442 protein-coding genes, 9 tRNA genes, 2 pseudogenes and 1 riboswitch (2 of these 454 cut by a window edge) are annotated in these 458,656 nt (G+C 61.3%); of the genes and pseudogenes, 211 read left to right on the top strand and 242 right to left on the bottom strand.

Annotation, left to right across the window (positions count from 1 at the left end; genetic code table 11):
• The 11 genes from rplV to rpsL all read right to left on the bottom strand — a co-directional run.
• Window positions 1-286 carry the 5' portion of a 50S ribosomal protein L22 gene (gene rplV, locus RL_RS09270; protein ID WP_003547553.1) on the bottom strand. 104 nt of this gene lie to the left of the window's left edge, so 286 of the gene's 390 nt are visible here — the first part of the coding sequence; it begins with the start codon at window positions 284-286; the stop codon falls past the left edge of the window.
• Between the two features lie 2 nt (window positions 287-288).
• Window positions 289-567, bottom strand: coding sequence for a 30S ribosomal protein S19 (rpsS, locus tag RL_RS09265; protein WP_003547552.1), 279 nt, complete (start codon window positions 565-567; stop codon window positions 289-291).
• Between the two features lie 15 nt (window positions 568-582).
• A complete protein-coding gene (gene rplB, locus RL_RS09260) occupies window positions 583-1,419 on the bottom strand; it encodes a 50S ribosomal protein L2 (RefSeq protein WP_003547551.1) in 837 nt (278 codons plus the stop codon).
• Window positions 1,420-1,430: 11 nt separating this feature from the next.
• On the bottom strand, window positions 1,431-1,724 hold the full coding sequence (locus tag RL_RS09255; protein WP_003547550.1) for a 50S ribosomal protein L23: 294 nt from the start codon (window positions 1,722-1,724) through the stop codon (window positions 1,431-1,433).
• Entirely contained in the window at window positions 1,721-2,341 is a 621-nt protein-coding gene (gene rplD / locus RL_RS09250; RefSeq protein WP_003547549.1) for a 50S ribosomal protein L4, read from the bottom strand. Before rplD ends, RL_RS09255 begins: the two co-directional genes overlap by 4 nt.
• 13 nt (window positions 2,342-2,354) lie before the next feature.
• On the bottom strand, window positions 2,355-2,996 hold the full coding sequence (gene rplC, locus RL_RS09245) for a 50S ribosomal protein L3 (protein WP_003547548.1): 642 nt from the start codon (window positions 2,994-2,996) through the stop codon (window positions 2,355-2,357).
• Between the two features lie 39 nt (window positions 2,997-3,035).
• On the bottom strand, window positions 3,036-3,344 hold the full coding sequence (gene rpsJ / locus RL_RS09240; protein WP_003547547.1) for a 30S ribosomal protein S10: 309 nt from the start codon (window positions 3,342-3,344) through the stop codon (window positions 3,036-3,038).
• 154 nt (window positions 3,345-3,498) lie between these two features.
• Window positions 3,499-4,674, bottom strand: a complete 1,176-nt coding sequence (gene tuf / locus RL_RS09235) for an elongation factor Tu (RefSeq protein ID WP_003558535.1) — start codon at window positions 4,672-4,674, stop codon at window positions 3,499-3,501.
• Window positions 4,675-4,742: 68 nt separating this feature from the next.
• A complete protein-coding gene (fusA, locus tag RL_RS09230; RefSeq protein WP_011651423.1) occupies window positions 4,743-6,842 on the bottom strand; it encodes an elongation factor G in 2,100 nt (699 codons plus the stop codon).
• A gap of 29 nt (window positions 6,843-6,871) precedes the next feature.
• Window positions 6,872-7,342 (bottom strand): 30S ribosomal protein S7, encoded by a 471-nt coding sequence (gene rpsG, locus RL_RS09225; protein WP_011651422.1) that lies wholly within the window; start codon window positions 7,340-7,342, stop codon window positions 6,872-6,874.
• Between the two features lie 77 nt (window positions 7,343-7,419).
• Complete coding sequence (rpsL, locus tag RL_RS09220; RefSeq protein WP_011424978.1) at window positions 7,420-7,791, bottom strand: 30S ribosomal protein S12; 372 nt, start codon at window positions 7,789-7,791, stop codon at window positions 7,420-7,422.
• A gap of 496 nt (window positions 7,792-8,287) precedes the next feature.
• On the opposite strand from rpsL, the gene RL_RS09215 reads away from it, so the two are divergent.
• Complete coding sequence (locus tag RL_RS09215) at window positions 8,288-8,581, top strand: hypothetical protein (protein ID WP_011651421.1); 294 nt, start codon at window positions 8,288-8,290, stop codon at window positions 8,579-8,581.
• A 142-nt stretch (window positions 8,582-8,723) separates the two neighbouring features.
• On the opposite strand, the gene rpoC is transcribed toward RL_RS09215, so the two are convergent.
• The 14 genes from rpoC to RL_RS09150 form a co-directional block, all read right to left on the bottom strand.
• A complete protein-coding gene (gene rpoC / locus RL_RS09210; protein ID WP_011651420.1) occupies window positions 8,724-12,932 on the bottom strand; it encodes a DNA-directed RNA polymerase subunit beta' in 4,209 nt (1,402 codons plus the stop codon).
• A 190-nt stretch (window positions 12,933-13,122) separates the two neighbouring features.
• The gene (rpoB, locus tag RL_RS09205) at window positions 13,123-17,262 is read right to left on the bottom strand and encodes a DNA-directed RNA polymerase subunit beta (protein ID WP_011651419.1); all 4,140 of its coding nucleotides are present in this window, start codon (window positions 17,260-17,262) and stop codon (window positions 13,123-13,125) included.
• Between the two features lie 263 nt (window positions 17,263-17,525).
• A complete protein-coding gene (gene rplL / locus RL_RS09200) occupies window positions 17,526-17,903 on the bottom strand; it encodes a 50S ribosomal protein L7/L12 (RefSeq protein ID WP_003547523.1) in 378 nt (125 codons plus the stop codon).
• 58 nt (window positions 17,904-17,961) lie between these two features.
• A complete protein-coding gene (gene rplJ, locus RL_RS09195; protein ID WP_003547522.1) occupies window positions 17,962-18,480 on the bottom strand; it encodes a 50S ribosomal protein L10 in 519 nt (172 codons plus the stop codon).
• A gap of 329 nt (window positions 18,481-18,809) precedes the next feature.
• Window positions 18,810-19,511 carry a 50S ribosomal protein L1 gene (rplA, locus tag RL_RS09190; protein ID WP_003547520.1) on the bottom strand — a complete coding sequence of 234 codons (702 nt, stop codon included), beginning with the start codon at window positions 19,509-19,511 and terminating at the stop codon, window positions 18,810-18,812.
• Between the two features lie 4 nt (window positions 19,512-19,515).
• Window positions 19,516-19,947, bottom strand: a complete 432-nt coding sequence (rplK, locus tag RL_RS09185) for a 50S ribosomal protein L11 (RefSeq protein ID WP_003547518.1) — start codon at window positions 19,945-19,947, stop codon at window positions 19,516-19,518.
• A 177-nt stretch (window positions 19,948-20,124) separates the two neighbouring features.
• Entirely contained in the window at window positions 20,125-20,655 is a 531-nt protein-coding gene (gene nusG / locus RL_RS09180) for a transcription termination/antitermination protein NusG (protein WP_003547516.1), read from the bottom strand.
• Between the two features lie 17 nt (window positions 20,656-20,672).
• A complete protein-coding gene (secE, locus tag RL_RS09175; protein WP_003547514.1) occupies window positions 20,673-20,873 on the bottom strand; it encodes a preprotein translocase subunit SecE in 201 nt (66 codons plus the stop codon).
• Between the two features lie 195 nt (window positions 20,874-21,068).
• Window positions 21,069-21,144 (bottom strand) — tRNA-Trp (locus tag RL_RS09170).
• A 168-nt stretch (window positions 21,145-21,312) separates the two neighbouring features.
• The gene (locus tag RL_RS09165) at window positions 21,313-22,206 is read right to left on the bottom strand and encodes an NAD-dependent epimerase/dehydratase family protein (protein ID WP_011651416.1); all 894 of its coding nucleotides are present in this window, start codon (window positions 22,204-22,206) and stop codon (window positions 21,313-21,315) included.
• A gap of 171 nt (window positions 22,207-22,377) precedes the next feature.
• Complete coding sequence (locus tag RL_RS40995; RefSeq protein ID WP_003547509.1) at window positions 22,378-22,512, bottom strand: hypothetical protein; 135 nt, start codon at window positions 22,510-22,512, stop codon at window positions 22,378-22,380.
• A 202-nt stretch (window positions 22,513-22,714) separates the two neighbouring features.
• Window positions 22,715-23,890 carry an elongation factor Tu gene (gene tuf, locus RL_RS09160; protein WP_003558535.1) on the bottom strand — a complete coding sequence of 392 codons (1,176 nt, stop codon included), beginning with the start codon at window positions 23,888-23,890 and terminating at the stop codon, window positions 22,715-22,717.
• A 319-nt stretch (window positions 23,891-24,209) separates the two neighbouring features.
• Window positions 24,210-24,283 (bottom strand) — tRNA-Gly (locus tag RL_RS09155).
• Window positions 24,284-24,308: 25 nt separating this feature from the next.
• Window positions 24,309-24,393: transfer RNA gene (locus tag RL_RS09150), tRNA-Tyr, on the bottom strand.
• A 203-nt stretch (window positions 24,394-24,596) separates the two neighbouring features.
• Between RL_RS09150 and rlmB the strand changes: the two genes are divergently transcribed.
• The 3 genes from rlmB (at window position 24,597) to RL_RS40110 (ending at window position 26,176) form a co-directional block, all read left to right on the top strand.
• Entirely contained in the window at window positions 24,597-25,487 is an 891-nt protein-coding gene (rlmB, locus tag RL_RS09145; protein ID WP_011651415.1) for a 23S rRNA (guanosine(2251)-2'-O)-methyltransferase RlmB, read from the top strand.
• A 328-nt stretch (window positions 25,488-25,815) separates the two neighbouring features.
• Window positions 25,816-25,974 (top strand): hypothetical protein, encoded by a 159-nt coding sequence (locus RL_RS40115; RefSeq protein WP_003547503.1) that lies wholly within the window; start codon window positions 25,816-25,818, stop codon window positions 25,972-25,974.
• 64 nt (window positions 25,975-26,038) lie between these two features.
• A complete protein-coding gene (locus RL_RS40110; protein ID WP_003547501.1) occupies window positions 26,039-26,176 on the top strand; it encodes a hypothetical protein in 138 nt (45 codons plus the stop codon).
• A gap of 146 nt (window positions 26,177-26,322) precedes the next feature.
• Here RL_RS40110 and RL_RS09140 read toward each other — a convergent pair whose 3' ends face one another.
• A complete protein-coding gene (locus tag RL_RS09140; RefSeq protein ID WP_080667605.1) occupies window positions 26,323-26,742 on the bottom strand; it encodes a hypothetical protein in 420 nt (139 codons plus the stop codon).
• A gap of 111 nt (window positions 26,743-26,853) precedes the next feature.
• Window positions 26,854-26,929: transfer RNA gene (locus RL_RS09135), tRNA-Thr, on the bottom strand.
• 158 nt (window positions 26,930-27,087) lie between these two features.
• Between RL_RS09135 and RL_RS09130 the strand changes: the two genes are divergently transcribed.
• From RL_RS09130 to RL_RS09120, 3 genes are read left to right on the top strand one after another with little or no spacing between them, the layout of a single operon-like run.
• Window positions 27,088-27,861, top strand: coding sequence for an NAD kinase (locus RL_RS09130; RefSeq protein WP_011651414.1), 774 nt, complete (start codon window positions 27,088-27,090; stop codon window positions 27,859-27,861).
• A 4-nt stretch (window positions 27,862-27,865) separates the two neighbouring features.
• A complete protein-coding gene (locus RL_RS09125) occupies window positions 27,866-28,381 on the top strand; it encodes a hypothetical protein (protein WP_011651413.1) in 516 nt (171 codons plus the stop codon).
• Window positions 28,382-28,415: 34 nt separating this feature from the next.
• Window positions 28,416-29,441 (top strand): alpha/beta hydrolase family protein, encoded by a 1,026-nt coding sequence (locus RL_RS09120; protein WP_011651412.1) that lies wholly within the window; start codon window positions 28,416-28,418, stop codon window positions 29,439-29,441.
• A 59-nt stretch (window positions 29,442-29,500) separates the two neighbouring features.
• Here RL_RS09120 and dhaL (RL_RS09115) read toward each other — a convergent pair whose 3' ends face one another.
• The 11 genes from dhaL (RL_RS09115) to RL_RS09060 all read right to left on the bottom strand — a co-directional run bounded on the left by dhaL (RL_RS09115) (window position 29,501) and on the right by RL_RS09060 (window position 44,377).
• A complete protein-coding gene (dhaL, locus tag RL_RS09115) occupies window positions 29,501-30,166 on the bottom strand; it encodes a dihydroxyacetone kinase subunit DhaL (RefSeq protein WP_028741370.1) in 666 nt (221 codons plus the stop codon).
• A 61-nt stretch (window positions 30,167-30,227) separates the two neighbouring features.
• A complete protein-coding gene (locus RL_RS37400; protein ID WP_011651410.1) occupies window positions 30,228-32,330 on the bottom strand; it encodes a bifunctional sugar-binding transcriptional regulator/dihydroxyacetone kinase subunit DhaK in 2,103 nt (700 codons plus the stop codon).
• Between the two features lie 157 nt (window positions 32,331-32,487).
• Window positions 32,488-33,138 (bottom strand): dihydroxyacetone kinase subunit DhaL, encoded by a 651-nt coding sequence (gene dhaL, locus RL_RS09100; RefSeq protein WP_011651409.1) that lies wholly within the window; start codon window positions 33,136-33,138, stop codon window positions 32,488-32,490.
• A 15-nt stretch (window positions 33,139-33,153) separates the two neighbouring features.
• The gene (locus RL_RS09095; protein WP_011651408.1) at window positions 33,154-34,149 is read right to left on the bottom strand and encodes a dihydroxyacetone kinase subunit DhaK; all 996 of its coding nucleotides are present in this window, start codon (window positions 34,147-34,149) and stop codon (window positions 33,154-33,156) included.
• A 22-nt stretch (window positions 34,150-34,171) separates the two neighbouring features.
• Window positions 34,172-34,942, bottom strand: a complete 771-nt coding sequence (locus RL_RS09090; protein WP_011651407.1) for an SDR family oxidoreductase — start codon at window positions 34,940-34,942, stop codon at window positions 34,172-34,174.
• A 58-nt stretch (window positions 34,943-35,000) separates the two neighbouring features.
• A complete protein-coding gene (locus RL_RS09085) occupies window positions 35,001-35,987 on the bottom strand; it encodes a substrate-binding domain-containing protein (protein ID WP_011651406.1) in 987 nt (328 codons plus the stop codon).
• 88 nt (window positions 35,988-36,075) lie between these two features.
• Window positions 36,076-37,080: an ABC transporter permease gene (locus RL_RS09080; protein WP_011651405.1), complete on the bottom strand. Its 1,005-nt coding sequence runs from the start codon at window positions 37,078-37,080 to the stop codon at window positions 36,076-36,078.
• 43 nt (window positions 37,081-37,123) lie between these two features.
• Entirely contained in the window at window positions 37,124-38,602 is a 1,479-nt protein-coding gene (locus RL_RS09075; protein ID WP_011651404.1) for a sugar ABC transporter ATP-binding protein, read from the bottom strand.
• A 323-nt stretch (window positions 38,603-38,925) separates the two neighbouring features.
• Window positions 38,926-40,057 (bottom strand): peptide chain release factor 2 gene (prfB, locus tag RL_RS09070; protein ID WP_012756997.1). Its coding sequence is split into 2 segments (ribosomal slippage): window positions 38,926-39,987 and window positions 39,989-40,057, totalling 1,131 coding nucleotides; the frame shifts between segments, so codons are not numbered across the junction.
• A 228-nt stretch (window positions 40,058-40,285) separates the two neighbouring features.
• Window positions 40,286-42,745 (bottom strand): penicillin-binding protein 1A, encoded by a 2,460-nt coding sequence (locus tag RL_RS09065; RefSeq protein ID WP_011651402.1) that lies wholly within the window; start codon window positions 42,743-42,745, stop codon window positions 40,286-40,288.
• Between the two features lie 375 nt (window positions 42,746-43,120).
• Window positions 43,121-44,377, bottom strand: a complete 1,257-nt coding sequence (locus RL_RS09060; RefSeq protein ID WP_011651401.1) for an N-acetylmuramoyl-L-alanine amidase — start codon at window positions 44,375-44,377, stop codon at window positions 43,121-43,123.
• Window positions 44,378-45,000: 623 nt separating this feature from the next.
• Between RL_RS09060 and RL_RS09055 the strand changes: the two genes are divergently transcribed.
• Both RL_RS09055 and RL_RS37395 read left to right on the top strand, forming a co-directional pair.
• Window positions 45,001-47,874: an Rne/Rng family ribonuclease gene (locus RL_RS09055; protein ID WP_011651400.1), complete on the top strand. Its 2,874-nt coding sequence runs from the start codon at window positions 45,001-45,003 to the stop codon at window positions 47,872-47,874.
• Between the two features lie 147 nt (window positions 47,875-48,021).
• Window positions 48,022-48,230, top strand: a pseudogene (locus RL_RS37395) (type II toxin-antitoxin system VapB family antitoxin).
• 67 nt (window positions 48,231-48,297) lie between these two features.
• Here the strand turns inward: RL_RS37395 and RL_RS09050 are convergent.
• Window positions 48,298-49,956: an acyl-CoA dehydrogenase family protein gene (locus RL_RS09050; protein ID WP_011651399.1), complete on the bottom strand. Its 1,659-nt coding sequence runs from the start codon at window positions 49,954-49,956 to the stop codon at window positions 48,298-48,300.
• A 179-nt stretch (window positions 49,957-50,135) separates the two neighbouring features.
• Between RL_RS09050 and RL_RS09045 the strand changes: the two genes are divergently transcribed.
• The 9 genes from RL_RS09045 to rpmG all read left to right on the top strand — a co-directional run bounded on the left by RL_RS09045 (window position 50,136) and on the right by rpmG (window position 61,769).
• Window positions 50,136-51,092: an aspartate carbamoyltransferase catalytic subunit gene (locus RL_RS09045; protein WP_011651398.1), complete on the top strand. Its 957-nt coding sequence runs from the start codon at window positions 50,136-50,138 to the stop codon at window positions 51,090-51,092.
• Entirely contained in the window at window positions 51,089-52,378 is a 1,290-nt protein-coding gene (locus RL_RS09040; RefSeq protein WP_011651397.1) for a dihydroorotase, read from the top strand. Before RL_RS09045 ends, RL_RS09040 begins: the two co-directional genes overlap by 4 nt.
• Window positions 52,379-52,454: 76 nt before the next feature.
• Window positions 52,455-53,075, top strand: a complete 621-nt coding sequence (plsY, locus tag RL_RS09035; RefSeq protein WP_011651396.1) for a glycerol-3-phosphate 1-O-acyltransferase PlsY — start codon at window positions 52,455-52,457, stop codon at window positions 53,073-53,075.
• Entirely contained in the window at window positions 53,075-54,217 is a 1,143-nt protein-coding gene (gene dprA, locus RL_RS09030) for a DNA-processing protein DprA (RefSeq protein WP_011651395.1), read from the top strand. Before plsY ends, dprA begins: the two co-directional genes overlap by 1 nt.
• Window positions 54,218-54,465: 248 nt before the next feature.
• The gene (topA, locus tag RL_RS09025) at window positions 54,466-57,120 is read left to right on the top strand and encodes a type I DNA topoisomerase (RefSeq protein WP_011651394.1); all 2,655 of its coding nucleotides are present in this window, start codon (window positions 54,466-54,468) and stop codon (window positions 57,118-57,120) included.
• A gap of 1 nt (window position 57,121) precedes the next feature.
• Window positions 57,122-59,494, top strand: coding sequence for a ribonuclease R (gene rnr / locus RL_RS09020; protein WP_011651393.1), 2,373 nt, complete (start codon window positions 57,122-57,124; stop codon window positions 59,492-59,494).
• A 123-nt stretch (window positions 59,495-59,617) separates the two neighbouring features.
• The gene (locus RL_RS09015; protein WP_011651392.1) at window positions 59,618-60,070 is read left to right on the top strand and encodes a DUF983 domain-containing protein; all 453 of its coding nucleotides are present in this window, start codon (window positions 59,618-59,620) and stop codon (window positions 60,068-60,070) included.
• Between the two features lie 254 nt (window positions 60,071-60,324).
• Window positions 60,325-61,509, top strand: coding sequence for an MFS transporter (locus RL_RS09010; RefSeq protein ID WP_011651391.1), 1,185 nt, complete (start codon window positions 60,325-60,327; stop codon window positions 61,507-61,509).
• Between the two features lie 92 nt (window positions 61,510-61,601).
• Complete coding sequence (rpmG, locus tag RL_RS09005) at window positions 61,602-61,769, top strand: 50S ribosomal protein L33 (protein WP_003547442.1); 168 nt, start codon at window positions 61,602-61,604, stop codon at window positions 61,767-61,769.
• Between the two features lie 750 nt (window positions 61,770-62,519).
• Here the strand turns inward: rpmG and RL_RS09000 are convergent.
• Together RL_RS09000 and RL_RS08995 are read right to left on the bottom strand one after the other, a co-directional pair.
• Window positions 62,520-63,893 (bottom strand): PleD family two-component system response regulator, encoded by a 1,374-nt coding sequence (locus tag RL_RS09000; protein ID WP_011651390.1) that lies wholly within the window; start codon window positions 63,891-63,893, stop codon window positions 62,520-62,522.
• A gap of 18 nt (window positions 63,894-63,911) precedes the next feature.
• On the bottom strand, window positions 63,912-64,283 hold the full coding sequence (locus RL_RS08995) for a response regulator (RefSeq protein WP_003547430.1): 372 nt from the start codon (window positions 64,281-64,283) through the stop codon (window positions 63,912-63,914).
• Window positions 64,284-64,415: 132 nt separating this feature from the next.
• Here RL_RS08995 and RL_RS08990 point away from each other — a divergent pair, with 132 nt between their 5' ends.
• The gene (locus tag RL_RS08990; protein WP_003558471.1) at window positions 64,416-64,724 is read left to right on the top strand and encodes a DUF3572 domain-containing protein; all 309 of its coding nucleotides are present in this window, start codon (window positions 64,416-64,418) and stop codon (window positions 64,722-64,724) included.
• A gap of 2 nt (window positions 64,725-64,726) precedes the next feature.
• Window positions 64,727-65,401: a hypothetical protein gene (locus RL_RS08985; protein WP_011651389.1), complete on the top strand. Its 675-nt coding sequence runs from the start codon at window positions 64,727-64,729 to the stop codon at window positions 65,399-65,401.
• Here the strand turns inward: RL_RS08985 and RL_RS08980 are convergent.
• Window positions 65,376-65,963 carry a GNAT family N-acetyltransferase gene (locus RL_RS08980; RefSeq protein ID WP_041936253.1) on the bottom strand — a complete coding sequence of 196 codons (588 nt, stop codon included), beginning with the start codon at window positions 65,961-65,963 and terminating at the stop codon, window positions 65,376-65,378. The genes RL_RS08985 and RL_RS08980 overlap by 26 nt on opposite strands.
• A gap of 76 nt (window positions 65,964-66,039) precedes the next feature.
• Here RL_RS08980 and RL_RS08975 point away from each other — a divergent pair, with 76 nt between their 5' ends.
• Both RL_RS08975 and RL_RS08970 read left to right on the top strand, forming a co-directional pair.
• On the top strand, window positions 66,040-67,329 hold the full coding sequence (locus tag RL_RS08975; protein WP_041936252.1) for a DNA polymerase IV: 1,290 nt from the start codon (window positions 66,040-66,042) through the stop codon (window positions 67,327-67,329).
• A 91-nt stretch (window positions 67,330-67,420) separates the two neighbouring features.
• Window positions 67,421-68,674: a L,D-transpeptidase family protein gene (locus RL_RS08970; RefSeq protein ID WP_041936545.1), complete on the top strand. Its 1,254-nt coding sequence runs from the start codon at window positions 67,421-67,423 to the stop codon at window positions 68,672-68,674.
• A gap of 74 nt (window positions 68,675-68,748) precedes the next feature.
• Here the strand turns inward: RL_RS08970 and dnaE are convergent, their stop codons facing one another.
• Entirely contained in the window at window positions 68,749-72,246 is a 3,498-nt protein-coding gene (gene dnaE, locus RL_RS08965; protein ID WP_011651385.1) for a DNA polymerase III subunit alpha, read from the bottom strand.
• 196 nt (window positions 72,247-72,442) lie between these two features.
• The gene (locus tag RL_RS08960) at window positions 72,443-72,634 is read right to left on the bottom strand and encodes a hypothetical protein (protein ID WP_032992556.1); all 192 of its coding nucleotides are present in this window, start codon (window positions 72,632-72,634) and stop codon (window positions 72,443-72,445) included.
• Between the two features lie 113 nt (window positions 72,635-72,747).
• Between RL_RS08960 and RL_RS08955 the strand changes: the two genes are divergently transcribed.
• Window positions 72,748-73,212 (top strand): DUF5680 domain-containing protein, encoded by a 465-nt coding sequence (locus RL_RS08955; protein WP_011651384.1) that lies wholly within the window; start codon window positions 72,748-72,750, stop codon window positions 73,210-73,212.
• A gap of 126 nt (window positions 73,213-73,338) precedes the next feature.
• Here the strand turns inward: RL_RS08955 and RL_RS08950 are convergent, their stop codons facing one another.
• From RL_RS08950 to RL_RS08830, 25 genes are all read right to left on the bottom strand, one after another.
• Complete coding sequence (locus RL_RS08950) at window positions 73,339-74,022, bottom strand: ABC transporter ATP-binding protein (RefSeq protein ID WP_011651383.1); 684 nt, start codon at window positions 74,020-74,022, stop codon at window positions 73,339-73,341.
• A gap of 14 nt (window positions 74,023-74,036) precedes the next feature.
• On the bottom strand, window positions 74,037-75,341 hold the full coding sequence (locus RL_RS08945) for a lipoprotein-releasing ABC transporter permease subunit (protein ID WP_011651382.1): 1,305 nt from the start codon (window positions 75,339-75,341) through the stop codon (window positions 74,037-74,039).
• 15 nt (window positions 75,342-75,356) lie between these two features.
• A complete protein-coding gene (gene proS / locus RL_RS08940; protein ID WP_011651381.1) occupies window positions 75,357-76,679 on the bottom strand; it encodes a proline--tRNA ligase in 1,323 nt (440 codons plus the stop codon).
• A 590-nt stretch (window positions 76,680-77,269) separates the two neighbouring features.
• The gene (locus RL_RS08935) at window positions 77,270-77,545 is read right to left on the bottom strand and encodes a DUF1467 family protein (protein WP_028741386.1); all 276 of its coding nucleotides are present in this window, start codon (window positions 77,543-77,545) and stop codon (window positions 77,270-77,272) included.
• 183 nt (window positions 77,546-77,728) lie between these two features.
• A complete protein-coding gene (mce, locus tag RL_RS08930) occupies window positions 77,729-78,133 on the bottom strand; it encodes a methylmalonyl-CoA epimerase (protein ID WP_011651379.1) in 405 nt (134 codons plus the stop codon).
• A gap of 2 nt (window positions 78,134-78,135) precedes the next feature.
• Window positions 78,136-79,806, bottom strand: a complete 1,671-nt coding sequence (locus RL_RS08925) for a ribonuclease J (RefSeq protein WP_011651378.1) — start codon at window positions 79,804-79,806, stop codon at window positions 78,136-78,138.
• A gap of 17 nt (window positions 79,807-79,823) precedes the next feature.
• Window positions 79,824-80,588: a biotin--[acetyl-CoA-carboxylase] ligase gene (locus tag RL_RS08920; protein ID WP_011651377.1), complete on the bottom strand. Its 765-nt coding sequence runs from the start codon at window positions 80,586-80,588 to the stop codon at window positions 79,824-79,826.
• On the bottom strand, window positions 80,588-82,033 hold the full coding sequence (gene nuoN / locus RL_RS08915; RefSeq protein ID WP_011651376.1) for an NADH-quinone oxidoreductase subunit NuoN: 1,446 nt from the start codon (window positions 82,031-82,033) through the stop codon (window positions 80,588-80,590). Before nuoN ends, RL_RS08920 begins: the two co-directional genes overlap by 1 nt.
• Before the next feature lie 18 nt (window positions 82,034-82,051).
• Window positions 82,052-83,563, bottom strand: a complete 1,512-nt coding sequence (locus RL_RS08910) for an NADH-quinone oxidoreductase subunit M (RefSeq protein WP_011651375.1) — start codon at window positions 83,561-83,563, stop codon at window positions 82,052-82,054.
• Window positions 83,563-85,563, bottom strand: a complete 2,001-nt coding sequence (gene nuoL / locus RL_RS08905) for an NADH-quinone oxidoreductase subunit L (protein WP_011651374.1) — start codon at window positions 85,561-85,563, stop codon at window positions 83,563-83,565. The genes RL_RS08910 and nuoL overlap by 1 nt, the downstream gene beginning before the upstream one ends.
• A 7-nt stretch (window positions 85,564-85,570) precedes the next feature.
• Window positions 85,571-85,879, bottom strand: a complete 309-nt coding sequence (nuoK, locus tag RL_RS08900; protein ID WP_003547388.1) for an NADH-quinone oxidoreductase subunit NuoK — start codon at window positions 85,877-85,879, stop codon at window positions 85,571-85,573.
• A gap of 23 nt (window positions 85,880-85,902) precedes the next feature.
• Window positions 85,903-86,517 (bottom strand): NADH-quinone oxidoreductase subunit J, encoded by a 615-nt coding sequence (locus RL_RS08895; protein ID WP_011651373.1) that lies wholly within the window; start codon window positions 86,515-86,517, stop codon window positions 85,903-85,905.
• A 144-nt stretch (window positions 86,518-86,661) separates the two neighbouring features.
• The gene (gene nuoI / locus RL_RS08890; RefSeq protein ID WP_003547385.1) at window positions 86,662-87,153 is read right to left on the bottom strand and encodes an NADH-quinone oxidoreductase subunit NuoI; all 492 of its coding nucleotides are present in this window, start codon (window positions 87,151-87,153) and stop codon (window positions 86,662-86,664) included.
• Window positions 87,154-87,193: 40 nt separating this feature from the next.
• Entirely contained in the window at window positions 87,194-88,237 is a 1,044-nt protein-coding gene (gene nuoH, locus RL_RS08885; protein ID WP_003547383.1) for an NADH-quinone oxidoreductase subunit NuoH, read from the bottom strand.
• A 12-nt stretch (window positions 88,238-88,249) separates the two neighbouring features.
• A complete protein-coding gene (gene nuoG / locus RL_RS08880) occupies window positions 88,250-90,331 on the bottom strand; it encodes an NADH-quinone oxidoreductase subunit NuoG (protein ID WP_011651372.1) in 2,082 nt (693 codons plus the stop codon).
• Window positions 90,332-90,549: 218 nt separating this feature from the next.
• On the bottom strand, window positions 90,550-91,266 hold the full coding sequence (locus RL_RS08875) for an NADH-ubiquinone oxidoreductase (protein WP_041936251.1): 717 nt from the start codon (window positions 91,264-91,266) through the stop codon (window positions 90,550-90,552).
• Window positions 91,267-91,268: 2 nt separating this feature from the next.
• A complete protein-coding gene (gene nuoF, locus RL_RS08870; RefSeq protein WP_003547378.1) occupies window positions 91,269-92,573 on the bottom strand; it encodes an NADH-quinone oxidoreductase subunit NuoF in 1,305 nt (434 codons plus the stop codon).
• Window positions 92,574-92,583: 10 nt separating this feature from the next.
• Window positions 92,584-93,750 (bottom strand): NADH-quinone oxidoreductase subunit E, encoded by a 1,167-nt coding sequence (locus tag RL_RS08865; protein ID WP_011651370.1) that lies wholly within the window; start codon window positions 93,748-93,750, stop codon window positions 92,584-92,586.
• Window positions 93,751-93,766: 16 nt separating this feature from the next.
• The gene (locus tag RL_RS08860; RefSeq protein WP_025394095.1) at window positions 93,767-94,039 is read right to left on the bottom strand and encodes a hypothetical protein; all 273 of its coding nucleotides are present in this window, start codon (window positions 94,037-94,039) and stop codon (window positions 93,767-93,769) included.
• Entirely contained in the window at window positions 94,039-95,229 is a 1,191-nt protein-coding gene (locus RL_RS08855) for an NADH-quinone oxidoreductase subunit D (protein WP_011651369.1), read from the bottom strand. Before RL_RS08855 ends, RL_RS08860 begins: the two co-directional genes overlap by 1 nt.
• Before the next feature lie 67 nt (window positions 95,230-95,296).
• Window positions 95,297-95,899 carry an NADH-quinone oxidoreductase subunit C gene (locus tag RL_RS08850; protein ID WP_003558447.1) on the bottom strand — a complete coding sequence of 201 codons (603 nt, stop codon included), beginning with the start codon at window positions 95,897-95,899 and terminating at the stop codon, window positions 95,297-95,299.
• 18 nt (window positions 95,900-95,917) lie between these two features.
• Window positions 95,918-96,502, bottom strand: coding sequence for a NuoB/complex I 20 kDa subunit family protein (locus tag RL_RS08845; protein ID WP_003547368.1), 585 nt, complete (start codon window positions 96,500-96,502; stop codon window positions 95,918-95,920).
• Window positions 96,493-96,858: an NADH-quinone oxidoreductase subunit A gene (locus tag RL_RS08840; RefSeq protein ID WP_010055493.1), complete on the bottom strand. Its 366-nt coding sequence runs from the start codon at window positions 96,856-96,858 to the stop codon at window positions 96,493-96,495. The genes RL_RS08845 and RL_RS08840 overlap by 10 nt, the downstream gene beginning before the upstream one ends.
• A 246-nt stretch (window positions 96,859-97,104) precedes the next feature.
• Window positions 97,105-97,181, bottom strand: a tRNA-Asp gene (locus RL_RS08835).
• Between the two features lie 84 nt (window positions 97,182-97,265).
• A tRNA-Asp gene (locus RL_RS08830) sits at window positions 97,266-97,342 on the bottom strand.
• A gap of 404 nt (window positions 97,343-97,746) precedes the next feature.
• Here RL_RS08830 and RL_RS08825 point away from each other — a divergent pair.
• The 3 genes from RL_RS08825 (at window position 97,747) to RL_RS08815 (ending at window position 98,856) form a co-directional block, all read left to right on the top strand.
• A tRNA-Val gene (locus RL_RS08825) sits at window positions 97,747-97,822 on the top strand.
• Between the two features lie 101 nt (window positions 97,823-97,923).
• Complete coding sequence (locus tag RL_RS08820) at window positions 97,924-98,322, top strand: hypothetical protein (RefSeq protein WP_028741390.1); 399 nt, start codon at window positions 97,924-97,926, stop codon at window positions 98,320-98,322.
• A gap of 321 nt (window positions 98,323-98,643) precedes the next feature.
• Window positions 98,644-98,856, top strand: a complete 213-nt coding sequence (locus tag RL_RS08815) for a hypothetical protein (RefSeq protein WP_028741391.1) — start codon at window positions 98,644-98,646, stop codon at window positions 98,854-98,856.
• 385 nt (window positions 98,857-99,241) lie between these two features.
• Here RL_RS08815 and RL_RS08810 read toward each other — a convergent pair whose 3' ends face one another.
• Both RL_RS08810 and RL_RS08805 read right to left on the bottom strand, forming a co-directional pair.
• Window positions 99,242-99,790, bottom strand: a complete 549-nt coding sequence (locus RL_RS08810; RefSeq protein WP_011651367.1) for a glutathione peroxidase — start codon at window positions 99,788-99,790, stop codon at window positions 99,242-99,244.
• A 133-nt stretch (window positions 99,791-99,923) separates the two neighbouring features.
• The gene (locus RL_RS08805) at window positions 99,924-100,277 is read right to left on the bottom strand and encodes a hypothetical protein (protein ID WP_003547358.1); all 354 of its coding nucleotides are present in this window, start codon (window positions 100,275-100,277) and stop codon (window positions 99,924-99,926) included.
• A gap of 165 nt (window positions 100,278-100,442) precedes the next feature.
• Here RL_RS08805 and RL_RS08800 point away from each other — a divergent pair, with 165 nt between their 5' ends.
• Window positions 100,443-101,048 (top strand): class I SAM-dependent methyltransferase, encoded by a 606-nt coding sequence (locus RL_RS08800; RefSeq protein WP_011651366.1) that lies wholly within the window; start codon window positions 100,443-100,445, stop codon window positions 101,046-101,048.
• A 109-nt stretch (window positions 101,049-101,157) separates the two neighbouring features.
• Here RL_RS08800 and RL_RS08795 read toward each other — a convergent pair whose 3' ends face one another.
• Complete coding sequence (locus RL_RS08795; RefSeq protein WP_011651365.1) at window positions 101,158-101,559, bottom strand: (R)-mandelonitrile lyase; 402 nt, start codon at window positions 101,557-101,559, stop codon at window positions 101,158-101,160.
• A 146-nt stretch (window positions 101,560-101,705) separates the two neighbouring features.
• Between RL_RS08795 and RL_RS08790 the strand changes: the two genes are divergently transcribed.
• Window positions 101,706-102,692 (top strand): aldo/keto reductase, encoded by a 987-nt coding sequence (locus tag RL_RS08790; RefSeq protein WP_011651364.1) that lies wholly within the window; start codon window positions 101,706-101,708, stop codon window positions 102,690-102,692.
• A 73-nt stretch (window positions 102,693-102,765) separates the two neighbouring features.
• Here RL_RS08790 and RL_RS08785 read toward each other — a convergent pair whose 3' ends face one another.
• The 6 genes from RL_RS08785 to clpP all read right to left on the bottom strand — a co-directional run bounded on the left by RL_RS08785 (window position 102,766) and on the right by clpP (window position 111,907).
• Window positions 102,766-104,976 (bottom strand): esterase-like activity of phytase family protein, encoded by a 2,211-nt coding sequence (locus tag RL_RS08785; protein WP_173364434.1) that lies wholly within the window; start codon window positions 104,974-104,976, stop codon window positions 102,766-102,768.
• Window positions 104,977-105,059: 83 nt separating this feature from the next.
• On the bottom strand, window positions 105,060-105,959 hold the full coding sequence (locus tag RL_RS08780; protein WP_086935544.1) for a riboflavin transporter RibN: 900 nt from the start codon (window positions 105,957-105,959) through the stop codon (window positions 105,060-105,062).
• Window positions 105,960-106,052: 93 nt separating this feature from the next.
• Window positions 106,053-106,207: riboswitch (FMN riboswitch) on the bottom strand.
• A gap of 186 nt (window positions 106,208-106,393) precedes the next feature.
• Window positions 106,394-106,669 (bottom strand): DNA-binding protein HupB, encoded by a 276-nt coding sequence (gene hupB, locus RL_RS08775; protein ID WP_011651361.1) that lies wholly within the window; start codon window positions 106,667-106,669, stop codon window positions 106,394-106,396.
• 206 nt (window positions 106,670-106,875) lie between these two features.
• Complete coding sequence (gene lon / locus RL_RS08770) at window positions 106,876-109,293, bottom strand: endopeptidase La (protein WP_003547341.1); 2,418 nt, start codon at window positions 109,291-109,293, stop codon at window positions 106,876-106,878.
• Window positions 109,294-109,696: 403 nt separating this feature from the next.
• Window positions 109,697-110,974, bottom strand: coding sequence for an ATP-dependent Clp protease ATP-binding subunit ClpX (gene clpX / locus RL_RS08765; RefSeq protein ID WP_003547337.1), 1,278 nt, complete (start codon window positions 110,972-110,974; stop codon window positions 109,697-109,699).
• Between the two features lie 303 nt (window positions 110,975-111,277).
• Window positions 111,278-111,907, bottom strand: a complete 630-nt coding sequence (clpP, locus tag RL_RS08760; protein ID WP_003547334.1) for an ATP-dependent Clp endopeptidase proteolytic subunit ClpP — start codon at window positions 111,905-111,907, stop codon at window positions 111,278-111,280.
• Window positions 111,908-112,181: 274 nt separating this feature from the next.
• On the opposite strand from clpP, the gene RL_RS08755 reads away from it, so the two are divergent.
• Both RL_RS08755 and RL_RS08750 read left to right on the top strand, forming a co-directional pair.
• Window positions 112,182-113,597, top strand: a complete 1,416-nt coding sequence (locus RL_RS08755) for a GGDEF domain-containing protein (protein WP_011651360.1) — start codon at window positions 112,182-112,184, stop codon at window positions 113,595-113,597.
• A gap of 59 nt (window positions 113,598-113,656) precedes the next feature.
• Window positions 113,657-114,901, top strand: a complete 1,245-nt coding sequence (locus RL_RS08750) for a cytochrome P450 (protein WP_041936249.1) — start codon at window positions 113,657-113,659, stop codon at window positions 114,899-114,901.
• Window positions 114,902-114,916: 15 nt separating this feature from the next.
• Here the strand turns inward: RL_RS08750 and pstB are convergent, their stop codons facing one another.
• The 8 genes from pstB to RL_RS08710 form a co-directional block, all read right to left on the bottom strand.
• The gene (gene pstB, locus RL_RS08745; RefSeq protein ID WP_011651358.1) at window positions 114,917-115,723 is read right to left on the bottom strand and encodes a phosphate ABC transporter ATP-binding protein PstB; all 807 of its coding nucleotides are present in this window, start codon (window positions 115,721-115,723) and stop codon (window positions 114,917-114,919) included.
• A complete protein-coding gene (gene pstA / locus RL_RS08740; protein ID WP_011651357.1) occupies window positions 115,720-116,577 on the bottom strand; it encodes a phosphate ABC transporter permease PstA in 858 nt (285 codons plus the stop codon). The genes pstB and pstA overlap by 4 nt, the downstream gene beginning before the upstream one ends.
• A 2-nt stretch (window positions 116,578-116,579) precedes the next feature.
• A complete protein-coding gene (gene pstC / locus RL_RS08735; RefSeq protein WP_011651356.1) occupies window positions 116,580-117,557 on the bottom strand; it encodes a phosphate ABC transporter permease subunit PstC in 978 nt (325 codons plus the stop codon).
• A 198-nt stretch (window positions 117,558-117,755) separates the two neighbouring features.
• Complete coding sequence (pstS, locus tag RL_RS08730) at window positions 117,756-118,778, bottom strand: phosphate ABC transporter substrate-binding protein PstS (protein ID WP_028741399.1); 1,023 nt, start codon at window positions 118,776-118,778, stop codon at window positions 117,756-117,758.
• 355 nt (window positions 118,779-119,133) lie between these two features.
• Window positions 119,134-121,263: a bifunctional diguanylate cyclase/phosphodiesterase gene (locus tag RL_RS08725; protein WP_011651354.1), complete on the bottom strand. Its 2,130-nt coding sequence runs from the start codon at window positions 121,261-121,263 to the stop codon at window positions 119,134-119,136.
• 231 nt (window positions 121,264-121,494) lie between these two features.
• The gene (locus RL_RS08720; RefSeq protein WP_011651353.1) at window positions 121,495-121,839 is read right to left on the bottom strand and encodes a cupin domain-containing protein; all 345 of its coding nucleotides are present in this window, start codon (window positions 121,837-121,839) and stop codon (window positions 121,495-121,497) included.
• A gap of 23 nt (window positions 121,840-121,862) precedes the next feature.
• Entirely contained in the window at window positions 121,863-123,146 is a 1,284-nt protein-coding gene (locus RL_RS08715) for an O-acetylhomoserine aminocarboxypropyltransferase (protein ID WP_011651352.1), read from the bottom strand.
• A 117-nt stretch (window positions 123,147-123,263) separates the two neighbouring features.
• Complete coding sequence (locus tag RL_RS08710; protein ID WP_011651351.1) at window positions 123,264-123,692, bottom strand: CoA-binding protein; 429 nt, start codon at window positions 123,690-123,692, stop codon at window positions 123,264-123,266.
• A 138-nt stretch (window positions 123,693-123,830) separates the two neighbouring features.
• On the opposite strand from RL_RS08710, the gene RL_RS08705 reads away from it, so the two are divergent.
• On the top strand, window positions 123,831-124,154 hold the full coding sequence (locus tag RL_RS08705) for a hypothetical protein (RefSeq protein WP_011651350.1): 324 nt from the start codon (window positions 123,831-123,833) through the stop codon (window positions 124,152-124,154).
• A gap of 475 nt (window positions 124,155-124,629) precedes the next feature.
• Entirely contained in the window at window positions 124,630-125,466 is an 837-nt protein-coding gene (locus RL_RS08700) for an EamA family transporter (RefSeq protein ID WP_011651349.1), read from the top strand.
• A 50-nt stretch (window positions 125,467-125,516) separates the two neighbouring features.
• Here the strand turns inward: RL_RS08700 and RL_RS08695 are convergent, their stop codons facing one another.
• Together RL_RS08695 and RL_RS08690 are read right to left on the bottom strand one after the other, a co-directional pair.
• Complete coding sequence (locus tag RL_RS08695; protein ID WP_011651348.1) at window positions 125,517-126,347, bottom strand: enoyl-CoA hydratase; 831 nt, start codon at window positions 126,345-126,347, stop codon at window positions 125,517-125,519.
• A gap of 95 nt (window positions 126,348-126,442) precedes the next feature.
• Window positions 126,443-126,673, bottom strand: a complete 231-nt coding sequence (locus tag RL_RS08690; protein ID WP_028741400.1) for a DUF1127 domain-containing protein — start codon at window positions 126,671-126,673, stop codon at window positions 126,443-126,445.
• A 73-nt stretch (window positions 126,674-126,746) separates the two neighbouring features.
• Here RL_RS08690 and RL_RS08685 point away from each other — a divergent pair, with 73 nt between their 5' ends.
• The 7 genes from RL_RS08685 to RL_RS08655 all read left to right on the top strand — a co-directional run bounded on the left by RL_RS08685 (window position 126,747) and on the right by RL_RS08655 (window position 133,542).
• On the top strand, window positions 126,747-127,646 hold the full coding sequence (locus tag RL_RS08685) for a LysR family transcriptional regulator (protein WP_011651347.1): 900 nt from the start codon (window positions 126,747-126,749) through the stop codon (window positions 127,644-127,646).
• A gap of 314 nt (window positions 127,647-127,960) precedes the next feature.
• Window positions 127,961-128,425 (top strand): 50S ribosomal protein L13, encoded by a 465-nt coding sequence (gene rplM / locus RL_RS08680; RefSeq protein WP_003558420.1) that lies wholly within the window; start codon window positions 127,961-127,963, stop codon window positions 128,423-128,425.
• A 1-nt stretch (window position 128,426) separates the two neighbouring features.
• Complete coding sequence (rpsI, locus tag RL_RS08675; protein WP_003558419.1) at window positions 128,427-128,894, top strand: 30S ribosomal protein S9; 468 nt, start codon at window positions 128,427-128,429, stop codon at window positions 128,892-128,894.
• 307 nt (window positions 128,895-129,201) lie between these two features.
• Complete coding sequence (gene cml, locus RL_RS08670; protein WP_011651345.1) at window positions 129,202-130,389, top strand: CmlA/FloR family chloramphenicol efflux MFS transporter; 1,188 nt, start codon at window positions 129,202-129,204, stop codon at window positions 130,387-130,389.
• Window positions 130,390-130,611: 222 nt separating this feature from the next.
• Window positions 130,612-131,574 carry an agmatinase gene (speB, locus tag RL_RS08665; RefSeq protein WP_041936248.1) on the top strand — a complete coding sequence of 321 codons (963 nt, stop codon included), beginning with the start codon at window positions 130,612-130,614 and terminating at the stop codon, window positions 131,572-131,574.
• 60 nt (window positions 131,575-131,634) lie between these two features.
• A complete protein-coding gene (argC, locus tag RL_RS08660; RefSeq protein WP_011651343.1) occupies window positions 131,635-132,567 on the top strand; it encodes an N-acetyl-gamma-glutamyl-phosphate reductase in 933 nt (310 codons plus the stop codon).
• Window positions 132,568-132,750: 183 nt separating this feature from the next.
• Entirely contained in the window at window positions 132,751-133,542 is a 792-nt protein-coding gene (locus RL_RS08655) for a sulfite exporter TauE/SafE family protein (protein ID WP_011651342.1), read from the top strand.
• A 29-nt stretch (window positions 133,543-133,571) separates the two neighbouring features.
• Here the strand turns inward: RL_RS08655 and RL_RS08650 are convergent, their stop codons facing one another.
• Window positions 133,572-134,675: a COX15/CtaA family protein gene (locus RL_RS08650; RefSeq protein WP_011651341.1), complete on the bottom strand. Its 1,104-nt coding sequence runs from the start codon at window positions 134,673-134,675 to the stop codon at window positions 133,572-133,574.
• Window positions 134,676-134,790: 115 nt separating this feature from the next.
• On the opposite strand from RL_RS08650, the gene RL_RS08645 reads away from it, so the two are divergent.
• Window positions 134,791-135,000 carry a DUF2842 domain-containing protein gene (locus tag RL_RS08645; RefSeq protein ID WP_041936247.1) on the top strand — a complete coding sequence of 70 codons (210 nt, stop codon included), beginning with the start codon at window positions 134,791-134,793 and terminating at the stop codon, window positions 134,998-135,000.
• Between the two features lie 223 nt (window positions 135,001-135,223).
• Window positions 135,224-136,465, top strand: a complete 1,242-nt coding sequence (locus RL_RS08640) for a GNAT family N-acetyltransferase (protein WP_011651340.1) — start codon at window positions 135,224-135,226, stop codon at window positions 136,463-136,465.
• 4 nt (window positions 136,466-136,469) lie between these two features.
• Here the strand turns inward: RL_RS08640 and RL_RS08635 are convergent, their stop codons facing one another.
• Window positions 136,470-138,650 (bottom strand): GumC family protein, encoded by a 2,181-nt coding sequence (locus RL_RS08635; protein ID WP_011651339.1) that lies wholly within the window; start codon window positions 138,648-138,650, stop codon window positions 136,470-136,472.
• A gap of 189 nt (window positions 138,651-138,839) precedes the next feature.
• Between RL_RS08635 and RL_RS08630 the strand changes: the two genes are divergently transcribed.
• From RL_RS08630 to RL_RS08615, 4 genes are all read left to right on the top strand, one after another.
• On the top strand, window positions 138,840-139,415 hold the full coding sequence (locus RL_RS08630; protein ID WP_003547282.1) for a polysaccharide biosynthesis/export family protein: 576 nt from the start codon (window positions 138,840-138,842) through the stop codon (window positions 139,413-139,415).
• A gap of 3 nt (window positions 139,416-139,418) precedes the next feature.
• Window positions 139,419-140,600: a glycosyltransferase family 4 protein gene (locus RL_RS08625; RefSeq protein ID WP_011651338.1), complete on the top strand. Its 1,182-nt coding sequence runs from the start codon at window positions 139,419-139,421 to the stop codon at window positions 140,598-140,600.
• Between the two features lie 74 nt (window positions 140,601-140,674).
• The gene (locus RL_RS08620; RefSeq protein ID WP_011651337.1) at window positions 140,675-142,237 is read left to right on the top strand and encodes an undecaprenyl-phosphate glucose phosphotransferase; all 1,563 of its coding nucleotides are present in this window, start codon (window positions 140,675-140,677) and stop codon (window positions 142,235-142,237) included.
• Window positions 142,234-143,478, top strand: coding sequence for an O-antigen ligase family protein (locus RL_RS08615; RefSeq protein WP_011651336.1), 1,245 nt, complete (start codon window positions 142,234-142,236; stop codon window positions 143,476-143,478). The genes RL_RS08620 and RL_RS08615 overlap by 4 nt, the downstream gene beginning before the upstream one ends.
• Window positions 143,479-143,505: 27 nt before the next feature.
• On the opposite strand, the gene RL_RS08610 is transcribed toward RL_RS08615, so the two are convergent.
• From RL_RS08610 to RL_RS08600, 3 genes are all read right to left on the bottom strand, one after another.
• Complete coding sequence (locus RL_RS08610; protein WP_028741411.1) at window positions 143,506-144,339, bottom strand: carbohydrate ABC transporter permease; 834 nt, start codon at window positions 144,337-144,339, stop codon at window positions 143,506-143,508.
• Window positions 144,339-145,232, bottom strand: coding sequence for a carbohydrate ABC transporter permease (locus RL_RS08605; RefSeq protein ID WP_011651334.1), 894 nt, complete (start codon window positions 145,230-145,232; stop codon window positions 144,339-144,341). Before RL_RS08605 ends, RL_RS08610 begins: the two co-directional genes overlap by 1 nt.
• A gap of 126 nt (window positions 145,233-145,358) precedes the next feature.
• Window positions 145,359-146,696 carry an extracellular solute-binding protein gene (locus RL_RS08600; protein WP_011651333.1) on the bottom strand — a complete coding sequence of 446 codons (1,338 nt, stop codon included), beginning with the start codon at window positions 146,694-146,696 and terminating at the stop codon, window positions 145,359-145,361.
• A gap of 176 nt (window positions 146,697-146,872) precedes the next feature.
• Between RL_RS08600 and RL_RS08595 the strand changes: the two genes are divergently transcribed.
• From RL_RS08595 to RL_RS40105, 4 genes are all read left to right on the top strand, one after another.
• Window positions 146,873-147,487, top strand: coding sequence for a GNAT family N-acetyltransferase (locus RL_RS08595; protein ID WP_041936246.1), 615 nt, complete (start codon window positions 146,873-146,875; stop codon window positions 147,485-147,487).
• 410 nt (window positions 147,488-147,897) lie between these two features.
• Entirely contained in the window at window positions 147,898-149,079 is a 1,182-nt protein-coding gene (locus tag RL_RS08590; protein ID WP_011651331.1) for an ROK family transcriptional regulator, read from the top strand.
• A gap of 73 nt (window positions 149,080-149,152) precedes the next feature.
• Window positions 149,153-149,446: a helix-turn-helix domain-containing protein gene (locus RL_RS08585; protein ID WP_011651330.1), complete on the top strand. Its 294-nt coding sequence runs from the start codon at window positions 149,153-149,155 to the stop codon at window positions 149,444-149,446.
• Window positions 149,447-149,538: 92 nt separating this feature from the next.
• Window positions 149,539-149,688 (top strand): hypothetical protein, encoded by a 150-nt coding sequence (locus tag RL_RS40105; protein ID WP_012756918.1) that lies wholly within the window; start codon window positions 149,539-149,541, stop codon window positions 149,686-149,688.
• Between the two features lie 3 nt (window positions 149,689-149,691).
• On the opposite strand, the gene RL_RS08575 is transcribed toward RL_RS40105, so the two are convergent.
• Window positions 149,692-149,904: a hypothetical protein gene (locus RL_RS08575; RefSeq protein ID WP_041936245.1), complete on the bottom strand. Its 213-nt coding sequence runs from the start codon at window positions 149,902-149,904 to the stop codon at window positions 149,692-149,694.
• A 197-nt stretch (window positions 149,905-150,101) separates the two neighbouring features.
• Between RL_RS08575 and RL_RS08570 the strand changes: the two genes are divergently transcribed.
• Window positions 150,102-150,335 carry a DUF982 domain-containing protein gene (locus tag RL_RS08570; RefSeq protein WP_028741415.1) on the top strand — a complete coding sequence of 78 codons (234 nt, stop codon included), beginning with the start codon at window positions 150,102-150,104 and terminating at the stop codon, window positions 150,333-150,335.
• Between the two features lie 5 nt (window positions 150,336-150,340).
• On the opposite strand, the gene RL_RS08565 is transcribed toward RL_RS08570, so the two are convergent.
• A complete protein-coding gene (locus tag RL_RS08565; RefSeq protein ID WP_011651328.1) occupies window positions 150,341-150,562 on the bottom strand; it encodes a hypothetical protein in 222 nt (73 codons plus the stop codon).
• 526 nt (window positions 150,563-151,088) lie between these two features.
• Here RL_RS08565 and RL_RS08560 point away from each other — a divergent pair.
• The gene (locus tag RL_RS08560) at window positions 151,089-151,721 is read left to right on the top strand and encodes a class I SAM-dependent methyltransferase (protein ID WP_003547253.1); all 633 of its coding nucleotides are present in this window, start codon (window positions 151,089-151,091) and stop codon (window positions 151,719-151,721) included.
• Window positions 151,722-151,909: 188 nt separating this feature from the next.
• Here RL_RS08560 and RL_RS08555 read toward each other — a convergent pair.
• From RL_RS08555 to bcsN, 7 genes are all read right to left on the bottom strand, one after another.
• Window positions 151,910-151,986, bottom strand: a tRNA-Pro gene (locus RL_RS08555).
• A gap of 98 nt (window positions 151,987-152,084) precedes the next feature.
• On the bottom strand, window positions 152,085-152,753 hold the full coding sequence (locus RL_RS08550) for an HAD family hydrolase (RefSeq protein ID WP_011651327.1): 669 nt from the start codon (window positions 152,751-152,753) through the stop codon (window positions 152,085-152,087).
• Between the two features lie 115 nt (window positions 152,754-152,868).
• A complete protein-coding gene (locus RL_RS08545) occupies window positions 152,869-155,229 on the bottom strand; it encodes a cellulose synthase (protein ID WP_041936244.1) in 2,361 nt (786 codons plus the stop codon).
• On the bottom strand, window positions 155,226-156,272 hold the full coding sequence (locus RL_RS08540) for a glycosyl hydrolase family 8 (protein WP_011651325.1): 1,047 nt from the start codon (window positions 156,270-156,272) through the stop codon (window positions 155,226-155,228). Before RL_RS08540 ends, RL_RS08545 begins: the two co-directional genes overlap by 4 nt.
• Window positions 156,269-158,731: a cellulose biosynthesis cyclic di-GMP-binding regulatory protein BcsB gene (locus RL_RS08535; RefSeq protein ID WP_011651324.1), complete on the bottom strand. Its 2,463-nt coding sequence runs from the start codon at window positions 158,729-158,731 to the stop codon at window positions 156,269-156,271. The genes RL_RS08540 and RL_RS08535 overlap by 4 nt, the downstream gene beginning before the upstream one ends.
• Complete coding sequence (bcsA, locus tag RL_RS08530) at window positions 158,728-160,920, bottom strand: UDP-forming cellulose synthase catalytic subunit (protein WP_032992619.1); 2,193 nt, start codon at window positions 160,918-160,920, stop codon at window positions 158,728-158,730. The genes RL_RS08535 and bcsA overlap by 4 nt, the downstream gene beginning before the upstream one ends.
• Before the next feature lie 171 nt (window positions 160,921-161,091).
• Window positions 161,092-162,072, bottom strand: coding sequence for a cellulose biosynthesis protein BcsN (bcsN, locus tag RL_RS08525; protein WP_041936243.1), 981 nt, complete (start codon window positions 162,070-162,072; stop codon window positions 161,092-161,094).
• 325 nt (window positions 162,073-162,397) lie between these two features.
• On the opposite strand from bcsN, the gene RL_RS08520 reads away from it, so the two are divergent.
• Window positions 162,398-162,712 carry a DUF1236 domain-containing protein gene (locus RL_RS08520; protein WP_011651321.1) on the top strand — a complete coding sequence of 105 codons (315 nt, stop codon included), beginning with the start codon at window positions 162,398-162,400 and terminating at the stop codon, window positions 162,710-162,712.
• A gap of 39 nt (window positions 162,713-162,751) precedes the next feature.
• On the opposite strand, the gene RL_RS08515 is transcribed toward RL_RS08520, so the two are convergent.
• Window positions 162,752-164,398 (bottom strand): ATP-binding protein, encoded by a 1,647-nt coding sequence (locus RL_RS08515; protein ID WP_011651320.1) that lies wholly within the window; start codon window positions 164,396-164,398, stop codon window positions 162,752-162,754.
• 377 nt (window positions 164,399-164,775) lie between these two features.
• On the opposite strand from RL_RS08515, the gene RL_RS08510 reads away from it, so the two are divergent.
• The gene (locus tag RL_RS08510; RefSeq protein ID WP_011651319.1) at window positions 164,776-165,123 is read left to right on the top strand and encodes a response regulator; all 348 of its coding nucleotides are present in this window, start codon (window positions 164,776-164,778) and stop codon (window positions 165,121-165,123) included.
• Window positions 165,124-165,132: 9 nt separating this feature from the next.
• Here RL_RS08510 and RL_RS08505 read toward each other — a convergent pair whose 3' ends face one another.
• The 6 genes from RL_RS08505 to RL_RS08480 form a co-directional block, all read right to left on the bottom strand.
• Window positions 165,133-165,672 (bottom strand): MerR family transcriptional regulator, encoded by a 540-nt coding sequence (locus tag RL_RS08505; protein ID WP_028741422.1) that lies wholly within the window; start codon window positions 165,670-165,672, stop codon window positions 165,133-165,135.
• A gap of 151 nt (window positions 165,673-165,823) precedes the next feature.
• A complete protein-coding gene (locus RL_RS08500; protein ID WP_003547228.1) occupies window positions 165,824-166,162 on the bottom strand; it encodes an integration host factor subunit alpha in 339 nt (112 codons plus the stop codon).
• Window positions 166,163-166,270: 108 nt separating this feature from the next.
• Entirely contained in the window at window positions 166,271-167,242 is a 972-nt protein-coding gene (locus RL_RS08495; RefSeq protein WP_011651317.1) for a beta-ketoacyl-ACP synthase III, read from the bottom strand.
• A gap of 20 nt (window positions 167,243-167,262) precedes the next feature.
• The gene (plsX, locus tag RL_RS08490; RefSeq protein ID WP_011651316.1) at window positions 167,263-168,309 is read right to left on the bottom strand and encodes a phosphate acyltransferase PlsX; all 1,047 of its coding nucleotides are present in this window, start codon (window positions 168,307-168,309) and stop codon (window positions 167,263-167,265) included.
• 98 nt (window positions 168,310-168,407) lie between these two features.
• The gene (locus RL_RS08485; protein WP_011651315.1) at window positions 168,408-168,962 is read right to left on the bottom strand and encodes a YceD family protein; all 555 of its coding nucleotides are present in this window, start codon (window positions 168,960-168,962) and stop codon (window positions 168,408-168,410) included.
• Between the two features lie 11 nt (window positions 168,963-168,973).
• Entirely contained in the window at window positions 168,974-169,615 is a 642-nt protein-coding gene (locus RL_RS08480; RefSeq protein ID WP_028741423.1) for a ubiquinol-cytochrome C chaperone family protein, read from the bottom strand.
• A gap of 136 nt (window positions 169,616-169,751) precedes the next feature.
• On the opposite strand from RL_RS08480, the gene RL_RS08475 reads away from it, so the two are divergent.
• The gene (locus RL_RS08475; protein WP_011651313.1) at window positions 169,752-170,285 is read left to right on the top strand and encodes an outer membrane protein assembly factor BamE; all 534 of its coding nucleotides are present in this window, start codon (window positions 169,752-169,754) and stop codon (window positions 170,283-170,285) included.
• A gap of 97 nt (window positions 170,286-170,382) precedes the next feature.
• Here RL_RS08475 and RL_RS08470 read toward each other — a convergent pair whose 3' ends face one another.
• The 3 genes from RL_RS08470 to ribH all read right to left on the bottom strand — a co-directional run bounded on the left by RL_RS08470 (window position 170,383) and on the right by ribH (window position 173,661).
• Window positions 170,383-172,521 (bottom strand): sodium-translocating pyrophosphatase, encoded by a 2,139-nt coding sequence (locus RL_RS08470; protein WP_041936242.1) that lies wholly within the window; start codon window positions 172,519-172,521, stop codon window positions 170,383-170,385.
• A gap of 198 nt (window positions 172,522-172,719) precedes the next feature.
• The gene (gene nusB, locus RL_RS08465) at window positions 172,720-173,202 is read right to left on the bottom strand and encodes a transcription antitermination factor NusB (protein WP_011651311.1); all 483 of its coding nucleotides are present in this window, start codon (window positions 173,200-173,202) and stop codon (window positions 172,720-172,722) included.
• A 3-nt stretch (window positions 173,203-173,205) separates the two neighbouring features.
• Window positions 173,206-173,661 carry a 6,7-dimethyl-8-ribityllumazine synthase gene (ribH, locus tag RL_RS08460; protein WP_003547214.1) on the bottom strand — a complete coding sequence of 152 codons (456 nt, stop codon included), beginning with the start codon at window positions 173,659-173,661 and terminating at the stop codon, window positions 173,206-173,208.
• A gap of 347 nt (window positions 173,662-174,008) precedes the next feature.
• Here ribH and RL_RS08455 point away from each other — a divergent pair, with 347 nt between their 5' ends.
• The 9 genes and pseudogenes from RL_RS08455 (at window position 174,009) to rfbA (ending at window position 182,501) form a co-directional block, all read left to right on the top strand.
• On the top strand, window positions 174,009-174,368 hold the full coding sequence (locus tag RL_RS08455; RefSeq protein ID WP_011651310.1) for a hypothetical protein: 360 nt from the start codon (window positions 174,009-174,011) through the stop codon (window positions 174,366-174,368).
• Between the two features lie 219 nt (window positions 174,369-174,587).
• The gene (locus RL_RS08450) at window positions 174,588-175,091 is read left to right on the top strand and encodes a cupin domain-containing protein (RefSeq protein WP_011651309.1); all 504 of its coding nucleotides are present in this window, start codon (window positions 174,588-174,590) and stop codon (window positions 175,089-175,091) included.
• A gap of 26 nt (window positions 175,092-175,117) precedes the next feature.
• Window positions 175,118-175,622: pseudogene (locus RL_RS08445) on the top strand (GNAT family N-acetyltransferase).
• A 310-nt stretch (window positions 175,623-175,932) separates the two neighbouring features.
• Window positions 175,933-176,739 carry a hypothetical protein gene (locus RL_RS08440; RefSeq protein WP_041936543.1) on the top strand — a complete coding sequence of 269 codons (807 nt, stop codon included), beginning with the start codon at window positions 175,933-175,935 and terminating at the stop codon, window positions 176,737-176,739.
• 361 nt (window positions 176,740-177,100) lie between these two features.
• A complete protein-coding gene (locus RL_RS08435) occupies window positions 177,101-179,065 on the top strand; it encodes a hypothetical protein (protein ID WP_011651306.1) in 1,965 nt (654 codons plus the stop codon).
• 24 nt (window positions 179,066-179,089) lie between these two features.
• Window positions 179,090-179,668, top strand: coding sequence for a dTDP-4-dehydrorhamnose 3,5-epimerase (rfbC, locus tag RL_RS08430; RefSeq protein WP_011651305.1), 579 nt, complete (start codon window positions 179,090-179,092; stop codon window positions 179,666-179,668).
• A gap of 6 nt (window positions 179,669-179,674) precedes the next feature.
• Window positions 179,675-180,730, top strand: coding sequence for a dTDP-glucose 4,6-dehydratase (rfbB, locus tag RL_RS08425; protein WP_011651304.1), 1,056 nt, complete (start codon window positions 179,675-179,677; stop codon window positions 180,728-180,730).
• A 3-nt stretch (window positions 180,731-180,733) separates the two neighbouring features.
• A complete protein-coding gene (gene rfbD / locus RL_RS08420; RefSeq protein ID WP_011651303.1) occupies window positions 180,734-181,621 on the top strand; it encodes a dTDP-4-dehydrorhamnose reductase in 888 nt (295 codons plus the stop codon).
• A 10-nt stretch (window positions 181,622-181,631) separates the two neighbouring features.
• Window positions 181,632-182,501: a glucose-1-phosphate thymidylyltransferase RfbA gene (gene rfbA, locus RL_RS08415; protein ID WP_028741432.1), complete on the top strand. Its 870-nt coding sequence runs from the start codon at window positions 181,632-181,634 to the stop codon at window positions 182,499-182,501.
• 121 nt (window positions 182,502-182,622) lie between these two features.
• On the opposite strand, the gene RL_RS08410 is transcribed toward rfbA, so the two are convergent.
• From RL_RS08410 to RL_RS08380, 7 genes are all read right to left on the bottom strand, one after another.
• Entirely contained in the window at window positions 182,623-183,234 is a 612-nt protein-coding gene (locus RL_RS08410) for a riboflavin synthase (RefSeq protein WP_026158618.1), read from the bottom strand.
• Window positions 183,234-184,580, bottom strand: a complete 1,347-nt coding sequence (gene ribD / locus RL_RS08405; RefSeq protein ID WP_011651300.1) for a bifunctional diaminohydroxyphosphoribosylaminopyrimidine deaminase/5-amino-6-(5-phosphoribosylamino)uracil reductase RibD — start codon at window positions 184,578-184,580, stop codon at window positions 183,234-183,236. Before ribD ends, RL_RS08410 begins: the two co-directional genes overlap by 1 nt.
• 3 nt (window positions 184,581-184,583) lie before the next feature.
• A complete protein-coding gene (gene nrdR / locus RL_RS08400; protein WP_003547190.1) occupies window positions 184,584-185,060 on the bottom strand; it encodes a transcriptional regulator NrdR in 477 nt (158 codons plus the stop codon).
• A gap of 9 nt (window positions 185,061-185,069) precedes the next feature.
• On the bottom strand, window positions 185,070-186,368 hold the full coding sequence (gene glyA / locus RL_RS08395) for a serine hydroxymethyltransferase (protein WP_011651299.1): 1,299 nt from the start codon (window positions 186,366-186,368) through the stop codon (window positions 185,070-185,072).
• Between the two features lie 190 nt (window positions 186,369-186,558).
• The gene (locus RL_RS08390; RefSeq protein ID WP_011651298.1) at window positions 186,559-187,860 is read right to left on the bottom strand and encodes a L,D-transpeptidase family protein; all 1,302 of its coding nucleotides are present in this window, start codon (window positions 187,858-187,860) and stop codon (window positions 186,559-186,561) included.
• 446 nt (window positions 187,861-188,306) lie between these two features.
• Window positions 188,307-188,822 (bottom strand): transcriptional regulator LdtR, encoded by a 516-nt coding sequence (locus RL_RS08385; protein WP_003547156.1) that lies wholly within the window; start codon window positions 188,820-188,822, stop codon window positions 188,307-188,309.
• 128 nt (window positions 188,823-188,950) lie between these two features.
• The gene (locus RL_RS08380) at window positions 188,951-189,388 is read right to left on the bottom strand and encodes a DUF6163 family protein (RefSeq protein WP_028741434.1); all 438 of its coding nucleotides are present in this window, start codon (window positions 189,386-189,388) and stop codon (window positions 188,951-188,953) included.
• A 233-nt stretch (window positions 189,389-189,621) separates the two neighbouring features.
• Between RL_RS08380 and hemB the strand changes: the two genes are divergently transcribed.
• From hemB to RL_RS08345, 6 genes are all read left to right on the top strand, one after another.
• Complete coding sequence (hemB, locus tag RL_RS08370) at window positions 189,622-190,635, top strand: porphobilinogen synthase (RefSeq protein ID WP_011651296.1); 1,014 nt, start codon at window positions 189,622-189,624, stop codon at window positions 190,633-190,635.
• A gap of 101 nt (window positions 190,636-190,736) precedes the next feature.
• Window positions 190,737-191,195, top strand: coding sequence for an RDD family protein (locus RL_RS08365; RefSeq protein ID WP_011651295.1), 459 nt, complete (start codon window positions 190,737-190,739; stop codon window positions 191,193-191,195).
• Between the two features lie 202 nt (window positions 191,196-191,397).
• Complete coding sequence (locus tag RL_RS08360; protein WP_003547148.1) at window positions 191,398-192,174, top strand: arginyltransferase; 777 nt, start codon at window positions 191,398-191,400, stop codon at window positions 192,172-192,174.
• Entirely contained in the window at window positions 192,175-193,062 is an 888-nt protein-coding gene (locus RL_RS08355; protein WP_011651294.1) for a DMT family transporter, read from the top strand. It begins immediately after the preceding gene.
• Between the two features lie 57 nt (window positions 193,063-193,119).
• Entirely contained in the window at window positions 193,120-193,341 is a 222-nt protein-coding gene (locus RL_RS08350) for an AbrB/MazE/SpoVT family DNA-binding domain-containing protein (RefSeq protein WP_003547144.1), read from the top strand.
• Complete coding sequence (locus RL_RS08345; protein WP_011651293.1) at window positions 193,341-193,736, top strand: type II toxin-antitoxin system death-on-curing family toxin; 396 nt, start codon at window positions 193,341-193,343, stop codon at window positions 193,734-193,736. The genes RL_RS08350 and RL_RS08345 overlap by 1 nt, the downstream gene beginning before the upstream one ends.
• On the opposite strand, the gene RL_RS08340 is transcribed toward RL_RS08345, so the two are convergent.
• Both RL_RS08340 and parC read right to left on the bottom strand, forming a co-directional pair.
• Window positions 193,720-194,178: an SRPBCC family protein gene (locus RL_RS08340; protein ID WP_011651292.1), complete on the bottom strand. Its 459-nt coding sequence runs from the start codon at window positions 194,176-194,178 to the stop codon at window positions 193,720-193,722. The two genes, RL_RS08345 and RL_RS08340, sit on opposite strands and share 17 nt — an antisense overlap.
• Window positions 194,179-194,389: 211 nt before the next feature.
• Window positions 194,390-196,645, bottom strand: coding sequence for a DNA topoisomerase IV subunit A (parC, locus tag RL_RS08335; RefSeq protein WP_011651291.1), 2,256 nt, complete (start codon window positions 196,643-196,645; stop codon window positions 194,390-194,392).
• Window positions 196,646-196,880: 235 nt separating this feature from the next.
• On the opposite strand from parC, the gene RL_RS08330 reads away from it, so the two are divergent.
• On the top strand, window positions 196,881-198,068 hold the full coding sequence (locus RL_RS08330) for a hypothetical protein (protein WP_011651290.1): 1,188 nt from the start codon (window positions 196,881-196,883) through the stop codon (window positions 198,066-198,068).
• A gap of 103 nt (window positions 198,069-198,171) precedes the next feature.
• Here RL_RS08330 and RL_RS08325 read toward each other — a convergent pair whose 3' ends face one another.
• Window positions 198,172-198,813 carry a TetR/AcrR family transcriptional regulator gene (locus RL_RS08325; RefSeq protein ID WP_011651289.1) on the bottom strand — a complete coding sequence of 214 codons (642 nt, stop codon included), beginning with the start codon at window positions 198,811-198,813 and terminating at the stop codon, window positions 198,172-198,174.
• 66 nt (window positions 198,814-198,879) lie between these two features.
• Here RL_RS08325 and RL_RS08320 point away from each other — a divergent pair, with 66 nt between their 5' ends.
• Window positions 198,880-200,046: a serine hydrolase domain-containing protein gene (locus RL_RS08320; RefSeq protein ID WP_011651288.1), complete on the top strand. Its 1,167-nt coding sequence runs from the start codon at window positions 198,880-198,882 to the stop codon at window positions 200,044-200,046.
• A gap of 62 nt (window positions 200,047-200,108) precedes the next feature.
• On the opposite strand, the gene aspS is transcribed toward RL_RS08320, so the two are convergent.
• Window positions 200,109-201,899: an aspartate--tRNA ligase gene (aspS, locus tag RL_RS08315; RefSeq protein ID WP_011651287.1), complete on the bottom strand. Its 1,791-nt coding sequence runs from the start codon at window positions 201,897-201,899 to the stop codon at window positions 200,109-200,111.
• A gap of 254 nt (window positions 201,900-202,153) precedes the next feature.
• Between aspS and RL_RS08310 the strand changes: the two genes are divergently transcribed.
• Together RL_RS08310 and rnd are read left to right on the top strand one after the other, a co-directional pair.
• Window positions 202,154-203,545 carry a multicopper oxidase family protein gene (locus RL_RS08310; protein WP_011651286.1) on the top strand — a complete coding sequence of 464 codons (1,392 nt, stop codon included), beginning with the start codon at window positions 202,154-202,156 and terminating at the stop codon, window positions 203,543-203,545.
• Between the two features lie 164 nt (window positions 203,546-203,709).
• Window positions 203,710-204,855 carry a ribonuclease D gene (rnd, locus tag RL_RS08305; protein ID WP_011651285.1) on the top strand — a complete coding sequence of 382 codons (1,146 nt, stop codon included), beginning with the start codon at window positions 203,710-203,712 and terminating at the stop codon, window positions 204,853-204,855.
• Window positions 204,856-204,907: 52 nt separating this feature from the next.
• Here rnd and RL_RS40990 read toward each other — a convergent pair whose 3' ends face one another.
• Window positions 204,908-205,033: a hypothetical protein gene (locus tag RL_RS40990; protein WP_261315752.1), complete on the bottom strand. Its 126-nt coding sequence runs from the start codon at window positions 205,031-205,033 to the stop codon at window positions 204,908-204,910.
• Between RL_RS40990 and RL_RS08300 the strand changes: the two genes are divergently transcribed.
• The gene (locus RL_RS08300; protein WP_011651284.1) at window positions 205,032-206,093 is read left to right on the top strand and encodes an adenylate/guanylate cyclase domain-containing protein; all 1,062 of its coding nucleotides are present in this window, start codon (window positions 205,032-205,034) and stop codon (window positions 206,091-206,093) included. The two genes, RL_RS40990 and RL_RS08300, sit on opposite strands and share 2 nt — an antisense overlap.
• 106 nt (window positions 206,094-206,199) lie before the next feature.
• Window positions 206,200-207,558, top strand: a complete 1,359-nt coding sequence (locus RL_RS08295; RefSeq protein WP_011651283.1) for an esterase-like activity of phytase family protein — start codon at window positions 206,200-206,202, stop codon at window positions 207,556-207,558.
• A 213-nt stretch (window positions 207,559-207,771) separates the two neighbouring features.
• Here RL_RS08295 and ppx read toward each other — a convergent pair whose 3' ends face one another.
• The 4 genes from ppx to RL_RS08275 all read right to left on the bottom strand — a co-directional run bounded on the left by ppx (window position 207,772) and on the right by RL_RS08275 (window position 213,406).
• Window positions 207,772-209,292, bottom strand: coding sequence for an exopolyphosphatase (gene ppx, locus RL_RS08290; protein WP_011651282.1), 1,521 nt, complete (start codon window positions 209,290-209,292; stop codon window positions 207,772-207,774).
• A 12-nt stretch (window positions 209,293-209,304) separates the two neighbouring features.
• Complete coding sequence (locus RL_RS08285) at window positions 209,305-211,509, bottom strand: RNA degradosome polyphosphate kinase (RefSeq protein WP_011651281.1); 2,205 nt, start codon at window positions 211,507-211,509, stop codon at window positions 209,305-209,307.
• A 66-nt stretch (window positions 211,510-211,575) separates the two neighbouring features.
• Complete coding sequence (gene hdaA / locus RL_RS08280) at window positions 211,576-212,289, bottom strand: DnaA regulatory inactivator HdaA (RefSeq protein ID WP_011651280.1); 714 nt, start codon at window positions 212,287-212,289, stop codon at window positions 211,576-211,578.
• Complete coding sequence (locus RL_RS08275; protein ID WP_011651279.1) at window positions 212,282-213,406, bottom strand: AI-2E family transporter; 1,125 nt, start codon at window positions 213,404-213,406, stop codon at window positions 212,282-212,284. The genes hdaA and RL_RS08275 overlap by 8 nt, the downstream gene beginning before the upstream one ends.
• A 247-nt stretch (window positions 213,407-213,653) precedes the next feature.
• On the opposite strand from RL_RS08275, the gene purM reads away from it, so the two are divergent.
• Window positions 213,654-214,727, top strand: coding sequence for a phosphoribosylformylglycinamidine cyclo-ligase (purM, locus tag RL_RS08270; RefSeq protein WP_011651278.1), 1,074 nt, complete (start codon window positions 213,654-213,656; stop codon window positions 214,725-214,727).
• On the top strand, window positions 214,724-215,395 hold the full coding sequence (gene purN / locus RL_RS08265) for a phosphoribosylglycinamide formyltransferase (RefSeq protein ID WP_011651277.1): 672 nt from the start codon (window positions 214,724-214,726) through the stop codon (window positions 215,393-215,395). The genes purM and purN overlap by 4 nt, the downstream gene beginning before the upstream one ends.
• Before the next feature lie 75 nt (window positions 215,396-215,470).
• Here the strand turns inward: purN and RL_RS08260 are convergent, their stop codons facing one another.
• The 3 genes from RL_RS08260 to RL_RS08250 form a co-directional block, all read right to left on the bottom strand.
• Complete coding sequence (locus tag RL_RS08260) at window positions 215,471-216,640, bottom strand: alpha-D-ribose 1-methylphosphonate 5-triphosphate diphosphatase (protein WP_011651276.1); 1,170 nt, start codon at window positions 216,638-216,640, stop codon at window positions 215,471-215,473.
• A gap of 144 nt (window positions 216,641-216,784) precedes the next feature.
• Window positions 216,785-217,378 (bottom strand): NUDIX domain-containing protein, encoded by a 594-nt coding sequence (locus RL_RS08255; RefSeq protein ID WP_011651275.1) that lies wholly within the window; start codon window positions 217,376-217,378, stop codon window positions 216,785-216,787.
• Window positions 217,375-219,579 carry a molybdopterin oxidoreductase family protein gene (locus RL_RS08250; protein WP_028741442.1) on the bottom strand — a complete coding sequence of 735 codons (2,205 nt, stop codon included), beginning with the start codon at window positions 219,577-219,579 and terminating at the stop codon, window positions 217,375-217,377. The genes RL_RS08255 and RL_RS08250 overlap by 4 nt, the downstream gene beginning before the upstream one ends.
• A gap of 16 nt (window positions 219,580-219,595) precedes the next feature.
• Between RL_RS08250 and RL_RS08245 the strand changes: the two genes are divergently transcribed.
• Together RL_RS08245 and RL_RS08240 are read left to right on the top strand one after the other, a co-directional pair.
• Complete coding sequence (locus RL_RS08245) at window positions 219,596-220,465, top strand: 23S rRNA (adenine(2030)-N(6))-methyltransferase RlmJ (RefSeq protein ID WP_011651273.1); 870 nt, start codon at window positions 219,596-219,598, stop codon at window positions 220,463-220,465.
• 60 nt (window positions 220,466-220,525) lie between these two features.
• Window positions 220,526-221,122, top strand: a complete 597-nt coding sequence (locus RL_RS08240) for a glutathione S-transferase (RefSeq protein WP_011651272.1) — start codon at window positions 220,526-220,528, stop codon at window positions 221,120-221,122.
• A gap of 85 nt (window positions 221,123-221,207) precedes the next feature.
• On the opposite strand, the gene RL_RS08235 is transcribed toward RL_RS08240, so the two are convergent.
• On the bottom strand, window positions 221,208-221,843 hold the full coding sequence (locus RL_RS08235) for an outer membrane protein (RefSeq protein WP_011651271.1): 636 nt from the start codon (window positions 221,841-221,843) through the stop codon (window positions 221,208-221,210).
• Window positions 221,844-222,208: 365 nt separating this feature from the next.
• Between RL_RS08235 and RL_RS08230 the strand changes: the two genes are divergently transcribed.
• From RL_RS08230 to RL_RS08210, 5 genes are all read left to right on the top strand, one after another.
• On the top strand, window positions 222,209-222,976 hold the full coding sequence (locus RL_RS08230; protein ID WP_011651270.1) for an SDR family oxidoreductase: 768 nt from the start codon (window positions 222,209-222,211) through the stop codon (window positions 222,974-222,976).
• Window positions 222,973-225,015: an excinuclease ABC subunit UvrC gene (gene uvrC / locus RL_RS08225; protein ID WP_011651269.1), complete on the top strand. Its 2,043-nt coding sequence runs from the start codon at window positions 222,973-222,975 to the stop codon at window positions 225,013-225,015. Before RL_RS08230 ends, uvrC begins: the two co-directional genes overlap by 4 nt.
• 192 nt (window positions 225,016-225,207) lie before the next feature.
• Window positions 225,208-225,798, top strand: a complete 591-nt coding sequence (pgsA, locus tag RL_RS08220) for a CDP-diacylglycerol--glycerol-3-phosphate 3-phosphatidyltransferase (RefSeq protein ID WP_003547103.1) — start codon at window positions 225,208-225,210, stop codon at window positions 225,796-225,798.
• On the top strand, window positions 225,795-226,049 hold the full coding sequence (moaD, locus tag RL_RS08215; protein ID WP_011651268.1) for a molybdopterin converting factor subunit 1: 255 nt from the start codon (window positions 225,795-225,797) through the stop codon (window positions 226,047-226,049). Before pgsA ends, moaD begins: the two co-directional genes overlap by 4 nt.
• Before the next feature lie 196 nt (window positions 226,050-226,245).
• Window positions 226,246-226,707, top strand: coding sequence for a molybdenum cofactor biosynthesis protein MoaE (locus RL_RS08210; RefSeq protein ID WP_011651267.1), 462 nt, complete (start codon window positions 226,246-226,248; stop codon window positions 226,705-226,707).
• A gap of 1 nt (window position 226,708) precedes the next feature.
• On the opposite strand, the gene RL_RS08205 is transcribed toward RL_RS08210, so the two are convergent.
• A complete protein-coding gene (locus RL_RS08205) occupies window positions 226,709-227,605 on the bottom strand; it encodes a branched-chain amino acid ABC transporter permease (RefSeq protein WP_011651266.1) in 897 nt (298 codons plus the stop codon).
• 65 nt (window positions 227,606-227,670) lie between these two features.
• Between RL_RS08205 and RL_RS08200 the strand changes: the two genes are divergently transcribed.
• Together RL_RS08200 and RL_RS08195 are read left to right on the top strand one after the other, a co-directional pair.
• On the top strand, window positions 227,671-228,216 hold the full coding sequence (locus tag RL_RS08200) for a CGNR zinc finger domain-containing protein (RefSeq protein WP_011651265.1): 546 nt from the start codon (window positions 227,671-227,673) through the stop codon (window positions 228,214-228,216).
• Window positions 228,213-228,716: a hypothetical protein gene (locus tag RL_RS08195; RefSeq protein WP_011651264.1), complete on the top strand. Its 504-nt coding sequence runs from the start codon at window positions 228,213-228,215 to the stop codon at window positions 228,714-228,716. Before RL_RS08200 ends, RL_RS08195 begins: the two co-directional genes overlap by 4 nt.
• An 84-nt stretch (window positions 228,717-228,800) precedes the next feature.
• Here the strand turns inward: RL_RS08195 and ndk are convergent, their stop codons facing one another.
• The gene (gene ndk, locus RL_RS08190) at window positions 228,801-229,223 is read right to left on the bottom strand and encodes a nucleoside-diphosphate kinase (RefSeq protein WP_003547097.1); all 423 of its coding nucleotides are present in this window, start codon (window positions 229,221-229,223) and stop codon (window positions 228,801-228,803) included.
• 81 nt (window positions 229,224-229,304) lie between these two features.
• Window positions 229,305-229,994: a glutathione S-transferase family protein gene (locus tag RL_RS08185; RefSeq protein ID WP_011651263.1), complete on the bottom strand. Its 690-nt coding sequence runs from the start codon at window positions 229,992-229,994 to the stop codon at window positions 229,305-229,307.
• A gap of 139 nt (window positions 229,995-230,133) precedes the next feature.
• Here RL_RS08185 and RL_RS08180 point away from each other — a divergent pair, with 139 nt between their 5' ends.
• The 6 genes from RL_RS08180 to RL_RS08155 all read left to right on the top strand — a co-directional run bounded on the left by RL_RS08180 (window position 230,134) and on the right by RL_RS08155 (window position 237,811).
• Window positions 230,134-230,643 carry a DinB family protein gene (locus RL_RS08180; protein WP_011651262.1) on the top strand — a complete coding sequence of 170 codons (510 nt, stop codon included), beginning with the start codon at window positions 230,134-230,136 and terminating at the stop codon, window positions 230,641-230,643.
• Between the two features lie 208 nt (window positions 230,644-230,851).
• Window positions 230,852-231,901 (top strand): GGDEF domain-containing protein, encoded by a 1,050-nt coding sequence (locus tag RL_RS08175; RefSeq protein ID WP_032992564.1) that lies wholly within the window; start codon window positions 230,852-230,854, stop codon window positions 231,899-231,901.
• Between the two features lie 157 nt (window positions 231,902-232,058).
• Window positions 232,059-233,942, top strand: a complete 1,884-nt coding sequence (locus RL_RS08170) for an ABC-F family ATP-binding cassette domain-containing protein (RefSeq protein ID WP_011651260.1) — start codon at window positions 232,059-232,061, stop codon at window positions 233,940-233,942.
• Between the two features lie 223 nt (window positions 233,943-234,165).
• Window positions 234,166-236,211, top strand: coding sequence for a prolyl oligopeptidase family serine peptidase (locus tag RL_RS08165; RefSeq protein ID WP_011651259.1), 2,046 nt, complete (start codon window positions 234,166-234,168; stop codon window positions 236,209-236,211).
• A 106-nt stretch (window positions 236,212-236,317) separates the two neighbouring features.
• Window positions 236,318-237,244 (top strand): Gfo/Idh/MocA family protein, encoded by a 927-nt coding sequence (locus RL_RS08160; protein ID WP_011651258.1) that lies wholly within the window; start codon window positions 236,318-236,320, stop codon window positions 237,242-237,244.
• 72 nt (window positions 237,245-237,316) lie between these two features.
• On the top strand, window positions 237,317-237,811 hold the full coding sequence (locus tag RL_RS08155) for a hypothetical protein (protein ID WP_028741452.1): 495 nt from the start codon (window positions 237,317-237,319) through the stop codon (window positions 237,809-237,811).
• Between the two features lie 127 nt (window positions 237,812-237,938).
• Here RL_RS08155 and RL_RS08150 read toward each other — a convergent pair whose 3' ends face one another.
• Both RL_RS08150 and RL_RS08145 read right to left on the bottom strand, forming a co-directional pair.
• Complete coding sequence (locus tag RL_RS08150; RefSeq protein WP_011651256.1) at window positions 237,939-238,388, bottom strand: DNA polymerase III subunit chi; 450 nt, start codon at window positions 238,386-238,388, stop codon at window positions 237,939-237,941.
• The gene (locus RL_RS08145; RefSeq protein ID WP_011651255.1) at window positions 238,388-239,878 is read right to left on the bottom strand and encodes a leucyl aminopeptidase; all 1,491 of its coding nucleotides are present in this window, start codon (window positions 239,876-239,878) and stop codon (window positions 238,388-238,390) included. Before RL_RS08145 ends, RL_RS08150 begins: the two co-directional genes overlap by 1 nt.
• A 145-nt stretch (window positions 239,879-240,023) precedes the next feature.
• Here RL_RS08145 and RL_RS08140 point away from each other — a divergent pair, with 145 nt between their 5' ends.
• The 7 genes from RL_RS08140 (at window position 240,024) to rsmA (ending at window position 248,481) form a co-directional block, all read left to right on the top strand.
• Complete coding sequence (locus RL_RS08140) at window positions 240,024-240,797, top strand: phosphatase PAP2 family protein (protein WP_011651254.1); 774 nt, start codon at window positions 240,024-240,026, stop codon at window positions 240,795-240,797.
• A gap of 100 nt (window positions 240,798-240,897) precedes the next feature.
• On the top strand, window positions 240,898-242,079 hold the full coding sequence (gene lptF, locus RL_RS08135) for an LPS export ABC transporter permease LptF (RefSeq protein WP_003547077.1): 1,182 nt from the start codon (window positions 240,898-240,900) through the stop codon (window positions 242,077-242,079).
• Window positions 242,076-243,164 carry an LPS export ABC transporter permease LptG gene (lptG, locus tag RL_RS08130; RefSeq protein WP_011651253.1) on the top strand — a complete coding sequence of 363 codons (1,089 nt, stop codon included), beginning with the start codon at window positions 242,076-242,078 and terminating at the stop codon, window positions 243,162-243,164. The genes lptF and lptG overlap by 4 nt, the downstream gene beginning before the upstream one ends.
• Window positions 243,164-245,491 carry an LPS-assembly protein LptD gene (locus tag RL_RS08125; protein ID WP_011651252.1) on the top strand — a complete coding sequence of 776 codons (2,328 nt, stop codon included), beginning with the start codon at window positions 243,164-243,166 and terminating at the stop codon, window positions 245,489-245,491. Before lptG ends, RL_RS08125 begins: the two co-directional genes overlap by 1 nt.
• 183 nt (window positions 245,492-245,674) lie before the next feature.
• Complete coding sequence (locus tag RL_RS08120) at window positions 245,675-246,619, top strand: peptidylprolyl isomerase (RefSeq protein ID WP_011651251.1); 945 nt, start codon at window positions 245,675-245,677, stop codon at window positions 246,617-246,619.
• Window positions 246,620-246,625: 6 nt separating this feature from the next.
• Complete coding sequence (gene pdxA / locus RL_RS08115; RefSeq protein WP_011651250.1) at window positions 246,626-247,654, top strand: 4-hydroxythreonine-4-phosphate dehydrogenase PdxA; 1,029 nt, start codon at window positions 246,626-246,628, stop codon at window positions 247,652-247,654.
• A complete protein-coding gene (rsmA, locus tag RL_RS08110; protein ID WP_011651249.1) occupies window positions 247,654-248,481 on the top strand; it encodes a 16S rRNA (adenine(1518)-N(6)/adenine(1519)-N(6))-dimethyltransferase RsmA in 828 nt (275 codons plus the stop codon). The genes pdxA and rsmA overlap by 1 nt, the downstream gene beginning before the upstream one ends.
• Window positions 248,482-248,524: 43 nt before the next feature.
• Here the strand turns inward: rsmA and gmk are convergent, their stop codons facing one another.
• From gmk to fabD, 7 genes are all read right to left on the bottom strand, one after another.
• Window positions 248,525-249,187: a guanylate kinase gene (gene gmk, locus RL_RS08105; RefSeq protein ID WP_003547062.1), complete on the bottom strand. Its 663-nt coding sequence runs from the start codon at window positions 249,185-249,187 to the stop codon at window positions 248,525-248,527.
• 3 nt (window positions 249,188-249,190) lie between these two features.
• Window positions 249,191-250,078, bottom strand: a complete 888-nt coding sequence (locus RL_RS08100) for a YicC/YloC family endoribonuclease (RefSeq protein ID WP_011651248.1) — start codon at window positions 250,076-250,078, stop codon at window positions 249,191-249,193.
• A gap of 18 nt (window positions 250,079-250,096) precedes the next feature.
• Complete coding sequence (gene mltG / locus RL_RS08095) at window positions 250,097-251,314, bottom strand: endolytic transglycosylase MltG (protein WP_011651247.1); 1,218 nt, start codon at window positions 251,312-251,314, stop codon at window positions 250,097-250,099.
• Window positions 251,315-251,497: 183 nt separating this feature from the next.
• On the bottom strand, window positions 251,498-252,760 hold the full coding sequence (fabF, locus tag RL_RS08090; protein WP_011651246.1) for a beta-ketoacyl-ACP synthase II: 1,263 nt from the start codon (window positions 252,758-252,760) through the stop codon (window positions 251,498-251,500).
• Window positions 252,761-252,852: 92 nt separating this feature from the next.
• The gene (locus tag RL_RS08085) at window positions 252,853-253,089 is read right to left on the bottom strand and encodes an acyl carrier protein (RefSeq protein ID WP_003547058.1); all 237 of its coding nucleotides are present in this window, start codon (window positions 253,087-253,089) and stop codon (window positions 252,853-252,855) included.
• 286 nt (window positions 253,090-253,375) lie between these two features.
• Window positions 253,376-254,113 (bottom strand): 3-oxoacyl-[acyl-carrier-protein] reductase, encoded by a 738-nt coding sequence (gene fabG / locus RL_RS08080; protein WP_011651245.1) that lies wholly within the window; start codon window positions 254,111-254,113, stop codon window positions 253,376-253,378.
• Window positions 254,114-254,164: 51 nt separating this feature from the next.
• The gene (gene fabD, locus RL_RS08075; RefSeq protein ID WP_011651244.1) at window positions 254,165-255,109 is read right to left on the bottom strand and encodes an ACP S-malonyltransferase; all 945 of its coding nucleotides are present in this window, start codon (window positions 255,107-255,109) and stop codon (window positions 254,165-254,167) included.
• Between the two features lie 212 nt (window positions 255,110-255,321).
• On the opposite strand from fabD, the gene RL_RS08070 reads away from it, so the two are divergent.
• The 7 genes from RL_RS08070 to alr all read left to right on the top strand — a co-directional run bounded on the left by RL_RS08070 (window position 255,322) and on the right by alr (window position 262,285).
• Entirely contained in the window at window positions 255,322-256,365 is a 1,044-nt protein-coding gene (locus RL_RS08070; protein ID WP_011651243.1) for an aldo/keto reductase, read from the top strand.
• Between the two features lie 315 nt (window positions 256,366-256,680).
• Window positions 256,681-257,148, top strand: a complete 468-nt coding sequence (gene rpsF / locus RL_RS08065; RefSeq protein ID WP_003547040.1) for a 30S ribosomal protein S6 — start codon at window positions 256,681-256,683, stop codon at window positions 257,146-257,148.
• Window positions 257,149-257,162: 14 nt separating this feature from the next.
• Complete coding sequence (rpsR, locus tag RL_RS08060; RefSeq protein WP_003547038.1) at window positions 257,163-257,411, top strand: 30S ribosomal protein S18; 249 nt, start codon at window positions 257,163-257,165, stop codon at window positions 257,409-257,411.
• Window positions 257,412-257,567: 156 nt separating this feature from the next.
• Window positions 257,568-258,554 carry a hypothetical protein gene (locus tag RL_RS08055; protein ID WP_011651242.1) on the top strand — a complete coding sequence of 329 codons (987 nt, stop codon included), beginning with the start codon at window positions 257,568-257,570 and terminating at the stop codon, window positions 258,552-258,554.
• Window positions 258,555-258,576: 22 nt separating this feature from the next.
• Entirely contained in the window at window positions 258,577-259,155 is a 579-nt protein-coding gene (gene rplI, locus RL_RS08050) for a 50S ribosomal protein L9 (RefSeq protein WP_011651241.1), read from the top strand.
• 375 nt (window positions 259,156-259,530) lie between these two features.
• Entirely contained in the window at window positions 259,531-261,027 is a 1,497-nt protein-coding gene (locus RL_RS08045; RefSeq protein ID WP_025393962.1) for a replicative DNA helicase, read from the top strand.
• 88 nt (window positions 261,028-261,115) lie between these two features.
• A complete protein-coding gene (gene alr / locus RL_RS08040) occupies window positions 261,116-262,285 on the top strand; it encodes an alanine racemase (protein WP_011651239.1) in 1,170 nt (389 codons plus the stop codon).
• An 8-nt stretch (window positions 262,286-262,293) separates the two neighbouring features.
• Here the strand turns inward: alr and RL_RS08035 are convergent, their stop codons facing one another.
• The gene (locus RL_RS08035) at window positions 262,294-262,929 is read right to left on the bottom strand and encodes a LysE family translocator (protein ID WP_011651238.1); all 636 of its coding nucleotides are present in this window, start codon (window positions 262,927-262,929) and stop codon (window positions 262,294-262,296) included.
• Between the two features lie 163 nt (window positions 262,930-263,092).
• Between RL_RS08035 and radA the strand changes: the two genes are divergently transcribed.
• The 4 genes from radA (at window position 263,093) to RL_RS08015 (ending at window position 267,667) form a co-directional block, all read left to right on the top strand.
• Window positions 263,093-264,493, top strand: a complete 1,401-nt coding sequence (gene radA, locus RL_RS08030; RefSeq protein WP_041936240.1) for a DNA repair protein RadA — start codon at window positions 263,093-263,095, stop codon at window positions 264,491-264,493.
• An 89-nt stretch (window positions 264,494-264,582) separates the two neighbouring features.
• Complete coding sequence (locus tag RL_RS08025) at window positions 264,583-265,209, top strand: CvpA family protein (protein ID WP_011651236.1); 627 nt, start codon at window positions 264,583-264,585, stop codon at window positions 265,207-265,209.
• 148 nt (window positions 265,210-265,357) lie between these two features.
• On the top strand, window positions 265,358-266,848 hold the full coding sequence (gene purF, locus RL_RS08020) for an amidophosphoribosyltransferase (protein ID WP_003547013.1): 1,491 nt from the start codon (window positions 265,358-265,360) through the stop codon (window positions 266,846-266,848).
• Window positions 266,849-266,926: 78 nt separating this feature from the next.
• Window positions 266,927-267,667 (top strand): SDR family NAD(P)-dependent oxidoreductase, encoded by a 741-nt coding sequence (locus tag RL_RS08015; protein WP_011651235.1) that lies wholly within the window; start codon window positions 266,927-266,929, stop codon window positions 267,665-267,667.
• A 28-nt stretch (window positions 267,668-267,695) separates the two neighbouring features.
• Here RL_RS08015 and RL_RS08010 read toward each other — a convergent pair whose 3' ends face one another.
• Window positions 267,696-268,445 (bottom strand): glycoside hydrolase family 25 protein, encoded by a 750-nt coding sequence (locus RL_RS08010; RefSeq protein ID WP_011651234.1) that lies wholly within the window; start codon window positions 268,443-268,445, stop codon window positions 267,696-267,698.
• A 353-nt stretch (window positions 268,446-268,798) separates the two neighbouring features.
• Here RL_RS08010 and cysS point away from each other — a divergent pair, with 353 nt between their 5' ends.
• From cysS to rarD, 7 genes are all read left to right on the top strand, one after another.
• Entirely contained in the window at window positions 268,799-270,190 is a 1,392-nt protein-coding gene (cysS, locus tag RL_RS08005; RefSeq protein ID WP_011651233.1) for a cysteine--tRNA ligase, read from the top strand.
• Complete coding sequence (locus RL_RS08000; protein WP_011651232.1) at window positions 270,187-270,663, top strand: GFA family protein; 477 nt, start codon at window positions 270,187-270,189, stop codon at window positions 270,661-270,663. Before cysS ends, RL_RS08000 begins: the two co-directional genes overlap by 4 nt.
• Window positions 270,660-271,148 carry a GFA family protein gene (locus RL_RS07995; protein WP_011651231.1) on the top strand — a complete coding sequence of 163 codons (489 nt, stop codon included), beginning with the start codon at window positions 270,660-270,662 and terminating at the stop codon, window positions 271,146-271,148. The genes RL_RS08000 and RL_RS07995 overlap by 4 nt, the downstream gene beginning before the upstream one ends.
• Window positions 271,145-271,621: a GFA family protein gene (locus RL_RS07990; protein ID WP_011651230.1), complete on the top strand. Its 477-nt coding sequence runs from the start codon at window positions 271,145-271,147 to the stop codon at window positions 271,619-271,621. Before RL_RS07995 ends, RL_RS07990 begins: the two co-directional genes overlap by 4 nt.
• A complete protein-coding gene (gene pip, locus RL_RS07985; RefSeq protein WP_011651229.1) occupies window positions 271,618-272,580 on the top strand; it encodes a prolyl aminopeptidase in 963 nt (320 codons plus the stop codon). The genes RL_RS07990 and pip overlap by 4 nt, the downstream gene beginning before the upstream one ends.
• Before the next feature lie 182 nt (window positions 272,581-272,762).
• On the top strand, window positions 272,763-274,376 hold the full coding sequence (gene cimA / locus RL_RS07980; RefSeq protein ID WP_011651228.1) for a citramalate synthase: 1,614 nt from the start codon (window positions 272,763-272,765) through the stop codon (window positions 274,374-274,376).
• A 218-nt stretch (window positions 274,377-274,594) separates the two neighbouring features.
• Window positions 274,595-275,506, top strand: coding sequence for an EamA family transporter RarD (gene rarD, locus RL_RS07975; RefSeq protein ID WP_028741464.1), 912 nt, complete (start codon window positions 274,595-274,597; stop codon window positions 275,504-275,506).
• Window positions 275,507-275,621: 115 nt separating this feature from the next.
• Here rarD and RL_RS07970 read toward each other — a convergent pair whose 3' ends face one another.
• Window positions 275,622-276,245 (bottom strand): TIGR00730 family Rossman fold protein, encoded by a 624-nt coding sequence (locus RL_RS07970; protein ID WP_003558142.1) that lies wholly within the window; start codon window positions 276,243-276,245, stop codon window positions 275,622-275,624.
• A gap of 155 nt (window positions 276,246-276,400) precedes the next feature.
• Between RL_RS07970 and RL_RS07965 the strand changes: the two genes are divergently transcribed.
• The 5 genes from RL_RS07965 (at window position 276,401) to RL_RS40100 (ending at window position 282,853) form a co-directional block, all read left to right on the top strand.
• Entirely contained in the window at window positions 276,401-278,431 is a 2,031-nt protein-coding gene (locus tag RL_RS07965) for a LysM peptidoglycan-binding domain-containing protein (protein ID WP_011651225.1), read from the top strand.
• A gap of 211 nt (window positions 278,432-278,642) precedes the next feature.
• Window positions 278,643-280,520, top strand: coding sequence for an ABCB family ABC transporter ATP-binding protein/permease (locus RL_RS07960; protein WP_011651224.1), 1,878 nt, complete (start codon window positions 278,643-278,645; stop codon window positions 280,518-280,520).
• Window positions 280,521-280,654: 134 nt separating this feature from the next.
• On the top strand, window positions 280,655-281,353 hold the full coding sequence (locus RL_RS07955; protein WP_011651223.1) for a phosphatidylserine decarboxylase: 699 nt from the start codon (window positions 280,655-280,657) through the stop codon (window positions 281,351-281,353).
• A 79-nt stretch (window positions 281,354-281,432) separates the two neighbouring features.
• The gene (gene pssA / locus RL_RS07950; RefSeq protein WP_003558134.1) at window positions 281,433-282,278 is read left to right on the top strand and encodes a CDP-diacylglycerol--serine O-phosphatidyltransferase; all 846 of its coding nucleotides are present in this window, start codon (window positions 281,433-281,435) and stop codon (window positions 282,276-282,278) included.
• 428 nt (window positions 282,279-282,706) lie between these two features.
• Window positions 282,707-282,853, top strand: a complete 147-nt coding sequence (locus tag RL_RS40100) for a hypothetical protein (protein ID WP_003546983.1) — start codon at window positions 282,707-282,709, stop codon at window positions 282,851-282,853.
• 282 nt (window positions 282,854-283,135) lie between these two features.
• On the opposite strand, the gene RL_RS07945 is transcribed toward RL_RS40100, so the two are convergent.
• The gene (locus RL_RS07945) at window positions 283,136-283,900 is read right to left on the bottom strand and encodes an SOS response-associated peptidase (protein ID WP_011651221.1); all 765 of its coding nucleotides are present in this window, start codon (window positions 283,898-283,900) and stop codon (window positions 283,136-283,138) included.
• A 41-nt stretch (window positions 283,901-283,941) separates the two neighbouring features.
• On the bottom strand, window positions 283,942-284,262 hold the full coding sequence (locus RL_RS07940; protein ID WP_011651220.1) for a YnfA family protein: 321 nt from the start codon (window positions 284,260-284,262) through the stop codon (window positions 283,942-283,944).
• 72 nt (window positions 284,263-284,334) lie between these two features.
• Here RL_RS07940 and RL_RS07935 point away from each other — a divergent pair, with 72 nt between their 5' ends.
• The 8 genes from RL_RS07935 to RL_RS07900 all read left to right on the top strand — a co-directional run bounded on the left by RL_RS07935 (window position 284,335) and on the right by RL_RS07900 (window position 289,398).
• Window positions 284,335-284,751, top strand: coding sequence for an NUDIX hydrolase (locus RL_RS07935; protein WP_011651219.1), 417 nt, complete (start codon window positions 284,335-284,337; stop codon window positions 284,749-284,751).
• Between the two features lie 34 nt (window positions 284,752-284,785).
• The gene (locus RL_RS07930) at window positions 284,786-285,229 is read left to right on the top strand and encodes a TIGR02301 family protein (RefSeq protein ID WP_011651218.1); all 444 of its coding nucleotides are present in this window, start codon (window positions 284,786-284,788) and stop codon (window positions 285,227-285,229) included.
• Window positions 285,230-285,332: 103 nt separating this feature from the next.
• Window positions 285,333-285,590, top strand: coding sequence for a hypothetical protein (locus RL_RS07925; protein WP_003546972.1), 258 nt, complete (start codon window positions 285,333-285,335; stop codon window positions 285,588-285,590).
• Window positions 285,591-285,608: 18 nt separating this feature from the next.
• The gene (locus tag RL_RS07920) at window positions 285,609-286,361 is read left to right on the top strand and encodes a hypothetical protein (RefSeq protein ID WP_028741467.1); all 753 of its coding nucleotides are present in this window, start codon (window positions 285,609-285,611) and stop codon (window positions 286,359-286,361) included.
• Between the two features lie 98 nt (window positions 286,362-286,459).
• Window positions 286,460-287,323, top strand: a complete 864-nt coding sequence (locus RL_RS07915) for a YgfZ/GcvT domain-containing protein (RefSeq protein WP_011651216.1) — start codon at window positions 286,460-286,462, stop codon at window positions 287,321-287,323.
• The gene (locus tag RL_RS07910; protein ID WP_011651215.1) at window positions 287,320-287,928 is read left to right on the top strand and encodes a YfbR-like 5'-deoxynucleotidase; all 609 of its coding nucleotides are present in this window, start codon (window positions 287,320-287,322) and stop codon (window positions 287,926-287,928) included. The genes RL_RS07915 and RL_RS07910 overlap by 4 nt, the downstream gene beginning before the upstream one ends.
• Window positions 287,925-288,455, top strand: coding sequence for a tyrosine phosphatase family protein (locus RL_RS07905; protein WP_011651214.1), 531 nt, complete (start codon window positions 287,925-287,927; stop codon window positions 288,453-288,455). Before RL_RS07910 ends, RL_RS07905 begins: the two co-directional genes overlap by 4 nt.
• A gap of 58 nt (window positions 288,456-288,513) precedes the next feature.
• Window positions 288,514-289,398, top strand: a complete 885-nt coding sequence (locus tag RL_RS07900; RefSeq protein ID WP_011651213.1) for a mechanosensitive ion channel family protein — start codon at window positions 288,514-288,516, stop codon at window positions 289,396-289,398.
• Window positions 289,399-289,504: 106 nt separating this feature from the next.
• Here RL_RS07900 and RL_RS07895 read toward each other — a convergent pair whose 3' ends face one another.
• Window positions 289,505-290,020 (bottom strand): superoxide dismutase family protein, encoded by a 516-nt coding sequence (locus tag RL_RS07895; RefSeq protein ID WP_011651212.1) that lies wholly within the window; start codon window positions 290,018-290,020, stop codon window positions 289,505-289,507.
• A gap of 223 nt (window positions 290,021-290,243) precedes the next feature.
• On the bottom strand, window positions 290,244-290,597 hold the full coding sequence (locus RL_RS07890) for a hypothetical protein (protein WP_011651211.1): 354 nt from the start codon (window positions 290,595-290,597) through the stop codon (window positions 290,244-290,246).
• Between the two features lie 434 nt (window positions 290,598-291,031).
• Between RL_RS07890 and RL_RS07885 the strand changes: the two genes are divergently transcribed.
• The 3 genes from RL_RS07885 to RL_RS07875 all read left to right on the top strand — a co-directional run bounded on the left by RL_RS07885 (window position 291,032) and on the right by RL_RS07875 (window position 294,706).
• Window positions 291,032-292,930: a putative bifunctional diguanylate cyclase/phosphodiesterase gene (locus RL_RS07885; RefSeq protein ID WP_011651210.1), complete on the top strand. Its 1,899-nt coding sequence runs from the start codon at window positions 291,032-291,034 to the stop codon at window positions 292,928-292,930.
• A 249-nt stretch (window positions 292,931-293,179) separates the two neighbouring features.
• Window positions 293,180-293,839 carry an HD domain-containing protein gene (locus RL_RS07880; protein ID WP_011651209.1) on the top strand — a complete coding sequence of 220 codons (660 nt, stop codon included), beginning with the start codon at window positions 293,180-293,182 and terminating at the stop codon, window positions 293,837-293,839.
• 9 nt (window positions 293,840-293,848) lie between these two features.
• A complete protein-coding gene (locus RL_RS07875) occupies window positions 293,849-294,706 on the top strand; it encodes an MOSC domain-containing protein (protein WP_011651208.1) in 858 nt (285 codons plus the stop codon).
• Window positions 294,707-294,926: 220 nt separating this feature from the next.
• Here the strand turns inward: RL_RS07875 and RL_RS07870 are convergent, their stop codons facing one another.
• From RL_RS07870 to rpoZ, 12 genes are all read right to left on the bottom strand, one after another.
• Window positions 294,927-295,922, bottom strand: coding sequence for an aldo/keto reductase (locus RL_RS07870; RefSeq protein WP_011651207.1), 996 nt, complete (start codon window positions 295,920-295,922; stop codon window positions 294,927-294,929).
• A gap of 102 nt (window positions 295,923-296,024) precedes the next feature.
• Window positions 296,025-296,795, bottom strand: coding sequence for a DNA repair protein RecO (gene recO, locus RL_RS07865; RefSeq protein WP_011651206.1), 771 nt, complete (start codon window positions 296,793-296,795; stop codon window positions 296,025-296,027).
• Window positions 296,796-296,914: 119 nt separating this feature from the next.
• Window positions 296,915-297,400, bottom strand: coding sequence for a response regulator (locus tag RL_RS07860; protein ID WP_011651205.1), 486 nt, complete (start codon window positions 297,398-297,400; stop codon window positions 296,915-296,917).
• A 208-nt stretch (window positions 297,401-297,608) separates the two neighbouring features.
• Entirely contained in the window at window positions 297,609-298,361 is a 753-nt protein-coding gene (locus RL_RS07855; RefSeq protein WP_028741475.1) for a Crp/Fnr family transcriptional regulator, read from the bottom strand.
• Window positions 298,362-298,510: 149 nt separating this feature from the next.
• Entirely contained in the window at window positions 298,511-299,452 is a 942-nt protein-coding gene (era, locus tag RL_RS07850; protein ID WP_011651203.1) for a GTPase Era, read from the bottom strand.
• A 7-nt stretch (window positions 299,453-299,459) separates the two neighbouring features.
• Window positions 299,460-300,179 (bottom strand): ribonuclease III, encoded by a 720-nt coding sequence (gene rnc, locus RL_RS07845; RefSeq protein ID WP_011651202.1) that lies wholly within the window; start codon window positions 300,177-300,179, stop codon window positions 299,460-299,462.
• Window positions 300,176-300,919: a signal peptidase I gene (gene lepB / locus RL_RS07840; RefSeq protein WP_011651201.1), complete on the bottom strand. Its 744-nt coding sequence runs from the start codon at window positions 300,917-300,919 to the stop codon at window positions 300,176-300,178. The genes rnc and lepB overlap by 4 nt, the downstream gene beginning before the upstream one ends.
• 270 nt (window positions 300,920-301,189) lie before the next feature.
• Complete coding sequence (acpS, locus tag RL_RS07835; RefSeq protein WP_011651200.1) at window positions 301,190-301,594, bottom strand: holo-ACP synthase; 405 nt, start codon at window positions 301,592-301,594, stop codon at window positions 301,190-301,192.
• A 38-nt stretch (window positions 301,595-301,632) separates the two neighbouring features.
• Window positions 301,633-302,223 (bottom strand): DUF2062 domain-containing protein, encoded by a 591-nt coding sequence (locus RL_RS07830; protein ID WP_011651199.1) that lies wholly within the window; start codon window positions 302,221-302,223, stop codon window positions 301,633-301,635.
• A gap of 161 nt (window positions 302,224-302,384) precedes the next feature.
• Window positions 302,385-302,534: a DUF3563 family protein gene (locus tag RL_RS37090; RefSeq protein ID WP_003558084.1), complete on the bottom strand. Its 150-nt coding sequence runs from the start codon at window positions 302,532-302,534 to the stop codon at window positions 302,385-302,387.
• Window positions 302,535-302,718: 184 nt separating this feature from the next.
• On the bottom strand, window positions 302,719-304,953 hold the full coding sequence (locus RL_RS07825; protein ID WP_003546931.1) for a RelA/SpoT family protein: 2,235 nt from the start codon (window positions 304,951-304,953) through the stop codon (window positions 302,719-302,721).
• 182 nt (window positions 304,954-305,135) lie between these two features.
• Window positions 305,136-305,540: a DNA-directed RNA polymerase subunit omega gene (gene rpoZ / locus RL_RS07820; RefSeq protein ID WP_003546928.1), complete on the bottom strand. Its 405-nt coding sequence runs from the start codon at window positions 305,538-305,540 to the stop codon at window positions 305,136-305,138.
• 297 nt (window positions 305,541-305,837) lie between these two features.
• Here rpoZ and RL_RS07815 point away from each other — a divergent pair, with 297 nt between their 5' ends.
• Window positions 305,838-306,419, top strand: a complete 582-nt coding sequence (locus tag RL_RS07815) for an NYN domain-containing protein (RefSeq protein WP_003558079.1) — start codon at window positions 305,838-305,840, stop codon at window positions 306,417-306,419.
• A 68-nt stretch (window positions 306,420-306,487) separates the two neighbouring features.
• Here the strand turns inward: RL_RS07815 and smpB are convergent, their stop codons facing one another.
• Together smpB and dapA are read right to left on the bottom strand one after the other, a co-directional pair.
• Window positions 306,488-306,967, bottom strand: coding sequence for an SsrA-binding protein SmpB (gene smpB, locus RL_RS07810; protein WP_003546925.1), 480 nt, complete (start codon window positions 306,965-306,967; stop codon window positions 306,488-306,490).
• Window positions 306,968-307,068: 101 nt separating this feature from the next.
• A complete protein-coding gene (dapA, locus tag RL_RS07805) occupies window positions 307,069-307,953 on the bottom strand; it encodes a 4-hydroxy-tetrahydrodipicolinate synthase (protein WP_011651197.1) in 885 nt (294 codons plus the stop codon).
• Between the two features lie 214 nt (window positions 307,954-308,167).
• On the opposite strand from dapA, the gene RL_RS07800 reads away from it, so the two are divergent.
• Together RL_RS07800 and RL_RS07795 are read left to right on the top strand one after the other, a co-directional pair.
• Window positions 308,168-310,243, top strand: a complete 2,076-nt coding sequence (locus RL_RS07800) for a lytic transglycosylase domain-containing protein (RefSeq protein WP_041936238.1) — start codon at window positions 308,168-308,170, stop codon at window positions 310,241-310,243.
• A 65-nt stretch (window positions 310,244-310,308) separates the two neighbouring features.
• Window positions 310,309-311,199, top strand: coding sequence for an alpha/beta fold hydrolase (locus tag RL_RS07795; protein ID WP_011651195.1), 891 nt, complete (start codon window positions 310,309-310,311; stop codon window positions 311,197-311,199).
• Window positions 311,200-311,300: 101 nt separating this feature from the next.
• On the opposite strand, the gene RL_RS07790 is transcribed toward RL_RS07795, so the two are convergent.
• The 4 genes from RL_RS07790 to RL_RS07775 form a co-directional block, all read right to left on the bottom strand.
• Window positions 311,301-312,323, bottom strand: coding sequence for a porin (locus tag RL_RS07790; protein ID WP_011651194.1), 1,023 nt, complete (start codon window positions 312,321-312,323; stop codon window positions 311,301-311,303).
• Window positions 312,324-312,881: 558 nt separating this feature from the next.
• Window positions 312,882-312,972, bottom strand: a tRNA-Ser gene (locus RL_RS07785).
• Between the two features lie 169 nt (window positions 312,973-313,141).
• Complete coding sequence (locus RL_RS07780; protein WP_011651193.1) at window positions 313,142-314,359, bottom strand: NAD(P)/FAD-dependent oxidoreductase; 1,218 nt, start codon at window positions 314,357-314,359, stop codon at window positions 313,142-313,144.
• Between the two features lie 87 nt (window positions 314,360-314,446).
• Entirely contained in the window at window positions 314,447-315,562 is a 1,116-nt protein-coding gene (locus tag RL_RS07775; protein WP_011651192.1) for a Gfo/Idh/MocA family protein, read from the bottom strand.
• Window positions 315,563-315,769: 207 nt separating this feature from the next.
• Between RL_RS07775 and RL_RS07770 the strand changes: the two genes are divergently transcribed.
• The 8 genes from RL_RS07770 (at window position 315,770) to RL_RS40095 (ending at window position 324,217) form a co-directional block, all read left to right on the top strand.
• Entirely contained in the window at window positions 315,770-316,645 is an 876-nt protein-coding gene (locus tag RL_RS07770) for a MurR/RpiR family transcriptional regulator (protein ID WP_011651191.1), read from the top strand.
• 92 nt (window positions 316,646-316,737) lie between these two features.
• Window positions 316,738-318,672, top strand: a complete 1,935-nt coding sequence (gene iolC, locus RL_RS07765; protein WP_011651190.1) for a bifunctional 5-dehydro-2-deoxygluconokinase/5-dehydro-2-deoxyphosphogluconate aldolase — start codon at window positions 316,738-316,740, stop codon at window positions 318,670-318,672.
• Between the two features lie 199 nt (window positions 318,673-318,871).
• Window positions 318,872-320,722 (top strand): 3D-(3,5/4)-trihydroxycyclohexane-1,2-dione acylhydrolase (decyclizing), encoded by a 1,851-nt coding sequence (iolD, locus tag RL_RS07760; RefSeq protein WP_041936237.1) that lies wholly within the window; start codon window positions 318,872-318,874, stop codon window positions 320,720-320,722.
• 66 nt (window positions 320,723-320,788) lie between these two features.
• Window positions 320,789-321,706 (top strand): myo-inosose-2 dehydratase, encoded by a 918-nt coding sequence (gene iolE, locus RL_RS07755; protein WP_026158607.1) that lies wholly within the window; start codon window positions 320,789-320,791, stop codon window positions 321,704-321,706.
• Window positions 321,707-321,951: 245 nt separating this feature from the next.
• The gene (gene iolB, locus RL_RS07750; RefSeq protein WP_003558056.1) at window positions 321,952-322,749 is read left to right on the top strand and encodes a 5-deoxy-glucuronate isomerase; all 798 of its coding nucleotides are present in this window, start codon (window positions 321,952-321,954) and stop codon (window positions 322,747-322,749) included.
• A gap of 89 nt (window positions 322,750-322,838) precedes the next feature.
• Window positions 322,839-323,066, top strand: coding sequence for a DUF1127 domain-containing protein (locus RL_RS07745; protein ID WP_011651187.1), 228 nt, complete (start codon window positions 322,839-322,841; stop codon window positions 323,064-323,066).
• Window positions 323,067-323,117: 51 nt separating this feature from the next.
• A complete protein-coding gene (locus RL_RS07740; RefSeq protein ID WP_011651186.1) occupies window positions 323,118-323,954 on the top strand; it encodes a helix-turn-helix transcriptional regulator in 837 nt (278 codons plus the stop codon).
• Between the two features lie 101 nt (window positions 323,955-324,055).
• Complete coding sequence (locus tag RL_RS40095; RefSeq protein WP_003587616.1) at window positions 324,056-324,217, top strand: hypothetical protein; 162 nt, start codon at window positions 324,056-324,058, stop codon at window positions 324,215-324,217.
• Window positions 324,218-324,260: 43 nt separating this feature from the next.
• Here the strand turns inward: RL_RS40095 and RL_RS07735 are convergent, their stop codons facing one another.
• Together RL_RS07735 and RL_RS07730 are read right to left on the bottom strand one after the other, a co-directional pair.
• On the bottom strand, window positions 324,261-325,628 hold the full coding sequence (locus tag RL_RS07735; RefSeq protein WP_011651185.1) for an MATE family efflux transporter: 1,368 nt from the start codon (window positions 325,626-325,628) through the stop codon (window positions 324,261-324,263).
• Window positions 325,629-325,713: 85 nt separating this feature from the next.
• Window positions 325,714-326,154, bottom strand: a complete 441-nt coding sequence (locus tag RL_RS07730; RefSeq protein WP_011651184.1) for a glyoxalase superfamily protein — start codon at window positions 326,152-326,154, stop codon at window positions 325,714-325,716.
• 354 nt (window positions 326,155-326,508) lie between these two features.
• Between RL_RS07730 and RL_RS07725 the strand changes: the two genes are divergently transcribed.
• Window positions 326,509-326,841: a hypothetical protein gene (locus RL_RS07725; protein WP_011651183.1), complete on the top strand. Its 333-nt coding sequence runs from the start codon at window positions 326,509-326,511 to the stop codon at window positions 326,839-326,841.
• Here RL_RS07725 and RL_RS40480 read toward each other — a convergent pair.
• Window positions 326,792-327,043, bottom strand: coding sequence for a hypothetical protein (locus RL_RS40480; protein ID WP_026158606.1), 252 nt, complete (start codon window positions 327,041-327,043; stop codon window positions 326,792-326,794). The two genes, RL_RS07725 and RL_RS40480, sit on opposite strands and share 50 nt — an antisense overlap.
• Before the next feature lie 92 nt (window positions 327,044-327,135).
• On the opposite strand from RL_RS40480, the gene RL_RS07715 reads away from it, so the two are divergent.
• Window positions 327,136-328,002 (top strand): LysR family transcriptional regulator, encoded by an 867-nt coding sequence (locus tag RL_RS07715; RefSeq protein WP_011651182.1) that lies wholly within the window; start codon window positions 327,136-327,138, stop codon window positions 328,000-328,002.
• Between the two features lie 47 nt (window positions 328,003-328,049).
• Here the strand turns inward: RL_RS07715 and RL_RS07710 are convergent, their stop codons facing one another.
• The gene (locus RL_RS07710) at window positions 328,050-328,496 is read right to left on the bottom strand and encodes a host attachment protein (protein ID WP_011651181.1); all 447 of its coding nucleotides are present in this window, start codon (window positions 328,494-328,496) and stop codon (window positions 328,050-328,052) included.
• A 162-nt stretch (window positions 328,497-328,658) separates the two neighbouring features.
• On the opposite strand from RL_RS07710, the gene RL_RS07705 reads away from it, so the two are divergent.
• The 3 genes from RL_RS07705 to RL_RS07695 all read left to right on the top strand — a co-directional run bounded on the left by RL_RS07705 (window position 328,659) and on the right by RL_RS07695 (window position 330,933).
• Window positions 328,659-329,060, top strand: coding sequence for a DUF2177 family protein (locus RL_RS07705; protein ID WP_011651180.1), 402 nt, complete (start codon window positions 328,659-328,661; stop codon window positions 329,058-329,060).
• A 242-nt stretch (window positions 329,061-329,302) separates the two neighbouring features.
• Window positions 329,303-329,704, top strand: coding sequence for a hypothetical protein (locus RL_RS07700; RefSeq protein WP_003546879.1), 402 nt, complete (start codon window positions 329,303-329,305; stop codon window positions 329,702-329,704).
• Between the two features lie 113 nt (window positions 329,705-329,817).
• On the top strand, window positions 329,818-330,933 hold the full coding sequence (locus RL_RS07695) for a pyridoxal phosphate-dependent aminotransferase (RefSeq protein ID WP_011651179.1): 1,116 nt from the start codon (window positions 329,818-329,820) through the stop codon (window positions 330,931-330,933).
• Between the two features lie 204 nt (window positions 330,934-331,137).
• Here RL_RS07695 and RL_RS39025 read toward each other — a convergent pair.
• Window positions 331,138-331,889 (bottom strand): IS5 family transposase gene (locus RL_RS39025; protein ID WP_122330842.1). Its coding sequence is split into 2 segments (ribosomal slippage): window positions 331,138-331,559 and window positions 331,559-331,889, totalling 753 coding nucleotides; the frame shifts between segments, so codons are not numbered across the junction.
• A gap of 54 nt (window positions 331,890-331,943) precedes the next feature.
• Window positions 331,944-332,213, bottom strand: a complete 270-nt coding sequence (locus tag RL_RS07685) for an SEL1-like repeat protein (RefSeq protein WP_011651177.1) — start codon at window positions 332,211-332,213, stop codon at window positions 331,944-331,946.
• A gap of 441 nt (window positions 332,214-332,654) precedes the next feature.
• On the opposite strand from RL_RS07685, the gene RL_RS07680 reads away from it, so the two are divergent.
• The 3 genes from RL_RS07680 (at window position 332,655) to RL_RS07670 (ending at window position 335,116) form a co-directional block, all read left to right on the top strand.
• A complete protein-coding gene (locus RL_RS07680; protein WP_011651176.1) occupies window positions 332,655-332,990 on the top strand; it encodes a DUF2147 domain-containing protein in 336 nt (111 codons plus the stop codon).
• 272 nt (window positions 332,991-333,262) lie between these two features.
• Window positions 333,263-333,442 (top strand): hypothetical protein, encoded by a 180-nt coding sequence (locus RL_RS07675; RefSeq protein WP_028741487.1) that lies wholly within the window; start codon window positions 333,263-333,265, stop codon window positions 333,440-333,442.
• A gap of 171 nt (window positions 333,443-333,613) precedes the next feature.
• Entirely contained in the window at window positions 333,614-335,116 is a 1,503-nt protein-coding gene (locus RL_RS07670) for an AMP nucleosidase (protein ID WP_011651175.1), read from the top strand.
• 9 nt (window positions 335,117-335,125) lie between these two features.
• Here the strand turns inward: RL_RS07670 and RL_RS07665 are convergent, their stop codons facing one another.
• On the bottom strand, window positions 335,126-335,341 hold the full coding sequence (locus RL_RS07665) for a hypothetical protein (RefSeq protein WP_225510320.1): 216 nt from the start codon (window positions 335,339-335,341) through the stop codon (window positions 335,126-335,128).
• A gap of 152 nt (window positions 335,342-335,493) precedes the next feature.
• Here RL_RS07665 and RL_RS07660 point away from each other — a divergent pair, with 152 nt between their 5' ends.
• The 4 genes from RL_RS07660 to RL_RS07645 are packed head-to-tail and all read left to right on the top strand — an operon-like array spanning window position 335,494 to window position 337,830.
• Entirely contained in the window at window positions 335,494-335,850 is a 357-nt protein-coding gene (locus tag RL_RS07660; RefSeq protein WP_011651173.1) for a YciI family protein, read from the top strand.
• 10 nt (window positions 335,851-335,860) lie between these two features.
• Window positions 335,861-336,220: a YciI family protein gene (locus tag RL_RS07655; protein WP_011651172.1), complete on the top strand. Its 360-nt coding sequence runs from the start codon at window positions 335,861-335,863 to the stop codon at window positions 336,218-336,220.
• Window positions 336,221-336,222: 2 nt separating this feature from the next.
• Complete coding sequence (locus RL_RS07650; RefSeq protein WP_011651171.1) at window positions 336,223-336,582, top strand: YciI family protein; 360 nt, start codon at window positions 336,223-336,225, stop codon at window positions 336,580-336,582.
• A gap of 9 nt (window positions 336,583-336,591) precedes the next feature.
• Entirely contained in the window at window positions 336,592-337,830 is a 1,239-nt protein-coding gene (locus RL_RS07645) for an RNA polymerase sigma factor (RefSeq protein ID WP_011651170.1), read from the top strand.
• Here RL_RS07645 and RL_RS07640 read toward each other — a convergent pair.
• The gene (locus RL_RS07640; RefSeq protein ID WP_011651169.1) at window positions 337,801-338,763 is read right to left on the bottom strand and encodes a lysylphosphatidylglycerol synthase domain-containing protein; all 963 of its coding nucleotides are present in this window, start codon (window positions 338,761-338,763) and stop codon (window positions 337,801-337,803) included. The two genes, RL_RS07645 and RL_RS07640, sit on opposite strands and share 30 nt — an antisense overlap.
• Window positions 338,764-338,938: 175 nt before the next feature.
• Between RL_RS07640 and RL_RS07635 the strand changes: the two genes are divergently transcribed.
• The 4 genes from RL_RS07635 to RL_RS07620 all read left to right on the top strand — a co-directional run bounded on the left by RL_RS07635 (window position 338,939) and on the right by RL_RS07620 (window position 344,584).
• Window positions 338,939-340,432 (top strand): ArnT family glycosyltransferase, encoded by a 1,494-nt coding sequence (locus tag RL_RS07635; RefSeq protein WP_011651168.1) that lies wholly within the window; start codon window positions 338,939-338,941, stop codon window positions 340,430-340,432.
• Window positions 340,433-340,569: 137 nt separating this feature from the next.
• Complete coding sequence (locus RL_RS07630; protein ID WP_003546851.1) at window positions 340,570-341,586, top strand: glycosyltransferase family 2 protein; 1,017 nt, start codon at window positions 340,570-340,572, stop codon at window positions 341,584-341,586.
• Window positions 341,587-341,598: 12 nt separating this feature from the next.
• A complete protein-coding gene (locus tag RL_RS07625; RefSeq protein ID WP_011651167.1) occupies window positions 341,599-343,098 on the top strand; it encodes a glycosyltransferase family 39 protein in 1,500 nt (499 codons plus the stop codon).
• 1 nt (window position 343,099) lies between these two features.
• On the top strand, window positions 343,100-344,584 hold the full coding sequence (locus tag RL_RS07620; RefSeq protein WP_011651166.1) for an ArnT family glycosyltransferase: 1,485 nt from the start codon (window positions 343,100-343,102) through the stop codon (window positions 344,582-344,584).
• A gap of 6 nt (window positions 344,585-344,590) precedes the next feature.
• On the opposite strand, the gene RL_RS07615 is transcribed toward RL_RS07620, so the two are convergent.
• Entirely contained in the window at window positions 344,591-345,958 is a 1,368-nt protein-coding gene (locus tag RL_RS07615) for an aspartate aminotransferase family protein (RefSeq protein ID WP_011651165.1), read from the bottom strand.
• Window positions 345,959-346,040: 82 nt separating this feature from the next.
• Between RL_RS07615 and RL_RS07610 the strand changes: the two genes are divergently transcribed.
• Entirely contained in the window at window positions 346,041-347,393 is a 1,353-nt protein-coding gene (locus tag RL_RS07610; protein WP_041936542.1) for a glutamine synthetase family protein, read from the top strand.
• Between the two features lie 34 nt (window positions 347,394-347,427).
• On the opposite strand, the gene RL_RS07605 is transcribed toward RL_RS07610, so the two are convergent.
• Window positions 347,428-348,372, bottom strand: a complete 945-nt coding sequence (locus tag RL_RS07605; protein ID WP_011651163.1) for a diacylglycerol/lipid kinase family protein — start codon at window positions 348,370-348,372, stop codon at window positions 347,428-347,430.
• 301 nt (window positions 348,373-348,673) lie between these two features.
• On the opposite strand from RL_RS07605, the gene RL_RS07600 reads away from it, so the two are divergent.
• Entirely contained in the window at window positions 348,674-349,900 is a 1,227-nt protein-coding gene (locus RL_RS07600) for an MFS transporter (protein WP_011651162.1), read from the top strand.
• Here RL_RS07600 and RL_RS07595 read toward each other — a convergent pair.
• Window positions 349,859-350,263, bottom strand: coding sequence for a winged helix-turn-helix transcriptional regulator (locus RL_RS07595; RefSeq protein WP_011651161.1), 405 nt, complete (start codon window positions 350,261-350,263; stop codon window positions 349,859-349,861). The genes RL_RS07600 and RL_RS07595 overlap by 42 nt on opposite strands.
• 103 nt (window positions 350,264-350,366) lie before the next feature.
• Between RL_RS07595 and RL_RS07590 the strand changes: the two genes are divergently transcribed.
• Window positions 350,367-351,380, top strand: coding sequence for a zinc-binding alcohol dehydrogenase family protein (locus RL_RS07590; RefSeq protein WP_011651160.1), 1,014 nt, complete (start codon window positions 350,367-350,369; stop codon window positions 351,378-351,380).
• A gap of 315 nt (window positions 351,381-351,695) precedes the next feature.
• The gene (gene mgtE / locus RL_RS07585; protein WP_011651159.1) at window positions 351,696-353,069 is read left to right on the top strand and encodes a magnesium transporter; all 1,374 of its coding nucleotides are present in this window, start codon (window positions 351,696-351,698) and stop codon (window positions 353,067-353,069) included.
• A gap of 24 nt (window positions 353,070-353,093) precedes the next feature.
• On the opposite strand, the gene RL_RS07580 is transcribed toward mgtE, so the two are convergent.
• The gene (locus RL_RS07580; RefSeq protein ID WP_003546825.1) at window positions 353,094-353,567 is read right to left on the bottom strand and encodes an Lrp/AsnC family transcriptional regulator; all 474 of its coding nucleotides are present in this window, start codon (window positions 353,565-353,567) and stop codon (window positions 353,094-353,096) included.
• Window positions 353,568-353,712: 145 nt separating this feature from the next.
• On the opposite strand from RL_RS07580, the gene RL_RS07575 reads away from it, so the two are divergent.
• Window positions 353,713-354,618 carry a DMT family transporter gene (locus RL_RS07575; RefSeq protein ID WP_011651157.1) on the top strand — a complete coding sequence of 302 codons (906 nt, stop codon included), beginning with the start codon at window positions 353,713-353,715 and terminating at the stop codon, window positions 354,616-354,618.
• Window positions 354,619-354,715: 97 nt separating this feature from the next.
• Here the strand turns inward: RL_RS07575 and RL_RS07570 are convergent, their stop codons facing one another.
• Both RL_RS07570 and RL_RS07565 read right to left on the bottom strand, forming a co-directional pair.
• Window positions 354,716-355,330, bottom strand: coding sequence for a L,D-transpeptidase (locus RL_RS07570; protein WP_011651156.1), 615 nt, complete (start codon window positions 355,328-355,330; stop codon window positions 354,716-354,718).
• A 136-nt stretch (window positions 355,331-355,466) separates the two neighbouring features.
• A complete protein-coding gene (locus RL_RS07565) occupies window positions 355,467-357,131 on the bottom strand; it encodes an electron transfer flavoprotein-ubiquinone oxidoreductase (RefSeq protein ID WP_011651155.1) in 1,665 nt (554 codons plus the stop codon).
• Between the two features lie 251 nt (window positions 357,132-357,382).
• On the opposite strand from RL_RS07565, the gene RL_RS07560 reads away from it, so the two are divergent.
• Window positions 357,383-358,171 (top strand): SDR family oxidoreductase, encoded by a 789-nt coding sequence (locus RL_RS07560; protein ID WP_011651154.1) that lies wholly within the window; start codon window positions 357,383-357,385, stop codon window positions 358,169-358,171.
• Between the two features lie 9 nt (window positions 358,172-358,180).
• Here the strand turns inward: RL_RS07560 and RL_RS07555 are convergent, their stop codons facing one another.
• Window positions 358,181-359,059, bottom strand: a complete 879-nt coding sequence (locus RL_RS07555) for a phosphotransferase family protein (protein ID WP_011651153.1) — start codon at window positions 359,057-359,059, stop codon at window positions 358,181-358,183.
• Window positions 359,060-359,348: 289 nt separating this feature from the next.
• Between RL_RS07555 and RL_RS07550 the strand changes: the two genes are divergently transcribed.
• From RL_RS07550 to RL_RS40090, 6 genes are all read left to right on the top strand, one after another.
• Window positions 359,349-360,656 (top strand): efflux RND transporter periplasmic adaptor subunit, encoded by a 1,308-nt coding sequence (locus tag RL_RS07550; protein ID WP_011651152.1) that lies wholly within the window; start codon window positions 359,349-359,351, stop codon window positions 360,654-360,656.
• On the top strand, window positions 360,653-363,769 hold the full coding sequence (locus RL_RS07545) for an efflux RND transporter permease subunit (protein WP_011651151.1): 3,117 nt from the start codon (window positions 360,653-360,655) through the stop codon (window positions 363,767-363,769). The genes RL_RS07550 and RL_RS07545 overlap by 4 nt, the downstream gene beginning before the upstream one ends.
• A 220-nt stretch (window positions 363,770-363,989) precedes the next feature.
• Window positions 363,990-365,282 (top strand): Hsp70 family protein, encoded by a 1,293-nt coding sequence (locus RL_RS07540; RefSeq protein WP_011651150.1) that lies wholly within the window; start codon window positions 363,990-363,992, stop codon window positions 365,280-365,282.
• Between the two features lie 69 nt (window positions 365,283-365,351).
• Window positions 365,352-366,251 (top strand): uracil-DNA glycosylase, encoded by a 900-nt coding sequence (locus RL_RS07535; RefSeq protein ID WP_011651149.1) that lies wholly within the window; start codon window positions 365,352-365,354, stop codon window positions 366,249-366,251.
• A 131-nt stretch (window positions 366,252-366,382) separates the two neighbouring features.
• Window positions 366,383-366,574: a hypothetical protein gene (locus RL_RS07530; RefSeq protein ID WP_003546802.1), complete on the top strand. Its 192-nt coding sequence runs from the start codon at window positions 366,383-366,385 to the stop codon at window positions 366,572-366,574.
• Between the two features lie 44 nt (window positions 366,575-366,618).
• Complete coding sequence (locus RL_RS40090; protein ID WP_165422410.1) at window positions 366,619-366,777, top strand: hypothetical protein; 159 nt, start codon at window positions 366,619-366,621, stop codon at window positions 366,775-366,777.
• Here the strand turns inward: RL_RS40090 and RL_RS07525 are convergent, their stop codons facing one another.
• The 3 genes from RL_RS07525 to RL_RS40475 form a co-directional block, all read right to left on the bottom strand.
• Entirely contained in the window at window positions 366,778-367,650 is an 873-nt protein-coding gene (locus RL_RS07525) for a hypothetical protein (protein ID WP_028741501.1), read from the bottom strand. It abuts the gene before it with no gap.
• A gap of 245 nt (window positions 367,651-367,895) precedes the next feature.
• Entirely contained in the window at window positions 367,896-368,834 is a 939-nt protein-coding gene (locus tag RL_RS07520; RefSeq protein WP_003546796.1) for a DMT family transporter, read from the bottom strand.
• A gap of 132 nt (window positions 368,835-368,966) precedes the next feature.
• Complete coding sequence (locus RL_RS40475) at window positions 368,967-369,107, bottom strand: hypothetical protein (RefSeq protein ID WP_225510318.1); 141 nt, start codon at window positions 369,105-369,107, stop codon at window positions 368,967-368,969.
• A 73-nt stretch (window positions 369,108-369,180) separates the two neighbouring features.
• Between RL_RS40475 and RL_RS40985 the strand changes: the two genes are divergently transcribed.
• From RL_RS40985 to RL_RS07505, 3 genes are all read left to right on the top strand, one after another.
• A complete protein-coding gene (locus RL_RS40985; RefSeq protein WP_041936236.1) occupies window positions 369,181-370,287 on the top strand; it encodes a methyl-accepting chemotaxis protein in 1,107 nt (368 codons plus the stop codon).
• A 188-nt stretch (window positions 370,288-370,475) separates the two neighbouring features.
• Window positions 370,476-373,124 carry an aminopeptidase N gene (pepN, locus tag RL_RS07510; RefSeq protein WP_011651145.1) on the top strand — a complete coding sequence of 883 codons (2,649 nt, stop codon included), beginning with the start codon at window positions 370,476-370,478 and terminating at the stop codon, window positions 373,122-373,124.
• 192 nt (window positions 373,125-373,316) lie between these two features.
• Entirely contained in the window at window positions 373,317-375,626 is a 2,310-nt protein-coding gene (locus RL_RS07505; RefSeq protein ID WP_011651144.1) for a PAS domain-containing sensor histidine kinase, read from the top strand.
• Between the two features lie 23 nt (window positions 375,627-375,649).
• Here the strand turns inward: RL_RS07505 and RL_RS07500 are convergent, their stop codons facing one another.
• From RL_RS07500 to RL_RS07440, 13 genes are all read right to left on the bottom strand, one after another.
• Complete coding sequence (locus RL_RS07500) at window positions 375,650-376,300, bottom strand: glutathione S-transferase family protein (RefSeq protein ID WP_011651143.1); 651 nt, start codon at window positions 376,298-376,300, stop codon at window positions 375,650-375,652.
• A 100-nt stretch (window positions 376,301-376,400) separates the two neighbouring features.
• On the bottom strand, window positions 376,401-379,358 hold the full coding sequence (locus tag RL_RS07495; RefSeq protein WP_011651142.1) for a bifunctional [glutamine synthetase] adenylyltransferase/[glutamine synthetase]-adenylyl-L-tyrosine phosphorylase: 2,958 nt from the start codon (window positions 379,356-379,358) through the stop codon (window positions 376,401-376,403).
• Window positions 379,359-379,491: 133 nt separating this feature from the next.
• Window positions 379,492-380,904, bottom strand: a complete 1,413-nt coding sequence (locus tag RL_RS07490) for a sensor histidine kinase (RefSeq protein ID WP_011651141.1) — start codon at window positions 380,902-380,904, stop codon at window positions 379,492-379,494.
• Entirely contained in the window at window positions 380,901-381,647 is a 747-nt protein-coding gene (locus RL_RS07485) for a response regulator transcription factor (protein WP_003546781.1), read from the bottom strand. Before RL_RS07485 ends, RL_RS07490 begins: the two co-directional genes overlap by 4 nt.
• 76 nt (window positions 381,648-381,723) lie before the next feature.
• Complete coding sequence (locus RL_RS07480; RefSeq protein WP_011651140.1) at window positions 381,724-383,319, bottom strand: Do family serine endopeptidase; 1,596 nt, start codon at window positions 383,317-383,319, stop codon at window positions 381,724-381,726.
• Between the two features lie 214 nt (window positions 383,320-383,533).
• A complete protein-coding gene (locus RL_RS07475) occupies window positions 383,534-383,989 on the bottom strand; it encodes a cytochrome c-type biogenesis protein (RefSeq protein ID WP_011651139.1) in 456 nt (151 codons plus the stop codon).
• Window positions 383,986-385,974, bottom strand: a complete 1,989-nt coding sequence (locus RL_RS07470; protein WP_011651138.1) for a heme lyase CcmF/NrfE family subunit — start codon at window positions 385,972-385,974, stop codon at window positions 383,986-383,988. Before RL_RS07470 ends, RL_RS07475 begins: the two co-directional genes overlap by 4 nt.
• Window positions 385,971-386,498: a cytochrome c maturation protein CcmE gene (gene ccmE, locus RL_RS07465; RefSeq protein ID WP_011651137.1), complete on the bottom strand. Its 528-nt coding sequence runs from the start codon at window positions 386,496-386,498 to the stop codon at window positions 385,971-385,973. The genes RL_RS07470 and ccmE overlap by 4 nt, the downstream gene beginning before the upstream one ends.
• Window positions 386,495-387,682: a c-type cytochrome biogenesis protein CcmI gene (gene ccmI, locus RL_RS07460; RefSeq protein WP_041936235.1), complete on the bottom strand. Its 1,188-nt coding sequence runs from the start codon at window positions 387,680-387,682 to the stop codon at window positions 386,495-386,497. The genes ccmE and ccmI overlap by 4 nt, the downstream gene beginning before the upstream one ends.
• A 50-nt stretch (window positions 387,683-387,732) precedes the next feature.
• The gene (locus RL_RS07455; protein ID WP_011651135.1) at window positions 387,733-388,155 is read right to left on the bottom strand and encodes an outer membrane protein; all 423 of its coding nucleotides are present in this window, start codon (window positions 388,153-388,155) and stop codon (window positions 387,733-387,735) included.
• A gap of 118 nt (window positions 388,156-388,273) precedes the next feature.
• Entirely contained in the window at window positions 388,274-389,677 is a 1,404-nt protein-coding gene (locus tag RL_RS07450; protein WP_003546769.1) for a sensor histidine kinase, read from the bottom strand.
• Entirely contained in the window at window positions 389,667-390,338 is a 672-nt protein-coding gene (locus RL_RS07445; RefSeq protein WP_011651134.1) for a response regulator transcription factor, read from the bottom strand. The genes RL_RS07450 and RL_RS07445 overlap by 11 nt, the downstream gene beginning before the upstream one ends.
• A 55-nt stretch (window positions 390,339-390,393) precedes the next feature.
• Entirely contained in the window at window positions 390,394-390,642 is a 249-nt protein-coding gene (locus tag RL_RS07440; protein ID WP_011651133.1) for a hypothetical protein, read from the bottom strand.
• Between the two features lie 375 nt (window positions 390,643-391,017).
• Between RL_RS07440 and RL_RS07435 the strand changes: the two genes are divergently transcribed.
• Window positions 391,018-392,244, top strand: a complete 1,227-nt coding sequence (locus tag RL_RS07435) for an MFS transporter (protein ID WP_086935543.1) — start codon at window positions 391,018-391,020, stop codon at window positions 392,242-392,244.
• Between the two features lie 237 nt (window positions 392,245-392,481).
• On the opposite strand, the gene RL_RS07430 is transcribed toward RL_RS07435, so the two are convergent.
• A complete protein-coding gene (locus RL_RS07430; protein WP_011651131.1) occupies window positions 392,482-392,787 on the bottom strand; it encodes a Dabb family protein in 306 nt (101 codons plus the stop codon).
• A 50-nt stretch (window positions 392,788-392,837) separates the two neighbouring features.
• Window positions 392,838-393,542, bottom strand: coding sequence for a hypothetical protein (locus tag RL_RS07425; protein WP_011651130.1), 705 nt, complete (start codon window positions 393,540-393,542; stop codon window positions 392,838-392,840).
• Between the two features lie 157 nt (window positions 393,543-393,699).
• Between RL_RS07425 and RL_RS40980 the strand changes: the two genes are divergently transcribed.
• Entirely contained in the window at window positions 393,700-393,831 is a 132-nt protein-coding gene (locus RL_RS40980) for a hypothetical protein (RefSeq protein WP_003546730.1), read from the top strand.
• A 130-nt stretch (window positions 393,832-393,961) separates the two neighbouring features.
• Here RL_RS40980 and RL_RS07420 read toward each other — a convergent pair whose 3' ends face one another.
• The 4 genes from RL_RS07420 to RL_RS07405 all read right to left on the bottom strand — a co-directional run bounded on the left by RL_RS07420 (window position 393,962) and on the right by RL_RS07405 (window position 396,695).
• A complete protein-coding gene (locus RL_RS07420; protein ID WP_011651129.1) occupies window positions 393,962-394,522 on the bottom strand; it encodes a TetR/AcrR family transcriptional regulator in 561 nt (186 codons plus the stop codon).
• Between the two features lie 20 nt (window positions 394,523-394,542).
• Window positions 394,543-395,004, bottom strand: a complete 462-nt coding sequence (locus tag RL_RS07415) for a DUF1348 family protein (RefSeq protein WP_011651128.1) — start codon at window positions 395,002-395,004, stop codon at window positions 394,543-394,545.
• 85 nt (window positions 395,005-395,089) lie between these two features.
• On the bottom strand, window positions 395,090-396,022 hold the full coding sequence (locus tag RL_RS07410; RefSeq protein ID WP_041936234.1) for a pyridoxamine 5'-phosphate oxidase family protein: 933 nt from the start codon (window positions 396,020-396,022) through the stop codon (window positions 395,090-395,092).
• Window positions 396,023-396,083: 61 nt separating this feature from the next.
• Entirely contained in the window at window positions 396,084-396,695 is a 612-nt protein-coding gene (locus tag RL_RS07405; RefSeq protein WP_011651126.1) for a glutathione S-transferase family protein, read from the bottom strand.
• Between the two features lie 143 nt (window positions 396,696-396,838).
• On the opposite strand from RL_RS07405, the gene RL_RS07400 reads away from it, so the two are divergent.
• Window positions 396,839-397,765 carry a LysR family transcriptional regulator gene (locus RL_RS07400; RefSeq protein WP_011651125.1) on the top strand — a complete coding sequence of 309 codons (927 nt, stop codon included), beginning with the start codon at window positions 396,839-396,841 and terminating at the stop codon, window positions 397,763-397,765.
• Here the strand turns inward: RL_RS07400 and RL_RS07395 are convergent.
• From RL_RS07395 to RL_RS07385, 3 genes are all read right to left on the bottom strand, one after another.
• On the bottom strand, window positions 397,735-398,103 hold the full coding sequence (locus RL_RS07395) for a DUF983 domain-containing protein (protein ID WP_003546717.1): 369 nt from the start codon (window positions 398,101-398,103) through the stop codon (window positions 397,735-397,737). The two genes, RL_RS07400 and RL_RS07395, sit on opposite strands and share 31 nt — an antisense overlap.
• A 335-nt stretch (window positions 398,104-398,438) precedes the next feature.
• Window positions 398,439-399,842 carry a PLP-dependent aminotransferase family protein gene (locus tag RL_RS07390; protein WP_011651124.1) on the bottom strand — a complete coding sequence of 468 codons (1,404 nt, stop codon included), beginning with the start codon at window positions 399,840-399,842 and terminating at the stop codon, window positions 398,439-398,441.
• 303 nt (window positions 399,843-400,145) lie between these two features.
• Window positions 400,146-401,105 carry an SDR family NAD(P)-dependent oxidoreductase gene (locus RL_RS07385; RefSeq protein WP_011651123.1) on the bottom strand — a complete coding sequence of 320 codons (960 nt, stop codon included), beginning with the start codon at window positions 401,103-401,105 and terminating at the stop codon, window positions 400,146-400,148.
• A gap of 124 nt (window positions 401,106-401,229) precedes the next feature.
• Between RL_RS07385 and RL_RS07380 the strand changes: the two genes are divergently transcribed.
• Together RL_RS07380 and RL_RS07375 are read left to right on the top strand one after the other, a co-directional pair.
• Window positions 401,230-402,174: an AraC family transcriptional regulator gene (locus tag RL_RS07380; protein WP_011651122.1), complete on the top strand. Its 945-nt coding sequence runs from the start codon at window positions 401,230-401,232 to the stop codon at window positions 402,172-402,174.
• A gap of 156 nt (window positions 402,175-402,330) precedes the next feature.
• Window positions 402,331-403,236: a S1C family serine protease gene (locus tag RL_RS07375; protein ID WP_028741519.1), complete on the top strand. Its 906-nt coding sequence runs from the start codon at window positions 402,331-402,333 to the stop codon at window positions 403,234-403,236.
• 69 nt (window positions 403,237-403,305) lie between these two features.
• Here the strand turns inward: RL_RS07375 and RL_RS07370 are convergent, their stop codons facing one another.
• Window positions 403,306-404,307, bottom strand: coding sequence for a LacI family DNA-binding transcriptional regulator (locus RL_RS07370; RefSeq protein ID WP_011651120.1), 1,002 nt, complete (start codon window positions 404,305-404,307; stop codon window positions 403,306-403,308).
• Between the two features lie 208 nt (window positions 404,308-404,515).
• On the opposite strand from RL_RS07370, the gene RL_RS07365 reads away from it, so the two are divergent.
• From RL_RS07365 to RL_RS07355, 3 genes are read left to right on the top strand one after another with little or no spacing between them, the layout of a single operon-like run.
• Window positions 404,516-405,430: a sugar phosphate isomerase/epimerase family protein gene (locus RL_RS07365; RefSeq protein WP_011651119.1), complete on the top strand. Its 915-nt coding sequence runs from the start codon at window positions 404,516-404,518 to the stop codon at window positions 405,428-405,430.
• Between the two features lie 41 nt (window positions 405,431-405,471).
• Window positions 405,472-406,395, top strand: a complete 924-nt coding sequence (locus tag RL_RS07360; protein ID WP_011651118.1) for a TIM barrel protein — start codon at window positions 405,472-405,474, stop codon at window positions 406,393-406,395.
• 7 nt (window positions 406,396-406,402) lie between these two features.
• Window positions 406,403-407,569, top strand: coding sequence for a Gfo/Idh/MocA family protein (locus RL_RS07355; protein ID WP_011651117.1), 1,167 nt, complete (start codon window positions 406,403-406,405; stop codon window positions 407,567-407,569).
• A 131-nt stretch (window positions 407,570-407,700) separates the two neighbouring features.
• Here RL_RS07355 and RL_RS40085 read toward each other — a convergent pair whose 3' ends face one another.
• The 4 genes from RL_RS40085 to groES form a co-directional block, all read right to left on the bottom strand.
• Window positions 407,701-407,871, bottom strand: a complete 171-nt coding sequence (locus RL_RS40085) for a hypothetical protein (RefSeq protein ID WP_165422409.1) — start codon at window positions 407,869-407,871, stop codon at window positions 407,701-407,703.
• 67 nt (window positions 407,872-407,938) lie between these two features.
• Window positions 407,939-408,331: a hypothetical protein gene (locus RL_RS07350; protein WP_003546705.1), complete on the bottom strand. Its 393-nt coding sequence runs from the start codon at window positions 408,329-408,331 to the stop codon at window positions 407,939-407,941.
• 66 nt (window positions 408,332-408,397) lie between these two features.
• The gene (gene groL / locus RL_RS07345; protein ID WP_011651116.1) at window positions 408,398-410,032 is read right to left on the bottom strand and encodes a chaperonin GroEL; all 1,635 of its coding nucleotides are present in this window, start codon (window positions 410,030-410,032) and stop codon (window positions 408,398-408,400) included.
• 51 nt (window positions 410,033-410,083) lie between these two features.
• The gene (gene groES, locus RL_RS07340; RefSeq protein ID WP_011651115.1) at window positions 410,084-410,401 is read right to left on the bottom strand and encodes a co-chaperone GroES; all 318 of its coding nucleotides are present in this window, start codon (window positions 410,399-410,401) and stop codon (window positions 410,084-410,086) included.
• A gap of 510 nt (window positions 410,402-410,911) precedes the next feature.
• On the opposite strand from groES, the gene RL_RS07335 reads away from it, so the two are divergent.
• The 6 genes from RL_RS07335 to RL_RS07310 all read left to right on the top strand — a co-directional run bounded on the left by RL_RS07335 (window position 410,912) and on the right by RL_RS07310 (window position 413,521).
• Window positions 410,912-411,175: a hypothetical protein gene (locus RL_RS07335; protein ID WP_011651114.1), complete on the top strand. Its 264-nt coding sequence runs from the start codon at window positions 410,912-410,914 to the stop codon at window positions 411,173-411,175.
• Window positions 411,172-411,507 carry a hypothetical protein gene (locus RL_RS07330; RefSeq protein WP_011651113.1) on the top strand — a complete coding sequence of 112 codons (336 nt, stop codon included), beginning with the start codon at window positions 411,172-411,174 and terminating at the stop codon, window positions 411,505-411,507. Before RL_RS07335 ends, RL_RS07330 begins: the two co-directional genes overlap by 4 nt.
• Entirely contained in the window at window positions 411,504-411,821 is a 318-nt protein-coding gene (locus tag RL_RS41115) for a hypothetical protein (RefSeq protein WP_011651112.1), read from the top strand. The genes RL_RS07330 and RL_RS41115 overlap by 4 nt, the downstream gene beginning before the upstream one ends.
• Entirely contained in the window at window positions 411,812-412,087 is a 276-nt protein-coding gene (locus tag RL_RS07320; protein ID WP_003546691.1) for a DUF1488 domain-containing protein, read from the top strand. Before RL_RS41115 ends, RL_RS07320 begins: the two co-directional genes overlap by 10 nt.
• 27 nt (window positions 412,088-412,114) lie before the next feature.
• A complete protein-coding gene (locus RL_RS07315; protein WP_011651111.1) occupies window positions 412,115-412,957 on the top strand; it encodes a transglutaminase-like domain-containing protein in 843 nt (280 codons plus the stop codon).
• 183 nt (window positions 412,958-413,140) lie between these two features.
• Window positions 413,141-413,521 (top strand): VOC family protein, encoded by a 381-nt coding sequence (locus RL_RS07310; RefSeq protein WP_011651110.1) that lies wholly within the window; start codon window positions 413,141-413,143, stop codon window positions 413,519-413,521.
• A 7-nt stretch (window positions 413,522-413,528) separates the two neighbouring features.
• On the opposite strand, the gene RL_RS07305 is transcribed toward RL_RS07310, so the two are convergent.
• Window positions 413,529-414,491 carry a LysR family transcriptional regulator gene (locus tag RL_RS07305; RefSeq protein ID WP_011651109.1) on the bottom strand — a complete coding sequence of 321 codons (963 nt, stop codon included), beginning with the start codon at window positions 414,489-414,491 and terminating at the stop codon, window positions 413,529-413,531.
• Between the two features lie 123 nt (window positions 414,492-414,614).
• Between RL_RS07305 and RL_RS07300 the strand changes: the two genes are divergently transcribed.
• The 5 genes from RL_RS07300 to RL_RS07285 all read left to right on the top strand — a co-directional run bounded on the left by RL_RS07300 (window position 414,615) and on the right by RL_RS07285 (window position 419,003).
• Window positions 414,615-416,015, top strand: a complete 1,401-nt coding sequence (locus RL_RS07300) for an MFS transporter (RefSeq protein ID WP_011651108.1) — start codon at window positions 414,615-414,617, stop codon at window positions 416,013-416,015.
• 94 nt (window positions 416,016-416,109) lie between these two features.
• A complete protein-coding gene (locus RL_RS07295; protein WP_011651107.1) occupies window positions 416,110-416,487 on the top strand; it encodes a hypothetical protein in 378 nt (125 codons plus the stop codon).
• A 200-nt stretch (window positions 416,488-416,687) separates the two neighbouring features.
• A complete protein-coding gene (locus RL_RS41110; protein WP_011651106.1) occupies window positions 416,688-417,023 on the top strand; it encodes a hypothetical protein in 336 nt (111 codons plus the stop codon).
• A 466-nt stretch (window positions 417,024-417,489) separates the two neighbouring features.
• Entirely contained in the window at window positions 417,490-417,633 is a 144-nt protein-coding gene (locus RL_RS40080) for a hypothetical protein (RefSeq protein ID WP_003546677.1), read from the top strand.
• A gap of 302 nt (window positions 417,634-417,935) precedes the next feature.
• The gene (locus RL_RS07285; RefSeq protein WP_011651105.1) at window positions 417,936-419,003 is read left to right on the top strand and encodes a fatty acid desaturase; all 1,068 of its coding nucleotides are present in this window, start codon (window positions 417,936-417,938) and stop codon (window positions 419,001-419,003) included.
• A gap of 104 nt (window positions 419,004-419,107) precedes the next feature.
• On the opposite strand, the gene RL_RS07280 is transcribed toward RL_RS07285, so the two are convergent.
• Window positions 419,108-420,022, bottom strand: coding sequence for an SDR family oxidoreductase (locus RL_RS07280; RefSeq protein WP_011651104.1), 915 nt, complete (start codon window positions 420,020-420,022; stop codon window positions 419,108-419,110).
• A gap of 118 nt (window positions 420,023-420,140) precedes the next feature.
• Here RL_RS07280 and RL_RS07275 point away from each other — a divergent pair, with 118 nt between their 5' ends.
• Complete coding sequence (locus tag RL_RS07275) at window positions 420,141-420,710, top strand: TetR family transcriptional regulator (protein WP_011651103.1); 570 nt, start codon at window positions 420,141-420,143, stop codon at window positions 420,708-420,710.
• Here RL_RS07275 and RL_RS07270 read toward each other — a convergent pair.
• The 4 genes from RL_RS07270 to RL_RS07255 all read right to left on the bottom strand — a co-directional run bounded on the left by RL_RS07270 (window position 420,707) and on the right by RL_RS07255 (window position 423,396).
• Window positions 420,707-421,333, bottom strand: a complete 627-nt coding sequence (locus RL_RS07270) for an exopolysaccharide biosynthesis protein (protein ID WP_011651102.1) — start codon at window positions 421,331-421,333, stop codon at window positions 420,707-420,709. The two genes, RL_RS07275 and RL_RS07270, sit on opposite strands and share 4 nt — an antisense overlap.
• A 29-nt stretch (window positions 421,334-421,362) precedes the next feature.
• Window positions 421,363-421,665, bottom strand: coding sequence for a hypothetical protein (locus tag RL_RS07265; RefSeq protein WP_011651101.1), 303 nt, complete (start codon window positions 421,663-421,665; stop codon window positions 421,363-421,365).
• A gap of 45 nt (window positions 421,666-421,710) precedes the next feature.
• A complete protein-coding gene (locus tag RL_RS07260) occupies window positions 421,711-422,694 on the bottom strand; it encodes a TerC family protein (protein WP_011651100.1) in 984 nt (327 codons plus the stop codon).
• A 225-nt stretch (window positions 422,695-422,919) separates the two neighbouring features.
• The gene (locus tag RL_RS07255) at window positions 422,920-423,396 is read right to left on the bottom strand and encodes a YcgN family cysteine cluster protein (protein WP_011651099.1); all 477 of its coding nucleotides are present in this window, start codon (window positions 423,394-423,396) and stop codon (window positions 422,920-422,922) included.
• Window positions 423,397-423,600: 204 nt separating this feature from the next.
• On the opposite strand from RL_RS07255, the gene RL_RS07250 reads away from it, so the two are divergent.
• From RL_RS07250 to RL_RS07240, 3 genes are all read left to right on the top strand, one after another.
• Window positions 423,601-425,811, top strand: coding sequence for a transglycosylase domain-containing protein (locus tag RL_RS07250; RefSeq protein WP_041936233.1), 2,211 nt, complete (start codon window positions 423,601-423,603; stop codon window positions 425,809-425,811).
• A 222-nt stretch (window positions 425,812-426,033) separates the two neighbouring features.
• Entirely contained in the window at window positions 426,034-426,621 is a 588-nt protein-coding gene (locus RL_RS07245) for a DUF1214 domain-containing protein (protein WP_011651097.1), read from the top strand.
• Window positions 426,614-427,162 (top strand): DUF1254 domain-containing protein, encoded by a 549-nt coding sequence (locus RL_RS07240; protein WP_011651096.1) that lies wholly within the window; start codon window positions 426,614-426,616, stop codon window positions 427,160-427,162. The genes RL_RS07245 and RL_RS07240 overlap by 8 nt, the downstream gene beginning before the upstream one ends.
• A gap of 13 nt (window positions 427,163-427,175) precedes the next feature.
• Here RL_RS07240 and RL_RS40075 read toward each other — a convergent pair whose 3' ends face one another.
• Complete coding sequence (locus RL_RS40075; protein ID WP_165447569.1) at window positions 427,176-427,343, bottom strand: hypothetical protein; 168 nt, start codon at window positions 427,341-427,343, stop codon at window positions 427,176-427,178.
• 541 nt (window positions 427,344-427,884) lie between these two features.
• Between RL_RS40075 and RL_RS07235 the strand changes: the two genes are divergently transcribed.
• Together RL_RS07235 and RL_RS07230 are read left to right on the top strand one after the other, a co-directional pair.
• Window positions 427,885-428,091, top strand: a complete 207-nt coding sequence (locus RL_RS07235) for a hypothetical protein (protein ID WP_011651094.1) — start codon at window positions 427,885-427,887, stop codon at window positions 428,089-428,091.
• Window positions 428,092-428,337: 246 nt separating this feature from the next.
• On the top strand, window positions 428,338-429,378 hold the full coding sequence (locus tag RL_RS07230; RefSeq protein ID WP_011651093.1) for a DUF2336 domain-containing protein: 1,041 nt from the start codon (window positions 428,338-428,340) through the stop codon (window positions 429,376-429,378).
• 66 nt (window positions 429,379-429,444) lie between these two features.
• Here RL_RS07230 and RL_RS07225 read toward each other — a convergent pair whose 3' ends face one another.
• The 3 genes from RL_RS07225 to RL_RS07215 all read right to left on the bottom strand — a co-directional run bounded on the left by RL_RS07225 (window position 429,445) and on the right by RL_RS07215 (window position 432,410).
• Window positions 429,445-429,789 carry a DUF1491 family protein gene (locus RL_RS07225; RefSeq protein WP_011651092.1) on the bottom strand — a complete coding sequence of 115 codons (345 nt, stop codon included), beginning with the start codon at window positions 429,787-429,789 and terminating at the stop codon, window positions 429,445-429,447.
• A gap of 62 nt (window positions 429,790-429,851) precedes the next feature.
• On the bottom strand, window positions 429,852-431,300 hold the full coding sequence (locus tag RL_RS07220) for a methyl-accepting chemotaxis protein (RefSeq protein ID WP_011651091.1): 1,449 nt from the start codon (window positions 431,298-431,300) through the stop codon (window positions 429,852-429,854).
• 135 nt (window positions 431,301-431,435) lie between these two features.
• Window positions 431,436-432,410, bottom strand: coding sequence for an oxidoreductase (locus tag RL_RS07215; protein ID WP_011651090.1), 975 nt, complete (start codon window positions 432,408-432,410; stop codon window positions 431,436-431,438).
• 58 nt (window positions 432,411-432,468) lie between these two features.
• Here RL_RS07215 and RL_RS07210 point away from each other — a divergent pair, with 58 nt between their 5' ends.
• A complete protein-coding gene (locus RL_RS07210; RefSeq protein WP_028741535.1) occupies window positions 432,469-433,506 on the top strand; it encodes an AraC family transcriptional regulator in 1,038 nt (345 codons plus the stop codon).
• A gap of 88 nt (window positions 433,507-433,594) precedes the next feature.
• On the opposite strand, the gene RL_RS07205 is transcribed toward RL_RS07210, so the two are convergent.
• Both RL_RS07205 and RL_RS07200 read right to left on the bottom strand, forming a co-directional pair.
• Window positions 433,595-434,548 carry a peptidoglycan-binding domain-containing protein gene (locus RL_RS07205; protein ID WP_011651088.1) on the bottom strand — a complete coding sequence of 318 codons (954 nt, stop codon included), beginning with the start codon at window positions 434,546-434,548 and terminating at the stop codon, window positions 433,595-433,597.
• Window positions 434,520-436,100, bottom strand: coding sequence for a sensor histidine kinase (locus RL_RS07200; protein ID WP_011651087.1), 1,581 nt, complete (start codon window positions 436,098-436,100; stop codon window positions 434,520-434,522). Before RL_RS07200 ends, RL_RS07205 begins: the two co-directional genes overlap by 29 nt.
• Before the next feature lie 414 nt (window positions 436,101-436,514).
• On the opposite strand from RL_RS07200, the gene RL_RS07195 reads away from it, so the two are divergent.
• Both RL_RS07195 and RL_RS07190 read left to right on the top strand, forming a co-directional pair.
• A complete protein-coding gene (locus tag RL_RS07195) occupies window positions 436,515-437,009 on the top strand; it encodes a DUF5330 domain-containing protein (protein WP_011651086.1) in 495 nt (164 codons plus the stop codon).
• 247 nt (window positions 437,010-437,256) lie between these two features.
• Window positions 437,257-437,679, top strand: coding sequence for a SufE family protein (locus tag RL_RS07190; protein ID WP_028741538.1), 423 nt, complete (start codon window positions 437,257-437,259; stop codon window positions 437,677-437,679).
• A 327-nt stretch (window positions 437,680-438,006) separates the two neighbouring features.
• On the opposite strand, the gene RL_RS07185 is transcribed toward RL_RS07190, so the two are convergent.
• The 9 genes from RL_RS07185 to RL_RS07145 form a co-directional block, all read right to left on the bottom strand.
• Window positions 438,007-438,438 carry a MucR family transcriptional regulator gene (locus RL_RS07185; protein ID WP_003546634.1) on the bottom strand — a complete coding sequence of 144 codons (432 nt, stop codon included), beginning with the start codon at window positions 438,436-438,438 and terminating at the stop codon, window positions 438,007-438,009.
• Window positions 438,439-438,878: 440 nt separating this feature from the next.
• The gene (gene mnhG, locus RL_RS07180; protein ID WP_011651084.1) at window positions 438,879-439,211 is read right to left on the bottom strand and encodes a monovalent cation/H(+) antiporter subunit G; all 333 of its coding nucleotides are present in this window, start codon (window positions 439,209-439,211) and stop codon (window positions 438,879-438,881) included.
• Complete coding sequence (locus RL_RS07175; protein ID WP_011651083.1) at window positions 439,208-439,561, bottom strand: cation:proton antiporter; 354 nt, start codon at window positions 439,559-439,561, stop codon at window positions 439,208-439,210. The genes mnhG and RL_RS07175 overlap by 4 nt, the downstream gene beginning before the upstream one ends.
• The gene (locus RL_RS07170) at window positions 439,558-440,031 is read right to left on the bottom strand and encodes a Na+/H+ antiporter subunit E (RefSeq protein WP_011651082.1); all 474 of its coding nucleotides are present in this window, start codon (window positions 440,029-440,031) and stop codon (window positions 439,558-439,560) included. Before RL_RS07170 ends, RL_RS07175 begins: the two co-directional genes overlap by 4 nt.
• On the bottom strand, window positions 440,028-441,596 hold the full coding sequence (locus RL_RS07165) for a Na+/H+ antiporter subunit D (RefSeq protein ID WP_011651081.1): 1,569 nt from the start codon (window positions 441,594-441,596) through the stop codon (window positions 440,028-440,030). The genes RL_RS07170 and RL_RS07165 overlap by 4 nt, the downstream gene beginning before the upstream one ends.
• Before the next feature lie 67 nt (window positions 441,597-441,663).
• Window positions 441,664-442,041 (bottom strand): Na+/H+ antiporter subunit C, encoded by a 378-nt coding sequence (locus RL_RS07160; RefSeq protein ID WP_032985038.1) that lies wholly within the window; start codon window positions 442,039-442,041, stop codon window positions 441,664-441,666.
• Window positions 442,041-442,460: a Na(+)/H(+) antiporter subunit B gene (locus RL_RS07155; RefSeq protein ID WP_003546620.1), complete on the bottom strand. Its 420-nt coding sequence runs from the start codon at window positions 442,458-442,460 to the stop codon at window positions 442,041-442,043. The genes RL_RS07160 and RL_RS07155 overlap by 1 nt, the downstream gene beginning before the upstream one ends.
• Window positions 442,461-442,464: 4 nt before the next feature.
• The gene (locus tag RL_RS07150; protein WP_011651079.1) at window positions 442,465-444,822 is read right to left on the bottom strand and encodes a putative monovalent cation/H+ antiporter subunit A; all 2,358 of its coding nucleotides are present in this window, start codon (window positions 444,820-444,822) and stop codon (window positions 442,465-442,467) included.
• 230 nt (window positions 444,823-445,052) lie between these two features.
• Window positions 445,053-445,268 (bottom strand): hypothetical protein, encoded by a 216-nt coding sequence (locus RL_RS07145; RefSeq protein ID WP_011651078.1) that lies wholly within the window; start codon window positions 445,266-445,268, stop codon window positions 445,053-445,055.
• Between the two features lie 189 nt (window positions 445,269-445,457).
• Here RL_RS07145 and msrB point away from each other — a divergent pair, with 189 nt between their 5' ends.
• Entirely contained in the window at window positions 445,458-445,871 is a 414-nt protein-coding gene (gene msrB, locus RL_RS07140; RefSeq protein ID WP_003546617.1) for a peptide-methionine (R)-S-oxide reductase MsrB, read from the top strand.
• 102 nt (window positions 445,872-445,973) lie between these two features.
• Here msrB and RL_RS07135 read toward each other — a convergent pair whose 3' ends face one another.
• From RL_RS07135 to RL_RS07120, 4 genes are all read right to left on the bottom strand, one after another.
• Window positions 445,974-446,675 carry a pentapeptide repeat-containing protein gene (locus tag RL_RS07135; RefSeq protein ID WP_011651077.1) on the bottom strand — a complete coding sequence of 234 codons (702 nt, stop codon included), beginning with the start codon at window positions 446,673-446,675 and terminating at the stop codon, window positions 445,974-445,976.
• Window positions 446,676-446,874: 199 nt separating this feature from the next.
• The gene (locus RL_RS07130; RefSeq protein WP_011651076.1) at window positions 446,875-447,426 is read right to left on the bottom strand and encodes a GNAT family N-acetyltransferase; all 552 of its coding nucleotides are present in this window, start codon (window positions 447,424-447,426) and stop codon (window positions 446,875-446,877) included.
• A gap of 66 nt (window positions 447,427-447,492) precedes the next feature.
• Window positions 447,493-448,161, bottom strand: coding sequence for a PAQR family membrane homeostasis protein TrhA (locus tag RL_RS07125; RefSeq protein ID WP_028741543.1), 669 nt, complete (start codon window positions 448,159-448,161; stop codon window positions 447,493-447,495).
• 113 nt (window positions 448,162-448,274) lie between these two features.
• Window positions 448,275-448,694, bottom strand: coding sequence for a universal stress protein (locus RL_RS07120; RefSeq protein WP_003546608.1), 420 nt, complete (start codon window positions 448,692-448,694; stop codon window positions 448,275-448,277).
• 296 nt (window positions 448,695-448,990) lie between these two features.
• On the opposite strand from RL_RS07120, the gene RL_RS07115 reads away from it, so the two are divergent.
• The 3 genes from RL_RS07115 (at window position 448,991) to RL_RS07105 (ending at window position 452,505) form a co-directional block, all read left to right on the top strand.
• On the top strand, window positions 448,991-449,851 hold the full coding sequence (locus RL_RS07115) for a VOC family protein (RefSeq protein ID WP_041936232.1): 861 nt from the start codon (window positions 448,991-448,993) through the stop codon (window positions 449,849-449,851).
• A gap of 176 nt (window positions 449,852-450,027) precedes the next feature.
• A complete protein-coding gene (locus RL_RS07110; RefSeq protein WP_011651073.1) occupies window positions 450,028-451,194 on the top strand; it encodes an AI-2E family transporter in 1,167 nt (388 codons plus the stop codon).
• Between the two features lie 18 nt (window positions 451,195-451,212).
• Window positions 451,213-452,505 (top strand): NAD(P)/FAD-dependent oxidoreductase, encoded by a 1,293-nt coding sequence (locus tag RL_RS07105; RefSeq protein WP_011651072.1) that lies wholly within the window; start codon window positions 451,213-451,215, stop codon window positions 452,503-452,505.
• 87 nt (window positions 452,506-452,592) lie between these two features.
• On the opposite strand, the gene RL_RS07100 is transcribed toward RL_RS07105, so the two are convergent.
• Together RL_RS07100 and RL_RS07095 are read right to left on the bottom strand one after the other, a co-directional pair.
• Window positions 452,593-453,426 (bottom strand): polysaccharide deacetylase family protein, encoded by an 834-nt coding sequence (locus RL_RS07100; RefSeq protein WP_011651071.1) that lies wholly within the window; start codon window positions 453,424-453,426, stop codon window positions 452,593-452,595.
• Between the two features lie 114 nt (window positions 453,427-453,540).
• The gene (locus RL_RS07095) at window positions 453,541-453,930 is read right to left on the bottom strand and encodes a DUF930 domain-containing protein (protein WP_003546591.1); all 390 of its coding nucleotides are present in this window, start codon (window positions 453,928-453,930) and stop codon (window positions 453,541-453,543) included.
• A 250-nt stretch (window positions 453,931-454,180) separates the two neighbouring features.
• On the opposite strand from RL_RS07095, the gene RL_RS07090 reads away from it, so the two are divergent.
• Together RL_RS07090 and RL_RS07085 are read left to right on the top strand one after the other, a co-directional pair.
• Window positions 454,181-456,289: a S9 family peptidase gene (locus tag RL_RS07090; protein ID WP_011651070.1), complete on the top strand. Its 2,109-nt coding sequence runs from the start codon at window positions 454,181-454,183 to the stop codon at window positions 456,287-456,289.
• Between the two features lie 15 nt (window positions 456,290-456,304).
• Complete coding sequence (locus tag RL_RS07085) at window positions 456,305-456,829, top strand: DUF1697 domain-containing protein (protein WP_011651069.1); 525 nt, start codon at window positions 456,305-456,307, stop codon at window positions 456,827-456,829.
• Between the two features lie 7 nt (window positions 456,830-456,836).
• Here RL_RS07085 and RL_RS07080 read toward each other — a convergent pair whose 3' ends face one another.
• Window positions 456,837-457,466 carry a TetR/AcrR family transcriptional regulator gene (locus RL_RS07080; protein WP_003546585.1) on the bottom strand — a complete coding sequence of 210 codons (630 nt, stop codon included), beginning with the start codon at window positions 457,464-457,466 and terminating at the stop codon, window positions 456,837-456,839.
• 218 nt (window positions 457,467-457,684) lie between these two features.
• Between RL_RS07080 and RL_RS07075 the strand changes: the two genes are divergently transcribed.
• Window positions 457,685-458,632, top strand: coding sequence for a homocysteine S-methyltransferase family protein (locus RL_RS07075; RefSeq protein ID WP_011651068.1), 948 nt, complete (start codon window positions 457,685-457,687; stop codon window positions 458,630-458,632).
• A 21-nt stretch (window positions 458,633-458,653) separates the two neighbouring features.
• Window positions 458,654-458,656, top strand: partial view of a hypothetical protein gene (locus RL_RS07070; RefSeq protein ID WP_028741549.1) — the 5' end (the start) only. The gene runs 219 nt beyond the window's last position; 3 of the gene's 222 nt are visible here — the first part of the coding sequence; it begins with the start codon at window positions 458,654-458,656; its stop codon lies beyond the right edge, outside the window.

The raw sequence follows: 458,656 nt of genomic DNA, 5'->3' as shown, positions 1-458,656 counted from the left end.
GCTTCATGACGATCGACTTGCCGACATAGGCCTCGGCGACAACCAGCGAGTCGACGTCGAGATCGTGGTTGTTCTCGGCGTTGGCGATCGCAGATTCAAGCGTCTTCTTGACGGCGCCCGCGATGCGCTTGCGGGAGAACTCCAGCTCAGCGAGTGCGCGCTCGACCTTCTTGCCGCGGATAGCCGCAGCAACCAGGTTGAGCTTCTGGGGGCTGACGCGGAGCGTGCGGGCGACTGCTTGCGCCTCGTTGTCCTTCAGCCGGCGTTCGGCTTTTGCCTTGCCCATTGTTACTTCCTCTTCGCCTTCTTGTCCGCGCCGTGACCGTAGTAGGTGCGGGTCGGAGAGAATTCACCGAATTTGTGACCGACCATGTCTTCATTGACGCTGACCGGGATATGCTTGCTGCCGTTGTAGACGCCGAAGGTGAGACCGACGAACTGCGGCAGGATCGTGGAGCGACGGCTCCAGATCTTGATCACTTCACTGCGACCGCCTTCACGAACCTTCTCAGCCTTCTTGAGAAGATAGCCGTCAACGAACGGACCTTTCCATACTGAACGAGCCATTGGAGACTTCCTCTCTTACTTCTTACGCTGATGACGCGAGCGCATGATCATCTTGTCGGTCGACTTGTTCGACCGGGTGCGCTTGCCCTTGGTCGGCTTGCCCCACGGTGTCACTGGATGGCGACCGCCGGAGGTGCGGCCTTCACCACCGCCGTGCGGATGGTCGACCGGGTTCATGACGACACCGCGGTTATGCGGACGCTTGCCGCGCCAAACGGTACGACCGGCCTTGCCGTCGTTGATGTTGGCGTGGTCAGGGTTGGAGACGGCGCCGATCGAAGCAAGGCAGGAGCCATGAACGAGACGCTGTTCACCGGAGTTCAGGCGAAGGATCGCCATGCCCTGGTCGCGGCCGACGAGCTGTGCGTAGCCACCGGCGGAGCGAGCGATCTGACCACCCTTGCCCGGCTTCATTTCCACATTGTGGATGATGGAGCCGACCGGGATGAACTGCAGCGGCATGGTGTTGCCGGGCTTGACGTCGACAGCCTTCTCGGAAGCGATGACCTTGTCACCGGCAGCGAGGCGCTGAGGAGCGAGGATATAAGCCTTCTCGCCGTCAGCATAGTTCACCAGCGCGATGAAAGCCGTGCGGTTCGGATCGTATTCGATACGCTCGACCGTGCCTTCGACGTCGAATTTGCGACGCTTGAAGTCGATCAAACGATAGGTACGCTTGTGACCGCCGCCGATGAAGCGGGCGGTGATGCGACCGAGGTTGTTACGACCGCCGCTCTTGGTCAGACCTTCCGTCAGCGCCTTGACCGGCTTGCCCTTGTAGAGGGCCGAACGGTCGACGATGACCAGCTGGCGCTGGCTCGGGGTGATCGGATTGAAAGTTTTCAATGCCATTTTCTTATACCTCAGAGACCGGTGGAGACGTCGATCGTCTGGCCTTCAGCCAGCGTCACAACAGCCTTCTTCACGTCCTTCTGCTTGCCGACGAAACCGCGGAACCGCTTGGTCTTGCCTTTGCGCAGCAGAGTGTTGACAGCCGTGACCTTGACGCCGAACAGCGCCTCGACCGCAGCCTTGATTTCCGGCTTAGTCGCCTGCTTGGCGACATTGAAAACAACCTGGTTGTTTTCGGATACCAGCGTGGACTTTTCGGTGATCGCCGGAGAGACGATCACATCGTAGTGGCGAAGATCGGTCACTTGAATCGCTCCTCTAGCGCTTCAACCGCAGCCTTGGAAAGCACGAGCTTGCCGCGGCGCACGATGTCGTAAACGTTGATGCCCTGGATCGGCAGAACATCGATGTTGGGGATGTTCTGAGCTGCGAGCTTGAAGTTGCCGTCAAGCTCTGCGCCGCCGATGAAGAGGGCGTTGGTCAGGCCGAGCGTCTCGAAAACGGACGCGAGCGACTTGGTCTTGGCTTCAGCGGCAACCAGGTTGTCGATGACGATGACGTCATCGGCCTTGATCTTGGCCGAAAGGGCGTGGCGAAGGCCGAGTGCGCGAACCTTCTTCGGAAGATCGTGCTCGTGGCTGCGGACAACCGGGCCGTGAGCCTTGCCGCCGCCGCGGAACTGCGGAGCGCGAGCCGAATGGTGGCGGGCGCGGCCCGTACCCTTCTGCTTGTACATCTTGGCGCCGGTGCGCGAAACTTCCGCGCGGCCCTTAGCCTTGTGCGTGCCCTGCTGCTTCTTGGCAAGCTGCCAGCGGATGACGCGGGCGAGAATGTCTTCGCGGGGCTCGAGGCCGAAAATCGCGTCCGAAAGGGAAACCTTCCCGGCGTCTTTTCCCTCGAGGGTCTTGACGTTGAATTCCATTGATCTGGCTCCCTTACTTCGCGGCCGACTTGACGGCGTCGCGCACGATGATCCAGGCACCCTTGGAACCAGGGACAGCACCCTTGATCAGGATCAGACCGCGATCTTCGTCGGTCGAAACCACTTCCAGGTTCTGCGTCGTGACGCGCGTCTGGCCCATGTGACCAGCCATCTTCTTGTTCTTGAAAACCTTGCCCGGATCCTGGCGCGAGCCGGTCGAACCGTGCGAGCGGTGAGACACCGACACACCGTGCGTGGCACGCAGACCGCCGAAACCGTGGCGCTTCATGGCGCCGGCAAAACCCTTGCCGATCGTCGTACCCGTCACGTCGACCAGCTGGCCAGCTGCAAAGTGACCCGCCTTGATCTCAGTGCCGACCTCGAGCAGTTGATCTTCCGACACGCGGAATTCCGTCAGCTTGGCCTTCGGCTCGACATTGGCGATGGCAAAGTTGCCGCGCATCGCCTTCGACGTGTTCTTCACCTTCGCCTGGCCGGCACCGAGCTGAACTGCGGTATAGCCATTCTTTTCGACAGTGCGCGTGGCTACGACCTGGCAGCCTTCCATACGCAGTACCGTTACCGGGACATGCTCGCCGGCGTCGTTATAGACGCGGGTCATTCCCACCTTCTGTGCAATCACACCTGAACGCATCGGTTCAATCCTTCTCACTCAGCCCGAAGACCCGAGGTCTCAGAGCTTGATCTCAACATCGACACCGGCGGCGAGATCGAGCTTCATCAGCGCGTCTACCGTCTGCGGGGTCGGGTCAACGATATCGAGAAGGCGCTTATGCGTGCGCATCTCGAACTGTTCGCGGCTCTTCTTGTCGATGTGCGGGGACCGGTTGACCGTAAACTTCTCGATGCGGGTCGGAAGCGGAACGGGGCCCCGGACGCTTGCACCGGTGCGCTTAGCCGTCGATACGATCTCGCGCGTGGAGGCATCGAGAATCCGGTGATCGAACGCCTTCAGGCGGATGCGGATATTCTGGCCGTTCATTCGACTTTATCCTTGTGTCTGTTATCCGCGTGTCGCCACTTAGGGACACGGCTTACCTTCAGTTACGTTAGCGGGCCACCGGTTTCAAAGATCGAGAGGGACACCGAGATCGGCGTCCCTATCCTTTCCTTGGGCCAGGTGGCCCAGCCGCTAATTACTCGACGATCGACGCGACGATACCGGCGCCGACGGTGCGGCCGCCTTCGCGGATCGCGAAGCGCAGCTTTTCTTCCATCGCGATCGGAACGATCAGCTCGACCGATACCGTGACGTTGTCGCCCGGCATGACCATCTCCGTGCCTTCCGGCAGCGTCACGATGCCCGTCACGTCGGTCGTGCGGAAGTAGAACTGCGGACGGTAGTTGGTGAAGAACGGCGTATGACGACCACCCTCTTCCTTCGTCAGGATGTAGGCTTCTGCCATGAACTTCTTGTGCGGCTTGACCGAACCCGGCTTGCACAGAATCTGGCCACGCTCAACGCCGTCACGGGTGACGCCGCGGATCAGCGCGCCGATGTTGTCGCCAGCCTGGCCCTGATCGAGCAGCTTGCGGAACATTTCAACGCCGGTCACCGTCGTCTTCGTCGTCGGGCGGATGCCGACGATCTCGACTTCTTCGCCAACCTTGACAATGCCACGCTCGACGCGGCCGGTCACAACCGTGCCGCGGCCCGAGATCGAGAACACGTCTTCGATCGGCAGCAGGAACGGCAGGTTGATCGGACGCTCAGGCGTCGGGATGTAGGCGTCAACCGCAGCCATCAGCTCGCGGATCGCGTCTTCGCCGATCTTCTTGTCCGAATCTTCAAGGGCAGCAAGTGCGGAACCCTTGATGATCGGAATATCGTCGCCCGGGAAGTCGTAGGACGACAGCAGTTCGCGAACTTCGAGCTCGACCAGTTCGAGAAGCTCGGCGTCGTCGACCTGGTCGACCTTGTTCAGGAACACCACGATTGCCGGAACGCCAACCTGGCGAGCCAGCAGAATGTGTTCGCGCGTCTGCGGCATCGGGCCGTCAGCGGCCGAGCACACAAGGATCGCGCCGTCCATCTGGGCAGCACCGGTGATCATGTTCTTGACGTAGTCGGCGTGGCCGGGGCAGTCGACGTGGGCGTAGTGGCGGGCCGGCGTCTCGTATTCAACGTGGGCCGTCGAAATCGTGATGCCACGCGCCTTTTCTTCCGGAGCCGCGTCGATCTGGTCGTACGCCTTGTACTCACCGAAGTACTTCGTGATCGCTGCCGTCAGAGACGTCTTACCGTGGTCAACGTGGCCAATCGTGCCAATGTTGACGTGCGGCTTGTTGCGCTCAAACTTACTCTTTCCCATTTTCGGGTCTCCGTTTTGCTAGTCCCCGAAGGGATCTAATTCTTGTTATCGGTCAATTGGTATTCCGGTCACTTCTGACCGGAATACTTTGCCTGGATTTCAGTTGCGACGTTCGACGGGACCGGCGAATAGTGATCGAAGGTCATCGTGTACTGGGCGCGGCCCTGGGACATGGAGCGCAGGTTGTCGACGTACTTGAACATGTTCGCGAGCGGGACGTTCGCGTTGATGACGACGGCGATACCACGGCTTTCCTGGCCCTGGATCTGACCGCGACGGGAGTTCAGGTCGCCGATGACGTCGCCGACGTAATCTTCCGGGGTGACGACTTCGACCTTCATCATCGGCTCGAGCAGCTGAGCGCCGGCCTTCTTGGCTGCTTCACGGAAGCAGGCACGCGATGCGATTTCGAAGGCGAGAACCGAGGAGTCGACGTCGTGGAATGCGCCGTCGATGAGGGTCGCCTTGACGCCAAGCATCGGGAAGCCTGCGAGCGGACCCGAAGACAGAACGCTTTCGATGCCCTTCTGGACGCCGGGGATGTATTCCTTCGGAACGGAACCGCCGACGATCTTCGATTCGAACTTGAATTCGTCGCCTTCCGGGTTCGGTTCGAAGACGATCTTGACGCGCGCGAACTGACCGGTACCACCGGACTGCTTCTTGTGCGTGTAGTCTTCTTCATGCGTCCTGGTGATGGTTTCGCGGTAGGCAACCTGCGGCGCGCCGACGGTTGCTTCGACCTTGAATTCACGACGCATGCGGTCGACGATGATGTCGAGATGCAGTTCGCCCATGCCGGCGATGATGGTCTGGCCGGATTCCTGGTCGGTCTTGACGCGGAAGGACGGATCTTCAGCAGCCAGGCGGTTGAGCGCGAGGCCCATCTTTTCCTGGTCGCCCTTGGTCTTCGGCTCGATGGCGATCTGGATGACCGGCTCCGGGAATTCCATGCGCTCGAGGATAACCGGCTTCAGCGGATCGCAGAGCGTGTCGCCCGTCGTGGTTTCCTTGAGGCCGGCGAGAGCGACGATGTCGCCTGCGAAAGCTTCTTCGATGTCTTCACGCGAGTTGGAGTGCATCTGCAGCATGCGGCCGACGCGCTCGCGCTTGTCCTTGACCGTGTTGATGACCGACGCGCCCTTTTCGAGCTTGCCGGAGTAGATGCGGGCAAAAGTCAGCGAACCGACGAAGGGGTCGTTCATGATCTTGAAGGCGAGCATGGAGAGCGGCTCGCTGTCATCGGCATGACGCTCGATTTCGGCTTCCGTCTTGAAGTCGATGCCCTTGATCGCCGGGATGTCCATCGGCGACGGCAGGTAGTCGACGACGGCGTCGAGCAGCGGTTGCACGCCCTTGTTCTTGAAGGCGGTGCCGCAGAACATCGGGTGGAACTTGACATCGATCGTGCCGCGACGAACCAGCGCACGGATCTGCTCGTTGTCGGGCAGAATGCCTTCGAGGTAAGCTTCGGTGGCGGCCTCGTCGATGTCGACGACCGTCTCGATCAGCTTTTCGCGATATTCTTCGGCCTTGGCCTTCATGTCCTCGGGGATCTCGACGACATCCCACTGGGCGCCGAGCGACTCGTCACGCCAGATAAGTGCGTTCATCTCGACCAGGTCGATGACGCCCTTGAATTCGGTTTCTGCACCGATCGGCAGCTGCATGACGACAGCCGTTGCACCGAGACGGGTCTTGATCATCTCGACGGAGCGGTAGAAGTCCGCGCCGGTCTTGTCCATCTTGTTGCAGAAGATCATCCGCGGGACATTGTACTTCTCGGCCTGACGCCAGACGGTTTCCGTCTGCGGCTCAACACCGGCGTTGGCGTCGAGCAGCGCGATGGCGCCGTCGAGAACGCGCAGCGAACGCTCGACTTCGATGGTGAAGTCGACGTGGCCGGGGGTGTCGATGATGTTGAAGCGGCGCATTTTGCCGTCACGGCCCTTCCAGAAGGTCGTGGTGGCAGCAGAGGTGATCGTGATGCCACGCTCCTGCTCCTGCTCCATCCAATCCATCGTGGCTGCGCCGTCGTGGACTTCGCCGATCTTGTGCGACTTGCCGGTGTAATAAAGAATACGCTCGGTGGTCGTGGTCTTGCCGGCGTCGATATGCGCCATGATACCGAAATTGCGGTAGTCTTCGATCTTATATTCGCGAGCCATTGTGGACTGCCTTTCGATACCGTTCGGAATTACCAGCGATAGTGCGAGAACGCGCGGTTGGCATCAGCCATCTTGTGCGTGTCTTCGCGCTTCTTGACGGCGGAGCCGCGGTTGTTGGACGCATCGAGCAGTTCGCCGGAAAGGCGGTCAACCATAGTCGTTTCATTGCGCTTGCGGGCAGCAGCGATCAGCCAGCGAATAGCAAGAGCCTGGCGGCGCTCCGGACGAACATCGACGGGGACCTGATAGGTCGCACCACCGACACGACGCGAGCGAACTTCAACGTGCGGGGCAATGTTCTCAAGCGCAGAATGGAAAACCGTGAGCGGCTCCTGCTTGGCCTTGCCCTGGACAACGTCGAACGCACCGTAGACAATGTTTTCAGCAACGGACTTCTTGCCGTCGAGCATGATGGCATTCATGAACTTGGTGACGACGAGATCGCCGAACTTCGGGTCCGGATTGATCTCGCGCTTTTCTGCTTTATGACGTCTGGACATAGTTTTGTCTCTTCAACCGTTAAGGCGCTTCATGACGCGGAGGACCTCGCGCAGCGCCGGATTATTCAAAACCCGAATTACTTCGGACGCTTCGCGCCGTACTTGGAGCGGCGCTGCTTGCGGTTCTTGACACCCTGGGTATCGAGAACGCCGCGGATGATGTGATAACGGACACCCGGAAGGTCCTTGACGCGGCCGCCACGGATCATGACGACGGAGTGTTCCTGAAGGTTGTGGCCTTCGCCGGGGATGTAACCAATGACTTCGAAGCCGTTGGTCAGGCGGATCTTTGCGACCTTACGCAGAGCCGAGTTCGGCTTCCTCGGCGTCGTCGTGTAGACGCGCGTGCAAACGCCGCGCTTCTGCGGGTTCTCCTGGAGTGCGGGAACCTTGTTACGCTTTACGTTCGCCTGGCGAGGCTTGCGGATCAGCTGGTTTACGGTAGGCATTCAACCATCCCTTACGTTTTATCTCAGTACCCTTGCGGGCTTGAACTCGAGCCGTCTCCGGCAGTGACGTACGCTTTCCGTCAATGCGCAAAATATGGCCCGATCCGCTTCCGCAGATGGACCACAAGGAGCAGAGGACGCATAAATATGCGTCGTGCGTGCAGCATCATGACTTCAACGTGCGTTTAGAACCTTGTTTGAGGTGAACTTCAGGGCGAGTCGCCCCGAACAGCCAAGCCTCACATGGGATCTGATGGCCGGGGTACTACTGGTTTCCACCCGTCTCGTCAAGGCCGGTTAAGAAATAAACTCGCCGTATCGCCTTGATATGCCGGCCGAACGCCCTGTTTCATCCTTCTAGACGAATTCACGGCTGTGCCCCAAGATAAAAACTTGGGCATTGCAGCAAAAGCAGTTAAGGAATCAGCAATTGCGGCGTTCGGCCCTCAGAGCAGGATTCGAGCGACCGAATCGTCAAAGAGCCGAAGGACAGGCGATGATCACGACACCTGATAACGACAATAATTTCGACGGCCCGATGATCTTCATCATCATCGGCAAGGGCTACGAGTCCGACGCCAGCGAAGGCATCGACCTGCACATCATGCTAAAGGCGCCTGACGACGACACTGCCGTACGAGAGGCCTTGAACGCCCTTGCCGAGGAAGGCTTCATCGAGGCCGATCTCGACCAGATCGGCATGCTGACCGAAATCCCGGCCGAAGAGCCCCACGCATCTGCCTACCAGGGCGCCGTCGAAGGCGAAGTCGCGATCATCCGGTTCAACTGAAGGGAGCCGCCGCTCACGCGGTCAACGCAGCATAAGCGGAAGCAGCCGCCCTCCCCGCCCGCCCAATCAGAGCAACCTAAATATGAAAAACCGCCCGGATCGCTCCGAGCGGTTTTTTCAATTCGTCGACTTCAACCGCGGATTATTCCGCAGCCGGAGCCTTTTCGGCCATGTCCTGCAGCATCGGCGTGGCGACGGCAGCACCCGTGCCCTTGCGGCGTTCTTCGAGGATCATCTCGTCGCGCGACGTGGCGATGCGGCGGATCTGGGTCATGGTGCCGCCGGTACCGGCCGGGATAAGACGGCCGACGATGACGTTTTCCTTCAGACCCTGCAAGCCGTCGGTCTTGCCGGCGATTGCAGCTTCCGTCAGCACCTTGGTCGTTTCCTGGAAGGACGCGGCCGAGATGAAGGACGGGGTCTGCAGCGACGCCTTGGTGATGCCGAGAAGAACCGGATCGCCGTAGGCTGGCTTCTTGCCCTGCTCGATCAGGTGATCGTTGACGTCTTCGAGCTCGATCCGGTCGACATTGTCGCCGACGATATAGGTCGAGTCGCCTGCATCGGTGATTTCCACCTTCTGCAGCATCTGACGGACAATCACCTCGATGTGCTTGTCGTTGATGACGACGCCCTGCAGGCGGTAGACTTCCTGGATCTCGTTGACGAGGTAGGAGGCCAGAGCCTCCACGCCCTTGATTGCCAGGATGTCGTGCGGAGCCGGGTTACCGTCGAGGATGTAGTCACCCTTTTCGATATAGTCGCCTTCCTGAAGGTGGAAGGGCTTGCCCTTCGGGATCAGGTATTCGACAGGCTCGACACCGTCTTCCGCCGGCTCGATGATGACGCGACGCTTGTTCTTGTAGTCGCGGCCGAGACGGATCGTACCATCGATCTCTGCGATGATGGCGTGGTCCTTCGGACGGCGGGCTTCGAACAGCTCGGCAACACGCGGCAGACCGCCGGTGATGTCCTTGGTCTTGGCGCTTTCGAGCGGCGAACGGGCGAGAACGTCACCCTGGGAGACCTTCGTGCCCGGCTCGACCGACAGGATCGCATCGACCGAGAGGAAGAAGCGGGCGTCACCACCACGAGACAGCTTCGCGATATTGCCGCTGGCATCCTTGATGACGATCGCCGGCTTGAGGTCCGAGCCGCGCGGGGTCGAACGCCAGTCGATAACCTGACGCTTGGTGATGCCGGTCGATTCGTCGGTCGCTTCCAGAACGGAGAGACCGTCGACCAGATCTTCAAACTGAACGGTACCGGCCACTTCCGTCATCATCGGACGGGTGTAGGGGTCCCACTCCGCCAGGCGCTGGCCGCGCTTGACCTTGTCGCCTTCGTCGACATGCAGCTTCGAACCATAGGCCACACGCTGCGACGACCGCTCGACACCACGTTCGTCCAGGATCTGGACGGTCATGTTGCGGCCCATGGCAACGAGGTTGCCATCGGAGTTGCGCAGGATGTTGCGGTTCTTGATCTGCACCGTACCTTCGTACGACGCTTCGAGGAACGACTGGTCGACCACGGTTGCCGTACCGCCAAGGTGGAAGGTACGCATGGTGAGCTGGGTGCCCGGCTCGCCGATCGACTGAGCAGCGATGACGCCGACGGCTTCGCCCATATTGACCGGCGTACCGCGCGCGAGGTCGCGGCCGTAACAGACCGAGCAGACGCCCGTCTGGATTTCGCAGGTCAGTGCCGAGCGGATGCGGATCGACTGGATGCCGGCCTTCTCGATTTCGACGACGTCGGGCTCAAGGATCATCTTGCCGGCATCGACGATGCGCTCACCCGTGACCGGATGATCGATGTCGTCGAGCGCCGTGCGGCCGAGGATGCGGGCGCCGATCGAGGCAACCACCTGGCCGGCATCGACGATGGCGGTCATGGTGAGGCCCGTCTGCGTTCCGCAATCGACATGCGTGACGATGCAATCCTGCGCGACGTCGACGAGACGGCGGGTCAGGTAGCCGGAGTTGGCGGTCTTCAGGGCGGTGTCTGCCAGACCCTTGCGGGCGCCGTGCGTCGAGTTGAAGTACTCGTTGACGGTCAGGCCTTCCTTGAAGTTCGAGATGATCGGGGTCTCGATGATTTCGCCCGACGGCTTGGCCATGAGGCCACGCATGCCGCCCAACTGGCGCATCTGGTTCGGAGAACCGCGGGCACCAGAGTGGCTCATCATATAGATCGAGTTCATCGGCTTCTGGCGACCGGTCTTCTCGTCGAATTCGACCGCCTTGATGCGCGCCATCATCTCTTCGGCGACCTTTTCGGTCGCCTTGCCCCAGGCGTCGACAACCTTGTTGTACTTCTCGCCCTGGGTGATGAGGCCGTCATTGTACTGCTGCTCGTATTCCTTCACCAGATTTTCGGTGTCGGCAACGATCTTGGCCTTGGCATCCGGAATGACCATGTCGTCCTTGCCGAACGAAATGCCGGCGCGGCAGGCGTGGGCGAAGCCGAGCTGCATGATGCGGTCGCAGAAAATGACCGTGTCCTTCTGACCGCAATGGCGATAGACCGTGTCGATCATCTTGGAGATGTTCTTCTTGGTCATTTCCTGGTTGCAGATATCGAACGGCACCTTGCCGTTCTTCGGCAGCAGTTCGCCGATGAGCAGACGGCCAGGCGTCGTCTCATAGATCTTCGAGTAAGGCTTGCCATCCTCGTCGACCGACTTGAAGCGGCCGCGGATCTTGGTGTGCAGCGTAACGACCTTGCTTTCGAGGGCGTGATGCAGCTCGCCGAGATCGGAGAAGGCCATGCCTTCGCCCGGCTCGTTCTGGTTGAGGATCGACAGATAGTAGAGGCCGAGAACCATGTCCTGCGAGGGAACGATGATCGGCGCGCCGTTGGCCGGATGCAGGATGTTGTTGGTCGACATCATCAGCACGCGGGCTTCGAGCTGAGCTTCGAGCGACAGCGGCACGTGAACGGCCATCTGGTCGCCGTCGAAGTCGGCGTTGAAGGCCGTGCAGACGAGCGGATGCAGCTGGATCGCCTTGCCTTCGACCAGGATAGGTTCGAAGGCCTGGATGCCCAGGCGGTGCAACGTCGGTGCGCGGTTCAAGAGAACCGGATGCTCGCGGATGACCTCGTCGAGGATATCCCAGACTTCCGGCTTTTCCTTCTCGACCAGCTTCTTGGCCTGCTTGACGGTCGAGGAGTAACCCTTGGCATCGAGACGGGCATAGATGAACGGCTTGAAGAGCTCGAGCGCCATCTTCTTCGGCAGACCGCACTGGTGCAGCTTCAGTTCCGGACCGGTGACGATGACCGAACGGCCGGAATAGTCGACGCGCTTGCCGAGCAGGTTCTGGCGGAAGCGGCCCTGCTTGCCCTTCAGCATATCGGAGAGCGACTTCAGCGGACGCTTGTTGGCGCCGGTGATGACACGGCCGCGACGGCCGTTGTCGAACAGCGCGTCAACGGATTCCTGCAGCATGCGCTTTTCGTTGCGGATGATGATGCCAGGCGCACGAAGCTCGATCAGACGCTTCAGACGGTTGTTACGGTTGATGACGCGGCGGTAGAGATCGTTCAGATCCGACGTCGCGAAACGGCCGCCGTCGAGCGGAACCAGCGGACGCAGATCCGGCGGAATGACCGGAACGACCTTCATGATCATCCATTCCGGACGGTTGCCCGACTCCATGAAGTTCTCGACGATCTTCAGGCGCTTCATCAGCTTCTTCTGCTTGAGATCCGACGTGGTGTCGGCAAGCTCGGCGCGCAGGTCGCCAGCGATCTTTTCGAGGTTCATCGAGGCCAGCATCTCGTAGATCGCCTCGGCGCCGATCATCGCGGTGAACTGGTCTTCGCCGTATTCGTCGACAGCGAGCATGTACTCTTCTTCCGAGAGAAGCTGGTGCTCCTTCAGGGCGGTCAGGCCCGGCTCGGTGACGATGTAGTTTTCGAAGTAGAGGACGCGCTCGACATCCTTCAGCGTCATGTCGAGCAGCGTCGAAATGCGTGATGGCAGCGACTTCAGGAACCAGATGTGGGCAACGGGAGCGGCGAGCTCGATATGGCCCATGCGCTCACGGCGAACGCGCGACAGCGTGACTTCGACGCCGCACTTTTCGCAGATGATGCCCTTGTACTTCATGCGCTTGTACTTGCCGCACAGGCATTCGTAGTCCTTGATCGGCCCGAAGATGCGCGCGCAGAACAGACCGTCACGTTCCGGCTTGAACGTACGGTAGTTGATGGTTTCCGGCTTCTTGATCTCACCGTAAGACCAGGAGAGGATCTTCTCCGGAGACGCGATCGAAATCCGAATGGAATCGAAATTCTGTGCAGGCACCTGCGGATTGAAAAGATTCATGACCTCTTGGTTCATGCCTGTCTCCTTCATGGGCTAAAGCGCCCTCAAAATGCAATGGTCGGCGGCAAATTCCCGGGAGCCGCCTCCCTCGCTTAAACGAGAATAACCGCTGGATGCGGCGAAACTTCCCTTCCGGGCCGACACGGATACGGCGCCCGGTGGGACCGGCGTGCGCCGCATTGGCAGCGCACGCCCTATCAAGTGCTTACTCGGCCGCGTCGGGCAGTTGAGCTGCCTGCGCCTCGTCAAGCTTGGTGTTCTCGAGCTCGACGCTGAGGCCCAGTGAGCGCATTTCCTTGACGAGAACGTTGAAGCTTTCCGGAATACCGGCTTCGAACGTGTCGTCTCCTCGGACGATGGCTTCGTAGACCTTCGTGCGGCCGGCGACGTCGTCCGACTTCACCGTCAGCATTTCCTGCAGCGTGTAGGCCGCGCCGTATGCTTCGAGCGCCCAGACTTCCATTTCGCCGAAGCGCTGGCCGCCGAACTGCGCCTTGCCGCCCAGCGGCTGCTGGGTCACGAGCGAGTAAGGACCGATCGAACGGGCATGGATCTTGTCGTCGACTAGGTGGTTGAGCTTCAGCATGTAGATGTAGCCCACGGTCACCTGGCGGTCGAACTGCTCACCGGTACGGCCGTCATAGAGCGTCGACTGACCGCTATCCTTGAGACCTGCCAGACGCAGCATGTCGTTGACGTCGGCTTCGTTCGCGCCGTCGAAAACAGGCGTCGCAATCGAAACGCCGCGCTTCCACTGGTCGGCGAGACGCAGAACTGAGTCATCGTCGAACTCGTGGACCTGTTCGGCCTTCGGGCCGTCTCCGACAACATCGCCGATGGTCTTGCGCAGCGGCTCAATGTTGCCATTGGCCTTGTATGCTTCGATCAGTTCGCCGATCTGGCGACCCATGCCGGCGCAAGCCCAACCCAGATGGGTTTCCAGGATCTGACCGACGTTCATGCGCGAAGGCACGCCGAGCGGGTTCAGAACGACGTCAACATGCGTGCCGTCTTCGAGGAACGGCATGTCCTCCACCGGCACAATGCGCGAGACGACGCCCTTGTTCCCGTGACGGCCGGCCATCTTGTCGCCCGGCTGGATCTTGCGCTTTACGGCGACGAAGACCTTGACCATCTTCATGACGCCAGGGGGCATTTCATCGCCGCGCTGGACCTTTTCGACCTTGTCCATGAAGCGCTGTTCGAGGCGCGACTTGGATTCGTCGTACTGGCCGCGGAGCGCTTCGAGTTCGCTCTGGACCTTTTCGTCTTCGACCGCGAACATCCACCACTGCGAACGGGGATATTCGGAGACGACGGCGTTCGAAAGTTCGCTGCCCTTCTTGAAGCCCTTCGGGCCGGCAATGGAGGCCTGGCCGCGCAGCATCTCGATCAGACGGCCGTAGACGTTACGGTCGAGGATCGCCTGCTCGTCGTCACGGTCCTTTGCCAGACGCTCGATCTCTTCGCGCTCGATCGCCATCGCACGCTCGTCCTTTTCAACGCCGTGGCGGTTGAAGACGCGGACTTCGACGATGGTCCCGTAGGTGCCGGGCGGCATGCGCATGGAGGTGTCGCGCACGTCGGAGGCCTTTTCGCCGAAGATGGCGCGCAGAAGCTTTTCTTCCGGCGTCATCGGGCTTTCGCCCTTCGGCGTGATCTTGCCGACGAGGATATCGCCCGGCTGAACTTCGGCGCCGATATAGACGATGCCGGCTTCGTCGAGGTTCTTCAGCGCTTCTTCCGAAACGTTCGGAATATCGCGGGTGATTTCTTCCGGACCAAGCTTGGTGTCGCGCGCCATCACTTCGAATTCCTCGATGTGGATGGAGGTGAACACGTCGTCGGCAACGATACGCTCGGAGAGCAGGATCGAGTCTTCGTAGTTGTAGCCGTTCCAGGGCATGAACGCGACGAGTGCGTTGCGGCCGAGCGCCAGGTCGCCGAGATCAGTCGACGGGCCGTCGGCGAGGATGTCGCCGCGGTTGACCTCGTCACCGACGGTGACCAGCGGGCGCTGGTTGACGCAGGTGTTCTGGTTCGAACGCTGGAACTTCTGCAGGCGGTAGATATCGACGCCGGACTTGCCGGCCTCGAGGTCTTCCGTGGCGCGGATAACGATACGCGTCGCGTCGACCTGGTCGACCACGCCGCCGCGGCGGGCGCCGATGGCAGCACCTGAGTCACGGGCGACGACCGGCTCCATGCCGGTCCCGACGAACGGAGCTTCGGCACGCAGCAGCGGCACTGCCTGACGCTGCATGTTCGAGCCCATGAGCGCGCGGTTGGCGTCGTCGTTTTCCAGGAACGGGATGAGCGCGGCTGCGACCGAAACGACCTGCTTCGGCGAGACGTCCATCAGGTTCATGCTGTCGCGCGGGGCGAGCATGACTTCGCCGGCATGACGGCAGACGACGAATTCGTCGACGAAGGAACCGTCAGCGTTCATCTCGGCATTGGCCTGGGCGACGTAGTACTTCGCCTCTTCCATGGCGGAGAGGTAGAGCACGTCGCTCGTCACCTTGCCGTCGACGATACGGCGGTACGGGCTTTCGATGAAGCCGTACTTGTTGACGCGGGCAAAGGTCGCAAGCGAGTTGATCAGACCGATGTTCGGGCCTTCCGGCGTTTCGATCGGGCAGATGCGGCCATAGTGGGTCGGATGCACGTCGCGGACTTCGAAGCCGGCGCGCTCACGGGTCAGACCGCCCGGGCCAAGAGCCGAAAGACGGCGCTTGTGGGTGATTTCCGAGAGCGGATTGACCTGGTCCATGAACTGCGAGAGCTGCGAGGAACCGAAGAACTCGCGCACGGCAGCGGCTGCCGGCTTGGCGTTGATCAGATCCTGCGGCATGACCGTGTCGATCTCGATCGAGGACATGCGTTCCTTGATCGCGCGCTCCATGCGCAGCAGGCCGAGACGGTACTGGTTTTCCATCAGCTCGCCGACCGAACGGACGCGGCGGTTGCCGAGATTGTCGATATCGTCGATCTCGCCCTTGCCGTCGCGCAGTTCGACCAGCATCCTGACCACGGCCAGAATGTCGTCCTTGCGCAGGATGCGGACGGTGTCTTCGACGGTCAGGTCGAGGCGCATGTTCATCTTGACGCGGCCAACGGCGGAGAGGTCGTAACGCTCCGCATCGAAGAACAGCGAGTTGAACATGGCTTCGGCCGATTCCATGGTCGGCGGCTCACCCGGACGCATGACGCGGTAGATGTCGAACAGAGCGTCCTGACGGTTCTCGTTCTTGTCGGCTGTCAGCGTGTTGCGGATATAGGCGCCGACATTGATGTGGTCGATGCCGAGAACCGGGATCTCGTCGAAGCCGTTCGCCAGGATGATGCCAAGCGTCTTCTCGTCGATTTCGTCGCCGGCCTCGAGGTAGATTTCACCGGTCGAGTAGTTGACGATATCGCCGGCAAGGTAGTTGCCGTAAAGATCGTCGTCGGCGGCCTTGAGGGCCTTCAGACCCTTGTCGGACAGCGTGCGCAGCAGGCGCGGGGTCAGCTTCTTGCCGGCTTCCACGACGACTTCGCCGGTATCGGCGTCGACCATCTCGGTGATTGCCTTGGCACCCTTCAGCGTTTCCGGCTTGAAGGGAATGCGCCAGCCTTCGCCGTCGCGCTTGTAGAGCGACTTCGTGTAGAAGGTGTCGAGGATTTCCTCGCCGTCCATGCCGAGCGCCATCAGCAGCGACGTCACAGGGATCTTGCGGCGGCGGTCGATACGGGCGTAGACGATGTCCTTGGCGTCGAATTCGATATCGAGCCAGGAACCGCGATAGGGGATGACGCGCGCAGCAAAGAGCAGCTTGCCGGACGAATGGCTCTTGCCCTTGTCGTGATCGAAAAAGACGCCCGGCGAACGGTGCATCTGGGAGACGATGACGCGCTCGGTGCCGTTGACGATGAACGTACCGTTGTTGGTCATGAGCGGCATGTCGCCCATGTAAACGGACTGTTCCTTGATGTCCTTGATCGACTTCGCGCCGGTATCCTCGTCGATATCGAACACGATGAGGCGCAGCGTCACCTTCAGCGGCGCTGCATAGGTCAGGTCGCGCTGACGGCATTCGTCAACGTCGAACTTCGGCGGTTCGAACTCGTAGGACACGAATTCCAGCATGGATGCGCCGGAGAAATCGGTGATCGGGAAAACCGACTTGAAGACGGCCTGAAGACCCTCGTCGGGTCGGCCGCCCTTCGGCTCTTCAACCATCAGAAACTGGTCGTAGGACGCCTTCTGAACCTCGATGAGGTTCGGCATTTCTGCGACTTCGGGGATCTTACCAAAAAACTTGCGTACGCGCCTGCGACCGTTGAACGAAAGGGTCTGAGCCATCGTCGCTCCTTCAAAATCTTGCACCCGGGCCTGCAACGGACGGGAACCGATGGCCAGTCGATCCCGTCAATCAATGAGTAGTTCAATCTCGTCCGACCCCAGAAAACGCTCAGCTCGGATTGCTGTGCTGCCCTCGGTGCGAGACCATCCTTTTGAAGAACCCATTACCCAAAAGCCGTTTCGACGCGGCTTTTGGGTAATTCGTTCAGAAAAACGGCAAATGGGAGGCAGTAGAGATACTGCCTCCCAAAAGCAGTTCAAGATTACTTGACGTCGGCCTTGGCGCCAGCGTCTTCAAGCTTCTTCTTGATGTCAGCGGCTTCAGCCTTGTTGACGCCTTCCTTGACAGCCTTCGGAGCGGCTTCAACGAGATCCTTGGCTTCCTTGAGGCCGAGACCAGTGATGGCGCGGACTTCCTTGATGACGTTGATCTTGTTGGCACCAGCTTCGACGAGGATGACGTCGAATTCGGTCTTTTCTTCTTCAACGACAGCAGCAGCAGCACCGCCGGCAGCGGCAGCAACAGCTACCGGAGCAGCAGCGGAAACGCCCCACTTTTCTTCGAGAAGCTTCGACAGTTCTGCAGCTTCCAGAACGGTCAGCGAGGAGAGGTCGTCAACGATCTTTGCGAGATCAGCCATTTTACTAGTTCCTTTTGTTCGGTTCGAACCGGTTGATTATAAACAGCGAAAAACCGCCTTACGCGGCTTCGTCCTTCTTGGCGTAGGCCGCAAACACGCGGGCAAGCTGGCTTGCCGGTGCTGCAACAACCCCAGCGATGCGGGTAGCCGGTGTCTGGATCATGCCCAGCAGCTTCGCACGCAGCTCATCGAGCGAAGGCAGGGTCGCAAGCGACTTGACTGCATCGGCGTTGAGCGTGGTTGTTCCCATGGCGCCGCCCAGAACAATGATCTTGTCATTGGTCTTGGCGAAATCCATGACGACCTTCGGAGCGGTGATCGGATCGGTGCTGTATGCAATCAGCGTCTGACCCTTGAAGAGATTGGACATCCCTTCCGCTTCCGTACCCTGAAGGGCAATCTTGGCCAGGCGGTTCTTCGCGACTTTGACGGTACCGCCAGCTGCGCGCATCTTCGAACGAAAATCGTTCATCTGCGCGACTGTGGCACCAGCATAGTGGGCCACGACAACTGAGCCCGAAGCCTTGAAGACTTCGTTCAGTTCCGTGACGAATTCGCGTTTTTCCGCTCTTTCCACTGCCTATCTCCAGTTGGCGGGACCGAAAATGGGCCCGCCGGTTGCCTTTTGCCTCCTGGGATCATGCGAGATCCCAAGCGACGCTTGAGGATCCTGTCCCCCCGCGCTCTCGCGCCAATCAAGGCTAAAGAGGCACAAGGCATCCAAGGCTCGAACCGAGTTCCTAGAAGCGAACTTCTTGCAATTCGGGTCTTACCCGTCTCATGCAGGCACAGTGATTAAGGGAAAACCACCTGCAATCTCGGACAGGATTCCGGATTTCTCCGGAATATTCCGGCCCCTTGCGAGGCCGGAAATTCAGTCGCCGGACTTAAAGCCCGACCATAAACTTACGCAGCCGGAGCACCGGTGACCGAGCCGGGCTCGATCTTGACGCCCGGGCCCATGGTCGAGGAAATCGCCACGCGCTTGACGTAGTTGCCCTTGGCGCCAGCCGGCTTCGCCTTGATGACGGCGTCAGCAAAGGCGCGGATGTTTTCTTCCAGAGCCTTGGCGTCGAACGAGGCCTTGCCGATACCGGCATGGACGATGCCAGCCTTCTCGACGCGGAACTCGACAGCGCCGCCCTTGGAAGCCTTGACGGCTCCGGCGACGTCCATGGTGACGGTGCCGACCTTCGGGTTCGGCATCATGCCGCGGGGGCCGAGAACCTTACCGAGACGGCCGACGAGCGGCATCATGTCGGGGGTGGCGATGCAGCGATCGAATTCGATCTTGCCGCCCTGGACGATTTCGACGAGGTCTTCGGCGCCGACGATATCGGCACCAGCGGCCTTGGCTTCGTCAGCCTTGGCGCCACGAGCGAAGACGGCGACGCGAACCGTGCGGCCCGTGCCGTTCGGCAGATTGACGACGCCACGAACCATCTGGTCCGCATGGCGCGGGTCGACGCCGAGGTTCATCGAGACTTCGATGGTTTCGTCGAACTTGGCGACAGCCCGTTCCTTGACCATGCCGATGGCCAGGGTCAGAGCGTAGAGCTTGGTGGGATCAACACCTTCGTTGATCTTCTGCGTGCGCTTACCAGCCATGATCTTAACCCACCACTTCCAGGCCCATGGCGCGGGCAGAGCCCTCGATCATCGCCATTGCACCTTCGATATCCGCTGCGTTCAGATCCTTCATCTTGGCTTCTGCGATCGACTTGATCTGAGCCTTGGTGAGGGAGCCGGCCTTGGCGCCCTTGCCGGGCGTCTTGGAACCGGACGTGATCTTCGCTTCCTTCTTCAGCCAGTAGCTGACCGGCGGCTGCTTCATCGCGAAGGTGAAGGACTTGTCCTGGTAATAGGTGATGACGACCGGAATCGGCATGCCCTTTTCCATTTCCTGCGTGGCGGCATTGAACGCCTTGCAGAATTCCATGATGTTAATGCCACGCTGACCAAGCGCCGGACCAATCGGCGGGGACGGGTTTGCCGATCCTGCCTTGACCTGAAGCTTGAGCTGGCCTGCAACTTTCTTAGCCATATCTCTCTGCCTTTCATGAACGGCCGGTCGCCCGGCCCGTGATGCCGGATCTCTCCGGCGGCTGCGGTTGCGTGGTGCGGATCCTTAGGGTCCGGCTAAGACCCCTCACCTTCCACGCGGGTGCGGACAAGGTCCGCAGGAAACAGGCCGCAAAGGCCAGCTTCCAGTCTCTCGCAATCAGACCTTCTCGACCTGAGCGTATTCCAGCTCGACCGGCGTTGCGCGGCCGAAGATCGACACTTCCACCTTCAGGCGCGAACGTTCTTCGTCCACATCCTGAACCGTGCCGTTGAACGACGCGAACGGACCGTCGGAAACGCGGACCTGCTCGCCGATCTCGAAGGTAATAGAGGCCTTCGGCCGCTCGACACCTTCCTGGACCTGACCGAGAATGCGCTCGGCTTCATAATCCGGAATCGGAACGGGCTTATTGTCGGAGCCGAGGAAACCTGTGACCTTCGGCGTATTCTTGATCAGGTGGTAGGCTTCGTCGGTCAGATTGGCACGAACCATGACATAGCCCGGGAAAAACTTGCGCTCGGAATCGACCTTGCGGCCGCGACGCACTTCCACCACCTTTTCAGTCGGCACGAGGATCTTCTCGAACAGGTGCTCAAGCCCCTTCTGGCGAGCCTTGTTCTCGATGTCTTCAGCCACCTTCTTTTCAAAATTTGAATATGCGTGGACGATGTACCAACGTGCCGCCATTTTCATTTCCACCCGTATCAGTTGCCGGTATTCAGCACGAAGCTCAGAGCCCAGCCGATCAGCTGGTCAGCGGCAAAGAAAAACAGCGCGGCGAAAACCACCATCACCAGCACCATGACCGTCGAGATCATGGTCTCGCGGCGCGACGGCCATGTAACTTTGGACGTCTCGGAGCGAACCTGCTGCAGAAACGCAAACGGATTGGATTTGGATGCCATCGACTGCCCACGCAATTACGGCGCGTAAAGCTGAAACTATCAGCCCCACGCACCGCGTGTCTGTTGAACCCTAAATAAACACCGATTTCCGAATACACAAGGGGGAAACCGAAGTTTAACGAAATTACTTACCACCAATCAATCCCCGACCGGAAATGCCGCGAGCATGTCCGCGCTGTCCCGCATCCAGGAAAATGGCAGGGGCAGTAGGGCTCGAACCTACGACCTGCGGTTTTGGAGACCGCCGCTCTACCAACTGAGCTATACCCCTTCATACCGATCATTCAGCGCCAGGGCCAAGACCCGCAAATCGCTGCTGAAAAGCATGGCGCTCCCTTTAAGACGACGGCACGGGATTGGCAAGCACGATTTTCGATTTTCAAAGCCATTCTCCTGATATGCGAGCGATCGGCCTTTCAATCGCGGAACGACGGTCCGTTCAGACCTTCACATATTTCCGCCAATCGTGTTCTTCCTTAAAACCCAGCACCTCGCGGATCTTGCGGTTGGAGAGCAGTCCCTCATACTCGCCGATCTCGTGGGTGAAGGGCACGTTCGGAAAGAATCGCTTCGCAAGCTCTTTCGATGGCGTATTGGCAGAGACGGTGTCGTTGGCAGCGTTGAAGACCTGGTAGCCGAGACCGTCCTTCTCGATGCAGAGATGGCATATCTGCCCGAGGTCGCGGGCATCGATATAGCTCCAGGCGATACGCTTGCGCATCTCGGGATGGGCGAAATAGGTCGGAAACTTCTCGTACTCGTCAGGCTCGATGACGTTGCCGATACGCAGCGCATAGATATCGAAGCCCGAACGTTCGGCAAAGGCGCGCGCCGTCTTTTCGTTGACCACCTTGGAAAGGCCGTAGGAATCCATCGGATTGACGTCGTAGTCCTCCTCCAGCGGGAACTGGTGGAAATCGCGATGGCCTTCGGCAAAGCAGACGCCGTAAGTCGTCTCGCTCGATGCGACTATGATCTTGCGGATGCCGAGCTTAACCGCCGCCTCGATGACATTATAGGTGCCCATCGTGTTGATGCGGAAAGTTTCGTTATCGGGCTTGATCAGGATGCGCGGGATGGCCGCGAAATGCACGACGGCGTCGAAGGGCTGTACGCCCCTGCCCGCGTCGAGATCGGGAAAATCGCGATGCATCGAAAGCGCGTTGAAGACCTGACCGCTATCGGTGATGTCGGCGATGAGATTGGTGACGCCAGGGCTATCCAGCGGCACGAGATCGAGGTTGTGAACCTCGTAGCCGGCATTGACGAGCCACGGCACCGCATGGCGACCTGCCTTGCCCGAACCGCCGGTGAATAGAATACGTCTCTTCATGGAATATCCTCCGCGTCATGAAATCGGAGGCATAGATAGACGCTTCCGCGCGAAGAGCAAGCGAGCGTCCTGCAAGGGTTCACCCCCGCGCCGCCAGGAGCATCCTATCCGGGAGCACCTGGCCGATCATTTCCGATCACCGCAAAACCCTGCGATGCCCGGCAAAGGCCGTCACTTGACGACACTTACCTCGCCAATCTGCACGACGGCAGACTGAACAACTTCTTGCGGAATTGCAGCGATGAAAAACATCGTGAAAACATACATCGCGAATATCGTCGCAGCGAATGTGGCCTTTGGAATCATCCGGGCTCTCCTCTTTGCAAGGAGGAGTCTGGACTACAATGGTCCAATCACAAACCGGTTTCTGAACGTGAGATGAACAAAATACTGTGACAGGCCAATTTAACGATATTTTTACAACACCTGTTAAACCTACAGGAAGTCATGAAAATGAAAAACCCCGCTGTTTCCAGCGGGGTCTTCATAATTGCGGATAGCTCGAAAGTTACTCGACGATCGACGCGACGATACCGGCGCCGACGGTGCGGCCGCCTTCGCGGATCGCGAAGCGCAGCTTTTCTTCCATCGCGATCGGAACGATCAGCTCGACCGATACCGTGACGTTGTCGCCCGGCATGACCATCTCCGTGCCTTCCGGCAGCGTCACGATGCCCGTCACGTCGGTCGTGCGGAAGTAGAACTGCGGACGGTAGTTGGTGAAGAACGGCGTATGACGACCACCCTCTTCCTTCGTCAGGATGTAGGCTTCTGCCATGAACTTCTTGTGCGGCTTGACCGAACCCGGCTTGCACAGAATCTGGCCACGCTCAACGCCGTCACGGGTGACGCCGCGGATCAGCGCGCCGATGTTGTCGCCAGCCTGGCCCTGATCGAGCAGCTTGCGGAACATTTCAACGCCGGTCACCGTCGTCTTCGTCGTCGGGCGGATGCCGACGATCTCGACTTCTTCGCCAACCTTGACAATGCCACGCTCGACGCGGCCGGTCACAACCGTGCCGCGGCCCGAGATCGAGAACACGTCTTCGATCGGCAGCAGGAACGGCAGGTTGATCGGACGCTCAGGCGTCGGGATGTAGGCGTCAACCGCAGCCATCAGCTCGCGGATCGCGTCTTCGCCGATCTTCTTGTCCGAATCTTCAAGGGCAGCAAGTGCGGAACCCTTGATGATCGGAATATCGTCGCCCGGGAAGTCGTAGGACGACAGCAGTTCGCGAACTTCGAGCTCGACCAGTTCGAGAAGCTCGGCGTCGTCGACCTGGTCGACCTTGTTCAGGAACACCACGATTGCCGGAACGCCAACCTGGCGAGCCAGCAGAATGTGTTCGCGCGTCTGCGGCATCGGGCCGTCAGCGGCCGAGCACACAAGGATCGCGCCGTCCATCTGGGCAGCACCGGTGATCATGTTCTTGACGTAGTCGGCGTGGCCGGGGCAGTCAACGTGGGCGTAGTGGCGGGCCGGCGTCTCATATTCAACGTGGGCCGTCGAAATCGTGATGCCACGCGCCTTTTCTTCCGGAGCCGCGTCGATCTGGTCGTACGCCTTGTACTCACCGAAGTACTTCGTGATCGCTGCCGTCAGAGACGTCTTACCGTGGTCAACGTGGCCAATCGTGCCAATGTTGACGTGCGGCTTGTTGCGCTCAAACTTACTCTTTCCCATTTGAATGCTTCCTGTGAACGAAAATGGTGGCCCCGGCGAACCGGTTTAGTGCCGCCGTTTAAGGCTTTCGGCGACATTGCGCAAGACTTAATTGCAGACGCCAAACTTGGCCTGACAGCGCATATGGGAGACAATTCGCCGCCTGCAAGGCGATTCGCCAAAGCCCCCTCGAAAATCGCTGAAATCTTAGAGATAGACGTTCGGCGTCGAGCGCCCTTCCCTACCAGTCGATAACCGCAATCGTCAGCTTCTTCGCCAGCGCCGGAGATATCTCGGGGACGATCACAGCAGCGGTCGAATAAAGTAGCGTAACGGAAACTGGAGCGGGTAGCGGGAATCGAACCCGCGTATTCAGCTTGGAAGGCTGCTGCTCTACCATTGAGCTATACCCGCGCGGGTGGTCCGATCCGATGACGAATGGTGGAGAGAGTTGGATTTGAACCAACGTAGGCTGAGCCAACGGATTTACAGTCCGTCCCCTTTAACCACTCGGGCATCTCTCCAGTTTTTTCGTCCGGATCGCAAGACCAAGTTCGTCAGACTTCGAAGCGTTGCCGCCCGTCGTCTGCGCCGCGTATATGACCGGAGCATTTCAGTCTGTCAACACGATGACAACGGAAAAAACACGAAAAATTTCATTCACCACCGAAAGCCGGCATATGAAAGAAAGCCTATGCGGCAGCGAGCGCCATGGCTATAAAGCTGCATGAGCAAAGACAACAAATCCGGCGGCAAGACCGCGACAGACCCATCCGCCAAGGATACGCATTACGCCACTCTGCGCCGCGCCCACCGCGACGCCAAGCGCGAACGCGGGGAGATTCCGACGCCTCAGGCGCAGAAGCGAAAGCGCGGCGGCGAAGACTGGAAGCCGCCGGCGCTTGCGCCGGACCAGGTGCATCTCTACGGCCTGCATACGGTGCGCGCGGCCCTCGACAATCCCGAGCGCAAGAAGATCAAGCTTTTCGTGACTCAGAATGCACTTGCACGCCTCGAAGTCGACGTCGAGGCGCTCGGCATACCGTTCGAGATCGTCTCGCCGCAGGAGATCGACAAGGTGCTCGGCCCCGAGGCGATCCATCAGGGCGTCATGCTGGAAACACGGCCGCTTCCGGTACGCCGGCTCGAAGCGCTGAAGGAAAGCCCTCTCCTGCTCGTCCTCGATCAGGTGACCGATCCGCACAATGTCGGCGCGATCATGCGCTCGGCCGTCGCCTTCAATGCCGGCGCGGTCATCACCACGCAGCGACACAGCCCGACCGAATCGGGCGTGCTCGCCAAGTCCGCCTCCGGCGCGCTGGAACTGATACCTTATATACAGGTCACCAATCTCGCCGATGCGCTCGGTGAATTGCACAAGCTCGGTTTCTCCACCATCGGCCTCGATTCGGAAGGGCCGGCGCCACTCGAAGGCACCTTCTCGGGCGAGAAAGTGGCGCTGGTGCTCGGCTCCGAGGGCAAGGGACTTCGACAGAAGACGCGGGAAACCGTCAACGCACTTGCCCGTCTCGACATGCCGGGCTCGATCAAATCGCTCAACGTCTCGAATGCAGCGGCAATCGCGCTTTATGCGGCACGGCTCCACTTGAAGGCATAGGCTGACCCGCAGCAAGGGCAGCCGGTCGATCCGTCCATCGGCCTGCGCGCCGTATCGCCTGCATAGGCCACTTCGACGGGATAGACGATCATCCGTGACATACAGCGCCGCGCGTTTTTTCAGACGCGCAGTCGATTCGGATTTAAGGAATTATGCAGGAGTTCGATCCGGCACGACAAATGGAAACGGACACGGACAACGCTCGTGCAACGCCCGACCGATGCCGGAAAAATCCACTTTTGCCTTGGAATGACGCCCTGGAGCACTATGATCGGGCGATGACCGGTTGTTGCGACCGGCTCAGAAGCAAGAAGGAACGATCCCTATCATGGCCATTCGACCGCTGATTTTCGGTATCCTCTTCATCGCGGTCTTCGTCGTGATTATCATCAGCATCATTTGGGTGGACACGTCGCACCCCATCCGCCAGCCCGATCCTCTGTCGCCGACGGCGCCCGGCCCCGCGACGCCGGGCCAGGTGCAATAGTACTGGCAGGAACGCGGACGACGATCATGCGTTAATCCCGGAATCGAACGAGGATTGAACGCTTATGCGCATAATGATCGCCGTCGTCGCCTTCATGGTCGCCTCTGTGCTTAGCATCGCAATGATGTCGCCCTCCGGCGCCGGACAGACCGGCAATGGCGACAGGATCGAGGCGAGCGTCAACGAACCCGTAACTCATTAGAACAGGATGATTTCAGGCCGGCTCGGCCTAAAATCTGAATCCTGTTCTAAAATTACATAGTTGGAGCATGATGTCGTCCGAAAACCGATCACACTTTTCGGCATCATGCTCTAAAGTAACGGCCCGGATGATCCGGGCCGTTATCGTCAGCTGCGGTAGAGCCAGAACGGCATGCCGCGATCGCGATGACGCCAGTCGCGGCGTTCCTGCCAACGCTCGGCACGCCACCGCCGCCCGTGACGGCGATCATCGCGCCAGTCGGACCGGCGCCAATCGCGCCCATCGCGCCAGCCACGGTCGTCACGGTCGCGATCACCTCGCCAGCCACCGTCGTCGCGGTCGCGATCACCTCGCCAGCCATCACGGATTTGAACGACATCGCCCTGGGTCGACGCCGCCGGCCGCTCGGCCGGCATAGCGGTGGCCGGTGCGACGGACGCGAAAGCCGCACCGACGGAAATGGTTGCGGCGAGAAAGAGATGAGCGAGCTTCATGGCTGTTTCCTCATTAATGATGAGGCGAAGATAAGCGGGCGCGGCTGAATTGGCGGTGAAGCAGCCCTTCACGCGCGGTTCATCAAGCGATACGTGCTATCTGAAAAGATCTGCCGGTGCAATTGAGCGCAACAGCGTCGAACCCAGACTATGGACTAGCAAACGGTATCGCGCGGAAAAGAATGGTGCCCCCGGCAAGGTTCGAACTCGCGACCCCCTGATTACAAATCAGGTGCTCTACCAACTGAGCTACAAGGGCAATAATTGCCCAACTAACAGATTCTGTGATTCTGTAAAGGGAAAATCCGCGGTCGCGCGGACAGGTCGGCTGCAGCCCAAAACGCTTCGCGATAGAAAACGTCCTTGTCGCACAAGGCCTTTATCCATTAGCTAGGGTAGCATCATAAAGGGCATTGCATGGGCCGTTCATTTCAAACGCTTTCTTTTCTCGCCTCACCAACGACGGAGGCGCTTGCCGCGCGCGAGGAATTGATTGGCATCTATGGTGACGTACCGGCCGAAGAAGCCGACGTCATCGTCGCGCTCGGCGGCGACGGTTTCATGCTGCAGACGCTGCACAACACCATGAACTCCGGCAAGCTGGTTTACGGCATGAATCGCGGCTCGGTCGGCTTCCTGATGAACGATTATCGTACCGACCGGCTTCAGGAGCGCATCTGCGTCGCCGTCGAAAACGTCTTCCGGCCATTGCAGATGACGACCGCCAACGCCGACGGCACCAACTCGACGGCGCTCGCCATCAACGAGGTCTATCTTTTTCGCCAGTCCTATCAAGCCGCGAATCTGAGGGTCATTGTGGACGGGCGCGTCCGTCTGGAGGAACTGATTTGCGACGGGCTGATGGTCGCGACACCTGCCGGATCGACGGCTTATAATCTTTCCGCCCATGGCCCGATCCTACCGCTCGAGGCGCCGCTGCTCGCCATGACGCCGGTCAGCGCTTTCAGGCCGCGGCGCTGGAGGGGCGCTCTGCTGCCGAACAAGGTGACCGTCGATATCGACATTCTCGAGCCGGAGAAGCGGCCGGTGAACGCAGTGGCCGACAATACCGAGGTCAAGTCGGTGCTGCATATCCGCATCGCCCAGTCGGAGCATGTGACGGCGCGCATTCTTTCTGATCCCGACCGCTCCTGGTCCGACCGTATTCTCGCCGAGCAGTTCAAGGATTGAGACGATGGCAATGCGACGGATATTGATAACCAGCCTCCTGCTTGCGGGATGGAGCGCCACAGCGGAGGCAGCGCCGGCGCAGGATGTCCTCCTGCCGGCATCGGTGATTTTCGCGACCAGCACCGGCTACTGGGAGGACGACGGCAACGCACCTGATGTCGAGCGGGCGCCGACGGGCGCCGAGAGTGTTGCCAATCCCGAGGGAGAGGCCGCGCAGCGCCACGGCTACTACAAGCTCTTTGCCGTGCGCCAGCCGGACAGGACTTCGAAAGTCTATCTGCAGCAGATTACCCAGACCGAGACCGGCCCGGCGATCGCCTCGACCATCGAGCTGCAGGAGTTCAGCGACCTGAAGCCTTACGTTACCGATATCCGCCCCGAGAATTCGACCGGCATCATCAAGGAGCCGGGGCTCTTCGCCACGGTCTATCTGAAGACCGACCCCGCCGCGGAGCCGGATGGCTGGACCGTACTGATCGACGAATTCGGCGACATCACCGTGGAGAAGGCGACGAATTGAACGGCGAGGAATTGTTCAGAGGGGCATCCGAGCGATGAAACTCGGCTTTCGCGACGGCGTCCTCTACGACAGCAAAAGGTCGAATTGGGACGCCGCCGGCTCCAGACCCATCAGTTGGTCTCTCTGGTACCCCGCCGCCGACGACGCGCAAAGCGACGTACCGGAAAGAAGCTGGTTCCAGAAGGCGGCCGTCGCCCGCAATGCCCCCATCCGGCCAGGGGCCAGGCCCTATCCCCTGGTGCTGTTATCGCATGGCACCGGCGGATCCGCGGCCGGACTGGAGTGGCTGGCGCGACGCCTGGTCGATCGCGGATTTGCAGCGCTCGGCGTCAGCCACCACGGCAATACCGGCATCGAGCCCTATCGCGCTGAAGGCTTTGCCTGCCTTTGGGAGCGGGCGCCGGATCTAAGCACCATGCTCGACCATTGCGATGCGTGGCTCAGCGATCTCTCGGGCCATATCGATACGAACAGCGTCTTCGCAGCCGGATTTTCGGCCGGAGCCTATAGTGTGATGCTGCTGCTTGGCGCTGTCGCCCAGTTCTCGCAGTTCGAACCGTCCAGGATGAAGCCGGGTGGGGCGCGCGGCCCGAGGGAATTTCCCGACCTTGCCGATCATATCCCGGCATTGCTGCGCACCAGCGATGTGTTTCGCGATTCGTGGTCCCGGATGTCGAAGTCTTACCGAGACGACAGAATCAAGGCCGCCCTCATCTGCGCGCCTGGCCGGTCCATTCTCGGCTTCAGCGAGGAAAGCCTGAAAGCCGTCGATGCGCCTGCCCTCATCCTGGTCGGTGACGCCGACAGGGCCGCACCAGCCGAAGAATGTTCGTCGTGGCTACATGCGCGTCTGCGGCGCAGCGCTCTTAAAATCCTCGGCGGCGGCCTTGGGCATTATGTCTTTGTGCCGGAGGGCACAGCGCTCGGCCTTGCCTTTGCGGCGGAACTCTTTACCGATCCCCCGGGCATTGAGCGCGCAGCCGTTCATGAAGAGATTGCCGATCAGGCGGCTGCGCTGTTTCAAGACAGCGGCATCATCGCGGAAAAGGCGACGAATTGAGGATGCCCCCGGGGAACGAAGACGCATTTGCTCCGCGCAGACCCTGCATGCAAATTCTGTCACCGATCCTGTTCTCTCACAGTGTCGACGGCGAAGGTTTCCTTCATCGCGCGCAGGATTATGACTGCAGAGGCCGCGCCTGGATCGATGTGTCCCAGCGACCTCTCGCCGAGCCGGGCGGCCCTCCCCCGAGTGGCAACCATGGAACGGGTCGAATTCGCGCCGGTTTCGGCGGCCTCCAATATGCTGGTCCACATTTCGAGGCTCCCGGCCGCCCGCGCCCGTGCCGTGACGGCGGCTTCGGTCGCGGGAATCCAGGCATCGAGCATCGTCTTGTCGCCGCGCTGGCCCTTTCCACGCTCCCTGATGCCGGCCGTCATCGCCTCGACGATCGCCGCCTGATCGGCAGCTGAAAGGTGTTCGTCCTCTTTCAGGACCTGAGCGGCCCTGCGAAATGCCGTAGCGTAAAGCGGTCCCGTGGATGCACCGACGGCATTCAGAAAGGCTGTTGCCGCCGACGTGAACACCTCTGATGGAAGCATGTGGTCGAGGTCGAGTTTCGCGAGTTCCCCGTTCACCGCCGTGAAGCCGAGCACCATGGTGATTCCATGATCGGCGTCGCCGATGGCCCCGTCCAGATCCGAGAGACGGTCCTTCTCCGCTGCGATCGCAACGGAGATGCGATGAAACATCCTGCTAAGGTGGCGCGCCGCGCTTTCCGACATCATGATCCTCCCAGTTCGAGCAGGATGCGGCCCGTGTCAGCCGGGCGCATCTCTTATACCTTCAGTTCGCGACCCGCAGGAACGCGGTATCGCAAGGATGATGCAACAACTCCGTCAATTCCTGATCGAGGTGCAAGATCGATATGGATGCACCGACCATGTCGAGCGATGTGCAATAGTGTCCCACCCAATTCGCCTCTATCGCGATGCTTTTCGCACTCAGCCGCTGCTCGACACGCCGGAAGAGAATATAGAGCTCCATCAGCGGCGTTGCGCCGAAGGAATTGACCAATACTGCGACGCGGTCGCCCGATGCCGGCTTCATTTCCGCGAATATGCGATCCATCACCCGATCGGTGATTTCATCGGCGGTCATCATCTTTTCGCGAATGACGCCGGGTTCACCATGGATGCCCATGCCGATCTCGATGTCGTCGGGGCCAATTTCAAAGTTGTGGCGACGGGTCTGGGGAAGCGAGCACGGTTCCAATGCAACGCCCATCGTAAATGTCCGTGCGTTGGCCTTGCGCGTCGCCGTTTCGCAGGCGGCAAGCGACAGGCCGCGGTCACAGGCCGCTCCGGCGACCTTGAAGATGAAGAAATTGCCGGCGACGCCGCGCCGGCCCTCCCTGTCTTCCAGCGGCGATGAGGCGATGTCGTCCGTCGTCACGACCGTGCGGACCGCGATGTTTTCCTCCGCCGCCATCTCGGCTGCCATCTCGAAATTCATGACGTCGCCGGCATAGTTGCCGTAGACGAAAAGCACACCCTCTCCGCCGGACGCCGCCCTGGTGCATTGAAGGATCGGGCCGGGAGGCGGCGACGAGAAGATATTGCCGACAGCAACGGCATCGGCAAGACCCTTCCCGACATAGCCGAAAAACGCAGGCTCGTGTCCCGTGCCGCCGCCGATCACAAGACCGACCTTGCCGGCGCGCGGCCCCGTCCGGGCAACGAGCGCACGGCGAGAACTGTCGACCGGCTCGAGATAGGCAGCATGTGCCTTCACTGCGCCATAGAGCATTTCCTCGACGACCTCGTCGGGATTGTTCAGAAATTTCTTGATGTGAGTGCGAAAACCGGTCGCTGACGGCGGCGTGCCGATTTCGACCCTCGGGCGCTGCAAAAGCTTCTGGTCGACCTCCGTCACACCGTCCGCATGCAGGATGCCGCGGCCCGTCGCGGCATCGGTGATCAGCACGTTGACATAGCCGCCGCGAAGGGCTGCGAGGATTGCCGGCACCTTGTCGAAACCGCCGGCGACAGCGATACGCAGACCGATCTTCTTCAGCATGTCGAGTGATATTCCGATCGTGCGGTCGTCAAGCGGCCCTGCGACCGGGCGTCCCTGCCCGTCGATGAAACGTCCGGCGACGATGCCTGCGGCATCCTTCGCCAGATATTGCTGCAACGATACCGACTCGAAGAATCCGCTGGTATGGATGGTCGAATTCGGGCGCATCGAGGCGATACCGAAAATCACCTTGTTGGCGTGTGAAAGCGCCTCGAACTGACTTTCGATCAATGGCTCTCGCAGCAGGATATTGCGGACATCAGGAGCGGATACGATCGCCGGAGCTGCGATATTGATCAGCCGCGCGTCCACGGCATCGGCAAAGGCCGCGGCGCAAAGTTCGGGTGTATAGGCGAATGTCGCACTGGTTCCGCCGGTTGCCTGGACCACGGTGACGTCCTGCAGGCCGCTTATCGAGGTCTGCTCACCGACCGCCATGACCGTGCGCCCCCAGACGACGGCCAGCGTATCACCGGATTTCAAAAGCCTCTGCAGCGCCTGAGCGCCTGCGCGCCCGAGACGGTCGATGAGCGGGCGGGTATTATCGTCGCTCGGAACGACGAGACAGTCCTGCAGACCGAAATGCCGTTTCAACTCCTGAGCAATCGTCAGCGAACTCAGGCGCGACGGCTCGATGGAGATATTGACGATTCCGCGGGCGCGCGCATCGGCGAGATAGCTGTTCACCGTTGCCCGCGAAATCCCCATGGTATCGGCAATGTCGCCCTGCGTCATGCCGTCCTCATAATAGAGCCAGCAGGCCCAGACATAGGGATCATCGCCAAACCGCAGCGGGATGGGTTCCGACGCATCGTCAGCGCTGTTTCGCACGCTACCGTTCTTCCGCGCTGATGATGTCTTGACGGTCATGCTTCCTGGTTTCCCTGCGAGGTTCAAATCGCCCGCGAAGATGAGCTTAAAGGCTCCGGTTTTCAACATTCTCCCGCACAATGATTTCCGGCCGCCAACGCGGCCGGAAAGGTGATGCTCGGGAGGATCGCCGGCTCTCGCCAAAGCCCGCCGTTTTTCATGCCGATGGCCGAAGCCTTGCCTCGACGCCAAGTGCGAGCGACTGGAGGATCAGCGCGCAGGAGGTGGCGCCCGCATCCAGAACGCCAACCGAACGTTCGCCGAGCCTGCTTGCCCGGCCGATCCTGGCCACCAGATCGCGGGTGCTGTCCCGGCCGGCCTCCGCGGCCGAGACGAGAACATTCAGCGATTCCGCAAACGACTTTCCATCGCTATTGGCCAGATCGAACGCCTCTATGGCGGGCACGAGCGTATCGAGAAGGGTCTTGTCGCCGACTTTCGCGGATCCGATCGCCTGAATGCCTTCAAGACCATTGTGCAGCATTGCGCTGAACATCCCCGCATCGATCTGCGCAGCCTTTTCGATCGTTTCAGCGAACTGAATGAACATGACGCCGTAGAGCGGCCCCATGGACCCGCCGATTTCCGTCATCAGCACCGTGCCGAGCGTGTCGAGAGCTTCTGCGAGCGACATGTCTGCGCCCTTGATCCGTTCGGCTGCCATGCCAAATCCCTTGGCCATGTTAACCCCGTGATCGCCGTCGCCGATCTTGCCGTCGATCTCGCTGAGATAAGCGCGGTTCTCGATGATCCGATCCGCGAGCGAGAAAACGATGTCACCCGAGGAAGCGTTGTCAAATTGCTGCATTCGCTTGGTCTCCCATCAAGGCATTGCCGGGCAGTGGACATCGACGTCGAGTAGCGTCTTTAACTCGTCGTCAAGCGCCATGACGGTCAGCGTCGCACCGACCATTTCCAACGAGGTGAAGTAATTTCCGATATAGGTCTTGCAGATCTTCAGTCCTCGCCCGGTAATCTCGGTTTCGATCGTGTCGTGAAGGATATAAAGCTCGTTCAAAGGTGTCGCGCCGAGGCCGGAGACGATGACGGCCACTTCGGTTCCCGATGCCAGGCCGTGATCGTCCAGAACGATCCTGGCCATTTCGCGTGCGACCTCGGCGGCAGGCTTCAGCGGCTCGACCCGGACCCCCGGCTCGCCGTGATGGCCAATGCCGACTTCCATCGTGCCCGGCGCAATCTGGAAGTTGGGATGCCCGACGGCAGGCAGCGTGCAGGGACCGAGGCCGATGCCGATGGAACGGCAATTGTCGATCGCCCTTTGCGCTGTCGCCTGCACTTCCTCGAGGCTCGCCCCTTGCGAAGCCTTGGCGCCCGCGCATTTCCACATGAATATCTCGCCGGCAACGCCGCGTCGCTTCTCGCGCTCGTCCGGTCCGGCCGAACATACATCGTCATTGGCGACGACGGTCGCGATCGTGATGCCTTCCTTGGCGGCGAGTTTGATCGCCATCTTCACGTTCATGTTGTCACCGGCATAATTGCCGTAGAGGCAGACGACGCCGTTGCCACCATTGGCTTCGCGCGCGGCATCGAGAAAACTCTTGGCTGTCGGCGACGAAAACAGCTCACCCACCGCGACGGCATCCAGCATATTGCGTCCGGCATAGCCGACAAAGGCGGGCTCATGGCCGGAACCGCCACCGGTGATGACCCCGACTTTGCCCGCGACGGGCGCATGGCGCGCAACGATGACGCGCGGATTGCCGTTGCCGAGCCTGACCATATCGGCATGCGCCTTGACGAAGCCCTTGACCGTATCCTCGACGACCTCGTCCGGATTGTTGATAAACCGCTGCATGGTTCCTCCTGTTTTCCGCGTGTCAGACAATGGTATAGCCGCCATCGACCAGAAGATCCGCGCCGTTGATCATCTCGGCGCCGCTCGATGCCAGAAACACCGCCGCCGCAGCAATCTCCTCGGGATAGGCGAAGCGTCCCGTCGGGATGCGCTTCTTCAGCTCCTCTCCGCGCGGGTTATCCCAGGCCTTTCTTCCGAGCTCGGTCAGAACCACTGTCGGCGAAATCGTATTGACGGTTATGCCATGTTTCCCCCACTCGGCGGCGAGCGTCTTGGAAAGCCCGATGACGCCGAATTTGGAGGCGCAATAAGCCACGTGCTGATCGATAGCGACCGTGCCGGCCTGCGAGGCGATATTGATGATCCTGCCGCCCTTGCCGGCCTTGAGCATGACCCGGCCTACAGCCTGAGAGACGAGGAACGTTCCCTTGAGATTGATGTCGATGGTCCTGTCCCAGGCCTCCAGGGTGAGATCCTCGGCGGGGGCGAGCATGGCGACACCGGCGCTGTTGACGACGATGTCGATATGGGCGAAGGCCGCCTGCGCGGCAGCGATGACGGCTTCCACCGATTGCGGGTTGGAAACGTCGCAGACGAAGGATTTCGCGCCATTTCCGAGGGCGTCGGCCTTGGATTTCGCGACCGTTTCATTGATGTCGATCACGCCGACGACCGCACCCTTGGCGGCAAATGCCGATGCGATGGCATCGCCGATGCCGGAGGCGCCGCCCGTTACCAGGGCGACCTTGCCGCCCAGCGAAAAATTCAGATCAATCTGTTTTGAATCGGTCATGGATCTCTTCCCGGCCTGTCTGAGACATGGGGCGGGCGAACCCGCCCCACAGAATGGATTATTTACGTGTCGCGAGCAGCTTGTCGACGTTGTCGGCCGTCACCGGCGTCCAAGGCACATTGTAATTCTTGTCCTTGCCGTCGTTCCACGGCATGTCCTTGTAGGTCGCCCAGATATCGGACTGCGGCTTGTAGTCGCCCTTCCTGGCGTAGAAAATGGCAAGATCGAGAGCGCCCTGGGCCTGTGCACGTGCGTCCTGCAGGATCGACGTCATCTCGCCGGCCTTGACGGCGCGAAGAGCGTCGGTGATGCCGTCGATGCCGGCGATCGCAAAGCTCTTCTCGTCGAGCCCCGCAGCCTTGATCGCCTCGATGGCGCCGAGCGCCATCTCGTCGTTCTGGCCTATCACGCCGTTGATCTGTTTCGGGTGCGCGGTCAGCCAGTTCTCCATCAGCGTCTGCGCTTCGGCACGTGACCAGTTCGCCGTCTGGTCTTCGAGGACCTTCACGTCAGGGCATTCGGCGAGCGCCTTCTTATTGCCTTCCAGGCGCGAGATCTGAGCGGACTGGCCGACCGGGCCTTCAAGGATGACGACATTGCCCTTGCAGCCGAGCTTGTCGAGGACGGTCTTGGCTTCCATGTAGCCCGAGATGGTATCGTCGGAACCGACATAGGAGGTCAGCAGGTCGGAATTGACGCGGGTGTTCGAACCGATCACCGGAATCCCGGCATCCACCGCCGACTGCACGGCTGCTGCGCCTGCATCGACGTCGATCGGTGCAAAGATGATCGCATTGTATTTCTGCGTGACCATCGTCTTGAACTGATCCTGCTGAACCAGCGCGTCATAGCGACCGTCGAAAACAGTCAGCTCGACCTCACCGCTCTTGACGGCCGGGTGCTCCTGCATCGCTGCCGCCCAGATCTGCATGAACTCGGCATTGAGGCCGTAAGGGGCTGCCCCGATCTTGATCTTTTCCTGGGCCACGGCCGACGAGGCCAGCAAGGCAGTTGCCGAAGCAAGCGCAATCATAAGCTTTCTCATTTCAATCTCCTCCACTTTAAGTTTTAGCGGCCGGCATGGCTCGCCTCTGCAACGGGCCGGCAAAGGCCGGCACGGTTTCCGATGGGGCTCAGGCCCCGTAAGTTCGCTTCTGGTCGAGCATCACGGCGCCGACGATCAGGGCACCTTTCAACACCTGCTGGTAGTAGGATTGGATCCCCATCAGATCGAGGCCGTTGTTCATGACGCCGATGATGAGCGCACCGATCAGCGTGCCCGTCACCCGGCCGACACCGCCCGACAGACTTGTGCCGCCGATGACGACCGCCGCAATCGCGTCCAGCTCATAGGCAATGCCCGCCTGCGGCAAGGCCGAGCCCGTACGGGCGCTGAGCAGCATGCCGGCAAGACCGGCAAGACCGCCGGAAATGACATAGACAGTGAAACGGATGCGGCCGATGTCGATACCGGAGGTCTTCGCCGCATGCGGATTGCCTCCGACGGCATAGATGTAGCGGCCGAAGCGCGTCCGGCTGAGGATCCACCACGAAGCCGCGAAAACGACGGCGAGAATGATGACGGGGGCCGGAATGCCGAAGACGTCGCCGGTGCCGATCCACCGGAAGGCCGGCGTCAGCGCGGGAACCGGGCGACCGCCGCCATAGATCAGCGTCAGGCCGCGCGCGGCCGAAAGCATGCCAAGGGTGGCGACGAAGGCCGGAACGGAAAATCGCGAGACGATCGCCCCCGATATCGCGCCGCAGGCAACGCCGACCAGAATGCCGACCGCAAGTCCGATGGCCACCGGATAGGGCGCACCGGCGATCGCCGCCGTGGCGGAGGTCGTCGAGAAGCTGGCGCTGACAATGCCGGCAAGCGCCACGACGGAACCGACCGAAAGATCGATGCCGCGGGTCAGGATCACGAAAGTCATGCCGATGGCAAGCACGCCGTTGATCGAAGTCTGCAGCAGCACATTGGAAATATTGCCGCCGGTCAGGAAGAACTCGTTCGAGAACGAAAGGACCACCACGAGAAGCAGAAAAGCGAGAAAGATACCGTATTCCTGAATCAACAGCCGCCGCCGATCCGAACTGAACCAGCCGCCGGCATTGCTATCGTCGCTCTCTGACACTCTTGCTTGCTCCTCTGGCGCCGTACGGATGACCTGATCCTGATCAGGTCGATAGGTGGACGAGTGATTGGGCATCCGTTTCCTCCCGGCTGTAAATTCCCGCGCTCTTGCCGGCGCGCATCACCATGATACGGTCCGACATGCCCAGAACTTCGTCGATCTCCGATGAGATCATCACGACCGTTCCGCCGGCCGCGGCAAAGTCACAGATGATGCGGTAGATTTCGCGCTTGGCGCCGACATCGACGCCACGTGTCGGCTCATCGAGCAGCAGCACCTTCGGATTGCGAAGAAACCATTTTCCGAGCACCACTTTCTGCTGATTGCCGCCTGACAGGCCCGAGACCGGCATGGTGTCACGGGCGGCCTTGATCTGAAATTGCGCCTGTATCCGGCGGCTGGCCTCGGCCTCGCGACGGCGGCTCATGGCAAAGGAAGGGCTCATCTCCGGTAAGCTTGCCATACAGATGTTGGCACGAACGGAGTCGGAGAGATTGAGGCCCGTGAGTTTGCGATCCTCCGTCACCAGCGCCAGGCCACTTGCCATCGCATCCGCCGGCTTCGACACGGAGATGCGGGTGCCGTCGACGACGATCCTGCCGTCGGAGGATTTTTCGAGGCCAAAAAGGCAATTGAAGATCTCGGTTCGCCCCGAGCCCATCAGCCCGTAGATGCCGAAGATCTCGCCCTTGCGGGCGGAGAAGGAAATGTCCTCGATCTTGTTCGGGCAACTCAGCGCCGTAACCTCGAGGCCGGTTTCGGATGTCGGCGTATTGGTCTTGACATATTCCTCGGCCAGCTCCCGGCCAACGATCATCCGGATGAGATCAGGACGGCTGATCTGCTTGAGGTCTCCGCTGCCGACATAGGCGCCGTCGCGAAACACGGTATAGGAATCGGCGATCTGGAAGATTTCCGAAAGCCGGTGCGAGACATAGACGATACCGCGTCCCTGCCCCTTCAAGCGCCGGATGGCCGCGAAGAGCTGCTGAGCCTCTTTCTCACCGATTGCCGAGGTTGGCTCATCCATGAAGATGACCTCGGCATCGTGGCTTAGCGCCTTGGCGATCTCGACGAGCTGCATCTGCGCAACGGAGAGGTTCATCATGTATTGGGTGGCGCGAATATCGAATTCGAGATCGTCGAGAAGCCCTTGGGCGGAGCGGTTCATCGTCCGGAAATCGATACCGCCGAAACGTGTCGAGGGCTCGCGGCCGAGATAGATGTTTTCCGCCACCGTCATGTGCGGAACCGGACTTAGCTCTTGCTCGATGATGGCAATGCCGGAGGCGAGCGCGTCGGCGGGACCGGCAAAGTCCACGTCCTTGCCACGACGGCGGATCGAGCCAGCATCGCGATTATGGATACCCATGAGGATTTTGAGAAAGGTCGACTTGCCTGCGCCGTTGCCGCCACAAAGTGCGTGGACCGAGCCGGCGCGAAGTTCGAAGCGGCCGTCGCGCAATGCCGCGACACCACCAAAGGACTTCTTCAGCCCTTCCACATCCAGCAAAAGCTCCACCCTCTTCTCCTACACACATGCACCGGCAACCGATTGGCGGGAACCGATCGACATCGTCGACCTCCAGCCCCGATATCGACAATGACATTATTCGACATCGACTCGACAAATGTCAAGTCATGGGTGATCATATAAATGCGAGGGCGGCCTCAGCGACCTTCCGCCATCGTCTCGATGAGGTGAAACGATAAGTTCTTACGCCGAACCAGAGCTATGACCGCCTCGACGATCGAGCCGCTGAAGCGGGCCGGACTGCCAGCCTTCCAAAAACAAAAAAAGCCCCGTCTCCGGGGCTTTGTTACTTCAATCCGTCGTCAATCCGATCAGTCGACATCCTCGACAACCGCGTCGGCGGCGCCGCTGATGCGGTGGGCAAGTGCTGCTTCCATGAACTCGTTCAGGTCGCCGTCGAGAACGTCGTCCGGCGCGCTGCTGGCGACGCCGGTGCGCAAGTCTTTGACCATCTGATAGGGCTGCAACACATAGGAGCGGATCTGGTGGCCCCAGCCGATCTCCGTCTTGGAAGCGGCTTCGGCGCTGGCAGCGTCCTCACGCTTCTTCAATTCGGCTTCATACATGCGGGCACGCAGCATGTCCCAGGCCTTGGCGCGGTTCTTGTGCTGCGAGCGCTCCTGCTGGCACTGCACGACGATGCCCGTCGGGATATGCGTGATGCGTACGGCCGAGTCGGTGGTGTTGACGTGCTGGCCGCCGGCGCCCGACGAACGATAGGTATCGATGCGGCAGTCGCTTTCGTTGATCTCGATCTGGATCGAGTCGTCGACAACCGGATAGACCCAGATCGACGAGAAGGAGGTGTGGCGACGCGCATTGCTGTCGTAGGGCGAGATGCGCACCAGCCGGTGTACGCCCGATTCCGTCTTCAGCCAGCCATAGGCATTATGGCCTTTGACGAGCAGGGTCGCGGACTTGATGCCCGCCTCTTCGCCATCATGGACTTCGAGAAGCTCGACCTTGAAGCGCTGGCGTTCGGCCCAGCGGGTGTACATGCGCAAAAGCATGTTCGCCCAGTCCTGGCTTTCGGTGCCGCCGGCGCCGGAATGGACTTCGAGATAGGTGTCGTTGCCATCGGCTTCGCCAGAGAGCATGGCTTCCACCTGGCGGCGCGCGGCCTCGGCCTTCAAGGCCTTAAGCGTGTCTTCGGCTTCCTTGACGACGCTCTGGTCGCCCTCTTCCTCGCCAAGCTCGATCAGCTCGATATTGTCGTTCAGCTGCTGCTCGAGCTGCTTGACGCCGTTGATGCCGTCATCGAGCTGCTGGCGTTCGCGCATCAGCTTCTGCGCTTCGGAAGCGTCGTTCCAGAGGTTCGGATCCTCTGCCTTGTTGTTCAACCAGTCCAGCCGTCTTATCGCCTGGTCCCAGTCAAAGATGCCTCCTCAGCAGGGTGATAGCCTGCTTGGTTTCATCGACCACGTTTTCGATTTCCGCTCGCATTTTCCTGCTTCTCTGTCTCGGTCTTCTTCAGGTGCTGGTGAGATAGCGCATTTCCGTTTTTCTCCGAGCCACGGAGATGCTCTATCTTTTTGGTTTCGCGCAATTCCCTGGGAAAGTCGCTTTGCGCTTTTCCCAGCAAAACCGCTATGCACTTTTGCTGGAATTGCTCTAGAGACGCCCGCCGCGGATGTAAAGGGCCGCGGCGGGCGTGCAAAATTCAGGCCTCGGTCAGAACAGGCCGGGCGTGCCGGTCTGGACGGCCTGGTTCGCCTGCGGCGAGGTCTTCAGGATTTCCTCCGGCGCCATGGTGCTGTCCATGCCGATCACGGAGAAGCTGTCGGCCGGGCCGGTGCCGGGCTTGAAGGCCTCGACGATGGTGTTCGGATCGCCTTCGCCCGCCGCCATGCCGGTCTTGCGGTCGATCGAAATCAGGTTCATGCCTGATGGAATGACGAACTTCGATTCCGGCGTGTCCTTGACGGCAGCCTGCATGAATTCGTTGAAAATCGGGGCGGACAAGACGCCGCCGGTGCCGCCGCGGCCGAGCGGGCCCGGCGTATCGAAGCCCATATAGAGGCCGGCGACCAGATCCGGGGTGAAGCCAACGAACCAGGCATCCTTCTCGTCATTGGTGGTGCCGGTCTTTCCGGCGACGTCGCGACCGCCGAGATCGATCTTGCCGGCAGCGGTGCCGCGCTGGATGACGCCCTGCATCATCGAGGTGATCTGGTAGGCGGTCATCGGGTCGAGAACGGTTTCGCGATTGTCGACGATATTCGGCTCTTCCTGGTTCTGCCAGTCACCGGCATTGCAGCCCTCGCACAGACGCTCCTCATGCTTGAAGATCGTCTTGCCGTAGCGGTCCTGGATGCGGTCGATCAATGTCGGCTTGATCTGCTTGCCGCCATTGGCGATGACCGAATAGGCCGAGACCATGCGCAGCACCGTCGTGTCGCCGGCGCCGAGCGACATGGAAAGAACCGGCAGCATGTGATCATAGATGCCGAAGCGCTCGGCATATTCGGCGACGATGTTCATGCCGAGATCGTTGGCGAGGCGCACCGTCATCAGATTGCGCGAATGCTCGATGCCCGAACGCAGCGTCGACGGGCCGCCGGATTCGCCGCCGTAGTTTTCCGGCCTCCAGACTTGGCCGCCCGAGACGATTTCGATCGGCGCGTCCATGATGACCGAAGCCGGCGTATAACCATTGTCCATCGCCGCCGCGTAGACGAAAGGCTTGAACGAGGAGCCCGGCTGGCGCATCGCCTGGGTGGCGCGGTTGAATTCGGACTGGGCATAGGAGAAGCCGCCGACCATGGCGAGCACGCGGCCGGTCTTCGGGTCCATGGCGACCAGGCCACCTTGCACCTTCGGCGGCTGCTGCAGGCGATAGGAGGTCGACGCGTCGTCACCGAGCTTTGCGACATAGACAACGTCACCGGGGGACACGGCGCCGACCGGCGATTTCGTGGTCTTGCGGGCGCCGTCGGCCGAACGGAATGCCCATTGCATGTTCTTGGCGTCGATCGTGCCGCGCTGGCGATCGGCCACAACCTTGCCGCTGCCATCCTTGGCCGGCTGCAGGCCGATGTCGACGGTGCTGTCGGACACGGCGAGTACCACGGCAAGCCGCCATTCCGGCACATCTGACAGTGCGGGAATATCGGCAAGCGCCTTGCCCCAATCACCGCTCGCATCGATCTGCTTGATCGGGCCGTGGAAACCGCGGCGCTCGTCGTAAGTGACCAGACCGTCCTGCAGCGCCTTGCGGGCAGCGATCTGCATCTGCGGATCGAGCGACGTGCGCACCGAAAGGCCGCCCTCATAGAGGACCTTTTCGCCGTACTGGTCGATCAGCTGGCGGCGCACGGCTTCGGCGAAATAATCCGAAGCAAAGAGCGAGGGGCCGGTGGTGCGGGCGGTCACGCCGAGCGGCTGCTTCTTGGCTTCCTCGCCGTCAGGCTGGCTGACATAGCCGTTCTCGACCATCCGGTCGATCACCCAGTTGCGACGCTCGAGCGCAGCTTCCGGATGGCGAAAAGGATGATAATTGGCAGGACCCTTCGGCAGCGATGCCAGATAGGCGGCTTCGGCGACGGTCAGTTCGGTGACGGATTTGTTGAAATAGGTGAGTGCTGCGCCGGCGATGCCGTAGGAATTCAGACCGAAGAAGATCTCGTTCAGGTAGAGCTCGAGGATCTTGTCCTTGCTGTAGGCCTGCTCGATACGGAAGGAGAGGATCGCTTCCTTGATCTTGCGGTCGATCGTCTGGTCCGAGCTCAAAAGGAAGTTCTTGGCCACCTGCTGGGTGATTGTGGAGGCACCGACCGGGCGGCGGCCGGAACCGAAATTCTGCAGGTTGACGAGGATTGCGCGGCCGAGACCGGTCAGATCAACGCCCGGGTGATTGTAGAAATTCTTGTCTTCGGCCGACAGGAAAGCGGCCTTTACGCGGTCGGGAACCGCCTGGATCGGCAGGAAGAGACGCTTTTCCTTGGCGTATTCGGCCATCAAAGCGCCGTTGCCGGCATGGACGCGGGTCGTCACCGGCGGCGCGTAGCTGTTCAGAACGGCATAGTCCGGAAGATCCTTCGCGACATTGGCGAGATAGATGGCAATACCCGCCGCCGCGACCAGAAACAGGACGCAGGCCATTCCGAAGAAATATCCAAAAAGTCTAACCATATTTCAGCTACCGGTCTTTTCGATCTTCAATCGGCGCAGCCGCAACGATTGCACAGATCAAGGCAATTTGCACGTTGCGCGGCTTACTCTATGAGCGCCACCGCCACAAGCCGATTCCGCGCTCAAGGCTTACGAAACATAAGCCGGAGTAACGGCGCGAATGTGAGCAAAATAGGGCTGTCTGCGCCGCATTCACCGCCGCGGCCGCGTTTCATTAGAACTGTCACATCCAAGCAACGCCCGTCGCCGCCACCAATCGGAGGTATCTTCCTCAGAATTTGATTCATGCGGCGGACTTAAATATTTGTTTTTATGAATCTTTGTTTTATGCGGGCCGCCGTGCCGCAATCGCTACAGATTTTTGGGCGGCGTGCGTCAGCCGCCATTCGCCATGACGGCGGCACGGTATCGCTTCACGGCGTCGGTCAAGAGACCGGCGATCTTGCCGCGCCAGGCCTCGTCGAGCAGCAGTTTCTCGTCCTCGGCATTCGAGAGGAACCCGATCTCGAGAAGGATCGACGGCACGTCAGGGGCCTGCAGCACGCGGAAGCCGGCATGACGGTGCGGATTGTTGATGGTGCCGACCTGATCCTTGAAGGAATTCAGCACACTCTCGGCCAGCGAGATCGAGAAGGCCTGCGTCTCGCGCCGCGTCAGATCGAGCAGGATGTCGGCAACCTCGGGCGGCTCGGCGACGGTCTCCTTGCCGGCGATCTGGTCGGAAAGGTTTTCGCGTTCGGCAAGGTCGGCGGCGAGCTTGTCGGATGCCTTGTCGGAGATCGTGTAGACGGTCGCGCCGCGGATATCCTTTTGCTTCAGCGTATCGGCATGCAGCGAAATGAACAGGCCGGCATGGTTCTGGCGGGCGATCAGCACACGCTGCGAAAGTGACAGGAACTCGTCGTCCTCGCGCGTCAGGAAAGCCTTGATGCCCGGTTCCTTGTTCAGCCGGTCGGTCAAAGCCTTGGCGAAGGCAAGCGTCACCTGCTTTTCCTCGGTCTTGGTGTCGACGCCGATCGCGCCGGTGTCGATGCCGCCATGGCCGGCGTCGACGGCGATGACGAAATCGCCGGGCGCAGCCTTTTGCGGTGCCGGAATGGCGCTCGTCGTCTGAGCCGCCTCGGTCCGATCGCTCCAGGATTGCGTCTTCACCAATTCGGCAAAGGCCTTCTTGTCGATCATCTCCGCATCGAGCACGAGGCGATGGCCGTTGCCCGTCTCATCGGCCTGCACCTTGGCAAGCGCCAGCTTCACCGGCCCTGCCGTCGTCAGCACGATGCGGGCGCTCTCTTCGTCCATCTTGCCGTAGCGGATATCCTTGAACAGGCCGCGGGCGGCAAGATCCTTCGCCGGAAAACCGAAGGCGGTCGCCGGCAAGTCAACGACGATGCGTTCCGGATTGGCGATATAGTGGACGGAAAAACGCGGCTCGCGATCGAAATCGATGACGATGCGGGTCCTGGCGTCGTCGCCGACGATGCGCGCGCCATAGGCAAGCAGCGGATCCCTGGCCTCGACAGAGCTGGCAGCGGCCGGCAGCAGACTAGCAGCCAAAAGCGCCGCCAGAACCCGCCTTGCGAATGTCGATCGCCGCGCTGCGGATTTCGCCGCGATCCGAGCCCTCTTAAACAATAAACCGCCACACCCTATCTGTATTGCAATGGACCTGACGCGGCCGCGACCAACGTCCTGTGACGAAACACCCGCTGCAGCCTGCCGAATCGCGATCACTTTATCCCCAGTTTGTATGCGTTGCGAAATCCATCAATATTATGGCACATTTGGCTTTTCCCTTGCTATTGTGACACAGAAAACATACAACGAATTTCAGGGTAAAGTGTTGACGGGATAGAGTCGCCGCAAAGGCTGCCAGCCAGATCAGGACCTGGCGCCACACCGGTCATCGTCCGCCGTCTCATGCGCTTAATCCCTAGAACTGGATCCTGATTTTCCGGCTTATTGTCGGAATTCATTGGTGGATCAGCCACCACGCTCTCAGGGAGCAAACTCATCGGACCCGAACGGGTCTTCGTATTTGTCGATCACGCTTGGTTGTTGATGGTTTCGCAGCAGGTTTTATCTGAAGTGTACAGGCCCCGGACCGAAATGGTTCCGGCTGCGGTCTGGCTGCTGCCCTCCCCCTCGCATCAGGCGCGACTTTCATTATCCGGCGCGACCACAGTGGACCGCATTCTTTCTGTTTCAACAGCAGTCGGGAATGCGCTCTCGCGGCCACGCCGAGGAGCACAGCTTACATGGCAGACAAAATGCTTATCGATGCGTCTCACGAGGAAGAGACGCGCGTCGTTGTCGTTCGCGGGAACCGCATAGAAGAATTTGACTTCGAGTCCCAGCACAAGAAGCAGATCCGCGGCAACATCTATCTTGCAAAGGTAACGAGGGTCGAACCCTCGCTGCAGGCCGCCTTCGTCGATTACGGCGGCAACCGGCACGGCTTCCTGGCCTTCGCCGAAATCCATCCCGACTATTATCAGATACCGCTTGCCGACCGTCAGGCACTGCTTCGGGCCGAAGCCGAGGAGCATCGCCGCGACGAAGATGTCGAGCATGTCGAAACCGCGCCGATGGTCGATCTTTCCAAGCAGGATCAGCCGGATGTCGGCATCGTTCCGGCAGAGGCGCCGGAAACGGCTGCCGTAACGGAAGAGACCGCAGCGGTCGAGGCCGCGGCATCACCCGAGGCCACCGAGGAAGCGCCGGCCAAGAAGGCAAGGCCGCGCCGCAGCCGTAAGAAGGTCGTAGAACCGGTTGCCGAAACGACCGCGACCGAGGACGCTGTTCCCACAGACGTAGAAGCCGAAGGCGCTTCGAGCGTCGACAATGAGGATGACGGTTCGACCGGCGGCGCGATGGCTGCGATGGTGGAAACCGACTCGATTTCCGAAGACGTCGATACCAGCAAGCGTCGCCACGATGACGACGACGACGATGACGATCACGGCGAAGAGGAAGTCATCGAATCCGTCGGCGCCGAAGACGCGATGGAAGAAGTGCCGGACCGCGTGCAGCGCAAGCCGCGCAAGCAGTACCGCATTCAGGAAGTCATCAAGCGCCGCCAGATCCTGCTCGTGCAGGTCGCCAAGGAAGAGCGCGGCAACAAGGGTGCAGCCCTTACCACCTATCTCTCGCTCGCCGGCCGCTATTCGGTGCTGATGCCGAACACGGCGCGCGGGGGCGGCATTTCCCGCAAGATCACCAATCCTGCCGACCGCAAGCGCCTGAAGGAAATCGCGCGCCTGCTCGAGGTGCCGCAGGGCATGGGCGTTATCCTTCGCACCGCCGGTGCCAACCGCACCAAGGTCGAGGTCAAGCGCGACTTCGAATATCTGATGCGCCTCTGGGAGAATGTGCGCACGCTGACGCTGGCGTCCACCGCTCCCTGCCTCGTCTATGAGGAAGGCTCGCTGATCAAGCGTTCGATCCGCGACCTCTACAACAAGGATATCAGCGAAGTCATCGTTTCCGGCGAAGAAGGCTATCGTGAAGCGAAAGACTTCATGAAGATGCTGATGCCGAGCCATGCCAAGGTGGTTCAACCCTACCGCGACATCCATCCGATCTTTTCGCGTTCCGGTATCGAGGCTCAGCTCGACCGCATGCTGCAGCCGCAGGTGACGCTTAAGTCTGGCGGCTACTTGATCATGAACCAGACCGAAGCGCTGGTCTCGATCGACGTCAACTCCGGCCGCTCGACCCGCGAACATTCGATCGAGGACACCGCGCTGCAGACGAACCTCGAGGCTGCAGACGAAGTCGCCCGCCAGCTTCGCCTTCGCGACCTTGCCGGCCTGATCGTCATCGACTTCATCGACATGGAAGAGAAGCGCAACAACCGCGCCGTCGAGAAGAAGCTGAAGGAATGCCTGAAGAACGACCGCGCCCGCATCCAGGTCGGCCGGATCTCGCATTTCGGCCTGCTCGAAATGTCGCGCCAGCGCATTCGCGCTTCGGTTCTCGAATCGACCACGCAGGTCTGCTCGCATTGCGGCGGCAGCGGCCATGTGCGTTCGCAGTCCTCCGTCGCGCTGCATGTGCTGCGCGGCATCGAGGAATATCTGCTCAAGAACACTACGCACAACATCACCGTGCGCACCACGCCTGACATCGCGCTCTACCTGCTCAACCACAAGCGCCAGACGATCATCGATTATGAGAGCCGCTTCGGCGTCGCGATCATCATCGATGCGGACGGCTCGGTCGGCGCGCAACATTTCGCGATCGATCGCGGCGAGCCGGTGGAAAACCCGGTCAAGATCGAAACGCTCTTCAACTTCGCAGCCATTCCCGAGGATGACGACGACGACATCGTCATCGAAGTGGATGAGGAGGAAGACGAGGAACTCGAGGAAAAGCCGGCCGTTTCCGAGCGGCCCGTCGCGGCACGCGCGGAAGGCGAAGCTGACGGCAACCGCAAGCGCAAGCGCCGCAGGCGCCGCCGCGGCCGCAACGGCAATGCCGAACAGCCGCTATCTGCGACAGGCGAGGCCGGCGACGAGGATGAGGACGGTGACGACGAGGGCGGCGAAGGTGATGAAAACACCGAGGCCACGCCCGAGACACGCGCTGAAAGCGAGGAATCGCAGCGCCGCAAGCGCCGCCGTCGCGGCAAGCGTGGCGGCCGTCGCAATCGCGCCGAGGATGGTTCCGAACTGACGGCTGGCGAAGCCGGTGAAGACAATGGCGGCGACGAGGACGAAGGCGACGAGGTTTCGAACGACGGCGCTCCGAGCGAAGCCGTAGCGGTCGAGGCGATTGCCGAACAGGCCGACGAAGGCCAGGCCGCGATGGCAGCCGTCGAGAGCGCGCCTGTCATAACCGAAGAGGTAAAGCCCGCCCGTGCCCGCGGCCGCCGCAAACCGGCCGCAGCGCCGGTCGAGGAACCGGTTGCAGAGACGACCCCTGTGGTCGAGGCCGAACCGGAATTGGTGGAAGCCTCCGCCGATCTCGAAACATCCGTTCAGGAAGAAGCAAAGCCGGTTCGCGCCAACCGCGAATCCAATATCTCCTCCTCCGAACCGACGGTGAAATCCACCCGCGTCGAGAATGGCGAAGGCGATGACGGCAAGCCGAAGAAAGCCGGCTGGTGGCAGCGCCGTGGCTTCTTCTGAACGCTGATTTTCGGACGTAAACACTGAAATCCGGCCGCGGCGACGCGGCCGGATTTTTGTTTGTGCCGATGGACATCATCGCCGAACTTGAGCCGCCGTGACGTGGATTTGTATCTTTTATGATGATGATACACATAAGGCGCGGTCATACGCACGAATATCGATATCGATGATGCTTTGCTCGACGCGGCAATGACCGCCGCGGGATTGGCGACGAAAAGGCCACTGTCGAGCAGGCTTTGCGAAACCTTGTCGAGAAACACTGGCGGAAAAATGCGATGGCAAATCTGGCGGGGATAGGCTGGGAAGGCGACCTCGGCGCGATACGTCGCGACCGGCTGGACGATAAACTGTGATCGTCGTCGACAGTTCGATCCGATGGCCGAGCGTCTCGGCCTCGATAGCGCCTAGCCCTGCTTGCGATCAGGCGGCCGGGGGATAGAGCAGGTCGACGATATAGCTGGCGTCGAAGCGGGAATCGAGCATGCCGTAGGTGGAGCGCCAGCCGCCGGCAAGACGCGTCTCGATGAAGGCATCGGCAATGCGCCCTGCCCCAAGGCGATAGAGTTCGGCTGCACCGGCGGCGAGCGCCAGTTGTTCGACGAGCAGGCGCGCGGCGCCCTCATCCTGTTCGCACAGCGCGATTGCGGCGCGCAGCACGTCGATCGTCTTCTTGCCGGCGGGGCCGAGATCGCGGGCAAGGCCGGCAAAGACCGTTTCGAACAGATCCTTGCCGCGGTTGAGCACGCGCAGCACGTCGAGTGCCATGACGTTGCCGGAGCCTTCCCAGATGGCATTGACCGGAGCCTCGCGGTAATGGCGGGCGATCGGGCGTTCTTCGATGTAGCCGTTGCCGCCGATGCATTCCATCGCCTCGTAGATCAGCGCGGGCGCGATCTTGCAGCACCAGTATTTGGCGACCGGCGTCATGACGCGGGCATAGGCCGCTTCCTCGGCATTGCCGCGCGCCTTGTCGAAGGCGTCGGCAAGACGGAAGGACAGTGCCGTCGCGGCGGCGACATCGAGCGCCATGTCGGCGAGCACGCGCGTCATGATCGGCTGGTTGACGAGCATCTTGCCGAAGACGCTGCGGCCGCGGGTGTGGTGCACGGCTTCGGCGAGCGAGGCGCGCATCATGCCTGACGAGGCCAGCGCGCAGTCGAGCCGGGTCAGCGTCACCATGTCGAGGATGGTGCGGATGCCGGCATCCGGACCACCGAGCAGGAAACCGAACGTGTCTGTAAATTCGACCTCGGAAGAGGCGTTGGAGCGGTTGCCGACCTTGTCCTTCAGCCGCTGGAACTGCAGGCCGTTGGCAGAACCATCCTCCAGAAGGCGCGGCACGAGGAAGCAGCCCATGCCCTCCTTCGTCTGCGCCAGCATAATGAAGGCATCGCTCATCGGCGCGGACATGAACCATTTGTGCCCGGACAGCCGATAGATGCCCTCGCTGACCTTTTCGGCAGCGCTCCTGTTGGCGCGCACATCCGTGCCGCCCTGCTTTTCCGTCATGCCCATGCCGATGGTCACGGCGGATTTCTGCATGGCGGGCTTGTTCGACGAATCATATTTGCGCGAGAGAATTTTGGGCGCCCAGTCCTTCTGGACTGCGGGCGAAGCCGAGAGCGCCGCAACGGAGGCGCTCGTCATCGTCAGCGGGCAGAGATGGCCGGATTCCAGCTGTGACGTCAGATAAAACCGCGCGGCGCGAACCTTGTGGGCCTCGTCCTTGGCCTCGGTATCGGCCTGGGGATCCCAGACGGAGGAATGCAGGCCGACCGACATGGAGCGGCGCATCAACGCATGCCAGGCGGGATGGAATTCGACGATATCGAGGCGCTCGCCGCGCGGACCGTGGGTGCGCAGCTGAGGGGCGCCCTGGTTCGCCATGCGCGCCATCTCCTGCGCCTCCGGCGAGGTGACGTAGCGGCCCATGTTTTCCAGGTCTTCGCGGATGCCGCGCGGCAGGGCCGCCGTCAGGTCGACGATCAGCGGATCGGACCGATAGGCGTTGATGCCGGACCACAGGCTCGGCTGGTTGAGTTCTGCGAGTTTGTCGTCAGTCCGGTTGGCGGAGGTCATAATTCGCTTCTAGTGTAAGAACCCGGCAAAGGGAAACCGGAAGTTATGATTCGGTTCATTCTGCTCTATCGGAATTCGGGCGAAAATGCATGGGGACATAAGCCTTTGCCCACAGCACATGCTTGCCCCGGCGGGCCGCACTCTTTATAGACCCGCCAGAGACAGCAAGAGGCAGGGTCATGGTCTTTTTCCCCCACCGCCACCTCATCGGCATCAAGGGCCTCACCGAGCAGGATATCACCTATCTTCTCGACAAGGCGGACGAGGCCGTCAAGATCAGCCGCCAGAGAGAGAAGAAAACGTCGACGCTGCGCGGGCTGACGCAGATCAACCTCTTCTTCGAGGCATCGACCCGCACGCAGGCCTCCTTCGAGCTTGCCGGCAAGCGGCTCGGCGCCGACGTCATGAACATGTCGGTCGGCAATTCCTCTGTGAAGAAAGGCGAAACGCTGATCGACACGGCGATGACGCTGAATGCGATGCGCCCTGATGTGCTGGTGATCCGCCATTCGAGCGCGGGAGCGGCCGCCCTTCTCGCCCAGAAGGTCTCCTGTTCGGTCGTCAATGCCGGCGACGGGCAGCATGAACATCCGACCCAGGCGCTGCTCGACGCGCTGACGATCCGCCGCGCCAAGGGGAAGCTGTCGCGCATCATCGTGGCGATCTGCGGCGACGTGCTGCATTCGCGGGTGGCGCGCTCCAATATTCTGCTGCTCAATGCCATGGGCGCCCGCGTCCGTGTCGTTGCGCCCGCGACCCTCCTGCCGGCCGGCATCGCCGAGATGGGCGTCGAGGTCTTCCATTCGATGCGGGAAGGGCTGAAGGACGCCGACGTGGTGATGATGCTGCGGCTGCAGCGCGAGCGCATGTCCGGCGCCTTCGTGCCTTCGGTGCGCGAATACTATCACTTCTACGGGCTCGACGCCGAAACGCTGAAAGCGGCGAAGGACGACGCGCTGGTCATGCATCCCGGCCCGATGAATCGCGGCGTCGAGATCGCTTCGGAAGTGGCGGACGGACCGCAGAGCGTCATCGCCGAACAGGTGGAAATGGGGGTCGCGGTGCGCATGGCCGTCATGGAGACGCTGCTCGTCTCGCAGAACCAGGGTCCCCGAAGCGATGGAATGATGGCATGAGCAACCCGATCGTCCTCAAGAACGTCCGCATCATCGACCCGTCGCGCAATCTCGACGAGGTTGGGACGATCATTGCCGAAAACGGCGTGATTTTCGCCGCCGGCCACAAGGCGCAGAACCAGGGCGCGCCTGATGGAGCCGTCATCCGCGACTGCACGGGCCTTGTCGCGACGCCCGGCCTCGTCGATGCGCGCGTCCATGTCGGCGAACCCGGCGGCGAACACCGCGAGACGATCGCCTCGGCGAGCCGGGCGGCGGCGGCCGGCGGCGTCACCTCGATCATCATGATGCCGGACACCGATCCTGTTATCGACGACATCGCGCTCGTCGAATTCGTCAAGAAGACGGCACGGGATACGGCCGCCGTCAACGTCTATCCGGCAGCCGCGATCACCAAGGGCCTTGCCGGCGAGGAGATGACGGAGATCGGCCTCTTGATGCAGGCCGGCGCCGTTGCCTTCACCGATGCCCATTCCAGCGTCCACGACACGCAGGTGCTGCGCCGGATCATGACCTATGCGCGCGAATTCGGCGCCGTCGTCTCCTGCGAGACGCGCGACAAATATCTCGGCGCCAACGGCGTCATGCATGAGGGGCTTTTCGCCAGCTGGCTCGGGCTTTCCGGCATTCCAAAAGAAGCCGAACTCATCCCGCTCGAACGCGATCTGAGGATCGCTCAGCTGACGCGCGGCCGTTATCACGCAGCGATGATCTCGGTGCCGGAATCGGTCGAGGCGATCGAGCGTGCCCGCAGCCGCGGCGCCAAGGTGACTTGCGGCATCTCGATCAACAATCTGGCGCTCAACGAAAACGACATCGGCGAATACCGCACCTTCTTCAAGCTCTATCCGCCGCTGCGCCCGGAAGACGACCGGGTGGCCATGGCCGACGCCGTTGCGAGCGGCGCGATCGATATCATCGTGTCCTCGCACGACCCTCAGGACGTCGATACGAAGCGCCTGCCCTTCAGCGAGGCAGAGGATGGCGCGATCGGCCTCGAAACCATGCTGGCGGCAGCGCTCAGACTTCATCATGGCGGCCAGGTGAGCCTGATGCGCCTGATCGACGCCATGTCGACCCGCCCCGCTCAGATTTTCGGCCTGAATGCCGGCACGCTGAAGCCGGGCGCTGCGGCCGATATCGCGCTGATCGATCTCGATGAGCCTTGGCTTGTCGCCAAAGACATGCTTCTCTCCCGCTCGAAGAATACGCCGTTCGAGGATGCGCGCTTCAGTGGGCGGGCGGTCGCGACATACGTCTCGGGAAAGCTTGTCCACGCAATTTAGAACCGACACGATCGCCGTCCATCCCGCAGCGGGAGAAGGCTGACTCGAGGATAGGCCACGGAGAGGCTGAGGGCATATGTTATCCAATCTCATGTCATGGCAGATCACGCTGCCGATCGCGCTTGCCGCCGCCATTATCGGTTATCTTTTCGGCTCGATCCCGTTCGGCCTGATCCTCACGCGCGCCGCCGGCCTCGGCGACGTGCGCAGCATCGGCTCCGGCAATATCGGCGCGACCAATGTGCTGAGAACAGGAAACCGGACGCTCGCCGCGGCGACGCTGCTGCTCGATGCGCTGAAGGCATCGGCCGCGGCCTGGGTCGTCAGCTATTTCCTCGGTGAGGAAGCCGCGATCATCGCCGGCTTCTTCGCCTTTATCGGCCATCTTTTCCCGGTCTGGATCGGCTTCAAGGGCGGCAAGGGTGTCGCCACCTATATCGGCACCCTGCTCGGCGTCGCGCCGATCATGGTCGTACTCTTCGCCGCCGTCTGGCTGGCAGTCGCCTTCACCACCCGCTACTCCTCGCTTTCGGCGCTGGTTGCCATGCTTGTCATTCCAGTTGCGCTGTGGATATTGGGCAACGAAAAGGTTGCGGCTGTCATGGCGATCATGACCCTCATCTCCTACTGGAAGCACAAGGCGAATATTTCGCGGCTGATGGGCGGGACGGAAAGCAAGATCGGGGCAAAGGGATAATGGATGCGCTGAGCGCCGGACCAAAAGGCGTCGTGCTGACCGAGCGGCAAAGAATTGCCTGGCTGCGCCTTATCCGTTCCGACAATATCGGCCCTGCCACCTTTCGTGACCTCATCAATCATTTCGGTTCGGCCGAGGCAGCACTTGCCGCACTGCCGGAGCTTTCGGCGCGTGGCGGCGCCACACGGGCAATCCGCATCGCCAGCGAGGCCGAGGCGCATCGGGAGCTGGAGGCGGCGCGTCGCTTCGGCGCCCGCTTCGTCGGCATCGGTGAGCCGGACTATCCGCAAGCGCTGAAGCAGATCGACGGCGCGCCGCCGCTTCTGGCCGTCAAGGGCGCGCTTGCCGCTGCCAAACGACCGGCCGTCGGCATCGTCGGCTCGCGCAATGCCTCGATCGCAGGCGCGAAATTCGGCGCGATGGTTGCGCGCGACTGCGGCCGGGCGGGTTACACCGTGGTCTCCGGCCTGGCACGCGGCATCGACACCGCCGCCCACCGGGCAAGCCTCGACACGGGCACGATCGCAGCACTCGCCGGCGGCCTCGACCAGCCCTACCCGCCGGAGAATATCGGTCTGCTCGAAGAGATAACCGGTGGCAATGGCCTGGCGGTGAGCGAGATGCCCTTCGGCTGGGAACCCCGCGCCCGCGACTTCCCACGCCGAAACCGGCTGATCGCCGGCATCGGGCTCGGCCTCGTCGTCATCGAAGCGGCGACGCGTTCGGGCTCGCTGATCACGGCGCGGCTTGCCGGCGAGTTCGGCCGCCTGGTGTTTGCCGTGCCCGGCTCGCCGCTCGATCCGCGCTGCCATGGCACCAACGGCCTGCTGAAGGACGGCGCTTCGATCGTCACCGCACCCGCCGATGTCATCGAGGCCCTGGCGCCGCTTGCGCAATTCGACCTGTTCCCATCATCGATGGCGGAGAAACCGGCACCTGACGGCAAGGCAATGTCGGTGCCACCAGGTGATTCCGATCGAAACCGCATCATCGATGCGCTCGGGCCGACGCCGGTCGAGATCGACGACGTCATCCGCCATACCGGCCTGTCGGCATCCGCGGTCTATCTCATCCTTCTGGAACTCGATATATCAGGCAGGCTGCACCGCCATCAGGGCGGCCTCGTCTCGCTTTCCGATTGAACCTGGGTACAAATCGGGCAGCGGCTTTGCGAATTGCCGAACCCTGGGTCGAAAACCTTCGACAACCTATCTTTGATTGTATTTTCTCAATACTCTCCCTTAGGCTGCAGCAGACGCAAGAGGTAAAATTGTAGCAAACCCCTTGACCGCGGCGATTTCCCTGTCCATGTCGGAGGGCCGATATCCATGTTGCGGTGTGTGTCGCGCTGGCTTCAACGCTGGCGTCGTTTCCTTTTTAGAGAATCATCATGAATGTTGTAGTGGTGGAATCGCCTGCCAAGGCCAAGACGATCAATAAGTATCTGGGTCCGGGATACAAAGTGCTCGCCTCCTTCGGCCATGTGCGCGATCTGCCTGCCAAGGACGGCTCAGTTCTTCCTGATCAGGACTTCGAAATGCTTTGGGAGGTCGACAGCGCCTCCGCCAAGCGCATGAAGGACATTGCCGACGCGTTGAAATCCTCGGACGGTCTCATTCTCGCGACCGACCCGGATCGCGAAGGAGAGGCGATTTCCTGGCATGTTCTCGACATGCTGAACAAGAAGCGCGCGCTCACCGGCAAGTCGGTCAAGCGCGTCGTCTTCAACGCGATCACCAAGAAGGCGGTGCTCGACGCGATGGCTGCGCCGCGCGATCTCGATGTGCCTCTGGTCGACGCTTATCTCGCCCGGCGCGCACTCGACTACCTCGTCGGCTTCAACCTTTCACCGGTTCTCTGGCGCAAGCTGCCCGGCGCACGTTCGGCCGGCCGCGTCCAGTCGGTGGCACTGCGCCTCGTTTGCGACCGCGAATCCGAGATCGAGCGCTTCATCTCGGAAGAATACTGGAACATCTCGGCGCTGCTGAAGACGCCGCGCGGCGACGAGTTCGAGGCGAAACTGGTTTCGGCGAGCGGCAAGCGTTTGCAGCCGCGCGCAATCGGCAACGGCGAAGATGCCGGCCGGCTCAAGGCATTGCTCGAAGGTGCGAGCTACGTCGTCGACTCAGTCGAGGCGAAGCCGGTCAAGCGTAATCCCGGACCGCCCTTCACGACCTCGACGCTGCAACAGGCAGCCTCCTCCAACCTCGGCTTCTCGGCCTCGCGCACCATGCAGGTTGCCCAGAAGCTCTATGAGGGCGTCGATATCGGCGGCGAGACGGTCGGTCTCATCACCTATATGCGAACCGACGGCGTGCAGATGGCGCCGGAAGCGATCGATGCGGCGCGCAGCGCCATCGTCGACCAGTTCGGCGAGCGCTACATGCCGGAAAAGCCGCGCTTCTATTCCACCAAGGCGAAGAACGCCCAGGAGGCGCACGAGGCGATCCGTCCGACCGATTTCGACCGCTCGCCTGATCGTGTGCGCAAATTCCTCGATGCCGACCAGATCCGGCTCTACGAGCTGATCTGGAAGCGCGGCATCGCCAGCCAGATGGCGTCGGCCGAGATCGAGCGCACGACGGCTGAAATCACCGCCGACAACAAGGGCGAAAAAGCCGGTCTGCGCGCCGTCGGTTCGGTCATCCGCTTCGATGGTTTCATCGCCGCCTATACCGACCAGAAGGAAGATGGCGAGCAGAGCGACGACGGCGACGAGGATGGCCGCCTGCCGGAGATCAATGCGCGCGAGGCGCTCGCCAAGCAGAAGATCAATTCGACGCAGCATTTCACCGAACCGCCGCCGCGCTATTCGGAAGCCTCGCTGATCAAGAAGATGGAAGAGCTCGGCATCGGCCGCCCCTCCACCTATGCCGCGACGCTCGCGACGCTGCGCGACCGCGACTATGTGACGATCGACAAGCGCAAGCTGATCCCGCAGGCCAAGGGCCGGCTGGTGACCGCTTTCCTCGAGAGCTTCTTCACCAAATATGTCGAATACGACTTCACCGCCGATCTCGAAGAGAAGCTTGACCGGATTTCCGCCGGCGAGTTGAATTGGAAGCAGGTGCTGCGCGATTTCTGGAAGGATTTCTTCGCCCAGATCGAGGACACCAAGGAACTGCGCGTCACCAACGTGCTCGATTCGCTGAACGAGGCGCTGGCACCCCTCGTCTTCCCGAAACGGGAGGACGGTAGCGACCCGCGCATCTGTCAGGTCTGCGGCACCGGCAACCTGTCGCTGAAGCTCGGCAAATATGGCGCCTTCGTCGGCTGCTCCAACTATCCGGACTGCAACTACACCCGCCAGCTCTCCTCCGAAAACGGCGGAGAAGCGGACGGTGCTGCGCTCAACGAGCCGAAGAACCTCGGCACCGATCCGACGACCGGCGAGGAGCTGACGCTGCGTTCCGGCCGCTTCGGCCCCTATATCCAGCGCGGCGACGGCAAGGAAGCCAAACGCGCTTCGCTGCCGAAGGGCTGGAAGCCCGAGGACATCGATTATGAAAAGGCGATGGCGCTGATCTCGCTGCCGCGCGACATCGGCAAACATCCCGAATCGGGCAAGATGATCTCGTCCGGAATCGGCCGCTATGGGCCGTTCCTCCTGCACGACGGCTCGTATGCCAATCTGGAAACCGTCGAGGACGTGTTCTCGGTCGGCCTCAACCGCGCCGTGACTGTTATCGCCGAAAAGGCGAAACAGGCCCCGGGCCGGGGTGCGCGCGGCACTCCGGCAGCGCTGAAGACGCTCGGCGATCATCCTGATGGCGGCGCCATCACCGTTCGCGACGGCAAGTACGGCCCCTATGTCAACTGGGGCAAGGTCAACGCCACACTGCCGAAGGGCAAGGATCCCCAGGCGATCACCGTCGAGGAGGCGCTTGCGCTGATCGCGGAGAAGGCCGGCAAGGCCCCGGCGAGCAAGACGGCCAAGGCGAAAGCCAAGCCGAAGGCCGCCGCCGCCGCGGCCAAGAGCACCAAGACGGCCGCCAAACCGAAGGCAACGAAGGCGAAAGCGCCCGCGAAATCGAAAAAGGGCTGACGTGAGCAGAATACCGCGCGAGAGAACGAACCCTTCGGGCAAGCGCCCGGGCAAGACCGGCCGCACCGGCAAGGACGCTCCCGCCGTCGAGCCGCTGAACATCGTCCACGGCGCGCTGCCTTCGCGCGAGGTGATCCTGCGCTTCATCGCCGATCATCCGCAGAAAGCGTCCAAGCGTGAACTCGCCAAGGCTTTCGGCCTGAAGGGCGACAACCGCGTCGAACTCAAGCACATGCTGCAGGAGCTCGAGCAGGAAGGCATGCTGCAGAAGAACCGCAAGTCGCTGATCCGGCCCGGTGCACTGCCGCCTGTCACCGTCCTCGATATCACCACGCGCGACAAGGACGGCGATCTGATCGGCCGGCCGGCGGAATGGCCGGAGGACCAGGGCGTAGCACCCGCCGTCGCCATCCGCCAGCAATCGCCCGCAGGCCGCCAGGGCAAGGGCAAGGCGCCTGTCGCCGGGCTCGGCGACCGCATCCTGGCGAAGATCTTCCCGGCTGTCGATCGCGGCGGGCCGGCCTATACGGCGCGGATCATCAAAGTGATCGACAAGCGCCGCGGCGCCTCGATGGGGGTTTTCCGCATAGCACCCGGCGGCGGCGGGCGGCTGCTGCCGATCGAACGGCGCGGCGAGGAGATGGTGATCGATCCCGACTTCACCGGCGGCGCCACGGACGGCGATCTGGTCGAAGTCGAAATCGCCCGTCTCGGCCGTTTCGGCCTGCCGCGCGCCAAGGTTCTTTCCGTCGTCGGTTCCGTCGGCTCGGAAAAGGCGATCTCGATGATCGCGATCCATGCGCATGGCATCCCGCATGTCTTCCCGCCGGCTGTCATCGCCGAGGCGGACGCCGCAAAACCGGCCAGCATGTCGCATCGCGAGGATTGGCGCGACGTGCCGCTGATCACCATCGACCCGGCCGATGCCAAGGACCATGACGACGCCGTTTATGCCGAGCTCGACCCCTCGCCCGACAATCCCGGCGGCGTCATCGTCACCGTGGCGATCGCCGACGTCTCCTGGTATGTCCGCCCCAATTCACCGCTCGACCGCGAGGCGCTGAAGCGCGGTAACTCCGTCTATTTTCCCGATCGCGTCGTGCCGATGCTGCCGGAGCGCATCTCCAACGATCTCTGCTCGCTGAAAGAAGGCGTCGACCGCCCGGCACTCGCCGTGCGCATGAGCTTTTCCGGGGAAGGCCGCAAGATCGGCCACACTTTCCATCGCATCATGATGAAGAGTGCCGCCAAGCTCTCCTACCAGCAGGCGCAGGCAGCCATCGACGGGAAACCGGACGATCAGACCGGACCGATGCTCGAGCCGATCCTGAAGCCGCTCTGGCATGCCTATGAGGTGATGAAGCGGGGACGCGACCGGCGCCAGCCACTGGAACTCGATATGCCGGAGCGCAAGATCCTCCTGAAGCCCGACGGCACGGTCGACCGGGTCGTCGTGCCGCCACGGCTCGATGCGCATAAGCTGATCGAAGAGATGATGATCCAGGCGAACGTCTGCGCCGCCGAGACGCTCGAAAAGAAGCGTCAGCCGCTGATCTACCGCATCCATGACGGCCCGACGCTTGCCAAGCAGGAGATCCTGCGCGAGTTCCTGGCCACGCTCGGCATCTCGCTTGCCAAGGGCGGCAACATGCGCGCCAACAACTTCAACGGCATTCTGGCGAAGGCGGACGGCACGCCGCATCAGACCATGGTGAGCGAGATGGTGCTGCGTTCGCAGAGCCAGGCGATCTACGGACCGGAGAATATCGGCCATTTCGGCCTCAACCTGATGAAATACGCCCACTTCACCTCGCCGATCCGCCGTTATGCAGACCTCATCGTGCATCGCGCCCTCGTCGGCTCGCTCGGCTTCGGCGAAGGCGGCATCACGCCCGAAGAAGAGGCCGCGCTCGACGATATCGCTGCCGAAATCTCGACCTTCGAGCGCCGGGCCATGGCAGCCGAGCGCGAGACCGTCGACCGGCTGATCGCGCATCACCTCAGCGGTCGCGTCGGCGAGGAATTTGCCGGGCGGGTTTCGGGCGTGACGAAATCGGGGCTTTTTATCGCCCTGCCGGACTATGGAGCCGACGGTTTCGTCCCTATATCTACGCTCGGCAGCGATTATTTCATCTATGACGAGGCGCATCAGGCACTCTCCGGTGAACGAACAGGACTCGGCTTTCGCCTGGGTGACAGCGTCACCGTCAAACTTGCCGAAGCGATCCCGCTTGCCGGTGCACTGCGTTTCGAGATGATCAGCGAGGGCCGCGAGATGCCGGCGGCGGTGCGTTCCTTCCACAAGGCGGGGCGCCGCGACAGGGGCCAGGTTCGCAAGAAGCCCGGAACGAGGCCGCCGCGCGGACGGCACTAAAGCGCGTCGCAATCTTTCAGATTGACTCCCCGCGCTGTAGGTCCTTGTTTTTACGCGTGTCGTTATCGCGAAACCGCTGCACAGTTTCGCGCGACATGTTTTAGATCCGAAGAGGAACATGCGATGAGCACACCGACCGATCCGGTTGCCCGCTACGGCGATACGCCCGAGGTCGAGCGTCCGCTTGGGCGCTCCGTCATACGCGGGCTGATGAACCGCTGCCCGGCCTGCGGCAACGGCAAGCTCTTTCGCGCCTTCCTGAAGCCGGTCGATCATTGCGCCGCTTGTGGCGAGGCGATGCATCACCAACGCGCCGACGACCTGCCGCCCTATATCGTCATCCTCGTCCTCGGACACGTCGTGGTCGGCGGCTATATGCTGACCGACCTGACTTTCGTGCTGCCGGTCTGGGTCCACCTGGCCATCTGGGCGCCGATCACCGTCATCACGGCGCTTGCCTCGATCCAGCCGATCAAGGGCGGGGTCATCGGCCTGCAATGGGCGCTGCGCATGCACGGCTTCGGTGGCGAGAGCGACGGTCCGGACGATTATGACATCCCCGGCCGGCCGAATTAGCGCCTTCACCTTCCAGACATATTTAACGTGTAGTGCCAGCCCTCCACCGACCACCACCCAAATGCGGGAGCCAACGATCCTCAAGACCTGACATGGTTAGCATTTCTTGCCCGAACGGGCTTTACATTCCGCAGATGGTCACTCACATCGGAAATACTGCGAAGCGGCATCCGTCACCTGGATTTGGCACGTCCGTGTCTATCTATCTGACGGGATCGGCCGATTCGTTCGCGCACCTCTCTAAGGATGGATAAATGTCTCAGCCGAGAACCGGCACACCGGGCGATGTCGAAGAAATCCATTGGCCTTCTCTGGTGGCAGCCATCTCGTCCATATCAGCCGTTGGCATAGCAATCGGCCTCGGCCTGCCCCTCCTCAGCATCATTCTCGAAAAACGCGGCATCTCGTCCACCCTGATTGGGCTCAACACGGCGATGGCCGGGGTCGCGGCGATGGCCGCCGCACCGATCACCACCAAGCTCGCCCATAGATACGGCGTGGCGCCGACGATGATCTGGGCCGTGCTGATTTCGGCGCTGAGCGCGCTGGGTTTCTATTACGCCCAGGATTTCTGGATGTGGTTTCCGCTGCGTTTCGCCTTCCACGGCGCGACGACGACGCTGTTCATCCTCTCCGAATTCTGGATTAACGCCGCTTCGCCGCCTTCCAAGCGCGGCTTTGTGCTCGGCATCTATGCGACGGTGCTTTCCCTTGGCTTCGCGGCCGGACCACTGCTCTTTTCGATCCTCGGCAGCGACGGCATCTTCCCCTTCCTGATCGGCGCTGGCGCCATCCTGCTTGCCGCCATCCCGATCTTCATCGCCCGCGACGAAAGCCCGGTGCTCGAGGAAAAACCCGAGCTGCATTTCATGCGCTACGTTTTTCTAGTGCCAACGGCGACGGCCGCGGTCTTCATCTTCGGCGCGGTCGAAGCGGGCGGGCTGTCACTTTTCCCGATTTTTGCCGTGCGCGCCCATTTCACCGAATCGCAGGCAGCACTTCTGCTCACCATGATGGGTGTCGGCAACGTCATCTTTCAGATCCCGCTCGGCCTGCTTTCCGACCGCATCGCAGACAAGCGGCCGCTTCTGGCCGGCATGGCGCTGATGGGCTTCATCGGCTCGATGATGTTGCCGCTGTTGCTCAACAACTGGCTGCTTATGGCCGGGCTCCTGCTTTTCTGGGGTGGCTGCGTCTCAGGCCTCTATACGGTCGGCCTCAGCCATCTCGGCTCTCGGCTGACAGGCTCCGATCTTGCAGCGGCCAATGCTGCCTTTGTCTTCTGTTATGCGATGGGAACCGTGGCCGGGCCGCAGGCGATCGGCGCGGCGATCGATGTCGCTGGAAATAACGGTTTTGCCTGGGCGATTGCCGCTTTCTTCGGTCTTTACGCCCTACTTTCCGGCATCAGACTGATGTTCATTCGAAAACGGGCTTGACTTTTCGGGCGGGATTCGTAGTTTCGCGCCAGGATTTGCCGTGGAGCCCATCCGGCTTCCACGGCTTTCATTTTCTTAAAGGCAGGACGACCATGGCCAAGGCTACAACAATCAAGATCAAGCTGCTGTCGACGGCCGACACCGGTTTCTTCTACGTCACCACGAAGAACAGCCGTACGATGACGGACAAGATGACGAAGACGAAGTACGACCCGGTTGCGAAGAAGCATGTCGAGTTCAAGGAAACCAAGATCAAGTAATCACTTGGTCTGACGGATTTCAAAAAAGCGCGCGCCCTCGGGTTGCGCGTTTTTTATTGCCCAGATTGATCGTCTTTAAAAAATGATAGCGCAAACAGACAAAACGCCGCCCTTCCATCTTCGGGAAGTGGCGGCGTTTTCTTGAAAGGGGGTCGGCCAGCATGCAAAACGGCACGAGGAACCGCTATAACTTGCCTACTAGCCGACCGACCCCACGACCCAGGAGATGCGGCGGACCTGAGCATCATGGGGTATCGACAGCTCCTCAACGGGAGCGCTTCTCTTATGAGCCGATAATTTGCGCAAAAATGAAAGAAAATCAACAAATTCTTAATGATGAATTTTCTTATCTTGATTCTATGGTTAAAAGTCCAGATTTGGGACATACAAAGATTGATCGGCTCTGCTTGAACTCGAAGCGTAGCGCTTCGCCCTTCGAAGAAATTCGACAATATAACTTAATAACTTACGCCACCCTTCCCCTTACGTGAGGTGACGCCGCCGCAATCTATTTGACCCCGTCGGCGATAGGCATTTTTTATAGTCTTCATTTCATATTGAGCTACGGCCTGACACTCTCAAGACTATCGCGCGGCAACACATTCGCGGCAACGCGGCGAGTCCATTTTTGGGCTATTGGGCTGCAATTTTTTCGCCCCGCAGTGCACAGGCGGAGATTAAAAATCGGTAACAATTCGCTTACCGCAGTGGAAAACCCGCAAATGGCGCCCAATGGCGGCAAATGATTCGTCACGCGGCCGCGGCGACCACGCGGTTGCGGCCGGTATTCTTTGCCTCGTAAAGGGCCAGATCCGCCTGTTTCATCAGTTGGTCCGGGGTCAGCACCGACGTAATGCGCGAGGCGATGCCGAAGGAAGCAGTGACGTTCAGTGCTTCCCCGGCGTGTTTCAGCATGAAGGGAGCGTTTTCGATCGCCGCCCGCAGGCGCTCGGCGACGGCGGCGGCAATTTCCGGCGAGGTGTCGGGCATCACGACAACGAATTCCTCTCCGCCGTAGCGGCAGGCGAGATCGGCACCGCGGATGGTCGACCGGACGCGATTTGAAAATTCCCGTAGCACCTCGTCGCCGCCGTCATGGCCGTAGGTGTCGTTCACATGCTTGAAGCGGTCGATATCGGTGATCAGCACCGAAAGTGGCCGGCCCCGCGCCATCGAACGGTTGAAGAGCACGTTCAGGTGATTGTCGAGATAGCGCCGGTTATAAAGGCCGGTCAGCGGATCGGTCACGGCAAGCTCGATCGTCTGCTTGACGCTGGCGCGCAGGCGGTCGTTGTAGCGCTTGCGGCGGATCTGCGTCAGGCTGCGGGCAACCAGTTCGTTGGGATCGACCGGGCGGATGATGTAGTCGTTGACGCCGAGATCGAGCGCACGCACGACCATTTCGTCAGCGCCCTGCTCGGTAATGATCAGGATCGGCAGAAAGCGGGTGCGCTCCAGCGAGCGCAGCTGCGAGCAGAGACGAAGCGGATCGTAATCGTCGAAGTTGGCGTTGACGATGACGAGATCAAACGCGCTTTCGGCCGCCTCGAACAGGGCGGCCTGCGGATCGGAGAGGGCAAGCACGTCGGCGACGGGCTTCAGCGCCTTGATGATGCGCTCCTGCGAATTGGCGCGGCCGTCGACGAGCAGGACCTGAGCGGTCTCGTCGGCGCGGCCTTCGCCCGCCCGTGTGAGGTCGTCAATGCCCATCGTATGGGCGGTGTCGGCGCGGATGCGCAGCTCATCGCTCAACGTCTTCAGCCGCAGCAGGCTCTTCACCCGGGAGATCAGTTGCAGATCGTTGACCGGCTTGGTGAGAAAATCGTCAGCGCCGGCCTTCAGGCCGCGCACGCGATCGGTCGGCTGGTCGAGCGCGGTGACCATGACGACTGGAATATGGGCGGTCTTCTGGCTGGCCTTCAGTCGCTCGCAGACCTCGAAACCGTCTATGCCGGGCATCATGATGTCGAGCAGGATGAGATCGACCTGGTTGCGCTCGCAGATCGCCAGTGCCGTGTAGCCGTCGGCTGCGGTCATCACGTCGAAATACTCCGCAAGCAGCCGCGCTTCGAGCAGCTTCACGTTGGCCGGAATATCGTCAACCACCAGTATTCGCGCAGTCATAAGCGTCTTTCCGATGCGTCAAGCATCGCCCAGATAGGTCTTGATCGTCTCGATGAATTTCGGAACCGAGATAGGCTTGGAAACATAGGCCTCGCAGCCGCCCTGGCGGATCCGCTCCTCGTCCCCCTTCATCGCGAAAGCCGTAACGGCGATGACGGGAATCACGTGCAACTCGTCGTCTTCCTTCAGCCATTTCGTGACTTCGAGGCCGGAGACTTCGGGAAGCTGAATATCCATCAGGATGAGGTCGGGGCGATGCTTGCGCGCCAGATCGAGCGCCTCCATACCGTTTCTGGTCTGGATCGTCGTATAACCGGACGCCTCGATGAGGTCGCGAAAGAGCTTCATGTTGAGCTCGTTATCTTCTACAATCATCACCTGTTTGGGCATGACAAGCTGTCCCTACGTCCGTTCGCGCAGCGGTTCGTCCCATGAGAAAGGCACATGCGGACAAAAGCTGCGTGAAACCGATAGCGCACGCTACCGGTATTTGGTTGAAGAAAAGGTAACTTACCCAGCGAAATGCAAAGCAACTTCAAGACTTCGAAACAACAGGCCGCCGACCCGCACGAGACGGCGATCGCCGTGCTCGGCTGGCTTGCCGACGATCCCGACATGTTCGGCCGCTTCCTCGCCCTGACGGGGGTGGCGCCCGGCCAGGTGCGCAACGCCGTCAACGATCCGGGATTCCTTGCCGGCTTGATGGATTTCCTGATGAACCACGAACCTACGGCGATGGCCTTCTGCGCGGCGAGCGGGATCAGCCCAGAGACGGTGACGGCGGCCTGGCGGCATTTCTCTTCGCCGGGCCTCGATTCCGGAGAATACTGACCGTGACCTCCGGGGAATTCGACATCTCGCATATCCGCCTCGGCGAACGGCCCTTGATCGTCTGTGACGTCGACGACGTCGTGCTGCAGTTCATCGGTCCCTTCCAGCTTTTCCTTCAGAGCCAGGGCCACGCGTTTCTGCCGCGATCGTTTCGGCTTCACGGCAACATCGTCTCGCAAGCCGACGGCGTGGAGATCGAGGATCAGGAGGTCAGCCGGCTGATCGAGGAGTTCTTCGAGGCCCAAGAACTGTGGCAGACGCCGCTCGACCGCGTCGTCGAAACACTCGACCGGCTTTCGGAAGAGGCCGATGTGCTTTTCCTGACAGCCATGCAGCCACGGTTCCAGAACCAGCGCCGTCGCCTGCTCGATAGGATGGGCCTCGTCTTTCCGCTGCTTGCCACCGAACAACCCAAGGGGCCGATCGTTCACGCATTGCATGCCAGCCGCTCCCTTCCCGTCGTCTTCATTGATGATATGGCGCGCAATCTGCATTCCGTCAGGGATCACGTCGCCGATTGCCTGCTGATTCACCTGATGCCGAACTCGCCCGTCCATCGTTTCGCACCGGCGGTTGCCGACGAGATCACCCGCGCCACCGACTGGACGCATGTGGCCGAGCTGATCGAGGCGCATTTTCTTTCCGGCACCTTCACGCACGCAGTTCCAGCCGCATGAGCGGACGGCCGTCCTTGCGCCGTGCTATCGTCTCGAAACCGGCGGCTTCGAAGACTGCCGTCGAGCCGACGCAGAGCGTCACTGATTTCGACTGCTTCACATGATCGATCGGACAGGCTTCGAGCAGCCGCGCTCCCTGGCGCCGCGCATGGTCGACCGCGCCGGCGAGCAGACGGTGGCCCATTCCCTTGCCGCGCAGTTTGGGCAGCAGGAAGAAGCAACTGACGGCCCAGATGGATGGATCATGAACATCGCCCTCCTCCAGCGGCCGCGAGACGGTGCGCGGCGAATTGAACTGCGGCACGTCGTGGCGCGGCCCGACCTGCACCCAGGCGACCGGCGCGCCGTCGGCATAACAGAGGATGCCAGGCGGCGGACCCGCCTTGATCCGCTCCCGCATATGCGCCTTGCGCTCGTCGGCCGCCATCTTGGTCCTCACCGCATGTGGCAGGCGCAACGCGACGCACCAGCAGTTATAGAAGCCACCCTGCGGCCCGAACACGGTTTCGAAGTCATCCCAGCGTTCTGGCGTTACCGGCTCGAAACGAAGATCGTTATCCAAAGGCAAAGCTTCCACCCTCTCTTGAGACTCGGAAGCTTAAGGCGTAATCTCCGACCGTTCAATCTTTGTTCTCATCATGACGCCTGCGCCTGACAAGACACTCGGCTTCTGTCGCGACTGCCTTGCCGAGCAGAAGGGCGAGGCGCGCCGTTGCGTTTCCTGCGGCAGCCCCCGTGTCGTGCGCCACCGCGAACTCTACGCCTTGACGCTTGCGCATATCGATTGCGACGCCTTTTACGCAGCGGTGGAGAAACGCGACAATCCCGAGCTTGCCGACAAGCCTGTCATTATCGGCGGCGGCAAACGCGGCGTCGTTTCCACCGCCTGCTATATCGCCCGTATCCACGGCGTGCGTTCGGCCATGCCGATGTTCAAGGCGCTGGAGGCATGCCCTCAGGCGATCGTCATCCGCCCCGACATGGAGAAATATGTCCGGGTCGGGCGGCAGGTGCGCGCAATGATGCAGGATCTGACGCCGCTGGTGCAGCCGCTATCGATCGACGAGGCCTTCCTGGAGCTCGGCGGCACGGAGAGGCTGCATCACGATCCGCCGGCACGCACGCTGGCCAAATTCGCCCGTCGCATCGAAAGGGAGATCGGCATCACCGTTTCGGTCGGGCTTTCCTATTGCAAATTCCTCGCCAAGGTCGCCTCCGATCTGCAGAAGCCACGCGGCTTTTCGGTCATCGGCCGCGAGGAAGCGGTCGAGTTCCTGGCGCCGCGTCCCGTCACCACGATCTGGGGCGTCGGCAAGGCCTTTGCGGCGACGCTGGAGGCGGACGGTATCCGCACCATCAGCCAGTTGCAGCAGATGGAAGAAAACGACCTGATGCGCCGCTACGGCAGCATCGGCCAACGGCTCGCACGGCTGTCGCGCGGCATCGACGACCGCGAGGTGCATCTCAACGATGCGGCCAAGAGCGTATCGGCCGAGACCACCTTCTTCGACGACATATCGCGCTACGACGACCTGGTGCCGATCCTGCGCAACCTTTCCGAAAAGGTGTCCTGGCGGCTGAAGAAAAACGGCATTGCCGGCCATACCGTCGTCCTGAAGATGAAGACCGCCGATTTCAAATCGCGCACCCGCAACCGCAAGCTCGAAGACCCGACCCAACTTGCCGACAGGATCTTCCGCACGGGGCTCGAACTTCTCGAAAAGGAAACGGACGGCACGAAATTCCGCTTGCTCGGCATCGGCGTCACCGATCTCGGCGATGCCGGCCGCGCCGATCCGCCCGATCTCATCGACCAGCAATCAGGGCGGCGAGCGGCTGCCGAAGCGGCGATGGACAAGCTGCGCGACAAGTTCGGCAAGAAGACGGTCGAGACCGGCTACACCTTCGGCAGCAAGCGCGATCACTAAGGCGTGAAACCTGCGGGTGATCCAGCCTATAAAATCTTCATTAAACTTCGTCCCATAATGTGCCGGGCAAGTATTGCGTATGGTTGGTATCATGTTCTCGCGTCTCGTCTTCGGCCTCGGCTTGCTGTCGGCCACCGCACTCGTGCACCCCGCTCTTGCCGCGGATGCGCGCACGCTGCAGATCATCGTCTCGAAGGACAAGCAGTCGCTTGCGGTCTATGATGGCACCGAGGTCGTCGCGACCTCGAAGGTCTCGACCGGCAAGGACGGCCACACGACGCCGAGCGGCATCTTTTCGGTGCTGGAAAAGCAGAAATACCACGAATCCAATCTCTATTCCAACGCCCCGATGCCGTTCATGCAAAGGCTGACATGGTCAGGCATCGCGCTCCATGAATCGAATTCGGTGCCGCGTTATCCGGCATCGCATGGCTGCGTGCGTATGCCCGGCGCCTTCGCAAAAATGCTCTATGGGATGACCGACCGCGGTGTACCCGTCATTATCAGCGACGGTGAACTGGCGCCGCAGCCGATCGAGCATCCGACGCTTTTCCATCCGGACGCACCGGCGATGCCGTTGCTGTCAGACGTCGAACTGCGGCCCTCCATGCCCGACAGCCCCGAGAAGCCTGTGCAGGTGGCGATGAACGACACGGCTGCGATGCCGATGCCGGCAGCACCGCCGATTGCAGCGCCCGAACCCGAGCCTCCGTCCGAGCCGATCAGCATGCTCGTTACGCGCCGGACCCTGCGCGAGACGGTGATCGACATCCAGACCCTCCTCAACCAGCTTGGCTTTTCCGCCGGCAATCCGGACGGCTTGCTCGGTCCGTCGACCGTGCAGGCGATCAAGGCTTTCAAGACATTGCGGCCGATGGAATTCGCCGCCGACAGGAGCCTGGTCTCCGACACACTCCTCAGGGAAGTCTATGCCGCGGCTGGCAGAGGCGAGCCGCCGAACGGCGTCATCATGGTGCGGCAGGCCTTCAAGCCCCTCTTCGAAGCGCCGGTGACGATCGCCGATCCGGGACTGGCGCTTGGCACGCATTTCTTCACGTTGCATGCCGTCGATGCAAAGGCCGGCACGGCGGACTGGCTCGGCATCACGCTCACGAACAATCTCTCCCGCGAGACGATGAAGCGGCTCGGCATCACCAATCAGGAAAGCTCGATCATTACAGGCAAGCCGATCGCCCGTTCGCTCAGCCGGATTACCATCCCCGATGAGACCCGCCGCAAGATCGACGCCCTCATCGCACCCGGCTCGACGCTGACGATCTCCGATACAGGCCTCGGCCGGGAGACCGGAGAAGGCACGGATTTCATCACAATCACCCGCGGGTGATGGCCATCACGCTCTTTGTTTTATGCATGTCGTTATCCCGGAACCGCTGCACACTTCCGGGCGACATGCATTAATCAGACAAGCTCGACGTCGACGACGCCGGGAGCGGCGCGAAGGGCGGCGGCGATCTCCGGCGTGATGCGGTATTTCTCCGACAGCGCCACTTCCACCTCGCGTTTGCCATCCTCCTTGATGACGATGAAGGAGACGAGGCCGTCGCCCTTGGCGTTCAGATGGCCGGCGACCATCCTCAGCGGTCCGGAATCGCGGACATAGACGCGCAGCGCCTTCTGCATCTGCAGCGACTTTTCCTCCAGCGACTGGATCGTCTGGATGCGCAGGCCGATGCCCTCCGGCCGCTCCTCGCCCGTCGCGGTCAGCACGAAGGATTTTCCCGATTCGAGCACGTCGCGATACTGGTTCAGCATTTCCGAAAACAGCACCGCTTCGAACTGGCCCGAAGAATCGGAAAAGACGATGATGCCCATCTTGTTGCCGGTGCGGGTCTTGCGCTCCTGCTTCGAGATGACGGTGCCGGCAAGGCGCGCATTGGCCGCGCCCTGTTTGATGGCGGCGGAAAATTCGGCAAAGGTCTGCACCCGCATCTTCTGCAGGATGTTGTTGTAGGAATCGAGCGGGTGAGCTGTCAGATAGAAGCCGAGCACCTGGAATTCCTTGAGCAGCCGCTCGGAGGGGAGCCAGGGCGAGAACGGCGGCAGCGAGATCTTCTCAGGCCCCGACGTCAGCGTGCTGCCGAAAATGTCCGACTGGCCGCTCAGTTTGTTCTCCTGGGCGCGCTGGGCATAACCGAGAACACGGTCGAGGCCAGCTGCCAGCTGGGCGCGGTCCATGTCAAAACAATCGAAGGCGCCGGCATAGATCAGGCTTTCGAGCACACGACGATTGACCTGACGCGGATCGATGCGCAGGCAGAAATCCTCGATGCTGGCAAAGGGCTTGTCGCCGCGCACCTCGACGATATGGTCGACGGCGGATTCGCCGACACCCTTGAGGGCGGCGAGCGCGTAATAGATGCGGTTGTCGCCGGTCTCGAAATGGCGGAAGGAGGTCTGCACCGAGGGTGCGATCACCTCGATGCCGAGGCGCTTGGCATCCTGGCGGAAATCATTGACCTTTTCCGTGTTGGACATGTCGAGCGTCATCGAGGCGGCGAGGAATTCGACCGGATAATGCGCCTTCATGTAGGCCGTCTGGTAGGAGACGATGGCATAGGCGGCGGCATGCGACTTGTTGAAGCCGTAATTGGCGAACTTCGCCAGCAGTTCGAAGATATTGTCGGCCTGCGGTTTCGATACGCCGTTCTTGACCGCGCCGACGACGAAGCGTTCGCGCTGCTGGTCCATCTCCGCCTTGATCTTCTTACCCATGGCGCGACGCAGAAGGTCGGCTTCGCCCAGCGAATAGCCTGATAGTACCTGGGCGATCTGCATCACCTGTTCCTGATAGACGATGACGCCTTGGGTTTCCTTGAGCAGGTGGTCGATCATCGGATGGATCGATTCCAGCTCTTCGTCGCCGTGCTTGCGGGCATTGTAGGTCGGGATATTCTCCATCGGGCCTGGACGATAGAGCGCCACCAGCGCGATGATGTCCTCGATGCAGTCCGGCTTCATGCCGATCAGCGCCTTGCGCATGCCGGCACTTTCCACCTGGAACACGCCGACCGTCTCACCGCGCGACAGCATCTCGTAGGTCTTCTTATCGTCGAGAGGAATGGCTGCGAGATCGATCTTGATGCCGAGCTTGGCGACGAAATCGACCGCGACCTTCAGCACGGTCAGCGTCTTCAGGCCGAGGAAGTCGAACTTGACGAGGCCCGCCTGTTCCACCCATTTCATGTTGAACTGGGTGACCGGCATGTCCGAACGCGGATCGCGATACATCGGCACCAGTTTGGAAAGCGGCCGGTCGCCGATGACGATGCCGGCGGCATGGGTCGAGGCATGGCGGTAAAGCCCCTCGATCTTCTGGGCGATGTCGAGCAGCCGCGCGACAACAGGTTCCTTTGCCGCCTCCTCCTGCAGCTTCGGCTCCTCCTCGATCGCCTTGGACAGCGGCGTCGGATTGGCGGGATTGTTCGGCACGAGTTTGCAGATCTTGTCGACCTGCCCGTAGGGCATTTCCAGCACGCGGCCGACGTCGCGAAGGGCGGCGCGCGCTTGCAACGAACCAAAGGTGATGATCTGCGCCACCTGCTCGCGGCCATATTTGGCCTGGACGTAGCGGATCACCTCTTCACGGCGGTCCTGGCAGAAGTCGATGTCGAAGTCCGGCATCGAGACGCGTTCCGGATTGAGGAAGCGCTCGAAGAGCAGCGAAAAACGCAAGGGATCGACGTCGGTGATCGTCAATGCGTAGGCGACCAGCGAACCAGCGCCCGAACCACGGCCGGGACCGACCGGAATGTCATGCTGCTTGGCCCATTTGATGAAGTCGGCGACGATCAGGAAGTAACCGGGAAAACGCATGCGCTCGATGACGCTGAGCTCGAAATCCAGCCGTTCGCGATAATCCTTCTCCTCGTAACCCGGCGACATGCCGAGCGTCGAAAGCCGCATGTCCAGCCCTTCGACCGCCTGGCGGCGCAGCTCGCTCGCCTCGGCGCGTTCGGCCTCCTCGGCATCGTCGGTGGCGCCGGTGAAGCGTGGCAGGATCGGCTTTCGCGTCTTCAGCACGAAGGAGCAGCGCGTGGCAATCTCGATCGTGTTTTCTAGCGCTTCCGGCAGGTCGGCGAAGAGCTTGACCATCTCGGCCCGGCTCTTCAGATAGTGATCCGGCGTCAGGCGAAATCGGCTGTCGTCGGAGACGATGGCGTTGTGCGCGACCGCCATTAGCGCATCATGGGCGTCGTAATCGTCGCGGGTCGGAAAGAAAGCCTCGTTGGTCGCAACCAGCGGCAGGTCGTGGGCATAGGCGAGCCCGATAATCTTCTGCTCGTGCCGCTTGTCGTAGGTGCCGTGGCGCTGCAGCTCGACATAGAGCCTGTCGCCGAAGAGACGCTTCAGCGTGAGCAGCCGGGCTTCCGCCTGGGTGGGATGGCCTTCCTTGATCGCCACGTCGACCGGCCCGGTCAAGGCGCCGCTCAATGCGATCAGCCCTTCCGTGCCCGCCTCCTCCAGCCAGGAGGCGCTGATATGAACCGCCTGGTTGCTTTCGCCGCCGAGATAGGCCCGGCTGACGAGATCGACCAGCCGTTCGTAACCGGCATCCGTCGCGGCGAGAAGAACGATCGACGGCAGCTTGACCAGGGCCTGCTGGCCGCCGCGCTTTTCCGTTTCCAAGCCGTCTTCCATGTCGATCGAGACCTGGCAGCCGATGATCGGCTGCAGGCCGTCTTCCATCGCCTTCTGGGAGAATTCGAGGGCGACGAACAGATTGTTGGTGTCGGTGATCGCTATCGCCGGCTGGCTGTCGCCGGTCGCCTTGTAGAGGATCTTCTTCAGCGGCAGCGCGCCCTCGAGAAGCGAATAGGCGGAATGGACCCTCAGGTGGATGAAACCCGGCGTGCCGCCGGTCGCCTCACCCGTTGAACCCTTTGCCGTATCCGCCATGACATGCCTTCCCAATCACCCGAATGAATCGGACGCATTGTCGGCATAGAGAGCGATGATGTCCAGAAGAAGTCCCGCGTCCGGACCGCATGATTGCCATGCGGTCCCCTGAAAACTTTAGAGCGCCATGACGATGAGCGAGAAGCTGGCAACGAACATTGCGATGGAGGTGAATGCTGCGATATCACGGATCATGTCAGTCATCGGGCTCTCCTTTACTCGTTATGTTTTCAATTTGTTCCATGTATGTTCCGTTGTCAACAGGAATCTTTTCCTTCTTTCTTGTGTTTGAAAATCCCAGGAAATAGGCGACGAATCGGATAAAGGGCCGGCGCTCGATGTGATCGGCAGCAGCTTGCCCTTTCCCGATCCGCCGCGGATCGGTCATGGGGCCTAGACGGCCAACCTCCTCGGTGGCCCGTTTATTTCCAATCTATGTTCCCTTTTCGTTCTTTACACATCGCAGCATATTTGCCAGCATCAGGCCGAGAGGAGAATGACATGGTCGATATTGCGATGCTGAACCAATTCGTCGTGGAGGCGAAGGCTGCGACCTATGTCGGCGGCGGCGTGGCGCGCGCGCCCTGCCGGCCGGGTGCCCACGATATCGGTTTCGAACGCGGCGACTGGCGCTATCTCGACAGCTATTTCGGCGGGCCCGATTTCGCCGGACAGGAAGTGGTGTGGCTTGCCGACGAGCCCGTCTGGGCGATGAATTATTTCGGCTGCGTGATTGCACCTGATCTCATCGACGGCGCAGCAGCCGGGACGGTGATCAAGACAGCACTTTCGGCGATGTATCGAGAGGGCCGGTTTCTTGGCGGAATGGAATTCGACCATCCGTTCGGCCGCTATATCGACCTCAGCGAAGGCGGCTGCGAGCGGTTCATCGGCCACGAATGCATCATGGTCGATGGCCAAAAAGCCTATATGCTCGACTATCGCGGCGGGCTGGTCATCCCCTGATCGCGGCCCGCTGCACCTCCCCGCTCGCGGGGGTCCGAAGGACGGGTCGAGACGAGTGGCTCGCCCCCGGTAGGTTAGGGTGAGGGGCAGCCATCGGCGCAAACCGGACAGCCATGGATCGCGGTCTCAGAAATCGACGATCTTGCCGTCGGAGATCGTCACGCGCCGATCCATGCGGCGGGCGAGCTCGTGATTGTGGGTGGCGATGAGGGCAGCAAGGCCGGACTGGCGCACCAGCGCCTCCAGCGCGTCGAAGACGTAGCTTGCCGTTTCGGGGTCGAGATTGCCGGTCGGCTCGTCGGCAAGAAGCAGGGTCGGCGCATTGGCGACGGCGCGAGCAATCGCAACGCGCTGCTGCTCACCGCCGGAAAGCTCGCCCGGGCGATGCGAGCCACGATGGCCGATGCGCATATAATCGAGAAGCTGGCCGGCCCGCTCTCCGGCTTCCTTCCAGGAAAGCCCGGCGATCAACTGCGGCATCATGATATTTTCGAGCGCCGAGAATTCCGGCAGCAAGTGGTGGAACTGATAGACGAAGCCGATTTGGCTGCGGCGGATGGCGGTGCGTTTCTCGTCGCTGAGGCCGTCGCAGGCATGGCCGTTGATGTTGACCTCACCGCCGTCCGGATGCTCCAGCAGGCCGGCGACATGCAGCAGTGTTGACTTGCCGGTGCCAGAAGGGGCGACGAGAGCGACAATCTCCCCCTTCGATATTGAAAAATCCGCGCCCTTCAGTATCGAGAGCAGCGTACCGCCCTGCCCGTAATGGCGCTCGACGCCGGTAAGCTGGAGAACGACGTTGCGTTTCATGAAGACGGCATTCCTTATTCGTAGCGTAGGGCCTGCACCGGATCGAGCCTGGAGGCACGCCAGGCCGGGAAGATGGTCGCGATGAAGGAGAGCGTCAGCGCCATGACGACGATCGAGATCGTTTCGCTCAGATCCATCTCGGCCGGCAGCTGGCTGAGGAAATAGACCTGCGGATTGAAGAGTACGGTGCCTGAAATCCAGGAGAAGAACTGGCGGACGGATTCGATGTTGACGCAGACGAGAACGCCGAGCAGCACACCGGCAATGGTGCCGACGATGCCGATCGCCGCCCCGGTCATGAAGAAGATGCGCATAATTGCGCCGGCGCTGGCGCCCATGGTGCGCAGGATGGCGATATCGCTGCCCTTGTCCTTCACCAGCATGATCAGGCCGGAGATGATGTTCAGCGCCGCGACAAGCACGATCAGAGTCAGGATCATGAACATGACGTTGCGCTCGACCTGCAGCGCCGAGAAGAAGGTCTGGTTGCGCTGACGCCAGTCGGTGATGGCGATCTGGCGGCCGGCCGCTTCCTCCACCTTGGGCCTCAGATCGTCGATATCGTCGGGGTTATCGACGAAGAGCTCGATCGACTGCACCAGCCCTTCGGCATTGAAATAGAGCTGCGCTTCCTCGAGCGGCATGAAGATGATCGAGGAGTCATATTCCGACATGCCGATCTCGAAGAGGCCGGAGATTTTGTAGGATTTGATGCGAGGGCTGACGCCCATCGGCGTAATGTCGCCATCCGGTGATGTCAGCGTAATGAGATCGCCGACACGCAGACCAAGCTGATCGGCCATGCGGGTGCCGATCAGCACGCCGTCGCCGGATGCATACCCCACCATATCGCCTGATTTGATGTTGTCGGAGACCGTCTTGAGCTTGGTCAGGTCCTCGGCGCGAGCGCCGCGCACCAGAGCGCCGGTGCTGCCGCCGGCCTGGGCGGAGGCGAGAACCTGGCCTTCCACGAGCGGTAACGCCATCTTGACGCCCGGTACGCCGGCGAGCTTGCTGCTGAGGGCAGGATAATCGGTGAAGGGGCCGTCGACCGGCTGGACGATCATGTGGCCGTTGATGCCGAGGATGCGCGAGACGAGCTCGGTGCGAAAGCCGTTCATCACGGCCATGACGATGATCAGCGTCGCGACGCCGAGCATGATGCCGACGAAGGAGAAGCCGGCGATGACCGATATGAAGGCCTCCTTGCGGCGGGCGCGCAGATAGCGCCACGCCACGAGGCGTTCAAAGGTGGAAAATGGCTTGCCAGCCGGACCCAAGCCGGATTTCGAACTCCGGTCCACTGCTGCCTCTGCCATTTCGCCTCCGTTTCCTTAAGCCACGAACCGATTGATCGCCGCTTCGATGGTCATCGTTTCGCGAGCGCCGGTTTTGCGGTCCTTCACTTCCACTTCGCCGTTTGCGACCGCGCGCGGGCCGGCGATGATCTGGACGGGCACACCGATCAGGTCGGCGGTCGCGAATTTCGTGCCGGCCCGGTCGTCGGTATCGTCATAGAGCACATCCTTGCCGGCCTTGCTCAGCGCGGCATAGATCAGCTCGCAGGTATCGTCACAGGCCTGATCGCCCGCCTTCATGTTGATCACAACGATATCGAAGGGTGCGACCGATGCCGGCCAGATGATTCCGTTATCATCATGCGATGCTTCGATGATGGCGGGAACAAGGCGTGTCGGGCCGATACCGTAGGACCCCATGTGAACGAAGTGTTCCTTGCCATCAGGTCCCTGCACTTTCGCGCCCATCGGCTCGGAATATTTCGTGCCGAAATAGAAAATGTGGCCGACCTCGATGCCGCGCGCCGACAGGCGGTCGCCTTCGGGAACGGCGTTGAAAGCCGCCTCGTCGTGCATTTCCGAGGTCGCCGCATAGAGCGAGGTCCATTTGTCGAAGATCGCCTGCAGCCCCTCGACACTATCGAAATCGGTGTGTTCGCCAGGAACATCGAAATCGACGAAATCCTTGTGACAGAAGACTTCGGATTCGCCGGTATCGGCGAGGATAATGAATTCATGGCTGAGCTTGCCGCCGATCGGGCCGGTATCGGCGCGCATCGGAATGGCGCGCAGGCCGAGCCGGTCGAAGGTTCTGAGATAGGCGGCGAACATCTTGTTATAGGAATGCTCCGCCGCTTCGCGCGTCAGGTCGAAAGAATAGGCATCCTTCATCATGAATTCACGCGAGCGCATGGTGCCGAAGCGCGGACGGATCTCGTCACGGAACTTCAGCTGGATATGATAGAGATTGAGCGGCAGGTCCTTATAGGACTTGACGGAGGAGCGGAAAATATCCGTCACCATCTCTTCGTTGGTGGGGCCGTAGAGCATCGGCCGATCCTGACGGTCCTTGATGCGCAGCATCTCCTTGCCGTAGGCGTCGTAGCGGCCGCTTTCCTGCCAGAGCTCGGCCGATTGCAGGGTCGGCATCGACAGCTCGATGGCGCCGGCGCGGTTCTGCTCGTCGCGGATAATGGCGTTTACCTTATCGAGCACGCGCTTGCCGAGCGGCAACCAGGAATAAATGCCCTGCGACTGCTGACGGATCATGCCGGCGCGCAGCATCAGCCGGTGGGAGACGATTTCCGCCTCCTTGGGATTTTCCTTGAGGATGGGCATGAAAAAGCGGGACAGACGCATGGCGGATTCCGGAGCAGTTGAGATCCCGCAGCAGGCGGAATCGAAAGACCATTGTTAATGTCGGGAGCGTTCATAGCCGCTTCGCGGCAGGAAGGAAACCCGCAACGGATGCCGGCAACCTCCCGGAGGCGCATGTTCGCACCCGCAAAATGCAAGGGCATAAAAAAGCGCGTGTTTATAAGGGCTTGAACGAAAATCTTGTCAACAGAAAAATTTTACTAGAGTGTAGCAAAAATGCAAAAAAAGCTGATGACAAAGCCCAATGTTTGAGCTAGTTTCAGCTCACAAAACAGGCAGGGAGTTAAATTCTTGCCGAATTCGCGGTCAAGTCTTGGGAGGATCAGATCTTAGGCGCGCTCGTCGCAGCCCCGGCAACGGTTACAGATCACGCGATACTTAAAACAGGGCTTTTAGCCTTGTTTTTTTTTGGCTTTTCGGCGTCCATCCTATCCAAAAATCCGGGCGACTTCCGTTAGGGGATGACCGTCATTCCGTTACGAGAGTTCTTTGCCGCAACAGTATGACGCTGTTATGACGAAGTTCGCTTTCCATAGGCTTACATCTGCTCAAAGTTTGAGCAAAAGCCACGTTCAATAGAAGCTGGGGCCGAGTTGCGGCAGGGCGTCGAAGCCCCAGCCGAAATAGGTGTCGCAGAGGTACCAGAGGCCGTAGACCAGAGCCGAAATCAGCGTCGTCAGCGAAAACACGAAAGCGGCGCGAAACCGGGTGGGCGCGCTTGGAACGGTGCCGAGCACGACGTCGTTGTCGTCCGCCTGGGTGCGCAGGCCGATCGGCAGGACGGCGAAAAGCGTCATCCACCAGATGATGAAGTAGACGGCAAATCCCTGAAGAAAGATCTGGAGCATTCTGGTTCCCGTTGGTGTCGCGCTCCTGCATTCCTTAAATCGGAATCGATTTAAGGAATGCAGCAATTTAAATTGTTACAGCGTCCTTATACGGCGGAATGCCGACCAACTCAAAGCGGACGAAGGGTTTAGCGGTCTTCGGGTCACTCTGCCGCAGCAGGGCTATTGCTGCCGCCGCAGGGCTTAGGCCTGTTCGAGTTCGATCAGCGTGCCGAAGAAATCCTTGGGGTGCAGAAAGAGCACCGGCTTGCCATGTGCACCGGTCTTCGGCTGGCCGTCGCCGAGCACCCTTGCTCCCGCCTCGACCAGCCGGTCACGGGCGATAAGAATATCGTCCACCTCGTAGCAGATATGGTGCATGCCGCCGGACGGGTTCTTTTCGAGGAAGGCTGCGATCGGCGAGGTAGCCCCGAGCGGCTGGAGCAATTCGACCTTGGTGTTCGGCAATTCGACGAAAACGACGGTGACGCCGTGTTCCGGCAGAGCCTGCGGCTGCGATACGGCAGCACCCAGCGTATCGCGATAGGCCGCCGTCGCCACGGCCAGATCGGGCACGGCGATGGCGATATGGTTGACCCGGCCGAGCATGGTCAGACCTTGGTCACGAAGGCGGTGACAAGAGGTTTCTTGCCCCAGGTGTTGTTCGCGGCCGAGCGGATGGCGCGGCGCACGGCCTCCTGCAGCATGTCGATATCCTTGCGGCGGGCGCGCGGAATGCTCTCGATGGCGCTGACCGCCGCGTCGAAGAGCGTATCCTCCATATCCTCGCCCTCGTCATCGTAGGTCGGCAGGCCGATCGAAATGAGGTCGGGTTCGCCGACGATGTCATAGCGGGTGTCGAGCACGACGTTGACCGCGACATGGCCGACATAGGAGAGCTTCTTGCGCTCGCCGATACCCATTTCGTCGAAATCGCCGATCAGCGTGCCGTCCTTATAGATCCGGCCATGCGGCGCCTCGCCGATCACCTCGACCGGACCCGGCGCCAGCCGCAGGATATCGCCGTTGCGCACCCGCGGCACCAGCGCGATGCCGGATTGCTCGGCAAGTTCCTTGTGCGCCGTCAGATGCGTTGCCTCACCATGCACCGGCACGACGATCTTCGGCCGTGTCCACTCATACATCCGCTGCAACTCGTTGCGGCGCGGATGGCCGGAAACGTGGACCAATGCCTCGGTATCCGTGATGATGTGCACACCCTGCTCGACGAGGCCGTTCTTGATGTCCTGGATCGCCTTCTCGTTGCCGGGAATGGCGCGCGAGGAAAAGACGACGATATCGCCTGCCGCAAACGCCACATTGCGCATCTCGTCGCGGGAGAGCTTGGCAAGGGCTGCCCGCGCCTCGCCCTGGCTGCCGGTCAGGATGACGACGACCTTATCGCGCGGGATATAGCCGTATTCCTCCTCGGAGATGAAGGGCTTCACGCCTTCCATCAGGCCGACATCCTGGGCAACGTCGACGACGCGCTTCAGCGAACTGCCGAGCAGCAGCACTTCGCGGCCTGCCGCCTCGGCAGCCTCGGCAACGGTGCGGATACGCCCGACATTCGACGAGAAGGTGGTGATCGCCACCCGGCCTTCGGCATTCTCGATGATCTTGCGGAGGCTTTCGGACACATCCTTCTCGGAGGGCGAAACTCCGTCACGCAGCGCATTGGTGGAATCGCACATCAGCGCCAGCACGCCCTCGTCGCCGAGCTGGCGGAAACGTGTCTCGTCGGTCAGGGGCCCCAGCGAAGGCTCGTGGTCGATCTTCCAGTCGCCGGTATGGATGACATTGCCGACCGGCGTGCGGATCATCAGCGACATTGGCTCGGGGATCGAATGGTTGACGGCGACGCCTTCGATACTGAAGGGGCCGACATTGATCGTATCGCCGGCCTTGAAGGGCGTCACCGGCACTTCGCCGATCTTAGCCTTCTCGAAATTGCGCTTGGCTTCCAACAGACCGGCGGTAAAACCAGAGGCATAGACCGGCACGTTGAGGCCGGGCCAGAGGTCGGCGAGCGCACCATAATGGTCTTCATGCGCATGGGTGATGATGATCGCCTTGAGGTTCTTTCGTTCGCTGGCGAGGAAGCGGATATCGGGCAATACGAGGTCGACACCCGGCAGATCGGGCCCGGGAAAAGTGACGCCACAATCGACCATGATCCACTGGCGATGCTCGGGCGGGCCGTAGCCGTAGAGAGCGAGATTCATGCCAATCTCACCGACACCGCCCAGAGGCAGGAATACCAGTTCGTCCTGTTTCGCCATAATTTTCGTTTTTTCCGCTATCCAAAAAACACATCACCGGCAGCAATGGGCATTATCCTGCCAGCGCCGGTATCGAGCATCAACAAGCCATTATCATCAATTCCGGCGAATTGTCCGGAAATCGATCGGTCCGGCAAATTGACCGTAATCTTTTCGCCGATGCCGCAGGCGATGGCGCGCCAGAGCGCGGTGATCTCGCCGATGCCGCGGCCCTCGTCCCATATTTCAAGCACTTCCGCCGTGGCGGCGAAGAGATGCGCGAAGAGTTCTTCCGGCGACGCCGCACTTCCCTGCTGACGCAGGCAGGTGACGGGGTAGAGCGGATTGTCGGGCATGACCGAGATATTGATGCCGATGCCGACGATCAGCGCATAACGGCCGTCCGGCAGCCCCTCGCCTTCGACGAGAATGCCGCAGGTCTTCTTTCGACCGATGAGGATATCGTTCGGCCATTTGACCTCGAGCGGCTCGGCGCGCAGAGGCAGCACCCTGCGGATCGCCTGGTGCACGGCAACGGCGATCGCCAGCGGCAGAGAACCAAGGCGCTCCATCGGCGCCGGATCGATCAGGAGAAGAGAAGCGTAGAGATTGCCGCGTTCGGAAACCCAGAGCCTGCCGCGGCGGCCGCGGCCGCCCGTCTGCCTCTCGGCGGTCACCCAGAGATTGCCGCCACCGCCCGCCCGAGCCCGGGCGAGGCATTCGCTGTTGGTAGACGATGTTTCCGACAGAGCCTCGTGCCTGAAATCGCCGAGCGATATCCGGCGCCGTCCGTCGGAAGCCATCAAAAGAGCGTCGCGGCGGCAAGCTCTGCAGCGCCGCCGATCGGGCCGCCGATGAGGACATAGGCGGTGACGAAGAGACCGGAGAGACCGAAGACCAGACGCAGCGCTCCGGAGACACGGGCGAATTCGCCGGTCGCCTCATCGAACCACATCAGCTTGATGACACGCAAGTAGTAGTAAGCGCCGACGACCGAGGCGAGAACGCCGATGATGGCGAGCGCATAGAGCTTGGCTTCGATGGCGGCAACGAACACGAAGTACTTCGCGAAGAAGCCGGCGAGCGGCGGGATGCCGGCGAGCGAGAACATCAGCGCCGTCAACACCACGGCCATGAACGGGTTGGTTGTGGAGAGGCCGGCCAGATCGTCGACATTCTCGACGACGGTGCCGTCCTTGCGGCGCATCGACATGATGATCGCAAAGGTGCCGAGCGTCATGACCATGTAGATGACCATGTAAAGCATGACACCGGTCACGCCGGTCTGGTTGCCGGCGGCAAGACCGACCAGCGCATAACCCATGTGGCCGATCGAGGAATAGGCCATCAGTCGCTTGATGTTCTTCTGGCCGATCGCGGCAAACGAGCCGAGCAGCATCGAGGCGATCGAGATGAAGACGACGACCTGCTGCCAGTCCGCCAAAACCGGCTGGAAGGCGGTGATGACGATGCGGGTCATCATCGCCATGGCGGCGACCTTGGGTGCTGCGGCCAGGAAGGCGGTGACCGGCGTCGGCGCGCCTTCATAAACATCCGGCGTCCACATATGGAAGGGAACGGCCGAGATCTTGAAGGCGATGCCGGCGAGGATGAAGACCAGGCCGAAGATCAGGCCGAGCGAACGCGCGCCCTCGACGGACAGCGCCTGGGCGATTTCGGAGAAGTGGGTATGGCCGGTGAAGCCGTAGACCAGCGACATGCCATAGAGCAGCATACCGGAGGAAAGCGCCCCGAGGACGAAATATTTCAGGCCGGCTTCGGTCGACTTCAGGCTGTCACGGTTGATCGCGGCGACGACGTAGAGCGCCAGCGACTGCAGTTCCAGCGCCAGATAGAGCGAGATCAGGTCGTTGGCCGAGATCATCAGCAGGATGCCGAGGGTCGCAAGCACCAGGAGAACCGGGAACTCGAACTTGTCGAGCTGATTTTCGCGGGCGTGGCCGATCGACATGAAGATGGCAACCAGCGAACCGATCAGCGCCACCAGCTTCATGAAGCGCGAGAAGCCGTCCGCCATGTAGACCCCGCCATAGGCAAGGCCTTCTGCGGGCACGAAGAGCAGCCACAGGCCGGAGGCCAGCAGCAGGCCGATGGCGAGGCCGGTGACGAGAAGGCCCGACCGCTCGCCGGAGAAGACGCCGACCATCAACAGGACAAGGGCGCCGACCGCGAGGATGAGCTCCGGCGCGGAAAGATGCAGACTGAGGAGAATTGTTTCAGCGGTCATGTCCAATAAGTCCCGTCATCATTTCATAGACAGCGCAACATTCTGCGCTGCGTGCACGGCGGCCGTGTAGTTGTTGACCAGCAGATCCACCGAAGCAGCTGTCGCATCGAAGACCGGAGCCGGATAAACGCCGAAGAAGATGGTCAGCGCGACCAGCGGGTAGAGGATCAGCTGCTCGCGTGGAGAAAGATCGAGCAGCGCCTTCAGCTTTTCCTTTTCCAGCGCACCGAAGATCACCCGGCGATAAAGCCAAAGCGCGTAGGCAGCCGAGAGGATGACGCCGGTGGCGGCAAAGAGCGCTACCCAGGTATTGACCCGGAAGACACCGATCAGCGTCAGGAATTCGCCGACGAAGCCGGACGTGCCGGGAAGCCCGACATTGGCCATGGTGAAGACCATCATCGCCACGGCATATTTCGGCATGTTGTTGACGAGGCCGCCATAGGCGTTGATCTCGCGGGTGTGGGTGCGGTCGTAGACGACGCCGACGCAGAGGAAGAGCGCGCCGGAGACGATACCGTGCGAGAGCATCTGGAAGATCGAGCCCTGAACGCCCTGCATGTTGGCGGCAAAGATGCCCATGGTCACGTAGCCCATGTGGGCCACGGAGGAATAGGCGATCAGCTTCTTGATGTCGTCCTGCATCATCGCCACCAGAGAGGTGTAGATGATCGCGATGACGGACATGGCAAAGACGAGCGGCGCGAAATAATCGGAGGCGACCGGGAACATGCCGAGCGAAAAGCGGATGAGACCGTAGCCGCCGAGCTTCAAAAGCACGCCGGCCAGGATCACAGAGCCAGCCGTCGGCGCCTGAACGTGGGCATCGGGAAGCCAGGTATGGACCGGCCACATCGGCATCTTCACCGCAAAGGAGGCGAAGAAGGCAAGCCATAACCAGGTCTGCAGCGCCGGCGGGAACTTGTAGGCGAGCAGCGCGGTGATATCGGTCGTGCCGGCCTGCCAGTACATCGCCATGATCGCGAGCAGCATCAGCACCGAGCCGAGCAGCGTATAGAGGAAGAACTTGTAGCTCGCATAGACGCGGTCCTTGCCGCCCCAGACACCGATGATTAGGAACATCGGAATGAGGCCCGCCTCGAAGAAGACGTAGAAGAGCACGATATCGAGCGAGACGAAGACGCCGATCATCATCGTTTCGAGGATGAGGAAGGCGATCATGTATTCCTTCAGGCGCTTCTCGATCGAGAGCCAGCTCGCCAGCACACAGAAGGGCATGAGGAAGGTCGACAGGATGACGAACAGCATCGAGATGCCGTCGACGCCGACGTGGTAGCCGATGCCGGTGCCGAGCCAATTATGCTTCTCGACCATCTGGAAGCCCGGATTGGCATTGTCGAAGCCGATCCAGATGACGAGCGAGACGACGAAGGTGAAGACGGTGGTGATCAGCGAGATCCACAGCACGTTCTTCCGGCCAGTTTCGCTCTCGCCGTTCATCAGCAGCAGGAGCACCACGCCGACGAGCGGCAGGAAGGTGACCGTTGAAAGAATAGGCCAATCGGTCATCAGAAGGAACTCCCGAGCATCATCCAGGTAACGAGCGCCGCAATGCCGATCAGCATGGCGAAGGCGTAGTGATAGAGGTAACCGGTCTGCAGGCGGACCACGCGATCGGTGACGGCGACGACACGGGCGGCGACGCCGTTCGGGCCGTAGGTGTCGATGACACCGACATCACCCTTCTTCCACAGGAAGCGGCCGAGCGCCTTGGCGGAGCGGACGAAGAGGAAGTCGTAGAGCTCGTCGAAATACCACTTGTTCAACAGGAACTTGTAGAGCACGCGGTGCTGCTGCGCGAGAATGCGCGGCGTCTCAGGCGAGCGGATATACATGTACCAGGCGGTGACGAAGCCGAGCACCATGGCGATGAACGGGCTCAAAGCCACGAGCGCCGGAACATGGTGGAACTCTTCGACCAGTTCGTTCTCGGCGCCGGTAAAGAGCGCACCCTTCCAGAACTCGGCATATTCCTCGCCGTAGAACCGGCCTTCGAAGATTACGCCAGCAAGCACTGCGCCGATCGCGAGCAGATAGAGCGGCACAAGCATGACCTGCGGCGACTCATGCACGTGGTGCATGACCTCGTGCGAGGCGCGCGGCTTGCCGAAGAAGGTCATGAAGATCAGGCGCCAGGAATAGAAGCTGGTGAACAGAGCCGCGATGACCAGCAGCGCGAAGGCTAAGCCGGAGACCGGCGAATGCGATGCATAGGTCGCTTCGATGATCACGTCCTTGGAGAAGAAGCCGGCGAAGCCGATCGGCGTGAAGGGAATGCCGACGCCGGTGATCGCCAGCGTGCCGATAATCATCATCCAGAACGTCACCTTGATATGCGGCCGCAGGCCGCCCATGTAGCGCATGTCCTGCTCGCCATCGACGGCATGGATGACCGAGCCGGCGCAGAGGAAGAGCAGCGCCTTGAAGAAGGCGTGCGTGAAGAGATGGAAGATCGCCGCGCCATAGGCCCCTACCCCGAGCGCCACGAACATGTAGCCGAGCTGCGAGCAGGTGGAATAGGCAATGACGCGCTTGATATCGTTCTGCACCAGGCCGACGGTTGCCGCGAAGAAGGCGGTGATGGCGCCGATCACGGTGACGACAACCAGCGCATCCGGCGACAGTTCGAAGAGCGGCGACATGCGGGCGACGAGGAAGACGCCGGCGGTGACCATGGTGGCGGCATGGATGAGCGCCGAGACCGGGGTCGGGCCCTCCATGGCGTCCGGCAGCCAGGTGTGCAGCAAGAACTGCGCCGACTTGCCCATCGCGCCCATGAAAAGCAGCAGGCAGATGCCGGTCAGCGCATGCGCCTTGTCGAGGTGCATGCCGAAGAGATTGAGGATCACCTCGCCCGCTTCGCCGCCGCCTTCATGCGGGGCGAAATTCGAGGCATTGGCGAAGATCGTGTCGAGGTTGATCGAGCCGAACAGCACGAAGACGCCGGCAATGCCGAGCACGAAGCCGAAGTCGCCGACGCGGTTGACGATGAAGGCCTTCATCGCGGCGGCCGTCGCCGACGGTTTCTTGAACCAGAAGCCGATCAGCAGATAGGAGGCGAGACCGACGCCTTCCCAGCCGAAGAACATCTGGGCAAGGTTGTCAGCGGTCACCAGCATCAGCATGGCGAAGGTGAAGAGCGAGAGATAGGCGAAGAAGCGCGGGCGATGCGGATCGGCATGCATGTAGCCGATCGAATAGACATGCACCAGCGTCGAGACCGTGTTGACGACAATCAGCATGACTGATGTCAGCGTATCCACACGCAGCGACCAGGAGACGTCAATGCCGCCGGACTGGATCCAGCGCAGCACCTCGACCTTGATCGGACCGACTTCGGCATGGCCCATGCCGACGGTGAAGAAGACGACCCAGGACAGGATGGCGGCGATGATCATCAGGCCGCTGGTGACATATTCCGAAGCCTTGGCGCCGATGGCGCGGCCGAAAAGGCCGGCGACGATCGCACCGATCAAGGGAAGAAAGACGATAGCCTTATAGAGGAACATGAGCCACTCAGCCCTTCATCATATTGACGTCTTCGACCGCGATCGAGCCGCGGTTGCGGTAGAAGACAACGAGAATTGCAAGACCGATCGCCGCTTCGGCAGCCGCGACCGTCAGGATGAACAGCGCGAAGACCTGGCCGACGATGTCGTTCAGGAACGAGGAGAAGGCGACCATGTTGATGTTGACGGCAAGCAGGATCAGTTCGATCGACATCAGGATGACGATGACGTTCTTCCGGTTCAGGAAGATGCCGAAGACGCCGAGCGTGAAGAGGATGGCGCTGACCGTCAGGTAGTGGGAAAGTCCGATGACCATGTTCTTTGTTCCTTGACCTGCCTTTAGACGCCCTGCCCGGGCTTGACCGAAACCACCTCGACGGCGGTGGCGGGCGTGCGGGCAACCTGCCTGGGAATATTCTGCCGCTTGATGTTGGTGCGGTGTCTCAACGTCAACACGATCGCGCCGATCATGGCGACCAGGAGCACCAGACCGGCGATCTGGAAGAAATAGACGTAGTTGGTGTAGAGCACGTCGCCGAGGGCGGCCGTATTGGTGCGCTCGCTCAGCGCCGGGATCGGCATGGCGACAGTCTTGGCGATCTCAGGCGAGATGACGCTGCCTCCGATGACGACGATCAGTTCGGCTGCGAGGATCACCCCGATCAGCCCGCCGATCGGCGCATATTCGAGAACGCCGGCCCTCAGTTCGGTGAAATCGATATCGAGCATCATCACCACAAAGAGGAAGAGGACGGCGACGGCGCCGACATAGACGACAAGCAGGATCATCGCCAGGAATTCGGCACCGAGCAGCAGGAAGAGGCCGGCCGCATTGAAGAACACCAGGATCAGGAAGAGAACCGAGTGAACCGGGTTCTTCGCCCAGATGACCATGAACGCCGACGCCACCGCGACAAAGGCGAAAAGATAGAAAAATAGAGCCTGCAGACCCATGTTGGTGCCTTTTTCATCTTCCCCCGGGCAGCCGGGAGTTTCCCTGCCCGATGGCGCTTTCGCTGGCGCTAACCGGCAAAGCTCCTGTGCATATTGACCGCGACAGGAGCAACTGCGCTCCACCGCGGCATTTCAAAATCTCAATCAGCGGTACGGCGAGTCGATCGCGATGTTGCGGGCGATTTCGCGCTCCCACCGGTCTCCGTTATCCAGAAGCCGTGCCTTGTCGAAATAGAGCTCTTCGCGGGTTTCCGTCGCAAATTCGAAATTCGGGCCTTCGACGATCGCGTCGACCGGGCAGGCTTCCTGGCAGAAGCCGCAATAGATGCACTTCACCATGTCGATGTCGTAGCGCACCGTACGGCGGGTGCCGTCATTGCGGCGCGGACCGGCCTCGATGGTGATCGCCTGGGCAGGACAGATCGCCTCGCAGAGCTTGCAGGCGATGCAGCGTTCTTCGCCGTTCGGATAACGGCGCAACGCATGCTCGCCGCGGAAACGCGGGGAAACCGGACCCTTTTCGAAGGGATAATTGATCGTCGCCTTCTGGCGGAAGAAATAGCGCATCGACAGAAAGAACGCGCCGACGAATTCCTTGAGAAACAGCGAGCTGATGGAGCCGGACAAGCTTGCCATCTTCAACCTCCAATTTTGCCGAAAACGAGAGCGGGCATGATCATGCCCAACCCATCAGTTTCAGCACGAATGCAACGATGACGACCATGGCGAGCGACAGCGGCAGGAAGACCTTCCAGCCGAGACGCATGAGCTGGTCGTAGCGGTAGCGCGGAACGAAGGCCTTGACCATCGCGAACATGAAGAACACGAAGCAGGCCTTCAGCGTGAACCAGATGATGCCTGGGACCCAGTTGAGGATCCAGATATCGACCGGGGGCAGCCAGCCGCCGAGGAAGAGGATCGTCGTCAGCGCGCACATCAGGCAGACGGCCGCATATTCGCCGAGCATGAACATCATGTATGGCGAGGAGCCGTATTCGACCATGAAGCCGGCGACGAGTTCCGATTCGGCTTCCGGAAGGTCGAAGGGCGGACGGTTCGTCTCGGCGAGCGCCGAAATGAAGAAGATGATGAACATCGGGAAGAGCGACAGCCAGTGCCAGTCGAGGAACGACGCTGGCAGGCCGAGCATGGTGCCGAGGCCGGTATGCTGCGCATTGACGATATCGGTCAGGTTCAGCGAGCCGACGCAGAGAAGCACGGTGACGATGACGAAGCCGATCGAGACTTCATAGGACACCATTTGCGCCGCCGAGCGTAGCGCGCCGAGGAACGGATACTTCGAGTTCGAAGCCCAGCCGCCCATGATGATGCCGTAAACCTCGAGCGAGGAGATCGCGAAAATATAGAGGATGCCGACATTGATGTTGGCGATCACCCATCCGTCGGCCAGCGGCACAACCGCCCAGGTGGACAGCGCCAGAAGCACCGTCACCAGCGGGGCAAGCAGGAACACCGCCTTGTTGGCGCCGGCTGGAATGATCGGCTCCTTGAAGACGAACTTCAGAAGGTCGGCGAAGGACTGGAACAGGCCGAAGGGACCGACGACGTTCGGGCCGCGGCGCAGCTGCACGGCCGCCCAGATCTTGCGGTCGGCGAGCAGCACATAGGCGATGAAGACGAGCAGGCAGACGAGAAGCAGCAGCGACTGACCGATCATGATGATCGCCGGCCAGACATAGGTCGAAAAGAAAGAATCCATAGTCCCCTGCCCTTACTCTGCCGCGACTTTGAAGTTGTTGCGGGCCAATGCCGAGCACTCCGCCATGACAGCCGAGGCACGCGCGATCGGGTTCGTCAAATAGAAGTCTTTCACCGGCGACGCAAACCCGGATTTGTTCATCTTGCCGGCTTTTTTCGCAACTGCGGCAATTTGGGCGCTATCGGTTTCGGCGATCTCGTCGATGGCGGCGAAATGCGGGAAAGCGGCATAGAGCCGGACACGCAATTCGCTGAGCGAATCGAAGGGAAGCTTTTTGCCGAGCACGTCGGAAAGGGCGCGGATGATCGCCCAGTCCTCGCGGGCGTCACCTGGCGCAAAGCCTGCGCGGTTGCCCATCTGGACGCGGCCTTCGGTGTTGACCCAGGTGCCGGACTTTTCGGTATAGGCTGCGGCCGGCAGGATGACGTCGGCATGGTGCGCGCCGTTATCGCCATGCGAGCCGATATAGACGGTGAGCTTGGCCTTCTTGGCGGTGAAGTCGAGTTCGTCTGCGCCGAGCAGGAAGAGCACGTCCATCGCCGTCAGCATCTCGGCGGCATTGACGCCCTTGGCGCCCGGCACGAAGCCGAGGTCAAGGCCGCCGACGCGCGAGGCCGCGGTATGGAGGACGGCAAAGCCGTTCCAGCCTTCGGCGACCGCGCCGACCGATCCGGCAAGCTTTGCAGCGCTGGCGAGAACGCCGGCGCCGTCGGTGCGCGAGAGCGCGCCCTGGCCGATGATGATCATCGGCTTGGCGGCATTCTTCAGCACGTCGGCGAAGGCGTGGGTACCGTCGACCAGATCCTTCAGCGTGTCCGGACCGCCGCCGAGGTAATCATAGCTGTAGCGCAGTTCGCCCGGCTCGCCGATCACGCCGATCGGGAACTTGCCGCGGCGCCAGCGCTTGCGGATGCGGGCGTTGAGGATGGCTGCTTCGAAGCGCGGATTGGCGCCGATGATCAACAGCGCGTCGGCCTGGTCGATGCCCGATATGGTCGGGTTGAAGAGGTAGCTTGCACGGCCGAGCGACGGATCGAGTGCCGCCCCATCCTGGCGACAGTCGAGATTGACCGACCCCAGCGACTTCACCAGTTCGGAGAGAGCATACATTTCCTCGACGGAAGCGAGGTCGCCTGATATCGCGCCGATCTTCTCGCCCGAGGTGGCGCCGACGGCGGCCTTGATGGCGCCGAAGGCTTCAGCCCAGGTGGCGGGCTGCAGGCGGCCGTCGCGGCGAACATAAGGCCGGTCGAGGCGCTGGGTCTTCAGGCCGTCCCAGATGAAGCGGCTCTTGTCGGAAATCCACTCCTCGTTGATCGCCTCATTGACGCGCGGCAGGATGCGCATGACCTCACGGCCACGGGTGTCGACGCGGATCGCCGAACCGACGGCATCCATGACGTCGATCGATTCGGTCTTGTTCAGCTCCCAGGGGCGCGCGGTGAAGGCGAAGGGCTTCGAGGTGAGCGCGCCGACCGGGCAAAGGTCGACGACGTTGCCCTGCAGCTCGGAGGTCATCGCCTGTTCGAGATAGGTGGTGATCTCGGCATCCTCGCCGCGGCCGATCAGGCCGAGTTCGGAAATGCCGGCGACCTCGGTGGTGAAGCGGACGCAGCGCGTGCAGTGGATGCAGCGGTTCATCACCGTCTTGACCAGCGGCCCGATATACTTGTCCTCGACGGCGCGCTTGTCTTCCTGATAGCGCGAAGTGTCGATGCCGAAGGCCATCGCCTGGTCCTGCAGGTCGCATTCGCCGCCCTGGTCGCAGATCGGGCAATCGAGCGGATGGTTGATCAGCAGGAATTCCATCACACCTTCGCGGGCCTTCTTGACCATCGGGGTGTTGGTGAAGACCTCAGGCAGTTCGCCGTTCGGGCCGCCGCGGATATCGCGCACGCTCATGGCGCAGGAAGCCTGCGGCTTCGGCGGGCCGCCCTTCACCTCGACAAGGCACATGCGGCAATTGCCGGCAACCGACAGGCGCTCATGGAAGCAGAAGCGCGGAACCTCGGCACCGGCATCCTCACACGCCTGCAATAGCGTGAAATGATCCGGAACTTCGATCTCGTTGCCGTCAATCCTCAGTTTTGCCATCGTCGCTCAGTCCTGTTTCCCGTTTGCCTGATGATGGCAAACAAACCTATTTTTGCAGCACTCTCATTGCCAAGCCGGATCTTTCGTCCTGCCGACATCTGATGTCGCCCAAATTCTCTGTCGCGCGTTCCAGATCCGGAACCCGCACCGGCATCTTGAGGCCCCCGCCCATCCGCCGATCTGCCCATCTTCCCGGCCGATTGACACGGCCGGACAGTTCATTTCTTTCCGCGGCCCCGCCCTGCCAGAACTTTCGCCTGACCGGCCCAGTCGTCACGGCCGATGCGGCCGTTAAAGCCGAGCTCGGCGTCGAACCGGGCGATCTCCTCGTCGGTCCAGGCGGCGATCTCGGCGAAGCTGCGAATGCCCTTGGCGTTCAGCACCTGCTCCAGCTTCGGGCCGATGCCGGCGATCAGCTTGAGATCATCGGTCTTCCCCCGCGCAACCGGTTTTGCCTTCACGGCCGGCTTTGGCTGGCTGGCCTTCGCTTGGCTGGCTGGCTTCGCTTGGGTGACTGGCTTCGCTGGGCTGGCTGGCGTCGGCTCGCTGACCGGCTTGACGACAGTCAGTCTCGGTCCTGCCTTCTGCTCGGCCGGCGGCTTGGTGAACGCCTTCACGACCGGGCGAATATTCTGCTGCCGGATATCGACATCGGGCTTCAGTTCGTCCGGCGGCGTGTCATCGAGGGCGGCCGCGACCTTGCCGGTCGTTTCCAGGGCGCTCTGGAACGCCCCGAAGAAGGCGCCGGCCATCTGGGTCGAGAAACCGAAGCCGATCGCCGTTGCGGCGGCAAAGGCTGCAGCGGGATGCGCCATCAGCGGATGCACCGGCATCGCCCGTGCATTTTCCAGCATCTCGGCGGCAAGACGGCCGAACCCGGCCGCGAAATCGGCGACTTCTTCGTTTTTCCTACCCTTGGATGCATTGTCCGCCATGATTATTCAGCCGCCTCCAGAACCGCGCCGTGATCAAGCGCGCTCGCCGTATACTGGTCGATGCGCTTTTCGATCTCGGGACGGAAGTTACGGATCAGACCCTGCACCGGCCATGCGGCGGCGTCGCCGAGCGCGCAGATGGTGTGGCCTTCGATCTGCTTCGTCACCTGGAACAGCATGTCGATTTCGCGCTTCTGGGCATTGCCCTTGGCCATGCGCTCCATCACGCGCCACATCCAGCCCGTGCCTTCGCGGCAGGGCGTGCACTGGCCGCAGCTCTCGTGCTTGAAGAAGGCGGAGATGCGGGCGATCGCCTTGATGACGTCGGTGGACTTGTCCATGACGATCGCGGCGGCTGTACCGAAGGAAGAGCCGACGCCGCGCAGGCCGTCGAAATCCATCGGGCAATCGATAATGTCCTTGGCCGGAACGATCGGGCAGGATGCCCCGCCCGGAATGACGGCAAGCAGGTTGTCCCAGCCGCCGCGGATGCCGCCGGCATGGCGGTCGACCAGTTCGCGGAAAGTGATGCCCATTTCTTCTTCGACGGTGCACGGCTTGTTGACGTGGCCGGAGAGCATGAACAGCTTGGTGCCGACATTGTTCGGACGGCCGATGGCCGAGAACCAGCCGGCGCCGCGGCGCAGGATCGTCGGCGCGACAGCGATCGATTCGACGTTGTTGACCGTCGTCGGGCAGCCGTAGAGGCCCATATTGGCCGGGAACGGCGGCTTCAGACGCGGCTGACCCTTCTTGCCTTCGAGGCTTTCGAGCAGCGCGGTTTCTTCGCCGCAGATATAGGCGCCGGCGCCGTGATGGACGAAGATATCCATGTCCCAGCCGAGCTTGTTGTTCTTGCCGAGCAGGCCATAATCATAGCATTCGTCGATCGCCGCCTGTAGCGCCTCACGCTCGCGGATATATTCGCCGCGCACGTAGATGTAGGCCGCATTGGCGCCCATGGCGAAGCTCGCGATGACACAGCCTTCGATCAGCGTATGCGGATCGTGACGCATGATGTCGCGGTCCTTGCAGGTGCCGGGCTCGGATTCGTCGGCGTTGACGACGAGGTAGTGCGGCCGACCGTCGCTTTCCTTCGGCATGAAGGACCATTTGAGGCCTGTGGGGAAACCGGCGCCGCCGCGGCCGCGAAGGCCCGACGCCTTCATCTCGTTGATGATCCAGTCGCGGCCCTTTTCGAGGATCTGCTTGGTGCCGTCCCAATGGCCGCGGCTCATCGCGCCCTTCAGGGATTTGTCCTTGAGGCCGTAGATGTTGGTAAAGATGCGGTCTTTATCTTGTAACATGCTTCACCTCTTACCGCGGCTTCTTGCCGAAGACCTTGATATATTCCGCTTCCCCGCCCTTGGCGAGCGCCTTGGCCTGCTTGACCCAGTCATCGCGCTCGATGCGGCCGCGGAAGTTCAGGTAGCCATCGACCCATTCGCGTTCGGCCTTCTTCCAGCCTGCAACCTGCGCGAAGGTGAAGATGCCGATTTCGTTCAACGTCGCCTCGATCTTCGGACCGACACCCGAGATCATCTTCAGATCGTCCGGGGCAGCGGGCTTTTCCACACCGGCCGGCCGGTTCTTGTCAGTCAGGGCAGGCTTTGCCGCCGGGGCAGCCTCGGCCTTGACGGCAGCTTTCGGCGCCGGTTCGGCGGCTGCAGTGCCTGATATCGGCTGCTGCTCGGCAGCCTTTGCGTTTTTTGCAGCCGCCTTCGGTGCCGTTGCCGGCGTCTTCAGAGCAGCATTGGTCTCGGCATCGGTGCTCTTAGGGCGGGCAGCCTCGGAGGGCGGAACCGGCGCGGCGTCGACCGGGGCCGACACGGTTTCGGCATCGGCCTTCTTGGCGCGCGCCCTCACCTTCGGCTCTTCGGTCGTCAAAGAGGTCGGGCCACCTTCAGGCGCCGAAAACACCCGGTCGATCTGGGTGCCGGGCTTGATGCTGGCGCCATTGCCGGCGGCAAAGACGTCGATGATCTCTTCGAGACGCTCAGGCGTCAGGTCTTCATAGGTGTCCTTGCCGATCATCACCATCGGCGCATTGACGCAGGCCCCGAGACATTCGACCTCTTCCCAGGACAGCGTGCCTTCGGCATTGCGCTCGAAGGCATGGGCATGGATCTTGCTCTTGCAGACCGACATCAGCGCTTCCGAGCCGCGCAGCATGCAAGGCGTCGTGCCGCAGACCTGAACATGGGCGCGGGTGCCCACAGGATGCAGCTGGAACTGCGTATAGAAGGTCGCGACCTCAAGCACGCGGATATAGGCCATATCCAGCATGTCGGCGATCTTTTCGATCGCCGCGCGCGTGACCCAGCCATCCTGCTCCTGCGCCCGCATCAACAGCGGGATGACCGCCGATTGCTGGCGGCCGGCGGGGTATTTCTGGATCGTCTTGTCCGCCCAGACCGCATTGTCATCGCTGAAGGCGAATGCGGCAGGCTGGAATTGATCTTCGGCTAATCGACGAACGGACATTCTTCCTCACGCCTTGTCAGTTTAGGGTTCCACACCGCGAAGCGGTCAAAGACTGCATTTCGCAGGCATAGGCCGACTGGTCTTTTTGCATAAACACTACGAATTTGCTGCCGTTCGGAATGGCAGCCTTGATCTGATAGCCCTTGGACAAAAGCTCGCCCATGGACGATTGCTGCGCCGGCGGCGTCTCTTCCTTGTGGCCCAGCGGCGTGCCGAGACTATCGGACTCCTGAGCCGAAACCCCGGATGCCGAAAGAAGGATTGCGACGGCCAGCGGCAGAAGCTGCATCAGCGGTCCACCTCGCCGAAGACGATGTCGAGCGAGCCGAGGACGGCCGCGACGTCGGCAAGCTGGTGGCCGCGGCACATGAAGTCCATCGCCTGCAGATGGGCGTAACCCGGAGCACGGATCTTGCAGCGATAGGGCTTGTTGGTGCCGTCGGAGACGAGATAGACGCCGAACTCGCCTTTCGGCGCTTCGACAGCAGCATAAACCTCGCCAGCCGGCACGTGATAGCCTTCGGTATAGAGTTTGAAGTGGTGGATCAGCGCTTCCATCGAGCGCTTCATCTCGCCGCGCTTCGGCGGCACGACCTTGCCGTCGATCGACGAGAAAGGACCGGTCTTGGCATCCGAGAGCAGGCGGTTGACGCATTGCTTCATGATACGGACCGACTCGCGCATCTCGATCATGCGGATCAGATAGCGGTCGTAGTTGTCGCCATTCTTGCCGATCGGGATGTCGAATTCGAGATCGGAATAACATTCATAGGGCTGGGCGCGACGCAGATCCCAGGCCGCACCCGAACCGCGCACCATGACGCCGGAAAAGCCCCAAGCCCAGCATTCGTCCAGCGAGACGACGCCGATATCGACGTTGCGCTGCTTGAAGATGCGGTTGCCGGTCAACAGGTTGTCGATGTCGTCGAGCGCCTTCAGGAACGGGTCGCACCAAGCGCCGATATCCTGCACGAGCTGTTCGGGCAGGTCCTGGTGGACGCCACCCGGACGGAAATAGGCGGCGTGCATGCGTGAGCCGCTGGCACGCTCATAGAACACCATCAGCTTTTCGCGCTCTTCGAAGCCCCAGAGCGGCGGCGTCAGCGCGCCGACGTCCATGGCCTGTGTCGTGACGTTCAGGAGGTGCGACAGGATGCGGCCAATTTCCGAATAGAGAACGCGGATCAGCTGACCGCGAATCGGGATCTCGATGCCGAGCAGCTTTTCGACGGCCATCGCATAGGCATGTTCCTGGTTCATCGGCGCGACGTAATCGAGGCGATCGAAATAGGGCACGGCCTGAAGATAGGTCTTGGTCTCGATCAGCTTCTCGGTGCCGCGATGCAAAAGGCCGATATGCGGATCGACACGCTCCACAATTTCGCCGTCAAGCTCCAGGACAAGACGAAGAACGCCGTGCGCCGCCGGATGCTGCGGTCCGAAATTGATGTTGAAGTTGCGGACGTTATGTTCGGTCATTTGCAACGCGCTCCGCTATTGCAGGCATAAGCCAGTGGGCAATAGGCAATAGTGTAGTTTTTAGATCCTACTGCTTCGCCTTCTCATCGCCCGGCAGCACATATTCCGTGCCTTCCCAGGGAGACATGAAGTCGAAATTGCGGAATTCCTGTTTCAGTTCCACTGGCTCGTAGACGACGCGCTTCGCAGCATCGTCATAGCGAACCTCGACGAAACCGGTGGTCGGGAAGTCCTTGCGCAGCGGATGGCCTTCGAAACCGTAGTCGGTCAGGATGCGGCGCAGGTCCGGATGGCCGGTGAAGAGCACACCATACATGTCCCAGGTCTCGCGCTCGAACCAGTCGGCGCCGGGATAGACCGGGCAGGCCGACGGAACCGGCGTATCTTCATCCGTTGCGACCTTGACGCGGATGCGCAGGTTCTTCTTCGGCGACAGCAGGTGGTAGACGACGTCGAAACGCAGCTCGCGCTGCGGCCAGTCGACTCCGCAAATATCGATCAGGTTGACGAAACCGCATTTGGCATCGTCGCGCAGGAAGGTCAGCAGTGCGACCAGGTTTTCACCCGTCGTCGTCAGCGTCAGTTCGCCATACTTCATCTGCGATGCGGCGATCAGGTTGCCGCGCGCTTCGCCAAGGTAGGACGCAAGCTCAGTCAGGGCTTCACTCATATGCCTTGTCCTTAACCCTTAGCGTTCGATCGTGCCGGTACGCCGGATCTTCTTCTGCAGCAGAAGCACGCCATAAAGCAGCGCCTCTGCCGTGGGGGGACAGCCCGGCACGTAGATGTCGATCGGCACGATGCGGTCACAGCCGCGCACCACCGAATAGGAATAGTGATAATAGCCGCCGCCATTGGCGCAGGAGCCCATCGAGATGACGTAGCGCGGCTCGGGCATCTGGTCGTAGACCTTGCGCAGAGCGGGCGCCATCTTGTTGGTCAGCGTGCCGGCGACGATCATCACGTCGGACTGGCGCGGCGAGGCGCGTGGCGCAAAGCCGAAGCGCTCGACGTCATAACGCGGCATCGACAGCTGCATCATTTCGACAGCGCAGCAGGCAAGACCGAAGGTCATCCACATCAACGAGCCGGTGCGGGCCCAGTTGATCAGCTCATCGGTCGAGGTGACGAGGAAACCCTTGTCGGCAAGCTCATTGTTGATCTCGCCGAAAAACGGGTCGTTGCTGCCGATCGGCTTGCCGGTCGAGGGATCGATAATCCCCTTCGGCTGCTGGGCAACAAGCGGCTGATTGCTCACAGGGGCTACTCCCATTCCAGGGCTCCCTTCTTCCATTCATAGATAAAGCCGATGGTCAGCACGAGAAGGAAGACCATCATGGACCAGAAGCCGAACCAGCCGATGGCGCCGAAAGACACGGCCCAGGGAAAGAGGAAGGCGACTTCGAGGTCGAAGATGATGAAGAGAATCGACACGAGGTAAAAGCGGATGTCGAACTTCATGCGGGCGTCGTCGAAAGCGTTGAAGCCGCATTCGTAAGCCGAGAGCTTTTCCGAATCAGGCGCTTTGAAAGCCACGGCGAACGGCGCGATGAGCAGCGCCAGGCCGATGACGAGCGCAATAGCAATGAAGATAGCGATCGGAATATAAGAACTGAGCAGTTCAGTCATCATGTTCATCCCTGCTTGCCGGAGACGCCAGGCGGCGCATTTGGGCAAATGCCCGGCAAGCGAACGTGCGTTGCAACAAGCCGTGGTTAGCGCAGCCGAGGCCCCGGCGCAAGACTTTTACAGAGGCAATTCGACGCGTGTCGCGCGGACATTATCAAGCAGATGCAACGATGTCGCGACAAATCCGTGCAAGCCGTTTGAACCTGCATGCCTGACCACTGGAAACTGCATGGCTTTCGGAAGAAATGGCGCGAGTGACGGGGCTCGAACCCGCGACCTCCGGCGTGACAGGCCGGCACTCTAACCGACTGAGCTACACCCGCGCATTGATCGGCCATTTTGCGGCCGCGAGGATAAAGAGAACCGGACAAACGACAAATCGCATTTGCGTTTTACAAGACTTGAAATGGCGCGAGTGACGGGGCTCGAACCCGCGACCTCCGGCGTGACAGGCCGGCACTCTAACCAACTGAGCTACACCCGCAATTCATTTCAAGCAGTCCGGATGCCTTCGCACCCTCTCCAAAACGGCTGCCCGTTTCGATGAGCGGCTAACTACGGGGTTCGCCTTTTAGTGTCAAGCAGGTTTGGAGACAAAACCATGACAGTCTGCGAATTGTTTCGGTGGGTTGGATGCCAGACGAACAAAAGCCGGCACTTCCGTCTTCCGCAGCGATGCTCAGCCGCAGACGCAACGCCTTCGAAACGGGGATGCTCGCCGCCCTCCCCTCACTTTTCCACAGCCGAGCCGAGCCTAAGCGGCATTGCAAGACACGGGACCACCACCAAAAAAATCAAAAAATCTTCACAAACACTCTTGCGGTTTTGCCGCGATCCGCATAAATCACGGCCACCAACGCGGCAGGCCGATCCGGCTTCGTTTGCGATGGGCGATTAGCTCAGTTGGTAGAGCGCCTCGTTTACACCGAGGATGTCGGCGGTTCGAGTCCGTCATCGCCCACCATTTCCAAAGTTTCCCGCTGCTTGTTCATCAGAGTTAGACTCCCGAATTAGCTCGCTAATCCGGTCACGATCTGCGCAAGGTGTTTTATCAGGAGACACCTCATGAAAACCGTTGCTATCATCTCTACGCTGCTTCTCGCCAGCGTGGCTGCGCCGCCGTGCATTGCCAGAGAGCCGGCACTAGAGGTGTTCCTGTCTGCCGGGGATCAGACGATCACGACATCGGGAGAAACTCCAGCGCGTGAAACCAGCACCTATCTGCTCAGAATGCCGTCAGATCTGCCGATTAATTTTTCGGTCGATGCAGACAATTCAGCCTGCAGCCTGGAAATCAAGAAAACCAGCCAGCGCGGCGTCTTAAGCACAATCAGCCGATTCCCTGCTTCTTTCAGAGACAGCGGTCAAAGCGGCGATGAATATACGTTTTCGTTTTTCCAGAACCGCGTTTCGTTTATGAGCGGCGCCCGATGCGCCTTCTCATTTTCTCTGACGCAGATGTGACATCGTGATCGCTATGCGTCGCCTCTTACGAGGCCCTCGCGACAGGTTGGCTCCCACACGGGCATCTAATTTAGATCTGCAGAGACTGTCGACCACGAATTCGAGGCAGCGTTCGGCAACACGTTCCAGCGCAGCAAGGCGTCACGCCGGCAGGTTCAGATGCGGCCCGCCGCCTGAAAGCCAGCGCTCCACCAAAACGGACTACTCCCGGCCGCAGCGCCACCTCCCATTGGGCGAATGGATAGGGGCCGGCGAAAGTGGGAGTATTCGTCGCCCGGAATGTCTCCGCGCTTGAAGGTTCATCACGCCTGGAGGTGTGCCATGAGGACCCTGCGCTCCGTATTGATGTTGTGCATCGCGATTGCCCTTGGCGCGCCAAGTGCCACATACGTCACCCTGCCCGGATATGCATTCAAGACGAATCCGAAATGTCAGCGCCACGAACCAAAGATGAAATTCGACAAAAGATGTGATTGGCCGAGAGTGGGCTTCAAGGACTTTACGCCCCCGCTGGTGACCGTGCTTGGGATCTGAAGATCCTGCTCAGCTTCGCAAATCATTGCAGTCCAGACTCGCTTGGTAGCCTGAGGGCTTCTATGGCTCTGTCACTGAGACAGAGTCTCAGATCGTGGCCACATGCCTTTGCCGGGAACTCCCCACCAAACTCTATACAGCACTTCGGAATCCCGAAATTGGTTGCGGGATTGAAATCATTGCATGTTTTTTCCTATCGACGCCTCGCAAAACGCGACGGATTTCGGAATCCCGAAGCGGCGAATTTCGGGATTCCGAAGCGGCGTTTTTCCCGCGCCTCTGTGGACGGCGCCTGATGCACTTTCTCGTTTTCTCCGAGTCAGATGTGAGAGTCCGATCGGGATAATGAGCATCCCTCTTTCTGGTGGGGCTCATCCCCTACCATTCATCCCTTCGACAGTTCTTTATCCACCGCCGAAACCAGCCGCGAATCGTCGGCCGTCACATCCGGCGCGAATCGGGCGGCGACTTTGCCGTCACGGCCGATCAGGAATTTTTCGAAGTTCCAGAGGATGTCGTCCTCATCGCCGCCAGTCATCCCGTGGGATTTCAGGCGTTCGCGCATCGGGCCGTCACCCGTCGTCTTCACACCCGCCTTGGTCAGCTGCCGGTAAAGCGGATGCTGGGCCTCGCCCCTGACCGAGATCTTCGAGAAGATCGGGAAGGTAACGTCATAGGTGCTGGTGCAGAAATCGAGGATCTCGGCGTCGGTGCCGGGCTCCTGACCCTTGAAGTCGTTGGCGGGAAAGGCGGCGATGACGAAGCCGCGCTCGCGCTTTTCCCCATAGAGCTTTTCCAATCCCTCATATTGGACGGTCAGCCCACATTTCGAGGCGACATTGACGACCAGGAGCACCCTGCCCTTGTATTCGTTGAGCGTGGTCTCACGACCATCCACTGTTTTGACCGGGATATCCAGCACATTGCCCGTCACGGGAACCTCCAGTTTCGTAAGGATATGTTTCGTTCAAGCTTAGCGATATCGCCGCCATTGTCATCGGCGTCGGGATCAACTTGGCTTCCACAGGACGCCAGTGCGGCTTCTGGCCGCACCGGGCCTCAGCACCTCAGGCGGGAGACGTTTCCTTCACGTCGTCGAGCAGGAAGTGCACGACGAGATAATCCGTCTTGTAATGGCGGCCACTGTCCGACACGGAATCGACGCTGCCGCCGTCCTTCGGGTGCCAGGGATGATAGTGGGGGTTGGTGGTGATCAGCGTGATGGCCTTGCCATCTCTTTCGCCAAGCCGGAAGCGCATCTCCGCGAGCGGCCAGATCCGCTCGTAATCCTGCATGGTGATTCGCGCCTTCAGCGCCTTGCGTTGCAGCGGCGCTTCGCCGGCCTCGGCTGGTGTTTCCAACATCACCTCCTCAGCTCCGCTGATGATGGCGTTGAATTCTTCAGGCCACATGCGTCTCATGAAATCGCTCCTCCCGAGGCTTTTTCGTCAGTTCACAGATGGAACTTAGCGGTTTGTTCGAAAGAAGCAAATTCCTGTCATGCGGTTGTCATCGGTGCCGGCTGCTCCTACCTTCCCGTCAAACCGCATCAGGGCCGTCAGTCGCCCGCAATCCCGAGATCAAAGATGAAGACACGTGAAGAAAGGCAGGCGCTCCGGGCGAGCATGCCGCGCACGCCGCTCAGCGCCCATCATATGGAAAACGCCCGCCTGCTGCCGGATCGCGGCGAATTGCTCTACCGGATCCCGAACGGCGGCATCGGCGTCGAGGTCGGGGCAGCCTTCGGCGAATATACGGCGGAGATCCTGGAAAAGAACCGCCCGGCGCAGCTCTACCTCATCGATCCCTGGTCGATGGACCGCTACAGCTCCGGGCTCGACTCCATCCACACGAATTTCGCGGCCGAGATCGAGGCCGGCCGGCTGCACCTGATGCAGGGCACATCGCTCGAGAAGCTTGCCGAATTCGAGGACGATTTCCTCGACTGGGCCTATATCGATACCGATCATTCCTTCGAGCTCACCTGGCAAGAACTCCTGCTCTGCGAAAAGAAGGTGAAGCGGACCGGGCGCATTGCCGGGCATGATTTCTGCACCGGCAATACGGTCAAGCCGATCGTCTATGGTGTCGTCGAGGCGGTTACCAAATTCTGCAAGGATTATGGCTGGCAATTCGAGTTCCTGACGGTCGAATCGCACGCGCATTTTTCCTATTGCCTGAAGCGGCTCTGATCAGTCTAAAGCGCGGCGCGATCTTTCAGATTCGCTTCACGCGCTTTAGGTCTTTGGTCTTGCGCATGTCTTAACCGCAAAACCGCTGCACACTTTTGCGTGACATGCTTTACGCTTGGCCGGAATATTGCGCGTCGCTGACCTTTTCCATCCAGTCGACGTGGTTGCCGTCCAGCGCCTCATGAATGGCGATGTGCGTCATCGCCGTATCCGGGGCAGCACCGTGCCAATGTTTTTCGCCCGGCGCGAACCAGACGGTATCGCCGGGACGAATCTCACGGATGTCCCCACCCCAGCTCTGGGCGAGACCCTTGCCTGATGTCACGATCAGCGTCTGGCCGAGCGGATGCGTATGCCAGGCGGTGCGGGCGCCGGGTTCGAAGGTGACGGAGACCGCCCTCGCCCGTGCCGGCGCCGGTGTTTCCATCAGAGGATCCTGGCGAACGGCGCCGGTGAAATAGTCGGCCGGAGGCTTCGTCGAGGGGCGAGAGCCGGCGGGTTTGATCTCCATGATCTTTCCTTTTCCATCCATGCGGTTGAAGCCTTGTAGCAGAACGATATTTCATCGGAGCGACCAATCAAAGCTGGATCGGCAATTGCCGCGGACTCACCCGACTGATAATTCCAACACCTTTCATCACCTACGGAGGATTTTTCATGAAACACCATGCTTTTGGCCGCATGCCCTTCACCGTCACCAATGTCGGCTTCGGCGCCTGGCAGATCGGCGGCTCCTGGGGCGATATCAGCGAGGCCGACGGACGCGCGGCGCTCAATGCCGCGCTCGATGCCGGCATGACATTCATCGATACCGCGGATGTCTATGGCGACGGCCGCTCTGAAAAGATCATTGCCGACGTGCTGAAGACGCGCGGCGGCGAACGGCCGATGGTCGCCACCAAGGTCGGCCGCCGCCTCAACCCGCATGTCGCCGAAGGCTACACAAAGGCTAATCTCGAAGGCTTTATCGACCGCAGCCTGACGAATCTTGCCGTTGACAGCCTCGACCTCGTGCAACTCCACTGCCCGCCGCGCGACGCGCTTTACCAGCCTGAGATCTTCGAGGGCCTGAACGCGCTGCAGAAGGCCGGCAAGATCAAGGGTTACGGCGTCAGCGTCGAAAAGGTCGAGGACGGGCTGAAGGCGATCGAATATCCCGGCGTCGTCAGCATCCAGATCATCTATAACATCTTCCGCCAGCGCCCCGACCATCTGTTCGTCCAGGAAGCGCGCCGCAGGAATGTGGCGATCATCGCCCGCGTGCCGCTCGCCAGCGGTCTTCTCTCCGGCAAGATCACCCGGGACACACATTTTGCCAGCGACGACCACCGCAATTTCAACCGCAACGGCGAAGCCTTCGATGTCGGCGAGACCTTTGCTGGCGTTCCCTTCGAGGTCGGCCTGCAGGCAGTAGAAGAGGTGCGCAAGCTGGTGCCCGAGGGCGCCAGCATGGCTGCCTTCGCGCTCCGCTGGATCCTGATGAGCGACGCTGTCACCGTCGTCATCCCCGGCGCCCGCAATGCCGAGCAGGCCAGGGCCAACGCGGCTGCCGCCAACCTTGCGCCGCTGTCGACCGATGTCATGGCGGCAACGCGCGAGATCTACGAGCGGCTGATCGCGCCGCATGTGCATCAGCGCTGGTAGGCCATCGACATTCCAAAATGCAAATGGCCGGGTTTTCGCCCGGCCATTTTTATGTCGTGTAACGGTCAGAAGCTCAGTTTGTCGCGCTCAGCTCGACCGGGAAGAACAGGGTCTCGCCGGAGGAGTCGCTGACGCCGTCATTGTCAGTGACCGCGTAGGGCTTACCCGAGGCGTCGAAGGTGAAGCCTTCGAGCTTGTCCAGCACATAGCCGTTGGTGGCAGACTTCAGTTCACCGAGGAAGTCATGGGCTTCGGTTTTCTTGACGACCGGCAGCTCGCCGCCGAGCTTGGCGGGCTTCAGGTCCGATATCGCGACCTTGTAGAGCTTCTTCAGCCTGGCGACGTCGCCGACGAGGTTGTCGCGCTCGATGATGTAGACGCTGTCGCCCTGAGCCGAGATTTCCGACAGACCGACCCAGCCGCTTTCCGTCTTGTCGAGCGGATAGCGAACGGCACCCCATTCCTTCTTCTTCGGATTGTAAGAGACGAGCTTGACGAAGCCCTTCTCGTCGTCGCTCCACTCGCGCTGGACCGCCATCCAGAGCGTGGTGTCGTCACCGGTGCCGACAATGGTCACGCCTTCGAAGCCGTAGCGGATTTCGTTGGCGGCGAGTTCCTTCGGCAGGGCGATCTCGGCCTTGATGTCACCCTTGGCATTGACGTTGTAGAGCGCGTGCGGAACGAGACGTTCGCTGTAGCCTTCCGAGGCGAGCCAGAAGGAGCCATCGGCGGCAGCCGCGATGCCTTCGATGTCGAGCTTCTGGGCCGGAGCGCCGTCACGCTTGACGACGAGGGCGTCGGTGATGACGGCCGGCTTCTTGCTGGCGTCGATCGTGTAGATCGTCGGCTGCGAACCCAGAACGCTGTCGCTGACGGCGTAGAGCATGCCCGGCTTGCCCGGAACGGCTGCGAGACCCGAAAGGGCTGCGAAACCGATCGGATTGCCGTCCTTTTCGGCGGAGACGATCTGCGGATAGGCCTTCTCGCCTTCCGAGCGCTCGTAGATCATCACATGCGAGCGCGTGCCGCCGTCCTTGCCGAGATCGACCTCGTTGGCGGTCGCAAAGAGATTGCGGGCGGGAATGGCGATCGCGCCTTCCGGCGAAATGCCTGATGGCAGCAGCTGGACGAGTTCGGGATCGGCGCCGGTATCCTTGAAAACGCCGACGACCGAGGCACGTTCGGCGAGCAGGAAGAAATACTTGATGTCGCCGAACGTGGCGGCTTCGAGGCCTTCGGGCTCGACGCCCTTCGATCCCGAGCGGCTTTCCGGATAGTGGCCGATATGGGCGACGGCGCGTTCGAAGGATGCGCCCGATTCGTAGAGAAGCTTGCCCGTCTTGTCGAAGATGGTGAAGCCGCGTGAGCCGCCCTGGTAGTCGCCTTCATTGGCGACGACGAGGCGGTTGTCGTCCAGCCACTTCACGGCGTCGGGCTCGCGCAGCACGCCCTTGGCTTCGCCTGAGAATTTCAGGGCGCCGTCACGCTTGGTGTCGATACCGGAGAGATCGACGCTGCCGGCGGAGAAATGCGTCTTCACTTCAGCCGTGTTGGCGTCGATGATGACAATCTCGTTATTTTCCTGCAGTGTCAGGGCAATCTCGTTCAGGCCGTTGAAGGCGACGAATTCCGGCTCCGGATCCTCCGGGGCGACGCCGGTAAGCCCGGTCAGCGCCACGTGCTTGATGGTACCGCAATCGACGGTGCCATTCTTGACCTGGAAGACGACGAGGTCGCCGGCCGGCATCTGTGGGATCTTGCCGTCATTGACGTCTTCGTCGCGCTCATTTTCGATTGCGATGGTGCCGAGCGTCTTGTCCTTGTTGAGGGCGATCGAATCCGGCTGGCCGCCGAGATCGCACGCGTTTTCGATCTTCTTGGTCGCCACGTCGACGATCGCGAGACGGCCCGAGGGCTTGGCCTTGCTTTCGGAAGTGTTGACGGCAACGAGCGCTTTGCCGGCGCTCGAGGTGACCGAAGTCGGCTCGCCGTCCATTATCAGCGCGCCGCCGGCCTTGGGGGCCCTGGCATCGGTAATGTCGATAAAGCCGATCGCGCCGAGCGGGCTGTCGCTATAGATCAGCGTGTTGCCGTCGTCGGTCGCGGTGATGATCTCGGCGGAGCTCGCCGAAAGCTTGTCCTTATCAACAGGCAGGTTCTCTGCGACCGGGAAGGACGCGATGCGGTTGAAAACCGGCTCGGCCGCGGCCGGAAAGGCGACCGATGTGAGAAGCACGGCAGCAAGCGCTGCCTTGCGCGATGAAATTGTCATGAAATCCCCCATGTGTCGAACATTCGAAACAGGAGTTTTCTGCGCGCGCGGCATGACAGAGGCATGACAGATGCGGCATTTTGCACCTGATTACGTCAGGCTGGTTTGCGCTCCCGGCGCATCTCGTTTCGCATGATGAACAGCGAAGCAGACAGGATGAGAGCCGCTCCCAGCCAGAGGTAACCCGCCGGCGCATAGCCGAAGAACAGCCAACCGGCCAGCACATTCAACGGCAGCTTCAGATCGTCGAACGGCTGGACGTAGGCGGCATCGGCTGCGGCATAGGCAAGCGTCAGGAAATACTGCGCTACGGCGGTCAACAGCCCCGCCAGCAGGAACAGGGCAAGGGTTGCGCCCGTCGGCACTGCAAAGCCTGCCGCAAGCGCCAGCCCGCCATTTATCGGCGTCAGCAGAACGAGCAGCCAGACGGTGATCGTCTCCGGTCGTTCGATGCCCGTCAGGCTCTTTGTGATCAGCGACGAGGCGCCCCACAGCAGCGCCGAAAGCACAGGCAAGAGAGCCGCCCAGCCAATGCCGTCAGACCATGGCTGCAGGATGATCATCGCTCCGGTGAAACCCGCAGCCGTCGCAGCCCAGCGGGCCGGGCCGACGCGCTCACCGAGGAAAAGCCGGGCGCCCAGAATGATGAAGAAGGGTGAGGTCATCACCAGTGCAATCGCCTGCCAGATCGGCACCGCGGCAAGGCCGGCGACCCAAGCCTCGACGCCGAGCGCGGCGAGCACGACGCGTGTGAGGTGACGCCAGGGATAGTGCGTGCGCATCGCCGCAAGGCCGAGCCTCTTCAGGAACGGCAGCGAAAACAGGAAGGCGAAGCCATATTGCCAGAAGGCTGCCGACGCCGAGGGAAAGGCAAGCTTCATCGTTAGCCATTGGGTGACGACGTTGAGAAGCGAAAAGGCAATGCCGGCAAGGACCATCCAGAGGGCGCCGACAACGGCGCGGGACGGCTCGACGGCGAGTGAAGTCTGATTCATGTCTTTCATCCGAAACAAGGGACCAACATAAATCAGGACGCATGAACCCCGACAGGCGACACAGGGCAACTCCCTGCCCTTCGCACGGCCGATGCTCATTCTCTTCCATCCGGACTTTAACCGTCGGCTCCGGAATCGCACCGGATCTGCTGACCCCTCCCCCGCTTGGACACGAGGAAAGGCGCTCGCGGGCTCGAGCCGAAACCCTTACCGCCGGTGGGGAGTTTCACCCCGCCCTGAGAACAGAAACGTCGTAGATCAAAGCCCGGGCGACAGCAAGAGCGCTCCTAGATCAAAAAGCAGAGCATGATGTCGTCCGAAAACCGCTCACACTTTTCGGCATCATGCTCTAAAGCAAAAGGGGTCCGGCAAAGCCGAACCCCTCTCAAATCCTGCACAGCCGGTCTCGTTTCCGGCTGGTGGATAATCTCAGATCAGCTGTTGACGGCGTCCTTCAGGCCCTTGCCGGGCGTGAATTTCGGCACGTTGCGAGCCGGAATGTCGACTTCAGCGCCCGTCGACGGGTTACGGCCCTTCGTTGCGGCACGATGAGAAACGGTGAAGCTGCCGAAACCCGCGAGGCGAATGTCGCCCTTGTTCTTGAGTTCAGCCTGGACAACGTCGAAAACCGCGTCAACAGCGGAAGCCGCGTCAGACTTCGTCAGTCCTGCCTTTTCGGCTACTGCGGACACGAGTTCATTCTTGTTCATGTTTCCACCCCTTTCTAAATGGTATGAAACGACTCAAAAGTAAGCTAGGCGCAGAATAGGTTTCATCAGGCCCGCCGAAAACCCAAAAGCCCTGCAAATCAAGGAAAAGCAAGCGTCTACATGACGTTTTCACAAAAAAGGCTGACGTTTCCGCCAGCCTTTTTCCGTGTTTTGCGCCAATGGGGCATAAATGTGGCAAAGGCCACTCAATGCGCTATGGTTGCGCCTGTCTCATCGAGGCCTTCGACCGATGTGATGACCGGCGTTTCCACCGTGCCGTCCCATTCAATCGGCTCCGGCCGCCGGATCAGTGCATGCTTGATCACCTCGCCCATGCGGGATACCGGGATGATCTCCATGTTGTTCTTCACGTTATCAGGAATCTCCGCCAGGTCCTTGGCGTTTTCCTCCGGAATCAGCACCTTCTTGATGCCGCCACGAAGCGCTGCGAGCAGCTTTTCCTTGAGACCGCCGATCGGCAGCACACGGCCGCGAAGGGTGATTTCACCGGTCATGGCCACATGCCTGTCCACAGGGATGCCGGTCATGATCGAGACGATCGCGGTTGCCATTGCGACGCCGGCCGAGGGGCCATCCTTCGGGGTTGCGCCTTCCGGCACGTGCACGTGGATGTCGCTCTTGTCGAAGCGCGGCGGCTCGATGCCGAAATCGACGGCGCGCGAGCGGACATAGGAGGCCGCTGCCGAGATCGATTCCTTCATGACTTCCTTCAGATTGCCGGTGACCGTCATGCGGCCCTTGCCCGGCATCATCACACCTTCGATGGTCAGCAGCTCGCCACCGACTTCCGTCCAGGCAAGACCGGTCACGACGCCGACCTGATCCTCGCCCTCGGCTTCGCCATGGCGGAAGCGCGGGACGCCCAGATAGTCGGAGATGTTGGCAGCCGTCACATGAACGGCCTTCGTCTTGCCCTTGATGATCTCGGTGACCGCCTTGCGGGCGAGTTTCATCAGTTCGCGTTCGAAGTTGCGGACGCCGGCTTCGCGGGTGTACTGCTGGCTGATCGCCATCAGGGCGTCGTCGCTGACCGAGAACTCCTCCGGCTGCAACGCATGTTCCTTGATGGCCTTCGGCAGCAGGTGCCGCTTGGCGATTTCGCGCTTTTCATCCTCGGTGTAGCCGGCGATACGGATGATCTCCATGCGGTCCATCAGAGGCGCTGGAATGTTCAGCGTATTCGCCGTCGTGATGAACATCACATCCGACAGGTCGTATTCGACTTCCAGATAGTGGTCCATGAAGGTCATGTTCTGGGCCGGATCGAGCACTTCGAGCAGGGCCGAGGACGGATCACCGCGATAGTCCTGGCCGAGCTTGTCGATCTCGTCGAGCAGGAAGAGCGGGTTGGACTTCTTCGCCTTCTTCATCGACTGGATGACCTTGCCGGGCATTGAGCCGATATAGGTGCGGCGGTGACCGCGGATTTCGGCTTCGTCACGAACGCCGCCAAGCGCCATGCGGACATACTCGCGGCCGGTCGCCTTGGCGATCGACTGGGCGAGCGAGGTCTTGCCGACGCCCGGAGGGCCGACGAGGCAGAGGATCGGGCCCTTGATCTTGGTGGCGCGGGCCTGCACGGCTAGATATTCGACGATGCGCTCCTTGACCTTGTCGAGACCGAAGTGATCGGCTTCGAGGATCTTCTCGGCATTGTTGAGATCGGCCTTGATCTTCGACTTCTTGCCCCAGGGAATGCCGAGCAGCCAGTCCAGATAATTGCGCACGACCGTGGCTTCCGCCGACATCGGGCTCATCTGGCGCAGCTTCTTCAGTTCCGCATCGGCCTTTTCACGGGCTTCCTTGGACAGCTTGGTCTTGGAGATGCGCTCTTCCAGTTCGCTCATCTCGTCGCGGCCTTCCTCGCCGTCGCCGAGTTCCTTCTGGATCGCCTTCATCTGTTCATTGAGGTAGTATTCGCGCTGGGTCTTCTCCATCTGGCGCTTGACGCGCGAGCGGATGCGCTTTTCGACCTGCAGGACCGAGATCTCGCCTTCCATGAAGCCGAGGGCCTTTTCGAGGCGCTGCTTGACGCTGGTGGTCTCCAGCATCTCCTGCTTCTCGGTGATCTTGATCGACAGATGCGAGGCAACCGTATCGGCGAGCTTGGAATAGTCGTCGATCTGGCTGGCGGCGCCGACCACTTCGGGCGAAATCTTCTTGTTCAGCTTCACGTAGCTCTCGAATTCGGAGACGACCGAACGCGACAGGGCTTCCAGTTCGACCGGATCGTCATGCGGCTCCTCGAGCACATGGCCGAGCGCCTCATAAAAATCCTCGCGGCTGGTATAGGTGTCGATCTCGGCGCGGGCGCGGCCTTCGACCAGAACCTTCACGGTGCCGTCGGGCAGCTTCAGGAGCTGCAGCACGTTCGCCACTGTGCCGACATTGTGAATCGCCGAAGGATCCGGATCGTCGTCGCTGGCGTTGATCTGCGTTACCAGCATGATCTGCTTATCGGAACCCATGACCTCTTCGAGCGCACGGATCGACTTTTCCCGTCCGACGAACAGCGGCACGATCATATGCGGGAAAACCACGATGTCGCGCAGGGGCAGAACAGGGTAGGCAGTGCTGCTCGCTACAGACGTTTTCTTCGTCATTTTATGTCCTTTCCATCGTCCCGTTGCCGGGCTCTCTGCACGGCCGCTTGGGACCGGCCGGCACTCTACTTGTTGCTACAAGTGGAGGTTCTGACTACGCTTTTCAAGCCACGCTAACGCCCGCGTCCCTCGGATGTGACAGCTTTATTACAACGGAACGCCAACACTATGAAGCGCGTGGCTGGACCGGCGCTTACCACTTCCGACCCGGCTAAAATACAAACGCCAGCAAGAGGCTTACGGAATCATAGCATCATTGCCAAGCACGATCCCTTGCGCAACATCGGCAAAGGCAATTTCGGTTCCCACCGGCAAATACTAACAGCGCTTCGCATGGTTTTTCAAATAGAAAGGGGCCTGCCAATGGCAAGCCCCCAAAATAATCACACGAAAGCCGGAAGGGTCACGCCGAAGCGTTGGCCTTTTCTTCCTGGCGATCGGCATAGATGTAAAGCGGACGGGCCGAACCGCGCACCACTTCCTCGGAGATGACGACCTCGCGCACGCCTTCCAGCGTCGGCAGTTCGAACATCGTGTCGAGCAGGATCTTCTCCATGATCGAGCGAAGGCCGCGGGCGCCGGTCTTGCGTACGATCGCCTTGCGGGCGATTTCGCGCAGAGCGTCCTCGTGGAAGTTCAGTTCCACGTCTTCCATCTCGAACAGCCGCTGATACTGCTTGATCAGCGCATTCTTCGGCTCGGACAGGATCTGGATCAGCGCATCCTCGTCAAGGTCCTCGAGCGTCGCCAAAACCGGCAGACGACCGATGAACTCGGGGATGAGGCCGAACTTGACCAGGTCTTCCGGCTCCAGTTCGCGCAGGACCTCGCCGACGCGGCGGTCATCCTGCGACTTGACGCTAGCGCCAAAGCCGATCGAGGTCTTCTCGCCACGGGCAGAGATGATCTTGTCGAGGCCGGCAAAAGCGCCGCCGCAGATGAACAGGATGTTCGTCGTGTCGACCTGCAGGAACTCCTGCTGAGGGTGCTTGCGGCCGCCCTGCGGCGGAACGGAAGCGACCGTGCCTTCCATGATCTTCAGCAGCGCCTGCTGCACGCCCTCGCCCGAGACGTCACGGGTGATCGACGGGTTGTCGGACTTGCGCGAAATCTTGTCGACTTCGTCGATGTAGACGATGCCGCGCTGCGCACGTTCGACGTTGTAGTCGGCCGACTGCAGCAGCTTCAGGATGATGTTTTCGACATCCTCGCCGACATAACCGGCCTCGGTCAGCGTCGTCGCATCAGCCATGGTGAAGGGAACGTCGATGATGCGGGCGAGCGTCTGGGCAAGATAGGTCTTGCCGCAGCCGGTCGGGCCGACGAGCATGATGTTCGACTTCGCCAGCTCGACTTCGCCGTTCTTGGAGGCGTGCGCCAGGCGCTTGTAATGGTTGTGAACGGCAACCGACAGGATCTTCTTCGCCTGCCGCTGGCCGATGACGTATTCGTCGAGGACCTTGATGATGTCCTGGGGCGTCGGAACGCCGTCGCGGGACTTGACCATCGAGGACTTGTTCTCCTCGCGGATGATGTCCATGCACAATTCGACGCATTCATCGCAGATGAAGACGGTCGGTCCGGCAATCAGTTTCCGGACTTCGTGCTGGCTCTTTCCGCAGAACGAACAATAAAGAGTGTTCTTGGAGTCGCCGCCGTTGCTGCCGCTGACCTTGCTCATATCACTTTCCTTCCAGCACGCCGCATTTCAAGGCGAAATCGCGGTCCACTCTATCAGCTCCTGGCGGCACTCCGTTTCCGGAGCCTTTGCCGAGAAGGGCTTCAGGGGGTACGAACCGGGCCCAACCAATCATGTCCTGGCCCCGGCGGCAACGAATTCCCCTTCGAACGCCGAATGCTATGTCATAAAAATTCAACATAGCATTAATAGTTACTATTAGCGTCTTCGTCGCCGGATGAAAGCCCTTGTTCAATCACAAATGGGATAGAACTGTGGCGAGGAAAACACCATCCCTATTAATTACTAGGCCTGTTCGCCTTCCATTTCGAGGCGCGACGTCAGAACCTTGTCGATCACGCCCCAGCTCTGGGCTTCGTCCGCATCCATGAAATGGTCACGATCGAGCGTCTTTTCAACTTCCTCATAGGTGCGGCCGGTGTGCTTGACGTAGACCTCGTTCAGGCGGCGCTTCATCTTGAGGATGTCGCGGGCGTGGCGCTCGATGTCCGAAGCCTGGCCCTGGAAGCCGCCCGAGGGCTGGTGCACCATGATGCGGGAATTCGGCGTGGCAAAGCGCATGTCCTTGTGGCCGGCCGCGAGAAGCAGCGAGCCCATGGATGCGGCCTGGCCGATGCAGAGCGTCGAAACCGCGGGCTTGATGAACTGCATCGTATCGTAGATCGCCATGCCGGCGGTGACGACGCCACCGGGAGAATTGATGTAGAGGGCGATTTCCTTCTTCGGGTTTTCGGCCTCGAGGAAAAGCAGCTGGGCGCAGACGAGCGTCGCCATATGGTCCTCGACAGCACCTGTCAGGAAGATGATGCGTTCCTTCAACAGGCGGGAATAGATGTCGTAGGAGCGTTCACCGCGGTTGGTCTGTTCCACGACCATCGGAACGAGGGCCATTGCGGTATCGACTGGGTTTCTCATGTGCGTCCTTTGTCAGCGTCTCGCCGGCCGGCGCCGGGAATCAAAGAAAAATATCTTACCCCTACATAGAGTGTCCCGGCCCTCCTCTTCAAGACACGCCTGCGGATAACGTTAAGAAGGCGGGCCAAGGCGGCTAAGCTCCTTCTTTTCATGCATGTCGTTATCCCGGAACCGCTGCACACTTCCGGGCGACATGCATTGAGCCTCATTCCCTCAAACGCCTGTTAACGGCGAGCCCTTGGTACGGTCTCCCCCGGCTTTTCTCCATGACAGGATGAAGGAAGGCTTATTCTATTCGACTGTGCTCATACACGTTTACCCGACGGAAAGCCTACCGGCAGATATCGGCCTAAAACAATGCCGCAGCGCAGCGACATTAAGGAAGTGGCGAGCTTCCTCGGCAAGGATGCGAACGGACAGACAAGGGGTTGCTGCCGTGTTCAATTTCGCTACAGGTCTCGCCATCTGGTGTTCCGAGGCCATGACGCTCGCTTTGGTGCTGTTCGTCGCCTGGCGCCACAATGTCAGGAACGAGGCCTATCTCTATTGGGGCCTGGGCTTCCTCCTGACCGGCATCGGCTTTGCGATGGTCGCGCTGCGCGGCGAAATCCCCAGCGTGCTTTCAGTAGAGGCGGGCAATGCCATCGCCCTGCTCGGCCAGAGCGCCTGGGTGGCTGGTTTTCTGGCACTCGACCGCAAGCGGATCGAATGGTGGGCACTGCTGCCGCCGGCAATCTGGCTCGCCGGTGTATTCCTGCCCTGGGTCAACAGCGATTATTCAAACCGGGTGGTGCTCTACAACCTTGCTTCGGCGACGGGTGCGACGGCACTCGCCATGGCGGTCGCCGCCGGCGACATGCGCCGTGAGCGTACCCGCATCAAGCTGATGGGTGTGTTCATCCTCCAGGGCTGCCTGTGCTTCGGCTCGGCGCTGACGATGGCATTGACGATGCCAAGCGATATCGAGGCGACCAATCTTGGCGGCGCCTCCGCCATGGCCAGCGCCTTCCTGCTGACCATCGCCTTCGCGTTCACCTGCCGTCTGATCATGGAGCGCTCCGAACGGCACCTGCGTGCCCTCACCCTGACCGACTCGCTGACCGGCGTGCTCAACCGCCGCGGCCTGCTCGGCTATTTCGACGGCATCCAGGAACGTGCTCATAACGAGCAGCGCCAGGTTGCGGTGATCCTTTTCGATCTTGACCATTTCAAGCGCGTCAACGACCGTTTCGGCCACCAGTCCGGCGATGCCGTGCTGACCGCCTTCGCGCGCATGGCCCGCCAGTATATTCCGAACAACATCTTCGGCCGCATGGGCGGCGAGGAATTCGCCGCCTTCGCCGCCGTCGCGGACCAGACGGAGGCCGAGGCGATCGCCGAAGCGATCCGCACCGAATTCTGCCGTCTTCCCGTCAGCACCGGCGAAGCGATCGTTCCGGTCACCGTCAGCATCGGCATCGCGCTCGCCTCCTCGATCGAAGCCAATATCGACAAGCTGATCTCGGCCGCCGACCGGGCGCTCTATGCGGCAAAGGCCGCCGGCCGCAACTGCACGGTCACATTCGGCGAAGCGGAGGCCGCAGCCCCTGCACCAGCCACGCCGAGCAGCACTGCCGGCGAACTCGTGCCGACGGTCGACGACCAGGTCGAAGCGCTGCGACGCATGCGTACACTGTCACGCGCCGGGTAGTCCGGGATCGCTTGCCCCACATCTTCCCGAGGCCCGGCAAATCCGCTAAGCCTCGGGGCATGATGATCCCATCCTTTCTCTCGATCGACCGCGCCAACCGTCATGTCTCGCTTGATAGCCGCAACCCGGCCTTCTACGGCGACCCGAATGCCGTCTATGCCGCACTTCATGCCCATTGCCCGACCTTCTACTGGAGCGAGCAGAAGCAGTGGTTCTTTACGGGTTACGACCATGTGAACGGCCTGCTCCGCGACCGCCGCTTCGGCCGGCAGATCCTGCATATCGCCAGCCGCGAGGAGCTCGGCCTTGCCGAGCCGATGCCGCATCTTGCCAGTTTCGATCTCTCGGAACGTTATTCCCTGCTCGAACTCGAACCGCCCGAGCACACGCGGCTGCGCACGCTCGTCAACCGCGCCTTCGTTTCCCGCCATGTCGAGAAGATGAAGCCGGAACTTGCCGAACTCGCCAACCGGCTGATCGACGGCTTCGCGGAGAAGCGTGAGGTCGAGCTGCTCTCGGCCTTTGCCGACATCATCCCGGTGACGATGATCGCCCGGATGATCGGCATTCCCGAGGAGATGGGGCCGCAGCTGCTCGCCTGGTCGCACGCCTATGTCCGCATGTACATGTTCGGCCGCACGCGCGAGCAGGAAGAAGAGGCCGAACGGGCGGCCAAGGAATTTTCCGACTACGTCAAGACGGTGATCACGGAACGCCGCGCGACCCCACGCGACGACCTGCTGACCCACATGATCCATACCGAGCACAAGGGCCAGTATCTGACCGAGGAGGAACTCGTCTCGACGACGATCGTGCTGCTCAATGCCGGGCATGAGGCGACCGTGCACCAGATCGGCAACTCCGTGCGCACCATTCTCGACAGCGGCTGCGATCCGGCGGAACTCTTCCGGGACGAGGCGACGACGGAGCGCACCGTCGAGGAAACCCTGCGCATCTGCGCGCCGGTCCATATCTTCCAGCGCTGGGCCCTGGAGCCTGCCGAAATCGACGGCGTCTCCTTCAAGCGCGGCGACAAGGTCAGCCTTATCCTCGCCGCCGCCAATCTCGATCCGGCGAAATTCACCGACCCCCTCACCTTCAAGCCCGACCGCAACGAGGCGGCGAACCTCTCCTTCGGCGCCGGCATCCATTTCTGCATCGGCGCGCCGTTGGCACGGCTCGAGCTCAACGTCGTGCTGCCGATCCTGTTCGAACGGCTGGCCGGCCTCAAGATGGCAAAGACACCCGTGGTCAAGGACGTCTACCATTTCCACGGGCTGGACCGGCTGGATCTGCAATGGTGATCCACTCTTCGCGGATCAGCCATAGCGGCCGGTGATGTAGTCTTCCGTGCGCTTGACCTTCGGCGACTGGAAAATCTCGGCGGTCGGGCCGTATTCCACCAGTTCGCCCAGATACATGAAGGCGGTGTTGTCGGAGATGCGGCTTGCCTGCTGCATGTTGTGGGTGACGATGACGATGGTGAAATCCGTCTTCAGCCGGGCGACCAGCTCTTCCACCTTGGCAGTCGAGATCGGGTCGAGGGCGGAGGTCGGCTCGTCGAGCAGAAGCACCTCGGGGCGAAGTGCTACGGCACGCGCGATGCAGAGACGCTGCTGCTGACCGCCGGAAAGGCCGAGACCACTGCCCTTCAGCTTGTCCTTGACCTCGTCCCAGAGCGCTGCCGAGCGCAGCGCCTGCTCGACGCGGACATCCATCTCGGCCTTGGAGATGCGCTCGTGGTGGCGGATACCGTAGGCGATATTGTCGTAGATCGACATCGGGAACGGCACCGGTTTCTGGAAGACCATGCCGACCCGGGCGCGCAGTTCGTTCATCGAATAGCCGGGGTCAAGGATATTCTGGCCGTCGAGCGTGACGGAGCCGGTGGCACGCATCTTCGGGTAGAGCATGTAGATGCGGTTCAGGATGCGCAACAGCGTGGACTTGCCGCAGCCGGACGGGCCGATGAGGGCCGAGACCTGACGCTCGGGAAAGCTCAGGGTGACGTCGCGGATCGCGTGGGCATCGCCGTAGTAGAAGTTGACGCCGGTCAGCGCCATCTTGTCGACTGTTGGGGCCGAGTGGGCCGGGCGAGGTTCGAAGGCTTTGTTCTCAAGCATCATTTCGCATTCCTGCGGTTGAGGATGGCGCGGGAGCCGACGCTGAGGAGAAGCACGATCGCCGTCATGACGAAGGCGCCTGCCCAGGCAAGATTCTGCCATTGCTCATAGGGGCTCATAGCGAACTGGAAGATGACGACGGGGATATTCGCCATCGGCTGCGACATGTCCAAGCTCCAATACTGGTTGTTCAGAGCCGTAAAAAGGAGTGGCGCGGTTTCGCCCGAAATGCGGGCGATCGCAAGCAGGATACCCGTCAGGATGCCTGCGGAGGCGGCGCGGTAGAGTACGTTGACCGTTACCTTCCAGCGCGGGATGCCGAGCGAAAGTGCTGCCTCCCGCATGACGTCCGGAACCAGCCGCAACATTTCGTCGGTGGTGCGCACCACGACCGGCAGGAAGATGAAGGCGAGCGCGATGCCGCCGGCAAAGCCGGAAAAGCGTGACGTCGGGCGGACGACCAGTTCATAGACAAACAAGCCGATGATGATCGACGGCGCCGAAAGCAGGATATCGTTGACGAAGCGGATCGCCTCGCCGATCTTCTTGCCGCGGCTGAACTCCGACAAAAAGGTGCCGGCCAGCACGCCGATCGGCGTGCCGATGATGACCGCCAGAACGACCATCAGCAGGCTGCCCATGAAGGCGTTGGCGAGACCGCCGCCATCTTCGCCGGGCGGCGGCGTCATCTCCGTGACGAGACTGGGGCTGAGCGCGGACAGTCCGTGTATCAGCGTCGTCCAGAGGATCCAAACCAGAAAGACCAGGCCGACCACGGTCGCGATGCCGCAGAGTGAAAGGGCGATCATGCTGCCGATCTGGCGGCGGCGGTAAATGGAACCCGAATGGGTGGCCATGACTACTCTCCCCTCTGTCTTGCCATGCGCACCAGCATGAGCTTGGCGGCCGCCAGAACGATGAAGGTGACAACGAAGAGGATGAGACCGAGCGCCGAGAGCGACGACCTGTAGAGGTCATCCGAAGCTTCGGCAAACTCGTTGGCGAGCGTCGCAGCGATCGACGTGCCGGGCTCCATCAGCGACACCGCGATGTTATGGGTGTTGCCGAGTACGAAGGTGACCGCCATGGTCTCTCCGAGCGCGCGGCCGAGACCAAGGAAGATGCCGCCGACGACAGCGGTGCGGGTGTGCGGGATGACGATGTCGCGCACCACTTCCCACTTGGTCGAACCAAGCGCATAGGCCGATTCCTTCAGCTGCGCCGGGACGACCAGGAAGACGTCGCGCATGACCGAGGAGACGAAGGGGATGATCATGATCGCCAGCACGATGCCTGACGTCAGCATGCCGATGCCAAGCGGAGCGCCGGAGAACAATGCGCCGACTACCGGGGTCGGGCCCAGCCAGTCGATCAGCACCGGCTGGACGTAGTCCGACATGAAGGGAGCAAAAGTGAAGAGACCCCACATGCCGTAAATGATGCTGGGGATACCGGCGAGAAGCTCGATGGCGCCGCCGATTGGGCCGCGAATGGAGCGCGGCGCAACTTCGGTAATGAAAACGGCGATACCGAGGCTCACGGGAACGCCGATGACCATAGCGAGCGCCGAGGTGACCAGCGTGCCGTAAATCGGTACAAGGCCCGAGAACCGCTGGGCAACCGGATCCCATTCCATGCCGGTCAGGAAGCCAAAGCCGAAGGTCCGGAACGCGAGAAACCCGTCCCAGACCATGGAGAACGCCGCTGCAAACAGTGCGACCAAAACAAACAGGCCGCAGCCCAAAACCATCCAATAAAAAATGCGATCGCCTGCCGCGCCGTCGCGGCGCTTCACGCCCGCGGTTGTGGCGGGCAGCGATGCCATTGCTTCGCTCATATCCGTACGCTCTGCTGCTTTGAGGGGTGTCAAAGGCATTTGAGCATGATGCCGAAAAGTGTAAGCGGTTTTCGGTGACATCATGCTCTAACCCCTTAATTTAGAACAGGATTCAGATTTTAGGCCCAGTCGGCCTAAAATCATCCTGTTCTAGGGCGGAAAGCCAAACTTCCCGCCCCGACCGCAGTTTCGTCAGGATCAGCCCTTGAACGAGGCTGTCCAGTAATCCTCGATCTGCTTCACCAGGGTCTGCGGAAGCGGAACGTAATCGAGGGCAGAGGCTTCCTTCTGGCCGTTTTCAAGCGCCCACTTGAAGAAGGCGAAGGCAGCCTTGGAGCGCGCTGCATCCTTCGGCTCCTTGTACATGATCGCCCAGGTCGTGGCGGTCACCGGCCAGGCCTTTTCGCCCGGAGCATTGGTCATGATCAGGTAGAAGTCCTGAGCCTTGGCCCATTCGGCGCTGGCGGCAGCAGCCGAGAAGCTTTCCGCATTCGGCTTCGGATACTGGCCTGCGGCATTCTGGATCAGAACGTAGGGCAGCTTGTTCTGCAGGGCGTAGGCGTATTCGACGTAGCCGATCGAATCCTTGACGCGGGTGACGTAAGCGGCAACGCCTTCATTGCCCTTGCCGCCGATGCCGACCGGCCAGTTGACGGCAGTTCCTTCGCCAACCTTGCTCTTCCAGTCTTCGTTGACCTTGGAAAAGTAGTTGGTCCAGTTGAAGGAGGTGCCCGAACCGTCCGAACGGTGGACGACGGCGATCTGGCTGTCGGGCAGTTTCAGGCCGGGATTCAGATCGGCGATGGCCTTGTCATTCCACTTGGTGACATTGCCGAGGTAGATGTCGGCGAGAACCTTGCCCGTGAGCTTCAGTTCGCCCGACTTGATGCCTTTGATGTTGATGACGGGCACGATGCCCCCGACGACGAGCGGGAACTGACCGAAGCCGCCAGTCGTCAGGTCTTCCGGCTTCATCGGGGCGTCGGACGCGCCGAAGTCAACCGTTGCAGCCTTGATCTGGGCGATGCCGCCGCCCGAACCGATCGACTGGTAGTTCAGTTTGTCGCCGGTCTGCTTGTTGTAGTCCGCAGACCACTTGGACAGGACGGGATAGACGAAGGTAGAGCCGGCGCCGGTGATATCGGCGGCGGACGCCGAAACCGCCAGAGCGGCAACCAGGCCGGCGCCGAGGCAGGCCGAAAGAAGTTTGTTGGTGAGCATTTGAAGCGCTTCCCTAATGGATTTGAAAAACAACGAGACCAGCGCCATGGAGGGGGTGTCCATTGTCTGGGGCGCTGAAATTCCCGTCACAACAGGCGGGCTAGGCGCGTTTTATTACAGTTTGATGACGGAATTTGACGGTCGCAACCGACCACGAGGCCGTGCCTCAAATGCTACGGTTGCGGTCTTTTGATTGAATCGCGGACTTAACAAAGCCTTAGCAAAAACATTGGGATAGATTGACGCATGGCTGTGGTGGATTGCCGCAGCGATGTCTGCAAATGTCGTTTTCAGGATTTCGAAATACCGGGCCGCTCGTGCCCGTTACCGAATTCCTGCGATGGCCTTTACGAGATCATGCGGCCGACTCTTCTCGCAGCCTGTTGGATATGTCGCATGCCGACATGGGTTTTCCGAGCATATAGCCTTGAAGCTGGTCGCAGCCGGCGTCTCGCAAGATCGCCGCCTGACGGCTATTCTCAATACCTTCGGCGGTCACGGGAATCTGCAGAGCAGTCGCCAGGGAGATGGTTGCCCGAAGAATATCGGCGCCATTTGTGGTTACATCGAGAGCGGACACGAGCGAGCGGTCGATCTTCATGCGATCAAACCCAAACTGCCGCAATGCCCCGATGCTGGCGTAGCCGCAGCCAAAGTCATCAAGAGCAAACTTTATGCCGACGCGCTTGAGTTGGTCTATCGACCGACGGGCCTGATCCGGATTTGTCATCAGAACGCCTTCGGTGATTTCCAGTGTCAGGCGATTAGGATCGAAATCCAGCTCCTGCAGGATCGCGATCACCTGGGCAGCAAATTCCGGATTGCAGAGCTGGATCGGCGAGACATTCACCGACAAAGTCAGACCGGGCCAGCTCTTGGCATGCCCGATCGACGTTCTCAGCATATGGACGCCAAGGGCATCGATGAGGCCGCACCTTTCAGCAAGAGGGATGAATATTTCCGGGCTGACGTTTCCCGTTGCAGTTTTCCAGCGCGCCAGTGCTTCAAGACCGGTGACGGCGCCGGTCGAAGCAGAGACGAGGGGCTGGAAAGCGGCTTCGATTGCGCCGCTGCCGATGGCGTTCTTCAAGAGACCTTCCAGCTCGGCGACCCGTATGCGTTCCCGGTCCAGTTCGGGGTCGTATTCAACCGCCTGACCTTTGCCATTTGCCTTGGCACGATAGAGGGCCATGTCGGCTCTGCGAAGAAGCTCCAAAGGCGATATGTCTCCATCGCGGGCCGCAGCTCCGATGCTTGCGCCAACTTCGATCGTTCGCCCGTCAATTTTGAAGGGCTCGGCAAACAGCGCCAGAATCGCCTCTTCGATCTCTTCGCGTGCAGCGCCTCCAACGTGCACCAGCGCGAATTCGTCGCCTCCCAGCCGGGCCGCGGCCAGGACTTCGGGATGACTGGTCATCAGCGCGTTCGAGACGATCCGGATCAAATCATCCCCAACCGCATGCCCCCAAGCATCGTTGACCGCCTTGAAGCCGTCGAGATCCACCAAGTAAAGCCGCGGTGACGAAGGATCCGGGCTCTCCAGATCCTCCAGCAGGCGGAGAAGCCCCTGTCTGTTCAACAAGCCACTCAAGCTGTCATGGCTCGCTTCAAAGCGAGCTGTCTGCGCCAGTTGGCGCAGGCGCCGCGCTTCGGATGCGCCAACCAACAGAACGCCGATCAAGAATAGCGAAAGGACGACGGTAGACGCTGCAAGATAGGGATAGACTTGCTGAAACACGGCGCTTCCGGGCGCTTTGCTCGGCCAAACGAGATAGCCGATCACAGCTCCCTTCATGTCGGTGATCGGCGTGTTCAAAAATCCCGGCTTGGGCGTCGTCTCGAGGCTCAGCCCCTCGAGTTCATGTTCGTTGGAGAGAGTGTCGAGAACCTCCGACGTAAACGCCTTGTAGAAACTCAGCACGCTGAACTTCGGAACCTCGGCGGCGGCCTCGAACGGCTGGATCGCCTGCGAGGCGATCAGCGCTATACCGCTTTCGGTCTTGATGAAATTGATCACCGGCGCCTTGGCCGGAGCGGCAGCCGCATTGATCTGCTGATAAAAGGCTTCCCCGAAAAACGTGCCCGGCTGGAAGGGCTTGCCTTTGGCATAGGCCGAGACGATCGAAGACCCGTCAGGGCCGGTCACGATCGCGCCGTCATAAAGCGCATAATCCTCGCTGGTTTTTCCCCAATTCTCATAGGCCCAATCCGCAGCGGTCGGAGATGAGACAGCACTATAGGCATCGTCCCATATGGCATTGTCCGTCGTTGTCCCGCTCAAGCGAGCCACAAAGGCTGCAACCGCCGCGCGGGCGGCGCGACTGGCCCTGGCATCGTCGATTTCGTTCGCCGACCGGGTCATGGTGGCGACGACATGTGCCATAAGGCCGGTCAATACGAGAGCGACGACAATGAAGCAGACGGTTGTCGCAATGATGGAAGACGTTTGAGTCCGAACGTGCCTGGCTGCAAGATTCGACGACATGCAAATTCCGCAAAGATTAATTGCAAGGCCATGTCTGTGGGACGGCAGGAGACATCATGTCCGCAATGCGCTGCAGATAAGATATAGCATTTGGCGATGTAGGCCCAATTAATGGGTTTGGTTAAAAGCGTGCTATCCGGGAAAGAGGCGCCGCCATTCGCAGAAAGACGGGCCGTCATCGCCGCAAATCGGGACAGGCCCGCCATCGTCAGCGTCGGTCTGCTGGCCCGCTCAAACCTTGATCACATAGTCTTTGCGAGTCGTTTCAACCACTTCCCATGTTCCCTTGAAGCCGGGTCTGAGGATCATCCGGTCGCCCGCCTTCAGATGCACCGGCTCACCGCCCTCCTCCGTCACGATCGAATGGCCGGCCAGCAGGCTGAAATATTCCCATTCCTCGTAGACGATCCGCCACTTGCCTGGTGTCGCCTCCCAAATGCCGGAATAAAGGCCGCCTTCGGCCTCTTCCAGGTTCCAGGTACGGAAGTGTGGGTCGCCGGAAATGATCCGGTCTGCCTCTGGGGCGCCGAACTCGGGTTCGACGCCGTCGATGGCGAAGGTGATGAAATTTGCCATGGTCACCGTAGATCCCTCTGATATCAGATCTTCGAGAGCGCCTGTTCAAGATCGGCGATGATGTCCTTGACGTCCTCGATGCCGACGGAAAGGCGGACCACGTCAGGCCCGGCGCCGGCGGCGATCCTCTGCTCGTCGGTCAACTGCCGGTGCGTCGTCGAGGCCGGATGAATGACGAGCGAGCGGGTGTCGCCGATATTGGCAAGATGGGAGAAGAGCTCCAGCCCCTCGACCAGTGTCTTGCCCGCCTCGTAGCCGCCCTTGAGGCCGAAGGTGAAGACGGAGCCGGCGCCCTTCGGCGAATAGCGCTGCTGCAGGGCGTAGTTCGGGTCGTCGTCGAGGCCGGCATAATTCACCCAGGCGATCTTGCTGTGCGCCTTCAGCCATTTGGCGACGGCGATCGCATTGTCGCTGTGGCGCTGCATCCTGAGCGGCAGCGTCTCGATACCGGTCAGGATCAGGAAGGCATTGAAGGGCGAGATCGCCGGCCCGAGATCGCGCAGGCCGAGCACGCGAGCAGCGATCGCAAAGGCGAAATTGCCGAAGCTCGCGTGCAGCACCATGCCGTTATATTCCGGCCGCGGGCTCGACAGCATCGGGTAATTGCCGGATTTCGACCAGTCGAAGGTGCCGCCGTCGACGATGAGGCCGCCCATGGAATTGCCGTGGCCGCCGAGAAACTTCGTCAGCGAATGCACGACGATGTCGGCGCCGTGCTCGATCGGGCGGATGAGATAGGGTGTCGCCATCGTATTGTCGACGATCAGCGGCAGGCCGTGGCGATGTGCGACGTCGGCAATCGCAGCGATATCAACGAAGGTGCCGCCGGGATTGGCCAGGCTTTCGATGAAGATGCCGCGCGTCTTGTCGTCGATCTGGCTTTCGAAGCTTGCCGGATCGGCGGCATCGGCCCAACGCACCTGCCAGCCAAAATTCTCGAAGGCATGGCCGAACTGGTTGACCGAGCCGCCATAGAGCTGGCGGGCAGCGATGAAATTCTCGCCGGGGCGCATGATGGTGTGGAAGACGATCATCTGCGCCGCATGGCCGGAGGCAACGGCCAGGGCTGCCGTGCCGCCTTCGAGTGCTGCAACGCGCTCCTCGAGCACGGCCTGTGTCGGGTTCATGATGCGGGTATAGATGTTGCCGAAAGCCTGCAGACCGAAGAGGGCGGCGGCATGATCGGAATCATTGAAGACGAAAGCGGTCGTCTGGTAGATCGGTGTTACCCGCGCGCCCGTCGCCGGGTCGGGCTGCGCACCGGCATGGATCGCCAACGTGTTGAATCCCGGATCGTTCTTGGCCATGTCGTCCTCCAGTTGTTGCTGACGGGCAGGATCATAGCCTGTCGCTTGCGAAAGTTAATCGCGATCCGTTTCAACCCATGGGCGTTCGGTGGAAAATCCGTCTCAGCGGATCGCAACTCAGGCAATAAGACGAGGATACTCGATCGCCGGGCAGCGGTTCATCACCACCTGGATGCCGACGGCCTCCGCCTTTGCCGCAGCCGCATCGTCGCGCACACCAAGTTGAGACCAGATGATCTTCGGCAGCGGCCTCAGCGCCAGCGCCTCCTCGACGACGCCATCCAGATATTCGGAGGCGCGAAATACGTCGACCATGTCGATCGGCACGGGAATGTCGGCGAGCCGGGCATAAACGGTGCGGCCCTGGATCTGTTTGCCCGCCTGCCCCGGATTGACAGGAATGACCTCGTAGCCGCGCGACAGCAGATAACCCATGACGCCGTTGCTCGGCCGGGCCGGATTGGGCGAAGCGCCGGTCAGCGCGATGGTCTTTACCGAATGCAGGATGCCGGCGAGGTAATCATCCGTATAGGCGTCGTGATTCATATCGACTTCTCCACTCCCGAAAGCCCTTCTGCACGGCCGGCATGTTTTTTTGCGTTTCCGTGAAACCGGCTGCGTGTCTTTCCCGTATATATGAATTGGCCCGTATATATGAACTGGATAATCCTTGAGGATGATTCGATGAAAAAATTCGCTCTTGCCCTCATGCTCGTGCTCGCCGCATCGCCGGCGCTGGCGATCTCGCGTTACAATCCGCTCACCATGAGTTGTGCCAGCGTGCGCGCCGCCATCCACAATCAAGGCGCCGTCATCTTCCGCTACCAGTCCCCGCGTGGCTTGCCGCTCTATGATCGCTATGTCCGCAACAGCAATTATTGCGACGCGACCGATTATGCGGAATGGACATATATCCCTTCAAAAGACACTCCCCGCTGCCAGGTACTGAACTGCCAGAGCATCGACAACCTTGACGGGATGCTCTTCGTTCCGCATCATCAGCTTTGATTTTTTCGCCGTCGTGACAGCCGCCGAAACTGTACGTCTTTCGCGTTTGCGAAAGGTTTGAGCTCAATTCCGCGCTGCGATTTCCTGAAGATTGCACAACCAAAAGCTTTAATTTTCCCGTATGTCAAAGCTATAGAATAATATCTATATTTCAGCAGCATAGAATAATCGCTTCCCGAATTCCCGGAGGTATTTTCTCTTTTTGTTCGCGATAATGCTGCCGTTTGTTCCCGTATCCATTAGAAGCATCTCATAGTTGAAAACGTCGCATGGATTGAACGTATGTCGCGCGCACGTAAAAATTGCTCCAATGCCCCACCATTGTTCACATACTGAAAGGATGCTATTCGACATATGAACGCATAAACGACCACAGCCGTACGTTTTCGTGCAAATCCCAGTTGTCTTTTCAGGAATTTGAAACGCCGAAGGCGAGGCGTGTTCCGCCTCCTTTCATCCTTTCCGGATTACTCCCTTGCCTCTCGACGTCATCCTGCTCGTTCTCTTCGGCGCACTGCTGCACGCGACATGGAACGCCATCATCAAGGCGGGGAGCGATAAGTCCCTCGATGCGGCGCTGATCTCGGCCGGCGGCGCGGTTTCGGCACTGCCATTCCTGCCATTCCTGCCGTTGCCGCACGCCTCGGCATGGCCGTTCATCGGCGCCTCTGCCATCCTGCAGTTTGCCTACTTTCAGCTGGTCGCCGCCGCCTACCGGGCTGGCGATATCGGCCTCGTCTATCCGCTGATGCGTGGCTGCGCGCCACTCCTGATCGCCGCGACAAGCGGTTTCATCCTGAAGGAAAATCTTTCCGGCGGCGCTCTTGCCGGTACGATGACGATCTCGGCCGGCGTGCTGACACTCGCCCTCGAGGCGCGGCGCGGCAGCAGCCGCGCCGTCATCCTCTCGCTTGCCAATGCCTGCGTCATCGCCAGCTACACCTATGTCGACGGAATCGGCGCGCGCATCTCCGGCAATGCGATTTCCTACACTTTGTGGATGTCGCTGCTGCCGCCGGTGCTGCTGTTTTCCTGGGCAGCGTCCCAGCGCGGCGCTTTCGCCGTGGTGCGTCACGTTCGCCGCAACTGGTGGCGCGGCCTCATCGGCGGCGCCGGCTCGATCGCTTCCTACGGACTGGCGCTCTGGGCGATGACGAAAGCCCCGGTCGCGACCGTCGCAGCCTTGCGCGAAACCGCGATCCTGTTTGCGCTGGTGATCTCGATCACCGTCTTCAAGGAAAAAGCCAGCATCTGGCGCTACGTCGCCGGCGTCGTCATCGCGATCGGCGGGCTGCTTCTGAAACTGGCGTGATCGCTAGAGCCTTTCCTGGTCAGATTGCAGCATTCTGACCAGGAAAGGCTCTAACCCTTCCATTCCGGCTTGCGCTTGCCGAGGAAGGCGCCGATCCCTTCCTGCGCATCCTCAGTCAGCATGTTCTCGACCATCACCCTGGCGGTATAATCATATGCCGCCTCCACCGGCAGTTCGAGCTGCCGGTTGAAGGCTTCCTTGCCGATCTTCAGCGTCAGCGGCGACTTGCTGGCGATCACTGCCGCATATTTGGAAACCACCTGCGCCAGATACTGCTTCGGCACGATACGGTTGACGAGGCCGAAATCCTTGGCGGTCGAGGCGTCGATCGTCTCGCCGGTCAGCAGCATTTCCATCGCCTGCTTGCGGTGCGCGGCACGGGAAACGGCCACCATCGGCGTCGAACAGAACAGGCCGATGTTGACGCCCGGGGTGCAGAATGTCGAACTATCCGTGCAGATCGCCAGATCGCAGGAGGCAACGAGCTGGCAGCCCGCAGCCGTTGCAAGCCCGTCGATCTCGGCGATGACAGGCTTCGGCAGATGCGTGATCTTCAGCATCAGATCGGCAGCGAGCCGAAAGGTCTTTTCGAAGAAACCGGCACCCTGATCTTCATCGGCGCGACGGGCCGTCAGTTCCTTGAGATCATGCCCGGCGGAAAAGACATTGCCGGTCGAGGCGATGACGACGACGCGCACATCCGGCTCTGCCCCGGCCGTCTCGAGCTCCTCCAGCAGCGCTTCGAGAAGCGCGATCGAAAGCACATTGGCCGGTGGGTTGTTGAGCACGAGCCGCAGCACGCCGTCGCGCAGCGAGCGGGTCAGCAAGCCGCCCTCTTCCGCTCCGGCGGCGTCCTTCCGGAAGGATACGATTTCGGCCATGATGCTCTCCCTGCGCTCGATTCCAGGCAGACGTTTTGCCACAAGGCGCCGGAAATTTCGAGCAGGATCCGCACTCCCGGCAGAGGCCGCTGCTGTCAGGACCAGAACCACGACTTCGATGTCTCGGCGCTTGCCTGCGCACGGGTCAGACCGACATCGCAAAGCTCGTCGTCGGTGAGTTCCAAAAGCTTGCGGCGGCTGCGGCGCTTTTCGAGGTGATGCTCGATCGTCATCAGCAGCCGCAGGCTCCAACGCGCCATGCCGTGAAGTCTCGACCGAACGATATCGCGAGGTGTGTCAAGGATCCCGCTTAATTCCAAGGCCATCTCTTCTTCCTTTCTTCAACGGATGAAAGATGCGCTGGAAGATGCCGCGAAAGAAGCTTATGGATATTATGATATGCATAAGGATTTCTTTTGTATGCCTCTCCACCTCGATCAGCTTGCCGCCTTCGTCAACGTCGCCGATCTCGGAAGCTTTACGGCCGCAGCCGACAAGGAAGGCCTGACGCAACCGGCCGTCAGCCTGCAGGTGAAGGGGCTCGAACAGCGGCTCGGCGTCCGGCTGATCGAGCGTGTCGGGCGGCGGGCGCAGCCGACCGCTGCAGGCCTCGACCTGCTCGTGCATGCAAGGCGGCTGCTCCAGGAATCGGCTGCCGCGGAAGAAGCGATGATGCCGTACAGAGATGGCGCCAGCGGCCGTGTGCGCATCGGCAGCGGCGGCACGGCGTCGATCCATCTGCTTCCACGCGCCATCGCCGTTGCCAGAAAATCCATGCCCGGCCTCGAAATCACCGTGCGCATCGGCGATGCCAACGACATTCTGCGTGATCTGGAAGCCAACCGCCTCGACATCGCCGTCGTCGCCCTGCCGGCATCCGGACGCAACTTCGAGATCGAGCCGTTCTACGAGGAGGAATTGCTGGCCGTCGCGCCTGCGGGCAGCCTGATGCCCGAAGGCGGACCGGACGCGGCCTTCATGCGCGACAGGACGCTGCTGCTTTATGAGGGCGGCAATACCAGGCGGGCAATCGACGCGTGGCTGGCTGCACCGGATACCAGGATCCGACCTGCGATGGAGTTCGGCAGCATCGAGGCGATCAAGGAGCTGGTGGCCGTGGGGCTCGGCTGGTCGATCCTGCCGGGGCTGGCGCTGAAGCGCGACCGCGCCGGCCTTGTGACGACTTCATCGCTGAACCCGCGGCTCACGCGCCGCCTCGGCATGGTTCTGCGCCGGGACAAACATCTGACACGCGGCCTTCGCGAAATGATGAAATGCCTGCGCGCGTTCAAAGGTTGAGAGCTGCTTTCGACCGTCGTAGCGATTTCAAACCGGCAGAAACGACATGAAAAACGTCGGGCGCAGCAGTTCGCGACCGCCGAAATATGAGGTATCAAAATACCACATATCTAAGTATTTGTTTTTACTTCAAAATTTTTCAGATCCTTCGGGATATCGATATTGACCCAATGTCACATTGCCTTTATACACCGCCTCAGAACGCAGCCTGTCCGGGCTGCTTTCTTTTTGGCATGCCTAAAGCCTGCCAATCCAAGCAACAAGAAACGCCCTTCAAGCCCTCGGGCCAAGGGTCCCAAAAGAGAGTATTCACTATGGCAACCTTCTCCCAGAAGCCTGCAGAGGTGGAGAAGAAGTGGGTGATCATCGACGCCGAAGGGCTGGTCGTTGGCCGTCTCGCTTCCATCATCGCTATGCGCCTGCGCGGCAAGCACAAGGCAACCTTCACGCCTCACGTTGACGACGGCGACAACGTCATCGTCATCAATGCCGAAAAGGTCGTTTTCACCGGCAAGAAGTATTCCGACAAGGTCTACTACTGGCACACCGGTTATGCCGGCGGCATCAAGGAACGCAGCGCACGCCAGATCATCGAAGGCCGCTTCCCGGAGCGCGTCCTCGAAAAGGCCGTCGAACGCATGGTTCCGCGTGGCCCGCTCGGCCGTCGCCAGATGAAGAACCTGCGCGTTTACGCCGGCTCCAACCATCCCCATGAAGCCCAGCAGCCGGTCGCCCTCGACGTTGCCGCGCTCAACAAAAAGAACGTAAGGAGCGCCTGATATGGCTGACCTCTCCTCCCTGAAGGATCTCGGCACGGTTTCCGAAGCTGCTGCTCCGGCCCACGTCCGCAAGGTCGACTCGCTCGGCCGCTCCTACGCGACCGGCAAGCGCAAGAACGCTGTCGCCCGCGTCTGGGTCAAGCCGGGCTCCGGCAAGATCACCGTCAACGGCAAGGAATTCGCGGAATATTTCGCACGTCCGGTGCTGCAGATGATCCTGCGCCAGCCGATTGTTGCGGCTGCCCGTGACGGCCAGTTCGACATCGTCGCAACCGTTGCCGGCGGCGGCCTCTCCGGCCAGGCCGGTGCCGTTCGCCATGGCGTGTCCAAGGCGCTCACCTACTTCGAACCGGGCCTGCGCGCGGTACTGAAGAAGGGCGGCTTCCTGACCCGCGACAGCCGCGTCGTCGAACGCAAGAAGTACGGCAAGGCAAAGGCCCGCCGCTCGTTCCAGTTCTCCAAGCGTTAATCGCTTCGGACAGATGGAATTTACGAAGGCCGGGGCAACCCGGCCTTTTTGTTTTGCGCTGTTTAAACCAATCGGAAGCGTGCCGGCATGCCATTGTCGCATTCCCGCTCTGCTGGTAGAAACTTGGCAAAGCGCTTCGGAAATGAGCGAAGCCGCAGTCAGGGTCGCATCATGGGAACAACCAAGTCCGCAGACAAATAAGCCGCAACAACTCAGCCCTGTTGTTGCGGCGTCTGTCCGGTCAATCCCGATACTGATGAAGAGACAGATCGCCGCCGAATGAAATCATTTGAGCGGGTTCTTTCCCATGTCCTATCCCAAAATCCAGCAATGGACCTATTCCCTGCCCGCAGCCTTGCTGCTGATGGCACCGTTCGACATCCTGGCCTCGCTCGCCATGGATATCTATCTGCCGATCGTGCCGGTCATGCCGGAGGCGCTCGGCACTTCGCCGGCCGTCATCCAGCTGACCCTCAGCCTCTACATGCTCGTGCTCGGTGTCGGCCAGATCGTCTTCGGCCCAATTTCCGATATTGTCGGACGACGGCCTGTCCTGCTTGGAGGTGCTGCACTCTTTGCCGCTTCATCCTTCCTGCTTGTCGGCTCCTCGTCGGCGCCGATCTTCGTGGTCTTGAGATTGCTGCAGGCAGTCGGCGCGTCGGCGACCCTCGTCGCAACTTTCGCAACCGTGCGTGACGTCTACGCCGGGCGCCCCGAAAGCAGCACGATCTATAGCCTTCTCGGCTCCATCCTCTCCTTCGTGCCGGCACTCGGCCCGATCATCGGAGCCTTGATCGCGGATCGCTTCGGCTGGCGCGCCATCTTCCTCGTCATCGGCTTCCTTTCGGTTGTCGCCCTTTTCAACGCCGGCATGCGATGGCACGAAACCCGCCCTGCCGTCACCGCGAAGATCGCTCTCCGCCCGATCCTTACAAGCCTTCCCTTCTGGGTTTATACGGGCGGCTTCAGCACGGCGATGGGCGCCTTCTTCGTCTTCTTCTCGACGGCACCCCGTATCCTGATCGACAAAGCCGGTTTTTCCGGCATCGCCTTCAGCTTCATCTTTGCCACGGTGGCGCTGGTGATGATCGTGACGGCGCGTTTCGCCAAGCGTTTCGTCATGCGCTGGGGCATTGCAGGTAGCCTTGCCAGAGGCATGTCAATGCTGCTTCTCGGCGCCGTTCTGCTTGCTTTTGGAGAGTTGTTTCTGCAGCCTTCCCTGGTCAGCTTCGTCGTGCCGATGTGGATTATTGCGATAGGCATCGTCGTTGCGACGGCGGTCACCGCCAACGGCGCGCTCGACGCCTTTGGCGACACGGCAGGAACGGCGGTCGCGCTCTATTTCTGCGTCCAGAGCATCATCGTCGGCTTTGTCGGAACCTCCTTCGTGATTCTGCTCGGCGGCGACAGTGCCAGGCCGCTTGTGGGCTATGTCTCAGCGACCGCGCTGACGACGTTGGCTGGATTGTGGTGCCTGCGGGAGCCGGCCCGATAGGCAGCGGACAAATGACGGTAGCTCGGCGACAACGAGCGGCCGTCGTCCGAACGATTGCTTGAAATCCGTCCGCACCTCGCCTACCCCTTTCTGCGCGCAGGGGATCGGCCAATTCCTTCGCGAGAGACCCGCCGCCCGACGCTCGGCGTCGAGCGGCGATCCTGCAATGCAGTGTCCGTATCGAACGCGACTATGATTTTGCGACCGAAAAAGGAGCCCCCCTTGGCGAACACGACTATCGACCATGCCTTTACGGCGACCAGCCTCAATTCTGCCGCCAGCGACCCGACCTTTGCCGGCGCCCTGTCCTTCATGCGCCGCCGCTTCACCAAGGAGCTCGCCGGCGTCGACGTTGCCGTCTGGGGCATTCCCTTCGATGCTGCGACATCGAACAGGCCGGGCACGCGCTTCGGGCCGCAGGCGATCCGGCGCGCCTCAGCGATCTTCGACAATGATGCGCAGTATCCTTTCAACCGCGAACTCTTCGCCGAAATGGCCGTGATCGACTATGGCGATTGCCTGTTTGACTATGGCAATCATCAGGACACACCGGCCGCTATCGAACGCCAGGCGAATGTCATCCTCGACAGCGGCGCCTTCCTGCTGACGCTTGGCGGCGATCATTACGTCACCTGGCCGCTGCTGAAAGCCCATGTGGCAAAACATGGCCCTCTCGCGCTCGTGCAGTTCGACGCGCACCAGGATACCTGGTTCGACGAGGAACGCCGCATCGACCACGGTTCTTTCGTGGCGCGGGCCGCCCGCGAGGGCATCATCGATCCCGACCGCTCCATTCAGATCGGCATCCGCACCCATGCGCCTGAGGATTGCGGCGTCAATATTCTCTACGGTCATCAGGTCGAGGAGATGAGCGCCAGCGATATCGCCTCGGCGATCATCTCCCATACGCGCGGAGCGCCGGCCTATCTCACCTTCGATATCGATTGCCTCGATCCGGCCTTTGCGCCGGGCACCGGCACGCCGGTTTCAGGCGGACCATCGAGCGCCAAGATCCTCTCGGTGCTGCAGCGTCTGCACCAGCTCGATATCCGCGGCGCCGACGTCGTCGAGGTATCGCCACCCTATGATCATGCCGATATCACCGCCATTGCGGGGGCAACGGTGGCGATGTATATGCTGGGGCTTCATGCCGAGCGACGCGCCATCGCCGTGTCACAAGGCTGACCTATCATCCTCAAACTGAATCCGGAAACCTTCAGAACCCATTGAAAGCGCAGGTTTAACATGGCACCGAAAATCTTCATCGACGGCGAACACGGCACGACGGGTCTGCAGATCCGCACGCGCATGGCCGGCCGCCGCGATGTCGAACTTCTGTCCATACCCGAAGCCGAGCGGCGCAATGCCGCGATGCGCGAGGACATGCTGAACGGCGCCGACATCGCCATTCTCTGCCTGCCCGACGATGCGTCGAAGGAAGCGGTGCAGATGGTTTCGGCCAACAACAATGTGCGCGTCATCGACACCTCGACCGCCTTCCGCGTCAATCCCGGCTGGGCCTATGGTTTTGCCGAAATGGACAAGCAGCAGGCCGACAAGATCGCTGCCGCCCGTTTCGTCGCCAATCCCGGCTGCTATCCCACCGGAGCGATCGGCCTCATCCGGCCGCTGCGCGCCGCCGGCATTCTGCCGGACGGCTATCCGATTACGGTGAACGCGGTCTCCGGCTATACCGGCGGCGGCAAACAGATGATCGCGCAGATGGAAAACCCGGATCACCCGGATGCGATCACCGCGCCGCATTTCCTCTACGGCCTGCCGCTCACCCACAAACACGTGCCCGAGATGACCGTGCACGGCCTGCTCGACCGCGCGCCGATCTTCTCGCCGTCGGTCGGCAAGTTCGCGCAGGGCATGATCGTGCAGGTGCCGCTGCATCTCGACGATCTCGCCGAGGGCACGACGATGGAAAGCATCCATGCCGCCCTCGTCGCCCATTATGCCGGCCAGGATATCGTCAGTGTCGTGCCGTTGGCCGAAAGCAAGGCCCTGCCCCGCGTCAATGCCATCGAGCTCGAAGGCAAGGACACGATGAAGCTCTTCGTCTTCGGCACACCAGGCGCTTCGCAGGTCAATCTGGTGGCGCTGCTCGACAATCTCGGCAAGGGGGCGTCGGGCGCTGCCGTCCAGAACATGGATCTGATGCTCGCTTCGTAAGGCGCAGACGACGGCATCAGCGTGGATGCCGTTCGAGCTTTGTATCGATGTCTTCATGATGATCTTTCCGCGGCCGCTTGCATCGGCGGCCGCAGCATCGCTTTCGCGCTCGATCATCGATGACGATTGGGCTATGAAACCCATCCTTCCTCGCTGCCCATCCCGAATCACGGAGCCGATGTCATGACGCTGGATGCGCTTATCGCTGGCGTCGGCGCATGGTTTGCCGCCGCCTTGCCCGATCATGGCATCTATGCGCTGATGGCATTTGCCTTCATCGCCGGGCTTGCCCGCGGCTTTTCGGGTTTCGGCGCCGCATTGATCTTCATTCCGCTCGGCAGCGCGATCGTCGGGCCGAAGCTGATCTCACCGATCCTGCTCGTCATTGACGGCATTGCCACACTTGGGATGATCCCGCCGGCTTGGCGCGGCGCCAACCGACCCGAGGTTTTCGTCATGGCGGCGGGTGCCGCGCTCGGCGTCCCGGCCGGCACGGCGATGCTGGCGCTGCTCGACCCGATGCTGTTGCGCTGGAGTATCACGATCATCGCTATCTCCTTGCTCGCGCTGCTGGTATCGGGATGGCGCTATCGCGGGGAGGCGTCCGCACCGATCACCAGCGGAGTCGGGCTGATCGCCGGGCTTTTCAGCGGCGCCGCGCAGCTCGGCGGGCCACCGGTCGTCGCCTACTGGCTCGGCGGCAAGAGCGACTTCACCCGCGTCAGGGCGAATGTCGTGCTCTACTTCTCGATCTCGTCCGTCTTCAGCGCCATCAGCTATTATATCGGCGGACTGTTCGTGCCTGCCGTCTTTGCGCTCACCGTCGTCATCCTGCCGAGTTATGTGGTCGGACTCTACGGCGGCTCGAAACTGTTCGGGCTTGCTAAGGAACGAACCTTCCGCATCGCCTGCTATGTCCTGATCGCCGCCGCCGCAATCATCGGCATGCCGCTGCTCGACGGCGTGCTTCGCTAAAACCGTTCGGCGAGCTAAGTTTGCTCGCTTCAATCGCGCTCGGCGATCATAGTCCCGTGCGGATATTCGCCGTAAAAGCCGCGCCAGTTGGCGACGGCGAAGCCGAAAACCACAAGCGCGCCGGCCTGATGCAGCAGGCCCCAGTGAAGCGGCACCTGCATCAGCAGCGTCGCGATGCCGATTGCCGCCTGCAGCGTCACCAGAACGAAAAGCAGGATGGCGCGGCGTGCATGGGTGGTCCAAGGTGCTGCGCGCAGGGCGATCACCATGTTGATCAGCGTCAATGCGAAGAGCGTATAGGCGCCGATGCGGTGAATAAACTGCACCGTCTTCGGGTTCTCGAAGGCATTGATCCAAAAGGGCTGCTGGATCAGCAGATCGGAAGGGATGACGGCGCCATCCATCAGCGGCCAGGTATTGTAGGAAAAACCAGCGTCGAGCCCCGCCACCAGCGCGCCGAGATAGATTTGGAACAGTGAGAAAATGGCGATCGCGGCGGCAAAACCGCGCGAGCTTCTTGTCGGCGGCGGATCGTCGGAATGCCTGGAGAGACCGCGCATGATCCACATGCAGCCGGCAAAGATCAGGCAGGCCATGACGAGATGCGTCGCCAGCCTGTACTGGCTGACGTCGGTGCGAACGGAAAGGCCCGAGGACACCATCCACCAACCGATACCCCCCTGCAGGCCGCCGAGCGCCAGGATGCCGACGAGCGGCCAGCGCAGACGCTTCTCGATCCGCCCCGTCAGCCAGAAATAGATGAGCGGCAGCGCGAAGATCACGCCGATGGCACGCGCGATCAGCCGGTGCGCCCATTCCCACCAGAAGATGCCCTTGAACTCATCGACGGTCATGGAACTGTTCAGCTGCTGAAATTCGGGAATTCGCTGGTAGAGGCGGAATTCCTCCTCCCATTCGGCGGCCGACAGCGGTGGGATGACGCCGTGGATCGGCTTCCACTCGGTGATCGACAGGCCGGAATTGGTCAGCCGCGTGGCGCCGCCGACGAGCACGAGACAGAAGAGCGCCAAAAGCACGAAGCCAAGCCAGAAGCGCAAGGCGCGGCGGTCGCGATTCTGCTTGCGCATTTCGCTCAGGATCGCCTGTTCCGTGGTCGGGTTTGCGACGGCCATGATGTCTCCTTCTATCCGGCAGTTGATTTGCCCCACCGGCTCATGCAAAACAAGCCCCGAACCTTTGCGGCATGCCGTCGCGCCGGTTCGATCCCTGCATTCCGAGAGATAACCGATGCCCGTCCGCCTCCGCAAATTCATCGGCACGATCCTCATCATCGTGCTCGTGGCCGTCTATGCGTTGGTGGCCAATACGATCGCGGTGGCAACGCTCGGCAACGCGCCCTGGTGGGGACATCTGCTCTATTTCCTGCTCACCGGCCTGCTCTGGGTATTGCCGGCGATGGTGATCATCAAATGGATGGCCGGACCACCGCAGCGCTAAAGCGCGTCGCGATCTTTCAGATTTTCTTGTCGCGCTTTAGGTCTTTGTTTTTACGCATGTCGTTGTCGCAAAACCGCGGCACACTTTTGCGCGACATGCTTTAGGGCCATTAACGGCCGAATAACCGTGATCCACGGAAAACCTCGCCCATCACCTGCCGTTAAACCAAATATACGTCTGGCATACCTACTTTCCCGTTCAGCATTCTTGACCGGAGAAAACCGTGCAGACGCAACAGCTCGATGTCCATGAACAGCCGTCCGACGACGTGGCGCTGGCCGATGCGGCCATTTCGCGCCTGCGTCAGCTGAGCATGAAACTCGCCATGGCCCAACTCAACATCGAAGTCTTCGACGCGATGCAGCCGCTGGAGGATGACTGGCGGGCGCTGGAGCGCGACAACCACCAGTCCCTGCATCAGAGCTACGACTGGTGCGCCGCCTGGGTGAGCGCCTTCCAGCGGCCGCTTGCGATCGTCAAAGCCACTCATGCGGGTCAGACCGTCTTCATTCTGCCGGTCGAGATCGTCAAGTCCCGCGGGCTCAGGACGGCGAGATTCATTGCCGCCGATCACAGCAATATCAATACCGGCCTGTTCGCAGAGAGCTTTGCCGAAGCCGGCAGGACCATCGCCCCCCATGAGTTCGCCGGCCAGCTCCGGCATGCGCTGCAGGGCCGCGCCGATCTGCTGCTGCTGCAGAACATTCCGCTGGAATGGCGCGGGCGAGAAAGCCCGCTCGCCGGGCTGCCGATGGTGCAGAACCAGAATCACGCCTATCAGCTGCCGTTCCTTCCCGCTTTCGAGGACACGCTGAAGCAGCTCAACGCCAAGAACCGGCGCAAGAAATTCCGTGTTCAGTCGAAGCGTCTCGAGGCGGCCGGCGGCTTCGAATACGTCATTCCCGAGACATCGGCAGAACAGCACGGCCTGCTCGATATCTTCTTCCGCCTGAAAAGCGCCCGCTTCGCCAGCCTCGGCCTGCCCGACGTCTTTGCCGACAGGGAAACGCAGACCTTCCTGCACGGTCTGATCGACAAGCAGGACGACACCAGGCAGTACTTCGGGCTGCAGATGCATATGATCCGGCTCAAGGGCGAGCATGAGGGTAAGATCGCCGCGATTTCAGGGATTTCGCGCAAGGGCGACCATATCATCTGCCAGTTCGGCGCGATCGATGAAGAGCTCCTGCCGGATACGAGCCCCGGCGAATTCCTCTATTGGCAGACCATCTCGGGACTGCATGGCAAGGGTGTCGCGCTGTTCGATTTCGGCCTCGGCGACCAGACCTACAAGCGTTCCTGGGCGCCGGTCGAGACCGCGCATTACGACGTGGTGCTGCCGGTATCGCCGTTCGGCGTCGTCGCCGGCGCCGCCCACCGGCTCGTCACCCGCGGCAAGGCGCATATCAAGGTGCGCCCGAAGCTCTATAAATTCGCCCAGGGCATCCGGGCACGGATCGGCTGACCGTTCAGGCGGCCCGGCCGAGTGCCTGCTCGGCCCCCTCGCCGCCCGACATCAGCACGACGCGCTCATAGCCGGCAGCCTGGAATTCCGTCATCAGTGCAACGAAAATGGTCTCCTCGACCTCAGGCAGCGAGAGGATGATCTCGACGTCCCGGCTGCGCGTCAGCCGCGAGACGCCGGCGACATCGGCCGAACCGCATTCGACCACCACGAGGTCGTAAGCGGCGGCGAGCGCATCGAGCAGCAACGACAGCCGATCGACACCGCGCATGGCGCGGCGCACGTCACTCTGGCCTTGAGGGATGAGATGGGCGTCGGAAAAGCGGTCGCCGTGGATCGTGTCGCCAAAGGCTGCCTCACCGCAAAGCAGATCGGTGACGCCGAGGGCAGCCTGGTCCTCGGCCATCAGTTCGGTGGGGTAGCCGGAACCGGTCATGTCGATCAGGATGACGCGGCGGCCGGCGTCGGCGAGCATGCGGGTCAACGAAACCGTCGCCGCCGAGCCGCTGTCACCAGTCGGGGATATGGCGATTGCCAGCGGCGCGCGGCTGCCGGTGAGATAATCCGCAACTGAGGCGACGGAGAATTCATTGTCATCCTCCGGCTCGTCCTCTGGCGCCTCCTCGGCAGCTTTCACGTCCTCGATCGTATCCTCTTCGTCCGCGACGACGGCGAGCATGCTCGGCTGGACGGGCCTTCCGCCGGCAGCGGCGATCGGAGCGGCCTGCGGCACATGTTTCTCCTCGACGACTGCTTCTGCCTCGATTGTCTCTGAAGCCGCATCTGTCGGGCGGAGTGCCCGGCCACTGAAGAGTTCGGCCAGCATGATGACGATGGCGCTCATGATCAACGTCGCGACGGCAGCGACGACGACGATCGGTACCACCTTCGGGAAATAGGGATCGACCGGCTCAACGGCCCTGGAAACGATCCGGGCGTCCGCTGGGCTCGAATTGCTGTCGGCGCGGGAGGCGGCCTCGCGATAGCGCACAAGATAGGTTTCGAGCAGCTGGCGCTGGGCGTTTGCCTCACGCTCCAGCGCATTGAGACCGACCTCGTCCTCACCGGCGCGCGCGCTGGTGGCCTGCACAGTCTCGGACTGGCGCTCCAGTTCGCTCGCCCTCAGATCAGCAACCTTGGATTCGTTTTCGATGCTCGCCAGGATCTTCTGCGTCTCCTGGCGGATCTGCGTGCGGATATCGGAGAGCTGGGCGCGCAGGCTTTTCAGCCGCGGATGATTGTTGAGAAGGCTGGTCTGCAGGTCGGAGACCTGTGACTGCAGGCCGGACTCGGTCCCTTTCAGCCTCTGGATTGCCTGTGAGGACATGATGTCTGGCAGCGTATCGGAGGCTTCGCCCGACTTCAGCGCATTGCGCACCGCCTGCGCCCGTGCCTCGGCATTGGCCTTGTCACCCCGCACACGGGTCAGTTCGGCGGAGATGTCGTTCAATTGCTGGGCCGGAAAAGTAGTCGTGCCGTTCGTCTGCAGCAGCCCATGCGAGGTGCGATATTCGGCGACCTTCTTTTCGGCCTCGCTGACCTTCAGGCGCATGCCTTCGATCTCGGGCTCCAGCCAGCGCGTCGCCTCGGAGTTGGAATCGAGTTTGGCGCCGCTCTGGGTCGAAAGATAGACGTTCGCCATGGCGTTCGGGATGGCGGCGGCGAGCTTCGGGTCCTTGGAGGTGAAATTGATGCCGATGACGCGTGAACCCGGCACCTGATAGACCTGCAGGCGTTCGACGAAGGCGTCGATGACGCGCTCTTCCGGCGGATTTTCCAGCGGGTTCTTCTTCAGGTGCAGCTTCACCAGGATACTGCTCATGGCCGAGCCGCTGGCGGCATCGTCGAATTCCGGCAGGTTATAGAGCTTCAGATTGTTGATGACCTTCTTGAGGAGATCGGCCGATTGCAGAAGCTGCACCTGGCTGGCGATGTTCAGTTCATCCATCAGCGGGCCGGCGCTAGTGTCATTGGCCTGCTGCGTACTGGCGAAAGCCGGCGCACGGGGTTCGATGAGGATGCGCGTTTCGCTGCGATATTGCGGCGACATAATTTTGGCGCCGGCAAAGGCGACGCTCGCCCCCACGAGGGTGATTGTTAAAATCCGCAGACGGCGCGCCCAGACCGCACGGACCAACTGGCCGAGGTCGATGTCCACATCCTGATCACGAGCTACGCCGGACATGCTCTTACTCCACAACAAAGGTGCCGTAAGCGTAAACGACCATGGTAACTCAACGGTTAATGGTGATCTCGCCGGGAATGAGCGACGATCGATGAAGGAAACCGGGAATTTGCAGGCGTCCTTTACCGGGCATTAACCCTAACGCATCGATAACGACTGCACCGAGTTCATTTTTGTGAGCACAAGCGGATGTCTGTCGTCCAGCCCAAGATCCTTTTGGCCCTGAGCCTTGCAGCCATGACGGCAGCATTGGGCGGCTGCACGACGTACAGGCCGGCGCCGAAGGCCTTCAACGAGGCCACCATCCAGCCCTATACGCTGGACAGCGGCGATCGGCTGCGCATCACCGTCTTCGACCAGCAGAGCCTGACCAATACCTATACGGTGGATCAGGCCGGCTATGTCGCCTTCCCCCTCATCGGCCAGGTCCCTGCCCGCGGCCGAACCCTGCAGCAACTCTCAGGCCAGATCGCCCAGAAACTGCAGCAGGGCTATCTTCGCGATCCCGACGTCACCATCGATGTCGATCGCTACCGTTCGGTCTTCATCATGGGTGAAGTCGGCCAGCCCGGCCAGTATGCCTATGTTCCCGGCATGACGGTGCAGAATGCCATCGCGGTTGCCGGCGGCTTCACCAGCCGCGCCAACCAGCGCATGGTCGATGTCACCCGGAAGATCAATGGACAGGTGCTGACCGGCCGCATCAACATATCGGGGCCGATCATCGCAGGTGACACGATCTACGTTCGCGAACGGCTTTTCTGAGCGATGGCAGAACAGCAGCCGCTCCGCATCCTTCATTGCTTCAGGTCGCCGGTCGGCGGAATTTTCCGCCATGTCCGCGATCTCGTCGAGGAACACAGCAAGGCCGGCCATGAAATCGGCATCCTCTGCGACAGCTCGACCGGCGGCGAGCACGAGGACAGCCTGTTCGACGATATCCGTCCCTATCTCTCGCTCGGTCTGACACGCGTGCCGATCCGGCGCTCGATCAGCCCGTCCGATATTGCGACGATGTGGGATACATACAAGAAAATCAAAAGTTTGCGGCCGGATGTGCTGCACGGACACGGCGCCAAGGGCGGCGTGCTCGCGCGACTTGCCGGCTCAGCGTTGCGGGTGAACAGGTATCGCGTAGCCCGCCTCTATACCGCGCATGGCGGAAGCCTGCATTATTCGCGCTCCTCGCTCAGTGGACAGTTCGTCCTCAAGATGGAGCGCCTGCAGGAATATTTCACCGATGCGCTGGTCTTCATCTGCGAATATGAGCGCGACACCTATGCGCGGAAGGTCGGACGGCCGCGGACGAAGACGAGACTGATCTATAACGGCATCGGCGAGCGCGATTTCGAACCGATCCCGACCCGCTCGGATGCTGTGCATTTCATCTATGTCGGAATGCTCCGGGACCTCAAGGGTCCCGATCTGTTTGTCGATGCCTTCGCCAAGACCGAACGGCTGCTCGGCAGGCCGCTGTCGGCGCTGATGATCGGCGACGGGCCGGATCGCGACCGTTACCGTGAAATGATGGTCGAACGCGGCCTTGGCAAACGCATCGGCATGCTGCCGGCAATGCGGGTCCACGAAGCCTTCTCCATGGCGCAGAACCTCGTCGTTCCCTCGCGCGCCGAAGCCATGCCCTATATCGTGCTCGAGGGGCTCGGCGCCGGCAAGACGATCATTGCAAGCCGTGTCGGCGGCATTCCCGAGGTGCTCGGCGCGGACAGTGCAGCACTGGTCGAGCCCGGCAATTCCGACGATCTCGCCCGCGTCATGGCGGAAACGCTGAGCACGCCCGACTGGCACGCCAGGACGATGCCGAAGCCGGAGGCGGTGAAGGCGGTGTTTTCCTCCGCCGTCATGGCACGTGATGTCCTGAAACTGTACCATGAGCTCGTCAATCCCACTGCTGGCCCCACTGCCGGCCAAGCAATGCCCGTCGCCTCGTAAATATTTCTTAGGGGCTTTCTGGTATTTCGCTTGGTGACAACGAGCGACTACGCCCCATGAACAAGCTGGGCCCCATGAACAAGCTGGAAAAAGGCGATCAATTCGACGTGGAAGCACTGCGCAAGCAGGTCGCCGACGTCGAGGCGCGCAGCGGCGCGGGTCAGGAGAAGCCTTCCGACCCGACGGAAATCAACCCCTATGCCCGGCAGATCGCCGAACAGTTCCGCGACGGAACCAATTCGCCTGTGATCATCATCGGCCAATTGAGGCTGCTGGAATTCCTGGCGCTCTTCGCGATCGCCCTGATCGTCCACTATTTCTGGCCCGGTGACGGCAGCGATTCCACCTGGATGCGGACGGGCATGGCAGCGATCGCTTCGGCCCTGACCGTCATCGGCCTGCAGCTTGCCGACACCTACACCATTCCCGCCCTTCGGGCGAAGCTGCGGCTGATGCCGCGCATCGTCGCCGCGTGGACGATCGCGCTTCTCCTGACCATCGGCCTGTTCGCGCTCATTCGCGGCACCACATGGGCGATGGTCGATGCCTATATCCCGTGGTTCGCCGCAGGCGCGCTCTTCCTTGCGGCCGAGCGTTTCCTCGTCGCCTACGGCATCCGCAACTGGGCGCGCAACGGCATCATGGAACGCCGCGCCGTCATCGTCGGCGGCGGCGAGCCGGCCAAGGACCTGATCCGCATCCTCGAACAGCAGGCCGACAACGACATCCGCATCTGCGGCATCTTCGACGACCGCGGCGAGAAACGCTCGCCGATCATGGTCGCCGGTTATCCGAAGCTCGGCACCGTGGCCGAACTCGTCGAATTCGTGCGGCTGACGCGCATCGACATGCTGATCATCGCCCTGCCGCTGTCGGCCGAGGCCCGTATCTACGACCTTTTGAAGAAGCTCTGGGTTCTGCCGGTCGATATCCGCCTTGCCGCGCATGCCAACCGGCTGCGCTTCCGGCCGCGCGCCTATTCGCATGTCGGCTCGGTGCCGATGCTCGATATTTTCAAGAAGCCGATCCGCGACTGGGATTCCGTCGCCAAGCGCGGCTTCGACATCTTCTTCACGATCGTCGCACTTGCGCTGCTCTGGCCGATCATGGTCGCGACCGCGATCGCCATCAAGGCGACGTCGGAAGGCCCGGTCTTTTTCATGCAGAAGCGCCACGGCTTCAACAACGAAATCATCAACGTCTTCAAGTTCCGTTCGATGTACACCAACATGGCCGACCCCACCGGCAAGGCAGCGGTGACCAAGGGCGATCCGCGCGTCACCCGCGTCGGCCGCTTCATCCGCAAGACCTCGATCGACGAATTGCCGCAGCTTTTCAACGTCTTGAGGGGCGAGCTCTCGCTGGTCGGCCCACGTCCGCATGCCGTTCTCGCCCAGGCGCGCGATCGCGCCTTCGCCGATGTCGTAGAGGGTTATTTCGCCCGCCACCGCGTCAAGCCCGGTGTCACCGGCTGGGCGCAGATCAACGGCTGGCGCGGCGAAGTGGACAATGACGAGAAGATCAAGTTCCGCACGGCCTACGACCTCTACTACATCGAGAACTGGTCGCTCTGGTTCGATCTCAAGATCCTGTTCCTGACGCCGATCCGACTGCTCAACACGGAAAACGCCTATTGACCGCGATCGAGGCGACATATCCCCGTGTCGCCCAACCGCAGCGGATGACGCTGCGCCTGATCGGCTCGGCCTTCGTCGCCTTCGGCGTCTTCCTTTCCGGTTTCGTGATCGACGAGCCGGCACCTTATGAACTCTGGATGGCGGGGCTGATCGGCCTCTGGTTCATGCTGGGTCTCAGGATTTCGCGCAGCGTGGCGCCGCTGCTTGCCCTGCTGCTGACCTTCAATATCGGCGGCATGCTGTCGCTGACGCAGATGAAGGACCTGGCAACCGCGCCGATGTATATCGCGGTGTCGACCTTCCTGGCGCTGACGGCGGTGTTCTACGCGGCAATCATCGAGGACAGCCACAAGCGGCTGCCGCTGATCTTCAATGCCTGGACCTTTGCCGCCGTTGCCACCTCCGCGCTCGGCATACTCGGCTACTTCCATGCCTTCCCGGGCGCGGAAATCTTCACGCTCTACGACCGTGCCAAGGGCGCCTTCCAGGATCCGAATGTTTTCGGTCCCTTCCTGGTGCCGCCATCGCTCTATCTCGTCCACGGTGTCCTGGCCGGCGACCTGAAGAAATCGCCGCTGAAGGCCGCCGCCCTGCTCGTGCTTGCGCTCGGCATTTTCCTCTCTTTTTCCCGCGCCGCCTGGGGGCTCTTTGCGCTCGGCGTGGTGCTCTTGATCTTCATCATGCTGCTGAAGGAGCGCAGCGGCGCCTTTCGCTTACGCGTCCTGGTCCTGTCGCTGGCGGCGATCATCATGCTGATCGCGTCGCTGCTGGTGGCGCTGCAGATCCCGAAGGTCGCCGAACTGTTTTCGGCGCGCGCCCAGCTGGTACAGCAATATGACGGCGAACATCTCGGCCGCTTCGAGCGCCACCGGATCGGCTTCACCATGATGATGGAGCGTCCGCTCGGCATCGGCCCGCTGGTGTTCGGCACGATGTTTCCCGAGGACGAGCACAATATCTGGCTGAAATCGCTCACCTCCTATGGCTGGCTCGGCTTTGTCAGCTATGTCGGCATGCTTCTCTGGACGCTGGCTCTCGGTTTCCGAAACCTGCTGCTCGACCGGCCGTGGCAGCCCTTCCTGATGATCGCCTGGATCTCGGTTCTCGGCCATGCGACAATCGGCAACGTCATCGATATCGACCACTGGCGCCATGTCTATCTGCTGCTTGGCACGGTCTGGGGCTGCGCGGCGCTGGAAGTGCGCCACAAGCGCGAGCGAAGACTGAGGGGCGCGGCGTGAGGTCTTGCCGCCGACCGCATCGGCTGTCTATTTCGTCGCTCCTGCCGTCAAGCCGGCAATAAACCGCCGCTGGAAAATGAGATAAGTCACGATGAGCGGGAAAATGACAATCACCGCGCCGGCGGTCAGAACCGGCGTGTTGACGGTATAACGCCCTTGGAAAAACAGCATGCCGAGGGGCAGCGTCCGATAGTCGTCGTCGTTAACCAGGATGAACGGAATCAGAAACTCGTTCCAGGTCCATATGAACAGGAACAGCGCTAGTGTCGACATTGCCGGCACCATGAGTGGGATAACGATCTTGCGCAGGATATAGAAGCGTCCGGCGCCATCGAGAACCGCCGCTTCGAGAACCTCTTCCGGCAGTTGCTGCATCGCGCTGGCGAGGAAGATCGTCGAGAACGGTATCGACATCGCGATCTGCGGCAGAATGAGAGCCGCATAGGTGTTGATCAACCCCAGATACCGCATTTCATAATAAAGCGGGATGATGAAGGCTTCGGCCGGCACCATCATGCCGAGCGTCAGGATAGCGAACAGCGTGCGCCGGAACGGAAACGACAGGTAGGCGAAGGCAAAACCGGTCAGCAGGCCTAAAAAGACGCTTGCAGCAACGACGGGTATGACAACGATGATCGAATTCCAGAAGTAAATGTTGAAATGTCCGGCATTCCAAGCATCGACGTAATTTTCGAAATGCGGATATGCCGGCAGCGCGAATGCACCCTGCAGAACGTCCGCCTTGCTCTTTATCGAGGTCAGAAGCAGAAGCAGGAAGGGGATGATCGTTACGAAAGCAAGAAGCCAGAGGACAATGCGAAGGAATAGCGTACCGGCGGAGATGTTAGACCAACGGCTCATCAAGCCCGTCCTTTGTTCTGCGATCCCACAAATCGGTGAATTGCATAGTTGATGACGAATGTGAGTATCGCGCCGACAATGGCGATGGCCGCTGCGGCCCCGAACCGATTAAGCTCGAAGCCGAGCTGGTACATGTAGATGTTCGGCACGAGCGTCGCGTTGGCGGGTCCGCCCCTGGTCATTGTAAAAATCAGGTCGAAGCTCTTGATGGACGCTATCACCGTCAGGAGCAAAACCACCCTTATTTCAGGCAAGAGAAGCGGCAGCGTTATCCAGAAAAAGGTTTTTCGTGCCGAAGCGCCATCGACCTTGGCAGCGTCGAAAAGAGACGGGTCGATGCGCTGAATCCCGGTCAGGAAGATGACCATGCAAAAACCGAAGAAATACCAGGTGGCAACGATCCCGACCGCGGGAAGCACAAAATTGAAATCTCCGAGCCACGGGAGTGCGAAGGCGCCTAAGCCCACTGCTCTCAGAAACTGATTGAAAGGGCCAAATGCAGGATTATAGAGCCATGCCCAGATGATACCCAACACGGCGGTCGGCATGATATAGGGCAGGAACAGGAAGGTCCGGAGCGCAAGTTGTTCGCGCTGCTTCAGATTCCAGACGCACGCAGCAAGAGTTATGCCGAGCACGAGCGGCAGGACACAGTAGAAGATCATAAGCTCGGCATTGTTACGCAAGGCAATATAAAAACGGCTGTCAGAAAAGAGATCGACGTAATTGCCGAGACCAACCCACTTGGGCATGCTCAGGCCGTCCCAACTGGTCAGGCTCAAACCCAAAGCCGCGACGATCGGTCCAAAGACAAAAGCCGCGTAGAACAGCAATCCAGGCAATAAATAGATAAAATTGGTCTGTTGCGAGCCATCAAGTGCGGAGCGTTTCATCCATTACTCCATAAAGCTAAAGCTGTGGTCGTCGCGCAGCATGCCGATCGCAGTGTTCATTTATTTGGATCGACGAGACTGAGGTCACGACCGCAGGGGACGGCCGTGACCAGCGCCTGCAATCTTTTATTTCTTATCCTTCAGGTACGCCTGATAATCCTTGTCCATAGCATCGACAAAGGCTTCGGGCGTGATATTGCCGGACAGAAGAAGCGGCGTGTTGTCGTCTATTGTCTTCAGCATCGTCGGGCTCGACCAGTCGGGGTAATGGCCGAGGGCGTCGTTTGCGTTGAGTGTCTTCCACATTTCGATGCCGGAGCTGAGGAGCGGCGTGAGCTTTGGCTTTGCGTCAGCCGCGAGCGACGTTGCCGGAAGATAGCCAGCATTGGCCCAGGTTTCAGCAGCCTTTTCCGAGACCATATAATCGATATATGCGCCGGCCACGTCCTGTGTCGGCTTCGTTTTGGCAAGGCTCGTTATCGCCCAGGCAAGATCCACGCCCCCGACACTCATGGGCTTGGAAATACCCTTCGGAGCGGGAATCGCCATGAAGCCGATATCCGGATTGTGTTGCATGTCACCGAAATACCAGGTCCCGGAGATCAGGAACGCGCCCTGCCCGGAAATGAAAAGCTGGACGGCGTCGTCACCCGAGATGCCTTCGAAACCGGGGAAAAAATAACCGCCCTGTGCCCATTGCTGCACGAGTTTGGCGGATTCGATGTTCCCCTTGGTGTTCCAGGAGCCGCCCCGGCCGTAAATCAGATCGTCAAGCTCGGCACGATTGCTCGCGTCGATATGCGCCTGCTCGATGGCCCCGATCATGTGCAGGGCCAGATGCTGCTTTGCCGAGCCCATCATGAAGGGCGCAACGCCCTTTTCCTTCAGCTTATCAAGACCGGCCAACAGCTCCTCGAAGGTTTGCGGCAGCGCTACTCCCGCATCGCCGAGGATCTTTTTATTGTAGTAGAGGCCAACGATCTCGCCGAGGCCTGATATGCCGTAGGTCTTACCGACCCCAAATTTTCCATCTTCCCAGCGGTCTCGAGCAAGCACGGAATCCGACTGGCGCTTATCCCAGCCATAGTTTTTGATGTAGTCGTCGACCGGCAGGAGCAATCCTTCCTTGACCATCGCCCCCATGTCACCCGCACCCTGATTGACTTTCGTGATGACAGGGCCATCACCTGCCGAAACCGCAAGCTTCAGCGTCAACTTCATGTCGTCGAAAGTGCGGGCGGTGCGCTTGATCGTGACGCCGGGATGGGCAGCTTCGAACTCCTTGTTGAGCTGCTCTATGACCGCACTCTGACCTTCATAGGTTTGGTCATCCCATACAGCCAGGTCGTCGGCGCGCGTGGCTGTCGAAAGGCCAATACAAAAAAGCGCCGCGCCAGCAAGCGCGACAGCTGCTTTCAATCGGTATGCCGGCAGTATGCTGATCGATTTCACGGTTCTATTCATCTGCTCCACCTCATCTGGTTTATTCTCCACTCCCGTTCAGGCCTTGCGCCAAGCTGCGGCCGAACGTTTTCTTCCCCCAGAGCTTTGCCTGGCTGGCGAATCTGAGGTAATCGTCAATGCATCCGCTCCGCTCGCGACCTAAAAAGACAAAGCGCCACGCTGGAGGTGGCAAAGTGATGGACACCAGCTGCTTCATCCGCCCCGCGATTGAAGCGGATATCGACGCCCTTTTCGACATCTGCCTGAAAACCGCGAATGGCGGTGAGGATGCCAGCGCGCTTTATAGCGACCCGCATCTGCCCGGCTACATCTGGTCGGTACCCTACCTCAAATTCGCCAAGGACTTTGCCTTTGTTCTCGTTCAGGACGGCCGGCCGGTCGGCTATGTCGTAGGGGTGCCGGACACCAGCAGGTTCGACAGAGACTTGCAGACAAACTGGTGGCCGTTCGTCCGCCAGCAGATTGCGGGACTGGCACCCACCCGTCCGCGCGACGCCGACGTGATGGAACGAATTCAAAATCCGCGCAGCGGAACGGCTTGGCTTCAAGACCAGTATCCCGCGCATCTCCATATCAACATCCTTCCCGGACTTCAGGCAAGCGGTTGGGGGCGCAGGATGATCGCCACGGAGCTTCAAGCGCTTCGAAACCACGGGGTCGGAGCCGTGCATCTCGGGGTCGACCCAAACAATGAACGCGCCAGGGGTTTCTACCGTCGCCTCGGCTTTTCCGAATTCGAGCAGGATGGCTCCGTCGCCTTCGCAATGCGGATCGATGAGGGATCGGGTTGAAGCATTTCCTGGTTTCTCCGAGCCATGGAAAGGCCGTGTCTCAGGCTGCTTCGCGATAAGCTGTCCATCAGTCGAGGGCTTCATCATGAGAAAATCCTCGCCAGCCAGGTTCAAGGAGTAGGCGGCACGCAAAAAAGGAAATAGCCAGGCCAGTTCCTCTTTGGGCGATCTTGGCGGGCGCACGGCTAACCGGACGATAGGTATGGCGCATACTTCTCATCGACCCTCTTTATTTCATCGCGCATTTTCATCGCACGTTAATCCAAAGCCTACAGCTGGCCTCCCATTTGTCAAGGACATAGACAAATTACCTGCTTCGATGTATTGAATTCCGGTTAGTCGCGATAGTTGTGACTTAATATCGCGGCCATTAAGTATGCGCTCCGAACTAATTGGACTGAGCTAGCCGGATGGCACTGACATCTTCTGTCGCACAGACCCCGATCGCACGAAAAATTTCAACCAATGCCGTCATCCGAACCGTGTTCGCGAACGGGTCGATCTCTCGCGCCGATATTGCCAAGCTGACCGGCTTGTCAAAGCAGACGATTTCCGATGTCGTGCGCGACCTTGAAGATGAAGGATGGCTGAAACCAGTCGGGCAGACCGATGGTCGCCCGGGCCGGAATGCGATCACCTATGAAATCAATGCCAGGGCGGGACTGGCCGTCTCTATCGATCTCGGGAGCACCAAGATTGCTGCGGCTATTTGCGATCTGTTGGGGAACGTGGTTGCTGAAACCAAAGTACCCACCGACCCGCGCGGCGGAATGCATCTCGTCAATCAGTTCAGCGATCTTATCGTGGAACTCGCGTTTGCGGCCGGAACGACTGGCGACAAACTCCGTCTGGTCGTTCTAGGCAGTCCCGGTGTGCTCGATCCGGCCACCGGACATATCAACGTAGCGCCAAGCATCCCCGGTATCGACGCAATCAATCTGCGGCAAGTCTTCAGCGACAGAATGGGGATACCGGTGATCGTTGAAAATGACGTCAACCTGGCCGCCCAAGGGGAGAGATGGCGGGGACACGGTGTCGAAACCAGCAATTTTGCTTTCGTTGCTCTCGGCACGGGCGTGGGTATGGGCATCATCGCCAACGGAACTCTGTTGCGCGGCGCGCGTGGGGCGGCCGGCGAAATCGCCTATCTTCCGATCGGCGGAGATGCTTTTGATCCTGGTGGATTTACGCTTGGAACCTTTGAGAGTGCGGTCGGCAGCGTCGCCATGTTGCGCCGCTACGTCGGTTTCGGCGGGCGTAACGCATCCACCGTGGCCGATCTTTTCGCCGCGTTTAATGCAGGAGAAACAAGCGCCGCGGCTGCCATCGAAGAGACGGCAAGGCTGGTTGCAGTCGCTATTGCTGCTATCGGAGCGGCTCTCGATCCTGAACTGGTGATTACCGGCGGCAGCATCGGCTCAAGACCGGAACTCGTAAACGCCATCCGCGGTTTCCTGCCGCGTTGTACGCCTTATCCGCCGCGCATCGAGATCAGTCGCTTTGGGAACCGCGCCGCCCTGATGGGAGGAATGGGGATCGCGGTCGAGCGCATGCATGACGATCTATTTGGTGTCAAATTGAGGGAAGTTTGAAGAGCGCGTGCCTTAGAGCCAACGTGCAGCGCCGCCACTTGAGAAGCGCTGGAAATGCGCTAGATTTTCCATCATGATAACAGCAACGCAGATCCGCGGCGCGCGCGCCATGATTGGAATGAGCATCGAAGAGCTCGCCGCCGCCAGCGGCCTGCCGGTCGAGACTGTGATGGCGCTGGAAAATGGCGAATTCGCCGGCGAGCCGCACGCGCTGTTCGACGTACGCAGCACGCTCGAGGCGCACGGCATCATCTTCCTTTCCAGCGGCAATCAGGATGAAGGCGGCCCCGGCATCCGGTTACGCGCACGCACCTCCAGCGATGACGGCATCCGGCCGGAAAACCTCAACGCCGCCAACGACGACTGACGGAACCAATCGCTCGCCCGGACGTTTCACGGTCCCATAACATATCGGGGCTCATAACATATCGGGGCCTATCACATATCGGGGGCAGTCTCTTGAACCGCAGCAATGGTCTCTACGTCATCATCGGCGTTCTTGTCGTCGCCGTCATCGGCCTCGGCGCCTATATCTTCCACGAGGAAAGCAAGCCGCAAGGCATCGAGATGAGCATCGGCAAGAACGGTGTCTCGATCGAGCAGAACTGATCTTTAAAGATAGGTTTTTGCAAGGTCGGCGAGTTTGCTGCCGTCCTTCACGCCTTGCCTGTAGAGCTGAATGATGACCGCACCGATCCGCTCGGCCTCCGGCGTCGTCCTGGCGAGGCCACGTTCGTCGCAGACCTTGTCAAGGACCTGCGAAAGCAGATCGAGATCTTCTGAAAACAGCGGTAAATCATGCGGATGAATTGAGGATCGTAACATCACGCCGCATTTCCTCCGAGGGCAAACGCATCCACGCTTGCATCGCCGGCCGCCCTCCGCAACCGACCATAAAGTCATTATGCGCGAGGGTCCGAACTTTAGCAACTACGCAAATTTCTAGGGAACAAAATTATGGAACAAAATTTTATCCCGCGCGTTCCGGCCGCGTTTGGTAGCAGGAATCAGTGAGTGCAGACGTGAGTGAAAAACGCTTTCCCTCCCCCGTTCGGGTCGTTTCTCGAAACAGCAGCCTGATCGTTTCCACCGTCTGGGAGGCTGTCGAATATCTGAAGCGGTGGCCGAGCAAGCGTGGGCGCGATTATCGCGTTGCGCGCCAGCACTGCCTGGATGCGCTCGACGGACTGCGCAGCCCGCGCGCAGCACAGGCTTCCTTCATCACGGCAGCGAAAACGGCGGGATTGCTGGTGTAAGATCGTTAGCTGTTGCGTCCACCGCCGGCAGCGATGAGCTGAGGATGGACGGAGCCTTCCATGATCACCTTGGCGGTAACCTCAATCACCCGCTCCTCGGCGAGTTCAGCAAGCGCGAGGGCGACATCGCCTTCCGACCAGCCGGTTTTGACGGCCTCGTCCGACAGAGCCTGGAACGCGCTGGCGAGGCTCTGCCTGCAAGTTAGATTGTGCTTCATATCTGCCATGCTCGACTAGGCTATCTGTGACAGGGATAAATGTTAATCTACACATATTCACGAGAATGCGAAGAGGCTTCAGGTTTTTTTCAATCCAAAATTGGGTTGTTAACTTCCAAACTGGGTATAACCTTAATAAAAGGCAACAAATACCACCTCTCCCAACTGAGGCAGTACCAAAAAGAACTAAAGGATTTATTTACGATGCACCTTCAAAGGGTATTTCATCGCGTTATTTAGTTTAAATGGCCGAAACCGGCGGAGCCGGATGCAGCGGCCCTTTGAACCACAAGAATGCGGCAAAGCTGAACGCGGCCCGTTTTCAGCATCTTCAGGGCACCCTGTCAATCAGCTTCGGGATCCGTCGGGCGTGCTGGAGAATGTCTCGCGCTGTCGGTGCTGCCAATCGGCAGTGACGCTTAGTCGCCACGAACGCCTTCGGCGTTAATCACCGTAATACCACAACGACACCACACTCCCGTCAAAGTCCGCCGTACCATTGGCGGCTCACTTCTTCAGGTTTTCAGGAGGTAAAATGTCTATCGAACTGGACGCTACTACCTATATACACGCCAAACCGGCGACCGCCCATTCCTATATTCTGCCGGCCGTTGTCGATGTTCTCGAGAACAGTTTCCAGGAGGCAAAAGAAACGGCAGTCTTCGACCTCGGTTGCGGCACCGGCGGTGCTGCCGCCGTGCTTGCGGAAAAAGGGTATGACGTCGTCGGCGTCGATCCCTCGAAGGACGGCATCGCCAAAGCGAGAACGGCCCACCCCGATCTTCCACTGGAAATCGGTTCCGGTTACGAAGATCTTTCCAGCCGGTATGGGACCTTCGATGCGGTGATCAGCCTTGAAGTGGTGGAACATGTCTATGATCCCAAGGCCTTCTCGACGACCATTTACGACTTGGTGAAGCCTGGCGGTATCGCGGTCGTATCGACGCCTTTTCACGGCTACTGGAAAAATCTGGCTCTGGCCGTGAGCGGAAAAATGGACGACCACTTTATGCCTCTGAAAGACCATGGCCATATCAAATTCTGGTCTCCCGAAACGCTCAGCACGCTGCTCGTCGAAACAGGCTTCGAAGACGTCGACTTCGAATATGTCGGGAGGATTCCGCTGCTGGCGAAATCGATGATCGCGATCGCTCAGAAACCGCACTAAAGGCGGTCGAAGGATCTACCACCCTTTGCAATGGCGGCGCTATAGCTCGCCTGCACCATGAACAAATGACATTTTTGTTCGGGACGTTCGGCTCCCGTTTTAGCATTTCTGCCAATGCCTCGTTCCGTTTTCCGTCGCTAGCGGAACGACGAAAACTAACATTTTGACTGGGATTTCAAGGGGATAAATGGTCGGGGCGACTGGACTCGAACCAGCGACCCCTTGACCCCCAGTCAAGTGCGCTACCGGGCTGCGCTACGCCCCGACCTGCCGAAACGGCTTGCTTCGTTTAGTTTTTCAGCGCGTGCAATGCAAGCGGAAAAACCTTGCCTTCAACAAAAAGGAGGCGGTTTGCGCGATTGGTCAGATCGCCGCGAGCTTCAGCCGGCCTTCGGCGGTCTGGCGGGGCTGCCATGCCTGGTAGTTGGCGATCGAAAAATGCGGTGTTTCGAAGGGCGTGGCGTGGGTTTCGGTGATGACGGTGACGCCCGCGCCGGCAGCTTCGCCGGCGAGAATGCCGGCGACGGCATCTTCGAAGACGAGGCATTTTTTCGGGTCGACGCCGAGGCGGCTTGCACCGAGTAGATAACCTTCGGGGCTGGGCTTGCCTGATTTGACCTCTTGGCCGCTGACGATGACCTTCGGCATCGGGATGCCGGCGGCGGCCATGCGGCGCCTGGCGAGCTCGATCGGCGCCGAGGTGACGATTGCCCATCTGCCCTCAGCGATAGCGGAGAGGAAGCGGACGGCGCCGGGGATCTCGACGATGCCGGAGACATCCTCCATCTCCTCGGCGAGCAGCAGATCCGCCTCATGGGCCGGATCGACGCCGGGCAGTCCGAGCCCGCGGATAACGTCGGAGGCGCGGATGCCATGGATCGTCTTCAGGAAGACTTCCGGCTCGAAGCCGTGACGTCTTGCCCATTCGCTCCAGACGCGTTCGACGACGGCAATGGAATTCAGCAGCGTTCCGTCCATGTCGAAAAGGAAAGCGTCGTAGGACCTGTCGAGGATATCATGGAGAGCGGGCACGAGCGTTTCCTTGCGGGGTCCACAGCGCGCCGCTCGTCTTTGAAGACGCGCAAAGGACGCTGGAGCATTTTGAAGCTACGCAGGCGAGTAACGGAGAGCGGCGGCGGCGTCAACGTCAGTCGTTGACGTCGGGATGCGTGACGTTTCTAACGTCGGCCAGACCGCGCGCAGCATCACGGCTGCCGGTCGCGGCAGCGGCCTCGAAGATGCGGGTCGCATCGCCGTACATTTTCAGATTGAGGTAGCAGTAGCCACGCAGGACCATCAGGTCGATGCGTTCCTGCTGCAGCTGGGCGCGCTGATCGAGATAGATGAGGGTTTCGCGATAACGCCCGGCGTCGAAGGCCGAAAGCGCACGGTCGGCGAGGATCGCCACCTGAAGCTCGGCGGCGCGCTGGCGGTTCTGCGGCGCCTTGGTGGCCGCGACGGCGGCATTGCCAGAGAGGCCGGCGCGCAGATAGGCAAGGCTCTGGCCGTAGGCTGCATCTTCACGGACCTTTCGGGACGGGCTTTGCAATGCCGACTCGAAGGCCGAGATCGCCTCCATCGGCCGGTTGATATCCATCAGGCACCAGCCGCGCGACAGCGCGTCGGCCGGCTTAAGCTGCCCCGCATCGATGGTCGTCGAGCAGCCGCGCGTCTGACGCGGACCGCGTGGGACGTTCACTGTCTCCATAGATGGTCTTGCCGCGCGAACGACCACTTCCGACCCCGGCTGCAGGATCACGCGGCGCTCGGCCGGAAGCGGCTCGGCCGGGGGGTGCTGCGTCGGCTGAGCCGGTTGCTGTGCGGCAAGCGTCCCCTTCGCCGGCGGCGGCGTGACGGCATTCGGCATCAAGGAGGACGTGTCTTCGAGATTGGTGATCCGGCTCGACCGGCCGGCCCAGGCGCGCTGGAGGTCGAGCACGCCCTTGCGGTCGCTCAGTTGCTCGCGGGTGATGACAAGGCCATAGGCGGATGGTTCGTCATCGGGTTTCCAGGCAAGCGCCGTCTCGAACCAGCGCGCCGCGGTCTGGAACTGGTTGAGGGAGCGGGCATACCAGCCGAATTGCTGCGCCGTCGGCACATATTTCCGGGCGATGACCTCGCCAGCGATGCGGTGCAGCACGTCTTCGGCCAGATCGGCCGGCGGCTGCAACGCCATCAGGTTGGCGGTAGCGGCGAGATAGGTCGATGTCGCATCGTCAGAATCGGCGCGCCAGCGGAACATCACGTCCTCGGCTTCCTCAGGCGCCTTGCGGGCGATCAGCGCCAGCGCCAGCCCCTGCGAAGCGGCCGCCGAATCTTGCTTGGCTCGGGCGGCGCGGAACCATTTCTCTGCATCGGCATCATTGTTGCGGCGAAGCTGGTACCAGCCGAGCAGCAGCGCATCAGAGGCAAGCCCCTGCGTCTCGGCGAGTTTTTCGAGGCGGGCAATATAATCGGGCGCGATGGCGAGATTCGGTTCGTCATCGCCCTCGGCCATGAAGCGTCGGGCGAGGTTATCGCGGATCGCATCGAATTCCTTGCTGCCGTCTGCGGCAGGCCTCTCCAGCGCGAGCAGCGCCTGCATCGGCTGGTAGGCAAGCAGCGTCGAAGCCTTCTCGACCGTCGCCTGCCGCTCGGCCGGATTGGTACAGTTCTTCAGGATATAGGTGTAGGCGTCCTGGCCGCGCTGCGCCCTCTCCGTCTGGATGAAGGCTTCGGCGACGCGCCAGAGAACGTCGATCTCGCTGCAGGTTAGCAGGCTCGGTGTTGCAGCAGCGATATCGACCACAGTCGCATATTGCTTGAGGTCCGAAGCATTGACGAGGCGGGCACGGCCCTCGGCGACGTCGAGCCGGTCGAGCAGATCGGCCGGCGGCTGCCATCCGGCATCGGCTGCCTGGCGGTCGGCGACGGCCTTGCGCAGCTCCGCATAGCGGCCATCCGAGTAGAGCTGCCACATGGCCTCGAGCTGCTTGTCGCCATTCTGCGGCACGGCGAGCGGATCGGCCGGGGGAACCCAGTTGGGGTAGAGCGCCTGAAGGCGGGAGATTTCGGCCTGCAGGCGCACCTTGTCGCCGCGGCTGGCGAAATAACGAAGTGCACTTTCATCGACGGCAGGCTGCGGCGCCGCGGCCGCCTGCTGTGGTGCCGGCGGCTCGGAAACGATGGGGGGTGTGACTGGTGCCGGCTGGGCGACCGTCTGAGCCGGCGGAGCAGCCGTCTGAGGTGCAGCAGGCTGCGATGCGGCGGCATCCGGCTCGGACGTGTCCGGTGCTGGCGGCGGGGAAGTGATCGCCTCTATCTTCTCGGCGACGAGTTCCGCATTGAATTCGGGATTGCCGGCAGTACCATCCGTCGGCTTGATGCGGCCCATCATCATCAGCTCCGGCGCCGGCTTGCCGGCAGACGCGAGGCCGAATTTTTCCTGCAGAGCGGCACGATCTTTCAGCCCGGTGACGAGGGTCGCCACCACGATTGCCGCTGAAATCGCCACGAGAGAAGACTTCACAGACACTCCGGATGCTTCTCCCCAATATAGGCCAGCCCCAGCAGCTGAAGCGTGGACGGATAATAGAGTGCGGGCGCAAATTGCAGGGCCGAGCCCGGCAGCTTGGTCCCATCGACTACACAGGCCACAACATCGTTAACAATTCTATAACCGGGATCCGGCAACACGGTCTTCGGCCGGCCGGTGGTCAGATCGATGGTGGCGGGAACGCCGTCTTGCGACATCCCCTCGCGCAGATGGGTCAGCAGCGCCTTGTCGGTGACGCCGCCACGAACGAGATAGAGCGGAATGCGGATGGCATTATAGGCAAATTCCGCATCGAAACCTTCGGCCGGCTGCGGCTGGCCGTTGAGACTCACCCATTCGGCGGGAAGTTTGCGCGGGCCGAACTGCATCGTTTTCAACAGCGTTAGGCCATCGTCCGACAGTTTTTGCCAGGCATCCGACGGCGCGAGCGCCCCCATCACCGGAATCGCCTCGTAAATCCAGTAGGACGGGTTGACGACAGGACCGTCCTCACGGTCGGTAGCGGCAAAACCCTCACTCCCCGGCAACAGGAGTGTGTGGCCGGACGCGTGCACAACGGTTTCGGCAAGCAGCGCCTGCGCCATGCGGGAGGCGGCGAGGATATAGTCGTTGCGTTTCCACGCCGTGCCGGCGAGCGCCAGCGCATAGGCGATCAGCATGTCGCCATCCGAGGCATTGTTGGTGTCGGTGACATGCGGCTTGACGTTCGGATCCCACTTCCAGACAGCCAGGCCATCGTTGCGCAGCAGCAGCTCCGTGCGCGTAAAATACCAGATCTGCTCGAAGTCGGCAGGGCTGGCTGCGAGATAGGCGAGCAGCATGCCATAGCCCTGCCCTTCGCTGTGGCTGATATTGCCGTTGCCGTTATCGATGATACGGCCGGTCGCATCGAGAAACTTCGCCTTGTAGGCCGACCATGCGCCGGCATTGATCATCGCCTGCTGCGCAACGGCGGGCGCTCCCCCGGGAGCGAGCGCGACCGATGCCGCCAACAGGAGTGCGCGCCACCGCCTCATTTCGACCGACCCAGTCTTCTGAGCATGCTTGACGTGGTGACCCCGATCAACAGCACGAAGACGACCAGCAGGGAGGCATAGGAGAGGATATTCGTCGACAGCCAGTTGGCGGCGATCAGGCGGTAATTGGAGATCGACCAGGGTGTGGACGGCACAAAATCGAAACGGGTGACAGGCACGGTCTCGATCTTGCCTGTCTTGCTCGAATAGGTGGTGATGTGGCCTGATATCTGTGGCCAGTTCAGCTGCGCGGTCAGAACCTCCAGCCCTTCGCGCAGGTCCTTCGCCGACGGCGCCGTCACCACCGTCCATGCAGCGGCTCCCGCAGGGCTGGGGCCCTGAGCAACCAAGATCGTGTCGACATTTGACGGCGTGAAAACCTGCTCCGCGCCGGGCACGAATTGCAGCGAACTGCGGGAGATATCGAAATTACGCGACACCCACTCGCGGAAGGCAGTGATCCTGTTGCGCAAGACACCGCCGCTGACCTTGGAATTCCACTCCTCGAAAGCCGTACCGGTATCGACGACGCCCGCCTGCGTATCGGCCACGGGACGCCACGAGGCCTGGCTCGCCGTGGCGATATTGGTCTGCGTCAACGCGGTTGCCGGCATCTGCGAGACGGAGCCGATGAAGATGGCGTCGCGATCGCCGATCGTATTCGGCGAGGCGACGGTTTCGACGTCGATCGGATGGCCGGCGGTGATCGCCATCTGGCCGAGCAGCGTGGCGGCGGCTGAAAGCGTATCGGCATCGACGCGATCGATGAAGAGCGGCGTCGGCTCCGTGGCCCGACCATAGGGATAGGCGGTACCGGCCATTGCCGCCAGATTCGGACGCTGACCGACACGGGCGAAATCCGGAATCTGCAGTTCGGACGTATCGAACAGGGCAAAGCGCGGGGTCGCGCCGGCGGTCGCGCCCGGCGCGCAAGCCGCATCATCCTTGGTCATCAGGATCGCCTCGATCGCCACCGAATTGAGACCGGGCTTGAAGTGCCGCATCGTCACGCGGATCGGCAGATGACGGAGAATGCCGCCTGATGTCGTGGTGATCGGCACGGTGGAGGCGATGTTGTCGTTGACGTAGATATCGATGTGGCTGCCGGGCATCACGTTATCGGTATAGGCGGCGTCGAGCAGCACCTTCGCTTCGCCATAGGCATTGGCATAAAAATCGGCCGGCACGGCAATATTGAAGCTGGTCCGCAACCGCCGCCCGGAGAATTCGGTGGTCTTCACGCCGATCTGAGACAGGGCGATGTTCGTATCGGAAAAGACCAGCGGCGCGTTCGGCGCGCTCCAGCGCTCGGTGGTCAACACGTCGCGGCGGATATCCGAGGGCCGGTCTGTCGGCGAGACGATGGTATCGATCGCCGAGGAGACCGCCTGCCAGGAGGGGCCGCTGATCAGAAGCACCGGCGAGCCGCTGCGCGGATCGGTGGCGAAAGCGGCGAATGCCGCGCTTTCGGCACCGGGCGGCAGGCCGGGAAAGAGCGGCCGCAATTCCGCTGCGGTACCGACCAGCACGCTGAGCTTGCCAGGCCCGGCGGCGGGAAGCGAGGTGGTACTGAAGGCGAAGATCTGGTTCGGCATGCTGCTCAGCACCGACAGGCCCTGCGCCAGTCGCAACAGCGGCTTGGTGGTTCCCGGCTGCTCTAGCGCCGGGACAACGATGTCGAACTCGGTCTTGCCAGCGCCGTCAACGCCGATGGCGCGGATTGCATCGGCGCTCGACAGCTGGGCGGCATCGCTGCCGGCAAAGCTTAGATAGGTTCCGGCCGGATCAATGTTCGACCACAGTTCATAAGTGGACTGGATGCTGCAATCGGTGCGGTGGCGCTGGTTGGCTTCAAAGGTGACAAGATTGGCGCCAGGCTGCAGCAAACCGGACGGAACCTCGAAGGTGATGGCCGACGGGCCATCCGGCGAGCCGACACGCTGCTGGCCGATCGGGCGGTTGTTGAGATAGACAGTCAGCGCCGAGGCCTCAGGCGCGACGACGATCGCATTCTGGTAGGCGAAGGTGAAGCTTGCCTTGGCCGCCGCCTGTTCCGGCGTCAGATAGACCGACCATGACCGGCGATCGTATTCGCCGCCGAGACCAAGTTTCGAAAAGGGCACGACATAGCGACGGACATCGCCGGAGCGGGGCGGCGCAGCGGTATTTGCCGCCGCGGCTGGCTGGAGCGCGGGCGGCGCCGGTTGCGGCTGGACGGTGATCGTCGGAGGAACAGGTGCGGGAGCAGGAGCAGCTGGAGCTGCAGGTGCAGGTCTGACGGAAACCGGAGGCGTGACGGGAACCGGCACAGGGGTTGTCGGCGGCGTGGGTGGCGTCAATCTCGGGGTAACGGATGCCCCGGGCGGCCGCTCGCCGGACATGTCGAAGGGCGCCGTCTGCGCCTGGGCGAAGGCGGAGGCATTCAGCAGGAGAAGCGAGGCAGCGACGATCTTTCTCATCCGGCGTTGACCTTTGCCGCCTTCTGCTGGGCTTCCCGCTCCGGCCGCATGCTGCGGAAGAAGTAAATGAGGCCGCGGCTCGTCTGGTAGAGCGACAGGCCGAGGAACCAGATGGTGCCGCGGATCAAGCCCGGATTGCGACGGCGCGAGGCCTGGAACTCTGTCCACTGATCGGAATTGGCAAACATCAGGTCGGCGATCAGGCGATGGTCGAGCGCGCTTTTCGGCACGTACTGGCAGCCGACATTGCTGATGTCGCCCGACGGCTCGATGTTGCGGACGATGAGCGGCAGAGTTTCCAGTTCCGCGCCGCTATAGGGCCGGAAGCGGATCTCTCCGAGTGCGCCAACCAGCATCTCGTCGAGCTGCTTGTTGAAGATGTGAAGCCTCGCACCGTGGACGGAAACGTCCTCGATCGAGGCCGCGTACCACTTGCCGTTGACGCCGAATTCGCAGCGCCGGTTGACGCGGACGCGGCGGGACAAGGCGCGCTCGCCGCGCTCCGACACGACGCCCAGCGCGCAGCCGGCCATAATCAGGTTGATGACGTTCCATCCGCCGACGACAAGCGTGACGTCGGCCTTATAGGGCTCTGCATAGATCTTGTAGATGGTGATGATGAGCGCGACGATCTGCACTGCAAAGATGACGAAGAACGGACGGCTGATTTCCGACAGACGGCTGACGGCGATCGATTCGTCCTTGGCGGTGACCTTGAAGGTCGGCTTCCTCGGATTGAGCATGACGGAGACGACAGCCGGTAGCAGATGTACGGTCTGGACATATTCGTAGAGCTCGGAAATCCAGGGCCAGCGGAACGACCCGTAGAGATAGTTCTGCATCATCAGATTCACGAGCATATAGGCAAGCGTATAGGCGAGGAACTCGCCGCCCGAGGCGGTGAAGATTTCCAGATCGAAGAACAGGTAGAAGAGCGGCGCAAACAGGAAGATCGTGCGCGGGAACGGGAAAAGCCAGAAAAGCGTGGAGGACATGTAGCAAAAGCGCTGCGGGATCGTCAGGCCGCGTTTCAGAAGCGGAAAGCGGAAGCGCAGAATCTGCATCATGCCCTGGGCCCAGCGGCTGCGCTGGCCAATGAAGCTGGCGAAAGTGGCTGGCTGCAGGCCGGCGATCAGCGGCTTGTCGACATAGATGCTGTTCCAGCCGCTGCCGTGGAGCGCCAGCGCCGTCTCGCAATCCTCGGTGATGCTGATGCCGCTGAAGCCATTCTGCGATTCAAGCGCCTTGCGGCTCAAAACTGCGGCCGAGCCGCAGAAGAAGGCAGCGTTCCATTTGTCGAGGCCGCGCTGGATGATGCCGTAGAACATCTCGTTCTCGCTCGGCATCTTGTCGAAGGTGCGCAGGTTGCGCTCCAGCGGATCGGGATTGATGAAGAAGTGCGGCGTCTGGACGAGGAAGAGCTTCGGATCGTCTTCGAAGTAACCGACGGTCTCCAGCAGGAAATCGCGGGCCGGCGCGTGGTCGGCATCGAAGACGGCGATGAGTTCGCCGGTCGAATGTTTCATGCCGTTGTTGAGATTGCCGGCCTTGGCGTGCTCGTTGCGGTCGCGCGTGAGGTAGTGGACATCGAGATCGTCGCAGAGTTGCTTCAGCTCGATATGGCGGGCAGCCGCCGCCTGGGCTTCGAGCAGCTTGCCGGAATTGCGCTTCTGCAAGGTGCCGCCGTCGTCGAGCAGCCAAACATGCAGCTTCTCGGCCGGATAATCCATGGCCTTGGCGGCGGCCAGCGTGTTTCCCAGCAGGCCTGCATCCTCGTTGTAGGATGGCACGAAGACGTCGACATGAGGAAGGCGCCCGGGATTGGCGGCACGCGAGGGGCGCGACGGCAACGGTGTGGCGACGATGAACAGGCTGAGCGCCAGCATTGCGACGCTATACATTTCGGCAAGATAGAGCAGCAGGCCGGGAATGAAATTCTCAGGCTGGTTCAGGGGCGGTAGCGTATTGGTGGTGCGCCAGTAGACATAGCGCAGCACGATCGACGTGCCGAAGGCGAGCGCCACCAGGCGCCAGGTCCCCTCGCCCTTCAGAATCTTAATCAGCGCCATCACAGTCACGACCGTGATGCTGGTGATGAGCTGGGTCTGCAGGTTAACCGGCAGCGTGATCAGCACGATCATGCAGAGCGAAACCACGGCCCATATGATGACACTGCGGGCTTTGCGCATCGACGTTCCTTCGAAATTGCTCAACCGGGGCACCATCTGGCGCCCGCGGGCATGCTCACTAGAACAGGATGATTTTAGGCCGGGTCGGCCTAAAATCTGAATCCTGTTCTAAATTAAAGAGTTAGAGCATGATGTCGTCCGAAAACCGCTCACACTTTTCGGCATCATGCTCTATCTCCGGCAGGCGGCCGTCATGGCCGCGTCGCCTATGCAGTCCGGCGAAGGCACGGTGACGCCGATCGCCCTTACCGATTGTTCGATTGGCGCAGCGGCCGCAGCCGGCCTTGCGCTCGTCTGTGGCGCCTCGCCCGGCAGCGGCACGCGCGGGCCGATGGGTGCCGGCACCGCTGCCACACCTTGAGCCGGTTGCGCGGTCGAGGCGCTGCGAACGGCAGCTGCCCGCGGCCGGGTGACAATGGCAGGCGCCGGCTCGTAGCCGATCGGCATCGGGCTGGCGCGGTAACCGCCCTCGTCGGGGTAGATCGGCACGCCGGTGCGCCCGAGTGCAGCATCGGCGGGCGGCGGATTGCCGTAAGGGTTCCAGATCTCGCCGTCGAAGGTGCCGGTGACGGTGTAGCCATAGACGATGCCAAGCAGCTGGCGCTCGCTCGCTCTCGCATCGCAAAGGCGCAGGCGCAGCTGGATCATGCCGAAATTACGCGCCTGGGTATTGGCGTTGGTGCTCGAGCGGATCTGCTGCCAGGCATAGAGGCAGGTGTCGCCGGCACGGCTGCGGCCGGAGGCATAGCCGAAGGGGCCATAGGCGTTCTGCAGGAAGGTCGCCGAGCTCGCCATCGGCACGCCCGGGGCCGAACGGGCCACCTCGCGGGCAATGCCGCTCTCGTTGATCACGCTGAAGCCGGCATTGCCGGCGCCGGGATTGGCTCCGGAACCGCCGAAGAACTGGACCTTCAGGGAATTCTGACCGGGCACGGAGGATGAGGTAAACAGCGAAATCGTCTGCTCGACGCCGTTGCCACGCTTGCGCTCGACAACGCTGACGATCGATGGGCCGCCCGGCGGCGGCAGGACCAGCGCCTTTTCAGGGGCTACGGTTTCCGGCGCGGAAGGCTGGCGCACACCGCCTGTCGATGTGCAGCCGGCCATCATGCCCGCCACGGCCACCAACAATATCGTCTTCCGCAAGCGCATGTCTCGAGCCGCCGCAATCGTCTTTCTAGAGATCCATTCGCAAGCCGAAACGCGACGGATCGTCGAATCAACGACCGGTTGGTCGTCCGTTCAGAATAAACGTCCAACATGGTTAGCGAAAAGTAAACAAGCGAGCTCTAACATCACCATCTGGACTCTTTTCGAACGCTGCTCAGACAGATCAACCGTATGATACAAAAATTAATTTAGTAACACCTTAAATTCTCTCATTGCGGCTGTTACTGCTGTCGCGAAAAGCCCGCGGGGAACTATGCCGCATGGCCAGCGTTGCCTTGATGTCTCAGGTAGGAAAAGGAGAAATCCCATGCGCAAGACCATGCTGGCTGCGGCCGCCATTCTGACCATCAGCTCTGCCGCCTTCGCGCAGAGCACCGTCATCGTCACAGATCCCGCACCGACCGGCTCCGTCGTATTGCCCGGCGAGGTGCGCACCTATGTGATGGAGCAAAACACACCTTCCGTCGTCTATGATGGCGATATCGCTGTCGGCGCGACGCTGCCCGATACCGTCGAGGTGCATACCGTGCCTGATATCGACGGCTACGGCTATACGGTCGTCAATGAGCGACGCGTGATCGTCGAGCCGAAGACGCATCGCATAATCCAGGTCCTGGAATAACCCGATCTTGAACTGTGGACGTGCGGCCGTATTTCGGCTTCACGTCCTCTCATCTTCCATCCTCGCCGGTACATTCAGAAGTTCGCGGATCTTGTGGGCGAGCTGCTCCAGGCTGAAGGGCTTGGCAAGCAGGGAAACGCCGTGATCGAGCACACCGTTGTGGACGATGGCATTGCGGGTGTAGCCGGTCGTATAGAGGATCCGGATCGCCGGCCATTTTTCCTGGACGATATCGGCAAGCTGGCGTCCGCTCATCTGCGGCATGACGATATCAGTGAAGATCAGGTCGACTGCCGCATTCTGGTCCAGAAGCATAAGCGCCTCCATGCCACTAGCCGCCTGCAACACGGTGTAACCGAGTTCATGCAGGCTTTCGGCAGTCATGGTGCGGACGTTCTCATCGTCCTCCACCACCAGAATCGTGTCTTTGACGCTGCCGTGAGGAAGCGGCTGGGCGCCAACGACGTTCAACCGGGCATCCGCCGTACCGACATGACGGGGAAGATAGATCTTCAACGTCGTGCCCCTGTCGATCTCTGAATAGATCTTGATGTGGCCGCCGCTCTGCTTGATGTAGCCATAGACCTGGCTGAGGCCGAGACCTGTACCTTTGCCGGGTCCCTTGGTCGTGTAGAACGGGTCGAAGGCGCGTTCGATCACCTCCGGCGACATGCCGGTGCCGGTGTCGGTGATGCTGATCATCACATATTGGCCTGCCTCGACCTCCGAATGCATGCGCGAATATCGCTCGTCGAGTTCGGTATTGGCGGTCTCGATCGTCAGATTTCCGCCGCCTGGCATGGCATCGCGAGCATTGACGGCAAGGTTCAGGATGGCATTCTCGAGCTGGCTCAAATCGGCAAAGCTCGGCCAGAGGCCACCGGCAAGCACGGTCTCGATCCGGATGTGCTCGCCGAGCGTGCGCCGCAGCAGCTCCGACATGCCGCCGACCAGCTTGTTGAGGTCGATCACCTCCGGGGCGAGCGGCTGTTGGCGCGAGAAAGCGAGAAGACGCGCAGTCAGCACCGCCGCCCTCTGCGCGCCATCTCTGGCGTTCTGGATGGAGTATAAAAGGCGGGGATCCTCGTTGCCGGTCAGGCGCCGCTGGGCGAGATCGAGATTGCCGATGATGATTGCCAGCATGTTGTTGAAATCGTGGGCGACACCGCCGGTCAGCTGGCCGATCGTTTCCATCTTTTGCAACTGGCGGACCTGCGCCTGAGCGGCAGCATTCTCTTCCATCTCGTGCCTGAGCTCGGCAGTGCGCTGCACCACTGTCTGTTCGAGGCGCGTGTTGAAGCTGTTGAGCTCGTTGCGAAGGCGGCTCTGCCTGCCATGGGCGATGATGATCATCTCCATCAGGCCGACGATGATCATGGCATTGATGAGATAGGTGGAAAGGCCGACCCATTGGCCGGCGCTGGCCGGCCAGAAAACATTGTGCGGCTCGACAAAAAACTGCTGGACAATGAAACCGGCAACCAAGGTCGCGACAAAGCCCGGCCCGGCGCCACCTATGAAACTCGCGAGCAATATCGCCGGCAGGAAGCTCAGGAAGGGAAATCCGGAGAGAGTGTCGCTGGCGGCAAGCCTCAGAAGAAACGTCAGGCCAACAAAGGCAATGGCCAGCGGATATGTATAACCCGGCCTGTGACGCAGCCAATCCGTGGCACTCAGCAAATCCATTCGACACCCCTTCTTACAGCGCCGCGCGTCTTTTCGAGAGCCGCAAAAGACGCTGTAACACATTGAATTTCTGCATAATTTTGTCCATAAATCGATTCAGATTTAAGGAATTATGCGGGAGCCGTTGCGGAGACGGCATTCCAGCTTTTGCACATCGAATTTCAACCGGCAATATGCTGTTTCTCGCACTGCCGGCTATGACGTCTTGACGAGCCGTGCAAGCAGTCCACATAAACCTCCATGCCTAAAGCGTGTCGCAATCTTTCAGATTCGCTCCTTGCGCTTTAGGTCTTTGTTTTTATGCATGTCGCTATCGCAAAACCGCGGCACACTTTTGCGCGACATGCTTTAGCAAGGGGCAATGGGTGAACGGGATCATGAAAGACATATTCATCGTCGAAGACGACGCGCTGATTGCCATGCTGCTCGAGGACATGCTCGCCGATCTGGGCTACCGGGTCTGCGCCAGCGCGCCCGATCTGGAACGGGCGCTGACGGCCGCCAGGGATACGGAGTTCGACGCGGCAATTCTCGATGTCTCGCTTGCCGGGCAGAGTTCGCTGCCGGTCGCAAAGCTGCTCGACGAACGCGGAAAACCCTATCTCTATGCGACGGGATACGGTACCGCACCTGATGGCAGCAGCCCAAGCACGCTGCCCGTGCTGCAAAAACCCTTCCAGCTCAGCGAACTCGAACAGGCGATGAAGCGGCTTACCGAAGCCTGACTTTCCTATTCAGCGCACCTGATCGAGCAGACGCTTGCATTCCAGGAGGTCGTAGAGCGCCTCCTGCAGCAACGCCCTGTCTTCCTTGCCGACGCTCGATTTGCCGATCGAGACTTCCTGCTCGTCGTCTCCGGCGACAAAATTGAAGAACCGGCGGGTGATCGGCGGCTTGGCGCGGCCGACGATCTGGTCTTCATCGGCCATGCCGACGCGCGGTTCCCCGGCCCCCATGTCCTGCACGCCTGACGCAAGCGCCTCGACGCTGGCGAGATCGCCATGACCGATCGATATGACGAACTTGTTGCCGTTGGTCTTCAGAAGCTTCTGCACACCCTTGATCGTATAGCCATGATCATAGAGCAAATGCCGGATCCCCTTGAGGAGGTCGACATCCTCCGGCCGATAGTAGCGACGGCCGCCGCCGCGCTTCATCGGCTTTATCTGGGGAAAACGCGTCTCCCAGAAGCGCAGCACATGCTGCGGCAGATCAAGATCGTCTGCAACTTCGCTGATGGTGCGAAAGGCATCGGGGCTCTTGTCCAACGTCATACTGCTACGCGACCTCGCGGCTCGATCCTACGGCGACTCATCATATTTCAACGGTTTGGCGCCGACAATTCAAGTCATGTCTTGACGTTGCGCACAAGGATGGAGAGCGCGAGAGAGAAAAAAAGCCGTTTCCGAAACGGGAAGCCGATTATCAGGGAGCCGGATTCAGCGGCTTCAGCTTGATCTTGCGAGCGACATGCGATTTGAGGATGCGTGTCTTCAACACGTTCGACGCCTTGAAGGTCATGACCCGGCGGGGGGAAATCGGAACCTCTTCGCCGGTCTTCGGGTTGCGACCGATCCGCTCGTTCTTGTCGCGTACCTGGAAGGTGGCGAAGGAGGAAAGCTTGACGGTTTCGCCACGCACGATGGCGTTGCAGATCTCGTCGATGACGGTTTCCACAAGTTCGGCAGATTCGGTCCGGGAAAGCCCAACCTTTCGGAAAACGGATTCCGCCAGGTCTGCTCGCGTCACTGTTTTTCCGGTCATGGTTTCCCCGCCCATACAAATATTTTGTGAAATCGCACGAAGAGTATTTGTCTTGCGCCTTACGGTCAAGCTCTTGTTCGCCGCCAGTTTTTTAGGATTTGTGCCTACCTACCAGCGCAGCAGAACCGCACCCCAGGTAAAGCCGCCACCCATTGCTTCGAGCATCACCAGGTCGCCCTTCTTGATGCGGCCGTCGCCGGCAGCGGTCGCAAGCGCCAACGGGATCGAGGCAGCCGATGTATTGCCGTGCAGGTCGACGGTGATGACGACCTTCGCGGCATCGATGTTCAGCTTCTTCGCCGACCCGTCGATGATGCGGCGATTAGCTTGATGTGGCACCAGCCAGTCGAGGTCATCGGCGGTGGTGCCGGTTGAATCGAAAGCCGCCTGGATGACGTCGGTGATCATGCCGACGGCATATTTGAAGACCTCGCGGCCTTCCATGCGCAGCTTGCCGACAGTGCCCGTCGTCGACGGTCCGCCGTCAACATAAAGCTTTTCCTTGTGCGAGCCGTCGGAACGCAGATGTGCGGTCAGCACGCCGCGATCGGCAACGGTACCCTCGCCTTCTGTCGCTTCGAGTATGATCGCGCCGGCGCCGTCGCCGAAAAGCACGCAGGTGGTGCGGTCGTTCCAGTCGAGAATGCGCGAAAAAGTTTCAGCGCCGATGACGAGAACGCGCTTGGCAAGCCCGCCGCGGATATAGGCATCGGCAGTCGTCACCGCATAGACGAAACCGGTGCATACGGCCTGGACGTCGAAGGCGAAGCCGTGGCTCATGCCGAGGCGGTTCTGGATGTTGACCGACGTTGCCGGAAAGGTGTTATCCGGCGTCGAGGTGGCACAGATGACGAGATCGATATCGGCAGGCGTCAGGCCGCCATTGGCAAGGGCTGCGCGTGCGGCGGCCTCGCCGAGTGACGCCGTCGTTTCGTCATCGCCGGCGACATAACGCTGGCGGATGCCGGTGCGCTGGACGATCCATTCGTCTGATGTGTCGACGATGGCCTCCATGTCACGATTGGTCATCACGCGCTTCGGAAGTGCGGCTCCGAACCCGCGAACCACTGAACGGATCATCTTTGATTGAACCCCATCGCTCATGCCGCTTCCGGGCCCATCGGGGGCAGCCGCTTGGCATGATATTTCTTAAGATCGTTTTCTATTTTCTGATTGAGGCCGTTCTTGGCCATGTCGTAGCCGACCTCGATGGCGGCTGCGATGCCTTCGGCATTCGCCCCGCCATGGCTTTTGATGACGATGCCGTTCAGGCCGAGAAACACGCCGCCATTGACCTTGCTCGGATCGAGCTTCTCGCGAAGCATGTCGAAGGCGCTTTTGGCGAAGAGGTAGCCGATGCGGGCGAGCAGCGTGCGCGACATGGCGGCACGCAGATATTCGCCGATCTGCTTGGCGGTGCCTTCGGCGGTCTTGAGCGCGATGTTGCCGGAAAATCCTTCGGTGACGACGACGTCGACCGTGCCCTTGCCAAGGTCGTTGCCCTCGACGAAGCCGGAATATTCGAGCGAATCGATGTTCGCCTCGCGCAACAGCCGGCCGGCCTCCTTGACCTCCTCCTGGCCCTTCATCTCCTCGACGCCGACGTTGAGAAGGCCGACCGTCGGACGTTCGACCTCGAAGAGCGCGCGCGCCATGGCGCCACCCATCAGGGCAAAATCCATCAGTTGCTGCGCATCGGCGCCGATCGTCGCGCCGACATCGAGCACGATGCTCTCACCCTTCAGCGTCGGCCAGATCGCGGCAATCGCCGGACGCTCGATATTGGCCATGGTGCGCAGACAGAATTTCGCCATCGCCATCAGCGCGCCGGTATTGCCGGCCGACACCGCGACATCGGCGTCACCCGTCTTCACCGCCGCGATCGAGCGCCACATGGTGGAGATGTAACGGCCACGGCGCAGCGCCTGGCTCGGCTTCTCATCCATGGCGACGGCAAGCTCGCAGTCGTGAAAGATCGATTTTTCCCTGAGTTTCGGAAACTTGGCGAGAACCGGATCGCACTGTTCCTTGAGACCATAGAGAACGAAGGAAATATCCGGATGCCGATCCAACGCCTTGGCGGCGCCGGGGATGACAACCTGGGGACCAAAGTCGCCACCCATGAGGTCGAGAGATATTCTGATCACGCGTCCCTGATCCTTCTTTTCGCCGAGGGCGAAATTTCGGCCAAAATACCGGTTTTGGCGTCGCTTACAACTGAATTGTGTCAAATGCCAGAGGGGCTTCAGTCCTTTTTCCAGTCCTTGAGGGCTGCGAAGGCAGAGGGCTTTTTATCGTCCTCGCCGCTGTCTTCGACATGGCCGGCGAATTCGATACCCTGCTTGCGCGGATAGGGATCGATCGCCAGAGCGGCGAATTCGGCAACCACCTCGCCGGCGTCGATCGTATCGCCGACAAAGTTCTCGGGCAGGTCAGGACCGTCGGGATCGAGCAGCATCTCGCCGGCGTCGTTGCCGGCTTGGCGGGCAAGCTTGGAGCCTTCCGGCACGAAGATCTGCTCGAAGCTCTCATCGATGGCGGATTCGACCGGTTCCAGCGTCACGACGCAGGACTGGACGATCTTCGCCTGCACGCGGCCCTTGATGCGCACGCCATCGCGCTTCCAGCGGGCAATCTGCAGATCGGCGCTGAGATCGTCGACGGAAACGACGTTCCAGGTCTTGGCGAGCGCCTTCAGTTCGCTGGCGTCGGCCTCGACATGGACCTCGACGGGGTTGGCCGAGATATGGCCGACCTTGACGTGATAGGAGAAGGGAACATCGTCCCGATCATTCTGCATCGTTTCCTCCTTCAACTGACCGGCGGGAGCGTTGCCGAACCGGTGGCGATTACCTCTTCGGCAACGGCGGACAGATGCGATTCTGCGGCCATCATCCATCCGGCAAGGCCGGACATATCGGCCGGCGCCGAGGTTTCGGGGTAGATATTGCGCTGAAGGGCAAGAGCCAGGGCTTCGGCATCGTCTGTGTCCATCGCCTTCGAATAGGCTTCGAGCCGGCCGTAAAACATGCCGGCGAGCTTTTTCATGCGCTTCGGCACGCTGTTGTCGCCGATGCCGAGTTCGCGGATCGAATAGTCGATATCCTGGAAGAAGGCGTCGACGATCTCCTGGGCGATCTCCTGGCCGCTGGTGGCGGAAGCACGGGTGCGGCGAAAAAACAGAATCATGGCGATCGACAGCATCTCGAAACGGCCCATGACCGTATCCGGCACATTGAGCCGCTCGTAGAGTTCCGGCATGCGCGCGGCCGCCGCCAACGCCGCATATTGCCTGTCGACGATCGCCTGATTGTTGTTTTTCTTGCGGAAGAGCCCGAGGATCATTGTTTTTTCCGGAAATGCCTCATTCTTCATGCCGGCTGGCGTATGGCCTTGTTGCATGATTTCGAAAGCTGGTTTACCGAAGCAGGCGCGAATTGCAATGCCGATCATGGCCAGTTTCGGGACGACGCCTTCGATGCGTCAGCGAAGCGAATTCGGGAAATTCGACCCGGAATGGCCACAATGGTTTTGCAGGAGGAAAGCGTGCAAGGCCCCAAATGGCTGCTATCGACACTCAAGGGAGTAGATGTCGTTGAATAAACGGTATTTCAAGTCTGACGTGAAATTCTTCAGCAGTGCGGCCATTGCCTTCATAATTGCCTCCACTACCGCTCTCTCCGGTTGCCAGACCAGCACCGTTCTCAACGGCGGCTACGTCGCCGACCAGCAGTCGCTGAACCTCGTCCCGGAAGGCTCCAGCCGCGAGCAGGTGCTGCTTTCGCTCGGCACCCCGTCAACGACGGCGACTTTCGACGGCGAAGTCTTCTATTACATCTCGCAGCGGCGCACGCGTGCGGTTGCCTTCCAGAAACTGAAGGTCGTCGATCAGAGCGTTCTGGCGATCTATTTCGACAAGGACGGCGTCGTCAACCGCCGCGCCAACTATGCGCTGCAGGACGGCAAGGTGTTCGACACGATCGGACGCGTCACGCCGACCGGCGGCAAGGAACTCACCTTCCTGCAACAGATGCTTTCCGGCGGCAGCGCCGCGAGTGCTGCCCGCAGCCTGTTCGGCGGTGGCGCCGGCGGCACGCCGCAGAACCCAAGCAGCCTGCGCTGATCGGACACGCCTTATACGACGAACCCGCCGGATCGCTCCGGCGGGTTTTTTAATGATCGCTGCGTCAGCTTGAAGTGTGCCAAGCCGGCGCCGTTGTTTATCCGGCGAGAACGGCCAGCAGCAGCAGCGCGACGATATTGGTGATCTTGATCGCCGGGTTGACGGCGGGGCCGGCGGTATCCTTGTAGGGATCGCCGACGGTATCGCCGGTGACGGAAGCCTTGTGTGCATCCGAACCCTTCATGTGACGCACGCCGTCCTTGTCGACGAAACCGTCTTCGAAGCTCTTCTTGGCATTGTCCCAGGCGCCACCACCCGATGTCATCGAGATAGCGACGAATAGGCCGTTGATGATAACGCCGAGCAGCGATGCGCCGAGGGCTGCAAAGGCGGAGGCCTTGGAACCGGAGATGAGAAGCACGCCGAAATAGACGACGATCGGCGCCAGCACCGGCAGCAGCGACGGCACGATCATTTCGCGGATCGCGGCCTTGGTCAGAAGGTCGACCGCCCTGCCGTAATCCGGCTTTTCCGTGCCCTGCATGATGCCGGGCTTTTCCTTGAACTGACGGCGCACTTCCTCGACGATCGCGCTGGCCGCACGGCCGACGGCGGTCATCGCGATGCCACCGAAGAGGTAGGGAATGAGACCTCCGAAGATCAATCCCGCCACCACGTAAGGGTTGGAAAGATCGAAGGAAATTTCACCGATGCCGGCGAAATAAGGGAACTTGTCGCCATTCGCCGCAAAATATTTGAGGTCGTAGGAGTAGGCTGCGAAGAGAACGAGGGCGCCCAGACCGGCGGAGCCGATGGCATAGCCCTTGGTGACGGCCTTGGTCGTATTGCCGACGGCATCGAGCGCATCGGTGGATTTGCGCACCTCCGGCGGCAGGTGTGCCATTTCAGCGATACCGCCGGCATTGTCCGTCACCGGTCCGAACGCGTCGAGCGCGACGATCATTCCAGCGATGCCGAGCATAGCCGTGACCGCAATGCCGGTGCCGAACAGGCCGCCGAGCTGGTAGGTGGCGAGAATGCCGCCAACTATGACGATCGCCGGCAGTGCCGTCGATTCCAGTGAAACCGCCAGGCCCTGGATGACGTTGGTGCCGTGACCGGTGACCGAGGCCTGAGCGATCGAGACGACCGGGCGCTTGCCCGTGCCGGTATAATATTCAGTAATCACCACGATCAGCGCGGTGACGACGAGGCCGATGATGCCGCAGAAGAAGAGGTTCGCGCCTGATATGTCGGCGCCTCCGACCGAGCCGATCGATCCCCAGCCGATGGTGAGCGAGGTGGCAGCGCCAAGGCCGACGATCGACAGCAGGCCGGTGACGATGAGGCCCTTGTAGAGAGCGCCCATGATCGAGCCGTTCGAACCGAGCTTGACGAAGAAGGTGCCGATGATCGAGGTGATGATGCAGGCGCCGCAGATCGCCAGCGGATAGACCATCGCAGACTGGAGGATCGGCGCGCCGGCAAAGAAGATCGCGGCGAGAACCATGGTGGCGACGACCGAGACCGCGTAGGTCTCGAAAAGGTCGGCGGCCATGCCGGCGCAGTCGCCGACATTGTCGCCGACGTTATCGGCAATCGTTGCCGGGTTGCGCGGATCGTCTTCTGGAATGCCGGCTTCCACCTTGCCGACCAGATCGCCGCCGACATCGGCGCCCTTGGTGAAGATGCCGCCGCCGAGACGGGCGAAGATCGAGATCAGCGAAGCGCCGAAGCCGAGCGCCACCAGCGCATCGATAACTTCGCGCGAGCCGCTCTCATGGCCGAGCCCGATGGTCAAGACCGTATAATAGATGGAGACGCCGAGCAGCGCCAGGCCAGCCACCAGCATGCCGGTGATCGCACCCGACTTGAAGGCGATGTCGAGGCCGGCGGAAAGGCTGACGGAAGCTGCCTGAGCGGTGCGCACATTGGCGCGGACGGAGACGTGCATGCCGATGAAGCCAGCAGCACCGGAAAGCACGGCGCCAATCAGGAAGCCGATCGCGGCCTCGCCGGAAAGAAGCAGCCAGGCTAAAATGAAAACAACAACGCCGACAATGGCAATGGTTCTGTACTGGCGCGTCAGATAGGCTTGCGCACCTTCGCGGATATAGCCCGCGATCTCCTGCATGCGGCTGTTGCCCTGATCGGCGGCAAGCACCGACCGGGTTGCCCAGGCGGCATAAACCACCGAGAGCAGACCGCATGCGATTACGCATAAAAGAATCGTCATTTCGCTCTTTCCTCCCATAGGCCGGAGCTCACTCCTTCTCCGGCAGATACGCCGCCGAATCGCCTTCCTCTCCACAGAAATGCCACAGCTAAGCGGTGCGGAGATTGCTTGGTCGATCACGTGGCGTCAAGACCGCAACGGGCGAAAACCATTGCGGTACGAAGAAAGACGTAGGAGGATTATTTGGCGGCTAAAGACTTACTTCTTCGGCTCGCCGCGGACCTGCTTTGCGATGCGGTCGAGCACGGCGTTGACGAGCTTCGGCTCATCGTCATCGAAGAAGGCCTGGGCGATCTCGACATATTCGGTGACGATGACCGCCACCGGAACGTCCTTGCGGTCGGTGATCTCGAAGACGCCGGCGCGCAGGATGGCGCGCACGGTGCTGTCGAGGCGCGACAAGGCCCAATCATCCTGCAGGGCTGCGGCAATCAGCGGATCGAGGCGAACCTGATCACGCACGACACCGGAGACGATGGAACGGAACCAGGCTGCATCGGCTTTCAGATAAGTCTCGCCATCGATTTCCTGACCAAGACGGTGCGCCTCGTATTCAGCCACGATCTCCAGAACGCCCGTGCCGCCGACATCCATCTGATATAGTGCCTGAACGGCAGCAAGACGGGCGGCGCCCCGCTGGTTCGCAGTCTTGACCGGTCGTTCCGTCTTGTCGTCATTCATTCGTTATGCACCCAGTTTCTGCTTCAGCTCGATCATGGTCAGAGCTGCACGAGCGGCAAATCCGCCCTTGTCCTTTTCCGAGCGGCGCACGCGCGTCCAGGCCTGCTCGTCGTTTTCGACGGTCAGGATGCCATTGCCGATGGCAAGGGACTCGCTGACCGCAAGATCCATCAAGGCGCGCGAGGATTCGTTCGACACGATATCGAAGTGATAGGTCTCGCCGCGAATGACCATGCCGAGGGCGACATAGCCGTCATAATGCGTTCCGCCATTGTCGTCTCCATCGAGCGACATGGCAATCGCCGCCGGAATTTCCAGTGCGCCCGGAACGGTGACGACCTCGAAGGTGGCGCCGGCCTCCGTCAATGCGAAGGTCGCGCCTTCGAGCAGGGCGTCGGCCATGTCGTCGTAGAAGCGGGCCTCAACGATCAAAATATGGGGAGCAGTCTCTCTCGACATGGTTCACCTTCGGTTGGCGGGACATTTACCCACGCGGCAGCCCGCGGTCAAAACATGCCTTCGTCCGAATGGCAAGCAATTTCGCCCGATGCCGCAATGGGAAAGAGGAAATATCTGCAAGGGGATAGCAGCACCACAGATGCACAGCTGGGCAAGCCCCTGAAATCAGCTTTCCCGGCCGCCTGGAAAGCGGCAATTCGAAGGCAGCTTTCATGAACAATTCTTAATGGATTTTCAGTGGCTTAACCCATTGAATCGCGAATGAGAGAACGCCAATTCCATGTCGTGACGCAGACGATCCCCTGCAACGACAGCCGACCGTCTAAGCAGATGAAAGGATACAAATCATGCACCGCGTTCTCACCATCACCCTCGCTACCGCCCTCTCCTCCATCGCGTTTGCCGGCGTCAGCCGGGCCGAAAGCCTTGGGATGAACACCCCTCAAGGCATCGAGCAGACGCTCAGGAGCTACCAGGGCAATGACTTCAATGTCCAGGAGGTTTACAACTGGCGCAACTTCGACGACGAGACGAGCGGCCCACACTCCGCACCGCAACGCTCCGGCCAGGCTATCCGCGGCATCCAGGCCTCGATCGACGCCAACAAGTCGCTTGCCCACCGGCTCAACAATGAGGGTGTCAATATTCGCAATGTCGTCAATGCCGAGCAGGCGGCCGATGGGAGCCTCACCTTCTACGTTCGTTGACGGCTCCAGCGTATATTACCGAAAACCTGAATCGATCTTCGTGGTTATGCGTGGATTGAAAGTGATCGAGCGCCTTCACGCGTCCCATTAAAACGCACGGTGCTCAAAGCATGGGCGGCGGTCTCCTCTCCGCCCATGCTGGGGATATCGGAGATAGGCCCAGATAATCATTGAATTTTCCCGGGATGACGGCTTCTCTTCTTGAAACAGGAGGACGTCATGGCAACGGAACCGAAGGCGGTGATCAATACCGCCGATCTCCAGCTCGAGCACTGGACACAGGGCGAGCTCTATGAGAGCACCGACAAATCGTTCGGCACGCTTCTCGGCCTGGCCGGACTGGGCGTCAGCTACAACGAGGTACCTCCAGGCAAATCGGGCTGCCCCTTCCACAACCACCATGTCGAAGACGAGCTCTTCTATGTGATCGCCGGTACCGGCGAATACCGCTTCGGCGACGAGCGCCATGCGATCAAGGCGGGCGACGTGCTCGGCGCGCCGGCGGGCGGACCGGAAACGGCGCACCAGATCATCAACACCGGCACGGCCACACTCATCTATCTCGGCATTTCGACCATGGCGAAGACCGAGATCGTCGAATATCCCGATTCCGGAAAGTTCCTCGCCAAGACGAACAGGGACGGACCAAAAACCGGGCGCTTTCGTCATATCGGACGGCCGGAAGGCGATCTCGACTATTGGGACGGCGAGCCCAGCGCCTGAGAGTGCGATTTCCATAAGGACCCGATGTGACCGACATTCCGACCCTCGAAACGGCGCGGCTGACGCTTCGCCCTCACCGCCTCGACGATTTCGACGCTCATGCGGCATTATGGGCGGACGAGGATGTCGTGCGTTTCATCACCGGCGTGCCGTCGACGCGCGAGCAGAGCTGGAGCCGCATGCTGCGCCTTGCCGGCATGTGGCATCATATGGGCTTCGGCTTTCTGGCGATCGTCGAACAGGAGAGCGGCCGGTTCATCGGCGAAGCGGGCTTCCTGGAAGCCCGCCGCGAGATGGAACCATCAATCGAGGGTACGATGGGCGCTGATGCCTTCGGCGCACGGCCGCGGTTACGCCACCGAGGCGCTGACCGTCCTGATCGGCTGGGCGGAAGCGCATTTTCCCGAAAAACGAATGAGCTGCATAATTAGTCCCGAGAACCAGGCCTCGCTGCGGGTCGCAGCCAAGCTCGGCTTCCGCGAGACCGCGCGCACGCAGTACAACGGCGAGATCATTCAGTTTTCGCGTTAGGGAATTCCACCAAGCGGGCAACCTAGCGCGCGCCATTGCGGGCTTGCTGACATTTGCCGATATCGCCAACAGCAAGTTTAAGCAAAAGGATATCAACGACCTCAGCTTGCGGCACCCGACTTCATCCCCGGATGGGTCCGGACTTGGCACCTGCTACGCGCAAGGAACGCGCTTTAGAGTCGCCGACAAGAGGCAGAAACGCTTGGAATCCTGACGTCCGCCACCTTGACACGACTAAGCATTGACGGCCGAGCCGCGTGGTAATTGCAGCCGGCAGAAACTCCCCATCCATAAGAGGCTGATCACAAATATGACCGTTTTCATTGTTTGCCATAAGGATTTGCCGAGCTACCCTCCTCCCGAGGGCGCGAAAATCATATGGCTCAATTCTAAACCTCCGTTGGAAAACAAGGGAATGGATGTCATTGCCGGCTATGATTTTTTCAGCGAGCCGGAGGAGATTCACGCGAAATTGTCAGGATCGCTGGGAACGATCGTAATCGCGAAAGTCGTTTCCGAAGAATCAGCAAAGCCTCGCAACATTACTATCTGGCAGTATCGTAAATTTTTAACACGGCTAAAAATAGGAACACCCAATCCCGAATATCCCGGGATGAATACAACGAATTCAGAAGAAGTACTGGTCACAAAACCGGAGAATCCGGCGCATTTTACAGAAAATTTTTTCCTGCCTCGGCCGTTGAACCTCCAAAACATATCTCGACACTATGCACGATTCCACAATATTGTCGACTTCCTGAGATATACAGCGTTTTCAATCGAAGCAAACACTTTAACGCAAGCCGAAGCTTTGCACTTTTTTAATTCCAGCACTTTCGTTCCTGGAGGCATTGAACTCGGCACGTATCCGACGGACTGGTGGCTCGATACTTTTGTGCGCCTTGTAGCGCCGTCTTTTGAATTTGCGAAACGATATCAACCGTTTCAAGCCGAAGACCCCGTGCAGAAACGTGCGATCTCATTTTGCCAGGAGCGCCTGGGAAGCTATCTTCTCATCAAACGGATAGCCGAACTCTATGGCAATAACCTACCTGGGTCCTTGTTCGGAGAAATAGCTACCGTATCGAATGATGGGGTCTATAAAAGCGGCGTATAAACCGAGGCGGCCCAATTCCAAACGTAACATCGCAACTCTTTGCGGATACCGGCAGCAGAAGCGGCTGAGCAAATAAAGCTGGCTACTGCATAATTCCTTAAATCGGAATCGATTTAAGGACAAAATTATGCAGTGATTCAAAGTGCTACAGCGTTCTTTGCGCGTTTGAAAAGACGCGCGGCGCTGTAGAGAAAGCTGACCACGGATAGTCGAGCTCCCACACCCCCTTCAGGCTGAGCAGCGAAAGTTCTGCGAACAGTGTGGCGCAAGCTTCACCTCAAATAGTAGCCCCCAAACAGGCTCGAATTGCCGTTCTGCGGATTTCCCATGCAGACGGCAGCCCTTCGCGAAGGACAATACCTTGACGATCAATCAGCCCACGTCTTCTTTGCCGGCCGGTCTTCCTGATCTGGCGCTTCTCACGGAGAAGGCCGCCGGCACGGGATCCGTCATTATCTATCAGCCTTATCTCGATCCGTCGCAGCGCAGCCATCTCGATGCGGCTGCCATGCCGCTCGACATCTCGTTCAATACGCAGGCTACGACCCGCGAATATGAACTCTTCCTCACCCTGCATCAGCATCACGAGGCGATCGGCCTCGGTGACGACGTGTTTTGGGGGCTGCTCTCCAGCAAATTCGAGATGAAGTCGGTGACGAGCTTTCCGTCTTTTGTCGCGGAGGCGGAAAAGGCCAGGGCAGAAGGTGCGGACGCCTATCTTTACAACCCGCTGATCGGCCACGCGGCGATCTACAGCAACGTCTGGGAACATTCGCTGCTTGGCGGCCATCCGGGCATGGACCCGATCTTCCTGCATATCCAGGAGCTCGGCTATCCGATCGCACCGCCGCAAGACAAAACCGCCTTCGCGTTCTGCAACTATTTCTGCGGCAACAGGAAGTTCTGGTCCGGATATTTCGCCTTCTGCGAACGCATTCTGGGATCGTTGGAAAATGAAGCGCGCCTCGGCACGCCGGCGGGCATTGCCTATGCCGGTTCGGCGCAGTATTCACGCGACGCTAACGCGACGATGCGCCCCTTCGTGATCGAGCGTCTGCTCGGGCTCTATGTCCAGCAGGCTGCTGCCAAAGGATTGAAGATCGCCGCCTTCGTGCCGGCGCCTGCCCATTTCGAGTGGAAGTTCGGTGTCCGCCTCGGCCGGATGCTGCATGGTCTCTTCGCCGCCAAGGAGGCTTTTCTTCAGAGCCGCGACCAGGCCCACTTGACCGCCTGGCAGGAGGGCCGTCAACCACTGATCAAGCAGCCGCACCTTATCTGGGGCGCCGATGACCCGCCGGCCTGGATGCCGCGCGGCCAGTTCACGGGTGGCTGCGAACTGATGCCTGCCTATGCTCCGCAGGCTCCCGGCGCCTCCCCGGCGCCGCAGCAGGCTGTGCGTACCGAGATACCCGGCGCCCAGAAGGTCGAGCAGCCGCTTCGCAACGCATTGCAGCCCTTTGCCGGCGGATGGCAGGCCCACAAGGATCGCCATTGCATCTGGATCGTGACGCCCGACAACTACAATCACAGCCACGCCTTCGACGAAGTCGCGCTTGGCCTACAGGGCGCCTTCGAGGAACTCGGCGGCTCGGCACCGATCACCCGGGACATGAACGCATTCGCCGGCCGTGCGCCGATCATCTATGGCGGCAATCTTCTCCCCGCCGAAATCGTCAGCCATCTGCCGAAGGACAGCGTCATCATCAATCTCGAGCAGGTGTCCGAAGAAAGCATCTGGATCAATTCGCGCTACACCTCGATCCTGAAGTCGTTTCCGGTTCTTGACTACAGCCCGCGCAACCGGGAAAATCTCGCGGCCAAGGGCATTGATCATGCCGGCGTGCTCGAAATCGGCTATAGCCGCTGCCTCAGCCAGATACAGCACGCCGTCAAAGATATCGACGTGCTCTTCTACGGCTCGATGAACGAACGCCGCCACCATATCCTGAAAACGCTGAAGGACGGCGGGCTCAAGGTCACGCACCTCTTCAACATCTATGGCGCGGAACGCGATGCGGCGATTGCCCGCGCCAAGATCGTGATCAACATCCATCATTATGCGAGCGGCGTCTTCGAGATCGTCCGCATTTCCTATCTGCTCGCCAATCGCGTTTGCGTGCTGACGGAAGGCGACATCCGCGATCCGGACCTCCAGTCCTTCATCGGCGGCTTGGCAATTGAGCCTTATGACGACATGATCGAGCGCTGCTACAAGCTGATCGCAGATGTCGACGAGCGCGATGCCATTGCCGCGAAGGGCCTTGCGGCCATGCGGAGCCGGTCGCAGGCGGAGATGCTGATGAGCGTCATGAAGGCGGGCGCCTGATGAAGACCGCAGAAAAGGTACGTCATGCGCATTGAGACCGCGGCCATCGAGGGCATCGTTGCAATCACGCCGCCACGCTTCGGCGATCACCGCGGCTACTTCTCCGAGGTATTCAAGGATGCCTGGTTCCGGGAAAATGTGGCCGACGTCACCTTCATCCAGGACAATGAATCGCTTTCGGCGCAGGCCGGCACCGTCCGGGGGCTGCATTTCCAGATACCGCCCTTCGCACAAGGCAAGCTGGTGCGCTGCCTTGCCGGCCGGATCATGGATGTCGTCGTCGATATCCGCGAGGGATCACCGAGCTTCGGCAAATGGCTCTCTCAGGAGCTCTCGCCGGAAACCGGCAAGCAGCTCTGGATACCGGCCGGTTTCGCACACGGATTCGCAACGATCGAGCCGAACAGCGTCATCAGCTACAAGGTAACCGCACCCTACAGCCCGCAGCATGATCGGGGCATCGCGTGGAACGATCCGATGATCGGCATTCGCTGGCCCTTCGATGAGAGAGACATGGTATCATCAGACAAGGACAAGACGCTGCCGCGGCTCGCCGATCTGCCAGGCCATTTTTCCTATTCTACACAGCAACCCAAGGATTGATCGACGATGCGCATCCTGGTCACGGGCGGAGCGGGCTTCATCGGATCGGCATTGGTGCGTCATCTCGTCAGCGAGATCGGCGCCGAGGTGCTGAATGTCGACACGCTGACCTATGCCGGCAATCTGGCGTCACTAAAATCCGTTGAATCGGCGCCGAACTATCAATTTCTGCGTGCCGACATCTGCGACCGCGCCAGGATGCGGGAAGCATTCGCGTCCTTCCGCCCCGATATCGTCATGCATCTCGCAGCCGAGAGCCATGTCGACCGCTCGATCTCGGGCGCGGACGATTTCATTCAGACCAACATCGTCGGCACATTCAGCCTGCTGGATGCCGCACGGCACTATTGGGATGGGCTTGACGCTCGCTACAAGAGCGACTTCCGCTTTCTGCATGTCTCGACGGACGAGGTCTACGGCTCGCTCGGCGACGAGGGCCTCTTCGAGGAGACGACGCCTTACGATCCGTCCTCGCCCTATTCTGCCTCCAAGGCCGCCAGCGACCATCTGGCGATCGCCTGGCACCGCACCTACGGCCTGCCCGTCGTTGTCTCCAATTGCTCCAACAACTACGGCCCGTTCCATTTCCCGGAAAAGCTCATTCCGCTGATGATCCTGAACGCACTCGAGGGCAAGCCTCTTCCGGTTTACGGCAATGGCGCGAATGTCCGCGACTGGCTCTATGTCGAAGACCACGCCCGCGCGCTCTTCACGATCGCATCCAGAGGGCGCCCCGGCGAAAAATACAATGTGGGCGGCCGCAACGAGCGCAGGAATATCGATGTCGTTCATCGCATCTGCGCTATTCTCGACGGCGTCTACGACAACAAGGAACCGCATGCGCGTCTGATCACCAACGTCACGGACCGCCCCGGACACGACGCACGCTATGCGATCGATGCCTCGAAACTCGAAAGCGAACTCGGCTGGAAGGCGCAAGAGACGTTCGAAACCGGCATCGAGAAGACCGTGCACTGGTACTTGGAAAACGAATGGTGGTGGAGGCCGCTGCGCGAAAAGGTCTACTCCGGCGAACGCCTCGGCGTTTTCAAGGGGCGATAAGCGATGCGCATTGCCGTCACCGGCAAACAGGGCCAGGTCGTTCAGTCGCTGCTCAGACGTGGCGCCGAAACGGGCGTCGAGATCAGCGCGGTCGGGCGCCCGGAAATGGACCTCGCGGATCCTGCAAGCATCGCAGCCGCCTTCTCGGCTCTGCGCCCGGATGTGATCGTCTCGGCGGCCGCCTATACGGCGGTCGACAAGGCCGAGAGCGAACCCGAGCTTGCTTTTTCCGTCAACGCGGCAGGCGCCGGGGTGGTTGCCCAGGCTGCTGCGCGGATCGGGGCCCCGGTCATCCACATTTCGACCGACTACGTCTTCAGCGGCGACAAGGTCTCCGCCTATTCCGAAGAGGATGCGACGGCGCCGATCTCCGTCTATGGACGTTCGAAGCTCGCGGGCGAGAAGGCCGTCGCGGCGGCGAACCCGAACCATGTCATCTTACGCACCGCCTGGGTTTATTCGCCCTTTGGCAACAATTTCCTGAAAACGATGCTGCGGCTTTCCGAGACGCGCGATCATCTTCGCGTTGTCGCCGATCAAACGGGATGTCCGACCTCGGCACTCGACATCGCCGACGCGATTCTTGCGATCGCATCCCGTATCGTAGCGGACCCTGAGCCATCGCTCCGCGGCATCTTTCACCTGACCGGCAGCGGCGAAGCAAGCTGGGCGGACTTCGCCGAAGAGATATTCACGGAGCTTTCTAAATCCGGCGGCAGAACCGTCGGCGTCGAGCGCATCCCGACGGCAGACTATCCGACACCGGCGAAGCGTCCCGCCAATTCACGTCTCAACGGTGACAAGCTCGCCAGAACATATGGAATCCGGCTCCCGGAGTGGAAGCAGTCCATGACGATTGTCATGCAAGACCTATTGAATAAGGGTCTTTAAGGAGATGGGCATGAAGGGAATTATTCTCGCCGGCGGCACAGGCACGCGTCTGCATCCGATCACGCAGGCCATCTCGAAACAGTTGATGCCGGTCTACGACAAGCCGATGATCTACTATCCGCTGACGACGCTCATGCTCGCAGGCATCAGGGATTTGCTGATCATCACCACGCCTCACGACGTCGAAGCCTTCAAGCGCCTTCTCGGTGACGGCTCGCAATGGGGAATTTCGCTGACCTATGCCGTACAGCCGAGCCCGGACGGCCTCGCCCAGGCCTTCATCATCGGCGCCGACTTCGTGCACGGCGACAGCTCGGCACTCGTTCTCGGCGACAACATCTTCTACGGGCACGGACTGCCGGAAATCATGAAATCCGGCACGAGTCGGCGGGAAGGCGCCACGGTGTTCGCCTATCACGTTACCGATCCGGAACGCTATGGCGTTGTCGGCTTTGACAAAAAGATGAATGCGCTGTCGATCGAGGAGAAACCGAAGAAACCAAAATCGAACTGGGCGGTGACCGGCCTCTATTTCTACGACCAGCAGGTGGTCGATATCGCCGCCAACCTGAAGCCGTCGCCGCGTGGTGAATTGGAAATCACCGATGTCAACCGCACCTATCTTGAGCGCGGCCAGCTTTTCGTGGAGCTGATGGGCCGGGGCTATGCATGGCTCGACACCGGCACGCCGGACAGCCTGCACGATGCCGCAGGTTTTGTCAGCACGCTGGAGAAACGTCAGGGCTTCAAGATCGCCTGCCCCGAAGAAGTCGCCTGGCGCATGGGTTACATCTCGCAGAACGACCTCGCCAAGCTCGCGGAGAAGCTCGGCAAGAGCGCCTACGGCCAGTATCTGACAAAGCTGTCCCCGGATTGGTGAGCTATCGGGCCGGCGCCGCTTCGCAGACGTGCAGTTGGATGCGCCGACGAGCGCCTGATGTTGTTCCGCGCCCAGCATGCCAGTCGTGGTGTGACCCTGGAAACCGTTACAGGTTTTTGATTCAGGTGCTCGGGAATTCCGCCAGCCGGGCGGCGTAACGCGCCATGGTGTCGACTTCGAAATTGACGAAATCGCCGGCCTTGCGATCGCCCCAGGTGGTAACCTCGAGCGTGTGGCGGATGAGCAGCACGTCGAAATCCGTGCCGTCAACCGCATTGACCGTCAGCGAGGTGCCGTCGAGTGCGATCGAACCCTTGGGGGCGACGAATTTCGCCAGATGTTCGGGCGCGCGCAGGCGGTAGCGCGTGGCGTCGCCCTCTGCTGTCACCGAGAGGATTTCCGCCTTGCCGTCGACATGGCCGGAAACGATGTGGCCGCCGAGTTCATCACCGATCTTCAGCGACCGTTCGAGATTGATGCGGCTGCCTTCCTGCCACGCGCCGATCGTCGTCAGCCGCAACGCCTCTTCCCAGGCCTCGACCTCGAACCAGCGACCATTGCTGCCTTCCTGCGGCAGGCCGGTGACGGTGAGGCAGATGCCGGAGTGAGAGATGGATGCGCCCATATCGATGGTCGCCGGGTCGTAACTCGTCGCAACGCGGAGCTTGATGCCCTCCTTCAGCGGCGAAACGGATTCGATCGTACCGATATCGGTGACTATTCCGGTGAACATCAAAGCCCTCTTTCGTATTCGTCCAGGCGATCTTCGCCGAACAGCAGCGTGCCCGTATGGGCAAAACCCGACGGTATGTCGGTTGCATCAAGCGGGGATTCAATACCGCGCTCGCCGATGACAGCAGGCGCTTGGTAAAGCTGGACGCGGTCGACGAGGCCAGCCTTGAGAAAAAGCCGAGCCGTCTTTGCGCCACCCTCGACCAGGAGCGAGGAAATACCGCGCGTCGCGAGTGCCGGCAACAGGACTTCCGGATGATAGGGATTGCAATGGACGACCTCGACGCCTGCGGCTTCGAGGGCTGCGCGGCGGGAGTCCATGTCGGTGGGATCTGTGGGTGGGATGCCCCCCTCTGCCCTGCCGGGCATCTCCCCCACAGGTGGGGAGATTGGCTGGGAGCTTGCTCCCCGTCCTGAATCTGCCGTCGCTGGTAATGAGGAGTCATCTAGGGAATTCGGGTCACGCTCCTTGCCGATCTCCCCCCTTGTGGGGGGTCCGAAGGACGGGTCGAGACCCGTGGCTCCACCCCGGTAGCCCGGCAGGGCAGAGGGGGGTAACCCCTCCGCATCCGCCGACAACGGCCACACTTCCTCACTCGCCACCACGATGACCGGCACTTGCCGCGCCGTCTCGACGAGCTTGCTGGTCAGCGGCAATGCCAGAAAGGGATCGAGCACGATGCGGATCGGCGATTGCGATTCAAGACCTGGCGAACGCACCGTCAGCAGGGGATCATCCGCAATCGCGGTACCGATGCCGACCAGGATCGCATCGGTTTCGGCGCGCAGCGCCTGCGCCTGGGCGCGGGCGAGCGGGCCTGTTATCGCTACCTGCCCCTCCCCTTCGCGGCCGATCATGCCGTCGGCGGAAACAGCAAGCTTGAGAGTCACATAGGGCCGGTTCTTCGTCTGGCGGGTGAGATAGGCGGCAAGCGAGTGCCGACCCTCCGCCTCCAGCACGCCGGCATCCACCTCTATGCCGGCTTCGCGCAGCATGGCGATTCCGCGGCCGGAAACACGCGGATCGGGATCGGTGACGCTGATCACGACGCGGGCAACGCCATAAGCGATCAGCGCCTCAGAACAGGGCGGAGTCTTGCCGTGATGCGAGCAGGGTTCGAGCGTCACATAAGCGGTGGCGCCGCGGGCGAGCGCGCTGGCCTCAGCGAGCGCTTGCGTCTCGGCATGCGGGCGGCCACTGAGCGCCGTCACCGCACGGCCGACGATGACGCCATCCTTGACGATCAGGCAGCCGACGGAGGGGTTGGTGGCGGTGCGGCCGAGATGCCAGCGCGACAGGCGGATCGCCGCCGCCATGAAACGTTCGTCATGCGGCGTGATGCTCATGGCTCACCTGTCCAGCGGGTCGCGGGCGATCTTGGCGTTGATTTCGGAAATGACCTTTTCGAAATCCTCGGCAAGCGAGAAATCCCGATAGACCGAGGCGTAGCGCACGAAGCCGACATCATCGAGGCTCTTCATGGCTTCCAGCACCTGCAGGCCGATCTGTTCGGAGGAGATCTCGGTCTCGCCGGAGCTTTCAAGCCGCCGGACGATGCCGGAGACGGCGCGCTCGATGCGGTCCCGCTCGACCGGGCGTTTGCGCAGCGCCACCTCGAAGGAGCGCACCAGCTTGTCGCGGTCGAAGGGCACCTTGCGGCCGGTCTTCTTGATGACCATCAGCTCGCGCAGTTGCACGCGCTCGAACGTGGTGAAGCGGCCACCGCAATCCGGGCAGATGCGCCGCCGGCGGATGGACGTGTTGTCCTCCGCCGGGCGCGAATCCTTGACCTGGGTATCTTCCGAACCGCAATAGGGGCAGCGCATCCCTACTCCTTATCCCATGTAGCCGTACATGGGGAAGCGGTCGGTGAGGCTGACCACCTTGCCGCGCACGGCGGCTTCGACCGCGGCGTTGCCTTCATCGGAATTGGCGACCTTCAGACCGTCGAGGACCTCGACGATCAGATTGCCGATCTCGCGGAATTCCGCTTCCTTGAAGCCGCGGGTCGTGCCGGCCGGTGCGCCGAGGCGCACACCCGAGGTGACGAAGGGCTTTTCCGGATCGAAGGGAATGCCGTTCTTGTTGCAGGTGACGTAAGCGCGGCCGAGGGCTGCCTCGGCGCGCTTGCCGGTGGCATTCTTCTTGCGCAGGTCGACCAGCATCAGGTGGTTGTCGGTGCCGCCGGAGACGACGTCGAGGCCGCCCGATATCAGCGTTTCGGCAAGCGCCTTGGCGTTCTTGACCACCTGGGCGGCATAATCCTTGAACTCAGGCTGCAGCGCCTCGCCGAAGGCCACAGCCTTGGCGGCGATAATGTGCATCAGCGGGCCGCCCTGCAGACCGGGGAAGACCGCCGAATTGAACTTCTTCGCCAGATCCTCGTCATTGGTGAGGATGACGCCGCCGCGCGGGCCGCGCAGCGACTTGTGGGTCGTCGTCGTCGCGACATGGCAATGCGGGAATGGCGACGGATGAACACCACCGGCAACGAGGCCGGCGATGTGGGCCATGTCGACCATCAGATAAGCGCCGACGCTGTCGGCGATCTCGCGGAAGCGCTTCCAGTCCCAGATGCGGGAATAGGCAGTGCCGCCGGCGATGATGAGCTTCGGCTTGGTTTCCTCGGCCTTGCGGGCGACTTCATCCATGTCGAGCAGGTTGTCGCCTTCGCGCACGCCGTAGGAGACGACGTTGAACCACTTGCCGGACATGTTGACCGGCGAACCATGCGTGAGGTGGCCGCCTGAATTCAGGTCGAGCCCCATGAAGGTATCGCCGGGCTGCAGCAGCGCCAGGAACACGGCCTGGTTCATCTGCGAACCGGAATTCGGCTGGACGTTGGCGAAATTGACGCCGAACAGCTTCTTGGCGCGCTCGATCGCCAGTTCCTCGGCGATATCGACGAACTGGCAGCCGCCGTAATAACGCTTGCCGGGATAACCCTCGGCATATTTGTTGGTCATGATGGAGCCCTGGGCTTCCAGCACGGCGCGGGAGACGATGTTCTCAGAAGCGATCAGTTCGATCTCGTGCCGTTGGCGACCGAGTTCCTTTCCGATCGCGCCGAAAATATCCGGATCGACGTCCGCAAGCGAGCGATTGAAGAAGGATTCGGTGGAAGCATTGGTCATGGGCGGGCTCCTCAACTGGAATGCGCTGAGGTATTAGCCTTCCGCTGTGGCTAGGGCAATACGAAGAACGACATTTGCTGAGCAAAGCGCGCGCTCACGCTCTTTTGCGGTCGCGCCGCGCCGCATCTCCGACATAAAAAACCGCGCCGGAAAAAGCGCGGTTTTCAAATTGCGATGCAGAGGTCGCCGCTTACTGGACCGGCTGTTCCATTCCCGCCGTGGTGTCGAGCGCCAGCTCGGCATTGCCGTCCATCTGATAGATGTCGTCACGGAACTGGACGATGCCGTCGGGCATGCCCCAGGCAGAGATATAGACGAAATAAACCGGAACTTCCGCGGCAAGTTTGATCGGCGTGTTGACGCCGGTTGCGATCACCTGCTCCATCTGCTGGCGGCTCCAGCCGGGAGTCTCGCGCAGCAGCCAGTTCGTCAGGTCGCGTACGTTCTGGACGCGGACGCAGCCCGACGATTCGAAGCGCATCAGCTTGTTGAACAGACCCTGCTGCGGCGTGTCGTGCATATACTCGCCGTTCTTGTTGTAGAAGTTGATCTTCGTCGACGCCATGGCGTTGATCTTGCCGGGGTCCTGACGGAACATCAGGTTCGGCGCCTCGCCGTTCCAGTCGACGGTCTCGGGGGCGACTTCATTGCCCTTGCCGTCGAGCAGACGAATGGCATTCTTTTCGAGATAGGTCGGATCCTTGCGCATCAGCGGCATGATGTCTTTCTCGACGATCGAGCGCGGCGCAGTCCAATAAGGATTGAGGATGACCTCGTAAATCTTCGAATTGACGAGATGCGTCGGGCGGCTGAGACGGCCGACAACCGCTGTGTGGCGCGTCGCGACGCTGCCGTCTTCAACAGCCTCCACATAGGCGGCCGGGATGTTGACCATCAGGTGACGGCGGCCCAAGTCTTCAGGGAAGGTCTGCAGACGGACGACATTGGTGTTCAGCTGCTGCAGGCGGACATCGGCGGGGATATTCATCGCCTTCAGCGTGAATTCGCCGAGAACGCCATCGGCCGGCAGGCCATGACGCGCCTGGAAACGCTTGACGGCGCCATCGACATAAGAATCGAAGGCGTTGGACAGGCCGGCTTCGCGCGGCAGATCGCCGGTGATCGCAAGGCGCTGGCGCAGCGCCTGGACGGAAGGAGAGCTGACGCCGAGCTGCAGGCGCTGGTCACCGGGGTTGACCTCAGGCCAGCCGCCGGCTGCGGCGATCTGCTGATACTGCATGATTGCCTGCTGGGCGCTCGCAACCGATTGAGGCCCGAGGATCGGCGTGTTGGAAACCATGGCGGTCGCCGTGCGCGACGCCGCCTTGGCGTCGAACTGGTCGTCCCAGTTGCCGCGGCGCGGCGCATTGATCAGCGTATCGAGCGCCGATTGCGCGAATGCCGGCGCGGCAAGCGCGCTGGCGCCAACCGTTGCCGCGGACGCAAGGAAGGCGCGGCGCGAGAGAGCTTCAATTCCGTTTTTCTTCGACATAGTCCCAACCACTGAATGCCGCCATAAGGAGAATCTGCGGCCTTTTGCGATATCACTGCGCTTTAACGCAGATCCCAGTCCATTCGTTGTCCCGGCGCACCGAAAAATTCCGCTTGCCCCATCACAAGATTGCGATGCGGCAGCCTGAACATTCCTGATCGGTCTATTGAAAGCGCCGGTTGTTAAGCCTTCCGCTGCCACACCAATATGGCCAATTCGTGTTGCCGGGCCGGAAGACGGACTTGCCGAATGCCGGAAACAGGACGCAACGAACCATATGACAGGGTAAAGCGTGCCGGTTAATAACGGCTAAAAAACGGCTTGAATACAAGCGAGAACGCTTGACCTGCCCTGCGTTGCAAAGATGCCACGCGGATGCAAACGGCAAATCGAACGTGCAGGGAACACGTCCGATTTTCTGCAACCCTGAAGGAGGTCAGAGGGTCTTAGAGACGATACAGGATCTGGTCGTTCCAGAAACGGTCCAGACGCTGGAGCAGTTTGTTCATCTGCGTGAACTCGTCGGTGCCGATGCCGCCGACCTTGTCGATCGAGGCGATGTGGCGTTCGTAGAGCTTGGCCACCGTTTCGGCGATGTCCTGGCCGGTTTCGGTCAGGCTGATGCGGACCGAGCGGCGGTCGATGCGTGAGCGCTGGTGGTTGATGAAACCGAGATCGACCAGCTTCTTGACGTTGTAGGAGACGTTGGAGCCGAGATAGTAGCCACGCGAGCGCAGCTCGCCGGCGGTCAGCTCGGAATTGCCGATGTTGAAAAGGAGCAGCGCCTGGATGGCGTTGACGTCGCTGCGACCCTGGCGGTCGAATTCGTCCTTGATGACGTCGAGAAGACGACGGTGCAGACGTTCAACGAGATGAAGGGATTCCATGTAAAGATCACGGATGTCGTGGTCCTGCTGGTCACGGAAGGTCGATACCGCCTGCGGCTTGATTTTCGTGTTCATATTGACTGCCTCACTGTTTGGTTGGCGGTGTGTTTTCTTCCCGCCTTGAGTGAGACCCTATCGAATACATATAAAATTCGACTTAAACCGCAGGCTTAACGGAGCCTTACCGGTAACTCCACGTTGTCTCAGGGTAAATCAACACTTACCTGGCGGCGGTGCCGGCGCTTTTCCAGCCACAGCAGCAGGCGGAAAATCAAGTAGACGGCGGCGACCATGACATGCAGCAGGATGATCATCTGGTTGGGGCCGAAAATATCCGGCAGCAGGCCATACATGAGGACTTGTCCACCAGCGGCCAGCACCCAGATGACCGGTCCCCAGGAGACGGTGAGCCACAGGCCGAGGGAGGCGACGGGGAAGAGCACGGCGAGGCTGGTGCTCGCCACCTTCCACGGCAGGCTCAAAAGATCGAAGCGGCCGGCGCCGACCAGCGAATAGCCGACGAGCATTGCCCAATATTGCAGGCCGAACCAGAAGCAGGATATGGCAACCAGTCTCAGGAAGAGAATGAAGAGGATATCCGCCAGTGTGCGTTTCGGTATCGTCGGGGAATCGGTTTCCATAGCGCAGACATCGGTTTGGGGTTGCATCTTCATAAAGAACGCCGCGTGTCTGACAAGACGCGCTGGAGAACGCTTTATCACTTTGAGTTTGCGCGTACCCCCGAAAAATCGATTCCGATTATCGGCATCATGCGCCAGAGGTTCTTCCGCCGCGGCCAATCGTCCGGTTTGGATTTTCCAGGCGCCATGATAATGAGCGCTCCGATAAATGGAATGGGCCAGGGATAGATATCATGCAGGACAGGACGCATCTCGTCGACGACATCACCGGCCATCGCCGCATGCGGCGCAACCGCAAGGCGGATTGGACGCGCCGGCTGGTGCAGGAAAACCGGCTGACGGTCGATGACCTGATCTGGCCGATCTTCATCGTGCCGGGTTCCGGCATCGTCGATCCGATCCCGGCCATGCCCGGCGTCAACCGCATGAGCATCGACAAGGCCGTGGAAGCCGCGCGCGAAGCCGCCGGCCTCGGCATTCCGGCGCTTGCCACCTTTCCGAATATCGAGATGGAGCTGCGCGACGAGACCGGCTCTAACAGCCTCGAAGCCAACAACCTGATCAATCAGGCGACGGCGGCGATCAAGAAGGCGGTGCCTGATATCGGCATCATTACCGATGTCGCGCTCGATCCCTTCACCAGCCACGGCCATGACGGCATTCTCAGAGGCAGCGAGATCGTCAATGACGAGACGGTCGACCAGGTGGCGCGCGCCGCCGTGATGCAGGCGGATGCGGGCGCCGACATCATCGCGCCGTCGGAGATGATGGACGGACGCATCGGCGCGATCCGCATGGCGCTCGATGCGGCCGGCCACCAGAGCGTCGGCATCATGAGCTATGCGACGAAATTCGCCTCCGCCTTCTACGGTCCCTATCGCGAGGCGATCTCGACGGGCGGGCTGCTGAAAGGCGACAAGAAGACCTATTATATCGACCCCGCCAATGGCACCGAGGCGATCCGCGACGCTGCCCTCGACGTCGAGGAAGGCGCCGACATGCTGATGGTCAAGCCCGGCCTGCCCTATCTCGATATCTGCTGGCGGATGAAGGAGGCCTTTGGCCTGCCGACCTTCGCCTACCAGGTTTCCGGCGAATACACGCAAATCAAGGCAGCGGCGATGAATGGCTGGATCGACGGCGAGCGAGCGATGCTCGAAACGCTACTGTCGTTCAAGCGGGCGGGATGCGACGGTGTCCTCACCTATTTCGCGATCGAAGTGGCGAAAATTCTCGCAAAGCGGTGATTGGGCCAAACCGGCCGAAAATCATCCGAATCTAGAGCAAATATTGCATTTTGCCCTGCCGATACCATATCAGCGGCATCGTTTTTCCGCAGGAGATTGAGATGAGCTACAACCCCAATCCGCTTTATGCCGCACCGGAGGACTGGCGCGCCTATAGCGGCGTGTTGAGCCGCCGGGTCTTCGCCTTCATCCTCGACTACGTCATCGTGGCGCTGCTCTGCATTCCCGCGGCGATCGTGCTGTTCTTCCTGTCGATCGTCACGCTGGGGCTCGGCTTCTTTCTCTACCCTGCCCTCTTCGTCATCGTTGCCGGCATTTACTTCGGCCTGACGGTGGGTGGACCGAGCCAGGCCTCGCTCGGCATGCGCGCGATGGGGATCGCAATCGTGCGCGTCGACGGACGGCCGATGGATTTCATGACAGCGATCGTGCATCTGGCATTGTTCTGGATCCTCAACTCGGTGCTGACGCCGCTCATCCTGCTTGCCGGCCTGTTCATCGAACGCAGCCGTCTCATCCACGACCTGCTGGTCGGCACCGTGACGGTGCGTACAGCCTGAGACTTTAGCTGAGAGGCCTAAACTGACGTGGCGGAGACCAAATAAAGTCTCCGCCTTCCCTTTGCCGGTGGGCGCCGGTGCTCCATATCTAAACTTAAAGACTGATATGAAGGGCGAAAAGCGCCCCGCTGTTGACGTTTTTTATTCTTAGGTCATGCTGTCAGGAAACGGCACGGTCTCGACAGGGAAATTTCCGCGACAAATGAATACGCAGACGACGCCATCCCCGCAGTTTTATCTGACGGCCCCGGCTGCGTGTCCTTACCTGCCGCATGAGATGGAGCGCAAGGTGTTCACCCATCTGGTCGGCCCGCGCGCCGCCGAGATGAACGACATCCTCACGCAGGGCGGTTTCCGCCGCTCGCAGAACATCGCTTATCGCCCGGCCTGCGAATCCTGTCGCGCCTGCGTTTCCGTCAGAATTCTCGCCCAGGAATTCGAGCCGACGAAATCGATGAAGCGGGTGCTTGCTGCCAATTCCGACGTCATCGCCACCGAATTCGCAGCCCAGCCTTCCAGCGAACAATATTCGCTCTTCCGACGCTATCTCGATTTTCGCCACCAGCAGGGTGGCATGTCCGACATGACCGTGCTCGACTATGCCATCATGGTGGAAGACACGCATGTGAATACGAGAATCATCGAATACCGCCGGCGTGAGGAAGGTTCAGGACTGGAGCAGCGTCCGAAGGGCGAGCTGCTTGCCGCCGCCCTCACCGATACGATGAGCGACGGGCTGTCGATGGTCTATTCCTATTTCAATCCGGCACTCGAGCAGCGTTCGCTCGGCACCTTCATGATTCTCGATCATGTCAGGCGCACGAAAGCGCTGGGACTGCCGCATGTCTACCTCGGCTACTGGGTGCAAGGGTCGCGGAAAATGGACTACAAGACGCGCTTCCAGCCGCAGGAGCATCTGACCCCGCGCGGCTGGGAACGTTTCGATCCCTCATCCATGCCCGAGAGCACCCACGACTGAATGTTCCCCACCGCTCTTTCCGACCATCGGAAGGGCCTGCTGCTGACGGCGATCGGCGGGTTGGCGCTTTCCGTGGATATCCCGCTGATGCGGCTCGCCGACGGCGAGCTGTGGTCGATCCTGGCCGCGAGAAGCATCGCGACCCTTGGCGTGACGCTGCTGGTGGCAACGGCGCTCAGGATCGCCAAGGGGCGATGGCCAGTGCTGGTGCCGGGCTGGCCGGGCCTCGTCACCGGTCTGCTCTACGGGCTGACGACGGTGGTCTTCCTTCTCGCCGTTTTCAACACGTCGACGGCCAATGTCGTTTTTATCGTCGCCTTCAATCCGATGTTCGCCGCCCTGCTTTCCTGGATTTTTCTCAAGGAGCGGCCAGCGCCGGCAACGCTGATCGCCATGGCGGCGATGATCTTCGGCGTCGGCCTGATCGTGCGGGACGGGCTTTCGGGCGGCCATCTCTTCGGCGACACCATGGCCCTTCTCACCGCCTTCATCATTGCCGCCGCCATCACCATCAGTCGCGCATCCCGCCGGGAGATGGGCTTCGTCTCGCTGCTTTCGACGGTGCTACCGGCGGCGATCGGCCTGATCTCGGTCATGCCGGCAGGCGGTTTTTCGATCGAGCATCCCGCCTGGATTCTCTTCAACGGCGCGGTCATGATGCCGCTCGCCTTCTGGTGTCTGGCGACCGGGCCGCGTTACCTCTCCGCGCCGGAGGTCGGCATGTTCTACCTGCTCGAAACCGTGCTCGCGCCGATCTGGGTCTGGCTGATCTTTGCGGAAACGCCGGCGCCGATGACGCTGGTCGGCGGCGGCATCCTGGTGGCGGCGATCGCAGCCCATTCCGTCTGGATCGTGCGGAGGAAAAGCATCGCTCAAATGGCAGGCTAGGACGTTGTCGCTTGCTCGACCTCGTGTTATAACTCCGTTACCACAGAGGACAAAACGATGAACGTCACGATCCGCAAGATCGGAAATTCCGAGGGTATTATCATCCCTAAGGAAACCCTCGACCGACTTGGATTGAAGACCGGCGATTCACTGGAATTGCAGATGGAAAACGGCGGCATCACTTTGAAGCCGGCCGATGAGGATTTGTCTCGTCAGCTCGAGGCAGCTCGATATTTCATGGACAAGTATAAGGTCGCCTTGAAAAAGCTGGCCGAATAATGGCCTTCAAATTCCTGACGAGACCATTGGTGGAGAGCCTGCAGAAAATGCAGATCGAGCGCTTCGGTGGTCTCGCAGGACTGCGTGACGAAGGCGCGCTGGAATCTGCTCTCGGCCGGCCTGTACACAAGGCAAATTACGGCTGCGACGGCGTCATCGAATTCGCCGCCGCCTATCTTTTTGGCCTTGCCCGCAACCGTGCATTCGTCGACGGCAACAAGCGGATCGCGATCGTAAGCGCCGCTGTGTTCCTTCTCGAAAATGGCTACGAGATCGAAACGACCGATGCCAATCTCTACGCTTTCGTTCTTGCGGTAGCCGCCGGCGAGATCGACGAAGAAGGTGCGACCCGCTTCCTTCGAGATTTCAGCATACCGCTCAACCCGTCGCCTTGAACTGCTGCTGCTCCAGTTCCCTGCCAAGCCCCTCGACCACATGCGCCCAGCCTCGCCGGGTCTTTTCCTCGTGCTCGGCCCATTCGGCGCACATTTCGTGGGTCAGCGTCAAACGGCTGCCGCCGCCAAGAGGCTCGATGTTGATTTCGACACGGTCGCAATTGTGGTCATGCTCCTCGACGGAAAAACTGAAGACCATGCGTTGCGGGCGCTTCAACTCCAGGAAAACGCCCTGATGAAAGGCGTCGCCGGTCGGGCGGCGGTCGACGACGAAGAAACGGCCGCCGACACGCGGATCGATATCGGCGCGGATGACGTGACCGTCATCGGTCGCAAACAGGAAGCGGCGGGCGATTTCGGGATTGAGCCAGGCGTCGTAGACGACGGCGGGCGGCACCCTATAGGTGTGGCTGACATGCAGTTTGATGGTGCTGGCGGGCATCGATTTTCCTCCGGTAACGGCGCGCACACTCCTCCCGTGCGCGGCCTGCGGCCATTCCGTCCGCCTCCGGAGCCGGCCTGCTCATATTTTTGCTAACAGGATTGAAATAGAGGAATTGTCGCGCCCGCCAAGAGTCGGGCGCGGAATTTACTGCATCTAAGTTTTACAATGCCCCTTGCGCGTCTGAAAAGACGCGCGGCGCTGTCGTGCCTCAGCCAGCGAATTTGCCGCTGCGCGGGAAGCCCTTCGGCACGGTGCGACCGGCAGTGGCGCGATCGGCCAGCCACTCGACGAGTTCGTCCTTGCTCTTCGTGAAGGTGCGGCCGGCGCTGTCTTCCCAGACGAGGCCATCTGATATCGCGAAGCAGCGGACGTCGGAAATGCCGCCATCCTTGTAACGCTGGAGACGCACGCCCTTGCCGCGCGACATTTCCGGCACCTGCGCCAGCGGGAAGACCAGCAGCTTGCGGTTTTCGCCGACGACGGCGACATGGTCGCCGCTGACGGGCACGAGCAGCTGCGTTTCCTCGGGCAGCCCGACATTCATGATCTGCTTGCCCTTGCGGGTATTGGCAACCAGCTCGGCCTCCGGAACGACGAAGCCGTTGCCGGCGGTCGAGACGATCAGCTGCTTGCGCGAGGGATCATGGACGAAAGCGGTCAGCACCGCCTGGTCGTTATCCATATCGACGATGATGCGCAGCGGCTCGCCGTGGCCGCGACCGCCCGGCAGCTTGTCACCGCCAAGCGTGAAGGCCTTGCCGCCTGTGGTGACGATCAAGATCTTGTCCGTGGTCTGCGCCGGGAAGGCGATCTTCAAGCCGTCGCCTTCCTTGAAGGTCAGCGCCGCCGTATCGGCGATGTGGCCCTTCAGCGCGCGGATCCAGCCCTTTTCGGAAATGACGACGGTGATCGGTTCCTTCTCGATCATCGCCTGCTGGATTGCTTCCTCGTCGGTCTCGGGCGCGTCGGCGAACTGGGTGCGGCGGCGGCCGACCTCGGTCGCCTTGGCGAATTTCTTCTTCACTTCGCCGATTTCCCAGGCGACCGTCTGCCACTGCTTGTCGTCGGAGGAAAGCAACGCCTCGATCTCGCCCTTCTCCTTGGTGAGTTCGTCGAATTCCTTGCGGATCTCGAACTCTTCCAGCTTGCGCAAGGCGCGCAACCGCATATTGAGGATCGCCTCGACCTGATTGTCGGTGAGATCCCAGCGCGCCATCATCACCGGCTTCGGCTCGTCCTCCTCGCGGATGATGCGGATGACCTCGTCGATGTTGAGGTAGGCGACCAGCAGGCCGCTGAGGATTTCGAGGCGCCTGTCGATCGCCGCCAGACGGAAGCGCGAACGGCGCTGCAGAACTTCGCGCCGGTGGTCCAGCCACTCCTTCAACACCTCGTTCAGCGCCATGACCCGCGGGATGCGGCCCATGGAGAGCACGTTCATGTTGAGCGGGAAGCGGCTTTCGAGCTCCGTCAGCTTGAACATCGATTCCATCAGGATCGTCGGATCGACGCTGCGGGTCTTCGGCACCAGCACGACACGAATGTCTTCGGCCGATTCGTCGCGGATATCTTCCAGCAGCGGCAGCTTGCGGGCGATCAGCAGCTCGGCGATTTTCTCGATCAGCCGCGATTTCTGCACCTGGAAGGGAATTTCGGTGATGACGATCTGGTAACCGCCGCGGCCGAGATCTTCCGTCTGCCATTTCGCCCGCACGCGGAAACCGCCGCGGCCGGTGCGGTAGCTCTCGATGATGCTTTCGCGGTTGTCGATAATAATGCCGCCGGTGGGGAAATCCGGGCCGGGAATGAATTCGACGAGCTTTTCGACGGTCGCGTCGGGATGCTTGATCAGATGCAGGGCGGCGTCGCAAAGCTCGTGGGCATTGTGCGACGGGATCGAGGTCGCCATGCCGACGGCGATGCCGGAGGAGCCGTTGGCGAGCAGGTTCGGGAAGGCGCCGGGAAGGACGACCGGCTCGGAATTCGATTCGTCGTAAGTGTCGCGGAAATCGACGGCATCCTGATCGATGCCTTCGAGCAGCAGTTCGGAGACGGCCGTCATCTTCGATTCGGTGTAACGCATGGCGGCGGGGCTATCGCCGTCGATATTGCCGAAATTGCCCTGGCCGTTGACCAGCGTGTAGCGCTGCGAGAAATCCTGGGCGAGACGGGCAAGCGCGTCGTAAATCGATTGGTCGCCGTGCGGATGGTAGTTACCCATCACCTCGCCGACGATCTTGGCGCATTTCCTGAAGGCCGAGTTCGGCCTCAGCCCCATCTCGTTCATCGCGTAGACAATGCGGCGATGGACAGGCTTCAGCCCGTCGCGCACGTCAGGCAGGGCGCGGTGCATGATGGTCGACAACGCGTAGGCAAGGTAACGCTGCTCGAGCGCCGCCTTGAGGTCGACCGGCTGGATGTGATCATCGTCTCCGCCTGAAGGCGGCAAAATCTCTTGTCCCATAGGTTCTGACTAGCTCAGAAGAGGCCGGCGGGCAAGGAATCGGGGCCATTGCAGCTGTGGATGAAGTCTTCGGACCGACATCAAAGGATGAGACAAACGCTCCGCCGCAATTTGGACTTCGTTTGCCGTTCCTCTCAACAAAAATTTAGCGGTCGGCAAATATAAAGCAGGCCCAATCCGTAGTAGCGTCACTGCAGATTTCCAACCGCCACCACGCCACCAGAGGAATCACCCCATGAACTTTTACCGGACAACGCGGCTGATGCTATCGAGCGCAGCCTTTTTATCGCTTGCCGGCTCGGCTTTCGCTCTCGACGGCGCCGATCTGCTGAAGAAGCTCAATGCCGCCTATGCCGCACAAGGCGGAACGATTTCGGCTGACAGCGTCGATATCGACGGCACGACCGCGACGCTGAAGAATGTCAGCGTCAAATCTGCCGGCGGCGAAAGCCTGGCCGTTGGCGAAGTCACCCTTTCCGGCGTCGAAGAAGACGAGGATGGCGGCTATTACATCGAAGAGGCCGCCTTCCCCGATATCAACACCACGAAAGACGGCGTCACAGTCACGGCGCAGGAGCTGACGCTCGGCGGCATCTCGATCCCGGCAACGCCGGGCGGCGACACGCTCGATACCATGATGCTGTACGAAACCGCCCATACCGGCCCGCTGAAGGTGGTCAAGGATGGGGCGGAATTGTTCTCGGTGCTTGAAAGCAACGTCAACCTGACGCTGCGCGAAGACGAATCCGGCTTCGATTTCGACGGCGCCTTCAAAAGCATGAAGGCCGATCTCAGCAAGGCTGAGGATCCGCAGAGCAAGGACGCGATCGAGAAGCTAGCCCTGCAGCACATCCAGGGCGACATCACCATGAAGGGCGCCTGGGAACTTGCCCCCGGCACGATCGACATTTCGGAATTCGCCTTCGACTTCACCAACATCGGCAAGCTGAACCTTGGCTTCAAGATCTCGGGCTACACGATGCCCTTCGTGAAGTCGCTGCAGGATGCGATGAAGCAATCCGAAGCCAACCCGAACAAGGAAGAATCGCAGCAGGCGCTCGGTCTTGCCATGCTTGGCCTGATGCAGCAGCTGTCCTTCGAGGCCGCGCAGGTGCGCTTCGAAGATGCCTCGATCACCAAGCGCGCGCTCGATTATGCCGGCGCGCAACAGAACATATCCGGCAAGCAGATGGCGGATTCGCTGAAGGCGATGACGCCGATCATGCTGGCACAGCTCAATATTCCGGAACTGCAGAACGCCGTTTCGGCTGCCGTCAACACCTTCCTCGACGATCCGAAGAGCCTGACCGTCAAGGCCGCTCCTGAAAAGCCGGTTCCGTTCCCAACAATCGTGGGCGCCGCCATGGGCGCTCCGAACACGCTTCCGCAAGTGCTTGGCGTCAAGGTTACCGCCAACGACTGATCGCTTCGATCTCGCGACGAAAAGGCCCGGCAGTAGTGAACTGCCCCAAAGGTTGACGTCCAACTTTCGGGGGCAGTTCACGGACTGCCGGGCCTTTTCGTTTTCAGGCGCGATGACGGGCGACCTCGACGATGGCGAGGACTGCGATATCAAGCAATTCCTCCATCGATGCGCCGTCCCTCGCCTGCACCGACATGCCCTGGATGATGGCACCGAGGAACCGTGCCAGCGCGCGCGGGTTCGTCTCTGGCTTCATATCGCCCTCGCGGATGCCACGCTCGATCCTCGCGGTGAAAGCGTCCAGCGACCGACGGCGCATCGCTGCAACATGGTCGGCGATCACGGCGTTCTCACTGGCGCAGTTCAGCACAGCCGTCGAGATCATGCAGCCTTTCGGATGCTCCGGCGCCGAGAAAATCGCCGCCGAGCCCCGCAATATGCGCTCGAAGGCGGAGACGGTGTCGATCGGTTCGCCGAGTGCGGAAAACGTGTCGGAGCCCAGCCCTCGGTATTGCTCCAGCGCGGCGCGATAGAGATCGGCCTTCGAGTTGAAGGCGGCATAGAGGCTTTGCGGCGTGATGCCCATGGCGGCGGTGAGATCGGCGATCGAGGCGCCCTCATATCCATGCGCCCAGAAGGTTTCGCGGGCAGCCGAGAGAACGGTCTCGCGGTCGAAGGCCGGCGGACGGCCGCGGCGGCGGGCGGTAGAATTTTCCACGTCTCGTCTATTTTTCACAATGATCACTCTAGAAATTCGAAACGACCTTCTATATTCAGGAACGGTCATTGTGATTATAGAAGGTTTAATCTGATGAGTCTTCCCCTCGAAACGGCAGACGCCGACAGGAATTCATCGCTTGCAGCAGCAGTCGATGCGGCCATCACAAGCGCTCTCGACGACAATCGGCTTGTGGGAACGGTGGTGCTTATCGCCCGCGACGGAGAGATCGTCCATCGCCGCGCCGCCGGCCTCGCCGACCGCGAAAACGGTCTGCCGATGCGCGAGGACACCATTTTCAGGCTTGCCTCCATCACCAAGCCAATCGTCACCATCGCTGCGATGCGGCTCGTCGAGCAGGGAAGAATCGGACTCGACGACCCGGTGACGAGGTGGCTGCCGGACTTTCAACCGAGGCTGCCTGACGGCAGCGAAGCGATCATTCGCATCCGCCACCTGCTGACCCATACGTCCGGCCTCAGCTACAGCTTCTTCGAAGGGGACGATGCCTATACCCGCGCCGGCGTTTCCGACGGCCTCGACGAACCGGGACTGCCGCTGGCCGAGAACCTGCGGCGGATCGCCAGCGCGCCACTGCGCTTCGCGCCGGGCAGCGACTGGCAATATTCCGTCGCCATGGATGTTCTGGGCGGCGTCATCGAGGCGGAAACCAGCGTGCCGCTGGGCGAGGCCGTTGCTGAACTGGTGACGAAACCGCTTGGCCTTGCCGATACCGCGTTTTCGGTTCGCGACCGCAGCCGGCTGGCAGCGGCCTATATGGACGCTTCACCCGATCCGGCGCTGATGGGCGAGACTGCGCTGGTGATGTCGCTGATGGGTCCCATCCGCTTCGCGCCGAACCGCATCTTCCACCCGGCCTCCTATCATTCGGGCGGCGCCGGCATGGCGGGAACGGCGGGTGATATCCTGGCCATACTCGACACCATCCGTAGGGGCGGCGCACCGCTGCTCTCGACCGAAACCGTAGGGATGATGACGACGGACCAGGCAGACGGCCAGCGCCAGCAGCACGAGCCCGGCTCCGGCTTTGGCTTCGGCTGGTCTGTTATCACCAATCCGGCCGAGGCAGGCGTCCCCTTCCCCAAGGGCACGCTGAAGTGGGGCGGCGTCTACGGCCATAGCTGGTTCATCGATCCGGTCAACGGGTTGACCGTCGTTGCGCTGACCAACACGACGCTGGAGGGCATGTGGGGCAAGTTCACAGTCGATCTTCGCGAGGCGATCTACGCGGCATTGTGAGCGACCGAACCAACAGAAAAGCCCGGCAATTACCGGGCTTTTGCATTTGGGATCAGACGATCTCAGTCTTTCTTGACCGGCGGGATCGGCCGGATCGAGAGTTCGCGCAACTGTGTCGGCGCTGCCGGGCTCGGGGCGCCCATCAACAGGTCCTGGGCCTGCTGGTTCATCGGGAACAGCGAGATTTCGCGCAGGTTCTTCGCGCCGACGAGCAGCATGACGATACGGTCGATACCGAAGGCGGCGCCGCCATGCGGGGGGGCGCCGTACTGGAAGGCGCGGTAGAGGCCGCCGAAACGGTCCTCGACATCCTGCTGGCTGAGGCCGACCTTCTCGAAGGCGGCGACCATGGTTTCCGGCGACTGGTTACGGATCGAGCCCGAGGCGATTTCGAAACCGTTGCAGACGGCGTCATACTGGAACGCCTTGATCGTCAGCGGATCCTGGTTCTGAAGCGCATCGAGGCCGCCCTGCGGCATCGAGAACGGGTTGTGGGCGAAATCGACCTTCTTGTCTTCCTCGCTCCATTCGAAGAACGGGAAGTCGACGATCCAGCAGAGTTCGAAACGGTCGCGATCGACAAGGTTCAGCTCTTCGCCGGCCTTGGTGCGGGCTTCACCGGCAAACTTGTAGAACTTCGCCGGATCGCCCGCAACGAAGAAGCAGGCGTCACCGTCATCGAGGCCGAGCTGGGTACGGATCGCGTCGGTGCGCTCCTCGCCGATGTTCTTTGCAAGCGGGCCGGCGCCCTCGAGCTTGTCACCTTCCTTGCGCCAGAAGATGTAGCCGAGGCCAGGCTGACCGGTCGACTGCGCCCAGGCATTCATGCGATCGCAGAACGCTCTTGAACCGCCGGTCTTGGCCGGAATAGCCCAGATCTCGACCTTCGGGTTGGAGGCGATCATGCCCGCGAAAACCTTGAAGCCCGAGCCGGCAAAATGCTCGGTCACGGCCTGCATGACGATCGGGTTGCGCAGATCGGGCTTGTCGGAGCCATATTTGCGGATCGCTTCGTCATAGGGGATGCGCGGCCATTCCTTAGTGACCGGCTTGCCTTCGGCGAATTCCTCGAAGATCGAGGTCATCAGCGGGCCCATCGTGTTCCAGACGTCTTCCTGGGTGACGAAGCTCATTTCGAGGTCGAGCTGGTAAAATTCGCCCGGCAGGCGATCGGCGCGCGGGTCTTCGTCGCGGAAGCACGGCGCGATCTGGAAGTAGCGGTCGAAGCCGGCAACCATCAGCAACTGCTTGTACTGCTGCGGCGCCTGCGGCAGCGCATAGAAAGTGCCGGGATGGATGCGCGACGGCACGAGGAAGTCGCGCGCGCCTTCCGGCGAGGAGGCCGTCAGGATCGGCGTCGTGTACTCCGTAAAGCCGACATTGCCCATTTCGCGGCGCATGGCCGAGATGACCTGGGTGCGCTTGACGATGTTCCGGTGCAGCGTTTCGCGGCGAAGATCGAGGAAGCGATACTTCAGGCGGACGTCTTCGGGATAGTCCGGCTCGCCGAAGACCGGCAGCGGCAATTCCTTGGCGGCGGAGAGGACTTCGATCTCCTGTGCGTAGAGCTCGATTTCGCCTGTTGCCATGGTCTTGTTGACGGTGTCTTCGGTGCGGGCCTTGACGAGGCCGTCGATACGGATGACCCACTCGCCGCGCACGGTTTCCGCCATCTGGAAGGCCGGGCTGTCGGGATCGGCAACGACCTGGGTGATGCCGTAGTGGTCGCGAAGATCGATGAAGAGAACGCCGCCATGGTCGCGAACGCGGTGAACCCAGCCGGAGATACGGACGGTCGAGCCGACATCCGACTTGCGGAGGGCGGCGCATGTGTGGCTGCGATAGCGATGCATGATCTCAAATCCTGGCATGTGGCTTAAGACGGCAGCAAGGGTTCCAAGACCCTCAAGCGCCGACAAGAAAATCGGGCGGAAAAGCGCATGGACGCTCCGATTTGTCAAGGCTTGGCGCGCGCGGCTCGGCGTTTGACACGCGTTTATGGCGAGGCTGCGACCGGTATGCTGCGGCAGTTTGGCTACGCTTCCTGTATTGATGAAGATGCCGGTCAACTTTAAAAGGATCGGCATTCTCACCGTGGAGCATCCGCATGCCTCTCCTTAGCCGACGCAACCTTCTTAAGGCATCCGCTGTTGCGGGTGCCTATGGCATCGGCATCGGCATTGCCGGTAAATTCGGGTTTGCCGAGGCTGCTCCCGAACCGCAGCTGCTGACGGCGGTGAAGACCGAAGCCATGCTGACCGAGGCGGGACCGACCAGGGATATCATGAGCTGGGGCCATGACGGCATGCCGCCGATTCTCAGGATGAGGAAGGGGCGACCCTATGCGGCGCGGCTGAAAAACGAGCTCGACGAGCCGACGACGATCCATTGGCACGGGCTTCGCATCGACAACAGCATGGACGGCGTGCCGTTCATGACGCAGCCCTACGTCTATACCGGTGACAGCTTCGACTATGCCTTCACACCGCCCGATGCCGGCACCTTCTGGTATCATCCGCATTGCAACACGCTGACGCAGATGGGGCACGGCATGACCGGCGTCATCGTCGTCGAAGATCCGGCCGATCCACAATTCGATGCCGAGGTGGTGTTGAACCTGCGCGACTGGCGGCTCGGCGGCAACGGACAATTCATCGCCCCCTTCCGGCCACGCGACGCTGCCAAGACCGGCACCTACGGCACTGTGCGCACCGCCAACTGGCATCAGGAGCCGCGATACGACGCGCCGGCCGGCGGGCTGGTTCGGCTGCGCATCGCCGTGACCGACGTGACGCGGATCTTCTCACTGAAGATGGAAGGCGCCGAGGCCATCGTCATCGCGATCGACGGCAATCCGGTGCCGAAGCGTTTTTCCCTCGACCTCCTGCAGATCGGACCGGGTCAACGGCTCGATCTTGCCGTGCGCATGCCGGATGGCGAAGGTGCGGTCGCGACGCTCGAGGATATCCGTGGCACGGCGCCGAAGACGATCGCCAGCCTGCGCGCGGTCGGATCATCGTTGAAGCGCGCCATCGGCGATCTTGGGCCGCTTGTCGACAATCCCGTCCCGAAGGCCGATCTAACCACTGCCGAGCAGATCCCGCTGGTGCTGAGCGCCACGGCCGAGAATGCTAGCGTCGAAAGCATCTGCGGCACGCTCGGCTACAGTTTCTGGGCCATCAACAAGGTGCCCTGGCCAGGCGACACGCCCGATCCGACGGCGCCGCTTGCGGAATTGAAACTCGGCAAGAGCTATGTCTTCAATCTGGAGAATACCACGCCGCATGCCCATCCGATCCATCTGCACGGGATGAGCTTCACGGCAATCTCCTCCTCGACGCGGGAGGTAATGCCGCTGGTCGCCGATACCTATCTCATCCAGCCGGACGAGAAGGTGCAGCTTGCCTTCGTCGCCGACAATCCCGGCGACTGGCTGCTGCATTGCCATATCATCGAACACCAGAAGACGGGGATGACGAGCTATCTCAGGGTCAGCTGAGACTGCCTGCACTTTCACCGCGATTGCCGCCGTGCATCGCGCCTTGCCTCAGTTTGGACGTGATTCTTAGCCAGCAATGCTCGAAGCGTATGCTGTTGTATTGACATATCGAACCGAAAGGAGAAGGAAGGTTTAACCGACCTTTTCCTTGCGAATGAAATGATATGATCCAAACCACCGCCGATTTGGCGGCCGCCTGCAAAGAGCTGGCCAAGTCCGACTTCATCACCATCGACACCGAATTCCTGCGCGAAACGACCTTCTGGCCGGAACTCTGCCTGATCCAGATGGCAAGCCCGACGACGGAAGTTCTCGTCGATCCGCTGGCCAAGGGCATCGATCTCGCCCCCTTCTTCGAGCTGATGGCCGATACGAAGGTGCTGAAGGTCTTTCACGCGGCGCGCCAGGACATCGAAATCATCTTCAATCGCGGCAATCTCATTCCGCATCCGATCTTCGACACGCAGGTCGCCGCCATGGTCTGCGGCTTCGGCGACAGCGTCTCCTATGACCAGTTGGTCAGCCGCATCAAGAACGTCCACATCGACAAGTCGTCGCGCTTCACCGACTGGAGCCGCCGGCCGCTGTCGGACAAGCAGCTGGATTATGCGCTGGCTGACGTCACCCACCTGCGCGACGTCTACCTGTCGCTGAAGGCGGAACTCGATCGCGAAGGCCGCAGCTCCTGGCTCTCCGAGGAAATGGACATTCTCGAGTCGCGCGAAACCTACGACATGCATCCAGACGATGCCTGGCAGCGGCTGAAGATGCGCCTGCGCAAGCCGCAGGAGCTGGCGATCCTGAAATATGTCGCCGCCTGGCGCGAACGCGAGGCGCGGGCCCGCAACGTGCCGCGTTCGCGGGTGCTGAAGGATGATGCGATCTACGAGATCGCCCAGCAGCAGCCCAAGGACACCGAGGCGCTCGGCCGTCTGCGCACCGTTCCGAAGGGTTGGGAGCGCTCGACTTCCGGCGCCGCTGTCATCGAAGCCGTCAACACCGCGCTTGCTCTACCGAAGGCCGATATGCCGCATGTGCCACGCCAAGCGCAGGCGCCCGAAGGGGCCGCTGCTGCCGTCGAATTGTTGAAGGTGCTGCTGAAGCTGATTTCGGAAAAACACGGCGTGGCGCCGAAGGTGATCGCCAATAGCGAAGATCTCGACAAGATCGCCGCCGAGGGCGAGAAGGCCGAAGTCGCTGCCCTGCACGGCTGGCGGCGCGATCTTTTCGGCGAGCCGGCACTGCAACTGATCCAGGGCGCGATCGCTCTGCGCTTCGTCGACCGAAAGGTCGAAACCGTCAGCCTCTGAGGCGGCTGCATCACGCCTTAAATCGGCATCGATTTGAGGATAGATTAGGCAGTCAATCAAAGTGCTGCAGCGCCGCGCGTCTGAAAAAGACGCGCGGCGCTGCAATTTCGAAATCGCTTGACGGTTTTTTCCCGCCTGAAACAATGGCAGAGGAAACATCACGGCGCAGAGGCGGCATGCGGGAAATATCTCCGACACAGAATTGGATCCTGATCACGATCGTTCTTGCGGCCAGCGGCGTCGTCTATGATCTGATGTTCTACTCCAATCAGACGCCGATCATCGGGGCGATCTTCGCGCTCTTCATCGGCATGCCGATCCTCGCCTTCGAGCGCAAGGTGCTGTTTCGGACGCTTTACAGGCGCATCCAGAAGCTGCCGACCTTCGCCTTCATCCTCACCGAACTGCTGATCTACGAAATCCTGATGAGCATCGGCTTTGCCTGCGCCGGCCTGCTGCTCTGGTCGCTCGGCATGGTGAAGCCGGTGTCGCTTCTCGACCTCGTCATCATGCCGTTCGAAGTCTTCGTCTATGCGCTGGCGGTCTGCACGATGCTGATCTTCGTCTTGCGTGTGCGAGAACTGCTTGGTCGTGAAGTTTTTCTCAGCATGCTCATCAGCCGCTACCGCAATCCGGTCAAGGAGGAGCGCGTCTTCCTGTTCATCGACCTCGTCGATTCGACGGCTTTTGCCGAAAAGCACGGCGACCTCAGGGCGCAACAGCTGCTGAGCTCGCTGTTTGCAACCTTCGCCGAGCCGGTCAGGCGCCACAAGGGCATGATCAACGACTATGTCGGCGATGCGGCGATCATCACCTGGCCACTTGCCCGCGGCGTCAAGAATGCGCGTTGTGTGCGCTGCATCTTCGATATCCTTGCCGACATCGACGCCAATGCCGCCGGCTGGCGGAAAAATTACGGGCAGGTGCCGAAGCTCCGTGCCGCCCTTCACGGCGGCGAGATCATCACCGCCGAAATCGGTGTCGATCATCATAAGATCAGCTATTTCGGCGATACGGTGAACACCACCGCCCGGTTGGAGACGCTCTGCCGCAGTCTGAACAGATCGATTCTGATTTCCAGCGAGCTTGCCCGGCGCATGAAATTTCCCGACGACATATCCTGCGAGGATCTCGGCACCCATGCCGTGAAGGGACGCGGCCAGGCGCTCGGCGTCATGGCGCTCTCCTCGCGCGCGGTCACCGTGCTGAACACGCAGGCGGTCATACTGCACGGCTGAGCAACGACTACACCGGACGTCACCAAAGCTTCACCCAACCGTCAATTCGCTGACACGGAAGCCCTGCTAAGCGGAAGGCCTTTGCAATCCGTTCCACGGGGATATTATGAAGAACGTCCTTTTTGCTTCCGTATCGCTTTTCATCCTGGTCACGGGCGCCGCTTCGGCCGACCAGCAGCAGTTCCCGGCCAAACTCGCGGGCCAGGCGATCCTGCCTGCCAACACCATGGTTCCGGCGCCGGCCGATGCCCCCGAATTCCTCAAGCATTCCGGCAAGTTTACGACGCCGGACCGCAAGCGCACCGAAGCGCTCGGCACCGTTCCCGGTAAGGACAGCGCCCGCATCACCGATCTGAAGCTTCCTTTCGACGGCCAGCCGATCCAGGGTTTCTCCGGCGTCAAGACGATGGCCGACGGCACCTTCTGGACCCTCTCCGACAACGGCTTCGGCTCGAAGTCCAACTCGTCGGACTCCATGCTCTTCCTGCACCAGATGAAGTTCGACTGGGCCGGCAACAAGGCTGAAGTCGTCAAGAACCTCTTCCTTTCCGATCCGAACAAGATCGCTCCGTTCCCGATCGTTCTCGAAGGCACCGATACGCGTTATCTCACCGGCGCCGACTTCGACATCGAATCGATCCAGCCGGTTGCCGATGGCTTCTGGATCGGCGACGAATTCGGTCCCTACATCCTGAAGTTCGACACATCAGGCCGCCTCACCGACGTCATCCCAACGACGCTCGACGGCAAGCCGGTGCTTTCGCCCGACAATCCGCTTATATCGGTTCCGGCCAACCCGGCTGCGAAGATGCCGGTCTTCAATCTGAAGCGCTCCGGCGGCTTCGAAGGCCTCGCCATGTCGAAGGACGGCGCCAAGCTCTACGGCCTGCTCGAAGGCGCCATCTACAAGGATGACGGCACGGTGGAAACCATCGACGGCCACACCGCCATCCGCGTCATCGAGTTCGATGTCGCTTCGAAGAAGTGGACCGGCCGCAGCTGGCTCTATCCATTCGAGGACAAGGGTGTGTCGATCGGCGACTTCAACATGCTCGACGACACGACCGCTCTCGTCATCGAGCGCGATAACGGCGCCGGCACGACGGACAAGGCCTGCGCCGACCCGAAGCAGCCGAAGCCGGATTGCTTCGAAGCTCCGGCCGTGCTGAAGCGCGTCTACAAGATCAAGTTCAACGATGCCAATGTCGGCATGGCCGTCCGCAAGATCGGCTATATCGATCTCCTGAACATCCAGGACCCCGACAACAAGAAGAAGGCCGGCAGCAAGGACGGCGTTTACGACATGCCCTTCGTGACGATCGAAAACGTCGATCGCGTCGACGCCACGCACATCATCATCGGCAACGACAACAATCTGCCCTTTTCGGCCGGCCGCGCCGTCGACAAGGCCGACAATAACGAGTTCAGTCTGGTTGAGGTTGGCGAGTTTTTGAACGCGAAGTAAGTTCGGAATTCTCGGGTTGAAATGCAGAGGGCGGCGCGAAGGCGGCGCCTTTTTCGTTGACGCTGTGCCGTGTGTGCCCCCTCTGCCCTGCCGGCCCCGGGGTCGAGCCACGCGTCTCGACCCGTCCTTCGGACACCCCACAGGTGGGGAGATTGGCTGGGCGCAGGGGCTTCCCGCATCTTGAACGTCAAGCCGAGCTGAATCGCTGCAGACCTATTCGAACCGAAACGCCAACCGCTTGTTCGTGAGCCTCGACAGCTGTTGCAAGCGGCCGTCCAGGCGTTCGCCGGCGAAATCGCGGTATTCGGGAGGCACGACGAATTCGAGGTCGAGGTCCGGGCTCGACGATTTGCGGAAGGTCAGGTTCTTGACGATGCCTGGCATCGAGGCCGAGAAGAGGTAGACGACGCGCAGCATGCCGCCGAGCACCTTGGCGCGCTCGATGAGCTGGGGCGTGGCGATCTGCGCCAGCGGACCGGTGGCGCCGTCGTCATGCAGGCCTTCGAAACGGTAATAGTTGGAAAGCGCGATGAAGGCGCGGCCGGGATGACTGATACCGACGAAGGAAGAGTGGGCAATGACGTTCAGCGCCTGCAGGCCGCGATAATCAGGATGGGCGCGCCAGCTGATATCGGCCAGCAGACAGGCGGCCTGGCGGTAGCGGCTTTCCTCGTCGGTTTCCTGGATGCCGAAGAGGGGCATCATGCGGCCGGTCCATTCCGCCAGCTCGCGGGCATGCTCCGGCGAACGGGCACGCAGGATCGCCAGTTCGCCAGCGGCGGCAAGCAGCGGATCCAGGCGGCGCTCGGACTCCGACAGCAGCGAATAAAGATATCCCTCGCGCACACCCTGCGCCGAGAAGGAAATCACCGACGGCTTCATCGCACTCAACACCTCCTTCATGGCAATAGCGCCGAAGGGCAGCAGTGAACGGCGGTGCTTGGAAACGGCCTGCAGCGCCGGCTCCCTGGAATCGCGCGCGGTCACCAACTGTTCGAGGAACAGCATCATCGCTTCGAGCGACACCTCATAGCCCTGCATCATGTGCAGCGGATAATGGGTGATTTCCATGTGCAGCTTGGCAATGTTTCGCCAGGTGCCGCCGACGGCGTAGAAGGTCCGCCCCTCGCCTTTCGACAACAGCTTTGCCGTCTTCAGCTGCTTGCGGGCAAAGGTCTGGGCCTTGGAAAGCGAGCCGCCGGCATATTCCGACAGGCGTAGGCCGCCGAGCGGCAGCGTGATGCCCTTGCCGACTTCCTTGCCTTTGATATCGATCAGCTCCAGCGAGCCGCCGCCGAGATCACCGGCAATGCCGTCAGGATTATAGAAACCGCTGATGACGCCGAGCGAGGCGAATTTCGCCTCTTCCTCGCCCGAGAGCACGCGGACCTTGCGGTTCAGGATGGTTTCTGCCTGATGGATGAAATCAGGACCGTTGCTCGCCTCGCGCGCGGCCGCCGTCGCCAGCACATACATGGTGGCAGCCCGCGCCTGGTCGGACAGAGCCTTGAAACGGTGCAGCGCCGCCAGAGCCCGGCTGACGCTGTCTTCATCCATCTTACCGGTAAGGGCTACGCCCTTGCCGAGGCCGCAGAGGACCTTTTCATTGAAGAGGACGGTCGGCGAACGGGACATGCCTTCGTAAACGACAAGACGAATCGAATTCGATCCAATATCGACGACGGAGACCGGGGCGATCCCCGGAAGGCGCCCCTGGGCTTCAGATTCAACCATTTAGGTCCAGTTTTACTTGTTGTTGCGGCCTTCGAGCAGGCCGGCGATCAGCTTCGGCGCACTGGACTTCAGAGCTTCACCACGGCCTGACAGGCTCGGATTGGTCATGAAATACTGCTGCGCATTGAACGGTTCTTCGCCCCTGCGCACTTCCATGCGACGCGACGTACCGTCGGGCAATATCTCGTAGCTTTGTTGATTGTCAATCACGTTGCCGAGCATAATCTGTGACAAGACCTGCTCGTGAACGGTGGGATTTGTCAGCGGAACCATGGTTTCGACGCGACGATCGAGGTTCCTCGGCATCATGTCGGCCGAGCCGATGTAAACCAGTGCCTTGTCGGACGGCAGGCCGTGGCCGTTGCCGAAGCAGAAGATGCGGCTGTGCTCGAGGAAGCGGCCGACGATCGACTTGACGCGGATCTTTTCCGAAAGGCCGGGCACCTGCGGACGCAGGCAGCAAATGCCGCGCACGACGAGATCGATCTCGACGCCGGCGTGGCTGGCGCGATAGAGCGCGTCGATGATATCGGGATCGACAAGCGAATTCATCTTCATCCAGATCGCCGCCGGTGCGCCGTTCCTGGCGTGCTGGACCTCTTCCTCGATGTGACGCAGGATGCGCGAGCGCATCGTATAGGGCGAGATCGCGAGCTGCATGCCCTGTTCCGGCTCGCCGTAACCGGTGATGAAGTTAAAGATGTTCGCCATGTCGTGGGCAATGACGGGATTGCAGGTGAAGTAGGAAAGGTCGGTGTAGATCTTCGCGGTGATCGGGTGATAGTTGCCGGTGCCGAGATGGCAATAGGTGCGCAGTTTGCCATCCTCGCGACGGACGACCAGCGACATCTTGGCGTGGGTCTTGAGCTCGATAAAGCCGAAGACGACCTGGACGCCGGCGCGTTCGAGGTCACGCGCCCAGCGGATGTTCGCCTCTTCGTCGAAGCGGGCCTTGAGCTCGACCAACGCCGTCACCGACTTGCCGGCTTCGGCGGCATCGATCAGCGCGCGAACGATCGGGCTGTCGTTGGAGGTGCGGTAAAGCGTCTGCTTTATCGCCAGGACGTCAGGATCGTGCGCAGCCTGGAGAAGAAACTGGACCACCACGTCGAAGGATTCGTAGGGGTGATGGACGACCATGTCCTTTTCGCGGATGGCGGCAAAGCAATCGCCGGCGTGTTCGCGGACGCGCTCGGGAAATCGCGCATTGTAGGGGGCAAAGCGCAGATCGTCGCGCGGCGCCTTGGTGATCTCCGACAGCGTGTTCAGCGCCAGAAGACCCGGCAGAACGGCGACGCGATTGTCGGGGATGCTCAGCGCCTGGACGACGAACTGGCGCAGCGACGCCGGCATTTCCGAATCGGTCTCGATGCGGATGACCTTGCCGCGGCGGCGGCGTTTCAGCGCCGTTTCGAAGAAGCGGACGAGATCCTCGGCCTCTTCCTCGACTTCGATATCGCTGTCGCGGATGACGCGGAACGTACCGGAGCCCTGCACCTCGTAACCCGGGTAGAGCCGATGGATGAAGATGTTGGCGACGTCTTCCAGCGTGATGTAGCGGATTGTGTTTCCATCATCCGGCAGGCGGACGAAGCGGTCGAGCGCCACCGGCAGGCGCAGCAGCGCCGTCATCGGCTCGCGGCCGTTCTTGCTGACGAGCTGCAGACCGATGGAGAAGCCGAGATTCGGAATGAAGGGGAACGGATGGGCGGGATCGATCGACAGCGGCGTCAGCACCGGGAAGATCGCCTGTTCGAACTCGGCGGCCAGCCACTGGCGGTCGCCCTCGCTCAGGGCGCCGGGGCGCACGATCAGGATGTCTTCCTTGGCGAGATATTGCTGCAGCACGGCGAGCGAGGCCTGTTGCTCCATCTGCAGATGGTCGATCTCCTGCAGGATCGAGTCGAGCTGCTCGGCCGGCGTCTTGCCGTCAGGGCTGCGGATGGCGATATTCTGGCGTACCTGGCCTTCGAGGCCGGCGACACGCACCATGAAGAACTCATCGAGGTTGGCGGCCGAGATCGACAGGAAGCGGACACGCTCGAGCAACGGATGCTCGGTATTCAAAGTTTCTTCCAGGACACGGCGGTTGAACTGCAGCCAGGAGAATTCTCTGTTAATGAAGCGCTCGGGGCTCTTGAGCAGCTCTTCCAGCGGGGGGGTGTTGTCGTTGATTTCCGGAGTGAGTTCCTGATGTTCTGCGACTGCGCTATCCATGGTCCGCTTACCCCGTTTTCAATCGCCAAAGGCAATTATATCAGTTTGACGACGGAACTGTGACAGTCAATCGGCCGGTTCCGAATTTCCCAATTCATTCAATACTTCGGCAGCAAGAGACCGGGTGATTTTCGTGCCCCGCGACAGGGCCAGCCGGTCAAGCCTTTCGACGATTGTCTGGGCCGCGTTCAGCGACCGCTCCATCCTGACAACGATATAGAGCACGAGCTTGTCATCTATATAAAGCTGCCGGTCGGCGAAGAGCTTGACGATCACCTGCGACAACAGCACCTCATCGGGTTCGCCGATCTCGACGACGGTTGCCGCTTTCAGGCGCGAGCGCAGATCGGGCAGCAAAACCGGCCACGACATCGGCCAGAGACGGCTGGTCATCAACAGGCTGGTGCCGTTTTCGCGAACGCTGTTGATGACGTGGAAGAGCGCATTGTCGTCGAAGCCGAGGCGGTCGGCGTCCTCAAACAGCACCGGTCCGGCGGCGGCGGCAACCGCGGCGTCCGAGCCAAGCTCGGGATGGATGTCGACGGCGCCGCTCAATTCCCGCCAGATGCGGGCCAGATGCGATTTTCCCGAGCCGACGGGGCCGGCGAGCACGACGACCGGCGATGGCCATGCCGGCCAGGCATCGACGATCGAAACGGCGGCGGCGAGACGCTCCGAGATCAGGAGGTCGTCGCGCCCGCTTGCGGCATCGTGCGAAAAGACCAGCGGCAGTTGCTCTCCGGCATTGCGCTTCGGATCAGCGTTTTTCACGTCATTCATTGGGAACTGATTTCGTCTTCCGGGCGTGGCCACTGGGCGACCCGCCAAAATAAAGATCGCTCTGAAGGTAGCGTGAAAGCGCGAAACGGACAAGGACGCCGACGGCCGCCGCCGCCGGCACGGCAACCAGAAGCCCGACGAAACCGAAGAGCGCGCCGAAGGCAAAGAGCGCAAACATCAGCCAGACCGGATGCAGGCCGACGCTGGAGCCGACGAGCTTAGGCTGCAGAATGTTGCCTTCCAGGAACTGACCGCTGAAGAAGACGACGAGCACCAGGCCGATCCACGGATAATCGGGCCAGAACTGCACAAGCGCCACGCCGACCGCCAGCACGAGGCCAACCATCGAGCCGACATAGGGAATGAAGCTGATCATGCCGGCGAAGAGGCCGATCAGCAGGCCGAAATTCAGCCCGACGAGAGAGAGGCCGGCGGCGTAATAGATGCCGAGGATGAGGCAGAGCGAGCCCTGGCCGCGGATGAAGCCGGCAATCGCCTGGTCGATCTCCTTGGCGATCTGGCGAACATCGCTGACATAATCGCGCGGGATCCATTGGTCGACCTTGGCAATCATACGGTCCCAATCGAGCAGGATGTAGAAGGCGACGACGGGGGTGACCACGAGCAGCGATATGACGTCGACGATCGCCTTTCCGGAATTCCAGATCTGCGCAAAGAGCCCAGTGAGGAAGCCCATGCCCTCCGACAGGATGCCAGAGAGATTGTCCTTGATCGTGCCCATCTGGTTCTCGACCCAGTCCGGCAGCAGCGAATTCTGCGCCTGCGTGATGAACTGCTGTAATTGGCTGATATAACCCGGCAGACGCTGAGCGAAATCGTTGAACTGGCTGATGAGCACCGGAATGAGGATCATCAGCGCCAGCGTGAAGACGATGACGAAGGCGACGAGAATACCGATGGTCGCCATCATGCGGCTCAGACCCAGGCGTTCCAGCCGGTCAGCCACCGGATCAAGGAAATAGGCAATCGCCATGCCGGCGATGAAGGGCAGCAGGATCGAGCTGAAGACATAAAGGAAGGCGATGAAAAAGACGAGCGCCGCCAGCCAGAAGAAGATCTGACGCTTGAGAATGTTCCCACTGACTTGCTGTGGCATTGCCTTCCCCGCTGATCGCTCGCCGCCGCCCGAACGCAGCATGCGATCCGAAGCGGCCATTCAGCACATAGGATGCAGGCGCAAAGATGGTCAACCCTGTCGCGCCAAATCCCGGAAAGGCCGGAAGAAGACGCGGGAAATTGGGGGCTTTTGCCATGCAGCGCTTGCATAAAAGCCCCTGTCATGCAATTGCGACCGGCAGATGACGCGGCACGTTTGCCGCCTGAAATAGCCATCGGAGACCAGCATGAGCCAGTCTGGGAAAAACGGCCTGACATATAGCGATGCGGGCGTCGACATCGATGCCGGCAACCTCCTCGTCGAGAAGATCAAGCCGGCGGTGCGCTCGACCCGTCGTCCCGGCGCCGACGGCGAGATCGGCGGCTTCGGCGGGCTTTTCGACCTCAAGGCGGCAGGCTTTACCGATCCGGTTCTCGTCGCTGCCAATGACGGCGTCGGCACCAAGCTGAAGATCGCGATCGATGCCGACTATCACGACACCGTCGGCATCGACCTCGTCGCCATGTGCGTCAACGATCTCGTGGTACAGGGCGCCGAGCCGCTTTTCTTCCTCGATTATTTCGCGACCGGCAAGCTCGACCCAGACCAAGGCGCGGCCATCGTCGGGGGCATTGCCGCCGGCTGCCGCGAGGCCGGCTGCGCGCTGATCGGCGGCGAGACGGCCGAGATGCCCGGCATGTATTCCTCCGGCGACTACGATCTCGCCGGTTTTGCCGTCGGTGCAGCCGAACGCGGCAAGCTCCTGCCATCAGGCGATATTGCCGAGGGTGACGTGATCCTCGGCCTCGCCTCCTCCGGCGTCCATTCCAACGGCTTCTCGCTGGTGCGCAAGATCGTCGAATTGTCCGGCCTCGATTGGGATTCACCGGCGCCGTTCACCGAAGACAAGAAGCTCGGCGAAGCCCTGCTCGAGCCGACGCGCATTTATGTGAAGCCGCTTCTGAAGGCGATCCGCGAGACCGGCGCCATCAAGGCGCTGGCGCACATCACCGGCGGCGGCTTCCCGGAAAATATTCCGCGCGTGCTGCCGAAGCATCTAGCGGCCGAGATCGATCTTGCCACCGTCAAGGTGCCGCCGGTGTTTTCATGGCTCGCCAAGACGGGCGGCGTCGAAGCCAAGGAAATGCTGCGCACCTTCAACTGCGGCGTCGGCATGATCGCTGTCGTTGCCGGCGAGAATGTCGCGACGGTTTCCGCGGCACTCGAAGCCGAGGGCGAGACAGTTATCACGCTCGGCCGCATGATTGCCCGCGAAGAAGGCGCTGCCGGCACGGTCTACAAGGGCACGCTTGCCATATGAGCTCGCCGCGCAAACGCGCCGTCGTCTTCATATCAGGCAGCGGCTCCAACATGATGGCGCTGGTTGCGGCGGCAAAGGCAGCCGACTATCCGGCCGAGATCGTCGGGGTGATTTCCGACAAGGCGGATGCCGGCGGGCTTGCCAAGGCCGCCGCCGAAGGCATTGCCACCTTCGCTTTTCCTCGCAAGGACTATGCCAGCAAGGACGCGCATGAGGCGGCGATCTTTTCGGCGCTCGATGAGCTTTCACCCGATATTCTCTGCCTGGCAGGCTATATGCGGCTGCTGACGCCGACCTTCATCCAGCGCTACGAAGGCCGGATGCTCAACATCCACCCTTCCCTGCTGCCGCTGTTTCCCGGCCTGAATACGCATCAGCGTGCGATCGACGCCGGTATGCGGATCGCCGGCTGCACGGTGCATTTCGTCACCGAAGGCATGGATGAGGGGCCGGTGATCGGCCAGGCGGCCGTGCCGGTTCTTTCCGGTGACACGGCCGAAAGCCTTGCCGCGCGTGTGCTCACCATCGAACACCAGATCTATCCGCAAGCCTTGCGGCTCTTTGCCGAAGGCCGTGTGACGATGGAAGACGGCAGGGCCGTCGGCGCGGAGGCCTCGACCGCCGCACCCAAGGCCCAGCTTATTTCGCTGATCGGCGACCGCGCTTAGAGCCGATCGGCTTTAAGCTTTTGATTTTACACAATTCCGGACGGAAAACCGCTTCGCACTTTTCCTGGAATTGCTCTAAGCCGCCAGCGCCCGCAATGGATGCAACGTACCGTCGCTGTAGACGAAGCGGCCGGCGCGGAAGGTGGCGCGGATGCGATTGATATCACCCGGCTCGACCACGACCAGATCGGCGCGTTGGCCGATGGCGATCTCGCCACGATCCGACAGACCGGCGGAACGGGCCGCATTGCCGGTTGCCATGGCGACGGCTGCCGGCAGGCCGCCTTCCACCATGTCGGCGAGCTTGAAGATGCCGGGCACGAAGGCGGCCGGATGATAGTCGGCGGCGATGACGCTGAGCAGGCCGGCCCTTGCAGCATCCAGCGCGCTGAGATTGCCCGACATCGACTGGCCGCGCAGCGCGTTCGGCGCGCCCATCAGGGTCCAGAGGCCGCGACGGCGCGCCTCCTCCGCCGCAGGTGCGGTGACCGGAAACTCGCTGATGGTGACGCCGAGATCGTGCATTTCGGCGACTTTTTCGACGCTGTCATCGTCATGCGAGGCAAGCGACAGCTTGTGCTTCAGCGACAGCGCGACAATCTCCTTCAGCTTGGCCTCGATGTCAGGATTGCTGCGCATGGCGATGCGCTTGGCGACCATCTCCGCCGCCATTTCCTCGGAGATGGCGCGGCGCTCGGAGATGCTCAAGATGTAGCTTTGCAGGTTGTTATACTGGCCCTGACCCGGCGTATGGTCGGTCAGCGAGACCATGTCGATCTGATCGGATTTCAACAGGCGTTCGAGTGCGGGCGCTGCGCCGACATTGGTGATCTCGTAGCGGGCGTGGACGCGGTGGTCGATCAGCAGGTCGTCGCGCAGGCGGTTGATGCCCTCGATTACCGCCGATGTCGTCTCCAGCGAACGGACGTGGCCGTAGACGCTTTCGGTCGCGAAGGAGACGGCGGCAAACGCCGTCGTGACACCGGCGGCGGCAAGCTTCTTGTCGAGTTCGTGGATGCCGAAATCGATCGGCATCGTCGCGTTCGGCCGCGGGGCGATTTCGCGCTCGATCATATCACCGTGGAGATCGACGAATCCCGGCATCAGCAGCCGCCCGCCGCCATCGATCGCAGCACCGGCGACCGGCTCCGGCCTGATCTCGGCGATGGCGCCACCCTCAACACGCACGGAACCTTCACTCACCACCTCGTTTGGGAGAACGAGGGTGAAATTGCTGAGCCACATGGGCTTTCTCCTGACCGCATCCGATGATTGACAAACCGCAGCGGATAGAACCGCTTCGTGACAGTCGTATGAAATTTCGCGCCGTATCATCTTAAAGCGGAAACTTGCGCTTTGGAAATGATCCGACGCGCCCGCCTCGCAGATTCACGCCGTCAGCTTTGCCCTGTTCAACAAGGCCCATTGCAGAAGCACGATCGTTTTGACGTCGAAGACCTCGCCGGTTTCGATCATCGCTGCCGCCTCGTCGAGCGGGATCTCAAGGACTTCGATATCCTCGTGTTCCTCGTCCAGGCCGCCGCCTTCGGCCACGCGGTCGGCGATGTCGACGAGGGCTGCGAAGAAGTGGACGACTTCGGTGACCGCGCCCGGCGAGGTGTAGGATTTGAACAGGAAGCGCGCATCGCGCAGGCGATAGCCGGTCTCCTCCATCGCCTCGCGACGGATTGCCGCTTCGGGATGGTCGTCGTCGAGAAGGCCTGCCGGAACCTCGATTATCCAGGCGGGATCGCCGTTGAGATGAACGGCGAGGCGGAACTGACGGACGAGAACGACGAGGTCGCGCTTCGGATCGTAAAGCAGGATGCAGGCGGCCGGTGTGCGGTGGTAGACTTCCCGCTTCAACCGCTGGGTTGCGCCCTTGCGGTCGATATAGTCGAGGAGGTAGCTGCTCAGCCGCGTCCACCCATTCGACAGGGTTTCCTCGCCGGCGATCTTCACCCGGGATTTCGGCTGGGTCATGCTGCGTCCCTGCGAAGCCAGACCTTGTTGTCGTGCACGGCCGCGCCGCCATAAGGCGCGACAGGGTCGGCGCCAGTCAAGACGTTGATGCCCTCCCCGTCGACATGCGCCTTGTTCGGCCAAAGCCCCTCGGCAATCAGCACGCCGGATTTCACTTCGGTGGTGATGCGGGCGTGGATTCGCAGATCGCCGCGGCTGTTGCCGATGCGGACGAGATCGCCATGGGCGATGCCGTTGGCTTCGGCATCGGCCGGATTGATCATCACCTCGGGGCGGCCTTCTTTCTGGCGAGAGGTCTTGGTCTCGGAGAAGCTCGAATTCAGGAAGTTGCGGGCCGGCGACGTGGCGAGGCGGAAGGGATGCTCGATATCGGCGACTTCGATGACATCGACCTGATCGGGGAAGGCCGGAAGCGCGGCGTGCGGCCCGAGTGCGCCGATCGCCGCCGGTGGCTTGTTCGGCGCCGGCTGATTGATCCAGTCCGGGCGGAAATGGAACTTGCCATCCGGATGGGCAAAGCCGTTCAGGTAATGCGCTTCCTCGAAAGCAGGCTGGCGATCGAACCATTTGTGTTCGAGGAAATGGTCGTAATCCGGCAGGCCGCTCGATTCCAGGATGCGGTCGACCATTTCGCGGGCGGTGAAGCCGAAGCCGGGGCGATCGGCGACGCCGAGGCGTTTGGCCAGTTCCTCGATGACGAAGAGATTGGTGCGCACGGTTGGCGGCGGCTCGACCAACTTCGGTCCCAGCAGGATATGGTTCTGGCCGCCGGCCCGGTAGATGTCGTCGTGCTCGACGAACATCGTCGCGGGAATGACGATATCGGCGATCTCGGCCGTTTCCGTCATGAACTGCTCGTGCACGGCGACGAAGAGGTCGTTGCGGGCAAAGCCGCGTCTGACGAGGCGCTGCTCGGGGGCGATGTTTGCGGGATTGGTGTTCTGGATCAGCATTGACGTCACCGGACCGCGGTGGCGCAGCGCCACGGGATCGCCGGTCAGCACGCGGCCGATCTGCGACTGATCGAGCATGCGGATATCGGCATCCTTCATCGACCGGCCGGTCAGTTCGGCACTGTTCATGCGGAAGATATCGCTGTTCGAATGGAAAGCGCCGCCGCCCTCATATTGCCAGGAGCCGAGAACCGTGGCGATCGAGGCGGCCGCATGCATGGCGACCGCGCCGTTGCGCTGGCGGGTGAAGCCATAACCCAGGCGGAAGAAGGTCTTCTTCGTCGTGCCGACGAGGCTGGCGAAGGCTTCGATTTCCTCGACCGAAAGGCCGGTGATAGCGGCAGCCCATTGCGGCGTCTTGGTTTTCAGATGCGCCTCAAGCCCCTCGGGATCATCTGCATATCTCGCCATGTAAGCGCGGTCGGCGTAACCGTCGCGGAAGGCGATGTGCATGACGGCGCAGGCGAGTGCGGCGTCGGTGCCCGGCCTGACGATCAGCGCCATGTCGGCCTGCTTCATCGTCGGATTGTCGTAAATGTCGATGACGACGATCTTCGCGCCGCGCTCCTTGCGCGACTTGATGGCGTGGGTCATCACGTTGATCTGGGTCGACACCGCGTTGGTGCCCCAGATGACGACGCAATCGGTGCGGCCCATTTCGCGCGGATCGGGACCGCGCAGCGTGCCGGTCGCCATGGTGAAGCCGGTCCAGGCGGGGTTGGTGCAGATCGAGGAGAAGAAGCCGGAGTAACGCTTGGCATGACGCAGGCGATCGATGGAATCGCGCTGCACCCAGCCCATGGTACCGGCGTAGAAATAGGGCCAGATCGCCTCGCTGCCGTCCCTTGCCTCGGACTTCACAAAGGCTTCGGCGATCTCATCCAGCGCATCGTCCCAGGAAATCTGCTGCCACTGCCCTGCCCCCTTGGCGCCGGCGCGGCGTAGAGGATGCATCAGGCGGTCGGGATGGTAGAGCCGCTCGGCATAACGGGCGACCTTGGCGCAGATGACACCCGACGTGTAGGTATGGTCATTGGCGCCGCGCACACGGCCGATGCGGCCATCCTCTGATATATCGACCTCCAGCGCGCAGGTGGAGGGACAGTCATGCGGACAGGCGGTATGGCCTACCCTATTCTCCGGCTTCGATGATTTGGCGTGGATGGGGGTCGCAATGTTCATGGCATTTGTATATTCCAAGGCTTGCACGGCCAAAAGCCACAAAAATTCCCCATGACGCGAATTCATACGGACATCAGCAAAAATGAACTACCGCCACATCTATCACGCGGGCAACTTTGCCGATGTGCTGAAACATGTCGTGCTGACGCGGCTGATCCGCTACATGCAGAAAAAAGATGGCGGATTCCGCGTGCTCGACACGCATGCCGGCATCGGGCTCTACGACCTCTCCTCCGAAGAGGCACAGAAAACCGGCGAATGGATCGATGGAATCGGCAAGCTGATGGAGGCAGAGCTCGGCCCTCAGGTTTCCGAACTGCTGGAGCCCTACCTCTCGGCAATCCGCGAACTCAATCCTCAGGGCGGCATCCGCTTCTATCCCGGCTCGCCGAAACTTGCGCGCATGCTGTTCCGGCCGCAGGACCGGCTGTCGGCGATGGAATTGCATCCCGAGGACTACGTTAGGCTGCACCGGCTGTTCGAGGGTGATCACCACGCCCGCATCACCGAGCTCGACGGCTGGCTGGCGCTCGGCGCACATCTGCCGCCGAAGGAGAAGCGCGGCATCGTGCTCGTCGATCCGCCCTTCGAGGAAGAGGACGAATATCAGCGGCTGGCCGAGGGACTGGAAAAAGCCTACCGCCGCTTTCCCGGCGGCACCTATTGCCTGTGGTATCCGCTGAAGAAGGGTGCGCCGATCAAGGAATTCCACGAGGCGCTGCAGGCGCTCGACATTCCGAAAATGCTCTGCGCCGAACTCGCCGTTCGCAGCGACCGCGGCATTACCGGACTGACGGGCTCAGGCCTCGTCATCGTCAACCCGCCCTTCACGCTGAAGGACGAATTGCACCAGTTGCTGCCCGCATTGAAGGACCATCTAGCGCAAGACCGCTTTGCCTCGAACCGCGCCTTCTGGCTGCGCGGCGAGAACAAGGCGGTCAAGGACGATTGACCGGGCAACCCGCTTCGGGAATAGTCCGCGCCGCAGTTCCACAATCTCATCAGGTGTCCCATGAAGCTCCTTTGTTCGCCCGCCTCGCCCTATTCCAACAAGGTGCGGATGGCCGCGCATTTTCTGGGCCTGGAGGTAAACGCCATCCGGGTCGACACCAATACCGGACCGGCGATCCTGATGGACAACAATCCGCTCGGCAAGATCCCGACGCTGCTGACCGATGACGGGGTCTCGATATATGACAGCGTGGCGATCATGCATTATTTCGACCGGCTGACGAAGGGCGGGCTCTACCCTTCGAAGAAGGGCAAGCGCACGGATGCGGAAATCCTCGAGGCGCTCTGCGACGGCATCTGCGACTGCCTGCTGGCGATCGTCTACGAGCGGCGCTTCCGCGACGCGGAAAAGGTCCATCAGCCGTGGATCGACCGGCAGTGGAAGAAGGCGACGAGCGGGCTCGCTCATCTCAGCGCCAATCCCCCGAAAACAGGCAAGAAGCTCAATGGCGGACATTTCGCGCTGGCCGCGACGCTCGATTATCTCGAACTGCGCTTCAAGGACCAGTGGGAAGCCGATCATGCGCCGCTGATCGACTGGCAGCGGCAGTTCGACAAGAAATTCCCGGCCCATAGCGAGCTCAAGTCTGAGGGTTGAGCGGGCTCAGCGTCTGGAGCAACGAGCAGACAGCAAAAAGCCGGGCGACGTGCCCGGCTTTTCCATGTCAGGATATTCAACCCGCTTAGAACTTGACGCCGATACCGAGCTTGACGCTGTTCTCGTCGTAACCGCGCGAGAAGCTGCCGGAGTCGAGGTCGTAATCCTTGCTCTGGTAGTCGGTGTAGCGATATTCGAGGCGCGTCGTGATGTTGTTGGTCACGAAGGCTTCGACACCGGCGCCGACCGTATAGCCGAAGTTCGTCTTGCTTTCGTCCGAAGTGTCGTCGGAAACCTTGACGTCGCCGATGGCAAGACCGGCCGTGCCGTAGAGCAGGAAGGGGTTCATGTCGTAGCCGACGCGGCCACGGACGGAGCCGTTCCAGCCATACTTGTTCTTGACGCCGCCCGAGGAGACGTCGTCGCCGCTGTAGCCGAGATCGGATTCAACGCCGTAAACGATCTGGCCCTGCTGCCAGTTGTAGCCGGTGAAAACCTGGCCGCCGAAACCGTAGGTGTGGCGGTCGGAACCGAAGTCACCCATGTTGTAGGTGCCGGCGCCGCCGAGATAAAAGCCTTCCCAGTTGCCTGCCGGCTTTACTGGAGCTTCCTGGGCGACCGGTGCTTCCGGAACCTGGTCGACGGCATCGGCCGCCTGAGCTGCCGAGACGCCCGCAATTGCAAAAACGGAGGCCATGAGGCCAGCAATGAGTACACGCATACTTAGTCTCCTTTCAGTCCCGCGCCGCTTGTCATCTGTCTATCAGTGAAGCATTGGCGGGATATTGCCAGATGTCCCTTCCGGATCGAGACTGAAATTGGAACTCAAATGCGGATTTGAAAGAGCCAAATTGTGATATCATTGTGGCTGCCGCATGGCTGAAATTCGATGTTGCTTTGGCGCAACATACACTTCATTAACCATACTGAAGTGTTAAACTGAAAATACTTATTTTAAGAAATCGCATTCTTAAATAATACATAGAATATCCGACCCTCGGACGCAACCGCAACGGCCTATTTATATAATCTCCGCCGGCGCCTATATAGTCTGCAGACAGACTCGCGGGATCAGAAGGCAAGATTTTGAACCACAAAAGACTTCGCTCGGCCCTTATTACAGGGGCTGCTAAGAGAATAGGCCGGGCAATCGCCGAAGACCTTGCTGCAAATGGCTTTTCCGTTGCGATCCACGCGAACGGCTCCATCGGCGAGGCCGAAGAGCTGGTGGCGGAATTGCGGCGAAAGGGATATAGGGCGACCGCCCTGCAGGCCGACCTCACCGATATCGGCGAAACGGGCGAGCTCATTACAAGGGCGTCGGAAGCGCTCGGGCCGCTCGATCTACTCGTCAATAATGCGTCGGTCTTCCAGCATGATTCAGCGCGTAGTTTCAATGCCGCCACATGGGCATTGCACTTCGACCTGCATGTCCGTGCGCCCTCTATTCTTGCGGCGGCCTTCGCGCAGCAGATGCCCGCTGAGGCAGCCGGGCTGATCGTCAATATCATCGATCAGCGGGTCTGGGCGCTGAGGCCCAGCTTCTATTCCTATACCCTCTCCAAATCGGCGCTGTGGACGGCAACGCAAACGCTTGCACAGGCATTGGCGCCACGCATCCGCGTCAATGCCATCGGCCCCGGCCCCTCGATGCCGAGCGAGCGGCAGGCGATGGAGGACTTCCAAGCGCAGGTCTCAGCCCTTATCTTGCAGCGAGGGCCGGCGCTGGAGGAATTCGGACAAGCGATTCGTTTCCTTTACGACACGCCCTCGATCACCGGCCAGATGATTGCCCTCGACGGCGGCCAGCACCTCGCCTGGCAGACGCCCGATGTGGCGGAGATTACGGAATGAACGGACGAAAGCTGCCGGATGGCGGCGTTCTCTACGATGATACGGATGAGAGCGAAGACGATATCGAGGTGGAAGGCGACGCTTCCGTCGCCGCGCCGCTTGCGGCGACGGTCGACTGGAATGCAGGCAGCCTCAATGAAACCGGGCTCCTCGGCGCGGAACTGATCGGCGAATTCGTCAAGCGGCTGCCGAACAGCCCCGGCGTCTACCGCATGTTCAATGCCGAGGGCGACGTGCTCTATGTCGGCAAGGCGCGCAGCCTGAAGAAGCGCGTCAACAATTACGCCGTCGGCCGCGTGCATTCCAACCGCATCGCCCAGATGGTGCGCCAGACGGCGAACATGGAATTCGTGACGACGCGCACGGAAACCGAAGCGCTGCTTCTGGAAGCGAATCTGATCAAGCGCTTGCGGCCGCGCTTTAATGTGCTCTTGCGCGACGACAAGTCCTTTCCCTATATCCTCATCACCGGCGACCACCGGGCGCCTGCCATTTTCAAGCATCGCGGTGCGAGAGCGCGAAAGGGCGACTATTTCGGACCCTTCGCTTCGGCCGGCGCGGTCGGACGGACGATCAACTCGCTGCAGCGCGCCTTCCTGATCCGCACCTGCACCGACAGCGTCTTCGAAACGCGCACCCGGCCCTGCCTGCTCTACCAGATCAAGCGCTGTTCCGGGCCGTGCACCCACGAGGTCAGCGATGGGGGGTACGGCGAGCTGGTGCAGGAGGCGAAGGACTTCCTGTCCGGCAAGAGCCAGAAGGTGAAGTCGCATATGGCCGAGGCGATGAACCAGGCGGCCGAGGACCTCGACTTCGAGCGGGCGGCGATCTATCGCGATCGCCTGGCCGCACTTTCGCATGTGCAGAGCCACCAGGGCATCAATCCGGCCGGCGTCGAGGAGGCTGACGTTTTCGCCATCCATCATGAGGGCGGCATCTCCTGCATCCAGGTGTTTTTCTTCCGCACCGGCCAGAACTGGGGCAACCGCGCCTATTTCCCGAAGGCCGATCCGCAGCTTTCGAGCGCCGAAGTGCTGAATTCCTTCCTCGCGCAGTTCTACGACGACAAGCCGGTGCCGAAGCAGATCATGCTGTCGCAGACGGTGGAGGAGCTGGAGCTGCTCGCGGCCGCACTCAGCGAAAAGGCCGGCCATAAGGTTTCCATGCTAGTGCCGCAGCGCGGCGAGAAGCGGGATCTGGTCGACCATGTCGTCGGCAATGCACGCGAGGCGCATGGGCGAAAGCTTGCCGAGACGGCGTCGCAGTCGCGGCTGCTCGAAGGTTTCAAGGAGACGTTCGGGCTTGCCTATGCACCGCAGCGCATCGAGATCTACGACAATTCGCATATCATGGGCACCAATGCCGTCGGCGGCATGGTGGTCGCGGGGCCGGAAGGTTTCGTCAAGAACCAGTACCGCAAGTTCAACATCAAATCGACCGACATCACGCCCGGCGACGACTTCGGCATGATGAAGGAGGTGATGACGCGGCGGTTCTCACGGCTGATCAAGGAGGAAGGCATTCCCGACCGGACGGCGCAGGTGGCCACGCCCGATGCAGCCGACATGCCCTTCCCGACCTGGCCCGATGTGATCCTCATCGACGGCGGCCAGGGGCAGATGACGGCGGTGCGCGCCATCCTTGCCGAACTCGGCATCACCGACAGCGTCACGGCGATCGGCATCGCCAAGGGCGTCGACCGCGATGCCGGGCGCGAACGCTTCTTCCCGCCGGGACGCGAGAGTTTCACGCTGCCGCCGCGCGATCCGGTGCTCTATTTCATCCAGCGCATGCGCGACGAGGCGCACCGTTTCGCGATCGGCTCGCACCGGGCGCGGCGCAAGAAGGAAATGATCAAGAACCCGCTCGACGAGATCGGCGGCATCGGCCCGTCGCGCAAACGCGCACTGCTCCAGCATTTCGGTACGGCGAAGGCGGTTTCGCGCGCAGCCCTGTCCGACCTGATGGCGGTGGAAGGCATATCGGAAGCGGTCGCCAGGCAGGTCTATAACCATTTCCACGACGACGCCGCGAAATAACCGGCGTCCGTCGCAAATTCCACGCAAAGGCGGTGCAAAGACAGAAAGAATGTTGACGGTCCGCAGCCAAAGCCGTCATCTACCGCATCGGCCCGAGCATGATGCGGAGGTTCTAAAGTGTTACAGTGTCCTTGGCTCGTCTGAAAAGGCGCGCGGCGCTGTAGCGGCGCATCAATTCAGAGAAACGATCCCATGGCATCGCGTGCGTACAGCATTCCCAATCTCCTGACCTACGGCCGCATCCTCGCCGTACCGCTGATCGTTCTCTGCTTCTTCATCGAGGGCAGGCTGTCGATCAGCAATACGGCGCGTTGGGTGGCGCTGTGGATCTTCGTCATCGCCTCGCTCACCGATTTCCTCGACGGTTATCTCGCGCGCATCTGGAACCAGACGTCGAATATCGGCCGCATGCTCGATCCGATCGCCGACAAGCTGCTGGTCGCCTCGATCCTTCTCCTGGTCGCGGCCGACCAGACCATCGCCGGCTGGTCGATCTGGGCGGCGATCACCATTCTCTGCCGCGAGATCCTGGTGTCGGGACTGCGCGAATATCTGGCAGCGCTGAAGGTCAGCGTACCGGTGACGCGGATCGCCAAGTGGAAGACGACGCTGCAGCTCGTCGCCATCGCCTTCCTGCTCGCCGGTCCGGCCGGCGACGAGATTTTCCCCTATACGACGCAGACCGGCATCGCGTTGCTGTGGATCGCCGCGCTGCTGACGATCTATACCGGCTACGACTATTTCCGCGCCGGGGTGAAACATATCGTGGATGACGAGGAATGACCCGGCTTGTCTATTTCGCCTGGGTGCGCGAGCGCATCGGCAAGGGCGAGGAGGAGATCGACCTCCCCTCCTCCGTCGTCACCGTCGCCGATCTCTTGAATCATTTGAAGACGCTGGGCGAAGAATATGAGACCGCACTTCAATATCCCGACGTGATCCGCGTGGCGCTCGACATGGAGCATGTCGAGCATGACGAGCCGATATCGGGGGCGAACGAGATCGGTATATTTCCGCCGATGACGGGGGGATGACTGGGATGAGATCGGATGCGGCATATTCCCCTCCCTTCTCCCCTCGGGGAGAAGGTGCCCGAAGGGCGGATGAGGGGGCCGCGGCCGCAGGTACTGCCCTTCGCTTGAGCTCAGTGCGTTCGCGGCTTTCGCCGCGCACCCCCCTCATCTGTCCTTCGGACATCTTCTCCCCGCTGGGGAGAAGGGGGAGACTGTCGTGACCATCACCCCCACCATCCGCGTCCAGCGTGAGGACTTCGACCTGCAAGCCGAGGTCGATCGCCTCTCCAAGGGCAAAGCCGGCATCGGCGCCGTTGTCACCTTTTCCGGCCTCTGCCGCGATGAAGGCGGGACGCTTGCGGCACTCGAGCTCGAGCATTATCCCGGCATGGCCGAAGCGGAGATGCGGCGCATCGGCGATCTTGCCATCGCGCGTTTCGGACTTCTCGGCCTGACTGCCATCCACCGTTATGGAAAGATCGCAGCCGGCGAGAATATCGTGCTTGTCGTCGCAGCCGCGCCGCACCGGCAGGCGGCGTTCGACGGCGCCAATTTCGTCATGGACTTCCTGAAGACGGCAGCCCCCTTCTGGAAGAAGGAGCACGCCAGGGATGGCGCCACCGGCGACTGGGTCTCGGCGAAAGACGCCGACGACGCAGCCCGCGACAAGTGGAAATAAGTTAGAGAACAACACGCTCCCGGCGGCTCATGACCAAGAGCAGGACGAGTAGCGAGAAGACGACCAGATCCCGCCAGACGAAGGGGCCGTAGGCGCCCCACATGGTTTCGACGACGGCGAGCCCGGCAGCGCCGCCTGCCGAGCGCAGCGGATCGGAATGGCCGCCGACCGCTGCGATCAGCAGCACCTTCAGCCCGAACATCAGGCCAGCGCCGAAATCCATCGAGCCGTAGTAGAAAGTCGCGAGGATGCCGCAGATCGTGGCGACGAGGGCGGCTGCCGCATAGGCGGTGAGAAAGACGCGGTCGGCGCTCGTGCCGCAGAGTTCGGCTGCCAGCGGGTCATCGGTAACGGCGCGCCAGACGCGGCCCCAGGCCGTGCGCCTGAGGATCAGCGTGCCCACAGCGACAATGGCAGACATCAGTACAGTGTTGATCAGCTGGATATGGGTGAGCGTCACTTTGAACAGCCCGTCGCTCCAGAAGACGACTGTGTCGTTCAGGAACGGCGGCAGCCAGATAGAGCGGGTATTGGCGGCAAGCCGGGCGGTCTCCATCAGTACGATCATGATGCCGAGGGCAGCGACGATGACCGTATTCGGCGATTTGTTGACCAGCGGCAGCATGATCGAGCGGCCGATCCATAGGCCCGCCGCCAGCGAATAGACGATGGAAGCACAGGCGCCGACGGCAAGGGCGGCCGGCAGCACCAGCCAAAACCTGGCATAGGCGAGTTCGGTGAAGAGCAGCAGGATCTGGCCCGCGAAGGCAAAGATCGCCCCATAGGTGATGTCGGCCCGCTTCGTCACGCCGAAGGCGACGGCATAACCGAAGGCAAGCGCCGCATAGAGGGCGGCAAGCGGAACCGCATTCGCCAGCTGCTGCAGAAGATAGGCCATTCGAGACACTCCGCGTCACCAAAATTATAACTGGTAAAACCAATTTCACCAGTTATAATTTCATCATGAGCTTTTCCTGGACCCCTCACCGCTTTGCCGGCGGCGCACTGGCGCTCGATGTCGTCAACAGCGTCGTTCTGCGCCACGATGCAACGCGGCGGATCGACCGCTTCGCGATCAGAGATCAGATGCGGAGCTTTCCAAGCGCTGCGGCCGAGTTCTGCGCCGAGCGTGCCCTCTTCGGCGACATCGCGCCGGTGGCGGTGGAAAACGAAGTGGATTTCATCGCGCTGCGGGAAACAATCGACCTCTATTTCCGCAAGCGTATACTGACTGGCGGCGACGACCAATTGCTGGCCGGGTTGCTGGAAGCGCTGGCGAAGGCGTTGCGCGCCGCAAGCCCCGGCAGCCTAGCTGCGGCGACCGCCCATTCGGCACTGCGGCTGATCGCCATGCCCGATCCGGAACGCATGAAGATCTGCGGCAATTGCGGCTGGCTGTTCATCGACCGCAGCAAGAACAGGAGCCGGGCCTGGTGCGACATGGCGGTCTGCGGCAACCGCGCCAAGGCGAACCGTCACTATCGCCGCAAGAAGGAGGAGACGCCATGAGAAACTATTGGATCGTGATGGCGGCAGCCGCCGCCCTTCTGCTTTCCGCCTGTCAACGCCAGGCTGAAAACCTGGTCGAGGTCACCGGCCATCTCTTCGTCTTCAACTATCGGGTGGCGAGCGCCACCTATCTGCTGACGCTGAAGAAGACCGGGCCCATCCCCGACGGTTCGATCATTATCGCCGAATTCGAAAATCCTGAAGGAGGCGATCCGCTGGTGCTGAACCAGAAGATCTATCCGATCGACGACAAGATTGCGCTGCAGAGCGAAAACCTGCACTGCGTGCGCAAGGACCGCCCCTATTCCGTGAGTGTCCGGCTGGTCGACAAGGATGGCAAGGTGCTGCAGGAATTGAAGACGCAGTTCCGGTCCGACCTCGATCAGACCGTCCTGCCGAGCAAGCCGCTCGTCGTCGGCGCGCTTTATGACAAGAACCCCGAGGTCTTCAAGCCTGACGGCAGCGTCGATTTCTCGAATACCGACAAATGCCCGGCATAGAGAAAGGCATGGAAAAAGCCGGAGCAAGGCCCCGGCTTTCGAGAGTCAATTCAAGGTATTGCCGGCGAATGCCGAAGCGTGGCCTCAGCCGACGATTTCGGTATCGGAGAACCAGTACTTGATTTCCTGGGCAGCCGTCTCCGGAGCATCCGAGCCGTGAACGGAATTTTCGCCGATCGACAGAGCGTGGACCTTGCGGATCGTGCCTTCGTCAGCGTTTGCCGGGTTGGTGGCGCCCATGATCTCGCGGTTCTTGAGGATCGCGCCTTCGCCTTCCAGCACCTGGACGATGGTCGGGCCGGAGGTCATGCCTTCGACCAGTTCGCCGAAGAAGGGACGATCCTTGTGAACGGCGTAGAAACCTTCGGCTTCGCGACGGCTCATCCAGACGCGCTTGGAAGCGACGACACGCAGGCCGGCATCTTCGAGCATCTTGGTGATGGCGCCCGTCAGGTTGCGCTTCGTTGCATCCGGCTTGATCATCGAGAAGGTGCGTTCAATCGCCATAGTCAAATCCTCTGTTTTCTCGGGAAAAGTGGGCGGTCTTTACCCGCCCCAACGCCCGAAAACAAGAGGTGGGCGGCAATTTCACGCCGCTGTCACAGTCCGGCCGCGGCTTTGGTGGAGACTGAGGCAGCGTTCGAACCAGGCCATGACGGGATCGTCGGCGGCTAGCATGGCGAGACCGGCGGAGACACGCAGCCATTGCAGCGCGCCGAAGACGATATAGTCGGCAAACAGCGGTGTCTGCCCACCGATGAAGGGTTGGAACTTCAGCATGTGCCGCAGCGGCTCCAGTTTGGCGCCGAAGGCAGCCTTCTCCGCCTCGCTGTCGGCGGCAACCACTTCCAAAGGCTTGCCAAGCCGAGCCTCCCGGCTTTGACGGAAATAGGCCTTGTCTTCCTCGTCGAGGTTCGCATGGATGTCGAGAAGGGCGATGCGCATGATCGCCGGATGGATGATCATCTGCGAATAACCTTCCACCATGCGCGACAGCGCCTTGCCGCCCTCGCCGTTGAACAGTGACGGCCGCTCGGGATAGGCCTCCTCCAGATAGAGGGCGATGTGGAAACTGTCGGGGATCAGCCGGCCATTGTCGTCGAGAACGGGCACGATCGACGAGACACCGCCGCCGATCGCGCGGATGCGGGCATAGGTCGTCGGAATCTCCTCGAAATCGAGCCCCTTATGCGCCAGCGCCATCACCGCTTTCCAGCAATGGGGCGAAAAGAAGCGCCGCTCGTCGGCGCCGCAGAGGGAATAGAGGGCTCTGGTCATGACAGTCCTTTCGAGATCTCAGCTCTATCCATTCCACGACAGAAAGCGCCTGCAATCAAATCAGGAAATTTCATGGCGTCATCACTCGGCTTTCTAAGGAAAAGGGCTAGACTGCCGATACGACACGGGAGGGAACAGGATGCTCAGACATTACAGGATGTTCGCCGCCTATAATCGCTGGGCCAACACGCAAGTCTATGCGGCTGCGGCCGAACTCAGCGATGCAGAGTTCCGCAATGATTGCGGCGCCTTCTTCGGCTCGCTGCATCGCACGCTCAATCATCTGCTCGTCGCCGACCGGATATGGATGAAGCGCTTCAGCGGCATCGGCGAAGCGCCGACGACACTCGATGCCGTGCTCTTCGAAGATCGGGATGCGCTTGCCGCCGCCCGCAAAGCAGAGGACGAGCGGATCATTGCCTGGACGGGCATGCTGGACGAGGCGGCGCTTGCCGCCAACTTCACCTATGTAACGGTGGTGCAGCCGGCCGAGATCACCCAGCCTCTGTCGTCAGCGCTCGCGCATTTCTTCAACCACCAGACCCATCATCGCGGCCAGTGCCACATGACGCTGACGGCGCTCGGCAAGCCGAGCCTCACGCTTGATCTCATCTACTTCCTGCGCAGCGACGGCCGAGAATGGATGTGAGGCCCGATCCAAGTTAAAGTTAGAACATGATGTCATCCGAAAACCGCTCACAATTTTCGGCTTCATGTTCTGGCCATCAAGACTGAATTAACCGCCTTTGCCGGTTCTGCCGCCAATCCAGAGCTTCCCCGTCGAAAATTCAGCCTCTCTTAAACGCTTGCGGGCATAGCGTGATGTGAGAGATGAGGCCGGGTCGCGAGGGATCGTCATGCAGAATGCAAGCGCAAACGCACTGGTGCCGCGCGAGGCTGCGCGCGCCGCGCCGATGGCGGATATTCAGAAGATCGCCCAGCACATGGCGCGTCTCAACGTCGCGGCACTCCCGCGCAATTACGAACTCTTTCATGAGGCGATCATCGGGCTGAATGCCGGCCTTGCGCAGGATATCGCCGCACTAGGGTCCCAGCCGCAGCAGCCGATGCTCGACGAACTCGGCCTGAAATACCGCCTCGCCGGCCATTGCGGGCTGGCGGGCGAGACCTCACGCAACGAGGCGAGCCGGATGCTGCGCGACGTGGCGGAAAGACTTGCTGAAGGGCTGAGGCACAAGAACGCCTTTGCGCGCGCCTGCGGCACGATCCTGAAATCCGTTTCCGGCCAGAACGATCAGAGCCTTGCCGCCTTCCTCAGCGAGATCGACTACCTCACTGCCTCGCTTTCGACCGTTCTTGCAGCCGAGATGGAAATCGGCGCGAAGCTGCAGGACGATATCAAGACGCTGGAAACGCTGGAGCGCGGCATTTCGGCGATGCAATCGGCTGCGATCGCCGACAGGATCACCGGACTTCCGAACCGCATTGCGCTGAACCGGACGATCGCCGACCTCTACGAGCGGCAAGAAGGTGCCGCCGGCAGCGCGCTGATCATGGTCGATATCGACAATTTCACCGATCTCAACGACAAATACGGCACGCAGGCAGGCAACAAGCTCCTGAAGAAGCTCGCCGGACTCCTCCAAAAGTCGATCAAGAAGAACGATTTTGTTGCCCGCACCGAGGGTGACGAGTTCGCCCTGTTGTTTTCCAATGTCGGCATGCAGGATGCGATTGCTATCGCCGAGCGCCTGCGCGCCTCCGTCGAGGACAATCTGGTCTTCGCGACATCCGACAAGACCGATCGCGGCAGGCTCACCATCTCGATCGGCGTGGCGCTCAGCACCGATGCGGCAACGCCAGGACAGTTACAGGCGAATGCCCGCGTGGCGCTTCTCGCCGCGCAATCGAACCCCCGACTGCCGGTGCAGGCTTTCGGCCGCTGAGGCGGCGGACAAGCAAGCTTGCCGCGGGACAAGCGCGCTTGCGGTGGGACAAACAAAGCTTGTCCCGGGGATAAGCAAGCTTGTCAGCGCACAAGCAAGCTTGGCGCGGGGATAAGGGCTCTTGCCTTGGCGAGCGCTTTCGGCCAAAACGCCGGCCATGATCACGCTCACCGATATTTCCGCCCGCATCGCCGGGCGCCTGCTTCTCGACAATGCCAGCGTTTCACTGCCTTCAGGCACGAAGGCAGGGCTCGTCGGGCGGAACGGCGCCGGCAAGTCCACACTTTTTCGCGTCATCACCGGCGATCTCGGCTCGGAGAGCGGAACAGTGTCGATCCCGAAGGCTGCACGCATCGGCCAGGTGGCGCAGGAAGCGCCGGCGACCGAAGACGCGCTGATCGAGATCGTGCTTGCCGCGGACAAGGAACGCACGGCCCTCGTTGCCGAGGCGGAGACGGCGACTGATCCGCACCGCATCGCCGAAATCCAGATGCGCCTTGTCGATATCGACGCGCATTCGGCCGAAGCGCGTGCCGCGAGTATTCTTGCCGGCCTCGGCTTCGACAAGGAGGCGCAGGCCCGCCCCGCCTCCTCCTTTTCCGGTGGCTGGCGCATGCGCGTCGCCCTTGCCGCCGTGCTGTTTTCGGAGCCGGATCTGCTTCTGCTCGACGAGCCGACCAATTATCTCGACCTCGAAGGCACGCTGTGGCTGGAAGACTATGTCAGGCGCTATCCGCACACCGTCATCATCATCAGCCACGATCGCGACCTTCTGAACAACGCGGTCAATGCGATCGTCCATCTCGACCAGAAGAAGCTCACCTTCTATCGAGGCGGTTACGACCAGTTCGAGCGACAGAAGGCGGAAGCCGACGAGTTGCAGACGAAGGCCAAGGCCAAGAACGACGCGGCGCGCAAACATCTGCAGGGCTTCATCGACCGCTTCAAGGCCAAGGCTTCCAAGGCCCGTCAGGCACAATCGCGCGTCAAGGCGCTGGAGCGCATGGGAACGGTTGCCGCGGTGATCGAGGCCCACGTACAGCCGATCACTTTTCCCGAGCCGGAAAAGCAGCCGGCTTCGCCGATCGTCGCGATCCAGAGCGGCGCCGTCGGCTACGAGCCCGGCAATCCGATCCTGAAGAACCTCAATCTGCGCATCGACAATGACGACCGCATCGCCCTGCTCGGCTCGAACGGCAACGGCAAATCGACCTTCGCCAAATTCATCTCCGGCCGGCTTGCGCCGGAGAGCGGTGAGGTAAAGCTCGCACCGAGCCTGAAGATCGGCTTCTTCGCGCAGCACCAGCTCGACGACCTCATTCCCGAGCAATCGCCGGTGGAGCATGTGCGCCGCCTGATGCCGGGCGCGCCGGAAGCCAAGGTGCGCGCCCGCGTCGCCCAGATGGGGCTTGCGACCGAGAAGATGGCAACGGCCGCCAAGGATCTTTCCGGCGGCGAAAAAGCCCGCTTGCTGATGGGGCTTGCCGCCTTCAATGCGCCCAATCTGCTGATCCTCGACGAGCCGACCAACCACCTCGACATCGATAGCCGCCGCGCGCTGATCGAGGCGCTGAACGACTACGAAGGCGCCGTCATCCTGATCTCGCATGACCGTCACCTGATCGAGGCGACGGTCGATCGGTTGTGGCTGGTCAATGGCGGCACGGTGACGACCTTCGAAGGCGATATGGACGAATACCGCGACCTCATCGTCACTTCCGGTAAAAAAAAAGAAGAAAGGCCGCAGCTAGTTGAAGACGCGACGTCGAAGGCCGACCAGCGCAAGCTCAATGCCGAACGTCGCGCCTCGCTGACGCCGCTCAGGAAAAAGATCAACGAAATCGAATCCTTGACGGCGAAGCTGGAGAAACAGATTCAGGCGCTTGACGCGGAACTTGCGGATCCGGCCCTTTATGAGAAGACGCCCGCCAAGGCCGCCGAGAAGGCAAAACAGCGCGGCGAGGCCGCGGCAAAACTCGCTGCCGCCGAGGAAGACTGGCTGATGCTGTCAGCCGAATACGAAGAAGCGATGGCGGGATAGCCACAGGGTGACGCTGAAACTCAAGAAGACCGAGGTGCCGAACACCGTCGTCGCCTTGGCCGATTTCGTGACGATCCGCTGGCGCATCGGCCGACGCTTAGGTTCAAGGTGTTACAGCGTCCTTCGTGCGTCTGAAGAGACGCGCGGCGCTGTAAGGCGGGTTGCCAAGTCGGGACCGGCTGCCTAGATCTGTCCGACATCAACGGAAGCCGGCAGATCAGATATGAACCTTCATCTCGAAACGGACGACGATCCGCGCACCCGCCAGTTCATCGACGATCACAACCGGGTTTCCGACGCGGCACTGAGAACACCTGAATTCGAGAGGGATCGCGACGCGATCAAGGCGCTGATCGAGCGGCAGGACAGGCTGATCGTTCCGCTGCGCCGAGGCGAGTGGCTGTTCGATTTCCGCCAGAGTAAGGACAATCCTCTCGGCATCTGGCTCCGCCTGCCGGCAGATCAGGAGCCGCTGCCGGACGCCGCCTGGGAGCCGGCCTTCGATCTCGACGCCTTCTGCGTCAGGGAAGGCAAGCGCTGGAACTGGCGCGGCGCCGTCACCTGCCCATGGGAGCCGACGCGGGTGCTGCTCACGCTTTCGGACGGCGGCTCCGACCTTCTCCGGCTGCTCGAATTCGACGCCGAGCGGAAACAGGCCGTCGAAGGCGGCTTCGATACACCGGCCGCACGATCGCATGCCACTTGGCTGAGCCGTGACGAAATCTGCTATTTCGGTTCCATCGACAGGTTTTCGGCGACCCGCTCGGGATGGCCGCGCGTCGGACGGCGCTTGAAGCGCGGGCAGCGACCGGAAGATGCCGCCGTCATGTTCGAAGCAGCAGACGAGGACGTCTACGGCTTCAATCTCGTCATCGACCCTGCCCTATCAGGCGCTTCGGCGGATCGCGGACTGATCGATATTTTCGTCGCCGCCCATGAGATCGGCGTCGCGAGCGCTTTCCTGATCGCCAACGACGGCACACAGCGACGCATCGATCTGCGGCCTAAGGAAGCCGATTTCCAGTTCAATCATGGTCATTGCCTTTGGCGGGCAAAGACCGATGAGCACGTTGCGACCGGCAGCCTCGTGCTGCAACGCTTCGACCCCGCCTCGGAGACGGCCATGCTCGGGCCGGAGCGAATCCTGTTTCAGCCTGGCGAGGGCCAGTCCATCGCGCAGATGATGCTGATGCAGGAGTGGTGCGTCTTCATCATCTCCGATCGGCTGCGTCCGCGTCTCATGGTGCTGGACCTGACAAGGCCCGATGCCGAACAGCGCGAGATCGCATTGCCGGCGGATATGCAGACGGCTCACTTCAGGCCACTCTATGCGGATCTGCATCTTGGCGACGATACGCTCCACATCGTCGGCCAGGGCTTCCTGCAGCCGCCCGTCTGTTATCGCCTCGAGCTGTCGGATCGCAGCAAGCAGGCCGAACCGATTTTCGTCGCCGCGGCGCCGAGCTATTTCGATGCGACCGATATGTCATCCGAACTGCTGGAGGCTGTTTCCGAGGACGGAACGAGGGTTACATACCGGCTTGTCCTGCCGAAGCAATGGACCAAGGGCGCGCTGCCGGTGCTGCTTTATGGCTATGGCGGCTTCGATGTCCCGTTGTCGCCAAGCTATTCCGGCGTGACAGGACGCTGGCTGGAACAAGGCGGCGCCTATGTGCAGGCCTATATTCGCGGCGGCGGCGAATTCGGGCCCGACTGGTATCGCAGCGCCAAGCGGCAGGGGCGAGACCGGGCCTTTGCCGATTTCGTCGCCATCGCGCGCGATCTCGTCGCCCGCGGCTATACAGTACCGTCGCGGATTGCTTGCCAGGGCGGCAGCAATGGCGGTCTGCTGACCGGCGTGATGCTGACGCGCTATCCCGACGATTTCGGCGCCGTCTGGTGCCAGGTGCCGGTCCTCGACATGACACGCTTCCACCTGTTTGCCGCAGGGCAAGCCTGGATGGACGAATATGGCGATCCGGAGACGCCGGTGGACCGGGATTTCATGCTCGGTTATTCGCCGCTTCACAATGTCGGGCCGGCGACCAAGGTCAGCTATCCGCCGATCTACATCGAAAGCTCCGCCAATGACGACCGCGTGCATCCCTCGCATGCGCGCCGCTTTGCCGCGCGGCTGGAGGAAGAAGGACACCGGCCGCTCTTCCATGAATTCGGCTCCGGCGGGCATGGCGGCGACGGCAATTCCGAAGAACGCGCCGCCCGCGCGGCGATGGGTTACAGCTTCCTTCGCCAAACTATCATGCGGTAGAATGCCATCATGCAAAGAATGAAGAGGGAGAGCTTGTCGGCGTTCCTCTTTCTGCTAAAAAACGAACCCAATAAGTCATACTTTTCACAGGCTGGAGCGAAACACCATGTCCCCCATCAACCTCGCCATCGTTGGCGTCGGCAAAATTGTCCGCGACCAGCACCTTCCCTCCGTCGCCAAGAACCCGGATTTCGAACTCGTCGCCACGGCAAGCCGCCACGGTACGGTCGAAGGCGTCAAGAGTTATACGACGATCGAAGCGATGCTCGACGCCGAGCCCTCGATCGATGCGGTTTCGCTCTGCATGCCGCCGCAATATCGCTACGAGGCGGCCTATAAGGCGCTCGTCGCCGGCAAGCACGTCTTCCTGGAAAAGCCGCCCGGCGCGACGCTCAGCGAAGTGGCCGACCTCGAAGCGCTGGCGAACAAGCAGGGTGCGTCGCTCTTTGCCAGCTGGCATTCGCGCTATGCACCTGGCGTCGAGGCGGCCAAGGCGTTTCTTGCCTCGACGACGATCAAAAGCGTGCATGTGATCTGGAAGGAGGATGTCCGCCATTGGCATCCGAACCAGGAATGGATCTGGCAGGCCGGCGGCCTCGGCGTTTTCGATCCCGGCATCAACGCGCTGTCGATCGTCACCCATATCCTGCCGCGGCCGATCTTCATCACCGAGGCCGTGCTCGAATTTCCCGAGAATCGCGATGCGCCGATCGCGGCCGACATTCGCTTCCGCAATGCGGACGGCCTGCCGGTTCACGCCGAATTCGACTGGCGACAGACCGGCAAGCAGAGCTGGGACATCGTCGCGGAGACGGCAGCCGGCCAGATGGTGCTCGCCGAGGGCGGCGCCAAGCTTTTGATCGACGGCGCGCTGAGATTCTCCGAGCCGGAGCAGGAATATCCCTCGCTCTACCGTCGCTTTGCCGAAATCATCAAGGCCGGCAAATCGGATGTCGATCTCGCGCCGCTGCGCCACGTCGCCGATGCCTTCATGCTCGGCAAGCGGAAATTCGTCGACGCCTTCCACGACTGAGCGTCGCAATAACGTCATAGAAACCGGCAAGATTTGCCGGCCTATGGCAATCGGGTTCGGGGGCAGCCGCTCATGAGCAACAAAATTGGCCGCAAGGACCGATTTTTCCGCGTGTTGAAGATTGGCATCCTTGTGGTGCCGCTTCTCGGCCTTGCGGCATGTTCGGGCGAAGAGGCCGTCATGCCGCCCGATGCACCGGGCGTTTCCCGATCAGAGGAATATTCCTTCGGATCGGCGACCCAGGCCCAGGATTGGCAGGCCACCCGCAAGGTGCTGGGCCAACTGGAAGGGCGGTTCGGAGAGAAGTCCATGCGTATCCTGGCGCGCAATCTCGCCAGCACCACCGAGCCGCAGACCATCAAGGCTTATTATGCCGAACGCCTTGTCCATCAAGCCGGCTGGGCGGAAATGCCGGTCAGCACCTTTGCCGATAAGGCGTGGGCATTCGCTTTTGTCAGTCCGAATGGAAAGCATGTTTTGGCAGTCGAGGCGCTCGACGCGTCGGAAAGTGCTGGCGGGATCGTGCCTCTCAATATCCTGACGAACCTCGACGAGGACAAAGGTTAGAAACGGTAGCGGCGTTCCCTGGTCGGGAGAGCGAAGCTGGACGGCTTCATGCAGCAATTCAAAGTGTTACAGCCTCCTTTGCCGCTCTCGAAAAGACGCGCGGCGCTGTAGCGTCGTGGCGAAACTCTCAGGCCTTCTTCTCCCATCGCCCTTCCGGTGTCTGCTGCCAATAGGTGAGGTTATGTCCCTCCCCTTTCAGCTTCTTCCACTGCGCACGGGCGGTGTCCAGTTGCTCCTGGTCGTGACCGTCGAACATGAAGACGATGCGCTCATAGGCATCGGCCGGCGGCGGCTCGGCGCCGTCGACGATGAAACGCACGGTCGCCGCATTGGCGTTGTCCGGCGTCACGGTCAAAAGCACCGGCTGGCTTTCGGCGAAATCCGCCTCGTCGGTGCCGTGCGGCAGGAAGCTCTCCTCCCGGAAAGTCCAAAGATGCTGATCGAGAGCATCACGCCGCGCCGGCTCGCGCGTCTGGACGGCAACGCGCCAGCCGCGCTCGACGCTTTTGTCGATGAGCGGCGGAAGCGCGTCCTCCAGCCTGGATTCGGTCAGATGATAGAAGAGAACGTCCGTCATCAGGATTCATAATGCGCGCGAACGAGTTCGTCGAGCAGGCGCACGCCGAAGCCGGAACCCCAGGATTGATTGATCTCGTCCTGCGGCGAGCCCATCGCCGTGCCGGCAATATCGAGATGCGCCCAAGGCGTGTCCTGCACGAAGCGCTTGAGGAAATGCGCGGCCGTGATCGAGCCGGCCTGTCGGCCACCGGTATTCTTCATATCGGCGAATTTGCTGTCGATCAGCTTGTCGTAATCCCTGCCGAGCGGCATGCGCCAGAGTTTTTCGTTGCTCGATAGACCGGCTGCCGTCAGTTGAGCGGAGAGCTGGTCGTCATTGGAGAACAGGCCGGCATGCACGTTGCCGAGCGCCACAATGATCGCCCCGGTCAGCGTGGCAAGATTGATCATGAACTGCGGCTTGAAGCGGTCGTTGCAGTACCAGAGCGCATCGCAGAGCACGAGGCGGCCCTCGGCATCGGTGTTGATCACCTCGATCGTCTGGCCGGACATCGAGGTGACGATGTCGCCCGGCCGCTGGGCGTTACCGTCAGGCATATTCTCGACCAGGCCGATGATACCGACGGCGTTGACGGCGGCCTTGCGGGAGGCGAGCACATGCATGAGGCCGGTGACGGCGGCCGCACCGCCCATATCACCCTTCATGTCCTCCATGCCGGCGGCCGGCTTGATCGAAATGCCGCCGGTATCGAAGACGACACCCTTGCCGATGAAGGCGACGGGACGATCCTTGCCCTTGCCGCCCTTCCACTGCATGACCGCCAGGCGCGGCGGGCGCACGGAGCCCTGGGCGACGCCGAGAAGGGCGCCCATGCCGAGGCGGCGCATCTCCCGCTCCGTCAGGATTTCCACTTCGACGCCGAGCTTTTCCAGCTCCTTCGCCTTGGCGGCGAACTCGACGGGGCCGAGCACGTTCGGCGGTTCGTTGACGAGGTCACGGGCAAGATTGACGCCGCCGGCAATCGCTTCGGAATCGGAAAACGCCTTCTTTGCACCAGCCGGATCGGCGGTTACAATCGTCACCTTGACGGACTTTGCCGGTTTTTCCTCCTCGTCGCCCTTCTTCGTCTTGTAGGTATCGAAGCTATAGGCGCGCAGCAGCATGCCGAGCGCGAAATCGGCGGCAGCCCGCGGGCTCGTCGTAAGCCCGGGCACGTCGATGAAGACAGCGGCCTTATCGGTATTCTTGATTCTCGATGCTGCGGCACCGCCGGCCTTCAACCAATCATGGGCGGTGAGTTCGGCGGCCTTGCCAAGCCCGATGACGACGATGCGGTCGACGGGCGCGCCTTCGGGCACAACAATATCGAGGCCGTTCATGGATTTTGCGGAGTATCGGGCGATCCTGGCAGCCTTGACGATCACACCTGCCGGGTCGACTGTTTCAGCGCCGGCAGCGCTGTCGGCCTCCGCGGTCTTCAACAGGATCGCCAGGCCGCCATTGAGCTTTGCCGACTTCGAGAATGAAATTTCCAACTTTATTGACATGTCTTCTCCGCTGGGGATTCTTTGAAATCCGTCCCTCGCGGATAATTTCGCGTTTGGCGGGTCTGTCAATGGCTTGCGACAATTGTTATGGTCGCCCACGGCCATCACGGCCCACATGTTTTCGTCAGTTTCGTAGATATTCGCGTTGACAGTTTTTTCGAAAAATCGATGGCGGGGCTTGGCAATCCGCCTGCCGAAAACGACTTTCGGCGCATTCATGCTGCTGTTTTGGATGTGGTGGGCGCTGCTTGCCGTCTTCCGCGCCTTTCCCGGAATAGACATCTATTTTTCCCAGCTTTTTTTCGTGGGCGCAGATTGCGACGCGACTGCTGCTGCCGGGAACATCTGCGGCGGCTTTCCCTATCGCGACGTCGCGGCCTTCGACCTACTGCGCACCGTCTTCTTCCGCCTGCCCTATGTGGTGGCGATCGTGATGGTGTGGAAACTCGTCGAATGCTACCAGCAGCATGGCGCGACCTTCAACGCCGAGCGCGCGCAAAAGCTCAAAGTTGCGCTCGGAACGCTGCTGATCGGGCCGGTGCTGCTCGTCAATGTCGTCCTGAAGGAACATTGGGGCCGGCCGCGGCCGATACAGACGGACATTTTCGGCGGTGCGCTGCATTTCGCCGAGGCAGGTTCGCTCGCCGGAAAATGCGTTTCGAACTGCTCGTTCGTCTCCGGCGAGGCAGCGAGTGCCGGCTGGCTCTTCTGCCTCCTGCTCTTCGTTCCGAAATCCCTGCGTTATGCGGTGGCGGCGCCCCTGGCGGCGATCTCGATCCTCACCCCGGCGATGCGGCTATCCTTCGGCGCGCACTACCTTTCCGACGTCGTTCTTGGATGGCTTTCGTCGCTTGTCGTCTTCGCCGCATTGCTGGCGTTAACTGAGTCGCAACAGCATCAAAAAAATTCTGAAATTTGAATGAATTTTTGACACCAGCTTGTCGCAAAAGCGCGACAAAGAGCGTAGAGGGATTCTCCTGCAAAGCCGTTTGGGCGTGCAGGTGCTTTCAAGGGCAGGCATGAAATTACTCGAGACATACATATTGCGGCGCGTCGGCCAGATGTTTCTCGTGGCGCTCCTGCCCGTTCTGGCGATCATTTGGACGACTCAGGTTCTGCAGCGCATCAATCTGGTCACCGACAGCGGCCAGTCGATCGGCTCGTTCGCCAAGCTGGCGACGATGATTCTGCCGTCGATCATTCCTGTCGTGCTGCCCTTCGCTCTCGTTATCGCGATCACCCAGACGCTGACGACGATGAACAATGATTCCGAGCTCACCGTCATCGACGCTGCCGGGGCGCGGCGCAGCGTGCTGATCCGCCCGATCCTGCTGCTTGCCGCCGTCATCAGCGTCTTTTCCTTCTTCGTCGACAACGTCGTCGAGCCGCGCGCAAAGACCGTCGTGCGCCAGATGATCGCCGAGACCTATGCTGACCTCCTCTCTTCGGTGATCGAAGAAAAAACCTTCCGCAAGCTCGATGAAGGCCTCTATGTACAGATCTCGCAGCGGATGGCGGGCCGCATGCTGAAGGGCCTTTTCGTCGCCGACGAGCGCGACCCGGCCTACGAACTGATCTATTATGCGAAGGAAGGCGCCGTCGACGACACGGGCACGACGCTGATCATGCATCAAGGCGAAGTGCACCGCAAAACGCCCGACGGCAACGTCTCGGTCATCAATTTCGATTCCTATTCCTTCGATCTCTCGGACATGACGGAGAGTCGCGGTCAGGCGACGCTGCGCGCCAGCGACCGTGACCTGTGGTTCCTGTTCAATCCGGATCCGGCCGACAAGGACTATACGATCCGGCCGCAAAGCTACCGCGCCGAACTGCATCGGCGGCTGACCGACTGGATCCTGCCTGTCGTCTTTGCCCTGTTTTCACTGGCGATCGCCGGCGATGCGCGCTCGCACCGTGAAGCGCGGCTGCATCCGATGGTGAGCGCCCTCGCTTATGCCTTTGCGATGCGATGGGCGGCCTTCTACGCGGCCAATCAGATCGATACCGATCCTGAATATATCGCCGTCCTCTACGCCATCCCGATCGTCAGCAGCATCGTCTCTATCGTCTTCCTCGGCCTGCACAAGCGACTGGTCATGCCTTCTTTCATCCGGGACCGGATTTCGTCTTTCTGGAGGCGGATGCAGGAAAGGCTGCTTGCCGCAACCGGCAGGATCGGCGGGGGCACTGCCCAATGATGTTCGGGACATTGTCGCGCTATTTCTTTCGCCGCTATCTGGTGACGACGGGCTGGTTCCTGATCGGCGTCTCGGCGATTTCTTTCCTCCTCGATTTCAGCGAGACGGCGGGCCGCATGTCCGGCCTTCCCGGCTACACGATCGGCGGCGGCGTCCTGATGACCGCCGTGCGCCTGCCGCTCATCCTGCAGCAGACGGTGCCGTTCATCGCGCTGTTCGTCGGCATGACGGTGCTGATCGGCCTCAACCGCAAATATGAACTCGTCGTCACGCGCGCCGCCGGCATTTCGGTCTGGCAGTTCATGTTCCCCTTCATCGCCGGCTCGCTGGCGCTCGGCCTGCTGACAATGGCGGCGCTCAACCCGCTTGCCGCCTGGGGACAGCGCCAGGCGCTGCTGGTCGAGTCCGACTGGCGCGGCGAGAACGCGGTTCTGCGCAAGGCGCCGCAGATTCCGTGGCTGCGCCAGATCAGTGGCCGGGACGATGTCATCATCGGCGCCCAGACGGTCCAGGAGAACGGAACCAAGCTGATCGACGCGGTGCTGATCCATTTCGATTCAAGCGGTCAGGTCATTCTGAGACAGGACGCCGCCACGGCAAAATTGGAAGATGGTTACTGGCAACTTAACACCGTTGTCGAGCGCAAGCCTGGCGAAATCCCCGTGCGTAAAGCTTCGGTTCAACTTCGCACCAATCTGAAACAGGACTTCGTTCAGGAGCGGCTGACAGCGCCGGAAACAATTGGTTTCTTTGACCTTTCCAACCGGATTGCGGCGGCCAAATCCTTCGGCATCTCGACCAAGGCGCTGGAGACGCAATTCAACTCCCTGTTGTCCCAGCCATTGCTGCTGGTGGCCATGACTTTCATAGCCGCAACAGTGTCCCTAAAATTTAGCCGGTTCAACCAATCCCGCTCCGTGATTCTGGGTGGCATCCTTTCGGGCTTCATGCTTTATGTCATCACCGTGCTTGTAAAGGCATTCGGAAGCAGTGGAGTCGTGCCCCCCTTCGTGGCGACGTGGATACCGGTGGTCGTCGCGCTGGCCTTGGGTGCGACTATTCTGCTTCATCAGGAGGACGGCTAGTGGCGGCAGGCGACCGCAAGTATTTTAGTAATCAGTTGGTTGCCCTGCTTGTCGGTGCGACTCTATGTTCCTATTTCGGCAGTGTCCCAGCCTCCTACGGCCAGGCCAACACGTCCGCTCAAGATATCGGGAAGAACATTCCGGAAGGAGCCAAGCTCCTGCTTTCGGCCAATGAACTGGTCTATAACCGTGACGCCGATCTGGTGTCGGCGGTCGGCGGCGTGCAGATCAACTATGGCGGCTATAAAATGGTCGCGCAGAAGGTCGAGTACAATCAGAAGACTGGCCGGATGATGGCGCTTGGCAATGTCGAGTTGGTCAGCCCGGACGGCAACCGTATCTATGCCGACAACCTTGATGTGACCGACAATTTTGCCGACGGGTTCCTGAACTCGTTGCGCATCGAGACCGCCGACAATACCCGCATCGTCGCCGAAAGCGGCGAGCGCGTCGGCGGCACGATGATGATTCTCAACAAGGGCGTCTACACGGCCTGCCTTCCCTGCGCCGAAGATCCGAAGCGCGCCCCCTTCTGGCAGGTCAAGGCCCAGCGGGTGATCCAGAATGGCGAGACGCATACGATCCGTCTGGAGAGAACGCGCTTCGAGCTGCTCGGCCATCCGATCGCCTTCCTGCCGTTCATCGAAGTTCCCGACAATACGGTGAAACGCAAGTCCGGCTTTCTGTTTCCGACGATGAGCCTGTCTCAGAATCTGGGCTTCGGTCTTTCCGTTCCTTATTACTATGTGATCTCGCCGAGCATGGACGCGACGGTCACCGCCACCGGCTACACCGCCCAGGGCTTCCTCATCGAAGGCGAATTTCGTCAACGCTTCGAAAATGGCACGCATATTCTGCGCGTCGCCGGCATCGACCAGGCAAAACCGGGCAACTTCAGCTCCGGGACCAGCGATGCCGAAGCCGAGCAACGTGGCATGGTGGCCTCCAAGGCTGACTTCCGCATCAATCCGCGCTGGACGTTCGGCTGGGACGTCATGACGCAGAGCGACAACAATTTCTCGAAAACGTACAAGCTGCGGGGCCTGACCGGTACGGATCGTACCAACCAGATCTACCTGACGGGGCTCGGGAAACGCAATTATTTCGACATGCGGGCGTTCTATTTCGACGTCCAGGATGCCGATCGGACGAATACCGCCGAAAAGCAGCAGGCGATCGTCTATCCGTCGCTCGACTATCACTATGTGGCGCCGCAGCCGCTTGCCGGCGGCGAGCTTTCGGCGGATGTCAACCTGACGAATATTTCGCGCACACATGACGACTTCTATACCGTCGACGGCTTCGACCGTTTCCGCGGCCTGAAAGGCCAGACTTCGCGTCTGACTGCCGAGCTGCAGTGGAAGCGCACCTACGTCACGCCGACCGGTCTGGTGATCACACCGTTACTGGCCGCGCGCGGCGATGCCTTCGCGCTGAACATGGATGACCCCACGGGCTACACCGGCAACTACGTCGACGGTAATTCTGCTACCCGCTCGATGTTCACAGCCGGACTGGAGATGCGTTATCCGATCCTGATGACGACGGACAATAGCACCCATATCCTCGAGCCGATCGCACAGATCTATGCCCGCCCCGACGAGCAGCTGGCAGGCCGCCTGCCGAACGAGGATGCGCAAAGCTTCGTCTTCGACGCGACCTCGCTGTTCGACCGCGACAAGTTCTCGGGCTACGACCGGGTCGAAGGCGGTACCCGCGCCAATGTCGGCTTCCAGTACACCGGTACATTCGACAGCGGTTACAAGCTGCACGGCATTTTCGGCCAATCCTATCAGATCGCCGGCCAGAACTCGTTTGCGACCGATGACCTCGTTAATGTCGGCGCGGATTCGGGCCTTGAAACCGACCGCTCCGATTATGTCGGCCTTGGCGGCGTCGAAACACCCTACGGCGTTTCCGTCGCAGCCTCCTACCGGCTCGACGAAAAAGATTTCGAATTCCGCCGCGGCGACCTGACGACGGCCTACCAGAACGACACCTTCTCGACGCAGCTGACCTACACTCATCTCAGCGCCCAGCCGGCATATGGCTTCGCCGAGGACAATGACGAGATCCAGACCAACAGCACCGTCAAGTTCAAGGATTACTGGTCGATTTTCGGCGGCATTGCCTGGGATCTGAACAATGATGTGATCAGTCGGCGGACGATCGGCCTCTCTTATGAGGACGAATGCACGATCTTCACGATCGCCTATACGGACAGCAGAGATTCCGACGACGAGTCGGGAAGCGACTGGACGATCGGCGCACGGTTGACCTTCCGCACGCTCGGCGACATCAAGATCGGTTCCGACACCCTCGAATGACGGGCGATCGGCGCAAACATGGCCTGAAGCCATTCTTTCGCCGTAAGCCTGTGCAGGACATTGCCGCCAGTCGGTATCTGAGGCATAGGGGTTTCGCGCCGTGATGGAAGCGATTTCAGCGTGTCTCGCACTGTGGTAAGAACGCCGCGAACAAGTCTCGCGGCGCTATCGGGAGGTCAACAGATGATTGACGCGAAAAATGCCATAACCAAGTTCCTCGCCGGGGCAGCGCTTGCATTGCTGACAGGCCTTGCCGCTCCAGCGCTTGCAGCCAGTGAAGTCAAGGCCGTGGTGAACGGCACCGCCATAACCAGCGGCGACGTCGCCAAGCGCCAGGCCTTCCTGCGCCTGCAGCATACGAAGGCCGATGCCAAGACCGCCGAGGAGCAACTGATCGACGAGGCGCTCAAGCGGCAGGAAGTCGCCCGCGTCCGTATGTCGGTTTCGCAGCAGGACGTCGATGCGTCCTTCGCGCGCTTTTCGAGCGGCAACAAGCTTTCCCCCGAGCAGATGTCGCAGATCCTCGATCGCGCCGGCGTCGGCGTCGATCATTTCAAGGGTTTCATCGCCGTGCAGATGAGCTGGCCGCGTGTCGTCAACGCCCGCTACGGCTCGACCTCACGGCTGTCGAACTATGATCTCGTCTCGCGCATGATGCAGAACAACAAGCAGAAGCCGGTGACGACGGAATATATGCTGCAGCAGATCATCTTTGTCATTCCGCAAGCCAAGCGCGGCGCCATCACAGGCAAGCGCAAGGGCGAGGCCGAGGCGTCGCGCTCCAAATTTCCCGGCTGCGATCAGGCAAAGGTGTTTGCCGCGACGATGCGCGACGTTTCCGTGCGCGATCTCGGCCGCCTGCTCGCCCCCGAGATCCCGCCGGATTGGAAGCCGCTGGTCGAGCAGGCCAAGGGCAACACGACAGGGACCCGCGTCACCGACAAGGGCGTCGAATATCTGGCAATCTGCAGCCAGCGCCAGGTTTCAGACGACCAGGCCGCCGAAATGGTCTTCCGCCAGGAAGATCTCGACAAGTCCAAGGCCGGCAAGGATGCCAGCCCGGAAAACGAAAACAGCAAGAAATACCTGGATGAACTGCGCAAAAAGGCGCAGATCGCCTATCGCTGACCGACAATGGCAATACCGTTTTCGCGACCGCTTGCGCTGAGCCAAGGCGACCCCGCCGGCATCGGGCCGGATATTACTCTGATGGCTTGGCTCCGGCGGCGTGAACTCGGGCTGCCGCCTTTCTTCCTGATCGGCGACCCCGATGTTCTGGCATTGAGAGCCCGCCAGCTCAATCTGGCGGTCTCGATCCGCGAGACCGATGAAGCCAGCAAGGCCGCCAGCATATTTGCCGATGCTCTGCCCGTCATGACCATACCTGTTGGTATCGAGGTCGTGGCCGGCGAACCGCATGCGGCAACGGCGAAAGGCACGATCGCGTCGATCGAGAAAGCCGTGTCGCTTGTCATTGACGGCGAGGCGCTCGCAGTCGTCACCAATCCGATCGCCAAGGCCGTGCTTTACGAGGCGGGTTTCCGATTTCCCGGCCATACCGAATTTCTCGCCGATCTCGCCGCCAGGGCGATCGGCCGGCCGGTAACACCGGTAATGATGCTGTCCGGACCGAAGCTCCGGGCCATTCCCGTCACCATCCACATTCCGGTCCGCGATGTGCCGCAGGCGCTGACGGGCGAACTGATCACGGAAACCTGCAGGATCGCCCATGAAGATCTGAGGCAGCGCTTCGGCATCGAGGCGCCGCGGCTCGCCGTTGCCGGCCTCAACCCGCATGCAGGCGAAGGCGGGGCGATCGGCACGGAGGACGAGGACGTCATCCGTCCGGCGATCGAGGGCCTGCGCGACGAGGGAATCGATGCGATCGGCCCCCTGCCCGCCGATACGATGTTCCATGACGAGGCGCGGGCGCGATACGACGTTGCCATCTGCATGTATCACGATCAGGCGCTGATCCCGGCCAAGGCACTTGGTTTCGACGACAGCGTCAACGTGACACTCGGGCTTCCCTTCGTGCGCACCTCGCCGGATCACGGCACCGCTTTCGGCATTGCCGGGAAGGGACTGGCGCGCGAGCACAGCCTCGTTGCGGCGCTGAAGCTCGCCGCCCAGCTCGGCCGCAGCGCGGAAAGCCGCCGCTGATGGCAGCACTCGATGGTCTGCCGCCACTTCGCGACGTCATCCAGCGCCACGGCCTCGATGCACGCAAGGCGCTCGGGCAGAATTTCCTGCTCGACCTCAACCTCACGCAGAAGATCGCCCGCACGGCGGGGGCACTCGAAGATGCGACCGTTTTCGAGGTCGGCCCCGGCCCCGGCGGGCTGACGCGCGCGATCCTGGCGCTCGGCGCCAGGAAAGTTATCGCCATCGAGCGGGATACACGCTGCCTGCCGGCGCTTGCCGAGATCGCCGATCATTATCCCGGCCGGCTGGAGGTGATCGAAGGCGATGCGCTGAAGACGGATTTCGAGACATTGGCGCCGCAAGGCCCGATCAAGATCATTGCCAACCTGCCCTATAATGTCGGCACGCAGTTGCTGGTCAACTGGCTGCTGCCGAAAGCCTGGCCGCCGTTCTGGCAGTCGCTGACGCTGATGTTTCAGAAGGAAGTCGGCGAGCGTATCGTCGCCAACGAAGACGACGATCATTACGGCCGTCTCGGCGTGCTCTGCGGCTGGCGGACGGAGGCACGCATGGCCTTCGACGTGCCGCCGCAAGCCTTCACGCCGCCGCCGAAAGTGACGTCGACGGTCGTGCAACTGACCCCCCGCGAAAACCCGATCCCCTGCGCTGTCAGCAATCTGGAAAAGGTGACGCAGGCGGCCTTCGGCCAGCGCCGCAAAATGCTGCGCCAAAGCCTGAAACCGCTCGGCGGCGAGAGGCTGCTCGTCAAGGCCGGGATCGATCCGGCGCGTCGGGCGGAAACCTTGTCCGTCAAGGAATTCTGCCTTCTCGCAAACAGCCTGTAGATCAATTCCAGGAACGTCCGAAGCGGTTTTCCTACAAATTACTCTAAAGCGACGGCGTCTCTTCCAGCAACTCGCGGACGAAGTCGAACATGCCGTGGCGGCGGTCGCGGCGCAGGCGTTCGGCCTTGACGATCGACTGGACGGCGTCGAGGGCGGCGTTGAGATCGTCATTGACGATGACATAGTCGTATTCGCGCCAGTGAGCGATCTCGGCGCGGCTGTTGGCGAGGCGCGTCTGGATGACCTCCTCGGAATCCTCCGCACGGCGATGCAGCCGCGACTGGAGCTCGGTCATGGTCGGCGGCAGCACGAAGATGGAGACGACGTCGGCCGACATCTTCTCCTGCAATTGCTGGGCGCCCTGCCAATCGATGTCGAAGAGCATGTCGCGGCCTTCACCCATGGCCTGCTCGACCGGCTCACGCGGCGTGCCGTAGAAATTGCCATGCACCTCGGCCCATTCGAGCAGGGCGTCGCTATCGCGCAGCCGCTCGAACTCGCGCACACTCTTGAAGTGGTAATGCACATCCTCGACTTCGCTCGGACGGCGCTGGCGCGTGGTGACGCTGACGGAAAGGCCGATTTGCCTGTCGGTCTCCAGCAGCGTGCGCGCGATGGTGGACTTGCCGGCGCCTGATGGCGACGAGATGACAAGCATTAGACCGCGGCGGGCGATCTGCACGGGCGAGGATTTCGCCGGTTTCATGTCTTACTCCAAATTCTGGACCTGCTCGCGGAACTGGTCGATCACGACTTTCAGCTCGATGCCGGCGGCGGTGACCGCCGAGGCATTCGACTTCGAGCAGATGGTATTCGATTCGCGGTTAAATTCCTGTGCAAGGAAGTCCAACCGGCGCCCGGCGGGGCCACCTTTCACCAGGAGATCGCGCGCTGCAGCGATATGAGCCTTCAGACGATCGATTTCCTCGCGCAGATCCGCCTTGGTCGCCAGTAGCGCGGCTTCGGCATGCAGCCTGTCGCGGTCGAGCGCGGCCATGCCGTCCATCAACGAGGCGACCTGCGCGGCAAGCCGCGCGGCGATCTCCTGCGACGAGCGCGACGGATCGACCTCGATCATCCGTGTCAGGCCTTCGATCGTCGTGACGTGGTCGTGAAGAATGCGGGCCAGCGCCGCCCCTTCCTGTTCGCGCATCGCTCTCAGATCGGCAAGCGCGGCCAGCAGGCCGGCAGCGATATCGGCGTCACGGGCGGCAAGAGCCTCCTCGCCATCCTCGCTTTCGCGGAATTCGACGATGCCGCGCACCAGAAGCAGCGTATCGAGCTTCAGCGGCGCCGGATCGATGACACCGTCCAGCTGCTCGCGCATGGCCAGCACGGCGGCAAGCGCTTGCCTGTTCAACACCGCCTCGAAACGGTTCTCGTCGGCGGTGACGGATAGCGATGCCTGCAGGTTGCCGCGGCTGAAGCTTTCGCCGGCGAGGCGGCGGAACTCTGCCTCCATGCGTTCGAGACCGGGCGGCAGGCGCAGGCGCAGGTCGAGGCCCTTGCCGTTGACCGAGCGTAGTTCCCATGCCCAGCGCCAGCGGCCGCTCGTTCCCTCGCGCCGCGCAAAACCGGTCATGGACTGCAAAGCCATGCGAGCCTCCCGAAAGTCTCAGTTGATCTTCTTTTTCTTCGGCGGCGCGACGGTTGCGCCATTATCCGCCGGCAGCTCTTCCGGCTGACCGTCGACTGCGATGTTCGGGTCCGAACCCTTGTCGGCTTCGAGCTTGCGCCAGCGCTTGACGTTGGCATTGTGTTCCTCGAGCGTCGCAGAGAAAACATGGCCACCGGTGCCGTCGGCGACGAAATAGAGATCCTGCGTCTTCCAGGGATTGGCGACGGCTTCCAGCGCATCCTTGCCGGGATTGGCGATCGGCGTTGGCGGCAGACCCTTGATGACATAGGTGTTGTAAGGTGTTTCCCGCTTCAGGTCCGACTGGTAGATCGGCCGGTCGGCCGGTTTACCCTCGCCGCCGAAGAGGCCGTAGATGATCGTCGGGTCGGATTGCAGGCGCATGCCCTTGCCGAGCCGGTTCAGGAAAACGGAGGCGACATGGGCTCGCTCGTCGGGAACGCCGGTTTCCTTTTCGACGATCGAGGCGAGTGTCACGAACTCCTCCTTGGATCGCAGCGGCAGCGACGAGTCGCGCTTGTCCCAGATCTGATCGACAAGCTTCTGCTGCGCAGCCGCCATCTGTTCGATGATTTCCGAGCGCTTGGTGCCGCGCGAGAATTTGTAGGTATCCGGACGCAGGCTGCCCTCGGTCGGCAGTGCCGCCGGCAAGTCGCCTTCCAGCACAGTATCCTGCAGCATGCGGTCGAACATCTGGCGGACCGTCAGGCCCTCGGGGAAGGAAACGGAATAGAGAATGGACTTGCCCGATTTCAGCAGCTCCATGATATCCCTCATGGAGGCCCTCGCCTTGATCTCGTATTCACCCGCCTTCAGGCTCTCACCGGCAGAAAGATGCGTTGCCGTAAGATAACGGAAGATGCGGGCATCGCTGATGATCGCGTTGCGCTCGAGGTTCGAGGCGATTTCGGTCAGACCAGCGCCGCTGCGGACGATGAAATTGGTGTTGGTCTGCAGCGGACCCGGGTTCCGATAGGTCGATGTGGCATAGTAGAAGCCGATGACGGCGACGACGCAGACCAGAACCGCCATCGTCATGATGAAGTTCAGGAAAAGAACGACCTGGCCGCGGGCTTTCTTGGACCGCTTCGGCGGCTCCGGAACGCGTTCCGGACGCAGGGCTTCGCTCGGCGACTTCGGGATAATCGGTCCCTTCTGCGCCTGGGTATCGTTGCTCTGGTTCGTCGTATCGCTCACCGGCAATCCTCTAAAACTTGACCCTCACTTCGCTATTTCGCGAAGCAATGCGGCAAAAGCAGGTTCTGCCGCCGTTCAACGACGCCGCTGACGGTCGTTATGCTTTCGCACGCCCCCTTGCGCAACGTAGAGGACGGCCGGTTTGCGGTGCAAGGGAGACCCGTTACACCGCTTGCAGGGCTCTTATTGCGCGTAACGGCGCAGTACGAGCGACGCGTTCGTGCCGCCGAATCCGAACGAGTTGGACAGCGCCACATTGATGTCTCGCTCACGCGCCGTGTGCGGAACAAGATCGATCGCCGTCTCCCGTTCGGGATTGTCGAGATTGAGCGTCGGCGGCGCGATATTGTCGCGAATGGCGAGCGTGGTGAAGATCGCCTCGATCGCGCCGGCAGCACCAAGAAGGTGTCCTGTCGCCGACTTGGTCGAGGACATGGAGATCTTCGACGCCGCATTGCCGACCAGCCGCTCGACAGCGCCGAGTTCGATCGTGTCGGCCATGGTCGAAGTACCGTGGGCATTGATGTAGTCGATATCGGCCGGCGTCAGCCCGGCGCGCTTCAGCGCCATCGCCATGCAGCGGCCGGCGCCCTCGCCGTCTTCGGAGGGCGCGGTGATGTGATAGGCGTCGCCCGACAGGCCGTAGCCGACGATTTCGGCGTAGATCCTGGCGCCGCGCGCCTTGGCGTGTTCCAGTTCCTCGAGCACGACGATGCCGGCGCCTTCGCCCATGACGAAGCCGTCGCGGTCGCGGTCATAGGGGCGCGAAGCCTTCTGCGGGTCGTCGTTGTGCTGGGTCGACAGCGCCTTGCAGGCGGCAAAACCTGCAAGCGAAATGCGGCTGACAGGCGATTCCGTGCCGCCGGCGACCATGACGTCGGCATCACCAAGCGCGATCAGCCGCGCGGCATCGCCGATCGCATGCGCACCCGTCGAGCAGGCGGTGACGACCGAATGGTTGGGGCCGCGCAGCTTGTGGCGGATCGAGACCTGGCCGGAGACGAGGTTGATCAGGCGGCCGGGAATGAAGAAGGGGGAGATGCGGCGCGGGCCTTTGTCGCGCAGGGTGTAACCCGCCTCGACGATGCCTTCGATGCCGCCGATGCCGGAGCCGATCAGCACGCCGGTGGCGATCTGGTCCTCATCGGTTTCAGGATGCCAGCCGGCATCGGCAAGCGCCATGTCGGCGGCGGCCATGCCGTAGATGATGAAGGGATCGACCTTGCGCTGCTCCTTCGGCTCCATCCACTGATCGACATTGAAGGTGCCGTCGGTGCCGTCACCGATAGGAATACGGCAGGCGATCTTGGCGGGAAGGTCGTCGACCTCGAATTCGGTGACGAGGCGGGCGCCGTTCTGACCGGCAAGCAGCCGGGACCACGTCACCTCGGTTCCGCATCCCAAGGGTGATACCATGCCGGTACCGGTGATGACGACACGTCTCATCGCGTGCTTTCCCCGTCTCTTATGTTCTATGGAGAAATATGCCGAAAAGAAAAGGGCGGACTCCAGGCCCGCCCTTTCTCAAATTCACAGGATCAGGCCTGGGCCTTCTCAATAAACTTCACTGCATCGCCGACCGTGAGGATCGAGTCGGCAGCGTCGTCAGGAATTTCAACGCCGAATTCTTCTTCGAAAGCCATGACCAGTTCGACCGTGTCGAGCGAGTCAGCGCCCAGATCGTCGATAAAGCTGGCGCTCTCGACGACCTTGTCGGCATCAACGCCAAGATGATCAATAACAATTTTCTTTACGCGTTCTGCGATATCGCTCATGTCGGTTTCCTCGACCTTATGTCCTGATCGGAATGCCGTCGCGGCACCCCTACCCTGTTTCAGCCTGCGATGTTTTCAGACATCCTCGGCAAACTCGTTTACCCGGCTTCAGAGATGTCCCAGGCTTGCAAAAAGCCCGCCGGTCCGTCTGCTTTCTCGGGACGACTGTTCACAGTCATGGCCCGCTTAACATGCTTTATGTCTGCCGCAAAGCCAGAAAATCAACGGTTCGTGATTGCTCAACATGCTATTGGCGGAATTATTCCCATGCCAACAGTTTGTCGTTTCAGATCATCGCCATGCCGCCGTTTACGTGCAGCGTCTGGCCCGTCATATAAGCAGCCTCGGAGGACGCAAGGTAAGCGACCGCCGAAGCGACCTCGCCGCCTGTGCCCATGCGCTTCATCGGGATCGCTCCCATGATCGCTTCCTTCTGCTTGTCGTTCAGCTTGCCGGTCATGGCGCTTTCGATGAAACCGGGCGCCACGCAATTGACCGTCACGTTGCGGGTGGCAATTTCCTGCGCCAGGGACTTGGTGAAGCCGATCATGCCGGCCTTGGAGGCGCAGTAATTGGCCTGGCCCGGATTGCCGGTGACGCCGACGACCGAGGTGATATTGATGATGCGGCCATAGCGGCGACGCATCATCGGATGCGTCAATTCGCGCGTCAGGCGGAAGGTCGCCGTCAGGTTCACTTCGATGACGCTGTCCCAGTCCTCGTCGCTCATGCGCACGAACAGGCCGTCGCGGGTGATGCCGGCATTGTTGACGAGGATGTCGACGCCTTCGAGATCGGCCTCGGCCTTCTGGCCGAGCGCCTTGACCTCATCGCGGTCTGAAAGGTTCGCCGGGAAGATCTTGACGCGCTCGCCGAGATCGGCGGCCAGCGCTTCCAGTTTCTCGACGCGGGTGCCATGCAGGCCGACGATGGCGCCCTGCTTATGAAGAAGGCGGGCGATTTCCTCGCCGATACCGCCCGATGCGCCTGTGACGAGAGCCTTGCGGCCGGAAAGATCGAGCATGGAAACGTTCCTTATAACAGGGACACCAAATCCGGTGTCCGGGGATACCAATCAGGCCATGAGGGCGGCGACGGCCGCGTCGATGTCCGCCGGACCGTTGACGGAGATGCCGTTGATCGTCTTGTCGATGCGGCGGGCAAGGCCGGTCAGCACCTTGCCGGAACCGAGTTCATAAAGTGTCGTCACGCCATTTCCGGCGAACCATTCCACCGTCTCGCGCCAGCGGACCTGACCGGTCACCTGCTCGACCAGCAGGCTGGCGATTTCATCGGCGCCGGTCACCGGGGCGGCACGGACATTGGCGATGACGGGCACGACGGGGTCGGACTTGGCGACTTTTGCCAGCGCTTCGCGCATGGCGTCGGCGGCGGGCGCCATCAGCATCGAATGGAACGGAGCAGAGACCGGCAGCAGAATGGCGCGCTTGGCGCCCTTGTCGGTCGCAAGGGCCGCCGCCTTTTCGACAGCTGCCTTCTCGCCAGAGATGACGATCTGGCCGCCGCCATTGTCGTTGGCGATCTGGCAGGCGCCGATGACGGACGCCTCTTCGCAGACGGCGATGACGTCGGCATGTTCGAGGCCGATGATCGCGGCCATGGCGCCGACGCCGACAGGGACGGCCGCCTGCATGGCATTGCCGCGGATGCGCAACAGCCGCGCGGTGTCGGCGAGCGAAAAGGTGCCGGCGGCGCAAAGTGCCGAATATTCGCCGAGCGAGTGGCCGGCGACGTAGGCGACCTTGGATTTCAGATCCAGCCCTTTGGCTTCGAGAACGCGGATGACGGCGATGGAGACGGCCATCAGCGCCGGCTGGGCGTTCGCCGTCAAGGTCAACGTATCCTCGGGACCGTTAAACATGACATCCGAAAGCTTTTCACCGAGTGCCTCATCGACCTCTTCGAAAACGGCTCGGGCTTCGGCAAAATTCTCGGCGAGATCCTTGCCCATGCCGACGGCCTGACTGCCCTGGCCGGGAAAAGTGAAAGCAATGGTCATCCTCGTGTCCCTGGCTCCTGCCCCTGATTGCGCCCCTTAAGGCTGTTTTGCCTCCAATTGACATTCTTTCCGGCAGAGTCAAGTGGCGGCTCATTCTCCGCAAAGCCTTTCGCGCGCGCGCAAAAGCCCGGTTTTTGCTCTTGCGCTCCGCCAAATCCAGCCTAGATTTGCGCGGACCTTCCCAAGGCTTTCACCTCTCCCAAGGTTTTTCCATGAAGTACAATTCACTAGGCCGCACCGATATTTCCGTTTCAGAGATCTGCCTTGGCACCATGACCTGGGGCTCGCAGAACAGCGAAGCCGATGCGCATGCGCAGATGGATTACGCCGTCGAGAAGGGCGTCAATTTCTTCGATACGGCCGAACTTTATCCGACCACCCCGGTTTCGGCCGCGACACAGGGCCGGACGGAAGACTATATCGGCAGCTGGTTCGAGAAGACCGGAAAGCGCGGCGATATCGTGCTCGCCACCAAGGTCGCCGGCCGCGGCCGCGATTATCTGCGCGGCGGCGAAGGTGCCGATGCAAAGAATATCCGTTTGGCGCTCGAGTCCAGCCTGACGCGGCTGAAGACGGACTATGTCGACCTCTACCAGATCCACTGGCCGAACCGCGGCCATTTCCATTTCCGCCAGAACTGGAGCTACAATCCCTTCAATCAGGACCGCGACGAGACCGTCGCCAATATGCTCGACATCCTGGAAACGCTCGGCGCGCTGGTGAAGGAGGGCAAGATCCGCGCGATCGGGCTTTCCAACGAAACCACCTGGGGCATACAGAAATACCTGACACTCGCCGAAGAGAAGAGCCTGCCGCGGGTCGCCAGCGTCCAGAACGAATACAACCTGCTCTACCGCCATTTCGATCTCGATCTCGCCGAACTCTCGCATCATGAGGATGTCGGGCTGCTCGCCTATTCGCCGCTCGCCGGCGGCATCCTCTCCGGCAAATATGTCGATGGTATCAGGCCGAAGGGTTCGCGCGGTTCGATCAACCCCGATATCGGCGGCCGGCTGCAGCCGTTGCAGGAACCGGCGACCAAAGCCTATCTGCAGATCGCCGCAACATTCGGCCTCGACCCGGCAGCAATGGCGCTCGCCTTCTGCCTGTCCAGGCCCTTCATGACTTCAGCCATCATCGGCGCGACCTCGATGGAGCAGTTGAAAATCGATATCGGCGCGGCAGACATTACGCTTTCGAACGAGATTCTGGCGCAAATCGCCAAGGTGCACCGGCAGTATCCGCTGACGCTTTGATCATATTTGTTTGGCGCCTGCCCGATGCCGGCCATTAGCCTGCATCGGGTTCGGTTGTCCGATTGCGCTTGCCTTTGCCCAAAAAATCCGTATAAGCCGCCCTGTTCGTTAACCCGGTCTTCTGGCTGGTGGCTGAACGGAGGGCCGGTTTCCTATTGGAAATCGTTCGGAACGGAAGCGTTCCAGCCTCCCGTGTCTCCGCTCTCGACCGTCTCGGAAACGCTTTCTTGCCTGGGTCCGCCCAATCAGGAGCAGTCGTTGAGGCTTAGCCGCCGAATATCGGGTTGAACCAAACGCAAGAAAGGCAAAGCTGTCATGGCTCTTTATGAACATGTATTCCTTGCCCGGCAGGATATTTCCGCTCAGCAGGTCGACGCCCTCGTAGAACAGTACAAGGGTGTGATCGAAGCGAATGGCGGTAAGGTCGGGCGTATCGAGAACTGGGGCCTCAAGTCCCTCACCTACCGCATCAAGAAGAACCGCAAGGCGCACTATGCCCTGATGGACATTGATGCACCGGCTGCTGCCGTCCAGGAAATGGAACGTCAGATGCGCATCAGCGAAGACGTTCTTCGCTACATGACGATTGCCGTCGAGAAGCATGAAGAAGGTCCGTCTGCCATGATGCAGAAGCGCGACCGTGACGACCGTCCGCGTGAAGGCGGCCGTGGCCCGCGTGAAGGCGGCTTCGGTGATCGTGACCGTGGCCCGCGTCCGCCGCGTGAAGGTGGCTTCGGCGACCGTGACGACCGTCCGCGCCGTCCGCGCGAAGACCGTGTATAAGGGAGATCTGAGATATGTCTGAAACTTCCTCCGCTCCGGTCCGCCGCCCGTTCCATCGCCGCCGCAAGACCTGCCCGTTCTCCGGCGCCAACGCGCCGCGGATCGACTACAAGGACGTACGCCTGCTGCAGCGCTACATTTCCGAGCGCGGCAAGATCGTTCCGTCCCGCATCACGGCCGTTTCCCAGAAGAAGCAGCGCGAACTCGCCCAGGCGATCAAGCGCGCCCGTTTCCTCGGCCTGCTGCCCTACGTCGTCGCCTAATCGGCCGACGCAAACACTCTTGAGGGAAGGCATTCATGCCTTCCCTTTTCCCTTCCGCGATGGGCGCGGATCGGAACTCTTAAAACCCATGTTGAGACGTTTCTGAATCTGATTCAGCAACATCCTCTAACTGCTTGATGAAGCAGGACAGCGACCTTGAAACGACCGAACATTAAAACGCTGCTGATCGGCGCACTCGCCGGATTGACCGCCGCCCTGCTGGTGCTGGGCGCGAGCATGCAGCCGTCGTTTTTCAGCGCGCTTCTCTACACGGCCTCGGCTCTGCCGATCCTGATCGTCGGGCTCGGCTGGGGCAATACCGCCGCGGTCTCGGCCGTCGTCAGCGCCGCGGCACTCGGCGCGATCTTGATCTCGCCTTCCTTCGCGCTGATCATGACGATGGTGACGCTGCTGCCGGCCGGTTGGCTCAGCCATCTCGCCAATCTGGCGCGTCCGGCCGCCGAACTCGGCGGACCCGACCATCTGCTTGCCTGGTATCCGCTCTCCGATATCCTGCTGCATCTCTGCGGTCTGGTGACACTCGCCGTCATCGTCATCGGCGTGATCATCGGCTACGGGCCTGAAATTACCGATCCGATCGTCGATCTGCTGATCACCTCGCTCAAGCAGCAGCAGCCGGAATTCATGCCCGATCCGGCAGCGACCGCGCAGACCAAGTCGCTGATCCTGCTGATGCTGCCGGCTTTGCAGGGCGGCATGTGGGTCAGCATGCTGTTTGCCGCCTATTATTTCGCCGTGCGCATCGTTGCAGCCTCCGGCCGCGGCCTTCGTCCGCGCGAGGACATTCCCTCGTCGCTGCGGATGAACCGCAACTCGATCTTCATCTTCCTGGCCGGGCTTGCCGCCTGCTTTTTCGGCGGCGTCCCGGCACTGGTCGGCGCGACCGTGATCGGCGCCTTCGGTGCCGGTTTCATGCTTTCCGGTTTCGCCTCGCTGCATTTCCGCACGCGCGGCAAGGACTGGCGCATACCGGCCCTCATCCTCTGCTATCTGGCCTCGATGCTCATGCTGCTGCCAGCTCTCCTCATCCTCGTCCTCGGTCTCAGCGATACGCGCAAGGCGATCGCACTGACCCCGACGAAAGATGCCGATGCCCCCAAACAATCCGATACGAAAATCTGAGACACAAGAAAGGAAAAAGAAAATGCAAGTCATCCTTCTCGAACGCATCTCCAAGCTCGGCCAGATGGGCGAAACCGTAAAGGTTCGCGACGGCTTTGCCCGCAACTACCTGCTGCCGCTCGGCAAGGCGCTGCGCGCCAACGCCGCCAACAAGACCCGCTTCGAAGCCGAGCGCGCGACGCTCGAAGCCCGCAACCTCGAGCGCAAGTCGGAAGCCCAGACGGTCGCCGACGTTCTCGACGGCAAGTCCTTCATCGTCGTGCGCTCCGCCGGCGAAACCGGCCAGCTCTACGGTTCGGTTGCTGCCCGTGACGTCGTCGATATTCTCGGCGCCGAAGGCTTCAACATCGGCCGCAACCAGGTTCACCTCAACACGCCGATCAAGTCGATCGGCCTGCACAAGGTCGAGCTGCAGCTGCATGCCGAAGTCGAAATCCACGTCGAGCTGAACGTTGCCCGTTCTGCCGAAGAGGCAGAGCGCCAGTCCAAGGGCGAAGAACTCACTTCGGTCGACGCGATCTACGGCGTCGACGAAGACGCGCTGCGTCCGGAAGACTTCTTCGATCCCGAAGCCGACGGCGTCGACGAAGACGAAGCATAATTCTCGTCGGAGCGATCCGCGTGAACGAAAGCCCGGCCACCGCGCCGGGCTTTTTCGTTTCCATCCCTTCAATATGAGCCGCTGATCGGCTCGCTTTTTTTAAGGGGATCTTCCGGATGTTTTTGCTGCGTGCCTTATCGCATCGCGCTAAAGTAGCGTTCTCCGAAGCGGATGGGCTGAGTCGGCGCCATACCGTGTCGTGTGGGTGACACTGCCAGTATTTCTCCTTTGTGTCGCCCAAGACTGTGGAGAAGTCGAACAACGTGCACAGCGTTCAGGATTTAGGCGAAGCGAGCCCCCGCTCCTTTCGTAGCCTCTTGATTTTCGCGTCCGGAATTGCAAATCCGGAGCTGGAAAAAGACAGAACGGATGATGATGAACGACGCCGCTCGAAAGATTGCAGCCGTTGCTCCGTCGGAGCAGCATTATCGCGAAGCACCCAACAATATCGAAGCCGAGCAGGCGCTTCTGGGTGCGATCCTGATGAACAACGACGCCTATTACCGGGTGTCGGACTTCCTGAAGCCGATCCATCTCTATGAGCCGCTGCATCGGAAGATCTTCGAGGTTGCCGGCGATATCATCCGCATGGGCAAGATCGCCAACCCGGTGACGATCAAGACCTTCCTGAAGGCCGACGAGAAGGTCGGCGACATGACGGTTTCGCAATATCTGGCGAGCCTCGTCAGCAATGCCGTCACCGTCATCAATGCCGAGGATTACGGCCGGGCGATCTACGACCTGGCGCTGCGCCGGGCGCTGATCACCATCGGCGAGGACGTTGTCAACATCGCCTATGACGCGCCGCTCGACATGCCGCCGCAGTCGCAGATCGAGGATACCGAACGCCGCCTCTTCGAATTGGCGGAAAACGGCCGCTACGACGGCGGCTTCCAGGCTTTCAATGATGCGGTTGCGCTGGCGATCGACATGGCGGCTGTCGCCAAGGAACGCGACGGCGGACTTTCCGGCATTTCCACCGGCATCCATTCGCTGGATTCCAAGATGGGTGGCCTGCAGCGGTCGGACTTGATCGTGCTTGCCGGACGCCCCGGCATGGGCAAGACCTCGCTTGCTACAAACATCGCCTACAATATCGCCGCCGCCTACGAAGGCGAAGTCCAGTCGGACGGCAGCATGAAGGCAAAGAACGGCGGCGTCGTCGGCTTCTATTCGCTCGAAATGTCGTCGGAACAGCTTGCCACCCGTATCATCTCCGAGCAGACCGAAGTTTCCTCCTCGAAGATCCGCCGCGGCGACATCAACGATGCCGATTTCGAAAAGCTCGTCGCCTGCTCGATGATGATGCAGAAGGTGCCGCTCTACATCGACCAGACCGGCGGCATTTCGATCGCCCAGCTTTCAGCACGCGCTCGCCGTCTCAAGCGTCAGCGCGGCCTCGACGTGCTGGTGGTCGACTACATTCAGCTGATGACCGGCTCGGGCAAATCCAGCGACAACCGCGTGCAGGAAATCACCCAGATCACCACCGGCCTCAAGGCGCTCGGCAAGGAACTCAACGTTCCGATCATCGCGCTGTCGCAGCTTTCGCGTCAGGTCGAAAGCCGCGACGACAAGCGGCCGCAGCTGTCCGACCTTCGCGAATCCGGCTCGATCGAGCAGGACGCCGACGTCGTGCTCTTCGTGTTCCGCGAGGAATATTACGTCAAAAATTCGGAGCCGCGCGACATCCACGATCCCAAATATCCTGAATGGGAAGCGCTGTTCGACAAGGTGAAGGGCACGGCCGACGTCATCATCGCCAAGCAGCGCCACGGGCCAACAGGCACGGTGAAGCTCGCCTTCCAGTCGGAATTCACGCGCTTTGCCGATCTCGCCGATCCCTCCTTCACCCAATATGAAGAGCACTGATCGCGCGGATGCTGCATGCAGCGCCGGGCTTTCCCTTGACATAGTTGATCTTTAAACTGGCCGGTGAATCTTCTCCGGCCTCTTTTCGATGTGGATCATGAGCGAAATTTTCGACGCCCCCGAAGACGACAACTTTGCCTCGGCCGGCCTGCGGTTGACCGTCGACCTGACCGCTCTGACGGAGAACTGGCGTGATATGGCGCGACGCTCCGGTGCGGCGCGCGCCTCGGCGGTCGTCAAGGCGGATGCCTATGGCATGGGCATCGAGGATGCCGGCGAAGCGCTCTATATGGCCGGCGCGCGCGACTTCTTCGTCGCGACCGTCGACGAGGGCGTGACGCTTCGCCTCTATGCGCCCGAGGCGCGCGTTTTCGTGCTCTCAGGCATCTGGCCGGGCACCGAGCGGCGCTTCTTCGAAAACGATCTGGTGCCGGTGATTTCCTCCGACGAACAGCTCGCCTTCTGGATGGCGGTGCTTGCCGATTACGGCGACTACCCCTGCGCGCTGCATGTCGATACCGGCTTCAATCGGCTCGGACTGCATATCGACGATGCGATCGCGCTCGCCGACGACGTCTCACGGCCGGCGAGCTTCGCGCCCGTGCTTGTCATGAGCCACCTCGCCTGCGCCGATGATCCCACCCATGCGATGAACCGGCAGCAGCTCGAATCATTCCACAGGGTTAGCGCCGCTTATGAAGGCATCGATTCAAGTCTTGCCGCCTCGGCCGGCATCTTTCTCGGTGAGGATTATCACTTCGACCTGACCCGCCCCGGCATTGCGCTCTATGGCGGCGAAGCCGTCTGCGGCATGGCGAACCCGATGCGGCCGGTGGCCACGGCAGAAGCGCGCATCATCCAGGTGCGCAGCGTCGAAGCCGGCGAGACCGTCAGCTATGGGCGGGCGCTGCAGCTTCGCCGTGAAAGCCGGCTGGCGATCGCCTCGGCCGGTTATGCCGATGGCTACATGCGCAGCCAGTCGAGCGGCGGCGTGCCACTGCGCCAAGTGGTGCCGCAAGGCGGGCAAGGCTTCATCGCCGGACACAAGGTGCCGGTCGCCGGCCGGATCACCATGGACCTGACGATCTTCGATATCACCGACCTGCCTGACAATGCCGTGCGCGCCGGGGATTATGTCGAACTGTTTGGAAAGAACATGCCGGTGGACGATGTGGCGCGGGCATCCGGCACGATCGGATACGAGATCCTGACCAGCATGGGCCTCCGCCACGAGCGGCGCTACGTGGCCGAGGAATAGCCTTCCTCTCAGCGGCTGCTGAGGGCGAGACGGACACCGAGCGCGAGGAAAAGCGCACCGAGGCCGCGATCGAGCCATAGTCCGATTTTTTGATTATGCCTGATCGCGTTAGCAAGGCGCCCTCCGAGAAGGACGAGCGGTGGTTCGATGAAGGCGGCAACGACGATGATGAGCCCGCCATGCAGCATGAGCTGTGCCCATGCCGGCCCTCCCCCTTCGACGACGAATTGCGGCAGGAAGGCCAGGAAGAATATCGCCACTTTCGGATTGAGCAGCGACACCAAAATTCCCTGCCGGTAGATCCTTGCCACCGACAAACTTTCACCGGCGGCCTTTATCAGGCCATTGCCGCCGCCAGAGCGCAAAGCCTGAATGCCCAGCCAGACGAGATAGGCGGCGCCGATCCATTTGACCGTGGAGAAGGCGACGGCGGAAGTGGCAAGTATGGCTGAGAGGCCGAGTGCAGCCATCAGCACATGCAGACAGGCGCCGGACCAGACGCCGAACAGCGCGGAAAAACCGGCACGTTTTCCGCTTCTCATCGTGTGACCGAGGATGAAGGCGATGTCGGGACCGGGCGAGAGATTGAGCAGAACCGCCGCCGACAGAAATGCAAGCCAGTGCGCAAACGAATAATCGAACATCTTCCATCATTCCAGATAAGCAGAAGCAAAGGATAGGCATGGGTGCGCTGATGGGGAAATCATTAGTTTTGATCCGTCGCGATAGCCATTATCTCAAGCACGACAATGATTCGGTGAAGCGGCGCGTCGCTTCGCTCGGGAACCCGGACTGAAAGAGTAATTGATGGCGAAGGCCAGGACACAATTCATCTGCCAGAGTTGCGGCACGGTTCATAACCGCTGGGCCGGCAAATGCGAGAACTGCGGCGAGTGGAACACCATCGTCGAGGAAGACCCGATGGGCGGGATCGGCTCCGGTCCCGGCAAGACGCCGAAGAAGGGCCGCCCGGTGGCGCTGACGGCGCTCTCCGGCGAGATCGAGGAGGCGCCGCGCATCCATACCGCCATGTCGGAACTCGACCGGGCGCTCGGCGGCGGCTTCGTGCGCGGGTCGGCGGTGCTGATCGGCGGCGATCCCGGCATCGGCAAATCGACGCTGCTGATGCAGGCAGCCGCCGCCCTTGCGCGGCGCGGCCACAAGATCATCTACGTCTCCGGCGAAGAAGCCGTGGCGCAGGTCCGGCTGCGGGCGCAACGCCTTGCAGCTGCCGATACCGATGTGATGCTGGCGGCCGAAACCAATGTCGAGGATATTCTGGCGACGCTCGCCGAGGGCAAGCGGCCGGACCTCGTCATCATCGATTCCATCCAGACGCTATGGAGCGAACTTGCCGAATCCGCGCCGGGAACGGTGACGCAGGTGCGCACCGGCGTCCAGGCAATGATCCGTTTCGCCAAGCAGACGGGGGCCGCCATGGTGCTCGTCGGCCACGTGACCAAGGACGGGCAGATCGCCGGGCCACGCGTCGTCGAGCACATGGTCGATGCCGTGCTCTATTTCGAAGGCGATCGCGGCCATCACTACCGCATCCTGCGCACGGTCAAGAACCGCTTCGGCCCGACCGACGAGATCGGCGTCTTCGAAATGTCAGACAAAGGCTTACGCGAAGTCGCCAACCCCTCGGAACTCTTCCTCGGCGAACGCAACGAGAAATCGCCGGGCGCTGCCGTCTTTGCCGGCATGGAGGGCACGCGTCCCATTCTCGTCGAGGTGCAGGCGCTGGTGGCGCCGACCTCACTCGGCACGCCACGGCGCGCCGTGGTCGGCTGGGATTCGGCCAGGCTGTCGATGATCCTCGCAGTGCTTGAGGCCCATTGCGGCCTCCGGCTCGGCCAGCACGATGTCTACCTCAACGTCGCCGGCGGTTACCGCATCTCCGAACCGGCGGCCGATCTTGCCGTCGCCTCGGCACTCGTTTCCTCGCTTGCCGGTATTGCCCTTCCCGCCGATTGCGTCTATTTCGGCGAAGTCAGCCTGTCGGGCGCCATCCGGCCGGTTGCGCACACCGCCCAGCGCCTCAAGGAAGCCGAGAAGCTGGGTTTTTCTGCAGCACTGCTTCCATCCGCCTCCGCCGAACTGCCGAAGGGCTCCGGCGGGCGCTGGAGCGAAGTCGGAAGTCTGCCGGATCTGGTCGCGCGCATCGCCGGATCGAAGGGGGCGCTGCGTGTGGAAGACGACGTTTGATCCTTTCATTGCCAGGAATGGTGATGATATAGGAGCACACGATAAGGCACGACACGGCCGCCAAGCGGCAGTCCTGGAGTTGAATTTACATGCCCATTACGATTTTCGACGGTATTGTCATCGGCGTCGTGCTCTTCTCCGCCGTGCTGGCGATGGTCCGCGGGTTTTCGCGCGAGATCCTTTCGATCGCGAGCTGGGGTGGTTCGGCCGCCGCTGCCTATTACCTCTATCCGTACCTGCTGCCCTATGCGAAGAAATATACCGATGACGACCGCATCGCGATCGTCGGTTCGGCAGCGGTCGTCTTCCTGATCGCGCTCATCGTCATCTCCTTCATCACGATGAAGATCGCCGATTTCATCATCGACAGCCGTGTCGGCGCTCTCGACCGTACGCTCGGTTTCCTGTTCGGGGCGGCGCGCGGTGTGCTGCTCCTGGTCGTCGCCGTCGCCTTTTGGAATTGGCTCGTCGACGTCGACCACCGTCCGGCCTGGGTCAACGAAGCGAAGTCGAAGCCCTTCCTGGATTCGATGGTCGTGAAGCTGAAATCGGTTCTGCCGGAGCAATTTGCCCAGATGATACCGGAAAGCATCCGTGATAAGTTGCAGCCGCCGGCACAGGGCGCTGGAGGTACCACTCCGCCGACGGGCGACCAGGCTCCGGCGGAAGACGCACCGACCGCGCCAGCAGACGGCGCACAGCAGCCGGCGAATTGACACAGTGTTCAAGAGCTTGACCCGCCTTCCGGCAATTGCCATTTGAGCGGAACATGAAATGAGGGTCCGGCCGGGCATTCCAGCTCCGCCGGGCTCAGCTATTTCTGGAAATGCCGATCCATTCTTGTGAGAGCAGAGGCCCGCAGAAATGAACCAGTCCCATTCCTTCCCGACCGACGATCCGCTCGACGGAGATACGCTGCATGAAGAATGCGGGGTTTTCGGAATTTTGGGACATCCCGATGCCGCCGCGCTCACGGCTCTCGGCCTGCATGCCTTGCAGCACCGCGGACAGGAAGCGGCCGGCATCGTCTCCTTCGACGGCAAGCGCTTTTATCAAGAGCGCCACATGGGTCTCGTCGGTGACCACTATACCAATCCGATGACGCTTGCCCGCCTGCCCGGCAGCATTACGATCGGTCATACCCGCTACTCGACAACCGGCGAAGTGGCCATGCGCAATGTGCAGCCGCTCTTTGCCGAACTGGAAGAAGGCGGCATCGCCATTGCCCATAACGGCAATTTCACCAACGGCCTGACGCTGCGCCGCCAGATCATCGCGACCGGCGCCATCTGTCAGTCGACCTCCGATACCGAAGTCGTCCTCCACCTCATCGCCCGTTCCCGCCATGCTTCCACGTCCGACCGCTTCATCGACGCCATTCGTCAGATGGAAGGCGGCTATTCGATGCTCGCCATGACGCGCACCAAGCTGATTGCCGCGCGCGACCCGACCGGCATCCGCCCGCTGGTCATGGGCGAACTCGACGGCAAGCCGATCTTCTGCTCGGAGACCTGCGCGCTCGACATTATCGGCGCCAAGTTCATCCGCGACGTTGAGAACGGCGAAGTCGTCATCTGCGAAATCCAGCCTGACGGCTCGATCAGCATCGATGCGCGCAAGCCCAGCAAGCCACAGCCGGAGCGCCTCTGCCTGTTCGAATATGTCTATTTCGCCCGCCCGGATTCGGTTGTCGGCGGCCGCAACGTCTATACGACGCGCAAGAGCATGGGCATGAACCTTGCCAAGGAATCGCCCGTCGATGCCGACGTGATCGTGCCGGTGCCGGATGGCGGCACACCTGCGGCGCTCGGCTATGCTCAGCAGAGCGGCATTCCCTTCGAATACGGCATCATCCGCAACCATTATGTCGGGCGCACCTTCATCGAGCCGACGCAGCAGATTCGCGCCTTCGGCGTGAAGCTGAAGCATTCGGCCAACCGGGCGATGATCGAAGGCAAGCGCGTGGTGCTGGTCGATGATTCCATCGTGCGTGGCACGACGTCTCTCAAGATCGTCCAGATGATCCGTGAAGCCGGGGCGCGCGAAGTCCATGTCCGCGTCGCGAGCCCGATGATCTTCTTCCCGGATTTCTACGGCATCGACACGCCTGACGCAGACAAGCTGCTGGCAAACCAATATGCCGATGTCGAAGCCATGGCGAAATATATCGGTGCGGATTCGCTCGCCTTCCTGTCGATCGACGGCCTCTATCGCGCCGTTGGCGGCGAGGATCGCAATCCGGTCCGGCCGCAGTTCACCGACCATTATTTCACCGGCGACTATCCGACCCGCCTGCTCGACAAGAACGGCGAGTCCATGGGCAACAAGATTTCCATGCTTGCCAGCAACGGCTGACACGGCGCGCCGGTTTTTTCATTGTCCATCCCGAGGGGTGCATCGCACCCCTCTCCCTTCGTGAGGGAACACGACATCATGAATATCAATCTTGAGGGCAAGATCGCACTCGTCACCGGTGCGTCGCGCGGTATCGGCTATTTCACGGCGCTGGAACTTGCCAAAGCCGGCGCCCATGTGATTGCCTGCGCACGCACAGTCGGCGGACTCGAGGACCTCGACGATGCGATCAAGGCCATCGGCGGCACGGCGACGCTCGTGCCCTTCGACCTTGCCGACATGAATGCGATCGACGCGCTCGGCGGCTCGATCTTCGAGCGCTGGGGCAAGCTCGACATCCTCGTCGCCAATGCCGGCGTGCTCGGCGTCATTTCGCCGATCGGCCATATCGAAGCGAAAGTGTTCGAGAAGGTGATGACCATCAACGTCACCGCGACATGGCGACTGATCCGCTCGGTCGACCCGTTGTTGGCCCGCTCGGATGCCGGCCGCGCGGTGATCATCTCTTCGGGTGCTGCCCACAAGTGCCGCCCCTTCTGGGGCGCCTATTCCGCTTCCAAGGCTGCGGTCGAGGCGCTGGCACGCACATGGGCCGGCGAAAGTCAAAGCACACCGCTGCGGGTCACCAGCGTCGATCCGGGGGCGACACGCACTGCGATGCGGGCGCAGGCGGTGCCGGGCGAAGATCCGCAGACGCTGCCGCATCCCTCCGAGGTCGCAAAGGCGATCCTGCCGTTGCTGGGGCCTGGTGTGACCGAGACGGGCAAGCTGTTCATCGTCCGGGAGAACAAGCTCGTCGATTACCGCCTGCCTGAATAGGCCGGACGTTTCAGATAGGCCGGACGTTTCAGTTCGCTGCAACGGCTGGGAACAGATGGGCCAGGCCCACTTCCGACGGGCACAGCGCATTCAGGTCAACCGGTCCCTGAATGCCGTCCAAGGTACCGTTATCGGCAAATTGCCAGATCGACCAATGACTGCACTCTTCCTGCCTCGGCTCCCTGAACACGCTGCGCAGCCACAGATAGTGGTCGGGGAAGCGTGATTCATTGCCTTTCAGATATTGATCGAAGAACTCCTGGGTGACGTAGAAAATAGGCTTCTCCGGAAAAGTGCCTTTCAGCTCGGTGAAGAAGGCATTCACCTCGGCAACCATCTCCTCGAGCGTCGGGATTTTGTTGCAATTGCCGACAAACTCCAGATCGACGGCGATCGGCAGAGTTCCCTGCTCCTTCGGCACGGTCGCCAGGACATTCTGCGCCTGATCCTTGCCCGGGCGGCAAAAGGTGAAGAAATGATAAGCGCCCCGGACCACTCCCGCATCTCCAGCGCGCTGCCAGTTGTCGGCGAACTTGGAATCCCGATGATCTCCGCCTTCGGTCGCCTTCATGAAGGCGAAACGGACATTCGGCTGCGAGGCAACAACCTTCCAATCGATATCGCCCTGGTGATGGCTGACATCGATGCCTTGGATCGGATAGTTGCTGAGAGAGGGATTGTTGAAGCGGAGCATCCCGAAATCGTATGCTAGATATGCCGCGAATGCGACCACCAGAACTGCAGTCGCTCCGATCGTCGATCGGGCCAGTTTCCGCATCCCTTCCTCCCTATTTGCCACAACTTCTCAACCGGCTATGCGAGATTTGCGCCGCGAAAATGGCGGACGAATTTCAAGGGCGTGCCAACTGGTTTCAAAGACGTTGGTTGCTGCAATCGATTCATCGGATGGATGGATCCTGATGCGGCTGGATCGCTCTTCGCCCCCTTGACCGGAAGCGCGAACCGGGCCATAAAACCCGCCATGAAAACGGTTATCTGCATTATCTGCCGGAAGATTATTCGCTAGCGCGAGCGCTGGCCCGGCCGTTTTCGTCTCCCAAATAGTCAAGATGCGAAACGCCCCGGTCCGCCGGCGCGATATTTTTCAGATCGTGCATTTGGGAGAGTGAAATGGACGCGACGCCGGAACTGAAGCTGTACAACACGCTGACACGGGAAAAATCGGTGTTTTCGCCGATCGATCCCAACAATGTCCGGATGTATGTCTGCGGCCCGACCGTCTATGACTTCGCTCATATCGGCAATGCCCGGCCGGTCATCGTCTTCGACGTGCTGTTCCGGCTGCTGCGCTATGTCTATGGCGAAGATCACGTCACTTATGCCCGCAACATCACCGACGTCGACGACAAGATCAATGCGCGCGCACTTCGGGACCATCCGGGCCTGCCGCTTAACGACGCGATCCGCGCGGTCACGGAAAAGACCGAGACGCAATTTCACGCCGATGTCGCCGAACTCGGCTGCCTGGAGCCGAACTTCGAACCGCGCGCCACCGACAATATCGTCGAGATGACCGAAATCATCGAGAAGCTGATCGGCAACGGCCATGCCTATGTCGCATCGGGCGAAGTGCTGTTCGACACCAAATCCATGGCGGATTACGGTCAGCTTTCGAAGCGCCCGCTCGACGAGCAGCAGGCCGGCGCCCGCATCGCCGTCGACGCGCACAAGAAGAACCCGGGCGATTTCGTGCTCTGGAAGCTGTCGAGCCACAACGAACCCGGCTGGGAGAGCCCATGGGGCCGCGGCCGGCCCGGCTGGCACATCGAATGCTCGGCGATGAGCAAGCGCTATCTCGGCGATGTCTTCGACATTCATGGCGGCGGGTTGGACCTGATCTTCCCGCATCATGAAAACGAGATCGCCCAGTCGCGCTGCGCCCACGGCACCGAGGTGATGGCGAATGTCTGGATGCATAACGGCTTCCTGCAGGTCGAGGGCCGCAAGATGTCGAAATCCGAAGGCAATTTCGTCACCATCCACGAGTTGCTGCAGACCGAAACCTTCGGCGGCCGCAAATGGCCGGGACAGGTGCTGCGCCTTGCTATGCTGATGACGCATTACCGCGAGCCGATCGATTTTTCGATCAAGCGACTGGAAGAGGCCGAACGTCTGCTCGCCAAATGGCCGGCGGCTGAAGCCAGCGATGCTGCGCCCGATGAAAGCGTGCTGAACGCGCTTTCCGACGACCTCAATACGGTGGCGGCGGTGCAGGCACTGCATGCGCTGGCGCAGGCCGCCCACGGGGATCCCACAGCCCGTGCTGTCTTTGCCGCAACGGCCGACCTTCTGGGCCTGTTGCCGAAAAAGATGGAGATCGATGAAGCCGTCGCATCCGCGGTCGATGCGCTGGTCGCAATGCGTCTCGAAATGCTAAAGGCGAAGAACTTCACCGAGGCTGACAAGATCCGTGACGAGCTGACGGCGAAGGGCATCCAGTTGAAGGACGGCAAGGATGCGGTGACGGGCGAGCGCGTGACGACGTGGGAGGTCAAGAGATGACGACCTATACAGGCGGATGCCAATGCGGAGCGATCCGTTTCCGTGTCAGCGGCGACATCAAGGATTCGTCGATCTGTCATTGCCGCATGTGCCAGAAGGCGTTCGGTGCTTATTATGCGCCGCTGGTCTCGGTGCGCAGCGCCGATTTCGAATGGACACGCGGCGATCGGAAAAGATTCCGCTCTTCCAATTTCGTCGAGCGCGGCTTCTGCGGCGATTGCGGCACGCCGCTCACCTATGAGGCGCCGGATGGAATGGCGATTGCCGCGGGCGCGTTTGACGATCCTTCGGCGTTTCCGCCGTTGGTCCAATTCGGCATCGAGGGCAAGATCGGTTTCGTCGATCATCTGCATGAACTTCCGGGGCACCGGACGGAGGAGGATGCGCAAGCCGCCCCCTTTGTGCTCGAACTCGTTTCCTACCAGCATCCCGATCATGAGACGCAGGCATGGCCATCCAAGGAGCTCAGATGACGGCGGAAGCGGACAGAAGCGGCGGGTGCCAGTGCGGGGCGGTGCGTTACCGCGCCAAAGGCGAACTCGGCTATCCCCATCTTTGCCATTGCCGCATGTGCCAGAAGGCGGCGGGCAATTATTTCATGCCGCTTGCAGGCGTGATGCGCAGCGATTTTACCTTCACGCGCGGCGCGCCGAAATGGTTTCAGTCCTCGGATCTGGTGCGGCGCGGTTTCTGCGGTGATTGCGGCACACCGCTGTTCTACGATATTCCCGAAGCGGACTTCATCAACATCACGCTCGGCTCACTCGACAATCCCGATGCGGTCAAGCCGGTGATGCAATCGAACACCGGCCGCAAGATGTCCTGGTTTCATGCGCTCGACGGCCTGCCGCTGGAACCACAGCCTGAAACGCCCGAGCGCGAGAACACGATCGCGGCAAGCAACCATCAGCACCCCGACCACGACACGCAACATTGGCCCCTCGGAGAAACCTCATGACGGACACGATCAAGACAGGTGGATGCCAGTGCGGCGCCGTGCGCTTTCGCATCTCAGGCAAGCTCGGGCGACCCTCGATCTGCCATTGCCGTATGTGCCAGAAGCAGTTCGGCGGCTTCTTCTCCGCGCTCGTCACCGCGCCTGAGGAAGGGATGGAATGGACGCGCGGCGAGCCGAGCTACTTTCAGTCCTCGGTCAATATCGAGCGCGGCTTCTGCAGCAATTGCGGCACGCCGATGACCTATCGTCATCCGGGCGGGCTGGAGCTTGCGATCGGCACTTTCGACGACCGCAGCGACCTCGCTCCGCTGATCCAGGTCAACTACGATGCCCGCCTGCCCTGGGTGGAGACGATTTTCGAGGCGCCGGTGCTGAAGGATCAGGATTTCTACGCACGGCAGGAGGCGATCATCTCCTTCCAGCATCCCGATCACGACACAGAAGTCTGGCCCGCGAAAGGCGTGAAGATATGACCGAGAGACTGCGCACGCTCTATCCCGAAATCGAACCCTATGCTTCCGGCCATCTCGATGTCGGCGACGGCCATATGATCTATTGGGAGCGCTCGGGTACGCCTGGCGCCAAGCCCGCCGTGTTCCTGCATGGCGGCCCGGGCGGCGGCATCTCACCCGTCCATCGCCGGCTCTTCGATCCCACTCTCTACGACGTCATGCTGTTCGACCAGCGCGGCTGCGGCAGGTCGACGCCGCATGCGGAACTCCATGCCAACACGACCTGGCACCTCGTCGCCGATATCGAGCGGCTGCGCGAAATGGCCGGCGTCGACAGCTGGCAGGTGTTCGGCGGCTCCTGGGGCTCGACGCTGGCGCTCGCCTATGCCGAGACACATCCGGAGCACGTGTCCGAGCTCATCCTGCGCGGCATCTACACACTGACCAAGGCCGAACTCGACTGGTACTACCAATTCGGCGTCTCGGAAATGTTCCCTGACAAGTGGGAGCGGTTCATCGCTCCCATTCCGGCGGAAGAGCGGCATCAGATGATGCATGCCTATCATCGTCGCCTGACGCATGAGGACAAGAACGTGCGCCTCGCGGCGGCGCAGGCCTGGAGCATCTGGGAAGGCGAAACGATTACGCTGCTGCCGGAACCTTCGACGAGCGGCAAGTTCGAGGAGCCGGAATTCGCTTATGCATTTGCGCGCATCGAAAACCATTTCTTTGTCAATGCCGGCTGGATGGACGAAGGACAGTTGATCCGCGATGCCGGCAGGCTCAAGGATATTCCCGGCGTCATCGTGCATGGGCGCTATGACATGCCCTGCCCGGCCAAATATGCCTGGCTGCTACACAAGGCTTGGCCGAAGGCAGAGTTCCACCTGATCGAGGGGGCGGGCCATGCCTATTCGGAGCCTGGGATTCTCGATCAGCTGATCCGGGCGACGGATAAGTTTGCCGGGAAGCAAGACTGATCGTTAGCATTGGGGGCAGCCCCTCACCCTAACCCTCTCCCCGCCCGCGGGGAGAGGGGACGTGCCCCGCGATACGGTGCGGCATATCCCTTCTCCCCGTCAGAACGGGGAGAAGGTGGCGGCAGCCGGATGAGGGGCAGCATCCGCACTCCATAACAACCCGCCTGGCGGGAGGAAACGACATGAAAGAACGCATCTATCTCTTCGACACGACGCTCCGGGACGGGCAGCAGACGCCCGGCATCGATTTCTCCGTCGAGGACAAGATTGCGATCGCCGCCATGTTGGACGAGTTCGGCCTAGACTACGTCGAGGGCGGATATCCCGGCGCCAATCCGACGGATACGGCCTTCTTCAGCGAGAAGCGCACCAGCCAGGCCAGTTTCGTCGCCTTCGGCATGACGAAGCGGGCGGGCGTTTCGGTCTCCAACGATCCCGGCATTGCCGGGCTGCTTCAGGCCAAGAGCGATGCCATCTGTTTCGTCGCCAAGAGCTGGGACTATCATGTCGCGGTGGCGCTCGGCTGCACCAACGAGGAAAACCTCGAATGCATCGCCGAAAGCGTCAGGGCGGCGGTTGGCGCGGGCAAGGAGGCGATCGTCGATTGCGAGCATTTCTTCGACGGATTCAAGGCCAATCCGGCCTATGCGCTCGCCTGCGCCAAGACGGCCTATGAGAGCGGCGCCCGCTGGGTCGTGCTCTGCGACACCAATGGCGGCACGCAGCCGCCGGAGGTGCGCGCCATCGTCGAGGCGGTGATCGCCTCAGGAGTTCCCGGCCACTGTCTTGGCATCCATGCGCATAATGACACCGGCCAGGCGGTCGCCAATTCGCTTGCCGCCGTCGAAGCCGGCGTCCGGCAGATCCAGGGCACGCTGAACGGTATCGGCGAGCGCTGCGGCAATGCCAATCTGGTGACGCTGATCCCGACGCTGGCGCTGAAGAGCGCCTACAACACACGTTTCGAAACGACGATCGACGAGGAGCGGCTGCTCAATCTCACCCGGCTCTCGCATGCCTTCGACGAGCTGCTCAACCGTTCGCCCGACCACCAGATGCCCTATGTCGGCGCTTCCGCCTTCGCCACCAAGGCCGGCATCCACGCATCGGCGCTGCTCAAGGATCCGCGGACCTATGAACACGTGGCGCCGGAAACCATCGGCAACTTCCGCAAGGTCATGGTCTCCGACCAGGGCGGCAAGGCGAACTTCATCAATGCGCTGAAAAGGCGCGGCATCAACGTTGCCAAGGACGATCCGAAGCTCGACCTGCTGATCTCGATCGTCAAGGAACGTGAATCCATCGGCTATGCCTATGAGGGCGCGGATGCGAGCTTCGAGCTGCTGGCGCGCCGCACGCTCGGCACGATCCCGGAATTCTTCACTATCGAAGGCTTCCGCGTGATGATCGAACGTCGCTTCGACAGTCTCGGCCGTGTGAAGATCGTCTCGGAGGCAGTGGTCAAGATCACCATCGACGGCCAGACGCTGATGTCGGTTGCCGATGCCGAAGGCCCGGTCAACGCGCTCGACCTCGCGCTACGGAAGGATTTCGGCAAGTACCAGCACGAGATCGACGATCTGGTGCTCGCCGATTTCAAGGTGCGTATCCTCAATGGCGGCACGGAGGCGATCACCCGTGTGCTGATCGAATCCACCGACAGCGACGGCGTGCGCTGGTGGACCGTCGGCGTCTCGGAGAACATCATCGACGCTTCGTTCCAGGCGCTGATGGATTCGGTCATCTACAAGCTGATGAAGAACCGGCAGCTGGCGGGCAAGATCGCGGCGGAATAAAACTATTCCGCGGCTCGGCGGAGGGGTCCCAGCCCTCGCCGAAATACCATTCGCTTCCTTCGGACTCCGGCTTCCAACGCAGGGCGCCGGACATCGTCTCGTCCATCGCTTCGTCCCCGGGTTCAAATCCTCTCAGCCTTCATTCAACGAAATGAATTGGCCTATTCACGGCGCTTAAGCTAGGCCGGATCAGAAGAAGAACAAAGATGGAAACACCGATGTCGACCGATGCATCCGTTCCGTTGGCCAAGAACGAAGACAGTCCGCGCGGGTTCGCCTTCGCGCTGACGGCCTATCTGCTCTGGGGCTTCCTGCCGATCTACATGAAGGCGGTGGCGCATATTTCGCCGGCCGAGGTGATCGCCCATCGCATCGTCTGGTCGCTGCCGCTGGCGGGCATCGTGCTGATCGTGCTCGGACGCACGCAGGATATCCGCGCAGCACTCAGTTCGCCGCGCATGCTGGCGATGGCGGCGCTGACGGCGTCGCTGATCACCGTCAACTGGGGCACCTATGTCTGGGCGATCGGCGCCGGCCATTCGCTCGACGCAGCACTCGGCTATTTCATCAATCCGCTGTTCAGCATCTTCCTCGGCGCGGTGTTCCTCAAGGAAAAGCTGCAGCCGCTGCAGATCGCGGCGATCGCGCTTGCAGCGCTTGCCGTCGCCATTCTCGCGCTGGATAGCGGCGGCATCCCGTGGGTGGCGCTGACGCTGGCGGTCAGCTGGGGTTTCTACGCCCTGTTGCGCAAGACGCTGCCGCTCGGGCCGAACCAGGGCTTCTTCCTCGAAGTGCTGATCCTCAGCGGGCCGGCCGTCCTCTACATCCTCTATCTCGAATTCGGCGGCCAGGGCCACCTCTACCGCACCGGTCTTGCAGACACGACCCTGCTGCTTGGCTGCGGCGTCATCACCGCCGTGCCGCTGATGATCTATGCGAACGGCGCCAAGCTCTTGAAGCTCTCTACGATCGGCATCATGCAGTATATCGCGCCGACGATGATCTTCCTGATCGCCGTCTTCGTCTTCCACGAGCCATTCGGCACGGCGCGCATGATCGCCTTCCCGCTGATCTGGGCGGGGCTGTTCCTTTATAGCTGGTCGATGCTCAAGGGAAGCCGGGCGGGCTGAGGCGCTAAAACGCGTCACGTCGAAGCGGATTCATGCGGCGCGCTTTAGGTCCTTGTTTTATGCATGTCTTTGTCCCAAAACCGCTGGACACTTTTGGGCAACATGCATTGAGCCCCTACATCTTCGAAATCACCTCGTCCTCGCCGTCACGATCGGCCGCGAGCTGGGCTGCCTGGGCCATGATCGCCGGAATGATGCCGGAGATCTCGTCGACGACGAGCGGCTGCACCCGGTGCGCGGTGTGCAGGAAGCCTTCTTCGGTCATATGGCGCATCAGTTCCATCATCGGATCCCAGAAACCGTTGACGTTGGCAAAGACCATCGGCTTCTCGTGGCGGCCGAGCTGCGCCCAGGTCATGATCTCGACGATCTCCTCCAGCGTACCGATGCCGCCGGGCAACGCGACGAAGGCATCTGAGCGCTCGAACATGGTGTGTTTGCGCGCATGCATGTCAGGGGTTACAATGAGCTCGTTCAGCTGACCGAGCGAGTGGCGAGTCGCTTCCATATCGATCAGGAATTCGGGAATGATGCCCGTGACCTGACCGCCGCCTGAAAGCACGCCGCTGGCAACCGCGCCCATGATGCCTTTGGTACCCCCGCCATAGACGAGGCGCAGGCCGTATTCGGCGATCTCTCTTCCGAGAGCACGCCCGGCCGCCATGTGGGAAGGATCGCGTCCCGGCCTGGAGCCGCAGTAAACGCAGATGGATCGAATCGATACAGATTGTTCGGTCATGAGGGCAAAACAACTATTCCATTTCAATGCAGTCAAGAAAATTGACTGAAAAGCAGCGTGTCTAGCTTGCCTAATTGCTTTGAATGCTTGTGGAAAGCAACGGGAATCGCTAGCAATTTTGGGTATTACGGCAAATTGCCGCCTTGGGAGACATAATGATGAAGAACCGTGCCGGCTTGCTGGCTCTTGCAGTCCTCGCAATCGCAATCCTACTGATGGTGTTTGTCGTCATGCCGCGCATCGGCGGCGATGCAGCCAAGGTCGGCGACGCCATCAACCAGGCGGGCACGGAGGTCAAGAACACGGTTAACGAGGCGGCAAAGACATCGCGCTCCGCCGTGGGCGATGCGGCTGCGGTCGCCGACAAAGTGGGTCGCCTTTCGGCCGATGCCGGCGTATCGCTCAGCGAGCTCAAGGCGCTGTTTGCCGACGGTAAAGGTCCGGCCATCGATGTCTTCACTGCCGCCAAGACCAAAGCCGTGAACGCGCTGACCGCGCTTGCCGATTTTACCATTCCCGAGGGCCTCGATCCCGCGACCCAGACCCTTGCCGCCAAGGCCAAGGACGGCGGCGCGAAGGCGCTCGCCATCGTCCAGTCGCTGCCCGAGAACATCGCCGATGCGCTTGCCGCGATCGCCAAGGCCGAGGTTGCGCTGACCGGTGCGCCGGAGACCGCCCCTGGGGCAAATACGGCAGCGGAAAATACCGGCCCGAAGCTTCCGGCCTTCGACGTATTGCGCGTCGAGCCCGACGGATCGACGGTGATTGCCGGTTCTGCCGAACCGAACGGCAAGCTCGAGGTGCTCGACGGCGAGAAGGTCGTGACGACGGCCAATGTCGATGCGAGCGGCGATTTTGCTGCCGTTCTCGACGATCCGCTTCCGGCCGGCGACCACCAGCTCGTGCTCAAGTTCACGGGCAAGGACGGCAAGAGCACGCTTTCCGAAGAAGTCGCGACCATTTCCGTGCCGAAGGATGGCAACGGCGCCAACCTGCTCGCCATGGTTTCCAAACCCGGCACGGCGAGCCGCATCATTACCGCGCCGAAGGCCGGAACCGAAGTTGCCGATGCTTCCAACCCGATGGCGCCGCCTGCGGACAAGCCGGCAACCGGCGAAAGCTCGGCTGCACCAACCGGCGAGCTGGCGCTGCAGACGCCGAACCTCACCGATACCCCCTCCGGTAGCGCTGATACGGCACCGGCCATTCCCGGCACCGCCGCACCGGATAAGACGAATGTGCCCGATGTGATGGTCAATGCCGTCGAAATCGAGGGCAACAAGATCTTCATTGCCGGCACGACGCGCTCCAATGCCAAGGTCATCGGTTATGCCGACGACAGCCTCGTCGGCCAGGACACAGCCGGCTCCGACGGACATTTCGTCATCGACGGTGTGGTGGCGCTCTCGGTTGGCGACCACAAGATCCGCGTTGATGTCGTTGATCCCGCAGGCAAGGTGATCGTGCGTGCGGCGGTGAATTTCAATCGCCCGGCCGGGGATCAGGTGAGAGTCGCCGCGCAATCGGCCCCCGCCGACGCCAACGGTGCTTCCTCGATGGTGCCGCTCGACGAAGGCGAGCTCGACAAACTCAAAGTCGAAGTCGGCAAGGCCTTTGGCCTGCTGAAGGGACTGTTTGCCGAAGGCAAGCTGCCCGTGGCCGAACAGCTTGCGGCGGCGCGCTCGGCAACGGAATTCGCGCTGCGCTCCGTCGCCGATTTCCGTCCTGCGGCCGATGCGCCGGACGCCTTCAAGCAGGCGTCAGGCTCCGCCTCGCAGATCGCCGGCAATGCGCTGAAGCTGCTGCAGGGCCTGCCTGGGGATGCGAAGTCCGTCGGCGCCGCACTCGACAAGCTGGGCGGGATGATCGCCGAACTCACCGCCGCACCCGCGCCGGCAACACCATCTGCCAACGATGTCGGAAGCAACCAGCCGAAGACGATCGAACAGGCGCCGCTGACGGCAAACAACGCGGCAGTCATCATTCGCCGCGGCGATACGCTGTGGCAGATCTCGCGCCGCACCTATGGCCTCGGCGTTCGTTACACGACGATCTACATCGCCAACGAGGACAAGATCATCAATCCCGATCGCATTCGCCCGGGTCAGATCTTCGGCCTGCCGAAGGATGTATTGCCGAATGCCGAAGAGCTGCACCGCAAGCGCATGTCCGGCCAGCATCTCTAAGCTGCAAACAACACGACGAGGCCGGGCGGGATAAGCGCCCGGCCTCGTCGTTTCCTTACCCCAGCAATTGTTGTATTCGTCCGCCCGGCACCCTATCTGGCGGTGGCGGCTGCGGGTTGTGGGAAGCGCTTTCAGGCACGTCCCGGTTCCGCGCTCTTGCCGGCATCGAATCGCCGCAATCGCGGCAAGCCCATCCGGGCTGGAGACAAGCATGGCAAACGGCAAGACAGTCTCGGAATCCAACCTGCCGCAGACGCTTCTCAACCTCTGGCCCTATATGTGGCCGGCCGGCCGGCCCGACCTCAAGATGCGCGTCGTCTGGGCCTCGGTCTTTCTGCTGATCTCCAAATTCGTACTGCTGCTCGTCCCCTATTTCTTCAAGTGGTCGACCGATGCGCTGAACGGCAGGATGGATCTTGCCGGCTCGGTGCCGCCGTTGCTGGCCGGCGCCGTCGCGCTGGTGATTGCCTATAACATCACCCGGCTGATCCAGCTCGGCCTCAACCAGCTGCGCGACGCGCTCTTTGCCAGCGTCGGACAACATGCAGTGCGCCAGCTCGCCTACCGGACCTTCGTGCATATGCACGAGCTGTCGCTGCGCTTCCATCTCGAGCGCAAGACCGGCGGGCTGTCGCGCATCATCGAGCGCGGCACCAAGGGTATCGAGACGATCGTGCGCTTCACGATCCTCAATTCCGTCCCGACCGTCATCGAATTCCTGCTGACGGCAGTGATCTTCTGGTGGGGCTACGGCTTCTCCTATCTCGCCGTTACCGCCTTTACCGTCTGGGCCTATATCTGGTTCACCATCCGCGCATCCGACTGGCGCATCGCCATCCGCCGGTCGATGAACGACAGCGATACCGACGCCAACACCAAGGCGATCGACTCTCTCCTCAATTTCGAAACCGTCAAATATTTCGGCAATGAGGAGATGGAGGCAAAGCGTTTCGACAAATCGATGGAACGCTACGAGAAGGCGGCGACCGATGTCTGGACCTCGCTCGGCTGGCTGAACTTCGGCCAGGGCGTCATCTTCGGCATCGGCACGACGATCATGCTGGTGCTGTCGGCGCTGGCCGTGCAGCGCGGCGAACAGACGGTCGGCGATTTCGTCTTCGTCAATTCGATGCTGCTGCAACTTTCCGTACCGCTCAACTTCATCGGCTTCGTCTACCGCGAAATCCGCCAGGGGCTGACCGACATCGAGCAGATGTTCGATTTGCTTGAGGTGCAGACCGAAGTCAAAGACGCGCCCGATGCGACCGAACTTCGGATCGGCCAGGGCGCAATCTCCTTCAAGGACGTGCACTTCGCCTATGATGCGGCCCGTCCGATCCTGAAGGGCATTTCCTTCGAGGTGCCGGCCGGCAAGACGGTCGCCGTCGTCGGCCCTTCGGGTGCGGGCAAATCGACGCTGTCGCGCCTGCTCTATCGTTTCTACGATATCCAGAGCGGCGCAATCACCGTCGACGGCCAGGATATCCGCACGGTGACGCAGAAGAGCCTGCGCTCGGTGATCGGCATGGTGCCGCAGGATACCGTGCTCTTCAACGACACGGTCGCCTACAACATTCGCTACGGCCGCACATCGGCCAGCGACGGCGAAGTCTTTGCCGCCGCCGAAGTGGCGCAGATCGCGCATTTCATCGAAACGCTGCCCGAGGGTTTCGAAACCAAGGTCGGCGAGCGCGGGCTGAAGCTTTCGGGCGGAGAGAAGCAGCGGGTGGCGATTGCCCGCACCATCCTCAAGGCGCCACCGATCCTGATCCTCGACGAGGCGACATCGGCGCTCGACACGACGACGGAACGGGAGATCCAGGAGGCACTCGACCTGGTTTCGAAGAACCGGACGACGCTTGTTATCGCCCACCGGCTTTCGACTGTCATCAGCGCCGATGAAATCATCGTGCTCAAAAGCGGCGAGATCGCCGAGCGCGGAACACATGCCGCCCTCCTCGAAAGGAACGGCCTTTATGCCTCGATGTGGAACCGCCAGCGCGAGGCGACACAGGCGGAGGAACATCTCAAGCAGGTGCGCGAAAGCGACGACCTCGGCGTGATAACGCGGCTTGCTCCGGCCAGCTGACAAGGGAAACCGACGCCGGCCGACTTTTGTTGTTCAGAAACCCGGCGTGGGAACCAGGGCCGAGGCCACAGCATTGCCCCAGAGACGGTTTTTCGCTAACCAGCAAAAATGAAAACGCAAGGAGACCGGCAGCCATGAGCCTGTTCAACACGGTTCGCAACACGATCGTCCCCGTGCACAAGGAGGGCTATCCCTTCGTTGCCGCCTTCTTCGTCGCGTCGCTGGTCTTGGGCTGGATCTTCAAGCCGCTCTTCTGGATCGGCATGATCTTCACGCTCTGGTGCGCCTATTTCTTCCGTGATCCGGAGCGCGTGACCCCGCAGGACGACGACCTGGTGATCTCTCCCGCCGATGGCAAGGTGTCGGCGATCCAGATGGTGACCCCGCCGGCCGAGCTCAACCTCGGCTCCGAGCCGATGCTGCGCATCTCCGTCTTCATGAACGTCTTCAATTGCCATGTGAACCGGGCGCCGATGCACGGGCGCATCGTCAGCATCAACTACCGCTCCGGCAGCTTCGTCAACGCCGAGCTCGACAAGGCGAGCGAAGACAATGAGCGCAACGGGCTGGTGATCGAAACCGGCCACGGCCAGATTGGCGTCGTGCAGATTGCCGGCCTCGTCGCACGGCGCATCCTCTGCTGGGCGAACCCCAACGAACCGGTGGATGCCGGCGAGCGCTTCGGGCTGATCCGTTTCGGCTCGCGGCTCGACGTGTTCCTGCCCGCCGGTGCTGCGCCACGCGTCTCGCTCGGCCAGACGGCGGTTGCGGGAGAAACCGTCATCGCCGAATTCGCCTCCGCCAAGGGTCCCGTCATCAGCCGCCGCAGCTAAAGCGGTTCAGCTTTTCACGGAAGTGCAGAAGCGCTACGCACTGTTGCTGGAATTGCCTTAGGAACGATTGGAACGCGATATGGAAACGCCTTTTCCGCCTTTCGAGCCCAATGGGCCAGATGATTCCGCCCGCGGCCCGCGTCTGCGCGAAATCCCGCTCCGGCTCGTCTTTCCGAACCTCATCACCATTCTGGCGATCTGTGCCGGGCTGACCGGCATCCGGCTGGCTTTCGAGAATCGTTATGAGCTAGCCGTCTCCATGGTACTGCTCGCCGCCTTCCTCGACGGCATCGACGGGCGCGTGGCGCGGCTGATGAAGGCGACTTCCAAATTCGGCGCGCAGATGGATTCGCTTGCCGACATCGTCAATTTCGGCGTCGCACCCGCCCTCGTCGTTTATGTCTTCGCGCTCGACCAGGCGCGCTCGCTAGGCTGGATCGCCGCCCTGATCTATGCGATCGCCGCCGGGCTTCGCCTTGCCCGTTTCAACGTCATGGCCGAACGCGAAAACAAGGCGAGCTGGCAATCGGAATATTTCGTCGGCGTGCCGGCGCCGGCCGGCGCCATGCTGGTGCTGCTGCCGGTCTATCTCGGCTTCCTTGGGCTGGCGACGGACCGCACCTTCGCCTATCTCTCGTCGATCTATACCGTGCTTATCGCCTTCCTGCTGATCAGCCGGCTGCCGGTCTGGTCGGGCAAATCGGAAGGCAATCGCTTGCGGCGCGATCTCGTGCTGCCGATGATGCTCGGCGTCGTGCTCTATGTGGCTCTGCTGATGAGCTACACTTGGGAGGTGATGGTCTTCACCGTTGCCGCCTACCTCATATCGCTTCCCTTCGGCGCGCGGAAATGGCGGCGGAAATACGGGACGCTGACGATCGAGGAACCCGGCATCGGCGACGACGATATCGGCCGGCACATCTGATCACCGAGCATTTCCGGATTTCTCTAAAGCGCGTCGCGATCTTCAGATTCGCCCTCGCGCTTTAGCTCTTTGTCTTTACGCATGTCGTTGTCGCAAAACCGCCGCACACTTTTGCGCGACATGCTTTAAATGACGGAAATGCTTCTCTCCCTTCGTTCTGACGGATACTCGGGAAAAAGCATAAGTTTTCCCCGGAGAAAACCGTGCGCTTATCCGGGTGTTCCGCACTTTCCCCAGAAAAACGCTTTCGCCTTTTTATTGGAACTGCTCTCTTCAGTAAGTATTAACCAACGTAGGCTTCAGTTAAGCCTCGCGAATTATGGTGCGCGTTTACAAATCCTGATAAGCGACGCCCCCGTTTTGTCGCTATTCGTGATGAAACATCACACTATAAAATACCCAGGGAAGAAACACGTAAGGAGAGTATCGTGACTTCGAAGAAGAGCAGTACCGGCGAACAGCAGGCGGCCAAGCCAGACCTCGCCGCCAACTATCGCCCCGTCGGCCTGAAGGCTGTTGCGGCAGCATCACTGATGGCGAAGCACAAGCCGGGCAGCGTCAAGAAATCCGCTTGAAGCGCCCCGGTGCTTCAGCCCGGAATCATCGGCGCGTCAAGTCTGCCGCTGCATGTCGTCATCCCAAAACTGCGGCGTGCTTGAGTGGTATGCGTTAGGCATCACTGACGAAGACAATGACAAGGCTTATCGTCAGAAGCCCATGACGATGCCGATTATGCCGTCCTAACCCGCTATGCGGCGGGTCCGGCGAAGATCGGTTACAGCAACCCGCCGCCATAACCATCCGAAGAACCAGACGAACGAGGACGCAGCACCGGGCAAAAGACGGCGGACCCCGTTTCAGAAGAAGCTGAGCTGGCCGTCGTCAGGCTTTTGCTCGTCGGGCGCCTTCAACGGCTTTTCGATGACGACCGGCTCCTGCAGGTCGGGACCCATATTGGCAACCTTGTTGACCTTGTCGGAAACCGGCACGGCCTCGAAGAAATCATCCTGAACCGGCTGCATCAGGTCGACCACCTCGCGCGGTTCCTGCGTCTTGCAATCGAGCCAGCGCGTGAAATCCTCAGGTCTGATGACGATGGGCATGCGATCGTGGATCGCCGATATGGCTGAATTGGCCGATGTCGTCAGGATCGCGCCGGTATCGACCTCGGAGCCGTCGGCCGAGGACCATGTCTCCATCAGCCCGGCAAAGGCGATGACCCCACCCTGACGCGGTCTGATCCAGTAGGCCTGCGGCCGCTCGCCGCTTTCCTTCGGCGGGCGATGCCATTCATAGAAACCGGAGGCTGGAATAAGCACGCGGCGATGACGCATGGCGGCGCGGAAAGAGGCCTTGCCGATCGCGGTTTCGGAGCGCGCGTTGATCAGCAGCGGGAAATCTCTCGGATCCTTGACCCAGCCCGGCGTGAGGCCCCAGCGCACGAGCACGGCGCGCCGGTCGGCCAAGTTGCTGCCCTGCTCCCTGCCCTCGCCTGATATGACGACGAGGATCGGCTGCGTCGGCGCGATGTTGTAGCGCGCCGGAAAATCGTCAAGATCGAGACCGGAGAAGACGTCGCTCAGGTCGACGCTGGAGACTGTCAGGGCGAAACGTCCACACATCGGCTTGTCTTTGCAACCCGTTTGTATCCGGTCAAGACGCCTCAGCCTCTCGGCGCGAAGAGGATGAGACTGGCGCCGGCAAGGCAGATCAGCGCACCGCCGATATCGTAACGATCAGGCACGCGGCTCTCGACCAGCCACAGCCAGAGCAGCGAGGCGAGGATATAAATGCCGCCATAGGCCGCGAAGGTACGGCCGGCAGCCTCGCTCGGCACCAGCGTCAGAATCCAGGCGAAAAGCGCCAGAGAAACCATGCCCGGCGCCAGCCACCAGACGGGGTTTTCGAGCTTCAGCCATGCCCAGAAGGCAAAGCAGCCGGCAATCTCGAAGAGGGCAGCAAACGCAAAGATGATGTAGGTCACGGAAGCACCTTTCGAATCCCCGTCGCACTCTTCATCCGATAAGATGGGCCATCACAGCAAGAGCAGCCTCCGATGATCTCCACCGCCAAAGCCGCCTCCTCCGCCATTCTCGAACGCGACGGACGATTCCTCCTCGTGTTGCGGCGCAATCCGCCCTCCGCCGACATGTACGCCTTTCCCGGCGGGCGGGCCGAGCCAGGCGAAACGCCGGAGCAAACGGCATTGCGCGAACTCCATGAAGAGACCGGCATTTCGGCACGTAATCCGCGGCTGTTTTCGACCTACGACCTGAAGACGCATGCGGCCGACGGCAGCGTCAAGAGCCATTTCCTGCTGTCGGTCTTTCGCGTCGATGCGGATCGGGATGTCGTGGCGGAAGCCTCCGACGATGCGGCAGCCCTCGGCTGGTACACGGTGGAGGAAATCCGGCAATTGCCCGTACCGCAGAGCGTGCTCGAATGCGCGGAGCGGCTGGCGGGCGGCGAATAGACGTGGAAATTTTAAAGCACGCCTTGTTGCCGTCATGCTGAGCGTATCAACTGTGAGCATGATTCCCGTTCGACGCGTTTTTCTATCCCTGCTCGTGCTCGCCGGCCCAACGATGGCGCAGGGCAAGAATACGCCGCCTCCACAGGAGGAGGAGATTGCACCGCCGATCGTGAGCGTGCCCTATGACGACAAGCTGGCGCGGTTCGCCGAGGTGCTGGGTTCGGTGCATTATCTGAGAACGCTGTGCAAAGCGGCGGGTGGCGACGAGTGGCGAAACGGCATGCAGCAGCTGCTCGATTCGGAGACCGGCAACGAGCCGCAGCGCAAGGAAAAGCTGACAGCTGCCTTCAATCGCGGCTATCGCGCCTTCGCCTCGGTCTATACGGATTGCACCCCGGCGGCCATCGTGGCAGAAGAGCGCTACCGTAACGAAGGTGCAACACTTGCCACAGAAATTACCTCGCGCTTTGGAAATTGACGTTTAATTAACCTGTTTTCGCAAGCGGACGTGTCGTTTTGGGAAAAGGCTGTTAGTGTTGTTAACGGTGCAGTAAGACATGAGAAGTTCTGAGGAAAAAACAATGGAAGCAAGCCTCAACGACATCGACGACATGATCGTCCACGAAAAGATGCAGGCAGCTCTGGAGTACCAGAACGAGGCTTGGGCCGATGGCATGGCCGACGGGATCGAGCCTGAAATCATCGCTGATGCTGCCATTGCACATGCGCTGCGTGAGACGATCAGATTGCATGGGGAAAAGAGCGCCGAAGCCCTGCTGGACTCGCTGCGTGAGCGCATGCTTGCCGGCGAATTCTCCGCGAACCGCACCCTGCAATAATTGTTATCAGAGAGTTTGATGCACGCCGGTAAAGAGAAAGTTTCGCGAATTTCGCTCGCGCCGGTGCTGCTTGCGTTCAGCCTCGCCGCCGGCAATGTTTTCCTTGCGCCGGCAGCCTACGCGCTTTCCGAACTGCACAAGATCCCCGGCCAGGCGGCCAACGAGACGCCCGCACAGGGAAGCGCTCAGGGACAGAGCCAGCCTCAGGGGGCCACTCCCGGTGTTCCCATGGCCGAGCCGCTGGTCAACAGCCAGAACAATCAGGGTGTCGACAAGACGCCGGGCGCTCAGGACAATTCCAAGCCCACAGAAGTGATCTACGATATCAGCAAGGTGCCGGAGCCGGTTCGCAAGATGCGCGAGCAGATCGTCGAGGCGGCCGCATCCGGCGATCTCGAGCGGCTGCGGCCGCTGATGGGCGCCGGCGCCGACCAGACGCAGGTGACTGTGGGCGAACCGACCGACGATCCGATCGGCACGCTGAAGGATCTGTCGGGCGATCCTGACGGCGACGAGATTCTTGCCATCATGCTCGACATCATCTCGACCGGCTTCGTGCATGTCGGCCAGGGCACGCCCGACGACATGTATGTCTGGCCCTATTTTGCCGAGAAGGACCTGAAGTCGCTGACACCGCCGGAGCGCGTCGAGCTGCTGCGCATCGTCACGGCCGGCGATCTCTCCGACATGCAGGAATTCGGTGGATATAATTTCTATCGCCTCGGCATCACGCCTGAGGGTAAATGGAAATTCTTCACAGCGGGCGATTGATGCCCGTCTCGCCTGCGCTTTTCACGTTTCGCATGACGCTTGCGATCCACCTCATGAAGACATACCTCTGAGCGATAACCAACGCGACAGGTTCCGCCATGCCAGCCGTATTCCTGAAAGACCGCTCCTTGCTCTTCGTCAGCGGCGCGGAAACCCAATCCTTCCTGCAGAACCTGATCACCACCGATATCGCCGCGCTCGGGGCCGACGAGGCGCGGCCCGGGGCATTGCTGACGCCGCAGGGCAAGATCCTGTTCGACTTCGTGATCTGGCGGGACGGCGAAGGTTACATGATCGAGACCGATGCCGGCCAGCGCGACGGCCTGCTGAAGCGACTGACGATGTACAAGCTGCGCGCCGCCGTCACACTTGCACCAAGCACGGAAGAGGGCGTCACCGTTTGCTGGGGTGAGGACGCCGACGGCAGCCAGGGCGTCCGGGGCAGCCAAGGCGCCCGCGACAGCCGCTTCGCCAAGGCGGGCATCACGCTGATCCGCCGGCCCGGCAAACATGGTGATGGCAAAGAAGCGCTCTACGACGCGCTGCGAATCAGCCACGGCATCGTCACATCAGGATCGGACTTCGCCCTGCAGGACGCCTTCCCGCATGACGTGCTGATGGATTTCAACGGCGGCCTCTCCTTCAGGAAAGGCTGCTATGTCGGCCAGGAGGTCGTCTCGCGCATGCAGCACCGCGGCACCGCGCGCCGGCGCGTCGTGACGGTGTCCGCCGCAACGGATCTGCCGGGGACCGGGACGGAGATTACCGCTGCCGGCAAGCCTGTGGGAACGCTCGGTTCGGTCGATGGCGGCAATGGACTTGCGATCGTGCGCATCGACCGCGCCGGCGCCGCGATGGCGGCAGGCACGCCGCTGCTGGCCGGCAACACGCCTGTTTCCCTCGTCCTGCCGGCATGGTCCGGCCTCGTCTTTCCCGCCAGCGCCGACGAGGCCAGCGCGTGACAACGCCGAAAGCTCCGCGTGCCTGGCAGCGCATGCTGTCCGGGCGCAGGCTCGACCTGCTCGACCCCTCGCCGCTCGATGTCGAACTCATCGACATCGCTCACGGGCTTGCGCGCGTGGCCCGCTGGAACGGTCAGACCTCCGGAGATCATGCTTTTTCGGTGGCCCAGCACAGTCTCGTCGTCGAGGATATCTTCCGCCGCTTCAACGACGCGCGGCCGCAGGAGTGCCTGATGGCGCTGCTGCACGATGCACCGGAATATGTGATCGGCGACATGATCTCGCCGTTCAAATCGGTGGTCGGCGGCGGCTACAAGACGGTGGAAAAGCGGCTGGAGGCCGCCGTGCACCTGCGCTTCGGCCTGCCGCCGCATCCCTCGCGCGATCTCAAGGACCGGATCAAGAAGGCCGACACGATCGCCGCCTATTTCGAAGCGACCGTGCTGGCGGGTTTCACACCCGCCGAGGCACAGAAATTCTTCGGCCAGCCACGCGGCATCAGCAAGGACATGCTGATGATCGAGCCCCTGCCGGCGATCGAAGCGCAGCGGTTGTTCTGCGAGCGCTTCGCGGCGATCGAGGTCGAGCGGGAGATGGTATCATGACCTTCATCGTCGTCTCGCCGCTGTCGCGCATCGCGGAAATGGCGGTGCGCCATAAGGCGCGCGACATGATCAGCCTGATCGCCAAGGAGCAGGCCTTTCACCGGCCGGGCGTGATCGCGGCCAAGCGCCATCTGACACTTGCTATGAACGATATCGTCTTCAAGGGCACCGGCGATCTCGTGGCGCCTGACGAGACGCATGTGCGCGGGATTATTGACTTTGCGGCTTCGTGGCGGCAGGAGACGCCGCTGCTCATCCATTGCTGGATGGGCGTGTCGCGATCGCCGGCCGCAGCGCTCATTGCCGCGCTGTCGCTGGCACCCGATCAGAGCGAGGAAACGCTTGCCCGCCGGCTGCGGGCCGCCTCGCCTTTCGCGACGCCGAATGCCCGGCTGATCGAGATCGGTGACGCGCTGCTCGGCCGCAGCGGCCGGCTTGTCGGGGCGGTGCGGGCAATCGGACGCGGTGCCGATGCCGACGGCAATGCGCCCTTCGTGCTTGCGATCCGAGACGCCGCCTGCGGTTGACGCTGCGGCCAGCCGCTCCATCTAGCCCCCGACCACGAACAACCGACAGGGCCAAATCATGGAACAACAGGCAGCCGATGCCCTCCTCGCCACGCGAACGGCACTCAGCCAGGCAAGCGCACTTGCCGTGCAATATTCCTTCTCCGTCCTCGGAGCCGTGATCCTGCTCGTCCTTGGCTGGACGCTGGCCGGTTTTGCCAGCCGCTGGGCTTATGAAGGCCTGTCGCGCGTTCATGGTATCGACGAGACGCTGGCGCGATTCTTCACCAATGTGCTGCACTATGCGCTGCTCATCCTGGTGTTCATCACCGTGCTCGGTCAATTCGGCGTCCAGACCGCCTCGATCATCGCCACCCTCGGCGCGGCAGGCCTGGCGATCGGACTGGCGCTGCAAGGGACGCTGCAGAATATCGCTGCCGGCATCATGCTGCTGATCCTCAGGCCCTTCCGCGTCGGCGAATATATCGAGACCAGCAACGTGGCCGGCACCGTGCGCGAAATCGGATTGTTTGCGACCGAACTCAGAACTGGCGACGGACTCTACCGATTGGCGCCGAATTCGACGCTCTGGAACACGCCGATTACCAATTTCAGCCGCGAGCCCACGCGCCGGGAAGAGCTGAAAATCAGCGTCCCCCATGACGATGACATCGATCTGGCGATGGAGAGGCTGATGGACCTTGCCAAAGCCGATTCCAGAGTGCTGAAGTCACCGGCACCCAGTGTCTTCATCGACAGCCTCGGTGACGGTGCGATCTCCGTAACGCTTCGTTATTGGGCAAAGACCGGCGATTGGTGGCTGGTCAGCCGTGACATGGTGAAGCGCGTGAAACTCGCCTTCGACAAGAATCCTGCCGCTGAGGCGGATGCTTCAGATGCCGCGCCGCCAAAAAAGTCCAACGGCGAGTCAACCGCCGAAAAGCCGACGCAGACGCGGCAGTAAGTCATTGCAGCGCCGCGGATCTTTTAAGACCAGCGGCGTCGTGCGCAAGTAGAATTGCTGCATGGCCTTGTCCTCAACCGATCCGATTTAAGGAATTGTGCCGTAGCTATTGGATGACGCCGCAGGAAAGTCTTTCCCCGGCATCACCCGAAGGCTGGCTGCGATAATCATCCGAATTTGCGTGGACCATCAATGCGCGGCCACGAATGCCGTCGGTTTTGCCGTCGAGCGTGACCATGCTGTCGAAGATCTGTGCCCGCAACAAGCCGTCCTGCCCGACATATTGATTGGGCATGTCACCGGCGTGCGGACCCTTGGCGGCAAGAATGCCATGCTCCGCCTTCTCAGGATTGAAATGACCGCCCGCCGATTCGTGATGGGTCGCGGCGTCACAGCGGCCGGTCTCATGAACATGGAAGGCCACCCATTTATTCACAGGCAGTCCCGATATCTCGACTTCGATCAGGACGCCGCCATTGGCGGCAGCCGTCAGCTGCGCGCGACCGTCTTCCTTGCCGTCCTTGCCGACGAAATTGGCGACCGCCGTCTGCTTGTCCTGAGCGCCCACCGGCAATGCAACCGCAAGCAGGCTCAGGGCGGCGATATTGCGCATAACTTTCATGGAGATCTCCTTCCGTCCGGTTGTCCTTCTGAACGTGTCAGCCCGGAAGGTGTTCCTGATGCAAAGCGCCCGCGCGTCCGACAGGACGCGCTATCACCTTTGAATCGGCATATAATCCTTTCCGAAAATTATTCCGATTTTCGGGGGTATGCGCAGGAATATCGAACGAGAAAAGCCGGCCAAACGGCCGGCTCGCAGATCGCCCGGATTGAGACGCCGGTCGTCAGGCGAAAGCGTTGAAGTCGAACTGGCCGTAGGTGTTCCGGTAGAGATCGTCGGACTGATCGCCGGTCGCCGGCGCGGTTTGCTGCAACGGATAGGAAACGGCGATGCTGCTTGCCGTGCCACTGTTGCGCGTGTCCATCATCAACGCGATCAGGCTGCCGGAAAATTTCGGCTGCGTGTCACCGTTCGTGTCGTCTTCCAGGAGTTCCTTGATGATGCCGGGCTTCTCCTCGGCGGCACGTTCGCCGCGGCTGAGGACGCCATCGCCATTGGCATCGAGACGCGAAAGCGTCGCCAGATATGCATATGAGGTGTCTGAAACGGATGTGGTGCTGGTCATACAAACCTCCATTCACCGCCTTTTGCCGGTGGTGTTTGTACGCAATACGAAAGTGGAAAATCAGTGTTGACTCGGTGGTTAAACTGATTTGCGCAGTGCGTCAATAAGTTGTTAACTTCTCATTAACGATGATTGACAAAAGTTAACGGAACGCCCGCGAAGTCGCCTGCCGCCTGCGCCAGCCGGCCGATTTCTCCCATATTTCAGCGATTTTTCACATACAGACAATTGTCTGACCAAGTGCAGTCGCTGTTGCACTGCAACCGAATATTAATTCGGCCCATAGAAAATGGGCGTCACGCATTGCCACCAGACAGTCCGACTATAAAAGGCAATTTCTGTGTTCATTTGAGAAAGGTTTTCATGTCAGGCGTAATGATGCACGTACGTCAGTCGAAGGCACCTTCCCCCGAGGCCGGGGCAGCAGCTGCGCAAGACGCATCCACATGAAAGCTGAAGCGCTTTTCTGGCAGCAATGCACTCAGGCCGTTACGGACGATGGATCAATTGATGCGCAGCGTCTGATGGATCTCGTGATCGCGACCTATCGCGTCCATGAAAGCAACTATGACGAAATCGAGAGAAGGGTGGAAACGCTTCTGAGGGAAAACCATGTGCTGAGAGGCAATATATCAGCGCTCGGCCAGGCATTCGACGGACAGAAAAAACTCTTCGAAATCATTCTCAACAACCTGCCGCTCGGTCTCAGCGTCTTCGACGCCGACCAGCGGCTGACGCTTTCCAACATCCGCTTCCGTCAGCTCTTCGACCTCACGGCAGAAGATCTCACTGCCGGCGCGACAATCGCCGATCTCACGGCCAAAATGCGTGGTAGGGAGAGTACCAAACCCGGCCGGCGGACCGGGCGACATTCCTCCGCAACCGCAAAAAGCAGTGGTCTCCGTCGGCGCGAATGGTTGATGGATGATGGCCGCATCATCCAGAGCATGGTGACTATCCTTTCCGACGGCAGCAACATTTCCATTCATGCCGATATCACCGAGGATCGAAGGGCGGCCGAGCGTATCACCTATCTCGCCCACCACGACCCGCTGACCGGCCTTCCGAACCGCATCCATTTTCGCGAGCAGGTCGATGCAACGCTTGCGGAACGCAAGCCGGATGAGCAGATCGCCCTCGTTCACCTCAATCTCGACCGGTTCAAATCGATCAACAACACGATGGGCGTTTCGGCCGGCGACAAGATCCTGCAGCAGGTCGCGGAGCGCGTCCGAGCCTCGGCCGGTTCGGAAAACACCCTGGCGCGCCTCGGCTCGGACGAATTCGCCATCCTGCAGACGGGCAAGCAGCAGCCGTGGAACGTAACGGCGCTTGCCGAGCAGATCCGCCGGGAGCTTTCCGAGCCATTCTTCCACGGCGAGAAACAGGTCGAGCTCAGCGTCTCCATGGGCATCGCAATCGCCCCTGAGGATGGCGAGGAAACCGATATCCTGCTGAAAAATGCCGGCGTGGCGCTCTCGCATGCCAAAGCGGACGGCCGCAAACGCGAGCGCTTCTTCGCCGGTGAGATGGAAGCGCAGATGCAGTTGCGCCACGCGCTGGAGGCGGACCTCAAAGCAGCCGTTGAAAACGAGGAGTTCGAGCTGCATTACCAGCCGCTTTATGACCTCTCGCAGCGGCGCATCTGCGGCTTCGAAGCTCTGATCCGCTGGAACCACCCGGTTCGAGGCCGCGTTCCACCGATGGATTTCATTCCGCTTGCCGAAGAGGTCGGCCTCGTCGTCGATATCGGCCGTTGGGTTTTGCGCCGGGCCTGCAACGATGCAGCGCTATGGCCGGAGGGCATCAAGATCGCCGTCAACGTTTCAGCAATCCAGTTCAGCAGCAGCGACCTGACGCGCGATGTCAGCGAGGCGCTTGCCGCCGCCGCGCTGTCGCCGTCGCGGCTCGAACTCGAAATCACCGAGAGCGTGCTGATGGAAAATCTGAGCGAAGTTTTGCCGATCCTGCATGCGCTGAAGGAGCGCGGCATCCGCATCTCGATGGACGACTTCGGAACCGGCTATTCCTCACTGAGCTACCTCTCGAGCTTCCCCTTCGACAAGATCAAAATCGACAAATCCTTCGTCAACGACATCGTCGACAACAGGGAAGCCCATGCGATCATGCACGCGATCATCCTGCTTGGCGATGCGCTCGGCATGCGCGTCACCGTCGAGGGTGTCGAGACAGTCGAGCAGCTGGCGCTGCTCGAATGCGAGGAATGCGACGAGATCCAGGGTTATCACATCAGTCCGCCGAGACCGGCATGCGACGTGCCCCATCTTCTCTCCCTGCCGCCGAAGAGCGGCGGCGTGACGCGTCTCCCCAAAACCAAGCACTGAGATCCCCGTCGATTGCGACTCGCACGGCAAGCCGTTAGAACAGGATGATTTTAGGCCCGGTCGGCCTAAAATCTGAATCCTGTTCTACAATATATAGTTAGAGCATGATGTCGCCCGAAAACCGCTCACACTTTTCGGCATCATGCTCTAGAAAATCGGCTGCGATTCCGAGATCTGGTCGTCGCATCCTCTTACCCGTCCGCATCCACTTCCGCGCCGATGCTCCATCCGCGGAAAACGATCTTCCTCATGACAGGTGGCGCTATGTTCGCGGCTGAAGCCTTCTCCCCCCACGAAACGCTTGCCGCGGCGCTGATTGCGCATGCGGCCGACGGCGACGACGGCTCGCACGACCTTGCCCATATCCTGCGCGTCTTCAGGAATGCCATGCGTATCCATGCGGGAGAAGGCGGTGACGGGCGGGTTCTTGCCGCTTCCGTGCTGCTGCACGACTGCGTCGCCGTCGAGAAGAATTCGCCGCTGCGGGCAAAAGCATCGGCTTTGGCGGCCGAAAAGGCATCGGCGATCCTGGCGGAACTTGGCTGGAGCGGCGCGGATATCGAGGCCGCGGCCCACGCAATCACTGCTCATAGTTTCTCCGCCGGGGTGGCGCCGCAGACGCTGGAGGCGAAGATCCTGCAGGATGCCGACCGGCTGGACGCGATCGGCATGATCGGCGTCGCCCGCTGCTTCTATATCGCCGGGCGACTGGGATCCGGGCTCTACGATCCGTTCGATCCGGCGGCGGCAGACCGCCCGCTCGATGACAAGCGTTATGCCATTGACCATTTCCAGACGAAGCTGTTCAAACTGGCGGAAGGATTCCAGACCGAGACCGGCCGCAGGCTGGCGGCCGCGCGTGACAAGAGCCTGCGCGATTTTCTCTCGGAATTCATGGACGAAATCTAGGAGAACGGCATGCGTGTCAGCGACCTCTTCATCTATCCGCTCAAGAGCGCCCGTGGCATTGCGCTGCCCGCCGCCGACATCGACGCCTATGGACTTCCCGACGACCGGCGGGCGATGATCACCGATGCGCAAGGGCACTTCATCACCCAGCGCGAGTTGCCCGACCTCGCACGCATCGAGGCACGACCCGAAGCGAGTGCCTTTCGGCTGCTGATGCAGGGGAAAACGGACATATCGGTAGAGCCGCCTCAGCCTGAAGCCCGCATGGATGTGATCGTGTGGAAATCTGCCGTCAACGCCGCCGTCGCCGATCCCGAGAGCAACCGGCAGCTTTCCGAATGGCTTGGCCGTGAGGTGCGCCTCGTCTTCTTCGACGGGCAGGCACGGCGGACGGCGAATGCCGAATGGGCCGGCGAAGCCACGCCCGTCACCTTTACCGACGGATACCAGATCCTGGTGACGACGACCGGCTCGCTGAAAGCGTTGAATGCCGATCTCGCCGCCCATGGCGAAGGCGGTGTCGGCATGGAACGCTTCCGTCCGAACATCGTCATCGATACCGACGAGGCCTGGGCGGAGGACCGCTGGGCGGCGATCGAGATCGCCGGCATCCGCTTCGATCTCGTCAAACCCTGCTCCCGCTGCATCATGACGACTCAGGACCAACTGACCGGGTCCCGCGAGGGACCAAACCCGATGCCGGCCATGGGCCGCATCCGCATGTCGGCCGACCGGCGCGTGCCCGGCCCGCTCTTCGGTTGGAACGTCACACCGCGCGGCAGCGGCAGGATCACGATCGATGACACCGTCCGCATCGTTGAAGAGAGGCCGGAAGGCTGGGCGCTCAAGCGTCGCGCCGCAGCATAGAAGCAATTCCAGGAAAAGTGCGAAGCAGTTTTCCGTCCGGAATTGCGTGAAAACAAAGAGTTAGAGCGGTCCGCGCTTCCGTGAAAAGCTGAACCGCTCTAGAGCATGATGCCGAAAAGTGTGCGCGGTTTTCGGACGACATCATGCTCTATTTCTTTGATTTAGATCAGGATTCAGATTTTAGGACGATCGGGCCTAAAATCATCCTGATCTAGAAGCGTCACGCGCGCGCGAGTGCGGAATCTATGCCTGCCATGACATCGGCCGGCAGTGGTCCCTTCTCCAGCGCGCCGGCATTTTCCTCCACCTGGGCAACGGTACGGAAACCCGGAATGGGAAGGGTGCGCGGCGAGCGTGCCCAGAGCCAGGCAAGCGCGCCCTGCGTCAGCGTGCGGCCGCCCGATGTCAGGAGATCGCGTACGGCATCGAGCCTTGCGGCGAATTCCGGGGCCATCCGCCCGTCCTTGAAGTAGACCATCCAGTCAAGGGCCGCCCCACGGACATCCTTGGCGCCCACCGCCTTGTCGGCAGTGAACTTGCCGGTCAGCAGCCCCATCGCCAGCGGACCGCGATTGATTGACATCAGCCCCTTCCCCTCAATCACCGAGATCATCTCCGGCACCGGTTCGAAAACATTCATCGTATGCTGGACCGAAACATAGCCCTCGCGACCGACATGACGGGCGGCGCGATCAGGAAAATCGGTGCTCCAGCCGAACGCATCGATCTTGCCTTCGGCGCGCAACGCCTCCAGCGTATCGAAGACGGCATCCGACTGTTCCAACGGAAAATCATTGAGGTGGAACTGCAGGAGATCGAGGCGATCACGCTTGAGGCGACGCAGCGAAGTCTCGACCGAACGGCGGATGAAGGCCTCATCGGCGAAGGCGCCGGTTGCCTGCTTGGTTTCCGGATCGGTGGCGAAGCCGAACTTGGTGGCGATGACAATATCGTCGCGATTGCCGATCGCCCGGCCGAGCACTTCTTCCGAGTGGCCGGCGCCGTAATTCGAGGCCGTGTCGAAGAAGCGGATGCCGAGTTCGATGGCGCGGTTGATCGCTTCCACGGATTCATCGTCGTCGACATCACCCCAGCCGAGCGGCGTGTCGCCGGCAAAGAAGGGACCACCGATCGCCCAGCATCCCATGCCGAGGCGTGGAATTTCGCGCCCGTTCCAGAGCGTGATCGTTGTCGATGATGCGGGCTTGGTCAGCATGAAATCCTCCTTGAGTGGCAGTCCTGTGAAGACATAGGAGGCGCTCACGAGTGGGTAAACCGCCAAATCCGGAGGATGTTTTGCACCCGCAAAAAACGGAGGTCAGGCGGAAACACCATTCGGACCCGAAAGCGTCCTTAGCGTTGGATTAAGCGCCTTCAGTGCTGCCTGAACGAAGCCGTCGCGGGCTGCCACGGCTTCGATGCCGCGCGGCTCGTAGACATGGCGATGCAGAAAGAACCCTGTCAGACGGAATGCGGCTGAGAGACTGTCGAAGTCGGCCGCATGATTGCCCTCGATGCTGAGGAACGGCGGCAGGAGCAGCATCTTGTCCGCCCAGGGGGCACCAGCGGCGCGGCTGACGGCGCGGCCGGATTTCGGCGAGACATAGACGAGATCGGAACGGGCGCCGGTCGCGGCGCATTCGGCAAGATCGAGGCCGAAGCCGAGGTCATTCAGCACCGCAAGCTCAAAACGCACGAAGAGTTCGCCGGCATCGGCCGGGTTGTGCAGGTGATCGAGGATGACCTCCAGCGCGTCGAAGAGGTGCGGATGCGGGTCACGCTCCGGCAGCAGCCGCAGCAGCGCGCCCATCGCCTGGACACCGTAGACGGCAGTCGCCGTTTCCATCAGGCGGGCAGCGCGCAGCGTCACCGGCTCGACGCGGAATTCGCCCAGATGCTCGTCAAGCCGGGCACGCCAGATGACCTCCACTGCATTACCCGCCTGCAGCACCGGCTGCATGGCGCGCGAGCGGCCGGAGCGCACCAGGCCGAGATGGCGGCCGCGATCACGCGTCATCACCTCGGCGATGACGCTCGTCTCGCCGTGGCGCTTGACGCCCAGGATGATCGCATGGTCCTGCCACTGCATCGAAAGAAGTCCTTACGGCTGCCGAATCATCCTACTGCATAATTCAACGCGTTACAGCGTCCTTTGCGCGTCTGAAAACCGCGCTGCAATGCAAGGCCTGGCTTCCGACATGGACCGCGTCAGGCGACAGCCGGGGAAAGCCTCTGCAGGAATTCCCGCATCGCCGTTTCGTCGAAAGGCTTCACCAGAAGCGGTATTTGCTGCAGGTCGGGCGGGAAATCGCCGGTATCGGAATAGCCGCTGACGAAGCCGAAGGGGATGCCGATATCGAGAAGATGGCGGGCAAAACCGAAGCTCATGCCCTCGCCGAGATTGACGTCGAGAAGGGCAAAATCATATTTCTCCGCGGCAATGGCAGCCCTCGCCTGTTCGACGCTACCGACGATATCGATGCTCTCGACGCCGGCCAGGCGTAGAATATCCTCCGCCTCCATCGCGATGATCAGACTGTCTTCAAGAACCAGAACACGGATTGCGCTCATGATTCGATACCCCTCGTCGGGCGCCTGTCGCAGCGCCCCGGCCGTTTCGCCAACATCATTGCCCTCCGGTGCCCCGTATGGCACGCTATCGGTGAATTCCGCCACCTTTTCTGAATAAACCATTTTTCTGCCCGGTCGATAAGAATCAAAATCGGAGGAAAGACGACGGCCGAGCTTATTTTGCCTGCTGCTAATCTGCATTTAAAAAAGACATAACCAAGCTGCTTGGCCAGGCATGTCGCGCAAAACTGTGCAGCGGTTTTGCGACAGCGGCATGCGCAAAACAAAGACCTAAAGCGCGAGGGGCGAATCTGAAAGATCGCAACGCCCTTTAGATGAACGGGCGTTTGCCCTCTCCGAGCCCTTCCCATCCGGCGATCGCCATCAATTCCTCGCCGTTCAGCACCTCGCAGCCGCGCTCCTGCCAGCGGATCAATCCACGTTCGCTGAGCTTTTTCAAAGTCTTGTTGGTATGAACGATGGAAAGACCGAGCGTGTCGGCAATGTGCTGCTGGGTGATGGGGATGAATTTGCGGCCGTTGAAGATATTGAGCTTCCGGCCGCGCTCGAACAGGAAAGCGATCAGGTAGGCTGCTCGTTCCAGCGCCGTGCGGCGGCCGACGCTCAAGAGATGCTCATCCAGGATGCGCTCCTCGCGCGCGGCGATCCAGGTGATGTCGAAGGCGAGCGAGGCGTGCTTGTTGTAGAGCGTCATCAGCCTGTCGCGCTCGAAGACACAAAGGGACACGGGCGAAAGCGCTTCGACGGAATGCTGCATCTCACCGGCAATCGTTCCCTGCAGGCCGACCAGATCGCCCGGCATGATATAATTCAGAATCTGGCGGCGTCCGTCCTCCAGCATCTTGTAGCGGAAGCCCCAGCCGGCGAGCACCGTGAAGAGATGAGCGCTATGGGCGCCCTCGACGAGGATGGTGGAGCCGGCATCGACGGCAAGCTCACCCCTCTTGAAGCTCGAGACGAACTCCAGTTCGTCACGGCTGAACTCCCTGAAATGCGGCAGAGGCCGCAAGGGACATTGCTCGCAAGGGGTCTTGAAAGAATTGATGGGTCTCGACGTCGCCATACTTACCTTGCCGTCGCAAAATCGGCGCGCCAACAATGGCGCGCCGTTCAGGAACAAACGCGCAAGGCAGGGATTCGTTCCATCAGCGAGGCGGATTTTTTATGCGGAAACAAAGGGCTGGCACCAGCCCGACGAAATCCTTGCCATGCTTATTTCGGGAAATCGAGACCCATTTCGCGGAACCGCTCGGGATCATCACCCCAATTCTCGCGAACCTTGACGAACAGGAAGAGATGGACCGGCTGCTCGAGGATCTGCGACAATTCCTTGCGGGAAGCAGTCGAGATCGCCTTGATGGTTTCACCACCCTTGCCGAGCGCGATCTTCTTCTGGCTGTCGCGTTCCAGATAGATCACCTGCTCGATCCGCACCGAGCCGTCCTTGCGCTCTTCCCACGTCTCCGTTTCGACATGCGAGGCATAGGGAAGCTCCTGGTGCAGGCGCAGAAACAGCTTCTCACGGGTGATCTCGGCAGCGAGCTGGCGCATCGGCAGATCGGAGATCTGGTCTTCCGGATAGTACCACGGCCCCTCCGGGAGCGTTTTCGCCAGATAGTCCATGAGGTCGTCGCAGCCGGAGCCGTTTTCGGCGGAGATCATGAAGGTGCGATCGAAAGCGATCTTCTCGTTGGCGGCAGCGGCCAGCGCCAGCAGATCCTCGCGGTTGACGCGGTCGATCTTGTTGAGCAGCAGGATCTTCGGCTGCCGGACTTCCTTGAGGCCTTCGAGGATGGCTTCGGCATCGCCGCGCAGGCCGCGCTCGCTGTCGATCAGCAGCACGATCAGATCGGCATCTCTCGCACCGCCCCAGGCCGAGGTCACCATGGCGCGATCAAGTCGGCGGCGCGGCTTGAAGATACCAGGCGTATCCATGAAGACGATCTGGGCATTGTCGTGGATCGCGATGCCGCGGACGATGGCCCGTGTCGTCTGCACCTTATGGCTGACGATCGAGACCTTGGCGCCGACGAGGCGGTTCACCAGCGTCGACTTGCCGGCATTGGTCGGCCCGATCAGCGCGACAAAGCCCGAATGCGTCGGACGATTGGTTTCTGCGGCAGCTTCGGCCGCGATATCTTCTTCTTGTGTCATTGTCCCGTCAGTTTCCGGCAGGCGATTGCTGCCAAATGCCTTCGCGCTCAAGCATCTTCGTTGCCGCCACCTGTTCGGCGGCTCGCTTCGACCGCTCTACGCCGGTTTCGGGCTTAATGCCAGCAACTTCCACCGTCACCTTGAAGCGCGGATCATGATCCGGTCCGCTGCGTTCATCAACCCGGTAGATCGGCGTGACGCCGAATTTCGCGTGCGACCATTCCTGCAGCTCGGTCTTGGCGTCGCGCTTGGCGCCATCGGCCCGCACCGCCCTGCCCTGCCAGTAACGCAGAATGAAGCGGCGGGCGACTTCCAGGCCGCCGTCGAGATAGATCGCGGCGATCAGGCTTTCGACGACATCGGCGCGCACATTCATCATGCGCTTGCCGGTCAGTTTCTTCACATCGGCGCCGGTGCGGATATAGAGGTGAAGATTGAGTTCGTCGGCGACCGCAGCACAGGTTTCGGCGCTGACGAGCTGGTTGAGGCGAACCGAAAGCTCGCCTTCTCCTGCCGTGCCGAAGGTGCGGAACAGAAGCTCGGCGATGCAGAGCCCGAGGACCCTGTCGCCGAGGAATTCCAGCCGTTCGTAATTGCCGCCCTTTTCGGTGCGGGCGCTGGCATGGGTCAGCGCGCGATCCAGGCGTTCCTTTTCAGCGAAGTCATGACCGATCAGGCCTTCAAGCTTTGCGCGGTCCGCCGCAGAAAGCGTCTGCGCCTTACTCATTCAACAACCTTGAAGAGGCGGTCCCAACGCATGTTCGTCGGCCACTTCCAGATTTCGCGGAAGGAGGTGTCGTTGCCGAGCGAAAAGAAGATGACGCTGGCACGGCCGACAAGATTTTCGGCAGGCACGAAGCCGACGTCGAAGCGGCTGTCGAGCGAGTTGTCGCGATTATCGCCCATCATGAAATAATGGCCTTCCGGCACGATGAATTCGCGGGTGTTGTCGCCACGCGACACCGGAGACTGATCGAGCGTATCGTAGGACTTGCCGTCGTCGAGCGTTTCGCGGAACACCGGCACGTCCTCGCCCGGATCGAGCTTGTAATCCGAAGTGAACGCGCCGTCCGCCACCTTCGGAACCGGCTTCCCGTTGACGTAGAGCACGCCATCGGTAACCTGGATATGGTCGCCCGGCAGGCCGATGCAGCGCTTGATGTAGTCGATCTCGGGGTTCGGCGGGAAACGGAAGACGACGATGTCGCCACGCTTCGGATCGGCGCCGAACAGGCGGCCGCTGAAAACATCGGGCGAGAAAGGCAGCGAATATTTCGAATAGCCGTAAGCGAACTTGTTGACGAAGATGTAGTCGCCGACAAGCAGCGTCGGCATCATCGAACCGGACGGAATGGTAAAGGGCTGGAACAGCACCGTTCGGATCACCATCGCCAAAATCAGCGCCTGGATGATAACTTTGATATTTTCCCAGAGGGCGTTCGGCTTGGCTTCGACTTTTTCGGACACGCAGTCTTATTCCTTCAAGACGCCGCGGCGGCGCAATTCTTTCTGTCGTTCTCTCTAGAGCATGATGCCGAAAAGTGTGAGCGGTTTTCGGACGACATCATGCTCTAATTCTTTAATCTAGAACAGGATTCAGATTTTAGGCCGGCCAGCCTAAAATCATCCTGTTCTAGCGGCTTCGGCCGGTTGCGGCAATGGCGACAACACCAAAAGCGACGAGAGGTCGCGATCAACAGCTCCCGAGGTCACGATCAACTGCGCCCGAGGTCGCGATCAGAGGCTCTCGGGCAACGCCTCGATAATGACGAAGGCCTGCGCCAAGGGATAATCATCCGTTATTGTCAAATGAATGGCGGGCCTGTGGCCCGCGGGCAGCAGCGATTCGAGGATCAGGGCGGCGCCGCCCGATAAAAGCATGGTCGGCTTGCCGCTCCGCAGGTTGACGACGCCCATGTCCTTCCAGAAGACGCCCTGCGCTATGCCGGTACCGAGCGCCTTGGAACAGGCCTCCTTGGCGGCAAAACGCTTGGCATAGGATGCGGCACGGTTTGCTCGCTTATCGGAACGCGCCCGCTCGATCTCGGTGAAGCAGCGATGGGTAAAACGCTCGCCGAAGCGCTCAATAGATTTCTCGACACGGCGAATGTCGATCAGATCGCTGCCAATGCCGATGATCATGCCGGACCCTTCCGTCGCTTAAGAATTCTTGATCGGGTTCATATGCTCGGCATGTCGCCGGCTGGAACGGCAAGACGCAGGCGCGCCCGCTCCATCAGCCGTATATGGCGGCGCGTCTGAAAACCCTTCACGGTGTAGAATGTCAGCGCATAGAGCGCAACGGAGGTGACGATCGCCGGCGGGATAGCGCCGACCAGCATCGGCTCCAGCACCGGCTTCCATAATTCGGTGAAGTTCAGCTTGTGGAAAAGGGCGGCGAGATCCACCGTCTGACCGGCTAGTTGATCCTCGCGGCTCAACAACAGATGCCCGATTTCCCAGGTGATGCCCCAGATGAAGGGATAGGTCAGCGGATTGCCGAAGGCGGCGCAGCCGAGGGCGGCGGCCACCATGCTGCCGGAGAGGAAATAGGTGATGACGAAAGCCATGACGAAATGCACGCCGATGAACGGCGTCCACGAGACGAAGACACCCGCAGCGACGCCGGCGGCAACCGCATGCGGCGAAGCGCTCAGGCGCAGGACGCGCATTGTCAGGTAACGGATCGGGCGAAGGAAACCTTTACGGGGCCATAAAAGCTCCCGCATCTTTTCCTTGAATCCCGCAGGCTTGCGACGGCGAAACAACATGGCCGGTATTTAGTGCAGTGCACACCACCATGACAAGAGCGGCAAATGATACCGCTCGAAAAACCGCCCCTCAGTTCTTGCTCCGAAGAGGAGCTTCTTCATGCCGAGGGGCGTCCGCTATGCATAACGTCCCTCACTTACCTCAAGTATAAATTCCAGTATCAGCGATTGCGGAACAGACCGCGATCGACCTGGCGCTGACGAAACTCGAGGTCGATACGATCGAGCGAGCCATTCAAATATGCCATTTCACGTTCCTGCGTGGTCGGAGCGCGAAAGGCGCGAGCGAATTTCTTGATAGGGTCAAACATTATCTTGTCTCATCTTCTGTTTACGTTTCGATGACCAGAAGATAGGCCCGACAAAGGTTAATTACCACCGCCGCAACATGGACGCAGCCATGCGCTCAATGCATCGCTTGCCCCTTTGATGCGCCGCTCCGATTATAAAATGTGCAGTTTTTCGGCCAACCCTCTGGCGCGGCTTAACAAAAGCTTACTCGTAGAGGCGCCGGACCGTGGCGATGCAATCCAGTTCCTTCATCTGGGCGAGCAGCTGGTTGAGCTGACGCAGGTCCCAGACCTCGACCTCGAGCATCATTTCGGTGAAATCGGCCGCGACCCGCACCGTGTTCAGCAAGCGGATATTGACGTCGAGGCCTGCGACCGTCTGGGCGACCTTGGCAAGCGTGCCCGGTTCATTCAACCCATTCACCATGATGCGGGCCATGAAACGCGACTTGTTGGCTTCGTCGAGGTCCCAGCGCACGTCGATCCAACGGTCGGGCTGATCGTCGAAACGCTGCAGGCTCGGCGACTGGATCGGATAGATGGTGATGCCGTTGCCCTGGTCCATGATGCCGACGATGCGATCGCCGGGCACGGCGCCGGTCGGCGCGAACTTGACATCGACATTGCCGGACAGGCCGCGGATCGGCCCGATATCGGCATCGGCGTCGATTTCCGAGTGGCCGCCATCGTGCCCTGTCTTGGTCTTGCCAGGGATCTTGAAGATCATGCCGGCGGCGCTGCGGACGTTGAACCAGCCGTCATCGCCGGAGGGCTTGACGGTGACGCGCTCGTCCTGGTGATCGGGATAGACGGCGCGCAGCACGTCGAGCGAGGACATCTCGCCGCGGCCGACGGCGGCGATCGCATCCTCGACATCCTTCTGGCCGAGACGGTGCAGCGCCGGCTTCATCGCCTCTCGCGAGAAGATCTTGCCGGCCCTGTTGAAGGTGCGCTCGAGAATGCGGTGGCCGAGACCGGCATATTGCTTGCGGATCGCCATGCGAGTGGCGCGGCGGATGGCGGCGCGCGCCTTGCCGGTCACGACGATCTCCTCCCAGGCGGCGGGCGGAACCTGCACGCCGGAGCGGATGATCTCGACCTCGTCGCCATTTGCAAGCCGCGTCACCAGCGGCATGATGCGGCCGTTGATCTTGGCGCCCACCGTGGTATCGCCGATATTGGTGTGCACCGCATAGGCGAAATCGATCGGGGTGGCGCCGCGCGGCAGGGCGATCAGCTTGCCCTTCGGCGTGAAGCAGAAGACCTGGTCCTGGAAGAGCTCGAGCTTGGTGTGTTCGAGGAATTCTTCCGGGCTGTCGCCCTCGGCCAGAGCTTCGATCGTATGACGCAGCCAGGAATAGGCGTTGGATTCGCGAGAAAGGATGTCGCCATCAGCATTGGTGGCGCCGTCCTTATAGAGCGTATGGGCGGCGATGCCGAATTCGGCGATTTCGTGCATGCGCTTGGTGCGGATCTGCAGTTCGATGCGCTGGCTGGAGGGACCGACAATGGTGGTGTGCAGCGAACGGTAATCGTTCTGCTTCGGCGTCGAGATATAGTCCTTGAAGCGGCCCGGCACGACGCGCCAGCGCGTGTGGACGATGCCGAGCGCCCGGTAACAGGAGGGGATGTCCTCGACGATCAGGCGGAAGCCGTAGACATCGGAAAGCTGTTCGAAGGAAAGCGACTTCGACTGCATCTTGCGGAAGACCGAATAGGGCTTCTTCTGCCGGCCCTTGACATAGGCGCTCGTCAGGCCGCTTGCGACCAAAAGGTCGCGCAGTTCGGCCTCGATCTTCTTGACGATGCCTTCGTTGCGCTTCGAAAGCTCTTCCAGCCTTTTGGTGACGGTCTCGTAGGCTTCCGGGTTCATATGGCGGAAGGAGAGTTCCTCGAGTTCCTCGCGCATGTCCTGCATGCCCATGCGGCCGGCGAGCGGCGCATAAATTTCCATCGTCTCCTCGGAAATGCGGGCACGCTTGTCGGCCGACATGTGATCGAGGGTACGCATATTGTGCAGGCGATCGGCAAGCTTGACGAGCAGCACGCGCACATCGTCGGAAATGGCGAGCAGCAGCTTGCGCAGGTTTTCTGCCTGCTTGGCCTTCTTGGTGACGAGATCGAGCTTCTTGATCTTGGTCAGACCCTCGACCAGGCGGCCGATATCCTCGCCGAAGAGTTCGTCGATCTCGGCGCGTGTCGCCGTCGTATCCTCGATCGTATCGTGCAGAAGGGCGACAGCGATCGTCGATTCATCGAGATGCATGTCAGTGAGGATCGCAGCGACCTCGAGCGGATGGGAAATATAGGGATCGCCGCTCGCGCGCTTTTGCTGGCCATGCTTCTGCATGGCGTAAACATAGGCTTTGTTCAGCAGTGCTTCATTGGCATCGGGCTTGTATTGCTGAACCCGCTCCACGAGCTCGTACTGCCGCATCATTCCAAAGCCACTCCGATAAAAATAAAAGCGCGCCAATCAACGATTGGCGCACACATGGGCAATAATATGCCTAAGCAATAAAGGTGCAAGATTGACGATTGGTAATCGTCGCTCTTTTGCATCGCATGCAGCTTTTTCCGGGCTGCATCTAACCGATGCGACCGGAGATCCCGCCTGCGCGCTTAGTAATCGTCGCTCTTTTCCGGCGGCACGAGGCCTTCGATGCCGGCAAGCAGCTCTTCTTCCGACATCTGGTCGAAAGTGATCGTCTCCGGCACGTCGTCCTGCTCTTCGCCGTCGGCTGCGGCGACACCGCCGGCAGCGATCATGCTTGCCGGATCGGGCTCGGGCTCGTCGACTTCGACATGCTTCTGCAGCGAATGGATCAGATCTTCCTTGAGGTCATCGGGCGAAAGCGTCTCGTCGGCGATTTCGCGCAGGGCCACCACAGGATTCTTGTCGTTGTCGCGATCGATGGTGATCGAGGCACCCTGGGAAATCAGCCGGGCGCGGTGGCTGGCGAGCAGAACCAGCTCGAAGCGGTTCTCCACCTTGTCGATGCAATCTTCAACTGTGACACGGGCCATTGCCTGTCCTTTACGGTCGTCATTTCGGGATTAACACGCCCGATACAATTAAAACCGGGCAAATACAAGTTTTTCATTCCGGCTTCCCTCGTCTTTATCCGCGGCTAAGCTAAATTTCCATGGAGAATGTCATAATTCCACCGAAGGTTGCTTGGAATATGTCGAATCGTGCCCTAAATCTTTCATATATGAATAATTCATAAAGTAAGGATCAGATCCAAATTGAAACATAAGCTATTGTTTTTATTGAGGTTTGATGCCTTCTGATTTCGATTGCTCTCATTGGATTGGTAAGCGATGTTTGACCCACGCGAGAAAATTGCACTCTTCATTGACGGCGCGAATCTCTACGCTGCATCCAAGAGCCTCGGCTTTGACATAGATTACCGCAAGCTCCTGAAAGCATTCCAGAAACGCGGATATCTGCTGCGCGCGTATTATTATACCGCTCTGATCGAGGATCAGGAATATTCATCGATCCGGCCGCTGATCGACTGGCTCGACTATAACGGCTACAAAGTCGTCACCAAGCCCGCCAAGGAATTCACGGATTCCATGGGTCGCCGAAAGATCAAGGGCAACATGGACATCGAGCTTGCGATCGACGCGATGGAACAGTCCGAAACGGTCGATCACCTCGTCATCTTCTCGGGCGACGGCGACTTCACGAACCTGGTCGAAGCGTTGCAGCGCAGAGGCCGCAAGGTCTCGGTGATCTCGACCATGGCGACGCAGCCGCCGATGATTGCCGACGACCTGCGCCGTCAGGCCGATCATTTCATCGATCTCTTATCTCTGAAGGCTGAAATCGGTCGTGATCCCTCCGAGCGGGCGCCACGCCCCGCCGAAGTTGCCCCGGTCAGCGATCTCGAGGATTGATCTCTCCATCATCCGGAACCGGAGTGGCCGCGACGATCAGGACGTGATCATAGACCACGGCAGCGCGGTCAGCCATGAGCCTTCAGCAGGCGGCTCTTCTGCCGGTTCCAGTCGCGCTCCTTCTCGGATTCGCGCTTGTCGTGCAATTTCTTACCCTTGGCGAGCGCCAGTTCCATCTTCGCCCGACCGCGATCGTTGAAATAGATCTTCAGCGGGATCAGCGTCATGCCTTCGCGGTTGATGGCAGAGCGCAGGCGATGGATTTCACGGCCCGACAGCAGCAGCTTGCGGCGCCGGCGCGGCTCGTGATTGAAGCGGTTGGCCTGCAGATATTCCGGCAGGTAGGAATTGATCAGCCAGATCTCGCCGCCCTCATCCGAGGCGTAGGATTCGGCGATATTGGCCTTGCCTTCGCGCAGCGACTTGACCTCCGTGCCCATCAGCACGATGCCGGCCTCGTAAGTATCGATGATCTCGTAGTTGAAGCGGGCCTTGCGGTTTTCGGCCACGACCTTATTCACCACGCGCTGGCTGCCTTTGGGGGCCATGACGATATTCCAATTGTTTTTTAAGGCGCGAAAAGCCGCGCCCTCATTCCTTGCCCTTTATGTAAGGGAGAGACCCCGTCTTGTGAAGACGGCCGGTCTCGTCAGTTCAGCAGGCCTGCATGGCGCATCGCGGCGTCGATCGCCGATTCCGTTGCCGGCTCCAGCGTCGAAAGCAGCGGCGAACGAACGTTGCGGCTCATCCGGCCAAGCTTGGAGAGCCCGTATTTGGCGCCGCAAAGGCCCGGCTCAAGGAAGATCGCCTTGTGCAGCGGCATCAGCCGATCCTGATATTCCAGGGCGCGGGCATAGTCGCCTGCCAGCGTTGCCGCCTGGAAGTCGGCGCAAAGGCGCGGGGCAACATTGGCCGTTACCGAAATACAGCCGACACCGCCATGGGCGTTGAAGCCGAGCGCCGTCGCATCCTCGCCGGACAGCTGCCTAAAATCTGCGCCGCAGGTGATGCGCTGTTCGGAGACGCGCTCGATCTTGCCCGTCGCATCCTTGACGCCGACGATATTCCGATGCGCCTTGGCGAGCGCACCCATCGTTTCCGGCGCCATGTCGACCACCGAGCGGCCGGGGATGTTATAGATATAGATCGGCAGATCGACGGCCTCGGCGATCGCCGAAAAATGCGCGATCAAACCCTTCTGCGTCGGCTTGTTGTAATAGGGGGTGACGACCAGAACGGCGTTCGCACCGACCTTTTCGGCATGCTGGGCAAGCTCGATCGCTTCACGCGTATTGTTCGAGCCGGCGCCGGCCATGACGGGAACGCGTTTTGCGGCAACTTCGATGCAGAGTTCCACCACCCGTTTGTGCTCGGCATGCGACAGCGTCGGGGATTCGCCTGTCGTGCCGACAGGAACGAGACCGCCGCTGCCTTCCTTGATCTGCCAGTCGACATGAGCGGCGAAGCTGTCTTCGTCGATCAGTCCGGCATCCGTGAAGGGGGTGACGAGGGCGGGAATGGACCCATTGAACATGCAAAGCTCCTCACGACCAAATCCTTGCTTCGGCCGCATTCCATGAATATGAGTTGCGCACCATAGAGCGCCGAAATCATCGCGACAAGCGCGCAGAGTTCGGTTTAGGGCAAATTCCGATAGCAGATGTGAATGAATTTTACCTGGTAAGGTAAGGTTTCGTTAAGATGCCTCTAGCCAAATGGCAGGGCGTGTTTTCGTTGCGAGATCCCGGATGAAGAAAGCTGTCCTGATTCTGTCCGCCTTCGGCTTCATTGCCGCCGCGTGGAGCAGTGTTGCGTCGCCGCTTCCCGGCGAGAGCACTTCCATGCCTGCCGTCAAGCCGCTCGGCTTCATTCCCGAAACAGCCATACCGGAATCGATCACGACAGGCGCCGTTCCGCGCAATCCGGCCATCGCGCCCGTCAACGGCGACCTGAAAGCCGGCCTCGACGCGCTTTCCGACAAGGACCCGCAGTTGGCGCTTTCGATACGCGACAGCATGCGCGACGGGACGCTCGACCGCCATATCCTCACCTGGGCGATCGCCATTTCGGGATTGAAGGGTGTTCCTTCTTTTGAAATCGCCAGCGCCGCGCAAGAGCTCAAGAGCTGGCCGGGTCTTTCGCGGCTGCGCGCCTATTCCGAACGGGCGATCTATGACGAAAATCCCGCCCCTTCCGCCGTGCTCGCCGCCTTCGGCGATACCGCGCCCGAGACGATGCAGGGCGCCGTCATTCTCGGCCGGGCGCTGGTTGCGTCAGGCAAGCAGGCGCAGGCGGCAAAATATATCCGCAAGGTCTGGCGCGGAGAGGCGCTCGACAAGGCGACCGAGGACAAGATCCTCGTCGAGTTTTCCGCGCTGTTGACGCCTGCCGACCATAAGGCGCGGATGGACTATCTGATGTATCGCGGCCGGGTGGCGCAGGCCAAGCGCTTCGGAGACATGGGCCAGGCGCAGTCGCTTTACACCGCCTGGGCTGCCGTCGACGCCAAAGCCGACAATGCCGGCGCGCTGCTCAACGCCGTCGATGCAAAATGGCGCGGCGATGCCGGCCTGCTGTTTGCGCGGATCGAATATTTGCGCAAGCAAGACAAATATGCCGAAGCGGCTGTGCTTCTGGAGCAGATGCCGCCCGAGCGTAGCGAACTCGTCAATTCCGGCGAATGGTGGAACGAGCAGCGCATCATCAGCCGAGGTCTCGTCGACCAGGGGCAGTTCAAGCCTGCCTATCGCATCGTCGCAAACTACGCCGCAACGAGCCCGACGGATATCGTCGAGGCTGAATTCCATGCCGGATGGTACGCGCTTCGCGGCCTGCAGGACCCGGCAACGGCGGAAAGACATTTCCGCAAGATCCTCCAGACATCAAACGGACCGATCTCGGTTTCACGCGCCTGGTATTGGCTGGGACGAGCAGCGGAGGCCGGAGGCCCCGGCAAATCCAGCGAATTCTATGCGAAGGCCGCGAACTTTCCCGGCACCTTCTATGGACAGCTCGCGGCCGAAAGGCTGGGGCGAAAGACGCTTAACGTCACCTATCCCGCACCGAGCACGGCCGACCGGCAGCGCTTCCAGGCACGCGAAGCTGTGCAGGCGATCGCCCGGCTGGAGGCCGCCGGCCATGGATGGCGGGCCGCCATTCTCTATCTCGCGCTCGCCGATCAAATGCAAAGCCCCGGTGAATTGGCTGTCCTTGCGGCACGGGCCGAGCAATCCGGCGATCATCATCTCTCGCTGCAGATCGGCAAGATCGCCTATGGACGCGGCATCGATGTCGCAGCGCTTGCCTTTCCGGTCGGCGTGATCCCGGCGAACGCCAATATAACCGGCTCCGGCAAGGCGCTCGCCTATGCCATCGCCCGGCAGGAAAGCGCCTTCAACCCGGCTGCCATTTCGGCGGCGAACGCGCGCGGCCTGCTGCAGCTTCTGCCGGGAACAGCCCAGGCGGTGGCCAAGCGCCACAACATCGCCTTTTCCAAGGACAAGCTGACGGCCGATGCCGGCTATAACGCGACACTCGGTGCCCATTATCTCGGCGAGCAGATCGACGCCTTCGGCGGCTCCTATATCCTCACCTTCATTGCCTATAATGCCGGGCCGAAGCGGGTGCCGGAATGGATCGGCCGCTACGGCGACCCGCGCGGCAGGCCGATCGACGAGATCGTGGACTGGATCGAGTGCATCCCCTTCCCCGAAACGCGCAACTACGTGCAGCGGGTCATGGAGAATTACGAGGTTTATAAAGCCCGTCTCGGCCAGCCCACCGATATCGAGCGCGACCTGATCGGCGGACGCAGCGCATCCTGAAGCCATTTGGCGCGGCTTGAAAAGCAAGCTACATCTTCGGGATCAAACAGGTCTCGAGGGATGCGATGCCGGATGCAGGCGGTTTCCAGGAACGATTTTACACTTCTTCTGATGGGTTGCGGCTCTATGCCCGCGACTACCAATCAGACCACGCGGCAACCGCCGGACGGCTGCCGGTGATCTGCCTGCCCGGCCTGACCCGCAATACGCGGGATTTTCATCCGCTTGCGCTGCTTCTCTCCCGGGACACAAAAATGCCTCGCAGGGTGATTGCGCTCGATTCGCGCGGACGGGGAAACTCGGCATGGGATGAGAACAAGGCAAACTACAATCTCGCCATCGAGGCCGGCGACGTCCTTGCCGCCTGCGCAGCACTCGGCATCGAGCGGGCGATCTTCGTCGGCACGTCGCGGGGCGGGTTGATCCTGCATCTGATCGCGACGACACGGCCGGATCTTCTCGAAGCCCTCATCCTCAACGATATCGGGCCCGTGCTCGAGGCTGAGGGGCTGGCGCAGATCCGCGATTACCTCAACAGCAGCAGGAAGCCGGCGGACTGGAACGAGGCGACCGATATATTGAAGGAAAATCATGGCGCGTCGTTTGCCGCGCTTGCAGAGGAAGACTGGCGCGAGATGGCGCTTGCCCTTTATCGCGATATCGGTGGAAGACCGGTCGCCGACTTCGACCCGGCGATCGCAGAGGCACTGAAATCGATCGATTTCAGTCAGCCGCTGCCTGATCTCTGGGGGCAATTCGAAAGCCTGGGCCGGTTGCCGCTCATGCTGATCCGCGGCGAAAATACGTCACTGCTTTCACAGGAAAGCGCCGGCGAGATGGCGCGGCGGCATTTGGGGCTGATCCTTCATACTGCCGAAGGGCAAGGACATGCCCCGCTCCTGCATCTTGATAACATCCCCACAGCAATACGAGCTTTTCTCGCCGCCTGCCGATAACCTCATCGAAATCGGTCGGCGGGAACAACGTGCCATTCGTCCAAATACAAAAAGCCCGGCTCGAGAGCCGGGCTTTCCTGATTGACCGAAGTCAGATCAGATTAGAACGAGCGCTGCAGGCGGAAGTAGCCCGAAGTGGAGTCGTCATCATCTTCCGGATCGAGGTACTGAACCGAAGCCTTGGCGTAGAAGTTGTCGACGATCTGGTAATCAACCGTCAGACCGACCTTCCAGGCATCGCCGTCGTCGAAGTCGTCATCAGTGATGCCGTAGTTGCTGTAGTACTGGACACCGGGGGTGATCTTGAGCTTGTCGGTTGCCTTGATAGCGTATTCGGCAGCAACAGCCCATTCGGCCTTGGTGTAGTAAGAGCTCGGGCCGGTAGCGTATACGGCAGCGAGGCCGAGCGTGCCGGGACCGATGTCAACCGTACCCATTGCACGGACAGCGCCGTCTTCGTTGTCGACGTCGTAGCCGGCAGTGATCTGGTAGCTGAATGCACCAGCCTTGCCGCCGAGACCAACGGCAACGCCAACGTTGTTGGGTTCTTCGTCCGCCTTGTAGTAGCCGTCCTCGAGTTCGTCGACGCTGATGCCAGCGTAGAAGGCATCGGTTTCGTACTGATAACGGATGGAGTTATGCAGCGTGACCGGCGAGCCAATGTCGTCGGTTTCGCCGGAGAGGCCATCGTCCCACCAGCTGTAGAACAGACCAGCGCGGAAGCCGGCGATGTCGAGGTAAGCGGAGTCGAGCTTGGCACTCTGATCGGTGGCATTGTCAGCATTGAACTGCATGACGATGACGCCGGTCAGCGGACCATATTCGGTGTCGCTCTTGGCCGTGAACTGAACCTGACCGCGAGTACGAGCATCCCAATCGGAGTCGTTGCTTTCCGAACCATTGAGCGGCTGATCACCAACGTCAACCTGGAAACGGATGTAACCGTTGATCTTGAGGCAGGTTTCGGTGCCCGGGATGTAGAAGTAGCCGGTGCCGTAAGCGTCGCAGACGCGAACATATTCAACCGGTTCCGGCTCGGCAGCAACGATAGCGTCAGCAGCCTGAGCACCGGAAACTACTGCGAGAGCAGCAGCGGAGCCGAGAAGAAGGCTCTTGATGTTCATAAATGACCTCCAATTCAAAGTTTCGATCGGGTTTGGGATCTTTCGCTGAGCAGCGTTCCCTGCCCCATCCCCGTGTTTCAAGAAGTGGACGATCAGTCGCCCTTGCTTCCGACGCTGAAAATACAAGACGGAAGCCGTCACGCAATCACCAACTTGTGTAGATGGGGGGTTTAGGGGAGCCTTCCCGACATTCTGTTGCTGAAAGGACACAAGTCGGGCAACCGGCCTCGATTTCCTTTATGCTTTGTTAAGAAAACCCTGATTTTGCGGAGGCTTAGGTCAAGCCAACAAAGAATTGGACATGCGCTTTGCGACACATTCGTGACACTTTTTTGACAAAATGCGGCTCTTGAGAGGGATTCATGATTGCCGGAAGCGTAACCGGACGTGCACCGATCCGCTTTCGCCACCTGTCAGTAGCTTGAGCGCGGGAGGTGATTCCCGCAGGCGATTCTCTCCCTTGAGGCAGAGAGATTTTTTCGCTGTCCGGCCTAGCCGACTAAACGAACATGATTCCCGGCCAGATGTAACGATCGACGCGCGCTCAGGAAATCGGAATGGCGGAGAAGATGGGATTCGAACCCACGATACGCTTTTGACGTATACTCCCTTAGCAGGGGAGCGCCTTCGACCACTCGGCCACCTCTCCGGTGCGGCCTAACTATGGTGACCGGTCTGTGAATGCAAGGGTTTTTTGAGTTTTCACCAGAAGAAATGCAGCGAGCTGCAATTCAGTCGGTTGCGCAAACAAATCGCATTTCCTGGCGAAATCCGCGGAATTTGATCGCGCTTCGTTCTCTTCGATCAAGAAGCCGAACTCAGCCGAGCAGGCTCTTGAGGTCGGCAGAAGGGTCGGCGAGAATCGATTTGTCGGGATTGGTCCCGGATTCCAGCAGTTTTTTGCCGGTCACATAGGCCTTTGCGTCGTTGATCGCATCGACGGCAATCAGCCGGCCTTCCCTGAAGTACCAGACCGAGTGGGCGCCTTCGCGGGTGCCGGGGCGCAGCAGCGTCTCGTCATAACCAAGATTGAAGCCGGCGATCTGCAGCTTGACGTCATACTGATCGGACCAGAACCACGGCTTTGGATCATAGGGCTCGCTGCCGCCGGCGATGACGGCTGCCGCCGCTTCGGCCTGGTCGACGGCGTTCTGCACCGATTCGAGCCTGATGCGTCCGCCCTGCCAGGGAAGTGCGGCGCAATCGCCAGCCGCAAAGATCGCCGGATCGGAGGTGCGGGCGAATTCGTCGACGACAATGCCGTTGGCGACTTCGAGGCCGGCTTCCTTGGCAAGCTGATCGTTCGGGGCGACGCCGATGCCGACGACGGCGAAATCGATGTCGATGACCGATCCGTCGGAAAGTGCGGCGCCGGTGACGCGGCCGTCCTTGCCGATCAGATGCTTGAGCCCTGTCTTCTCGCGGATCACCACGTCATGGGCCTCGTGAATCACGCGCATGATGTCGGCGGTCTCCTTCGCCGCGACGCGCTGCAGGATGCGGTCGGCCATCTCGATGACGGTGACTTCCAGGCCGCGATGGCGGGCAACGGCCGCCGCCTCGAGACCGATATAACCGCCACCGATGATGAGGACGCGGCGACCGGGGCGCATCTCGTCGGCGAGCAGATCGGCATCGCGCTTGTCGCGGGCGACATAGACGCCTTCGAGATCGCCGCCGATTGCGGCCGGCAGCCGGCGCGGCGTCGAGCCGGTGGCGAGCGCCAGCGTGCCGTAATCAAGAACGGAGCCGTCCTGCAGCAGAACCTGCTTGCTGTCCGGCTTGATCTGCTCGGCCCAGGTCGAAAGGCGAAGGTCGACGTCATTGTCCGCATACCAGTGCTCGGCGCGGAACAGCAGGCGGTCGAAAGCCATTTCGCCGAGCAGGTATTTCTTTGAAAGCGGCGGGCGCTGATAGGGGGCGACGTCTTCCGCGCCGATGAGGGTAATCGGGCGCGTATCCTTCAACGCACGCAGCTTGGCCGCCAATGCGAAACCGGCCTGTCCCGCGCCGATGATCACCAATCTATCCGTCACGATCTCACTCCTGAAGCTGCGCCCGACAACCACGCCAAGGCCTATTTCCTACCCCACGCCCCGTCAACGGAAAGCGGCCTCTTACATTCAGCCGATCTCGATCCAGCGGCGCTCGTGGAACGACTGTGCCATGGCATGCACCGACTTCTCTATCCTGAGACCGTCTTCGAATGTCACGATCGACGACGGCTCGCCCGATATTGCCCGGATCAGCTCACGGCATTCGATGATCTTCAGATCGTTGAAGCCGAGGCCGTGGCCTGGTGCCGGGATAAACCGATCATAAGGCTGATGGGCGGGTGCCGCCAGTATCTTGCGGAAGCCCTGCTCGGAGCCGCGACCGTCGGCCTGATAGAGTTCGAATTCGTTCATCCGCTCCTGGTCGTAGACGATCGAGCCTTTCGAGCCAAAAATCTGCAGGGCGATGCGGCCCTTGCGACCCCAGGCGGCGCGATTCGCCATCAACACGGCGGAGATGCCGCCGCCAAGCCGCATCAGCACGTTGGCGCCATCGTGGTTTTCGACGGCACGGCGACCGCCCTCGCTCAGCGGGCGGTCGGCATAGGGTTTGACCATATCCGTTATGACGGCCTCGACATGGCCGAAGAGATACCAGAGCAGCGACAGCGGGTGCACGGCGAAATCGTCGAGCGCGCCGTAGCCGGCGGAAAGCTCGCTCTTCCAATAGAAGAAGACATCGGGATCGGCCATGAAATCCTCGTCCATCTCGACGCGGATGTGGTTGACCGTGCCGATAGCGCCCTCGCCGATCAGCGTCCTGATATGCCGCATGACAGGATTCTGGATGTAATTATAGCCAAGGGCGGCAACCTTGCCTGATTTCTTCGCCGTTTCCAGCATGCGCTCGGCGTCGGCATAGGCCGGCGCCATCGGCTTTTCGCACCAGACATGCTTGCCGGCCGCAAGGGCTTCAATCGCCATCTCGGCGTGGAACTGATTGGGCGTGGTGACGGAGACGACGTCGACCTCGGGGTCGGCAATCAGCGCCCGCCAGTCGGCCGTCGCCTTCTCGAAACCGAATTCACCGGCACGAGCCTCAGCAAGCCCGGCATTGGCTTCGGCCAGATGCACGAGACGCGGACGCTCGACATCGCCGAACACCGTCTTCACCGCATTCCACGCCAATGCATGGCACTTGCCCATATAACCGGTGCCGATCAAACCGATGCCGAGTGGCTTCATTTCCGTCTCCTCCAGAGCTGCGCGCGGATTTTTGGAATATTTGGATCATTTTGACAAGGGACCTGGTCGGAGGCTTTTCTCCACATTTCCCGAATAAACTGTCCAAAAGCCTTCAATTACAGGGGATTAAAAACAATTAGCCGTGTCGTTTGAAATCGTTTATGTTCGATAATATGGAATATTTGTTTCATCTCGTGAGCCACAAGCATGGATAACGATCCCCAGAGGCACGCGCGTGTGCCGCGCGATTTCGAAAGCCTGCGCAGCACCATCATCGAGCGCAAGGCGAGCATGCCGAAGCGGCTGGCGCAGGTCGCCGCCTTTGCGCTCGGCAATCCCGACGAGATCGCCTTCGGAACGACGGCGAGCATCGCGGCAGCCTCCGATGTCCAGCCGTCGACGCTGGTGCGCCTGGCGCATCATCTGGGTTACGGAGGGTTTTCCGACCTGCAGAGCATCTTTCGCGAAAGATTGCGAGACCGGACGCTAAGCTACGAAGAGCGCCTCGTCACGCTCGAGCAATCGAGCGGCGACGATGAGGACGCCAATCTGCTCTCCGGCTTCATTGCCGCGGCAAACCAGTCGGTCAACCGGCTGGCGGCGACGGTGCAGAGCGATACTTTCACCAAAGCTGTGAATATCCTTGCCAGCGCCGAGACGATCTATCTGATCGCCAAACGGCGCTCCTACCCTTTGACGGCGCACATGACCTACGCTTTTTCCAAGCTCAATATCCGCCACCAGATCGTCGCATCGCCGAACGGCGTCGACCCTGAAATGGTGCAGTTCGCATCACCGAAGGATGCAGCGATCGCGGCGAGCTTCTCGCCCTATGCGGCCGACAGCCTCAGCCAGAGCCAGGAGCTTGCCGACCGCGGCGTCCCCGTCATCGCGATCACCGATTCGGCTTTCTCGCCGCTTGCCGCCTGCGCCACGCACTGGTTCGAGGTGGCGGAGGCCGATTTCGCCGGCTTCCGCTCGCTTTCTGCCTCGATGGCGCTCACCATGGCACTGCCGGTTGCAATCGCCGAACGGCGGCGCAAGGGTCAGCAGTCAAAACCTACAAAAGGCAAAATGGAATAAACATTCCGAATTGACAAAATATCGGAACCGATGTTTCATTATTGAAAATACGCAGGCACTGGAAGCCGCGCAAAATCTAGCGGGAGGACATCATGGTACAATCGAATCCGGGTTCACAGCCGGAGCCGGCGCTTGATGTGATCACCATCGGCCGTTCCTCGGTCGATCTTTACGGCCAGCAGATCGGTTCGCGGCTGGAGGATATTGGCTCCTTCGCCAAGTCCGTCGGTGGCTGCCCGGCCAATATCGCCATCGGCACGGCGCGGCTCGGCCTCAAATCCGGCCTCATCACCCGCGTCGGCGACGAGCAGATGGGACGTTTCATCCGCGAGCAGTCGGCGCGCGAAGGTGTCGCGACAGATGGCATCGTCACCGACAAGGAGCGACTGACGGCGCTCGTGTTGCTGGCGGTCGAGGCCGAGGGCGTGTCGCCGATGATCTTCTATCGGTCGGACTGCGCCGACATGGCGCTCGATGAAGGCGATATCGACGAAGATTTCATCAGATCCTCGCGCGCCGTTCTCGTTTCCGGCACGCATTTCTCGCGGCCGAATACCGAGGCCGCGCAACGCAAAGCTATCCGCATCGCCAAGGCGAACGGCCGCAAGGTGATCTTCGACATCGATTACCGACCGAACCTCTGGGGCCTTGCCGGCCATGCGGAAGGCTTCGAGCGCTACGTGAAATCCGACCGGGTCTCCTCTAAGATGAAGGAGACGCTGCCTGACTGCGACCTCATTGTCGGCACCGAAGAAGAAATCCTGATCGCTTCCGGCGCCGACGACGTGCTCGGCGCGCTGAAGGAGATCCGCCGCCTGTCGCCGGCGACGATCGTGCTCAAGCGCGGCGCCATGGGCTGCATCGTCTATGACGGGCCGATCGCCGATGATCTCGAAGCCGGGATCATCGGCCAGGGTTTCCCGATCGAAGTCTTCAACGTGCTCGGCGCCGGCGATGCCTTCATGTCCGGCTTCCTGCGCGGTTTCCTTCGCGACGAGCCGCTGAAGACCTGCGCCACCTGGGCCAATGCCTGCGGCGCCTTCGCCGTCTCCCGCCTGCTCTGCTCGCCGGAATATCCGACCTGGGCAGAACTCGACTTCTTCCTGACGACCGGCAGCAAACACCGGGCACTGCGCAAGGACGAGGCACTCAACCATATCCACTGGGCATCGACCCGGCGCGGCGAAATCCCGCTTTTGATGGCGCTGGCGATCGACCACCGCTCGCAGCTCGTCAGCGTCGCCGATGAGCTCGGCGTCGGCCATGAGAAGATTGTCGCTTTCAAGCGGCTGGCGGTGGCGGCAGCGGCGCGGGTTTCGAACGGCCGCGACGGCTACGGCATGCTGATCGACGAACGCTTCGGCCGCGACGCCTTCTTCGATGCGGCGACGAAGAATTTTTCCTGGATCGGCCGGCCGGTGGAATTGCCGGGTTCGAAGCCGCTGCGCTTCGAATTCAGCCAGGATATCGGCTCGCAGCTCGTCGAATGGCCGCTCGGTCATTGCATCAAATGCCTGTGCTTCTATCATCCTGATGATCCGGCCGACTTGAAGACGGAGCAGCAGGAGAAGCTGCGGACGCTGTTCGAGGCCGCCCGCAAGGTCGGCCGCGAGCTGCTGGTGGAGATCATCGCCGGCAAGAACGGGCCACTCACCGACGACACGATCGCGACCGCGCTGGAGGAACTCTATGCGCTCGGCATCAAGCCGGATTGGTGGAAGCTGGAGCCGCAGGCATCCCGTGAAGCCTGGAAGAAGATCGATGCGGTGATCGCCAAAAATGATCCATGGTGCCGCGGTATCGTGCTGCTCGGGCTCGAGGCGCCCGCCGGCGAGCTGATTTCCTGCTTCGAGGCGACGCTGGCAGCTCCCTCCGTGAAGGGTTTCGCCGTCGGCCGGACGATCTTTGCCGATCCGGCGCGCGCCTGGCTTTCAGGCGAAATGAACGACGAGGAAGCGATCGCCGATATGGCCGGCCGCTTCCAGCAACTGACAGAGGCGTGGCTGAAGACGCGCGGACATCAGTAGACTTAGAATTAAGACCCCTCCCCAACCCCTCCCCACAAGGGGGGACTTAACCCGGAGCACCGCCCTCACGCCATCAGCAAGCTTCCCTTTGGAGGAGACGTTGCGGCGAGAATGTAGAGAGCGCGGCAGGTCAGCCCTCCCCTTGTGGGGAGGGGTTGGAGAGGGGAAAATGCGAAAAGAAAGATTGCGGGAGGACCCGATGGGCAAGACGATACGGTTGACGATGGCGCAGGCCGTCGCACATTTCCTGAAAGTACAGATGACGATCGTCGACGGCAAGAAAGTGCCGATCTTCGGCGGTGTCTGGGCGATCTTCGGTCACGGCAACGTCGCCGGTATCGGCGAGGCGCTCTATCAGGTGCGCGAGGAATTGACGACCTATCGCGCCCACAACGAACAGGGCATGGCGCATGCCGCGATTGCCTATGCCAAGGCGAATTTCCGCACGCGCTTCATGGCCTGCACGAGCTCGATCGGTCCGGGCGCGCTGAACATGGTGACGGCCGCCGGCGTGGCGCATGTCAATCGTATCCCCGTTCTCTTCCTGCCGGGCGACGTCTTCGCCAACCGCGCGCCGGATCCGGTGCTGCAACAGATCGAGGATTTCGGCGACGGCACGGTTTCGGCCAATGATGCCTTCCGTTCGGTTTCGCGCTATTTCGACCGCATCACCCGGCCCGAGCAGATCATCACGGCGCTGAAGCGCGCCATGCAGGTCCTGACCGACCCGCTCGATTGCGGCCCGGTGACATTGTCGCTCTGCCAGGACGTTCAGGCAGAAGCCTATGATTATCCGGAAAGCCTGTTTGCGGAAAAAGTCTGGACGACCCGCCGGCCGCAGCCGGATGCGGACGAGCTGGCGAATGCCATCGCGCTGATCAAGGCATCGCAGAAGCCGGTGATCGTTGCCGGCGGCGGCGTGCTTTATTCGCAGGCGACGAAGGAACTTGCCGCCTTTGCCGAGGCCCACGGCATTCCGGTCGTCGTCAGCCAGGCCGGCAAGTCGGCGATCAACGAAACCCATCCGCTGGCGCTCGGCTCGGTCGGCGTCACCGGCACGTCGGCGGCGAATGCGATCGCCGAAGAGACGGACCTCGTCATCGCCGTCGGCACGCGCTGCCAGGATTTCACCACCGGCTCCTGGGCGCTGTTCAAGAACGACAGCCTGAAGATGATCGGCCTCAATATCGCCGCCTATGACGCGGTGAAGCACGACAGCCATCCGCTGGTGGCGGACGCCCGCGAAGGGCTGAAGGCGCTTTCGGCAGGGCTTTCGGGCTGGAAGGCGCCGGCAGCACTCGCCGAGAAGGCAGCGGCGGAGAAAAAGATCTGGATGGAGGCTGCGGCCAGGGCGATGGCGACGACCAATGCCGCCCTGCCCTCCGATGCGCAGGTGATCGGCGCGGTGGCGCGCACGATCGGCGGCGAGAATACGACGGTTCTTTGCGCTGCAGGCGGCCTTCCCGGCGAATTGCACAAGCTCTGGCCGGCGACGGCTCCGGGCAGCTATCACATGGAATACGGCTTTTCCTGCATGGGCTACGAGATCGCCGGCGGGCTCGGCGCCAAGATGGCGCGTCCCGAACGGGACGTCGTCGTCATGGTCGGCGACGGTTCCTACATGATGATGAATTCCGAGCTTGCGACCTCGGTCATGCTCGGCCTCAAGCTCAACATCATCGTGCTCGATAATCGCGGTTACGGCTGCATCAACCGATTGCAAATGGGAACCGGCGGCGCCAACTTCAACAATCTGCTCAAGGACTCCTATCACGAGGTGATGCCGGAGATCGATTTCCGCGCGCATGCCGAAAGCATGGGCGCCATCGCCGTCAAGGTCGCCTCGATCGCCGAGCTGGAACAGGCGCTCGCCGATTCCAGGAAGAACGACCGCACGTCGGTCTTCGTCATCGACACCGATCCGCTGATCACCACAGAAGCCGGCGGCCACTGGTGGGATGTCGCGGTGCCTGAGGTCAGCTCGCGCAGTGAGGTCAACAGGGCGCATGAGGCCTATGTCAAAGCACGTGCTGCCCAGCGCGTCGGCTGATCGATTGCTGTCATTTTTCTGGAGGAGCGGCACCGCTCCTCCGCAATGCTTTTAAGGAGAATGTTGATGAAGGCCAAACTCGGCATGTCGCCCATCGCTTGGTGGAACGACGACCTTCCTGAACTCAGCGACGACGTGTCTCTCGAGGAATGCCTGCGGCAGTCCCGAAGTGCTGGCTTTACCGGCATGGAGCAAGGCCGCCGTTTCCCCAGCAATCCCGAGGAGATGCTGCCCATCCTGCGCGCCGCCGACGTGACGCTGTGCGGTGGCTGGTTCTCCGGCACGCTGGTCAATGAGGAGCTTGCCGCCAACAAGGACCGCATCGCGCCGATGATCGCGCTGTTCAAGGCGGTCAATGCACCTTGCATCGTTTATGGCGAAGTCGGTCGCTCCATCCAGGGCGACCGCTCCAAGCCGCTCGCGACCAAGCCGCGCCTTTCCGATGACGAGATGAAGGCCTATGCGCGCCGCGTCACGGAATTCGGGGAATGGTGCGCCGAGCAAGGCATGCCGCTTTCCTATCACCACCACATGGCGGCCGTGGTCGAGACCGAGCCGGAACTCGACGCCTTCATGCGTCATTCGGGCGAAGGCATCCCGCTGCTGCTCGATGCCGGCCATCTCGCCTTTGCCGGCGGCGACGTGCTGCGCGCCATCGGAAACCACCACGCCCGCATCAACCATGTTCACGTCAAGGACATCCGCAAGCCTGTCGTGGATGGGCTGGACCGCAGCCGGCAGTCCTTCCTCGATGCGGTGGCGCTTGGCGCCTTCACGGTGCCGGGCGACGGCTCGCTCGATTTCGGCGCCATCGTCCAGCGGCTTGCCGATCACGGCTATGAAGGCTGGTTTGTCGTCGAGGCCGAACAGGATCCGCGCAAGGCCCCGCCGCAGAAAATGGCCGAGATCGGCCACGCCGAATTGATGCGCGTCATGACGGCCGCGGGCTATACAGTGGAAACGGAAGGCTTCCCCAAGGGATAGCGAGCACAAGACCCCTCCCCACAAGGGGGAGAGGCTGATCAGGACAGCCGGAGCAAGACGCCCCCTCATCCGCCCTCCGGACACCTTTGCCTGGGTTAAGCCACCGGACTCAACCCGTCCTTCGGACCCCCGCTGGGGAGAAGGGGAAAGAGGCGGCGCGGCACATCCCTTCTCCCCTCGGGGAGAAGGTGGCGGCAGCCGGATGAGGGGGGGCCGCACACGCCAATTTACGAGGAGAAACACCAATGCCAAATCTCAAGGTGAAACCATCGGGCACGCATGGCCGCGTCACCCATGTCACCCCGGAAAACGCCGGCTGGACCTATGTCGGCTTCGATCTGCATCGGATGAAGCCGGGCGAGACCGTTTCGGGAGAGACGGGCGATCGCGAAGTCTGCCTCGTCTGGGTGACCGGCAAGGGCAAGGCGTCTGCCGGCACCAAGGATTTCGGCACGCTCGGCGGCCGGATGAACCCGTTCGAGGGCGCGCCGCACGCGCTCTACATCCCGATGGAATCGACATGGTCGGTGACGGCGGAGACCGATCTGGAGCTCGCGGTCTGCTCGGCACCCGGCGGCGGCACCTATCAGGCCAAGGAAATCCCGCCCGGCACGCATCCGCAGGTGACGCGCGGCAAGGGCACGAATGTGCGCTATGTCAACAATATCATGCCGGAAGATGACAGCTCGGCGCATTCGCTGCTGGTCGTCGAGGTGATCACGCCGGGTGGACACACCTCCTCCTATCCGCCGCACAAACACGACCAGGACGATCTGCCGAACGAGAGCTTCCTGGAAGAGACCTATTACCATCGCCTCAACCCGCCGCAGGGCTTCGCTTTCCAGCGCGTCTATACCGACGATCGTTCGCTTGACGAGGCAATGGCGCTCGAGGACGGCGATGTGACGCTGGTGCCGAAGGGCTACCACCCCTGTGCCGCCTGCCATGGCTACGACCTCTATTACCTCAACGTCATGGCCGGGCCGCAGCGGATCTGGAAATTCCACAATGCCGCCGAGCACGAGTGGCTGCTGAAGGCGTAAGCGTCGCGTTCGATCGCTAAATAATCTGACAGCGCGAAGCTGCAACTGATGGTTCACTGCCTCCATCCAAACACGGATGGAGGATCACCATGCACAGCCTGAATTTCACGATACCGGCCCGAAATATTCGCTCTTCGCGTCGTACTCGACCCAGCCTGTTCCCTGCCGCAATCACGGCGGCGCGCTGGCTGGCGCGCAAAATAAACGAACGACGCAACCTGAATGCGTTGATGGAGCTTTCCGACGAACAGCTGAAGGATATCGGCCTTTCCAGGGGGCAGACGGAAAGCGATGTTCATGTCTACAGCCGTTACTAAAGTGCTGTTATAAGTACTGTCGGTTCTGGCCTGTCTGATACGGAATATGCAATGTCCCAGTTCTCAACGGCACCCCTTCTGAAAACGAAGATGGTCACTATTCGTGACATCGTCTGCAATGGCGAGTGCCGTCATAAGAGCGACGAGGAATGCGCCCACAGGACGAGCCTCGTCTATCCCTATCGCGGCGTCTTCATGCGGCATGTCGGCCGCAATGATACGGTGGCGGAAGCCAATCAGGTCTTGTTCTTCAATACCGGCCAGGGATACCGGATCAGCCACCCTATCGAGGGTGGCGACGCCTGCATCGATCTGGCGATCGACGACTCCATGCTCGAAGAGCTTACGCCGAAGGAGCAGGCGCAGCCCGGCCCGCCCTTTTCCTTCCGCCGCCAGCGCCGGCGGATCGATCCGCGCGCGCAGGCGCTGGTTGCGCTCCTGCGCCATGGTCTCAGCCGCAACGTCGCCGAAACACTGGAGGCGGAAATATTGGCGCTGACGCTCGTGCGCCGTTCGCTCGGCGAGCGCACATCGCACGCAGCGGGCGCCAGCGCCGGCCGGCAGAAACTCGTCGACCGGGCAAAGCTGGTGCTTTCCTCCGATCTCGCGCGGCGCTGGACACTTTCGGAAATCGCCACCGAAGTGGGCGTCTCGCCCGTTTATCTCACCCAGGTCTTCCAGCAGGTCGAGGCGACGCCACTTTACCGCTACCAGCTGCGGCTGCGGCTTGCCCGTGCTCTCGATCTGCTTGGCCAATATGAGGATCTGACCGCGCTCGGTCTCGATCTCGGCTTTTCCAGCCACAGCCATTTCAGCGCTTCCTTCAAACAGTCCTTCGGCCAGACTCCGGCCGAATTCCAGCGCTCGGCACAGCTGCGGCGGAAGTAAGAGCCCAGGTCGATCGCTAAAGATTTCGACAGCGCCGATGCCGTCTTCGATGATCTTATGAGCCTGTCCCGATCACGGGACGATCAACGGAGGATCACCAGATGAAGAAGACCACATGTGCTGCCTGCGACTGCGAACTCGGCGCGGAGACCATCACCGTCAAGCTCGGCGGCAAGACTGTCGAGGTCTGCTGCCAGGAATGCGCCGAGGCGCTGAATGAGGCGGAAGCCGCGACATCGGCCGCTTCGGCAGGCAAAGAATAAACAACATGAGACAAGCCGCGCCGGGGTGCGCGGCTTTTGCGTTTCAGGCGGGCAGAAGCCCGTAGCGCCAGCCGCGGCGTTTGGCGTTCTGCGACAGCACCAGGAAAGCAAGGATGAACATGCCTGCCTCGGCAAAGACCGGCACCATCCAGATCCCCTGCTCGCCAAAGACGAAGGGCAGCAGGAAGGTGAGCGGCAGGGTGAGCAGATAGGGCCGCGACAGGCCGAAGATCGCCGCGCGCGGCGCATCGCCGATCGACTGGAAATAGGACGACAGGATCAGCATCTGCCCGAAGAGAAAATAGGCGCCGATCGTCCAGGGCAGAATTCGCCTGACCTCGGCGATAATCGCCGGATCGGCGACGAAGACGGCGCCGAGGCGGCCGGCCAGCAATTCGACGGTGATCTCCACCAGGGTGCAATAGACGAGCGCTGCGAGCATGGCGATCTGCAGGCTGCGGCCGACGCGGAGCCCGAGGCCGGCACCGTGATTGTTGCCGACGATCGTCTGCAGCGCGATGCTGAGGCCAAGCAGCGGCAGATAGGTGAAAGTCATGATCCGGGTGATGATGCCGTAGGCGGCAACAGTCGCGACGTAGTCATGTGTGCTCCAGAGCGAGACATTGAGCAGAATGGCGGCCGAGGCCAGAGATATGCCGATGAAGCCGAGGCTCATCGGCGCGCCGAAGGCGACGATGCCGCGCCATTCGGCAAGAGCCAACCCTCGGGAAGGCCTGAGTATCGCCGGCCGGCGCCAGCGATAGGCGAGCACGGCTGCGAGACAGACGAATTGCGATGCGATGGAGCCGGCTGCCGAACCGAGCACGCCCCAATGCATCACCGCCATGAACAGCCAGTTGGCGAGGATGTTGAGCAGCGAGGCCGACAGCGTCACCAGTGTCATGAAGCCGATCTTGCCTTCGCAGCGCAGCCCATCGAGATGCAGCGACAAGAAGAAGCCGACCGGCGCGCAGGCGGTCATCGCACCCATGAACAGCCTGGCGCCATCGGCCACGGCAGCATTGCCGGCGGCACCGGCATCGATGATCTGCCGGCCCAGCGTCCAGTAGACCAGATTGAGGATGAGGGTAACGGCGAACGCCAGCGCATGCGCGCTGGCAAATACCCGACGCGCGCCTTGACGATCGCCGGCGCCGAGCCGGCGGGCGAGGATGCTTGCCATGCCGTTCGAGACCAGCGATTGTAGGGCGACCAGCAGCATCAGCCCGGGGAAAATCAGGCTGACGGCAGAGAGCGCATCCGGGCCGACATAGGCGCCGAGGAAATAGGCGTCGACGACGGTGAACAGGCCGCTGACGGTGGTGATCGCGACGATCGGTGCCGCCGTTTTGATGAAGACGCCCGGTAGCCAGCCGGTGAGAAAGGCATTGCCTTCAGAAAGATCGGTCATGGAGAAATCCGTGCGATAGCGGGCGAGGCACGATCCGGCTTAAAAATCCTGCGTATCCGGACAGCCTCAAAAGAATGAGAGCAAATTAGAGATCGAGCACCAGATGCGGCACGCCGTTCGAGGTCTTCCGCGGCGACACGCCGTCGGCATCGATCTGCGCGTTCACACGCTGGCGAAAGGCGGAAAAGCTCTCGAAGGTGACGACATCCACCGGCTCGTCGAAATGGATGGTGATCCTGTGGAGGTCGCCGCCCGGCAGGGCCGAAAGCGCCAGAACTTCGCCGGTGAACGGCTGATTGAGATAACGGCCGCGAATATGCGCGCCGACGAAGAGCGGCGTCTTCGGGCTCGCATTGGGCTTTGCCGCAAGGGCCGCGAGCGTGTTCCAATCGCGTGCGCCGTGCTGGCGGGCAATCATTTCTAACGCCGCACTGTGGGTCAGCGTGGTGCCGCGATCGTTCATCGCCTGGCGCAGGCGCCTGGCCCGGGCCTTCAATTCATCAACGGCAGGATAGGTCGTCGTCATGGCGTGAGCCTTCGCAAGGCATGCTCTTCGACTGCGGATGGGAGCTCGCATTGCCGTCAGTCAGCATGCACAAAGGGCCGTGACCATGATCGCGAGGACTTCACCGTGGATTTTCATCCGCGAGCGGCCGGCGCCTCGAACCGGCCTTTGTATGCGCGAACACCGCCGAGATGTCAAGAATGGCGCATCTGCCCGAGGAATGCGCAGCTTTGGGGCAAATCTGCACGAAATCGGTGCGATTTTCCCGCGGCTTTCACATATGCATTCAATCTTAACGGTGTTCTTCAGCAAATGTCAGCATTCTTCGGCTAATATCCTGTCGTATTACAAGCGGAGGCTAAAAGGGCCTTTCAGATGCACCTCGACACAGAACACCCCAAGCCGGAACGTGCTTACAGGGAATTCAATCTCGACAGACCCGGCAACATCATCTTCGTCGGCCATCACCTCAGCACCGGAACGCAGGTGCGCTGCCTGATCCGCACGATCACGCTTGCCGGCGCATTGCTCGAAGTCAGCCCGAACCTGGAAATGCCGAGCCATTTCTTCCTCGAAATCCTCGGCATCCATGACGAGATCGGTGCGACCGTGGTCAAGCGCGAAGCCGAATTGGTGACGATCAGCTTCAACATGCTGATCAATCCGGAATTCCTGCACCACGTGTTGCGATTGAACTTCGAAACCTGAGGCTTTTTCCGATCCGCGAATCATCGCGGCGCGTCGCCTTTGTTTCGCCGCTCCGTCTTGCGGCGAGACGCGCGATGATCGGTACGGCCCAGAGAAATCCGCGCCATTCCGGACGATCGAGCGGATCGGCCAAGGGATCATGGCGGATCCGGCGATTGCCGATTTCGATTTCCCTAAAGAGAACAACCCAGTTGAGATCCATTGCTGCATTCTCCATCTATTTGGCTCAGGCACTTGAGCTAAGCCTTCGCGCCCTTCCGATGTAGAGGCGCTGGGGAAAGGGGGTTTTCATCCATGAAAGATGCAAGCTGGGACGACCTGCAGCTTTTCTTCCATGTTGCGACCGGCGGCGGGCTTTCGGCGGCGGCGGCGAGCACCGGGCTCAGCGCGCCGACGATCGGCCGGCGCATGCTGGCGCTCGAACGGGTGACGGGCCGCTCGCTCTTCAGCCGCGGCCCCACCGGTTATCTGCTCGCCAAGGACGGGCAGGAGCTGCTCGATCGCGTCCGGCTGATGCAGGATGCGGCGCGTGCGATCTCCGACTGGCGCGGCGAGGTGCTGACGCTGCCGATCGTCTCGACGGCCGCCGACAGCTGGACCTCGCGCTTCGTCGCCGACCATCTGGCCAGCGTCTGGACGCCGAAGGACAGCTTCCGCATGTGCTACAAGACCTGCGATGCGAGTGTCGATTTCACCTATCGCGAGGCGCATATCGCCATTCGCCACAGCCGGCCGGAGAGCGGCAACGTCGCGATCCGCCGTTCGGTCAAGGTGGCGCATGCGGCTTATCAGGCGGCCGGCTATGACGAGAAAAACTGCAACTGGATCTCGCTCGGCACAGATACCGCCATCACGCCAGCGGACAAATGGACGTTCGAACAGCCGGATTCCTGGATCACCAGCTGGACGAACACGCCGCATATGCTCTTTTACCTGATCCGCGGCGGTGCCGGCCGCGGCGTGCTCCCCTGTTTCATCGGCGATCAGGAGCGCAGGCTCGTCCGCGCCGGGCCTGTCATCGAGGAACTGACCTACGACATGTGGATCGTTGCGCATGACGACGAGCGGCAGCGGCCAGAAGTCAGGATCGTCATCGACCGCCTGGCGGCGCTCTTTGCCGATCATGAAGACCTGTTTGCCGGGCATAAGGCAGCGACATAAGAAAACGCGGGCCGTTCGACCCGCGTTCACTGAGCTTGCTAACCGGCTCAGGCGGCGAGATGCCGCTCGATCTCATCGACAGGCATATTGGTATAGTCTTTGGCCAATTCCAGGGAGATCGCTGCTTGCGTATCGGCGCTGAGCGCCGGCCGCAGCGCGCCGAGTGCTTTCGGCGGCGCAACGAGGACGATGCGGCGGACATCCTTTTCCTGCGCCAGCTCATCCAGCCTTTCCGCGACCTGTTTCAGGAATTGGGCTTCGGCCTGATCCTGCCAGTTGGTCTCCTCGACAGCACTGCGGCTGAAGCCATCGGCGGCATGGCTGCGGCCGGGCTTGTCGGCGCCGATCTCGCGGTCGGGCTCGCTCGGCTGCGTTAGAGTTTCCAGCACCTTCAGGTTCATGAGCTGGGCATCGCCGGCATTCTGCATGATCAGAGCCTTGGCTCCGTTGCAGACCACGACCCATGATTTCCAAGGGATTTTGACGTCGGTCATCTTCAACTCCTCGCTGTCGTTATTCGAAGCGCGCCGTGCTTCATCGATCAAGGCACAACGCTCGGCCATTGAAAGAGTTCGGGAAAATTGCACCGAAATCGAACGGGGCGGCGATCCGGCCGACCCTTGCTGCGTAGAAAGGCCAAGCTCGGGAGATTGACGATGAAGACATCACTGCTTGCCTATGCCGGCACCTTTCTCACCCTTCTCGTCTGTGACGGGATATGGCTCGGCCTCATCGCCCGCAACTTCTACCGCGACCAACTGGGAGCGCTGATGCTGCCCTCGCCCAATCTGGCGGTCGGCGCACTGTTCTACCTGTTCTTCGCCGCCGCGGTGGTTGTGCTTGCCGTGCTGCCGGCCCTATCGACAGGCTCGATCACCACCGCGTTTCTCCACGGTGCCATTCTGGGACTGGCGGCCTATGGCACTTATGACATCACCAATCTCGCCACGCTTCGCAACTGGCCGCTCGCCATGAGCCTGGTCGACATGGCCGGGGGCACGGCTCTGACGGCGCTGACTGCCGCCGGCGGATATTTTGCCGTCAGATTTTTTGGCTGAAACGGAAGCCTGGAGATGAAAGCCCGCGTCCCGATAATGAACATCGGGCGTCCCGCTTGGGAACAAAGTTTAAACTCGTTAAAATTGTAATTTTATCTTTGACGAATGTGCAAAACATTCATGTGACCTTGGTTGGAGCAAGACCCCAGCTTGAATGAAATCAAGACCAGACTTGCTCGCGATCAAGACCAGCTTGCTCGTGATCAAGACCCCAAATGTGCCCTGTCTGACGGAGAATGTGAATGACTATGCTCCGCGCTACACACCTTGCCACGGTCAAATCCGCTGTCTACGACCTGCGCTGGGAAGAGTTCAACGTCAAGCGACCCGCCCGCATCGTCGCTGTCCGCCCGTGCCTGACCGGTGTGTCGATGCGAAGCGCCGAGATCATCGATATCTCGCAGGGCGGCGCCACCTTCATCGTCTCGACCACGGCCGGCCTGCCGAAGCATTATTATCTCAACATTCTTGGCCTCGCCTATCGGATCGGCTGCGCCGAGGTCTATCGCCATAAGGAACGCATCGGGGTGCGGTTCATCAACATCATGGACCCCGAGGTTCTGCGCCGCGTCGTCCGCACCGATTTCATGATCGGCAACATGGAAGCAATCGACGCCCGACGTGCGCCGATCTTCCGCGCGTGAACAGGCCGACGACACGCGCGGCGCTGCCGTTGCGGAAATAATCTTGCTTGCGTTGGCCGTGCCCGGGCCTATTGTTGCGCCGATTGTCAATATGTCCGGGAAACTACCTTCGCATGTCCGCCTTTTCGCGCTTCACACCTCTTGCCAGCGCCCTCCCCTCCACAGTTCCCTTCGTCGGCCCCGAGGCGATCGAGCGCCAGCGCGGACTTGCCGTTTCGGCACGCATCGGCGCCAATGAGAACGGCTTCGGCCCAGCCGCTTCCGTGTTTGCAGCGATGCGCGAAGAGGCCGGCAATATCTGGAAATACAATGATCCGGAGAATTTCGCGCTCCGGGAGGCGCTTGCCGCCCATCTCGGCATCTCGGCCGCCAATATCGCCATCGGCAGCGGCATCGACGAATTGCTCGGCCAGATCGTCCGGCTGGTGATCGAGCCGGGCGCGCCCGTCGTTACCTCGCTCGGCGCCTATCCGACCTTCAATTTCCATGTCGCCGGTTTCGGCGGCCGGTTGGTGACCGTTCCCTACGCAAACGACCGCGAGGATCTCGAGGGGCTGCTCGATGCGGTGAAACGCGAGAATGCGCCGCTCGTCTATTTCGCCAATCCCGACAATCCGATGGGAAGCTGGTGGGATGCCGACAGCATCGTCGCTTTCGCCCGTGCGCTGCCCGAGACGACGCTGATGGTGCTCGACGAGGCCTATAGCGAGACGGGGCCGGCGGGTTCGCTGCCGTCGATCTCCTCGCTCATCGAGCTGCCGAACGTCGTTCGCACCCGCACCTTCTCCAAGGCCTACGGACTTGCCGGCTCACGCACCGGCTACGCGATCTCAACGGCAGGCACGGCACAGGCCTTCGACAAGATCCGCAACCATTTCGGCATGAACCGGCTGGCGACGGCAGCAGCGCTCGCGGCGCTGAAGGACCAGGCCTATCTCGTCGAGGTGGTCGGGAAAATCCATGCGGGCCGGGAGCGGATCGGCGGCATTGCCCGGGCGAACGGCCTTCAACCGTTGCCCTCGGCGACGAATTTCGTGGCGATCGACGCCGGCCGCGACGGCGCTTATGCCAGGGCGATCGTCGACGGGCTGATGGAGCACGGCGTCTTCATCCGCATGCCTGGCGTGGCGCCGCTCAATCGCTGCATTCGCGTCAGCGTCGGGCCGGAGACGGATATGGCGCTGCTCGAAGAGACACTGCCGCAGGTCCTGAAACAGATCCGCCGATAAAGCGAAGAACCGCGGCCGGTGGAGGATCCGGTCGCGGTTCCGTTCTCCCGGCGTCGGCCCCGTCCAAAGCGCCCCGCCAGCCCCTCTTTTTGAGGTTGTTATTGCTGCTTTGTCGAATTCCTGATCGGAGGCAGTGTTAGACGCGATTCCGGACGGAAAACCGCTTCGCACTTTTCCTGGAATTGCTCTAGGGGCTGTTGAGAATCATCTTGAGTTTATAACGGCTGCCGCGAGGTGAATGATTGCGCTGAAACTTTGGTCGGTTTTGTCCGCTCGCATTGCAATGCGTTTGAACTCTTTGAGTTTGCAGAAGAAATTCTCGATGAGGTGCCGCCATTTGTAGATTTCGCTGTCGAGTGGAAGAGGTGCTTTTCGTCGTGGATGCTGGGAGATGACGACCTTAGCTCCACGCTCGTTTAAATCAGCGACGATTTGGTTGCTGTCGAAGGCCTTGTCAGCGATCAGCCCGTCAAAACCAATGCCATCGATGAGCGGAGCAACGCCCACCGTGTCGAAGCGATGACCGGGCAGAAGAACAAAGCGTACGAGATTTCCAAGTGCGTCAGTCAACGCAAGGATCTTGGTCGTCATGCCGCCCTTCGAACGCCCTATAGCCTGGCTCTGAGTCCCCCTTTTGAGCCCTGTCCGTGGCGGTGGACCTTGACGATGGTGGCGTCAACCATGGCATATTCCATGTCAGGCTCATCTGAGCAGACCTCAAAAAGCCTTGTGAAAACATCGGCTTTGACCCAATCGCGATACCGTTTGTAGATCGTGTTCCAGTTTCCAAAAACCGTGGGAAGATCTCGCCACGGGCTTCCTGTACGCACAATCCAAAGAATTGCCTCGATGAAGCGCCGGTTGTTGCTGCCACTTCGGCCGGGATCAGACGGCTTGCCGTGGCAATGTGGTTCCATTTTCGCCCATTGGGCGTCCGTCAGCACAAATCGTTCCATCTGCAGCTTGAATCACAAACAAGCCCCAGAAGAAACCCTGAACCTCAACAGCCCCTAGTGAACCGTCATCCACTCGCGGGCGGCGCGCAGCGCTGCTGCGAGCTGCATCTTGTCCATGGCGGCGGCCACGTCGGCGCGAAGCTCGGCAGCGCGATCGTTGCCCTTGATTGCGGCGATGTTCAGCCATTTGTGGGCAGCAACGAGATCGACTTTGCAGCCGCGGCCGGTCGCATACATCAGACCCATTTCGCAGAAGACATCGGCGCTGTTGTTGTCGCCACCCATGGTGGCCGTTTCAGCATTGTGCATTTCAAAGCGTGCCATCGGTTTTATCCCTGTTAGCCTGTTTATGACTTACCCTGTTTTACCTCTGGGCCTTGCCGTCTATAGCGGCTTGCGGCCCTTGCGGTCCGGCGGGTTTGCCCCGCTCGTTTGATGGCTTCACTATGCCAAGCGGCCTTCAAAAAACGCCTAAAATGCATGATTAATTTGCGACAAACAAAGTGCAAATGCTTGGTAAATTTGGATTTTTGTTAAACATCAGATTCCTTGCGAATTAAGGATTTTCGCTCGAATTTTACGAAAGATTCAGATTTGAAAATAAACGGATCATTCATCATGAAATCAGCAGGCGATATCTTTACAAGCTCGCCGCATGGCTTTTTTCTCCCGTTTCACCCGATCCGCAGAACAGCGATCGCCTTATTTACCTTTACGTTCGCGTCAGTTATTTTCGCGACGATCAAGGACATCATGGAGGAAAAGATGATCCGTAGCTTCGTTCTCGCCGGCGTCATAACAGTCGCGGGTATCGCCCATGCCGAGGAGCCGATCGTCGGCAACTGGAAGACGGCCGCCGGCGATACGGCGGTGATCGCATCCTGCGGCGGCAGTTATTGCGTGACGCTGAAGACCGGCAAATATGCCGGCCGAAAGATCGGCACGCTTGCGGGAACCGGCGGCAGCTATGCTGGTGAGATCACCGACCCGGCGGCCGAGAAGACCTATAGCGGCGCAGGCAAGGTTTCCGGCAATTCGCTGAGGATGCAGGGCTGCGTGATGAAGATCCTCTGCAAGTCGCAGACCTGGACGCGGCTCTGAAGCCATAGGGCGCCTGCGCAACGATCCCAAATGCAGAAGCATGCCGACGACACGGCGGCATGCTTCGAAGCCCCTTGCGGCCTCCTCCGCTACGCCACCCGGCGAAGTCGAATGGCGTCGAACTCCCCGGCGAACCCCTCCTGATCCTCTCCGCAACCTGGCCGAGCCTGTCTGGCAAGCTGAACGGCGGATGAACCGGCATCTCAGCACTCGTTCAGCCGTCGCATGCCAAAACTCTTCTCACGATAGAGTTGCGTATCGGGGGCAAGGCAATGAACCACTATATTCTGGCAAGACGCCTTAGCATCATCACACTGTTTGCGGCGATCTTCGCGGTCACGTTTTCGGCAGTCGTGGTGCATAATGGCGGCGGCGGCGCGCAGTCGCATTTCGGGGCGAACTACACCTGCCTGGAGAGAAGCGGCACCTTCTGCGCGCCTGCGGTGCGGTGAGTAAAGCGCATCGCGATGCGCTTTGAGTCTTTGGTTTATGCATGTCGTTGTCTCAAAACCGCTGCGCACGTTGGGCAAGAGGTATTCGCACCAGACGCGCAAGAAGATAAAAAATCGGAATCCGCCGGCGCGCGTCGTTTGCTTGTCAAGAACAACTCTCTATAATGCGTCATGAACAAACGAATCTCCCTTTTGTCGCCCCTCGACACATCCTCTCCACCGCCTTTCCAGCCTCAGAGCTTCGATGATCCCGCCAAGGCGGTCGAGACGCTGACAGCGCTTTACGAGCGCAACACGGCGTTCCTCATCCAGAACTTTGCCGAACTTGCGCAGGGCGCTCCGATCTCCTCCCGCTACCGCGCTTTCTATCCGCAGGTCAGCATCGAGACGACAAGTTTCGGCCATGTCGATTCGCGGCTTTCCTATGGTCACGTCACGGCACCCGGCATCTATACGACGACTGTCACCCGTCCGAAGCTCTTCAAGCATTACCTTAACGAGCAGCTGGCGCTCTTGATGAAGAGCCACAATATTCCTGTCATCGTCTCGGAATCGACGACGCCGATCCCCTTGCACTTCGCCTTCGGCGAGGGTGCGCATGTGGAAGCATCGACGACCGCATTCGTCGACATTCCGATGCGCGATATCTTCGACACGCCCGACCTCAACACCACCGACGACGAGATTGCCAATGGCGAATATATCCCGCCGCCGGGAGAGCCCTCGCCGCTTGCGCCGTTCACCGCGCAACGCATCGACTATTCCCTTGCCCGCTTGTCGCATTACACGGCGACGCATGCCGAGCATTTCCAGAATTTCGTGCTGTTTACGAACTACCAGTTCTATATCGACGAATTCTGCAGCTGGGCGCGCAAGCTGATGGCGGAGGACAGCGACGGCTATACCGCCTTCGTCGAGCCCGGCAATGTCGTCACCCTGCCCGGCTCGAACGCGCCGGAAACGGATGCTGCCCTCGCCCGCCTGCCGCAGATGCCGGCCTATCATCTGAAGAAGAAGGGCCATGCCGGGATCACCATGATCAATATCGGCGTCGGCCCCTCCAACGCCAAGACGATCACCGACCACGTCGCCGTGCTGCGCCCGCATGCCTGGCTGATGCTCGGCCACTGCGCCGGTCTTCGCAACAGTCAGCGGCTCGGCGATTATGTTCTCGCCCATGCCTATATGCGCGAGGATCATGTTCTCGACGACGACCTGCCGATCTGGGTGCCGATCCCGGCGCTGGCCGAAGTGCAGGTGGCGCTGGAAGCGGCCGTTGCCGAAATCACCGGCTATGAGGGCTTCGAGCTGAAGCGCATCATGCGCACCGGAACCGTCGGCACGATCGATAATCGCAACTGGGAACTGCGCGACCAGCGCGGGCCGGTGAAGCGGCTCTCCCAGGCGCGCGCGATCGCGCTCGACATGGAATCGGCAACGATCGCCGCCAACGGCTTCCGCTTCCGCGTGCCCTATGGCACGCTGCTCTGCGTCTCCGACAAGCCGCTGCACGGCGAATTGAAACTGCCGGGCATGGCGACGGCCTTCTACCGCACGCAGGTCAACCAGCATCTGCAGATCGGCATCCGCGCCGTCCAGAAGCTTGCCGCCATGCCGAAGGAAGCGCTGCATTCACGCAAGCTGCGCAGCTTCTTCGAAACGGCCTTCCAATAGGCCGTTTCCTCATCTGCCCGTCACGACAGGCGCCGACCCCTCGGCCAGCATCTGCGGCCTGCCGGCGGCAAGGTTCAGCCCAGCGATCAGCAGGGTGAAGGCCACGAAGACATATGCGATGCGCAGAAGAACCTTCAGCGCATCGGCATCGTCGAGTACCAGCTGACGCTTTTCACGGCGGCGTGCCCAGATCTGGCTTGCCAGGGCGATTTCAAGAATGCTCATTTCAGTTCTCCTCGACAGGTTTCGATGAAGCCTTGTCGAGTGCTGCCTTGCGATTTCGACACTTCGTTCGCACAAAAAAATTTCGCCGCTGTCGAAATGCGTGCAGATCGTTCGTCCATAATTATAGGAACAGAGCAAGGAGGCTGCCCGCAATGAAATATCTCTGCCAGGTCTGGTTCGATGGCGGGATACTCGACGCCATGACGAAAGAAGAGAAGGCCGAACTCGACACCAATTCCTTGAACTATGACAAGGACCTCGTCGACCGCGGGCATATGATCGTCGCCCAGGCGTTGCAGCCGCCAAAATCGGCGGTGACCGTACGGGTGCGCAATGGCGATACATCGGTGACGGACGGTCCCTTCGCCGAGACGAAGGAGTCGCTCGGCGGCTTTATCCTGATCGAGGCCAAGGATCTCAACGAAGCGATCCGCATTGCCGCGGGCATCCCGCTGGCCAGGCTCGGCGCGATCGAAGTGCGGCCAATCCACGAATTCGGAGCTAAGTGAGGAGAGACCAATGAAATTTCTATGCCAGATCTGGTTCGACACGGAAAAAAGCAAGCTGGTCCCCCAGACCGAATGGGATGCGCTGACACAGGAGTGCATCATCAGCGACAATCGCTGGCGCGAGAGCGGTCATCTGCTGGTGGCGCTTGCCTTGCATGACCCGTCAACAGCGATCACGGTCCGCCTGCGCAATGGCGACGTCTCTGCGACCGATGGCCCATTTGCCGAAATCAAAGAGCATCTCGGCGGTTTTGTGCTGATCGAAGCCGAGAATATCGACGAGGCGAAGACGATCGTGTCGAGTTTTCCGATCCTCAAATATTGCTCGATCGAAGTGCGCCCGACTTACGCTATCCAGGATGGGAAATAGCCATGCGCTACATCTGCCTGATTTATAGCAGCACCGACACCGACGGAACGCTGACGCCTGATGAAACCGACGAACTTATCAAAGCGCATTTCGCTTTTGATGAGGAGCTGTGCCGCGAAGGCATCATGATCCACTCCGATGCCTTGGAGATGCCTGACAAGGCGACCGTGCTGCGCGTTCGCAACAACACGCTCTCCGCCACGGACGGCCCCTATGTCGAGACGAAGGAGCACCTGGCCGGCTTCTACGTCATCGAGGCGCCGGATGTGATGAAAGCCAGGGAGATTGCCGGGCGGATCCCGTCGGCGCGTTTCGGCGCGGTCGAACTCCGGCCCGTGCGGATACTGACCCTGCCGGATTGAGGTGACCGATTGGAAAGCGTCATCGAAGAAATCTACCGAACGCAGTCGCGCCGGGTGCTGGCGACGCTGATCCGTCTGCTCGGCGATTTCGACCGGGCGGAGGAGGCGGTTCACGACGCCTTTGCCGCCGCCGCCCGGACATGGCCGACAGACGGCATTCCCGGCAATCCCTTCGCCTGGCTCGTTTCGACGGGGCGCTTCAAGGCGATCGATACGATCCGGCGGCGGGTGCGTTTCGATGCTTCGCAGCATCACATCGAGGACAGCCTCTACACGCCCGATGCAACGGAGATCGGCGACATGGAACCGATCGAGGACGACATGCTGCGGCTGATCTTCACCTGCTGCCATCCGCTCATCCCGGCCGATGCGCAGATGGCGATGGCGCTCAGGGAAATCTGCGGGCTGACCACCGAAGAGATCGCCCATGCCTTCCTCATTCCGGCGCCGACGGTAGCGCAGCGGATCGTGCGCGCCAAAGGCAGGATCCGGGCGGCGAATATCCCCTACGAGGTGCCGGGCCGCGAGGCGCTGCCGCCGCGGCTAGACCGGGTGCTGCACGTCATCTACCTCGTCTTCAACGAGGGCTATTCGGCCTCTTCGGGCGAGGAGGTGGTCCGCGCCGACCTGACCGCAGAAGCGATCCGTCTGGCGCGACTGCTTCTGGCGCTGCTGCCGCATCCCGACGTCTCCGGCCTGCTGGCCTTGATGCTGCTGCAGGATTCCCGCCGCACCGCCCGCCGAGTCGGAGACGGATCGCTGGTGCTGCTTGCCGATCAGGACCGCTCGCTCTGGGATCATGCGAAGATTGCGGAAGGCCTGACGCTGCTCGCTGCGGCGATGGAAGCCGGAGAGATCGGCATCTATACGCTGCAGGCGGCGATCGCCGCCGAACATGCCAAGGCGCCCGCTGCCGAAGAGACCGACTGGCGGCGGATCGCCTTTTATTACGATTTGCTTCTGGCAGCACAGCCCTCCCCGATCGTCGAGCTCAACCGCGCCGTGGCGATTGCCATGGCGGAAGGGCCGGCGAAGGGGCTGGAACTGGTCGATGCCATTCTGGGACGCGGGGAGCTGCAGGCCTATCACCTCGCCCATTCGGCGCGCGCCGATTTCCTGCGCCGTCTCGGTCGGAGGCAAGAGGCGATCGCCGCCTATCAAACAGCGCTGTCGCTCTGCCGGCAGGAGCCGGAGCAGGCGTTTCTGAGAAGACGGATTTCAGAGCTTGCCGCGACGTCCGAGCGGTAGTGAGATCGCCGTGCCGGTGAGCGCCGAGACGATGATCAGCAAGTGGGCATTGACGCTTGCCTGCGCCAGCGCGGCCAGGGCCAACCGCTCGCTCGAGGCGCCCAAAGCGATGGCGCCGGCAGTGATGCCGGCCGGATAAGTGCCGACGCCGCCTGGCGCATGCATCGGCAGCACGGAGGAGAGTTCGCCGCCGAGCGCGCCGCCGAAGCTTGCCGCCATCGGCAGCACGCCCATCAGGCCGAGCGCCCATGCGAGCACCATCACCTTCACCACCCAGTTGACGATGGTCATCGCCCAGGCGCGCGCAAAGGCGATGGCATCAAGCGGCAAGCCGTTTTCGATCTCGGCGACGAATTTCTGCGCCTTGTTCGGCAGCAGTCTGGCGGCCAGGCGCAGCAGCGGCTTGCGGGCGGCGAAGGCCGCGACCGGCAGCAGCAGGAAGACAGTCCAGAGCGACCAGGCAATAGCGGCATCGGCTGAAGCGATCGCAAAGCCGATGCCGGCGGCGGCCAGAAGCGCGTGCAGGTCGAGCAGCCGCATGACGAACAGCGCCGAGGTTCCGCGCGTCAGCGGAATGCCGAATTCGGTGCGCATCAGCAGCGGAAAGCTGGTCTCGCCGGCGCGGAAGGGCAGCATGATGTTCAGCAGATTGTGGATCTGCGTGACGCGGAAGAGGACCGCGAACCGCCCAGCCGTTTCCTTCGGAAAATAATCATAGATACGCCAGGTGCGCAGGAAATAGGTGCTCGTCAGCAGCACCAGCGCACCGATCACCGGACCCGCGCCGACATCGGCCCACTGCCTGATGATAACAGGCCAACCCCAGAACCATTGGATGAAGAGGCCATAGGCTGCGACGATGACGACCGTCAGAACGGTCATGCGATTGCGCATAAACCAGGATTGCCGGCTTTCAACGATCGAACTCTTCATGTAGTAGGCATTCCTTGCTTGGCTTCGGCATAGGCAGCGGTTCCGTCGCCAGGCCTTTTAGGAGAAATGAAGGTTGCGCACAACGACGGAGTTGATGGCGGCGGTGGCGAACATGCTTCCACGCCGACGATCCGATCGGCCGTGATGGCGCCTTGCCGGCTTGACGTGGAGATCGATGTTGGAGCGGATTACCAGAAGCATTACGAGCGCAAGCATTTTTCTGGCGGCCTATTTCCTGCTGAACATCGCGCTTCGCATCGCCTTGCCGCATACGCTCGATCTCGACGAGGCGGAGCAATCCTTCTACTCGCAATACCTGCTTGCCGGCTACGGCCCGCAGCCGCCCTTCTACAACTGGATCCAATATGCCATCGTTTCGGTGACCGGCATATCGATGTGGGTGCTCTCGGTGCCGAAGAACATCATTCTCTTCGGCTGCTATCTCTTCTACGGGCTTGCTGCCCGCGAGGTGCTGAAGAGCCGTTCGCTCGCAGCGCTCGCCATGCTGAGCCTGATTACCCTGCCGCAGGTCGGCCTGATGGCGCAGCGCGAATTGACCCATACGGTTGCCCTGCTGTTTGCGACCTCGCTCTTCCTCTTCGGTTTTTTCCGCACACTGCGCCAACCGACGATCGGGAGCTATCTCCTCATCGGCATCGCCACCGGCATCGGGCTCATCTCGAAGTATAATTTCGCCATCCTGCCATTTGCCGCCCTCATCGCCGTGCTGCCGGAGCGGGAATGGCGCAGCCGTCTCATCGACTGGCGTTTGCTGCCGGCGGCCGTCCTTGCCATTCTGATCGTGCTGCCGCATGCGCTCTGGCTGCCCGACAATCTCGCCAGCGCCTCTGCGCCAACGCTGGAGCGAATGACTGCCGAACACCTGGCCCCGGCCGGCCTCCCGCGCATCGGGCAAGGACTGCTGTCTCTCGTCATCGCCGTCCTCGGCTTCGTCGCATTGCCGATCGTCCTGATCGCTGCCGCCTTCCGGCGCGACTTTTTTCGCGCGCTCTCCTCTTCCAGCCCGATGATCCGGGTGATCGAACGGATGATGGTCATCAGCCTGCTCGCCTTCGTCGGCGTGGTCCTCTTCGCCGGCGCGAGCGATATCCACGAGCGCTGGCTCGACCCATGCCTGCTTGTCCTGCTGATCTATCTGTTCCTGAAACTGGAAACCGCAGACATCGATCTTTCCGCCGGTCTTGCGCGCTTCCGACCCGTGGTGCCGGTCTTCATGGTCGTCATCCTGTCGATCCTTCTTTTCCGGATCGTCGGCATTCAATACATCGGCACTTATACGAGAACGAACGTACCCTTTTCCGGCTACGTGGCTGAATTGACCGCGACCCGCAAGCCGGTTCTCATCGTGGCGGGAACCAAGTTCATTGCCGGCAACATGCGGCTGCAGTTTCCCGATGTTCCCGTCGTGATCCCGTTCTTCCCCGGCCCCGGAGTTCCCGAATATGCGGACGCGAAGGGACCGGTGCTGGTTATCTGGCGCGGCGAGACCGCAGATGATCCGACAATTTCCCCCGGCTTCGCCAATGACCTCGTCAAATCGGGCATTCATCTGCCAGAGTTGAAGACGCTGACGCTGCCCTATCTCTTCGGTGACGGCAAACGCAGCTTCTCCATTGGTTACTCCTGGGTGGAAGGCGGCGCGAAATAGCGCCCCCGGCAGATCAGCCGATTGCGGGAATCCGCATTGCCCGCTGGCAACCGGCGGACACTTCATGTAGTAGCCTTCCGCAAGTGCGGCGGCAGCATTAAAGATTGCTCGACCGTCCGGCCTTTTGGAGATGAAAGTTGCAGACAACCGTAGAGCCCATTCGCGGTACGAATGATCCGGTACAATCGCTCGAACTGTCGCTGGTCGTGCCCATTTTCAACGAAGAGCAAAGCGTCGGCCCGCTCGTCGAGCGTGTCGCGGCTGCGATGGTCAGCTACCCCCATCGCTGGGAGCTGATCCTCGTCGACGACGGCAGCACGGATGCGACGCTCGTCAACGCCCGCAAATATGTCGGACGCGAGGGGCTGGCGCTCAGGATCGTCGAGCTGCAGCGCAACTTCGGCCAGACAGCCGCCATGCAGGCCGGCATCGATACCGCCCGTGGCCGCCTGATCGCGACGATGGACGGCGACCTGCAGAACGATCCGAAGGACATTCCTTCGATGGTCTCCGAGCTGGAACGGCGTGAACTCGATCTCTTGGTCGGCTGGCGCAAGAACCGCAAGGACGGTCTGTTCCTGCGCAAGATCCCCTCCTGGTGCGCCAACTACCTGATCGGCCGCATTACCGGCGTCAAGCTGCACGATTACGGCTGCAGCCTGAAGATCTACCGTGCCTCGATAATCAAGCAGGTGAAGCTGATGGGCGAGATGCACCGCTTCATCCCCGCCTGGGTCGCCGGTGTCGTGCCGAGCTCGCGCATCGGCGAGATGGCCGTCACCCACCACGCCCGCGAGCACGGCGTTTCGAAATACGGCATCTCGCGCACGTTCCGCGTCATCCTCGATCTGCTGTCGGTGATGTTCTTCATGCGCTACAAGGCGCGGCCGGGGCATTTCTTCGGTTCGCTCGGCCTAGGCCTCGGCGCTCTCGCCATGCTGATCCTGCTCTATCTCGGCTTCGACAAGTTCATCCTGGGCAACGACATCGGCACGCGACCGATGCTGATGGTCGGCGTCGTGCTGCTGCTGTCGTCGGTGCAGATGATCACCACCGGCATCCTGGCGGAAATGATCGCGCGCACCTATTACCGCGACGATGCCTCTCCGAATTATATCGTGCGGCAGATCTTCGACGATCAAAGCCAAGCCTAAGCCGGCAGCACGATGCTGGAGCGCGCGACGAGGACGATTAAAACCGCGGGCCTGCTGCTTGCAGCCTATTTCGTGCTCAACATCGTGCTGCGCATCGTGCTTCCGCATTCGCTGGAGCTCGACGAGGCCGAGCAATCCTTCTTCTCGCAATATCTGCTGGCGGGCTACGGCCCGCAGCCACCCTTTTACAACTGGATGCAATATGCCGTCGTTTCGGTGACGGGCATCTCGATCGGAGCGTTGATCGTTCCGAAGAACATCCTGCTGTTCCTGTCCTATCTCTTCTATGGCCTCGCCGGGCGGCGCGTGCTGAAGGACGAGGCGCTTGCCGCTGTCGGCATGCTGGCGCTGATCACCCTGCCCCAGGTCTCCTACATGGCCCAGCAGGATCTGACCCACACGACGGCGCTGCTCTTTGCCAGCTCGCTGTTTCTCTACGGCTTCTTCCGCACGCTCGACCGGCCCGATATGGCGAGCTACCTGCTGCTCGGGCTTGCGACCGGCATCGGGCTGATCTCGAAATATAATTTCGCGCTGATGCCTGTCGTCGCCTTGATCGCCATCCTGCCCGACGCCGAATGGCGGCGCCGGGCGCTCGACTGGCGCATGCTGGCAGCGATCACCGTCGCGCTCGTCATCGTCCTGCCGCACGCGGTCTGGCTGCAGGGCAACCTCGCATTCGCCTCCTCCGACACTCTGGTCAAGATGGCCGCCGGCAGCGAACCCGCAGGCGCCGTGCGGATCGGCAAAGGCCTTCTCGCCTTTCTCGTCGCCATCATCGCCTTTGCGGCGCTGCCGGTGGTGATATTCGCCGCCACCTTCCGCCGGGATTTTGTCCGGGCGCTTTCGGCAGGCAACCGCTGGACAGGGATGATGGAGCGGATGATGCTCGCAAGTCTTGCCGGCATTGCTCTCATCGTGCTGTTCACCGGCTCCACCACGGTGCGCGAGCGCTGGCTCGACCCCTTCCTGCTGGTGCTGCCGATCTATTTCCTGGCGAAAATGCAGGCCGCCGGGCTCGACCTTTCCGCCGGACTGCGCCGCTTCCGGCCGGTGCTGCCGGTGCTGATGGCCTGCGTGCTAATCGCACTCGGCTTCCGCGTCGTCGGCGCCGGGCTGATCGGCACTTACAGCCGGCCGAATGTGCCAATGGCGGGTTTCGCGCGCGAGATGACGCGACAGGCGGAACCGGCGCTGGTGATTGCTTCCGACACCTATATCGGCGGAAACATGCGGCTGCAATTTCCCGATGTGCCGGTAGTGATCCCGGATTTTCCGGCGCCGGGCATTCCAGCCTATGCCGAGGCCAAGGGGCCGGTGCTGATCGTCTGGCGCGGCAAGAAGACGGCGACGGCTGCCGATGCGGTCATGCCGGAGCGGTTCTCTTCGGCGCTGACGGCGGCGGGCATCGCGCTGCAGGAGATCGGCTCGCTGTCGCTTCCCTATTATTTCGGCCGCCAGGGCGACAATTTCGCGCTCGGCTACGCCTGGGTTCGGCCGGAGACCAGATAGGATGACCGAGAGCAACCGTCGCGACATCAGTTGGATCTTCGCCCTGCTGGCCGCCTATTTCGTGCTCCAGGTCGGCGTGCGGCTCGCAACCTCGCATTCGCTCGATCTCGACGAGGCCGAACAGGCCTTCCGCTCGCAATGGCTTGCCGCCGGCTACGGCCCGCAGCCGCCCTTCTACAACTGGCTGCAATACACCGTCTTCCAGTTTGCCGGCGTCTCGCTAACCGCCCTTTCCATCGTGAAGAACCTTCTGCTCTTCATCTCCTATCTGCTCTACGGCCTGACCGCGCGGCTCGTGCTGCGCGACAAGGCGCTGGTGGCGATCGCCACGCTCGGGCTGCTGACCATCCCGCAGATGGCTTTCGAGATGCAGCGCGACCTGACGCACACGGTCGCGGTGTTCTTCTCGGCCAGCATCTTCTTCTACGGCTTCATCCGCAGCCTGAAGCAGCCAAGCCTTGCCTCCTATCTGATCGCAGGCATCGGCATCGGTTTCGGCCTGCTTGCCAAATATAATTTCGCGATCCTGCCGGCGGCAGCCCTGATTGCCGCGCTTTCGGATGCGCGCCTGCGGCCGCGGATCTTCGACTGGCGGCTGGGGCTGACGGCGGCGGTGGCGCTCGTCATCACCCTGCCGCATCTCTTCTGGCTGAAGGACAATCTCGATTTCGCCACCGCACGCACACTGGAGAAGATGACCGCGAGCGGCGATGCGAGCTATCTCACGCAGGTGGCGATGGGCGTCAGCTCGCTCGCTCTCGCCATCATCAGCTTTGCCGCATTGACCGTGGCGGTGTTCGCGATCGTCTTCGGCAAGAGCCTTCGTCCGGCGCTCGGCTCCGGCTCGGAATGGACGCGGCTTCTCGAGCGGATGATGCTCGTCTTCTTGGCCGGCATTCTGCTTCTGATCGTCTTCGGCGGTGCGGCCGGCATCAAGGATCGCTGGCTGGTGCCGATGCTCTTCATCCTGCCGCTCTATTTCTGCCTGAAGATCGAGGCCGCGGGCGTCGAGACCGGCAAGGCGTTGCGGCGCTTCATACCTGTCGTCGCCGTCATCATGATCGGCGTGCCGGCGGCCCTCTACGGAAGTGTTGCGGCCGCACGCTTCACCGGCCATTACGAGCGGCTGAACAGGCCTTATGCCGGCATGCTGGAAATCCTGCGCAAACAGGCCGAACCGGCGGCGATCCTTGCCGGCGACAGCCTGCTCGCCGGCAATCTCAGGCAGGATATTCCCGGCGTGCCGATCCTCTCCGCGGATTATCCCGGCTTCAACCCGGATCTTACCAGCCGACGACCGCTTCTCCTCGTGTGGCTCCTCCCCAAGGGCGGAAGCGAAGCGCTGCCGCCTGATATGGCTGAATGGCTGCAGGCCAATCTCGGCACGTCCGCACCTGAGGCGTCGGTGATCGACGTGCCCTATTTCTACGGGCGCGGCGACGACCGCTACCGTTTCGGCTATGCCTGGGTCAATCAGCCTGGCTGAGCGCAATCAGGGTTTCAGCTCCTTCCAGGCCAAATCGAGCGCCAGCCTGGTAATCCTCGCCATCTCGTCCACCTCGGCGTGGCTGATGACGAGCGGCGGCGAGGCGAGCATGCGGTCGCCGGTGGCGCGCAGCACCAGACCGTTCGCCAGCGCGTGGTTGCGCACCAACGCACCGACCTGATCGGGCTTGGCATAACGGGTGCGCGTGCTCTTCTCGGCGGCAAGCTGCAGGCCGCCCATCAGGCCGATGCTGACGGCTTCGCCGACCAGATCATGGTCTGCCAGCGCTGCCCAGGCCTTGCCGAAATAGGGGCCGATATCGTCGCGCACGCGTTCGACCAGTCTTTCCTCTTCGATGATGCGCAGGTTTTCGAGGGCTGCGGCAGCGCAGACCGGGTGGCCGGAATAGGTGAAACCGTGGTTGAAGTCGCCGACCTCGTTGATCAGCACATCGGCGACGCGGTCGCTGACGAGCACGCCGCCGATCGGCAGATAGCCGGAGGAAAGCCCCTTGGCGATCGGTGCCAGATCGGGTTCGACGCCGAAATACTGGTGGCCGAACCAGGCGCCCAGACGGCCGAAACCGCAGATCACCTCGTCGGTCACCAGCAGGATATTGCGCGCCTTGCAGATGCGGTCGATCTCCCGCCAGTAGGTCTCGGGCGGGATGATGACGCCGGCAGCCCCCTGTACCGGCTCAGCGACGAAGGCGGCGACATTCTCCTCGCCCAGTTCGTCGATCTTCGCTTCGAGCTCGCGGGCAACCTTGAGACCGAATTCGGCGGGTGAGAGATCGCCGCCCTCGCCATACCAATAGGGCTGGCCGATATGGACGATGCCCGGGATCGGCAAGTCGCCCTGCTCATGCATGTATTTCATGCCGCCGAGGCTGGCGCCGGCGACGGTCGAACCGTGATAGCCGTTCTTTCTCGATATGACGATCTTCTTCGACGACTTGCCGACGGCGCTCCAATAGACGCGGGCCATGCGGAACCAGGTGTCGTTCGCCTCCGAGCCGGAGCCGGTGAAGAAGATATGGTTGAACCGCTCGCCGGCATGGGAAGTGACCTTCTGCGCCAGCAGCGTCGCCGGCGTCGAGGTCGTGCCGAAGAAGGTGTTGTAATAGGGCAGCTCGTTCATCTGCCTGGTGGCGGCATCGGCGATCTCCCGGCGGCCATAGCCGATATTGACGCACCAGAGGCCGGCGAAGCCATCGAGATATTTCCTGCCGTGATTGTCGAAGATGTAGACGCCCTCGCCGCGCTGGATGATACGCGCGCCCTCGGCATTCAGCTTCTTCATGTCGGCGAAGGGATGCAGGTGGTGCGCAGCGTCGATCGCGGCAAGGTTCGAGGGTGGGTAAGTATCGGGCATGATTGGTAAAGACCCTTGCGGATTGAAAGGCTGATGTCGATGAGATAGGAGCTTGGCCTTGTCCCGGAGGATTTTCAAGGTCATGGCAAGCGACAGGATGCACGGCAAGGCCGACAACGGTGACCCGCGTTTCGAGGTCCTGATCGTCGGCATGAACGGCGACCTGCGCGGCAAGCAGCTTCCGCCTGGCACCGAAGACAAGGTCTGGGCCGGCGACATCCGCCTGCCGACCTCGACGCAATCGCTCGACATCTGGGGCGACGACAATGACGATATCACCGGGCTGTCGCTGACGATCGGCGATCCCGACGGCAAGGTCATCCCCGACCGGCGCAGCCTGGCGCCGATGCCCTGGGCGCCCGAGGGCTCGATGCAGGTGCTCGCAACCATGCATGAATTCGACGGCAGCCCGAGCTTCATGGATCCGCGCGCCATCCTCGCCTCGGTGGTCGAGCGCTATGCGGCGCGCGGGCTGACGCCCGTCGTCGCCACCGAACTGGAATTTTACGTGATGTCGGGTGACTGGCGCGAGACCGGACGCCCCTGCCCGCCGGAAAGCCTGACCTATCGCGGCGAACCGAACGGTTTCCAGCTCTACGACATGAGCGCCGTCGACGCGCTCGATGGCTATTTGCAGACGCTGAGGGCCTATGCGAAGGCGCAGAACCTGCCGGCGGATGCGACGACGGCGGAGTTCGGTCCGGGCCAGTTCGAGTTCAACCTGCTGCACCGCGCGGATGCGCTGGCAGCCGCAGACGATTGCCTCTATCTCAAGCGCATCGCCGAACAGGCGGCGCGCCGGCATGGGCTGAAATCGACCTGCATGGCCAAGCCCTATTCCGAACATGCCGGCTCCGGCCTGCATGTGCATGCGAGCATCATCGACGGGCAAGGCCGCAACATTCTCGATGCCAAGGGCGGCGAACCGAAGCTCATCAAATCGGTGATATCAGGCCTGCTCGATACCATGCGCGCGGCGCAACTGATCTTTGCTCCCTTTGCCAATTCCTACCGCCGCTTCCAGCCGGGCTCGTTTGCGCCTGTGGATCTGACATGGGGCAGCGGCCATCGCGGCACGGCGATCCGCATCCCCGACAAGGATGGCCCGGCCGCACGCATCGAACACCGCGTCGCCGGCGCCGACGCCAATCCCTATCTGCTGCTGGCAGCGATCCTCGGCGGCATGCTCGCCGGTCTCGATGGCGAACTCGACCCCGGCGAAGAGACGACGCCCTCGCACATACCTGCGAATACGACGCGACTGACGCATGATTTCCTCAGCGCCGTCGAGACCTTCCGCACCTCGCCGTTCATCGCCGATATCTTCGGCGCGCGCTATCAGGCGCTCTACGGCGACACCAAGCGCAAGGAAGCGCTTGCGCATCTGCGCACCGTTTCGGATTTCGACTACCGCACCTATCTGCCGCGGCTCTGAAATTACGCAGCGCCGACTTACGCAGCGGGCCGACTTACGCAGCGGGCTCGCGGCGTTCGTCCGCATTCACTTGAGCGGCGAGACCCTGCTTGACGAGAACCTTCAATTCGCCCGGATGCAGCCGGATCGAGACATCGCGTTCGAGCGGCAGCAGCTCGCCGTCCATGACGCAATTGGCCTTGGAACGCAGTTTCGGGAAATGCAGGTGCACTTCGGCCGGGTGCATCACCATGACATCGGCATTCTCGCGGACCTTGCCGCGCAGCATGTCGATGGCGAGACGGGCGACGCCGAGGGGTTTCAGCGGATTTGCCGTGTAGAAGCCGAGTTCGCCGCTTCTCAAGTTATCGGCGTAGAGCAGCGCGTTCTCGCCGAAGGGATTGTTGGAGACTGATATGGCCGACACCCTGCGGCGCTCGCGCATGCCGATCGCCTCGAACTCGACCTCGAATTCCGGCGGGTTGAAGATGACGCCCAAAGCCGCCTTGGTGCTCGCCCGAATCTTGCCCAGCCGGGAACGATAGCTGTAGGCGTTGCGGTAGCGCACCATGCGGGCATGCAGGCCGGCGGAAAACTGGTGGATGAAGGGCCGGCCGTTGGCGCTGGCGATATCGACATTGTCGACCTCGCCGGAGGCAAGCACATCGAGCGCCTGCCAGATATCGAGCGGCACACGCAGCGAGCGGGCAAAGAGGTTCATCGTGCCGGCTGGCACGACGCCGAGCGCAATTCCGTTTTTCCAGGCAATCGATGCCGCCGCCGAAATCGTGCCATCGCCGCCGCCGGCAACGATGCCGTCGATATCGTCGCGCTTGGCCGCCCGCTCCATGGCAGGAACGATTTCCTTTCCTGAGAAGACGATGGCGTCGAAATCGTGCCCCGCTTCGCGGAAAGCCGTCTCCGCCCTTTTTTCATAGGCCAGCATGTCGGTGGTCTTGAAGGTTCCGCCGTCGCGATTGAAAAAGCCTACAAGCTTCATAAGAGCTCCCGTCTCTGGCGCGGAAATGCTCCTGCCTTGCCCCTGAGATGGTTGCGGTATCGCCGATTTCAAGCGCAACCTTCTTTCCTGACAAAGGGCAGAAATGCAAAAATTGCAATAGACGTATGCACATAGCAGGACGCTGCACTGCAAAAAATGCACTCGACGGCAGGCCGGACCTCACGGATAGATGCTCTATCGGAGAGATCGTCTCCACCTCCCGCCATTTCCACCGATCGGCTTGCGGCCGCGCCTGCGCGCCAGGGCCATTGCCAAGCAGAAACCGCCTCGAGGAGCTCTCGTGAGTGAGATTGCCGCCAATATTTCAGTTGATAGCCGGGATCAAGAGCTGCCGTCGGCAATGACCGTGGCACTGGTCCAGCTGGCGCTCGCCTGCGGCGGCTTCGGCATCGGCACCGGCGAATTCGCGATCATGGGATTGCTGCCCAATGTCGCCCAGACCTTCTCGGTCACGACGCCGCAAGCCGGCTACGTCATCAGCGCCTATGCGCTCGGTGTCGTCGTCGGCGCACCTGTTATTGCCGTGCTCGCCGCGAAGATGGCGCGCCGCACGCTGCTTTTGACCCTGATGCTGATCTTTGCCGCCGGCAATATATCGAGCGCCATGGCGCCGACATTCGAAAGCTTCACGCTGCTGCGCTTCGTAAGTGGCCTGCCGCATGGCGCCTATTTCGGCGTCGCGGCCCTTGTCGCCGCCTCGATGGTGCCGGCGCATCGCCGCGCCCGTGCCGTTGGCCGCGTCATGCTCGGCCTGACCGTTGCCACACTTCTCGGCACGCCTTTTACGACCTTCTTCGGCCAGTCGCTCGACTGGCAGGTGGCGTTTTTCTCGGTCGGCGTGCTCGGCCTGCTGACCGTGGTGCTGATCTGGTTCTACGTTCCGAAGGACAGGGTTTCCGCGGAAGCGGGCTTCCTGCGAGAACTCGGCGCCTTCCGCCGGCCGCAGGTGTGGCTGACGCTCGGCATCGCCGCCGTCGGTTACGGCGGCATGTTCGCGATGTTCAGCTATATCGCCTCGACGACGACTGAGGTGGCGATGCTGCCGGAAACAGCCGTTCCGATCATGCTGGTCCTCTTCGGCGTCGGCATGAATGCGGGCAATTTCATCGGCTCGTGGCTCGCCGACAAATCGCTTCTCGGCACGATCGGCGGGTCGCTGATCTATAATATCGTCGTGCTGACCACCTTCTCGCTGACCGCCGCCAATCCCTATTTGCTCGGTCTCTCCGTCTTCCTCGTCGGCTGCGGCTTTGCCGCCGGCCCGGCGCTGCAGACGCGGCTGATGGATGTCGCCGCCGACGCGCAGACGCTTGCGGCCGCGTCCAACCATTCCGCCTTCAACATCGCCAATGCGATCGGCGCCTGGCTCGGCGGCCTCGTCATCGCCGGGGGTTACGGTTTTGCGGCGACCGGTTATGTCGGCGCGGCGCTGTCCTTCCTCGGCCTGTTCGTCTTTGCAGCCTCTCTACGCCTCGAGCGCCGCGATCGGAGCGCGCAGGCCGTCTGAGGCCAGGCGCAGCTCGCGGCCTTCCGGGCTGCAGAAGACATAATCGTCACCCCAGGCGGCCAATGCCTGGATGACGGGCTCGAGCGTCATGCCGAGCGGCGTCATTGCATATTCGACCCTTGGCGGCACAACCGGATAGACGGTGCGTGATACCAGGCCAGACTCTTCCAGTTCACGCAGCTGCTTGGTCAGCATGCGCTGGGTCACGGCCGGCAGTTTACGCCGCAATTCGTTGAAGCGCAGGGTTCCTTGCATCAGATGAAACAGGATCACGCCCTTCCACTTCCCGTCGAGGTAAGTCAGCGTCGCTTCGACCGGGCAGCCGGGGAAATTCTTGACGAGCTTGGCGCGCGGCAATGACATTTTACAGTATCCTTTTGGGTACTACGTACAGAATTTGTGCATTCTTGCGTTGTCAGAACATAGTGCGCATCTAGCTTCCGTGCAACGAACACAGGAGTTTCCCATGCGCGCCGTCGCCTATAAAACGCCCCAACCGATCTCCGCCGAAACCTCGCTGATCGATGTCGAGCTGCCGATGCCGGAGGCTGGAGGCCATGATCTGCTCGTCGAGATCAAAGCCGTTTCGGTCAATCCCGTCGACGTCAAGGTGCGCGCCCATTCCGCACCGCCCGCAGACGAGTTGAAGGTGCTCGGCTGGGATGCCGCCGGCATCGTCAAGGCCATCGGCGCTGATGTCACCCTGTTCAAGCCCGGCGACGAGGTGTTCTACTCCGGGGTCATCAGCCGCCCGGGCAGCAATGCCGAATTCCATCTCGTCGACGAGCGCATCGTCGGCACCAAACCGAAGAGCCTCGACTTCGCTGCCGCCGCCGCCCTGCCGTTGACCTCGATCACGGCCTACGAGGCGCTGTTCGACCGGCTGAAGGTGCAGGACGCGGTTTCGGGAGCGGGACGCGCCATCCTGATCATCGGCGGCGCCGGCGGCGTCGGCTCGATCGCCATTCAGATCGCCCGGGCATTGACCGACCTGACGGTGATCGCCACGGCCTCGCGCCCGGAAACGCAGGGCTGGGTGAAGGAACTCGGCGCACATCATGTCGTCGACCATTCCAGGCCGATCGCGCCGCAGGTTGCAGCGCTCGGCATCGGCGCGCCGGGATTCATATTCTCCACCACCAATACCGACAGCCATATCGGCGACATCGTCGAAGCGATCGCGCCGCAGGGCCGCTTCGCGCTGATCGACGATCCGAAGATGCTCGATATCGTGCCCTTTAAGCGCAAGGCCGTCTCCGTTCATTGGGAGCTGATGTTCACCCGCCCGCTCTACGGCACGCCTGACATGATCGAGCAGCACAAGCTGCTGAACAAGATTTCCGAGCTCATCGACGCCGGAAAGATCCGCACCACGCTTTCGGAGATCGTCGGGCCGATCAATGCGGCAAACCTCCAGACGGCGCATGCCATGGTCGAAAGCGGCAGGATGAAGGGCAAGGCGGTGCTTGCAGGATTCTGAGATCGCAGCCGGCAGGGCCGGTGTTTTTCGGAGCAGCAAGATCTACAAACCATGTCCGCCAGAATGCCGCATCGCGGGGGTGCGGCATTCTGGCGTTAAGCATTTATCCCGCTTGACTTTTTCCGCGTGCGAGACCACCTAGCATTCACGTGGATGACGCTCGTCAGCCACGGATTTCAACGGAGCCATCATAACGATGCCAAGCGACAGTAGTAGTCGATTGCCTTTGCCGTACGCGGCCCTCGTGCGCTGACCGACTCCTGTCGGCTCGCCCGATCGGACGCTACGGCGGATCGACGGAAAGGCGAGCCTCAAATGAATATCAATCGCTTCCCTCTTCGGGCAGGCCATGCCGCCCGTGCCTTCATCAACAACAGCCGCGGCGCAACGATCGCCGAACGCGTCGAAGCGTTGAACGCGCTCAGCGTACAGGACGCCGGACGTGTACTAACCGGCATGCCGCTGGACTATGCCGTCAACATCCTCGACCGGCCGGAGCTTCGCAACGCCGCACAGATTCTTGCGCTGATCAGCGCCGAAGACGCCGCACGGCTGCTGCACGGCATGTCGAACGACCGCGTCGCCGACGTGCTGCTCGAGCTCGACGGCGAGACCCGCGCCCGGCTGTTCTCCAGCCTCGACGAACCGGTGCGCATTGCGATCCAGCACTTGATGGGCTATCCGCCGCGCACGGCCGGCGGCATCATGACGACGGAGTTCGTCAGCGTGCCTGACAGCTGGACCGTCGCCCGTACACTCGACCATGTGCGCCAGGTCGAACGCTCGCGCGAGACCGTCTACGCCATCTATGTGCTGGACGAGGTCAGCCATGCGCTGCTGCATGTGGTGACGCTGCGTCGCCTCATCACCGGCGAGCCCGAGGCTTCAATCCTCTCGGTGGCACAGAAGGGCGCGCCGGTTTCGGCCAATCCGCTGATGAAGCAGGAGGATGTCGCCCGGCTGATCCGCAAACACGACCTGCTCGCCCTGCCCGTCACCGACGAACAGGGGCAGATTCTCGGCATCGTCACCGTCGACGACGTGATCGACACGATGATCTCAGACACGACGGAAGCGGCCCAGAAGTTCGGCGGCATGGAGGCGCTCGGCCAGCCCTACATGAAGATCAGCTTCGCCGGCATGATCCGCAAGCGCGCCGGCTGGCTCGCTGCGCTCTTCCTCGGCGAGATGCTGACGGCAAGCGCCATGCAGCATTTCGAAGGCGAGCTGGAAAAGGCCGTGGTGCTGACGCTGTTCATCCCGCTGATCATGAGCTCGGGCGGCAATTCCGGTTCGCAGGCGACCTCGCTGATCATCCGGGCGCTTGCGCTCGGTGAGTTGAAGCTTTCGGACTGGTGGAAGGTGCTTTTGCGCGAACTGCCGACGGGCATCGTGCTGGGCGCGATTCTCGGCCTGGTCGGCTTCATCCGCATAGTCTTCTGGCAGTCGGCCGGGCTCTACGATTACGGCCCGCACTGGCAGATGGTCGCCGTCACGGTGTTTGCCGCCTTGATCGGGATCGTCACCTTCGGCTCGATATGCGGCTCGATGCTGCCCTTCGTGCTGCAGAAGCTCCGGCTCGATCCGGCCAGCGCGTCAGCCCCCTTCGTCGCCACGCTGGTCGATGTCACCGGGCTCGTCATCTACTTCTCGGTGGCGCTGCTCATCCTCAGCGGGACGCTGCTCTAACCCGCAAGCAAGCCCCGAGGGGAATTATTTTCCCTCGGGCAGCTTCAACGGCCCATGCGTCTTGATGCTGCGGATGGCGAAGTTCGAGCGGATGTCGCTGACATTCGGCAAGGTCAACAGCGTTTCCGTCAGAAGCCGTTCATAGGCGGCGAGATCCTCCACCACCACTTCGGCGAGGAAATCGGCAGTACCCGAAATCAGGAAGCAGGAGACGATCTCGGGGATGGCAAGCAGCGCCTTCTGCTGCGCCTCGGAATTCTCGCGGCTGTGATGGACGACCTTGAATTCGACGAAAACGGTGAGGCCGAGACCAACCTCCTTGCGGTCGATATCCGCCCTGTAGCCGCGAATGATGCCGGACCGTTCGAGATTGCGGATGCGGCGCAGGCAGGGCGACGGCGAGAGGTTCACCTTCTCGGCGATTTCGACATTGGTGGCGCGCGCATCCTCCTGCAGGCACTTCAGGATGGCGATATCGAATTTGTCGAGATTTGGCATTTTCGCGATACCTGTCGGCGTCAATTGGCAGAAGATTGCGTATAGCAATATTTTAGAGCCATAGATAGCAAGGACATGCCTTGGCCTCTGGCGCTAATCTTTTCTTCAACCGGACAGGCTCCGGACGGAAGAAAGGATCGAGACGATGACCACCATTGCATTTACAAACGACAAGTCGCCGTCGCAGGTGCTGGGTTATGCCGGCGGCACCATTACCGTGCTGATCTGGGCGACATGGTTTCTCGTCACCCGCCACAGCGCCGCAACGCCCCTCGGCTCGATCGATATCGGGCTGATCCGCTTCGGAATTCCGGCGCTGGTGCTTTCGCCTGTCTGGCTGAAGACCGGACTGCTGCCGAAGGGCCTGCCGCTTCACCTGCTGGCGATCATGGTGTCCGGTTCGGGCGCCGTCTTCTTCCTGCTGACCACCCTGGCAATCCATTCCACGCCGGCGGCCTCTTCGGGGATTCTTCTCGGCGGCTCGATGCCGCTCGCCGCGGCGCTGATCGGGATTGCGCTGTTTCGCGAAAGACCTGACGGCACACGCATCGCCGGGCTTATCGCAATCGTTGCCGGCGTGCTGATCCTGCTCACGCGCAGCCTTGCAGACGCCTCGCTGCCATGGACCAGCTTCGTATTGCTGCCGGCTGGCGCCGTTCTCTGGGCAAGCTATACGCATGCCTTTCGCCGCTCCGGTCTGACCGCCGTCCAGGCGAGCGCCCTGATCGCCGTCTGGTCGTTCCTGATCATGGGCACGCTTGCCCTCGTCTTCGGCGTCTCGCTGCCACAGGCTACTCTCCCGGAGATCGGCCTGCAGGTGCTGAGCCAGGGCGTTCTTTCCGGCCTCGTCGCGATGGTCGCCTACGGCACCGCCGTCAGAACACTCGGTGGAACACAGGCCGCCGCCTTCACGGCGCTGACGCCGGTGCTCGCGACGCTTGGCGGCGGCTTGCTGCTTGGCGAAGCGATCGGCATGACGGAAATCAGCGCCGCCGTGATCACCGGCATCGGTGTGGCGCTTTCGACGGGTATCGCCACGCCACGCCGCTGAAATCCAACACCAACAGCAGATGGAAAGCCGCCTGCAGCCATCGCTGCGGCGGCTTTTTCATGAAGACAGCGTCCTTACCGAGCTTGGGACGAACACGTCAGGCCTGGATGACGACGACCCTGGCGCCGACTTCGACGCGGCTATAGAGGTCAATCACATCGTGGTTCATCATGCGGACACAGCCGCTCGACATGGCAAGACCAATCGATTGCGGCTGGTTGGTGCCGTGGATGCGAAAATGCGTGTCGTTGCCGCCACGAAAGAGATACATCGCCCGCGCACCGAGCGGGTTGTTCGGGCCGCCCGGCATGCCGCCGGCGAGCTTGCGATAGCGCTCTTCGCGGCGCTGCATGTTTTCGGTGGGCGTCCAGCTCGGCCACTCGGCCTTGCGGCCGATATAGGCGTTGCCGGCAAAGGCCAGCCCCTCGCGGCCGACACCGACGCCATAACGCATCGCCCTGCCGCCGCCGAGGACGTAATAGGCGCGCCGCGCGGGTGTATCGACGATCACGGTGCCGGCAGCATGCGTGGTTTCGTAGGCCACTTCCTGGCGGCGGAGCTCCGGCCTGATCTTGTCGATCGGCACCTGCTTCAACGGGAATTTTTCGTCCGGAAGTGCGGCATAATTCGTCTGGCTGTTCAGAACGGTCGAAGAGCAGCCGGCCACGAAAAGCGGCAGAGCGATCAGAAAGCCCCGGCGGGAGATCGTCATGAATGTGTCCTTAGTGCGTCAACTTGATGTCGCAAGCTAAGGAAATTATGGTTAACGAACGGCTAACAGCCTCCGGCAGAAGGCGATCACGAAGGCGTCAGCACGCAAGAATTTTCGCGGTGGGGATAATCCGGTCTCACATATTCGGATAGACCGGCCCCTCGCCGCCCTGCGGCGGCACCCAGTTGATGTTCTGGTTGGGATCCTTGATGTCGCAGGTCTTGCAGTGCACGCAGTTCTGGGCGTTGATGACGAAGACGTCCTTGCCGTCCTTTTCCACCCATTCGTAGACTCCGGCCGGACAGTAGCGCGTCGACGGACCGGCATAGATGTCATGCTCGGACGACTTCTGCAGCGCCATGTCCTTGACCTGCAGATGCACCGGCTGGTCCTCCTCGTGATTGGTGTTCGACAGGAACACCGAGGAGAGGCGATCGAAGGTCAAGACGCCATCGGGCTTCGGATAGGCGATCGGCTTGTGCATCGAGGCAGGTTCGAGCGACTGGGCATCCGTCTTGCCATGCTTCAGCGTGCCGAAGACGGAAAAGCCGAACAGCGTGTTGGTCCACATGTCGAAGCCGCCGAGCGCCACGCCGAGCGCGGTGCCGAACTTCGACCAGAGCGGCTTGACGTTGCGGACACGCTTGAGGTCGCGGCCGATATCGCCCTTGCGCCATTCATTCTCGATCTCGATCACGTCGTCATGGCTGCGGCCGGATTCGATCGCGGCGGCGATCTTCTCGGCCGCCAGCATGCCCGACAGCACCGCATTGTGGCTGCCCTTGATGCGCGGCACGTTGACCAGACCGGCCGAACAGCCGATCAGCGCCCCGCCGGGGAAGGAAAGCTTCGGCACCGACTGGTAGCCGCCCTCGGTGATGGCACGCGCCCCATAGGACAGCCGCTTGCCGCCCTCGAAGGTGGTGCGGATCGCCGGATGGGTCTTGAAGCGCTGGAACTCCTCGAAAGGATAGAGATAGGGGTTCTTGTAATTGAGGTGGACGACGAAGCCGACGGCCACCAGATTGTCTTCCAGGTGATAGAGGAAGGAGCCGCCGCCGGTCTTCATGCCGAGCGGCCAGCCGAAGGAATGCTGCACCAGGCCTGGCCGATGGTTTTCCGGCTTGACCTGCCAGAGCTCCTTGATGCCGATGCCGAATTTTTGCGGTTCACGGTCCTTCGAAAGATCGAACTTGGCAATCAACTGCTTGGCGAGCGAGCCGCGCACCCCCTCGCCGATCAGCACATATTTGCCGAGCAGTTCCATGCCGCGGGTATAGTTCGGGCCGGGCTCGCCGTTCTTCTCGATGCCCATATCGCCGGTCGCGACCCCGATGACGGCGCCCTCTTCATTGTAGAGTACTTCGGTTGCGGCAAAACCCGGATAGATATCGACGCCGAGTTCTTCGGCCTTGGTCGCCAGCCAGCGACAGACGAGCCCAAGCGAGACGATGTAGTTGCCGTGATTGTTCATCAAGGGCGGCATCAGCACATTCGGCAGGCGAACAGAGCCGGCGGGGCCGAGCAGCAGGAAGTGATCGGCGCTGACCTTGGTCTTGAACGGATGATCGGCCTCGTCACGCCAGCCGGGCAGCAGCCGGTCGATGCCGATCGGATCGACGACGGCGCCCGAGAGGATATGGGCGCCGACTTCCGCGCCCTTCTCCAGCACGACGACGGAGAGTTGCGGATTGACCTGCTTCAACCGGATCGCCGCCGCAAGACCGGCAGGACCGGCGCCGACGATCACAACGTCGAATTCCATGCTCTCGCGTTCTGGCAGCTCAGTCGTCTCGGTCATTCACTCGTCTCCGCTTGGCGGCACGCGGCCGTCATCCCGTCATGGCACTTTCTTGTCAAAACGAGAAAGCATTGTCGAGCCGGGATACGACAGCCAATCTTCCAATTCGCACAATGATGAGGCCTCGTGGGAAAGAATTACATAACGCTTACGTCAACGTCAATTATCAAACGCTGCCGAACCGGTTACATGCCCTTTCCTTTTCCGCCGCTTGCGCCTTATACATCGCTCAAAGCTATCGGAGGACAATCATGGATCTCGGCATCAAGGGCAAACGGGCACTCGTCCTCGCCTCTTCGCGCGGCCTCGGCCTCGGCATCGCCGTGGCGCTGGCGCGGGAGGGCGCAAACGTGCTGCTCTGCGGGCGCAGCGGCGAACAGCTGGAGGCCAATTGCAAGGCGATCAATGCCGAAGGCAAAGGCCGGGCCGACTGGATCTGGGCCGATCTCGGGGACGAACGCTTCGTCGAGATGGTGACGACGGCGGTGAAGGAGAGGTTCGGCGGGCTCGATATCCTCGTCAACAATACCGGCGGACCAACGCCCGGCACGACGGAGGACATGACGGGCGAAAAGCTCGAAAGCTATTTCCTCTCCATGGTCGCGCGGGTGATCACGCTCACCAATGCGCTGCTGCCCGGCATGAAGGCGCAGGGCTGGGGCCGCATCCTGACGGTTGCCTCGTCCGGCGTGATCGAACCAATCGCCAATCTGGCGCTGTCGAATACGCTGCGCCCGGCCCTTGCCGGCTGGAGCAAGACGCTTGCCTCCGAAGTGGCGGGCTTCGGCGTCACCACCAACCTGCTCTTGCCCGGCAGCATCCTGACCGCGCGGCTCGACGATCTCGACGGGGCTGCGGCAAAGCGGACCGGCAAGAGCCTCGAGGAGATCCGCACCGACAAGGAAGCGCGCATTCCGGTCGGCCGCTACGGCAGGGTCGAGGAATTCGCCGCAACCGCAGCCTTCCTCTGCAGCCAACCGGCAAGCTACATCACCGGCTCGCTCATCCGCTGCGATGGCGGCGCGGCACGATCCGTCTGACATTCCCTCTCAGCCGACGCGGGCAGCCGCCGCCCATGTCGCCACACTTCGGATCATCTGTTCGACGTTCGCCGGATCGTCCGCAAGTTCGGCGAGCTCGGACAGACGATGGAAGCCGGTCAGGATCGCAACGCGGCGCCGGTCGAGCCTGCGTCCGGTCAGCATTTCATAGGCCGATATGATGCGCGCGGTCAGATCGGGCGAGATGAAGTTCGAGTAGATGAATTCCTGGTGCAGCGGGCCGAAGCCTGAATCGGCGAAATCATAGATGCCGTTCAGCCTCCTTTGCGCATGGTCGAAGGCCATGTTCCAGCCATGACCGTCGAAGAAGCCGTAGATGTTGCCGTAGGGGTCGGGCGGCAAGGCTTCGAAATCCGAAATAATGGCCTGCGCAAAGCTCCTGATGTCGGGCGGCAGCAGCGGCAAAGCCTTGGTTCGTGCCGTCTCGGGCGATTGCCATGGCCGGATAGCCCCTGCACCGGCCGACCGTATGCGATCGGCATCGAGCACATGCAACTCGGCGTAAAAACGCGCGAGATCTTCCGCGAGGCGCTGACGATCGCCTTCGCCAAGCGCATCGTAATCTTCGGCAATGAGATGTTCGCCGTCGAGCTTGGCATGGCTGGAGAAGATCGGCGGCCCGTCGTGAATGCGCATGTCGGGAACCGCCATCGACAGCGACGGCCGAACGACATCGAGCAAGGCGGCTTCCTTCACAAGCGCTCTTTCCGCACTTGGATGGCGCGGAAACTTGAAGATCAGCGTGTCGTCGACGTCGACGGCAAGCGAATCCCAGCCCTTCGCCGCCAGCCTGAAGACGGAGGCCGTGAGTTCAGGATATATGCTCGTTATGAGAGAGCGAAACTGGCTGGCGTCCAACTCGGTCATGACGATCTGCCTTCTCTAGTTTTTCCGCATTCTTCCCGCGCGATGGACGGCATACGGGTCGGCATCGTTGCCGGGCGCACCACCCGCGCCGCCGCCGTCGGACGGCATCGGATTACACTGGCTCTATATTAGTATAGTTTGAATATTACGGAATATTCATTACAAAATTTTAAGCCGTTATAACCACTTAGTGATCGCGCACCGGGAATTATGTCTTTTTTGCGCCGCAATATAAGCAGCTCAATCAGAGCATAAAATTTGCAACCTTGCTCAAGACCGGTTCTCGCTCATGAAGAAATTTTGGATCACCGTCAGCGTTATCGCAATTGCCGCCATCGGCGTCTGGCAATTCGGGAATATGATCCCTTATGCCTCCCGAATTCCTTACCTCTCGCAGTTCATCAAGCAGCCGGCCGGCGGCAATGGCGGCGGGCAGCAGGCACAGGCCGATCAGCAGGCCAATCAGGCGCAAGACGGTGGCCAACATCAGGGCGGCGGGCGCAGACGCGGCGGCGGCGGCCCAACCGTCGTCAAGACTGTTGCAGCCGTGAAAACGACGCTGCCGATGGATGTGACGGCGACCGGCTGGGCCGATGCCGATGACAATACGACCATTGCCGCGCAGGAACAGGGCCTGATCGTCAGCATCGATGCGCAGGACGGGGCGACCGTCAAAGCCGGCGACCTGATCGCCAAGCTGGACGACCGGACGGCCAAGGCGACCGTCGACAAGGACAATGCGATGATTGTGCGCGACGCGGCAACCCTTTCGGAAGCCGAGACCGCATTGACGCGCGCGCAGGATCTCTTCAACCAGAAGGCCGGCACCCAGCAGAGCCTCGACCAGGCGGTCGCCGCCCGCGATACCGCTGCAGCCACTGTTGACGCCGACAAGGCGTCGCTGGCTTCCGATCAGATCTTGCTCGAGCACACCGACATCCGCGCTCCCTTCGACGGCCGGCTCGGCGATATTGTTGTCAGCAAGGGCGCTTTCCTCAGCGCCGGCGCGGCAATCGTCACTATTGCGAAATACGATCCGATCTATGTGAAATTCCACCTGCAGGAACGCTACCTGCGGGAGCTGAAGAGCGCTCTGGCAGGCGGTCCGGTCGAGGTCAGCACCGCCCCCAACTCCACCAAGGGGCAAGTGCGAAAGGGTGAGATCAGCTTCTACGACAATACGGTCGACACCGCCTCGGGCACGATCCTTGCCAAGGCGAAATTCGAGAATGCCTCCGGCGCGCTCTGGCCCGGCCAATCGGTCAACATCGTCGTGCATTTCAACAATGACGAACAGCAGGTGGTGGTGCCGACGGTTGCCGTCAGCCCCGGCCCGGAGGGTTTCTTCGCCTTCGTCGCCAAGGACGGCAAATCGCATCTGACGGCCGTCACCGTTGCCCGCGCAAATGGCGGCTTCACTGCCATAGAATCAGGTCTTCAGGCAGGCGATCACGTCGTCGTCGAGGGCCAGGGCCAGCTCAACGACCAGCAGGCGATCAACGAGCAGTTCGACGAAAAGGCGCTTGATGTCGCCTCCGCCGAAGAGCTTCGGCAACAGCAGCCCTCCGAGACAATCGCGGTGGGAGCTCAGCAATGATCCCGAATTTCTGTATCCAGCGCCCCGTCGCGACGACGCTGCTTGCGATCGGCGTCATTCTGGCCGGTCTTGCCGGTTATCAGCTCGTACCCGTCGCAGCGCTGCCGCAGGTCGACTTTCCCACCATCAACGTTTCGGCGCAGTTGAGCGGCGCCTCGCCGCAGACGATGGCGACCTCGGTTTCGACGCCGCTGATCAAGCAGTTCGAGACCATTCCCGGGATCACCGAAATCAGCGCCTCCAGTTCGCTCGGCAGCACCAGCATCGTGCTGCAGTTCGACCTCAGTCGTAATATCGATGCGGCCGCAGCCGATGTGCAGGCCGCGATCTCGCATGCGACCCGGCAACTGCCCGACAATCTGACGACACCGCCAAGTTATCGCAAGACGAACCCGGCCGATGCGCCTGTCATGCTGCTCTCGGTGCAGAGCAACACCATGCCGCGCAGCAAGCTTGACGACATCGCCGAGAACATCATCTCGCCGTCGCTTTCGACGCTTCCCGGCGTTGCCCAGGTCAGCGTCTACGGTGCGCAGACCTATGCCGTGCGCGTCGAGGTCGATCCCAACAAGCTTTTGACCCGCGGCATCGGCATCGACACCGTGAACAAGGCGCTTGCTGCCGCCAACAGCCAGCAGCCTGTGGGAACGCTGCAGAACAATTCGCAGAGCATGACCATCACGGCGAACACGCAGCGCACCAGCGCCGAACAATTCCGTTCGCTCGTCATTGCCAATCCGAACGGCGCACCGATCCACCTCGGCGATATTGCCGATGTGCAAGACAGTGTCGAGAACCAATATACCGGCAGCTGGTACGACGGCCAACGCGGCATCATCCTCGCCATCCAGCGCCAGCCGGATGCCAACACGGTCGATGTCGTCGATGCGATCAACGCCAAGCTGCCGCAGCTTCACGCCGAAATCCCGCCCTCCGTCAACACGGTCGTCATGAATGACGCCGCAAAGCCGATTCGCGATGCCATCTCCGATGTGAAGTTCACGCTGCTGCTGACGATCGGCCTCGTCGTTCTCGTCATCTACCTCTTTACCGGCCATGCGACAGCAACGATCATTCCCGGGCTTGCCGTTCCGCTGTCGCTGATCTCGACTTTCGGCATGATGTATGTGCTCGGCTACAGTATCGACAACATCTCGCTGCTCGGGCTAACGCTCGCGGTGGGGCTGGTGGTGGATGACGCCATCGTCATGCTCGAGAACATTCTGCGCCATGTCGAGGAAGGCATGCCCGTGCGGGAAGCGGCGATCAAGGGTGCGGGCGAAGTCAGCTACACCATCATCTCCATGTCGGTTTCGTTGATCGCGGTGTTCATCCCGATCCTGCTGATGGGCGGCGTTGTCGGCCGCGTGTTCAACGAATTCGGCATGGTGGTTGCCATCGCCATCATCTCGTCGGCGATCGTCTCGCTGACCGTGACGCCGATGCTCGCCTCGCGTCTGTCCAACCACCAGAGCCGCCCGCCGCTCATCATCCGCATCTTCGATGCCGGCTTCGAACGGACGCTGCGCGGCTATGACAGGGCTGTCGGCTGGTGCCTTCGCCACCGCCCCACGATCCTCGGCGTTTTCCTCGCCTCGGTGGCACTGACGATCTATTTCTTCATGACGCTGCCGACAAGCTTCTTCCCACAGGAGGATATCGGCCGCCTCACGATCAGCACGCAGGCCCGGCAGGACATTTCCTATACCGCCATGGCGGCGCTGCAGCAGCAGGCGGCAGCCGTCGTCAAGGCGAACCCAGCGGTCAACCACGTGATGTCGACGATCGGCGGCAACCCCAACAAGCCACAAAACAACGGCTCGATGTTCGTCGAACTCAAGGACAAGAAGGAACGTGCGCCGCTTGACCAGACGCTGCGCGAACTGCGCACGGCGATCAACAAGATCCCCGGATTGCAGGCCTTCGTGACGCCGAACCAGAGCCTGCGCTTCGGTGGCCGCCAGACCGCCAGCCAATATCAGCTGGTCGTGCAGGCACTGAACGCCGACCAGACCAACCTCTGGGCCGGCAAGATCCAGGCGGCGATGCGCAAGGATCGCCTCTTCACGGACGTGACGTCGGACGCGCAGAACAACGCGCTGCAGGCCAATATCGTCATCGATACCGAGCGGGCAGCCGCCTACGGGATCGACAATGACACGCTGCGCACGACGCTGCAGGAATCCTTCAGCGGATATGCAGCGGCGGAAATCCAGTCGACCGGCGACAGCTACGACGTCATCGTCGAATACGACACCAGCAAGCCCTGGGACGACCAGAAGCTCTCGGAGATCCGTGTCGCCTCGGCCAATGGCAGCCTGGTGCCGCTTTCAAACTTCGCGCATGTCGAGCGCACGGTCGGGCCTGTGACAATCAACCAGACGGGCCAGCTCGTCTCGACCACCGTTTCCTTCAACCTGCCGGAAGGCGTCTCGCTCAGCGACGCGACGGCGGCAATCGACCAGATCAAGACGGAAATGAGCATGCCGGCCGACGTCTTCACCTCCTATGGCGGTACAGCGCAGATCTTCGAGCAGTCTCAGGGCAATACGCCATACCTCATCCTGGCGGCGGTGCTGACCATCTATGTCGTGCTGGGCGTGCTCTACGAGAGCTTCATCCACCCGCTCACCATCCTTTCCGGTTTGCCTGCGGCGGCATTCGGTGCGCTGCTGGCGCTAAAGATCATGGGCTTCGACCTGTCGATCATCGCCCTTATCGGCCTGCTGATGCTGATCGGCATCGTCAAGAAGAACGCGATCATGATGATCGACGTGGCGGTGGAGACCATGCGAACGACCGGCGAAAAGGCGACGGTGGCGATCCACGAGGCCTGCGTGCGACGCTTCCGGCCGATCATGATGACGACCTTCTGTGCCCTGCTCGGCGCCCTGCCGATCGCGCTCGGCACCGGCGCAAGCTCGGAACTGCGCCAGCCGCTCGGCATCGCCGTCGTCGGCGGCCTGATCGTCTCGCAGATGCTGACGCTCTTCATCACCCCGGTCATCTTCGTCGAGATGGACCGCTTCGGAAACTTCCTCGGCCGCCTGATCGGCCACAAGAAGGTCGAGGAGCCGCAGCTGGAAGAGGCAAGGGCGATGGCCGCCGAGTGATGACGGCCCTCTGAATTCGACATTGCCGATTGACCCTTGCGACGCACTTCTTCTTCTAACCGGGAGAAGAAGTGCGCCCGCGATCACATCAACTTCTGCTCCTCTTGAATATGTCACGCCCCTGTGGCATCACCCGCCCTCCTGATTCCGGGGCGTGCTTACGCCCCTTCGCGGAGCGATGCTCCGTCTCCAATAACAATCGGCATGAAGAGGTGCGGGCATGGCTCAGGCGCTGGGTTTCGACTTCGGCACGACGAATACGGTTCTCGCCATGGCAGATGGCGGGGCGACGCGCTCGATGGCGTTCACAAGCACGGAAGGTACGGCAGACAGCATGCGCACGGCGCTTTCCTTCATGAAGGATGCCCAGCTCGGCGCTTCGGCGCTGAAGGTGGAAGCGGGCCATGCGGCGATCCGCCAATTCATCGACAATCCCGGCGAATGTCGCTTTCTGCAGTCGATCAAGACCTTTGCGGCGAGCGCGCTGTTCCAGGGCACGCTGATTTTCGCCAAGCGGCATAATTTCGAAGATCTGATGGAGATTTTCGTCAGGCGCCTGCGCAACTATGCCGGCGACCACTGGCCTTCGGATGTCAGCCGCATCGTCACCGGCCGGCCGGTGCATTTTGCCGGCGCCAGCCCCGATCCGGCGCTGGCGACCGAGCGCTACAACGAGGCGCTGTCGCGCTTCGGCTTTCCCGAAATCCACTATGTCTATGAGCCGGTCGCCGCCGCCTTCTACTTCGCGCAGAACCTCAAGCAGGACGCCACCGTGCTAGTCGCCGATTTCGGCGGCGGCACGACCGACTATTCGCTGATCCGCTTCGAGACCGTCGCCGGCAGACTGACGGCAACGCCGATCGGCCATTCAGGCGTCGGCGTCGCCGGCGACCATTTCGACTACAGGATGATCGACAACATCGTCGCGCCGCTGATCGGCAAGGGCAGCCATTTCAAAAGCTTCGACAAGATCCTCGAAGTGCCGTCCAACTACTATTCCAGCTTCGGCCGCTGGAATCAGCTGTCGATCTTCAAGACGACGCGCGAATTCGAGGATCTGAAGAAGCTGGTGCGCACCAGCCTGGAACCGGAAAAGCTCGAAATCTTCATCGACCTGATCGATCATGACGAGGGCTACCCGCTCTATCAGGCGGTGTCGGCGACGAAGATGGCGCTCTCGGCCGCAGAAGAGGCGCCTTTCGATTTCGCGCCGCTTGGCCGCAGCGGACATCGCAGCATCAAGCGGAGCGACTTCGAAGGCTGGATCGCCGATGATCTCGCCCGTATCGAAGGCGCGCTCGACGACGTGCTCGACAAGACCGAGACGAAACCATCGGAGATCGACAAGGTGTTTCTGACCGGCGGCACCTCCTTCGTGCCGGCGGTGCGCCGCATCTTTACCGAACGCTTCGAGCGCGACCGGATCGAAAGCGGCGGCGAGCTGCTGTCGATCGCCCATGGCCTGGCGCTGATCGGCGAACGCGACGACATCGCGCAATGGACTGTGCAATAGAGCCGGCAAGGTCGGGCAATCGGCCGCCCGCCCTTTCAATGCCCCTGTCACTCCGCTAAGCTTGCCCGCATGATCTCCGCCAACGACCTTTCCCCAGCCGAGCTCGCAGCGCTTCTGCATTTCCATGCCGATGCCGGCGTGGAATGGCTGCTGGAGGAAGAGGCGATCGACCGCTTCGCCGAGTTCGAGGCGATGAAGGCCGCCCGCCGCCCGGCGGCACAGGCGCAGCAGCAACGTCCCGCCGCTGGAGAACGCCCTGCCCCAGGTCAGGCACAGGTGCGCCCGAATGCAGCGGTGCGCCCAGCGCCTGCCGAACGCGCAGCGTCCGGTCCGCAACCGGCAATCCCGGATGGCGAGGCGGTGCAGCAGGCGCGCTTCGTCGCCGAAACCGCGCGATCGCTCGTCGAGCTCAAGACCGCGATCGAATCCTTCAACGGCTGCAACCTCAAGCACAGCGCCCGCTCGACCATCTTTGCCAGCGGCGATGCCGAAAGCGGGATCATGGTGATCGGCTCGGCGCCGAGCGCCGAAGACGATCGCGAGGGCATGCCCTTCTCGGGAAAATCCGGCCAGCTGTTCGACAAGATGCTGGCGGCGATCGGGCTGACCCGCTCAGCCATTCTGTTGACGCAGGTCATCCCCTGGCGACCACCTGGCAATCGTGCGCCCTCGGCCGCGGAAATGGACATCTGCCGACCCTTCATCGAGCGGCAGATCGCACTTGCCGAACCGAAGGCGATCCTGCTTCTCGGCAATTTTTCGGCGCGTTTCTTCTTTGGCGAAAATGACACGATTCACGGGTTGCGCGGCCGTTGGAAGGAGATTGCCGCTGCGGACTGTGTCATTCCTGCCATAGCCAGCCTGCATCCGCAGGATCTGTTAACCGCACCTGTAAACAAGCGGCTGGCCTGGAACGACCTGCTCGCCTTTCAAGCGAAGCTTAAGTCCCTCTCTTTGCTTAGAAATTAGCCAAAGTTGAATAATTTGTGAATCAATCTATGCGATTTTCGCATGGCTGCATCCCGCCGTGATGCATTGCGGAATCTATGCTGCATCGCAATATCAGCTGTGTCTTGGGAGGAATCACAGGAACCAAGGCCATGAACAAACGTTTTCGTCCTATCCATAGCGGGTTTGAAACCCTTCGCCTCGCCGGCGACCAGGTTCGTTCCACTCAAGGCTACAGCCGTTTCGGCTTTGCCACGAACGAACAGATGATCGCCCGCGGCACCGGCATCAACAGCCGCACGGCGCGCCCGAACGCCATTTTTTCGGACTTCCAGCAATATTGAGCGGCAGGCACTTCGCCTGCCCTTTCGTGTCAAGAGTACCCAACATGTCGACGATCCTGATATCGCTTCTGCGCAACATCGAAACATTCGAACATATCCGCGTTGCCGTCTGCGCCGCGCGGGAATATGAGCGCGAGCTTTCGGTCAAGCCGGCCGATGCCGGCACGCGCATTGACGCAGGCGCTACAGCCATCGTTCTCTGATCAGACCGCCATTTCCTCGATCTGGGCCTTCGCCCATTCGAAGGCTTCGTCGACATAGGCGAACTTGACCGCCTGCCAGGCGCAATATTCCTCGACGAAATCCCGCGATATCCAAAGGTGCGTCTTGCGCGGCTCGTCCTGCCAGCCGACGCAGCCGCGTTGCGCCGCTTTTGCCAACAGCCGCTGCAGATGGGTGCGCGACATCATGAAATCGGCCGCGAGCGCGCGGGTTTCGACACGGCCGACGGACAGCCTCTTCGGCTCGCTGCTTTCCATAGCCATCCGGGCGATGAAGTTGTCGACGACGAGGCCGCCGGCTTCCGTCCAGAGGAAGAGCGCCACCTGCTCCGGCGGCTCGCGCCAGGCGGCATCTTCGAGGCAATGGCGGGCAATGCGCGGCTGAATGAGCCGCATCAGTGATGGATTTGCCTGGAAAAAGGCGGCCCTTTGACCGCCGTCGAGCAGGTCGAGCGCGCCGAGATTGGAAAAAAGCCAGGCAAACATTCCCTGATGGCTGACGTCGGCCGGCTCGAAATGACGTGGCCGCCGCCGCTCGTCGCCGGGCGTGTGGGTTATGAAGCGGTAGGTATAGAGTTCTTCGATGAAGGCGAGCACGGTGTTACGGCTCGCCACCTTGTGCGCGGTGATGCGCCCGGTCAGCCGCACGGCTGTGAAACCCGACGTCGGGTCGCGCGGATCATATTCCAGGTGGAGGGCATAGGCAGTCTGGGTCAGAAGCCAGCGTTGATGGGAGGCGAGCAGTCGCGCCAGCCGCGGACCGGCATCGAACATGCCGCGCATCTGCCCAGCCAAAAAGCGAATGCTCATCAGAAAGGAAGAGTTCCCCACCAATTGCTCCGCTGTGAATGCCATTATGCTTTTCTCCACCCCCGCTCGCCGGCCAGCGTTCGGAGCAACGACACCGAGAGCTCCTCCGGCATCAGCGACCATTCAGACATGCACAGTTTGGAATAAATGATACTCTCTCATGTTCAACAATCATATTCCCCAGGCCGACGGTATCCCAAGAATTCACCATTCTTTTCACTCTTTGAGCGCAAGTTTAAAGCCGCCGCAATCCCTGCGTTAAAACCTTGATAAACATGCGCTTGCAGGCGTCAGGCTTGCGGCGTCGTGGCCTTGCGCGCCTCTCTCTGCTCGATGCCCAGCTGATGCTCGCGATAGATGATGAAGATGCCGGCGGCGACGACGATGACGGTGCCGATCAGCATGGTCACGCTCGGCACGTCGCCGAAGACGAAGTAGGCGACAATGCCGCCGAGCAGGATCGACGTATATTCGAACGGCGCGATGGTGGAGACATCGGCATGGCGGTAACTTTCCGTCAGCAGGATCTGCGCGACGCCGCCGCAAAAACCGGCGGCGATCAGATAGAGCGCCGTCGGCCATGCCAGGATGAGCCAGCCGAAGGGAAGAGAAGCCAGCGAGAAGACCGAGGCGGTGATCGAGAAATAGAGCACGATCGTCGCCGTCTTCTCTTCCTCGACGAGGCGGCGCACCTGGATCATCGCCACTCCGCCGAGAACGGCAGACAGCAGCACGCAGAGCGCGCCGACGGCCTGTTCTGCTTCCATGCCGCCGTCGCGAAACAGCGTGAGTTTCGGCCAGGAAACGATGGCGACGCCGACGATGCCGACCAGGACGGCGCTCCAGCGATAGATGCGCACGGTCTCGCCGAGAAAAACGGCAGCGAAGATGACGGCGACGAGCGGCAGCGCATAGCCGAGCGCGATCGCCTCCGGCAGCGGCAGATGCAGCAGCCCGTAGAAACCGAAAGCCATCGACAAGATGCCGATCGTGCCGCGCTTCAGGTGACCGATTGGATTGGCGGTGTAGAAGGCGGCGCGCAGCTGCCTGTTATAGGCCAGATAGGCCATGATCGGGAAGAGCGCGAAGAACGACCTGCAGAAGGTGACCTGACCCGGCGGGATGTCCGAGCCCGCCAGCTTGATGAAGGTCTGCATGGCCAGGAAGACCACGACCGACGAGACTTTCAGCGCAATGCCTCTCATCGGGTTTCTGAGAACCGAGTGCATGATCCTGGCTCTTGATACTGACTTAACCGGAACGGGGAGACGCGTTCGACTCGGGAACGCAGCAGGTGACGTCACCCATCGTAGCGAAAGAAAAACCCGATTGGCGAAAAAACCGCAAGCAATATGAGAGAATCACAGAATCGCCGTCAGTTCGGGTTCAACCGTGCTGATTGCGCGCCACCGCTCTGAAATTTCCCTATTTGAGCCATTCACCCCCAAAATGTTCATCTCGCGGCGCTCGGCGTTAACCAATTGAAAACCATAGGCAAGCATCGTTTTTTATCGCTGATCTCGAAATTTTCTTCACCGCACAAATAATTGCCCGCTCGTTTCAGGATCCCACTTGATGAAGCCGCTTAGCGCCGAAACCATTGCCCAGTCGCAGAATGCGACACCGCGCTCCATGCGCGTCGTCACCGACGGCATCAGCACCGACCTCGAGCGCTTCAGCGCCGACAACACCCATATCGTCAAGCAGATCAAGCTGCTGGCGATCAATGCGCTGATCGAGGCGGCCAGAGCCGGCGAGACCGGAAAGGGCTTTGCCGTCGTTGCCAACGAGGTGCAGCGGCTGGCGCAAATTGCAACCGACATTACCGGCAGGTTCGAGAGCAACGTGCTGGGCCGCATCGGCCTCAGCCGCGCCATGGCCGATTCGCTGGTCGAGGAGATGGAGGGCGTTCGCCTCACCGATCTGGCGCAGACGCTGGTGCAGCTCATCGTCCGCAATCTCTTCGAGCGCACGGCCGATGTGCGCTGGTGGGCGACGGATTCGGCGCTCTGGCAGGCGCTGCAGAATCCAGCCCGTGAAACCGTCGCCTTTGCGGCGGAGCGTCTCGGCGCCATCAACCGCTTCTACACCGTCTATCTCGATCTCGTCATGACCGATCTCTCGGGCAAGGTGATCGCATCCGCCAATCCCAAGTTCCAGCGCAAGATCGCAGGCACGAGCCTTGCCGGTGATCCGTGGTTCCGCGCGGCGTCGGCCTGCTCCTCCGGCGACGCTTATATCGTCGATGATGTCAAAGCGAGCCCGCTCCACGACGCCAGGCATGCGCTCGTTTATGCCACAGGCATCCGCGAAGAGGGCAAGCTCGACGGGCGGCTGGTCGGCACGCTCGGCGTCTATTTCGACTGGCAGAACCAGGGCCAGGCGATCGTCGAGAAGGAGGCGAACCTGCCACCGCAGCTGGCGGAAAGAACGACGGTCATGCTGCTCGACGGCAAGAGCCGGGTCATCGCCACCACCAATCCCGCCTTGCTCTTTTCCCATTTCGCGCTCGCCAATCCGTCCGGCCAGGGAAAAGGCAGCTACTACGACAATAATGGCTCGATCGTCGCCTTCGCGCGCACTCTCGGTTACGAGGATTACGACGGGCTCGGCTGGTACGGCGTCGTCGTGCAGCAGACGGAAAACGACGCGACGATCAAGGCCGCCCTCAACCTGAAGTAGCACTCATCTTGCGCCGGTGGCGTTCATCCATGTCCAATGAGATATTTTGCCCGCGAACTTGGTGTTCGCGGGCAATTTGCTTTAAGTTTAGTTCAGACTTTAATGTAATCATTCCCGGCAAAATTTATGGCAGAGTGCGCCCGCCTCTGTATTCCGCGGTTATCAAATAACGGTCTTCAGGAAACACCATGCGAACAGATACCGGCCAGGTCATTCATCTGGCAGATTACCGTCCCACCGACTTCGTGCTGGAACGTGTGGACCTGACTTTCGAACTCGACCCGACGGAGACAAAGGTCGAGGCACGTCTGATCTTTCATCGTCGCCCGGGCACCGATCCGGCAGCGCCGATCGTTCTCGACGGCGACGAACTGATACTGTCGGGGCTGCTGTTCGACCAGGTGGAGTTGGACCCTTCGCGTTACGACGCAACACCGGAAAGCCTGACGGTGCGCGACCTGCCGGAGAGCGCGCCCTTCGAACTGACGATCACCACTGTCATCAACCCTGAGGCCAACACCAAGCTGATGGGCCTTTACCGCACCGGCGGCATCTACTGCACGCAGTGCGAGGCGGAGGGTTTCCGCCGCATCACCTATTTCCCCGACCGGCCCGACGTGCTTGCGCCGTTCACGGTCAACATCGTTGCCGACAAGGACGCCAACCCGCTGCTTTTGTCGAACGGCAACTTCCTCGGCGGCGCCGGCTATGGCCCCGGCAAGCATTTCGCCGCCTGGTTCGATCCGCATCCGAAGCCGAGCTATCTCTTTGCGCTCGTCGCCGGCGATCTCGGCGTCGTCGAAGACACGTTCACGACCATGTCCGGCCGTGAGGTGGTGCTGAAAATCTATGTCGAGCACGGCAAGGAGCCGCGCGCAGCCTATGCCATGGACGCGCTGAAACGCTCGATGAAGTGGGATGAAGAGAGGTTCGGCCGCGAATACGATCTCGACATCTTCATGATCGTCGCCGTCTCCGACTTCAACATGGGCGCGATGGAGAACAAGGGCCTCAACGTCTTCAACGACAAATACGTGCTTGCCGATCCCGAGATCGCCACCGATGCCGACTATGCCAATATCGAAACGATCATCGCGCATGAATATTTCCACAACTGGACCGGCAACCGCATCACCTGCCGCGACTGGTTCCAGCTGTGCCTCAAGGAAGGCCTGACGGTCTATCGCGACCACGAATTCTCTTCCGACCAGCGCTCGCGCGCCGTCAAGCGCATCGCCGAAGTGCGCCATCTCAAATCGGAGCAGTTCCCGGAGGACGGCGGCCCGCTCGCCCATCCGGTGCGGCCGACGACATATCGCGAGATCAATAATTTCTACACGACGACCGTCTACGAAAAGGGCAGCGAAGTCACGCGGATGATCGCGACGCTGCTCGGCAAGGACGGCTTCAAGAAAGGCATGGACCTCTATTTCGACCGCCATGACGGTGAGGCCGTGACGATCGAGGATTTCGTCAAATGCTTCGAGGATGCAAGCGGGCGCGACCTCACGCAATTTTCGCTCTGGTACCATCAGGCCGGCACGCCGCTCGTCACCGCATCGGGCAGCTATGATGCGGCGGCCGGCAGTTTCACCCTATCGCTCGAACAGATGATCCCGGCAACGCCCGGCCAGCCGAGCAAGGAGCCGATGCATATTCCGCTCAGCCTCGCGCTGTTTGGCGAAAACGGCGGCAAGATCGAGCCGACCTCGGTCGACGGCGCGGAATATGCCGGCGAGGTGCTGCATCTTACAGGGCGCACGCAGACGGCCGTGTTCCATGGCGTTGGCTCGCGGCCGGTCGTTTCGATCAACCGCAGCTTCTCGGCGCCGATCAACCTGCATTTCGATCAGAGCCCGGCCGATCTTGCCCATCTCGCCCGCCATGAGACCGATCACTTCGCCCGCTGGCAGGCCTTGACCGATCTGGCGCTGCCGAACCTGCTGAAAGCGGCACGCGACGCCCGCGAGGGCAAGCCTGTGGTCTGCGAGGCGACCTTCGTCGAGACGTTAATTGCCGCCGCCGCCGACGAGAGCCTCGAGCCCGCCTTCCGCGCCCAGGCGCTGGCTCTGCCGAGCGAATCCGATATCGCCCGGGAACTTGGCGGCAACAACGATCCCGATGCCATCCATGCCGGCCGGCAGGCGGTCCTGAAACAGATCGCCGATGCCGGAAAGGATGTCTTTGCCGGCCTCTACGCAGCGATGACGACATCAGGCGATTTCAACCCGGATGCGAAAAGCGCCGGCCTGCGGGCGCTGCGCAATAGCGCCCTCACCTATCTCTCGCATGCCGAACAGACGCCGGCCCGCGCCAAGGCCGCCTTCGATGCGGCCAACAATATGACCGATCTCAGCCATGCGCTGACCATCCTCGCCCATCGTTTTCCCGACAGCGCGGAGACGAGCGAGGCGCTCGCCACCTTCCGTGAGCGCTTCGCGGAAAATGCGCTCGTCATCGACAAATGGTTCGCGATCCAGGCCGGCATTCCGGGCGCAAAAACCCTGGGAAGGGTCCGCGCTCTGATGGACGATCCGCTCTTCAAGCGCACCAATCCGAACCGGATGCGGTCGCTGGTCGGCACCTTCGCCTTTGCCAACCCGACCGGATTCGGCCGCGCCGACGGCGAAGGCTATCGCTTCCTCGCGGATCAGATTCTCGATATCGACGGGCGCAACCCGCAGCTTGCCGCCCGCATCCTGACCTCGATGCGCTCCTGGCGTTCGCTCGAATCCGTGCGTGCCGATCACGCCCGCTCGGCGCTGATCGAGATCGAGCGGGCCGCCGATCTTTCGACCGACGTGCGCGATATCGTCGAGCGTACGCTTAAGGGGTGATTTGCTTCATTCGGCCGTCGCGAAAAGCGCGACGGTCGTCTGCAGCCGTGATTCGAATCGCCTGAAAAACACCAAATTATAAATAGTTAACGGATTTTTACCTTTGCCTCTGGACAAGGCGAATCACCCATGATTCTCTAGGTCAGGTTCGAGCGAGCGGCGCGCGAATCACACGAGGGACAAGGCGAAGAGATGATGGACGTGCGGCGGGCAACCGTGGCCGGAGGACGGCTGCGTGTCGATTTTGACGGGCTCAAAGCCTGGCGCGACAGCCTTTCCGGCCATGCGACATCGGAACCACTTCTCCGTTATCTGCCGAAGGCCGAGCTGGTCTTGAAGCGGGCCATCCCGGCGCTGATCGTCGCCTTCCTCTCCGTCGTCGCCGCCTCGCACTTCTTCGGCATGATGAGCGAATACGGGCGTCTGGAGGCCTCGGCGCGCCATGCCACCGCACTTTCGGCGGCGACCGCCTCTGCGGTGTTTGCCGATGCGGCCGACATCTTCGACAGCGGCGATATCACCGGAGCGCAGGCTCGCCTCGCCAAATACCTGCCGCAAGACCGGCTGGATAGCGGCGCTTTCGTGCTGCTCGTGCAGGCAAGCGGCAAGGTTTTTGCCGCAACCACCGCAGGGCTTTCGCATGTTGGCAGCAATGTCGGCGATTTCTTCCCCGAGGTCTCGGCGATCCGCCGCTTCGGCGATCGCGCCGACGTCATCGAAACGACGATCGGCGGCGTGCCGCATTATGCCGAGATCACGCTGATGGGCAATGCCGGCGGTTATATCGTGGCTGCCACCTCGCTTGACGAGATCGACCGGCTCTGGCGCGAGGAACTGGCGCTCAACGTCACGCTGTTTGCCGGCATCTCCTCGATCCTGCTTGTCATCCTCTACGCCTATTACACGCAGGTGAAACGCGCCCGCGACGCCGACGACATCTTCCTGGAATCGAACCTGCGCGTCGAGACGGCGCTGTCGCGCGGCCGCTGCGGCCTCTGGGACTTCGATTTCGAGAACCGCGAATTCTTCTGGTCGCGCTCGATGTACGACATGCTCGGTCTGCCGGGCTCCGACAAGACGATGGGTTTCGGCGAAGCCGCCCGCCTGATGCATCCCGATGACGGCGGGCTCTACGAGATCGCGCGCGCCATCGGCAAGGGCTCTTCCGGCCAGGTCGATCAGATCTTCCGCATGCGCCATGCCGGCGGCCACTATGTCTGGATGCGGGCGCGTGCCCAGGTGATCCGCAGCAATTCCGGCCGAATGCACCTGATCGGCATCGCCATGGACGTGACCGAACAGCATCGGCTCGCCCAGCGCTACGCAGAAGCCGACCAGCGCCTGGCCGACGCCATCGAATGCACCTCGGAAGCCTTCGTGCTTTGGGACAAGAACGATCGGCTGGTCATGTGCAACACGCATTTCCAGCAGGCCTATGGCCTGCCGGACAGCGTGCTCGTGCCCGGCACCGAGCGCTCGACCGTCAATGCCGCCGCCGCCCGGCCCGTCATCGAGCGGCGGATTTCCGATGCCGACGGCTCCGGCTATTCGCGTACGACGGAGGTGCAGCTTGCCGACGAGCGCTGGCTGCAGATCAACGAGCGGCGCACCCGCGACGGCGGCAGGGTTTCGGTGGGAACCGACATCACGCTGATGAAACGCCATCAGGAGCGGCTGCGCGAATCCGAGCGCCGGCTGATGGCGACGATCGGCGATCTGTCCGCTTCGCGCCAGACGTTGGAGATCCAGAAATCCGAGCTTTCGACGGCCAACGCCAACTACCAGGCGGAGAAGGAACGCGCCGAGGCCGCCAACAAGGCGAAATCGGAATTCCTCGCCAACATGTCGCATGAGCTGCGCACACCGCTCAACGCCATCCTCGGCTTCTCGGAAATCCTGCAGAACCAGATGTTCGGGCCGCTCGGCTCGCTGAAATACGACGAATATGCCCGCGATATCCATGACAGCGGCAAACATCTGCTCAACGTCATCAACGACATTCTCGACATGTCGAAGATCGAAGCCGGCCATGTCAGGCTGCACTGCGAGCGCATCGACCTCGTACCGCTGATCGAGGAAAGCCTGCGCTTCACCGCCATGCCCGCAGCTGAAAAGAACATCGTCATCGAACAGCGCATCTGCTCCGGCCTGACGCTGATGGCCGACCGCCGGGCAATGAAACAGGTGCTGCTCAACCTGCTCTCCAATGCGGTCAAGTTCACCGACAATGGCGGCCGCATTGCGTTGCGTACACGCCGCGTCGACGGCGCCGTCTTCGTCACCATTGCCGACACAGGCATCGGCATTCCACGCTCGGCGCTGTCGAAGATCGGCCAGCCCTTCGAGCAGGTGCAGAGCCAGTATGCCAAGAGCAAGGGCGGCTCCGGCCTCGGGCTCGCCATCTCCCGCTCGTTGACCTCGCTGCACGGCGGCCGCATGAAGATCCGCTCACGCGAAGCGGTCGGCACGGTGATCTCGCTGCGCATCCCCGACGATGTCTAGGCCAGGATCAGAGTCGACCTTTTTCAGTCGGCTGATGCGGCGGTGAAAACCGCCAGCTGAGCGGCGAAAGCACGCTTGTATGCTGGCCGCGCTTCGCCGCGGGCGACATAGGCGGAGAGGTTCGGATATTCTTCGAGTATAGCAGATCCCTTCAACCTGAGCAGCACCGACACCATCAGCAGGTCACCGGCGCTGAAGGCGCCGTCGAGCCAGTCGGCATCTCCAAGACGGCGGGAGAGGTCGGTCAGCCGTTTCCGGATGCTGTCCTCAAGGGCAGAAAGGCGATGGTCGTACCAGGGCTTGTCGCGCTCGAGGATCATGACGAGAGCGCGGTCGAAGATCGGTGGTTCCACCGTGTTGAGCGCGGCAAACATCCATGTGAGCGCCCGCGCCCGGGCATTCGCATCGTCCGGCAGCAGGCCCGCATGGCGCTCGCCGATATGGAAGACGATGGCGCCGGACTCGAATAAAGCGAGATCGCCTTCCTCATAGGTCGGGATCTGCCCGAAAGGCTGAAGTGCCAGATGCGCGGGTTCTCTCATCGTCTTGAACGAAACAAGACGAACGTCGTAAGGCTGGCCTACTTCTTCGAGCGCCCAGCGAACGCGCATGTCACGTGCCAGACCCCTGCCGCGATCGGGCGATCGTTCAAAGGCGGTAATGGTAATCGTCATTGGTGTTCTCCATAGCTTTGTCCTGAAGACGACTGGCTAAACGAGAATCCGACAGGCCATGCTCGAGATAATCCTCCCGGTCGTTCCATCTGGCGTGAGATCAGGCTTTCACGACATTCAGGAATATTTTCCGAACCGCTTTCGACAGCCGCTTCACCTCCGCTTCGAGCGTCTTGATGTCTGGGCAGTCGCCGGCGCGGCAGACAAGTTCGACGAGGCCGGCCGGCGCTTCCTTCGGATCGAACAGGCCGTCGATGGAGAGGCGGATCAGTTGCGAAAGTCCGGTATAAAGCGTGAAGGCCTCGAGACATATGTCGAGATCGGTGGTTGCCATCAGCCGGTCGCCGAGCAGTTTCAGGGCCTCGCCGGTGCTCACCCCATTCACGGCAATGCCGACGCCCTTGGTCGGCGCGATCAGCGCCAGATACTGGGCGATGAATTCGAGATCGATGACGCCGCCGGGGATCAGCTTCAGGTCCCATGGGCCGGAGGGCGGCTTTTCCTTGTCGATCAGTTCGCGCATTTCGGCGACGTCATGCGCCACCTTGGCAATATCGCGATCGGCCGACAGGACCTCCCGGACGATCAGTTCCGCCTCGGCGATCAAGCTCTCATTGCCGCAAATCAGCCGGGCGCGGCTGAGCGCCATATGTTCCCAGGTCCATGCCTCTTCGCGCTGATACTTGCCGAAGGCATTGATGCGGGTGGCGACCGGCCCCTTGTTGCCGGATGGGCGCAGCCGCATATCGACCTCATAGAGCACGCCTTCGGCGGTCGGCGCTGACAAGGCGGCCATCAGCCTCTGGGTGATGCGGGTGAAGTAACGCGTCGCATCGAGCGGCTTCGGCCCGTCGGATTCGGAAGCCGCATCGTCATAATCATAGAGCAGGATCAGATCGATGTCGGACCCGGCCGTCAGCTCGAAGCTGCCGAGCTTGCCCATGCCGGCGACCGCAATGCGCCCGCCGGGATAGTCGCCGTGTGCTGCCCGCATCTCGCCGACCACGGCATCGAGTGCCGCCGCAATGATGAGATCGGCGAGATGGGTGAAGGCGCGTGCGGCCATCACGCCGTTGATCGCGCCGGTGAGCAGGCGGATGCCGATCAGGAAGCGCTGCTCGGCGGCGAAGATGCGCAGCCGGTCGAGCACCTCTTCATAGTGGCGCGCCTGGGCAAGCGAGCCCTTCAGCCGCTCGCCGAGATAATCGCGCGTCGGCAGCTCGGCCATCAGGCCGGGATCGAGCATGCCGTCGAAGACATGCGGCTTGGCGGCGATCACCTCGGCAAGCCGGGGTGCCGAGGACATGATGTTGACGATCAGCGACAGCAGCGCCGGGTTGCTGCCGAGCAGCGAGAACAGCTGGATGCCGGAGGGAAGGCCGGAGATGAAACTGTCGAAGCGCAGCAGCGCTTCGTCGGCGCGTTTGCTTTCGCCGAAGACCCGCAGGAGCTCCGGCGCCAGCTCCGTCAGCCTTTCGCGCGCCTCGACCGATTGCGTCGCCCGGTAGCGGCCGTAGTGCCAGGTGCGGATGATACGGGAAATATCGGATGGTCTGGTAAAACCGAGTTTCTTCAGCGTCTCCAGCGTATCCGGGTCGTCGCCCTGGCCGGTGAAGACGAGATTTCCGGTGTCTGTGGAAAGCCTGCTCTCCTGCTCGAAAAGATGGGCATAACGCCGCTCGACCGTCTTCAGCACGCCGACCAGTCGTTCGGAGAAGCTCGGCGTGTCGGAAAAGCCCATCATGAAGGCGATGCGCTTCAGGTCGGCATCCGTCTCCGGCAGCAGGTGGGTCTGCTCGTCGCGCACCATCTGGATGCGATGCTCGACATCGCGCAGGAACCAGTAGGCCTCGGTCAGTTCGTCACGGGTTTCCGCGTCGATCCATTTCGCCTTGGTGAGTTCACCGAGCGTCTCCTCCGTCGCCCGTCCACGCAATGCCGGCATGCGGCCGCCGGCAATCAGCTGCTGCGTCTGGACGAAGAATTCGATCTCGCGAATGCCGCCGCGGCCGAGCTTGACGTTATGACCCTTGACCGCAATGGCGCCGTGGCCCTTATGCGCGTGGATCTGCCGCTTGATCGAATGGATATCGGCAATCGCCGCGTAATCGAGATATTTGCGGAAGACGAAAGGGGCGAGCCCACGCAGGAAATCGCCGCCCGCGGCCAAGTCACCGGCAACCGCGCGCGCCTTGATGAAAGCAGCCCGTTCCCAGTTCTGCCCCCTGCCCTCATAATAGATCATCGCCGCATCGACCGGGATCGCCAGCGGCGTCGAGCCGGGATCGGGGCGCAATCTTAGATCGGTGCGGAAGACATAGCCGTCGGCTGTGCGCTCCTGCAGGATGCGCACCAGCCGCCGCATCATTCTCGGGAAGACTTCGATCGCGTCATCCGGGTCGGGCACGATGCCGGCCTGTTCGTCGAAGACGACGACGAGGTCGATATCGGAGGAATAGTTGAGTTCGGATGCGCCGAGTTTGCCCATGCCGAGCACGATCAGCCCAGAGCCGTCGCTCGGTGCCGCCACATCCCGCAGCCGCAGCTTTCCACCCTCATGCGCCGCCAGCAGCAGATGATCGATCGCGGCGGCAACCGAAGCTTCGGCAAGCTCGCTCAGCCAGGCCGTTGTCGCCCGCCCGTCGAAGATGCGCGCGAGATCGGCGAGTGCAACGAGGAAGGCCACCTTGCGCTTGATGATGCGCAGCCTGCTCATCACCACGGATTCCGAAGGTGCTGCCCCCTCTCCGTCCCGTTGCCAGCAGCGCCGCGCCTCGGCGACCAGCGCCTCGATCTGCGGCTCCAACGGTTGGGTGATGGCACCAGCGAGGATGGCGGGATCGAGATTGACGATTTCGCGCAGATAAGGCGACAGCGTCAGCACGGCCGCAATGAAATCGCGAAGCGGGCCTTCCGTCTTCAGCATCGCAGCCACCGACGGCTCGCTCCTGCCGGCCTCCTGAAGGTCGGCCAGCGCCAGCTTCAACTCCGCCTGGTTCAGCGGACGCAGCAGCCCTTCGGCCACATCCTTCAGGCCATGCGTCGATTTCGTCAGCATGCGCTCTCCCTGCTTTAGCGCCTAAGGTACGGTCCCGCAGAATCACGGGAACGCCTCCTTCGACCGGCATTAAACTAGGGTCTTGGCGGAAAACCGCCAATACGCGATTCAGCCGATCATCGGCAGCGGGCCATCAGGCAGCCTTGGCGGGGAAGATCATGCTGACGGTCAATCCGCGCTTTTCGGGCTTGTCGGGATCGGTATCGGTGAGTTCCAACCGGCCGTTGTGCAGCTCCATCACCGCTTCCACCAGCGAAAGCCCGAGCCCCGTTCCCGGCTTCGATCGGCTTTCATCGAGGCGGACGAAGCGCTTCACCACGTCGTCGCGCCTGTCGGCCGGAACGCCCGGTCCATGGTCGGCCACCGAAAGGCAGATGCCATCCGGGCGGCGGGAGAGCTTCAGCGATACCTTGCCCGCCCCTTCCGTATCGGAGGAATATTTGATGGCATTGTCGAGCAGATTGAAGATTGCCTGACCGATCAGCTCTCGATTGCCCTGGACCTCGACATCCGGCTCGATGCTGGAGCTCAGGCCAAGGCCGGCCTCCTCCGCCGCCGGCTCGTAAAGCTCGGCGCTATCGGAGACGATGGCCGAAAGCTCCACCGGCGACATCTCGGCGGCGACCGATCCAGCCTCGACGCGGGAGATCATCAACAGCGCGTTGAAGGTGCGGATCAACTGGTCCGATTCGGAAATGATGCCTTCGAGTGCGGTGCGCCGCGTCTCGCCATCGGCGATATCGAGCGCATCGGCCGCCTTGTTGCGGAGCCGCGTCAACGGTGTCTTGAGATCGTGGGCGATGTTGTCGGAGACCTGCCGCAGGCCCTCGTTCAGCTTCTCGATGCGCTCCAGCATGGTATTCAACGACATCGACAAGCGGTCGAATTCATCGCCGGATCCGCCCACAGGCAGGCGCTGCGACAGGTCGCCGGCCATGATCTTCTTGCTGGCATCCGACATGCGGTCGATGCGTTTCAGCGCGTTGCGGCCGATGGCGAACCAGATGATGATGGCGCCAAGCCCCATGATCGCCAGGGCCACCATCAGCGCCTGGCGCACCAGCAGACGGAACCGCTCGGGGTCGCCGAGGTCGCGGCCGATCAGGATTCTGAGGCCATTATCGAGCACGAAAATATTGGCGATCGCCTTGTGGCGGCGCTCGACACCCCCGCCGTCAGTATAGCGTTGGTAGCCGAAGGGCGCGGAGGTCCAGCCGATCTCCTCGAAGACACCCGGCTGCACCGACGCGACGTTGCCGGCGAGAATATCGCCCGAGGGACCGGCGATGATATAGAGGTTGGCGCCCGGCTGGCGGGCACGCCGCTCCATCGTGCGCAGGAGAAGGTTCATGCCGCCGGTGTCGTAGGCGCGCTGCACCTGCTCCACCTCCTGCCTGACGGCGTCGCGGATCTGGCCGGTCAGCAGCCGTTCAGACATTGCCGTCACATAGAAGACGAGCGTCGCGGCGCAGATGGCGAAAAGCAGGATATAGAGTGCCGAAAGGCGGACTGCTGTGGACTTGAAGAGAACCTTGAAACGGCTCATCCCTCATCCTTGATCATGTACCCCGCGCCGCGAATGGTCTTCAGGAGCGGTTGGCTGTAGTCCTTTTCGATCTTCGAGCGCAGCCGCGAGACATGGACGTCGATGACGTTGGTCTGCGGGTCGAAGTGATAGTCCCAGACGTTTTCGAGCAGCATGGTGCGGGTCACCACCTGGCCGGCATTCTTCATCAGATATTCCAGCAGGCGGAATTCGCGCGGCTGCAGCGGGATCTCCTTGCCGCCGCGGCGCACCTCGTGGGAGAGCCGGTCGAGTTCGAGATCGCCGACGCGATAGACGACGTCCTGGTCCGGCGTGCCCTTGCGGCGGCCAAGCACCTCGACGCGCGCCAGCAACTCGCTGAAGGCATAGGGCTTCGGCAGGTAGTCATCGCCGCCGGCACGAAGACCGGTCACGCGGTCATCGACCTGGCCGAGTGCCGAGAGGATGAGGACCGGCGTATGGATAGCCTTGCGGCGCAACTCGCTGATGACCGAGAGCCCGTCGCGGCGCGGCAGCATGCGGTCGATGACGATGACGTCGTAGGTATTTTCCGACCCCATGAACAGGCCGCTCTCGCCGTCGCTGGCGTGATCGGCGACGATGCCCGCCTCGCGAAAGGCTTTCGTGAGGTAGACGGCTGCTTCGAGATCATCTTCGATGATGAGAATCTTCATGCGGCCGACATTACCCGCCGGCTGCGTTTCGGCAAGGCTCAAAGCATCTTCCTGCGGGGCGGCGCTCATCGCGATCATCCTTCAAAGGTCAGAAGAATCGAGCCGCGCGGAGTTTCGTCCGCGCGGCTCCAAGTTGTCTTAGGGATCAGCCCTGGCCGTTGATCGGAAGCGCGACGAAACGGCTTCCTTCATTGGACTGGATCTGGAAGAGCGCGCGGGTGCGGCCGTCCTTCTTGGCCTGGTTCAGCACCTTGACGACATCCTCAGGGCTGGCGACCTCCTGGTTGTTGACCGAAGTGATCTTTTCGCCTTCCTTGATGCCCTTGTCGGCAGCGTCGGAGTCCGGATCGATGCCTGTGATCGCCAGGCCCTTGCCGTCGTCAGACGGGCCGACCGTCAGGCCGAGATCGGCAAGCGCCTTCTCGGAAGCCGGTGCCTCAGGCTGCTGCGGCTGGCTGTTGTCATCGGCGGACGCATCCTTCTGGTCGATCGGCAACGTGCCGAGTTCGACGGTGAGAGGCTGGGCCTTACCGGCGCGCCAGACCGAAAGCTCGACCTTGCTGCCCGGCTGCATCGCGCCGATGCGGCGGCTGAGATCACGGGCATCCTTGATCGTCTCACCGTTCAGCGCGGTGACGACGTCGCCGGCCTTCATGCCGGCCTTGTCACCCGGTGACCCGGCCTGCGGGGCAACGACGAGGGCGCCGCTCGGCTCGGAGAGGCCGATGGATTCGGCGATATCCTTGGTCACCGGCTGGATCTGCACACCCAGCCAGCCACGCGAGACCTGGCCGTCCTTCATCAGATCGGCGACGACGTCCCTGGCGGTCGAGGCGGGAATGGCGAAGGCGATGCCGACGCTGCCGCCCGACGGCGAGAAGATCGCGGTGTTGATGCCGACGACTTCGCCGCTGAGGTTGAAGGTCGGACCGCCGGAGTTGCCGCGATTCACGGCGGCATCCACCTGCAGGTAATCGTCATAGGGACCGGAGCCGATATCGCGGCCGCGGGCCGAGACGATGCCGGCCGTGACCGTGCCGCCGAGGCCGAAGGGGTTGCCGACGGCAACGACCCAGTCGCCGACGCGGACATTATTGTCGTCGGCCCAGTTGACGTAGGTGAACTTCTTGCCCTTGCCATCAACCTTCAGCACGGCGAGGTCGGTGCGCGGATCCTTGCCGATCAGCTTGGCATCGAGCTCGGTGCCGTCATTCATGACCGCGACGAAGGCCTGGCCATCGGAAACGACGTGATTGTTGGTGACGATATAGCCGTCCTCGGAGATGAAGAATCCGGAACCCTGGGCGACGGGGCGGAGGCGACCCTTGCCGCCCGGACCATTCGGGCCGCCATTCGGTCCGTTCTGGCCGAAGCGCCTGGAATGGCCCTGCTGGTCATTCGGATCCTGGCCGAACTGCTTGAAGAACCGCTTCAGCGGATGATCGTCGGGAAGGTCGTCGAAGCCGCGGCCGTTGAAATCGAAGGAGAAGCCGTCATTGTTGTTGTCGGAGACGGGATTGACGCGGTTCTCGACCCGGACGGAAACGACAGCCGGTGAAACGGCGTCGACGACGTTGGCGAAGCTCGGAACGGCAGGCGCCTGAACCTTGACAGCTTCGGCATAAGACCGGGTGATTTCGAGCGGAACGCCGGTTGCAAGCACAGCGGCTGCGATACCGGCGACGGTAGAAGCCTTGAGCACAGTAGCGAGGGACGGACGTCCGTTGAAATTCTTGAGCATTGGAGCACCTTCTCTTGTTCTTAAATCTTCAGACCGGCGGCGCCGGATCAGTCGATGACTAAAGATATAGGACGCCGCACCTTACTGCGAACTGTCCGGCCAATGAAAAGTTGGTAATGTTTGCATGGTTCGCTTTCGGCCAAACGTGCCGACGGCTTTTCCGGGCGACCTGGATGCGGCCAGAAATGCTCGCCTGCAGGCTCAGCCTGGTCGATTATTTCTTCAGAAGCTCGCTCAGCTTCGCCTGCTCGTCTGCCGTCAGCTTGCTGCCGGTCGGCTTGCCGGCCCTCTTGCGCGCAAAGACCAGCAGGGACAGCCCGCCGGCAAGCACCAGCAGTACCGGTGCGCCCCAGAGCAGCACCGTCTTCATGCTGACACGCGGCTTCAACAGCACAAACTCGCCGTAGCGCGAGACGATATAGGTCAGCACCGCCTCGTCGCTGTCGCCATCGGCGATGCGCTCGCGCAGCAGCAGGCGCAAATCCTTGGCCAGATCGGCGTTGGAATCGTCGATCGACTGGTTCTGGCAGACCATGCAGCGCAGTTCCGCCGAAAGGGCGCGGGCGCGCGCTTCGAGCGCCGGATCGGCCAGCACCTCGTCAGGATTGACGGCAAAGGCGGGGGCCGCCATCAGCAGCAAAGCGACAGCCAGGAGCAGACGCCGCATCATTCGGCCGGCTCCATTGCGGGAGCTGCCGGCTTCGCCTTGCGGCGCGGGGCGCCGACACGCAGGCGCCGGTCGCTGAGCGAGACCAGGCCGCCGAAGGCCATGAACACCGCTCCGCCCCAGATGCAGAGAATGAACGGCTTCCACCAGATGCGCACGACGATGCCGCCATCCTTGGTGGCGTCACCGAGCGACACGTAGAGCTGGCTGAGCCCGAAGGTCAGGATGCCCGCCTCCGTCGTCGGCATCTGCCGGGCGGTATAGAGCCGCTTGGCCGACCACGTATCGGCAACAGCGACACCGCCACGCCGGATGGTGAAGTGGCCGCGGTCCTCGGTATAGTTCGGCCCAGTCCCCGGCTGCATGCCGTCGAAATGCAGGCTGTAACCGCCGGCCTCGGTCACCTGCCCCGGCTTCATCTCGATGACATGCTCGCTTTCGAACGTCGTGACGGCGACGATGCCGAGCACGGTGACGCCGAGCCCGGCATGGGCGAGCGCGGTGCCGAAGGCCGAACGCGGCAGGCCGGAAAGCCGGCGCCAGGCGAGACTGCCCGCGACCTTGCCGATGCCGGCGCGGTACCAGAGATCGGCCACCGCACCGAGGACCAGGAACAGCCCGGCAGCGAGGCCGAGCACTGAAAGCACCGGCCCGCCATGTTGGATATAGAAGAAGGCCACCGCGACAAGGAAGGCCAGACCTGCGACGACATAGAGCCGCTGCAGGGCACCGAGCAGATCGCCGCGCTTCCAGGCAAGCATCGGCCCGAAGGGCACGATGACGATCAGCGGCGCCATCAGCAGGCCGAAGGTAAGGTTGAAGAAGGGCGCTCCGACGGAAATCTTGTCGCCGGTCAGCGTTTCCAAAAGCAGCGGATAGAGCGTGCCCGTCAGCACCGTGCCGCAAGCAACCGTCAGGATCAGATTGTTGACGACGAGCGCGCCCTCGCGCGAGATCGGCGCAAACAGCCCGCCTGCCGACAGCTTCGGCGCGCGGAAGGCAAAGAGCGACAGCGCCCCGCCGATGAAGATCAGCAGGATGCAGAGAATGAAGACGCCGCGGGAGGGGTCGCTGGCAAAGGCATGCACCGAGGTCAGCACGCCGGAGCGCACCAGGAAGGTGCCCATCAGCGACAGCGAGAAGGTGAGGATGGCGAGCAGCACCGTCCAGATCTTCAGTGCCTCGCGCTTTTCCATGACAAGCGCCGAATGCAGCAGTGCGGTGCCGGCGAGCCACGGCATGAAGGAGGCGTTTTCCACCGGGTCCCAGAACCACCAGCCGCCCCAGCCGAGCTCGTAATAGGCCCAGTAGGAGCCCATGGCGATGCCAAGCGTCAGAAAGGTCCAGGCGGCCAGCGTCCAGGGCCGCACCCAGCGTGCCCAGGCGGCGTCGATGCGCCCTTCCAGCAGGGCCGCAACGGCAAAGGAGAAGCAGACGGAGAAGCCGACATAACCGAGATAGAGCAGCGGCGGGTGGATCGCCAGGCCGACATCCTGAAGAACTGGGTTGAGATCGCGGCCCTCGGCCGGCGCCGGATCGAGACGGAGGAAGGGATTGGAGGTCAAAAGAATGAACAGCGTGAAGGCGACCGAAATCCAGGCCTGCACGGCCAATACATTGGCCTTCAGCGTCTCCGGCAGATTGCAGCCGAAGATGGCGACCAGCGCGCTGAACAGCGTCAGGATCAACAGCCAGAGCATCATCGATCCCTCGTGATTGCCCCAGACGCCGGAATATTTATAGAGCAGCGGCACCAGCGAATGCGAATTCTCCCAGACGTTCTCGACCGAGAAATCCGAGACGACATGGGCATAGGTCAGCACGCCGAAGGAGAAGGTGACCAGCGCAAACATCGCCAGCGAGCCGACCGTCGCCACATCCATCATCGCCCGGTCGTGACGACGGGCTCCGATCACCGGCACGATCGAGAGGATGAGCGCCGTTGCCAGCGCCAGCACCAGCGCGTAATGGCCGATCTCGATGATCATGGCGTCGCCTTCACTTCCTGCGCTTGGCTTTGCTTTCCTGGGCCTTGCTTCCCAGGACCTTCCTGGCCCTGAGCTTCCTGGCCTTGGCCTTCCTTCCACAGTCCCTGGGCTTTGAGCCTGTCGGCCACGTCCTTCGGCATATAGGTCTCGTCATGCTTGGCAAGCACGGTGTCGGCGACGAAGACGTTCGTTCCGGCAGTGAACATGCCTTCGGTGACGACGCCCTGGCCCTCGCGGAAGAGATCGGGGAGAATGCCGGTATATTTGACCTTCACGGCGTTGGTGCTGCCGTCGGTGACGGCAAACTCCACCGTCGAGCCGGTGCCGCGCACGACACTGCCCTCGCCGACCAGGCCGCCGAGGCGGATGCGGGTTTCCGGCGCCACCGGCGTCTTGGCGAGATCGGCCGGCATGTAGAAATAGGCGACCGACTGGCTGAAGGCGAACATGACCAGCAACACGGCGGCGATGATGAAGCCCATGCCGCCGCCGATCACCGCGAGGCGCTTCTGCTTGCGCGTCATTGCGTCGCTCCCTCCGTGGCGATGCCGAGTTCCCTGGCAAGCGCCAGCAATTGCCTGCCCTGTTCGCCGGGCGGCGGAAAAGCCGCAAGCCCGCGCTTCAAGGCGTCGGCGGCGCGATCCTTGTCGTTCAATACGGCATAAGAGCGGACGAGCCGCATCCATCCCTCGAAATTGTTCGGATCCTCGCTGAGCTTGGCATCGAGGCTTTCGACCATGCCGCGGATCATCTGCTGCCGGTCGCCGGCGTTCATAGTCTCGGCCGCCGCCACATCCTGCTGCGTGGGATTGCCCGGAGCAGCCGGATTGGCGCCTGGGGCAACCGAACCGGCGCCTGCCGGCGCGCCGCCGTTCATGGCGATATGCTGGTTGACCAGCGGCAGCCAGGGCGCATCGGCCGGCGATTGTTTTGCCAGCGCCTCAAAGGCCTGGCGCGCCTCATCGGGCCGTCCCGCCTGCTCCATGCTGAGGGCGATGTAGAAGCGGGCACGCGGGTTGTCAGGTTCGAGCGTCAGCGATTGTTCCAGCACTTGCCGCGCCTCCTCCGTCACCACGCCGTCCGAGACCGCCATCAGCGTCTCGGCAAGACCATCGAGCCGGACGGGACTCGGGCCGAGAAGCCGGATGGCATTGCGATAGGCCAGTTGCGCGTCGTTGACGCGCATCGTGCGGAAATAGATCGGCGCCAGCACGTCCCAGCCCTTGCCGTCATCGGGCTTCTCAGCCAGGTGCCGTTCCGCCTTGGTGATCAGCACCGCCACGTCGTTGCCAGGGTTTTCCAGCCGCGCTTCCAGCGGCTGCGAGGGCAGGTCCGGCCTGCCCGTCGTCAAATAAAGACAGAGCCCGAGAACCGGCAGGACCAGGAGGACGAAGGCCTCGGTGAAACGGTGATGCCGCGCGGGTTTCAGTGTCTCAGCCGGCTCGTCGGCAGAGACGGCGATCAGCCGCCGGCCGATTTCCGCCCTGGCGTAATCAGCCTCCTCCGGGGTGATTAGCCCGCCATTGAGATCGCGGTCGAGTTCGCGCAACTGGTCGCGATAGACCGCCGCCTCGCCCGCACGGATATTATCCGCCGCCTTCGCTCCGCGCAGAAGGGGGTAGAGCAGGATGACGGCGAGGGCTGCCGTCAAAGCGGCAACGAGAATCCAGAACAGCATGTCGCCCAAATACGTGAAGCGCGCCGTCATTCCAACTGCCAAAGCCGGAATGACGAAGATTTGAGGCTATAAGCCGCAATTTAGAGCGGTGACCAGCTGCCGTCGTTGTTGCGGCAGGCAGCGCCGCGCGCCACCGTGTCCTTGCCGTCGACGGTCAGCGTGTGGGTATATTGCCGGCAGTTCTGCGAACCGACCTGATAGGGCGCAGCCGCCACCACCTTGCCGGTCACGTCCTTGCCGGTCCAGAGCACCGGCTGGCCGACGGCGGCCCCTTCCAGCGCCCGATATTCCGCCTCGAGCGCCCGCTGCTTGTCGCTGTCGTTCAAGCTCACGCCGCTTCGGCCGACGATGCCACCCTGCAGCGCGGTGATGAAGGCGGCCGATGCCGAGGGCTTGCTCGAAAAAATGCCACGCGAGGCGGCACTCTTCGTCGTCGTGCAGCCGGACAGCGCGACGGCGACGAGAAGAGCGGAAACGATCATGCCTTGCGAGCGTAAAATCATTGCGTCGAACCACGATCAGGGGTCAATTTCAGCCGATCGAAGTGCAGCGTCCCCGTGTCAGCATTAAGGCAAAGCATGCTATACATTTGCCAGTATCTTTGTGACATCAAGCAGTTGCTCATGCAACATCCTTTGTGACGCCGGGCAAGATAAGCTTGGCCTTCAGCCCGCCCCATTCACCGCGGGAAAGCTCGAGCCGTCCCTGGTACTCGTTAGAAATCTCGGTAACGATCGAAAGGCCGAGCCCGGTTCCGGGTTTGCTTTCGTCGAGCCTGCGGCCGCGCTTCAGCGCCTCGCGGATCTGGTCCGGCTCCAGGCCCGGCCCGTCATCCTCGACGGCGAGCTCCACCCAGTGGCGGCGCGCGCTCGCCTCCACCCCCTTCACATCCTCGCCGGCCTCGACCGCCGAAAGCCGCACCCGGCTCTTGGCAAAACGCGCCGCATTTTCCAGGAGGTTGCCGACGGTCTCCTCGAGATCCTGCTGCTCCATGGCAACGGCCAGATGCGGCGGCGAGACGACAAGATCGAATTCGGTATCGACGTTCAGCCGGCGCATGACGCGCACCAGCCGTTCAAGCGCCGGCTCGGCATCGGTGCGGGCGAGCACGGATTCGCGCTGCGCGGCGATGCGCGCTCGATTGAGATAGGACTGCACCTGCCCCTGCATCGCTTCCGCCTGGCTGCGCACCAGCTCGCCATGGGATTTTTCGAGCACGCGCGCCTCGTTGAGAAGCACGGCGATCGGCGTCTTCAGCGAATGTGCGAGATTGCCGACCTGCATGCGGGCTCGCTCGACGATGCGGCGATTGCTGTCGATCAGCGCGTTCACCTCGTTGGCGAGCGGCAGGATTTCGCGCGGGAAGTCGCCTTTCAGCTGTTCGCTCTCGCCGGCGCGGATGCGCTCCAGTGCGGCACGCGCCTTGTCGAGCGGCTTCAGGCCGTAGAGAATCGCCAGCGCGTTGACGATCAGGCTGCCGACGCCGAAGCCGGCGAGCGCCAGATAGAGGCTGTGGGAGAAGGTGCGCACGTCGTCTTCGACGACATCGACATTGCCGGTGACGCGGACGCGCGCCGCACGCCCGTCGGTATCGAGCACCACTTCGGTCTCGGCCACCTGCACGCGGTTCCCGGAGGCATCCGTCACCTGATAATAGCGCTCGTAATTCTTGTCGAAGGGCGCTTCGACGACAGAGGGAACCGGAATGAGCGCCGAGCCGAGCGAAGGCGAGACCAGCGGTGCCGTCGTATAGGTGCCGAGCGGCTCCACCACCCAGTACCAGCCGGTCTTCGGCTGGGCAAAACGCAGGTCGCCGAGCTGCGGGCTGCCGCTGAGAGCGCCCTGATCGCCGATCGTCACCGAATTGATGACGTTGTAGAGCTGCGCCCGCAACAGATCCTGGAAACCGCGTTCGGCGCTCTTGCGGTAGAGGGTGGAGATCAAGAGGCCGATCACCACCAGCGCCACCGTCGACCAGACCGTGGTCAACAACAACACACGTGCGGTGAGCGACTTAATTCGCATGTTTCGGCGCTTGGATACGGTAACCGAGACCGCGCACCGTTTCGATCAGGTCGACCCCCATTTTCTTGCGCAGGCGGCCGACGAAGACCTCGATCGTGTTGGAATCACGGTCGAAATCCTGGTCATACATATGCTCGACCAGTTCCGTGCGCGAGACGACCTCGCCCATGTGATGCATGAGATAGGAAAGCAGGCGATATTCGTGCGAGGTCAGCTTCAGCGTCGCGCCGTTGACCGTCGCCTTCGAGGACTTGGTATCGAGCCGCACCGGCCCGCAGATGATCTCGGATGAGGAATGCCCCGCCGCGCGCCGGATCAATGCCCGAATGCGGGCCAGCACTTCCTCGACATGGAAGGGCTTGGTGACGTAGTCGTCGGCACCGGCATCGATGCCGGCGACCTTGTCGCTCCAGCGGTCGCGCGCCGTCAGGATCAGCACCGGCACGCCGCGGCCGGCGCCACGCCATTTTTCAAGAACGGTGACCCCGTCCAACTCCGGCAGGCCGATATCGAGGATGATGGCGTCATAGGGTTCGGTGTCGCCGAGGAAATGGCCTTCCTCGCCATCGAACGCCTGGTCGACGACATAGCCCGCCTCCTTCAGCGTGTCGGCCAGCTGCCGGTTCAGATTAACGTCGTCTTCGACTACCAGGATGCGCATCGGTCCGCCTTCGTCCGCTTCAAATCAATCAATGTCCTGAATAAGCCGATTCCGCCTACATCGGAACCTTTACCGTGACTTTGCGTGGGCGCTGTCCATTGCCCTGCACAAGAACGGTGATGATGCAGGTATCGCCCACCGGTTGCACGGACAGGAGCTGGCCGCCGGTCTGCTCGACGACCTGGGCTGCGGCGGCGCTGCAATCGCCTCCGATACGCACGACAAAACTGCTCGCGGCGTCCGGTGAGGGCGCCGATACCACCAGTCCGGCGGCCAATGCTGCGACGCTCAGAGGAAAGGCCATGTGTTATGCTTTCAAGGTAATGCCAACTTGCCCCGAATATGTACTCACGCGACCTGAATGGCAAATGAATGCGCTGTAATGCAGGGTGTTTAGAACTGTTCTCGACTGTTCGGGACAGCCTGTTTCAGCGCCTGAAAACCGCCGCGGCGGCAAGCTCCGGCTACCGCCGTAGCGCGCCAAAACGATGCCCTCCAGCCTCGGGATCCACGCGTTCTTTATCAGCTCCCGTAAAGGTTGGGACCCGGCGGGACCGACACCGCAGTCTTTGCCTGCGAATCGGCCGCGCTCTTCTCTTTCCTGTCGCCCGCAGCTTTCACCGGCCGGTTGAAACTGTTATGTCCTTGCTGCCCCCCATCTCAGACCGTTTCAGCACCGATGCCAAAATCCTCCCGCTTCCGCTCGGCGCAGACGGTCACCGTCCTTGCCGTTACCCAGCTGATCGGCTGGGGCACGACGTTCGACATGCTCGGGGTCATGGGCCGCGTCGTGGCGCCGGATCTCGGCCTGGCGAACGAAGTGGTATTTGCCGGCCTGACGATCATGATGGTGGTCAGCGCCATCGTCGGTCCGGCCACCGGCCGATGGCTCGGCCGCTATGGTGCTGCCCGGGTGCTTTCGGCCGCCTCGCTGACCTTTGCGCTTGGCCTGCTTCTGCTTGCCGCCGCAAACGGCATCGTGCTCTATGCCAGCGCCTGGATCATCATCGGCATCGGCGGCGCATGTGGCCTCTCGGCGCCGGCCTATACTGCCGTCGTCGAGCGCGAAGGGGCAAACGGCAAACGCGTCATCGCCATCCTGATGCTGTTCACCGGGCTTTCGAGCGCCATCTTCTGGCCGATCCTCAGCCTGCTCAACGAGGCGGTCGGCTGGCGCCTCACCTTCCTGGTCTGTGCGGCACTGCAATTCTTCGTCTGCCTGCCGCTGCATCTTTTCGCCCTGCCGAAGCCGATCGCAACACATGTCGACGGGGGCACAGCCGAAATCGCTCCAGTACCGCTGTCGAAGGCCAAGCAGCGCAAAGCCTTTCTGCTGATCGCCGCGGCGACGACGATCTCGACCTTCGTCACCTTCGGCATCTCGCCATCGCTGCTCGAAATCTTCCGCCAGTCCGGCGCTTCGCCGGCCTTTGCACTGCAACTCGGCTCGGCACGCGGCATCCTCGGCATCTCGGCACGTTTCCTCGACATGCTGCTCGGCCGGCGCGGCAACCCCATGCTCAGCGCGGCCATGGGTATCAGCCTGATGATGATGAGCTTCCTTATTATGCTGGTTGCCAGCCCGTCGACGCCGCTGCTCGTCACCTTCGTCCTGTTCTACGGGTTCGGCACCGGCGTCATGACCGTCGCCCGCGCGCTGCTGCCGCTGGCGCTGTTCTCACCGCGCGAATTCGGACTGCAATCGGCCAGGCTGTCGCTGCCGCAGAATCTCGCCAACGCCATCGCCCCCGTCATCTTCACCGCCATCCTCGACCGCGCCGGCACCGGCCCGGCGCTCGCCGCCTGCGCCGTTCTGGCGGCATTGTCGCTCATCTTCGTGCTGATGCTGTTGGCGCTGGTGCGCGGCGCCCGCGCATCGGAATCAGCCATTCTTAATATTTCCTGATTATCATCCACGCATGGGCGAGAGCGGCTTTCCGTCCACGCCGCAGCCGCCGGGGCAACCTGACCATGAACCCGCAGCCGGTTTTGACGAATCTTTAGAATCGCTTGCCGCCGCTTTTTCGAAAGTTGAGTCCGGTGGTTCGGAAGTTGAGTCAGCTTCGCAGCGATCCGAATCCGGACAATCATTCATCCATTTGAGATTTCAATGGAATACAGCGTGGCCGAACGCTTTCGCAATTCAGAGCGGCTGCGTCACCGCCATGCGGTTGTCGTAGTCGGCGGCGATGCGCTTTTCCCGGAGCGGCCGCACGCGATCGATCGAGAGCTGATAATCGGGATGCGCCTTGTAAGCGGCAAGGGCCGCTTCGTCGTCGAATTCGCCATAGACTACGAGATCGATCTCGGTGCCCAACTGATCGGTCTTCACATTGGTGCCGATTTCCAGCAGCCGCGCATGCGGAATGCCGGTCAAAATCGAAAGCCCGGCCCTCACCTCCTGCAGATGTTCCTCCTGCACGGTGAAGAAGACGATATGACGGATCACGCGGAAGCTCCTGTCAGATGTATAAAATGATGGAGCGACCTTGGCGCATCCTATCGGACGCGCCGCACTCCAGCTGTCAGCCGGGCGATAACATGCGCGCCCCAGGCCTTCAACCGCGCGAGCATGCCATGGGCCGCATCGGGACGTATCGCCGCATCGAAGATCATGGCATAGGCGGCGAGCTTTTCCGCCCGGTCGGTGCCATTGACGGTGCGGCGCGCATTCACCCAGTCCGCGGTCGTCGCGTTCAGGTGATCGGCGAGCTTGTGGCCGGTAAAGCTGCCCTGCAGCATGCCTTCGATCAGGATCGTCACCGCCGCATCCATCTCCATCGCCCGGTCGGGATCGGCAACAAGGTCGATCCCCGTCAGCACACTCATCGCCTCGTAGTTCCGCTTGTGGGTGAGCTGCACCAGGCCGCGTCCGAGCCAGCTGCGACCATCCTCGTCCGGCCGCCAGTAGGGCGTCTTCACCCAGGAGAGCCGGCCTGCGGCAAAGGCCGTCTCAAGGATCTCGACCGCGCGCGCATCGCTTTCCGCCAGCGTCTCACGCACCGGCTGCATCGTATAGGCAGTCTCGTGATAAGCGGTTGCGAGGATATAGGCGAGCCACCGCCGGTCGGCATCGGCAAACCGTTCTTCCCAGGCGTCGAGAATCGCCGTCATGCCCACTACCTGAGGCTGAGTCAGGTTTCCCTTGAAGAGTCGGCGCCGTACCGTATCGAAAAAGAATGCCCGGTCCATGTGGACAACCATTCCGCGCTTCCCTCGAAATATCATGGTTAAAACCGTCTTAATCGATTAAATTCCATTTAATCGTTTAAAGTGTTTAAGCCACTGATTTACACGCCTTTTGTCTTATGCAATGCATCTTCTTGCCCCGAAGCCTTACCACGAACAGAGGAGACTTCCGATGCAGACGCCCGCCAATAGCCAAACCACCATTCCCCAGCATGTCGTCGATCAGATGGAAAACGAATGGCGCCAGGTTCGCCCTGAACGGGAAAATACGCGCCCGGCCCAGCAGCCTCAACAACAACGCTGAAATAGACGCAAAACGCTACCGATGTAAGCTCGAGCGCCGTGCAGCGCCCGATCAATGCCCCGGCCAGTCACTCGTGGCCGGGTGAATTTTTTCATAGGTACAATAAACGTCCCAGCGGTTTGACCGCCCCTCATCGCATCACAGAATCAAACCGTTTCGCCAGCGTGTCCAAGGACCGGGTGAAAACCATCCTGTCGTCCAGCGCACGCGATAGCACCAGCGCGCCCTGAATACCCGCGACGCCCTCCTCGGCGAGCGTTTGCGCCTCCCCCTCAGAGCAGCCTGCCCGCATCAGCGCTGACCGCAAGGCGTCGATCCAGCGGATAAAATAATCGCCGATCTCTGCCGAAAACCGCTCGCGGGTCTCGTCAAGCGCGAAGGCGCCGACGAGGCAGATGCGGCGGCCGGAGCGGAAGTAATCGTTCACATTCGTCCACATTGCCGCGATCGCCTCACTGGCGTCGTCCTTTCTCAGCGGCTGATAGATCGCATGTTCGAACCAGCCATCGACATCGGCGAGCACGGCGCCCGCCATCTCCTGCTTGCCGCCGGGGAAAAAATGGTAAAGGCTGCCCTTGCCGATGCCGGTGCGTTCGGTGATGCGGCTGAGCGACGTGCCCTCATAACCGAGCTCGCGGAAGATTTCGGCGAGCAACGGTACGATGTCGGCGCGTTCGTAGACGGTCTTCACCCGCGGCTTCCTTGGCTTGATCAGAGGCCGAGCTCGGTCAGACCGGGATGCTCGTCCGGCCGCCGGCCGAGCGGCCAATGGTACTTGCGTTCCGATTCGCGGATCGGCAGGTCGTTGATGCAGGCGAAGCGGCGCTGCATCAAACCGGCGGCGTCGAATTCCCAGTTCTCGTTGCCATAGGAGCGGAACCAGTTGCCGCTGTCATCGTGCCATTCATAGGCGAAGCGCACGGCGATGCGATGATCGGTGAAGGCCCAGATCTCCTTGATCAACCGGTAATCCAGTTCCTTTGCCCATTTGCGGGTGAGGAAGGCGACGATCTCGGCGCGGCCGGTGATGAATTCGGCACGGTTCCGCCAGCGGCTGTCCGGCGTATAAACGAGCGAGACGCGCTCGGGATTACGGCTGTTCCAGCCGTCCTCGGCAAGACGGACTTTCTGGGTGGCGGTCTCAAGGGTAAAAGGCGGGACGAGGCTGGACATAGGTTCTCCGGGCGCTCCTGTACTGAACGGTTATCATTGTACCGTTCGGTACAATGATTGGCAAGCCGCTTCGAGGCGACATTTCTCAAAGGCCGGGAGGCAGGCTCCACCGCAGCGGCAGGGCATCCGGGCGAAGCACGATCTCTTCCGGCGTGAAACGCCACAGCCGTTCCGCCCGTTGAAAGCTGGCGACCTCGGGCGAATCCAGCAGCACCTCGACCCTGCCCGTCATCTGCAACACGTCGCCGGTTTCGAAATCGATGAAGACCAGCCCCGCCTTCGGATTGACGAGGAAATTGCCCAGCGTGTTGAAAAACCGATTGCCGGGAAAGTCTGGAACGGTCAGCACGCCGTCGGCGCCGACACGCACGAAGCCGGCATTGCCGCCGCGATGGGACACGTCCACCTGCCGCTCGTCATTCTCCCGGTCGACATAGGAGGCGACAAAGAAGGTATCCGCACCCTCAATCATCCCTAGCGCCCGATCGTCGAGTTGGCCAGAGTGAAGCGGCGGCATCGCTGTGGGCACATCGGGATCGCGGACGAAGGCGGAAGAGCGAAGCTGGATATATTGCGGGCAATTGCCGAAGCTCTGGCCGACGTGCACCTGGAAAGCTCCAGGATCCGTCCTGCGGATCACGCCGTTCAGCCGGTTGCGCCGCCGCGTCTCGAGCTGGATGCCGAGCATTCCGATTGCGTCGCCATCCTCCATGCCGGCATCGGCAGGATCGGCCGCGTCGCGCGGCAGGCGGACCTCGAGAATCTCCGGCTCCGGTGAGACCATGAAACCGGGGCGCTCGGCCCGCACCGTTGCCCAGACATCGCCCTTGGCATCGACCGCGCCGAGCACGACGAAAGGCAGCATCGGAAAGAAGGCGCGATGCTGCTCCGGCATGGCCTTGCGGACGAAATTCCGGCCCGGCCCGTCCATGCGTTCGGCGACACCGACACTGCGCTGCATGGCGAGTTCGCCCGCATGCCAGGGCGATGTGGCGTCCTGTCTTGTCTGTTCCAGCATCACGGCCTCCTTCAAGGCAGCATTTTGGGAACCGGGGCAGCGTCCCTGCCCCGGCGACTTGTCACGCGGCAAGGCCGATCTTGGTCTTGCGAAAACCGACGAAACCCGGCAGCGCCTCGATGCTCGCAAGCCAGGCACGAACGCTTGGATAGGCCGAGATATCGACATTGCCTTCCGGCGCATTGGCGATGTAGCTGTAGAGCGCCACGTCGGCGATCACAGGATTGTCGCCGAGCAGGAAGCTGCGGCCTTGGAGTTCGGCCTCGATCAGCGCGAGAATGCGATGCGCTCGGGCAATCACCTCGTCGGCACGGAAATCGGCGCCGAAGACGGTGACCAGGCGCGCAGCGCATGGCCCATAGGCGATCTCGCCTGATGCAACCGAGAGCCATTTCTGTATCCGCGCCGCGGCCACCGCCTCTTCCGGCAGCCAGTCGGTGCGGCCGTATTTGCGCGCGAGATAGACGAGGATGGCGGAGGAATCGGCAATGACCGTGCCATTGTCGTCGAGCACCGGCACCTGGCCAAAGGGATTGAGCTTCAGAAAGTCCGGCGCCTTGTGAGCGCCAGCCGCCAGGTCGACCTCGACCAGTTCATAGGGTACGCCAAGCAGCGACAGGAACAGGTGAGCCCGGTGGGCATGGCCGGAAAGCGGGTGATGGTAGAGTTTCATGATGGTTCCTCTGGTCTTCCGATCGACGGGACGCGGTTGGCGATGGCCGCTTCGAACCATCTGCTGCGTAATTTACTGCCTTCCATCTGACTGCAGTAGAATGCTAATCTGGAAGGCATGTTACCAATTCATGGAAGGATAGAATGGACCGCCTCGACGCCATGACTGTGCTTCTTGCCGTCGTCGAACAGGGCAGCCTGTCGGCCGCCTCACGGCATCTGCGATCGCCGCTCGCAACCGTCAGCCGCAAGGTTTCAGAACTGGAAGCACATCTCAACGCCCAGCTTCTGCAACGGAGCAACCGGAAGATCACGCTGACTGAGGCCGGCCGCTCCTATGTCGAGGCGGCACGGGAAATTCTCGATCGGGTGGAAGAGGCGGAGCGGACGGCGGCCGGCGAATACAGCGCCCCGAAGGGTGAACTGACGATGACCGCGCCGATCGTCTTCGGTCGGCTGCATGTCTTGCCTGTCGTGGTGGATTTCCTGAAAGCCTATCCCGATATCAATCTGCGGCTGATGCTTGGCGACCGGCTGTCGAACCTCGTCGAGGATCACATCGACGTGGCGCTGAGGATCGGCAACCTGCCGGACAGCAACCTGATCGCCACAAGGCTCGGCGCGATCCGCCGCACCGTCTATGCCAGCCCGGATTATCTGACGCGGCACACCCTACCCCCGCATCCAGGCGATCTTGCCGGGCATGACTGCGTCACCTTCGAGGGCATGGCCTCGATGCTGAGCTGGACATTCACCGAGGGGAAACATGATCTGGCGGTGCCGATCCGCTCGCGGCTTGCCGTCAACACCGCCGAGGCCGCGGTCGATGCGGCTGTCGCCGGCCTCGGCATCACCCGCGTGCTCTCCTACCAGGCCGCACGCGCCGAGATGGCCGGGTTGCTGGTGCCGCTGCTCCAAGATTTCGAACCGCCGCCGGCCCCGGTGCATCTCGTCTATCCCGCGCAGGGACTGGTGCCCCTGAAACTGCGGGCGCTGCTCGATTTCGCGACGCCGCGCCTGCGCGCGACGCTGAACAGGTCTCAGGCAAGCTTACCCTCTTCCGCCTTGTAGAAATACTGGCTGGCCACCAGCCAGCCCTTCAGCGGCCGCAGCGGCGGAATGCAGGTGGCGAGCATGAAGGGGCCGGTGACCAGAAGCTGCACCCAGATCGGCGCCGAAAAGGCCACCTCCAGCCAGACGCCGAGCAGCACGCTTGGGATGCAGGCGAAGCAGATGACGAAGAAGGCCGGACCGTCGGCCGGATCGGCGAAGGAATAATCGAGACCGCAGACCTCGCATTCCGGCCGTAACGTCAGGAAGCCCTTGAACATATGGCCCTGGCCGCAGCGCGGGCAGCGTCCCTTGATGCCGGTCTGCATCGGAGGAAGTGGGGGATATTCCGTGTCCATGACAATCTCGCTTTCTTGCTCCGCAAACACTGATACAATCAATATCTACAATGACTGCATTCAATATAATTACATTATAGGGAAATTACCAGTCAATTTGCCAGAATGCCGCAGAGCTCCCCAGCGCATGCCGGCAGCAAGCTGACTGCAGATTTATCAAGCAGCATTTGGGGCCGCAGCCAGGCCTGGCAGCCTGAGCGAATCAGACGTGAACGTGGTGGTGAACGTGACGGTTACGCTTCGCCCATGCCGGGATAGATCTGGGCGCGACCGAGCTGATCTCGACCGCCTCCGGCTTTCGTCCGTGCCTGACCAGCCCGGAGCTGGGTTCCGCGTCAGAAGAACGACGCCGCCATTTCCGGCGGGCCTTCCAGCGCATGGGCCATGAATTCCAGTGCGCCCTGCAGTTTCTCCCGGGTGATCGGTCCGCCAAGGCAGACACGCACGGCCTCGGGTGCCGTGCCCTCGACCGTGAAGGCATCGCTTGCCACGACGCCGATGCCGGAAGAGCGGGTATGGCTGCCGAAGGTGGAGCGGGTCCAGCCGTTGGAGAGCGGCAGCCAGATGTTGAAACTGATCGGATCGGCGCGGTAGCTGCCGGCCGGCAGAATGGCGGCGACCATTTGCTGGCGGGCGGCGGCCTCGGCACGGATGAAACGCAGGATCGTATCGGCGGTGCCGTCCTCGATCCAGCGGGTGGCGAGCGCCACGGTCAGTGGCGAGGCCATGACATTGTTGGCGCGCATGGCGCTGACGAAGGGCCACACGGCCTTGCTATCAGGCGCCACGACATAGGCAAGTCGCAGACCCGCGCCGATGCATTTCGCCAGTCCGCCGATATGCCAGGTCAGATCGGGCGCTGTTGCGGCGAGCGGCGCCGGGCCGTGCTGCGGAATGAACCCATAGGCATCGTCCTCGACGATCGGCACGTGATATTTGCGGGCAACGGCGCAGATCTCCTCGCGGCGCCTGGCCGGAATGGTCAGCGTCGTCGGGTTCTGCAGCGTCGGATTGAGATAGAGCGCCTTCGGCTTCAATCTCTCGCAGGCCTCGGCAAAGGCGTCCGGCAGGATACCGTCCTCGTCCATCGGCAGACCGGCCAGATTGAGCCGCAGCTGGGCGGCGATCGAGCGCATGCCGGGATAGGTGATGATTTCCGAAAGCACGGTTTCGCCCGGCTTTGCCAGCAGGCCGAAGATCGCCAGCAGGGCCGGATGGGCGCCGGGTGTGACGAAGATGCGTTCCTGCGAGGGCACCAGCCCGCGACGGCTGAGCCAGGAGGCGGCAGCCTCCTTGTCCATGCTGGAGCCGCCGAAGCCCTGGTAGCGCAGAAGCGGAATGAGGTTCGCCGTCACCGCCGACATGCCCTCGCGCATGCGGGCGATCAGCTCCGGGTCGTCCGTTTCCGGCGGCATGTTCATCGAGAAATCGACGATGGAGGCGCGGCGGGGATCGGGCGCGGCGTCGGGCGCGAATCCCTGGCGCTCCTTGTCCGCGCCACCGGTGACGAAGGTGCCTCGACCGACATGCGAATCGACAAGCCCGCGCTTCTGCGCCTCGACATAACCTCTCGCCACCGTCGTGAAATCGACATTCAGCCGCTTGGCGAGTTCACGTTGCGGCGGCAGCCGGTCCCCAACCACCAGATGCCCGCTGCGCAGATCCATTTCGATCACATCGGCGATCGCCATATAACGCGGACTGCTGCTGCGGCTGAGATCGGGATGCCAGTCTTTCATGTCGTGATCCGTGTCGGTCTGATTCCTGATGAGATTGACCGTATATTGTTGCACACTGCCGCTGTCACGAAAAATGTCGCGCGCCAAGTCCGGAGAACGACGCAGGACGGATTGTCGCCGGACTTGACTGCTATCTGCGCAAATACAATCCGGCACGGCGACCGCGCTGTCGCAGGCCGATTTCGCCAGCGTGCGCGCCAATGGCGCTTTCACCCGAGAAGGCCCGGCTGAGGCGCGAGGACGGTAAGACAATCGGCTGCATCTTCAGCGCGCATTGACGAGGGTTTGCCGCGCGCTATGGCGTCAGGCGTGCGCCGCGAAAGCGTCAATGCCGGTCAGCCTTGCCGACAAGATCCACAGGCGTGCCGCCTCCTCGGGATCGGCTGCATGGTCGCTGACGCCGCCGGGTGCTCCATCCGTTGCGCGGATGGCGATATCGCAGTCCTCGCAATAGAGGCCTCCCATACCGTCGAGTTGCGGCGAGGTCGCCGCCCAAACCTGCGTCGCTGCCCCCTGGGCTGGCGTCTTGAATGTCGGATCAATCGGGTTGCCATCCGCATCGATCCAGCCGGCACTGACCATTTCCTCCTTTGCGAGATGGCGCTGCAAGGGGGTAAAGATCTTGCCCGGGTGCAGCGAGAAGGCGCGGATGTCGGTGTCGCGCCCGAGCCTGTCCAGATGCACGGCGAAAAGTGCGTTGGCGGTCTTCGACTGGCCGTAGGCCCGCCATTTGTCGTAACCGGTCTCGAACTGCACATCCTCCCATCGTATGGCCGAGTTGTGATGGCCACCGGAGGAAACCGCAACGATGCGAGCGCCGGGCGAGATCGCCGGCCAAAGGCGGTTGACCAAGGCGAAATGGCCGAGATGATTGGTCGCGAACTGTGCCTCCCATCCGTCGCCGACACGCGTTTCCGGGCAGGCCATGATGCCGGCGCTGTTGATCAGGATGTCGATGCTGCGGCCAGACGCGACAAACCGCTCGGCAAAGACGCGAACGCTTTCGAGGTCGGAAAGGTCGAGCCGGTCAATCTCTACGCCATCGATACCGGCCACGGCCCTACGCGCCGCCTCGATGCTCCTTGCGCCGATCGTCACCTGAGCGCCGGCGCCCGCCAGAGCGCGCGTGGTTTCGAGCCCGAGGCCGGAATGGCCGCCGGTGACGATGACGCGCTTGCCGGAAAGATCGAGACCGGCCAGAACCTCGTCGGCCGTCGTGTGGGCTCCAAATCCGGAGCCGATGGGGACTTGTTTGTCACTCATGATAATTACCTTTGTTCTGCGGCGTTGCTGTCGCACTGGATGACGCTCGCGAGAATAGGGCGTGGTCTCCAGACGATCCATGCGCTAAAGTCCGACATCTCTTCGCCATCGTCCGGATTTTTACATGGACCCGTTATCCGATGTTCTCGCATTGCTCAAACCGCGCAGCTATGTTTCCGCGGGGCTTGACGCTGGCGGCGCTTGGGCGATCGATTTTCCGCCCCCTGATGGCATCAAGTTCAACGCGGTGATTTCAGGCGCCTGCTGGCTGAGCGTCGATGGCGTCCCCGAAGCTGTCCGCCTGGAGGAAAGCGACTGCTTTCTGCTGACCAGCCGCCGAGCCTTTCGTCTCGCCAGCGATCCGGCTCTGGAAGCGATCCAGTCCGATGCGATCTATTCGGTCGCCCGCGACGGCATTGCGACTTGCAACGGCGGCGGCGATTTCTTCCTGATCGGCAGCCGTTTTTCCTTTTCGGGAGGAAATTCGGACATCCTTCTCGGAATCCTGCCGCCGATCGTCCATGTGAAGAGGGATTCCGATCACGCCACCGTGCTGCGCTGGTGCCTCGATCGGATGACGCGCGAATTGCGCGACCAGCAGCCAGGTGGCTTTCTGATGGCGGAGCATTTTGCTCATGTCATGCTCATGCAGGTGTTGCGCCTCCATATCGCATCGCCGAATGCGCGCGGCGTCGGCTGGCTTTTCGCGCTTACCGACCGGCGGATCGGCGCGGCTATCGGTGCCCTGCATGCCGATCCGGCCCGCAAGTGGACCTTGCAGTCGCTGGCTGAACGGGCCTCGATGTCCCGGTCCAGTTTTGCTCTCCACTTCAAGGAAAAGGTCGGGCTGGCGCCGATGGATTATCTGACGCGCTGGCGCATGCTTCTCGCGGGTGACCGATTGACAAGCTCGGCCGAAGCAATTGCCGGTGTCGCCCTGTCGCTCGGTTATGACTCCGAAAGCGCATTCAGCACCGCTTTCAAGAGAGTGATGGGATGCTCGCCGCGGCAATATGGTCGCGCTCAGCCGCCCGCCGGTGCCATGCGAGATAGTCTCGGCGCTCAGTGAAACCTTGATTGGTGCAGGCATCAGAGGGAGGTCGCGCGTTGGCCTGCCGAAATTCCCTCCGATACGGTCTTGCACCCGCCGTCCATTCTCTTACCTATTCAAGGAAGAATGCGCCGGATTTCGGCCTTTCGCGCCGGCGTCTATCGGGATGAAAGCATGAATATCGATCCGATTTTGCGGTCAGTCGTGGCCGTCCGTTCCTCCATTCCGGAAGATGCCTTCACAGCGGAGACGCTGGGCACTGTCCGGGAGGGCAGCGGCGTGGTCATTCGCGACAACGGGCTGGTGCTGACCATCGGTTATCTCATCACCGAGGCCGAAGAGGTCTGGCTGACGACCCATGACGGGCGCGTGGTTCCCGCCCATGCACTTGCCTACGATCAGGAAAGCGGCTTCGGCCTAGTCCAGGCGCTTGGACCCCTGAATGCGCCTGCGGTGGATCTCGGCGACGCGGCGACGGCCAAGGCCGGCGATCCCGTCGTGCTGGCCGATGGCATCGGAGAATTCGTCGAGGCAAATATCGTCGCCCGGCAGGAATTTGCCGGCTACTGGGAATATCTGCTCGACGAGGCGATTTTCACAGCACCAGCCCATCCCTCATGGGGCGGTGCAGCACTGATCGGTTCGGATGGCAAGCTTCTCGGCATCGGTTCGCTTCGCCTGCAGATGAGCGATGGCGACGAGGTTGCCGATATCAACATGGTCGTGCCGATCGACCTTTTGCCGCCGATCCTCGACGATCTCTTGAACCGGGGCCAGGTCAACAGACCGCCACGGCCGTGGCTCGGCGCCTTCTCCGCCGAAAGCAATGGCGGCGTGGTGGTCATGAGCGTGGCCGAAGGCGGTCCGGCCGCTCAGGCGGGCCTGCGTCAAGGCGATATCATTTCCGAGATCCGCGACGAAGAGGTCGATGGCCTGGCCGATTTCTACCGCAAGCTCTGGAGCAGCGGCCCGGCCGGTGCCGAGATTCCCATGCGGATCCTCAGGAACGGCCGGGAAGCCTGGCTGCGCATCAAATCTGCCGACCGCAACAGCTTTCTTAAGAAACCGCAGCTGCAGTAAGGTCGCGCCGGCGTCGTGAAAGCCGCTGGCGCTCATTCGAGCCGATTGGCCCGGCATCCTGATCCCGCCTCAGAGATTTTCCGGCGTGATCGTCAGGAAGCGCACCGGTTCGGCGCTGACCTCCACCTCGATGAGACCGAGCCTGTTCAGGGCAAGATCTATCGAGCGTCTCGCCTGCACCTCCGGCGCCTGGTCGAGCACGATCGACATGATGCCGCGGCGGAGATAGCCCTGCGTCTCTGCCGTCAATTCGTGACCGACCCAGAACGGCCGCCCAGCCTTGTTTGCCTCGAGCACCCTGGCAACACCCTTGTTGTCGCCGCCTGCACTATAGACGCCGATGATGTCGGGTTCGCGCCGGAGGGCCGCGTGCAGCAGTTCGATGGCATTGTGCTCGTCATCGAGGTCGAACATGACCTCGATGAAACGGTGCTCGTTTGAACCATTCTCTGAGAGATAGCTGGAGAAGCCGCGGATCCGCTCCTTATGGTTCTCATAGGCGCCGCTGTGGCAGAGAGCGACGAACGAACCGGGGCGCTGCGCCAGCATGCCCGACATGTAGTGAGCCGCGGTGCGTCCGGCAGCGTAGTTGTCGATGCCGACATAGGGCAGTTCGGGGGCCGGACGGGTCATGATCTGAACGACGGGAATGCCGAGACCGGCCGCCTTGCGCACGCTGGTGACGACATCGGCATGGTCGGGGGCGACCACGATCAGCGCCGACCGGCGTGCCGTCGGGTTGGCGATGTAGCGGGCGAATTGCGCCGGCTCGTTCTCGCGGACGAAAGTGCGGTGAACGACAATGCTGTCGTCGAGCGAGGCGGCAATGCGCTCGAAGGCCCGGTTCAAACGCGAATAGAAGCTGGTCTCCGGACGAACGAGGATCACCTCTATCCGGATCAGGCCGCGATGGACGACCGGCAGGCTTTGCCGGTATTCAAGCCGTCTTGCCGCCAGGAAGACCTTCTCCACCGTCTCCGGCCGCACGCCGCCGCGGCCGTTGAGGACGCGCTCGACGGTCGCGGTGCCAACGCCGGCTTGGCTTGCGACATCCTTCAAAGTCACCTTCATCAGGGCTCACTCGCTCCCAAAGCTGACACAGCAGAGCATCGGCACGCTGCGCCGTCAATGATCAAATTTGATCAAGGAAGCATTGGAGCATGGGGGCGCCGCGGCAGTATCGTGCTGGCAATCCGGGAGGAGCACCGGAAGCACGAAACGAACGAGATCAAGGATCATCCACCGGCGCGAAGCCGCCGGGGGATGACGGAGGAGCCAGATGAAGATCGCACTCGACCCGCATATGCACCGTCACCTCAACCTGCGCGACCTCTGCCGCAAGGCGGCGGAACTCGGCTATGAGCATATCGAGCTTTCACCGCGCGACGATTTTCTGCCCTGGTGGGTGCGCCCGCGGGCACACAAGGAACGCATCGCGGAATTCAAGGCCGCCCTCAAGGATCACGGCGTCCAGCTCGCCTCGATCCTGCCGATGTATCGCTGGGCGAGCCCTCATGAGGACGAGCGGCAGGCAGCGGTGCGCTACTGGAAGGAAGCAATCGCGATCGCCGCCGAGATGGGCTGCGATACGATGAATTCGGAATTCGGCCGCGGACCGTCGCCGGATCGCAGCCACCGCGCCAGCTGTTGCGGCGGCACGCATACCCACGAGCACAGCGAGGCTGCCTGGTGGCGCTCGATCGAAGAGCTCGTTCCGGTGTTCGAGCGCGAGGGCGTCACGCTCAACATGGAACCGCATCCGGAAGACTGGTGCGAGACGCTGCATCCGGCGATCGACATGCTGAAGACCATCGGCTCGAAGAACGTCAAATTCCTCTATTGCGCGCCGCACACCTTCTATTTCGGTGACGACATGGCGCGGATGATCCGCGATGCCGGCCCGCTGATTGCCCATGTGCATGTGGCCGATACCTATAACCACAAGGCGTCGTCGGGGCTGCGCTACATCATCAACCCGCCGGGCGCAAAGGTCACCATCCATCAGCACATGGATATGTACCAGGGCGAGATCAATTGGGATGTCTTTTTCTCCTCGCTCGCCGCGGTCGGGTTCGACGGCATCATCACCGCCTGCGTCTTCGGCTGGGAGGAGCGCGCCGATGATTCCGGCCGCTTCATGCGCTCCGAAATCCAGAAATATGTCGACAAATACTGGCCGGGGAAACTTGGCTGATCGTCGGCCTCCGCCCGGCACCCATTATCAGGAATAAAACCGTGACCATCACGATTACGACAGCCCCCTGCTGCTGGGGCGTTGATGACGTCAACAATCCAAACCTTCCCGCCTGGGAGCGCGTCTTCGACGAGGCGACGGCGGCCGGCTACGGCGGCCTCGAACTCGGGCCCTACGGCTACGTGCCGCTCGATGATGCGCTCGTTGCAAAGGCGCTCACCGAACGCAATCTCTTCATCGTTGCCGGCACGATCTTCGACGATCTCGTCTCGCCTGAAAATCGGGAGACATTGCTGCGGCAGACGGAGGAAATCTGCGCCGTCATCACCAGGCTGCCGCAGCCGGAACAGGTGGCGGGCCAGCGGTTCAGGACGCCCTATCTCACGGTCATGGACTGGGGGCACGACGAGCGGGACTATGCCGCCGGCCATTCGGATCATGCGCCGCGTCTCGACGACAAGGCCTGGACCGGGATGGTCGCCAACATCACGGCAATCGCCGAACTCGCTCACCGCAAATACGGCGTGCGCGCCGTCATCCACCCGCATGCGGGCGGATATATCGAATTCGCCGATGAGATCGAGCGGGTGGCAGGTGACATTCCGCAGGAGATCGCCGGCTTTTGCCTCGACACCGGCCATAGCTATTATGCCGGCATGGATCCCGTGGAGATGCTTCGCCGCTATGCCGACAGGCTGGACTACGTCCACTTCAAGGACATCGACCAGACCGTCTTCGACCGTGTGCTTGGCGAGAAGATCCGCTTCTTCGAGGCCTGCGGACAGGGCGTGATGTGCCCGATCGGCCGCGGCGTCATCGACTACCCCGCCGTCAGGCAGACACTCGAGGAGATCGGCTATCACGGCTTCATCACCGTCGAGCAGGAGCGCGATCCGAGGAATGTCGCCGGCAGCCTCGAAGATGTGAAGCAAAGCCGCGATTACCTCAGGTCGGTCGGTTTTTAGGGAAAAGATGATGACGAATGACAGGCAAAGGCCGATCCGCTGGGGCATGGTCGGCGGCGGCAGAGGCAGCCAGATCGGCTATATTCATCGCTCGGCGGCGCATCGCGACGACGTCTTTGCCCTTGCGGCGGGCGCCTTCGATATCGATCCCGAACGCGGCCGCGCCTTCGGCCTCGATCTTGGGCTCGACGAAGCCAGGAGCTACCGGGACTATGCGGCGATGTTTGCGACTGAGGCCGGGCGGGCCGACGGCATCGAGGCCGTGTCGATCGCAACACCCAACAACACCCATTTTGCGATCTGCAAGGCAGCACTCGAACATGATCTGCATGTGATCTGCGAAAAGCCGCTCTGCTTTACGACCGCCGAAGCCGAGGAGCTGAAGGCGGTTTCGAAGGCGCGCGGCCGTATCGTCGGCGTGACCTATGGTTATGCCGGCCATCAGATGATCGAGCAGGCACGCGCGATGGTCAGGAATGGCGATGTCGGCGAGATCCGCATCGTCAACCTGCAATTCGCCCATGGCTTCCATAGTGCTGCGGTGGAGGAGCAGAACCCCGCGACGCGCTGGCGCGTCGATCCGAAATTCGCAGGTCCCAGCTATGTGCTCGGCGATGTCGGGACCCACCCGCTTTATATCGCCAAGGTCATCCTGCCGCACCTCAAGATCAGGCGTCTCCTCTGCACCCGCCAGAGCTTCGTCAAAAGCCGCGCGCCGCTCGAAGACAATGCGGTGACCCTGATGGAATATGATAATGGCGCGATCGCCACCATCTGGTCGAGCGCCGTCAATGCCGGCTCCATGCACGGCCAGAAGATCCGCATCGTCGGCTCGAAGGCCAGCATCGAATGGTGGGACGAGCGGCCGAACCAGCTCTCTTACGAGATCCAGGGCGAACCGGCCCGCATTCTCGAGCGTGGCATGGACTATCTCTATCCCGAGGCCAGAATCGACGACCGGATCGGCGGCGGTCACCCGGAAGGTCTCTTCGAAGCCTGGGCGAACCTCTATCGCCGCTTCGGCTTTGCCATCAACAGAGAGCGCGGCCTCGGCCCTGCGGGGATCGAAGACCTCGTCTTTCCCGATGTCGACGCCGGACTGGAAGGAGTGCGCTGGGTCGAAAACTGCGTACGGTCCGCCGATGCCGGCGGGGTCTGGCTGGACTATCGCTAAAGCATGTCGCGCAAAAGTGTGCCGCGGTTTTGCGACAACGGCATGCGTAAAAACAAAGAGCTAAAGCGCGACGAGCGAATCCGAAAGATCGCGACGCGCTTTAGGTCGTGAACTGCGGTGCGGCGCTGTGCTCAGATAAGCGGGTCGTCATCTTCCGCCGCCTGCGGCGCGCGGCGAGGCGTGCTGTCGTTGGCGGCTTTCTTAGGCCCCTCGGCGGCTGCCTCAGGGACTTTCTTGACGCTTTCGCCGCCGGCGTCTTCTGCGGCTGGCTTCGGGTCGCTCTTTTTCACGAAACGGATCATGGGTCATTTCCTGCTTCAACAGTAGGAGCGCTCCGCACATATATCGGAGCGCTCTGGAAAAACGGTGTCAGACGGCAAGCGCCGTGGCGCAGCCTTGGACACTTCGGCTATCGGCTGAAGTCTGGCCGGGCATGGTCGCCCAACCGCCGGCCTCAACGAACTGACGCTGTTTGTAGCCTTCGGTAATCGCCTTGAACTCGATCAGTTTAGCGCTCGCATCCGGCGCCGCCTTGAATCGCTCGACGCAGATGGCCGACGCCAGTTCTCCGCGTGCGGTGTCGCCAGCGGCGGCTGCCGCTTTGCTTGATGTGCCGCCTGTGACCCAACCTCCCCAGCTGAAGCCGATGATCATCGTGGCGATCGCCGTGACGACGCAGGCCCAGGCGAGAAGCGTCTTGGACGGCTGGTAACTGTCGAAACGCTGGGTAATCGATGTCTTGCTGCTGCTCTGTACGGACATTGGAATTTTCCCTGTTTGTTATTCGGGTTGTGCCGTCCGGCGACGCCGGACCGGGTCAAGCTGGCCTCAGTATCCCATAGCGCCCATGCCGCCATTTCCGGCCGCAGGCGCAGAATCTTTCGCGGGAATGTCGGCGATCATCACCTCGGCGGTGATCAGCAGCGCCGCGATCGAACCGGCGTCCTGCAGAGCGGTGCGCACGACCTTGGCAGGATCGACGATGCCGGCCTCGATCATATCGACATAGGTCTCCGTCTGTGCGTCGAAGCCCTGATTGTGATCATTGCTGCCGGCGAGTTTCCCCACGACGATGGAGCCCTCGAACCCGGCATTGTCGACGATCTGCCGGATCGGGGCTTCGAGCGCCCTGAGCACGATCGAGATGCCCGCCGTCACGTCGGCGTTCTCCCCCGTCAGCCCGGTCAGCGCCGACTTCGCGCGCAACAGTGCCACGCCGCCGCCGGGTACGATGCCCTCTTCGACCGCCGCACGGGTGGCGTTCAGCGCATCGTCGATGCGGTCCTTCTTTTCCTTGACCTCCGTCTCGGTCGCGCCGCCGACGCGGATGACCGCGACGCCGCCGGCGAGTTTCGCCAGGCGTTCCTGCAGTTTTTCCTTGTCGTAGTCGGAGGTGGTGTCTTCGATCTGCGCCTTGATCTGCTGGATGCGCGCCTGGATGGCCGCTTTCTCGCCGGAGCCGTCGATGATCGTGGTGCTTTCCTTGTCGATCAGCACGCGTTTGGCGTGGCCGAGCATATCGAGCGTGACGTTCTCGAGCTTGATGCCGAGATCCTCGGAAATCATCTGGCCGGCGGTCAGCACGGCAATGTCTTCGAGCATCGCCTTGCGGCGATCGCCGAAGCCCGGCGCCTTGACGGCTGCGACCTTCAGGCCGCCGCGCAGCTTGTTGACGACAAGCGTCGCCAGCGCCTCGCCTTCGACGTCCTCCGAGATGAGGAGCAGCGGCTTGCCGGTCTGTACGACGGCTTCCAGGATCGGCAGCAGCGCCTGCAGGCTGCCGAGTTTCTTCTCGTGAACGAGGATATAGGGTTCCTCCAGTTCCACGCGCATCTTCTCGGCATTGGTGACGAAATAGGGCGAGAGATAGCCGCGATCGAACTGCATGCCCTCGACGACATCGAGTTCGGTTTCGGCAGTTCGCGCCTCTTCGACCGTTATGACGCCCTCATTGCCGACCTTGTCCATCGCCCTGGCGATCATCTCTCCGATGGTGGCGTCGCCATTGGCGGCAATGGTGCCGACCTGTGCGATCTCGCCTGACGATTTGACCTTCATCGCCCTCGCCTTGATTTCCTTGACGACGGCGATAACGCCGAGATCGATGCCGCGCCTCAGATCCATCGGGTTCATGCCGGCAGCGACGAGCTTTGCGCCTTCGCGGAAGATGGAGGCGGCGAGCACCGTTGCCGTCGTCGTGCCGTCGCCGGCAAGATCATTGGTCTTCGAAGCCACCTCGCGCACCATTTGCGCGCCCATGTTCTCGAACTTGTCTTCGAGCTCGATCTCCTTGGCGACGCTGACGCCGTCCTTGGTGATGCGCGGTGCGCCATAGGCCTTGTCGATGACGACGTTGCGCCCCTTCGGGCCAAGCGTCACCTTGACGGCATTGTTGAGCAATTCGACGCCGCGCAGCAGGCGGTCGCGCGCGTCGGTGGAGAACCTGATTTCCTTGGCAGACATGATATTTCTTCCCAGTTCGGTCTTGAGTTGCGGGTCACAAATTTTCGACCCTCAGGCGGCTTTGCCGGCAGCCGCTTCGGTCTTTTCGACGATGCCCATGATGTCGGTCTCCTTCATGATCAGAAGGGTTTCGCCATCGATCGTGACCTCGCTCCCCGACCATTTTCCAAACAGAATGAGATCACCGACCTCGACATCCAGCGGGACGAGATTGCCGCTTTTGTCGCGCAGGCCCGGGCCGACTGCGACCACTTCGCCTTGCTGCGGCTTCTCCTTGGCGGTGTCTGGAATGATGATCCCGCCCTTGGATTTGACATCGCCTTCCGCACGCCGAATGACGACGCGGTCGTGAAGTGAACGGAATTTCATAGAGGTCTTTCTGCTGCCGGCGCGTAGGGCGGCTGCAATTCATAAATAGCACCCGTGGCACTCGATTGATAGGAGTGCCAAGAAATATTGTTCAAGCAGGGAATTTCTTTAAAAATTCTGGAAATCGATTTGAGCGGATATTTGGTAATAATCAGGAAATGAATAGAATTTTTACGCCATCGCGCTCAATTTTATTTAACGTGTCGTTGAGTTAATTTAGCGTTTTTCATAGATAAATCCGAATTATCTTGATTTAAGCTCAATCGAGGCGCAATGATAGGCCTCGTCGATTTGGCCGACTTGGCTTCGCGGTGTCAGAGACCTACGACCCGCCATCACCACTGAATTTTCGATAGCAATCTATGACGTCGTTCCGGCGTCGATTTCGTCTATTCCGATCCGGAATGAGCTTGGCGCTGACCGCGGATGTACCGGCAGCCTCGAGTTCGTCCGGGTCGGATCTCAACGATACAGGAAACGCACCTGTATCTTCCTGCGGAGGCCTCAGCCGTGACCAGTCGCACCACACAAACCGTCGTCCGCTTTTCCTCCCCATTCCGCCTGTCCGGTTTCGACGGGGCGCAGCCAGCCGGAGAATACCGCGTCGATTATGATGAGGAATTGATCGATGGCGTTTCCAGGCTTGCCTGGCTGAGGGTCGGCGCCTTCATCCACCTGCCGGCGATCGCCGCGCAGAGTTCGACGCAGCAGATGATGCCTATCCACCTGTCAGATCTCGAAACCGCGCTCGAAAAGGACCACAAACCGTCATGACCGCTACGCGCATCCCGCAACGCAATGGACGCTCGATCCGGCGCGAGGCAGCAACACATATCTTCAAGGTGGGACAGACCGTCCGGGTGAAGGACGGGTTCCTGGTTGTTCCCTCCAAGCTCCCCGACACATACCGCATTACCGCCACGCTGCCTCTGAGAGGAAATATGCTGCAATACCGCATCCGCAGTGACGATGAACGTCATGAGCGGGTCGCGGCGGAAGACAGCCTGGAACTGGTAAACCTATCGCCCGCCGGCAGCGGCGCAACACTGATCGAGAGGACGTTTGGCCATGGCCACGGCCCGAATGACGAAAGGTTGACATCGTGAACAGCCATGAAGGCGAAGCCGAACGAAGACGGAATGCCTTTGCCGTCCACTCATGGGAAGCGCCCGGCCGCTACTCCATGGAGATCGAACACGACCGCCGGATCGAATCCGCCCGCTCGTGGACCGTCTATCGTGTCTCAGCAAACGTTCCAGTGCACGCCGATCATGCCGTGATCGGCAAGAGCCGTTCGCAGGCCGGGAAAGACATGATGTCCTTTAATCTCCTCAACATAGGATACCGGAAGGAATGGCTGAGGCTGTCGGGCGCCGCTCGGAGTGCTCGCAAGGTCCCGCCGGTCCAACCGTGGCGCTAGCTTTTCTAAACCAAAGCCGTAGCTTCGATGCTGCGAGAAATGCTGTGCGCTTCGTCGGCCATGACGGCATGTTCCAGGTGTTGTTCTTCATCGAGGTTGGCGCTCTGGCGAAATCCGACACGACATTGCAAAGAACCGAGCCTTCGGAAACGAGGTGGCTTTCGTCGTTCGACGCCCTGCGCAACTCCATTCAGGACGTGGCACACAAAGCCTATTCTTACCGCCGCCGCGCCTTCTATACTCTAACTGCGGCGGATTTCCGCTAGGCGGATCCGGACGCGCGGGAACGCTCCATGTTGATCCGTTACGGCTATGAAATTACGCTGACCTGCCCGCAGCCGACCGCATTGGTATGCCTGTTGTCGGTTCATGATGATCGTGCGGCCGACATCAGAATTCCGGAAACGGTCTTCACCACCCCTGATGTTCCCACTTCGACTTATCGCGACCTCTTCGGCAACCGCTGTCTTCGGCTGGTTGCCCCAGCGGGCGACCTGACCATATGGGGCGATGCGACGATCGAAGACGACGGCAAACCGGACAGGTCGCTGCCGGGCGCCAGGGAGATCCCGGTTTCGGAGTTGCCGGATGATTGCCTCGTCTACCTGATGGGCAGCCGCTATTGCGAAACGGACCGCCTCAGCCAGATTGCATGGGATATGTTCGGCACCGTCTCACCCGGCTGGGGCCGCGTTCAGGCGATCTGCGACTTCGTTCACGGCCATATCCAATTCGACTATATGCAGGCGCGATCGACGCGGACAGCCTTCGAGGCGTTCCACGAACGTATCGGCGTCTGTCGCGACTTCGCGCATCTCGCGGTGGCGTTGTGCCGCTGCCTCAACATTCCAGCCCGATATGTCAACGGCCATCTCGGCGACATCGGTGTTCCCGTCGTCGACCCGATGGACTTCAGCGCCTGGATCGAGGTCTTCCTCGACGGTGCATGGCATACATTCGATCCGCGCAACAACACGCCGCGGATCGGTCGTATCATCGTCGCACGCGGGCGCGATGCTGCCGACATACCGCTCATCAATTCCTTCGGACCGCATGTGCTGAAGGCGTTTCGCGTCTGGACCTATGAGGTGAAGAACCTGCAGCAGATGCAAAGCGTCGCCGAGAGCGCTGTTTAGAACGACCTGGACGGATGCGGCAATGTCCGGCCTCAGGCTTTGCCGCAGGCGCCAGCTGTCGCAGGATTGCCTCTCCCACACACTTTGGCGCGACGTGCTTTAGAACGGCGGTTGAAAGATGTCGGCGTCGTGCCATCTTGGTTGTGAGCAGTCATTATCGGAAGATAGGGAGTTTCGCAGTCCATGTTCGATCATATCTCCATCGGCGTAAAAGACCTGGAAAGAGCCCGCCGTTTCTACGATGCGGCGCTGGCGCCGCTCGGATATGAGCGCCTGTCCAATTCCGACACCACGATCGGCTACGGCCCGGAAACGGTCGGGCTCTGGGTGATGCAGGTCGAACAGCCTGTTGTTGCCGACATGCGATCGGGGCTGCATTTCTGCTTCGTCGCGCCGAACGAGGCGGCGGTCGATGCCTTTCACGCGGCGGCCATCGCATCCGGCGGCACGGATAATGGTGAACCGGGTGTGCGGCCGGATTACGGGCGCTTCTATTATGCCGCCTTCATCATCGACCCGGACGGCTACCGCCTCGAAGCGTATTTTCACAAAGGCGAGCTATAACGGACCGTCAGGCAGCGGCTCTCGGAATGGATACGCAGCAGCCGGAAGCTTCGAGCGCTTTATTGGCTACATCGATGAACAGGCGACGGAACCAGCGCGCCCGGCCGTCCGTCTGGTCGACTCGGCGATAAAGCATCGTCACGGGATCGGCCGGCAGCGAAAGCGGCGGCTCGCAAAGCATCAGCCCATGTAACTGCGCCATGCAGCGACCGATCGATTCCGGCACGGTGGCAATGGCGGGCATCGCCTTCAGCACCATCGGCAGAGCGGAAAAGCGCGGGACGGTCGCCACCACCTGTCTCACATCGCCGGTGCGGTTCAGCGCCATGTCGATACCGGTCGAGGTGTTGCCTTCAAACGAGACGGTGACATGCGCGACTTTGGCGAAATCCTTGAGGCTCAACGGCGCCTTCAGCCCGAGCTGAGCTTCATCGTAGATGCAGATCGAGACTTGGTCGAACAGCGGCGCGCGAATGTGCCAGGAGGCGGGCTCGTCGTGCATCGCGACGCTGAAATCGAAGACACCTTCATCCAGCCGGCGTGCGGCATCGCGCTTTTCGGAAGCGATACCGATCAGCCGGGCGCCGGGTGAAAGCTGGAGAAGACGGGCGGCAAGCGGACCGAAGAAAGCCGATTCGAGATTGTCGCACATGCCGATGCGGAACTCGCCCTGCCAGCTTGCCGGATCGAACTCGGCCTGCGGGCGGATGGCGCGCTCGATGCCCGACAGCGCATCCTCGATCGCCGGGGCGATGGAAAGGGCGCGCGGTGTCGGCTGTAGGCCGCGCCCGACACGCACGAACAATTCGTCGTCCAGCGCCTCGCGCAGGCGCCGCAAGGCGGCCGACAGACCTGGCTGGCCGAGCAGCAGCCGCTCGGCGGCGCGACTGACATTGCGCTCCTGCATCAGCACCGAAAAGGCCAGCAGGAGATTGAGGTCGATCTTGCGAAGAGTGGCATCATTCATCATTGTCAGTAATACCTGGCATGGCTACTATCAATTTGCAATAGGAAAGGAAGCTGTACATTTTCTCGTTCCCTGCCGCCCGGCAACCTCCCCCGATGAGGCGGCAGCAACGAAGGAACGATTTCGATGACTCTTTCCAAATCGCGAAGCGGGGCGGGGCTGGCATTGCTGCTGCTTTGCACCGCCAATTTCCTCGACGCCATGGACGTCTCCACCATCGGCGTTGCCTTGCCTGCCATCCAGGCCGAACTCGGCATGGAGGCGACATCGCTGCAATGGGCCGTCAGCGCCTATGTGCTCGGCTATGGCGGCTTCCTGCTGCTCGGCGGCCGGGTCGCCGACGTCTTCGGCCATCGCCGCGTCTTCCTCTGGTCGCTGGCGATCTTTGCCGCCGCCAGCATCGCCGGCGGCTTCGTCGATAGCGGGCCGACGCTGATCGCCGCCCGCTTGATCAAGGGCATTGCCGCCGCCTTCACCGCGCCTGCCGCCCTTGCGCTGCTGCTCTCCGTCTTCGGCGAGGGAACCGCACGGGCAAAGGCGCTCGGGGTCTTCGCCTCGACCGGCGCCACCGGCTTCGTGCTCGGCATGGTGCTCGGCGGTGCCGCAACGATCTTCAGCTGGCGGGCGACGCTTGTCATGGGCGCGCCCGTCGCCATCCTGACACTCCTTCTTGCGCCGCTGGCGCTGCCGGCCGACCCGAAAAGGACAGGACCGCGGCCGAGCTTCGACTGGGCCGGTGCGCTGACGATCACCCCCGGGCTGCTGCTCTTCGTCTTCGGCATCACCAATGCCGCGGCCGCCGGCTGGCAGGCTTTTGCGACCTGGGGTTCGCTCGTCGCGTCGCTGGTGCTGATCCTGCTCTTCCTCGTGGTCGAAGCGCGCCATGCCGATCCGATGGTGCCGCTCGGCATGTTCCGCCGGGCCAAGCTCCGGCATGCCAATGCCATCGCCGCCCTCTTCCAGGGCGCCTATGTCGGCTTCCAGTTCCTGGCGACGCTCTATTATCAGAACGTCATCGGCTGGTCGGCCTTCACCACCGGCTTCTGCTTTGCGCTTGGCGGCGTCTTCGTGATGTTCCTGGCGCCACGTTTTGCGACGCTCGCGCAAAATCGCGGCGCCACCGGGCTGATGGCGGCGGGTGTCGGCCTGCAGGCGTTCAGCTATATCTTCTGGGTGACCGCACTCGGACATGTCGACCCGATCCTGCTCGTGCTGTTCTCGCAGATCCCGCTCGGCCTCGGCTACGCCATGACCTACCCCTCGGTGCAGGTCGCAGCCCTTTCCGACGTGGAGGACGACAAGTCGGGGCTCGCCTCCGGGCTGCTCTTCGCCTCTTTCCAGATCGGCGGCGGCATCGTGCTTGCGGCGGCCTCGGCAGTCTTCGGCGCCGCACCGCATTTCGGCTGGAACCCCTATGTAGCCGGCATCGCTTTCGTAGCGCTGCTTGCGGTGGCGATTACCCTGCTTGCAGCCGCCGGTCCGCGGGCATCGGCCGCCCGGAGACCCACCTACCAGGCGGCGGAATGACCTCCATCGGCCCGCACCCTGACCGGTGCGGGCTCCTCATGAACCGGAGCGACAGCTGCAAAGAATCCCGTTGCGTTGCCTGGGTGAAAGGCGCATGGTCGCAACTTCGGCAGCCAGTGTAAGGGCGCTGCCGACTGAGGGTTTTTATACCCTTGCCCCGATGAAAGGAGGACCGATGTCTTCCACTTTCGAAAAGTCGCATCTGACTTCGTCCGATCTCGACATGCTGCAAGGCGTGCTCGACGACGCTGGCTACGACGCCAAAATCCTGATCGGTAACGAACGTGTCTTCAACGTCGCCGCTATGCTGTTGATCCGGCTGTTCGAAGAGGGCGTCACCTCGCCGGCCATGCTCTCACAAGCGCTCGAACACCATTTCGGCAAGCTGAAAACGCCGCCGAAACCGGTAACACCCGTCTTTAACCGATATGCGATACAGGGATTGCCCCGCGAAAGACGCGCCGCCGTCTAGAGCATGATGCCGAAAAGTGTGAGCGGTTTTCGGACGACATCATGCTCTCACTGATGTTCTAAAGCGCGTCGCGATCTTTCAGATTCACTCCTCGCGCTTTAGGTCTTTGTTTTTACGCATGCCGTTAGCGCAAAACCGCTTCACACTTTTGCGCGACATGCTTTAGCGGCAAGCGAGCCGCCCGGCTCCGAAGGAATATTGTGCGAAAAGCCCTCTTGCTTTGTATCTGCGTCGCAGCGGCCGGTTATTTCGGATGGGTGCAATTCGGGGCTTACCAACAACGCGAGCAGGCTAGAGATCTTGTCGACATCGACAGGGAGCGCCGGGTGGCGCTCCTGGAAATCGATGGCTGCCGGGCAAAAGTGGATCTGCTTCTGTCGATGACAGACCGTCTGCTCAAGGCCGGCGGCATGCTGGTGCCGCTCGATATCGGACGGGACATAGAACTCTGTTTGGCCCGCGGCATCATGTCTGCATCAGGCCGCGCGGAGATGGAAAGAACGAAGCTGATCCGCCTGTTTCCCGTGAATGACTAAGCGCGTCGCAAGATTCATCCCTCGAGCTTTAGCCCTATTGTTTCGCACGCCGTTATCGCAAACCGCTGCCCAGTTTTGCGCGGCACGTTTTATCCCCTGTGGAAATATGGCTTTCCTGCGGCGGTGGCCTTAATGGCACCTCAATTTTACTCTATAAGGGGGCTCGCTGATTTGGCCGATGCGGCATTTGCGGTGACCGGATTTCCGGCCCCGCCATTTTCCCGATCGCGAAAGCATGGTGACGTCCCGCCTCAACGTCGGGTTTGGCTTTCGGTGACCTCTCCGGTCATCCGCCTCCAGACTGCGATGCGGTTTCAGCAGGCATCATTTTCATTCCATCCCTGCGGCCCGGTGTTGTCGGGCTGCCCCTCATGACGATCCCGCGATCTCCGATCGCGACCGACAAGCGGGGCGAATACCACGCAGGCTGCGGCTTTCAATTTCGATCTAAAGGGAGAATTTATCGATGGCAAAAGGACAGGTAAGAAGCAATCGCGAGGTCCGGAAGCCGAAGAAGGACAAGCAGGCAGCGAAGGTGGAAAGCACATTCGCCAATCAGATGAAGACGGCGACCAAAACCGCCCCGCAGGGCAGTGCTCCAAAGAAATAGAACCTCTTATCGAGCCCCCGCTCCGCCCCCGTGCGCACAACAGCGCAAGTGATTGCGCGTCTTGTCGAACGCGCCGCGCTCCGGCGTGACACCATCACCCATTGACATGTTTTCAGAAAAACAGGAATTGCTGTAATCATGACCACTCTTCATACGATGTACCACTTCGACTATCCGCTCTTCCTCATTCGTTCGGCCGTGGTGATTGCACTCGGCTTTTCGGCGATCGCCGCCTTTCACGGCGTCACTCTGTGATCGGATCTACGCGCCGCAGCGAGTGCGAGGAAATTCAAGTGGCCCCTATGGGTGAGCCCGACGACAACCCGGAGCGATCCGAAAACCCGGATCGATCCGCGGAGCAAGCGGCGCTTTTCGCTGAAAAGCGCTGGCTGAAGATCCTTGCCGGATATCGCCAGCCGCGGGCCGGACGCAGCGCCTTCGAGCTTGCCGTCACCGTCGTCCCCTTCGCGCTGTTTTGGGCTGCCGCATGGGCAGCGGTTCATTACAGCTTCTGGCCCGGCCTGATCCTCGTCCTTCCCGCCGCCGCTTTCCTGCTCCGGCTGTTCATGATCCAGCATGATTGCGGCCACGGCTCGTTTTTCGCCCGTCGCCGCGTCGACGACTGGGTTGGACGCACGATCGGCATCCTGACGCTGACACCTTACGACTATTGGCGCCGGGCGCATGCTGAACACCACGCCTCGGCCGGAAACCTGGACGAACGCGGCGTTGGCGACATCGAAACGCTGACGATCGCCGAATATAACGCGCTGTCGCACTGGGGCCGGCTCGGCTACCGGCTCTACCGGCACCCGATCGTGATGTTCGGGATCGGACCGGCATGGCTGTTCCTCTTCAAGCAGCGCCTGCCTTTCGGCATGATGCGCTCCGGCGCCCTGCCCTGGATCTCGACCATGGCGACCAACCTTGCCATCGCAATGGTCGCCGCGCTGCTGATCTGGGCGGTCGGGATCGTCCCCTTTTTACTGGTGCATCTTCCGACCGTGCTTCTGGCAGGTGCTGCCGGCGTCTGGCTGTTCTACGTCCAGCATCAATTCGAGGAAACACATTGGTCGAAGGAGCCGGACTGGCAGTTCCAGTATGCGGCCCTGCACGGCGCCTCGCATTACGACCTGCCGCCGGTGCTGCGCTGGATCACCGGCAATATCGGCATCCACCACGTGCATCATCTGTCGAGCCGGGTGCCGTATTACCGGCTGCCGGAGGTGCTACGAGATCATCCTGAGCTTGCCGATCTGGGCCGCATCACGCTCATGGAAAGCCTGCGTTGCGTCAAGCTGGTGCTGTGGGACGAACAGACGAAACGACTGGTCTCGTTTCGCGAGGCGGCGCGGCTTGCCGCAGCATGATGACGGGGCGTTAGAGCGGTTTAGCTTTCACGGAAGCGCAGAGCCGCTCTAACCTTTTGCCTGCATCCAACTCCAGGGAGAGCCGCCTCCTTCCCTGGAATTGTTTAGCGATAACCCATCACGTCAGCCGGTCTGCCCGGCTCCTGCACTTCCACCATGTAGCGCCAGCAATCCGGCCGCGAACCGTCGATATCGTCGAAGCCATAGGTCTTGGCCACTCCGCCGCTCGACAGCGACTGACCGTTCCAGCGGGCGCGATCGGGATCGGCGGCGATCGCCGCAACGGCCCGGCCGACGAAGCGCGGGGTTTCGGAAATGGCGAAATGCGGCTGCACCTTCGTCGCCTCGCGCCAGTTCTCCTCGCGAACACCATAAGCATCCAGCATCATTTCGGAGCGCAGCCAGCCGGGCGTGATCGAAACGGCGGTGGCGCCGTGTTTTTCCAAATCTTGCGCATGCGCCCAGGCCATGCGGGTGACGCCTGTCTTGACGAGGTCGTAAAAGGGCGACAGCCGGTAATGGGTGGCATTGTATTCGGCCGTGCCGTCGGTCATCTCCACCAAAAGCCCGCCGGGCCGCTCGATCATCAGCGGCAGGGCGTAATGGGCGGTGATCAGATGCGTCTCGATGCCGAGCTGCAGCATGCGCAGGCCCTTGTCCAGCGAATGCTCCCAGACGGCCTTGTCCCATTCGAACAGCTTCTCGCAGCCCCAGATGTCGTTGACGAGAATATCGAGCCGGCCGGCTTCGCCGCGGATGCGGGCGACCAGCGCCTCGACCTGTTGCTGGACGAGATGGTCCACCTGCACGGCAATGCCCTTGCCGCCGGCTGATGTCACCAGCTCGGCCGTCTCCTCGATCGTCTCCGGTCGGGCATACTCGGATTGCTGGGCGCGCGTCGTGCGCCCGGTCACGTAGACGGTGGCGCCGGCGGCACCAAGTTCCACCGCGATGCCTCGGCCGGCGCCGCGCGTAGCACCCGCCACCAAGGCCACTTTCTCCCGCAAGTTCGCTGTCACTTCTCCATCCTCCACGCTAGAACGCCTCATGCCGTAATAGAAGCGCCAGGATTTAACCGCACGCCTTGTTTATAAACGAATGATCGTTTATATATAACGTGAATGCAAGAGGAATTTCATGCCGCGCCGCCGCACACTGTCCGACGAACAGCTTCTCGCCATGGTGCTCGCGTTGATTCATGCCGAGGGGCCGGATGCAGCGACCTTTGCGGCGGTGGCGAAAGCGAGTGGACTTTCCGGCTCGACGCTGGTGCAGCGTTTCGCCACGAAGGCGGCGATGCTGCGCGCCGCGCTGCTTTACGCCTGGGACCGGCTGGATGCGGAAACGGCGCGGCTTGCCGAGACCGTCCCGAAAACGCCGGAAGGCGCCATGACGCTGCTTGTCAGCCTGTCGCAGGATTACGGCGACAATGCCGCCGCATATGGCGAGGGATTGCTGGTGCTCCGCGAGGATTTCCGCGATCCGGTGCTGCGTGCCCGGGGTGGGGCCTGGGGAACGGCACTGACGACGGCGATCGCTCGATGTTTCGGATCGGCGACTGCGCCGGAGACGATTGCCCGGCTGATGCTGTCGCAATGGCAGGGTTCGCTCATCTGGTGGGGTTTTAGCGCCGAGGGGCCGGTGGCCGCCTATGTGGAGACGGAGCTTCGGCGCTTCCTCGCCGCGGTACCTGTCCATTCAGCTTAGGATACCGTGAAGATCATCGCCTTGATAAAATAAAGTAAAGCGGCGGTCGCGACGATGGTCGCCAATGTGAGCAGCAGTCCGATCAGGGTGACGAGACCATCCCGCTCCATCAGGGCAACGGCGAGCACCACCAGCGAAAACACCGGCAGAATATTACCGAAGGGTATCGGCAGCGCGATCACCACGGCGAGCAGGAAGACAGGAACGCCGAGAAGCGCCTGCACCGTCGGGCCGGTGAGGGCCTCCAGCCGGCCGGCGCGCACGACCTTCTCCACCCGGGCGATCACCGGGACCGCGTGACCCACGACGAGATCGAGCGCCGCGGACGAAACCCGGCGATCCCTGACGATGGCGGGCAGCCAGACCTTCCGGCCGCCCGCAACGATCTGGAGGGAGACCAGCGCGAGCGCGGTACCGAAAACCATTCCGAACGGCCCGGGAATCGGGGTCAGCGCCGGGATTGCCAGGAACAGGATGGTGAAGGCGATGCTCGTCGAGCCCATCGCCTCCAGAGCCTCACCGATGGAGAGGCCACCCTTCACCCGAGCGAGTTCCAGCATCTCCCGGAGCCGCGCGGTGGCCACACCGCGCGGCCGCCGTCTATTTCCGTCTTGATCAGACATCACGCAGTCCATTTTTCAGCTGGCAGCTGTCACGCACCCTCGTCGGCTCCCTTCAGGGCGCCGACGAGGGCTGCGCATTGCGGGTCGCTGCCGTCGAGAAGTTCGGCCGGCGCGGTATGGCCGATCGCTATGCTGACGACTGTGGCCGCCGCCCAGCCGTAGTCGCCGGCGGCGCGCTCTATGAGCTTCGGCCCCTGGGATGTCAGGCAGGCCTGGGACTGGCGGACGATCTCCACGGGAAGCCGGGCGCGCTCGGCCTGTTGCTGTATCTCAGCCTGCAACGGATCGACGACGAGCAGGGCAAAAATCCAGCCGATGAAATTCGAAATCATATCTGTTTCCTTCGTTTTGTTAACGTATTCCCTCGCACAGCCCGCTCAGGCGGGCTGCTGCGGATCCCGCGTCTTGAGGAGGCTCCAGACCACGCCGGCAGCGATGATCGCGAAGGTGATGCTGAGCGAGAGCGCGGCCGGGAATTTTTCAAGGCCCAGCAGATCGGCGAGGAAGATTTTCGAGCCGATGAAGATCAGCACGATGGCAAGCGCCGGCTTCAGGTAACGGAAGCGATGAATCATCGCCGCAAGCGCGAAGTAAAGAGCGCGAAGGCCGAGGATCGCGAAGATGTTCGAGGTGTAGACGATGAACGGATCGGTGGTAATCGCGAAGATCGCGGGGACCGAATCCACGGCGAAGATGACGTCGGCCACTTCGACCATCACCAGCGCCATGAAGAGCGGCGTGATGAACCAGGTCACCCTCCCCGTCCTGGGATTTGCCTTTCTGACGAAGAACCGTTCGCCGTGATGTTCCTCGGTGACGTTGAAGCGGCTGCGCATGAAGCGCACGAGGATGTTCTTCGAGACATCAGGCTCCGCCTCCTTGATGACCAGCATCTTGATGCCTGTGACGACCAGGAAGGCGGCGAAGACATAGAGAAGCCAGGCGAATTCGGCGACCAGCGTCGCGCCAACGCCAATCATGATGGCGCGCAGCACGATGACGCCGAGAATGCCCCAGAAGAGCACCCGGTGCTGGTAAATGCGCGGCACGGCAAAGAAGGAGAAGATCAGGGCGATGACGAAGACGTTGTCGAGGGCCAGCGTCTTTTCGACGACGAAGCCCGTCATATAGGCAAGGCCGGCCTCGGAGCCGAGGTACCACCATACCCAGCCACCGAAGGTAAGGCCGAGCGCGATATAGAGAGCGGAAAGCCTGACGCTTTCGCCGACGCCGATTTCCTTGTTCTGCTTATGAAGAATACCGAGGTCGAACGACAGAATGGCGATGACGAGGGCGAAAAAGCTCGACCACATCCAGAGCGGCGTTCCCAGCCACTCGACGAACAAAAAAGAGAGATTCAAGGATAGTCCCCTGCGGCACTGGTTGTCGGAGAAGGGTCCGACATCGCAAGAGTGCCGAAGCTCTCGCCAGAGGGGCCCGGACCAGCGGGTCGCACCGCAAGTAGGGTCTCACTTTTCAATAATCAAGCAGCGGCCAGTGCCAATTTTATATGTCACGCCGGAGATAAGGCGTGCGCTGTGCGAATGCGTCATTCGCCCCGCAAGAGAAAACCTTCGCCAGCCGTATCAGGCGTCCTCATCGTCCTTCTCCTCGCCCACGGTCAACGGCCAATCGACGACGTAATCTTCGAGATCGTCGAGATCGATCTCATTTTCGTTGATCGAGCGGCCTCGCGCGGAAATGCCGGCGGCATGGACGGTCTCCGGGTCGCCGGAGACGAGCGGGTGCCACCAGTAGAGGTCGCGGCCTTCATTGACCAGCCGGTAGCCGCAGGTGGGCGGCAGCCAGGCGATATCGGGCACATTCTCCTTGGTCAGTTGCACGCAGTCCGGCACGAAATCCCAGCGGTTCTCATAGCTGGAGCAGCGACAGCTTTCGCCATCGAGCAGCTTGCAGCTGACCGAGGTGAAATAGATATCGCCGCTATCCCATTCCTCGATCTTGTTGAGACAACAGAGGCCGCAGCCGTCGCAGAGGCTTTCCCACTCGGGGACGCTCATTTCGGCAAGCGTCTTGCTCTTCCAGAAAGGCAGATCGTTCATCGTTCGTTTCTTGCAACAGCGACCCGCAAATTCGCGTGACCCTGATGCATCTCTCTTGTTATCAGCCGCAAAATCAATCAATCCTTCAATATACTCCTGGTACTCGGAGAATTCTCTCCCGGTATCGGAGAGCTTTGCGGCCATATGCGGGCCTCGCGCTTTCGTCGGATATGACAGAAGCGCAATCAGGCGGGAATACAGGACGTGCAGGATCCGGACAACCCAGGAAATGGGCCAGGAAATGGGCCAGGAAACGGGCCAGAAAAAAGGCCCGGAAAAGCGGCGAACGAGGCGGCGGAAAAGCGGCCGCCGAAGAGCCGTCACATTCTGCTGCGCATCGATTCCTGGATCGATTCGACCGTCTGGAACGCCGGCTTCCGCGCCGCCGAGATCTGGGAAGACATCACCATTTTCTTCCGCCGCTTCCGCGTGCGCGGCTGGAAGCGCATGGTCTGCGAACTTGCCGGCGAAGGACTGACGCTCGGAGCGGCCGGCTCGGTGCTGATGCTGCTGCTTGCCCAGCCCGCCTTCGAGGCGACCAAGGAGGACTGGCGCAACCGCGGCGATTTCGCCGTCACCTTCACCGACCGCTACGGCAACGTCATCGGCCATCGTGGCGTCATCCACCAGAATTCCGTGCCGATCGACGAGCTGCCGGATTCGCTGATCAAATCGGTGATCGCCACCGAGGACCGGCGCTTCTTCGACCATTTCGGCATCGATTTCATCGGCCTCTTCCGCGCCATGAGCGAGAATGCGCGCGCCGGCGAAGTCGTCCAAGGCGGCTCGACGCTGACGCAGCAGCTCGCCAAGAACCTGTTCCTGTCGAACGAACGCTCGATCGACCGCAAGGTCACCGAGGCGTTTCTGGCGCTTTGGCTCGAGGCAAACCTTTCCAAGAAGGAAATCCTCTCCACCTATCTCGACCGCGCCTATATGGGCGGCGGTACTTTTGGCGCAGCGGCGGCGGCGCAGTTCTATTTCGGCAAGAACATCACCGATGTGAACCTTGCCGAATCCGCCATGCTTGCCGGCCTGTTCAAGGCGCCGGCGAAATACGCACCGCATGTCAACCTGCCGGCGGCGCGTGCCCGCGCCAACGAAGTGCTGACCAATCTGGTCCAAAGCGGGTTGATGACCGAGGGCCAGGTGATCGCCGCCAGGCGCAATCCGGCCACCGTCGTCGACCGCAACGAGGTGGAATCGCCCGATTTCTTCCTCGATTGGGCTTTCGACGAGGTCCAGCGGCTTTCGTCGCGCTTCCACCAGCATTCGCTGATCGTACGCACGACGATCGACATGGGCATCCAGCAGGCGGCGGAGGATTCGGTCGAGACGTCGCTGCGCGAATATGGCGAGGCCTATCACGCCAAGCAGGGCGCGATGGTGATGATCGAAAACGGCGGCGCCGTGCGCGCCATGGTCGGCGGCCGGGATTACGGCGAGAGCCAGTTCAACCGCGCCAGCAGAGCGCTGCGCCAGCCAGGCTCGTCCTTCAAGGTCTACACTTATGCGGTGGCGATGGAGAGCGGGATGACGCCGCAGACGACGATCGTCGATGCGCCGATCTACTGGGGCAACTGGAGCCCGCACAATTACGCAAACCGCTATGCCGGCCGCATCACGCTCGAGACCGCGATCGCCCAGTCGATCAACACCGTGCCGGTGCGGCTCGCCAAGGAAAAACTCGGTATTCAACCGATCCGGGCGATGGCGAAGAACCTCGGCGTCGAAACGCCCATCCGCGACGACGTCACCATCCCGATCGGCACCTCCGAGGTGACGGTGCTCGACCAGGCGACGGCCTATGCCACCTTCCCGGCCGGCGGCTACCAGTCGCGCCGCCACGGCATCACCCAGATCCTCGATTACGACGGCGACGTGCTCTACGATTTCGACCGTGACGAGCCGGCGCCGAAACGCGTGCTCTCCGAACAGGCCGACGCCTATATGAACCAGATGCTGTCGCGCGTTCCCTATGTCGGCACGGCGCGCAAAGCGGCCCTCGACAACGGCATCCTGACCGCCGGCAAGACCGGCACGACCCAGGCCTATCGCGACGCCTGGTTCGTCGGCTTCACCGGCAATTACACCTGCGCCGTCTGGTTCGGCAATGACGACTACACCTCGACCAACGAGATGACCGGCGGTTCGCTGCCGGCGATGACCTTCAAGCGCGCCATGGATTACGCCCATCAGGGTGTGACGCTGCGCGCCATCCCCGGCGTCGAAAATCCCCTGCCCTCGGAAAAGGACCTCGCCAAGACCGCCGCCGCCAAGCCGCAGGACGGATTGCCGCAGCTCATCCGGCCGCGTATGCTCTCGGTTCAATCGACTGGCATCCTCAAGAAGCTTGGCGAAAAGCTGAAGGATGCCGCCCCGCTCGCGCCGGCGAAGGTGGCGAGCGCGGAGTAGCTGGTGGGATCTTACGCGCAGGTTCCGAAATCTCCTGCCTAGGAGATTGTCGAGGCCTGCCCCTCATCCGGCTGCCGCCACCTTCTCCCCGCTCGCGGGGCGAAGGGATATGCCGCAACCTCTCCGTTCCCCGCCAATCGGCGCCTATGTCACGGCTCGGCATTCCACCCTGCCAGAATCAGTGGTAACCCTTTCATCCGATATGGTTTCCAAGGTCATGACGTGTTTCGATTCCCCCTCTTTATCGCGATCACGCTGATCGTCGCCTTCGGCGGCGGGATCATGATTTCGCTTTATGCGCTGGATGCGACACAGGGTTTCGGGGCGATCAAGCTCGGCGCCTGGGACGCCTTTCCGGCGTTGCAGACGGTCGAGGCCGATCCTTACGCCAAGTCGCATCGGGCGCGCGCCGGAAAGCTGCTCTATGGCAGCGCCGAGGGCCTGACGTTTACGGCGAGCGTCGACGACGAGGGCGCGCGGCTGAATGCCGGCTGCCGCTACCGCATCAGCGGGCAGACGCCGCCTGCCCGGCTCTGGACCCTCTTTACCGCCGACAATGGCGGCAATCCGGCTGCAGTGAAGACCGGGCATCCCTCAGCGCTCAATTCCTGGACGGTCCTGCGCAATCAAGACAGCAGTTTCTCGATCGAGATTTCCGCCGTCGCGCAGCCGGGCAACTGGCTGGCCTTGCCGGAGGCCGGCACCTTCCGGCTGGTGCTGACGCTGTTCGACACCCCGACCGCCGGCAGTTCGGGCGTGATCGACCTCGCCATGCCGAAGCTCACCAAGACCGGATGCGGCAATGCTTAGGATATTCTTCGCCGTCCTGACCGGCCTTTTCGGCGCAGCCCTGCTGCATCTCGTCATCATCCTGTCGCTGCCGCATTTCACCGGAAGGGATGCGGCGACCCGCGTGGAGGCAGAGGGCGACCTCAATAATTTCTACCTGCTCGGCGACCAATATGACGAGGCCGGTCTTGCCAATGGCGACCCTTTCCTACGCACCGCCGTCTGCTCCTTCGACGTCGAGGATGCGCCGGTACATTTCACCGCCAAGGGCAATGTGCCCTTCTGGTCGATCGCCATCTACGACAGCGCCTCCAACGAGGTCTTCAGCATGAATGACAGGACATCGGTCGGTGGCGCACTCGATGTGCTGGCCGGCAGTCCGATCCAGCTGACCGACCTGCGCAAGAACTTGCCGCAGGAACTGCAGCAGGCGATCCTGGTGGAAATGGCACGGCCGGACGGCTATGCCGTGCTGCGGACGCTGGCGCCGCAGGCGAGCTTCGATGACGCTGCGCGCAACTTCCTGACGGAAGCTGGCTGCGAGCAATTCGCCGCTCGCTGAGGTTGAAGAGCGGTTACTTCTTGTTGACGCGCGGCGCGGGCGCCGGACGATGTTTCGGGCTCTCGGCCAACCGCTCGTAGCGGACGCCGGTGAACCAAAGGATCTTGGCTTCGCGGGGCTCTTTGTCCGGGCGACGCGGCGCCCGCGACCGCCGATCCGCCAATGCGACTACTATTGCCATTCTCGTCTCCATGCACTGCCCGAGACGGATGAAGTTGCGATGGATTTCACCCTGCCCGCCAATGTGCGGGCCGGCGCGTCCTGCAGTGCCGGGATGACCGGACCGAGGGCATTCGCGCCTTTCCCACGGCACCTGATTGAAATACCGTGATGCGGAGTTTCAACGATCCAAATACTCAAATCGCGTTGTTCCTATCCGAATTGAGACAGACGACAGTTAACAGTTTACTAATATTCGGCCGGTGCCAAACACAGTTCACGTTACTTCCCCCTTAACGCTCGAAGAGTTGATTTGGTTTCACGCCGCCTGCGCAAACGGCCGGCTGGAGATCAACGGATAAAAATAGAGACAATTCATATTGTTGACATCGGCGCTGGAATCCCCCGGCCCGGAAAAGGGCGATGTTGCAAAAATGCATCATGAAAATATTTAATTGCGAGGCGCTCAGATGCGCGTATGTTCGCTCATGTCGGTCACACGTTTCCGGGCTCCGATCGATCGAGGATTTTCCACGTCCTTGCCGGAATGCGGAGGGCAAGCGATGTCTTTGCTGGTCAATTCATCTTTCTCGCCTGAAGATCTCGACGTGCTGCGCAGTGCGCTCGATGCCTGGTGCACAGAACGGCGCATCGACATCAAAAGCGTCGACGCGCAATTCGCGGCGTCCGCAGCACTCGACCTTTATCAGGCCGGTTACGACAGCCGCGAAAAACTGCTGCACGCGCTGCGCGATCACAGGGCCGCCTGAGTTTTCCACCATCACGGCAGCGATGTGCAATCGTCGCAGCACGCCTTCCAAACCGCGCATTTTATATGGCCGGCTAACCATGCCGCGACACGTTTTGCGTGTATATTTCTGTTGCATTTTAATAAAATCTTCAACATGCATTAACCGTCCCGGTGTAGGATTTATTCATAACCGTATGGCCTGACATGCGTTCCGCCAGCGCATATCGGCCTTGGTCCCCTTGTTCTGCGTTTTCGGGGTGTTTTTGTGCGTGACCGGTTTCGAGACCTAGAAGGCCCCTTGGCCGTCAGGAAAAAGGACGTGGTACTAATGGCGACTGTCAGCAGTTTCGAGAACCTGTCTCATCCGACACGGTCCGAACTGCGCCAATTCGCCGAACTTTTCATGCCGCTGTTCCAGGCCTCCTCCGACGAGGCCAAGCGCCAGGCGGTCGCGGCGCTATCCCAATGCGAGAACATGCCGCCCGCCGTGGCGCTGTTCATCGGCAACCAGCCGATCGAGATCGCAGCCCCTTTTCTTGCCGCCTCGAAGGCAATCGCCGACGATACACTGATCACCATCGCGCGCATGCAAGGCGCAACGCATGTCAAGGCGATCGTCAGCCGCAATTCACTCTCGCCGAAGGTCATCGATGCTTTGGTGGCGCTGCGCCAGAGCCAGCCGCGATCGGCGGCCGCGTCGGCGCCGGTCATGGAATCGCCGGCGGTGCCGCTTTCGCCGACGCCGGCCAAGACCAATGAGGCAGATGCGCTGGAGGAACAGCGGGTTGCCAATGAAGAGGCATTGCGCGAGCGTATCCTCGGGATTGCCGGCCATCTCGGCCGTGCCGACGAAGACAGGCTCGGTCTGCGCACGCTCACCGACATTCAGGAGGCGCTGCTGGTGCGCTTCGCGCGCTCACGCGAGGCGACGCATTTCGCGACTGCACTGGCCGATGCGCTTTCCGCCAGCCGCTGGCTTGCCGAGCGCATCATGCTCGATCTTTCCGGCCAGCAGCTCGCCACGACACTGACGAGCCTCGGCATGGGTTTTCTCGATGCCGTCTTCGTGCTCGAAAGGCTCTATCCGCACCTTGCCGATCAGCAGCACAACGTCACGCGCGGCTGGATGGTGCTCGATGCGCTCGACCCGGAAGAATGCCACGAACGCGTCGAAGCCTGGCGGCGCGCCGATCGCTACACCTATAAGCCGGAAGCGGCCGCACCGGCGGCAACGCCCGACTATCGCTTCATCCGCCAGGCACCGCCGCAGCGCGACATGCGTGTCATGGGGCGGCGGTCTCGCTGAGCCGCGGTTGGTGACCTGCCATCTATCAGCGGTTCGAAATGACGCTGAGCTGACGAGCGCCTTGGCTCAGCCGCCCTTCGCAAGCGGGATCATGTCCCCCAGTTCATCCGCCTCCAGCTCGACGATCCAGAGATCGGGATCGAATTTGCGTTCGCGCTCCAGCATCGCGCGGACCGCTTCCGGTTCGCTGCGCAACAGGCGGATCTCGAACAGGCGGTCGCCGGCCTGGCCTTCGTCGAAAGCGGTCTGCGGCGCCGGCGCATAAAGCGTTTCCAGGCCGTCGCGGAAGTGCTGACGGATGAAGATCGCACCCGCTTCCTCCGCACCCTTCTTCTCGACGGCGGCGAAATCGCCGCTGGCGAAGACGCGGCGCAGGAGGGCGGAAATGAAGATGTCGGCGCGTAATCTCATCGATGCGGTATAGACCGGCGCGCGGGTGGCGGCAATGCAGGGTCAGGGTTTGCCACCAGGGGTCAGACCTTGACTGCCAGCCGCAATCCGCCCCAATGCCGTCCGCGGATGGTGATCGGAGCGGAGATATCCTTCATCATCACGAAATTGCCGCCGCCCATATCGCGCCTGTAGGTCTGGACGAGGAATGGCGCGGTGCTGCGACCGGCGGCAAGGCCGACGCGATCGGCGAAGATGCGGCGGTTACGGCAATTGGCGGTGTTCCAGACGCTGTCGCCCGGCCGCTGGGCTTGCGAGAATTTTCGGTTGTGGGTTGGCAGATAGCCGTTCTCGTCGATCGCCGCGCAGAAGGCGATGCGCTCGTCCAAGGTTGTGACGGGTTCCTGGATCGGCGGCAGCAGGCGGTCGGTGAGTTCGGTGAAGGCCGCCATCATCTGTGCCGGATCGGAGCCTGGTATCGGCCGATAGCGTCGGTCGAAGAGAGCATCGAGCCCGATCTGGCCTTCAGCGACGGCGCGCTCGAAGGCGCCGGAAATCCGTCTTGCCACCGACTGCGCTTCCTCGATCCAACGGCTGTCGGCGGTCTTGACGCCGGCGCTCGCCGTCAGCTGGATCAGGGTTTCCGAGAGGCCGACGACGCTGTCGACGCGTTTTGCCGCCTGCTGCAGCCTGACATTCGAGCCGGCGACCTCGGCCGACATCTCGCCGAGTTTCTCGACGAAGCCGGCGCATTGTTGGTCGACCGCCTCGGTGGTGTTGGCCATGACCGTCGAACTGTCGAGGATGCGGGTAATGACATGTTCCATGCTTTCGAAGGCGCCGCGCATCGCCTCCGACTTGTCACGCACGCCGGCGGCACTGTCGCGCGCATCACTGCCGACGGCCGACAGCCGGTCGATCTTCACGCGCAGTTCGTCCAGCGTCTGCTGGATGGAGCCGGTCGCCTTCGAGGTCTGCAGCGAAAGCGCCCGGACCTCGGTGGCGACGACGGCGAAACCCTTGCCCGCATCGCCGGCGCGTGCCGCCTCGATCGCGGCGTTCAGTGCCAACAAGTTGGTCTGGCGGGCGATGGTGCTGATCTCCTCGGCGATATTATCGACATCGGCAAGCGACTTGGAGAAGCCGGCGATCTCAGCGCCGATCTCGTTGGAGGACTGAACCATGTGACCGATCTCGGCGACGGAGCCTGTCAGGCGGTCGGCCGATTCTTTCAGCATATGACGGGCCTCGGCCGCCGTGCGATCGGTCTCGCGCAGCGACACGGCGACCGAGCGGTTGGTCTCGGCAATCGACAGCGCGGTGCGGGTGACATGATCGAAGGCGAAGGCATGCCGGGCCGACATTCCCGCCATGTCCTGGATGGCGCCGGCGATATCGACGAGATCGATGCCAAGGGTGGAGGCTTCTTCGGCAAGACGCAGCAGGATGTGGCGCAGCGCCTCGCGATCAGACCCTCCCGCTTCGACCGCCGGTTCTCCGGCCAGATCGTCTATCGCCTTCAGCGCATGCATGACCGACGCTCCCCCGCCCCAATCAGAAAAGCTTCAGGCAACATGGTTAATAAGTTGCAAACAGCGGCAGAACCTTAGACTTAGGTTGTAGGGAAATCGGACTCCGTGACCGTGGGCCGGCGGTGTGGCGCCCCATCAGCTGGTGATGAAGCCCGTCAGCCGCTCGCTCAACTGCCAGAGGCGTTCGGCAAATTCCGGATCGGTTGCCCAAGGACGGACACCGAGCATCTCGGTCGAATCGCCGGGGACGGCGGCGGCGATATCGCAGTTCTCGCAATAGACGCCGCCGAGACCCTCGAGCTTCTCGCTGACGGCGCACCAGACGGTGGTCGACGCCCCCTGCTCTATTGTCTTCTTGTTGTTTTCCGGATCGATGACCGGCTTGCCGTCCTCGTCGACATAGCCGCTCGCCTTGAGGAAGTCGCTCGACTGATGGCGGACCAGATTGGTGGTGACGATCCCGCCGGGATGCAGCGAGAAGGCTCTGACACCGTGCTTCGCACCCAAAGCGTCCAGTGAGATTGCAAAGAGAGCATTCGCCGTCTTCGACTGGCCATAGGCGAGATAGGGCGCGTATTCGCGGTTCTCGAAATTCGGATCGTCGAAGTCGACGCCGGAGAAGACGTGGCCGCGCGAGGAGACGGCGATGACGCGTGCACCCTCGGCCTTCACCAGCGCCGGCCAGAGGCGGGCAGTGAGCTGGAAATGGCCGAGATGATTGGTGGAGAACTGCGATTCGTAACCGCGGGCATCACGCGTCAAAGGGTTCGCCATCACCGCGGCATTGTTGATGAGAAGATGCAGCGGCTCCCCGCTTTCGAGGAAGCGATCGGCAAAATCGTCGATCGAGCCGGGGTCCATCAGGTCGAGCTTTTCCACCGCAAGGCCGGGAATGCTTTCCACGGCCGCCTTGGCTTTTCCAAGATTGCGGGCGGGGACGACAACCCTGGCGCCGGCTTCGGCGAGCACACGAGCCGTCTCGCGGCCAAGACCGGAATAACCGCCGGTGACGATCGCGACCTTGCCTAAAAGATCGTGCCCGGCAATGACGTCGGCGGCGGTTGAAGCCGCACCGAAGCCGGAACCGATAGGAGCTTGTGGGGTGGACATGACATGCCCTCCGTTGTTGCATGATGGCCTTATGTACGCCCAGGAAACGGGATTCTGAATGCTTGCAAATCCGGATTTCCTGCTTCATCGTTCAAAAATGATCAGTGACCCGCTCTCCGAGATGCTCAACCTACTCGATGCGCGCTGCCTTGTGTCGGGCGGGCTGATCGCCGGCGGCGCCTGGGCGCTGCGTTTCCCCCAGCCGAACCGAATCAAGATCAGCGCGGTTGCCAAAGGGCGCTGCTGGCTTTGCCTCGACAATGGCAGTGAACCCATTCTGCTCGAGGCAGGCGACGTTGCGCTTCTGAACGGCCGGCATTCGTTCGTTCTGGCGAGCGACCTTGCCGTTACGCCCACTGACGCGGTCGGCGCCTTCAAGGAGAAGGTCGACGGAATGGCACACCACGGCGTTGGCGAGGATTTCCATTATCTCGGCGGCCACATCGCGCTCGGACCGCAGGGCATGGAGCTGCTGTCCGACGTACTGCCGCCGATCATTCATGTGCGCGCCGCCCTTGCCGAAGCCGGCGTGCTGCGCTGGCTGCTCGACCAGCTGGTGCGAGAGATGGCGGCAAAGCGGCCAGGCGCCCTGCTCGCCTCGACCCAGCTTGCGCAGTTGATGTTCGTGCAGGTGCTGAGGGCGCACATCATGAGCTCGGCGCCATTGACGGTCGGGTGGCTCCGAGCTTTCGGCGACGATCGCATTGCGCCGGCGCTGCGGCTGATGCATGGCGATCCCGGCCGGTCCTGGCAGCTTGGCGAACTGGCAAAGTCGGCCGGCATGTCGCGCACGAGCTTTGCCCTGCGGTTCAAGACCGTGGCGGGGGTGGCGCCGCTCACCTATCTGATCGGCTGGCGCATGCGCCTTGCCGAACGCGAGCTGCGGGAGGGCAGCATGCCGGTTTCGGCGCTGGCGCTTTCGCTCGGCTACACATCCGAAAGCGCCTTCAGCAACGCCTTCAAACGGATGACGGGTATGCCGCCCAAACGCTATCGCGTGGCGATGGCCCGCGAGGCCGGGCCGATCGAAGAGGTGGTGGATGTCGAGGGGCAGGCGATGACGACGCATTACAGGCTGTTGAAGGCGGCATCCTAATGGTTAGAGTATTTCCGTTTTTCTCCAACTCGCGGAAATGCTCTAAATTCCGGACGCAAAACCGCTGCGCACTTTTACTGGAATTGCTCTATATCGCGCCGATTTCCTTGAGTTTCTTCAGCACCGCCTGGTTCGGCTCGCCGTCTTCGGGCAGGTTGTAGTGCTTCTGAAAATGGCGGATGGCCGCGCGGGTCTGCTCGCCGGCGACGCCGTCGACGCCGACATTGGCATAGGCCATGTTGGAAAGACCCTTCTGGATCTTCAACACCAGGTCGACATTGGTGATTTGGCTTGATGGAACCTGCTTTGCCGCCGATGGAACCGTCTTGACGGTCTTCTCGGCGCTGCGGATCGCCGCTGCCACCGGGTCTTCCGCCGCCGCCTTCGAGCTCACGTCCTCGGGCGGCTTTTCGGCGGGTACGGTCGAGGGGCCGGCAGCATCGGTCTTCAGCGCCACGAGCACGTCCGGCGTCGGATCGCCGGTCTGGGTCATGCCGACGGTTTCCTCGAAGAACAGAATGGCCGCACTGGTGCGGGGGCCGATAATGCCGTCGGGTATGCCGTTATAGAGACCGCGGCGCACCAGCTGCTGCTGGATGTCCATGACGAGCTGGCTTGGCTGCTGGCCGGGTGCGGCAGGCGCCGGTGTCGCGTTGGTGGTGGCGGTATCCTGCGGCCGTTCGATCCGGAAGGTGGTGACGTCGCCCTGTTGCTCCTCGGCCGGGCGGCGGGCGCCGAGCACGGTCGGAGACTGCGGATCGCGGGTGCGGAAGATCGGATGCGGATGCAGGCCCGGCTGATACCAGAGCGCATTGGCGGCGACGAAGGAGAAGATGACGGCGAAGGTGATCGCGCCGCCGGCGATCGACGGATTGCGGCCGATGACGCCGCCGAGCACGGATGCGCCCTGCAGGCCGACCCCGCCGAGCACGGAGGCGCCCTGCAGGCCGAGACCGCCGAGGGCGGCAGCGCCTGACATCAGAAGGCCCGGCTGCTGCCGTCCCCTTTTTCCCTTAGGCGATTTTCGCTTGCGCGCGGCCATCGAAACGCCCCTCTTCCAATCCTGCACCACTATTGACCGCGCCCTTCAGCCGCGGCGGAAACTCGACAGTCGCGCCATGACCGGCGTCTTCGGCGTGCTGTGCACCCGAGCCGTCCGTCGCAATCTCGATGGTGATAATCGTGCCTTCGCCCGGCTGGCTGGCGATGGCGAAATATCCGCCATGCAGCGCCACCAGCCCCTTGACCAGGGAGAGACCGAGGCCGGAGCCTTCGAAGCGGCGGGTGTAATCGTTCTGGATCTGGACGAAGGGCTGGCCGAGCAATGCCAGCTTGTCGGCCGGGATGCCGATGCCGGTGTCGCTGACCGTCAGCTTGAGGATGCCGTCGCGCGCTGCCGCATCGACCGAGACGACGCCGCCGGCCTCGGTGAACTTTATGGCATTGCCGACGAGGTTGATGAGGATCTGCTGGATGGCGCGCTGATCGGCGACGACCTCGCCGAGGCCGCGCTGTATACGGCTCGTCAGGGTGAGGCCCTTGGTCTTGGCCTGCAAGGCCAGCATCGATTCGCAGGATTTGACGGAGCTCGATATGTCGAAGGCTTCGAGGATCAGCTCGTAGCGCCCGGCCTCGATCTTGCTCATGTCGAGCATGGTGTTGACGACGGAGAGCAGATGCGCGCCGGATTCGCGGACCAGGCCGACATATTCGCGCTGGCGATCGTTTTCGAACTTGCCGAAATATTCGCCGATCAGGATGTCGGAAAAACCGAGAATGGCGTTCAGCGGCGTGCGCAGCTCATGGCTGACGGCGGCGAGGAAGCGGGATTTGGCGTCATTTGCCGATTCGGCATCGGCCGCGCGGTTCTGGGCTTCGTCACGCAGCTGCTGCTCGACGGAGACATCGCGCAGCTGGGCAATGATGGCGGCAAGTTCGCCGTCGGCATCGCGCCGGGCCGTCATGTCCATTCTCAGATAAGCGAACTGGCGCTGATCGCGCGAGACCGAGGGCCGGTCGAGGCGCAGGTCGACGCTCTGAGCATCCTCGCCCCGGCGCAGGCCATCGAGCGCCTGCAGGAAAAGAATGCGGTCGGAGACATGCACCTGCTCGAGGAAGCCCCTGCCCTTGGGATCGCGCATCCAGGCGAGGAAATCGCGCCGGTCGCGACCACCGACGGTCGCCACACTGCCATGCGGATCGAGGAAGAAGACGAGGCCCGGGGTGGCGGCAAGGTAGAAATCCTCGGCCGACTGCGTGGCGATACCGGCGGACGAACCCTGACGGGCGAGCGCGATGCTGCCGACGGCGGAAAAGAGAAAGGCGGCGCAGACCATGGCGACACCTGCCGGCAGCGCCACGGCCGGACTGGTGACCGCCGAAAGGCCGATAGGAGCGGCAACGAGAGCAGCCGAGGAGAGCAGCACGAGGCGGCGCAGGATCGCGAGCTCGCGTTGGCGCACGGCTTCACCGCCGCCCGTCCGGGAGAGCCAGCTTGTCGCTGCCCGGTCTACCAGGGCCGTCATCCAGCCGCCAATGTTACTCAATACACGCACGCAATACCCGCCCGAAAGGCTGTCTATCGATCCGGACAATAGGCCTTGGCGACTTAAAGAAAGGATAAGGCAAAAGCGCTGTTCACAGCCTGAAACGGCCGAAATTCTCGTTTTGAAGCATCTGGAAGGCTCTTTGCCTTTTGTGGTTAATAGGGGGTAAGCGACGGATTTTCCTCATATTTCAGCATTGCGTTAACTCCTGTGGCAAGGCGAGCCGGCAAAAGTCCTGCAATTGCAAGCAGGTGCTGCCCTGATGCTTAACGGCGATCGCTCGCATTCGACTAAAAATGCGGCTCAAATGCCGTTCGCTAAAATTTGAACTAAATTTGCCGCAAATGCGCGTGAGTTTCGAAAAGCGGCATTCGCAACTTGGCGGTAGGGTGAAAACACACCGGACAACCGGCCTGATTCGGCGACAAGAACCGGACGGGGAAAACAGGATGGGCAACGACAATGTGGTTTCTGATCAAAGGATCCTTCTGGTTTGGCCTCGTGCTCGTGCTTCTTTCCGTCTTCAGCACGGAGAGTTCCGACAAGCTCGCCAACGGCCCGCAATTGCAGCTGTCCGACGCGTTCACGGCGGCAAGCGGCGCCTATGACTATTTGACCGGCATGTGCTCGGAGAAGCCCGAAGTCTGCGCCAAGGGCACCGAGACCCTCACCGCACTCGGCTACCGAGCCCGCGAAGGCGCCCGCGTTGCCTATGAACTTCTCGACAGCCAGTTCAAGGACGAGGCGCCGGCAGCCGCAAAGCTTGCCGAACCGCAGATGCCGGTGGCGCTCAACATGCCTTCCCTCACCACGCCTGCCATCCAGGAAAAGGTGCGCGAGGCAAAAGCCGCGCTCAACCAGCCGATGCCTTACCGTCCGCCGGTCGAGGACGATGCCTCCTCTGAGGCCGTGGTGACCGGCGCTATTCCGCTGCCGACGCCGAAGCCGGCGACCTGACCCTCAACCAGCTTGCATCGGTGGTCCGCATGACGCGGAGATGCCCCATGCCTGACGTGCCTGCCCTTTTTACTTCAGCATGTTGCTGCGCCGTGAGGATGCCCATCCCTCACGGCGTTTCTTTTTAGCGGTTCAAATCTGCCGGTCTTTCACCTATATGCAGTCTTAGAGCATTTCCTGACGCATTCCGGACGCAAAACCGCTGCGCACTTCTGCTGGAACTGCTTTAATAGTGAAAGGCTTCCGCATGGCATCCCTCGACCAGATCATCGACGACTTCGCTTTCCTGGACGATTGGGAAGACCGCTACCGCTATGTTATCGAACTCGGCAAGGCGCTGCCGGACTTGGCCGAGGAGAAGCGCACCTCGGAGAACAAGGTGATGGGCTGCGCCAGCCAGGTGTGGCTGGTGACCCATACGACAGGCGATCCCGACAATCCCGTCATGAGCTTCGAGGGTGATTCCGACGCCCATATCGTGCGCGGTCTCGTCGCCATCGTGCTTGCCACCTATTCCGGCAAGACGGCATCGGAGATCGCCGGGCTCGATGCCTTCGAGATATTCTCGAAGATCGGCCTGGTGGAAAACCTGTCATCGCAGCGTTCGAACGGACTGCGGTCGATGGTGAACAGGATCCGCGAAGAGGCAAGAGTCCGCACTGCGGCTTGACCGTGGCTGGCCTGCTTTGAGAGCCACAGGACGGACGAGCGGGTCGGTGCCGGCTCTGCAATCGAGTATATTAACACTTGCTGATAGTATAGGAATACATTCTAAACCTGTCGGCAAAGCATAAGACTGGATCGCTTACGCTGTCGTGGCGTCCGGCCGAAACGGGCCGGCCAGTCGACCATCCGACTCCGTTTGAGCCAACAGAATGCTTCAATCCAACCCGGAAAGGCTCTAAATACCGGAAAGAGTATTTCTTCGTCTTGAAAAGGCACACAAAAAAGCCGGGCACAAGACCCGGCTTTTTGTCGTCGATGCTTTCGAAAAAGCTCAGCCGCGGCCGCGCTTGCGGCGCTGCCCGAGGCCCATTTCCTTTGCCAGGCGCGAACGCGCTTCGGCATAAGCGGGCGCTACCATCGGGTAATCGGTCGGCAGGTCCCACTTCTCGCGGTATTCTTCCGGCGAGAGGCTGTGATGCGTCATCAGGTGGCGCTTAAGGGACTTGAAGTTGCCGCCGCATTCCAAACACGTGATCTGCTCGTCCTGTACGGACTTGCGGACAGAAACTGCAGGCTTCTGCTTTTCGACGATCGCCGCAGCAGGCTGCGGTACGGACGTGTTGCTCAGTGCCGAATGCACGTCGGAAATCAGATTGGCCAGGTCGCTGACCGGTACAACATGGTTGCTGACATAGGCCGCGACGATGTCGGCTGTCAGTTCCACAAGCAGCTCCGGCGCACTGCCGGTTGCTATATCCGTCATATTCTTTCTCCTGTTAGCATGCTCAAACGGTCTTTGACTGACACGCCAAAGACCCGCCTCGTAGAAGCGAACAGCAAAAGCACAGGAAGCGACCTTCTGTTTCGAAAAACGCGAAATCCACCCCTAGATTCCGAAGAGCGTGACCTGTTCTTATACTGCCTGACTGGAAACCACTACGTCATGCCCCAGGCGATGGCCTCAGTTTAGACATTAAAAATCAAAACTGAGGGACTTGGAAGCAGTACGATTGCAATTCACAATCAGAACTCTACTTGCATTTTCAAATACCATCGTTTGGTCGAAAGGCCAATTATTATTTGTCGTTTTTCTTGAGAAAAAATGACAGATGAAGAATTGAGGGGCTCTTCGGCAAGCTTTACTCACAGCTTCCTGTGCATAAGTTTTGCATAAATCTGGTAAAGTCGCCGAACAGCATAGGCTCAACGATCCCTGATATCGTCACGGACCGAGGGTGCACCGAGATCATATCCCGAACGATGGGCAGCTCTGGCAAGCAGGTGGGCAGACACCGGCGCCGTCAGCAGGAAGAAGACGAAACCGGCAAGGGCGCGAGCGAGAATCGCCGGGTCCTCTGAATAGAGGCCGGCGGCAAGGAGCAACAGCCCGGAGCCGACAGTCCCCGCCTTCGAGGCCGAATGCATGCGCGTATAGAGATCGGGCAGCCGGACCAGGCCGATCGCCGCCGCAAGCGCAAAGAGCGCACCGACGATCAAAAGCAGGGCGGTGACGGCAGCAACGATATAATCGATCATCGCTTCTTCCCCCCTGCCCGGCGCTTTTGCGTGTTGCCATTTGCCGCAGCGGCGGGCGGCTTCGATTTGATGTTGCCGCGCGACAGCACGAATCGGGCGAAGGCGACTGTCGCCAGGAAACCGACGAGGCCGAGCGAGATGGCGATATCGATATAGAGCGAAAAGCCGGTCTTGACCGCGATGACGGCGATGAAGCCGATGGCGATGCCGGTCAGCATGTCGAGGGCGAGGATCCGGTCCGGCAATGTCGGGCCGGCGACGACACGGCAGACAGTCAGAATCAACGCCAGGCCGAGGATGACGAGTGCGGCCGAGGATGCGACAGCGACGATGGCGGCAGGTGTGATCACCGGAAGGCCTCCATGATCTTGCGTTCGAAACCGTTGGCGATATCGCGCTTGGTCGTCTCGGGATCGGAACAATCGAGCGTGTGCACATAGAGCGTGCGGCGATCTGCGGAGACGTCGACCGAAAGCGTGCCGGGTGTCAACGTGATGAGGTTTGCGAGCAAAGTGATTTGGAAATCGCTCGTCACCGTAAGCGGGAAGGCGAAGATGCCGGGCTTCAGCTTCATGTCGGGCGAGAGGACGGTGACCGTGACCTTCCAGGCCGACAGCGACAATTCCTTCAGGAACAGAGCGGCTAGCGAGAGCACCGGGAGGACGCGGGGGATATGCGCCTTGCCGCCGAAGGATTCGCGGATGATGACCAGCGCCAAGGCCCCGAGCAGCAAGCCGAGCACGAGATTGTGCAGCGAGGCGCTGCCAGTGACAGTGACCCAGGCAATGGCAAGCAGCAGGTTGAAGAGGAAGAAGATCACGGCGCGCGCCCTTCCGGGAAGACCGAACGAAGATAGGCCTGGGGATCGGCCAGGCCGGCAGCGGCCGATTGCGACAGCGCCAGCAACTGTTCCGGCAGGATGCCGAAGCCAACGACCAGCGCTGTCAGCGCCGCGAGCGGCAGGCCCGTGCGCCACCTGACCCCGGGCGGTCTCAGGGTTATCGGCGTCGGGGCTATCGGCGCCGGGCGCCAATAGGCGAACAGGAAGAGACGGCCGAAGGCGATCGTCGTCAGAAAACCGCCGAGGAGGATCGAGGCCGCCAGCCACCAGGCGCCGAGATCGAGCGAGGCCTTGACGAGAATGACTTTCGGCCAGAAGCCGGAAAAGGGCGGCAAGCCACAGGCGGCAAGGAAGAGCACGAGGGAGAGCGCGGTGAAGCCGCCGCTTTGCCTGTAGAGCCCGCCGAGGGCCGACAGCGAAAAGCCGCCGCCGCGCCGGGCGATCTCGCCGGCGGCAAGATAAAGCGCCGTCATCAGCACCATGGAATGGAGCGCATAGAAGACAGCGCCGCTGATGCCGCCAAGGCCGCCGAGGGCGACGCCGGCAAGCATGTTGCCGATGCCCGATATGACGACATAGCCGAACAGCCTGCGGATATCGTTTTCGGCAAGCGCGCCGAGAGCGCCGACGACAATGGTCGCGGCGGCGGCGAGCGCGATCACCGGGCTCAATTCCTGGCGCTCCATCGGCAACAGCATTACCATCACCCGGATCAGCGCGTATATGCCGACCTTGGTGAGCAGGCCGGCAAACAGTGCCGAGACCACGATGCGCGGCGTATGGTAGGCGGCGGGCAGCCAGAAATTGACCGGGAAGGCTGCCGCCTTCATGCCGAAGGCAAGCAGGAAGAGGCTTGCCAGCGTCATCAGCGGCGCTGTGCCGCGCAAATCCCCAGCTTTTGCAGCGATATCGGCCATACTGAGCGTGCCGAAGGCGGCATAGAGAATGCCGACGCCGACCAGGAACAGGGTCGTGGCGATCAGATTGAGCACCGCATATTTCAGTGCGCCGTCGATCTGCTCACGTTCGGAACCAAGGATGATCAGCCCGAACGAGGAGATCAACAGCACCTCGAACCAGACATAGAGATTGAAGATATCGCCGGTCAGAAAAGCGCCGGTGACGCCGGCCATCAGCAGCATCAGCAGCGGGAAGAAGCCGTATCGCCGGCCGCTTTCGCCGATATCGGCCAGCGCATAGATACCGCCGGCGAGCGCGGCAACGGCCGCGGTGAAGGCCATCAGCGCACCGAAGAGATCGACGGTGAAGGCGATGCCAAAGGGCGGCAGCCAGCGGCCCATGACCATGGTCAGCGGCCCGTCGGCCGCGACCTTGGCGAGCAGCGCCGCATCGATCAGCGCCAGCGCCGCAAGGCCAGGGATGGCAAGCCAGGCCTGCAGACGGGGATAGGCGCGCAGCATCAGCAGGACGGCGCCGAGCGTGATGCAATGGGCGACCGGCAGGATGGCGAGCCAGTGACCGATCGGCACCGGAGCGTTGATCAGGGCGGTGGAGAGATCGACGGTGGAGGTGGGGGCGGCCATCAGATGGCGCCTCCGCAATTGCAAGAGAGGGCTTGTCTTGGGGTGAGCATCCGCACAACCATCCGGCTCAATACCCCAATGGCGGCAGCGGCCGGTCGTCGGGCTCGGCGGCGCGCATGTCGCTGGTGTTGTCGGTGCCGAGGTCCTGATAGGCGCGGTAGGTCAGCACCAGCAGGAAGGCGAGGAAGGAGAAGGAGATGACGATCGCCGTCAGGATGAGGGCCTGCGGCAGCGGGTTGGCCGTGCCTGCGGGCAAGCTGTCGAGGCCCACCGGGATGATCGGCGGCACCTCGCGCGTCAGCCGGCCGCCGGTAAAGAGCAGCAGATTGACGGCGTTGCCGAGGATGGCGATGCCGAGCATGATGCGGATCGAGAATTTCGACAGCATCAGATAGATGGCGGCGGCAAAGAACAGGCCGACGAGGATCGCGAGAAGCGGCTCCATCATTCCACCTCCTTTTCCTCGAGCGCCAGTGCGATCGAGGTGATGGCGCCGAGCACGACGAGATAGACGCCGACATCGAAGAGCATGACGCTGGACAGCGGCACCTCGGCGCCGAAAAGCGTCGGATAGATCCAGAGGCCGGTCATGAAGGGAACGGCAAACAGGATGGAGAGAAGACCGGCCACGGTCGACAGAAACAAGCCGAAGCCGGCAATCGACAGCGGATGGAAAAACAGCGCCCGGCGAACGGCGCCAACGCCGCGGGCAATGCCGTAGATCGCCAGTCCCGAGGCAGCGATCAGCCCGCCGATGAAGCCGCCGCCCGGCTCGTTATGGCCGCGCAGCAGCACGAAGACGGAAAAAAGCAGCATCAGCGCGGTGAGAAACGGGGCGGCGGTGCGGAAGATGAGGGTGTTCACGCGCTCAACCCTCCGCCGCGGGATCGTTGGTGGCAAGCTTGCGCTCGCTGCCGGCGCGGATGCGGATCAGCGCCAGGATGGCAAGGCCGGTGACCGCGACGACGGCGATTTCGCCAAGCGTGTCGGTGCCGCGGAAATCGACGATGATGACGTTGACGACATTGGCGCCGTGGGCGATCGATTTGGAATAGGTGTTGAAGAAAGCCGTCAGCGCGTCGTTGAACGGTGCCTCGGTTGCCCGCATCAGGAGAAGCGTGAAGCCGAGGCCGCAGGCAAGCGCCAGCGCGCCGTCGAAGAGCTTGCGGCCGAGCGGCCGCTGATCGTCGGGCGAGAGACGAAGCCTGGTCATGACCAGGGCAAGAATCACCACCGAAAGGGTTTCGACCATGAACTGGGTAAACGACAGATCCGGCGCGCCGAACAGCAGGAAGATGATGGCGACGGCGAAACCCTGGATGCCGAGCGAAACGATCGCCGTCAGCCGGTCGCGGGCAATGAGCACGGCGGCCAGGCCGAAGGCGGCGATCAGGAAGACCGCCCATTCATGCAGCCTGACATCGGTCGGCCAGGCCGGCAGACGCGGCAGCTCGCCATAGACGACGAGCGGGACGATGAGGATGGCGGCAACGCAGAGGAAGGTGCAGGTGACGTAGATCTCCAGCCGCCCCGGCTGGAGCACACGCATGACCCGGCCGGAAAAGCGGACAAGGCCCGATATAGCGACATCAAAGCCATGGTCCGGCCCGGGGCCTGCCGCGCGCAGGAAGACGGCCATCAGGAAACGGGCGCGCGCGAGCTGCCAGTAGACGCCGATACCGAGCAGCACGGTCAGGGCGGAGAGCGCCAAGGGCAGGCCGACATGCGGCGTCAGCGAAATGTCGATTTCAACGGGTGTCTGGCGGATGGCGGATGCGATCGGCGAGGACAGGACGGCATGGGTGAAGGTCGAGAAGATCGCGGCGAGCAGGCCAAGGACGGCGAGAACGGCCGGGCCGAGCCAAAGCAGGACGGGCGCTTCGTGCGGCGGTTTCGGCGTCTCCACCGGTTGGCCGAGGAAGGGTTTCAGCGCCACGGCGAAGGCGACGGCAAACATCAGCGCATTGCCGAAGACGGTTATGGCGGTGAAAGTGAGTGCGCGGACATCGCCACTGGCGAGCGCGGTATAGATTTCCTCCTTGGCGAGGAAGCCGAAGAAGGGCGGCAGGCCGGCCATCGAGAAGGCCGCCGCAAGCGCGATCATCCAGGTGAGCGGCATCGCCCGCCTAAGGCCACTGAGCCTGGTGATATCGCGCGTGCCGGTCTCGTGATCGATGATGCCGGCGACCATGAAGAGAGCGCCCTTGAAGAGGGAATGCGCCACCAGATAGAGTGCTGCCGCCTCGACCGCATGGTCCGAGCCGAAGCCGATCAGCATGACGAGCAGGCCGAGCGAGGAGACGGTGGTATAGGCGAGCTTGAGCTTCAGGTCGGTCTGGCGGATCGCAAGCGCGGTGCCGACCACCAGCGTCAGCCCGCCAAAGAAGGGCAGAAGGATTTCCCAGGCAGAGGTTGCCCCCATGACGGGATTGAGCCGCATCAGCAGATAGACGCCTGCCTTCACCATCGTCGCCGAATGCAGATAGGCCGAAACCGGCGTCGGCGCTTCCATGGCATTCGGCAGCCAGAAATGAAAGGGGAACTGCGCCGACTTGGTGAAGGCGCCGCCCAGGACCAGGATGAGGGCAGCCAGATAGAGCGGGCTTTCGCGCACGACATCGCCCGTTCCCATGAGCCGCGACATCTCGGTGACGCCAGAGATGTTCCAGAGCAGCAGCAGGCCGGCCAACAGGCAGAGCCCTCCCCCGCCGGTCACAACAAGCGCCTGCAGGGCGGCGCGGCGAGCCGCCTCACGCTCGTGATCGAAGCCGATCAGCAGGAAGGAGGTGATCGACGTCAGTTCCCAGAAGACGAAGAGCATCAGGAAACTGTCGGAAACGACGACGCCGAGCATCGCGCCCATGAAGAGGAAGATGAAAGAGAAGAAGCGGCCCTGATCCTTGTGTCCTTTGAGATAGCCGCCGGCATAAAGCACGATCAGCGTGCCGATGCCGGTGATCAGCAACGCGAAAGCCAGAGACAGGCCATCGAGGAACCAGGAGAAAGAGAGATGATAGCTCGGCACCCAGGAATAGCCGCCGGTGACGACCTCACCGCGCGCGATCTGAGGAATGAACCGCAGGAAATGCAGGAAGGCGAGCAAGGGAGCGATCGCCAGGAGCCAGGCGCCGTTTGCGCCGAAGATGCGGATGACGAAGGGAGCAGCAAGAGCGCCGGCGAGCGGAAGACACAGGGCCAGAAATGTCAGAGCCGTGACATCGGCCATGTCTTCTCCTCTACTGGATAACTCCTTAAACCGGAATCGATTCAAGGAACGAAATTATGCAGCAATTCAAAGCGGTACGGCATCCCTTGCGTCTGAAAAGACCCGCGACACCGGAAAGGCAACAGACAAAAAGCCGGCGAAAACCGGCCTGTCTTCTGACTTAGGCGAAACGGGGGAGTGTCTCAAGCGATTTCGGCCGGTCCGGCGAAGCAGGCGATGTTCGAAGCCGATCAGGCTGTCGATCTGGAAAGGCGCGTCAGCAGCCGGGCGATGCAACCGTGAAGGATGAAGACCAGAAGCGTCAACGGCCAGAGCAGGCAAGCGAGGAGCCCGGCGAGACGATGAAGCGTCAAGCCGTCATGGTTGGCCCAGCCTTCCAACAGCGTGACCGCCATGGCGGCCACGGCCACAAGGCCGTAGAGCAGGACGATTGCTGTTTCAAACACCAGTGATTCTCCAATGCACGCAACATTAACCCTAACAGAAAACCCCTAACGGATGTAAAAGCAAGCCTCTTCCCCCAATTGGGTATGCCGTCGATCTCATGCGCGCCGCGGCAGACTTGATGAAGTGAACGCGGCGCACCACATTTTCTCGCGAAACGGAACCCGCCCCTCGGCGAAAGGAGCACCCTCATGTCCGAAACTGCGACCACCGCCAAGATCCACAAGACCGACGCCGAATGGAAAGAGCAGCTCACTCCCGAGCAATACCGCATCACGCGCCAGCACGGCACCGAACGCGCCTTCACCGGGCCCTACTGGGATTCGTTCGAGACGGGGCTTTACCGCTGCGTCGGCTGCAACGCGCCGCTTTTTCGCTCCGACACGAAATTCGATGCCGGCTGCGGCTGGCCGAGCTATTTCGAAGCGGTGTCGCCCGAAGCGGTGATCGAGCATCGCGACACGAGCCACGGCATGGTGCGCACCGAAATCCGTTGCGGCAGCTGCGACGCCCATCTCGGCCACGTCTTTCCCGACGGCCCACCACCGACCGGCCTGCGCTACTGCATCAACGGCCACTCCATGGTGTTCGAGCCCGGGAAATAAGCCCTGCGCAGCAATCGACAGGCGGCTTAACCGGTGCCATCGGTCGCTGTCTCTCCCCGTCTTGATCGGCAGTGCTACTCGACGATACGCCGAGCCCGCCGATCACTGGTGCTCAGCAGGACAGGGCCAGGTTGTCGGTGCCGAGAGGCCGGCCGGCAGCTTGGTCGAGGCATCGCCGCAAGCCAGGTCGATCTGCGCCTGTTCGAGCCCGGTTGCGGCCGAGAGGTCGAGGCCTTCGATCCGGGTCAGGAACATGAAGGCGCGGTCGAACATCGGCGTTGTTTCGAAAGTGGCGCCGGAGAGGTCGGCTCGGGAGAGATTGGCGAAAGAGAATTTCGCCGCCGTCAGCACCGCTTTGTCAAAATCGGCGCGGCCGAGCTCGGCCTTTTCGAAGCTCGCGCCGGCAAGCCGGGCACCGGCAAAATTGGCACGCTGCAACTCGGCGCCGGCAAAGGACGCGCCTTCGGCGATGATATTGGCGAAGTTGGAGCGATAGGCCTCGATCTTGGCGAAGTTGGCGCCTTCGGCGTGTGCGCCCTCCAGTGAGGCGCGCACCAGCGTCGCTTTCTCCAGATTGGCGGATTTGACGTTGGCACCAGCAAGATCGGTCAGCGAGAAATCGGTGCCGACGAGATTGGCGCCTTCGAGGTCACTGCCCTGCAGCATCAGGTTCTTCTTGGTGCAATCCTGCCAGTCGAGCTTCGGCGAGGCCAGGCTGCCGCAATCGGCGGCTCGTGCGGCAACCGGCGGAAATGCCAAAAGGACGAGGGCAAGGAGACCGAGCGACGATCCGTGCATTGCCATTGAACTATTCACCCCCATGACGCTTGCATGACGCTTTCAGGCTGCCTTTCGCGAAGCAGCCTTCCAATTTCTTACACAGCTCAGACTACAATAAAAAGATGGCGCGCGCCCTTCACAATGGATTGCGGTCCGGCTTTTCCTGGCAGGTGGTATCCACCTTGCCTAGCAGGCGGTTAATCCGCCTTGCCGGGCGGGTGGATCAATTCGCCGTGCCTGGCAGGCTTAACTCCATGCAGGTGAGGTCCAGCCAGCGGCCGAACTTGGTGCCGACCTCGGAGAATCTGCCGGCGAGGCGGAAGCCGAGCTTTTCGTGCAGCCTGATCGAGGCGGTGTTCTCCGCCTCGATGCCGGCAATCATCACATGGATATTGCCGGCCGCAGCACGCGCGATCAGTTCCCGCATCAGCCGCTCGCCGATGCCTGCACCCCGGCAATCCTTGTCGACATAGACGGAATGCTCGACCGTGTGGCGGTAGCCGTCGAAAGGCCGCCAGTCGCCATAGGAGGCATAGCCTGCGACCTTGCCCGACATTTCGGCGACGATGACGGGAAAGCCGCGCGCCTTGCGCGCCCTGAACCATTCCAGCCGATTTTCGAGATCGACCAGCGTATCGTTCCAGATCGCCGTCGTGTGCTCGACGGCGTGATTATAGATATCGCGGATGGCGGAAAGATCGGCTTCGGTGGCGTCGCGGAGGAGGACAGCGTCTGTCATGATGCTCAGGTTCATATTGTTTGCGAAGGCGGGCATACGCCCCGCCTGCAAAGATGTAAACGGCGGATGCGCAATAGCAACGGCTTCGGGCACATCAGTCGTTCAGAGGCCCGGCGCCGACAGGCTGAAACAGGTGAAGACGGCCGAATAATGCACCGCCGCGGCAGTGACGACGAAACCGTGCCAGATGGCGTTCTGGAAGCGCAGCTTCTCCCAGACATGGAAGATGACGCCGAGCGAATAGATGACGCCGCCGATGACGATCAGCAGCATCGAGGCGGCGGGAATGCGCGATGCGACGGGCTCGGCCACGAGCACGCCGCTCCAGCCCATGGCGAGATAAAGCAGGATGGCAAGACGGTCGAAACGCCCGGGAAAGGCGCATTTCAGGACAATGCCGACGGCGGCAAACAGCCAGATCGCGACCAGCATGAACAAGAGCAGCGGATCGTCGGCGCCACGTTCGAGGAAGGGCGTATAGGTGGCAGCGATCAAGAGGAAGATCGCCGAATGATCGAAGCGGCGCAGATACCATTTCGTGCGCGAGACCGGCCAGGCGTTGTAGGAAAAGGAAATGGCAAGCGTCAGCACCAGCCCGACGCCATAGATCCAGGCGGCGGCGAGCGCGCCATAGGAACTCCAGACCGTGGCGTAGAAGATCAGCGCGGTGGCCCCGATCAGCGCCAGCACGAGACCGACGCCATGGACGATACCGTCGGCGATCAATTCATATCTATCATAAGCCCAGCGAATGCCGTTGAACTCGCCCATGCACGCCAATCCGTTTCATACCCGATTGCAATCGTCGCATCGAACGGACGGGCGTGCAACTGTGGCAAAGCGCACGGGCGGTAAATCTTCGTGACAGGCAGCAGGGTGAAAAGTCAAACCTTCTGACGGTCAACCAGCACCGAGCATTTGGCATGGCGCACGACCCGATCGGCGGTGGCGCCGATGAAGTAGTTGGAAAAGTCGGGAACGTGCGAGGCGACGATAATCAGGTCGGCGCCGTGGCTTTCGGCGGCGGAGATGATCGCTTTGGCAGGCGGGCCGTTGCCGATCTCGACAGTTGCCGCAACACCGGCTGCGGCGAGCAGTGCTTGCAGTTGCTCGCGGCTGTCCTTCATGACGTCCTCGACCATATTGGCCGGCAACTCGATCGCGACATAACTCGGCACATCTTCGATGACGTTGAGCGCGATGATCTCACCGCCGTCATCGAGCAAGGACGCGGCCTTGCGGAGGATCTTTTCTCCCTTTTCGATGCCGCCGAGGGCGATCGCTACGATGATCTTTCTGTACATGGCTTCCCTCCATGACTGCGATGCATAAGCTTCCTCTAAAGAAGATATGAGCGCATTGATCGCAATCAAGTGGACGCAAGTCATCGTCAACATCTGCTCAACGCTTCATCCTCAAAAACGGGTCTTCTGTGAACAATTGGAATGCGCCATATAGGGCTCAAGTACGGCAGCCGAGGGGAGATCAGAGGCGAATGAACCGGCGAAACTTCCTCGGGCTTGCCACGGGCGGCATGTTTGCCGCCACCGCCGGTACGCCTTCTATCCTACGGGCCAATTCAGAGGCAGGAGAACAAGCCATGACGACCGAAACTTCCTATGCGCTGACGCGGCCGGCCTATATCGACCAGTCGCATCTGGTCGTGACCGACCTCGGCCTGGTTTCCGGCTTCTACCAATCGATGCTCGGCCTGAAGGTGATCGAGAAGACGGCGAGCGGCGAAGTGCTGGGTGTCGGCGACCTGCCTTTGCTGACGCTGACGACCGCAAAAGATGCGACCATCGCGCCGCGCAATGCCGCCGGCCTTTTCCACACCGCCTTCCTGATGCCGGACCGGACGGAGCTCGCACGCTGGCTGCGCCATGCGGCAAACAACAACGTCGCGCTCGACGGCGCCTCGGACCATCTCGTCAGCGAGGCGATCTATCTTTCCGATCCCGAAGGCAATGGCATCGAGATCTATGCCGACCGGCCGCACGAACAATGGAAATTCCATGAGGACGGCATGGTGGAGATGGCGACGCTGCGCCTCGACCTGCAGGCGCTCTACAACAGCGCGCCTGATGAGCGCTGGGACGGCATGGCTGCGGGGACGGCGATCGGCCACCTGCATCTGCAGGTCGGCGACATCCCTCAGGCAGACGCCTTTTACCGCGACGTCCTCGGCCTCAAGCTGATGGCGCGTTATCCGGGCGCGAGCTTCTTTGCGAGCGGCGGCTACCACCACCATCTCGGCGCCAATATCTGGAACAGCCGGGGCGCCACGGCACGCGCCGGCAATATGACCGGACTTTCGGACTACAAGGTCCGTTTCAACGACAAGGCGACACTGGATGCGGCGGTCTCCAAGCTCGATGCGCGGGAGATCAAAAGCGAGAAGCGTGACGGCGGCGTGTTCCTCAGGGATCCCTGGGGTATCGGCCTGACGCTTTCGGCGTAATTTCCAGATTGCTGCGGGTCAGCCATAGCGGTTGAGGACGCTCACGCCATGCGGGCAATGCCATCGGCGCAAAGACATGCCGGACGTACCTTAACAGACGGTCGTTCCCTCAGGGAACCGGAACCCTATCGGCGCGTTTCCGTGAGGAAGCAATGGGGCTTCGGGGACCTCACCGCATGGGCATCGCCAATGGCATCCGCAAACAAGCAAAGAAGATCGCCATCGGCGAACGCCACACCAGCGCCTGGGCACAGTCGCTGAAGGAGGCTGCGGAAGAACTGCCGCCGCCGCCGCTGCACCGGCTGGAAAAAGACGGGCTCGACGTCAGCATGGCCTGGGCGATCATCGGCATCTTCGGCATTCTCTTCCTTGCCGCCGTCTACCTGATGTCACTGATCCTCATTCCGATCACACTTGCCGTCGTCGTCGGCATGATCCTCGGCATGGCGGCAGAAAAGCTCAGCAAGATGGGTGTGCCGCGGCTTGCCAACGCCTTCATCCTGTCAAGCAGCGTGGCGCTGGTGATCTTCCTGCTGATCAACTCGCTTGCCGACCCGCTGATGACGCTTGCCAATGAAGGGCCGGCCTTCGCCGAGCGAACCATCAACCGCGTCATGCCTTATCTGGAACGTATCAGATGGCTGCATATCACGCCGGCGACATTCGAAAGCGGGTCGATGTCAATCGGTGCGCTGCTCGAAAACACTGGCAACGTGCTGCATGTGGTGACCACCAACCTGACGCCGGCGCTGGTGCAGGGATTGATCTTCTTTGCGGCGCTGCTTTTCTTCCTCGCTGGTCGGGTCAACCTGCGCAAGACGATCATCATGACCTTCCGCACCCGCACGCAGCGTCTGGCGGCGATCCGCGTCATCAATGCCGTCGAGCAGGTGCTCGGCTTCTATTTCGCAACGGCCTCGCTGATCTATGTCGGGCTCGGCGTCGTCATGACTGTCATCGCCTATGCCGGCGGGCTTTCGGCCCCGGTGCTCTGGGGCTTCTTTGCCTTCGTGTCGAGCTTCATCCCCTATCTCGGCATCACGCTGATGACGCTTGCCGTCGCGGTCGCCGGCATCCTGACCCACGACGGCCTCCTTATCGGCCTGATGCCGGCGGCAGCCTTCTTTACCGTGCATCTGCTCATGGAGAACCTGATCTTCCCCGCAGTGATGGGACGGCGGCTGGAAATCAATCCCTTCGTCGTCTTCCTCGCCATCCTGTTCTGGACATGGATGTGGGGCGCCGTCGGCGCCATGCTGGCGCTGCCGCTCTCGCTGATCGTCATGACTGTCATCGACGAACTGCTGATCGAGGAAAAGCCGCAGCCGCAGTTGCCGAAATGATCAACCGGGGGGACGTCAGTGGCATCTGATCTCGATCTTGCCGAATCCGATCACGACCAGATGGTGAGCGGGCGTTCTCTTTGGGGGAAAAGCGGCATACGGCCGGAATGGCGGCCGATCGACCAAAGCTTTTCCACCGACGTCGCCGTGATCGGCGGCGGCATCACCGGTGCCTTGGTTGCAGAACATTTGACGGCCCGCGGTTTTTCCGTGGCGCTCATCGACCGGGAGGAGCCCGGTTTCGGCAGCACCGCGGCGAGCACGGCGATGCTGCAATGGGAAATCGACAGCACGCTCACCGAACTCGAGGACTATTACGGCTTCGAGCGCGCGGCCGGCATCTACCGCCGCAGCGGTGCCGCGGTCGCCGGCCTTTCCAAGCTGATCGCCGCCAACGGGATCGCCTGCAGCTTCCGGCCGCGCAACACGCTCTATCTGGCCGACGGCCGCGAAGGCGCGCGCGACCTCCTGGAGGAGCGCCAGCTTCGCCGCCGGGCCGGCCTGCCCGGCGTCTATCTTGAACATCCCGATCTCTTCACACAATTCGAGCTCGACCGGGATGGCGCGATCTATTCGCCGGGTTCGGCGGAGTGCGATCCGCTGCTTCTGACCTGGGCCCTGATCGAGATGGCGGTGCGGCGCCGTGCGCGGCTGGTCAACGCTTCCGTGACCGCGCTTCACAGCGAAGGCGATCGCGTCACGGCAGAGACCGATGGAGGCCACGTCATCGAGGCGCGGCGTGTCGTGCTGGCGACCGGCTATTCGATGCCGGGTCTCGACATGCCGAAGCTGCACCGCTCGAGTTCAAGCTGGGCGCTCGCCACCGTGCCGCAGGATCCGGCAAATTTCTGGCGCGACAGGGCGCTGATCTGGGAGGACAGCCACCCCTACCTCTACATGCGCACGACGGCGGACAATCGCATCGTCGCCGGCGGCGAGGATGACGATACCACGGATGCCGAGATACGAGATCGGAAGCTGCCGGCCAAGACCATGGCGATCCAGGAGAAGATGAAGCGGCTGTGGCCGAAGGCGGATACGCGGGTGGAACACGCCTGGTGCGGCACTTTCGGCGAGACGGTCGACGGTCTGCCGCTGATCGGCCCGGTGCCGGAGACGCCGCATGTGTTCGCCGCCTATGGCTACGGCGGCAACGGCATTACCTTTTCCTACCTCGCCGCGCAGATGATCGGCGCCATGCTCGCCGGCATGCAACGGGATTGGTTCGAGGATTTTGCGCTCGACAGGGATGGACCGGGTTTGCGCCGTTTTGGAGAGGGTTTGGTGCGGGCCGGGAATGAGCTGAGGTAAGGTCCCACATTGACTGTCGTGGCGTGGACACCCCTCTGCCCTGCCGGGCAGAGGGGTGTTCCCCACGGCATTCCTTCAGCCGGAGAATCACTCCGTCGTCTTGTCGTCGCCGGTGTCCTCGACATCCTCGAGCCGGACGAACTCCGTGCCCTTCGCCTTGAGATCGACCAGCGCCTTGGCCACCCCCTCGCCGGCCGCATGGGTCGGCTGGTTGATATGGGAGATGACGACATCGCCGTCCTTAGCCGAGGCGATGCGCTTTTCGGTGATCACAGCCCCGAGCAGCGAGCCGCCGTCGCCGTTTACCGAATAACCGGCAATGCGATAGCCCATGGCGCGGATCTCTCCGATGGCGGAAAGATCATATTTGGCGGTCGAGCCGCGGAACCAGTGCGGCGCCGGGATGCCGGCTGCGACCATGGCGGCAGCGCCGCCTTCGACTTCCTGCCGCACCGCCTGCGGCGAGCCGGCGGAGGCGATGCCATAGATCAGCGTCGGCGTGTCGACGGCCGGAATATGGTTTTCGCCGTGGTTTTCAAGTTCGAAGAGATCGGGGTTTTGCAGGAAGACGGCAAGTGCTGCGGGATTGCGCTTCAGCCAGCGGGCGGTGACGAAGATCGTTGCCGGGATACGTTCACGCACCAGTGTCGAAAGGATGCGCTCGTCCGCCTGCCCCATGCAGGCATCGAAGGTGAGCGCAATGCGGGCATGGCCGGCGAGGTTGGAACGGGCGATGTGCAGATGCGGCTCGACGAGCTTTGGCGCCGGCGCCTTCGGGGCCGGACTGATTGCAGCCGGGACCGGACTGACTGCAGCCGGGACCGGACTGGCTACCGCCGGCGCGGCTGACGGAATTCCGTCCGCGAATACAGCGGAGATGCTGACGAGAAGGAACGCCGAAGCGAACAGGATGCGGTTCATATAATGGGTTTCTATGATTCGAGCTGCCGATTTTAGCGGCAGCTCTCCCCCGGCGCCATGCGGCCGGATGTCACCGCAGCCGCTTGGACGGGCAGGACCGCATCAATCACCGTATCAATCATAGAGATAATACTTGTTCCACTTCTCGCGCGGCACCTTCTCGCCGATCTCGTAATTGAGCTCGCGCACGTTGATATGCTGCGGACCGGTGATGCAATTGTAGGAGAGATGGTACCAGTCGCCCTTGCTGCGGAAGACGGCACCCGGCGCGTCCAGCGAATTGTCGCCAGGGATCGGGTCCTTGAAGGTGTAGGCGATCACCTTGTCGGGCTTGAAGCCGGTGCTGTCCTTGTTGATGCGGCTCATCGCCTCGGTGTCGCAGCTCTGTTCCAGGCGGGTCGAGGGATCGAGTTTTTCCAGCTGCTTCTTGATGGCGGGATCGACGGCAAAGGCGGGGGCTGCAAGGCTTGCGAGGGATAGAAACAGGACCAGACGTTTCGGCATTGCGGAGAAATCCCTTACTATTCTGCAATTTTCACCCTACCGCCGACAGCTTGCCGGGAGCTTGGCACGTGCAAATTCACTGAGATAGCGGACTTTCTTAAATATTGTGGTGACATCAAGGCAAGGTGGGCCGGGCGTCCTCCTTGTCTGTGGAAGGGCACCTCTACCCTTGCCGCAGCCTTGCCGCTTGATCCGGGACCAGTGGGCCTCTATCTCTTGCCAACCCGACATTCCGACCCGGAGCCATTCCTTGTCCGTTTTCAAGAGCCTGCCGACACCGCCTGCCGCACCGAAGAAGCCCACCTCCGATACGCGCCACGGCATCACCCGCACGGACGACTATGCCTGGCTGCGCGCCGACAACTGGCAGGCGATGTTCAAGGATCCGTCGATTCTCGACCCTGAGATCCGCCGCCATCTCGAAGCCGAAAACACCTATATGAACGCGGCGATGGAGGACACCAAGCCTCTGCAGAAGGTGCTGTTTGCCGAAATGCGCGGCCGCATCAAGGAAGACGACAGCTCGGTGCCGATGAAGGACGGCGCCTATGCTTACGGCACCTTTTATGTCACAGGCGGCGAACAGCCGCGTTATTTCCGCATCGCCCGCGACGGTAATGTCGCCGACGAATCGATTCGCACGGTGCTGCTCGACGGCGACAAGGAGGCGGCCGGCAAGGCCTATTTCCGTCTCGCCGGTCTCGACCATTCGAGCGATCACGGCCGCGGCATCTGGGGCTATGACGACAAGGGCTCGGAATTCTTCACGCTGCAGGTGCGCGACCTTTCGACTGGGCAAGACCTTGCCGACCGGATCGAGAATACCGGCGGCGGAGGCGTCTGGGCGCCCGACGGCAAAAGCTTCTTCTATTCGGCGCTCGACGAAAACCACCGGCCGTCGAAGGTGTTCCACCATATTCTCGGCCAGCCGCAGTCGGAAGACCGGCTGGTGTATGAGGAGCCGGATGCCGGCTTCTTCATGGGCGTCGGCGGCTCGCTGCTCGACGATTTCATCTATATCGACATTCACGACCACGAGACCAGCGAATACCGGCTGCTGTCGACCAAGGACCTGACAGCCGAGCCGAAGCTGGTGGCTGCGCGCGAGGAAGGCATCGAATATTCGCTGACCGAGGGCGGCGACGTCTTCTACATCCTTACCAATGATGGCGGTGCCAAGGATTTCAAGATCATGGAAGCGCCGGTCGATAATCCGGTCAAAGAGAACTGGCGCGAAGTGGTCGCCCACAAGCCCGGCACGCTTGTTATCAGCCACATGGCCTATGCCCGCCATCTTCTGTGGCTGGAGCGCAAGGACGGGCTGCCGCAGATCATGATCCGCGATCGGGCGACCGGCGAGGAACATGCGATCGCCTTTGCCGAGGAAGCCTATTCGCTGGGACTGCAGGGTGCGGCGGAATACGACACGGATATCATCCGCTTCTCCTATTCCTCGATGACGACGCCGTCGCAGCTCTATGACTACAACATGGTGACGCGCGAGCGCACGCTGTTGAAGACGCAGGAAGTGCCGTCCGGCCACAATCCCGACGACTACATCACGCGCCGCGTCTTTGCCCCGGCACGGGATGGCGAGAAGGTGCCGGTCACCCTGCTCTATCGCAAGGATACCCCACTCGACGGCAGCGCGCCCTGCCTGCTCTACGGCTATGGCGCCTACGGCATCACCATTCCGGCCGGCTTCAACACCAATTGCCTGTCGCTCGCCGACCGCGGCTTCGTCTATGCGATTGCCCATATCCGCGGCGGCAAGGACAAGGGTTTTTCCTGGTACGAAGACGGCAAGATGGACAAGAAGACGAACACCTTCAAGGACTTCGTCGCAGCGGCCGACTATCTGAATCAACAGAAGTTCACGTCTTACGCGAAGATCATCGCCGAGGGCGGATCGGCCGGCGGCATGCTGATGGGTGCGATTGCCAACATGGCGCCGGAGAAGTTCGCCGGCCTCATCGCCGCCGTTCCCTTCGTCGACGTGCTCAACACCATGCTCGACGACACTTTGCCGCTCACCCCGCCGGAATGGCCGGAATGGGGCAACCCGATCGACAGCAAGGAAGAATACGAGCAGATCGCCTCCTACTCGCCCTATGACAATGTCGACGCAAAAGCCTACCCGCCCATCCTGGCGCTCGGCGGCCTGACCGACCCGCGCGTCACCTATTGGGAGCCGGCCAAGTGGGTAGCGAAGCTGCGCGACAAGACGACGGGCAACGCGCCGATCCTGCTCAAGACCAACATGGACGCCGGCCACGGCGGCGCCTCCGGCCGTTTCCAGCGGCTGGAAGAGATCGCCTTTGAATATGCGTTTGCGATCAAGGTTGCTGGCAAGATGTAAAGCTCGGAGGAGCCGATGACGGTCTTTGTTGCATTGCTTCGCGCCGTCAATGTCGGCGGCGCCGGCTCTTTGCCGATGGCCGACCTGAAGGCAATCTGCGAAGGCCTGGGCTTTTCCGACGTGAAGACCTACATCCAGAGCGGCAACGTGCTTTTCCGCGCGGATGAAGCGGAAAAGGCGGTGGAGGAGCGGCTCGATGAGGCAATCGGCAAGAAGCTGGGCAAGCGGCCGGGCGTGATGGTGCGCAGCCGCAAGGAACTCGACGGCATCGTCGACGACGCACCCTTTCCCGACGCCAAGCCGAACTTCCTGCTCGTCTATTTCCTGCCCGAAAAGCCGCCCGGCGATGCGCTGGAAAAGATGGTGGCGCCCGACGGCGAGGAGGCGAAGCTCACCGGCCGGGAAATCTATGTGCATTATCCCAATGGTTCCGGCCGCTCGAAGTTGAAGCTGCAGGCGCTGAAGCCAGGGACGTCGCGCAATCTCAACACCGTGCGCAAGCTCGCGGAAATGGCGGCGGCGCTGGAGGACGGGGACTGAGCGCCGGCTAAGCCCTCGGCATCTCCGCCACCGGCAGGAAGAGCATCTTCACGAAGGTGCGGAGCATCAGCACCTGTTCGGCCAGCGTGTTCGGCTCCTTCAGCGTCTTCGACAGAACAATGCCGCCTTCCAGGACGGAGGACACCATGTCGGCGAGTTGGTCGACGTCGACGGGTTCGCGCGGCGGATAGACCTCCATGATCTCCCGAAGCATGCGGCCGAAACGCCGCCGCCAGGCGAGCACCGCATTCCGGTTGGTCTCCTGTATCTCCCGGTCGAACAACCGCTCGTAATAGCAGACAGTCGCCACCAGGCAGCCGGGATGGCCGTTCGGCAGGTCGGAGAGCAATTCGGACAGCAATTTCAGGCCGAGAAGGAAGGATTGCAGCGGATCGCCGGTCAGCTCGCGCGCGCGGCTGAAGATCTCATCGTAGATGCGCTCGTCATTTTCGATGTAGCGGTTGAGCAGCGCCTTGGCGAGCTCGTTCTTGTCCCTGAAATGATAGAAGAAGCCGCTCTTGGTGATGCCGGTCTCGGCGATCAGTTCCTCGATGGAGGTGCCGCCGAAACCCTTCTGCAAGACGGCCGCTTCGGCCACATCGAGGATGCGGGTCCGCGTTTCCTCGCCCTTTCGCATGTCCCCTCCTGTACCGCCGGTACAGTTTTCAGTGTTGCACGATCAGACCTGCCTCCGCCCCTGGCAGGATCGGTTGAAGCAAGCGATTGATATCAATCGGCAAAAGCCAAAACCGCCTGGAGTATACCTGAAGTCGCCTAGTTTGACAGCCGATTAAGCGCCAGAACATCATTCATCGACGACAGCCAATCGGGTATCGCGAGGGAGAGGCTTCAACAATGGCTAAGTACAGAAACGGTTTGCCGCAGCTCACAGGCGGCACCTTCATTACCGATGGCGGCATGGAAACGACGATGATCTTCCAGGAAGGGATCGAACTTCCGCATTTCGCCGCCTTCATATTGCTGGCTTCCGAAGACGGGCGGCAGCGGATGCGGAATTACTATCGCCGTTATCTCGATGTCGCCCGGCGGCACGGCACGGGCTTCGTGCTCGACACCGCCACATGGCGGGCCAATCCGGAATGGGGGCAAAAGCTCGGCTATACGAGCGAAGCCCTGAAGGCGGTCAACGAGGAAGCCGTCGACCTGCTCATCGGCTTGCGCAGCGCCTATGAGCGACCGGAGCAGCCGATCGTCATCAGCGGCGCCATCGGCCCGCGCGGCGACGGCTACAAGGCGGGCGTCATGGATGCGACCGAGGCGGAAGACTACCACGCCTTCCAGATCGCGGCTTTTGCCGGCACGGAAGCCGACATGGTGAGCGCCTTCACGCTGACCAATATCGACGAAGCGATCGGCGTGGCGCGGGCGGCACAGGCGCTCGGCATGCCCTCGGCCATCTCGTTCACGCTGGAGACGGATGGCCGGCTGGTGACGGGCCGCAGCCTTCAGGAGGCCATCGAGACGACCGATGCGATGACCGGCGGGGCGCCGGCCTACTACATGATCAACTGCGCCCACCCGACGCATTTCGAAACAGCGCTCGATCACGGAAGCGCCTGGGTAAAACGCATTTCCGGCATCCGCGCCAATGCCTCGACCATGAGCCATGAGCAGCTCGACAATAGCGAGACGCTGGATGCGGGCGATCCGGAAGATCTCGGCCGCCGCTACCGCAAGCTCATCGACCGCATGCCGGCGGTGCGCGTGCTTGGCGGCTGCTGCGGCACCGACCACCGCCATGTCGCAGCGATCTGCGAGGCATGCCTGCCGCAAGCGGCGTGACGACCTGTGAGGGAGGAGAGAATG

The sequence above is a fragment of the Rhizobium johnstonii 3841 genome, assembly GCF_000009265.1.
Taxonomy (GTDB): Bacteria; Pseudomonadota; Alphaproteobacteria; order Rhizobiales; family Rhizobiaceae; genus Rhizobium; species Rhizobium acaciae.
This window is presented reverse-complemented; position numbering and strand designations above follow the sequence as displayed.

Coding starts and splice junctions, on each gene's coding strand:
- RL_RS08500 (WP_003547228.1), bottom strand. CDS start 166,162: ATGACCGGAAAAACAGTGACGCGAGCAGACCTGGCGGAATCCGTTTTC.
- RL_RS07960 (WP_011651224.1), top strand. CDS start 278,643: ATGGCAAACGGCAAGACAGTCTCGGAATCCAACCTGCCGCAGACGCTT.
- RL_RS07185 (WP_003546634.1), bottom strand. CDS start 438,438: ATGACGGATATAGCAACCGGCAGTGCGCCGGAGCTGCTTGTGGAACTG.
- RL_RS07565 (WP_011651155.1), bottom strand. CDS start 357,131: ATGACCGAGACGACTGAGCTGCCAGAACGCGAGAGCATGGAATTCGAC.
- RL_RS07505 (WP_011651144.1), top strand. CDS start 373,317: ATGATGGACGTGCGGCGGGCAACCGTGGCCGGAGGACGGCTGCGTGTC.
- RL_RS07205 (WP_011651088.1), bottom strand. CDS start 434,548: ATGGCCGCGCGCAAGCGAAAATCGCCTAAGGGAAAAAGGGGACGGCAG.
- RL_RS07640 (WP_011651169.1), bottom strand. CDS start 338,763: ATGAAGAGTTCGATCGTTGAAAGCCGGCAATCCTGGTTTATGCGCAAT.
- RL_RS07675 (WP_028741487.1), top strand. CDS start 333,263: ATGAACCACTATATTCTGGCAAGACGCCTTAGCATCATCACACTGTTT.
- RL_RS07875 (WP_011651208.1), top strand. CDS start 293,849: ATGCGTGTCAGCGACCTCTTCATCTATCCGCTCAAGAGCGCCCGTGGC.
- groES (WP_011651115.1), bottom strand. CDS start 410,401: ATGAAATTCCGTTCACTTCACGACCGCGTCGTCATTCGGCGTGCGGAA.
- RL_RS09000 (WP_011651390.1), bottom strand. CDS start 63,893: ATGACTGCGCGAATACTGGTGGTTGACGATATTCCGGCCAACGTGAAG.
- iolC (WP_011651190.1), top strand. CDS start 316,738: ATGGTACAATCGAATCCGGGTTCACAGCCGGAGCCGGCGCTTGATGTG.
- bcsN (WP_041936243.1), bottom strand. CDS start 162,072: ATGCGCTTGCGGAAGACGATATTGTTGGTGGCCGTGGCGGGCATGATG.
- RL_RS07370 (WP_011651120.1), bottom strand. CDS start 404,307: ATGAAGGTGACTTTGAAGGATGTCGCAAGCCAAGCCGGCGTTGGCACC.
- proS (WP_011651381.1), bottom strand. CDS start 76,679: ATGCGTCTGTCCCGCTTTTTCATGCCCATCCTCAAGGAAAATCCCAAG.
- RL_RS07650 (WP_011651171.1), top strand. CDS start 336,223: ATGCGCTACATCTGCCTGATTTATAGCAGCACCGACACCGACGGAACG.
- RL_RS40085 (WP_165422409.1), bottom strand. CDS start 407,871: ATGATCCGTTTCGTGAAAAAGAGCGACCCGAAGCCAGCCGCAGAAGAC.
- RL_RS40115 (WP_003547503.1), top strand. CDS start 25,816: ATGGCCATTCGACCGCTGATTTTCGGTATCCTCTTCATCGCGGTCTTC.
- RL_RS08515 (WP_011651320.1), bottom strand. CDS start 164,398: ATGGATTTGCTGAGTGCCACGGATTGGCTGCGTCACAGGCCGGGTTAT.
- RL_RS08655 (WP_011651342.1), top strand. CDS start 132,751: ATGACGCTGGATGCGCTTATCGCTGGCGTCGGCGCATGGTTTGCCGCC.
- RL_RS08650 (WP_011651341.1), bottom strand. CDS start 134,675: ATGGCCGTCGCAAACCCGACCACGGAACAGGCGATCCTGAGCGAAATG.
- RL_RS07375 (WP_028741519.1), top strand. CDS start 402,331: ATGAATATCGATCCGATTTTGCGGTCAGTCGTGGCCGTCCGTTCCTCC.
- RL_RS07655 (WP_011651172.1), top strand. CDS start 335,861: ATGAAATTTCTATGCCAGATCTGGTTCGACACGGAAAAAAGCAAGCTG.
- RL_RS07860 (WP_011651205.1), bottom strand. CDS start 297,400: ATGGTTTATTCAGAAAAGGTGGCGGAATTCACCGATAGCGTGCCATAC.
- RL_RS09130 (WP_011651414.1), top strand. CDS start 27,088: ATGGGCCGTTCATTTCAAACGCTTTCTTTTCTCGCCTCACCAACGACG.
- RL_RS08685 (WP_011651347.1), top strand. CDS start 126,747: ATGCATAAGGATTTCTTTTGTATGCCTCTCCACCTCGATCAGCTTGCC.
- RL_RS07495 (WP_011651142.1), bottom strand. CDS start 379,358: ATGCTGACGAAATCGACGCATGGCCTGAAGGATGTGGCCGAAGGGCTG.
- RL_RS08010 (WP_011651234.1), bottom strand. CDS start 268,445: ATGCGGAAACTGGCCCGATCGACGATCGGAGCGACTGCAGTTCTGGTG.
- RL_RS08205 (WP_011651266.1), bottom strand. CDS start 227,605: ATGGCCTATCTTCTGCAGCAGCTGGCGAATGCGGTTCCGCTTGCCGCC.
- RL_RS08340 (WP_011651292.1), bottom strand. CDS start 194,178: ATGCCCGCCAGCACCATCAAACTGCATGTCAGCCACACCTATAGGGTG.
- RL_RS08815 (WP_028741391.1), top strand. CDS start 98,644: ATGAGGACCCTGCGCTCCGTATTGATGTTGTGCATCGCGATTGCCCTT.
- RL_RS07970 (WP_003558142.1), bottom strand. CDS start 276,245: ATGACCGAACAATCTGTATCGATTCGATCCATCTGCGTTTACTGCGGC.
- pgsA (WP_003547103.1), top strand. CDS start 225,208: ATGGCATCGCGTGCGTACAGCATTCCCAATCTCCTGACCTACGGCCGC.
- RL_RS08990 (WP_003558471.1), top strand. CDS start 64,416: ATGCAAAGCAACTTCAAGACTTCGAAACAACAGGCCGCCGACCCGCAC.
- RL_RS07705 (WP_011651180.1), top strand. CDS start 328,659: ATGAAGACATCACTGCTTGCCTATGCCGGCACCTTTCTCACCCTTCTC.
- rplA (WP_003547520.1), bottom strand. CDS start 19,511: ATGGCTGGTAAGCGCACGCAGAAGATCAACGAAGGTGTTGATCCCACC.
- RL_RS08365 (WP_011651295.1), top strand. CDS start 190,737: ATGAGCTACAACCCCAATCCGCTTTATGCCGCACCGGAGGACTGGCGC.
- hupB (WP_011651361.1), bottom strand. CDS start 106,669: ATGAACAAGAATGAACTCGTGTCCGCAGTAGCCGAAAAGGCAGGACTG.
- RL_RS08330 (WP_011651290.1), top strand. CDS start 196,881: ATGAACTTTTACCGGACAACGCGGCTGATGCTATCGAGCGCAGCCTTT.
- RL_RS08510 (WP_011651319.1), top strand. CDS start 164,776: ATGAAAGACATATTCATCGTCGAAGACGACGCGCTGATTGCCATGCTG.
- nuoK (WP_003547388.1), bottom strand. CDS start 85,879: ATGGTCATCGGACTTTCCCACTACCTGACGGTCAGCGCCATCCTCTTC.
- rplK (WP_003547518.1), bottom strand. CDS start 19,947: ATGGCTAAGAAAGTTGCAGGCCAGCTCAAGCTTCAGGTCAAGGCAGGA.
- iolD (WP_041936237.1), top strand. CDS start 318,872: ATGGGCAAGACGATACGGTTGACGATGGCGCAGGCCGTCGCACATTTC.
- RL_RS08720 (WP_011651353.1), bottom strand. CDS start 121,839: ATGGCAAATTTCATCACCTTCGCCATCGACGGCGTCGAACCCGAGTTC.
- rplB (WP_003547551.1), bottom strand. CDS start 1,419: ATGGCATTGAAAACTTTCAATCCGATCACCCCGAGCCAGCGCCAGCTG.
- RL_RS08645 (WP_041936247.1), top strand. CDS start 134,791: ATGCCCGTCCGCCTCCGCAAATTCATCGGCACGATCCTCATCATCGTG.
- RL_RS09045 (WP_011651398.1), top strand. CDS start 50,136: ATGGTCTTTTTCCCCCACCGCCACCTCATCGGCATCAAGGGCCTCACC.
- RL_RS08635 (WP_011651339.1), bottom strand. CDS start 138,650: ATGTCCGGCGTAGCTCGTGATCAGGATGTGGACATCGACCTCGGCCAG.
- era (WP_011651203.1), bottom strand. CDS start 299,452: ATGACACAAGAAGAAGATATCGCGGCCGAAGCTGCCGCAGAAACCAAT.
- RL_RS07295 (WP_011651107.1), top strand. CDS start 416,110: ATGGTCGCAACTTCGGCAGCCAGTGTAAGGGCGCTGCCGACTGAGGGT.
- RL_RS07730 (WP_011651184.1), bottom strand. CDS start 326,154: ATGACGACGACCTATCCTGCCGTTGATGAATTGAAGGCCCGGGCCAGG.
- RL_RS07255 (WP_011651099.1), bottom strand. CDS start 423,396: ATGAACGATCTGCCTTTCTGGAAGAGCAAGACGCTTGCCGAAATGAGC.
- RL_RS07390 (WP_011651124.1), bottom strand. CDS start 399,842: ATGAAAGACTGGCATCCCGATCTCAGCCGCAGCAGCAGTCCGCGTTAT.
- RL_RS07330 (WP_011651113.1), top strand. CDS start 411,172: ATGACCGCTACGCGCATCCCGCAACGCAATGGACGCTCGATCCGGCGC.
- RL_RS07305 (WP_011651109.1), bottom strand. CDS start 414,491: ATGATGAATGATGCCACTCTTCGCAAGATCGACCTCAATCTCCTGCTG.
- nuoL (WP_011651374.1), bottom strand. CDS start 85,563: ATGTTCCTCTATAAGGCTATCGTCTTTCTTCCCTTGATCGGTGCGATC.
- RL_RS07085 (WP_011651069.1), top strand. CDS start 456,305: ATGACGGTCTTTGTTGCATTGCTTCGCGCCGTCAATGTCGGCGGCGCC.
- secE (WP_003547514.1), bottom strand. CDS start 20,873: ATGGCATCCAAATCCAATCCGTTTGCGTTTCTGCAGCAGGTTCGCTCC.
- RL_RS07795 (WP_011651195.1), top strand. CDS start 310,309: ATGCCGGATGCAGGCGGTTTCCAGGAACGATTTTACACTTCTTCTGAT.
- aspS (WP_011651287.1), bottom strand. CDS start 201,899: ATGCATCGCTATCGCAGCCACACATGCGCCGCCCTCCGCAAGTCGGAT.
- RL_RS07395 (WP_003546717.1), bottom strand. CDS start 398,103: ATGGACACGGAATATCCCCCACTTCCTCCGATGCAGACCGGCATCAAG.
- RL_RS07530 (WP_003546802.1), top strand. CDS start 366,383: ATGAACAAACGTTTTCGTCCTATCCATAGCGGGTTTGAAACCCTTCGC.
- fusA (WP_011651423.1), bottom strand. CDS start 6,842: ATGGCTCGCGAATATAAGATCGAAGACTACCGCAATTTCGGTATCATG.
- RL_RS08560 (WP_003547253.1), top strand. CDS start 151,089: ATGTCTATCGAACTGGACGCTACTACCTATATACACGCCAAACCGGCG.
- nuoG (WP_011651372.1), bottom strand. CDS start 90,331: ATGGCAAAACTGAGGATTGACGGCAACGAGATCGAAGTTCCGGATCAT.
- RL_RS08360 (WP_003547148.1), top strand. CDS start 191,398: ATGAATACGCAGACGACGCCATCCCCGCAGTTTTATCTGACGGCCCCG.
- RL_RS08145 (WP_011651255.1), bottom strand. CDS start 239,878: ATGTCAATAAAGTTGGAAATTTCATTCTCGAAGTCGGCAAAGCTCAAT.
- RL_RS07110 (WP_011651073.1), top strand. CDS start 450,028: ATGGGCATCGCCAATGGCATCCGCAAACAAGCAAAGAAGATCGCCATC.
- iolE (WP_026158607.1), top strand. CDS start 320,789: ATGAAGGCCAAACTCGGCATGTCGCCCATCGCTTGGTGGAACGACGAC.
- RL_RS08260 (WP_011651276.1), bottom strand. CDS start 216,640: ATGTGGCTCAGCAATTTCACCCTCGTTCTCCCAAACGAGGTGGTGAGT.
- RL_RS07540 (WP_011651150.1), top strand. CDS start 363,990: ATGGCTCAGGCGCTGGGTTTCGACTTCGGCACGACGAATACGGTTCTC.
- rplI (WP_011651241.1), top strand. CDS start 258,577: ATGCAAGTCATCCTTCTCGAACGCATCTCCAAGCTCGGCCAGATGGGC.
- RL_RS08245 (WP_011651273.1), top strand. CDS start 219,596: ATGAACTACCGCCACATCTATCACGCGGGCAACTTTGCCGATGTGCTG.
- fabF (WP_011651246.1), bottom strand. CDS start 252,760: ATGAGACGTGTCGTCATCACCGGTACCGGCATGGTATCACCCTTGGGA.
- argC (WP_011651343.1), top strand. CDS start 131,635: ATGGCACCGAAAATCTTCATCGACGGCGAACACGGCACGACGGGTCTG.
- RL_RS07425 (WP_011651130.1), bottom strand. CDS start 393,542: ATGGTTGTCCACATGGACCGGGCATTCTTTTTCGATACGGTACGGCGC.
- RL_RS40985 (WP_041936236.1), top strand. CDS start 369,181: ATGAAGCCGCTTAGCGCCGAAACCATTGCCCAGTCGCAGAATGCGACA.
- hdaA (WP_011651280.1), bottom strand. CDS start 212,289: ATGAATGACGTGAAAAACGCTGATCCGAAGCGCAATGCCGGAGAGCAA.
- RL_RS07725 (WP_011651183.1), top strand. CDS start 326,509: ATGCACCTCGACACAGAACACCCCAAGCCGGAACGTGCTTACAGGGAA.
- RL_RS09120 (WP_011651412.1), top strand. CDS start 28,416: ATGAAACTCGGCTTTCGCGACGGCGTCCTCTACGACAGCAAAAGGTCG.
- RL_RS07680 (WP_011651176.1), top strand. CDS start 332,655: ATGATCCGTAGCTTCGTTCTCGCCGGCGTCATAACAGTCGCGGGTATC.
- RL_RS08820 (WP_028741390.1), top strand. CDS start 97,924: ATGAAAACCGTTGCTATCATCTCTACGCTGCTTCTCGCCAGCGTGGCT.
- RL_RS07930 (WP_011651218.1), top strand. CDS start 284,786: ATGCTGAGCGTATCAACTGTGAGCATGATTCCCGTTCGACGCGTTTTT.
- acpS (WP_011651200.1), bottom strand. CDS start 301,594: ATGATCATCGGCATTGGCAGCGATCTGATCGACATTCGCCGTGTCGAG.
- RL_RS09050 (WP_011651399.1), bottom strand. CDS start 49,956: ATGACCTCCGCCAACCGGACTGACGACAAACTCGCAGAACTCAACCAG.
- RL_RS08910 (WP_011651375.1), bottom strand. CDS start 83,563: ATGACCGATTGGCCTATTCTTTCAACGGTCACCTTCCTGCCGCTCGTC.
- RL_RS07555 (WP_011651153.1), bottom strand. CDS start 359,059: ATGACCGAGTTGGACGCCAGCCAGTTTCGCTCTCTCATAACGAGCATA.
- RL_RS07695 (WP_011651179.1), top strand. CDS start 329,818: ATGTCCGCCTTTTCGCGCTTCACACCTCTTGCCAGCGCCCTCCCCTCC.
- RL_RS07575 (WP_011651157.1), top strand. CDS start 353,713: ATGACCACCATTGCATTTACAAACGACAAGTCGCCGTCGCAGGTGCTG.
- RL_RS08920 (WP_011651377.1), bottom strand. CDS start 80,588: ATGGCTTCCGACGGACGGCGCCGGATATCGCTCGGCGATTTCAGGCAC.
- RL_RS07905 (WP_011651214.1), top strand. CDS start 287,925: ATGACCTTCATCGTCGTCTCGCCGCTGTCGCGCATCGCGGAAATGGCG.
- RL_RS07895 (WP_011651212.1), bottom strand. CDS start 290,020: ATGAAAGTTATGCGCAATATCGCCGCCCTGAGCCTGCTTGCGGTTGCA.
- dnaE (WP_011651385.1), bottom strand. CDS start 72,246: ATGGCGGATACGGCAAAGGGTTCAACGGGTGAGGCGACCGGCGGCACG.
- lon (WP_003547341.1), bottom strand. CDS start 109,293: ATGACGAAGAAAACGTCTGTAGCGAGCAGCACTGCCTACCCTGTTCTG.
- rarD (WP_028741464.1), top strand. CDS start 274,595: ATGTCGACCGATGCATCCGTTCCGTTGGCCAAGAACGAAGACAGTCCG.
- RL_RS08160 (WP_011651258.1), top strand. CDS start 236,318: ATGTCCCCCATCAACCTCGCCATCGTTGGCGTCGGCAAAATTGTCCGC.
- RL_RS08565 (WP_011651328.1), bottom strand. CDS start 150,562: ATGGCAGATATGAAGCACAATCTAACTTGCAGGCAGAGCCTCGCCAGC.
- pdxA (WP_011651250.1), top strand. CDS start 246,626: ATGGCAATACCGTTTTCGCGACCGCTTGCGCTGAGCCAAGGCGACCCC.
- RL_RS40080 (WP_003546677.1), top strand. CDS start 417,490: ATGGCAAAAGGACAGGTAAGAAGCAATCGCGAGGTCCGGAAGCCGAAG.
- RL_RS08385 (WP_003547156.1), bottom strand. CDS start 188,822: ATGAACACGAAAATCAAGCCGCAGGCGGTATCGACCTTCCGTGACCAG.
- RL_RS08175 (WP_032992564.1), top strand. CDS start 230,852: ATGCAGAATGCAAGCGCAAACGCACTGGTGCCGCGCGAGGCTGCGCGC.
- RL_RS08710 (WP_011651351.1), bottom strand. CDS start 123,692: ATGAATCACGACGCCTATACGGATGATTACCTCGCCGGCATCCTGCAT.
- RL_RS07855 (WP_028741475.1), bottom strand. CDS start 298,361: ATGGCGACGTCGAGACCCATCAATTCTTTCAAGACCCCTTGCGAGCAA.
- RL_RS08390 (WP_011651298.1), bottom strand. CDS start 187,860: ATGTCGAAGAAAAACGGAATTGAAGCTCTCTCGCGCCGCGCCTTCCTT.
- nuoF (WP_003547378.1), bottom strand. CDS start 92,573: ATGTTACAAGATAAAGACCGCATCTTTACCAACATCTACGGCCTCAAG.
- RL_RS08800 (WP_011651366.1), top strand. CDS start 100,443: ATGAAGACACGTGAAGAAAGGCAGGCGCTCCGGGCGAGCATGCCGCGC.
- RL_RS07130 (WP_011651076.1), bottom strand. CDS start 447,426: ATGCCCGCCTTCGCAAACAATATGAACCTGAGCATCATGACAGACGCT.
- RL_RS08975 (WP_041936252.1), top strand. CDS start 66,040: ATGACGCCTGCGCCTGACAAGACACTCGGCTTCTGTCGCGACTGCCTT.
- RL_RS07925 (WP_003546972.1), top strand. CDS start 285,333: ATGGAAGCAAGCCTCAACGACATCGACGACATGATCGTCCACGAAAAG.
- iolB (WP_003558056.1), top strand. CDS start 321,952: ATGCCAAATCTCAAGGTGAAACCATCGGGCACGCATGGCCGCGTCACC.
- RL_RS08755 (WP_011651360.1), top strand. CDS start 112,182: ATGAAGGAAGGCTTATTCTATTCGACTGTGCTCATACACGTTTACCCG.
- RL_RS08725 (WP_011651354.1), bottom strand. CDS start 121,263: ATGTCGTCGAATCTTGCAGCCAGGCACGTTCGGACTCAAACGTCTTCC.
- RL_RS07710 (WP_011651181.1), bottom strand. CDS start 328,496: ATGACCGACGTCAAAATCCCTTGGAAATCATGGGTCGTGGTCTGCAAC.
- RL_RS07915 (WP_011651216.1), top strand. CDS start 286,460: ATGCCAGCCGTATTCCTGAAAGACCGCTCCTTGCTCTTCGTCAGCGGC.
- RL_RS08200 (WP_011651265.1), top strand. CDS start 227,671: ATGAGCTTTTCCTGGACCCCTCACCGCTTTGCCGGCGGCGCACTGGCG.
- RL_RS07190 (WP_028741538.1), top strand. CDS start 437,257: ATGGCATCCCTCGACCAGATCATCGACGACTTCGCTTTCCTGGACGAT.
- RL_RS07890 (WP_011651211.1), bottom strand. CDS start 290,597: ATGGAGGTTTGTATGACCAGCACCACATCCGTTTCAGACACCTCATAT.
- RL_RS07475 (WP_011651139.1), bottom strand. CDS start 383,989: ATGATGCGGCGTCTGCTCCTGGCTGTCGCTTTGCTGCTGATGGCGGCC.
- moaD (WP_011651268.1), top strand. CDS start 225,795: ATGACCCGGCTTGTCTATTTCGCCTGGGTGCGCGAGCGCATCGGCAAG.
- RL_RS07525 (WP_028741501.1), bottom strand. CDS start 367,650: ATGGCATTCACAGCGGAGCAATTGGTGGGGAACTCTTCCTTTCTGATG.
- RL_RS07300 (WP_011651108.1), top strand. CDS start 414,615: ATGACTCTTTCCAAATCGCGAAGCGGGGCGGGGCTGGCATTGCTGCTG.
- RL_RS07955 (WP_011651223.1), top strand. CDS start 280,655: ATGAGCCTGTTCAACACGGTTCGCAACACGATCGTCCCCGTGCACAAG.
- RL_RS07770 (WP_011651191.1), top strand. CDS start 315,770: ATGGATAACGATCCCCAGAGGCACGCGCGTGTGCCGCGCGATTTCGAA.
- RL_RS07580 (WP_003546825.1), bottom strand. CDS start 353,567: ATGCCAAATCTCGACAAATTCGATATCGCCATCCTGAAGTGCCTGCAG.
- RL_RS08790 (WP_011651364.1), top strand. CDS start 101,706: ATGAAACACCATGCTTTTGGCCGCATGCCCTTCACCGTCACCAATGTC.
- RL_RS08320 (WP_011651288.1), top strand. CDS start 198,880: ATGAGTCTTCCCCTCGAAACGGCAGACGCCGACAGGAATTCATCGCTT.
- RL_RS08840 (WP_010055493.1), bottom strand. CDS start 96,858: ATGACTGAACTGCTCAGTTCTTATATTCCGATCGCTATCTTCATTGCT.
- rpsR (WP_003547038.1), top strand. CDS start 257,163: ATGTCTGAAACTTCCTCCGCTCCGGTCCGCCGCCCGTTCCATCGCCGC.
- RL_RS08955 (WP_011651384.1), top strand. CDS start 72,748: ATGGTCGATATTGCGATGCTGAACCAATTCGTCGTGGAGGCGAAGGCT.
- RL_RS07160 (WP_032985038.1), bottom strand. CDS start 442,041: ATGGAGCCGCTTCTCGCGATCCTCGTCGGCCTGTTCTTTGCCGCCGCC.
- RL_RS07120 (WP_003546608.1), bottom strand. CDS start 448,694: ATGTACAGAAAGATCATCGTAGCGATCGCCCTCGGCGGCATCGAAAAG.
- RL_RS07235 (WP_011651094.1), top strand. CDS start 427,885: ATGTCTTTGCTGGTCAATTCATCTTTCTCGCCTGAAGATCTCGACGTG.
- RL_RS08695 (WP_011651348.1), bottom strand. CDS start 126,347: ATGGCCGAAATCGTATCCTTCCGGAAGGACGCCGCCGGAGCGGAAGAG.
- radA (WP_041936240.1), top strand. CDS start 263,093: ATGGCGAAGGCCAGGACACAATTCATCTGCCAGAGTTGCGGCACGGTT.
- RL_RS07445 (WP_011651134.1), bottom strand. CDS start 390,338: ATGCGCATCCTGGTAGTCGAAGACGACGTTAATCTGAACCGGCAGCTG.
- RL_RS09010 (WP_011651391.1), top strand. CDS start 60,325: ATGTCTCAGCCGAGAACCGGCACACCGGGCGATGTCGAAGAAATCCAT.
- RL_RS08250 (WP_028741442.1), bottom strand. CDS start 219,579: ATGAATTCGCGTCATGGGGAATTTTTGTGGCTTTTGGCCGTGCAAGCC.
- RL_RS07620 (WP_011651166.1), top strand. CDS start 343,100: ATGACCGAGAGCAACCGTCGCGACATCAGTTGGATCTTCGCCCTGCTG.
- RL_RS07450 (WP_003546769.1), bottom strand. CDS start 389,677: ATGCGAATTAAGTCGCTCACCGCACGTGTGTTGTTGTTGACCACGGTC.
- RL_RS07590 (WP_011651160.1), top strand. CDS start 350,367: ATGCGCGCCGTCGCCTATAAAACGCCCCAACCGATCTCCGCCGAAACC.
- RL_RS07560 (WP_011651154.1), top strand. CDS start 357,383: ATGGATCTCGGCATCAAGGGCAAACGGGCACTCGTCCTCGCCTCTTCG.
- RL_RS07240 (WP_011651096.1), top strand. CDS start 426,614: ATGCTTAGGATATTCTTCGCCGTCCTGACCGGCCTTTTCGGCGCAGCC.
- groL (WP_011651116.1), bottom strand. CDS start 410,032: ATGTCTGCCAAGGAAATCAGGTTCTCCACCGACGCGCGCGACCGCCTG.
- RL_RS08100 (WP_011651248.1), bottom strand. CDS start 250,078: ATGGCTTTGCAGTCCATGACCGGTTTTGCGCGGCGCGAGGGAACGAGC.
- bcsA (WP_032992619.1), bottom strand. CDS start 160,920: ATGCGCAAAGCCCGCAGTGTCATCATATGGGCCGTGGTTTCGCTCTGC.
- RL_RS09065 (WP_011651402.1), bottom strand. CDS start 42,745: ATGGTTAGACTTTTTGGATATTTCTTCGGAATGGCCTGCGTCCTGTTT.
- RL_RS07520 (WP_003546796.1), bottom strand. CDS start 368,834: ATGCACTCGGTTCTCAGAAACCCGATGAGAGGCATTGCGCTGAAAGTC.
- RL_RS07535 (WP_011651149.1), top strand. CDS start 365,352: ATGATCTCCGCCAACGACCTTTCCCCAGCCGAGCTCGCAGCGCTTCTG.
- RL_RS07870 (WP_011651207.1), bottom strand. CDS start 295,922: ATGCTGACCAAGCCCGCATCATCGACAACGATCACGCTCTGGAACGGG.
- RL_RS08805 (WP_003547358.1), bottom strand. CDS start 100,277: ATGAGACGCATGTGGCCTGAAGAATTCAACGCCATCATCAGCGGAGCT.
- rlmB (WP_011651415.1), top strand. CDS start 24,597: ATGAGCAAAGACAACAAATCCGGCGGCAAGACCGCGACAGACCCATCC.
- RL_RS08295 (WP_011651283.1), top strand. CDS start 206,200: ATGAAGAACGTCCTTTTTGCTTCCGTATCGCTTTTCATCCTGGTCACG.
- dhaL (WP_028741370.1), bottom strand. CDS start 30,166: ATGTCGGAAAGCGCGGCGCGCCACCTTAGCAGGATGTTTCATCGCATC.
- RL_RS08505 (WP_028741422.1), bottom strand. CDS start 165,672: ATGACGTTGGACAAGAGCCCCGATGCCTTTCGCACCATCAGCGAAGTT.
- RL_RS09040 (WP_011651397.1), top strand. CDS start 51,089: ATGAGCAACCCGATCGTCCTCAAGAACGTCCGCATCATCGACCCGTCG.
- RL_RS07660 (WP_011651173.1), top strand. CDS start 335,494: ATGAAATATCTCTGCCAGGTCTGGTTCGATGGCGGGATACTCGACGCC.
- RL_RS08165 (WP_011651259.1), top strand. CDS start 234,166: ATGAACCTTCATCTCGAAACGGACGACGATCCGCGCACCCGCCAGTTC.
- RL_RS08795 (WP_011651365.1), bottom strand. CDS start 101,559: ATGGAGATCAAACCCGCCGGCTCTCGCCCCTCGACGAAGCCTCCGGCC.
- RL_RS09165 (WP_011651416.1), bottom strand. CDS start 22,206: ATGAAGAGACGTATTCTATTCACCGGCGGTTCGGGCAAGGCAGGTCGC.
- RL_RS07135 (WP_011651077.1), bottom strand. CDS start 446,675: ATGGCAATGCACGGATCGTCGCTCGGTCTCCTTGCCCTCGTCCTTTTG.
- nuoI (WP_003547385.1), bottom strand. CDS start 87,153: ATGGCAAGCTTGTCCGGCTCCATCAGCTCGCTGTTTCTCAAGGAATTC.
- alr (WP_011651239.1), top strand. CDS start 261,116: ATGTGGATCATGAGCGAAATTTTCGACGCCCCCGAAGACGACAACTTT.
- RL_RS08995 (WP_003547430.1), bottom strand. CDS start 64,283: ATGCCCAAACAGGTGATGATTGTAGAAGATAACGAGCTCAACATGAAG.
- RL_RS08070 (WP_011651243.1), top strand. CDS start 255,322: ATGAAGTACAATTCACTAGGCCGCACCGATATTTCCGTTTCAGAGATC.
- RL_RS08085 (WP_003547058.1), bottom strand. CDS start 253,089: ATGAGCGATATCGCAGAACGCGTAAAGAAAATTGTTATTGATCATCTT.
- rpsI (WP_003558419.1), top strand. CDS start 128,427: ATGGCTGACCTCTCCTCCCTGAAGGATCTCGGCACGGTTTCCGAAGCT.
- RL_RS07635 (WP_011651168.1), top strand. CDS start 338,939: ATGTTGGAGCGGATTACCAGAAGCATTACGAGCGCAAGCATTTTTCTG.
- RL_RS08715 (WP_011651352.1), bottom strand. CDS start 123,146: ATGGCCAAGAACGATCCGGGATTCAACACGTTGGCGATCCATGCCGGT.
- RL_RS08785 (WP_173364434.1), bottom strand. CDS start 104,976: ATGGGGGATTTCATGACAATTTCATCGCGCAAGGCAGCGCTTGCTGCC.
- nuoH (WP_003547383.1), bottom strand. CDS start 88,237: ATGGATTCTTTCTTTTCGACCTATGTCTGGCCGGCGATCATCATGATC.
- RL_RS07595 (WP_011651161.1), bottom strand. CDS start 350,263: ATGTCATTGCCGCGCGCCAAGCTCGTCAAGAATTTCCCCGGCTGCCCG.
- RL_RS07490 (WP_011651141.1), bottom strand. CDS start 380,904: ATGAGCCGTTTCAAGGTTCTCTTCAAGTCCACAGCAGTCCGCCTTTCG.
- rpoB (WP_011651419.1), bottom strand. CDS start 17,262: ATGGCTCAGACCCTTTCGTTCAACGGTCGCAGGCGCGTACGCAAGTTT.
- RL_RS08925 (WP_011651378.1), bottom strand. CDS start 79,806: ATGGCGAAACAGGACGAACTGGTATTCCTGCCTCTGGGCGGTGTCGGT.
- RL_RS08025 (WP_011651236.1), top strand. CDS start 264,583: ATGCCCATTACGATTTTCGACGGTATTGTCATCGGCGTCGTGCTCTTC.
- gmk (WP_003547062.1), bottom strand. CDS start 249,187: ATGAAACCGGCGAAATCCTCGCCCGTGCAGATCGCCCGCCGCGGTCTA.
- RL_RS08865 (WP_011651370.1), bottom strand. CDS start 93,750: ATGTCCGTTCGTCGATTAGCCGAAGATCAATTCCAGCCTGCCGCATTC.
- ccmE (WP_011651137.1), bottom strand. CDS start 386,498: ATGACGCGCAAGCAGAAGCGCCTCGCGGTGATCGGCGGCGGCATGGGC.
- RL_RS07455 (WP_011651135.1), bottom strand. CDS start 388,155: ATGATTTTACGCTCGCAAGGCATGATCGTTTCCGCTCTTCTCGTCGCC.
- rplC (WP_003547548.1), bottom strand. CDS start 2,996: ATGCGTTCAGGTGTGATTGCACAGAAGGTGGGAATGACCCGCGTCTAT.
- clpX (WP_003547337.1), bottom strand. CDS start 110,974: ATGAGCAAGGTCAGCGGCAGCAACGGCGGCGACTCCAAGAACACTCTT.
- RL_RS08780 (WP_086935544.1), bottom strand. CDS start 105,959: ATGAATCAGACTTCACTCGCCGTCGAGCCGTCCCGCGCCGTTGTCGGC.
- recO (WP_011651206.1), bottom strand. CDS start 296,795: ATGCAGTGGCAGGACCATGCGATCATCCTGGGCGTCAAGCGCCACGGC.
- RL_RS07735 (WP_011651185.1), bottom strand. CDS start 325,628: ATGACCGATCTTTCTGAAGGCAATGCCTTTCTCACCGGCTGGCTACCG.
- RL_RS09085 (WP_011651406.1), bottom strand. CDS start 35,987: ATGAGAAAGCTTATGATTGCGCTTGCTTCGGCAACTGCCTTGCTGGCC.
- nuoN (WP_011651376.1), bottom strand. CDS start 82,033: ATGACCGCTGAAACAATTCTCCTCAGTCTGCATCTTTCCGCGCCGGAG.
- RL_RS08855 (WP_011651369.1), bottom strand. CDS start 95,229: ATGACCGAACATAACGTCCGCAACTTCAACATCAATTTCGGACCGCAG.
- RL_RS08705 (WP_011651350.1), top strand. CDS start 123,831: ATGAAAAAATTCGCTCTTGCCCTCATGCTCGTGCTCGCCGCATCGCCG.
- rpsJ (WP_003547547.1), bottom strand. CDS start 3,344: ATGAACGGCCAGAATATCCGCATCCGCCTGAAGGCGTTCGATCACCGG.
- RL_RS08285 (WP_011651281.1), bottom strand. CDS start 211,509: ATGGATAGCGCAGTCGCAGAACATCAGGAACTCACTCCGGAAATCAAC.
- msrB (WP_003546617.1), top strand. CDS start 445,458: ATGTCCGAAACTGCGACCACCGCCAAGATCCACAAGACCGACGCCGAA.
- mce (WP_011651379.1), bottom strand. CDS start 78,133: ATGCTCGGCCGGGTCAACCATATCGCCATCGCCGTGCCCGATCTGGCC.
- RL_RS07545 (WP_011651151.1), top strand. CDS start 360,653: ATGATCCCGAATTTCTGTATCCAGCGCCCCGTCGCGACGACGCTGCTT.
- RL_RS08750 (WP_041936249.1), top strand. CDS start 113,657: ATGATGATCCCATCCTTTCTCTCGATCGACCGCGCCAACCGTCATGTC.
- RL_RS08540 (WP_011651325.1), bottom strand. CDS start 156,272: ATGAGGCGGTGGCGCGCACTCCTGTTGGCGGCATCGGTCGCGCTCGCT.
- RL_RS07215 (WP_011651090.1), bottom strand. CDS start 432,410: ATGTCCACCCCACAAGCTCCTATCGGTTCCGGCTTCGGTGCGGCTTCA.
- RL_RS08195 (WP_011651264.1), top strand. CDS start 228,213: ATGAGAAACTATTGGATCGTGATGGCGGCAGCCGCCGCCCTTCTGCTT.
- ndk (WP_003547097.1), bottom strand. CDS start 229,223: ATGGCGATTGAACGCACCTTCTCGATGATCAAGCCGGATGCAACGAAG.
- RL_RS07500 (WP_011651143.1), bottom strand. CDS start 376,300: ATGACGATTACCATTACCGCCTTTGAACGATCGCCCGATCGCGGCAGG.
- ppx (WP_011651282.1), bottom strand. CDS start 209,292: ATGGTTGAATCTGAAGCCCAGGGGCGCCTTCCGGGGATCGCCCCGGTC.
- RL_RS07380 (WP_011651122.1), top strand. CDS start 401,230: ATGGACCCGTTATCCGATGTTCTCGCATTGCTCAAACCGCGCAGCTAT.
- RL_RS08455 (WP_011651310.1), top strand. CDS start 174,009: ATGCACCGCGTTCTCACCATCACCCTCGCTACCGCCCTCTCCTCCATC.
- RL_RS08150 (WP_011651256.1), bottom strand. CDS start 238,388: ATGACGGACGTTCTCTTCTATCATCTGACCGAATCCAGGCTGGAGGAC.
- RL_RS07365 (WP_011651119.1), top strand. CDS start 404,516: ATGAAGATCGCACTCGACCCGCATATGCACCGTCACCTCAACCTGCGC.
- purN (WP_011651277.1), top strand. CDS start 214,724: ATGAGCTCGCCGCGCAAACGCGCCGTCGTCTTCATATCAGGCAGCGGC.
- RL_RS07995 (WP_011651231.1), top strand. CDS start 270,660: ATGACGGCGGAAGCGGACAGAAGCGGCGGGTGCCAGTGCGGGGCGGTG.
- rfbB (WP_011651304.1), top strand. CDS start 179,675: ATGCGCATCCTGGTCACGGGCGGAGCGGGCTTCATCGGATCGGCATTG.
- RL_RS08180 (WP_011651262.1), top strand. CDS start 230,134: ATGCTCAGACATTACAGGATGTTCGCCGCCTATAATCGCTGGGCCAAC.
- RL_RS08690 (WP_028741400.1), bottom strand. CDS start 126,673: ATGGCCTTGGAATTAAGCGGGATCCTTGACACACCTCGCGATATCGTT.
- rplM (WP_003558420.1), top strand. CDS start 127,961: ATGGCAACCTTCTCCCAGAAGCCTGCAGAGGTGGAGAAGAAGTGGGTG.
- RL_RS08600 (WP_011651333.1), bottom strand. CDS start 146,696: ATGAATAGAACCGTGAAATCGATCAGCATACTGCCGGCATACCGATTG.
- RL_RS08255 (WP_011651275.1), bottom strand. CDS start 217,378: ATGACCCAGCCGAAATCCCGGGTGAAGATCGCCGGCGAGGAAACCCTG.
- dhaL (WP_011651409.1), bottom strand. CDS start 33,138: ATGCAGCAATTTGACAACGCTTCCTCGGGTGACATCGTTTTCTCGCTC.
- RL_RS07080 (WP_003546585.1), bottom strand. CDS start 457,466: ATGCGAAAGGGCGAGGAAACGCGGACCCGCATCCTCGATGTGGCCGAA.
- RL_RS07285 (WP_011651105.1), top strand. CDS start 417,936: ATGGGTGAGCCCGACGACAACCCGGAGCGATCCGAAAACCCGGATCGA.
- hemB (WP_011651296.1), top strand. CDS start 189,622: ATGCAGGACAGGACGCATCTCGTCGACGACATCACCGGCCATCGCCGC.
- RL_RS08520 (WP_011651321.1), top strand. CDS start 162,398: ATGCGCAAGACCATGCTGGCTGCGGCCGCCATTCTGACCATCAGCTCT.
- RL_RS08595 (WP_041936246.1), top strand. CDS start 146,873: ATGGACACCAGCTGCTTCATCCGCCCCGCGATTGAAGCGGATATCGAC.
- RL_RS09095 (WP_011651408.1), bottom strand. CDS start 34,149: ATGCAGCGGTTTATCAACAATCCGGACGAGGTCGTCGAGGATACGGTC.
- ribD (WP_011651300.1), bottom strand. CDS start 184,580: ATGAGCATCACGCCGCATGACGAACGTTTCATGGCGGCGGCGATCCGC.
- RL_RS08585 (WP_011651330.1), top strand. CDS start 149,153: ATGATAACAGCAACGCAGATCCGCGGCGCGCGCGCCATGATTGGAATG.
- RL_RS08620 (WP_011651337.1), top strand. CDS start 140,675: ATGAACAAGCTGGAAAAAGGCGATCAATTCGACGTGGAAGCACTGCGC.
- RL_RS07150 (WP_011651079.1), bottom strand. CDS start 444,822: ATGGCCGATGTCACGGCTCTGACATTTCTGGCCCTGTGTCTTCCGCTC.
- RL_RS08535 (WP_011651324.1), bottom strand. CDS start 158,731: ATGAGAAAGATCGTCGCTGCCTCGCTTCTCCTGCTGAATGCCTCCGCC.
- RL_RS07095 (WP_003546591.1), bottom strand. CDS start 453,930: ATGCCGAAACGTCTGGTCCTGTTTCTATCCCTCGCAAGCCTTGCAGCC.
- RL_RS07610 (WP_041936542.1), top strand. CDS start 346,041: ATGGCAAGCGACAGGATGCACGGCAAGGCCGACAACGGTGACCCGCGT.
- RL_RS40095 (WP_003587616.1), top strand. CDS start 324,056: ATGAAGAAGACCACATGTGCTGCCTGCGACTGCGAACTCGGCGCGGAG.
- RL_RS08155 (WP_028741452.1), top strand. CDS start 237,317: ATGAGCAACAAAATTGGCCGCAAGGACCGATTTTTCCGCGTGTTGAAG.
- RL_RS07075 (WP_011651068.1), top strand. CDS start 457,685: ATGGCTAAGTACAGAAACGGTTTGCCGCAGCTCACAGGCGGCACCTTC.
- RL_RS07965 (WP_011651225.1), top strand. CDS start 276,401: ATGATGAAGAACCGTGCCGGCTTGCTGGCTCTTGCAGTCCTCGCAATC.
- RL_RS07740 (WP_011651186.1), top strand. CDS start 323,118: ATGTCCCAGTTCTCAACGGCACCCCTTCTGAAAACGAAGATGGTCACT.
- RL_RS07815 (WP_003558079.1), top strand. CDS start 305,838: ATGTTTGACCCACGCGAGAAAATTGCACTCTTCATTGACGGCGCGAAT.
- plsY (WP_011651396.1), top strand. CDS start 52,455: ATGTTATCCAATCTCATGTCATGGCAGATCACGCTGCCGATCGCGCTT.
- nusG (WP_003547516.1), bottom strand. CDS start 20,655: ATGGCGGCACGTTGGTACATCGTCCACGCATATTCAAATTTTGAAAAG.
- rpsL (WP_011424978.1), bottom strand. CDS start 7,791: ATGCCTACCGTAAACCAGCTGATCCGCAAGCCTCGCCAGGCGAACGTA.
- RL_RS40475 (WP_225510318.1), bottom strand. CDS start 369,107: ATGCTTGCCTATGGTTTTCAATTGGTTAACGCCGAGCGCCGCGAGATG.
- RL_RS07440 (WP_011651133.1), bottom strand. CDS start 390,642: ATGGCCTTTCCTCTGAGCGTCGCAGCATTGGCCGCCGGACTGGTGGTA.
- RL_RS08610 (WP_028741411.1), bottom strand. CDS start 144,339: ATGAGCCGTTGGTCTAACATCTCCGCCGGTACGCTATTCCTTCGCATT.
- RL_RS08970 (WP_041936545.1), top strand. CDS start 67,421: ATGTTCTCGCGTCTCGTCTTCGGCCTCGGCTTGCTGTCGGCCACCGCA.
- RL_RS07225 (WP_011651092.1), bottom strand. CDS start 429,789: ATGAGATTACGCGCCGACATCTTCATTTCCGCCCTCCTGCGCCGCGTC.
- RL_RS07385 (WP_011651123.1), bottom strand. CDS start 401,105: ATGAGTGACAAACAAGTCCCCATCGGCTCCGGATTTGGAGCCCACACG.
- RL_RS08945 (WP_011651382.1), bottom strand. CDS start 75,341: ATGGCAGAGGCAGCAGTGGACCGGAGTTCGAAATCCGGCTTGGGTCCG.
- RL_RS08630 (WP_003547282.1), top strand. CDS start 138,840: ATGTCTGTCGTCCAGCCCAAGATCCTTTTGGCCCTGAGCCTTGCAGCC.
- purF (WP_003547013.1), top strand. CDS start 265,358: ATGAACCAGTCCCATTCCTTCCCGACCGACGATCCGCTCGACGGAGAT.
- RL_RS08275 (WP_011651279.1), bottom strand. CDS start 213,406: ATGCCACAGCAAGTCAGTGGGAACATTCTCAAGCGTCAGATCTTCTTC.
- RL_RS07880 (WP_011651209.1), top strand. CDS start 293,180: ATGACAGGTGGCGCTATGTTCGCGGCTGAAGCCTTCTCCCCCCACGAA.
- RL_RS07665 (WP_225510320.1), bottom strand. CDS start 335,341: ATGAGCATTCTTGAAATCGCCCTGGCAAGCCAGATCTGGGCACGCCGC.
- RL_RS07355 (WP_011651117.1), top strand. CDS start 406,403: ATGATGACGAATGACAGGCAAAGGCCGATCCGCTGGGGCATGGTCGGC.
- RL_RS07310 (WP_011651110.1), top strand. CDS start 413,141: ATGTTCGATCATATCTCCATCGGCGTAAAAGACCTGGAAAGAGCCCGC.
- RL_RS08895 (WP_011651373.1), bottom strand. CDS start 86,517: ATGGGTCTGCAGGCTCTATTTTTCTATCTTTTCGCCTTTGTCGCGGTG.
- RL_RS07210 (WP_028741535.1), top strand. CDS start 432,469: ATGCTTGCAAATCCGGATTTCCTGCTTCATCGTTCAAAAATGATCAGT.
- RL_RS07775 (WP_011651192.1), bottom strand. CDS start 315,562: ATGAAGCCACTCGGCATCGGTTTGATCGGCACCGGTTATATGGGCAAG.
- RL_RS07670 (WP_011651175.1), top strand. CDS start 333,614: ATGAACAAACGAATCTCCCTTTTGTCGCCCCTCGACACATCCTCTCCA.
- glyA (WP_011651299.1), bottom strand. CDS start 186,368: ATGACCAATGCTTCCACCGAATCCTTCTTCAATCGCTCGCTTGCGGAC.
- RL_RS09125 (WP_011651413.1), top strand. CDS start 27,866: ATGGCAATGCGACGGATATTGATAACCAGCCTCCTGCTTGCGGGATGG.
- RL_RS07830 (WP_011651199.1), bottom strand. CDS start 302,223: ATGTTGTTTCGCCGTCGCAAGCCTGCGGGATTCAAGGAAAAGATGCGG.
- RL_RS07435 (WP_086935543.1), top strand. CDS start 391,018: ATGCCAAAATCCTCCCGCTTCCGCTCGGCGCAGACGGTCACCGTCCTT.
- dprA (WP_011651395.1), top strand. CDS start 53,075: ATGGATGCGCTGAGCGCCGGACCAAAAGGCGTCGTGCTGACCGAGCGG.
- RL_RS07885 (WP_011651210.1), top strand. CDS start 291,032: ATGAAAGCTGAAGCGCTTTTCTGGCAGCAATGCACTCAGGCCGTTACG.
- RL_RS40990 (WP_261315752.1), bottom strand. CDS start 205,033: ATGCCGCCTCTGCGCCGTGATGTTTCCTCTGCCATTGTTTCAGGCGGG.
- RL_RS40480 (WP_026158606.1), bottom strand. CDS start 327,043: ATGGATCTCAACTGGGTTGTTCTCTTTAGGGAAATCGAAATCGGCAAT.
- rpsG (WP_011651422.1), bottom strand. CDS start 7,342: ATGTCCAGACGTCATAAAGCAGAAAAGCGCGAGATCAATCCGGACCCG.
- RL_RS08850 (WP_003558447.1), bottom strand. CDS start 95,899: ATGAGTGAAGCCCTGACTGAGCTTGCGTCCTACCTTGGCGAAGCGCGC.
- rnd (WP_011651285.1), top strand. CDS start 203,710: ATGATCCAAACCACCGCCGATTTGGCGGCCGCCTGCAAAGAGCTGGCC.
- RL_RS07165 (WP_011651081.1), bottom strand. CDS start 441,596: ATGGCCGCCCCCACCTCCACCGTCGATCTCTCCACCGCCCTGATCAAC.
- dapA (WP_011651197.1), bottom strand. CDS start 307,953: ATGTTCAATGGGTCCATTCCCGCCCTCGTCACCCCCTTCACGGATGCC.
- rplD (WP_003547549.1), bottom strand. CDS start 2,341: ATGGAATTCAACGTCAAGACCCTCGAGGGAAAAGACGCCGGGAAGGTT.
- RL_RS08845 (WP_003547368.1), bottom strand. CDS start 96,502: ATGGGAGTAGCCCCTGTGAGCAATCAGCCGCTTGTTGCCCAGCAGCCG.
- topA (WP_011651394.1), top strand. CDS start 54,466: ATGAATGTTGTAGTGGTGGAATCGCCTGCCAAGGCCAAGACGATCAAT.
- RL_RS07945 (WP_011651221.1), bottom strand. CDS start 283,900: ATGTGTGGACGTTTCGCCCTGACAGTCTCCAGCGTCGACCTGAGCGAC.
- RL_RS07270 (WP_011651102.1), bottom strand. CDS start 421,333: ATGTCTGATCAAGACGGAAATAGACGGCGGCCGCGCGGTGTGGCCACC.
- ribH (WP_003547214.1), bottom strand. CDS start 173,661: ATGTCGAGAGAGACTGCTCCCCATATTTTGATCGTTGAGGCCCGCTTC.
- cysS (WP_011651233.1), top strand. CDS start 268,799: ATGGACGCGACGCCGGAACTGAAGCTGTACAACACGCTGACACGGGAA.
- RL_RS08410 (WP_026158618.1), bottom strand. CDS start 183,234: ATGTTCACCGGAATAGTCACCGATATCGGTACGATCGAATCCGTTTCG.
- RL_RS07550 (WP_011651152.1), top strand. CDS start 359,349: ATGAAGAAATTTTGGATCACCGTCAGCGTTATCGCAATTGCCGCCATC.
- RL_RS08475 (WP_011651313.1), top strand. CDS start 169,752: ATGTCGTTGAATAAACGGTATTTCAAGTCTGACGTGAAATTCTTCAGC.
- rfbD (WP_011651303.1), top strand. CDS start 180,734: ATGCGCATTGCCGTCACCGGCAAACAGGGCCAGGTCGTTCAGTCGCTG.
- RL_RS40980 (WP_003546730.1), top strand. CDS start 393,700: ATGCAGACGCCCGCCAATAGCCAAACCACCATTCCCCAGCATGTCGTC.
- RL_RS08380 (WP_028741434.1), bottom strand. CDS start 189,388: ATGGAAACCGATTCCCCGACGATACCGAAACGCACACTGGCGGATATC.
- cml (WP_011651345.1), top strand. CDS start 129,202: ATGTCCTATCCCAAAATCCAGCAATGGACCTATTCCCTGCCCGCAGCC.
- RL_RS08015 (WP_011651235.1), top strand. CDS start 266,927: ATGAATATCAATCTTGAGGGCAAGATCGCACTCGTCACCGGTGCGTCG.
- RL_RS07480 (WP_011651140.1), bottom strand. CDS start 383,319: ATGCTCAAGAATTTCAACGGACGTCCGTCCCTCGCTACTGTGCTCAAG.
- RL_RS07100 (WP_011651071.1), bottom strand. CDS start 453,426: ATGAACCGCATCCTGTTCGCTTCGGCGTTCCTTCTCGTCAGCATCTCC.
- RL_RS40090 (WP_165422410.1), top strand. CDS start 366,619: ATGTCGACGATCCTGATATCGCTTCTGCGCAACATCGAAACATTCGAA.
- tuf (WP_003558535.1), bottom strand. CDS start 23,890: ATGGGAAAGAGTAAGTTTGAGCGCAACAAGCCGCACGTCAACATTGGC.
- RL_RS07605 (WP_011651163.1), bottom strand. CDS start 348,372: ATGAAGCTTGTAGGCTTTTTCAATCGCGACGGCGGAACCTTCAAGACC.
- rpoC (WP_011651420.1), bottom strand. CDS start 12,932: ATGAACCAAGAGGTCATGAATCTTTTCAATCCGCAGGTGCCTGCACAG.
- RL_RS07935 (WP_011651219.1), top strand. CDS start 284,335: ATGATCTCCACCGCCAAAGCCGCCTCCTCCGCCATTCTCGAACGCGAC.
- RL_RS09090 (WP_011651407.1), bottom strand. CDS start 34,942: ATGACCGATTCAAAACAGATTGATCTGAATTTTTCGCTGGGCGGCAAG.
- RL_RS07745 (WP_011651187.1), top strand. CDS start 322,839: ATGCACAGCCTGAATTTCACGATACCGGCCCGAAATATTCGCTCTTCG.
- RL_RS08185 (WP_011651263.1), bottom strand. CDS start 229,994: ATGACCAGAGCCCTCTATTCCCTCTGCGGCGCCGACGAGCGGCGCTTC.
- rpoZ (WP_003546928.1), bottom strand. CDS start 305,540: ATGGCCCGTGTCACAGTTGAAGATTGCATCGACAAGGTGGAGAACCGC.
- mgtE (WP_011651159.1), top strand. CDS start 351,696: ATGAATATCAATCGCTTCCCTCTTCGGGCAGGCCATGCCGCCCGTGCC.
- cimA (WP_011651228.1), top strand. CDS start 272,763: ATGAAAGAACGCATCTATCTCTTCGACACGACGCTCCGGGACGGGCAG.
- RL_RS07125 (WP_028741543.1), bottom strand. CDS start 448,161: ATGGGCGAGTTCAACGGCATTCGCTGGGCTTATGATAGATATGAATTG.
- RL_RS08860 (WP_025394095.1), bottom strand. CDS start 94,039: ATGCAGCTTCTGCCGCTGGCCGTCGCAATCCTTCTTTCGGCATCCGGG.
- RL_RS07825 (WP_003546931.1), bottom strand. CDS start 304,953: ATGATGCGGCAGTACGAGCTCGTGGAGCGGGTTCAGCAATACAAGCCC.
- RL_RS07990 (WP_011651230.1), top strand. CDS start 271,145: ATGACGGACACGATCAAGACAGGTGGATGCCAGTGCGGCGCCGTGCGC.
- RL_RS07195 (WP_011651086.1), top strand. CDS start 436,515: ATGTGGTTTCTGATCAAAGGATCCTTCTGGTTTGGCCTCGTGCTCGTG.
- RL_RS09015 (WP_011651392.1), top strand. CDS start 59,618: ATGAGCACACCGACCGATCCGGTTGCCCGCTACGGCGATACGCCCGAG.
- RL_RS08355 (WP_011651294.1), top strand. CDS start 192,175: ATGTTCCCCACCGCTCTTTCCGACCATCGGAAGGGCCTGCTGCTGACG.
- rpmG (WP_003547442.1), top strand. CDS start 61,602: ATGGCCAAGGCTACAACAATCAAGATCAAGCTGCTGTCGACGGCCGAC.
- mnhG (WP_011651084.1), bottom strand. CDS start 439,211: ATGATCGATTATATCGTTGCTGCCGTCACCGCCCTGCTTTTGATCGTC.
- RL_RS08440 (WP_041936543.1), top strand. CDS start 175,933: ATGACCGTTTTCATTGTTTGCCATAAGGATTTGCCGAGCTACCCTCCT.
- nrdR (WP_003547190.1), bottom strand. CDS start 185,060: ATGCGCTGCCCCTATTGCGGTTCGGAAGATACCCAGGTCAAGGATTCG.
- tuf (WP_003558535.1), bottom strand. CDS start 4,674: ATGGGAAAGAGTAAGTTTGAGCGCAACAAGCCGCACGTCAACATTGGC.
- RL_RS07400 (WP_011651125.1), top strand. CDS start 396,839: ATGGACCGCCTCGACGCCATGACTGTGCTTCTTGCCGTCGTCGAACAG.
- uvrC (WP_011651269.1), top strand. CDS start 222,973: ATGAACGGACGAAAGCTGCCGGATGGCGGCGTTCTCTACGATGATACG.
- RL_RS08485 (WP_011651315.1), bottom strand. CDS start 168,962: ATGCAGAATGATCGGGACGATGTTCCCTTCTCCTATCACGTCAAGGTC.
- RL_RS07715 (WP_011651182.1), top strand. CDS start 327,136: ATGAAAGATGCAAGCTGGGACGACCTGCAGCTTTTCTTCCATGTTGCG.
- clpP (WP_003547334.1), bottom strand. CDS start 111,907: ATGAGAAACCCAGTCGATACCGCAATGGCCCTCGTTCCGATGGTCGTG.
- RL_RS08950 (WP_011651383.1), bottom strand. CDS start 74,022: ATGAAACGCAACGTCGTTCTCCAGCTTACCGGCGTCGAGCGCCATTAC.
- RL_RS08000 (WP_011651232.1), top strand. CDS start 270,187: ATGACGACCTATACAGGCGGATGCCAATGCGGAGCGATCCGTTTCCGT.
- rfbA (WP_028741432.1), top strand. CDS start 181,632: ATGAAGGGAATTATTCTCGCCGGCGGCACAGGCACGCGTCTGCATCCG.
- RL_RS08605 (WP_011651334.1), bottom strand. CDS start 145,232: ATGAAACGCTCCGCACTTGATGGCTCGCAACAGACCAATTTTATCTAT.
- RL_RS08240 (WP_011651272.1), top strand. CDS start 220,526: ATGAAGCTCCTTTGTTCGCCCGCCTCGCCCTATTCCAACAAGGTGCGG.
- nusB (WP_011651311.1), bottom strand. CDS start 173,202: ATGAATGACGACAAGACGGAACGACCGGTCAAGACTGCGAACCAGCGG.
- pssA (WP_003558134.1), top strand. CDS start 281,433: ATGGAAACGCCTTTTCCGCCTTTCGAGCCCAATGGGCCAGATGATTCC.
- RL_RS07485 (WP_003546781.1), bottom strand. CDS start 381,647: ATGAGCGCCGCCCCGCAGGAAGATGCTTTGAGCCTTGCCGAAACGCAG.
- pstA (WP_011651357.1), bottom strand. CDS start 116,577: ATGGCCACCCATTCGGGTTCCATTTACCGCCGCCGCCAGATCGGCAGC.
- RL_RS08310 (WP_011651286.1), top strand. CDS start 202,154: ATGCCTCTCCTTAGCCGACGCAACCTTCTTAAGGCATCCGCTGTTGCG.
- pstB (WP_011651358.1), bottom strand. CDS start 115,723: ATGATGCTTGAGAACAAAGCCTTCGAACCTCGCCCGGCCCACTCGGCC.
- lptG (WP_011651253.1), top strand. CDS start 242,076: ATGATGTTCGGGACATTGTCGCGCTATTTCTTTCGCCGCTATCTGGTG.
- RL_RS07275 (WP_011651103.1), top strand. CDS start 420,141: ATGCCGCGCCGCCGCACACTGTCCGACGAACAGCTTCTCGCCATGGTG.
- RL_RS07685 (WP_011651177.1), bottom strand. CDS start 332,213: ATGGCACGCTTTGAAATGCACAATGCTGAAACGGCCACCATGGGTGGC.
- RL_RS08350 (WP_003547144.1), top strand. CDS start 193,120: ATGAACGTCACGATCCGCAAGATCGGAAATTCCGAGGGTATTATCATC.
- RL_RS08045 (WP_025393962.1), top strand. CDS start 259,531: ATGAACGACGCCGCTCGAAAGATTGCAGCCGTTGCTCCGTCGGAGCAG.
- RL_RS40995 (WP_003547509.1), bottom strand. CDS start 22,512: ATGATTCCAAAGGCCACATTCGCTGCGACGATATTCGCGATGTATGTT.
- RL_RS07220 (WP_011651091.1), bottom strand. CDS start 431,300: ATGCATGCGCTGAAGGCGATAGACGATCTGGCCGGAGAACCGGCGGTC.
- RL_RS40075 (WP_165447569.1), bottom strand. CDS start 427,343: ATGGCAATAGTAGTCGCATTGGCGGATCGGCGGTCGCGGGCGCCGCGT.
- RL_RS07900 (WP_011651213.1), top strand. CDS start 288,514: ATGGAACAACAGGCAGCCGATGCCCTCCTCGCCACGCGAACGGCACTC.
- RL_RS08935 (WP_028741386.1), bottom strand. CDS start 77,545: ATGCTCCAGATCTTTCTTCAGGGATTTGCCGTCTACTTCATCATCTGG.
- RL_RS08590 (WP_011651331.1), top strand. CDS start 147,898: ATGGCACTGACATCTTCTGTCGCACAGACCCCGATCGCACGAAAAATT.
- RL_RS07920 (WP_028741467.1), top strand. CDS start 285,609: ATGCACGCCGGTAAAGAGAAAGTTTCGCGAATTTCGCTCGCGCCGGTG.
- RL_RS37090 (WP_003558084.1), bottom strand. CDS start 302,534: ATGTTTGACCCTATCAAGAAATTCGCTCGCGCCTTTCGCGCTCCGACC.
- pstC (WP_011651356.1), bottom strand. CDS start 117,557: ATGAGCGAAGCAATGGCATCGCTGCCCGCCACAACCGCGGGCGTGAAG.
- RL_RS07615 (WP_011651165.1), bottom strand. CDS start 345,958: ATGCCCGATACTTACCCACCCTCGAACCTTGCCGCGATCGACGCTGCG.
- rplL (WP_003547523.1), bottom strand. CDS start 17,903: ATGGCTGATCTCGCAAAGATCGTTGACGACCTCTCCTCGCTGACCGTT.
- pepN (WP_011651145.1), top strand. CDS start 370,476: ATGCGAACAGATACCGGCCAGGTCATTCATCTGGCAGATTACCGTCCC.
- RL_RS07790 (WP_011651194.1), bottom strand. CDS start 312,323: ATGAACATCAAGAGCCTTCTTCTCGGCTCCGCTGCTGCTCTCGCAGTA.
- RL_RS07350 (WP_003546705.1), bottom strand. CDS start 408,331: ATGTCCGTACAGAGCAGCAGCAAGACATCGATTACCCAGCGTTTCGAC.
- RL_RS09055 (WP_011651400.1), top strand. CDS start 45,001: ATGGCAGACAAAATGCTTATCGATGCGTCTCACGAGGAAGAGACGCGC.
- RL_RS08495 (WP_011651317.1), bottom strand. CDS start 167,242: ATGATCCGTTCAGTGGTTCGCGGGTTCGGAGCCGCACTTCCGAAGCGC.
- RL_RS08300 (WP_011651284.1), top strand. CDS start 205,032: ATGCGGGAAATATCTCCGACACAGAATTGGATCCTGATCACGATCGTT.
- rsmA (WP_011651249.1), top strand. CDS start 247,654: ATGGCAGCACTCGATGGTCTGCCGCCACTTCGCGACGTCATCCAGCGC.
- RL_RS08450 (WP_011651309.1), top strand. CDS start 174,588: ATGGCAACGGAACCGAAGGCGGTGATCAATACCGCCGATCTCCAGCTC.
- parC (WP_011651291.1), bottom strand. CDS start 196,645: ATGGGACAAGAGATTTTGCCGCCTTCAGGCGGAGACGATGATCACATC.
- RL_RS07115 (WP_041936232.1), top strand. CDS start 448,991: ATGACGACCGAAACTTCCTATGCGCTGACGCGGCCGGCCTATATCGAC.
- RL_RS08480 (WP_028741423.1), bottom strand. CDS start 169,615: ATGATCGGCATTGCAATTCGCGCCTGCTTCGGTAAACCAGCTTTCGAA.
- RL_RS09215 (WP_011651421.1), top strand. CDS start 8,288: ATGATCACGACACCTGATAACGACAATAATTTCGACGGCCCGATGATC.
- smpB (WP_003546925.1), bottom strand. CDS start 306,967: ATGGCCCCCAAAGGCAGCCAGCGCGTGGTGAATAAGGTCGTGGCCGAA.
- fabG (WP_011651245.1), bottom strand. CDS start 254,113: ATGCTCGATCTTTCCGGCCGCAAGGCTCTCGTCACAGGCGCATCGGGC.
- RL_RS08960 (WP_032992556.1), bottom strand. CDS start 72,634: ATGACCGATCCGCGGCGGATCGGGAAAGGGCAAGCTGCTGCCGATCAC.
- RL_RS08345 (WP_011651293.1), top strand. CDS start 193,341: ATGGCCTTCAAATTCCTGACGAGACCATTGGTGGAGAGCCTGCAGAAA.
- RL_RS07410 (WP_041936234.1), bottom strand. CDS start 396,022: ATGCTGGAACAGACAAGACAGGACGCCACATCGCCCTGGCATGCGGGC.
- RL_RS08035 (WP_011651238.1), bottom strand. CDS start 262,929: ATGTTCGATTATTCGTTTGCGCACTGGCTTGCATTTCTGTCGGCGGCG.
- RL_RS08120 (WP_011651251.1), top strand. CDS start 245,675: ATGATTGACGCGAAAAATGCCATAACCAAGTTCCTCGCCGGGGCAGCG.
- RL_RS08235 (WP_011651271.1), bottom strand. CDS start 221,843: ATGCGTGTACTCATTGCTGGCCTCATGGCCTCCGTTTTTGCAATTGCG.
- rnc (WP_011651202.1), bottom strand. CDS start 300,179: ATGAGTAAGGCGCAGACGCTTTCTGCGGCGGACCGCGCAAAGCTTGAA.
- RL_RS37400 (WP_011651410.1), bottom strand. CDS start 32,330: ATGACCGTCAAGACATCATCAGCGCGGAAGAACGGTAGCGTGCGAAAC.
- RL_RS07315 (WP_011651111.1), top strand. CDS start 412,115: ATGTTGATCCGTTACGGCTATGAAATTACGCTGACCTGCCCGCAGCCG.
- RL_RS08470 (WP_041936242.1), bottom strand. CDS start 172,521: ATGACGATTCTTTTATGCGTAATCGCATGCGGTCTGCTCTCGGTGGTT.
- rpsF (WP_003547040.1), top strand. CDS start 256,681: ATGGCTCTTTATGAACATGTATTCCTTGCCCGGCAGGATATTTCCGCT.
- rfbC (WP_011651305.1), top strand. CDS start 179,090: ATGCGCATTGAGACCGCGGCCATCGAGGGCATCGTTGCAATCACGCCG.
- RL_RS08875 (WP_041936251.1), bottom strand. CDS start 91,266: ATGGCGGACAATGCATCCAAGGGTAGGAAAAACGAAGAAGTCGCCGAT.
- RL_RS07405 (WP_011651126.1), bottom strand. CDS start 396,695: ATGAAACTCTACCATCACCCGCTTTCCGGCCATGCCCACCGGGCTCAC.
- purM (WP_011651278.1), top strand. CDS start 213,654: ATGAGCCAGTCTGGGAAAAACGGCCTGACATATAGCGATGCGGGCGTC.
- RL_RS07570 (WP_011651156.1), bottom strand. CDS start 355,330: ATGACGATCTCCCGCCGGGGCTTTCTGATCGCTCTGCCGCTTTTCGTG.
- RL_RS07265 (WP_011651101.1), bottom strand. CDS start 421,665: ATGATTTCGAATTTCATCGGCTGGATTTTTGCCCTGCTCGTCGTCGAT.
- RL_RS08625 (WP_011651338.1), top strand. CDS start 139,419: ATGGCAGAACAGCAGCCGCTCCGCATCCTTCATTGCTTCAGGTCGCCG.
- rpsS (WP_003547552.1), bottom strand. CDS start 567: ATGGCTCGTTCAGTATGGAAAGGTCCGTTCGTTGACGGCTATCTTCTC.
- fabD (WP_011651244.1), bottom strand. CDS start 255,109: ATGACCATTGCTTTCACTTTTCCCGGCCAGGGCAGTCAGGCCGTCGGC.
- RL_RS40110 (WP_003547501.1), top strand. CDS start 26,039: ATGCGCATAATGATCGCCGTCGTCGCCTTCATGGTCGCCTCTGTGCTT.
- RL_RS08170 (WP_011651260.1), top strand. CDS start 232,059: ATGATCACGCTCACCGATATTTCCGCCCGCATCGCCGGGCGCCTGCTT.
- RL_RS07800 (WP_041936238.1), top strand. CDS start 308,168: ATGAAGAAAGCTGTCCTGATTCTGTCCGCCTTCGGCTTCATTGCCGCC.
- RL_RS07700 (WP_003546879.1), top strand. CDS start 329,303: ATGACTATGCTCCGCGCTACACACCTTGCCACGGTCAAATCCGCTGTC.
- pstS (WP_028741399.1), bottom strand. CDS start 118,778: ATGCTCACCAACAAACTTCTTTCGGCCTGCCTCGGCGCCGGCCTGGTT.
- RL_RS08575 (WP_041936245.1), bottom strand. CDS start 149,904: ATGTTACGATCCTCAATTCATCCGCATGATTTACCGCTGTTTTCAGAA.
- pip (WP_011651229.1), top strand. CDS start 271,618: ATGACCGAGAGACTGCGCACGCTCTATCCCGAAATCGAACCCTATGCT.
- ccmI (WP_041936235.1), bottom strand. CDS start 387,682: ATGACGGCGCGCTTCACGTATTTGGGCGACATGCTGTTCTGGATTCTC.
- lptF (WP_003547077.1), top strand. CDS start 240,898: ATGAAATTACTCGAGACATACATATTGCGGCGCGTCGGCCAGATGTTT.
- RL_RS07625 (WP_011651167.1), top strand. CDS start 341,599: ATGCTGGAGCGCGCGACGAGGACGATTAAAACCGCGGGCCTGCTGCTT.
- RL_RS07470 (WP_011651138.1), bottom strand. CDS start 385,974: ATGATCATCGAGATCGGCCATTACGCGCTGGTGCTGGCGCTGGCAACG.
- RL_RS07415 (WP_011651128.1), bottom strand. CDS start 395,004: ATGTCCAGCCTCGTCCCGCCTTTTACCCTTGAGACCGCCACCCAGAAA.